This is a genomic window from Microbacterium sp. CGR1, from assembly GCF_051062835.1.
In the GTDB taxonomy this organism is placed as follows: domain Bacteria; phylum Actinomycetota; class Actinomycetes; order Actinomycetales; family Microbacteriaceae; genus Microbacterium.
In genome coordinates this window covers 55,692-510,202 of sequence record NZ_JAOTPG010000001.1, presented here as the reverse complement: position 1 = coordinate 510,202, position 454,511 = coordinate 55,692, and the positions used below count along the sequence as shown (strand labels likewise).

At 67.8% G+C, this 454,511-nt stretch carries 423 protein-coding genes, 5 tRNA genes, 1 other RNA gene, 3 pseudogenes and 2 riboswitches (2 of these 434 cut by a window edge); of the genes and pseudogenes, 167 read left to right on the top strand and 265 right to left on the bottom strand.

Annotated features, from left to right (window positions below):
* The 3 genes from OD997_RS02475 to glpK all read left to right on the top strand — a co-directional run.
* Positions 1-1,501 carry the 3' portion of an FAD-dependent oxidoreductase gene (locus OD997_RS02475; RefSeq protein WP_434330211.1) on the top strand. 212 nt of this gene lie to the left of the window's left edge, so 1,501 of the gene's 1,713 nt are visible here — the last part of the coding sequence; the start codon falls outside the window, past its left edge; it ends in the stop codon at positions 1,499-1,501.
* A 92-nt stretch (positions 1,502-1,593) separates the two neighbouring features.
* Positions 1,594-2,346, top strand: coding sequence for an MIP/aquaporin family protein (locus OD997_RS02470; RefSeq protein ID WP_434330210.1), 753 nt, complete (start codon positions 1,594-1,596; stop codon positions 2,344-2,346).
* Between the two features lie 29 nt (positions 2,347-2,375).
* Entirely contained in the window at positions 2,376-3,890 is a 1,515-nt protein-coding gene (glpK, locus tag OD997_RS02465; RefSeq protein WP_434330209.1) for a glycerol kinase GlpK, read from the top strand.
* 2 nt (positions 3,891-3,892) lie between these two features.
* Here glpK and OD997_RS02460 read toward each other — a convergent pair whose 3' ends face one another.
* Complete coding sequence (locus OD997_RS02460) at positions 3,893-4,828, bottom strand: LysR substrate-binding domain-containing protein (RefSeq protein ID WP_434330208.1); 936 nt, start codon at positions 4,826-4,828, stop codon at positions 3,893-3,895.
* 78 nt (positions 4,829-4,906) lie between these two features.
* Here OD997_RS02460 and OD997_RS02455 point away from each other — a divergent pair, with 78 nt between their 5' ends.
* Positions 4,907-5,818 (top strand): EamA family transporter, encoded by a 912-nt coding sequence (locus OD997_RS02455; RefSeq protein ID WP_434330207.1) that lies wholly within the window; start codon positions 4,907-4,909, stop codon positions 5,816-5,818.
* Between the two features lie 6 nt (positions 5,819-5,824).
* Here OD997_RS02455 and ffh read toward each other — a convergent pair whose 3' ends face one another.
* Entirely contained in the window at positions 5,825-7,378 is a 1,554-nt protein-coding gene (gene ffh, locus OD997_RS02450) for a signal recognition particle protein (protein WP_434330206.1), read from the bottom strand.
* Positions 7,379-7,456: 78 nt separating this feature from the next.
* Entirely contained in the window at positions 7,457-8,053 is a 597-nt protein-coding gene (locus OD997_RS02445; RefSeq protein ID WP_434330205.1) for a TetR/AcrR family transcriptional regulator, read from the bottom strand.
* 96 nt (positions 8,054-8,149) lie between these two features.
* On the opposite strand from OD997_RS02445, the gene lipB reads away from it, so the two are divergent.
* Both lipB and lipA read left to right on the top strand, forming a co-directional pair.
* Positions 8,150-8,803 carry a lipoyl(octanoyl) transferase LipB gene (gene lipB, locus OD997_RS02440; protein ID WP_434330204.1) on the top strand — a complete coding sequence of 218 codons (654 nt, stop codon included), beginning with the start codon at positions 8,150-8,152 and terminating at the stop codon, positions 8,801-8,803.
* On the top strand, positions 8,800-9,789 hold the full coding sequence (gene lipA, locus OD997_RS02435) for a lipoyl synthase (protein WP_056509711.1): 990 nt from the start codon (positions 8,800-8,802) through the stop codon (positions 9,787-9,789). Before lipB ends, lipA begins: the two co-directional genes overlap by 4 nt.
* Before the next feature lie 22 nt (positions 9,790-9,811).
* Here lipA and OD997_RS02430 read toward each other — a convergent pair whose 3' ends face one another.
* The 3 genes from OD997_RS02430 to smc form a co-directional block, all read right to left on the bottom strand.
* Positions 9,812-10,312, bottom strand: a complete 501-nt coding sequence (locus OD997_RS02430; protein WP_056307950.1) for a DUF2004 domain-containing protein — start codon at positions 10,310-10,312, stop codon at positions 9,812-9,814.
* 44 nt (positions 10,313-10,356) lie between these two features.
* Positions 10,357-11,229: a signal recognition particle-docking protein FtsY gene (gene ftsY, locus OD997_RS02425; protein WP_434330203.1), complete on the bottom strand. Its 873-nt coding sequence runs from the start codon at positions 11,227-11,229 to the stop codon at positions 10,357-10,359.
* Positions 11,230-11,326: 97 nt separating this feature from the next.
* Positions 11,327-14,872, bottom strand: a complete 3,546-nt coding sequence (gene smc / locus OD997_RS02420) for a chromosome segregation protein SMC (RefSeq protein WP_434330202.1) — start codon at positions 14,870-14,872, stop codon at positions 11,327-11,329.
* Between the two features lie 541 nt (positions 14,873-15,413).
* On the opposite strand from smc, the gene OD997_RS02415 reads away from it, so the two are divergent.
* The 5 genes from OD997_RS02415 to OD997_RS02395 all read left to right on the top strand — a co-directional run bounded on the left by OD997_RS02415 (position 15,414) and on the right by OD997_RS02395 (position 19,976).
* On the top strand, positions 15,414-15,695 hold the full coding sequence (locus OD997_RS02415) for a hypothetical protein (RefSeq protein ID WP_434330201.1): 282 nt from the start codon (positions 15,414-15,416) through the stop codon (positions 15,693-15,695).
* Between the two features lie 13 nt (positions 15,696-15,708).
* Complete coding sequence (locus OD997_RS02410; protein ID WP_434330200.1) at positions 15,709-16,797, top strand: GNAT family N-acetyltransferase; 1,089 nt, start codon at positions 15,709-15,711, stop codon at positions 16,795-16,797.
* Positions 16,794-17,873: a GNAT family N-acetyltransferase gene (locus OD997_RS02405; protein WP_434330199.1), complete on the top strand. Its 1,080-nt coding sequence runs from the start codon at positions 16,794-16,796 to the stop codon at positions 17,871-17,873. Before OD997_RS02410 ends, OD997_RS02405 begins: the two co-directional genes overlap by 4 nt.
* An 88-nt stretch (positions 17,874-17,961) precedes the next feature.
* On the top strand, positions 17,962-18,657 hold the full coding sequence (locus tag OD997_RS02400) for an ABC transporter ATP-binding protein (protein ID WP_434330198.1): 696 nt from the start codon (positions 17,962-17,964) through the stop codon (positions 18,655-18,657).
* Complete coding sequence (locus OD997_RS02395; RefSeq protein ID WP_434330197.1) at positions 18,654-19,976, top strand: permease; 1,323 nt, start codon at positions 18,654-18,656, stop codon at positions 19,974-19,976. Before OD997_RS02400 ends, OD997_RS02395 begins: the two co-directional genes overlap by 4 nt.
* Before the next feature lie 20 nt (positions 19,977-19,996).
* Here the strand turns inward: OD997_RS02395 and mutM are convergent, their stop codons facing one another.
* The 6 genes from mutM to OD997_RS02365 all read right to left on the bottom strand — a co-directional run bounded on the left by mutM (position 19,997) and on the right by OD997_RS02365 (position 25,109).
* Entirely contained in the window at positions 19,997-20,860 is an 864-nt protein-coding gene (gene mutM, locus OD997_RS02390) for a bifunctional DNA-formamidopyrimidine glycosylase/DNA-(apurinic or apyrimidinic site) lyase (protein ID WP_434330196.1), read from the bottom strand.
* On the bottom strand, positions 20,853-21,545 hold the full coding sequence (rnc, locus tag OD997_RS02385; RefSeq protein ID WP_120493022.1) for a ribonuclease III: 693 nt from the start codon (positions 21,543-21,545) through the stop codon (positions 20,853-20,855). Before rnc ends, mutM begins: the two co-directional genes overlap by 8 nt.
* A 17-nt stretch (positions 21,546-21,562) precedes the next feature.
* Positions 21,563-21,772 (bottom strand): 50S ribosomal protein L32, encoded by a 210-nt coding sequence (gene rpmF / locus OD997_RS02380; protein ID WP_028502695.1) that lies wholly within the window; start codon positions 21,770-21,772, stop codon positions 21,563-21,565.
* Between the two features lie 2 nt (positions 21,773-21,774).
* Positions 21,775-22,323, bottom strand: coding sequence for a YceD family protein (locus tag OD997_RS02375; RefSeq protein ID WP_434332320.1), 549 nt, complete (start codon positions 22,321-22,323; stop codon positions 21,775-21,777).
* 83 nt (positions 22,324-22,406) lie between these two features.
* On the bottom strand, positions 22,407-22,904 hold the full coding sequence (gene coaD / locus OD997_RS02370) for a pantetheine-phosphate adenylyltransferase (RefSeq protein ID WP_259159297.1): 498 nt from the start codon (positions 22,902-22,904) through the stop codon (positions 22,407-22,409).
* 30 nt (positions 22,905-22,934) lie between these two features.
* Entirely contained in the window at positions 22,935-25,109 is a 2,175-nt protein-coding gene (locus OD997_RS02365; RefSeq protein ID WP_434330195.1) for an ATP-dependent DNA helicase RecG, read from the bottom strand.
* A gap of 61 nt (positions 25,110-25,170) precedes the next feature.
* Here OD997_RS02365 and rsmD point away from each other — a divergent pair, with 61 nt between their 5' ends.
* Positions 25,171-25,773, top strand: coding sequence for a 16S rRNA (guanine(966)-N(2))-methyltransferase RsmD (rsmD, locus tag OD997_RS02360; RefSeq protein ID WP_434330194.1), 603 nt, complete (start codon positions 25,171-25,173; stop codon positions 25,771-25,773).
* Here rsmD and thiL read toward each other — a convergent pair.
* Positions 25,743-26,738, bottom strand: a complete 996-nt coding sequence (gene thiL / locus OD997_RS02355) for a thiamine-phosphate kinase (RefSeq protein ID WP_434330193.1) — start codon at positions 26,736-26,738, stop codon at positions 25,743-25,745. The two genes, rsmD and thiL, sit on opposite strands and share 31 nt — an antisense overlap.
* A 23-nt stretch (positions 26,739-26,761) precedes the next feature.
* Between thiL and OD997_RS02350 the strand changes: the two genes are divergently transcribed.
* Both OD997_RS02350 and OD997_RS02345 read left to right on the top strand, forming a co-directional pair.
* Positions 26,762-27,256 carry a DUF3515 family protein gene (locus OD997_RS02350; RefSeq protein WP_434330192.1) on the top strand — a complete coding sequence of 165 codons (495 nt, stop codon included), beginning with the start codon at positions 26,762-26,764 and terminating at the stop codon, positions 27,254-27,256.
* 77 nt (positions 27,257-27,333) lie between these two features.
* A complete protein-coding gene (locus tag OD997_RS02345) occupies positions 27,334-27,972 on the top strand; it encodes a hypothetical protein (RefSeq protein WP_434330191.1) in 639 nt (212 codons plus the stop codon).
* Between the two features lie 50 nt (positions 27,973-28,022).
* On the opposite strand, the gene OD997_RS02340 is transcribed toward OD997_RS02345, so the two are convergent.
* The 6 genes from OD997_RS02340 to leuC form a co-directional block, all read right to left on the bottom strand.
* Entirely contained in the window at positions 28,023-29,105 is a 1,083-nt protein-coding gene (locus OD997_RS02340) for a D-alanine--D-alanine ligase family protein (RefSeq protein ID WP_434330190.1), read from the bottom strand.
* On the bottom strand, positions 29,011-30,144 hold the full coding sequence (locus tag OD997_RS02335; RefSeq protein ID WP_056307985.1) for an NAD(P)H-dependent glycerol-3-phosphate dehydrogenase: 1,134 nt from the start codon (positions 30,142-30,144) through the stop codon (positions 29,011-29,013). Before OD997_RS02335 ends, OD997_RS02340 begins: the two co-directional genes overlap by 95 nt.
* Positions 30,134-30,889: a lysophospholipid acyltransferase family protein gene (locus OD997_RS02330; RefSeq protein ID WP_434330189.1), complete on the bottom strand. Its 756-nt coding sequence runs from the start codon at positions 30,887-30,889 to the stop codon at positions 30,134-30,136. Before OD997_RS02330 ends, OD997_RS02335 begins: the two co-directional genes overlap by 11 nt.
* Before the next feature lie 5 nt (positions 30,890-30,894).
* Entirely contained in the window at positions 30,895-32,262 is a 1,368-nt protein-coding gene (gene murA, locus OD997_RS02325) for a UDP-N-acetylglucosamine 1-carboxyvinyltransferase (protein WP_056307987.1), read from the bottom strand.
* Positions 32,263-32,327: 65 nt separating this feature from the next.
* Positions 32,328-32,927, bottom strand: coding sequence for a 3-isopropylmalate dehydratase small subunit (gene leuD / locus OD997_RS02320; RefSeq protein ID WP_434330188.1), 600 nt, complete (start codon positions 32,925-32,927; stop codon positions 32,328-32,330).
* A gap of 2 nt (positions 32,928-32,929) precedes the next feature.
* A complete protein-coding gene (leuC, locus tag OD997_RS02315) occupies positions 32,930-34,381 on the bottom strand; it encodes a 3-isopropylmalate dehydratase large subunit (protein WP_434330187.1) in 1,452 nt (483 codons plus the stop codon).
* A 187-nt stretch (positions 34,382-34,568) separates the two neighbouring features.
* Here leuC and OD997_RS02310 point away from each other — a divergent pair, with 187 nt between their 5' ends.
* Both OD997_RS02310 and OD997_RS02305 read left to right on the top strand, forming a co-directional pair.
* Positions 34,569-35,864 (top strand): O-acetylhomoserine aminocarboxypropyltransferase/cysteine synthase family protein, encoded by a 1,296-nt coding sequence (locus tag OD997_RS02310; protein WP_434330186.1) that lies wholly within the window; start codon positions 34,569-34,571, stop codon positions 35,862-35,864.
* Positions 35,861-37,174 (top strand): LLM class flavin-dependent oxidoreductase, encoded by a 1,314-nt coding sequence (locus OD997_RS02305; protein WP_434330185.1) that lies wholly within the window; start codon positions 35,861-35,863, stop codon positions 37,172-37,174. The genes OD997_RS02310 and OD997_RS02305 overlap by 4 nt, the downstream gene beginning before the upstream one ends.
* 19 nt (positions 37,175-37,193) lie before the next feature.
* On the opposite strand, the gene OD997_RS02300 is transcribed toward OD997_RS02305, so the two are convergent.
* Positions 37,194-37,691 (bottom strand): DUF427 domain-containing protein, encoded by a 498-nt coding sequence (locus OD997_RS02300; RefSeq protein ID WP_434330184.1) that lies wholly within the window; start codon positions 37,689-37,691, stop codon positions 37,194-37,196.
* A gap of 70 nt (positions 37,692-37,761) precedes the next feature.
* On the opposite strand from OD997_RS02300, the gene OD997_RS02295 reads away from it, so the two are divergent.
* Positions 37,762-38,355 (top strand): LON peptidase substrate-binding domain-containing protein, encoded by a 594-nt coding sequence (locus tag OD997_RS02295; protein WP_434330183.1) that lies wholly within the window; start codon positions 37,762-37,764, stop codon positions 38,353-38,355.
* Between the two features lie 12 nt (positions 38,356-38,367).
* On the opposite strand, the gene OD997_RS02290 is transcribed toward OD997_RS02295, so the two are convergent.
* Complete coding sequence (locus OD997_RS02290; RefSeq protein ID WP_434330182.1) at positions 38,368-39,372, bottom strand: TerC/Alx family metal homeostasis membrane protein; 1,005 nt, start codon at positions 39,370-39,372, stop codon at positions 38,368-38,370.
* 259 nt (positions 39,373-39,631) lie between these two features.
* Between OD997_RS02290 and OD997_RS02285 the strand changes: the two genes are divergently transcribed.
* From OD997_RS02285 to OD997_RS02265, 5 genes are all read left to right on the top strand, one after another.
* On the top strand, positions 39,632-40,189 hold the full coding sequence (locus OD997_RS02285) for an RNA polymerase sigma factor (protein WP_434332319.1): 558 nt from the start codon (positions 39,632-39,634) through the stop codon (positions 40,187-40,189).
* The gene (locus OD997_RS02280) at positions 40,186-41,280 is read left to right on the top strand and encodes a DUF4349 domain-containing protein (RefSeq protein WP_434330181.1); all 1,095 of its coding nucleotides are present in this window, start codon (positions 40,186-40,188) and stop codon (positions 41,278-41,280) included. The genes OD997_RS02285 and OD997_RS02280 overlap by 4 nt, the downstream gene beginning before the upstream one ends.
* 115 nt (positions 41,281-41,395) lie before the next feature.
* Positions 41,396-41,944 (top strand): ArsR/SmtB family transcription factor, encoded by a 549-nt coding sequence (locus OD997_RS02275; protein WP_434330180.1) that lies wholly within the window; start codon positions 41,396-41,398, stop codon positions 41,942-41,944.
* Positions 41,941-43,182, top strand: coding sequence for an MFS transporter (locus OD997_RS02270; protein ID WP_434330179.1), 1,242 nt, complete (start codon positions 41,941-41,943; stop codon positions 43,180-43,182). The genes OD997_RS02275 and OD997_RS02270 overlap by 4 nt, the downstream gene beginning before the upstream one ends.
* Positions 43,183-43,238: 56 nt before the next feature.
* Entirely contained in the window at positions 43,239-44,558 is a 1,320-nt protein-coding gene (locus OD997_RS02265; RefSeq protein ID WP_434330178.1) for an acyltransferase family protein, read from the top strand.
* Positions 44,559-44,631: 73 nt separating this feature from the next.
* Here OD997_RS02265 and OD997_RS02260 read toward each other — a convergent pair.
* Positions 44,632-44,704 (bottom strand) — tRNA-Glu (locus tag OD997_RS02260).
* A gap of 153 nt (positions 44,705-44,857) precedes the next feature.
* On the opposite strand from OD997_RS02260, the gene OD997_RS02255 reads away from it, so the two are divergent.
* Both OD997_RS02255 and OD997_RS02250 read left to right on the top strand, forming a co-directional pair.
* A complete protein-coding gene (locus OD997_RS02255; RefSeq protein WP_434330177.1) occupies positions 44,858-45,496 on the top strand; it encodes an MBL fold metallo-hydrolase in 639 nt (212 codons plus the stop codon).
* 2 nt (positions 45,497-45,498) lie between these two features.
* The gene (locus OD997_RS02250; RefSeq protein WP_434330176.1) at positions 45,499-46,377 is read left to right on the top strand and encodes an aminoglycoside phosphotransferase family protein; all 879 of its coding nucleotides are present in this window, start codon (positions 45,499-45,501) and stop codon (positions 46,375-46,377) included.
* Here OD997_RS02250 and pepN read toward each other — a convergent pair.
* The gene (gene pepN, locus OD997_RS02245) at positions 46,344-48,857 is read right to left on the bottom strand and encodes an aminopeptidase N (RefSeq protein WP_434330175.1); all 2,514 of its coding nucleotides are present in this window, start codon (positions 48,855-48,857) and stop codon (positions 46,344-46,346) included. The two genes, OD997_RS02250 and pepN, sit on opposite strands and share 34 nt — an antisense overlap.
* Before the next feature lie 87 nt (positions 48,858-48,944).
* Here pepN and OD997_RS02240 point away from each other — a divergent pair, with 87 nt between their 5' ends.
* Positions 48,945-49,391 carry a MarR family winged helix-turn-helix transcriptional regulator gene (locus tag OD997_RS02240; RefSeq protein ID WP_434330174.1) on the top strand — a complete coding sequence of 149 codons (447 nt, stop codon included), beginning with the start codon at positions 48,945-48,947 and terminating at the stop codon, positions 49,389-49,391.
* 35 nt (positions 49,392-49,426) lie between these two features.
* The gene (locus OD997_RS02235; RefSeq protein WP_434330173.1) at positions 49,427-50,284 is read left to right on the top strand and encodes a 3-hydroxyacyl-CoA dehydrogenase; all 858 of its coding nucleotides are present in this window, start codon (positions 49,427-49,429) and stop codon (positions 50,282-50,284) included.
* Here the strand turns inward: OD997_RS02235 and OD997_RS02230 are convergent.
* Positions 50,266-52,788: a tetratricopeptide repeat protein gene (locus OD997_RS02230; protein ID WP_434330172.1), complete on the bottom strand. Its 2,523-nt coding sequence runs from the start codon at positions 52,786-52,788 to the stop codon at positions 50,266-50,268. The genes OD997_RS02235 and OD997_RS02230 overlap by 19 nt on opposite strands.
* A 145-nt stretch (positions 52,789-52,933) precedes the next feature.
* Between OD997_RS02230 and OD997_RS02225 the strand changes: the two genes are divergently transcribed.
* Together OD997_RS02225 and OD997_RS02220 are read left to right on the top strand one after the other, a co-directional pair.
* Entirely contained in the window at positions 52,934-53,431 is a 498-nt protein-coding gene (locus OD997_RS02225; protein WP_434330171.1) for a hypothetical protein, read from the top strand.
* Between the two features lie 8 nt (positions 53,432-53,439).
* Entirely contained in the window at positions 53,440-54,414 is a 975-nt protein-coding gene (locus tag OD997_RS02220) for a hypothetical protein (RefSeq protein WP_434332318.1), read from the top strand.
* Positions 54,415-54,423: 9 nt separating this feature from the next.
* Here OD997_RS02220 and OD997_RS02215 read toward each other — a convergent pair whose 3' ends face one another.
* On the bottom strand, positions 54,424-55,383 hold the full coding sequence (locus tag OD997_RS02215) for a DNA topoisomerase IB (protein ID WP_434330170.1): 960 nt from the start codon (positions 55,381-55,383) through the stop codon (positions 54,424-54,426).
* 160 nt (positions 55,384-55,543) lie between these two features.
* On the opposite strand from OD997_RS02215, the gene OD997_RS02210 reads away from it, so the two are divergent.
* Positions 55,544-56,440: a hypothetical protein gene (locus OD997_RS02210; RefSeq protein ID WP_434330169.1), complete on the top strand. Its 897-nt coding sequence runs from the start codon at positions 55,544-55,546 to the stop codon at positions 56,438-56,440.
* A gap of 52 nt (positions 56,441-56,492) precedes the next feature.
* Here OD997_RS02210 and OD997_RS02205 read toward each other — a convergent pair.
* The 8 genes from OD997_RS02205 to OD997_RS02170 form a co-directional block, all read right to left on the bottom strand.
* Positions 56,493-56,564 (bottom strand) — tRNA-Gln (locus tag OD997_RS02205).
* Between the two features lie 183 nt (positions 56,565-56,747).
* The gene (gene gltX, locus OD997_RS02200; protein WP_434330168.1) at positions 56,748-58,253 is read right to left on the bottom strand and encodes a glutamate--tRNA ligase; all 1,506 of its coding nucleotides are present in this window, start codon (positions 58,251-58,253) and stop codon (positions 56,748-56,750) included.
* A gap of 97 nt (positions 58,254-58,350) precedes the next feature.
* Positions 58,351-59,040, bottom strand: a complete 690-nt coding sequence (locus OD997_RS02195) for a class I SAM-dependent methyltransferase (protein WP_434330167.1) — start codon at positions 59,038-59,040, stop codon at positions 58,351-58,353.
* A gap of 71 nt (positions 59,041-59,111) precedes the next feature.
* A complete protein-coding gene (locus tag OD997_RS02190) occupies positions 59,112-60,371 on the bottom strand; it encodes an MFS transporter (protein WP_434330166.1) in 1,260 nt (419 codons plus the stop codon).
* Positions 60,368-61,144 (bottom strand): fumarylacetoacetate hydrolase family protein, encoded by a 777-nt coding sequence (locus OD997_RS02185; RefSeq protein WP_056308035.1) that lies wholly within the window; start codon positions 61,142-61,144, stop codon positions 60,368-60,370. Before OD997_RS02185 ends, OD997_RS02190 begins: the two co-directional genes overlap by 4 nt.
* 82 nt (positions 61,145-61,226) lie before the next feature.
* Positions 61,227-62,327: a branched-chain amino acid aminotransferase gene (locus OD997_RS02180; protein ID WP_434330165.1), complete on the bottom strand. Its 1,101-nt coding sequence runs from the start codon at positions 62,325-62,327 to the stop codon at positions 61,227-61,229.
* Positions 62,328-62,387: 60 nt separating this feature from the next.
* Positions 62,388-63,431, bottom strand: coding sequence for a 3-isopropylmalate dehydrogenase (locus tag OD997_RS02175; RefSeq protein WP_434330164.1), 1,044 nt, complete (start codon positions 63,429-63,431; stop codon positions 62,388-62,390).
* A 75-nt stretch (positions 63,432-63,506) separates the two neighbouring features.
* Positions 63,507-65,042 carry an MFS transporter gene (locus OD997_RS02170; RefSeq protein ID WP_434330163.1) on the bottom strand — a complete coding sequence of 512 codons (1,536 nt, stop codon included), beginning with the start codon at positions 65,040-65,042 and terminating at the stop codon, positions 63,507-63,509.
* Between the two features lie 111 nt (positions 65,043-65,153).
* Between OD997_RS02170 and OD997_RS02165 the strand changes: the two genes are divergently transcribed.
* A complete protein-coding gene (locus OD997_RS02165; RefSeq protein ID WP_434330162.1) occupies positions 65,154-65,699 on the top strand; it encodes a TetR/AcrR family transcriptional regulator in 546 nt (181 codons plus the stop codon).
* Positions 65,700-65,777: 78 nt separating this feature from the next.
* On the opposite strand, the gene serA is transcribed toward OD997_RS02165, so the two are convergent.
* The 3 genes from serA to OD997_RS02150 all read right to left on the bottom strand — a co-directional run bounded on the left by serA (position 65,778) and on the right by OD997_RS02150 (position 68,362).
* Positions 65,778-67,382, bottom strand: a complete 1,605-nt coding sequence (gene serA / locus OD997_RS02160) for a phosphoglycerate dehydrogenase (protein WP_434330161.1) — start codon at positions 67,380-67,382, stop codon at positions 65,778-65,780.
* Positions 67,383-67,508: 126 nt separating this feature from the next.
* Positions 67,509-67,844, bottom strand: coding sequence for a hypothetical protein (locus tag OD997_RS02155; protein ID WP_434330160.1), 336 nt, complete (start codon positions 67,842-67,844; stop codon positions 67,509-67,511).
* Positions 67,841-68,362, bottom strand: coding sequence for a hypothetical protein (locus OD997_RS02150; protein ID WP_434330159.1), 522 nt, complete (start codon positions 68,360-68,362; stop codon positions 67,841-67,843). Before OD997_RS02150 ends, OD997_RS02155 begins: the two co-directional genes overlap by 4 nt.
* Positions 68,363-68,440: 78 nt before the next feature.
* Here OD997_RS02150 and OD997_RS02145 point away from each other — a divergent pair, with 78 nt between their 5' ends.
* On the top strand, positions 68,441-69,376 hold the full coding sequence (locus OD997_RS02145; RefSeq protein ID WP_434330158.1) for a hypothetical protein: 936 nt from the start codon (positions 68,441-68,443) through the stop codon (positions 69,374-69,376).
* A gap of 63 nt (positions 69,377-69,439) precedes the next feature.
* Here OD997_RS02145 and ilvC read toward each other — a convergent pair whose 3' ends face one another.
* The 7 genes from ilvC to OD997_RS02110 are packed head-to-tail and all read right to left on the bottom strand — an operon-like array spanning position 69,440 to position 78,198.
* The gene (ilvC, locus tag OD997_RS02140) at positions 69,440-70,468 is read right to left on the bottom strand and encodes a ketol-acid reductoisomerase (RefSeq protein WP_056509566.1); all 1,029 of its coding nucleotides are present in this window, start codon (positions 70,466-70,468) and stop codon (positions 69,440-69,442) included.
* A gap of 47 nt (positions 70,469-70,515) precedes the next feature.
* Complete coding sequence (gene ilvN, locus OD997_RS02135) at positions 70,516-71,025, bottom strand: acetolactate synthase small subunit (RefSeq protein WP_056278631.1); 510 nt, start codon at positions 71,023-71,025, stop codon at positions 70,516-70,518.
* Between the two features lie 2 nt (positions 71,026-71,027).
* A complete protein-coding gene (locus tag OD997_RS02130; protein ID WP_434330157.1) occupies positions 71,028-72,830 on the bottom strand; it encodes an acetolactate synthase large subunit in 1,803 nt (600 codons plus the stop codon).
* Positions 72,831-72,890: 60 nt separating this feature from the next.
* Positions 72,891-74,609 carry a dihydroxy-acid dehydratase gene (ilvD, locus tag OD997_RS02125; protein WP_042541745.1) on the bottom strand — a complete coding sequence of 573 codons (1,719 nt, stop codon included), beginning with the start codon at positions 74,607-74,609 and terminating at the stop codon, positions 72,891-72,893.
* Positions 74,610-74,618: 9 nt separating this feature from the next.
* Positions 74,619-75,416 (bottom strand): trehalose-phosphatase, encoded by a 798-nt coding sequence (gene otsB / locus OD997_RS02120; RefSeq protein WP_434330156.1) that lies wholly within the window; start codon positions 75,414-75,416, stop codon positions 74,619-74,621.
* 46 nt (positions 75,417-75,462) lie between these two features.
* Entirely contained in the window at positions 75,463-76,872 is a 1,410-nt protein-coding gene (locus OD997_RS02115; protein ID WP_434330155.1) for an alpha,alpha-trehalose-phosphate synthase (UDP-forming), read from the bottom strand.
* Positions 76,873-76,923: 51 nt separating this feature from the next.
* Positions 76,924-78,198 carry an MFS transporter gene (locus OD997_RS02110; RefSeq protein WP_434330154.1) on the bottom strand — a complete coding sequence of 425 codons (1,275 nt, stop codon included), beginning with the start codon at positions 78,196-78,198 and terminating at the stop codon, positions 76,924-76,926.
* 316 nt (positions 78,199-78,514) lie between these two features.
* On the opposite strand from OD997_RS02110, the gene OD997_RS02105 reads away from it, so the two are divergent.
* Positions 78,515-78,793, top strand: coding sequence for a hypothetical protein (locus tag OD997_RS02105; RefSeq protein WP_434330153.1), 279 nt, complete (start codon positions 78,515-78,517; stop codon positions 78,791-78,793).
* Positions 78,794-78,807: 14 nt separating this feature from the next.
* On the opposite strand, the gene OD997_RS02100 is transcribed toward OD997_RS02105, so the two are convergent.
* From OD997_RS02100 to OD997_RS02090, 3 genes are read right to left on the bottom strand one after another with little or no spacing between them, the layout of a single operon-like run.
* Positions 78,808-80,010 (bottom strand): acetyl-CoA C-acetyltransferase, encoded by a 1,203-nt coding sequence (locus OD997_RS02100; protein ID WP_434330152.1) that lies wholly within the window; start codon positions 80,008-80,010, stop codon positions 78,808-78,810.
* A 39-nt stretch (positions 80,011-80,049) separates the two neighbouring features.
* Positions 80,050-80,700 (bottom strand): 3-oxoacid CoA-transferase subunit B, encoded by a 651-nt coding sequence (locus OD997_RS02095; RefSeq protein WP_434330151.1) that lies wholly within the window; start codon positions 80,698-80,700, stop codon positions 80,050-80,052.
* Position 80,701: 1 nt separating this feature from the next.
* On the bottom strand, positions 80,702-81,475 hold the full coding sequence (locus tag OD997_RS02090) for a CoA transferase subunit A (RefSeq protein WP_434330150.1): 774 nt from the start codon (positions 81,473-81,475) through the stop codon (positions 80,702-80,704).
* A gap of 105 nt (positions 81,476-81,580) precedes the next feature.
* Between OD997_RS02090 and OD997_RS02085 the strand changes: the two genes are divergently transcribed.
* From OD997_RS02085 to OD997_RS02070, 4 genes are read left to right on the top strand one after another with little or no spacing between them, the layout of a single operon-like run.
* On the top strand, positions 81,581-82,369 hold the full coding sequence (locus tag OD997_RS02085) for an IclR family transcriptional regulator (RefSeq protein ID WP_434330149.1): 789 nt from the start codon (positions 81,581-81,583) through the stop codon (positions 82,367-82,369).
* Between the two features lie 41 nt (positions 82,370-82,410).
* Entirely contained in the window at positions 82,411-82,848 is a 438-nt protein-coding gene (locus OD997_RS02080; RefSeq protein ID WP_434330148.1) for a MarR family winged helix-turn-helix transcriptional regulator, read from the top strand.
* Positions 82,839-84,071 (top strand): MFS transporter, encoded by a 1,233-nt coding sequence (locus tag OD997_RS02075; protein ID WP_434332317.1) that lies wholly within the window; start codon positions 82,839-82,841, stop codon positions 84,069-84,071. The genes OD997_RS02080 and OD997_RS02075 overlap by 10 nt, the downstream gene beginning before the upstream one ends.
* Before the next feature lie 34 nt (positions 84,072-84,105).
* Complete coding sequence (locus OD997_RS02070) at positions 84,106-84,579, top strand: YbaK/EbsC family protein (RefSeq protein ID WP_434330147.1); 474 nt, start codon at positions 84,106-84,108, stop codon at positions 84,577-84,579.
* A gap of 5 nt (positions 84,580-84,584) precedes the next feature.
* On the opposite strand, the gene OD997_RS02065 is transcribed toward OD997_RS02070, so the two are convergent.
* Both OD997_RS02065 and OD997_RS02060 read right to left on the bottom strand, forming a co-directional pair.
* Positions 84,585-85,001: a hypothetical protein gene (locus OD997_RS02065; RefSeq protein WP_434330146.1), complete on the bottom strand. Its 417-nt coding sequence runs from the start codon at positions 84,999-85,001 to the stop codon at positions 84,585-84,587.
* 106 nt (positions 85,002-85,107) lie between these two features.
* Positions 85,108-85,180 (bottom strand) — tRNA-Lys (locus OD997_RS02060).
* Between the two features lie 148 nt (positions 85,181-85,328).
* Here OD997_RS02060 and hisN point away from each other — a divergent pair.
* Both hisN and OD997_RS02050 read left to right on the top strand, forming a co-directional pair.
* Complete coding sequence (gene hisN / locus OD997_RS02055) at positions 85,329-86,126, top strand: histidinol-phosphatase (RefSeq protein ID WP_434330145.1); 798 nt, start codon at positions 85,329-85,331, stop codon at positions 86,124-86,126.
* A gap of 13 nt (positions 86,127-86,139) precedes the next feature.
* Positions 86,140-86,706: a hypothetical protein gene (locus OD997_RS02050; protein ID WP_434330144.1), complete on the top strand. Its 567-nt coding sequence runs from the start codon at positions 86,140-86,142 to the stop codon at positions 86,704-86,706.
* Positions 86,707-86,757: 51 nt separating this feature from the next.
* Here OD997_RS02050 and OD997_RS02045 read toward each other — a convergent pair whose 3' ends face one another.
* Positions 86,758-87,072, bottom strand: a complete 315-nt coding sequence (locus OD997_RS02045; protein WP_434330143.1) for a hypothetical protein — start codon at positions 87,070-87,072, stop codon at positions 86,758-86,760.
* Between the two features lie 86 nt (positions 87,073-87,158).
* Between OD997_RS02045 and OD997_RS02040 the strand changes: the two genes are divergently transcribed.
* A complete protein-coding gene (locus tag OD997_RS02040) occupies positions 87,159-88,013 on the top strand; it encodes a transposase (protein ID WP_434330142.1) in 855 nt (284 codons plus the stop codon).
* Between the two features lie 91 nt (positions 88,014-88,104).
* Here OD997_RS02040 and ssrA read toward each other — a convergent pair.
* Positions 88,105-88,474: a transfer-messenger RNA gene (gene ssrA, locus OD997_RS02035) on the bottom strand.
* 142 nt (positions 88,475-88,616) lie between these two features.
* Between ssrA and OD997_RS02030 the strand changes: the two genes are divergently transcribed.
* Complete coding sequence (locus tag OD997_RS02030) at positions 88,617-89,285, top strand: SIMPL domain-containing protein (RefSeq protein WP_434330141.1); 669 nt, start codon at positions 88,617-88,619, stop codon at positions 89,283-89,285.
* A gap of 5 nt (positions 89,286-89,290) precedes the next feature.
* Here OD997_RS02030 and hflX read toward each other — a convergent pair whose 3' ends face one another.
* Positions 89,291-90,802 carry a GTPase HflX gene (gene hflX, locus OD997_RS02025; RefSeq protein ID WP_434330140.1) on the bottom strand — a complete coding sequence of 504 codons (1,512 nt, stop codon included), beginning with the start codon at positions 90,800-90,802 and terminating at the stop codon, positions 89,291-89,293.
* Positions 90,803-90,870: 68 nt separating this feature from the next.
* Here hflX and OD997_RS02020 point away from each other — a divergent pair, with 68 nt between their 5' ends.
* Positions 90,871-91,512, top strand: coding sequence for a class I SAM-dependent methyltransferase (locus OD997_RS02020; protein WP_434330139.1), 642 nt, complete (start codon positions 90,871-90,873; stop codon positions 91,510-91,512).
* An 18-nt stretch (positions 91,513-91,530) separates the two neighbouring features.
* Here the strand turns inward: OD997_RS02020 and OD997_RS02015 are convergent, their stop codons facing one another.
* From OD997_RS02015 to OD997_RS01935, 17 genes are all read right to left on the bottom strand, one after another.
* A complete protein-coding gene (locus OD997_RS02015) occupies positions 91,531-92,184 on the bottom strand; it encodes an HAD family hydrolase (RefSeq protein WP_434330138.1) in 654 nt (217 codons plus the stop codon).
* Positions 92,184-93,056, bottom strand: a complete 873-nt coding sequence (gene dapF / locus OD997_RS02010) for a diaminopimelate epimerase (protein ID WP_434330137.1) — start codon at positions 93,054-93,056, stop codon at positions 92,184-92,186. Before dapF ends, OD997_RS02015 begins: the two co-directional genes overlap by 1 nt.
* A gap of 22 nt (positions 93,057-93,078) precedes the next feature.
* Positions 93,079-93,522, bottom strand: coding sequence for a GNAT family acetyltransferase (locus OD997_RS02005; RefSeq protein ID WP_434330136.1), 444 nt, complete (start codon positions 93,520-93,522; stop codon positions 93,079-93,081).
* A gap of 27 nt (positions 93,523-93,549) precedes the next feature.
* Positions 93,550-94,077: a dihydrofolate reductase family protein gene (locus OD997_RS02000; protein WP_434330135.1), complete on the bottom strand. Its 528-nt coding sequence runs from the start codon at positions 94,075-94,077 to the stop codon at positions 93,550-93,552.
* Between the two features lie 94 nt (positions 94,078-94,171).
* Entirely contained in the window at positions 94,172-95,128 is a 957-nt protein-coding gene (gene miaA / locus OD997_RS01995) for a tRNA (adenosine(37)-N6)-dimethylallyltransferase MiaA (RefSeq protein WP_434330134.1), read from the bottom strand.
* Complete coding sequence (gene miaB, locus OD997_RS01990) at positions 95,125-96,672, bottom strand: tRNA (N6-isopentenyl adenosine(37)-C2)-methylthiotransferase MiaB (protein ID WP_434330133.1); 1,548 nt, start codon at positions 96,670-96,672, stop codon at positions 95,125-95,127. Before miaB ends, miaA begins: the two co-directional genes overlap by 4 nt.
* A gap of 119 nt (positions 96,673-96,791) precedes the next feature.
* Positions 96,792-97,307, bottom strand: coding sequence for a regulatory protein RecX (locus OD997_RS01985; protein WP_434330132.1), 516 nt, complete (start codon positions 97,305-97,307; stop codon positions 96,792-96,794).
* A 459-nt stretch (positions 97,308-97,766) separates the two neighbouring features.
* Positions 97,767-98,810 (bottom strand): recombinase RecA, encoded by a 1,044-nt coding sequence (recA, locus tag OD997_RS01980; protein ID WP_056509487.1) that lies wholly within the window; start codon positions 98,808-98,810, stop codon positions 97,767-97,769.
* 265 nt (positions 98,811-99,075) lie between these two features.
* On the bottom strand, positions 99,076-99,300 hold the full coding sequence (locus OD997_RS01975; protein WP_434330131.1) for a DUF3046 domain-containing protein: 225 nt from the start codon (positions 99,298-99,300) through the stop codon (positions 99,076-99,078).
* Between the two features lie 22 nt (positions 99,301-99,322).
* Entirely contained in the window at positions 99,323-99,631 is a 309-nt protein-coding gene (locus OD997_RS01970) for a helix-turn-helix domain-containing protein (RefSeq protein ID WP_056509484.1), read from the bottom strand.
* Positions 99,632-99,772: 141 nt separating this feature from the next.
* A complete protein-coding gene (locus OD997_RS01965; protein WP_434330130.1) occupies positions 99,773-100,255 on the bottom strand; it encodes a CinA family protein in 483 nt (160 codons plus the stop codon).
* A complete protein-coding gene (pgsA, locus tag OD997_RS01960; protein ID WP_434330129.1) occupies positions 100,252-100,827 on the bottom strand; it encodes a CDP-diacylglycerol--glycerol-3-phosphate 3-phosphatidyltransferase in 576 nt (191 codons plus the stop codon). Before pgsA ends, OD997_RS01965 begins: the two co-directional genes overlap by 4 nt.
* Complete coding sequence (locus OD997_RS01955) at positions 100,827-103,568, bottom strand: DNA translocase FtsK (protein ID WP_434330128.1); 2,742 nt, start codon at positions 103,566-103,568, stop codon at positions 100,827-100,829. Before OD997_RS01955 ends, pgsA begins: the two co-directional genes overlap by 1 nt.
* Before the next feature lie 82 nt (positions 103,569-103,650).
* Entirely contained in the window at positions 103,651-104,145 is a 495-nt protein-coding gene (locus tag OD997_RS01950; protein ID WP_434330127.1) for a GNAT family N-acetyltransferase, read from the bottom strand.
* Positions 104,146-104,212: 67 nt separating this feature from the next.
* Complete coding sequence (locus OD997_RS01945; protein WP_434330126.1) at positions 104,213-105,889, bottom strand: ribonuclease J; 1,677 nt, start codon at positions 105,887-105,889, stop codon at positions 104,213-104,215.
* A 68-nt stretch (positions 105,890-105,957) separates the two neighbouring features.
* A complete protein-coding gene (gene dapA, locus OD997_RS01940; protein WP_056308113.1) occupies positions 105,958-106,935 on the bottom strand; it encodes a 4-hydroxy-tetrahydrodipicolinate synthase in 978 nt (325 codons plus the stop codon).
* A gap of 29 nt (positions 106,936-106,964) precedes the next feature.
* Positions 106,965-107,411: an EF-Tu/IF-2/RF-3 family GTPase gene (locus tag OD997_RS01935; RefSeq protein ID WP_434330125.1), complete on the bottom strand. Its 447-nt coding sequence runs from the start codon at positions 107,409-107,411 to the stop codon at positions 106,965-106,967.
* A gap of 36 nt (positions 107,412-107,447) precedes the next feature.
* On the opposite strand from OD997_RS01935, the gene OD997_RS01930 reads away from it, so the two are divergent.
* Entirely contained in the window at positions 107,448-107,987 is a 540-nt protein-coding gene (locus tag OD997_RS01930; RefSeq protein ID WP_434330124.1) for an NUDIX domain-containing protein, read from the top strand.
* A 60-nt stretch (positions 107,988-108,047) separates the two neighbouring features.
* On the opposite strand, the gene OD997_RS01925 is transcribed toward OD997_RS01930, so the two are convergent.
* The 3 genes from OD997_RS01925 to OD997_RS01915 are packed head-to-tail and all read right to left on the bottom strand — an operon-like array spanning position 108,048 to position 110,091.
* Positions 108,048-108,809, bottom strand: coding sequence for an SDR family NAD(P)-dependent oxidoreductase (locus tag OD997_RS01925; protein WP_434330123.1), 762 nt, complete (start codon positions 108,807-108,809; stop codon positions 108,048-108,050).
* Positions 108,809-109,285: a dihydrofolate reductase gene (locus tag OD997_RS01920; protein WP_434330122.1), complete on the bottom strand. Its 477-nt coding sequence runs from the start codon at positions 109,283-109,285 to the stop codon at positions 108,809-108,811. The genes OD997_RS01925 and OD997_RS01920 overlap by 1 nt, the downstream gene beginning before the upstream one ends.
* A complete protein-coding gene (locus tag OD997_RS01915) occupies positions 109,282-110,091 on the bottom strand; it encodes a thymidylate synthase (RefSeq protein ID WP_434330121.1) in 810 nt (269 codons plus the stop codon). The genes OD997_RS01920 and OD997_RS01915 overlap by 4 nt, the downstream gene beginning before the upstream one ends.
* A 96-nt stretch (positions 110,092-110,187) precedes the next feature.
* On the opposite strand from OD997_RS01915, the gene OD997_RS01910 reads away from it, so the two are divergent.
* The 3 genes from OD997_RS01910 to OD997_RS01900 all read left to right on the top strand — a co-directional run bounded on the left by OD997_RS01910 (position 110,188) and on the right by OD997_RS01900 (position 111,699).
* Positions 110,188-110,601, top strand: coding sequence for a thioredoxin family protein (locus OD997_RS01910; RefSeq protein WP_434330120.1), 414 nt, complete (start codon positions 110,188-110,190; stop codon positions 110,599-110,601).
* 22 nt (positions 110,602-110,623) lie between these two features.
* Entirely contained in the window at positions 110,624-111,190 is a 567-nt protein-coding gene (locus tag OD997_RS01905; protein WP_434330119.1) for a DUF4395 domain-containing protein, read from the top strand.
* A gap of 83 nt (positions 111,191-111,273) precedes the next feature.
* Positions 111,274-111,699, top strand: a complete 426-nt coding sequence (locus OD997_RS01900; protein WP_056509444.1) for an OsmC family peroxiredoxin — start codon at positions 111,274-111,276, stop codon at positions 111,697-111,699.
* A 6-nt stretch (positions 111,700-111,705) separates the two neighbouring features.
* Here the strand turns inward: OD997_RS01900 and OD997_RS01895 are convergent, their stop codons facing one another.
* From OD997_RS01895 to OD997_RS01875, 5 genes are all read right to left on the bottom strand, one after another.
* Positions 111,706-112,140 carry a hypothetical protein gene (locus tag OD997_RS01895; RefSeq protein WP_434332316.1) on the bottom strand — a complete coding sequence of 145 codons (435 nt, stop codon included), beginning with the start codon at positions 112,138-112,140 and terminating at the stop codon, positions 111,706-111,708.
* Positions 112,140-112,880 (bottom strand): 4-hydroxy-tetrahydrodipicolinate reductase, encoded by a 741-nt coding sequence (gene dapB / locus OD997_RS01890; RefSeq protein WP_434330118.1) that lies wholly within the window; start codon positions 112,878-112,880, stop codon positions 112,140-112,142. Before dapB ends, OD997_RS01895 begins: the two co-directional genes overlap by 1 nt.
* 59 nt (positions 112,881-112,939) lie before the next feature.
* Entirely contained in the window at positions 112,940-113,542 is a 603-nt protein-coding gene (locus OD997_RS01885) for a histidine phosphatase family protein (RefSeq protein ID WP_434330117.1), read from the bottom strand.
* Positions 113,543-113,622: 80 nt separating this feature from the next.
* Positions 113,623-114,651: an aldo/keto reductase gene (locus tag OD997_RS01880; RefSeq protein WP_434330116.1), complete on the bottom strand. Its 1,029-nt coding sequence runs from the start codon at positions 114,649-114,651 to the stop codon at positions 113,623-113,625.
* A gap of 217 nt (positions 114,652-114,868) precedes the next feature.
* Entirely contained in the window at positions 114,869-117,145 is a 2,277-nt protein-coding gene (locus tag OD997_RS01875) for a polyribonucleotide nucleotidyltransferase (protein WP_434330115.1), read from the bottom strand.
* A gap of 363 nt (positions 117,146-117,508) precedes the next feature.
* Here OD997_RS01875 and OD997_RS01870 point away from each other — a divergent pair, with 363 nt between their 5' ends.
* Positions 117,509-118,819, top strand: a complete 1,311-nt coding sequence (locus OD997_RS01870; RefSeq protein ID WP_434330114.1) for a UDP-glucose dehydrogenase family protein — start codon at positions 117,509-117,511, stop codon at positions 118,817-118,819.
* Positions 118,820-118,873: 54 nt separating this feature from the next.
* Here OD997_RS01870 and OD997_RS01865 read toward each other — a convergent pair whose 3' ends face one another.
* Positions 118,874-120,799, bottom strand: a complete 1,926-nt coding sequence (locus OD997_RS01865) for a GDSL-type esterase/lipase family protein (protein ID WP_434330113.1) — start codon at positions 120,797-120,799, stop codon at positions 118,874-118,876.
* A gap of 154 nt (positions 120,800-120,953) precedes the next feature.
* On the opposite strand from OD997_RS01865, the gene OD997_RS01860 reads away from it, so the two are divergent.
* Positions 120,954-121,523: a DedA family protein gene (locus OD997_RS01860; protein WP_434330112.1), complete on the top strand. Its 570-nt coding sequence runs from the start codon at positions 120,954-120,956 to the stop codon at positions 121,521-121,523.
* 40 nt (positions 121,524-121,563) lie between these two features.
* Positions 121,564-121,740 carry a DUF5302 domain-containing protein gene (locus OD997_RS01855; RefSeq protein ID WP_431073123.1) on the top strand — a complete coding sequence of 59 codons (177 nt, stop codon included), beginning with the start codon at positions 121,564-121,566 and terminating at the stop codon, positions 121,738-121,740.
* 60 nt (positions 121,741-121,800) lie between these two features.
* On the opposite strand, the gene OD997_RS01850 is transcribed toward OD997_RS01855, so the two are convergent.
* The gene (locus OD997_RS01850; RefSeq protein WP_434330111.1) at positions 121,801-123,240 is read right to left on the bottom strand and encodes a cation:dicarboxylate symporter family transporter; all 1,440 of its coding nucleotides are present in this window, start codon (positions 123,238-123,240) and stop codon (positions 121,801-121,803) included.
* A 160-nt stretch (positions 123,241-123,400) separates the two neighbouring features.
* On the opposite strand from OD997_RS01850, the gene OD997_RS01845 reads away from it, so the two are divergent.
* A complete protein-coding gene (locus OD997_RS01845; protein ID WP_434330110.1) occupies positions 123,401-124,681 on the top strand; it encodes an ATP-binding protein in 1,281 nt (426 codons plus the stop codon).
* Entirely contained in the window at positions 124,678-125,376 is a 699-nt protein-coding gene (locus OD997_RS01840; protein ID WP_434330109.1) for a response regulator, read from the top strand. The genes OD997_RS01845 and OD997_RS01840 overlap by 4 nt, the downstream gene beginning before the upstream one ends.
* A 47-nt stretch (positions 125,377-125,423) precedes the next feature.
* Here the strand turns inward: OD997_RS01840 and OD997_RS01835 are convergent, their stop codons facing one another.
* The 4 genes from OD997_RS01835 to OD997_RS01820 form a co-directional block, all read right to left on the bottom strand.
* Positions 125,424-126,107: a hypothetical protein gene (locus tag OD997_RS01835; RefSeq protein WP_434330108.1), complete on the bottom strand. Its 684-nt coding sequence runs from the start codon at positions 126,105-126,107 to the stop codon at positions 125,424-125,426.
* Positions 126,107-126,775, bottom strand: a complete 669-nt coding sequence (locus tag OD997_RS01830) for an FAD-binding oxidoreductase (protein WP_434330107.1) — start codon at positions 126,773-126,775, stop codon at positions 126,107-126,109. Before OD997_RS01830 ends, OD997_RS01835 begins: the two co-directional genes overlap by 1 nt.
* Before the next feature lie 81 nt (positions 126,776-126,856).
* The gene (locus tag OD997_RS01825) at positions 126,857-127,501 is read right to left on the bottom strand and encodes an FMN reductase (protein ID WP_434330106.1); all 645 of its coding nucleotides are present in this window, start codon (positions 127,499-127,501) and stop codon (positions 126,857-126,859) included.
* A 1-nt stretch (position 127,502) separates the two neighbouring features.
* Positions 127,503-128,726 (bottom strand): LLM class flavin-dependent oxidoreductase, encoded by a 1,224-nt coding sequence (locus tag OD997_RS01820; protein WP_434330105.1) that lies wholly within the window; start codon positions 128,724-128,726, stop codon positions 127,503-127,505.
* Positions 128,727-128,834: 108 nt separating this feature from the next.
* On the opposite strand from OD997_RS01820, the gene OD997_RS01815 reads away from it, so the two are divergent.
* Both OD997_RS01815 and OD997_RS01810 read left to right on the top strand, forming a co-directional pair.
* Entirely contained in the window at positions 128,835-129,992 is a 1,158-nt protein-coding gene (locus tag OD997_RS01815) for an acyltransferase family protein (RefSeq protein ID WP_434330104.1), read from the top strand.
* Positions 129,989-130,852 (top strand): serine hydrolase domain-containing protein, encoded by an 864-nt coding sequence (locus OD997_RS01810; RefSeq protein WP_434330103.1) that lies wholly within the window; start codon positions 129,989-129,991, stop codon positions 130,850-130,852. The genes OD997_RS01815 and OD997_RS01810 overlap by 4 nt, the downstream gene beginning before the upstream one ends.
* A gap of 13 nt (positions 130,853-130,865) precedes the next feature.
* Here OD997_RS01810 and efeB read toward each other — a convergent pair whose 3' ends face one another.
* The 3 genes from efeB to efeU are packed head-to-tail and all read right to left on the bottom strand — an operon-like array spanning position 130,866 to position 134,381.
* Complete coding sequence (gene efeB / locus OD997_RS01805) at positions 130,866-132,155, bottom strand: iron uptake transporter deferrochelatase/peroxidase subunit (protein ID WP_434332315.1); 1,290 nt, start codon at positions 132,153-132,155, stop codon at positions 130,866-130,868.
* 46 nt (positions 132,156-132,201) lie between these two features.
* The gene (gene efeO, locus OD997_RS01800) at positions 132,202-133,434 is read right to left on the bottom strand and encodes an iron uptake system protein EfeO (protein ID WP_434330102.1); all 1,233 of its coding nucleotides are present in this window, start codon (positions 133,432-133,434) and stop codon (positions 132,202-132,204) included.
* A complete protein-coding gene (gene efeU / locus OD997_RS01795) occupies positions 133,431-134,381 on the bottom strand; it encodes an iron uptake transporter permease EfeU (RefSeq protein ID WP_434330101.1) in 951 nt (316 codons plus the stop codon). Before efeU ends, efeO begins: the two co-directional genes overlap by 4 nt.
* Positions 134,382-134,537: 156 nt before the next feature.
* Between efeU and OD997_RS01790 the strand changes: the two genes are divergently transcribed.
* The gene (locus tag OD997_RS01790) at positions 134,538-135,542 is read left to right on the top strand and encodes an isopenicillin N synthase family dioxygenase (RefSeq protein ID WP_434330100.1); all 1,005 of its coding nucleotides are present in this window, start codon (positions 134,538-134,540) and stop codon (positions 135,540-135,542) included.
* A 44-nt stretch (positions 135,543-135,586) separates the two neighbouring features.
* Here OD997_RS01790 and OD997_RS01785 read toward each other — a convergent pair whose 3' ends face one another.
* From OD997_RS01785 to rpsO, 3 genes are all read right to left on the bottom strand, one after another.
* Positions 135,587-135,898, bottom strand: coding sequence for a transcriptional regulator (locus tag OD997_RS01785; protein ID WP_434330099.1), 312 nt, complete (start codon positions 135,896-135,898; stop codon positions 135,587-135,589).
* 10 nt (positions 135,899-135,908) lie between these two features.
* A complete protein-coding gene (locus OD997_RS01780) occupies positions 135,909-136,769 on the bottom strand; it encodes a hypothetical protein (protein ID WP_434330098.1) in 861 nt (286 codons plus the stop codon).
* A 155-nt stretch (positions 136,770-136,924) separates the two neighbouring features.
* The gene (gene rpsO / locus OD997_RS01775) at positions 136,925-137,194 is read right to left on the bottom strand and encodes a 30S ribosomal protein S15 (RefSeq protein WP_017203073.1); all 270 of its coding nucleotides are present in this window, start codon (positions 137,192-137,194) and stop codon (positions 136,925-136,927) included.
* Positions 137,195-137,379: 185 nt separating this feature from the next.
* Between rpsO and OD997_RS01770 the strand changes: the two genes are divergently transcribed.
* Complete coding sequence (locus OD997_RS01770) at positions 137,380-138,672, top strand: MFS transporter (RefSeq protein WP_434330097.1); 1,293 nt, start codon at positions 137,380-137,382, stop codon at positions 138,670-138,672.
* Positions 138,673-138,702: 30 nt separating this feature from the next.
* Here the strand turns inward: OD997_RS01770 and OD997_RS01765 are convergent, their stop codons facing one another.
* The 4 genes from OD997_RS01765 to OD997_RS01750 form a co-directional block, all read right to left on the bottom strand.
* Positions 138,703-139,257, bottom strand: a complete 555-nt coding sequence (locus OD997_RS01765; RefSeq protein ID WP_045280511.1) for a YceI family protein — start codon at positions 139,255-139,257, stop codon at positions 138,703-138,705.
* Between the two features lie 182 nt (positions 139,258-139,439).
* Complete coding sequence (locus tag OD997_RS01760) at positions 139,440-139,808, bottom strand: FKBP-type peptidyl-prolyl cis-trans isomerase (protein ID WP_056308170.1); 369 nt, start codon at positions 139,806-139,808, stop codon at positions 139,440-139,442.
* A 232-nt stretch (positions 139,809-140,040) separates the two neighbouring features.
* A complete protein-coding gene (locus tag OD997_RS01755) occupies positions 140,041-140,742 on the bottom strand; it encodes an alpha/beta fold hydrolase (RefSeq protein WP_434330096.1) in 702 nt (233 codons plus the stop codon).
* Positions 140,743-140,757: 15 nt separating this feature from the next.
* Positions 140,758-142,191, bottom strand: a complete 1,434-nt coding sequence (locus OD997_RS01750; RefSeq protein ID WP_434330095.1) for a PrsW family intramembrane metalloprotease — start codon at positions 142,189-142,191, stop codon at positions 140,758-140,760.
* Positions 142,192-142,280: 89 nt separating this feature from the next.
* Between OD997_RS01750 and OD997_RS01745 the strand changes: the two genes are divergently transcribed.
* Positions 142,281-143,150: a fumarylacetoacetate hydrolase family protein gene (locus tag OD997_RS01745; protein ID WP_434330094.1), complete on the top strand. Its 870-nt coding sequence runs from the start codon at positions 142,281-142,283 to the stop codon at positions 143,148-143,150.
* Positions 143,151-143,222: 72 nt separating this feature from the next.
* Here OD997_RS01745 and OD997_RS01740 read toward each other — a convergent pair whose 3' ends face one another.
* Both OD997_RS01740 and OD997_RS01735 read right to left on the bottom strand, forming a co-directional pair.
* On the bottom strand, positions 143,223-144,683 hold the full coding sequence (locus OD997_RS01740) for an aspartate ammonia-lyase (RefSeq protein ID WP_056308175.1): 1,461 nt from the start codon (positions 144,681-144,683) through the stop codon (positions 143,223-143,225).
* Positions 144,684-144,776: 93 nt separating this feature from the next.
* Entirely contained in the window at positions 144,777-145,691 is a 915-nt protein-coding gene (locus OD997_RS01735) for a metallophosphoesterase (protein ID WP_434330093.1), read from the bottom strand.
* A gap of 81 nt (positions 145,692-145,772) precedes the next feature.
* On the opposite strand from OD997_RS01735, the gene OD997_RS01730 reads away from it, so the two are divergent.
* Positions 145,773-146,339 carry a TetR/AcrR family transcriptional regulator gene (locus OD997_RS01730; RefSeq protein WP_434330092.1) on the top strand — a complete coding sequence of 189 codons (567 nt, stop codon included), beginning with the start codon at positions 145,773-145,775 and terminating at the stop codon, positions 146,337-146,339.
* A 24-nt stretch (positions 146,340-146,363) separates the two neighbouring features.
* On the opposite strand, the gene OD997_RS01725 is transcribed toward OD997_RS01730, so the two are convergent.
* Together OD997_RS01725 and OD997_RS01720 are read right to left on the bottom strand one after the other, a co-directional pair.
* Positions 146,364-146,699, bottom strand: coding sequence for a peptidase (locus OD997_RS01725; RefSeq protein ID WP_434330091.1), 336 nt, complete (start codon positions 146,697-146,699; stop codon positions 146,364-146,366).
* Positions 146,696-148,081, bottom strand: a complete 1,386-nt coding sequence (locus tag OD997_RS01720; protein ID WP_434330090.1) for an inorganic phosphate transporter — start codon at positions 148,079-148,081, stop codon at positions 146,696-146,698. The genes OD997_RS01725 and OD997_RS01720 overlap by 4 nt, the downstream gene beginning before the upstream one ends.
* 156 nt (positions 148,082-148,237) lie before the next feature.
* On the opposite strand from OD997_RS01720, the gene OD997_RS01715 reads away from it, so the two are divergent.
* The gene (locus OD997_RS01715; RefSeq protein WP_434330089.1) at positions 148,238-150,337 is read left to right on the top strand and encodes a S9 family peptidase; all 2,100 of its coding nucleotides are present in this window, start codon (positions 148,238-148,240) and stop codon (positions 150,335-150,337) included.
* 66 nt (positions 150,338-150,403) lie between these two features.
* Here OD997_RS01715 and OD997_RS01710 read toward each other — a convergent pair whose 3' ends face one another.
* The 7 genes from OD997_RS01710 to OD997_RS01680 all read right to left on the bottom strand — a co-directional run bounded on the left by OD997_RS01710 (position 150,404) and on the right by OD997_RS01680 (position 157,391).
* Positions 150,404-151,432 carry an ATP-dependent 6-phosphofructokinase gene (locus OD997_RS01710; RefSeq protein WP_056308186.1) on the bottom strand — a complete coding sequence of 343 codons (1,029 nt, stop codon included), beginning with the start codon at positions 151,430-151,432 and terminating at the stop codon, positions 150,404-150,406.
* Positions 151,433-151,653: 221 nt separating this feature from the next.
* Positions 151,654-153,798, bottom strand: a complete 2,145-nt coding sequence (locus OD997_RS01705) for a DEAD/DEAH box helicase (protein WP_434330088.1) — start codon at positions 153,796-153,798, stop codon at positions 151,654-151,656.
* Between the two features lie 208 nt (positions 153,799-154,006).
* The gene (locus OD997_RS01700) at positions 154,007-154,960 is read right to left on the bottom strand and encodes a bifunctional riboflavin kinase/FAD synthetase (protein WP_434330087.1); all 954 of its coding nucleotides are present in this window, start codon (positions 154,958-154,960) and stop codon (positions 154,007-154,009) included.
* On the bottom strand, positions 154,957-155,403 hold the full coding sequence (locus OD997_RS01695) for a hypothetical protein (RefSeq protein WP_434330086.1): 447 nt from the start codon (positions 155,401-155,403) through the stop codon (positions 154,957-154,959). The genes OD997_RS01700 and OD997_RS01695 overlap by 4 nt, the downstream gene beginning before the upstream one ends.
* A 53-nt stretch (positions 155,404-155,456) precedes the next feature.
* Positions 155,457-155,825 (bottom strand): hypothetical protein, encoded by a 369-nt coding sequence (locus OD997_RS01690; RefSeq protein WP_434330085.1) that lies wholly within the window; start codon positions 155,823-155,825, stop codon positions 155,457-155,459.
* Positions 155,822-156,715: a tRNA pseudouridine(55) synthase TruB gene (gene truB, locus OD997_RS01685; protein ID WP_434330084.1), complete on the bottom strand. Its 894-nt coding sequence runs from the start codon at positions 156,713-156,715 to the stop codon at positions 155,822-155,824. Before truB ends, OD997_RS01690 begins: the two co-directional genes overlap by 4 nt.
* Positions 156,716-156,743: 28 nt before the next feature.
* Positions 156,744-157,391: a hypothetical protein gene (locus tag OD997_RS01680; protein WP_434330083.1), complete on the bottom strand. Its 648-nt coding sequence runs from the start codon at positions 157,389-157,391 to the stop codon at positions 156,744-156,746.
* A gap of 78 nt (positions 157,392-157,469) precedes the next feature.
* On the opposite strand from OD997_RS01680, the gene OD997_RS01675 reads away from it, so the two are divergent.
* Positions 157,470-158,336 carry an A/G-specific adenine glycosylase gene (locus tag OD997_RS01675; protein ID WP_434332314.1) on the top strand — a complete coding sequence of 289 codons (867 nt, stop codon included), beginning with the start codon at positions 157,470-157,472 and terminating at the stop codon, positions 158,334-158,336.
* A gap of 26 nt (positions 158,337-158,362) precedes the next feature.
* Here the strand turns inward: OD997_RS01675 and OD997_RS01670 are convergent, their stop codons facing one another.
* The 5 genes from OD997_RS01670 to nusA form a co-directional block, all read right to left on the bottom strand.
* Positions 158,363-160,510 (bottom strand): LuxR C-terminal-related transcriptional regulator, encoded by a 2,148-nt coding sequence (locus OD997_RS01670; protein WP_434330082.1) that lies wholly within the window; start codon positions 160,508-160,510, stop codon positions 158,363-158,365.
* A 110-nt stretch (positions 160,511-160,620) separates the two neighbouring features.
* Positions 160,621-161,055, bottom strand: coding sequence for a 30S ribosome-binding factor RbfA (gene rbfA / locus OD997_RS01665; protein WP_434330081.1), 435 nt, complete (start codon positions 161,053-161,055; stop codon positions 160,621-160,623).
* A 75-nt stretch (positions 161,056-161,130) separates the two neighbouring features.
* Positions 161,131-163,965, bottom strand: a complete 2,835-nt coding sequence (infB, locus tag OD997_RS01660) for a translation initiation factor IF-2 (RefSeq protein WP_434330080.1) — start codon at positions 163,963-163,965, stop codon at positions 161,131-161,133.
* Between the two features lie 95 nt (positions 163,966-164,060).
* Positions 164,061-164,300 carry a YlxR family protein gene (locus OD997_RS01655; protein WP_434332313.1) on the bottom strand — a complete coding sequence of 80 codons (240 nt, stop codon included), beginning with the start codon at positions 164,298-164,300 and terminating at the stop codon, positions 164,061-164,063.
* Positions 164,301-164,374: 74 nt separating this feature from the next.
* Complete coding sequence (gene nusA / locus OD997_RS01650; protein ID WP_056308208.1) at positions 164,375-165,358, bottom strand: transcription termination factor NusA; 984 nt, start codon at positions 165,356-165,358, stop codon at positions 164,375-164,377.
* 131 nt (positions 165,359-165,489) lie between these two features.
* Here nusA and OD997_RS01645 point away from each other — a divergent pair, with 131 nt between their 5' ends.
* Complete coding sequence (locus OD997_RS01645; RefSeq protein WP_434330079.1) at positions 165,490-166,845, top strand: flavin monoamine oxidase family protein; 1,356 nt, start codon at positions 165,490-165,492, stop codon at positions 166,843-166,845.
* Here OD997_RS01645 and OD997_RS01640 read toward each other — a convergent pair.
* The gene (locus OD997_RS01640; RefSeq protein WP_434330078.1) at positions 166,814-167,854 is read right to left on the bottom strand and encodes a TIGR00730 family Rossman fold protein; all 1,041 of its coding nucleotides are present in this window, start codon (positions 167,852-167,854) and stop codon (positions 166,814-166,816) included. The two genes, OD997_RS01645 and OD997_RS01640, sit on opposite strands and share 32 nt — an antisense overlap.
* Before the next feature lie 118 nt (positions 167,855-167,972).
* Here OD997_RS01640 and OD997_RS01635 point away from each other — a divergent pair, with 118 nt between their 5' ends.
* Positions 167,973-168,476 (top strand): pyridoxamine 5'-phosphate oxidase family protein, encoded by a 504-nt coding sequence (locus OD997_RS01635; RefSeq protein WP_434330077.1) that lies wholly within the window; start codon positions 167,973-167,975, stop codon positions 168,474-168,476.
* A gap of 67 nt (positions 168,477-168,543) precedes the next feature.
* Here the strand turns inward: OD997_RS01635 and OD997_RS01630 are convergent, their stop codons facing one another.
* Both OD997_RS01630 and OD997_RS01625 read right to left on the bottom strand, forming a co-directional pair.
* Positions 168,544-170,301, bottom strand: a complete 1,758-nt coding sequence (locus OD997_RS01630; protein WP_434330076.1) for a proline--tRNA ligase — start codon at positions 170,299-170,301, stop codon at positions 168,544-168,546.
* 42 nt (positions 170,302-170,343) lie between these two features.
* Positions 170,344-171,114: an isocitrate lyase/PEP mutase family protein gene (locus OD997_RS01625; RefSeq protein ID WP_434330075.1), complete on the bottom strand. Its 771-nt coding sequence runs from the start codon at positions 171,112-171,114 to the stop codon at positions 170,344-170,346.
* Positions 171,115-171,283: 169 nt separating this feature from the next.
* Between OD997_RS01625 and OD997_RS01620 the strand changes: the two genes are divergently transcribed.
* The 3 genes from OD997_RS01620 to OD997_RS01610 are packed head-to-tail and all read left to right on the top strand — an operon-like array spanning position 171,284 to position 174,355.
* Positions 171,284-172,699 (top strand): RNB domain-containing ribonuclease, encoded by a 1,416-nt coding sequence (locus OD997_RS01620; RefSeq protein ID WP_434330074.1) that lies wholly within the window; start codon positions 171,284-171,286, stop codon positions 172,697-172,699.
* A gap of 18 nt (positions 172,700-172,717) precedes the next feature.
* The gene (locus OD997_RS01615; RefSeq protein WP_434330073.1) at positions 172,718-173,626 is read left to right on the top strand and encodes an NUDIX domain-containing protein; all 909 of its coding nucleotides are present in this window, start codon (positions 172,718-172,720) and stop codon (positions 173,624-173,626) included.
* A gap of 36 nt (positions 173,627-173,662) precedes the next feature.
* Positions 173,663-174,355, top strand: coding sequence for a nucleotidyltransferase domain-containing protein (locus OD997_RS01610; protein WP_434330072.1), 693 nt, complete (start codon positions 173,663-173,665; stop codon positions 174,353-174,355).
* A gap of 23 nt (positions 174,356-174,378) precedes the next feature.
* Here the strand turns inward: OD997_RS01610 and OD997_RS01605 are convergent, their stop codons facing one another.
* Both OD997_RS01605 and ispG read right to left on the bottom strand, forming a co-directional pair.
* Positions 174,379-175,245, bottom strand: a complete 867-nt coding sequence (locus tag OD997_RS01605) for a hypothetical protein (protein ID WP_434330071.1) — start codon at positions 175,243-175,245, stop codon at positions 174,379-174,381.
* A gap of 88 nt (positions 175,246-175,333) precedes the next feature.
* Entirely contained in the window at positions 175,334-176,485 is a 1,152-nt protein-coding gene (gene ispG / locus OD997_RS01600) for a flavodoxin-dependent (E)-4-hydroxy-3-methylbut-2-enyl-diphosphate synthase (protein ID WP_187249498.1), read from the bottom strand.
* A 230-nt stretch (positions 176,486-176,715) separates the two neighbouring features.
* On the opposite strand from ispG, the gene OD997_RS01595 reads away from it, so the two are divergent.
* The gene (locus OD997_RS01595; protein WP_434330070.1) at positions 176,716-178,599 is read left to right on the top strand and encodes a chorismate-binding protein; all 1,884 of its coding nucleotides are present in this window, start codon (positions 176,716-176,718) and stop codon (positions 178,597-178,599) included.
* Positions 178,600-178,635: 36 nt separating this feature from the next.
* Here the strand turns inward: OD997_RS01595 and OD997_RS01590 are convergent, their stop codons facing one another.
* Positions 178,636-179,952, bottom strand: coding sequence for a M50 family metallopeptidase (locus OD997_RS01590; protein ID WP_434330069.1), 1,317 nt, complete (start codon positions 179,950-179,952; stop codon positions 178,636-178,638).
* An 81-nt stretch (positions 179,953-180,033) separates the two neighbouring features.
* On the opposite strand from OD997_RS01590, the gene OD997_RS01585 reads away from it, so the two are divergent.
* From OD997_RS01585 to OD997_RS01575, 3 genes are all read left to right on the top strand, one after another.
* Positions 180,034-180,606: a hypothetical protein gene (locus OD997_RS01585; protein WP_434330068.1), complete on the top strand. Its 573-nt coding sequence runs from the start codon at positions 180,034-180,036 to the stop codon at positions 180,604-180,606.
* A 90-nt stretch (positions 180,607-180,696) separates the two neighbouring features.
* Complete coding sequence (locus OD997_RS01580) at positions 180,697-181,398, top strand: YcnI family copper-binding membrane protein (RefSeq protein ID WP_434330067.1); 702 nt, start codon at positions 180,697-180,699, stop codon at positions 181,396-181,398.
* 89 nt (positions 181,399-181,487) lie between these two features.
* Positions 181,488-183,110: a Mur ligase family protein gene (locus tag OD997_RS01575; RefSeq protein WP_434330066.1), complete on the top strand. Its 1,623-nt coding sequence runs from the start codon at positions 181,488-181,490 to the stop codon at positions 183,108-183,110.
* Between the two features lie 42 nt (positions 183,111-183,152).
* Here OD997_RS01575 and dxr read toward each other — a convergent pair whose 3' ends face one another.
* Positions 183,153-184,235: a 1-deoxy-D-xylulose-5-phosphate reductoisomerase gene (gene dxr, locus OD997_RS01570; RefSeq protein ID WP_434330065.1), complete on the bottom strand. Its 1,083-nt coding sequence runs from the start codon at positions 184,233-184,235 to the stop codon at positions 183,153-183,155.
* A 37-nt stretch (positions 184,236-184,272) separates the two neighbouring features.
* The gene (locus OD997_RS01565; protein WP_434330064.1) at positions 184,273-185,256 is read right to left on the bottom strand and encodes an FKBP-type peptidyl-prolyl cis-trans isomerase; all 984 of its coding nucleotides are present in this window, start codon (positions 185,254-185,256) and stop codon (positions 184,273-184,275) included.
* A 123-nt stretch (positions 185,257-185,379) separates the two neighbouring features.
* Between OD997_RS01565 and OD997_RS01560 the strand changes: the two genes are divergently transcribed.
* On the top strand, positions 185,380-186,159 hold the full coding sequence (locus tag OD997_RS01560; protein ID WP_120493115.1) for a lysophospholipid acyltransferase family protein: 780 nt from the start codon (positions 185,380-185,382) through the stop codon (positions 186,157-186,159).
* 30 nt (positions 186,160-186,189) lie between these two features.
* On the opposite strand, the gene OD997_RS01555 is transcribed toward OD997_RS01560, so the two are convergent.
* A complete protein-coding gene (locus OD997_RS01555) occupies positions 186,190-186,681 on the bottom strand; it encodes an OsmC family protein (protein ID WP_434330063.1) in 492 nt (163 codons plus the stop codon).
* Between the two features lie 58 nt (positions 186,682-186,739).
* On the opposite strand from OD997_RS01555, the gene OD997_RS01550 reads away from it, so the two are divergent.
* Positions 186,740-187,762: an asparaginase gene (locus OD997_RS01550; RefSeq protein WP_434330062.1), complete on the top strand. Its 1,023-nt coding sequence runs from the start codon at positions 186,740-186,742 to the stop codon at positions 187,760-187,762.
* Positions 187,763-187,824: 62 nt separating this feature from the next.
* On the opposite strand, the gene OD997_RS01545 is transcribed toward OD997_RS01550, so the two are convergent.
* From OD997_RS01545 to prmC, 16 genes are all read right to left on the bottom strand, one after another.
* Positions 187,825-190,593, bottom strand: a complete 2,769-nt coding sequence (locus OD997_RS01545; RefSeq protein WP_434330061.1) for an FtsK/SpoIIIE domain-containing protein — start codon at positions 190,591-190,593, stop codon at positions 187,825-187,827.
* A gap of 58 nt (positions 190,594-190,651) precedes the next feature.
* A complete protein-coding gene (locus tag OD997_RS01540) occupies positions 190,652-191,449 on the bottom strand; it encodes a PP2C family protein-serine/threonine phosphatase (RefSeq protein ID WP_434330060.1) in 798 nt (265 codons plus the stop codon).
* A gap of 248 nt (positions 191,450-191,697) precedes the next feature.
* Positions 191,698-192,531 (bottom strand): large exoprotein, encoded by an 834-nt coding sequence (locus tag OD997_RS01535; protein ID WP_434330059.1) that lies wholly within the window; start codon positions 192,529-192,531, stop codon positions 191,698-191,700.
* A 115-nt stretch (positions 192,532-192,646) separates the two neighbouring features.
* Positions 192,647-193,393, bottom strand: a complete 747-nt coding sequence (locus OD997_RS01530; RefSeq protein WP_434330058.1) for a YaaA family protein — start codon at positions 193,391-193,393, stop codon at positions 192,647-192,649.
* Between the two features lie 76 nt (positions 193,394-193,469).
* Positions 193,470-193,730: a F0F1 ATP synthase subunit epsilon gene (locus OD997_RS01525; protein ID WP_045255374.1), complete on the bottom strand. Its 261-nt coding sequence runs from the start codon at positions 193,728-193,730 to the stop codon at positions 193,470-193,472.
* Between the two features lie 2 nt (positions 193,731-193,732).
* Positions 193,733-195,187, bottom strand: coding sequence for a F0F1 ATP synthase subunit beta (gene atpD, locus OD997_RS01520; protein ID WP_045255375.1), 1,455 nt, complete (start codon positions 195,185-195,187; stop codon positions 193,733-193,735).
* Between the two features lie 21 nt (positions 195,188-195,208).
* Positions 195,209-196,108, bottom strand: a complete 900-nt coding sequence (locus OD997_RS01515) for a F0F1 ATP synthase subunit gamma (protein ID WP_045255376.1) — start codon at positions 196,106-196,108, stop codon at positions 195,209-195,211.
* Positions 196,109-196,128: 20 nt separating this feature from the next.
* Positions 196,129-197,769, bottom strand: coding sequence for a F0F1 ATP synthase subunit alpha (gene atpA, locus OD997_RS01510; RefSeq protein ID WP_045255377.1), 1,641 nt, complete (start codon positions 197,767-197,769; stop codon positions 196,129-196,131).
* Positions 197,770-197,816: 47 nt separating this feature from the next.
* The gene (locus tag OD997_RS01505; RefSeq protein WP_434330057.1) at positions 197,817-198,605 is read right to left on the bottom strand and encodes a F0F1 ATP synthase subunit delta; all 789 of its coding nucleotides are present in this window, start codon (positions 198,603-198,605) and stop codon (positions 197,817-197,819) included.
* Positions 198,605-199,159: a F0F1 ATP synthase subunit B gene (locus tag OD997_RS01500; protein WP_434330056.1), complete on the bottom strand. Its 555-nt coding sequence runs from the start codon at positions 199,157-199,159 to the stop codon at positions 198,605-198,607. Before OD997_RS01500 ends, OD997_RS01505 begins: the two co-directional genes overlap by 1 nt.
* A 27-nt stretch (positions 199,160-199,186) precedes the next feature.
* Positions 199,187-199,423, bottom strand: a complete 237-nt coding sequence (atpE, locus tag OD997_RS01495) for an ATP synthase F0 subunit C (RefSeq protein WP_042541851.1) — start codon at positions 199,421-199,423, stop codon at positions 199,187-199,189.
* A gap of 43 nt (positions 199,424-199,466) precedes the next feature.
* Entirely contained in the window at positions 199,467-200,249 is a 783-nt protein-coding gene (gene atpB, locus OD997_RS01490; protein ID WP_434330055.1) for a F0F1 ATP synthase subunit A, read from the bottom strand.
* 146 nt (positions 200,250-200,395) lie between these two features.
* Positions 200,396-200,905, bottom strand: coding sequence for a hypothetical protein (locus OD997_RS01485; RefSeq protein WP_434330054.1), 510 nt, complete (start codon positions 200,903-200,905; stop codon positions 200,396-200,398).
* A 62-nt stretch (positions 200,906-200,967) separates the two neighbouring features.
* A complete protein-coding gene (locus tag OD997_RS01480) occupies positions 200,968-202,140 on the bottom strand; it encodes an MraY family glycosyltransferase (RefSeq protein WP_434330053.1) in 1,173 nt (390 codons plus the stop codon).
* Positions 202,137-202,844: an L-threonylcarbamoyladenylate synthase gene (locus tag OD997_RS01475; RefSeq protein WP_056308266.1), complete on the bottom strand. Its 708-nt coding sequence runs from the start codon at positions 202,842-202,844 to the stop codon at positions 202,137-202,139. The genes OD997_RS01480 and OD997_RS01475 overlap by 4 nt, the downstream gene beginning before the upstream one ends.
* Positions 202,845-202,891: 47 nt before the next feature.
* Positions 202,892-203,752, bottom strand: coding sequence for a peptide chain release factor N(5)-glutamine methyltransferase (gene prmC / locus OD997_RS01470; protein WP_434330052.1), 861 nt, complete (start codon positions 203,750-203,752; stop codon positions 202,892-202,894).
* 101 nt (positions 203,753-203,853) lie between these two features.
* Between prmC and cysK the strand changes: the two genes are divergently transcribed.
* Both cysK and epsC read left to right on the top strand, forming a co-directional pair.
* On the top strand, positions 203,854-204,792 hold the full coding sequence (gene cysK, locus OD997_RS01465; protein ID WP_434330051.1) for a cysteine synthase A: 939 nt from the start codon (positions 203,854-203,856) through the stop codon (positions 204,790-204,792).
* Positions 204,793-204,800: 8 nt separating this feature from the next.
* Entirely contained in the window at positions 204,801-205,370 is a 570-nt protein-coding gene (epsC, locus tag OD997_RS01460; protein ID WP_434330050.1) for a serine O-acetyltransferase EpsC, read from the top strand.
* Positions 205,371-205,398: 28 nt separating this feature from the next.
* On the opposite strand, the gene OD997_RS01455 is transcribed toward epsC, so the two are convergent.
* Both OD997_RS01455 and OD997_RS01450 read right to left on the bottom strand, forming a co-directional pair.
* A complete protein-coding gene (locus tag OD997_RS01455) occupies positions 205,399-205,800 on the bottom strand; it encodes a hypothetical protein (RefSeq protein WP_434330049.1) in 402 nt (133 codons plus the stop codon).
* 124 nt (positions 205,801-205,924) lie between these two features.
* Positions 205,925-207,469 carry a CitMHS family transporter gene (locus OD997_RS01450; RefSeq protein ID WP_434330048.1) on the bottom strand — a complete coding sequence of 515 codons (1,545 nt, stop codon included), beginning with the start codon at positions 207,467-207,469 and terminating at the stop codon, positions 205,925-205,927.
* Positions 207,470-207,614: 145 nt separating this feature from the next.
* Between OD997_RS01450 and OD997_RS01445 the strand changes: the two genes are divergently transcribed.
* Both OD997_RS01445 and OD997_RS01440 read left to right on the top strand, forming a co-directional pair.
* Positions 207,615-209,294 carry an ATP-binding protein gene (locus OD997_RS01445; RefSeq protein WP_434330047.1) on the top strand — a complete coding sequence of 560 codons (1,680 nt, stop codon included), beginning with the start codon at positions 207,615-207,617 and terminating at the stop codon, positions 209,292-209,294.
* Positions 209,291-209,944: a response regulator gene (locus tag OD997_RS01440; protein WP_434330046.1), complete on the top strand. Its 654-nt coding sequence runs from the start codon at positions 209,291-209,293 to the stop codon at positions 209,942-209,944. The genes OD997_RS01445 and OD997_RS01440 overlap by 4 nt, the downstream gene beginning before the upstream one ends.
* A gap of 40 nt (positions 209,945-209,984) precedes the next feature.
* Here the strand turns inward: OD997_RS01440 and prfA are convergent, their stop codons facing one another.
* From prfA to lysA, 5 genes are all read right to left on the bottom strand, one after another.
* Complete coding sequence (gene prfA, locus OD997_RS01435) at positions 209,985-211,064, bottom strand: peptide chain release factor 1 (RefSeq protein ID WP_434330045.1); 1,080 nt, start codon at positions 211,062-211,064, stop codon at positions 209,985-209,987.
* An 11-nt stretch (positions 211,065-211,075) separates the two neighbouring features.
* Entirely contained in the window at positions 211,076-213,085 is a 2,010-nt protein-coding gene (rho, locus tag OD997_RS01430; protein WP_434330044.1) for a transcription termination factor Rho, read from the bottom strand.
* A gap of 196 nt (positions 213,086-213,281) precedes the next feature.
* Positions 213,282-214,217, bottom strand: a complete 936-nt coding sequence (gene thrB, locus OD997_RS01425; protein ID WP_434330043.1) for a homoserine kinase — start codon at positions 214,215-214,217, stop codon at positions 213,282-213,284.
* Positions 214,214-215,521, bottom strand: coding sequence for a homoserine dehydrogenase (locus tag OD997_RS01420; RefSeq protein ID WP_434330042.1), 1,308 nt, complete (start codon positions 215,519-215,521; stop codon positions 214,214-214,216). The genes thrB and OD997_RS01420 overlap by 4 nt, the downstream gene beginning before the upstream one ends.
* A 64-nt stretch (positions 215,522-215,585) precedes the next feature.
* The gene (gene lysA / locus OD997_RS01415; protein ID WP_434330041.1) at positions 215,586-216,995 is read right to left on the bottom strand and encodes a diaminopimelate decarboxylase; all 1,410 of its coding nucleotides are present in this window, start codon (positions 216,993-216,995) and stop codon (positions 215,586-215,588) included.
* Between the two features lie 149 nt (positions 216,996-217,144).
* Between lysA and OD997_RS01410 the strand changes: the two genes are divergently transcribed.
* Positions 217,145-218,200 (top strand): YihY/virulence factor BrkB family protein, encoded by a 1,056-nt coding sequence (locus tag OD997_RS01410; RefSeq protein ID WP_434330040.1) that lies wholly within the window; start codon positions 217,145-217,147, stop codon positions 218,198-218,200.
* 2 nt (positions 218,201-218,202) lie between these two features.
* Here OD997_RS01410 and OD997_RS01405 read toward each other — a convergent pair whose 3' ends face one another.
* Entirely contained in the window at positions 218,203-219,063 is an 861-nt protein-coding gene (locus tag OD997_RS01405; protein ID WP_434330039.1) for an LmeA family phospholipid-binding protein, read from the bottom strand.
* A gap of 37 nt (positions 219,064-219,100) precedes the next feature.
* Positions 219,101-220,765 carry an arginine--tRNA ligase gene (argS, locus tag OD997_RS01400; RefSeq protein WP_434330038.1) on the bottom strand — a complete coding sequence of 555 codons (1,665 nt, stop codon included), beginning with the start codon at positions 220,763-220,765 and terminating at the stop codon, positions 219,101-219,103.
* A gap of 70 nt (positions 220,766-220,835) precedes the next feature.
* Between argS and OD997_RS01395 the strand changes: the two genes are divergently transcribed.
* Entirely contained in the window at positions 220,836-221,645 is an 810-nt protein-coding gene (locus tag OD997_RS01395; RefSeq protein ID WP_434330037.1) for an SGNH/GDSL hydrolase family protein, read from the top strand.
* A 16-nt stretch (positions 221,646-221,661) separates the two neighbouring features.
* Positions 221,662-221,734, top strand: a tRNA-Arg gene (locus OD997_RS01390).
* A 161-nt stretch (positions 221,735-221,895) separates the two neighbouring features.
* Here OD997_RS01390 and OD997_RS01385 read toward each other — a convergent pair.
* On the bottom strand, positions 221,896-222,189 hold the full coding sequence (locus OD997_RS01385) for a hypothetical protein (protein WP_434330036.1): 294 nt from the start codon (positions 222,187-222,189) through the stop codon (positions 221,896-221,898).
* Between the two features lie 275 nt (positions 222,190-222,464).
* Here OD997_RS01385 and OD997_RS01380 point away from each other — a divergent pair, with 275 nt between their 5' ends.
* Positions 222,465-222,728 (top strand): hypothetical protein, encoded by a 264-nt coding sequence (locus OD997_RS01380; protein ID WP_434330035.1) that lies wholly within the window; start codon positions 222,465-222,467, stop codon positions 222,726-222,728.
* Positions 222,729-222,783: 55 nt separating this feature from the next.
* Here the strand turns inward: OD997_RS01380 and OD997_RS01375 are convergent, their stop codons facing one another.
* Complete coding sequence (locus OD997_RS01375) at positions 222,784-222,972, bottom strand: hypothetical protein (protein ID WP_434330034.1); 189 nt, start codon at positions 222,970-222,972, stop codon at positions 222,784-222,786.
* 169 nt (positions 222,973-223,141) lie between these two features.
* Positions 223,142-224,644: a DUF4041 domain-containing protein gene (locus tag OD997_RS01370; protein WP_434332312.1), complete on the bottom strand. Its 1,503-nt coding sequence runs from the start codon at positions 224,642-224,644 to the stop codon at positions 223,142-223,144.
* An 84-nt stretch (positions 224,645-224,728) separates the two neighbouring features.
* On the opposite strand from OD997_RS01370, the gene OD997_RS01365 reads away from it, so the two are divergent.
* Positions 224,729-225,637 carry a hypothetical protein gene (locus OD997_RS01365; protein WP_434330033.1) on the top strand — a complete coding sequence of 303 codons (909 nt, stop codon included), beginning with the start codon at positions 224,729-224,731 and terminating at the stop codon, positions 225,635-225,637.
* A gap of 268 nt (positions 225,638-225,905) precedes the next feature.
* Here the strand turns inward: OD997_RS01365 and OD997_RS01360 are convergent, their stop codons facing one another.
* Positions 225,906-226,775 carry a helix-turn-helix transcriptional regulator gene (locus OD997_RS01360; RefSeq protein ID WP_434330032.1) on the bottom strand — a complete coding sequence of 290 codons (870 nt, stop codon included), beginning with the start codon at positions 226,773-226,775 and terminating at the stop codon, positions 225,906-225,908.
* A 130-nt stretch (positions 226,776-226,905) separates the two neighbouring features.
* Between OD997_RS01360 and OD997_RS01355 the strand changes: the two genes are divergently transcribed.
* Positions 226,906-227,886, top strand: coding sequence for an aldo/keto reductase (locus OD997_RS01355; RefSeq protein ID WP_434330031.1), 981 nt, complete (start codon positions 226,906-226,908; stop codon positions 227,884-227,886).
* 154 nt (positions 227,887-228,040) lie between these two features.
* On the opposite strand, the gene OD997_RS01350 is transcribed toward OD997_RS01355, so the two are convergent.
* From OD997_RS01350 to OD997_RS01340, 3 genes are all read right to left on the bottom strand, one after another.
* Positions 228,041-229,369, bottom strand: a complete 1,329-nt coding sequence (locus OD997_RS01350) for a hypothetical protein (RefSeq protein WP_434330030.1) — start codon at positions 229,367-229,369, stop codon at positions 228,041-228,043.
* Positions 229,370-229,642: 273 nt separating this feature from the next.
* Positions 229,643-229,981 carry an SHOCT domain-containing protein gene (locus OD997_RS01345; protein ID WP_434330029.1) on the bottom strand — a complete coding sequence of 113 codons (339 nt, stop codon included), beginning with the start codon at positions 229,979-229,981 and terminating at the stop codon, positions 229,643-229,645.
* A gap of 1 nt (position 229,982) precedes the next feature.
* Positions 229,983-230,417: a DUF6325 family protein gene (locus OD997_RS01340; protein ID WP_434330028.1), complete on the bottom strand. Its 435-nt coding sequence runs from the start codon at positions 230,415-230,417 to the stop codon at positions 229,983-229,985.
* Between the two features lie 396 nt (positions 230,418-230,813).
* On the opposite strand from OD997_RS01340, the gene OD997_RS01335 reads away from it, so the two are divergent.
* Both OD997_RS01335 and OD997_RS01330 read left to right on the top strand, forming a co-directional pair.
* Positions 230,814-231,200: a hypothetical protein gene (locus OD997_RS01335; protein WP_434330027.1), complete on the top strand. Its 387-nt coding sequence runs from the start codon at positions 230,814-230,816 to the stop codon at positions 231,198-231,200.
* A gap of 4 nt (positions 231,201-231,204) precedes the next feature.
* Positions 231,205-231,645 (top strand): DUF6325 family protein, encoded by a 441-nt coding sequence (locus OD997_RS01330; protein WP_434330026.1) that lies wholly within the window; start codon positions 231,205-231,207, stop codon positions 231,643-231,645.
* Positions 231,646-231,654: 9 nt separating this feature from the next.
* Here OD997_RS01330 and OD997_RS01325 read toward each other — a convergent pair whose 3' ends face one another.
* The 4 genes from OD997_RS01325 to hxlB all read right to left on the bottom strand — a co-directional run bounded on the left by OD997_RS01325 (position 231,655) and on the right by hxlB (position 236,797).
* A complete protein-coding gene (locus OD997_RS01325; protein WP_434330025.1) occupies positions 231,655-234,204 on the bottom strand; it encodes a LuxR C-terminal-related transcriptional regulator in 2,550 nt (849 codons plus the stop codon).
* Between the two features lie 39 nt (positions 234,205-234,243).
* Positions 234,244-235,353, bottom strand: coding sequence for a DUF998 domain-containing protein (locus tag OD997_RS01320; protein WP_434330024.1), 1,110 nt, complete (start codon positions 235,351-235,353; stop codon positions 234,244-234,246).
* Between the two features lie 161 nt (positions 235,354-235,514).
* Positions 235,515-236,138 carry a 3-hexulose-6-phosphate synthase gene (gene hxlA, locus OD997_RS01315; protein ID WP_434332311.1) on the bottom strand — a complete coding sequence of 208 codons (624 nt, stop codon included), beginning with the start codon at positions 236,136-236,138 and terminating at the stop codon, positions 235,515-235,517.
* Between the two features lie 77 nt (positions 236,139-236,215).
* Positions 236,216-236,797: a 6-phospho-3-hexuloisomerase gene (hxlB, locus tag OD997_RS01310; protein WP_434330023.1), complete on the bottom strand. Its 582-nt coding sequence runs from the start codon at positions 236,795-236,797 to the stop codon at positions 236,216-236,218.
* A gap of 91 nt (positions 236,798-236,888) precedes the next feature.
* Between hxlB and OD997_RS01305 the strand changes: the two genes are divergently transcribed.
* Positions 236,889-237,725: a LuxR C-terminal-related transcriptional regulator gene (locus tag OD997_RS01305; RefSeq protein ID WP_434330022.1), complete on the top strand. Its 837-nt coding sequence runs from the start codon at positions 236,889-236,891 to the stop codon at positions 237,723-237,725.
* On the opposite strand, the gene OD997_RS01300 is transcribed toward OD997_RS01305, so the two are convergent.
* Together OD997_RS01300 and OD997_RS01295 are read right to left on the bottom strand one after the other, a co-directional pair.
* The gene (locus tag OD997_RS01300; RefSeq protein WP_434330021.1) at positions 237,711-239,342 is read right to left on the bottom strand and encodes a DHA2 family efflux MFS transporter permease subunit; all 1,632 of its coding nucleotides are present in this window, start codon (positions 239,340-239,342) and stop codon (positions 237,711-237,713) included. The two genes, OD997_RS01305 and OD997_RS01300, sit on opposite strands and share 15 nt — an antisense overlap.
* A gap of 49 nt (positions 239,343-239,391) precedes the next feature.
* Positions 239,392-239,793: a hypothetical protein gene (locus OD997_RS01295; RefSeq protein ID WP_434330020.1), complete on the bottom strand. Its 402-nt coding sequence runs from the start codon at positions 239,791-239,793 to the stop codon at positions 239,392-239,394.
* A gap of 75 nt (positions 239,794-239,868) precedes the next feature.
* Between OD997_RS01295 and OD997_RS01290 the strand changes: the two genes are divergently transcribed.
* From OD997_RS01290 to OD997_RS01265, 6 genes are all read left to right on the top strand, one after another.
* Complete coding sequence (locus OD997_RS01290) at positions 239,869-240,336, top strand: MarR family winged helix-turn-helix transcriptional regulator (RefSeq protein ID WP_434330019.1); 468 nt, start codon at positions 239,869-239,871, stop codon at positions 240,334-240,336.
* 26 nt (positions 240,337-240,362) lie between these two features.
* Complete coding sequence (locus tag OD997_RS01285; protein WP_434330018.1) at positions 240,363-240,785, top strand: organic hydroperoxide resistance protein; 423 nt, start codon at positions 240,363-240,365, stop codon at positions 240,783-240,785.
* 46 nt (positions 240,786-240,831) lie between these two features.
* Positions 240,832-241,809: a zinc-binding dehydrogenase gene (locus tag OD997_RS01280; protein WP_434330017.1), complete on the top strand. Its 978-nt coding sequence runs from the start codon at positions 240,832-240,834 to the stop codon at positions 241,807-241,809.
* Positions 241,810-241,909: 100 nt separating this feature from the next.
* Complete coding sequence (locus OD997_RS01275) at positions 241,910-244,336, top strand: glycosyl hydrolase family 95 catalytic domain-containing protein (RefSeq protein ID WP_434330016.1); 2,427 nt, start codon at positions 241,910-241,912, stop codon at positions 244,334-244,336.
* Positions 244,326-245,309 (top strand): acetylxylan esterase, encoded by a 984-nt coding sequence (locus OD997_RS01270; protein ID WP_434330015.1) that lies wholly within the window; start codon positions 244,326-244,328, stop codon positions 245,307-245,309. The genes OD997_RS01275 and OD997_RS01270 overlap by 11 nt, the downstream gene beginning before the upstream one ends.
* A 22-nt stretch (positions 245,310-245,331) precedes the next feature.
* Positions 245,332-246,498 carry an ROK family protein gene (locus OD997_RS01265; protein WP_434330014.1) on the top strand — a complete coding sequence of 389 codons (1,167 nt, stop codon included), beginning with the start codon at positions 245,332-245,334 and terminating at the stop codon, positions 246,496-246,498.
* A gap of 108 nt (positions 246,499-246,606) precedes the next feature.
* Here the strand turns inward: OD997_RS01265 and OD997_RS01260 are convergent, their stop codons facing one another.
* From OD997_RS01260 to OD997_RS01250, 3 genes are all read right to left on the bottom strand, one after another.
* Positions 246,607-248,235 (bottom strand): extracellular solute-binding protein, encoded by a 1,629-nt coding sequence (locus OD997_RS01260; protein ID WP_056509177.1) that lies wholly within the window; start codon positions 248,233-248,235, stop codon positions 246,607-246,609.
* Positions 248,236-248,309: 74 nt separating this feature from the next.
* The gene (locus OD997_RS01255) at positions 248,310-249,287 is read right to left on the bottom strand and encodes a carbohydrate ABC transporter permease (RefSeq protein ID WP_056510167.1); all 978 of its coding nucleotides are present in this window, start codon (positions 249,285-249,287) and stop codon (positions 248,310-248,312) included.
* Positions 249,284-250,273: an ABC transporter permease gene (locus OD997_RS01250; RefSeq protein ID WP_082477787.1), complete on the bottom strand. Its 990-nt coding sequence runs from the start codon at positions 250,271-250,273 to the stop codon at positions 249,284-249,286. Before OD997_RS01250 ends, OD997_RS01255 begins: the two co-directional genes overlap by 4 nt.
* A 166-nt stretch (positions 250,274-250,439) precedes the next feature.
* Here OD997_RS01250 and OD997_RS01245 point away from each other — a divergent pair, with 166 nt between their 5' ends.
* From OD997_RS01245 to OD997_RS01235, 3 genes are all read left to right on the top strand, one after another.
* On the top strand, positions 250,440-252,647 hold the full coding sequence (locus tag OD997_RS01245; protein ID WP_434330013.1) for an alpha-galactosidase: 2,208 nt from the start codon (positions 250,440-250,442) through the stop codon (positions 252,645-252,647).
* 58 nt (positions 252,648-252,705) lie between these two features.
* On the top strand, positions 252,706-255,306 hold the full coding sequence (locus OD997_RS01240) for a X2-like carbohydrate binding domain-containing protein (protein ID WP_434330012.1): 2,601 nt from the start codon (positions 252,706-252,708) through the stop codon (positions 255,304-255,306).
* Positions 255,307-255,392: 86 nt separating this feature from the next.
* Positions 255,393-255,794: a RidA family protein gene (locus tag OD997_RS01235; protein WP_434330011.1), complete on the top strand. Its 402-nt coding sequence runs from the start codon at positions 255,393-255,395 to the stop codon at positions 255,792-255,794.
* Between the two features lie 18 nt (positions 255,795-255,812).
* Here OD997_RS01235 and OD997_RS01230 read toward each other — a convergent pair whose 3' ends face one another.
* The 5 genes from OD997_RS01230 to OD997_RS01210 all read right to left on the bottom strand — a co-directional run bounded on the left by OD997_RS01230 (position 255,813) and on the right by OD997_RS01210 (position 259,887).
* On the bottom strand, positions 255,813-256,889 hold the full coding sequence (locus OD997_RS01230; RefSeq protein ID WP_434330010.1) for a DNA polymerase IV: 1,077 nt from the start codon (positions 256,887-256,889) through the stop codon (positions 255,813-255,815).
* A 79-nt stretch (positions 256,890-256,968) separates the two neighbouring features.
* Positions 256,969-257,361 carry a DUF1304 domain-containing protein gene (locus OD997_RS01225; RefSeq protein WP_434330009.1) on the bottom strand — a complete coding sequence of 131 codons (393 nt, stop codon included), beginning with the start codon at positions 257,359-257,361 and terminating at the stop codon, positions 256,969-256,971.
* A gap of 27 nt (positions 257,362-257,388) precedes the next feature.
* Positions 257,389-258,282, bottom strand: a complete 894-nt coding sequence (locus tag OD997_RS01220) for a CPBP family intramembrane glutamic endopeptidase (protein ID WP_434330008.1) — start codon at positions 258,280-258,282, stop codon at positions 257,389-257,391.
* The gene (gene trmB, locus OD997_RS01215) at positions 258,279-259,004 is read right to left on the bottom strand and encodes a tRNA (guanosine(46)-N7)-methyltransferase TrmB (protein WP_434330007.1); all 726 of its coding nucleotides are present in this window, start codon (positions 259,002-259,004) and stop codon (positions 258,279-258,281) included. The genes OD997_RS01220 and trmB overlap by 4 nt, the downstream gene beginning before the upstream one ends.
* 43 nt (positions 259,005-259,047) lie before the next feature.
* Positions 259,048-259,887 carry a DUF3097 domain-containing protein gene (locus OD997_RS01210; RefSeq protein ID WP_434330006.1) on the bottom strand — a complete coding sequence of 280 codons (840 nt, stop codon included), beginning with the start codon at positions 259,885-259,887 and terminating at the stop codon, positions 259,048-259,050.
* Positions 259,888-260,009: 122 nt separating this feature from the next.
* Here OD997_RS01210 and OD997_RS01205 point away from each other — a divergent pair, with 122 nt between their 5' ends.
* The 4 genes from OD997_RS01205 to OD997_RS01190 all read left to right on the top strand — a co-directional run bounded on the left by OD997_RS01205 (position 260,010) and on the right by OD997_RS01190 (position 264,206).
* The gene (locus OD997_RS01205; protein WP_434330005.1) at positions 260,010-262,058 is read left to right on the top strand and encodes a TPM domain-containing protein; all 2,049 of its coding nucleotides are present in this window, start codon (positions 260,010-260,012) and stop codon (positions 262,056-262,058) included.
* Between the two features lie 55 nt (positions 262,059-262,113).
* Positions 262,114-262,857, top strand: a complete 744-nt coding sequence (locus OD997_RS01200; RefSeq protein WP_053095704.1) for a PspA/IM30 family protein — start codon at positions 262,114-262,116, stop codon at positions 262,855-262,857.
* Between the two features lie 66 nt (positions 262,858-262,923).
* Complete coding sequence (locus tag OD997_RS01195; RefSeq protein WP_434330004.1) at positions 262,924-263,727, top strand: arginase family protein; 804 nt, start codon at positions 262,924-262,926, stop codon at positions 263,725-263,727.
* A complete protein-coding gene (locus tag OD997_RS01190; RefSeq protein WP_434330003.1) occupies positions 263,724-264,206 on the top strand; it encodes a Fe-S oxidoreductase in 483 nt (160 codons plus the stop codon). Before OD997_RS01195 ends, OD997_RS01190 begins: the two co-directional genes overlap by 4 nt.
* Here OD997_RS01190 and OD997_RS01185 read toward each other — a convergent pair.
* The 3 genes from OD997_RS01185 to OD997_RS01175 are packed head-to-tail and all read right to left on the bottom strand — an operon-like array spanning position 264,164 to position 265,863.
* Complete coding sequence (locus tag OD997_RS01185) at positions 264,164-264,634, bottom strand: SIP domain-containing protein (protein WP_434330002.1); 471 nt, start codon at positions 264,632-264,634, stop codon at positions 264,164-264,166. The two genes, OD997_RS01190 and OD997_RS01185, sit on opposite strands and share 43 nt — an antisense overlap.
* Positions 264,635-264,667: 33 nt before the next feature.
* On the bottom strand, positions 264,668-265,390 hold the full coding sequence (locus OD997_RS01180) for a tyrosine-protein phosphatase (protein WP_434330001.1): 723 nt from the start codon (positions 265,388-265,390) through the stop codon (positions 264,668-264,670).
* On the bottom strand, positions 265,387-265,863 hold the full coding sequence (locus tag OD997_RS01175; RefSeq protein ID WP_434330000.1) for a carboxymuconolactone decarboxylase family protein: 477 nt from the start codon (positions 265,861-265,863) through the stop codon (positions 265,387-265,389). The genes OD997_RS01180 and OD997_RS01175 overlap by 4 nt, the downstream gene beginning before the upstream one ends.
* Positions 265,864-266,034: 171 nt before the next feature.
* Here OD997_RS01175 and OD997_RS01170 point away from each other — a divergent pair, with 171 nt between their 5' ends.
* The 6 genes from OD997_RS01170 (at position 266,035) to OD997_RS01145 (ending at position 271,975) form a co-directional block, all read left to right on the top strand.
* Entirely contained in the window at positions 266,035-266,961 is a 927-nt protein-coding gene (locus tag OD997_RS01170; RefSeq protein WP_434329999.1) for an alpha/beta fold hydrolase, read from the top strand.
* Between the two features lie 93 nt (positions 266,962-267,054).
* Positions 267,055-268,569 (top strand): ABC transporter substrate-binding protein, encoded by a 1,515-nt coding sequence (locus OD997_RS01165; protein WP_434329998.1) that lies wholly within the window; start codon positions 267,055-267,057, stop codon positions 268,567-268,569.
* Between the two features lie 13 nt (positions 268,570-268,582).
* On the top strand, positions 268,583-269,530 hold the full coding sequence (locus OD997_RS01160; RefSeq protein ID WP_434329997.1) for an ABC transporter permease: 948 nt from the start codon (positions 268,583-268,585) through the stop codon (positions 269,528-269,530).
* Positions 269,527-270,396 carry an ABC transporter permease gene (locus OD997_RS01155; protein ID WP_434329996.1) on the top strand — a complete coding sequence of 290 codons (870 nt, stop codon included), beginning with the start codon at positions 269,527-269,529 and terminating at the stop codon, positions 270,394-270,396. Before OD997_RS01160 ends, OD997_RS01155 begins: the two co-directional genes overlap by 4 nt.
* Positions 270,393-271,184, top strand: coding sequence for an ABC transporter ATP-binding protein (locus OD997_RS01150; RefSeq protein ID WP_434329995.1), 792 nt, complete (start codon positions 270,393-270,395; stop codon positions 271,182-271,184). Before OD997_RS01155 ends, OD997_RS01150 begins: the two co-directional genes overlap by 4 nt.
* On the top strand, positions 271,181-271,975 hold the full coding sequence (locus tag OD997_RS01145; RefSeq protein WP_434329994.1) for an ABC transporter ATP-binding protein: 795 nt from the start codon (positions 271,181-271,183) through the stop codon (positions 271,973-271,975). The genes OD997_RS01150 and OD997_RS01145 overlap by 4 nt, the downstream gene beginning before the upstream one ends.
* A gap of 9 nt (positions 271,976-271,984) precedes the next feature.
* Here the strand turns inward: OD997_RS01145 and OD997_RS01140 are convergent, their stop codons facing one another.
* The 4 genes from OD997_RS01140 to OD997_RS01125 are packed head-to-tail and all read right to left on the bottom strand — an operon-like array spanning position 271,985 to position 275,071.
* Complete coding sequence (locus OD997_RS01140; protein WP_434329993.1) at positions 271,985-272,602, bottom strand: GNAT family N-acetyltransferase; 618 nt, start codon at positions 272,600-272,602, stop codon at positions 271,985-271,987.
* Positions 272,603-272,606: 4 nt separating this feature from the next.
* Positions 272,607-273,317, bottom strand: a complete 711-nt coding sequence (locus OD997_RS01135) for a uracil-DNA glycosylase (protein ID WP_434329992.1) — start codon at positions 273,315-273,317, stop codon at positions 272,607-272,609.
* Positions 273,318-273,320: 3 nt separating this feature from the next.
* The gene (locus OD997_RS01130) at positions 273,321-274,103 is read right to left on the bottom strand and encodes an SDR family oxidoreductase (RefSeq protein WP_434329991.1); all 783 of its coding nucleotides are present in this window, start codon (positions 274,101-274,103) and stop codon (positions 273,321-273,323) included.
* Positions 274,097-275,071, bottom strand: a complete 975-nt coding sequence (locus tag OD997_RS01125) for a DMT family transporter (protein ID WP_434329990.1) — start codon at positions 275,069-275,071, stop codon at positions 274,097-274,099. The genes OD997_RS01130 and OD997_RS01125 overlap by 7 nt, the downstream gene beginning before the upstream one ends.
* Before the next feature lie 34 nt (positions 275,072-275,105).
* On the opposite strand from OD997_RS01125, the gene OD997_RS01120 reads away from it, so the two are divergent.
* The 4 genes from OD997_RS01120 (at position 275,106) to metX (ending at position 279,544) form a co-directional block, all read left to right on the top strand.
* The gene (locus OD997_RS01120; protein ID WP_434329989.1) at positions 275,106-275,696 is read left to right on the top strand and encodes a TetR/AcrR family transcriptional regulator; all 591 of its coding nucleotides are present in this window, start codon (positions 275,106-275,108) and stop codon (positions 275,694-275,696) included.
* A gap of 144 nt (positions 275,697-275,840) precedes the next feature.
* Positions 275,841-277,163 carry a bifunctional o-acetylhomoserine/o-acetylserine sulfhydrylase gene (locus OD997_RS01115; RefSeq protein WP_434329988.1) on the top strand — a complete coding sequence of 441 codons (1,323 nt, stop codon included), beginning with the start codon at positions 275,841-275,843 and terminating at the stop codon, positions 277,161-277,163.
* A 147-nt stretch (positions 277,164-277,310) separates the two neighbouring features.
* The gene (locus OD997_RS01110) at positions 277,311-278,249 is read left to right on the top strand and encodes an endonuclease/exonuclease/phosphatase family protein (RefSeq protein WP_434329987.1); all 939 of its coding nucleotides are present in this window, start codon (positions 277,311-277,313) and stop codon (positions 278,247-278,249) included.
* 86 nt (positions 278,250-278,335) lie between these two features.
* A complete protein-coding gene (gene metX / locus OD997_RS01105) occupies positions 278,336-279,544 on the top strand; it encodes a homoserine O-acetyltransferase MetX (protein WP_434329986.1) in 1,209 nt (402 codons plus the stop codon).
* Here metX and OD997_RS01100 read toward each other — a convergent pair.
* The 5 genes from OD997_RS01100 to OD997_RS01080 are packed head-to-tail and all read right to left on the bottom strand — an operon-like array spanning position 279,541 to position 283,816.
* Positions 279,541-280,149: an NUDIX hydrolase gene (locus OD997_RS01100; protein WP_434329985.1), complete on the bottom strand. Its 609-nt coding sequence runs from the start codon at positions 280,147-280,149 to the stop codon at positions 279,541-279,543. The genes metX and OD997_RS01100 overlap by 4 nt on opposite strands.
* A gap of 28 nt (positions 280,150-280,177) precedes the next feature.
* Positions 280,178-281,398, bottom strand: a complete 1,221-nt coding sequence (locus tag OD997_RS01095) for an MFS transporter (protein WP_434329984.1) — start codon at positions 281,396-281,398, stop codon at positions 280,178-280,180.
* A 9-nt stretch (positions 281,399-281,407) separates the two neighbouring features.
* Positions 281,408-281,740, bottom strand: a complete 333-nt coding sequence (locus tag OD997_RS01090) for a thiamine-binding protein (RefSeq protein WP_434329983.1) — start codon at positions 281,738-281,740, stop codon at positions 281,408-281,410.
* A 4-nt stretch (positions 281,741-281,744) separates the two neighbouring features.
* Positions 281,745-282,983, bottom strand: coding sequence for a hypothetical protein (locus OD997_RS01085; RefSeq protein ID WP_434329982.1), 1,239 nt, complete (start codon positions 282,981-282,983; stop codon positions 281,745-281,747).
* On the bottom strand, positions 282,980-283,816 hold the full coding sequence (locus OD997_RS01080; protein ID WP_434329981.1) for an NAD(P)H-hydrate dehydratase: 837 nt from the start codon (positions 283,814-283,816) through the stop codon (positions 282,980-282,982). Before OD997_RS01080 ends, OD997_RS01085 begins: the two co-directional genes overlap by 4 nt.
* A gap of 56 nt (positions 283,817-283,872) precedes the next feature.
* On the opposite strand from OD997_RS01080, the gene OD997_RS01075 reads away from it, so the two are divergent.
* The gene (locus OD997_RS01075; RefSeq protein WP_434329980.1) at positions 283,873-284,940 is read left to right on the top strand and encodes an NADH:flavin oxidoreductase/NADH oxidase; all 1,068 of its coding nucleotides are present in this window, start codon (positions 283,873-283,875) and stop codon (positions 284,938-284,940) included.
* Positions 284,941-285,010: 70 nt separating this feature from the next.
* On the opposite strand, the gene OD997_RS01070 is transcribed toward OD997_RS01075, so the two are convergent.
* The 3 genes from OD997_RS01070 to OD997_RS01060 all read right to left on the bottom strand — a co-directional run bounded on the left by OD997_RS01070 (position 285,011) and on the right by OD997_RS01060 (position 288,950).
* Entirely contained in the window at positions 285,011-286,072 is a 1,062-nt protein-coding gene (locus tag OD997_RS01070) for a hemolysin family protein (RefSeq protein ID WP_434329979.1), read from the bottom strand.
* Positions 286,069-287,385 (bottom strand): hemolysin family protein, encoded by a 1,317-nt coding sequence (locus tag OD997_RS01065; protein WP_434329978.1) that lies wholly within the window; start codon positions 287,383-287,385, stop codon positions 286,069-286,071. Before OD997_RS01065 ends, OD997_RS01070 begins: the two co-directional genes overlap by 4 nt.
* 110 nt (positions 287,386-287,495) lie before the next feature.
* Positions 287,496-288,950, bottom strand: coding sequence for a GuaB1 family IMP dehydrogenase-related protein (locus OD997_RS01060; RefSeq protein ID WP_434329977.1), 1,455 nt, complete (start codon positions 288,948-288,950; stop codon positions 287,496-287,498).
* A 158-nt stretch (positions 288,951-289,108) separates the two neighbouring features.
* On the opposite strand from OD997_RS01060, the gene OD997_RS01055 reads away from it, so the two are divergent.
* Positions 289,109-292,792, top strand: a complete 3,684-nt coding sequence (locus tag OD997_RS01055) for a multifunctional oxoglutarate decarboxylase/oxoglutarate dehydrogenase thiamine pyrophosphate-binding subunit/dihydrolipoyllysine-residue succinyltransferase subunit (RefSeq protein ID WP_434329976.1) — start codon at positions 289,109-289,111, stop codon at positions 292,790-292,792.
* An 89-nt stretch (positions 292,793-292,881) separates the two neighbouring features.
* Here the strand turns inward: OD997_RS01055 and OD997_RS01050 are convergent, their stop codons facing one another.
* The 3 genes from OD997_RS01050 to OD997_RS01040 are packed head-to-tail and all read right to left on the bottom strand — an operon-like array spanning position 292,882 to position 295,132.
* Entirely contained in the window at positions 292,882-294,186 is a 1,305-nt protein-coding gene (locus tag OD997_RS01050; protein WP_434329975.1) for a GNAT family N-acetyltransferase, read from the bottom strand.
* Between the two features lie 41 nt (positions 294,187-294,227).
* The gene (locus OD997_RS01045) at positions 294,228-294,473 is read right to left on the bottom strand and encodes a zf-HC2 domain-containing protein (protein WP_053095677.1); all 246 of its coding nucleotides are present in this window, start codon (positions 294,471-294,473) and stop codon (positions 294,228-294,230) included.
* Entirely contained in the window at positions 294,470-295,132 is a 663-nt protein-coding gene (locus OD997_RS01040; RefSeq protein WP_434329974.1) for a sigma-70 family RNA polymerase sigma factor, read from the bottom strand. The genes OD997_RS01045 and OD997_RS01040 overlap by 4 nt, the downstream gene beginning before the upstream one ends.
* Positions 295,133-295,202: 70 nt before the next feature.
* Here OD997_RS01040 and aroA point away from each other — a divergent pair, with 70 nt between their 5' ends.
* From aroA to bcp, 3 genes are read left to right on the top strand one after another with little or no spacing between them, the layout of a single operon-like run.
* Positions 295,203-296,528 carry a 3-phosphoshikimate 1-carboxyvinyltransferase gene (gene aroA, locus OD997_RS01035; RefSeq protein WP_434329973.1) on the top strand — a complete coding sequence of 442 codons (1,326 nt, stop codon included), beginning with the start codon at positions 295,203-295,205 and terminating at the stop codon, positions 296,526-296,528.
* Complete coding sequence (gene rsgA, locus OD997_RS01030; protein ID WP_434329972.1) at positions 296,525-297,595, top strand: ribosome small subunit-dependent GTPase A; 1,071 nt, start codon at positions 296,525-296,527, stop codon at positions 297,593-297,595. The genes aroA and rsgA overlap by 4 nt, the downstream gene beginning before the upstream one ends.
* A gap of 9 nt (positions 297,596-297,604) precedes the next feature.
* Entirely contained in the window at positions 297,605-298,078 is a 474-nt protein-coding gene (bcp, locus tag OD997_RS01025; protein ID WP_434329971.1) for a thioredoxin-dependent thiol peroxidase, read from the top strand.
* Between the two features lie 27 nt (positions 298,079-298,105).
* On the opposite strand, the gene OD997_RS01020 is transcribed toward bcp, so the two are convergent.
* Positions 298,106-298,489, bottom strand: coding sequence for a hypothetical protein (locus OD997_RS01020; RefSeq protein WP_434329970.1), 384 nt, complete (start codon positions 298,487-298,489; stop codon positions 298,106-298,108).
* A 235-nt stretch (positions 298,490-298,724) separates the two neighbouring features.
* Between OD997_RS01020 and OD997_RS01015 the strand changes: the two genes are divergently transcribed.
* Positions 298,725-298,973 carry a WhiB family transcriptional regulator gene (locus tag OD997_RS01015; RefSeq protein WP_028503730.1) on the top strand — a complete coding sequence of 83 codons (249 nt, stop codon included), beginning with the start codon at positions 298,725-298,727 and terminating at the stop codon, positions 298,971-298,973.
* Positions 298,974-299,045: 72 nt separating this feature from the next.
* Here the strand turns inward: OD997_RS01015 and OD997_RS01010 are convergent, their stop codons facing one another.
* Both OD997_RS01010 and OD997_RS01005 read right to left on the bottom strand, forming a co-directional pair.
* The gene (locus OD997_RS01010; RefSeq protein ID WP_434329969.1) at positions 299,046-300,530 is read right to left on the bottom strand and encodes a sensor histidine kinase; all 1,485 of its coding nucleotides are present in this window, start codon (positions 300,528-300,530) and stop codon (positions 299,046-299,048) included.
* Positions 300,531-300,554: 24 nt separating this feature from the next.
* The gene (locus tag OD997_RS01005) at positions 300,555-300,941 is read right to left on the bottom strand and encodes an Rv3235 family protein (protein WP_434329968.1); all 387 of its coding nucleotides are present in this window, start codon (positions 300,939-300,941) and stop codon (positions 300,555-300,557) included.
* Positions 300,942-301,069: 128 nt separating this feature from the next.
* Between OD997_RS01005 and OD997_RS01000 the strand changes: the two genes are divergently transcribed.
* Entirely contained in the window at positions 301,070-301,681 is a 612-nt protein-coding gene (locus OD997_RS01000; protein WP_434329967.1) for a hypothetical protein, read from the top strand.
* On the opposite strand, the gene OD997_RS00995 is transcribed toward OD997_RS01000, so the two are convergent.
* Positions 301,669-301,950: a helix-turn-helix domain-containing protein gene (locus OD997_RS00995; RefSeq protein ID WP_434329966.1), complete on the bottom strand. Its 282-nt coding sequence runs from the start codon at positions 301,948-301,950 to the stop codon at positions 301,669-301,671. The genes OD997_RS01000 and OD997_RS00995 overlap by 13 nt on opposite strands.
* Before the next feature lie 97 nt (positions 301,951-302,047).
* On the opposite strand from OD997_RS00995, the gene OD997_RS00990 reads away from it, so the two are divergent.
* Together OD997_RS00990 and OD997_RS00985 are read left to right on the top strand one after the other, a co-directional pair.
* Positions 302,048-302,671 (top strand): hypothetical protein, encoded by a 624-nt coding sequence (locus tag OD997_RS00990; protein ID WP_434329965.1) that lies wholly within the window; start codon positions 302,048-302,050, stop codon positions 302,669-302,671.
* Positions 302,668-303,909 (top strand): AAA family ATPase, encoded by a 1,242-nt coding sequence (locus OD997_RS00985; protein WP_434329964.1) that lies wholly within the window; start codon positions 302,668-302,670, stop codon positions 303,907-303,909. Before OD997_RS00990 ends, OD997_RS00985 begins: the two co-directional genes overlap by 4 nt.
* On the opposite strand, the gene OD997_RS00980 is transcribed toward OD997_RS00985, so the two are convergent.
* Together OD997_RS00980 and secA are read right to left on the bottom strand one after the other, a co-directional pair.
* Positions 303,833-305,059 (bottom strand): pyridoxal phosphate-dependent aminotransferase, encoded by a 1,227-nt coding sequence (locus OD997_RS00980; RefSeq protein WP_434329963.1) that lies wholly within the window; start codon positions 305,057-305,059, stop codon positions 303,833-303,835. The two genes, OD997_RS00985 and OD997_RS00980, sit on opposite strands and share 77 nt — an antisense overlap.
* 71 nt (positions 305,060-305,130) lie before the next feature.
* Positions 305,131-307,938, bottom strand: coding sequence for a preprotein translocase subunit SecA (gene secA / locus OD997_RS00975; RefSeq protein WP_434332310.1), 2,808 nt, complete (start codon positions 307,936-307,938; stop codon positions 305,131-305,133).
* 164 nt (positions 307,939-308,102) lie between these two features.
* Here secA and OD997_RS00970 point away from each other — a divergent pair, with 164 nt between their 5' ends.
* Both OD997_RS00970 and OD997_RS00965 read left to right on the top strand, forming a co-directional pair.
* Positions 308,103-308,705, top strand: a complete 603-nt coding sequence (locus OD997_RS00970; protein ID WP_434329962.1) for a PadR family transcriptional regulator — start codon at positions 308,103-308,105, stop codon at positions 308,703-308,705.
* Between the two features lie 63 nt (positions 308,706-308,768).
* Entirely contained in the window at positions 308,769-310,109 is a 1,341-nt protein-coding gene (locus OD997_RS00965) for a hypothetical protein (protein ID WP_434329961.1), read from the top strand.
* A 65-nt stretch (positions 310,110-310,174) separates the two neighbouring features.
* On the opposite strand, the gene hpf is transcribed toward OD997_RS00965, so the two are convergent.
* From hpf to mtrA, 5 genes are all read right to left on the bottom strand, one after another.
* Positions 310,175-310,831 carry a ribosome hibernation-promoting factor, HPF/YfiA family gene (gene hpf, locus OD997_RS00960; RefSeq protein WP_434329960.1) on the bottom strand — a complete coding sequence of 219 codons (657 nt, stop codon included), beginning with the start codon at positions 310,829-310,831 and terminating at the stop codon, positions 310,175-310,177.
* Between the two features lie 94 nt (positions 310,832-310,925).
* Positions 310,926-311,612, bottom strand: coding sequence for a ComF family protein (locus tag OD997_RS00955; protein ID WP_434329959.1), 687 nt, complete (start codon positions 311,610-311,612; stop codon positions 310,926-310,928).
* A 122-nt stretch (positions 311,613-311,734) separates the two neighbouring features.
* Entirely contained in the window at positions 311,735-313,453 is a 1,719-nt protein-coding gene (locus tag OD997_RS00950; protein WP_434329958.1) for a GerMN domain-containing protein, read from the bottom strand.
* Positions 313,450-315,129, bottom strand: a complete 1,680-nt coding sequence (gene mtrB / locus OD997_RS00945) for an MtrAB system histidine kinase MtrB (protein WP_434329957.1) — start codon at positions 315,127-315,129, stop codon at positions 313,450-313,452. The genes OD997_RS00950 and mtrB overlap by 4 nt, the downstream gene beginning before the upstream one ends.
* Before the next feature lie 7 nt (positions 315,130-315,136).
* Positions 315,137-315,817, bottom strand: coding sequence for an MtrAB system response regulator MtrA (gene mtrA / locus OD997_RS00940; protein ID WP_056308458.1), 681 nt, complete (start codon positions 315,815-315,817; stop codon positions 315,137-315,139).
* Positions 315,818-315,913: 96 nt separating this feature from the next.
* Here mtrA and OD997_RS00935 point away from each other — a divergent pair, with 96 nt between their 5' ends.
* The 6 genes from OD997_RS00935 (at position 315,914) to OD997_RS00910 (ending at position 322,338) form a co-directional block, all read left to right on the top strand.
* Positions 315,914-317,353 (top strand): glycerophosphoryl diester phosphodiesterase membrane domain-containing protein, encoded by a 1,440-nt coding sequence (locus tag OD997_RS00935; protein ID WP_434329956.1) that lies wholly within the window; start codon positions 315,914-315,916, stop codon positions 317,351-317,353.
* Positions 317,350-317,991 (top strand): DUF4129 domain-containing protein, encoded by a 642-nt coding sequence (locus OD997_RS00930; RefSeq protein ID WP_434329955.1) that lies wholly within the window; start codon positions 317,350-317,352, stop codon positions 317,989-317,991. The genes OD997_RS00935 and OD997_RS00930 overlap by 4 nt, the downstream gene beginning before the upstream one ends.
* Positions 317,988-319,181: a DUF4350 domain-containing protein gene (locus tag OD997_RS00925; RefSeq protein WP_434329954.1), complete on the top strand. Its 1,194-nt coding sequence runs from the start codon at positions 317,988-317,990 to the stop codon at positions 319,179-319,181. Before OD997_RS00930 ends, OD997_RS00925 begins: the two co-directional genes overlap by 4 nt.
* Positions 319,182-319,286: 105 nt before the next feature.
* Positions 319,287-320,210 carry an AAA family ATPase gene (locus OD997_RS00920; RefSeq protein WP_434332309.1) on the top strand — a complete coding sequence of 308 codons (924 nt, stop codon included), beginning with the start codon at positions 319,287-319,289 and terminating at the stop codon, positions 320,208-320,210.
* Complete coding sequence (locus OD997_RS00915) at positions 320,211-321,518, top strand: DUF58 domain-containing protein (protein ID WP_434329953.1); 1,308 nt, start codon at positions 320,211-320,213, stop codon at positions 321,516-321,518.
* A gap of 34 nt (positions 321,519-321,552) precedes the next feature.
* Positions 321,553-322,338, top strand: a complete 786-nt coding sequence (locus OD997_RS00910; protein ID WP_434329952.1) for an aquaporin — start codon at positions 321,553-321,555, stop codon at positions 322,336-322,338.
* Positions 322,339-322,362: 24 nt separating this feature from the next.
* Here the strand turns inward: OD997_RS00910 and OD997_RS00905 are convergent, their stop codons facing one another.
* A complete protein-coding gene (locus tag OD997_RS00905; RefSeq protein WP_434332308.1) occupies positions 322,363-323,355 on the bottom strand; it encodes a stage II sporulation protein M in 993 nt (330 codons plus the stop codon).
* Positions 323,356-323,371: 16 nt separating this feature from the next.
* On the opposite strand from OD997_RS00905, the gene OD997_RS00900 reads away from it, so the two are divergent.
* Positions 323,372-324,181 carry an RDD family protein gene (locus tag OD997_RS00900; RefSeq protein ID WP_434329951.1) on the top strand — a complete coding sequence of 270 codons (810 nt, stop codon included), beginning with the start codon at positions 323,372-323,374 and terminating at the stop codon, positions 324,179-324,181.
* A 31-nt stretch (positions 324,182-324,212) separates the two neighbouring features.
* Here the strand turns inward: OD997_RS00900 and OD997_RS00895 are convergent, their stop codons facing one another.
* The 4 genes from OD997_RS00895 to OD997_RS00880 all read right to left on the bottom strand — a co-directional run bounded on the left by OD997_RS00895 (position 324,213) and on the right by OD997_RS00880 (position 327,457).
* Entirely contained in the window at positions 324,213-325,427 is a 1,215-nt protein-coding gene (locus tag OD997_RS00895; RefSeq protein ID WP_434329950.1) for an ABC transporter permease, read from the bottom strand.
* A complete protein-coding gene (locus OD997_RS00890) occupies positions 325,424-326,233 on the bottom strand; it encodes an ABC transporter ATP-binding protein (RefSeq protein WP_434329949.1) in 810 nt (269 codons plus the stop codon). The genes OD997_RS00895 and OD997_RS00890 overlap by 4 nt, the downstream gene beginning before the upstream one ends.
* Positions 326,209-327,168: an efflux RND transporter periplasmic adaptor subunit gene (locus tag OD997_RS00885; protein ID WP_434329948.1), complete on the bottom strand. Its 960-nt coding sequence runs from the start codon at positions 327,166-327,168 to the stop codon at positions 326,209-326,211. The genes OD997_RS00890 and OD997_RS00885 overlap by 25 nt, the downstream gene beginning before the upstream one ends.
* A gap of 82 nt (positions 327,169-327,250) precedes the next feature.
* On the bottom strand, positions 327,251-327,457 hold the full coding sequence (locus OD997_RS00880; RefSeq protein ID WP_434329947.1) for a DUF3499 family protein: 207 nt from the start codon (positions 327,455-327,457) through the stop codon (positions 327,251-327,253).
* Between the two features lie 165 nt (positions 327,458-327,622).
* On the opposite strand from OD997_RS00880, the gene OD997_RS00875 reads away from it, so the two are divergent.
* Positions 327,623-327,964, top strand: coding sequence for a metallopeptidase family protein (locus tag OD997_RS00875; RefSeq protein WP_056308476.1), 342 nt, complete (start codon positions 327,623-327,625; stop codon positions 327,962-327,964).
* A gap of 32 nt (positions 327,965-327,996) precedes the next feature.
* On the opposite strand, the gene OD997_RS00870 is transcribed toward OD997_RS00875, so the two are convergent.
* The 4 genes from OD997_RS00870 to manA form a co-directional block, all read right to left on the bottom strand.
* Positions 327,997-329,379, bottom strand: coding sequence for a DUF5719 family protein (locus tag OD997_RS00870; protein WP_434329946.1), 1,383 nt, complete (start codon positions 329,377-329,379; stop codon positions 327,997-327,999).
* Positions 329,376-332,456 (bottom strand): glycosyltransferase, encoded by a 3,081-nt coding sequence (locus tag OD997_RS00865; RefSeq protein WP_434329945.1) that lies wholly within the window; start codon positions 332,454-332,456, stop codon positions 329,376-329,378. Before OD997_RS00865 ends, OD997_RS00870 begins: the two co-directional genes overlap by 4 nt.
* Before the next feature lie 148 nt (positions 332,457-332,604).
* Positions 332,605-332,922 (bottom strand): WhiB family transcriptional regulator, encoded by a 318-nt coding sequence (locus OD997_RS00860; protein ID WP_431073464.1) that lies wholly within the window; start codon positions 332,920-332,922, stop codon positions 332,605-332,607.
* Between the two features lie 157 nt (positions 332,923-333,079).
* Positions 333,080-334,240 carry a mannose-6-phosphate isomerase, class I gene (manA, locus tag OD997_RS00855; RefSeq protein WP_434329944.1) on the bottom strand — a complete coding sequence of 387 codons (1,161 nt, stop codon included), beginning with the start codon at positions 334,238-334,240 and terminating at the stop codon, positions 333,080-333,082.
* An 87-nt stretch (positions 334,241-334,327) separates the two neighbouring features.
* Here manA and OD997_RS00850 point away from each other — a divergent pair, with 87 nt between their 5' ends.
* The 4 genes from OD997_RS00850 to OD997_RS00835 all read left to right on the top strand — a co-directional run bounded on the left by OD997_RS00850 (position 334,328) and on the right by OD997_RS00835 (position 338,673).
* Positions 334,328-335,743, top strand: a complete 1,416-nt coding sequence (locus OD997_RS00850) for an O-antigen ligase family protein (RefSeq protein WP_434329943.1) — start codon at positions 334,328-334,330, stop codon at positions 335,741-335,743.
* Positions 335,740-337,038 carry an O-antigen ligase family protein gene (locus OD997_RS00845; RefSeq protein WP_434329942.1) on the top strand — a complete coding sequence of 433 codons (1,299 nt, stop codon included), beginning with the start codon at positions 335,740-335,742 and terminating at the stop codon, positions 337,036-337,038. Before OD997_RS00850 ends, OD997_RS00845 begins: the two co-directional genes overlap by 4 nt.
* 100 nt (positions 337,039-337,138) lie before the next feature.
* Positions 337,139-338,104, top strand: coding sequence for a glycosyltransferase family 2 protein (locus OD997_RS00840; RefSeq protein WP_434329941.1), 966 nt, complete (start codon positions 337,139-337,141; stop codon positions 338,102-338,104).
* Positions 338,101-338,673: a hypothetical protein gene (locus OD997_RS00835; protein WP_434329940.1), complete on the top strand. Its 573-nt coding sequence runs from the start codon at positions 338,101-338,103 to the stop codon at positions 338,671-338,673. Before OD997_RS00840 ends, OD997_RS00835 begins: the two co-directional genes overlap by 4 nt.
* A 21-nt stretch (positions 338,674-338,694) precedes the next feature.
* Here OD997_RS00835 and OD997_RS00830 read toward each other — a convergent pair whose 3' ends face one another.
* From OD997_RS00830 to glf, 3 genes are read right to left on the bottom strand one after another with little or no spacing between them, the layout of a single operon-like run.
* A complete protein-coding gene (locus OD997_RS00830) occupies positions 338,695-339,432 on the bottom strand; it encodes an ABC transporter ATP-binding protein (RefSeq protein ID WP_056308498.1) in 738 nt (245 codons plus the stop codon).
* A complete protein-coding gene (locus tag OD997_RS00825) occupies positions 339,432-340,250 on the bottom strand; it encodes an ABC transporter permease (RefSeq protein ID WP_056508973.1) in 819 nt (272 codons plus the stop codon). Before OD997_RS00825 ends, OD997_RS00830 begins: the two co-directional genes overlap by 1 nt.
* A gap of 10 nt (positions 340,251-340,260) precedes the next feature.
* A complete protein-coding gene (gene glf, locus OD997_RS00820) occupies positions 340,261-341,397 on the bottom strand; it encodes a UDP-galactopyranose mutase (protein ID WP_434329939.1) in 1,137 nt (378 codons plus the stop codon).
* On the opposite strand from glf, the gene OD997_RS00815 reads away from it, so the two are divergent.
* On the top strand, positions 341,299-342,495 hold the full coding sequence (locus tag OD997_RS00815; protein WP_434332307.1) for a glycosyltransferase family 2 protein: 1,197 nt from the start codon (positions 341,299-341,301) through the stop codon (positions 342,493-342,495). The two genes, glf and OD997_RS00815, sit on opposite strands and share 99 nt — an antisense overlap.
* A gap of 65 nt (positions 342,496-342,560) precedes the next feature.
* On the opposite strand, the gene OD997_RS00810 is transcribed toward OD997_RS00815, so the two are convergent.
* Complete coding sequence (locus OD997_RS00810) at positions 342,561-343,757, bottom strand: ABC transporter ATP-binding protein (RefSeq protein ID WP_434329938.1); 1,197 nt, start codon at positions 343,755-343,757, stop codon at positions 342,561-342,563.
* Positions 343,757-344,692 (bottom strand): ABC transporter permease, encoded by a 936-nt coding sequence (locus tag OD997_RS00805; RefSeq protein WP_434329937.1) that lies wholly within the window; start codon positions 344,690-344,692, stop codon positions 343,757-343,759. Before OD997_RS00805 ends, OD997_RS00810 begins: the two co-directional genes overlap by 1 nt.
* Before the next feature lie 170 nt (positions 344,693-344,862).
* On the opposite strand from OD997_RS00805, the gene OD997_RS00800 reads away from it, so the two are divergent.
* Both OD997_RS00800 and OD997_RS00795 read left to right on the top strand, forming a co-directional pair.
* On the top strand, positions 344,863-345,948 hold the full coding sequence (locus OD997_RS00800) for an NAD-dependent epimerase/dehydratase family protein (RefSeq protein WP_434329936.1): 1,086 nt from the start codon (positions 344,863-344,865) through the stop codon (positions 345,946-345,948).
* Positions 345,945-346,796: an NAD-dependent epimerase/dehydratase family protein gene (locus tag OD997_RS00795; protein ID WP_434329935.1), complete on the top strand. Its 852-nt coding sequence runs from the start codon at positions 345,945-345,947 to the stop codon at positions 346,794-346,796. Before OD997_RS00800 ends, OD997_RS00795 begins: the two co-directional genes overlap by 4 nt.
* Positions 346,797-346,850: 54 nt before the next feature.
* Here OD997_RS00795 and OD997_RS00790 read toward each other — a convergent pair whose 3' ends face one another.
* The 4 genes from OD997_RS00790 to rfbA all read right to left on the bottom strand — a co-directional run bounded on the left by OD997_RS00790 (position 346,851) and on the right by rfbA (position 352,165).
* Positions 346,851-348,044: an alginate O-acetyltransferase AlgX-related protein gene (locus tag OD997_RS00790; protein WP_434329934.1), complete on the bottom strand. Its 1,194-nt coding sequence runs from the start codon at positions 348,042-348,044 to the stop codon at positions 346,851-346,853.
* Positions 348,041-349,255: an acyltransferase family protein gene (locus tag OD997_RS00785; protein WP_434329933.1), complete on the bottom strand. Its 1,215-nt coding sequence runs from the start codon at positions 349,253-349,255 to the stop codon at positions 348,041-348,043. The genes OD997_RS00790 and OD997_RS00785 overlap by 4 nt, the downstream gene beginning before the upstream one ends.
* Positions 349,252-351,207, bottom strand: coding sequence for a rhamnan synthesis F family protein (locus tag OD997_RS00780; protein ID WP_434329932.1), 1,956 nt, complete (start codon positions 351,205-351,207; stop codon positions 349,252-349,254). Before OD997_RS00780 ends, OD997_RS00785 begins: the two co-directional genes overlap by 4 nt.
* 82 nt (positions 351,208-351,289) lie before the next feature.
* The gene (gene rfbA, locus OD997_RS00775; RefSeq protein WP_434329931.1) at positions 351,290-352,165 is read right to left on the bottom strand and encodes a glucose-1-phosphate thymidylyltransferase RfbA; all 876 of its coding nucleotides are present in this window, start codon (positions 352,163-352,165) and stop codon (positions 351,290-351,292) included.
* A gap of 148 nt (positions 352,166-352,313) precedes the next feature.
* Here rfbA and OD997_RS00770 point away from each other — a divergent pair, with 148 nt between their 5' ends.
* The 7 genes and pseudogenes from OD997_RS00770 to OD997_RS00740 all read left to right on the top strand — a co-directional run bounded on the left by OD997_RS00770 (position 352,314) and on the right by OD997_RS00740 (position 357,069).
* Positions 352,314-353,429, top strand: a complete 1,116-nt coding sequence (locus OD997_RS00770; protein WP_434329930.1) for a DegT/DnrJ/EryC1/StrS family aminotransferase — start codon at positions 352,314-352,316, stop codon at positions 353,427-353,429.
* Entirely contained in the window at positions 353,426-354,355 is a 930-nt protein-coding gene (locus OD997_RS00765; protein WP_434329929.1) for a glycosyltransferase family 2 protein, read from the top strand. The genes OD997_RS00770 and OD997_RS00765 overlap by 4 nt, the downstream gene beginning before the upstream one ends.
* Positions 354,349-354,762: a GtrA family protein gene (locus tag OD997_RS00760; protein ID WP_434329928.1), complete on the top strand. Its 414-nt coding sequence runs from the start codon at positions 354,349-354,351 to the stop codon at positions 354,760-354,762. Before OD997_RS00765 ends, OD997_RS00760 begins: the two co-directional genes overlap by 7 nt.
* A pseudogene (locus OD997_RS00755) lies at positions 354,755-355,003 on the top strand (WxcM-like domain-containing protein); the annotation flags it as partial. The gene OD997_RS00760 and the pseudogene OD997_RS00755, both read left to right, overlap by 8 nt.
* Positions 354,992-355,216, top strand: a pseudogene (locus OD997_RS00750) (acyltransferase); the annotation flags it as partial. The pseudogenes OD997_RS00755 and OD997_RS00750, both read left to right, overlap by 12 nt.
* Positions 355,193-355,666 (top strand): sugar 3,4-ketoisomerase, encoded by a 474-nt coding sequence (locus OD997_RS00745; protein ID WP_434332306.1) that lies wholly within the window; start codon positions 355,193-355,195, stop codon positions 355,664-355,666. The pseudogene OD997_RS00750 and the gene OD997_RS00745, both read left to right, overlap by 24 nt.
* Positions 355,663-357,069 (top strand): hypothetical protein, encoded by a 1,407-nt coding sequence (locus OD997_RS00740; protein WP_434329927.1) that lies wholly within the window; start codon positions 355,663-355,665, stop codon positions 357,067-357,069. The genes OD997_RS00745 and OD997_RS00740 overlap by 4 nt, the downstream gene beginning before the upstream one ends.
* 257 nt (positions 357,070-357,326) lie before the next feature.
* Here the strand turns inward: OD997_RS00740 and OD997_RS00735 are convergent, their stop codons facing one another.
* On the bottom strand, positions 357,327-358,787 hold the full coding sequence (locus tag OD997_RS00735; protein ID WP_434329926.1) for a hypothetical protein: 1,461 nt from the start codon (positions 358,785-358,787) through the stop codon (positions 357,327-357,329).
* Positions 358,788-358,968: 181 nt separating this feature from the next.
* Between OD997_RS00735 and rfbB the strand changes: the two genes are divergently transcribed.
* Both rfbB and OD997_RS00725 read left to right on the top strand, forming a co-directional pair.
* Positions 358,969-359,967, top strand: a complete 999-nt coding sequence (gene rfbB, locus OD997_RS00730) for a dTDP-glucose 4,6-dehydratase (RefSeq protein ID WP_434329925.1) — start codon at positions 358,969-358,971, stop codon at positions 359,965-359,967.
* A gap of 11 nt (positions 359,968-359,978) precedes the next feature.
* A pseudogene (locus tag OD997_RS00725) lies at positions 359,979-360,527 on the top strand (dTDP-4-dehydrorhamnose 3,5-epimerase family protein); the annotation flags it as partial.
* Between the two features lie 101 nt (positions 360,528-360,628).
* On the opposite strand, the gene OD997_RS00720 reads toward OD997_RS00725, so the two are convergent.
* Positions 360,629-364,057, bottom strand: coding sequence for a hypothetical protein (locus OD997_RS00720; RefSeq protein ID WP_434329924.1), 3,429 nt, complete (start codon positions 364,055-364,057; stop codon positions 360,629-360,631).
* Positions 364,058-364,197: 140 nt separating this feature from the next.
* The gene (locus tag OD997_RS00715; RefSeq protein WP_434329923.1) at positions 364,198-365,229 is read right to left on the bottom strand and encodes a glycosyltransferase; all 1,032 of its coding nucleotides are present in this window, start codon (positions 365,227-365,229) and stop codon (positions 364,198-364,200) included.
* Positions 365,230-365,377: 148 nt separating this feature from the next.
* Between OD997_RS00715 and OD997_RS00710 the strand changes: the two genes are divergently transcribed.
* Positions 365,378-367,138, top strand: coding sequence for a DUF4012 domain-containing protein (locus tag OD997_RS00710; RefSeq protein ID WP_434329922.1), 1,761 nt, complete (start codon positions 365,378-365,380; stop codon positions 367,136-367,138).
* Positions 367,139-367,279: 141 nt separating this feature from the next.
* Positions 367,280-367,861 carry a hypothetical protein gene (locus tag OD997_RS00705; RefSeq protein ID WP_434329921.1) on the top strand — a complete coding sequence of 194 codons (582 nt, stop codon included), beginning with the start codon at positions 367,280-367,282 and terminating at the stop codon, positions 367,859-367,861.
* A 346-nt stretch (positions 367,862-368,207) separates the two neighbouring features.
* Here the strand turns inward: OD997_RS00705 and OD997_RS00700 are convergent, their stop codons facing one another.
* From OD997_RS00700 to OD997_RS00675, 6 genes are all read right to left on the bottom strand, one after another.
* Positions 368,208-369,662 (bottom strand): LCP family protein, encoded by a 1,455-nt coding sequence (locus OD997_RS00700; RefSeq protein WP_434329920.1) that lies wholly within the window; start codon positions 369,660-369,662, stop codon positions 368,208-368,210.
* Positions 369,659-370,126: a 5-(carboxyamino)imidazole ribonucleotide mutase gene (purE, locus tag OD997_RS00695; protein ID WP_434332305.1), complete on the bottom strand. Its 468-nt coding sequence runs from the start codon at positions 370,124-370,126 to the stop codon at positions 369,659-369,661. Before purE ends, OD997_RS00700 begins: the two co-directional genes overlap by 4 nt.
* Before the next feature lie 108 nt (positions 370,127-370,234).
* Positions 370,235-371,359 (bottom strand): 5-(carboxyamino)imidazole ribonucleotide synthase, encoded by a 1,125-nt coding sequence (locus tag OD997_RS00690; protein ID WP_434329919.1) that lies wholly within the window; start codon positions 371,357-371,359, stop codon positions 370,235-370,237.
* Between the two features lie 91 nt (positions 371,360-371,450).
* Positions 371,451-371,969, bottom strand: coding sequence for a PH domain-containing protein (locus OD997_RS00685; protein WP_434332304.1), 519 nt, complete (start codon positions 371,967-371,969; stop codon positions 371,451-371,453).
* Positions 371,970-372,063: 94 nt separating this feature from the next.
* On the bottom strand, positions 372,064-372,828 hold the full coding sequence (locus OD997_RS00680) for a biotin--[acetyl-CoA-carboxylase] ligase (RefSeq protein ID WP_434329918.1): 765 nt from the start codon (positions 372,826-372,828) through the stop codon (positions 372,064-372,066).
* Positions 372,829-372,830: 2 nt separating this feature from the next.
* Positions 372,831-374,114, bottom strand: a complete 1,284-nt coding sequence (locus OD997_RS00675) for a CDP-glycerol glycerophosphotransferase family protein (RefSeq protein ID WP_434329917.1) — start codon at positions 374,112-374,114, stop codon at positions 372,831-372,833.
* Positions 374,115-374,232: 118 nt separating this feature from the next.
* Here OD997_RS00675 and OD997_RS00670 point away from each other — a divergent pair, with 118 nt between their 5' ends.
* Complete coding sequence (locus OD997_RS00670; RefSeq protein WP_434332303.1) at positions 374,233-375,258, top strand: glycosyltransferase family 2 protein; 1,026 nt, start codon at positions 374,233-374,235, stop codon at positions 375,256-375,258.
* Positions 375,259-375,310: 52 nt separating this feature from the next.
* Here OD997_RS00670 and OD997_RS00665 read toward each other — a convergent pair whose 3' ends face one another.
* From OD997_RS00665 to OD997_RS00655, 3 genes are read right to left on the bottom strand one after another with little or no spacing between them, the layout of a single operon-like run.
* Positions 375,311-376,747: a CDP-glycerol glycerophosphotransferase family protein gene (locus OD997_RS00665; RefSeq protein WP_434329916.1), complete on the bottom strand. Its 1,437-nt coding sequence runs from the start codon at positions 376,745-376,747 to the stop codon at positions 375,311-375,313.
* Entirely contained in the window at positions 376,744-377,997 is a 1,254-nt protein-coding gene (locus tag OD997_RS00660) for a CDP-glycerol glycerophosphotransferase family protein (protein ID WP_434329915.1), read from the bottom strand. Before OD997_RS00660 ends, OD997_RS00665 begins: the two co-directional genes overlap by 4 nt.
* Before the next feature lie 53 nt (positions 377,998-378,050).
* The gene (locus tag OD997_RS00655; protein WP_434329914.1) at positions 378,051-379,730 is read right to left on the bottom strand and encodes a trypsin-like peptidase domain-containing protein; all 1,680 of its coding nucleotides are present in this window, start codon (positions 379,728-379,730) and stop codon (positions 378,051-378,053) included.
* Between the two features lie 100 nt (positions 379,731-379,830).
* Here OD997_RS00655 and OD997_RS00650 point away from each other — a divergent pair, with 100 nt between their 5' ends.
* A complete protein-coding gene (locus tag OD997_RS00650; protein WP_434329913.1) occupies positions 379,831-381,030 on the top strand; it encodes an aminotransferase class I/II-fold pyridoxal phosphate-dependent enzyme in 1,200 nt (399 codons plus the stop codon).
* Positions 381,031-381,067: 37 nt separating this feature from the next.
* On the opposite strand, the gene OD997_RS00645 is transcribed toward OD997_RS00650, so the two are convergent.
* Complete coding sequence (locus tag OD997_RS00645) at positions 381,068-381,880, bottom strand: carbon-nitrogen hydrolase family protein (protein ID WP_434329912.1); 813 nt, start codon at positions 381,878-381,880, stop codon at positions 381,068-381,070.
* 92 nt (positions 381,881-381,972) lie between these two features.
* Here OD997_RS00645 and OD997_RS00640 point away from each other — a divergent pair.
* A tRNA-Met gene (locus tag OD997_RS00640) sits at positions 381,973-382,046 on the top strand.
* Positions 382,047-382,112: 66 nt separating this feature from the next.
* Here OD997_RS00640 and OD997_RS00635 read toward each other — a convergent pair.
* The 3 genes from OD997_RS00635 to OD997_RS00625 all read right to left on the bottom strand — a co-directional run bounded on the left by OD997_RS00635 (position 382,113) and on the right by OD997_RS00625 (position 386,582).
* A complete protein-coding gene (locus OD997_RS00635) occupies positions 382,113-382,370 on the bottom strand; it encodes a hypothetical protein (protein ID WP_434329911.1) in 258 nt (85 codons plus the stop codon).
* Positions 382,371-382,546: 176 nt separating this feature from the next.
* Positions 382,547-385,441, bottom strand: coding sequence for a UPF0182 family membrane protein (locus OD997_RS00630; protein WP_434329910.1), 2,895 nt, complete (start codon positions 385,439-385,441; stop codon positions 382,547-382,549).
* A gap of 46 nt (positions 385,442-385,487) precedes the next feature.
* Complete coding sequence (locus OD997_RS00625) at positions 385,488-386,582, bottom strand: YlbL family protein (protein WP_434329909.1); 1,095 nt, start codon at positions 386,580-386,582, stop codon at positions 385,488-385,490.
* 117 nt (positions 386,583-386,699) lie between these two features.
* On the opposite strand from OD997_RS00625, the gene OD997_RS00620 reads away from it, so the two are divergent.
* Positions 386,700-388,133, top strand: a complete 1,434-nt coding sequence (locus OD997_RS00620; protein WP_434329908.1) for a zinc-dependent metalloprotease — start codon at positions 386,700-386,702, stop codon at positions 388,131-388,133.
* A gap of 816 nt (positions 388,134-388,949) precedes the next feature.
* Here OD997_RS00620 and OD997_RS00615 read toward each other — a convergent pair.
* Positions 388,950-390,671 carry an ATP-dependent helicase gene (locus OD997_RS00615; RefSeq protein ID WP_434329907.1) on the bottom strand — a complete coding sequence of 574 codons (1,722 nt, stop codon included), beginning with the start codon at positions 390,669-390,671 and terminating at the stop codon, positions 388,950-388,952.
* Positions 390,668-391,564 carry an NAD(+) diphosphatase gene (nudC, locus tag OD997_RS00610; protein ID WP_434329906.1) on the bottom strand — a complete coding sequence of 299 codons (897 nt, stop codon included), beginning with the start codon at positions 391,562-391,564 and terminating at the stop codon, positions 390,668-390,670. The genes OD997_RS00615 and nudC overlap by 4 nt, the downstream gene beginning before the upstream one ends.
* Before the next feature lie 64 nt (positions 391,565-391,628).
* On the opposite strand from nudC, the gene OD997_RS00605 reads away from it, so the two are divergent.
* Positions 391,629-392,978 carry a phosphotransferase gene (locus tag OD997_RS00605; protein ID WP_434329905.1) on the top strand — a complete coding sequence of 450 codons (1,350 nt, stop codon included), beginning with the start codon at positions 391,629-391,631 and terminating at the stop codon, positions 392,976-392,978.
* Here OD997_RS00605 and OD997_RS00600 read toward each other — a convergent pair.
* Both OD997_RS00600 and OD997_RS00595 read right to left on the bottom strand, forming a co-directional pair.
* A complete protein-coding gene (locus OD997_RS00600; RefSeq protein ID WP_434329904.1) occupies positions 392,924-396,367 on the bottom strand; it encodes a UvrD-helicase domain-containing protein in 3,444 nt (1,147 codons plus the stop codon). The two genes, OD997_RS00605 and OD997_RS00600, sit on opposite strands and share 55 nt — an antisense overlap.
* Positions 396,364-399,597 carry an ATP-dependent helicase gene (locus tag OD997_RS00595; protein ID WP_434329903.1) on the bottom strand — a complete coding sequence of 1,078 codons (3,234 nt, stop codon included), beginning with the start codon at positions 399,595-399,597 and terminating at the stop codon, positions 396,364-396,366. The genes OD997_RS00600 and OD997_RS00595 overlap by 4 nt, the downstream gene beginning before the upstream one ends.
* Before the next feature lie 185 nt (positions 399,598-399,782).
* On the opposite strand from OD997_RS00595, the gene OD997_RS00590 reads away from it, so the two are divergent.
* Together OD997_RS00590 and OD997_RS00585 are read left to right on the top strand one after the other, a co-directional pair.
* The gene (locus tag OD997_RS00590; protein ID WP_056308584.1) at positions 399,783-400,007 is read left to right on the top strand and encodes a DUF3107 domain-containing protein; all 225 of its coding nucleotides are present in this window, start codon (positions 399,783-399,785) and stop codon (positions 400,005-400,007) included.
* 7 nt (positions 400,008-400,014) lie between these two features.
* Positions 400,015-400,302, top strand: coding sequence for a hypothetical protein (locus OD997_RS00585; protein ID WP_434329902.1), 288 nt, complete (start codon positions 400,015-400,017; stop codon positions 400,300-400,302).
* A 127-nt stretch (positions 400,303-400,429) separates the two neighbouring features.
* Here OD997_RS00585 and OD997_RS00580 read toward each other — a convergent pair whose 3' ends face one another.
* Positions 400,430-401,143: a ferritin-like fold-containing protein gene (locus OD997_RS00580; protein WP_311243131.1), complete on the bottom strand. Its 714-nt coding sequence runs from the start codon at positions 401,141-401,143 to the stop codon at positions 400,430-400,432.
* Between the two features lie 168 nt (positions 401,144-401,311).
* Here OD997_RS00580 and OD997_RS00575 point away from each other — a divergent pair, with 168 nt between their 5' ends.
* The gene (locus OD997_RS00575; protein ID WP_434329901.1) at positions 401,312-402,835 is read left to right on the top strand and encodes a DEAD/DEAH box helicase; all 1,524 of its coding nucleotides are present in this window, start codon (positions 401,312-401,314) and stop codon (positions 402,833-402,835) included.
* Positions 402,836-402,928: 93 nt separating this feature from the next.
* Here OD997_RS00575 and OD997_RS00570 read toward each other — a convergent pair whose 3' ends face one another.
* Complete coding sequence (locus OD997_RS00570) at positions 402,929-403,804, bottom strand: PHP domain-containing protein (protein ID WP_434329900.1); 876 nt, start codon at positions 403,802-403,804, stop codon at positions 402,929-402,931.
* Positions 403,805-403,891: 87 nt separating this feature from the next.
* Here OD997_RS00570 and OD997_RS00565 point away from each other — a divergent pair, with 87 nt between their 5' ends.
* From OD997_RS00565 to OD997_RS00555, 3 genes are read left to right on the top strand one after another with little or no spacing between them, the layout of a single operon-like run.
* The gene (locus OD997_RS00565) at positions 403,892-404,920 is read left to right on the top strand and encodes an endonuclease/exonuclease/phosphatase family protein (protein WP_434329899.1); all 1,029 of its coding nucleotides are present in this window, start codon (positions 403,892-403,894) and stop codon (positions 404,918-404,920) included.
* A gap of 37 nt (positions 404,921-404,957) precedes the next feature.
* Positions 404,958-406,379 (top strand): aminopeptidase P family protein, encoded by a 1,422-nt coding sequence (locus tag OD997_RS00560; protein ID WP_434329898.1) that lies wholly within the window; start codon positions 404,958-404,960, stop codon positions 406,377-406,379.
* A 9-nt stretch (positions 406,380-406,388) separates the two neighbouring features.
* The gene (locus OD997_RS00555) at positions 406,389-407,282 is read left to right on the top strand and encodes an aminoglycoside phosphotransferase family protein (protein ID WP_434329897.1); all 894 of its coding nucleotides are present in this window, start codon (positions 406,389-406,391) and stop codon (positions 407,280-407,282) included.
* On the opposite strand, the gene OD997_RS00550 is transcribed toward OD997_RS00555, so the two are convergent.
* From OD997_RS00550 to OD997_RS00530, 5 genes are read right to left on the bottom strand one after another with little or no spacing between them, the layout of a single operon-like run.
* Complete coding sequence (locus OD997_RS00550; protein ID WP_434329896.1) at positions 407,268-407,681, bottom strand: VOC family protein; 414 nt, start codon at positions 407,679-407,681, stop codon at positions 407,268-407,270. The two genes, OD997_RS00555 and OD997_RS00550, sit on opposite strands and share 15 nt — an antisense overlap.
* Positions 407,678-408,415 carry a metallophosphoesterase family protein gene (locus OD997_RS00545; protein WP_434329895.1) on the bottom strand — a complete coding sequence of 246 codons (738 nt, stop codon included), beginning with the start codon at positions 408,413-408,415 and terminating at the stop codon, positions 407,678-407,680. The genes OD997_RS00550 and OD997_RS00545 overlap by 4 nt, the downstream gene beginning before the upstream one ends.
* 12 nt (positions 408,416-408,427) lie before the next feature.
* The gene (locus OD997_RS00540; protein WP_434329894.1) at positions 408,428-409,078 is read right to left on the bottom strand and encodes an alpha/beta hydrolase family protein; all 651 of its coding nucleotides are present in this window, start codon (positions 409,076-409,078) and stop codon (positions 408,428-408,430) included.
* Positions 409,078-409,824, bottom strand: coding sequence for a DUF4870 domain-containing protein (locus OD997_RS00535; RefSeq protein WP_434329893.1), 747 nt, complete (start codon positions 409,822-409,824; stop codon positions 409,078-409,080). Before OD997_RS00535 ends, OD997_RS00540 begins: the two co-directional genes overlap by 1 nt.
* Entirely contained in the window at positions 409,824-410,576 is a 753-nt protein-coding gene (locus OD997_RS00530; protein WP_434329892.1) for a general stress protein, read from the bottom strand. Before OD997_RS00530 ends, OD997_RS00535 begins: the two co-directional genes overlap by 1 nt.
* A gap of 112 nt (positions 410,577-410,688) precedes the next feature.
* On the opposite strand from OD997_RS00530, the gene OD997_RS00525 reads away from it, so the two are divergent.
* From OD997_RS00525 to OD997_RS00510, 4 genes are read left to right on the top strand one after another with little or no spacing between them, the layout of a single operon-like run.
* Positions 410,689-411,954, top strand: coding sequence for a magnesium transporter MgtE N-terminal domain-containing protein (locus OD997_RS00525; RefSeq protein WP_434329891.1), 1,266 nt, complete (start codon positions 410,689-410,691; stop codon positions 411,952-411,954).
* On the top strand, positions 411,954-412,493 hold the full coding sequence (locus OD997_RS00520; protein WP_434329890.1) for a DUF1003 domain-containing protein: 540 nt from the start codon (positions 411,954-411,956) through the stop codon (positions 412,491-412,493). Before OD997_RS00525 ends, OD997_RS00520 begins: the two co-directional genes overlap by 1 nt.
* Positions 412,490-413,608 (top strand): Mrp/NBP35 family ATP-binding protein, encoded by a 1,119-nt coding sequence (locus OD997_RS00515; protein ID WP_434329889.1) that lies wholly within the window; start codon positions 412,490-412,492, stop codon positions 413,606-413,608. The genes OD997_RS00520 and OD997_RS00515 overlap by 4 nt, the downstream gene beginning before the upstream one ends.
* Before the next feature lie 8 nt (positions 413,609-413,616).
* Complete coding sequence (locus OD997_RS00510; protein ID WP_434329888.1) at positions 413,617-414,090, top strand: YcxB family protein; 474 nt, start codon at positions 413,617-413,619, stop codon at positions 414,088-414,090.
* A gap of 40 nt (positions 414,091-414,130) precedes the next feature.
* Here the strand turns inward: OD997_RS00510 and OD997_RS00505 are convergent, their stop codons facing one another.
* Positions 414,131-414,517 carry a Sec-independent protein translocase TatB gene (locus OD997_RS00505; RefSeq protein ID WP_434329887.1) on the bottom strand — a complete coding sequence of 129 codons (387 nt, stop codon included), beginning with the start codon at positions 414,515-414,517 and terminating at the stop codon, positions 414,131-414,133.
* Positions 414,518-414,606: 89 nt separating this feature from the next.
* On the opposite strand from OD997_RS00505, the gene OD997_RS00500 reads away from it, so the two are divergent.
* On the top strand, positions 414,607-415,242 hold the full coding sequence (locus OD997_RS00500; protein ID WP_434329886.1) for an O-methyltransferase: 636 nt from the start codon (positions 414,607-414,609) through the stop codon (positions 415,240-415,242).
* A gap of 88 nt (positions 415,243-415,330) precedes the next feature.
* Here the strand turns inward: OD997_RS00500 and OD997_RS00495 are convergent, their stop codons facing one another.
* The 3 genes from OD997_RS00495 to dapE form a co-directional block, all read right to left on the bottom strand.
* Positions 415,331-415,504 carry a DUF3117 domain-containing protein gene (locus OD997_RS00495; protein ID WP_017203323.1) on the bottom strand — a complete coding sequence of 58 codons (174 nt, stop codon included), beginning with the start codon at positions 415,502-415,504 and terminating at the stop codon, positions 415,331-415,333.
* A gap of 96 nt (positions 415,505-415,600) precedes the next feature.
* Positions 415,601-416,818: a hypothetical protein gene (locus OD997_RS00490; RefSeq protein WP_434329885.1), complete on the bottom strand. Its 1,218-nt coding sequence runs from the start codon at positions 416,816-416,818 to the stop codon at positions 415,601-415,603.
* A complete protein-coding gene (gene dapE, locus OD997_RS00485) occupies positions 416,800-417,873 on the bottom strand; it encodes a succinyl-diaminopimelate desuccinylase (RefSeq protein WP_434329884.1) in 1,074 nt (357 codons plus the stop codon). The genes OD997_RS00490 and dapE overlap by 19 nt, the downstream gene beginning before the upstream one ends.
* A 65-nt stretch (positions 417,874-417,938) precedes the next feature.
* Between dapE and dapD the strand changes: the two genes are divergently transcribed.
* Both dapD and OD997_RS00475 read left to right on the top strand, forming a co-directional pair.
* On the top strand, positions 417,939-418,892 hold the full coding sequence (gene dapD, locus OD997_RS00480) for a 2,3,4,5-tetrahydropyridine-2,6-dicarboxylate N-succinyltransferase (RefSeq protein ID WP_434329883.1): 954 nt from the start codon (positions 417,939-417,941) through the stop codon (positions 418,890-418,892).
* Between the two features lie 228 nt (positions 418,893-419,120).
* Positions 419,121-420,521, top strand: coding sequence for a DEAD/DEAH box helicase (locus OD997_RS00475; protein ID WP_434329882.1), 1,401 nt, complete (start codon positions 419,121-419,123; stop codon positions 420,519-420,521).
* Between the two features lie 105 nt (positions 420,522-420,626).
* On the opposite strand, the gene OD997_RS00470 is transcribed toward OD997_RS00475, so the two are convergent.
* The 7 genes from OD997_RS00470 to OD997_RS00440 form a co-directional block, all read right to left on the bottom strand.
* A complete protein-coding gene (locus OD997_RS00470; protein WP_434329881.1) occupies positions 420,627-421,097 on the bottom strand; it encodes an SRPBCC family protein in 471 nt (156 codons plus the stop codon).
* An 11-nt stretch (positions 421,098-421,108) separates the two neighbouring features.
* Positions 421,109-422,428, bottom strand: a complete 1,320-nt coding sequence (locus OD997_RS00465) for a citrate synthase (protein WP_157534228.1) — start codon at positions 422,426-422,428, stop codon at positions 421,109-421,111.
* A 144-nt stretch (positions 422,429-422,572) separates the two neighbouring features.
* Positions 422,573-423,685, bottom strand: coding sequence for a succinyldiaminopimelate transaminase (dapC, locus tag OD997_RS00460; protein ID WP_434329880.1), 1,113 nt, complete (start codon positions 423,683-423,685; stop codon positions 422,573-422,575).
* A 3-nt stretch (positions 423,686-423,688) separates the two neighbouring features.
* A complete protein-coding gene (fdxA, locus tag OD997_RS00455) occupies positions 423,689-424,009 on the bottom strand; it encodes a ferredoxin (protein ID WP_042542002.1) in 321 nt (106 codons plus the stop codon).
* A gap of 9 nt (positions 424,010-424,018) precedes the next feature.
* Entirely contained in the window at positions 424,019-424,495 is a 477-nt protein-coding gene (locus tag OD997_RS00450; protein WP_434329879.1) for a histidinol dehydrogenase, read from the bottom strand.
* Positions 424,496-424,545: 50 nt separating this feature from the next.
* Positions 424,546-424,860, bottom strand: a complete 315-nt coding sequence (locus OD997_RS00445) for an AzlD domain-containing protein (protein ID WP_434329878.1) — start codon at positions 424,858-424,860, stop codon at positions 424,546-424,548.
* Positions 424,857-425,567 (bottom strand): AzlC family ABC transporter permease, encoded by a 711-nt coding sequence (locus OD997_RS00440; RefSeq protein ID WP_434332302.1) that lies wholly within the window; start codon positions 425,565-425,567, stop codon positions 424,857-424,859. The genes OD997_RS00445 and OD997_RS00440 overlap by 4 nt, the downstream gene beginning before the upstream one ends.
* 93 nt (positions 425,568-425,660) lie before the next feature.
* On the opposite strand from OD997_RS00440, the gene OD997_RS00435 reads away from it, so the two are divergent.
* On the top strand, positions 425,661-426,209 hold the full coding sequence (locus OD997_RS00435) for a helix-turn-helix domain-containing protein (protein WP_434329877.1): 549 nt from the start codon (positions 425,661-425,663) through the stop codon (positions 426,207-426,209).
* A 2-nt stretch (positions 426,210-426,211) separates the two neighbouring features.
* Here OD997_RS00435 and OD997_RS00430 read toward each other — a convergent pair whose 3' ends face one another.
* From OD997_RS00430 to typA, 4 genes are all read right to left on the bottom strand, one after another.
* Positions 426,212-427,837, bottom strand: a complete 1,626-nt coding sequence (locus OD997_RS00430) for an MFS transporter (protein WP_056308639.1) — start codon at positions 427,835-427,837, stop codon at positions 426,212-426,214.
* A 37-nt stretch (positions 427,838-427,874) separates the two neighbouring features.
* Positions 427,875-428,888, bottom strand: coding sequence for a glutaminase A (glsA, locus tag OD997_RS00425; RefSeq protein ID WP_434329876.1), 1,014 nt, complete (start codon positions 428,886-428,888; stop codon positions 427,875-427,877).
* Between the two features lie 172 nt (positions 428,889-429,060).
* Positions 429,061-429,954: a phospholipase gene (locus OD997_RS00420; RefSeq protein ID WP_434329875.1), complete on the bottom strand. Its 894-nt coding sequence runs from the start codon at positions 429,952-429,954 to the stop codon at positions 429,061-429,063.
* A gap of 163 nt (positions 429,955-430,117) precedes the next feature.
* Positions 430,118-432,031 carry a translational GTPase TypA gene (typA, locus tag OD997_RS00415; RefSeq protein WP_434329874.1) on the bottom strand — a complete coding sequence of 638 codons (1,914 nt, stop codon included), beginning with the start codon at positions 432,029-432,031 and terminating at the stop codon, positions 430,118-430,120.
* 138 nt (positions 432,032-432,169) lie between these two features.
* Here typA and OD997_RS00410 point away from each other — a divergent pair, with 138 nt between their 5' ends.
* Together OD997_RS00410 and OD997_RS00405 are read left to right on the top strand one after the other, a co-directional pair.
* Complete coding sequence (locus OD997_RS00410; RefSeq protein WP_434329873.1) at positions 432,170-433,240, top strand: hypothetical protein; 1,071 nt, start codon at positions 432,170-432,172, stop codon at positions 433,238-433,240.
* A 34-nt stretch (positions 433,241-433,274) separates the two neighbouring features.
* Positions 433,275-434,057: a CPBP family intramembrane glutamic endopeptidase gene (locus tag OD997_RS00405; RefSeq protein WP_434329872.1), complete on the top strand. Its 783-nt coding sequence runs from the start codon at positions 433,275-433,277 to the stop codon at positions 434,055-434,057.
* Positions 434,058-434,081: 24 nt separating this feature from the next.
* On the opposite strand, the gene OD997_RS00400 is transcribed toward OD997_RS00405, so the two are convergent.
* The 13 genes from OD997_RS00400 to OD997_RS00340 all read right to left on the bottom strand — a co-directional run bounded on the left by OD997_RS00400 (position 434,082) and on the right by OD997_RS00340 (position 450,365).
* Positions 434,082-434,645 (bottom strand): PH domain-containing protein, encoded by a 564-nt coding sequence (locus OD997_RS00400; protein WP_434329871.1) that lies wholly within the window; start codon positions 434,643-434,645, stop codon positions 434,082-434,084.
* A gap of 2 nt (positions 434,646-434,647) precedes the next feature.
* Positions 434,648-436,321 carry a dipeptide ABC transporter ATP-binding protein gene (locus OD997_RS00395; protein ID WP_434329870.1) on the bottom strand — a complete coding sequence of 558 codons (1,674 nt, stop codon included), beginning with the start codon at positions 436,319-436,321 and terminating at the stop codon, positions 434,648-434,650.
* Positions 436,318-437,262, bottom strand: coding sequence for an ABC transporter permease (locus OD997_RS00390; protein ID WP_434329869.1), 945 nt, complete (start codon positions 437,260-437,262; stop codon positions 436,318-436,320). Before OD997_RS00390 ends, OD997_RS00395 begins: the two co-directional genes overlap by 4 nt.
* Positions 437,255-438,181, bottom strand: a complete 927-nt coding sequence (locus OD997_RS00385; protein WP_434329868.1) for an ABC transporter permease — start codon at positions 438,179-438,181, stop codon at positions 437,255-437,257. Before OD997_RS00385 ends, OD997_RS00390 begins: the two co-directional genes overlap by 8 nt.
* 101 nt (positions 438,182-438,282) lie before the next feature.
* A complete protein-coding gene (locus tag OD997_RS00380; protein WP_434329867.1) occupies positions 438,283-439,917 on the bottom strand; it encodes a peptide ABC transporter substrate-binding protein in 1,635 nt (544 codons plus the stop codon).
* Positions 439,918-440,141: 224 nt separating this feature from the next.
* Positions 440,142-442,973, bottom strand: a complete 2,832-nt coding sequence (gene gcvP / locus OD997_RS00375) for an aminomethyl-transferring glycine dehydrogenase (RefSeq protein WP_434332301.1) — start codon at positions 442,971-442,973, stop codon at positions 440,142-440,144.
* Between the two features lie 61 nt (positions 442,974-443,034).
* Complete coding sequence (gene gcvH, locus OD997_RS00370) at positions 443,035-443,412, bottom strand: glycine cleavage system protein GcvH (protein WP_434329866.1); 378 nt, start codon at positions 443,410-443,412, stop codon at positions 443,035-443,037.
* Entirely contained in the window at positions 443,409-444,593 is a 1,185-nt protein-coding gene (locus tag OD997_RS00365; protein WP_434329865.1) for a glycine cleavage system aminomethyltransferase GcvT, read from the bottom strand. The genes gcvH and OD997_RS00365 overlap by 4 nt, the downstream gene beginning before the upstream one ends.
* Positions 444,594-444,647: 54 nt before the next feature.
* A riboswitch (glycine riboswitch) is annotated at positions 444,648-444,749 on the bottom strand.
* A 1-nt stretch (position 444,750) separates the two neighbouring features.
* A riboswitch (glycine riboswitch) is annotated at positions 444,751-444,845 on the bottom strand.
* 127 nt (positions 444,846-444,972) lie between these two features.
* Positions 444,973-445,809 (bottom strand): ABC transporter ATP-binding protein, encoded by an 837-nt coding sequence (locus OD997_RS00360; protein WP_434329864.1) that lies wholly within the window; start codon positions 445,807-445,809, stop codon positions 444,973-444,975.
* Positions 445,806-446,669 carry an ABC transporter ATP-binding protein gene (locus OD997_RS00355; protein ID WP_434329863.1) on the bottom strand — a complete coding sequence of 288 codons (864 nt, stop codon included), beginning with the start codon at positions 446,667-446,669 and terminating at the stop codon, positions 445,806-445,808. Before OD997_RS00355 ends, OD997_RS00360 begins: the two co-directional genes overlap by 4 nt.
* Positions 446,666-447,601, bottom strand: a complete 936-nt coding sequence (locus tag OD997_RS00350; RefSeq protein ID WP_434329862.1) for an ABC transporter permease — start codon at positions 447,599-447,601, stop codon at positions 446,666-446,668. The genes OD997_RS00355 and OD997_RS00350 overlap by 4 nt, the downstream gene beginning before the upstream one ends.
* Positions 447,602-447,638: 37 nt before the next feature.
* Positions 447,639-448,634 (bottom strand): ABC transporter permease, encoded by a 996-nt coding sequence (locus OD997_RS00345; RefSeq protein ID WP_434329861.1) that lies wholly within the window; start codon positions 448,632-448,634, stop codon positions 447,639-447,641.
* 39 nt (positions 448,635-448,673) lie between these two features.
* Positions 448,674-450,365 carry an ABC transporter substrate-binding protein gene (locus tag OD997_RS00340; protein WP_434329860.1) on the bottom strand — a complete coding sequence of 564 codons (1,692 nt, stop codon included), beginning with the start codon at positions 450,363-450,365 and terminating at the stop codon, positions 448,674-448,676.
* 246 nt (positions 450,366-450,611) lie between these two features.
* On the opposite strand from OD997_RS00340, the gene OD997_RS00335 reads away from it, so the two are divergent.
* The 4 genes in view from OD997_RS00335 to nadC are tightly spaced (each overlapping or abutting the next) and all read left to right on the top strand, a layout consistent with a single transcriptional unit that may run on beyond the window.
* Positions 450,612-451,328, top strand: coding sequence for an NUDIX hydrolase (locus OD997_RS00335; protein ID WP_434329859.1), 717 nt, complete (start codon positions 450,612-450,614; stop codon positions 451,326-451,328).
* Positions 451,325-452,662: a quinolinate synthase NadA gene (gene nadA / locus OD997_RS00330; RefSeq protein ID WP_434329858.1), complete on the top strand. Its 1,338-nt coding sequence runs from the start codon at positions 451,325-451,327 to the stop codon at positions 452,660-452,662. The genes OD997_RS00335 and nadA overlap by 4 nt, the downstream gene beginning before the upstream one ends.
* Positions 452,659-454,167 carry an L-aspartate oxidase gene (gene nadB / locus OD997_RS00325; protein ID WP_434329857.1) on the top strand — a complete coding sequence of 503 codons (1,509 nt, stop codon included), beginning with the start codon at positions 452,659-452,661 and terminating at the stop codon, positions 454,165-454,167. The genes nadA and nadB overlap by 4 nt, the downstream gene beginning before the upstream one ends.
* Positions 454,167-454,511, top strand: partial view of a carboxylating nicotinate-nucleotide diphosphorylase gene (nadC, locus tag OD997_RS00320; protein ID WP_434329856.1) — the beginning only. It continues 507 nt past the right edge of the window; the window shows 345 of its 852 coding nt (coding positions 1-345); its start codon is at positions 454,167-454,169; the stop codon falls past the right edge of the window. Before nadB ends, nadC begins: the two co-directional genes overlap by 1 nt.

Here is a 454,511-nt window from a genome sequence, read left to right as displayed (position 1 = left end):
CATCCGCTACCTCGAGAACGGCGAGTTCCGACTGGTCCGCGAATCCGTCGAGGAGCGCAACGGTCTGCTCAAGATCGCGCCTCACTACGTGAAGCCGCTCGAGACGACGATCCCGATCTACTCGACCTTCTCGGGCATCCTGTCCGCTCCCCTGCGCTTCCTCACGCACAAGAGCGGCAAGCCCCAGGAGCGCGGCGCCTTCCTCATCAAGGTCGGCCTCACGATCTACGACACGTTCTCGCGCGACGGCGGGATGGTCCCCCGTCACCGGTTCCTCGGTCGCAAGCGCTCCCTGGCCGAACTCCCCTCGCTCGACCCGAACATCAAGTACACGGCGACGTACTACGACGCGTCGATGCACGACCCCGAGCGTCTCGCGCTCGATGTCCTGCAGGACGGACGAGCCGCACATCCGGGCGGCGCCGTTGCCCTGAACTACGTCGAGGCCGTCGCGCGCGACGGCGCGAATGTCGTGCTCCGCGACCGCGAGAGCGGCACCGAGTTCACCGTCACCGCCGACGTCGTCGTCAACGCCTCCGGCCCCTGGACCGACCTCACGAACGACGCCCTCGGCACCGACACCCGCTTCATGGGCGGCACCAAGGGCTCGCACATCGTGCTCGACCACCCCGAGCTCCTCGAGGCGACCCGCGGACGCGAGATCTTCTTCGAGCACTCCGACGGCCGCATCGTGCTGATCTATCCGCTCAAGGGACGCGTTCTGGTCGGCACGACCGACATCGACGCCGACCCTCGCGAGGTTCCGGTCTGCACCGAGGAGGAGATCGATTACTTCTTCGACCTCATCCACCACGTCTTCCCGCAGATCGACGTGACGCGCGAGCAGATCGTCTACAACTTCTCCGGCATCCGCCCGCTTCCCCGCCACGAGGACACCGCTCCTGGCTTCGTGTCGCGCGACTACCGCATCGAGGTCGACGAGAAGGGTGCAGCGCCTCTCGTGAGCCTGGTCGGCGGCAAGTGGACGACGTTCCGCGCCCTCGGCGAGTCCCTCTCCGACGTCGTGCTCGGGCTGCTCGGCCGCACCCGCACGGTCTCGACGGCAGGACGAGCGATCGGTGGAGGCCGCGACTTCCCGCGCACGGAGAAGGCCCGTCGCATCTGGATCCAGGAGAACCTCTCTGGAGCCGGTGAGCGCGCCGAGCGCCTGCTCGCCCGCTACGGAACCCGCGCAGCGCAGGTCTGGGAGTACATCGAGCAGGGCGACGACGCTCCCCTCGCCGGTGGCGACCTCTCGACGCGCGAGCTCGCCTGGATGGTGGAGAACGAGATGGTCGCGCGCCTCCAGGACGTGATCCTGCGCCGAACCAGCATCGCGTTCACCGGACACGCCGACGCGGATGTGCTCGAAGAGCTTGCCGATGCACTGGCTCCTCTGCTCGACTGGGACCGCGCACGCCACGATGCCGAACTGGATCAGACGCGCACGCTGCTGAACGAACGACATGGACTGAAGATCTCGTCCCGCACACGCGGCTGACGAGACATCCGAACACCGCCCTCCACGCGGTGTAAATCCCAACAAGTGCCAGGGCTAAGGGGCCCTGGCACTCAAGAAAGGTCAATGAAGACATGACTGATGTGAATCTCGGTCTCTACTTCCTCTCGGAGTTCGTCGGCACAGCGATGCTGATCCTCCTCGGATGTGGTGTGGTCGCCAACGTCGCCCTCGCGAAGAACAAGGGCTTCGGCGGTGGCTTCCTGATGGTCAACTGGGGATGGGGTCTCGCGGTCTTCGTGGGTGTCCTCGCCTCCGCATACTCCGGCGCGATCCTGAACCCGGCTGTCGGCATCGGCCTGCTGGTCGGAGGGAAGATCGACTTCTCGCAGTTCGCCGTCGCGACCGGCGCCGAACTCCTCGGAGCGATCGTCGGTGCGGTCCTCACCTGGCTCGCTTACAAGCAGCACTTCGATGAGGAGCCGGAGGCCGCCAACAAGCTCGGCGTGTTCTCGACCGGCCCCGCGATCCGTTCCTACGGCTGGAACCTCGTCACCGAGGTCATCGGAACCTTCGTCCTGGTGTTCGCGGTCTTCGCCTTCGCGGACTACGGCGTCGCAGACATCGGCACCCCCGGAGGCCTCGGACCGCTCAGCGCGCTCCCGGTCGCACTCGTCGTGGTCGCCATCGGCGCCTCGCTCGGTGGGCCGACCGGCTACGCGATCAACCCTGCGCGTGACCTCGGACCGCGTATCGCCCACGCCATCCTGCCGATCAAGGGCAAGGGTTCCAGTGACTGGTCCTACTCGTGGGTCCCGGTCGTCGGTCCGCTCATCGGTGGTGTCCTCGCCGCCGTCGCCGCACCCGTCCTTCTGAACCTCGCCTGAACCCGAACCTGACTTCAAAGGAGAACACAATGGCCGACTACATCATCGCCATCGATCAGGGCACCACCTCCAGCCGCGCGATCATCTTCGACAAGAAGGGCAGCATCGTCGCGACCGGACAGAAGGAGCACGAGCAGATCCTGCCGAAGGCCGGCTGGGTCGAGCATGACCCCGCCGAGATCTGGCGCAACGTGCAGGAGGTCATCGGTCTCGCCCTGAGCCGCGCCGACCTGACGCGTCACGACATCGCAGCCGTCGGCATCACCAACCAGCGTGAGACCGCTGTCGTCTGGGACAAGACGACCGGGAAGGCCGTCTACAACGCCATCGTCTGGCAGGACACCCGTACCCAGGAGATCGTCGACCGCCTCGCGGCGGACGGCGGCGTCGAGCGGTTCAAGCCCGTCGTGGGCCTCCCGCTCGCCACCTACTTCTCCGGCACCAAGATCGCGTGGATCCTCGAGAACGTCGAGGGTGCACGCGAGAAGGCCGAGGCGGGCGACCTCGTCTTCGGCACGACCGACAGCTGGGTGCTGTGGAACCTCACCGGTGGCGTCGACGGCGGTGTGCACGTGACCGACGTCACCAACGCCTCGCGCACGATGTTCATGGACCTCGAGACGCTCGAGTGGCGCGACGACATCCTCGAGGCGTTCGGCGTGCCGCGCTCGATGATGCCGGAGATCCGTTCCTCTTCCGAGGTGTACGGCGCCGCGGAGGACTCGTCGCTGCTGCGCGAGACCCCGATCGCCGGCATCCTGGGTGACCAGCAGGCCGCGACGTTCGGCCAGGCCGCCTTCAACAAGGGTGAGAGCAAGAACACCTACGGCACCGGATGCTTCCTCATCTTCAACACGGGCGAGGAGATCGTCCACTCGAAGAACGGGCTGCTCACCACCGTCGGCTACAAGCTCGGCGACGGACCGACGCACTACGCGCTCGAGGGCTCGATCGCCGTCACCGGATCCCTGATCCAGTGGCTCCGCGACCAGCTCGGCATCATCGGATCCGCTCCCGAGGTCGAAGAGCTCGCGAAGCAGGTCGACGACAACGGCGGCGTGTACATCGTGCCGGCCTTCTCGGGCCTGTTCGCTCCGTACTGGCGTCCTGACGCACGTGGTGCGATCGTCGGCCTCACCCGCTACGCGAACAAGAACCACATCGCTCGCGCGGCACTCGAGGCAGTCGCATTCCAGACCCGCGACGTGCTCGACGCGGTCAACGCCGACGCAGGCGTCGACCTGACCGAGCTCAAGGTCGACGGTGGCATGGTCGCGAACGACGCGCTGATGCAGTTCCAGGCCGATGTCCTGGGCGTTCCGGTCGTTCGTCCGGTCGTCGCCGAGACGACCGCACTCGGCGCCGCGTACGCCGCAGGGCTCGCTGTGGGCTTCTGGAACGGTCTGGACGACCTGTCCGCCAACTGGCAGGAGGACCGCCGCTGGGAGCCGTCGATGGAGGACGCCGAGCGCGACCGCCAGCTGCGCCTGTGGCGCAAGGCCGTCAGCAAGTCGATGGACTGGGTCGACGAGGACGTGAAGTGACCTCAGAGTTCTGAGGAGGCGGGCCCGGAGGATTCCTCCGGGCCCGTTTCGTCTCCCCCGGGACGCATCACGGATTCGACGACGCGAAGGAAGGCGGTCGCGACGCTGCGCGGCGCACGGTCGTCCCACGCGACGTACTGGACACGGACAGGGCCGTCGGCCAGCTCGATGGCGATCGCCTCCGCAGAGGATGCGGCGATCACACCCCTCGCCAGCAGCGCGACCGCGAGCCCCTCCGAGACGAGTCCGAGCAGCAGTTCCGACGAATCGGCCTCGAATGCCACGTCGCGCGAGATGCCGGATGCGGCGAACGCGGCGTCTCCCTGCGCACGACCCGACGTGCCGGCAGGGAAGTCCGCGAAGACCTCGTCGGCGAGGTCCGAGAGCCGGACACGTGTCCGACCTACAAGGCGATGCGTCGGCGGCACCGCGAGGACCAGTCGCTCGCGACCGAGTTCCCGGGCCGCGACGCCCCTCGGCACGGCCTCCTCCCGCAGTCCGAGCAGTGCGACATCGAGGTCGCCCCTCCGCACCGCATCGGCGAGGGTGTCGCTGTTGCCGACAGAGAGCTCGATCCGAGCATCAGGATGCTCTTCGCGGAAGCGAGCGATGGCCCGCGGCACTGAGACCGCACTGGCCGTGGGGATGACGCCGAGGCGGAGGGTGCCCACCACTCGCCCGGCAGAGGCTGCAGCGGCTTCACGGGCGTCGTCGGCCGCCATCACCGCCGACTTCGCGTGAATCAGGAAGGCCTCCCCCGCCTCGGTCGTCCGCACGCTGCGGCTGGAGCGGACGAAGAGACGCTGTCCGAGCTCGCGCTCGAGGGCGGCGATCTGATGGCTGAGTGCGGACTGTGTCACGAAGCACCGTTCCGCCGCGCGCGTGAAGCTCGACGCTGATGCCACCTCGACGACGTACCTCAGCTGCTGAAGATCCACACCTCCATGATCTCTCTTCATGAAAGCGGTGACAACCATGCCTTGGACTCATCCCGGTGAAAGGTTCAGGCTGAAGGTATGAAAAGAGTGTCCGTCCTGCTCCTCACTGCGCTGGCTCCCCTCTCCTGGGGAACGACCTACCTCGTGACCACCGAGCTGCTTCCCGCCGGTCACCCCCTGTTGGCGGGGCTCCTGCGCGCACTCCCCGCGGGGCTCATCGCCCTGGCGATCGGCAGGACCCTGCCGTCCGGCGGCTGGTGGCTGAAGTCTCTGGTGCTCGGAGGCCTCAACATCGGGGCGTTCTTCCCCCTGCTCTTCCTGGCCGCCGAACGGCTGCCCGGCGGAGTCGCCGCGGCCGTCGCGGGAGCGCAGCCCCTGATCATCCTCGGCATGAGCGCGCTCGTGCTCCGCGACCGGATCCGCCCACTCACCGCCGCCGCTGCCGTCGTGGGAACGGGCGGCGTCGCTCTCGTCGTACTGGGTCCGGCCGCACAGTTGGACGCCCTCGGCATCCTCGCAGCGGTCGGTGGCGTGACCGCGACCGCTCTCGGCATGATCCTCACCAAACGCTGGGGGCGTCCTGCCGGCGTCGGACCGATCGCCTATGCGGGGTGGCAGCTGACCGCGGGCGGTCTCGTGCTCCTGCCTCTCACTCTTCTCTTCGAAGGCGTTCCCACCGCCATCGACGGTGAAGCCGTGCTCGGATACGTATGGCTGGGCTCGGTCGGCGGGTTGCTCGCCTATACGCTGTGGTTCCGGGGCATCCAGCTGCTTCCGGTCATCGCCCCCGGGCTGCTCGCCCTGCTCTCCCCCGTGGTCGCGACGCTGCTGGGAGCATTCGTGGCCGGCGAGACGTTCACGCCGCTTCAGGCGCTCGGAATCGCACTGGTGCTCGTCGCCCTCATCGTGGGACAGCTGACGGCGCTCAGGATGTCACGCCGGTCACGGCCCCCTGCTCGGGAGCACTTGTTGCAGGCGTCCCGTTCCTGACGATCGTCAGTTCTTGCCGAAGAGCTTCTGTATCTCGGCAAGGTCCGCCTCGGTGGGAGCCTTGGCCCCGCCGAGACCGAATCCTGAACCGGTCGGGGTGGTCGCGGTCGCGATCCCCGCGTTCTCGGCCGCGCGCTTCGCAGGGTTGCCCGAGCGGGAACCGCCCGACGACTTGCCCTTCTTGCCGCGCTTCGACGAAGCCCCCGGCTTGCCCATGCCGGGCATCGATCCCATACCGGGGATGTTCGGGGTGCCACCGCGGGCGACGGTCTTCATCATCTTGGCGGCCTGGTCGAAGCGCTGCACGAGCTGGTTGACATCGGTGACCGTCATGCCGGAACCGCGCGCGATGCGCAGACGACGTGATCCGTTGAGCACCTTGGGGTTGCGGCGCTCACCGGGGGTCATCGAGCGGATGATCGCCTCGGTGCGATCGATCTCCCGCTCGTCGAAGTCCTCGAGCTGCTGCTTCATCTGGCCCATGCCGGGGAGCATCCCCAGCATCTTCTTCATCGACCCCATCTTCTTCATCTGCTGAAGCTGGTCGAGGAAGTCCTCGAGCGTGAACTGCTCGGTCGCGAGCTTCTCGGCCATCTTGATGGCCTCGTCCTCGTCGAAGGCCTGCTGGGCCTGCTCGATGAGGGTGAGGATGTCGCCGAGGTCGAGGATTCGGCTGGCCATGCGGTCGGGGTGGAAGGGCTCGAGATCCTCGAGACGTTCTCCGGTCGACGCGAAGATGATCGGGCGACCGGTGACCGACGCCACCGACAGCGCGGCACCACCGCGCGCGTCACCGTCGAGCTTCGACAGGACGACGCCGGTGAAGTCGACGCCCTCCTGGAATGCCTTTGCCGTGTTGACCGCATCCTGACCGATCATGGCATCGATGACGAACAGGACCTCATCAGGGTCGGTCGCCTTGCGGATGTCGGATGCCTGCTTCATGAGCTCTGCATCGACTCCCAGACGACCGGCGGTGTCGATGATGACCACGTCGTGCTGCTGGCGACGGGCGTACTCCACACCGTCGCGGGAGACCTTGACCGGGTCGCCGACGCCGTTGCCCGGCTCGGGAGCGTAGACGGTGGCACCGGCCTGCTCGGCCACGACCTGGAGCTGATTGACGGCGTTCGGGCGCTGGAGGTCGGCGGCGACGAGGAGAGGTGTGTGCCCCTCACCCTCGAGCTGCTTCGCGAGCTTGCCCGCGAACGTGGTCTTACCCGAACCCTGGAGGCCCGCGAGCATGATGACGGTCGGCGCGGTCTTGGCGAACTGCAGACGACGCTGCTCGCCGCCGAGGATCTGGACCAGCTCCTCGTTGACGATCTGCACGACCTGCTGCGCCGGGTTGAGCGCCTTGTTGACCTCGTCGCCGAGGGCACGCTCGCGCACCTTGGCAGTGAACTCCTTCACGACGGAGAGCGCGACGTCCGCGTCGAGCAGAGCGCGACGGATCTCGCGTACGGTGCCGTCGACATCGGCCGCGGTGAGCTTTCCCTTCGTGCGCAGATTGCGGAAGGTCTCGGTGAGCCGATCGGAGAGCGTGCCAAAGGTAGCCATGGTGAGACCGAGTTTACGCGAATCTCGCCGCTTCTCCGCGCTCACGACGCACTCAGGCGGTTTGATCCGGACCGTCGATCACGCCGGCGCGGAACCCCAGGGCAGACGGCCGATCATGCGCACGGCGTCGGCGAACCTGTCTCCGACCGATCCGCGCCCGGCTCCGCCCTCCGCCCAGGCCCGCACGGCGGCGAGAACCGCGGCAGCCCAGGTTGCTGCCACGATGTCTGCAGGGAGAGGGGCAACGCCCGATCGACGCGCGAGATCCGCCAGAGCGGCCGCCAGTCGCGCCTGGCGCAGCGCGGCATCCTGTTCGAGCTCATCGTCGAGTCCCATCGCCGAGGAGTTCGTCATGGCCAGTGCGAGGCTGTCGGGAGCGAAGCCGTCCACGAGGCCTGCGAGGATGCGTCTGACCTCCACCCCGTCACGATCATCGCCGACGGCGGCCAGGTCCTCGACCGCACTCGAGATGCGGTCGTCCAGTCCGGACCACAGCACGTCGCTCTTGGACGAGAAGTAGTTGAAGAAGCTCGAGCGGCTCACGCCCGCGCGCTGTGTGATGTCGGCGACGGATGTGGCGTCGTACCCGCGCTCGAGGAACAGCTCGCAGGCAGCCTCGGCGAGGGTCTCGCGCGAGGATGCCTTGGGGCGCCCTGCTCGGCTCGTGCTCCTCATGCTCTCACGCTACCGCGCGTCGGTGCAGCGTGCCGCGGATCACGAGGAGGAGTATTCTTAGACGCAATCCATTTATTGAATGAGAGCGACCTGATCATGCTCGACATCCTCACTCCCGGACTCGCTCCGGCCTACATCCCCTACACGGACGGGTGGGATCTGCAGCGCCGCACCCACGCCGATGTCGTCGACGGCACGCGCCCGGACACCCTCATCCTGCTCGAGCACGAAGCCGTGTACACCGCCGGAAAGCGCACGGAACCGCAGGAGAGACCGCAGGACGGCACTCCGGTGATCGACGTCGACCGGGGTGGCAAGATCACCTGGCACGGACCGGGACAGCTGGTCGGGTATCCGATCGTCCGACTGCCGGAGCCCATGGACGTCGTCGCACACGTCCGTCGGCTCGAGCGCATCCTCATCGAGGTGCTTCGTCCTCTCGGCGTCGACGGGTACCAGGTCGAGGGCCGCAGCGGGGTGTGGGTCCGTCGCCCGCTCTCCGAGGACAAGGTCGCGGCCATCGGAGTGCGCGTGCAACAGGGAGTCACGATGCACGGCTTCGCGATCAACTGCGACAACAGCCTCTCGGGATTCCGGGGCATCATCCCCTGCGGCATCACCGATGCCGGAGTGACGACCGTGAGCGAGGTCGTCGCCGCCGACGTCTCCCCCCGTGACATCCTCGGCGCAGTCTCCGCCGCCTTCCTCGCCGAATACTCGCCCGCCGACCACGCAGGAGTCCCCGCATGACCGCCGCACCTGAGGGACGCAAGCTCCTCCGCCTCGAGATCCGCAACGCCGAGACCCCGATCGAGCGCAAGCCCGAATGGATCAAGACGAAGGCGAAGATGGGGCCCGAGTACACGGCTCTGCACTCGCTCGTGAAGAGCGAGGATCTCCACACCGTCTGCCAGGAGGCCGGCTGCCCCAACATCTTCGAGTGCTGGGAGGACCGTGAAGCGACGTTCCTCATCGGCGGCTCGCAGTGCACACGGCGCTGCGACTTCTGCCAGATCGACACCGGGAAGCCCGACGCCTACGACACCGACGAGCCTCGCCGGGTCGCGGAGAGCGTCGTGCGGATGAACCTGCGCTACGCGACGGTGACGAGCGTCGCTCGCGACGACCTGCCGGACACCGGTGCCTGGCTCAACGCCGAGACTGTCCGCAAGATCCACGAGCTCAACCCGAACACCGGCGTCGAACTGCTCGCCAACGAGCACAACGCCGACCCGGCGTTCCTCGGGCAGATCTTCGATGCCCGCCCCGAGGTGTTCGCCCACAACGTCGAGACCGTGCCGCGCATCTTCAAGCGCATCCGCCCGGCTTTCCGCTACGAGCGCTCGCTAGACGTGATCACGCAGGGGCGGAACGCCGGACTCATCACCAAGTCGAACCTGATCCTCGGAATGGGCGAAGAGCCCGAGGAGGTCGTCCAGGCTCTCAACGACCTGCACGACGCAGGCTGCGACATCATCACCATCACGCAGTACCTGAGGCCGTCGCCTCGCCATCTGCCGGTCGCCCGATGGGTCAAGCCGACGGAGTTCGTGGAGTTCAAGGAAGAAGCCGAGCGGATCGGCTTCCTCGGTGTCCTCGCAGGACCCCTGGTGCGCTCCTCGTACCGCGCAGGCCGGCTCTGGGCGCAGTCGATGGTGTCGAAGGGACGCGAGATCCCCGCGCACCTGGCGCACATCGCCGACAGCGCCGACCTCGGTTTCGCTCAGGCGGTCTGAGCCGCCCGATCGGTCATGGGCGTCAGTCGGCGCTCATGACCGATTGCACGCTGCCGTCGGAACCGAGGTTCACCAGCAGCACGTCGTCGGTGGTACCGGCGTCGAGCGCGTACTCGAGGACGGCGAAAGGCTCGGATCCTCCGTGCTCGTCGGCCAGAATCGTCATGCTCATCAGCCGTAGCGAGCGGATGATGTCGACGGCGGCGTCGCCGCTCACATCGACCAGGACGTCTTCGAGCTCGTCGCCGTAGGCCTCCTGCTGCTGCAGGATGTACTCGGTCACCTCGCTCGTGCGGTCGTCGACTTCCGAGAGCATGCCGCGCCGCGAGGTCGCGTCGACGTTCTCCAGCCCCGCGATGAGAGACGCCGCGATGTCGAGGGCATCAGCGGAGACGTCGTCCTGGTCAGGGGCCGTGAGATCGACGGTGACACTCTGGTCGCCGAGCTCCACCGTCTCAGACCAGAAGATCGAGCCGTCCGGTCCCGAGGACAGGAGTCCGAAGTAGTCGTGTTCGATCGCCATAACGCTATGAAACCAGCCTCGTGCTCGCGGCGGTAGTCCTGTGCTCAGCCGACGAGCGACTGGACGAAGACATGGGGGGTGAATCCGGTGAGATCGTCGATGCCCTCGCCCTGCCCGAGAAGCTTGACAGGGATACCGGTACGTTCCTGCACCGCCAGCACGAAGCCGCCCTTGGCTGAGCCGTCGAGCTTGGTGAGGACGAGGCCGGTGACGCCGGCGTGCTCGAGGAACGCCTCGGCCTGCATGACGCCGTTCTGGCCCGTGGTGGCGTCGAGGACGAGCAGGACCTCGCTGATCGGCGCCTGCTTCTCGATGACGCGGCGGATCTTGGTGAGCTCGTCCATCAGACCGCCCTTGGTGTGCAGCCGGCCGGCAGTGTCGATGATCGCGATCTCGATGCCTTCGCGCTGCGCGTACTCGATGGTCTGATACGCGACGGATGCCGGATCCTGACCCTCCTGCTGAGGACGGACGATGGCCGCTCCCCCGCGCTGAGCCCACGTGGCGAGCTGATCGACGGCTGCCGCACGGAAGGTGTCTGCGGCTCCGACGACGACGCTGCGCTGGAAGCCGCGCAGGAACTTGGTGAACTTGCCGATGGTTGTGGTCTTGCCCACCCCGTTGACCCCGACGACCAGCACAACGGCCGGGCGTTCGGTGAGCTTCAGAGTCGTGTCGAACTTGGCGAAGTGCTCCTCGAGGGTCTCACGGAGCATCCGCTGCAGGTCCTGAGGGTCGGTCGTTCGGAACCGCTCCACCTTCTCGCGGAGCTCCTCGACGACGCGTTCGCTGATGTCGGGGCCGAAGTCGGCCGTGATGAGCGCCGTCTCGAGGTCCTCCCATGTCGTCTCGTCGATGGTGGGCTTGACGAACATCCCGCGCAGCGCACGGGTGAGGGACCAGGACTTCTCCGCCATGACTCCAGCCTACGGGTAGCGTCGCAAGCGCTTGCGGCCCACGCCTACGCTCTGAGCACAACTTCGGAGCCCTCAGGCGGTAAGCCCGCTTCTCGGGTCAGCCGGCAGCCGCGGCGCGGTCCCCGACACGCTGACCGACGACAGCGGATACGCCGTCCTGCCGCATCGAGACGCCGTACAGGGCGTCGGCGATCTCCATCGTGCGCTTCTGATGCGTGATCACGAGCAGCTGCGAGCTCTCGCGGAGCTGCTCGAAGACCGTGAGCAGTCGGCCGAGGTTGGCGTCATCGAGCGCAGCCTCCACCTCGTCGAGGATGTAGAACGGGCTCGGACGGGCCTTGAAGATGGCGACCAGCAGGGCGACGGCCGCGAGCGAGCGCTCCCCGCCCGAGAGCAGCGACAGACGCTCGATCTTCTTGCCTACGGGACGAACCGAGACCTCGATGCCCGTCGTGAGCATGTTGTCGGGATCGGTGAGCGAGATGCTTCCCGATCCACCGGGAAACAGCAGCGGGAAGACCTCGCCGAATGCCACCCTCGTGTCCTCGAACGCGCTCGCGAAGATCGTCTGCATGCGCTCGTCGAGGTCGGCGATGATCGTCAGCAGATCCTGCCGCGTCTGCGTCAGGTCGGCGAGTTGCTCGGTCAGGAATGCATGACGCTGTTCGAGGGCGGCGAACTCCTCCAGCGCGAGCGGGTTGACACGTCCGAGCTGTGCCAGCTTGCGCTCAGCATCGGCCAGGCGTCGCTGCTGGATGCGTCGATCGAACGGAATGGCGGTGTCGTCTGCGAGGTCGTCAGCGGTGTGGTCCACGCCGGGATCTCGGGGAACGAGCTGATCGGGTCCATATTCCGCAACGAGAATATCTTCGTCGAGCGCGAGTTCGGAAGCGACGCGTTCGAGCAGGCTGTTCAGGTGGAGCTTCTTCTCGTGGATCTGCAGCTCGAGCCCGTGCACGCTCTCGGTGAGACCGGCGAGCCGCTCGCGCAGAGACGTCTCCTGAGACCGAAGAGCGGTGAGCTCCTGGCTCTGAGCGGACCGCGCGGCCTCGGCCTCGGCCAGAGCGACCCGCGCCTCTGTGACCGATCGGTCGATCGAGTCCAGGATGCGCGGAAGCTCGCCGGCGACACCGGATGCCGCCTCTCGCTGTGCACGGCGGATCACCGCGCGGCGCGCCGCCTCGGCTGCTGCGTCCCGCTCCTGTTCGCGCTGGCGTTCGAGGCTTGCGACACGCGCCTGCGCTGCGCGCACCCGTTCGCGCAGGGTCTCGATCTCGAGCCGTGCCCGGACCTCCCCCTCGCGTGCGACTTCGAGGGCATCGAGCAGCCCGTCGCGCGCCGAGGCGTCCAGCACCGGACGAGGCGCCGACACCGCAGCCTCGAGCTCGGCCTTCGCCGCCTCGGCCTTCGCCTCGGCATCCTCGACCGCGGACTGCGCCTGAGCGAGGCCGGTCTCCAGCCGCTCGCACTCCGCGACAGCGGACTCGTGCGTCACGGTGATGCGGTTGACCTGCTCAGCGTGGCTCGCGAGAGCAGCATCGTGCTCGCGAAGCGATCGAAGGGCGTCCTTCGCGTGGCGACGGGTGCTCTCGACGGTCTCGTTCGCATCTTCGCGCGCTTCCCGCAGCGAATCGACGATGACCTGCACCTCTGCGAGACGATCGTTCGCGGCATCGCGCTCGGCCGCGAGCTCGAGACGTGATCGCTCTCCTCCGGAGCCGGTGCGCAGCGTCTGGGCCGTCACGACATCTCCCCCGGTCGTGACGATCGTCGTCGTGGTGTCGCTGATCGCGTCGAGCGACGCACGGGCTGTGCGCGCAGCGTCCAGCCCTTCGGCGATCAAGACGTGAGACAGGATGCCCATCACTCCGTCAGGAGCGGTCACCGTGTCGATCGCGGACGTCACTCCTTCGAGCGAGGGCAGATCGACGGTCGGTCGCAGGGCATCTGCGACCACGAAGTCGACGACGCCTCTGCGCTGCTGCGCAGCCTCGTGCGCGAGTGCGAACGCGTCGGATGCCCGGTCCACGAGCACCCCCTCGGCGAGAGAGCCGAGCACTGCCGCGATCGCGGCTTCGAAACCGGCTCTGACCTGGACGGAGTCACCGACAAGCCCCCGGATGCCTGCACCGCCGGTCTTCACGATCTCGGCAGCGCCTCCCGAGATCGCGAGCGCGCTGCCGAGTGCCGCCGACTTCGCCGTGAGCGAGTCGACCTCGCGCTCTGCGGCATGCAGTCGCTCCCTGAGCGTCTCGCGCTCGGTCTCTGCGACTGTCGCCGCCCGCTGCGCGGTCTCGTACGCGGCCGAGTGCTCCGCCGCCGTACCCTCGGGCGCTTCGGCCTCGTCGATCGACTCGAGTGCCTCAGCGGCCTCGCGACGACGCGCATTCGCGGCTTCGAGAGCGTTCTCCTGACGCAACACCGCGCCGCGCACCGCGGCGAGGGCGGACGCTGCAGCATCGGCCGTTCCGCGGAGCGCGCTGAGCCGCATGTCGTACTCGGAGACCAGGGCGCTCTGCTCGGCGATGTCCACATCGAGGGTGTCGAGCTCGGCTCGGGCATTCACGACCTCGCGGCTCGCGACGGTCGCTGCGTCCTGGGCATCGCCGAGGCCGGCTGATATCTCGGTGATCTCGTCCTTCGCCTCGTCGATCGTGCTCTGCGTCACCGTCACGGCGGTCACCGCGGCGTCGTCCTCATCGGATCCGAGGAGCGCGAGCCGCTGGTTCGCGAGGGTGTAGAGCCCCCGCATCCGCTCCTGCACCTGCTCGAGGCCGAAGGCCACTCCCCTCGCCTGGTCGACGGCGACCGAGTTCTGGTCCTGCTCGAGGCGCGCGATGCTCCCGCGTACCGCCTCTGCCTGGTCCGACAGCACCAGACGCTCGGTGTGCCGTTCATGCTCGGTGCGCGTGTGATCGGCGAGAGCAGTGCGAAGCGCCACGACGTCGTCGGCGAAGATACGCGCCTTGGCGTCGCGGACCACGGCTGCGATGGTCTGCGCTTCGCGCGCGATCTCGGCCTGCCTGCCGAGCGGCTTCAGTTGACGCCGGATCTCTCCGGCGAGGTCGCTCAAGCGCGTGAGATTCGTCTCCATCGCATCGAGCTTGCGGAGGGTCTTCTCCTTGCGGCGCCGGTGCTTGAGGATTCCGGCCGCTTCCTCGATGAAGCCCCGACGATCCTCGGGCGACGCCTGGAGCACCGTGTCGAGACGTCCCTGACCGACGATCACATGCATCTCACGACCGAGTCCCGAGTCGCTGAGCAGCTCCTGCAGATCGAGCAGTCGGCAGTTCTCGCCGTTGATCGCGTACTCGCTCGCCCCGTTGCGGAACAGCGTCCTGCTGATCGTCACCTCGGCGAACTCGATGGGCAGCGCCCCGTCGCTGTTGTCGATCGTGAGCTGCACCTCTGCGCGGCCGAGCGGGCCCCTGGTCGAGGTACCGGCGAAGATGACGTCCTCCATCTTGCCGCCGCGGAGAGTCTTGGCGCCCTGTTCACCCATGACCCAGGCCAGAGCGTCGACGACGTTGGACTTGCCCGACCCGTTGGGTCCGACGATGCAGGTGACACCCGGTTCGAACACGAAACTCGTGGGCTGCGCGAAGGACTTGAACCCCTTGAGGGTCAGGCTCTTCAGATGCATGCGCGTGCCGCGCTTCGGGGGTGAATCACGCCCATACGCTACCGGAATGACGGCTCAGAACCGGCATCCCGCGCGGGTCCCGATCGAACCGGGACACGGCGCGACACGCCGGTCCACGCCTACGGTGCTTGACGGACACGCCCGGGTTTCGCTACCGTAACCTCCGGATCGCCACACGAAAGGAGGTTACCGATGATGATCACACTCAACGCACAGGCCACTGGCCTCGCCGCGCCTTTCGCGCCGCGTCTTGCGCACTCGGTAACCGCCGGCGTCCGCACCACTGCGCTCTCGTAGAACCGCAGCTCGAGGACTGTGTCCTGCGCCAGCCGCAGGTCGTCGCCCCGTGAGGGGCATCCCTCAGACGCGTGTCACCGCGCCCACCCTCTGATCCGCTCTCGGATCACGGATTCCCGCCGACCCCGGCGATCGCCTTCTCGCGACCCGGGCTCTCGACTCTCCGCACCCGTTCGGGCACCTGTCGGTGATCTGCGCAGGTGCTCGCCTCACCCATCCACACCATTCATCTCGAAGGATCATCGTGAACACCACGCTGTACCGCAGCATCACCCACCCTCCGGATACGGAGGGCCAACAGGTCCTCCACATCCCCGCACCCGACGAACTGCGGCGCCTCGCGCTCGCGGACCGTCTCTCCCTCCGGATCGGCCTGTGGCTGCTCCAGAGGGCTCAGCGTCCTCGCCGGGAACGCCGCACCGCGTCTCCCGTCTATTCGGACGGCTCGCCTCTCGAGAGACGAGAGCGCGCGGCCGGCGAGACGCTGGCACTGCTCACGTACGACCTGCAGCGTCAGCTGCGCTGACCTGGAGATCACAATGAGCATTGCTCTCACCGACGGTGCATCGTTGCATCCGCTCGTGCTGCCGGCACGGGCGGATGCGGCGGACGCGGGCGAGTTCCGCGAACTCGCCCGCGTCCGCAACGCCATCTACCGCGAACTCACCGGCCGCACCGAGCAGGACCTCACACCTGAAGCGCTGCTGCCTCTCCTGCGTTCCCGCAAGGAGCGCACCACCGTGGTGTGGGCCGTCAGGCTCGGCGACGAGATGGTCGGCCGCGCCGTCGTCGACATCCCGCATGAGGAGGGTTCGCGCGTGGCCATCGCGTCGATCGAGATCCATCCGCGGGTATGGGGGCGCGGCATCGGCTCGGCCGCGCTGCCCCACATCGAGGCGGTCGCACGAGAGCACGGTCGCACGATCATCCAGAACTGGACGGAGCAGCCTGCGAGCGACGGGCCCCATATGGAGGCGCGTACCGGATTCGGCAGCGTGCCGGACGACCATGTGGCCCGATTCCTGACGCGTCACGGCTTCACGCTCGAGCAGGTGTACCGCGTGAGCCGCCTCGATGTCACACCGGAGACGCGCGATCGCGCGAGAGCACTGCACAAGGAGGCCCGGGCGTTCTCGACGGACTACCGCGTGGTCCAGTGGATGCTCCCCACCCCGCCCGAGCACGCCGCCGGCTACGCCTGGTTGAAATCCCGCATGTCGACGGACGCTCCGTCCGGCGATCTCGAGACCGATGAGGAGTCGTGGGACGCCGAGCGCCTGATCGAGGGCGAGAAGCGCATCGAGGAGATGGGCCAGACCATGCAGGTCACGGTCGCCCAGCACATCGCCTCCGGTGAGCTGACAGCCTTCACCGAACTCGGAATCGGACCTGATCCGACGGCGACGACCATCCAGCACGACACGCTCGTGCTGGTCGAGCATCGAGGGCACCGTCTCGGGCAGCTCGTGAAGTGCGCCGCACTGCTCTCCTGGGGCGATGTCGCTCCGGAGTCGCACACGGTGATCACTTACAACGCCGAGGAGAACCGTCCCATGCTCTCCATCAACGAAGCCATGGGCTTCACCGCCATCGCCTACGAAGGCGCCTGGAAGAAGGAACTGACATGACGACCATCGCGCTGACGATCTCTGCGCTGACCGTCCCGAAGTCGCTGGGCGATGCCGACGGCGCGGACTTCCGCGCCTACGGGGAGCTCAACCGGCAGATCTGCGATGAGCTGGTCGGCCTGCCCGACATCGCGCCCGACGCCGCGCAGCTGCTTGCCGGGTGGCAGGACAGCACTGACACTCTGCACACCGGGTTCGTCGCCCGTCTCGGAGACGACATCGTGGGGATGATCACGATCGACTACGCACAGGAAGAGGACGCGCATGCGGCGGAGGTCGACCTGATGGTGCCGGAGCGTCATTGGGGGCGCGGTGTCGAGGATGCCCTGCTCTCCCTCGCGGAGACGGAGGCACGCGCGCACGGTCGCTCACTCGTGCAGATCTGGACGCTTCACCGCCCGCTCGAGACCGAGCGGATGATCGTTCCGCGAACCGGATGGGGCCGCATCCCGGCGATCCCGCTGTCGGACGCCCTCGAGGCCCGTGGTTACGATTTCGAACAGGTCGAGCGCAACAGCGAGTTCGATCTGCGCTCGGACCCCGCTCCCCTCCGCAAGGCGATGGAGACCGCGCAGACCGCGGCAGGACCCGACTATCGGGTGCTGCAGTGGCTCGCTCCGACGCCGCCCGAACACCGCGAGGGCTACGCGGCGATCCTCGCCCGTCTCTCGACGGATGCGCCGAGCGGCGAGATGGACTTCGTCGCCGAGGTTTGGGACGCCGAGCGCGTCGTCCGACGGGAGAAGCGTCTCACCGGTGCGGGTCAGGCGCTGTCGGTCGTCGCGGTGCAGCACATCCCCACCGGTGACCTCGTCGCCTACAACGAGCTCCTGATCGCGTCGGACCGCACAGGGGTCACGCACCAGCTCGGCACGCTCGTCTCGAGCGACCACAGAGGGCACCGTCTCGGAGCACTCGTCAAGTGCGCCAATCTCCTGCACTGGCGCGAGCTGATGCCCCTCTCCCCGGTGGTCTCGACATTCAACGCCGAGGAGAACCGTCCGATGCTCGGGATCAACGAGGCGATCGGGTTCACCGCGGTCTCCTACGCGGGTGCGTGGCAGAAGAGGATCTGACGGAGATCATCCGATCGGTGTATGCGACACGGCGGGGATCATCCGCCGGGCCGATGCACCGATCGGAGCCCCTCGCGAGGCTGGAAGCATGAACGCATCCGTCCTCGAAGCCCGATCCCTCACGAAGTCCTACGGCACCACCCGCGCACTCGCCGGGGTGGATCTTGCCATCCATCTTGGTGAGTCCGTGGCGATCATGGGTGCATCCGGATCCGGGAAGACAACACTCCTCCACGTGCTCGCTGGGATCATCACCCCCGACACCGGCACGGTGAGCTTCCAGCCGTCCAGCGGCGGCCCGGTCGAGCTCACCGGCCTCGGCGAATCGGCACGGTCGCGGCTGCGACGCGAGCGGTTCGGGTTCGTCTTCCAGCAGGGCCTGCTGATCCCCGAGCTCACCGCCGTGGAGAACGTGGCGTTGGCATCGATGATCAACGGAGTGAAACGGGCGGATGCCGTGGCGCACGCGGCGTCATGGCTCGCCGCTCTCGGGCTTGCGGGGATGGAGGACCGGCGGATCGGTGAGCTGTCGGGCGGGCAGGCGCAGCGCGTCGCGATCGCTCGTGCCCAGGCCACCGGCGCCGATCTCGTGTTCGCCGACGAGCCGACCGGTGCACTGGACTCGCACACGTCGCAGGAGGTGATGAACGCGCTGCTCTGGTCGACCACCGGACAGGGCCGGACGCTGCTCGTCGTCACTCATGATCCGGAGGTCGCCGCGCGCTGCTCGCGGATCGTCTCGGTACGCGACGGCCAGATCACAGCATCGGCGGTGCAGGCATGAACCCGTCAGTACTCGGTCTCCTCCTCCGTCCCGCCAAGGGGCAGAACGCCGTGATCGCCCTCCCCGCCATCGCCTTCGCGATCGTCACCGCCCTGGTGCTCACCGTCGTCGGTGGAGCCCAGTCCTTCTGGACCTGGACCGACGGCTACGGTCCTCTCTATCAAGCCCTCGCCGCCATCGCGCTGGTGCTGCTGGTCGTCCCGCTCGCGAATCTCGGCGGTGCCGCAGCGCGCCTCTCCGCACGGAGACGGGACGAGCGGCTCTCGACCCTCCGTCTTCTCGGCGTCACTCCGGTGGGTGTGGGCGTGGCCACCGTGATCGAGTCCGTTCTCGTCGCGGCCGCGGGTGCGCTCGTGGGGATCATCGCGTATCTCGCGATCTCCCCCCTCATCGGACTCATCCCGTTCCGTGGAGCGGCGCTCGGCCTCGACTCAGTGCTGCTGCCACCGGTCGGCGTCGCCGCGGTCGTCGGCGGAATCCTGCTCGTCGCCGCCGGCAGCGCCGCACTCGGACTCCGGAGGGTGATCATCTCGCCCCTCGGGGTGCGGCTTCGCGCGACCACCTCGTCTGTGCACTGGTTCCGTGCGGTCATCGGCGTGTCAGTGATCGCGATCGTCTTCGCGCTCGTGAAGGTCTTCCCCTCGATCGCCGGACTGACGACCACGATCGTCGTGCTGGCGGTCCTGTTCGCGGTCGCACTCGCGATCCTCAATGTGATCGGCCCGTGGGTGCTCAAGGTCGCCGCATCCCGTCAGCTGCGGCGCGCCGAGAGGGCCGATCGACTGTTGGCGGCTCGCATGGTGCTCGACTCTCCGAAAGCCGCATGGCGCCAGGTCAGCGGAATCGCGATGGCCAGCTTCATGGCGGTGTTCGCCGGCACAGGCGTCTCGCTGATGAACGTGATGGGCAGCGAGGCACTCGACGGCGCGGATGCCGCCCTCGCGGCCGACATGCGCACCGGCCTCCTCATCACTCTCGTCGGCTCGTTCCTCATGGTCGCGGCATCGGTCGGCGTCAACCAGGCGGCGTCGGTGCTGGATCAGCGTGACCTGCACCGGAGTCTGCACCACCTCGGGATGCCGCTGGAGACAGTCGACAGCGCACGGCGGCGGGCAATCATGTCACCGCTGCTGGTCACCGCACTCGGTTCAGCACTCTGCGCCGCGGTGCTGGTTTTCCCGCTGCTCGGCATCGCTCTCATCACCGCGCCCGAGTCGCTGCTCACCATCGCAGTCGTCGTGAGCGTGGGCATCGCCGTGGTCTGGACGAGCACCCGCATCACCAGGCCGCTGCTCGCGCAGTCCTTCCGCGCCGCCTGAGCGTGCGGTCGGAGCCAGCGTCATCGTCGGCGCTGGCACCGGGGGCAGTAGTGACTCGATCGGTTCATGAATGCCTCACGCCTGATGAGTCCGCCGCACCGAGGGCACGGCTGCCCACCACGCCCGTAGGCGTTGAGCGAGTGCGCGAAATAGCCCGCCTGGCCGTTCACGTTCACGTACTGGGCGTCGAAGCTGGTGCCGCCCTCGGCGAGGGCCTTCGCGAGAACCGTCCGGACCTCGATGAGGAGGCGTTTCGCCGCCTGCGCGGAGAGCGAGCTCGCCGGCGTCTCCGGGTGGATCCGTGCCGCCCACAGCGATTCGTCGGCATAGATGTTGCCGACCCCGCTGATGACCTGCTGGTCCAGGAGCACCCGCTTGATCGCACTGCCTCGCCGCCCCAGCGCGAGGAGGAACCCGGTGTCGTCGAAGTGGGGGTCCATCGGGTCGCGAGCGATGTGCGCGACCTGGGTGGGAACGGGAGTCGGCCCGTCGAGCACGAGACGGTCGACCGCGAGCGACCCGAACGTGCGCTGATCGGCGAGGACGATCGCGAGCTCACCGTGCCGAGGATGCTCGATGTTCATCCGGATCCGCTCGTGCCGCTCTGCAGGGGCATCCGGGGAGCGGAGCAGCATCTGACCGCTCATCCCGAGATGCGCGATGAGTGCGGTGTCGTCGGAGTCGAGCGGGAGCCAGAGGAACTTGCCTCGGCGGGAGGCATCGGTGAACGCGCGCCCCTCAAGACGCGAGACGAAGTCGGCGGGCCCGGCTGCATGCCGCGTCAGAGCCCGCTCATCGAGGACGGTCACCGCGGTGATGACGGAACCGATCGCGGCAGGAGCGAGTCCCACCCGGACGACCTCGACCTCGGGGAGCTCAGGCACGCTCGTTGAGGAAGCGCCAGGCGCTGAGCGCCGCAGCCATCTCGGCCGTCTTCTTGCTGCTGCCCTTGCCGGTCATCGCGACGTCTCCGACCGCGACGGTCGCGACGAAACGGCGGTCGTGGTCGGGGCCGCTCGCCTCGATCGAGTATGCGGGCGGAGTCGCACCGAGCTTCGCGGCCAGCTCCTGAAGACTCGTCTTCGGGTCCATGGCCGCACCGTACCGCTCGGGGTCGGCGAGCAGCGGCTCGGTGAGTCGCAGCACGAGGTCGGTGGCAGCATCGGGCCCTGCCGACAGGTAGGTCGCCCCGATCACCGCTTCCATGGTGTCCGCGAGGATCGAGTCCTTGTTGCGACCGCCGGTCTGCTCTTCTCCGCGGCCGAGCAGCAGATGACTGCCCAGATCGAGGCCGCGAGCGACCTCCGCGAGAGCGACCGTCGACACGACGCTCGCGCGCCGCTTGGCGAGTTCGCCCTCGTCGAGCCCCGGATGGGTCGTGAAGAGCATCACGGTCACGGCCTGACCGAGAACGGAGTCTCCGAGGAACTCGAGACGTTCGTTATGCGGGATCCCGCCGTGCTCGTACGCGTAGGAGCGATGGGTGAGCGCCAACTCCAGAAGCTCCGCGTCGATATCGACGCGGAGCTTCTCTGGGAGCGGTCTCGTCCCCCCAGGGACCTTCGTCACAGTCGTGAAGTCGCGACTCAGACGTCGGCGACCTTGCGGCCCTTGTACTCGAGGAACAGCTCGGTACCCTGCGAGTCGGTGACGACCTTCGCCTGGTGAGGACGGCTGTAGACGACCTGTCCGTTCTCGATCGTCTTGACGAGCGCGATGGGCGCCGCCTTCCACTGCGCACGGCGCGAGCGGGTGTTCGAACGGGATACCTTGCGCTTCGGGGGGTTACCAGCCATGACTAGCTCTCTTCTTTCTCGACGGCACGAGATTCTTCCGTGCCGTCTTGGTCTGTGATGTTCTGGAGCGCACTCCACCGAGGATCGATGGGAGCGGCCTGCTCCGTTCCGGTGCTCGCGGTCAGTCTCTCGCCCGTTTCCGGGTCGAGCCCGGGGCAATCCGGCTGACACACCGGTTGAAATGGAAGCGACAACACGGCCGCATCCCTGACTAGAGTTTCAAGATCCACGTGGTCGTCTTGAACCTCGAAGTCAGTTTCTTCCTCACCAGGATACGCGAAAAGCTCCTGGAACTCGACTTCGACGGGCCGAGCGATGTCGATCAGGCATCTTCCGCACACTCCGGAGTACTCCGCATCGGCCACTCCGGACACGAGAATGCCCTCATGGACCGACTCCAGACGCACATCGAGGTCGAGTTCGGATCCTGCTTCATACGCCACGATCCCCTCGCCCCACGCTTCGCGCAGGGTCACGGAGAACTCATGCTCGCGCATCTCGCCGGGCTTGCGGACGATGTCGCGGACGGGGAGGACGAAAGGGCCACTCATTCGGGAACGCACCCCGCAATGGTACCGGCTCTGCGTCGTGCGGGGCTGGTTCCACGCTGTGCGCGACACCTCGGCCGGCACGCTCAGATTCCGCGCGACCCCGTGTCGAGGAACGCCGCGACCGCTGGCGGGACGAACGGCGAGACATCGCCGCCGAGCCCGGCGACCTGACGCACAAGCGAGCTCGACACCAGTGCATGAGCAGGATCGGGCAGCAGGAAGACCGTCTCGATGTCGGCGAGGTGACGATTGACGATGGCCATCGGCGATTCGTAGGCGACGTCGATCTGCGAACGGATTCCCTTGACCAGGACCCCTGCGCCGACGTCTCGCGCATAGTCGACCAGCAGGCCCATGCTCCAGGAGCCCACGACGACGTTGTCCCCGATGCCCTCCTCGGCGATCGACTGCTCGATCAACGACATCCGCTGCGCGATCGGCAGCATCGCCTCCTTGCCGGGGTTGTGCACGACGAGCACATGAAGCTCGTCATACAGCTTGGCCGCACGACGGATGACGTCGAGGTGACCAAGGGTCGGCGGGTCGAAGGAACCCGGGACGACGGCGATCCGGCTGCTCATGCCACCAGCCTAGGCCACGTCGTCTGCAGGTCAGTTCTTCGCCAGGGCCGCACGATCGTCGTCGCTCACCCGTCGCTCGATCGCCGATCGCAGGCCGGGATTGGCTTGGAGATCCGGATCTGCGGCGAGGATCCCCTCAGCCAGCTCGCGCGCCCTGACGATCAGACCCGAGTCCTTCACCACCCGGAGCAGCTTGAGAGACGAGCGGACGCCCGCCTGCGCGGAGCCGAGAACGTCGCCTTCACCGCGCAGATCGAGGTCGACCTCGGCCAGCGCGAAGCCGTCGAGGGTGGCAGCCACCGCGTCGACCCTCTCGCGTGCGACGGACCCGGCTTCGGCCTCGGTGACCAGCAGACACAGGCCAGGGACTCCGCCTCGGCCGACACGACCGCGCAGCTGGTGCAGCTGCGAGACTCCGAATCGATCGGCGTCGAGCACGATCATCGTCGAGGCGTTGGGAACGTCGACGCCGACCTCGATCACGGTCGTCGCGATCAGCAGGTCGATCTCGCCGCGGGCGAACGCCTGCATGATCGCGTCCTTCTCGTCCGACGGCATACGCCCGTGCAGGACCGCCCTTCGCAGAGCTCCCAGCTTGGGGTGCGTCTCGAGCGCCTCGTCGAGCTGCACCACGCCCCATCGGGGACCGGATGCACCCTCGGGCTGGACGAGCGGCTGCTCCCCCACCTCCGCCGTCTTCTTCGTCGTGTCGATCGCGGCGCACACCGCGAACACCTGGCGTCCCTGAGCGATCTCCTCGGCCGCGCGCTCCCACACCCGGTTGAACCACCCTGGATGTTCAGCCAAAGGCGCGACGAACGACTCGATGCCCGCTCTGCCCTTCGGCATCGTGCGGATGACGGATGTGTCGAGGTCACCGAACACGGTCATGGCCACTGTGCGAGGGATCGGTGTCGCGGTGAGCACCAGCGCATGCGGGCTCGACCCCTTCGCCCGCAACGCCTCACGCTGCTCGACTCCGAACCTGTGCTGCTCGTCGACGACGACGAGGCCGAGATCGGCGAAGGTCGTCTTCTCACCGAGCAGCGCATGGGTTCCGACGACGATCAGCGCCTGGCCGGACGCCACTCGGAGCGCGGCCTTGCGACGCTCCGCCGCCGGCATCTGCCCTGTGAGCAACGTCGGCATGACGAGTGGCCCCAGCTGTGGCCCGAGCATCTTCGCGATCGATCGCAGGTGCTGCCCGGCGAGCACCTCGGTCGGTGCGATGAGGGCCGCCTGTCCCCCGGACTCGGCGACCTGCAGCATGGCCCGGAGCGCCACCAGCGTCTTTCCCGAGCCGACCTCACCCTGCACGAGCCGGTTCATCGGCCACGATCCGATGAGATCCTCGGCGACCTGCGCGCCGACCGTCTGCTGGTCCGGAGTCAGCTCGTACGGCAGCGAGGCGTCGAATCGGTCGAGCAGTCCGTCCGGTGTCGCGGGTCGCGCCGTGGCAGACAGCGACCGGACGGCATCACGTTGCTGCAGGAGGGCGGTCTGCAGCGTCAGCGCCTCGTGCATGCGCAGGGTGCGGACGGCCGGGTCGATGTCGTTGCGCGTCTGAGGCCGGTGGATCTGTTCGAGCGCCTCGCGCGCGGTCAGCAGCTCCTCACGGGTGCGGACCTCCGCGGTCAGCGGTTCCGGGACCTCCCCGAGCCCATCGAGCACGCGCGTGATGAACTTCGCGATCTGCCAGGTCTGCAGGCTCGCGGTGGCGGGGTAGATGGGGATCAACACGGCCGCCCGAGCATCGGCTCGACGCCGCGCGGCATCCTCGTCGTCGAAGAGCTCGTATTCCGGGTGCGCGAACTGCGTCATGCCGTTGAACTCGCCGACCTTGCCCGAGAAGACGCCGCGTCGCCCGACGGCGAGGTCTTCCGAACGCCATTTGGCGGCGCCGAGGTTCTTCGCGAAGAAGGTGAGGGACATCTTGCCGATGCCGTCGCCGATGACGACGTCGACCATCGCGCCGCGGCGGTTGCGCATCGCTCGAGCGCTCGAGGACAGCACCTCGGCGACGATCGTCACCGTCTCACCCAGAGGGAGTTCGCGGATCGGGGTCAACTCGCCGGGATCGGCGTACCGCCGCGGGTAATGCGAGAGCAGATCACCGACCGTCTTCATGCTGAACGCCCGATCGAGGGTCTTCGCAGGGGTGACGCCGAGCGCCTCCTCCAGAGACGAATCGAGCGTGAGCGACATGCTCCGAGTCTAGGAGGCAGCACGGACACGGCGTGCGCCGCAGCTGTCGTATCGTGAACGGGTGACGAGGATCATCGCCGGAAAGGCACGCGGAGCGCGACTGGAAGTACCGCACGCAGGCACACGACCGACCAGCGACCGCGTGAGGGAGTCCCTGTTCGGCGCGCTGGAGTCGGTGGATGCGATCGCCGGCGCCCGCGTGCTCGACCTCTATGCCGGATCGGGCGCGCTCGGCCTGGAGACTCTCAGCCGCGGGGCGGCCAGCGCCGATCTCGTCGAGAAGGGCCGGGAGGCGGCAGCCGTCGTGCGCCGCAATGCCGCAGTCCTCGTCAAAGCCGGGTTGCCCGCCGCCAGGGTGCATCAGAGCGCGGTGCGAGCCTTTCTGCAGCATGCGACAGGGCCGTATGACCTCGTCTTCTCAGACCCGCCCTACGACATCGACGACGACGCGATGAGCGCCGACCTCGTGGCTCTCGCTCCACTGCTCTCCTCCGACGCTCTGGTCGTCATCGAACGGGCGCGCCGCTCCACGCCGCCCGATCTCGTCGCGGCGGGACTCGACCTGATCCGTGAGAAGACGTATGGCGACACGGCGCTGTGGTGGGCTGAGCCCGCACAGTCTGCGGAGGGCGCTCAGCCCGACGTCGAGTCCCAGTCCCGATAGGGATCCCAGCCGGACACATCGGCGGGAGCACCGTCGACCAGCAGATCATGGTCGCCCCTGGGGGTTACCGCACCGATGATCCGGAAACCCGGGGGCAGCACCCCCGGCGGGAACGTCGCGAGCAGGGCATGGTCCTCACCGCCGGCGAGGGCACGCAGCGGGTCTCCTCCGAGCGAAGCGCCGTCGAGGGCGATCGTGACCTCGGATGCGGCAGCCAGGCGCCGGGCATCGAGAGCGAGCCCGTCCGAGATGTCCATCATCGCGGTGGCGCCGGCCGTGGCGGCGAACGGGCCGAGGCCGATCGGGGGCGAAGGCCTCAGCTGCGCCACGAGGGCGGCTCTCTCCCCCGGGGCCAGCGCATCGGCATCCACCGGTACCGGCTGGTCTCCGTCGCGGAACCTGCCGAAGAGCACCGAGAGTCCGTGCGCAGCGTGGCCGAGCTCTCCCGCGACCGCCACGACGTCGCCGACGTGCGCTCCCGAACGGGTCACGGGCTGACGGCCTTCGAGGTCGCCGAGCGCGGTGACGGCGACGGTGAGCACGTCGGACACCGTCAGATCGCCTCCGACGACCGCGCACCCTGGTGCGAGAGCGGCGCATGCGTCGCGGAACCCGTCGGCCAGTCGCTCGACGAACGAGAGCCGGAGGTCGCGAGGGACGGCCAGCGCCACAAGCAGAGCCGTCGGTCGAGCGCCCATCGCTGCGACATCGGCGAGATTCACCGCGGCGGCCTTCCAGCCGAGGTCGTACCCCGACGACCACGCGAGTCGGAAATCGGGTCCGTGCACGAGAGTGTCCGTCGTCGCGACCACGGAACCCGATGGAGCCGCGATCACCGCCGCGTCGTCTCCGGGGCCGATCAGCGTGTGCGTGGCCTGCGCGGTCCGGGCGAGGATCGCCCGGAGGATCTCCCCCTCGGACAGTTCGCCGAGGGTCGGATCGTCATCGCGAGGTCGGGAGGGCATGCAGTCAAAGGTAGCCTGGAAGCATGCCCCGTTCTCGCCGTCTCGCCGTCGTCGCGGGCTCGCTGGCCCTTGTCGCGGCTCTCTCCGGATGCTCCACCACCGTCCATCTGGAACCGGCCGACGATGCGAACAACCCCGCGTGCGCCGAGGTCTCCGTGCTGCTCCCGGACGCCGTCGGTGACCTCGACCGTGTCTGGACCGATGCCCAGGCGACCGGGGCTTGGGGAGACCCGACCGTCGTGCTCCGCTGCGGCGTCGAGCCCCCTGCGCCGTCCACTGAAGTGTGCACCACGATCGGGAGCGTCGACTGGCTCGTCCTCGACCAGGAAGAGGAACGCCAGCGGCTGGTGACCTACGGTCGCGACCCCGCAGTCGAGGTGATCATCCGGCGCGGTGAGGAGATCGACTTCCGCACCGTGGTCGAGAGTCTCTCCACCAGCATCCAGTCCGGTCTCGAGCCCGCCACCGCGCGTTGCACGGACCGGGTTCCCACCGCCGACGAGTCCGCCGAGGGCTGAGCGGACTCCACCGGCCGAACAGACGACGCGCGGAGCGTGCCGCTCTGGCACTGCCGCGAGGCCCCTAGACTCGCCGCATGAACCCCAACCCCGCACGCAGAACCTCCATCGTCGCAGCGATCCTGGTCGGGGTGGGGGCGCTGCTGAGCAGCTTCATCACCTATCTCACCCTGCTGTGGGGGCTCCCGAACGTCCCTCGCGTGTTCGTCCTGCAGGATCCCATCGGCTTCGCGCTGCGACCGAACGCGCAGCCCATGGCGCTCGTCGCGATGTTCGTCGCACTCCTCGTGCTCACCGGACTGACCTGGCTCTTCGTCCGCGCCGTCGCGCGCGCGGCTCTGCCCGGCCGAAGCGCCGCCGTGTTCTTCGGCACCTGGGGTGCAGTGATCGTCGCAGCAGCCATCGCCGGGGCCGTGCGCGCGCCACTCGTGATCATCGCGCTGAGACTGCCGACGGACCAGGCGGAGTACGCGATGACGCAGTACTACCAGATCGCCACGGCAGGCGTGTCGTGGGCACTGACCTGGGGATGGCTGGCCGCGCTCGTCGTGGCCCTGATCCATCGAGCGGCGCCCGCTCCGACAGCGCTCGACCGGACCGCCCAGGTCGCAGCGACCGGCCACGCGGCGACCGGCTCCTACGCGTACCCGCCGCAAGCGGGCTTGGCTGCGCCGACGAACGGCACGTACCCTCCCCAGCCCCCGCACGCCGGCTAGTCGACGCGGCTCCGCACGCAGCGTGGCCGCTGACGACCGCACGCTGAAGGTCAGCGGCGGAGCCCTGCCTCGATCAGCTCGGAGATCAGGTCGCCGTAGCTGAGGCCCGACGCGACCCAGCACTTCGGGAACATCGAGATCGGCGTGAACCCCGGCATGGTGTTCAGCTCGTTGACGACGAGTTCACCCGTAGATGTGAGGAACATGTCCACCCGGGCAAGGCCACGGCCGTCCACGGCCTCGAACGCGCGGATCGCGGCGTCCTGGATCGCGGCGATCTCGGACTCCTCGAGCTCGGCGGGGCAGACCACATCGACACCGTCGCCACCGAGGTACTTGCCCTCGAAGTCATAGAATCCGCGCGAGGTGAGCACGATCTCTCCCGGGAGCGATGCACGCACGCCATCTGCGCCCTCGAGCACAGCGACCTCGATCTCGCGGCCGACCACGCCGGTCTCGATCAGGACCTTGTCGTCCTCTGCGAAAGCGATCGCAAGAGCGGCATCGAGCTCGTCGGACTTTTCGACCTTCGAGACGCCGACACTCGACCCTGCCCTCGCCGGCTTGACGAACAGCGGCAGCCCGAGCTCCGCGGCAGATGCCCGGACGGCAGAGGCGTCCTGCGCCCACTGCCGCGCACGAACCGTCAGCCCCGCAGCCACCGAGAGACCGGCGGCGCGCAGGGCGATCTTCATGAAGTGCTTGTCCATGCACAGGGCGGAGTCGAGCACGCCGCCGCCGGCGTAGGGAACCTCGAGCGTGTCGAAATACCCCTGGATCGTGCCGTCCTCGCCGTGCGGACCGTGCAGGATGGGCAGCACGATGTCGATCTCGCCGAAGCTCTCGGTTCCGCCGTCGGGGCGCACCACACGCAGCGTCCGGTCGCCTCCCGGCTCGGGCCAGAGCACGCGACTCCCGTTGTCCGCCACCTCGGGAAGGTGGGCGGCATCCAGAGGGAACTTCGCGGGATCGTCGTCTTCGAGGACGAACGCGCCCTCGCGGGTGATCCCCACGGGGATCACCGCGTAGCGGTCGCGGTCAATCGCGCCCAGCACTCCGCCCGCCGTTGCGGAACTGATCGAATGCTCGCTGGAGCGCCCTCCGAAGAGCACCACCACCGTCTGCTTGTCCATGGTTGGTCCTCTCACCCTGGGGGGTGTCGTCGTCCGTCGTCAGGTGGGGTGCGATGTCGCGCGGGTTCATCTTCCCGTCGAGCACCATCTTCACCTGTTCGACGATGGGCATGTCCACTTCGGACTCGCGGGCGAGCTGCAGCACCGGCGCGACGGACGCGAGGCCCTCGGCGGTCTGCTGCATCTGCTTCACGACATCCTGGAAGCTGTATCCCTGACCGAGCAGGCGCCCGGCGGTGTTGTTGCGGCTGAGCGGCGACTGGCAGGTCGCGATGAGGTCGCCGAGGCCCGCGAGGCCCTGCAGGGTCTCGGGGTGGGCGCCGTTCGCGACCGCGAAGTCGGTCATCTCGACGAGACCGCGCGTGATGATCGATGCCTTCGTGTTCTCGCCGTACCCGACGCCGTCGACGATCCCGATCGCCACGGCGATGAGGTTCTTCAGCACCCCACCGAACTCCGTGCCGATCACGTCGGTGTTCACGAAGGTGCGGAAGTAGCTGTTGCGCGCGGCTCTCGCCACCTCTTCGGCCGTCTCCTGGCTGCGCGACGAGATCACGGCGGCCGTCGGCTGCTCACGGGCGATCTCGAGGGCGAGGTTCGGTCCCGATGCGACGGCGATGCGGTCGGGGTCGCAGCGCAGCTCCTGTTCGATCACCTGGCTCATGCGGAGACCGGTGGTGCGTTCGACGCCCTTCATCAGGCTGACGATCTTGGTGTCGCTGTCGTCGAGCAGCGGGCGCAGAGCCTTCAGGTTCTCGCGCAGCGACTGACTCGGCACCGAGAGGTAGACCTGATCGACGTCGCGCATGGCGATCGCGAGCTCGTGCGTCGCCGCCATCGTCCGAGGCAGGTTGATCCCGGGCAGATAGCGCGAGTTCCGCTTGGCCTCGTCGATCTCATGGGCGAGTTCGGCACGGCGCGCCCACATCGTGACCTGCGCCCCGCCGTCGGCGAGGATCTTGCCGAATGTGGTGCCCCAGCTGCCTGCGCCGATGACGGCGACCCGCGGGCCCGTGGCGACGTTGCGTTTAGGAGTCAAGGCGACCCGTCTCCTTCTGTCCGTGAGTCGAGGGATTCCAGCGCTCGGCGGGCGCCTTTTCGTCTCGCAGATCTTCGAGAAGCGCCGTGATGGCGTTCATCAGTCGGTTCGTCGCCTCGTTCAGCGCCGATGCCTCGCCCGCCCGTCCCCGCAGGTCGGAGACGTCGACGGGATCGCCGATGATCACATCGACGGGCTTGCGCAGCGGCCAGAGGCTCAGCCCCTTCTGGTAGCGCCCCATGATCTCCTGAGTGCCCCAGTGCGCCATCGGGATCAGCGGGATGCCGTCGGCGAGAGCGAGCCGGACCGCGCCGGACTTGCCCCGCATGGGCCAGAGATCGGGATCGCGGGTGAGCGTGCCCTCCGGGTACACGATCACACCGCGACCGTGTTCGACGAGCTCGGCCGACTGCTTCAGCGTCTGCTTCGCAGCGGATGCCGAAGACGAGCGTGCCACCGGGATCATCCCGGTGCTCCGCAGCACCCACCCGAGCACGGGGACCTTGAACAGGCTCTCCTTCGCCATGAATCGCGGAGCACGACCGATGCGCCACACCGCGAGGGCGACGACCAGAGGATCGAACTCCGAATAATGGTTCGGTGCGAGCACGTAGGCACCGTCACGCGGAAGCTTCTCGGCCCCCGTGATCCGCACCTTCGCCACCAGCGAGATCAAGGGCACGGCAATCGCCGCGACGGGCCAGAAGAAGCTCGGCCGCGTGGTCTCCGTCGAACGGGAACCCATCGGCGTCACCGGATGACGTCGAAGTCGGCACCCACGGCATCGAGCTTGGCGAGGAACTTCTCGTACCCGCGGCTGAGGATGTCGACTCCGGACACCCTCGACTCGCCCTCGGCGGTCAGCGCCGCGATCACGTGGCTGTAACCGCCCCGCAGATCGGGCACGACGATGTCTGCGGCGTGCAGCGGAGTCGGTCCGGTGATGACAGCGGCCTGTTCGAGGTCCCGGCGCGGGACGCGACGAGCGCCGTCCTGCAGCCCGCGTGGGTGCACGACGATGTCGGCGCCCATCTTGACGAGAGCCTCGGTGAATCCGAGACGGTTCTCATAGACCGTCTCGTGCACGACCGAGCGCCCCTTGGCCTGGGTGAGCGCCACGACGAGAGGCTGCTGCCAGTCGGTCATGAATCCGGGGTGCACGTCGGTCTCGACGATGACGGGCTTGAGCTCACCATCCCGGCGGAACAGGATCCCGTCCTCCTGGATGTCGAACCATCCGCCCGCCTTGCGGAACACGTTGAGGAACGTGAGCATCTCCTGCTGCTTCGCTCCGCCGACGAAGATCTCGCCGTCGGTCGCCAGCGCGGCCGATGCCCAGGACGCGGCCTCGTTGCGGTCGAAGATCGACCGGTGGTCGTACCCGCGAAGCGTCTCGACGCCCTCGATGAGGATGACGCGGTTCGGCTCGTACGAGATGATCGCGCCCATCTTCTGCAGGACCGCGATCAGGTCCATGATCTCCGGCTCGATGGCGGCGTTCCGCAGCTCCGTGGTGCCCTCGGCGCGGACGGCGGTGAGCAGCACCTGCTCGGTCGCTCCGACGCTCGGGTACGGGAGGTGGATGTTGGCTCCGTGCAGGCGGGCTCCGCCGGTCGAGAGGCGGATGCCGCTCGGGAGCTTCTCGACGATGGCGCCGAACTTGCGGAGCGCATCGAGATGGAAGTCGATCGGACGGTCGCCGATGCGGCAGCCGCCGAGATCGGGGATGAAAGCCTGGCCGAGACGATGCAGCAGCGGTCCGCAGAAGAGGATCGGGATGCGGGAGGCGCCGGCGTGGGCGTCGATCTCCTCGAAGTGGGCAGATTCGACGTCGCTCGGGTCGAAGACGAGAGCACCGGGCTCATCGCCATCCGAGACGCGCACGCCGTGGACCTCGAGCAGCGAGCGGACGACCGCGACGTCGCTGATGGCCGGGACGTCGCGCAGCACGCTGACGGTCTCACCGAGCAGCGAGGCCACCATCGCCTTGGTCGCGAGGTTCTTCGCGCCCTTGACGTCGACGCGGCCGCGCAGCGGGCGCCCTCCGCGAATGGCGAGGACGTCTCCGGTGAGTGGGGGAACTCCGTCCGGAAGAGCGTCGCGCACAGGTGTCGTCATTCGGAGCCTCACTTCATTCAACGGAATTCGGGGCGGGGTCGCCCTCGGCTCCCCCGCCTCGCCGTTCACTGCTGAACGGGAAGGGTCCGGGGCCGCCACGACTCGCGACGGGCCTCGAACTGCGCGATCTTGTCTTCGTTGCGCAGCGTGAGCCCGATGTCATCGAGCCCTTCGAGGAGCCGCCATCTAGTGTAATCGTCGATCCCGATGTCAGCCTGGATCTCACCGATCGACGCGGTGCGCGCCTCGAGGTCGACGGTGATGGATGCCCCGGGATTCCGGTCGATCTCGGCCCAGATCCGCTCGAGATCCTCTTCGGAGATCGTCGCGGCGAGGAGCCCTTGCTTGCCCGAGTTGCCCCGGAAGATATCCGCGAAACGCGGGCTCAGGACCACCGCGAAGCCGAAGTCGCGCAACGCCCAGACGGCATGCTCGCGGCTCGATCCCGTGCCGAAATCGGGGCCTGCGACCAGGACGGATGCCCCCTGGAAGGCGGCCTGGTTGAGCACGAACTCCGGATCCTGACGCCAGCCGTGGAACAGTGCGTCCTCGAACCCGGTCTTGGTGACCCGCTTGAGGAACACCGCGGGGATGATCTGGTCGGTGTCGACGTTCGACCGCTTCAGCGGAGCGGCGATTCCGGTGTGGGTGGTGAACTTCTCCATGGTCAGACCTCCGCCATCTCGTTCAGGTCGCTGGGGCTCGAAAGGGTGCCGCGGATCGCGGTCGCGGCCGCGACGAGCGGGGAGACCAGGTGCGTGCGTCCGCCCTTGCCCTGTCGACCCTCGAAGTTGCGGTTGGAGGTCGACGCGCAGCGCTCGCCCGGAGCGAGCTGGTCGGGATTCATCCCGAGGCACATCGAGCAGCCGGCGAATCGCCACTCCGCGCCGAAGTCCTTGATGATCTTGTCGAGCCCTTCGGCCTCCGCCTCCAACCGCACCCGGGCGGAGCCGGGAACGACCATCACGCGCACTCCGTCGGCCTTCTTCTTGCCTTCGACGATCGATGCGAAGGCGCGGAGATCCTCGATGCGGCTGTTCGTGCACGAGCCCATGAAGACGGCATCCACCGGCACCTCTTTGAGCGGCGTGCCCGGTGTCAGTGCCATGTACTCGAGTGCCCGCTCGGCTGCCGCGCGCTCGTTCGCGTCTGCGATCTCGGCGGGGTCGGGTACGGATGCCGACAGCGAGCTGCCCTGGCCCGGGTTCGTCCCCCAGGTGACGAACGGCTCGAGCTCGTCGGCGTCGATGAACACCTCGGCGTCGAACGTCGCGCCCTCGTCGGTGGGGAGCGTGCGCCAGTAGGCGACCGCGTCGTCCCAGTCCTGACCCTTGGGGGCGTGCGGGCGACCCTTCAAGTACTCGAACGTCGTCTCGTCGGGGGCGACCATACCCGCGCGGGCACCGGCCTCGATCGACATGTTGCAGATCGTCATCCGGCCCTCCATCGACAGCGCGCGGATCGCACTGCCGCGGAACTCCAAGACGTAGCCCTGGCCGCCGCCGGTGGTGATCTTCGCGATGACCGCGAGGATGATGTCCTTCGCCGTGACGCCGGGGCGCAGAGTGCCCTCGACGTTGATCGCCATCGTCTTGAACGGCTTCAGCGGCAGCGTCTGGGTCGCCATCACGTGCTCGACCTCGCTCGTGCCGATGCCGAACGCCATGGCTCCGAAAGCGCCGTGGGTGGACGTGTGCGAGTCTCCGCAGACCACGGTGATGCCGGGCATCGTGAGTCCGAGCTGCGGGCCGACGACGTGAACGATGCCCTGCTCGGCGTCGCCGAGCGAGTGCAGACGCACGCCGAACTCGGCGGCGTTGCGGCGCAGCGTCTCGATCTGCGTGCGACTGGTGAGATCGGCGATGGGCTTGTCGATGTCCCACGTCGGGGTGTTGTGGTCTTCGGTGGCGATCGTGAGATCGAGTCGGCGCAGCGGGCGCCCCTCGGAGCGCAAGCCGTCGAAGGCCTGCGGGCTCGTCACCTCGTGCACGAGATGCAGGTCGATGTAGATGAGGTCCGGCTCGCCGTTCTCGCCCTTGACGACGAGGTGGTCGTCCCAGACCTTCTCGGCGAGGGTCCTGCGGCGTGCGGGAGCAGAGTCTGCTGCGGGCATGTTCATTGCTTTTCTCCTGAAGCTGGCGGGTCGGCCCACGTTGGACTCCGCGACGAGGAGGGGCTCAGAACGAGGTCTCGTCGCGGCCGCTAAGAAGGAGCACGATCCGCATGACGTCAGATTACCACCGCTTCAGCGGGGGGAGTCGCCGCGTGACACGCTACTGTCACCCGCACCTTCGAGAGGCACCCGCATGACCGACGACACCACCGGCTTCGCCACCAGGGCCGTCCACGCCGCCAGGAATCAGGGTGCCGCCTCTTCTCGGGCGACCCCCATCTACCTGACGGCGGGCTTCGAGTTCGACGACTTCGACCAGGCGGCGAACCACTTCGGCACGGGCGCGGGCTTCGGGTACACCCGCACCGGCAATCCCACGATCCATGCGGTCGAGCGCCAGCTCGCCGCGCTCGAGTCGGGAGCGGACGCAGTTCTCGTCGCCAGCGGCCAGGCGGCGGTCGTCACCGCCCTCCTGACGGTGGCAGGAGCAGGCGACCACATCGTCTCGTCTACGCACATCTACGAGGGGACCCGCGGGCTCCTGCTCGACAACCTCGCCCGCCTCGGCATCGACGCCACCTTCATCGACGACATCGGGAACCCCGAGGCATGGCGGCAGGCCATCCGTCCGAACACCCGGGCGCTGTTCGCCGAGTCGATCGCGAACGCCCGGAACGACATCCTCGACATCGCGGCGGTGAGCGCCGTCGCCGACGACGCGGCGATCCCGCTCATCGTCGACAACACGCTCGCCACGCCGTTCCTCGTCCGCCCGCTGGAGCATGGTGCCGCGATCGTGGTGCACTCCGCGTCGAAGTTCCTCGCCGGCCATGGTTCCGTGCTCGGCGGGGTCGTCATCGACGACGGGCGCTTCGACGCCGAGAAGGCCGGCCACAACGCGCCGCACCTGGTTCTCCCCGGCCGCGGCGGCTTTCCGAGCGTCGCGTCCCGGCACGGCGGGAAGGCGCGGATCGCCTATGCGCGCGAATCCGTCGCACCCCGCTTCGGAGCGTCGCCGTCTCCTCTCAACGCCTTCCTGATCGGGCAGGGCGCCGAGACGCTCGGTCTGCGGGTCGAGCGCCAGTCCCGCAACGCCCTCGAGGTCGCCCGGTGGCTGGCGGCGCAGGATGCGGTCGAGAGCGTCGACTACGTGGGCCTCGAGACCCACCCCGACCACGCACTCGCTCAGAAGTACCTCCACGGCGGGTACGGCTCGATCTTCACGTTCACCCTTCGCGGCGGACTCGACGCGGCACGGGACCTCGTCGAGAGCGTCGATGTCTTCACGCACATGACGCACATCGGCGATGTGCGCTCGCTCGTGTTGCATCCCGGGACGACGAGCCACGCGCACCGCACGCAGGAAGAGCGGGATCTCCTGGGCGTCCGGCCCGGGACCCTGCGCCTCTCGATCGGCATCGAGGACGTCGCCGACCTCATCTCGGACCTCACCCGGGTGCTCGAGCCCGCACGGGAGGCCGTCGCATGAGCAGGCCCCAGCACTTCGGCTGGTTCCTGGCGCGCGGCTTCGGACCGCAGGGATGGGGATACCCGTCGCTGGACTGGGACTACGACTGGACCCGTCCCGAGATCTATCAGGAGGCCGCTCGCACGCTGGAGCAGGCCGGTTTCGACCTCGTCATCATCGAGGATGCGCCCTCTCTCGGTTCCGCGGAGACGATCGATCTGCGCGTGCGGCACGCGTTCGGCGGTCCGAAGCACGATCCGCTCCTGCTCGCCCCCTACCTCTTCCAGGCCACCCGGCATCTCGGGGTCGTGCCGACCGTCAACCCCGCGGCCTATCTGCCCTACACCGCGGCCAGGCAGTTCTCCACGCTGCAGCACCTCAGCGACCACCGGCTCGGACTCAACGTCGTCACCGACACCGGGAGCGCGCGTCACTTCTCCGCCGCGGACCAGCTCGGCCACGACGCCGCCTACGACCGCGCCGAGGAGTGGCTCGACGGCATCCGATCGCTGTGGCGGAGCTGGGGCCAGGACGCCCTGGTGCAGGACCGTGAGACGGGCGTGTTCGCCGACGGGTCGAAGCTGCGCGCAGTCAGACACCGTGGAGAGCACTTCGCGTTCGACGGCCCCCTGAACGCGGTTCCCTTCACGGAAGGCGAACCGGCGATCGTCTCCCCCGGGGGTTCCGGACGCGGTCTCGGCTTCGCGGGCGCCAACTCCGACGTGCAGCTCGCACTCGCGCCGCTGGACGAAGCGTCGGTCCGCGCGTACCGGGCGAAGATCCATGAGGCGGCGATCGCTGCGGGCCGCTCCCCCGCCGACATCACCATCCTGTTCGCGATCCAGCCGGTCATCACGTCGTCGCCGGAGGAGGCGGATCGCCTCGTCGCCGCATCCGCCCATCCCGACGACGCGGCCCTCGTGCAGATCGCTCGCAAGCAGTCGAGCGATCTCGAGACAGATCTGACGGCTCTCGATCTCGATCGCCCGCTCGACCTGTCGATCTTCGGAGAGCACGTCTCCCAGGGCAGCATCCGGCGCCTGGTCGGAGACCGCGGGAATGATGCCCCGCTGCGCGCGCACCTCACGGCTCTCGCACGAACCGGTCGCATCGCCGACCGCTCGGGGTTCGTCGGAACGGCCGAGGAGTTCGCCGACCTCATCGAAGAGCTCGGCGACTGGGGCAACGACGGTGTGCTGCTGTGGGGCGACTTCCACCCCGTGTCCCTGCACCGCACGCTCGACGAGCTCGTGCCGGTGCTCCGGCGCCGCGGACTCCTGCGCCGTGAGTACGTCGACGGCGGGCTGCAGGCGAATCTGCGCGCGTTCTGAGCGGACGGCGCTGCAGCGACTACCAGCCCATGGAGCCGGGCACGCCTTTGAAGGGACCGACGACGGTAGACGTCACCCACCCTCCGTAGAATCCTCCCGGCTGCGGAACGACGGTCTCGCCTCCGACCGTGCACTCGTCCATCGGACCCGCGTACACGGCGACGCTGTCCGCCAGCATCTCGTACCCGGGCGTGGGGTTCGGATAGTTCCAGGCCGCTCCCGCTGCCACCAGGCCTCCGCCCCGCACATCGAGATATCGAGCGGCTCCCTTGAATTCGCAGAAGGACGAGCCGGGAGCATCCACGAGCGCTCCTTCGACGAAGTCGACGATCGGCAGATAGAACACGGGAGGATGACTCGTCTCGAGCACCCTCACGGCGTTCGTGGTGTCAGCGATCAGTTCACCGCCCAAGCGGATCGTGACGCGCTCCGGCACCCGCTCGACCCTCGGCGGCCGGGGGTAGTCCCACACGGACTCCTGTCCGGGAGCGGGGGTGATCGGGTCGGGTCTGCGCATGACTTCACTGTACGGCGCTGTTCCCGATCCCGCGCTGTTCAGACGGGGACCTGCGGTGTTGACTGGGGCCATGGTCGCTCTCCCCATGTTCCCGCTCGGCTCGGTGCTCTTTCCTCACACGCCGCTGCTTCTCCGAGTGTTCGAGCCGCGGTACCTGACCATGATCGGACAGCTCCTCGACCAGGACGATCCGCAGTTCGGCGTGGTGCTCATCGAGCGCGGCCACGAAGTCGGCGGAGGCGATCGCCGAAGCAGCGTCGGCACGACGGCCAGGCTGGCGAGCGTCTCGGCGGATGCCGACGTGCTGCACATCGTCGCCGTCGGCACAGAGCGCTTCACGGTCGATCAGTGGATGGATGACGAGCCCTATCCGCGTGCCGAGGTGTCGCCGCTCCCGGAGCTGATCTGGAACGATGCGCTCACCCTGCTGCGCACCGAAGCCGAGGCGATCGTGCGGCGCGTCCTCGCTCGTGTCGAAGGGCCGTGGGACCCCGAGACAGAGCTGTCGGACGACCCGCTCGCGGCGTCATGGCAGCTCGCCGCCATCGCACCGCTCGGAGAGTACGACCAGCACGTGCTGCTGAGGTCGACGACCGTCGGCGCGTTGCTGCGTCAGGTCATCGACCTCACGCTCGAGGCCGAGCTGCTCTGGTCAGCCGAGTGAGCAGCTCCGCTCCTACTCGACGATCGCCGCCTTCTTCGCGGACGACTTCTCGCGCGACGCCGCGATGAGGCTCGCCACGGTCGCGACCGTCATCGAGACGACGATCACGCCGAGAGAGACGAGGTTGTCGATATCGGGCACCCATTCGACGTGCTGACCGCCGTTGATGAACGGCAGCTCGTTCTCATGAAGCGCGTGCAGGATGAGCTTGATGCCGATGAAGCCGAGGATCACCGCGATGCCGTAGTGCAGGTAGCGCAGGCGGTCGAGCAGGTCCCCCAGCAGGAAGTAGAGCTGACGGAGACCCATCAGAGCGAAGATGTTCGCCGCGAAGACGAGGAATCCGTTGGTCGTGATCTCGAAGATCGCGGGGATCGAGTCGATCGCGAAGATCAGGTCGGTGACGCCGATCGTGATGAACACGATGACCATCGGCGTCCACATGCGCTTGCCGTCGACCGTCGTACGGAGCTTCGATCCGTCGTACTCCTCGCTGATGTCGATCCTGCGACGGAGCAGCCGCACGATGAAGTTCTCGCGTTTGACGTCGTCTTCATGCTCTCCCTCCGGCATCGCCTGCTTGATGGCGGTGTAGATGAGGAAGGCGCCGAAGATGTAGAAGATCGGCGAGAAGTGCTCGATGACCGCCACACCGACGAGGATGAACGCCCCGCGCAGCACGAGAGCGATGATGATGCCCACCATCAGCACCTGCTGCTGCAGACGTCGCGGCACCGCGAACTGGGCCATGATCAGCACGAACACGAACAGGTTGTCGATCGAGAGGCTGTATTCCAGAGCCCACCCGGTGATGAAGTCGCCGGCATTGCGCCAGCCCGCGACATTCCCGAGCAGCACCGCGAAGAGCAGCGCGAGACCGACGTAGAACACGACCCACAGCGTCGACTCCTTGGTCGAGGGGATATGCGGCCGGAGTCGGATCAGGAGCAGGTCGCCGATCAGGATGATCGACAGCACGACCATCGAGGTGATCTCGAACCAGACAGGAATATCCACGGGTGCTCGGCACCTTTCGGGAGGGGTCGGAAAACAGCCGAAAGTCTCTCCCACGCACGAATGCGTCGCACGACCGGAGCAGCGATGACGGTGCTCGTGATGACGGTGGGTGCGCTTGCGGGATACTCCCTCTCGCGTCACCGATTGTAGCGCCAGTCTCGCCCCTGAGGTGACATGTGCGGATGACCGCGGCGATTCATCTGAGACGATGGGGCATCCTTCGACACTTCCCAGGTGAGAGACACCGAACGGAAACAGGATTCCCGTGCAGACGAGTGATCAGAAATGGGTGGCGCAGGCCGCGACAGGTGACGAGAGCGCCTTCCGCGAGCTGTACCGCGCACATGTCAGACCGGTCTACTGGATCGCCCACGGCCTGCTCGGCTCACCCGCCGATGCCGAGGACGTGACCCAGGAGACATTCGTCACCGCGTGGCGCAAGCTGCCGGGGCTCGAGTTGCACGGCGAGTCCCTGCTGCCGTGGCTCGCGACGATCTGCCGTTTCCAGGCCGCGAATCGGCTGCGACAACGCAGACGAGACCGGGCGAACACGACGGATGCCGTCGACGACACCATCCCGTCGACGATCAGCGTCGAGGAGCAGGTGATCACCGCAGCCTTGGCGACGCGGATCGCGGCAGAGGTGGGCACCCTGAGCGATCTGGATCGCGAGATCTTCCGCCTCTGCGCCGCAGAGGGGTACGCATACCAGGCCGCGGCCGACGAGCTGGGCGTGAGCCACGCGATCGTCCGGAACCGTCTCTCCCGAGTCCGCACCCGACTGCGCGGTGCCGTGAAGGAAGCGAGCGACGCATGAACGACAAGAACACTCCCGACGACCTCCCCGAGCTCTCGGACGCTGCAGTGACCCGCATCGAGCGCGCGGTGTTCGCGGAGATCGCGACCGAGCGCCCCGGTGAGACCCCCGCCGCAGCCCGCTCGCGGGCGCGCCGCCGACGCTGGCTGACAGGCACCGGGATAGCTGCTGCGTTCGTGGTGGGCGTGCTGGTCACTCCCCCGATCCTGGGCATCGTGGGCGGCAGCGCCATGAGCACCGCGGAAGGCGGAGGGATGCCCGCCGGCGTCGCCCTGGAGGACTCGCGATCCGGATCCGTCGATCAGAGCGCGCCCGGAGCCGCATCAGACTCGGCGGAGTCGTCGAGCCTGCTGCCGGGCGCCGTCGACGTCACCGACCGCGAGATCATCGCGACGGCGAACGCCACGGTCCAGGTGAAGGACATCGGTGACGCCGCCGCCGCGATCTCCGCACTCGCCGAATCGCGCGGCGGTTATGTCGAGAGCACCGAGATCGGGCAGAGCGTCACCGTCGACGGCACCTCGGAGCCTGCGCCCACCGACCCCGGGTACGGCTGGATCAGCATCCGCGTGCCTTCGGCCGATCTCGCCGCCGTCATCGACGACCTCGCCGACTCGGGCGAAGTGCTCTCCTCGTCGATCTCGAAGCAGGATGTCACCTCCACGGCGATCGATCTGCGTGCGCGCGTGGACGCCACCAGGGCATCGGTGCAGCGACTCACCGAGTTGATGTCGCAGACCGGCACGGTCGCGGAGCTGATCGAGGCCGAGGTCGCGCTCACGGATCGCCAAGCGCAGCTCGAGTCCTACGAGCAGCAGCTCGCCTCTCTCGACGACCAGGTCGCCATGTCGAGCCTGCAGGTGCAGCTGACCCGCACCACGCCACCGACGACGGCCGATCCGGCCGGCTTCGCAGACGGCCTCCTCGCCGGGTGGAACGGCCTCGTGGTGTCGTTGAACGCGCTGGTCGTGGCAGTCGGCTTCATCCTGCCGTGGCTCGCTCTCGCCGGAGCGGTCGTGCTGGTGATCTGGCTCATCCGGCGCGCACGGCGCACTCGTCGGGCAGCCGGCGAACCGTCCGCCGAGGACTGACGAGCATCCTCCGAAAGGGCCGCCACCCCCCCCAGGGAGTGGCGGCCCTTTCGCTGTTTTCCGCGGTATACAAGAAGTCTTGTGGGAACTCGGAACCGGTTCTACCGTTGCGTCCATGGAAGACATCTCGGTGATCACGGCTGTGCACCATCCTCTGCGCCGCCGCATCTACGACTACCTGCTGCTCTACGGCACCTCGCAGGTCACCACGCTCGCACGATCGCTCGGGAGCCAGGTCGGGAGCATCAGCCATCACCTGAGGATGCTCGAACGAGCCGGGCTCGTCGAGCGCGTCGAAGACCCCTCCGGCGACCGTCGTACCAGCTGGTGGAAGCTCGCTCGACGCGGCCTCACCTGGTCGGCGGAGGACTACGTCGACTCCCCCGCCGACGCTCTGCTGGCACGCGAGGCACAGCGCCAGGGCATTCGGATGCAGATCGATCGCCTTCAGCGGTGGCAGCGACGCCATGGTGACCCCGCCTACGCCGCGTACGACGCCTCGAACACCGAGACGACCGCCTGGGCGTCTCCTGACGAGCTCCGGGATCTGAGCGCGCGCCTTCTGCGCACGATGGAGGAATGGCGGGCGTCCGTCGACCTCGAGGACGGGCAGGAGCGCACGCCGATCTTCTTCTTCGCGCACGCGTTCCCGACGACGCCATGACCACCGCGGTCGACGCCGTGCAGCTGACGGAGCCTCCGCTCTTTCGGCGGGACCACCGTGTGCACGCCTGGATCGGCGTCAAGGCGCTCTCCGACGCCGGGGATGCCCTGTGGACCATCGCTCTCGCCTGGACTGCCGTGCAGACGGCTTCGCCCGCGATCGCCGGGCTCATCGTCGCCGCAGGGACGATTCCTCGGGCTCTCGTGCTGCTCTTCGGCGGTGTGATCGCCGACCGCTCCGATGCCCGGCGAGTGATAATGCTCTTCACCGTGCTGCGAGTCGGCGTGCTTGTCGCTGTGGCTGTCTGGGTCGTCGCGACCCCACCGACCGTCGGCGTCCTGCTGTTCGCGGCGATAGCCTTCGGAATCTGCGACGCGTTCTACGAGCCTTCGGCCGGAACCGTCGCCCGCCAGCTCGTGCGCCCGGGCGACCTCCCCTCCTACGGTGCGCTCGCGCAGACCGCATCGCGCCTCGGCACCATGGCCGGTGCGGCGATCGGCGGCGTACTCATCGCATACACGGGGCTCGTGGGCAGCGCGGCCGTCAACGCCCTCACATTCAGTCTCGTTCTCGCCTTCATCGCGATCTGGCTCCGGCCGCGCTTCCTGCTCGCCCGTGCGGCGAAGGAGTCCGCCCTGCACGGCATCGCCCGCGGATTCACCCATCTCGGCAGCCACCCGACGACCCGCACCCTCGTCATCGCGCTCTCAGGACTCAACCTCGCTGTCGGTCCGGCTGTGGGGATCGGCCTCGCTCTGCGCGCGCACGACGAGGGATGGGGCGCCCAGGCGGTAGGACTGTTCGAAGCGCTGCTCGGACTGGGTGCGGCGCTCGGCGCCGTCTCGGTCGTGAAGTGGCGCCCACGGAGGGAGGCATTCGCGGGCTTCTGGGCGCTCGCCGTGCAGGGGGCCGGGATCATCGCCCTCGGCTGGGGCCCTGTCTGGACGGTCGCGACCGCGGCCTTCGTCATCGGCGCGACCGCGGGATACGCCTCTGTCCTTCTGAGCGCCACCTTCGCCGGGACCGTCGACACGGCCTACCTCGGGCGTATGGGCTCGATCACCCGTCTCGGCGACGACTGCCTCATGCCCCTCGCCATGGCCGGGTTCGGCCTGCTCGCTTCGATCACGGCGGTCTGGGTACCTTTCGCTCTCTTCGGCGGCGCGATGATGGCGCTCATGGCCCTGCCACTGAGCAACCGCGTGTTCCGGCAGCTCGCCCTCGCGCCGACGACCTGACCCAGCTGCATCGACGCTCCCGTCCGACAGCGACCGTCGCCGCTAGAGTCATCGGCATGAGCAGTGCCGCCACCGATTCTCCGACCCGCACCGTCCCTGTGGGTCGCGATCTCACCCTCGATCTGGCGCGGGTCGTCTGCGTCGTCCTGGTCGTCTTCGTGCACATCCTGTTCACGGGCGTCGGGCGAGCGCCGGATGGAACGCTGTTGATCGAGCGCACCGTCGAAGCGCAGCCCTGGTTCACTGCGGCGTCCTGGATCGCGAACATCATGCCGCTGTTCTTCGTCGTCGGCGGATACGCGGCCCGTGCGGGATGGCGATCGGCGTCGGCACGCGGAGACTCCGCGGAGGACTTCGTGCGCGTGCGTCTCCTGCGGCTCGCGCGCCCCGCGCTCCCGCTGTTCGTCTTCTTCGCCGTCGTTCTCGGCGCGACGCGGTTGATCGGCGTCGACCCCGCCCTCGTCGACACGGTCGCGATCGGCGTCGGCTCTCCGCTGTGGTTCCTCGCCGCATACATGATCGTCCAGGCGCTCGCTCCGGCGATGATGCGACTGCACGAGAGATACGGCGCCTGGGTGCTTCTCGGCCTCCTGGCGGGCGCCGTGCTCGTGGACACGTTCCGGTTCACCGTCATCGGCGGATTCCTCGGCATCCAGCCTGTCGCCGGAACGGGCTACGGTCTCGGCCAGGAGCTCTTCGGCATCCCGAACATCGTGTTCGTCTGGCTGTTCGCGCAGCAGATCGGGTTCTTCCTGTTCGACGGCTGGTTCGGGGCGCGCCGCTGGTGGCAGCTGATGCTGCTCATCGGCGCCGGCTACGCGGCGCTCTGGGGCCTCGTCTCGATGGGCGGCTACTCGTGGAACATGCTGGGAAACCAGTGGCCTCCGACCACAGCCATGGTCATGCTCGCCGTCATCCAGGCCGCCGCCCTCACGCTGCTGCACGCACCCCTGACGGCGCTCATGAGGCGTCGAGCGGCCCAGGGCGTGGTCTTCCTGATCGGCTCACGACTCATGACCATCTACCTGTGGCATCTGCCGATGATCATGGTGCTCATCGGCATCCAGCTCGCACTTCCCTTCCCGCTCCCGGCCCCGGGAAGCGCGATCTGGTGGTGGACCCGACCGTTGTTCCTCGTCGTCGTCCTCGCCGCCGTCTGGGCGCTGTCGCTCTGGCTGATCAGGTTCGAGAAGGCCCCGGCAGCGGGCCCGACACGGTTCACCTCGAAGGCTGCTGTGATCGCCGCCGTGCTGGTGTTCATCGCGCCGATCATCGCCATCACCGCGTACGGCCTCGACTTCCCGCTCGCCGCGATCGCGCTCGGGTGCACCGCTCTCGCGCTGTGGCTGACGGGGGCCCGCAGGAACGCGGCCTGATCTCCGCGCCGGCGGCGATGCGCCGCCGATACGACGAAAGCCCTCGGCGAACCGAGGGCTTTCGTGTGTTGTGTGACCCCAGCGGGATTCGAACCCGCGTTACCGCCGTGAGAGGGCAGCGTACTAGGCCGCTATACGATGGGGCCGTCTGGCGGAACGTTTCCGTGCCGCGACAACTGTTCAAGTATGCCACGACGATTCTCGCGTCGCCAAATCGAGCCGGGCCGTCGTCGATTCCCGGGCGTGGCGCAGCCCAGCGGACGTTTGCCAGGGAGGCTCGGAAGGAGTTGACTCGTCTCATGCGCGTCACGAAATTCGAACATGCGGCTCTTCGTATCCAGCAGGGGGACGACATCCTCCTGATCGATCCGGGTTCATTCACCGCACCCCTGACCGATCTGGCCGGCCTCGTCGCCGTGGTGATCACCCATGAGCACCCGGACCACTGGACCCCCGAGCACCTCGACCGCATCCTGCGTGCAGCTCCGGGCACGCCGATCTACGCACCGGCCGGCGTCGCGCGCGTGGCCGACGGGTACGAGATCTCGGTCGTCGCGCCGGGCGACACCGTGGAGGTCGGAGCATTCTCCCTCCGCTTCTTCGGCGGCACGCATGAGGTGATCCACTCGTCTCTACCGACCGTCGACAATGTCGGTGTTCTGGTGAACGAGGAGTTCTACTATCCCGGAGACTCGTACGCCGTCCCCGAGGGCATCGAGGTCGGCACCCTTGCCGCTCCCCTGGGTGCTCCGTGGCTCAAGGTCGGCGAGGCGATGGACTACGTCCTGGCCGTGAAGCCGCGTCGCGCGTTCGGCACGCACGACATGACGCTCTCCGTCGCGGGCAAGACGATGCACCGTCAGCGACTGCAGTGGGCGACCGAGCAGGGTGGGGGCGAGTTCTCGGTGCTCGAGCCGGGCGAGTCGCTCGACATCTGAGCATGGCCGACTCCCCCTCGGCCGAGTACTCGCTCGACGAGGACGGCCTGCGCGCGCTGCTTCGCACCGCGGCGCCGCAGCTGGCCGATCTTCCGCTCAGGCTCTTCGCCGAAGGATGGGACAACGCGATGTGGCGCCTGGGTGCCGATCTCGTCGTGCGGCTGCCCAGGCGCGCTCTCGCGGTGCCGCTCATCGCGAACGAGCAACGCGCCCTGCCCGAGATCGGGCCGGCGCTGGCGGTGCTCGGCATCCGTACTCCTGTCCCCGTGCTCGCCGGAGCCCCGAGCGACGTCTTCCCGCGACCGTGGTCGGTGATCCCCTGGATCGACGGGTCGAGCGCCCTCGCATCGTCGCGGGTCGAGAACTCCTCCTGGGCACCACGGCTCGCCGAGGTGCTTCGGGCCCTGCACGCTCCGGCCCCCGACGATGCGCCGGTCAATCCCGTGCGCGGTCAGGAGCTGGCCACCCGAGACGAGGCCATGCGTCCTCGCCTCGATGCCCTCCCACCCCGGTCTGCGTTGCGCGATGCCTGGGCCGCGGGGCTGGCGGCGACGCCGAGTGTCGAACAGGTCTGGATCCACGGCGACCTCCACCCCGGCAACATCCTGGTTCACGAGGGCTCGCTCGCTGCGCTCATCGACTTCGGCGACGTCACCGTCGGCGACCCCGCCTACGACCTCGCGTCGGCATGGATGCTCTTCGATGCCCCGGGGCGCGAGGTGTTCCGGGCTGCGACAGGCTCTCGGTACGACGACGCGACCTGGGTGCGCGCGCGAGCGTGGGCCGCCTACATCGCGCTCGTGCTGCTGACGCAGAGCGACGACCGACCCGACCACTTCGCCGTGGGTCAGAGCACCGCCGCAGAGCTCGACGCAGACTGAGCCTGCGCTGCTCGCACGCGAAGGTCACGCGCGAGATGATCGCGCTGCTCGACGACGAGACGTCGCAGAGCGGCAGGTGCCGAGGGGTTGTCGGCGATCCAGGCATCCACCGACTCGAGGCTCGGCGCGGCCGGGAACAGCCCCACAACCAGGCGCCGGGCCAGCTCGATGCTCCGCTCCGACCAGGCGTCGCCGATCCTCGCGAAGTACTCGTCGTCGAAGCCCGCGATCAGGTCGCGTCGTCCGCCTGCACGGAATCCGCTGATGACCGCGTCGAGATGATCGTTGCTGAGCGACTCGTCGTTCCACGCCTGCTCCCAGGCGTCGGCACGCACGGCGATATCCGGGATCGATGCGAGGGCACGGCGCGCGGCGGTACGGCCGCTCCCGGTGTCGTCGACCTGCTGCTCCGCCGTGATCTCGTCCACGCCGGCATGACCCGTCGTCACGAGAGCGGTCAGCAGCTGCCACCGGAGGTCCGGGTCGACGACGAGCCCGTCGGGCGTCTCTCCGTCGAGGATCGCGCGGATGTCGTTGGCGCGTGCGTCATCGAAGGCGGATGCCGCCGCGAGAGCGCGTGCCCACGAGAGCTGCCCATCGCTGCCGGAATCCGCTGACTGGAGCGCGCTCCATGCCGCCTCCACCCACTGCCTCTGCTCGTGCGCCCGGTTCTCCTCGGCGACGTAGTGCCGGATCGCGAAGAGCGCGTTCGCGAGCACGCCGCTCAGGAGACCGATGTTCGACTCACCAGGCGCATGCGCACGGACGATCGACGTGTACCGGGTCGCCGCGAGCTCTCCGTCCCTGGTGGCGTTCCAGAGAGACGACCAGATGACGGCTCGCGCGAGCGGATCTTCGACGGCGGAGAGCGAGTTCTGCACGGTCGTCAGCGATGCCTCATCGAGGCGCACCTTGGCGTAGGTGAGGTCATCGTCGTTGAGCAGTACGAGGGCAGCGTCGGGCAGCTCCACCGGAGTGCGCTCGTCGTGGATGTCGAGCGCGATCTGGTCACGGCGCACGACGCGGCCGTCGATGTCGTCGTACAGTCCGATGCGCAGGCGATGAGGGCGCGGATCGGACTGCACGAGCACGGATGCTCCATCTGCATCCTTCTCGATCCAGAGCGTCGAGACTCCCGTGGTCTGCAGCCAGGCGCGCGACCACTCGGACATGTCGCGACCCGAGACCGCGCTGAGCTGCACGAGGAAGTCGTCGAGCGTCGTGTTCCCGAACGCGTTCTGCGCGAAGTACCTGCGAGCACCGTCGAAGAACGCGTCATCGCCGACGAAGGCCACCAGCTGCTTGAGCACGGCTGCGCCCTTGGCGTACGTGATCCCGTCGAAGTTCAGTTTGGCCGCTTCGAGGTCGGTGATGTCCGCGACGATCGGATGGGTCGTCGGCAACTGGTCCTGCTGGTACGCCCAGGCCTTGCGGTTGGCGGCGAACTTCACCCACGCGTCGTGGAAGCGCGTCGCGACCGCGGACGCGTGCGAACCCATGTAGTCGGCGAAGGACTCCTTGAGCCACAGGTCATCCCACCACTTCATCGTCACGAGGTCGCCGAACCACATGTGGGCCATCTCGTGCAGGATCGTGTTCGCGCGAGCCGCCCGCTGGGCATCCGTCGCGGCGCCCCGCGAGAGGTACGCCTCGGTGAAGGTGACGAGCCCCGGGTTCTCCATCGCGCCGAGGTTGTACTCGGGGACGAAGATCTGGTCGTACTTTCCCCACGGATACGGGTACGCGAAGGCATCCGTGAAGAAGTCCAGACCCTGACGCGTGACCTCGAGGATCTCATCCGACTCCAGATACTGCGCCAGTGACTGCCGCACGAACACGCCCAGCGCGATGTGCTGATCGTCGCGCCGCCACTCGCCGTCGACGCGGGCATAGGGCCCCGCGGCGACGGCGGTGATGTAGCTCGAGATCGGCAGCGTCGGGGCGAACTCGACGCGCTGCACGCCGACACCGACGTCGACGGCCGCGGCGGACTGGTTCGAGAGAAGCTCCCACCCCGCCGGCGCATCGATCACGAACGTGTAGGGAGCCTTGATGTCCGGCTGCTCGAAGCACGCCATGACACGCCGCGAGTCTGCGGGCTCGTACTGCGTGTAGAGGTAGGTGCGCTCATCGACGGGATCGTGGAAGCGGTGCAGCCCCTCGCCCGACCGACTGTAGACCCCGACCGCCTCGACTCGGACCGTGTTCACATCCGCGAGGCCTCGCAGGGCGATCCGGGCGCCGTCGTAGACGATCTCCTGGTCGACGCCGTTGACGACGAGCCGCTCCACGCTCTCGCCGATGAAGTCGAGCCAGGTCGACGAGGTCGTCGATGCGAATTCGAGCGTCGTGACCGTCGGGAACCCACTGCGATTCCGCTCGGGCGCTCCGGTCAGATCGAGTTCGACGCGGATGCTGCGAACGGAGATGGCGGCGGATCGCGCCGCGGTCTCCTCTCGCGTGAGGTTGGCGGTGTGCATGTCTCCATCCTTTCATCCGACGCCGAAGCTCATGGCCCACCCCGCGCCTGCGTTGCGTTATGCAACAGACAGGTCTAGAGTTGCAGTATGCAACAAATCGACGAGGCGGACGCACGAGGTCAGGACAGCGCGACGGTGCTGCGGTCCCTGCTGGCGATCACCCGCCGGGGTCTGGTCGATGCCCGGTCCGGCGAGACGCGACTCTCGATCACAGACCAGTCGATCGTGATGGCCATCGCCGATGAGCCGGGCATCCGCTCGACGGACATCGCGCAGATGTTCCGGCTCAACCGTTCGACGGTGTCCCGGCAGCTGTCGTCCCTCATCGCCCTCGGGCTCGTGCAGGAGATGCCTGCGACGGCGGGACGCGGGCGCCCACTGGCACTCACGCCCGAGGGCGAGGAAGCCTTCCGCGGAACGCTCGACACGCTCCAGCACGTGATCGACGCACATCTCGCGCAGTGGTCGGATGCGGAGGTGTCGCGCTTCGCGCACGACCTGCAGCGCTTCGACCGCGGCGACGCCGCATCATGACCCCGGCCCACAAGGCCATCAGAGAAGGAAGAGAAATGAAGAACATCACCGTTCTCGGCACCGGCGTCCTCGGATCGCAGATCGCGTTCCAGACCGCCTTCCACGGATTCGACGTCGTCGCGTACGACATCGATCAGGCTGCGCTCGACCGCGCAGCCGAGCGCTTCGAAGCGCTCGCGGCGCGCTACGTCGCAGACGGCGTCGAGAACGCGGCTGACGGGGGCGCGCAGTCGGCCGTCGGTCGCATCCGCCTCACCTCCGACCTCGCGGATGCCGCTGGCAACGCCGATCTCGTGATCGAGGCCGTCCCGGAGAGCCTCGAGCTCAAGCAGGGCATCTACCGCACGCTCGCGGACGCGGCACCCGCCACGACGATCTTCGCGACGAACTCCTCGACTCTGCTGCCGAGCGCCCTGTCGAAGTCCACCGGACGCCCCGATCGCTTCCTCGCGCTGCACTTCGCGAATGAGATCTGGTCGCACAACACCGCCGAGGTGATGGGCACGCCCGACACCGACCCCGCCGTCTATGAGACGGTCGTGGAGTTCGCCACGCAGATCGGCATGGTCCCGATCCAGATCAAGAAGGAGAAGGCAGGGTACCTGCTGAACTCCCTCCTCGTGCCGTTCCTCGAGGCGGGCGCCGAACTCCTCGTCGACGGGATCGCCGAGCCTGAGGCGATCGACGCGACCTGGCGCATCGGCACCGGTGCTCCCGCCGGCCCGTTCGAGATCTACGACATCGTGGGTCTGACCACGGCCTACAACATCTCGCGCATGGGCGGGGAGAAGCAGCAGCGCTTCGCCGATCTGCTCAAGGAGCAGTACATCGACAAGGGCAAGCTCGGCGTCGCCACCGGAGAGGGCTTCTACACCTACCCGCGCGAGAGCTGAGCCCTCTGCTCTCGCGCTCCGACCGGGTCGCCGGGTTCATCCGCGCGACCTGGTCGCTCCATCCGTGGAGCAAGCCGATGGCCGATCATCGCGTAGAGCGCGCGCGATGCCGATTCGAGCCGCGCCGCATCCTCGCCGTTCCCCCTGGCCTCGGCGATCCGCGCGAGGATTCCGTCGCTGCGGGCGATCTCGGCCCGATCTCCCGTAGCCTCCGCGATGCTCCTGGCCTCACTGGCCTGAATCTCAGCTTCAGCCAGGCCATGCTCGTCGGGCACCGGGAGCATCGCAAGCAGAAGGATCTCTGCGAGCGAGTTCGCCGCCTCTGTGGCGATCAGAGGGGACCCGGCGAGCTCGGCATCGTGCAGGACATCGCGCGCCGTTGCCGCCGCCCTCGCGTGCGCACCCGACCGCGCATCGATACGCGCCCCCAGCAGCACGAGGTCGGCTGAGGTCCCGAACTCAGCCGACGCTTCGGTGACCCCGATCGCCTCGCCCAGCCGCTCTCGGGCGAGTCCGTCGTCACCCCGCGCCTCGGCGATGAGCGCTCGCGTGCGCCGCACGAAGGGCAGCGACGCGCCACTCGACAGAGCAAGGAGGTCGCCGAGCTCGTTCTCCGCATCGTCGAGGCGACCGACCGCGAGCAGACACAGTGCCCGGTTCCCCCGGACGATCACCGTGTTGAGTTCGTCCGCCTCACTCTCGGCCATAGCCAGAGCATCGGAGTACTGTGCCTGCGCCTCGTCGTAGCGCGCGAGAATTCGCAGGGTATCGGCGTGGTTTCCTGTCGCTCGACCTTCGATCACGCGGTCGCCAGCAGACTGCGCATGCTCGATCGCGGCACGATACGACGTCAGCGCCTCGTCGAGATGACTCATCCACCGCTGCACGTTCCCGATCTGATTCCACGTGCGGGCGAGCGCTGCTCCCTCGGCGACGCGACGGACTCTGTGCAGTGTGACGAGCGCCTCGTCGAAGCGGCCCAGCTTCTCGGCGCAGTATGCGACGCCGAGCGCCAGTTCGGGGATCAGATGGAGTCCCGCTCCCCTCGTGGCGAGATCGTGGAGGCGGAGCGACTCGTTCCACATCGACCAGCGCGACAGTGCGGGGTGCGCATCGAGGGCGAGGCTTTCGACCAGGTCGTCGACCCCGTGGTCGCGCGCCGCCGTCGCGACCGCGAGCACGGTGGCGACCTCTCTCGCTGCATAGTCCCGGTCGCCCACCACACGATCGAGCACGGCGCGACCTGCTCGCGTGACGAACGAGCGCCTGACCGACTCGGGCCGCAACGACCTCGAGCGCTCCCGGGCGAAAGCGAACACGGTGGCGTGCATCACCACGCGACCGTCACGGCGCTCGATCAGGTGGCGGGAGCGGAGACGGTCGAGACCGGCGGACGCCTGAGATCCGGCGGCAGCGAGGAGCACACTCTCATCGAAATCTCGATCGATCAACGCCGCGTCCGCGAGGAGATCGGCGTCATCGCTCCCGAGCGCGCGGGTGGCTGCTTCGAGCACAGGCCGCATTCTCGCGTCCCTCGGTTCGTTCTCGAAACGCGAGGCGAGGTCCTCGAAAGTCCATCCCGACTGCTCACGGACGATGCCGGCGAGCATCGCTATGTCCACGGGAAGCCCGCCGCTCACCGCGACGACCCGGTCGACGTCCGGCGCGGTGAAGGACTGCGGGGGCGCCGTCCCGCTCTCCTCGCGCGTGAGGAGGTGCACGAGGAGTCGCGCGGCGTCATCTGCCTCGAGCGGCGCGATCGCGATGTGACGGGCTCGGATTCCGTCTGCCTGCAGCTGCTCGGCGAAAGAGGCGAGGTCGACGCGCGAGGTGACCAGGTAACGCACCCCGGGCACGATCAGCGGGAGCAGACGCTGAGCCCCGCCGGCGTCCTCGAGAACGCACGTCACACCGTGGGCGACGGCGGCTAGGCGCGCGCGCAAGAGCCCGATCTCGTAGGGCAGGGACCGTTCCCCGAGCGCCGCGAGCATGCGTCGCAGCACATCCACGGGGTCAGCAGACGGCCAGCCGATGTAAGACTCGCGCAGGTCGACGCTGAGTACCCGATCGCCCTGCGCCAGCGCCGTCGCCAGTGTGCTCTTGCCCACCCCAGGCAGCCCGGTGAGCAGCATGACGTCGGCTGCCGGCAGCGACGCGAGCAGCCTCTCGCGCCCGATCTCGGCGCCGTCGACAGCTCTCGTCTCGAACTCGACCGGGATGTGGACCCCGGATCGGTCGCCGTTCAGTGAACGCGCTGATGCGCTCCACCCGGACGCCTCCTCATCGGACGTGCCGAGCGCCCGCAGGATGTCACCGACCAGCCGATCGTCGACCCTGCGCCGTCCTGGGCGGAAGCAGTCGTACACGGTGACCTTCGCGGGCCCCTCGCCGCCGCGGATCGCCCCGATCCTGCGAGCGATCTCCGCATAAGACGGGGATCCCGCCGCGGCGCGAATCGTCCCCAGCAATGCACACAGCTCGTCGAGGGTGCGCGGATCGGGCATGTCATGAGCCTAGGACAGCGCACGGCGCCAGGTCGTCGTCTCGCCGTTCGGGGTCGTTCGGAGTCGCCACGGACGGCGATCCGTCTTCCTACGATTCAGGGCGCAGGGCCGAACCGCGCCCTCCGGACAAGGAGACGACACCACGATGACCAGCCGCACCGAGATCGCTGCGAAGCTCGACGACTTCGCCTTCCAGAAGATCAACTTCGGCGGGTTCCTGATGAACAAGCGGGCGAAGAACTCGCACTCACTGTGGACGAGGAGCAGCGACAAGGGCGTCACGGAGCTGACCATCCTCGCGACCCGTGATTACGGCGACGGCAATGTCTACGATGTCGCCGCCTTCGCGACGGACGCAACGGTGCCCTCGGACGTCATCGCCGACATCACCCCTCAGGCGGAGGCGCTCGCGGACAGCATCAACCTGCGCGAGCACGGCTACGTGTACTCGAGCCTCGAGCCCTGGGACGGCGGCGGCACCATCTGGATCTCGAAGAAGCCGGAGTTCCGAGCGCTGGGGCGGCCGGACGAGGGCATCCACGTGATACCGATCCAGCGACTGAGCGCACTCAACGAACCGCGGTGGCTCGCCTGGGCTCGCGAGAACGGGCAGCTGCACATCGCGATCGTCTACAAGCCCTGAGCGTGCCCATGGTCCCCGGAGGGAGGGCCGCACGAGTGCGCAGCAGCGCGCTCGTCGCGGCCTGCTCCGTCGGCTACCTGGCTCTCGCCGCTGCGGTCTGCCTCTACGTCCTGCCCGTCGGGTGGGGGGTCGATGGAGTCGAGCTGCTCGCGGCGCAGTGCGCGGTCGTCGCCTTCGGCGCGGGCGCCGTGGCGTGGACCGCGATCTCGATCCGCCGGCATGCTCGCCGCCGAGGCATGCTCGCCGCTGTCACTCACGATGCGGGGTGGACGTATCGGGACGATGTGAGCGACTGGATCTGGGGTGGATCTCTGGATGAGCAGATCGAGCGATCCGGACGCACGGCGCGCGATCACCTGGACGCGAGACGAAGCGCTGTTCCTTTCGACTCCGCCGAGCACACCTACGTCGTCGGGTACGGCGAGGGGTCGACGATCCACTCGATCCGTTCGGTGCGGATCCCTCTCCCCGCCGAGGCACCGAGGATCACCCTGCGATCCCGCTCCGGCCGCGGGGCGCTCAGCACTCTGCCTCGTCGAGGTGCGCAGCTGCGCCTCGAGGGCGACTTCAGCGACGTCTTCGAGCTCTCAGTTCCGTCCGGCTACGAGACGGATGCCCTGTACGTGCTGACGCCCGATCTGATGGCGACCCTGATGGATGCGAGCAGCGACCTCGACCTCGAGGTGGTGGACAGCAGTCTGTACGTGTACTTTCCCGCGGTGGATCTGACGGACGCCGATCAGCTCGCGCGCTTCGTCTCGGTCATCGCTGCGCTGCACGACCGCTTCGGCCGGCGGACGCTGCTGTACCGCGACGACAATGCGCCTTCTCTGGATGCCGCCGCATACCGGCGCTCGGGCGACATGCTGGCCGCGTCTGCACGGGTGATCGACTCTCGCGTTCGCATCTCGCCGGTCGTCGTCGCAGTGCTCGCCCCGCTCGTGCCACTCGTCATCGCCATCGTCCTGACGAGGTTCGTGTGACCAGGATCATCAGCGCCCGAGCAGCCGGCGGATCGCGGTCTCGGGCGACACGGTGAGATCGAGGGTGCGACCCCGCGCGTAGAGACGGAAAACGCGGGGGTCGATGTAGCTCCCTCGCGCCACCGCGAGGGTGTTGCCGAGCGCCGAGGCCGTGGCCTGCACGGCCAGGCGCTCGGCCCGGCGCCGCTCGTTCTTCGTCTCGAGGCGACCGATACGCGCCAGCGCGTCCGCCGCGAGGATGGTGCCGTGCAGCGTACGGAAGTCCTTCGCGGTGAAGGCGGCTCCCGCCACCTCGCGCAGATAGTCGTTGACCTCGCTTGAGGTCAGCCGCACCCGACGCCGGCCCTTCCGGTACGCCAGTAGCGGCGCGCGGGGGGATCCGACAGCGAACTCCGACAGGGCCTCGGCCAGCGGAGCATCGCTGATCTCGATCGACGCCAGTTGCTTGCTCTTCGCGGGGAAGCTCAGGGCGACTGTGCTTCCGTCGATGCGGACGTCGCGGCGTCGAAGCGTGCTGAGGCCACGACTGCCGTGCTTCACGAGGTATCGTTCCGAACCGATCCGCAGAGCGGCATCGTCGAGCAGCCGGAAGGACACCGCCAGTGCGCGTTCACGCGTGAGACCGGATCCCCCGATCGCACGCGTCACCTTCGCTCTGGCCGTAGGCAGCGCCTCGGCCAGTCGCAGCGCGCGGGCGAACTTGCGCTGGTCCCTCCCCGTCCGCCACAGCGGATGGTAGAGGTACTGCCGCCTTCCCGCGTCGTCGGTGCCGACGGCCTGGATGTGCGCCAGCGGGTCGGCGGCGATCCAGACATCCGTCCATGCCGGCGGGATCGCGAGGTCGCGGATCCGCTCACGATCGGCCTCGGCGACCGTCTCGTCGCCGGCGTCGAGGTACCGGAACCCCGAGCCCGAGCGTCGACGACGGATACCGGGTTCCTCCCCGGGCACGACTCTTCTGAGTGCCATTCGTATGACTCCTGTCGGCATCGTGGGTACGCGTGCGACCACGATGCCGCGAGCGAACGGGCGCGTGAAGGGCATGGCGCTGCGGGGATGCGACCTGCTAGGCGAAGGCCGTGCGGATTGTCGACCGGTACAAAGGTCTGCCATCCTCTTGACTATGACGATGTCACTCGAGGAATTCCGTGAGTCCCTGACGAGACCAGATCTGCGCGGCGCCCTCGGGTTACAGCTCACCGACGTCGAGGCGCAGCAGGTCGCAGCCGACCCCGCGTCGACGCAGAGCTGGTACTCCTACTGGCTCACGACGATCCCGACTCCCCCGCCGCCCGCGCCCTCGTCGGGCGAGACGCCGCCTCCGGCATACGACTCGCCGCCCCCGGCATACGACGCACCGCCTCCCGCATACGACGCACCACCACCCGCATACGGAGGTGCTCCGAGTTCCGAGCAGGCTCAAGATCCTGCGTACGCCGCGACCGCTCCGTATCCGGGCTACGAGAGCGCCGCAGGCGCCACAGCGGTCTACCCCGGACACGCTCCGGCCCCCGACACCGAACCGCGCAAGAAGAGCAGGGTCGGACTGTGGGTCACGCTCTCGATCCTCGGCGCTCTGCTGCTCATCGCGGCCGTCGTTGTCATCGTCGCCTTCACCACCGCCCGACACTGGACCAAGACGGACGTCCCCGAGAAGCCGGAGACGTTCCACAGCGAGGAGTACGAGACCGGACGCTACGACGTCTCGATGGACGCCGTGAACCCGTGCACTGTCAACCAGGACTGGACGGACTGCACGAACCTGATGGTCGCGACCTACACGGCCGCCTGCGTCGGTGTCGAGCTCACCGAGACGGCCACGCTGCTCTGCACCGACTACAGCGGGGCGATCGACGAGATGAAAGCGCTGGACGGCGACGGGTACTACGTGGCGACGCTCGGCACCTACGGCAGCCTGACCCGTACGCCGGAGATGAACACGCGCCAGGTCTCGAACGACGACTACGAGCCCGCGGTCACCCACGAAGCCGTGTGCTACCTCGAGTTCATCGGGGAGTGCGAGTAGTAACGCTCCCGGATACGACAAAACCCCCGCTCGCGCGGGGGTTTTTGTCTTGCTGGGGTACCTGGACTCGAACCAAGAACAACGGAACCAGAAACCGCCGTGTTGCCAATTACACCATACCCCAAGGGCGAAACCGGAGCCTCGCACCGAGAGTCAAGCCTACCCGAGCCTCGGCCCGAATGCCAAAACGCCTCGCTCCGTCCGGGCGCGTCGCGCGGGATCGCCGCTCCTGTGCAAGGCACGCGACCGATGACGCGAAGAGGGAGAGCACCCGTCGGATGCTCTCCCTCTTCGCTGTCGCTCGGCCTCAGTTCGCGAGGAACTCCGAGAGCGCACGAAGCCGCCTCAGCGACTCGTCCTTGCCCAGCAGCTCCATCGACTCGAACAGCGGCGGGGAGATCCGGCGGCCGGTGATCGCGACGCGCGGAGGACCGTAGGCGATGCGCGGCTTCAGCTCGAGCTTGTCGACCAGAGCCCCGGCGAGAGCCTCCTGGACCTTCTCCGGAGTGAACTCGGTCACCGGCTCGAGAGCCGCGACACAGGCGTCGAGCACCTCTGCCGCGTTGGCGGGGAGACCTTTGAGCGCGTCGGCGTCATAGGAGACGTCGTCGCTGAACAGGAAGCCCACCATCCCGGGCACCTCGCCCAGCAGCTGGACGCGCTCCTGCACCAACGGCGCGACGCGGAACGCCATCACGAGCTGCTCGTGCGTGGGCTCGTCGAAGAGACCCGCGGCCGCGAGGTAGGGAATCGTCCGCTCGGCGAAGTCCTTCTCCCCCAGCGTGCGGATGTGGTCGCCGTTGATGGACTCGGCCTTCTTCTGGTCGAAGCGGGCCGGGTTCGGGTTGACGTTCACGATGTCGAACGCCTCGGTGAACTCCTCGAGCGAGAACACGTCGCGGTCGGGACCGATCGACCAGCCCAGGAGGGCCAGGTAGTTCAGCAGCCCCTCATGGATGAAGCCGCGGTCGCGGTGCAGGAAGAGGTCCGCCTGCGGGTCGCGCTTGGAAAGCTTCTTGTTGCCGGTCTCCCCCAGCACCAGCGGCATGTGGGCGAAGCGGGGCACGAACGTGGTGACGCCCGCCTCGATGAGAGCCGCATAGAGCGCGAGCTGACGCGCCGTGGACGGCATCAGGTCTTCACCGCGGAGCACGTGCGTGATGCCCATGAGAGCGTCGTCGACCGGATTCACGAAGGTGTACAGCGGGATGCCGTTGGGGCGTACGACCACGAAGTCGGGGAACGACCCGGCCGGGAAGGTCACCTCGTCGCGGATGAGGTCGACGTAGGTGAGGTCTTCTTCGGGTACACGGAGTCGAAGCGCAGGCTGACGTCCCTCGGCCCGGAAGGCAGCCTTCTGCTCGTCGGTCAGAGTGCGATCGAAGTTGTCATAACCGAGCTGCTTCGCACGGCCGGCGGCCTCGTTGCGGGCGTCGATCTCCTCGGCCGTCGAGTAGCTCTCGTAGAGAGCACCGGTCGCGAGCAGCTTGTCGATGACGCCGCGGTAGATGTCGTGACGCTCGGACTGCCGATACGGGGCGTGCGGTCCGCCGACCTCGACGCCCTCGTCCCAGTCGATCTTGAGCCACGTGAGCGCGTCGACGAGCTGGCGGAAGCTCTCCTCGCTGTCGCGGGCGGCGTCGGTGTCCTCGATGCGGAACACCATCTTCCCGCCCGTGTGGCGGGCGTAGGCCCAGTTGAAGAGCGCGGTGCGGACCATGCCGACATGCGGCAGTCCGGTCGGCGAGGGGCAGAAGCGGACGCGGACGTCGGCGCCACTGGCGGTCGTGGTGAGGGGGTGCGGAGTAGCCATATCCCTCCGATTCTAGTTGCCGCTGCGGCACTCCACAGGGGCTCGCAGTGCGGCGCCGGACGAGACCGGGGTCGCACCGCATCGCGACGGGCGGGTCTCAACGGCGCGAGCGGATCGCCATGGCGGCAGAGTGCTCCAGTGGGACGCGACCGTCGACGGTCCGCTCGGAGCACACCGTGTCGAACGCCGCTCGGAACGCGGCGCGGTCCGACTCGTCGAGCGCACGGTAGAACTGCCCGGCTCCCCCGACACCGCCTTCTGCAGACGCCCACAGTGCCTCGACAGCCGCGGACCAGCTCCAGGTGATCTCCGACACTCGAGTGCCCCTCCAGCCCGCATCGTCCAGCATCCGAGCGAAGCCGTCGACCGTCCGCTCGAAGTCCTGCTCCGGGGGCAGTCGCTCCCCCGCCGACGGTGCGAGCCCAGCCCGGTCGCAGACCTCACGCCACAGCCAGGTCGGCGAGTTCGTCCAGACGGTCGCCACCACGACGTCGGCCGACACTCGCGAGAGCTCTCGAGCGGCCATCCGAGGGTCGGCGACGTGATTCAGCACGAAGTTGGCGACGACCGCGTCGAAGACCCCGTCCTGGAACGGCAGCTGCGGCAGCGCACCGTCGACCACGGGGATCCCCGGGTGCTCTTGAACCGCGATCTCCCGCATCGTCGGCTCCGGCTCGCATCCGGTGACGTTCCAGCCGGCGCCCGCGAACGCCGCGGAGAGCGATCCTGTGCCGGAGCCCACATCGAGCAGGGAGCGTCCACGCGCTTCCCCGAGCTCGTCGAGCATGAAGCCTGCGGTCCCGACACACAACGCGGCGTACGAGTCTGCGTATGCGCGCCCCGTGCCCGCCCAGTCCTTCATCGCGCTCGGGAGCGGGCGAGAGGCGAGAGCGCGACGATCGCGATCACCAGCACGGATGCCGCGATGCCCAGCCCCGCGTACTGGTAGTTCGACAGGATCACTCCGGCGAGCACCGCGCCCGCCGCAGCCGACAGGCTCATCAGCGAGTCGCTCCGACCCTGTCGTCGTGTGCGCAGCTCGGGCGCGCTCGATTCGGTGAGCAGCGCCGCCCCGGCGACGGTGGCCGCACTCCATCCCAGGCCCAGCAGGATCAGCGCGACCATCACGCCCCACTCCTGATCGTTCACGAAGACGGCGAAGGCGAGCGCTCCGCCGAGGAGCACCTGTCCCAGCAGCACCACGCGCAACCGTCCCCAGCGGTCCGCGAGGATGCCGAAGAGTGGAGAGAGAGCGTACATGCCGCCGACGTGCAGAGCGATCGTGATGCCGACGAGTGCCGACACATCGGCCGGCGTGGGCGCCATGCCCTCGCTGCCGTGCGCCATGTGCGCGAGGTGCACGGGAGTCATCGCCATGACCGATGCCATCACGACGTGTGACCCTGCGATCGCGAAGATCGCGTATCGAGCCACCACCGGACGATCGACCGACACCTGCCCGGTCACCGCTGCTGCTGCCCTGGCGAGGCCTTGAGCTGCGAGAAGCGGATCGGGCCGCAGCGCGATCAGGTAGAGGATGAGCGCCGCGCACTGGGCGACGAACGAGAACACGTAGGAGCCGGTCTGCGGCGGCATGCCGACGGCCTCGCCGACGATCTCCCCCGGCCCCAGCAGCAGTGGTCCTGCCACGCCTCCGATCGTCGTCGCCCACACGACGATCGAGAGATCGCGTCCGCGGTGCTGCGGGGCGGCGAGATCCGTGGCGGCGAACCGGGACTGCAGGTTGCCGGCATTCCCCGCACCGATCATCAGGATGCCGACCAGCAGCAGAGGGAACACCCGCAGCGACGCGGCCAGGATCACGACGGCGATGCCGACGAGCGCGAAGAGGTTCCCGAGTGTCAGCGCGCGCCGCCTGCCGACCCTGGCGGCGAGACGTGCGAGCGGGATCGCGCACAGCGCCGCACCGAGGGTGACCGACGCCGTGGCAAGGCCCGAGAGCGCGTCACTTCCCGAGAGGTCGGCGGCGAGCAGCGCTCCGAGCGACACCGTCGCTCCGAAGGCGATCCCGCCGAGCACCTGTCCGAGTGACAGCACCAGGACGGTGCGTCGCTGGACGGCTGCCTGCTGGGTCGCCGTCAGAGCGACGACGGTCATGAAGCGCGCACGGCGTCACGCACGGTGTTGCGCAGGATCCCCAGTCCGGTGATCTCGACCTCGACCGTGTCACCGGCGTCGAAGGTGCCGACACCCGCAGGCGTGCCCGTCAGGATGACGTCGCCGGGCAGCAGGGTGAACACGGCCGACGCATGCTCGATGATCGCCGCGACGGAGTGGATCATGTCGGTCAGCGGCGCCTTCTGCCGTACCTCTCCGTTGACCCGGGTCTCGATCGTGGCGACCGACGGGTCGAAGTCCGTGCTGATGGTGGGGCCGAGCGGGCAGAATGTGTCGAAGCCCTTCGCGCGCGACCACTGGCCGTCCTTGCGCTGCAGGTCACGAGCGGTGACGTCGTTGGCGATCGTGTACCCGAGCACATGGTCGAGGGCATCCGCCTGTGTCACGTTCTTGGCGACCTTGCCGATCACGACGGCGAGCTCGCCCTCGTACTCGGTCTGATCCGAGATCGACGGACGTACGATCGCATCGCCGGGGCCGATCACCGCGGTGTTGGGCTTGAGGAACAGCAGCGGCTCCTCGGGGGCCACTCCCCCCATCTCGGCGGCATGATCGTGGTAGTTCTTGCCGACGCAGACGATCTTCGAGCGCGGGATCACCGGCGCCAGGATGACCGCGTCCGCGATCGGCACACGATCGCCCGTCGGCTCGTACCCGGCGAAGAGCGGATCGCCCGAGAGGACGACGAGGTCGGTGTCATCGACGATCCCGAAGAGGATGGCGTCGTCATGGCTGAATCGGGCGATCTTCATGCCCTCAGCCTATCCAGGGCCGCACACGAGCAGACCCCGCCGTGCGGATTTCGCGCGGCGGGGTCTGGGAAGTCCGTCGACCTCAGGCGTCGAGGCGCAGGAGCCAGCCGTGCCTGTCTTCGCGACGGCCGTACTGGATGTCGGTGAGCTCTTCACGCAGCGACAGAGCGAGCTCGCCCAGCGGCTGCGGCTCGTCGAATCCGTCGCCCACCAGCGCGCCGATCGGCGTCACGACGGCGGCGGTGCCGCAGGCGAAGACCTCGACGATGTCACCGGATGCCACACCGTCGCGCCACTCGTCGATCGAGATCGGTCGCTTCTCGACCGTGTAGCCGCGGTCCTCCGCGAGCTGCAGCAGGGAGTCGCGCGTGATGCCCTCGAGGATGCTGTCCGACTCTGGCGTGACGACGCGGCCGTCCTTGAACACGAACACGACATTCATGCCGCCGAGCTCCTCGACGTTGCGCTCCTCGTTGAGGAACACGACCTGATCGCATCCCTTCGAGGAGGCCTCGCTCTGGGCGAGCAGGCTCGATGCGTAGTTGCCACCGGTCTTGGCCTTGCCGGTGCCACCCTTGCCTGCGCGCGCGTAGTCCTCGGAGAGCCAGATGCGCACGGGCTTCACGCCGCCGCTGAAGTAGGCGCCTGCGGGGCTCGCGATCACGTAGTAGGCGACCTTCTGCGCCGCGCGGACACCGAGGAAGGCCTCCTTGGCGAACATGAAGGGGCGGAGGTACAGGCTCTGGTCCTCACCGGACGGCACCCAACGCCCATCGACCTTGACGATCTCGCGCAGCGACTGGATGAAGTACTCGGTCGGCAGCTCCGGCAGCGCGAGACGGCGGGCGCTGGCCTGCAGACGGGCTGCGTTGCGGTCCGGGCGGAAGGTGTGGATCGACCCGTCGGCGTGACGATAGGCCTTGATGCCCTCGAAGATCTCCTGCGCGTAGTGCAGAACGGATGCTGCGGGGTCGAGCGGAATCGGTCCGTACGGCTGCACGCGGGGACGGTGCCATCCGCCCTTGACCGACCAGCAGATGTCGACCATGTGGTCGGTGAAGACCACACCGAATCCGGGGTTCTCGTGGACCTCGGCGACCCGACCGGGGGTCGCGGCGGCCAGGTTCTTGGTCACCGCGAACTCCAGCGGAGCCACGGTGGTCTCGGCGTCGATGGTCGTCATCTCGTCATCCATTCCTCGTGCGGCGCGCAACCTCGCGCCATCCCAGCCTACGCCTGTCGCTCAGAGCAGAGCGGTGATCGCGGAGCCGACCTCCGCGGTGGTGCGCGCCCTCGTGCGGGACGCGATGTCGGACTCGACGGCGGCGCTCACGCGAGCAGCCTCTTCTGTGAGCCCGAGGTGGTCGAGCAGCAGCGCGACCGAGAGGATCGCGGCGGTGGGGTCGGCCTTCTGCTGCCCCGCGATGTCGGGCGCGGATCCGTGCACCGGCTCGAACATCGACGGGAACGCTCCGGCGGGGTTGATGTTTCCCGAGGCGGCGAGCCCGATTCCTCCGGTGACCGCACCGGCGAGGTCGGTGAGGATGTCACCGAACAGGTTGTCCGTCACGATCACGTCGAAGCGGGAGGGGTCGGTGACCAGGAAGATCGTCGCGGCATCCACGTGCAGGTAGTCGACGGTGACATCGGGGTGTTCTGCCGCGATCTCGTTCACGATGCGCTGCCAGATCGCGCCGGCGTGCACGAGCACGTTGGTCTTGTGCACGAGGGTGAGCTTCTTGCTCCGCCGCTCGGCGAGGTCGAAGGCGTAGCGCACGACCCGCTCGACGCCGAAGGCGGTGTTGACCGAAGTCTCGTTCGCGACCTCGTGCGGCGTGCCCTTGCGGATCGCTCCACCGTTTCCGACGTACGGCCCCTCCGTGCCCTCGCGGACGACGACGAAATCGATGTCTCCCGGGTTCGCGAGCGGACCGGCGGCCCCGGTGAAGAGCTTCGACGGACGCAGGTTCACGTAGTGGTCGAGCGTGAAGCGGAGCTTGAGCAGCAGCCCGCGCTCGATGTTCGCGTCCTTGAGCCGGGGGTCGCCGGGCGTGCCCCCGACGGCTCCGAGCAGGATGGCGTCGTGCTCCGAGATCGCCGCAAGGTCATCGTCGGTGAGGGTGTCGCCCGTCTCGAGATAACGAGCGGCGCCGAGCGAGAAGCGGGTCTTGTCGAACGACACGTCGCTCGATGCGGTGACCGCATCGAGGACCTTCTCGGCCTCTGCGACGACCTCGGGGCCGATTCCGTCACCGGGGATGACGGCCAGCTTCACGACACGCGACATGACACTCCTTGCATCGGGATGAACCGGCCCGCACTCGGACGGATGCCGAGCGGGCCGGTTCTCCCAGCGTACTGGTCAGTGCGAGGGGGTCTTGCGCAGTGTGACGGCCGCGATCAGGCCTGCCAGCACGACGAGCCCCGCACCGATGAGCGAGGTCACCAGGACACCGGATCCGAAGGCGGCGGATGCGGCATCCCAGAGCGTCTCGCCGAGCTGTGTCGGCAGCTCCTGGGCGGCTGTGTAGGCGCCGGCGAGGGTCTCCTTCGCCGCGTGTGCGGCATCTGCGGGAATGCCTGACGGAATGACCAGCGCCCCGCGGTAGAACGCGGTGATCAGGCCGCCGAGCACGGCTGTGCCGAGAACCGCGCCGAGCTCGTAGGCCGTCTCGGACACCGCGCTCGCGGCTCCCGCCTTCTCGGCGGGAGCCGAGGAGAGGATCAGCTCGTTCGAGATGGTCTCGGCCGCTCCGATGCCGATGCCGAGCACCACGAAGGCGATGATCAGCGGTGCGACACCGTGATCGGAGGTCGTGAACGCGACGAGCAGGTATCCGGCGAGGGAGAACACGAGTCCTGCCGGCACCAGGATGTGCGGGCGCACCCGACGCGAGATCGGGACGACCGAGAGTCCGGCCACGATCATCGCGATCATGCCGGGCACCAGCGCCGCCCCTGCGGTCATCGGCGACAGGCCGAGGACCAGCTGGAGGTGCTGCGACACGAAGTAGAGGAAGCCCACGAGCGCGACGACGCTGAGCAGGTTGACGAGAATCGCTCCCGAGAAGGATCCCCGGCGGAACAGCGCCATGTCGAGCATCGGCACCTCGGCATGCAGCTGTCGCCGCACGAACAGGTAGCCCATCACGATGCCGAGCAGCGCCCAGCCGCCGGCAGTGAGGCTCGGCCCTTCGACGGCGAGCGACTTGATCGCGTACACCACGGGGATCATCGCGGCCATCGACAGCACGATGCTGACGATGTCGATGCGACCGGGGTTCGGGTCACGGCTCTCGGGAACGAGCAGCGGCGCGCCGACCAGCAGTGGGATGAGCACGGGGACGGCGATCAGGAACACCGACCCCCAGACGAAGTGCTCGAGCAGGAACCCGCCCACGATCGGCCCGAGAGCGGAACCGGCGGAGAATGCGGACGCCCAGACGGCGATCGCGAGGCGACGCTGATCACGGTTCTGGAAGATCGAGCGCAGGAGCGACAGGGTCGACGGCATCAGCATCGCACCGAAGAAGCCGAGCAGGGCGCGGGCCGCGATCAGCAGACCGGCGGTGGGAGCGAAGGCCGCGAGGGCCGACACCGCCGCGAACCCGGTCGCACCGATCAGCAGCATCCGCCGGCGTCCGAAGCGGTCGCCGAGGGTGCCCATGGTCACGAGGAGTCCCGCAAGCACGAGCGGGTAGACGTCGATGATCCACAGCTGCTCGGCACCGGTGGGCGCGAGCGCGATGGATATCTCGGGGAGCGCGAAGCTCAGCACCGTGTTGTCCACCGATACCAGGAGCACGGGCAGCATGAGGACGACGAGCGCCGCCCAGCCTCGGGCTCCGACGCGGGGAGCATCCGTCTCTGTCGTCGGGATCGACGCAGTACGGGTCATGGAACACCTCTCAAGATCATGACGGCATCGTTACTAAACCGTCCAGATGGTATAGTAACAGAATCGTCACACTGCCGCGCTACTGTGATGCAAGACGAACAGAGGACCCCGATGCCCCGACCTCCCCTGGCCCGAGAACGCGTTCTCGACGCCTTCGAAGCGATCGTCATCGAAGACGGTGAGCGCGCGGCCACCCTCGACGCGACGGCCAGGGCCGCCGGCGTCTCGAAGGGCGGGCTGCTCTACCACTTCGGTTCGAAGGAGGACCTCGCCGCAGGTCTGATCGAGCGTCTCGACGCGCTCACGACGGCGGATCTCGAACGCATGACGACAGCCGAAGAGGGACCGGTGGCGTACTACGTGCGCACCTCCGTCATGGAGGACGACGCGCTGGATCGCGTGCTGATCGCTGCGACACGACTCGCGCAGGGCGGTTCGGCGCCGGCAGCCGATGCGCTCCGCCGGAATCGGGACCGATGGGAGGACACGATCCGCCCCCATGTGCGGGATGCAGCAAGCCTCGATCTCGTGATGCTGCTGAGCGACGGGCTCTATTTCAACAACTCGCTCGATGTGCACGGACCTGAGCGACTGGTCCCCCGCAGCGACGAGCTCTCGGACCTGATCGCTCTCGTACTGCGCGCGACCGCACCCTGACCGCCGGCCTCGCATGCAGAAAGCGGGAGGGCGACCCTTCGGCCTGCCCTCCCGCTCTGCTGATCCGGGTGCCCCCGCTCAGACCTCGGTGATCTCGATCTGACGGAAGAGATCCGCATCGATGGATCCGCGCAGGTCGTCGAGCAGGTCGTCCGGCACCGGCGAGTCCAGCGTGAGGACGCTGAGCGCCTGGTCCCCGGCACCGAGGCGCGAGATCTGCATGCCGGCGATGTTGATGCCCGCTTCACCGAACTTCTGACCGTAGACCGCGACGATGCCGGGGCGGTCGGTGTAGAGCATCACGACGTGGTGCTTCTCGATCGGCAGCTCGAGCGCGTGGTTGTTGATGGCGACCAGCTTCTCGGCCTGCTTCGGGCCGGTGAGCGTGCCGGACACCGAGAGCTGCGAGCCGTCGGAGAGGGCGCCGCTGAGGGTGATGACGTTGCGGTACTCGTCGCTGACGTCATCCTTGAGCAGGCGCACGGCGATGCCGCGCTGGTCGGCGAGCAGCGGCGCGTTGACGTACGAGACCGTCTCGCTGACGATGTTCGTGAAGACGCCCTTGAGGGCCGCGAGCTTGAGAACGCTGACGTCGTATTCATTCAACTCGCCGTGCACCTCGACGTCGAGGCTCGTGAGCGGCGACGTCGAGAGAGCGGCGAAGATCTGGCCGAGCTTCTCGACGAGCGAGATACCGGGGCGGACGTAGGGGTCGATCACGCCACCCGCCACGTTGACGGCATCCGGCACGAGATCTCCGCCGAGGGCCAGGCGCACCGAACGCGCCACGGACACGCCGGCCTTCTCCTGCGCCTCCTCGGTGCTCGCTCCGAGGTGCGGGGTGACGACGACGTTCGGAAGGTCGAGGAGCGGACGAGCAGTGCCGCCCTCTGCCGGGGGCTCCGAGGTGAAGACGTCGAGACCAGCTCCGGCGATCTCGCCGGCGACAAGGGCTGCGTGCAGCGCCTCCTCATCGATCAGCCCGCCACGAGCGACGTTGACGACGAACGCCGTCGGCTTCATGGCCTTGAACTGTTCGGCACCGATCATTCCGGTGGTCTCGGGCGTCTTCGGCATGTGGATCGTGAGGAAGTCGGACTCGGCGACGAGCTCGTCGAGCGTCAGCAGCTGCACGCCCAGCTGCTGAGCGCGCGCCGAGGTGACGTAGGGGTCATAGGCGACGACGCGCATGTCGAAAGCGGCGAGGCGCGCGGCGACGAGAGCACCGATCCGGCCGAGGCCGACGATGCCGACGGTCTTCTCGAAGAGCTCGGCCCCGGTGAAGGAGCTGCGCTTCCACTGACCTGCCGACAGCGACGCGTGCGCGGCGGGGATGCGACGAGCGAGGCTCAGGATGTGACCGACCGTGAGCTCTGCCGCGGAGACGATGTTCGACGTCGGCGCGTTGACGACCATGACGCCGGCCGTCGTGGCCGCCTTGATGTCGACGTTGTCGAGGCCCACACCCGCACGGGCGACGACCTTCAGCTTCGGCGCGTGGGTCAGCGCCTCCTCGTCGATCTGCGTCGCCGACCGGATCAACACGGCGTCGGCATCCGCGAGCGACGCGAAAAGCGCCTCGCGATCAGTGCCGTCGACGTTGCGAACGTCGAAGTCGGGGCCGAGGGCCTCGATCGTGGCAGGTGAGAGAACTTCGGCGAGGAGCACGACGGGCTTCGGCACAGGGATCCTTCGGGGCAGCGCGACAGGGGGCCGATGCGCCGCACACCGTGGGGGCGCGATCACTCCAACTGTACCCGAGCGACTCCGCTGCTCCGTGCCGTGTGACGTCGAGCGACTGCGGAATCGCTAGGACCCCGCGAGGGTCAGGCTGTATGCGAGCAGACTCAACCAGAACACCGCGACGACGCCGAGGCCCGCCAGGAGCACGAGTCCGAGCTCCCCTGCGGACCGCCGCCTTCCGATCAGGTAGGCGAAGACGAAGACGATCGCGGGAAAGACGACGCCGAACAGAAGGGTGGCCCAGCCGACGCCGCTCAGCCCGACCTGAGCCATGGTGATCAGGTGCGCCACGGCGTTCCAGATCGCGTAGGCGTAGAAGAGCCCCGCCAGCCCGAGGACGAGCCCGGTGAGCCATCGAGACGATGCTGCCGGGGTCGACTGTGACATCTGCATCTCGCTCATAGTCCGATCGCTCCCACCGTCACGAAGGGCCAGGGCACGAGGAGCACGACGCCGAGGAGGAGTGCGGACACCCGGATCCACCCGGCCTTACCACGCGTGAGCACCCAGCTCGCGAGGAACCACAGCAGCGGTGCCGCCACCGCGAGGACGAACCAGGGCAGGAACATCGCGTCGGCGACGAAGAAGTTCGCGAGCGGCTTGAGGCGCAGTCCGCCGACGACCCAGCCGACGCTGTACAGGAGATAGACCCCGCCGACGATGCCGAGGATCAGTAGCATCGCGGTGCTCAACGGCTGCTGATCCTCGTCGTCCTCGTTCTCGATACGCCCGACCGCAGCGCTCCCCTTGCCTACGGCGTTCCAGCCCTCGGGCAACGCGGGGTCGTTCGCCTCGCCCTGGGTCTGTGCAGACTCAGCCCGCTCCCTGCTCGCCTTCGCGGGCTTCTTGGGAGCAGGCCTCGTCGGAGAACCGCCCTCGTCGCCGTCCCAGCTCAGGGCGTCGTCGGAATCGGAAGTCATGTCCCCAGCGTAGGACACGGCGTCCACTATGCTCGGGGGCATCTGGGCCAGAAGCGGCCCCGGCCTGGAGGGACCACCGTGGCAGAGCAGAACGAGAACGTCGACAAGAGCACACCGAGCGGCTCTGTCGACGAGCCCGCCGCAGGGTGGAAGCCGACCGCCGCCGCGAAGTCGAAGGCGACCACCTTCCGCTGGATCGCCGTCGCGCTGTGGGTCATCGCGATCGCCGCCGAGGCCGTCGGCATCTTCTGGCTGCTCCGCCAGCGCGAGTACGTGGGCGAGGACGGCACCCTCGTGCGCGACCCCGACACCGGACTCCTCGAGGAGCAGGGTGTCACTGCCCAGTTCCCGCAGTGGGCGTTCATCACGCTTCTCGTGCTGCTCGTCGTCATCGCCGCGCTCGCCATCACCGGATCGATCCTCTGGAAGAAGGCCAACCGCCTGGATCCGGCCCGGAAGTCCGAGACTCTGCGGTTCTTCGTGCAGAACCAGTTGGGCGCGATCATCGCGATCATCGCCTTCCTCCCGCTGATCATCCTGATCTTCCTCAACAAGGACATGGACAAGGGGCAGAAGGCGACCGCCGGCATCGTCGGCATCGCCCTCGCCGTCCTCGCCACGGTCATCGGCGTGGACTTCACCCCGCCGTCCGTCGAGCAGTACACCGCCGACCAGTCCGCGGTGATCCAGTTGCTCGGCAAGGACGAGGTCGTATGGGTCGATGGGGGCGCGGTCTACCACGTGTGCGACGAGGTCTCCGATATCCAGACCGGCAGCGAGAAGCGCACCGGCACCACAGCGGAGGCCGTGGAAGCAGGCAAGAGCCGCCTCACCCTGAAGTTCGCTTCGGAGCTGAAGGCCTGCGGTCTAGCAGTTCCCGAGAACGCGGATGAGATCGAAGACGCGCTGCGCGAGATCCAGGGTGGCGCCGTCGACACCCTGCTTCCTGCGCCGGTGTGGGCGGACCCCACGGACGCGCCCATCGAGGTCGAGGACGCCGCTCCGTCGGAGTGATTCCTCGCGGATCCGGAAGGGGGCCCGGTGCGATTCGCACCGGGCCCCTTCTTCGTCTGTGAGTCAGCGCGCGGCGCTGCCGTCGACGTAGTCCTCGTCCTGCTGCTTCCATGCGAAGAGCGAACGCAGCTCCTTGCCGGTGGCCTCGATGGGGTGCGTCTCCTCCTTGGCACGCAGCGCGAGGAACTCCTCGGCGCCGTTGTCCTGGTCATCGATGAAACGCTTCGCGAAGGCGCCGTTCTGGATGTCGGCGAGGATCGCCTTCATCGACTCCTTGACCTCGGGGGTGACGACGCGGGGGCCCGAGACGTAGTCGCCGTACTCGGCCGTGTCGGACACCGACCAGCGCTGCTTGGCGATGCCGCCCTCCCACATGAGGTCGACGATGAGCTTGAGCTCGTGCAGAACCTCGAAGTAGGCGATCTGCGGCTGGTAGCCCGCCTCGGTCAGCGTCTCGAAGCCGGCCTGCACGAGGTGGCTGACGCCACCGCAGAGCACTGCCTGCTCGCCGAACAGGTCGGTCTCGGTCTCTTCGGTGAACGTCGTCTTGATGACGCCGGCGCGCGTGCCACCGATGGCCTTGGCGTACGAGAGGGCGGTCGCCCAGGCGTTGCCCGATGCGTCGCGCTCGACCGCGATGATGTCCGGGATGCCGCGACCGGCCACGAACTCACGACGCACGGTGTGACCGGGGGCCTTCGGAGCGACGAGGATGACGTCGACGCCCTCGGGTGCGTCGATGTAGCCGAAGCGGATGTTGAAGCCGTGCGCGAAGGCGAGCGTCTTGCCCTCGGTGAGGTTCGGAGCGATCGACTCGCTGTAGATGGTGCGCTGGTGCTGGTCCGGCGCCAGGATCATGATGAGGTCTGCCCACTGCGTCGCCTCGGCGACGGTCTTGACCGCGAATCCGGCCTCCTCCGCCTTCGGCGCCGACTTCGAGCCCTCCTTGAGGGCGATCGCGACCTCGACACCCGAGTCGCGAAGGTTCTGCGCGTGCGCGTGACCCTGCGAGCCGTAGCCGACGATGGCGACCTTCTTGCCCTGGATGATCGACAGATCGGCGTCTGCGTCGTAGAAGATCTCGGTGCTCACTGGTTTTCTCCTTGATTGGTGTTCGTGTACGTGTGTGATGTCTGGGTTCAGCCGCGCAGGACGCGCTCGGTGATGCTCTTGCCGCCGCGACCGATGGCGAGGAGGCCCGACTGCGCGATCTCCTTGATGCCGAAGGGCTCGAGGGCGCGCAGCATGGCGTCCACCTTGCCTCGGTCTCCCGTGACCTCGATCACGAGCGCGTCTGACGCGTAGTCGACGACCGAGGCGCGGAACAGGTTCGCGACCTCGATGACGTTCGAGCGGGTGGCGTTGTCGGTGCGCACCTTGACGAGCATGTGCTCGCGCTGCACCGACGTCGGGAAATCGAGCTCGACGATCTTGATGACGTTGATCAGCTTGTTGAGCTGCTTGGTCACCTGCTCGAGAGGAAGGTCCTCGAGGTCGACGACCACAGTGATGCGCGAGATGCCCGGCACCTCGGTCACGCCCACCGCGAGCGAGTCGATGTTGAAGCCGCGGCGGGCGAAGAGCCCGGCGACTCGGGTCAGCAGACCCGGGGTGTTCTCCACGAGGAGGCTCAGTACGTGAGTCGACATGGTCAGTCCTCCTCGTCGAATGCGGGCGCGTGGTCGCGGGCGTACTGGACGTAGCTGTTGCTCACGCCCTGGGGGACCATCGGCCAGACCATCGAGTCCGCGCTGACGACGAAGTCGATGACCACGGGGCGGTCGTTCGTCTCGAGAGCGAGCTTGATCGCGGCATCCACCTCCTCTTCCTTCTCCACACGGATGGCGAGGCAGCCGTAGGCCTCCGCCAGCTTCACGAAGTCGGGGATGCGCACGGTTCCGTGCCCCGTGTTGAGGTCGGTGTTCGAGTGGCGTCCGTCGTAGAACAGCGTCTGCCACTGGCGCACCATGCCCAGCGAGGAGTTGTTGATGATCGCGACCTTGATCGGGATGTTGTTGATCGTGCAGGTGGCGAGCTCCTGATTGGTCATCTGGAAGCATCCGTCACCGTCGATGGCCCACACGACGCGGTCGGGCTCAGCCACCTTCGCACCCATGGCAGCCGGGACGGAGTAGCCCATCGTGCCCGCTCCCCCGGAGTTCAGCCAGGCGTTGGGACGCTCGTACTTGATGAACTGCGCGGCCCACATCTGGTGCTGGCCGACGCCGGATGCGTAGATGCCCTCCGGGCCGGTGAGCTCGCCGATCCGCTGGATCACATGCTGCGGAGCGAGCAGACCGTCGGTCGTCGGGGCGTAGCCGAGGGGGAACTCGTTGCGGAGCCCGTCGAGGTACGACCACCATTCCTCGGTGTCCGGCGACGTCGTCGCGACGGCATTGCGGAACGCCGACTCGAGATCGATCAGCACGTCCTTGAGGTCGCCGACGATCGGCACATCGGCGGTGCGGATCTTCGAGATCTCGGCGGGATCGATGTCGACGTGCACGACCTTCGCGTTCGGAGCGAACAGCGCGGCCTTGCCGGTGACGCGATCATCGAAACGAGCGCCGAGCGACACGATGAGGTCGGCCTCCTGCAGCGCGAGCACCGCGGGGACGGTGCCGTGCATTCCCGGCATGCCGAGGTGCTGCTGGTGCGAGTCGGGGAAGGCGCCCCGAGCCATGAGTGTGGTCACGACGGGCGCGTTCGTCGTCTCGGCGAGAGCGAGCAGCTCGGCCGCGGCACGGCCACGGATGACACCGCCACCCACGTAGAGGACCGGCTTCTTGGCGTCGGCGAGGAGTGCGGCGGCCGCTTGGATCTGCTTGCCGTGAGCCTTCGTCACCGGGCGATAGCCAGGAAGGTCGTACTTCGCGGGCCAGACGAACGGCGCCATGGCCTGCTGGGCGTCCTTCGTGATGTCGACGAGCACGGGGCCCGGACGACCCGTCGAGGCGATCTCGTACGCGGCGGCGATGGCGCCGGGGATCTCGGCGGCATCCTTCACGAGGAAGGAGTGCTTCGTGACCGGCATCGTGATGCCGACGATATCCGCCTCCTGGAACGCATCCGTGCCCATCAGCGTCGAGAACACCTGGCCGGTGATCGCGAGCAGCGGCACCGAGTCCATGTAGGCATCGGCGATCGCGGTGACGAGGTTGGTGGCGCCGGGACCGGACGTCGCGATGCAGACGCCGACCTTGCCGGACGCAGAGGCGTACCCCTCGGCGGCGTGACCGGCGCCCTGCTCGTGCCGCACGAGGATGTGCCGAAGCTCGGCCGCATCCATGAGCGGGTCGTAGACGGGCAGGATCGCGCCGCCGGGCAGACCGAAGACGTCCTTGACGCCGAGGAGCTCGAGCGTGCGGACAACGGCTTCGGCTCCGGAGATCTCCGGTGCGGCGGACTTGGGTGCGGGCGGCCTCGGCACAGCCGAGACGGTGTCAGCAGTCATGACACTCCTTCTGATGGTCTGCAGGCGACGTCGGAGGCGGGATGCCGGAGCCGACGCGGATCAGCCGGTCGTCGCGCCCTCGGCGGCGGACCGCACGAGACGCGAGTACTTGGCAAGAACGCCACGGGTATAGCGCGGGGGTAGCGGCTCCCAGCCAGAACGGCGGGAGGCGAGCTCCGCCTCGTCGACGAGTAGGTCGAGAGAGCGAGCTGCGATATCGACCCGTATCAGATCACCATCGCGCACGAAGGCGATAGGACCTGCGTCCACCGCTTCGGGTGCTATGTGGCCGATGCACAGGCCGGTTGTGCCGCCTGAGAATCGTCCGTCAGTCAAGAGTAGTACATCTTTTCCGAGACCCGCGCCCTTGATGGCCGCGGTGATCGCGAGCATCTCGCGCATACCCGGGCCACCCTTGGGGCCCTCGTAGCGGATCACGATGACGGTGCCCGCCTCGATCTCGCCGTTGGCGACGGCATCCATGGCCGCGCGCTCGCGCTCGAACACGCGGGCCGGGCCCTCGAAGACCGCAGCGTCGAAGCCGGCGGTCTTGACGACGGCACCCTCGGGAGCCAGCGATCCGTGCAGGATCGTCAGGCCGCCGGTCGCGTGGATGGGGTTGTCGAACGTGTGGATGACCTCGCCGTCGATCGGCTGAGGATCGAGGTCCGCGAGGTTCTCGGCGAGCGTCTTGCCTGTGACGGTGAGCGCGTCGCCGTGCAGGAGACCCTCGTCGAGCATCGCCTTCATGATGACCGGGATGCCGCCGTGGCGGTCGACGTCGTTCATGACGTACTTGCCGAACGGCTTCATGTCCGCGACGTGCGGGACCTTGTCGCCGATGCGGTTGAAGTCGTGCAGGCTCAGCTCGACATCGGCCTCGCGAGCGATGGCGAGGAGGTGCAGCACGACGTTCGTCGAACCGCCGAGAGCCATCGCGAGCGCGATCGCGTTCTCGAACGCCTCCTTGGTGAGGATGTCGCGAGTCGTGATGCCCTGACGGAGCAGGTTGACCACGGCCTCACCCGAGCGGTGGGCGAAGTAGTCACGACGACGGTCCGCCGCGGGCGGAGCAGCCGAGCCCGGAAGGCTCAGCCCCAGGGCCTCGGCGACCGATGCCATCGTGTTGGCGGTGTACATGCCACCGCATGCGCCCTCGCCCGGGGCGATCGCGCACTCGATGCGCTTGAGGTCCTCTTCGCTCATGAGGCCCGCGCGGCAGGCACCCACGGCCTCGAAGGAGTCGATGATCGTGACGTCCTTCTCGGTGCCGTCGGAGAGCTTGACCCAACCCGGCGCGATGGAGCCGGCGTAGAGGAACACGCTCGACAGGTCGAGTCGCGCGCTGGCCATCAGCATTCCGGGGATCGACTTGTCGCATCCGGCGAGCAGCACGGAGCCATCGAGGCGCTCGGCCATCATGACCGTCTCGACCGAGTCGGCGATGACCTCTCGCGAGACGAGCGAGAAGTGCATGCCCTCGTGGCCCATCGAGATGCCGTCCGAGACCGAGATCGTGCCGAACTGCAGCGGGTATCCGCCACCGGAGTGCACGCCCTCCTTCGCGCCCTGCGCGAGCCTGTCGAGGCTCAGGTTGCAGGGCGTGATCTCGTTCCAGCTGGAGGCGATGCCGATCTGGGGCTTGTCCCAGTCGGCGTCGCCCATGCCGACGGCACGGAGCATGCCTCGGGAGGTCGTCGCCTCGATGCCGTCGGTGACGACGCGGCTGCGGGGCTTGATGTCGATGGGCGCGCTGGTGGAGGGATCATGCGAGGACATGACGGAAGTCTATTCCCGCTGAGAGGTGCGCTCGTCCGCGAGGGCCTCCAGAAGCTGCGCCATCTCTTGTGGATTCTCCACACGGAGCACGGCGGCGCTCTCCCCCGGCCCCACCCGCACGCCGAGATCGCCATCGGTGAGCACCCGCATCGCGTCCTCATCCGTGACGTCGTCGCCCGCGAACAGGATGCCGGTCGCGTCGAAATGCTTCCGGAGCGCCGCCATCGCGGCATCCTTGCCCTCGTTCCTCGATGAGAACTCGAGCACACGGTGCCCTGCCCGTCGACGCCAGTGCGGGAAGCGGTCGGCGACGAGAGCGTCGATCTCGGCGAAGACCTCCTTCTCGACCTCGCGGGTGGCTGTGCGCGTGTGCACGCCCATTCCGAAGGTCTTGGGCTCGAACTCCGCACCCTCGTGACGGTCGATGATCGGTCGCGCCGCTGCCCAAAGCTCCTCGCGATCGCCCTCGGCCGTGTCGGGTCCGGTGGAGTCCGCTTCGCCGATTCCGGGGTACCAGTACTGGGCGCCGTGCGAACCCGCCAGGGCGATCGGTGAATCGTCGGTGTGCTCTGTGATCACGCGGAGGTCGTGCATGCTGCGCCCGGAGACGTATGCGACGACCGTGTCCGGCAGAGCCGCCAGGCGGGCGACCTGAGCCGCCACCTCGGGCAGAGCGCGTGCGGCCATGGGATCCGGAACGAGCGGAGACGCCGTGCCGTCGAAGTCGAGGGCGACGACCAGTCTCGGGGTCGCAGCGATGGCGCTCAGCGCCGCGTCAGCTGATCCGGGGGTCCAGGTGCGGGTCACAGGGTCTCCAATCGAGGCGGGTTCCCTCCCAGTATGACCGCCCCGATCAGCGCTTGCGGACCTCGTCGAGAGCGCGGAGGAACGACGACGACCACGCATTCACGTCGTTCTCGAGCACCCGACGACGCAACGACCGCATCCGCTTGCCCTGCTCCGCCGGCGGCATCGCGACTGCCGTCATGATCGCGTCCTTGAGCCCGGCGATGTCGTGCGGATTCACCCGCACCGCCTGGCGCAGTTCGTCCGCGGCACCTGTGAACTCGCTCAGCACGAGCACCCCGCGGTTGTCCGCGCGGGTGGCGACGTACTCCTTCGCGACGAGGTTCATGCCGTCGCGGAGAGCCGTGACGAGCATCACGTCCGCGGCGAGGTACAGCGCGACCATCTCCTCGCGCGGGTAGCCCTGGTGCAGGTACCGGATCGCGGTGTGCCCCATGGTGTCGTGGTCGCCGTTGATGCGGCCGACCGCCAGCTCGATCTCATCGCGGAGGTGCACATAGGCGTCCACGCGCTCGCGGCTCGGACTCGCGACCTGCACGAACGTGACGTCCTCGACGCTCAGCTGGCCGTCTTCGAGAAGCTCTCCGTACGCCTTGATGCGATGACGGATGCCCTTGGTGTAGTCGAGACGGTCGACGCCCAGGAGGATCTTCTTCGGGTTGCCGAGGCTCTCCCTGATCTCGGCTGCACGCGCACGCACATCCGGCCTGGCTGCGAGCTCGAGGTAGGGGGCGGTGTCGATCGAGATCGGGAACGCCCGCGCCACCGCGATCCGCGTGCCGCCGTCGTCGGTCGGGATCGTGACCGCGGAGCCCTTGATGTCGTGGCGCAGGCGACGGCGCACGGCGGTCAGGAAGTACGTGGCGTCCTGAGCACGCTGGAATCCGATGACGTCGGCGCCGAGAAGCCCTCGGAGCACCTGATCGCGCCAGGGCAGCTGCGCGTACAGGCCGTGCGCCGGGAACGGGATGTGATGGAAGTAGCCGATCGTCACGTCGGGGCGCAGCTCGCGGATCATCTGCGGGACGAGCTGGAGCTGGTAGTCGTGCACCCAGACCGTGCCGTTCGGAGCGGCGACCGCCGCGGCCGCTTCGGCGAACCGCCGATTCACCTTGACGTACGCCTCCCACCACTCGCGGTGATACTGCGGAGGCGCGATGACGTCGTGGTACAGCGGCCAGATGGTGTCGTTGGCGAAGCCCTCGTAGTAGTCCTCGACCTCGTCGGCGCTCAGCGGCACCGGCACCAGGTCGATGCCGTTGATCTCGAACGGTTCGAGCTCGACGCCGGGCTGCCCCGGCCATCCCACCCATGCACCGCGTGCGCTGCGCATCATGGGTTCGAGAGCCGCGACCAGTCCGCCGGGCGAGGTCCGCCACTCCTCTTCGCCGTCGGGGCCCACGACGCGGTCGACCGGGAGTCGATTGGCGACGACGACGAAATCTGCGTCCGACATGGGTGGGTGCTCCTGACGCTGCGGTGGTGGTGCTCCTCAGGCTACAGAAGCTCAGTTCGAGGCTACGCGACGTGCGGGAGTACTCAGACGCCAGTTGACAAGCCCGGCGGCGAACGCTACTGCCGCGGCGATGATCGGCAGGATCAGTGCGCTTGCGGTGCCGACGTTCTCGGCGAGCTCCCCGGCGACAGCGGCTCCGAGCGACTGGCCGACCACGATGCCCGAACCGAGCATGGTCATCACCGTGGCCGAGCGTCCGAGTGGGCTGCGCGCCGCACCGAAGCTGTACTGGGTGACCAGCGTCGGCCCGATGCCGATGCCCATGATCGCCAGCGCCACCATCATCATCGCCGGTGAGTCGACGAACAGGAGCAGCACGCTTCCGGAGAGCAGGATGCCGGAGAACACGAGCCACCGCGCGCGCAGCGAGAAGCGCGCGGGAAGCCAGGCGACGCCGAGAGCGAGTATCGCCGACCCCACGCCCATGACCCCGTAGAGGAGTCCTGCCTGCTCAGGTGCACCCCGGTCGGCCATGAAGGACGTCAGCGAGGTGAGCATCGTGCCGAAGAACATCCCCACGCCGAGGATGCCGACGACGACGATCATGATCTTCGGCGTGAAGAGCTCGGAGACCGATGACGGTGCGCGACCGTCGCTGCCTCGGTGCACGGACACGGCCCGCGCGCTCGGGTGCAGGGCGAACGCTCCGACGAACACCACGGTGAGAACCGCGGCGCCCACGAGCGGGGCCCAGGGCGAGAGAGCCGATGCCAGGATGCCGACGATGAAGGGTCCGAAGACGAACACGGTCTCATCCGCGGCCGACTCGTAGGCCATCGTGCCCGAGAGCGTGCGGCCCCGGACTGCTTCGGGCATCCGGTCGGTGATCATCGTCACGAGTCGGGAACGCGACATCGGCGCGACCTGCGGCGCCGTGGCTCCGATGCCGAATGCGGCGACCAGGACGAGCGCATCCGCGGCATCCGCATAGACGACGACGGTGAAGAGCACGAGCATCGCGCCGTTGGCGATCGCGAGGATCAGCAGGACCATGCGCTGTCCGAAGCGGTCCGCTGCCGCGCCCAGCAGCGGGCCGAAGCAGGCCGTGCCGAGACCGACGGCGGCGGAGGTGAGTCCTCCGAGAGAAAGCGAGCCTCGCGCCGAGACGACGACCGTGAGGACGCCCACGACCATCATCGCGAACGGCAGCCGCGCGATGAAGGCGATGAGGAAGTATGGCAGCCCCGCGATGCGGAGGAGACCGGGCCCGTCCGGTGCGGGAATCGCGGACTGATGCTCTGGTGTGGGAGTGGTTGCGTGCGTCATGGCTCTCGCGCGTCCCGAGGACGCGGGGTCGGGTGCCGCCGCTGTCCGCCGGAAAGCCGGCGGCCGGTAGATACACGGAGTGCGGCCGCGGACCAGCCGCGACGACTCCATCGTACCGCGCCTGCCGCATCGGCGCCTGGGCATCGGCAGTACTGTGGTGGCACCCCGACCTACGAGGAGGATCCCTTGCCCGTCCCCGAGACCCTCATCGCTCTCCCCGAGCGCGGCTGTCCTTCACCACGTATGCCCCTGACAGAATCCGCACCGGGTTGTCAAGGCTGGGCGCGGCATGGCCGACGCCGGGTAGCGTGAGGGCATGAACTACCTCTCGGGTACCGGACTCATCGGCGCGATCATGACCGGGGTCACCCTGCTCCGTGGGTCCCGCGAGACGAAGATCACGTGGCGATCCGCCCTCGCATGGGTCAGCTGGGGCATCAGCCTCGCGCTCGCAATCGGCGCCGTCATCGACACGCGGCGAGCCAGGCACGGACGTCCTGTGTCGCCCGACTCGCCCGTCTATGCGAAGCAGCAGCGGGCCTTCGAGAAGGAAGCGAAGAAGAACCCGCGGGACTTCACGCCCTCGAAGCGCTGACACCGCGGCGGCGCTCAACGCGTGAGGATCAGCGCCTCTCCCTGACCGCCGCCGCCGCACAGTCCGACGGCCGCAGTCCCTGCACCCCGGCGGGCGAGCTCGTGCGCCACGTGCACGACGAGGCGGGTGCCGGATGCGCCGATCGGATGTCCGATCGCGATACCGCCGCCGTGAATGTTGACGACGTCGCTCGACAGCCCCAATTCGACCTGTGACCGCGCCACGACAGCGCCAAATGCTTCATTGATCTCGACCAGGTCGAGATCTGACGGTGAGATCCCCTGCTTGCGGCAGGCCTTCTGGATGGCCCGCGCCGGCTGCGCCTGCAACGAGTTGTCCGGCCCCGCCGTCTGCCCGCTGGCACCGACCGCCACGAGTACCGGCCAGCCCTTTTCCTCTGCCACTGCTCGGGTCGTCACGATGACTGCCGAGGCGCCGTCCGAGATCTGTGACGAGTTGCCGGCGGTGATGGACCCACCCTCCGCGAAAGCCGCCCGAAGGCCGCCCAGCGACTCGACTGTCGTGTCAGGTCGGATGCCCTCGTCGGCGGACACCGTGAGGTCCTCGCCGCGACGCTGAGGCACCGAGACCGCGACGATCTCGTCGTCGAACACCCCGGCCTCCTGTGCTGCGGCCGCTCGCTGATGAGACAGCGCGGCGACCGCATCCTGCGCCTCGCGCGTCAGCTCGTAGCGGGAGTTGTGTCGCTCGGTCGAGGCTCCCATGCTCTCGCGGTCGTACGCGTCGGTGAGGCCGTCGTACGCCATGTGGTCGAGCACTTCGACGCTGCCGTACGTCCAGCCGTCGCGAGAGCCCATCAGCAGATGAGGAGCGCGGGTCATGGACTCCATCCCGGCGGCGACGACGACCTCGGCGTCGCCCGTGCGGATCATCCGGGCCGCATCGATGATCGCGGTGAGCCCCGAGAGGCAGACCTTGTTCACCGAGTGCGCGGGGACGTCCCAGCCGATCCCCGCACCGATCGACGCTTGACGTGCGGCGTTCTGTCCCGAGCCCGCGGCGAGGACCTGACCGACGATCACCGCGTCGACATCGGCGGGGTCGACGGACGCCTGCTCGAGCGCGCCGCGGATCGCGAACGCTCCGAGCTGCGGCGCGGTGAAGCTCGCCAGCTGGCCCTTCAGCCTTCCCTGCGGAGTGCGGGCTGCGGCGACGATGACGACATCGTCCCTGTCGGTGTGATCGTGTGCGGTCATCTCTGTCCCTCTGTCCTGTCGTTCACGCTGGCCTGTCGTTCACGCCGTGCGCAGCACGTCGGCGATGATGAGCGGCGGTTCGGTCGCTGCCACGACCTGCTCCACGGCGACTCCCGGCGCCAGCTCGACGAGCACGAGTCCCTCGTGCGTGACGTCGATCACGGCGATGTCGGTGATGATCCGGTCCACGACTCCTCGCCCGGTGAGCGGCAGAGAGCAGTCGTGGACGATCTTCGCCGAGCCGTCCTTGGCGACGTGCTCCATGAGCACGATCACGCGGGCCGCGCCGTGCACGAGATCCATCGCTCCGCCCGGACCCTTCACCATCTTGCCCGGGATCATCCAGTTCGCGAGATCGCCTGTCGCCGACACCTGCATCGCTCCGAGGATCGCAGCATCGATCTTGCCGCCGCGGATCATCCCGAAGCTCAGAGCCGAGTCGAAGAAGGCTGCGCCGGGAAGGACCGTGACCGTCTCCTTGCCCGCATTGATGAGGTCGGGGTCCACCGAATCCTCATGAGGGTACGGGCCGACGCCCAGTATTCCGTTCTCCGACTGCAGCACCACGGTGACGCCCTGCGGCACATGATTGGGCACGAGTGTCGGCAGGCCGATCCCCAGGTTGACGTACGAGCCGTCCTGCAGCTCGGCAGCCGCGCGGGCGGCCATCTCGTCACGCGTGAGCGCCATGTCAGGCTCCTTCCGCGGCGACCGTGCGCCGTTCGATGCGCTTCGCGATGTCGCCACCCACCTCGACGATCCGGTGCACGAAGACGCCGGGCAGGTGGACTCGATCGGGATCGAGCTCGCCGGGGTCGACCAGCTGCTCGACCTGGGCGATGCAGATCCGCCCGGCCATCGCGGCGAGCGGGTTGAAGTTGCGCGCGGCCTTGTTGAAGATCAGATTGCCGTGCCGATCGCCGGCGCGAGCATGCACGAGAGCGAAGTCGGTCGTGATCGCCTCTTCGAGCACGAATTCACGCGCCTCTCCGGCAGCCTCGAAACTGCGCACGTCTTTGGGAGTGGATGCCACGGCGACCGTGCCATCCGGGTTGTACCGTCGAGGCAGCCCGCCCTCGGCGACCTGCGTCCCCACTCCGGTCTGCGTGTAGAAGGCGGCGATCCCGGATCCTCCCGCGCGGAGCTTCTCGGCGAGCGTCCCCTGGGGCGTCAGCTCGAGCTCCAGCTCGCCCGAGAGGAACTGGCGTTCGAACTCCTTGTTCTCACCGACGTAGGACGACGTCATCTTGCGGATGCGCTGAGCGGCGAGGAGAACCCCCAACCCCCAGTCATCGACACCGCAGTTGTTGCTCACGATGCTGAGATCGCGAGTTCCCTGCGCGAGCAGGGCCTCGATCAGCGCGATCGGGTTGCCGGAGAGCCCGAACCCGCCCACCGCAAGCGAAGAGCCGTCCTCGATGTCCGCGACGGCCTCTGAGGCCGATGCCCACTGCTTGTCGATCACGCGTGCTCCTTCGAAGACGTGCCTGAGTCCAGCATCCGCCCGCAAGCCCTCGCATCGATAGACATCTCTTGCGATGTGGACGCTTCAGCACGTAGCGTCCACATTATGGAATCGGCATCTCGCAGCGTCCCTGGCGCCCAGGCCATCGCTCGCGCCGCTGCGCTCCTGCGACTCGTCACCGCGAGCGGCCACGAGGGCGCCTCGCTGCAGGAACTCGCCCGCTCCGCGGATCTGACCCGATCGACGGCCCATCGACTCCTGTCGGCGCTGCGGGCCGAGGGCCTCGTCGACCGCGATGCCGACAGCACGAGGTGGATGCCGGGGCCGGAGCTCTTCCTCATGGGCTCGGTCGCCGCAGCACGCTACGACGTGACGGCACTGGCTCGCGACATCGTCCGCTCGCTCGCGGTCAAAACCGAGGAGAGCGCGTTCCTCTCGGTGCGGCGCGCGGACGAGACGGTCTGCCTGCTGCGCGAGGAAGGGTCCTTCCCGATCCGCTCCTTCGTGCTGAGCGAGGGCGTGCGCTTCCCCCTCGGCGTCGCCAGCGCAGGCCTCGCGATCCTGTCGTTCCTGCCTGACCACGATGTGGACGCGTACCTGGAGCGACATCCTGACCTCGAGACCATCTGGGGGCTTCCGCACGGGGAGCGCCCGCTCCGCGGCAGGCTCGCCGAGACGAAGGAACGCGGGTACGCCGTCAACCCCGGGCTGATCGTCGAGGGCAGCTGGGGTCTGGGGGCCGCAGTGTTCGACAGGTCGGGCCGCCCCGAGTGGGCACTGAGCCTGACGGGCGTCGGCTTCCGATTCGGCCCGGATCGGATCGCAGGCCTGGGACGAACCCTGCTTGCTCATGCTCACCAGCTCTCGGCGCGGATCGCAAACGCCAGACGCTGAGCTCGTCCAGTTTGCATACCATCGGGTATATACTTAATGGTATGCAACGTCAGGATGTCATCCCCTCCCTCGTACTCTCCGGGTACGCGCTGGGCCGAATAGCCGCCAAGGACGCCGGGAACGACGCTCCAGCAGCCCAGTGGCGCGTGCTGAACCTCCTCGAGCAGTCAGGCCCGAAACGCGTGGGCGAGCTCGCGGCCGCGGCACGGACGACACAGCCGGGTATGACACGGCTGATCGGCAATCTGGAGCGCGAGGGCCTCGTGCTCCGCTCCCCCGTCGCCGAGGATTCCCGCGCGATCGCCGTGGCGATCACCTCGAGTGGATCGGAAGCGCTGACAGCCTGGCGGGCGGAGTTCCGCGACATCCTGGCCCCCCGCTTCGCCGGCCTCGACGACGACGAGTGGAGCACCCTCACCCGCGCTGCGGAGATCCTCGCAGCGCACACCGAAACCGAATCGACAGGAGTATCAGAGTGAGCACCACCACCACCTCAGTGTGGAAGCAGCCAGCGCAGGTGTGGGCGGTCGCCTTCGCGTGCGTCGTCGCCTTCATGGGCATCGGCCTGGTGGATCCGATCCTGCCGGCCATCGCCGAATCCCTCCAGGCGAGCCCGTTCGAGACCGAGTTGCTGTTCACGAGCTATCTCGCGGTGACCGGCCTCGCGATGCTCGTCACCAGCTGGATCTCGTCTCGCATCGGAGCGAAGAAGACGCTGCTGATCGGTCTCGCACTCATCGTGGTGTTCGCCCTCTTCTGCGCTCTCAGCGGCAGCGTCGATGCCGTGATCGGCTTCCGCGCCGGCTGGGGGCTCGGCAACGCGCTGTTCATCTCCACGGCGCTCGCGACCATCGTGGGCGCCGCCTCGGGCGGCAGCTCTGCGGCGATCATCCTCTACGAGGCAGCCCTGGGCCTCGGCATCGCGATCGGACCGCTGCTCGGCGGCCTCCTGGGAGAGCAGAGCTGGCGTGCACCGTTCTTCGGCGTCGTGGTGCTGATGGCGATCGCCTTCCTGGCGGTCCTCGTCCTCCTCCGCGGTCCCGGTGAGAAGCGCACCCCCGTCCCGTTCTCGGCTCCATTCAAGGCTCTCGGTCGTCCTGCGCTCGCGATTCTCGCCGTGGCAGCGTTCTTCTACAACATCGGGTTCTTCATCCTGCTCGCCTTCTCGCCGTTCCCTCTCGGCTTCGGCGCGATGGGCATCGGCTTCACCTTCTTCGGCTGGGGACTCGCTCTCGCCGTCACCAGCGTGTGGGTCGCTCCCCTGCTCATGCGCCGGATGTCGCGCACGAGTGTCATCCTCACCGTCCTTCCGCTCCTGGCGGTCGATCTGATCATCGCTGGGTTCCTGGTCGAGTCCGCGACCGCGCTGGTCGTGTGCATCGTCATCGGCGGACTGCTTCTCGGTGTCATGAACACCGTCCTCACTGAAGCGGTGATGGAGGCGACGGATCTGCCGCGTTCGGTCGCGTCGTCCGCGTACTCTTCGGTGCGGTTCCTCGGCGGCGCGATCGCCCCGCCGCTCGCGGCAGCCCTCTGGCACGCGTTCAACGCCACGATCCCCTACGTCGTCGCCGCGGTCGCCGTCCTCATCGCAGCCCTCACCGTCTTCTTGGGACGGAAGGTCCTCTCGCACATCGACGACGAGCCCCAGGATGCCGCGCTCGAGGACGCCGAGGCGATCCTGTTGGGCGACGCCGCCTGATCCGCGGCTCTGCTGCGTTCGGTACCGTGGGCCCATGAGCGCCCTCCCCGAACGCAGCAGACTCGTCCAGCAGCACCTCGTAGAAGCGGGCGTCGAGTCCGAGATCCGCATTCTCCCCGACTCCGCTCGCACGGCCGCCGAAGCCGCGTCGGCCATCGGATGCGACGTCGCCGCGATCGCGAACAGCCTCGTCTTCGTCGTGGACGGAGCCCCCGTGCTCGTCATGACGAGCGGCGGGCACCGGGTGGATCTCGAGGTCCTCGCCCGGAGCATCGGCGCGGACGCCATCGGGATGGCACCCGCATCCATCGTCCGCGAATCGACCGGGCAGGCGATCGGTGGCGTCGCACCGGTCGGACACCCCGCGCGGCTGCGGACCTACATCGACGAGGCGCTCCGCGATCACCCGGAGATCTGGGCGGCCGCCGGCCACCCCCACACGGTCATGCCGCTCACCTTCGAGAGCCTGAAGACGCTCACCGACGGCGAGGTCATCGCCGTCGCTTGAGCACGTCACTTGACGGTGACGGTGATCTCCGCGGTCTCCTGATCACTCACCTCGTCGGGAACCGAGCCACGGAACTGGTACTCGAACTGGATCACCGTCGTGCCATCGCCGACCGGCGCGAAGCGATAGGACAGCTCGCTCGGAGCGCCGGCCTCGCCCTCCTCACCGAGGTAACGGGAGCGTTCGTCTCCGGGCCCGAGCACCTCCGGGTCGGGCTCCTGGGTGATGATCCATTCGTCGCCGACGGTGTGATTCACCTCGCCGAAATCGACGACGAGCGTCTCACCCGGAGCCAGCGTCACGGAGGACGTCGTGTAGTCGACGGTCTTCTCGATCACCGCAGAACAGCCGCTGAGCCCCAGCCCGAAGACCGCCGTGACAGCCACGACGGCGCACCTCGCCACCAGTATCCGCATCGCCATCCCCTTAGCGTTTGCATCAAACTAGCGCACGGGACGCGATCAGGGCAGTAGCACCGCAGACGCGAAAAAGCCCCGATGACTGGCGAGAGTCATCGAGGCTGATCCGTGCACCCCCTCGGACTTGAACCGAGAACCCACTGATTAAGAGTCAGTTGCTCTGCCGATTGAGCTAGAGGTGCGTGGCCCGGTGAATCCCCCGGCCGAGGAATTACATTACCAGCCGATGGCCGCCGTGCGAAATCGAGGCGGGTACATCGCGTCCGCCGCGCGTGTCGCCCCGAGTCCGCCCCTCTCTGAGGCCGCTATCGGGCCGGTTATCCTAAGAGAGTGACCGCCTCCCCCAGCGCCGACGACCTCTCCCGCGACCTCGAGCTCGCCCTCCGGCTGGCCGACGCCGCCGATGCGCAGTCGCTGCCTCGATTCGACAGCCCCGACCTCGAGGTATCGACCAAGGCCGACCACTCGCACGTGACCGATGCCGACCTCGCGACGGAACGGGCGATCCGCGAGGTACTCTCGGCGGAGCGGCCGGAAGACGGGATCTTCGGCGAGGAGTTCGGCGCACAGGGCAGCACGCATCGCCAGTGGATCATCGATCCGATCGATGGCACGGCGAACTTCCTCCGCGGCGTCCCCCTCTGGGGCACGATGATCGCGCTCGCGGTCGACGGAGTCCCGCAGGTCGGAGTCGTCAGCATGCCGGCGCTCGGCCGGCGCTGGTGGGCAGCCGCAGGATCCGGCGCGTGGACGGCGACGGATGCCGAGCCCCGCCGGATCCGCGCATCCTCGGTGTCTTCTCTCGACGACGCGAGCGTGAGCTTCCAGAGCATCGCGCAGTGGGCGGAGTCCGGCCACCTCGATCAACTTCTGAAGCTCGCCGACCGCGTCTGGCGGGACCGCGCATACGGAGACATCTATGCCTACATGCTGCTGGCAGAGGGACGCATCGACATGGTCGCCGAGTTCGGCGTCAAGGAGTACGACGTCGCAGCGGCCGTGCCGATCGTGCGGGAGGCCGGAGGCCGCATGACCGGGTTCGACGGCACCGAGACGATCTCGGACCTGTCGACACTCGCCAGCAACGGCGTCCTCCATGACGCCTTCCTCGAACTTCTCCACGATTGACGAAGGCACCGCGATGATCACACGCACGACCTCCGCCGCATTCGGCGCACTGCTGCTCGCAGTGGCGCTCACCTCCTGCGCCGGCACACCTGACGCCGAGGCGACCCCGACTCCGAAGGCTCCGAAGCCGTCCCCCACTGCGACCACTGAGCCGGTCGCGACGCAGACCCCGGAGACCGCGACGGAGCCGACCTGCGACACGATCGTGTCCGCCGGTACCGTGCAGGCACTCACGGACGCCGGGTGGACCTTCGAGGAGAAGGAGTTCGTGATCGGCGATGTCACGCTCTCCGACGGACTGCTCTGCTTCTGGGCGGACTACACGGTCGCCTCGGACCACGGTCAGCTCTACGGGTGGTCGGAGATCTCTGCCGACGACGCGACGCAAGCGCAGTCGTCGCTGCTCTCACAGGGGTGGACGCGAGAAGACGGCTCCGACGGCATCTACATCACCGAGAACCCGCAGTTCTCCATGGGCACGGACGAAGACGGCTACGGCATGACGTACCTCTTCGGGGACGGCTGGGTGAAGTTCGCCGACACCCGTCAGGGGCTCATCCTCATCGAGTGGGCCGGCTGACCCCGCATACCCCTCCTGGGGCGCACGGTCCTCGGTCGACTCAGCGAGCGATCACGGCGTCGGCGCGTCGATGACCTCGTCGACCAGAAGGATGCCACCCGTCGAGTTCACGGACTGCATGAGATCCTCGATCCACCGCGCGTTCAGCTGGGGCTGCTCCGGCTCGTCGAACGTGAAGCGGAGCGGGATGGACGGGTGGATCCAGATCGTGGATCGACCGCCGGGCTCACCCTCGGGATGACGCCAGGACAGGGTGAAGCTCTCCTGCCTGCGGAGCTTTGTCGCGATGACGATCTTCAGGTGCGCGAGGGCGCGATCCTCGATATGGATCGGAACATCGGATGCTCCATAGAACAGCGTGGCCATCCGCCCAGAATACTGGCTGCCGACCGGCGTCCCGAGCAGATATCGCACGCCTGAGACCCTGATTCCCGCGGTGTATCGTCTCTCGCATGGAGCCCTCCCTCGCCGACATCGCTGCCGAGCTCTACGTCGGGCCTCCGGCGGACTTCGTGGCCGCACGCAATGCCCGCGCAGCCGAGACCGCAGATTCCGCCCTGGCGGCCCGGATCCGCGCCCTGAAGAAGCCCTCCGTCGCCGCCTGGGTGGTCAATGTGTTCGCGCACGAGCGCGCCGCCCAGCTGGGCGAGGCATTGCAGCTCGCCCAGGAACTGCGAGAGGCGCAGGAGGATCTGGATGCTCGGGCGCTCTCCCAGCTCGGCCGCGATCGTCGTGCGCTGACGAACAGGCTCGCGACTGCAGCCACCGAGCTCGCCGAAGAACGCGGAGAGCGGATCACGACTTCGACACGGGAAGCAGTCCAGCAGACCATCACGGCCGCGTTCTTCGATCCGACGGCCGCCGCCGCGGTCGCCTCTCGGCGACTCGTCCGCGAACTGGCCCCCTCGGGCGAATTCGCCGAGATCGCGGACAGCCTCGTCGGCGGAGGTGCGCCCGTCCTGCCCGAGGCCACGGCCAGACCTGTCGACGAGGTCAAGGCGCGCCGTGATCGTCGAGATGCGGAACGAGCTGTGCGCGACGCGGACAGGGCGCATGAGCGCGCTGTGCGTGACGCCGCTGCGGCGGACCGCGCTCTGCGCGTCGCCTCGCTGCGGGTCGAAGAGCTCGAGCGACGCGAGCGGGACCTGGAGGCGGAGTTGACGACCGTCCGGAACGACGCGAAGCGCGCTCGCGCCGAGGTCCAGCACGCCGACGAGGAGCAGCGGGAGCTCGCTCAGCGGATCGGTGACTCCGAGGCTACCCTGCAGGCCGCGCAGGCGGCTCTGGATGACCTCGGCCGTTCCTGAGCCGAGGCGCCATCGCAGTGTCCCGACATAGAAGAACCCCGAGGTCGGCACCTGCGTGCCGGCCTCGGGGTTCTCTCTCGTGACAGCGACCTGGTGGAGCTGGGGGGAATCGAACCCCCGTCCAACGCTGAGTCTCCACGCCTTCTCCGGGCGCAGTCTGTGCAGACGTTCTACTCGGCTCCGACCTTTGTCACAGACACCTAAGTCGACAAGCCCAGCCTGGGAAGAGTCCCACGTGACGTCCAGACGCCATCACGCAGCAAGATTCCTAGATGACGCCAGGATCCGTATCGGAATCACATACGGCCTGACGGACTATCGGGCTCGCTTATGCAGCGAGGGCGAAGTCGTTGCGCTTGGTTTCGGCAACTATTGTTTTGCAGAGAGCGTTTACGAGATAACTCTGCATCCTCGGCCCGCTTCTCGTGGATTCACAGGCGCTGTCGAAACCGATCAGCCCCGTGGTCCTTCTCTCGAAGGAGCCGCTGTCACTCTGTGGAATTTCCAACTCGGGAACCGTAGTGCCCGAGCATCACAGACTACAACGTTCGTCGCGGCTTCGCCATTCCGCGCACGCGCCGGACGCTGGCGTAGAGTCGCCCCATGAGCGAAGTCACCGTCACCGTCCGCGGCGAGCACGAGGCGCGGGTCGCGCCTGAGCGCGCCACCATCCGTGTGAGTGTGCGCGCCGAGGGGCCGGAGCGCGCCTCTGTGGTAGATCGAGTGATGAGACTGGCGGAACCTGTCCGCGAGAGCATCACCGCGCGCACAGACGCCGGATCGGTGGTTGAGTGGACGAGCAAGCGCCTGTCGGTGCGCGCCGAACGCCCATGGAACAACGAGGGCAAGCGGCTGGCTCCGGTCTACTATGCGAGCATCGATCTGACCGCGACCTTCGCCGAGGCATCAGAGCTGTCGATCTGGGTGTCCGACGTGTCCCCCTGGGACGGCGTGGAGCTCGGCTGGGTGAACTGGCACCTCACCCCTGAGACCCACTCCCGGATCGAGCGCGAGGTCGCCGCCGAGGCGGTCGGGGTGGCCGTCGCGCGAGCTCAGGCGTACGCGACCGCCCTCGGACTCGGCGAGGTCGTGCCGATCGAGATCGCGGATGTCGGACTGATCGCCCCGACGCCCGCGCCGCCGTTCGCGGGCATGGCGAAGGCTCGAGGATCCGCGCTCGCCTCCGCCGATGCCGGCAGCGCATCGATGGAGTACGAGCCGGATGAGATCGTCATCTCCGCCACCGTCGAGGCACGCTTCCTCGCCCGGTGAGCGGCTCAGGCGTCCGCTGTGTACGGGGCGAGGTCAGCCGCCAGACGCTCGGACACCCGAGCATGCACGGCGGTGCCGTTCTCTTGGTGCTCCACCGACAGCAGCATCCCGGTCTCGTGGATGGCGGCGACGAGATCCCCTCGATCGTAGGGGACCACCGCGTGCACCTCGACCGCAGGCTTCGGAAGAGCCTCCTCGATGGCTGCTCGGAGCTCCTCGACGCCTTCGCCTGATCGCGATGAGACGAAGTGCGCCTTCGGCTCGAGTCCGCGCAGCACGAGTCGTTCGCTGTCGTCGATGAGGTCGGCCTTGTTGAACACGACCAGTTCGGGCATGTCCCGCACACCCACGTCGCCCATCACGTCACGGACGGTCTGCAGCTGACCGGCGGGATCCGGGTGCGCGCCGTCGACCACGTGCAGCACGACATCGGCGTCACCGACCTCTTCGAGCGTCGACCGGAAGGCCTCGACGAGCTGATGCGGGAGGTTGCGCACGAACCCGACAGTGTCCGTGAGGGTGTAGACGCGGCCGTCCGAGGTCTCGGAACGGCGTACGGTCGCGTCGAGCGTCGCGAACAGAGCGTTCTCGACCAGCACGCCTGCGCTCGTGAGCGCGTTGAGCAGACTCGACTTGCCCGCGTTCGTGTAACCGGCGATCGCGACGGACGGGATCGTGTTGCGCTTGCGTTCGGCGCGCTTCGCCTCGCGCGCGGGACCGAAGTCGCGGATCTGGCGGCGCAGCAGCGCCATCTTGGTGCGGATGCGGCGGCGGTCGAGCTCGATCTTGGTCTCACCGGGACCACGGGAGCCCATACCGGCTCCGCCGGCACCGACCTGGCCACCGGCCTGACGGCTCATCGAGTCGCCCCAGCCGCGCAGACGCGGCAGCAGGTACTCGAGCTGAGCGAGCTCGACCTGCGCCTTGCCCTCACGGCTCTTGGCGTGCTGGCTGAAGATGTCGAGGATCACGGTGGTCCGGTCGATGACCTTGACCTTGACGACGTCCTCGAGGGCGCGCCTCTGGCTGGGCGCGAGTTCGGTGTCGGCGATCACCGTGTCGGCACCCGTGGCGGCGACTATGTCCTTGAGCTCCTGGGCCTTGCCACGTCCGATGTAGGTCGCGGCATCCGGGTGCGGGCGGCGCTGCAGAACGCCGTCGAGCACGACAGCTCCCGCGGTCTCAGCAAGAGCGGCGAGCTCCCGGAGCGAGTTCTCGGCATCCTCCTGAGCGCCCTGCGGGTACACGCCGACGAGCACCACGTTCTCGAGCCGCAGCTGGCGGTACTCGACCTCGGTGACGTCTTCGAGCTCGGTCGAGAGACCGCCCACGCGCCGCAGCGCATGACGATCCTCGAGATCCCACTGATCGCCGTCCGACGACGCGTGAGACGCCGTCGATCGATCCTGCAGCGCCTGCGCGTCACCGAAGACACGCGCTTCGGTGCGCTTCTCCGCATTCGCGAGCACGCGATCGACTGCTTCGTCACCGGTGGAGTGTGTGGTGGTCTCCGTCATCCGTCCCTTATCTCTGGGTTTTGTTGCGAGCCTTAACCTTAGCCCGCGCTGTCCGCTACGCTCACGGTATGGGGTCCGACCATTACTTCACCGCGGCCCCGGCAAGCCCCGAGAACCTGCGATCGATCCGTGTGACGCTCGCAGGCCGTGAGCTGGATGTCACCACCGCTGGTGGCGTCTTCAGCCCGGATCGGCTGGATGCCGGTACTGCCGTCCTTCTCGCAAACATGCCTCCCGTCCCGCCAGGAGGTCATCTTCTCGACCTCGGAAGCGGGTGGGGGCCGATCACGCTGTCGATGGCACTCGCTGCACCCCATGCGACGGTGTGGGCCGTGGACGTGAACGAACGAGCGCTCGACCTGGTTCGCCGCAATGCCTCGGCTCTCGGTCTCACTAACGTCAACGCATCCCTGCCTCAGGATGTTCCCGCCGACGTGACGTTCCGGTCGATCCGCTCGAACCCGCCGATTCGCGTGGGCAAGAACGAGCTGCACGGACTGCTCGAGAAGTGGATCCCCCGACTCGATGAGCGCAGCGACGCTTGGCTCGTCGTGCAGCGCAATCTCGGCGCGGATTCGCTGCAGCGCTGGATCGGCGCGACGTTCCACCCCGGCTTCAGCGTTCACCGGACGGCGACGGGCAAGGGGTATCGGGTGTTGAAGGTGCGCAAGCACGGCACCCCTCCGACGGAGCCCATCACGCTCGTCTGACCGGATGCGTCGTCCGACTCACCGTGACATCAGTGCTGGCAGGTCGACCATGTCCGTGAAAACGAACGCGCCCTCTCTCTCCAGCCACTCGGCCGGGGTGAGTCCGCCGGCATAGCCGAAGACCCTCATCCCCGCCGCACGCGCCGCCTGGACTCCGTACCGACTGTCCTCGACAACCGCGCAACGCTCCGGTACGACGCCGAGCTGATCTGCCGCATGCAGGAAGAGGTCCGGAGCGGGCTTGCCGTTCTCGACGTCGTCTGCGCTGAAGATCCGTGCCTCGAAGCGCGGGAGAAGCCCGGTCAGTCCCAGCGTGCGGCGGATCTTCGAATGGGTCCCGCTCGATGCGACGCACGTCGCGATCAGGATCTCATCGAGCGCGGCCTCGACTCCCGGCACTGGCGTCAGATCGCGCTCGAACGCGTCGACGTACCAGGGCTGATAGGGCGTCTCCCAATCGTCCGGAAGCGGTCGGCCGAGGTATGCCTCGACCTCGGCGCGGAAATACGCGGACGAGCGTCCCACGAAGCGGTGCAGGATCTGCTCGCGCGTCAGCGGCCAGCCGAGATCGGCGAGGACCCGGCGGTCGACGTCGATCGAGAGCCTCTCGCTGTCGACGAGGACTCCGTCGCAGTCGAAGATGACCAGGTCGATCGGTTCGATCGGCCGCATCAGATCAGGTCGACCTCGCCGCTGAACACGAGCTGCGCGGGCCCTGACAGCGCGACGTGCTCACCGTCCTCCGCGGGGAACATCCGGACTCCGAGCGTGCCTCCCGGCACCTCGACACGCCAGTTGTGGGGGGCCTTCTCCCCCGCCCAGTGACGGACGGCGAGAGCCGTGGCCGCGACACCGGTCCCGCAGCTGAGGGTCTCACCGACGCCGCGTTCGGACACGCGCATGCTGACGTGACCGATCCCGTCGCGCACGAGCGGCTCTCCCGGGACGACGAACTCGACGTTGGCCCCTGCAGGAAGCACCGGCTCGAGTTCCGGGGCGCGGTGCAGCTCCAGCGAGGCCAATTCCGCTTCGGATGCGAGAGCGACCACCACATGCGGGTTGCCGACGTCGATGCCCAGTCCGGGGCGTGTCACCGCGAGCCCGTCAGCAGTGACCAGCGGGTCGTCACCGGAGAGCTTCCACAGCCCGAGATCGACCTGATAGCCGGTCTCGCTGCGTGTCACGTCGCGGACTCCCGCGCGCGTGCCGATCGGAAGCGTAGATCCGGGCTCGATGGTGGCGAGGCCGGATCGCACGAGGTAGTGCGCGAAGACGCGAATCCCGTTGCCGCACATCTCGGCGATGGACCCGTCGGCATTCCGGTAGTCCATGAACCACTCGGCGTCGGGTTCCTCAGCGAGCGCCGCCTGGCCGTCGGCGATCGAGGCGGAGCGCACGACGCGGAGGATGCCATCCGCGCCGATGCCGAAGTGTCGGTCGCACAGCACGGCGACCTGCTCAGCGCTCAGTTCGAGAGCGCCGTCGGGGTCGGCGATGATGACGAAATCGTTGCCCGTGCCGTGTCCTTTGGTGAATGCGACCATTCGACCAGTCTAGGGATCCCTGCTATGCGTCGACGATCAGACGTTTTCCGGTGTTCGAGACGGAGAACCGCTCATACCCGAGGGCGTCGTAGAGCCCGAGGACGGTGTCGTTGCCCTCGCGGACCATGAGCTGCACCTTCGGGCACCCCATCGCGTGAAGAAGGCGCTCTGCCTCTCCGACGAGCGTGCGGGCGATCCCGCGGTTGCGGTGCGACGTCGCGGTCGCCAGATAGTAGAGCCACCCACGGTGGCCGTCGTATCCGGCCATGACGGAGCCCACGATCGCCGGCTTCCCCTCCTCTGACTCGGAGTCTTCGACGACGAGGAAGAGCTCGGGCTGCACCGTGAGCTTGCGCTCGATGTCGAGTCGCGGGTCGTTCCACGGCCGCGTGAGACCCGCCTCGTCCCACAGCGCGACCACCGATTCCGTGTCGGCGCGTTCGAACGCCCGTACAGCCCAGTTCATGCCTGCAAGTCTAGGATCGATGCCGCATCAGCCACGCACGACGCGATATCGCCCGCACATGAAGCTGCGGTTCCGCGCGACGTCGACGAGCTCGAGATCCAGGCTTCTGGAGAGCAGCGGCGCCCCGGATCCGAGCGTGACGGGTGCGTACTGCACCCACACCTCGTCGAGCAGCCCCGCGTCCGCGAACTGCCCCGCCAGGTCTCCCCCACCGACGACCCAGAGGTCCTTGCCGTCCGCCGCGTCGACCATCTCGCCGTGGACCTCGGCGACGTCTCCCTGTGCGATGCGGATCGCGGCCCCCTCCGGGACATCGAGATCACGGTGCGTGAACACCCAGGTGGGCTGCGTGTACCCCCAGCGCCCCTCTTCGTGTCGCATGACCCACTCGTAGGTCGACGCCCCCATCGCGAGAGCGCCGATGTTCTTCTCGAAGGCGGCGTAGGCCATCGGGCCGTCGTGGTCGATGTCCTGTTTCAGGAGCCAGTCGAGCGAATGCTGGTCGGTCGCGATGAAGCCGTCGAGGCTGCTCGCCGTGTAGAAGTGGGTGGCCATGCCCTCACCCTCCCAGAGACCACCGACATCAGGCTGTCGCTGAGTCCGAGTCCGAGTCCGAGTCCGAGTCCGTGGCTGCGGCCACCCGAGCGCATCAGGGCTCGAGAAGCTCGGCCGCCTCGACCGGCGGTTCGTGCCAGGTCAATCCGGGGTATCTCTTGAACCACGAGACCTGGCGGCGCGCATATCGGCGCGTGAGCGCCTGCGTCTCCTCGATCGCCTCGGCCCGGGTCAGGCGCCCATCGAGCTGCCCGAGAGCCTGGGCGTACCCGATGGCCCGAGGCGCCGTCGCGCCACGTTCGAGGCCGTGCTCCCGCAGCGTGCGCACCTCGTCGAGGAGACCGGCCTCCCACATGATGTCGACTCTGGCATCGAGTCGGCCGACGAGGGTGCCGCGGTCGACGTGCAGACCGATCAGTCGTGTGTCGTTCTGCCAGAGAGGCGGCTGTTCGGGAAGCGCCGCGCCGTGCGTCGCACTCCCCTGTTCCAGGACTTCGAGCGCGCGGATGACGCGCCGGCCGTTCCGAGGGTCCACCTTCGAGGCTGCCGCAGGATCGAGGGTTCTCAGCCGCTCGAGCAGCACGGTGACTCCCTCGATCTCGAGCTCACGCTCGAGACGTTCGCGGATCACGGGGTCGCGCGGGGGGAAGTTGAAGTCGAAGACGACGCTGGACACGTACAGCCCCGAGCCGCCGACGAGGATCGCATCTCCACCGCGTTCCTGGATGTCCATGACCGCAGCACGGGCCAGAGGCTGGTACCAGGCCACCGCGGCCTCTTCATCGACCTCGCGGACGTCGAAGAGATGGTGCGGGATCCCTCGGCGGTCGCCAGGCGCGAGCTTCGCCGTTCCGATGTCCATGCCGCGGTAGAGCTGCATCGCGTCCGCATTCACTATCTCTGCGGGGTTGCCTCTCTCGCGGAGTGTCTCGGCGAGGTCGAGAGCGAGATCGCTCTTGCCTGTGCCCGTCGCGCCGACGATCGCCCATAACCGTGGCGAACGGGGAGCTCCAGGCGCCTCCGGATCGCTCAGTCGAAGAGCTGTGGTCACACGCCGACCCGCAGCGTCGGCAGGCCGAGGGAGACCGCGCGGGGACCGTCTGCGCTGCTGGGTGCCGGAACGGCGCAGGAGTCCGCCTGCGCCCGATCCCAGGCGTCTCCGCCTCGGGTACGTCGGATCCGCAGGGGCGCCCCGCTCGGATCGTCTGCGAGAAGATGGAAGGGTGCGGCATGGGTGATCGTCACCGACACCACATCGCCCGGTCGCGGCACTGCCGAGCCCGGAGTGATCTCGAAGTGGACGAGCCTGTTGTCCTCGCCTCGACCGGTCAGGCGGTGGGTCTCGGCATCCTTCTTGCCCTCACCCGTGGAGACGAGCACCTCGACCTCACGGCCCACCTGCTGCTGGTTCTCCTCGAGCGAGATCCGCTCCTGAAGCGCGATGAGTCGGTTGTAACGCTCCTGTACGACGGCCTTCGGGACCTGATCCTCCATCGTCGCCGCCGGGGTGCCCTCGCGAATCGAGTACTGGAAGGTGAATGCACTCGAGAAGCGAGCCTTCTCGACGACGCGCATCGTGTCCTCGAAGTCTTCGTCAGTCTCGCCGGGGAATCCGACAATGATGTCCGTGGTGATCGCGGCGTTCGGGATGCGGTCACGCACCCGATCGAGGATCCCGAGGAACTTCTCACTCCGGTAGGAGCGGCGCATGGCCTTGAGGATCCTGTCGCTGCCCGACTGCAGCGGCATGTGCAGCTGGGGCATGACGTTGGAAGTCTCCGCCATGGCGTCGATCACATCATCGGTGAAGGCCGCGGGATGCGGGCTCGTGAAGCGGATGCGCTCCAGCCCCTCGATCTCGCCCGCGGCGCGGAGCAGCTTGCCGAACGCCTGCCTGTCGCCGAACTCGACTCCGTAGGAGTTGACGTTCTGTCCGAGCAGCGTGACCTCGATGGCGCCGTCCTCGACGAGCAGACGAATCTCGTTCAGGATGTCACCCGGGCGGCGATCCTTCTCCTTGCCTCGGAGGCTGGGGACGATGCAGAAGGTGCACGTGTTGTTGCATCCGACCGAGATGGAGACCCAGCCGCTGTGTGCGGAGTCACGCTTGGTCGGGAGAGTCGAGGGGAACACCTCGAGTGATTCCAGGATCTCGAGCTCGGCATCGCCGTTGTGACGCGCACGCTCGAGGAGCCCCGGAAGAGAGCCCATGTTGTGGGTGCCGAAGACGACGTCGACCCACGGCGCCTTGTCGAGCACAGCCTGCTTGTCCATCTGAGCGAGGCATCCGCCGACGGCGATCTGCATGCCGTCTTTGCGGCGCTTGACCCCTGCGAGCTGGCCGAGGGTTCCGTAGAGCTTCCCCGCAGCGTTGTCGCGCACCGCGCACGTGTTGATGATCACGACATCGGCCTCGGCTCCCTCGGAAGCACGGACGTATCCTGCGCTCTCGAGGGACCCTGAAAGCCGCTCGGAATCGTGGACGTTCATCTGGCACCCGAAGGTGCGCACTTCGTACGAGCGGCTGCGCCCGTCGGCGTCGATTGCTGCCGACGACGAACTGATGATCGTCGGCTCACTGCGCGGGATAGTCATGGTCCCACCATTCTACGAGCGCATCCGCGCACCGTCCGCGGTCCGTCGATGTGTCGCCCCGGCGCGCGTACTCTCCTCGTGAGGCGACTCCTGGTCATCCCCGGTGGGAGGGGAACCTCTCAGTCGGAGTCCACGAAACGGACGCCGGATGATGGCCGCCCGAACGATGCCTCCGCAAGAGCCGTCTTCGCCGCGGTCATCGCGACCGAGCCGTTGTAGCCGCGTCGGGAGAGCTGACCGACGAGACGCCGTAGCGCTGTGTCACCGTCGAGACGAGACAGCCCCCGCGCCTTGGTGCGCGCGTACTCGAGAGCACGCTCGGCGTCGTCGTCCGGCAACTCGTCGAGCGCCGCGTCGACCACGTCACGCGGAATACCTCGCTGCGCCAGCGCACGCGACAGGGCGACGCGACCTTGACCTTTGCGTTCGACACCCGACGTGACGAGCTGACCGGCGAGCAGAGCATCGTCGAGATAGCCCCTTCGGCAGAAGTCGTCGAGGATGTCATCCACAGCCCCGGAATCGAGCCTGGTGCCGTCGTGCTCGTACCCCTTGAGAACCGTCCGTGACTCCGAGATCGAGAGCGATCGAGAGCGCAGCTTTCGCACCAGGAGTTCTTCTGCGGCTTCTCGCACACGTGTCGGATCGACTCCTCCGATGTCACCGTCGAGGCCGCCCTGCGGCTGCAACGCCCGCAACCGCGGTGCAGATCGTGCCACCCCACCGCGCGCCGGATGTCGGTCGCTCGGATCGCGAGAATCGATCGACGCGGCTGGGGTCACAGGCGTCTTCGGGCCGGCGTCACCCCAGGTCGAGTTCCACGCCGGGGCGTCAACAACTGGGGCGGGCCCGTCTCCACCGAGTCGCTCAGAGCCTGTGAGCCCGGCGTCCGCGGAAGCGTGCCGCTCGGAGCGACCGCCCTCCGGCGACTCGGGCACCGTTGGCTCCGTCGCTCCCGCCGAGCCGCGGCCTGCCGACGTCTCGCCTGAGGCCTTCCGTCCGAACAGCGGAATGACGGGGGCGAGCTGATCCTGCCCGCCCCCGTCATCACTCATGGCCTACTCCGGTCACGGAACGACCTCGAACCGTCATGATCACGCCGGGCGACGCTCGGCGAGCTCGTCCGCGGGAGCCTCGACGGCGCCACCGATTCCGAGCTTCTGCTTGATCTGAGTCTCGATGGCGAGAGCGATGTCCGGGTTCTTGAGCAGGAACGTGCGAGCGTTCTCCTTGCCCTGGCCGAGCTGATCACCGTCGTAGGTGTACCAGGAACCCGACTTCTTCACGATGCCGTGCTCGACGCCGAAGTCGATCAGGCTGCCTTCTCGCGAGATGCCGACGCCGTACAGGATGTCGAACTCCGCCTGCTTGAACGGCGGGGCCATCTTGTTCTTGACCACCTTGACCCTGGTGCGGTTTCCGACTGCATCGGTGCCGTCCTTCAGGGTCTCGATGCGACGGATGTCCATGCGGACGGACGCGTAGAACTTCAGCGCCTTTCCACCGGCCGTGGTCTCCGGCGACCCGAAGAAGACGCCGATCTTCTCGCGCAGCTGGTTGATGAAGATCATCGTGGTGTTCGTCTGGTTGAGCCCACCGGTCAGCTTTCGCAGAGCCTGCGACATGAGTCGAGCCTGCAGACCCACGTGCGAATCACCCATCTCGCCCTCGATCTCAGCGCGCGGAACGAGAGCCGCCACGGAGTCGATGACGATCAGGTCGATTGCGCCGGAGCGCACGAGCATGTCGGCGATCTCGAGGGCCTGCTCACCGGTGTCCGGCTGCGAGACGAGGAGGGCATCGATGTCGACACCGAGCTTGGCTGCGTAATCCGGGTCGAGCGCGTGCTCGGCGTCGATGAAGGCGGCGATTCCACCGGCACGCTGGGCGTTGGCGATCGCGTGCAGCGTGAGGGTCGTCTTACCCGAGGACTCCGGCCCGTAGATCTCGACGATACGGCCACGCGGGAGGCCGCCGACGCCGAGTGCGACGTCGAGGGCGATGGAGCCGGTCGGGATGACCGCGACGGGGGCGCGCTCATCGCTGCCCAGCCGCATGACGGAACCCTTTCCGAACTGGCGATCGATCTGAGCGAGTGCGGTCTCGAGGGACTTCTCGCGGTCAGCGGGTGATGGCATGACGGGCTCCTTATGCTCGCGTGGTGCCGCCTGTAGGCTGTCGCGGTCCTCCCGGCTGGGCGGAACTCTCCGACAAGGCGTATGGCTCTTCGGCTTGTCTTCACCGTACGAGGCACCTCGGACATTGAGTCATCAGCACCAGGAATCAGGGAGAACAAGATCTCTGAACCACTTGTGCAGAAGACTACGCCCGTTTCGAACACATCTTCGACAACACGCCGGATCGGCGTGTCGGGAGACCGAACGCGTCGAACGCGTCAGACGGTCACTTCTTGCGAGGTTCCAGGCGACCAGCGCCATGCCGGCGCTCGATCGGAACGTCCGTCTCGGCACACAGCGCGAGCCAGATGTCGCGCGGCGGCACTCCCGCATCCAGAGCCTCGTGGGCGGTGCGACCGGAGATCTGCGTCAGGACCAGATCACTGACGAGAGACGAACCCCGGCCACCGAATTCCGCATCGACGGCGCGGAGGAATTCACTGCGACGCATGAAGAGCGGGAACCCTCGACGTTCAGTGGAGCGAGAGCTCGGGCTCGATCGAGGCGACCAGATCGTCGGGAACGACGTCCGGGAACACCTGGATGCCTTCGAGGACGGAGATACGGTCTCCGACCTCTCGCATGATGATCGAGATCGGAACGTCGAGCGCATCGGCCACAGAGGCGAGGATCTCGCTCGATGCCTCTTTCTGACCTCGCTCCACCTCACTGAGGTAGCCGAGTGCCACAGAGGCCTTGCTTGCGACCTGCCGGAGCGTGCGCCCCTTCTGCAGGCGGAAGTCCCTCAGCACATCGCCGATTTCCTGTCGTACAAGAATCATCGGAACCTCCTCCCAGATCGTCTTCCCGAGGTCTCCCTCGAGGAGATCGCCAGTCTAGTCCTACCGACCTTCACAAAATCTACCTTCGCACGCTGTGCTTTCGGTGTGAGCACATCCATGACAACGGAAGTCATCGCCCACCTATTCCCGGACGAGTCGAACAAGAAGAGAGAGCGCCGCGTCGACGGCCTGCGCGCGGATCTCCGCGCGATCGCCGGGGAACACGTGCGGCTCCATCACGGTCGCCGTCGGCGTCACGACGGCGATGTGCACCGTTCCGACCGGTTGACCGTCGGGCGACTCCGGCCCGGCGATCCCCGTGGTCGCGACTCCGACGTCTGCAGGACGACCGTCGACGGTCACCGCGCGCCGCACCCCGTCAGCCATCTGTCGGGCGACCTCGGGGTGCACCGCTCCGTGCGTGGCGAGAAGATCCGCGTCGACGCCGAGCAGGCTGTGCTTCAGAGGAGTCGCATACGCCACGACCGCACCCAGCAACACCGCGGACGCTCCGGCGACGGAGACGAGCTCGGATGCGACGGCACCGCCGGTGAGGGACTCTGCCACCCCGAGCGTCCACCCGCGGCTCACCAGTCCTTCGAGAGCCTCCGACGCCGAGGTCACGACGACTGCCGAGAGCCTCGCACCTGCGCGACGATGTAATCGATCCCGCTCGCCACCGTGAGGATCAGCACGACGATCATCAGCAACGCCGTCACGATGACCCAGGGGCCGAGTCCGATGAGCACGTGCAGCGGCAGAAGTGCCCAGGAGAGAGCGACTCCCTGAACCGCCGTCTTCACCTTGCCCATCCACGCCGCCGCGACCACGTGCTCTTTCGCGACGATGAGGCGATGAACGGTGATACCGACCTCACGGACCAGGATCACGATGACGAGCCACCAGTTCAGCTCGCCCAACACCGCGAGACCGACGAAGCCCGCGCCGGTGAGCAGCTTGTCGGCGATCGGATCCCAGAGCTTGCCGAAGTCGCTGACGATGTCGTATCGACGAGCGAGGTAGCCGTCGACCCAGTCGGTCGAGATCGCGACGATGAAGAGCACCGCCGAGATCCACCGCATCACGAGGTCGTCGAGGCCGTATGTTCCGCCGATGAGGAGCAGGACGAAGAAGATGCCCGCGAGCGGGATGCGCGCGACGGTGATCGCATTGGGAAGCTGCCGGGGAATCGCCATCAGTCGCGCCCCGTCAATCCCCAGGCGTCTTCGTCGCCGTCTCCGTCAGCCTCGACGACCGGCAGCCCCTGGAACTGGGCTTCGACCGGATCGTGCGGCGCTCCCGCGGCAGTGGCCGACTGAGGGGCAGGCGCCGCCGGCTTCGCCGGGACGTCGTCACCTCGGAGTTTCGCCATGACCTGCGGGAGCTGCTCGGCCGTCGCCAGCACATCGCGTGCCTTCGATCCCTCGGAGGGGCCGACGATCTCGCGCGACTCCAGCAGGTCCATCAGTCGACCGGCCTTTGCGAAGCCGACCCGCAGCTTGCGCTGCAGCATCGAGGTCGACCCGAACTGCGACGACACGATCAGCTCGGCGGCCGCGAGAAGGAGCTCGAGGTCGTCTCCGATGTCCTCGTCGACCTCCTTCTTCTTGGCGGGCTCCATCGCCTCCTGCACGTCCGCACGGTAGTCGGGGCGCGCCTGGCGGGTCACGTGCTTGACGACCGCGTCGATCTCCTTCTCGTCGACCCACGCTCCCTGCAGACGGAACGGCTTCGATGAGCCCATCGGCGAGAACAGGGCGTCACCCTGACCGATCAGCTTGTCGGCGCCGGGGCTGTCGAGGATCACGCGACTGTCGGTGACGCTGGTCACCGCGAAGGCGAGACGCGAGGGCACGTTGGCCTTGATGAGACCGGTGACGACGTCGACGCTCGGTCGCTGAGTGGCGAGCACCAGATGGATGCCGGACGCACGTGCCAGCTGCGTGATGCGCACGATCGAATCCTCGACGTCGCGCGGGGCGACCATCATCAGGTCGGCGAGCTCGTCGACGACCACCAAGAGGTATGGGTAGGGCTTGAGCACGCGCTCGCTCCCGACCGGGAGCTCGACCTCGCCGGCGCGGACTGCGCGGTTGAAGTCGTCGATGTGGCGGAAGCCGAACGACGCGAGGTCGTCGTACCGCATGTCCATCTCCTTCACGACCCACTGCAGCGCCTCGGCCGCCTTCTTCGGGTTCGTGATGATGGGCGTGATCAGGTGTGGAACGCCCGCATAGCTCGTGAGCTCGACGCGCTTCGGGTCGATGAGGACCATCCGGACGTCCGTCGGGCGTGCCCGCATGAGCAGGCTCGTGATCATCGAGTTCACGAAGCTCGACTTGCCGGAGCCGGTCGAACCCGCGACGAGCAGGTGGGGCATCTTCGCGAGGTTCGCGATGACGATGTTGCCACCGACGTCTTTGCCGACGCCGATCGTCATCGGATGGGTGCTCTTGTGCGCAGCCGGCGACCTCAGCACGTCGCCGAGCGCGACCATCTCTTTGTCGGCGTTGGGGATCTCGATGCCGATGGCACTCTTGCCGGGGATCGGCGAGAGGATGCGCACGTCGTTGGAGGCGACGGCATAGGCGAAGTTGTTGCTCAGCTGGAGGATCTTCTCGACCTTGACGCCGTGTCCGACCTCGACCTCGTACTGCGTGACCGTCGGCCCCCGCGAGAAGCCGGTCACCTTCGCGTCGACCTTGAACTGCGTCAGCACGCTCGTGATCTGCTCGATCACCTTGTCCGTGGCCTCGGACCTGGCGACCGGAGGCGGCCCCTCGACCAGCAGCCCTGGCGACGGCAGGATGTACGGAGCCACGGGCGCCTGAGGGCCCCGCTCCCCCGGTCCGGCGGTTCCGAAGCCGTCGAGTCCCGGCAGCTCGGGAACCTCGCCGGTATCGGACTCGTCGTCGAGGAGGGCGGTCGTCTGCTGCCCCGCCAGCGACTCCGTCACCGACCGGACGTCGGAGAGCACCTCGGTCGCGGCGTCCGAAGGGTTCTCCACGACGACGGCCTGGTCGTAGGCCGGCGTCGGCTCGGACGTCGTGAGCAGAGCGGTGATGTCGTCGGAGCCGAGAGTGCCCTCGTCGGGGTCTTCTTCACGGCCCGTCTTGTTGCGCCGCCACCAGGGCAGGACATCCGGATCGTCGACCTTGTCGGCCTCGTCGATCGCGGCGGCATCCTTCGCAGGCTTCTCGGTGCGCTCGGCATCGAACATCCACGCGTACAGGTCACCCAGTCGCTGGCCGATCCGGTTCGGCGGCGTCTTGGTGAGGATCAGCACGCTGAGCCCCGCGAGGAGGGCGAGCACGATGTATGCACCCACCGGGGTGAGATATGAGAGGGGCTCGCCGACCATCCACCCGAACAGACCGCCGGCCTCGCTCAGAGCCGGCATGCCATCCTTGGGCTGCGCGCGCACGAGCAGTCCTGCCGAATCGGCACGGCCGGCGGCGATGTGGCAGAAGCCCGCAAGCGTCAGCACGAAGAGGCCGAATCCGATTCCGATGCGGCCGTTGTCGTGCACCGAGGACGGATGCCGGAACAGCCACCCCGCGAGCAGCAGGAGCAGCACCGGCATCACGAAGGCGACGCGACCGACCAGCAGACCGACCGAGTAAGCGCTGATGTTGGCAGCGACCTCGTTGCCGATGAAAAACCATTCGTTGACCGCGCCGGCGATCGCGAGCAGAACCAGCAGGAACGGGAAGCCGTCGCGCCGATCATCCTTCTCGAGGGTCTCGGGACCGAACGCGCGGAAGAGCCCGCCGACGCCGTGGGCGAGACCGACCCACGCGCGCACAGCGACGGGAGGCTTATCGAGTTCGTCGATGTACTTCTTCGGCGCAGCCTGAGCCTTCGGAGCGGTCTGCCTCTTGGGGCGAGGCGTGGCGTTCTGGGACGCGCGCGCTGACTTCGTGGTACTCCTGGCCATACTCTCACGTTACGACCAGAGGCCGACATTCCCCGTAATGACGCGGCTTTCCGGAGTCTTCGCCCGAGCCCGACGGTGGCGCTCAGGACATCCGATGAACCATCGTGTCGCGGACCTCTCCGATGTCCGTGACCACGAATCCCTCTGACCGATAAAGGGTCCGCGCGAAGTTGTCGCGTTCCACACTCAGACTCAGCCGCGGATGCCCCTGCTCACGGGCGTGGACGACGAGCCTGCGGAGCAACGCGCGACCGACTCCGTGCGCGCGCCAGATGGGCTGCACGCCGATGATGAGTTCCGGCACGGCCGTTCCGACGAAACCGAACCCCGGATCGTCCTGCGACAGCATCCGATACCAGGTTGCCCCGATCGGCCTGTCATCCGAGTCGACCGCGACGAAGCCCGCATCCGCGGGGCGCATCCACCCGGCGACGTAGCGTCGGTGCTCGGGGGCGGTGAGTATCTCGTGACGGGCCCGCGCCCCACCCGAACGCCAGTTCGCAGCCTCCACGACCATGTCGCCGAGGAAGCTCCCGTCCGCCTGGGCGGCGGGCCTGATCGAGAAGGCGTCCGACATGTCCAGAGCATACGGTGCGCGCGTTACAGCCGGGTGTCGTCCGACTGTGAACGCGCGACCACTGTGGTCAGGCCTCGATGACGAGGGGGACGATCATCGGCCGACGGCGGAGCTTCTGGTTGACCCAGCGTCCGATTGTCCGGCGGATGACCTGCGACAGCGCATGGGTGTCACGAACTCCGTTGCCGGAGGCCTCCTTGAGCGCCGCGATGATCTTGGGGGTCACGTCGTCGAACACCGAGTCGTCTTCCGCGATGCCCCGTGCGTGGATCTCGGGGCCGGAGATGATCCGCCCGGTCTGCGCATCGACCACGACGATGATGGAGACGAAGCCCTCCTCGGCGAGGATGCGACGGTCCTTGAGGTCGGCGTCCGTGATCGCTCCGACGGTGGAGCCGTCGACGTAGACGAAGCCGAGGTCGAGCTGGCCGACCACGCGGGCGTCGCCGTCCTTCAGGTCGATCACCGTGCCGTTCGACGCGATGATCGTGCGCTCGGGCTCGACTCCCGTGTCCTGGGCCAGCTTCGCGTTGGCGATCAGGTGCCGGTACTCGCCGTGGACAGGGAGGACGTTCTTCGGCTTGAGGATGTTGTAGCAGTAGATCAGCTCGCCGGCGGCGGCGTGCCCCGAGACGTGGACCTTGGCGTTCGCCTTGTGCACGACGTTCGCGCCGAGCTTGGTCAGTCCGTCGATCACGCGGTAGACGGCGTTCTCGTTTCCGGGGATCAGGCTCGACGCCAGGATGACGGTGTCGCCCGGGCCAGGCTCGATCGCGTGATCGAGGTTGGCCATGCGGCTGAGCACGGCCATCGGCTCGCCCTGCGACCCCGTGGACATGTAGACGATCTTGTCGTCGGGGAGATCCTTCGCCTTCTTGTAGTCGATCAGCAGGCCGCTCGGCACCTTGAGGTAGCCGAGGTCTTCGGCGATGGTCATGTTGCGCAGCATGCTCCGCCCGAGCAGCGCGACACGGCGTCCGTGTGCGTGAGCCGCATCGAGGACCTGCTGCACGCGATGGACGTGGCTCGAGAAGCTCGCGACGATCACGCGGCGCGGAGCCTTGCCGATCACCTGATCGAGCACCGGTCCGATCGAGCGCTCGGTCGGCGTGAAGCCGGGTACGTCCGCGTTCGTGGAGTCGACGAGGAACAGGTCGACTCCCTCTTCGCCGAGGCGCGCGAACGCCCGGAGGTCGGTGATACGACCGTCGAGCGGCAGCTGGTCCATCTTGAAGTCACCGGTCGCCAGAACGAGCCCGGCGGGCGTGCGGATCGCGACGGCCAGCGCATCAGGGATCGAGTGGTTGACCGCCACGAACTCGAGATCGAAGGGTCCGACCTGTTCGCGCTGTCCCTCCTTCACGGTGAGGGTGAAGGCCTTGATGCGGTGCTCCTTGAGCTTCGCCTCGACCAGCGCGAGCGTGAGACCCGATCCGATCACGGGAATATCGCTCTTCAGACGCAGCAGGTAGGGAACCGCGCCGATGTGATCCTCATGACCGTGCGTGAGCACGACGCCGACGATGTCGTCGAGACGCCCCTTGATCGGCTCGAAGTCGGGAAGGATCAGGTCGACACCCGGCTGGTGCTCCTCGGGGAACAGCACACCGCAGTCGACGATCAGGATCTTGCCGTCGAACTCGAAGATCGTCATGTTGCGGCCGATCTCGCCGAGGCCGCCGAGCGGAGTGACCCGCAGCGTCCCCTCGTCGAGTGCTGCGGGTTCTGCGAGCGGGATGGACATGGTGTCTCCTCAGTCGGACACTCGACGCGTCCGTTCGTTCATGGTGACGCGGCTCACCGCGCCGGGTGTCAGCGAGTCGTGCCGTGCACCTTGGGCAGGGCACCGCCCGCGGCCGCGTTGCGGTCGGGGCGGAAGTTGGAGAAGTCGGCGCCGGGGACGTCTTTCACGAGATCGAGCTCGTCCTCGATGAGGGCGGCCTCCCACTCTTCGGGACCGACCAGCGGCAGACGGACGCGCGGGCTCGAGATACGTCCGAGTCCGTGCAGGATGTACTTGGCCGCGACGGTGCCGGGCACGTGCGTCATGACGGCGCGCACGAGCGGCTCCAGCCGCTTGTGCTCCGCGGTCGCGGTCGTGAGGTCGCCGCGGTTCACGGCGTCGATGATCGTGCGGTACGGAGTCGCCGCGATGTTCGCGGTCACACCGATCAGACCGGTCGCGCCGATCGCGAGGTGCGGCAGCACGTTCGCGTCGTCGCCCGAGAAGTACATGAGGTCGGTCTGGTTGAGCACGCGGCTCACCTCGGAGAAGTCGCCCTTGGCGTCCTTCACGGCGAGGATGTTCGGGTGCTTGGCGAGTCTCAGGATCGTCTCGTACTTGATGGGCACGCCCGTTCGCCCCGGGATGTCGTAGAGGATCACCGGGAGGTCGGTGGCATCGGCCACCAGACGGAAGTGGGTCAGGATGCCGGCCTGCGTGGGCTTGTTGTAATAGGGCGTGACGATCATGATGCCGTCGGCGCCGGCCTTCTCGCTGGCCTTGTACAGTTCGATCGCATGCGCGGTCTCGTTGGACCCGCCACCCGTGATGATCTTGGCGCGACCGGCCGAGACCGACTTGCCGATCTCGACGAGCTTGAGCTTCTCGGGGTCCGTCAGAGTCGAGGTCTCGCCGGTCGTTCCCGTCACGACGATTCCGTCAGCACCGGCGGTGATGACGTCATCGATGTGCTTCTCGACGGCGGGCCAATCGACTTCACCGTCGGCCGTCATCGGAGTGACGAGCGCGACGAGAACCTGTCCGAAAGGGTTGCCCGAGTGCGTCATGCCCCCAAGCGTATCGGTTCGCGTGCCGCTCACCCAGACGAGGTGCGACGGATGACATCTCCGCGGGCGATCGCGATCTTCTCTCGGAGGACCAGGCCCGCCAGCTCACCGACGGCGACCTCGTCCACGTGCTTCCGGAACATCTCGATCCCGGTGATCCGAGTGCGCGCCTGCGGAGCACTGTCACGCAGCACCACGATGTCGTCGTCCACCCTCAGCACCCCCGACCTGACCGTGCCTGTCGCGACTGTTCCCCGCCCGGTGATGGTGAAGACGTCCTCCACCAGGAACTCGGTCGACCCCGAAGACACCGACAGCGGAGTCGACGCCGGAACGGGAGTTCCGTCGCCGCTCTCCGTCTCCCCCGCGGCTCCGGAGGTCATCGCAGCCAAGCGCGCGGCTTCCGCATCGTTGTATCGCCGGAGCACCTCGTTGGCGTCGTCTGAGTCACGCTTCCTGCCGAACAACCATCCCATGCCGTCGATCCTAGGGATCCGCATAGGCTCGACTCCATGGCATGGGTCACACGCGAGTCGTCGACGGTGTACGAGAACCGGTGGATCGAGGTTCGGGAGGACCAGGTCACCGGGCCCGGGGGCGACGGGATCTACGGCGTGGTGACCATGCGGCATCCAGCGGTCTTCGTGGTCGCGCTCGATGACGAGGACCGTGTCTGCCTCATCACGCTCGAGCGCTACACGACCGGCGTCTCGATCGAGGTGCCTGCCGGAGGAAGCGACGGCGAGGACCCGCTCGCGGCCGCGCAGCGCGAGCTGCTCGAGGAGACGGGCTTCGTCGCCGAGGACTGGACGTCGCTCGGAACCATGAACGCGCTGAACGGGATCGCCCACGCCCCCGAGCACGTGTTCCTCGCCCGCGGCCTGACTCCGGTTGACGACTCGACGCACACCCAGGAGGAAGAGGGCATCGACGCCGTCGCCTGGGTGCCGTTCTCCGAGGTGCTCGCAATGATCGCCGACGGCCTGATCACCGATGGGGAGACCGTGGCGGCGATCGCCTACGCCGGCATCCGTCTGGGCAGATTCCGCTGATCTCGTAGCGCCCTGGTACGCGCACCACGCGTCCGCACCGGGGCGCGAGCGGCGTTCGGCTCAGACGCGCCCTCGTCTTGCGACGCCGGAGGTCACGGCGCTCGGCAGCAGACTCGCGATCGCGACGATCGCCTTGTAGCGCAGCGACGGGATCGATACGGCCCTGCCTCGCGCCGCATCGCGGAGTCCTTCGCGGACGACATCACGTGCATCCAGCCACATGAACGCCGGGACGCCCTCGTGCCCCGGCGCGAGCCCCATCCGCTCGTGGAAGGTCGTGTGCGTGAAACCGGCACAGACCGCGGTCACGCTGACCCTGTCGGCGGCGTACTCGACGTTCGCCCAACGACTGAACCCGATGAGCCAGCTCTTGCAGGCCGAGTACGTCGAGCGGGAGATGAATCCGGCGACCGAGGCCACATTGATGATCCGGCCACCGCGGCCGCGCATCGACCCGAGCGCCGCATGCATGAGACGCATCGATGCCTCGACATGGACGCGAAGATGCCGCACCTCGTCGTCGACGTCGTTGTCGGCGAACTGCAGCGGCAGCCCGAAGCCGGCGTTGTTGATCAGGAGATCCACCGGGTCGGAGGCGTCGCGGAGGCGGTCGGCGACGCGGCGCACATCGGCATCCTCGGAGAGATCCGCGACGAGGATCTCGACCGCGACGCCGTATTCGCTGCGCAGCTCCGCCGCGACGCTCTCTAGAGCATCCGTCGACCGGGCGACGAGCACGAGGTCGGCGCGGCGACGGGCGAGCTGGCGGGCGAACTCGACGCCGAGCCCTGCGCTCGCGCCGGTGATCAGTGCGGTGGGCATCAGCGCTCGTATCCCAGGAAACGGAAGCGGACTCCGGATCGGGAGGTCTGCCACTCCCCCTCGTCGACCAGTCGCCACCCGGTCTTCGATGGGGCGTAGGCATCGCCCGCGACGTCGAGGTCGAGCTCAGTGACTTCGAGACGGTCGGCATCGGCGATCACGAGCCGGAAGATCTCGGCTCCTCCGATGATCCAGACCCTCTCGTGTCCGCGCACCGCATCGGTGACTGTGGCTGCGCGCCTGACGCCCTCTTCGGTCCAGTCCTGCTGGCGCGTGATGACGATGTTCTCGCGTCCGGGGAGCGGGCGGAACCGTTCAGGCAGCGAGTCCCACGTCTTGCGCCCCATGATCACGGGCGCCCCGAAGGTCTTCTCCTTGAAGTGCGCGAGATCTTCGGGGACGTTCCACGGCATTCCGCCTTCGGCTCCGATGACACCGCCCTGCGCTTCGGCCCAGATCAGGCCGACCCACGTCACACCGCCACCGCCGCCCTGATCGGGGCGTGGTGCTGGTAGTCCTCGACGATGAAGTCGTCGTAGGTGTAGTCGAAGACCGACTCCGGCTTCCGGGCGAAGCGCAGCGACGGGTAGGGATACGCCTCGCGACTCAGCTGCTCGCGCACCTGCTCGAGGTGGTTGTCGTAGATGTGGCAGTCGCCACCCGTCCAGACGAAGTCGCCCGGCTCGAGCCCGACCTGCTGCGCGACCATCAGAGTCAGCAGGGCGTAGGAGGCGATGTTGAACGGGACGCCGAGGAACAGATCGGCGCTGCGCTGGTAGAGCTGGCAGGAGAGCTTGCCGTCTGCGACGTAGAACTGGAAGAGCGCGTGGCACGGGGCGAGTGCCATGTCGGGGATGTCCGCGGGGTTCCACGCCGAGACGATCAGGCGTCGGGAGTCCGGCGCCTTGCGGATCTGATCGATCACCTCGCTCAACTGGTCGATGCTCTCGCCGTCGGGCGTCGGCCAGGACCGCCACTGCACGCCGTAGACGGGTCCGAGATCACCCGACGCGTCGGCCCACTCGTCCCAGATCGTGACGCCGTTGTCCTGGAGCCACTTGACGTTGGAGTCACCCCTGAGGAACCAGAGGAGCTCGTAGGCGATCGACTTGAAGTGCACGCGCTTCGTCGTGATCAGCGGGAAGCCCTGCGAGAGGTCGAAGCGGATCTGCCGACCGAAGACGCTGGTGGTCCCCGTGCCCGTGCGATCCGACTTGTGGGTGCCGGACTCCAGCACGTCGCGGAGCAGGTCTTCATACGGCGTCGGGACGGCTGCGCTCATGTCTGCCAGACTACCCGCCCACGAGGACCGAGAGTCCGTTCGTCACGATGCGACACATCGGCCCCGGCGTCTCCGAACGGCCCTTATCCTCTATCCATGTCGCCCGGAATCGCCCTCGCCGTGATCGGTGCGCTCCTCGTGATCGCCGCCGTCGTCGGGATCGTGCTGCGGCTCCTCGACGGACGACGGCGAGGTGGTGGCCATCTCCTGTTCGATCCCACCGATGCGAATGCCGATCGACTCGGCTCGCGCGCCACGCTTGTGCAGTTCAGCACGGAGATGTGCGCGCGGTGCCCTCAAGTGCGCAGGATGCTGTCGAGCTACGTCGCAGACGCCGACGGCCTGCATCACCTCGAGGTCGACCTCACGCATCGGCCAGACCTCTCGGCGAGGTACAAGGTCCTGCAGACCCCGACGACGTTCGTCGTCGACGGCTCAGGCGCCGTCCGCGCACGATTCCACGGCGTACCACACCGCCACGCGATCACCGAAGCACTCGCCGCCGTCTGAGGCGGAAATGACTGGAGCAGAGATGACCACTCCCGCAGGTATCGACCCCCGTGGACCGCGCTTCGCCGCGACGATCACGACCGTGCTGCTGCTCGTCGCGACGTTCCTCGGGCTCATCGGCATCTCGACGGCGAGGTCCTTCGGCTGGTTCGCCTACCAGCCGCTCGCGGCGACGGACTTCACCTCGGACACCTGGGCGATCGTCGCGGCATCCCCCGCCCAGCGCGCACTCGATCCCGGCTTCCTCCTCACGGTGGTCATCGCCCTGCTCTTCCTCTGGAGCGTGCTGTCCCCCGCGACGGCACCGTGGGGCGCCGTGTTCCGCCGGTTCGTGCGGCCGCGGCTCGCACCGCCCACCGAGCTCGAGGACCCTCGCCCTCCACGCTTCGCTCAGGGCGTCGGGCTCTTCGTGGTCACGATCGGGCTCGTCCTGCATGTCGTCGGCGTGCCGTGGGCGCTGCCGATCGCGACGGCCGCCGCGTTCATCGCCGCCTTCCTCAACGCCGCGTTCTCGTTCTGCCTCGGCTGCCAGATCTACCTGCTGCTGCAGCGTGCCGGCATCCTCGGACGGACGCCATCCGCTGCCTGAGCATGGTTCCGCCGAGCGCACCCGGTCGATAGGCTGGCCACACACGCGAGCGCATCTCCCGCGGCGCGAGAACCGGAGGAATCATGCCCGTCACCAGTGAAGCCACCACCACCTGGACCGGATCCCTCGCGGAGGGCTCGGGCACCGTCGCCTTCTCCTCGTCGAAGCTCGGCACCTTCCCGATCAACTGGAAGGCCCGCAGCGAAGGCAGCGACACCACCACCACGCCGGAAGAGCTGATCGCCGCGGCTCACGCCTCCTGCTTCAGCATGGCCCTCTCGCACGCTCTCTCCGAGAACGGCACCCCGCCTGAGCGCGTCAACACCAGCGCGTCGGTCACCTTCAAGCCGGGTGTCGGAATCACCGGAAGCCACCTCAACGTCAACGCGGTCGTTCCCGGACTCACTCCCGAGGCGTTCCAGACGATCGCGGCCGAGGCCAAGGTCGGCTGCCCGGTGTCTCAGGCTCTCGCCGGGATCGAGATCACCCTCGAGGCCACGCTCGCCTGAACCGGGTCAGTCCCGAGCGAGGCGGATCGCCTCGCGGATGCTGGCGCGAGCGTCCTTGCGACGGCCCGCCGCATCCTGCACGACGCCCAGGCGATAGCGTGCCCGCCAATCCCCCGGTGCCGCATCCGCGTCCGCGGCATACCGCTGAATCATCGGATCGGCGTCCGCGCGGGCGATCCGCCCGCTGGGGGTGAGCTCGGTCTCCGCCTCGGGCATGCCACCCTCGGCATCGAGCTGACGCCCCAGCCGATCAGCCCCGAAGCCGAACTGCATCTCACGCACGAGAGCCCATGCGCCGATGGGGGCGAGCACGATGAGCGCGACCCCCATTCCGATCGACACGGCGGTCCCGACGGCGAAGAACATCACGGCCAGCCAGACCGCGACGGCCAGATAGACGAGCAGCGCCGCGCCCATCAGGGCCACGCCGATCCGCGACATCACGAGCGGAGGCCGATGTCGATCATGCTCTCCAGACCGACGAACACGCCGGATGCACTGGCTGCGAAGGGGACGGCGAGACGGATGCCTGGCGCGTATGCGAGGGCGGGATCCACGGTGTCGTGAGTGAAGGTCAGCGACTCCCCGGGGCCGGAGAGGATCACCTCCTGCTTGGCGATCACGCCGGGGCGACGCAGCGAATGGATCGGTACGCTGCCGACCTGCTGGCCTCGCGCGCGCTGATCGGCATGCGGGGCGCTCACCGGTCCCTGCTCCGCACGTGCGGCCGCGATCAGCTCTGCGGTGCGAACCGCCGTGCCGCTCGGCGAATCGACCTTGGCCTCGTGGTGCGCCTCGATGATCTCGGCAGAGCCGAAGAAGGGTGCCGCGGCCGCTGCGAGGGCGGACCCGAGCACGGACCCGAGCGAGAAGTTCGGGATGAAGACGACGCCTGTGCCGGCATTGTCGACGAGCGGGCGCACGAGAGCGATACGCTCCGACGACCAGCCGGACGTGGCGACCAGCACATTGATCTGCCGTTCGACCGCAGCCCGCACCACGTCGACGCTCACCTGAGGCGTGGTCGCATCGATCACCAGACCCGCGCCCTCCAATTCGGAGAGGTCGCTTCGAGAGGTGAGCACACGACTCACCTCGAAGCCCTCGAGCTCATCGATCACCGCGTGGATGATCGAGCCGAGCTTTCCGGTGCCGCCGACGAGTGCTACCTGCGTGGTCATACGTTCAGTCTATTTCGCAGGTGCGCCTCGGCCCTTGCGGCGGGCCGGGCACCGCCCGATCAGACCGGCATGGCGTCGGGGATGCCCGTTCTGAGCTCGACCGGGAGATGCCCGGTGTCGTTGTGCGTGAGCAGAGTCCAGGGACGTCCCTGCTTCTGCGCGATGACGGTCAGCCCGCAATGCGCCTGGTTGAGAGTCATCCATCGCCATTCGGGTGCTCCGAGCACCTCACGTACGAACCACGAGATCACGAAGTTGTGCGTGATGAGCACCTCGTGCACGTCACCCGGCTTGCGCACGAGGAACTCGTTGACGGCGTCGAACATCTGGGCTCGGCCTGCATCGAGCTCTGCCTCGGTGATCGAGCCGAAGAACGGCTCGTAGGCTGCAGGCGTCTCCTCGGTCATGCCGGTGGGAACGCAGTCGAACAGCAGAGCGGTCGGCGCGGGGTCGACCGACGGGAGTCGGGCGGCGATCGCGCGCGCCGTCTCGTTCGCACGCAGCAGGGGCGAATGCCACACGGCATCGAGGGGCAGGCCGGAGAGGCGGTCTGCGATCAGCTCGGCCTGGCGCTGGCCCCGTGGCGACAGGGGCCCGTCGGCGAGACCGTGCTCGGCGTCCTGATGTTCACCATGTCGGACCAGATATATGTAATGCGTCACAAACTCGCTCGCTTCATCGACAGCGCTTGCCGGGATTCACTCCACCCTATGCCAGGTCTGTGACAGGGGCGTTATGACGCTCAGTTGCCGGCGCGAGTGAGTTCGGCGACCTGTGTGCGCGAGAGCGTGACGCCCGCGCCCTGCATGAGCTCGTCGACATGATCGGTCGCGAACGCGTTGACGATCGGTGCGGCGATCGTGCGCTGCGCGAGCAACCAGGCGATCGAGACGGCAGCCACCGGCACCTCGAGCTCGGTGGCCACCTGGTCGAGCGCGCGGAGGATCTTGGTCCCTCGACGATTGAGATGACCGCGGAGCTGCTCGCCACGCACCCCTCGCGACGTCAGAGCCTTGCTGCGGTGCCTGCCGGAGAGGAATCCGTGCTCGAGGGCGTGGGACGGCGTGACGGCGAGGCTCTGCGCACCTGCCACGAGTCGCAGATCACCTTCGAACGGCTGGCGGCGGATGAGGTTGTACGGGGAATCGATGACCTCGATGCGCGGGTACCCGGCGGAGGCGAGGATGCGCGCCTCGACGAGTCGCTCCGGAGCGAATCCGAACGCTCCGAGAGCGCCGATCTTGCCCGCATCGACCATCCACTCGACGGTCGCGAGCGTGTCTTCGAGGTTCGTGGTCTTGTCGAGGGTCGCGTCGAGGTACAGCACGTCGATGCGTTCGACTCCCAGCCGTGTGAGCGAGCCTTCGACCGCGCGCACCAGGTTGACGGATCCGAGACCGGGGTTGTCGGCGTGCGCGCCGATCCTCACGCTGAGTACCGAGCGCTCGCGCTGTCCGCGCGACTGCAGCCACTGGCCGATGATGTGCTCGCTGCGTCCACCGGAGAAACCGTCGGCCGTGTGGATCGCGTTGCCGCCGAATTCCACGTAGCGGTCGAGGATCCCGTGGCTCGTCTCGAGATCGACGTTCCAGCCGAACTCCGCCGCGCCGAGCATGAGGGGGAACGTGTCGAGGCCGGTCTCGCCGAGTGGGACGCGGATGCTCTCCCCTATTCCGGGTCCGACGATCGGGATGGGTGCGGACGGGTGCTCTGCCGCGCCCTGCTGCGCGCGTTCGGGCGACGTGCCTGCGCCTACGCTGAACAACCGCATATCCTCACCCCCGCGTCAGTCGGTGCGTACCGACCTGCGTCACTGCCTGTAATTGCACCCCCCGGTGCGTACTTCGAGAGTAAGCGACATCCGCGAACTCGCCGACCAATCCGGGGAACGGCGCAAGAACTTCCCATAACGGTTTGGTCACATCGGATACGACGACGCCCGGGCCGTCCGTGAGGACGAACCCGGGCGTCGTGTCGAAGCGCTCCGATTACTCGGCTGCGGCCTCTTCAGCAGGAGCGGCGTCCGCTGCGGGAGCGTCGTCGAGCACGGGCTCGAGCGACAGCTTGCCGCGGTCGTCGATCTTCGTGATCTTCACGAGGATCTTCTGACCGACGGAGAGCACGTCGTCGACGTTCTCGACGCGCTTGCCACCGGCGAGCTTGCGCACCTCGGTGACGTGCAGCAGGCCGTCCTTGCCCGGGAGCAGGGAGACGAACGCGCCGAACGTCGCGATCTTGACGACGGTTCCGAGGAACTGCTCGCCCACCTCGGGGTTGGTCGGGTTCGCGATCGCGTTGACCTGGGCGCGGGCGGCCTCGGCCGAGGGGCCGTCGGTCGCGCCGATGTAGACCGTGCCGTCCTCCTCGATGGAGATCTGCGCACCGGTCTCGTCCTGGATCGCGTTGATCGTCTTGCCCTTCGGGCCGATCAGCTCACCGATCTTGTCAACCGGGATCTGCACGCTGATGACGCGAGGCGCGGTCGGCGCCATCTCGTCAGGAGCGTCGATCGCGGCGTTCAGGACGTTGAGGATCGTCAGACGCGCGTCGCGTGCCTGGGTCAGCGCGCCTGCGAGCACTGACGACGGGATGCCGTCGAGCTTCGTGTCGAGCTGGATCGCCGTGACGAACTCGCTGGTACCGGCGACCTTGAAGTCCATGTCGCCGAGGGCGTCCTCGGCACCGAGGATGTCGGTGAGTGCGGCGTAGCGCGTCTCACCGTTGACCTCGTCGGAGACGAGACCCATCGCGATACCGGCGACGGCTGCGCGCAGCGGCACACCCGCGTTCAGGAGCGACAGGGTCGACGCGCAGACGGAGCCCATCGACGTCGAGCCGTTGGAGCTCAGCGCCTCGGAGACCTGACGGATCGCGTAGGGGAACTCCTCGCGGCTCGGCAGCACCGGCACGAGTGCGCGCTCGGCGAGGAAGCCGTGCCCGATCTCGCGACGCTTCGGCGAACCGACCCGGCCGGTCTCACCGGTCGAGTAGGGCGGGAAGTTGTAGTGGTGCATGTAGCGCTTGCTCGTCGTGGGCGACAGCGAGTCGATCTGCTGCTCCATCTTGAGCATGTTCAGCGTGGTGATACCCATGATCTGGGTCTCGCCGCGCTGGAAGATCGCCGAGCCGTGGACGCGCGGGATGACCTGCACCTCGGCGTCGAGCGGACGGATGTCCGCCAGACCACGGCCGTCCATGCGCACGCTCTCCGTGAGGATGCGGCCGCGGACGATCTTCTTCGTGACCGACTTGTACGCCGCGGAGAACTCGAGCGGGGCTCCGGCGGGCAGGTTGCCGGCCTCGACCACTTCGATGAGCTGCGCCTTGACGCGGTCCTTGACCTCGTCGTCCTTGCCCTGGCGCTCCAGCTTGTCGGCGATCTGGTAGACGTTCACCAGGTCGTCGTAGGAGCGCTCGGCCACGAAGTCGTAGACCTCGCTGGAGTACGGCGGGAACACCGGGTACACGCCCGGCTCCTTCGCAGCGGTGGCTGCGAGCTCGGCCTGAGCCTTGACGAGCTGCGCGATGAAGGGCTTCGATGCTTCGAGACCCTGCGCGACGACGGCCTCGTCGGGCTTCGTGGCGCCGGCCTTGATCAGGTTCCAGCTGCCCTCGGTGGCCTCAGCCTCGACCATCATGATCGCGACGTCTTCGGTTCCGTCGGACTTGGTGACGACACGACCGGCGACGATCAGATCGAACACGGCCTCGCTGACCTGCTCGGCGGTCGGGAACGCGACCCACTGGTCGGCGTGCTCGCCCTGACCGGGGATGAACGCGAGGCGCACACCGGCGACCGGGCCCGAGAACGGAAGACCCGAGATCTGCGTCGACGCGGAGGCCGCGTTGATCGCGAGAGCGTCGTAGAACTCGCCAGGAGCGATCGAGAGCACGGTGATGACGATCTGGACCTCGTTGCGCAGGCCGTCGACGAACGACGGACGCAGCGGACGGTCGATCAGACGGCAGACGAGGATCGCCTCGGTCGAGGGACGGCCCTCACGACGGAAGAACGAGCCGGGGATCTTGCCTGCCGCGTACGAACGCTCTTCGACGTCGACCGTCAGCGGGAAGAAGTCGAAGCCCTCGCGCGGGTGCTTGCCTGCGCTCGTGGCCGAGAGGAGCATGGTCTCGCCGTCGAGGTAGGCGGCGACTGCGCCCTGAGCCTGCTGCGCGAGGCGGCCGGTCTCGAAGCGGATGGTGCGGGTGCCGAAGCGGCCGTTGTCGAGAACGGCCTCGGTGGCGGTGATTTCAGGACCTTCCAAGAGGTCTCTCCTTCTTTGTTTAGACTCGCGAATCCGTATGACGCGCGAGCGTGTTCATGAAGGAGCGGATGCAGCCGGATACGGGCGCGCGGGCAATCCCGCGAATGTCACCTGCGCTGGCCACCAGTAGAAAGCCACCCGACGACGCGCCGAGGAACCCACCACAGGGGACCAGCTCTCCGCCGATCGCTCCATGAGTCGATATGAAGTTGTGCGGCCGACAGACGTCGACCTCGTCCAGCGTACCAGCGGCACCCCGGAAACCCCCGCGACCGTGCGATCCGAATGTTCGGACACGCGTCGTCCACGCGTCGTTCACCGACCGGATGCCGGCTCGTGAGGAGCATCCGCTGTCCTGGCACCATGCGCATGTCAGTGATCGGATGCGGGTACCTCGGTGCCGTGCACGCCGCAGCGATGGCCTCGATCGGACACGACGTCGTCGGGATCGACGTCGACGCACAGAAAGTCGCGGCGCTGTCGAGCGGCACCGCGCCGTTCTTCGAGCCGCAGCTCGCTGAGCTCCTGCAGGAAGGCCTCACCTCAGGTCGATTGCGATTCAGCACCGAGATATCGGATGCGAGCGGTGCGGCGATCCACTTCGTCGCCGTCGGCACCCCGCAGATCGCGGGCGGACATGCCGCGGATCTGCGGTTCGTCGACGCTGCTGTGGCCGCGCTGCTCCCCCACCTGCGCCCAGGAGACGTGGTCGCCGGCAAGTCGACGGTGCCCGTGGGGACGGCCGAGCGGCTGAGCGCGGCTGTCGCCGACGCCGGTGCGACCTTGGTGTGGAACCCCGAGTTCCTCCGCGAGGGATGGGCGGTGCACGACACGATCTCGCCCGACCGCCTCGTGGTGGGTGTGCCGTCCGGGAGCGACGGCGAACGTGCCGCGGATGCGCTGCGGGACGCCTATCGCCCCGCGGTGGCGGCCGGCACACCGTTCCTCGTGACGGATCTGGCGACGGCCGAGCTGGTGAAGGGCGCCGCAAACGCCTACCTCGCCACCAAGATCTCGTTCATCAACGCCATGGCCGAGATTGCCGAAGCCTCAGGGGCTGACGTCACCCTCCTCGCGGACGCCCTCGGACACGACACCCGCATCGGGCGCCGGTATCTGGGCTCGGGCATCGGGTTCGGCGGAGGCTGCCTCCCCAAGGACATCCGCGCCTTCGCCGCCCGCGCCGAGGAGCTCGGACGCGGAGAGGCCGTGGGGTTCCTCCGCGAGGTCGACTCGATCAACCTCCGGCGACGCGAGAGAGCCGTGGAGCTCGTCGTCGACGCCCTCGGCGGTCTGGTGTTCGGACGCCGGATCGCGGTGCTCGGCGCCGCGTTCAAGCCGTTCAGCGACGACATCCGCGACTCCCCCGCTCTCGACGTCGCAGTGCGGTTGCGCGGTCTCGGCGCGGACGTGGTCGTCACCGACCCCGCCGCTCTCGACAACGCCAGAGCGGCCCACCCCCAGCTCGGCTACGCGACCGAACGCGACGACGCGCTCCGCGACGCGGACGCCGTGGTGATCGTCACCGAGTGGGACCTCTACCGCCGCGAGATGACTCCCGAGCACGCCGGGTCGCTCGTCGCCGGCCGGGTCATCGTCGACGGCCGGAACTGCCTCGACGCCGCCGCCTGGCGTGGGGCCGGCTGGACCTACCGCGGCATGGGACGCCGCTGATCGAGCCCCATCGCTCAGTCGCCTGAGCCGCCGGGCGCGTCGAGCCCGGGCGCGTCAGCTCACCCGCACCCCGCGTCGCGAGGTCGACCGCCCCAGGTACACGTAGTCGTCGTGCTTCGCGCTGCGCCCATCGCCCGCGGCACGACCGTGCATCCGACGCCAGACCCACGGCAGTGCGTGTCGCCGCCACCACAGACCGGCACCGATCGGCTCGTTCTCGTGCAGTGCGGCATCGAGAGCGCCGAGAGTGTCCGCGTGCGGGACGGCCAACATCTCGCCCGCCCGGTAGGCGAGGAAGCGGTGACCGCGACTGCTGAGATGCACGAGGTCCTCCCCCCAGTTCGGTCGGTCGGGAAGGGAGGGATGCAGGTCGGTGTCGATGAGGATCGCGCCCGTACGGGTGGCGACGCCCGCGAGCGCCGTCGCGAAGGCCGCGAACCGGCGGGAGTAGATCCCCGCCGCCCGTCGGCGAGGGAGGAACGGCGTGACCAGCACGACATCCGCTCCGATGCTGCGGAGTCGCCGCACCGCGCCCTCGACCTCTGCGGCGAGCGCGGGCACGTCGACGGTCGGCTTCACCAGGTCGTTCGCGCCGATGAGGATCGACACGAGGTCCGGTTCGAGCTCGAGGGCTCGCGGGAGCTGGATCTCGCAGACGTCCCGGACCCGCTTCGATCTGATCGCGAGGTTCGCGTAGTGCAGTCCACCGCGAGCGGCGAGCAGCAGTGCGAGGCGGTCCGCCCATCCGCGCAGGGCCCCGTCCGGCGCCGGGTCGCACAGCCCTTCGGTGAGGGAATCGCCCATCGCGACGTAGCGGTGCCAGCGACGCGTGTCGACGGGAGCAGCGATCTCGGGGCGGGTCAGGCGACGCGCGCGGAGACCCGAATCCACGGCGCGGAGCGTCCGTGCCTCGTCGAAGTGGCCGAGCAGCTGGTCGCACACGCTCGACCAGCTTCGCCCCTGGACTGCCTGGTGTCCCGCCTCACCGAACGCCCGGCGCTTGCGCCCGTCTCCGGCCAGGTCGGCGACCCTCATCCGCAGGTCCATCAGGTCACCAGGGCGGTACAGCCATCCGTCGATTCCCATCCGCACGAGATCCAGGGGGCCGCCACGTCCGGTGGCGACGACGGGGACGCCGCTCGCGTGGGCCTCCTGCAGGGTCTGACCGAATGTCTCGCTCTCCCCCGGGTGCACGAACACGTCGAACGATGCGGTCGCTGCGGCGAGCGCTTCTCCTTCGAGATGGCCGAGGAAGAGGGCTTCGGGCATCACGGCCTCGAGCTTCGACCGGCTGGGCCCGTCCCCGACGATCACGAGTCTGGCCCCGGGGATGCTCTGCAGCACGGCGAGGTCCTCGACCTGCTTCTCGGGTGCGAGCCGGCCGACGTATCCGATGACGACATCGCCACCCCACTGCGCTCGCAGCTCGTCACTGCGGCGAGAGGGCTGGAACCGTTCGGAGTCCACACCTCTGCCCCACCGACGCACCCGATCGACTCCGAGGGAGGCGAGGCGCTGCGCGGAGTCGGCCGACGGCGCGAGCGACAGGGTCGAGCGACGGTGGAGCCTGGCGATGTGCGCATGCGCGACACCCGTCGTCACCGGCACCCGGTATCTCTCGGTGTACGCGGCGACGTCGGTCTGGTACGCGGCGACCGCGGCGATGTCGAGACGCTCTGCGGCGAGCGCTCCCCGCCAGCCCAGCGCGAAGGGCGAGGCGAGGTGCACGACGTCGGGCTGGAAGCGACGGAGTGATGCGGCGATGCGGTGGGCCGACGAGGTACCCACCCGCACGTTGCGGTACCCGGGGAGGGCGACACTCGGGATGGGCTCGATGACCGCACTGTCGATCTCGGTGGGCATGCCGACGGCATCCGGCGCGATCACATGCGCCTCATGGCCCGTGCGCTCGAGGTGCTTCAGGATCTGCAGGACGGATCCGGTGACACCGTTCATGTGCGGAAGGAAGGACTCTGTCACGATCGCGACTCTCACAAGTCCAGGATGTCGTCGACGACGGGCGCCGACCGCCCGAAACCCCTCGGAGCACCAGAAGTTCACCGGATGCTGGATCGCGCGTCACCGGCTATCCGGACGTTGGTTCCCGTTCACCTGCGCCGAGCACTCTGGAGCCGTGCCCGATCTGCTCGCCGGCCCCTGGGCCCTCGCCGTCATGAGCCTGCTGGTCCTCGGAGATTCGTTCTTCGTCGTCGTACCAGGGGAGATCGCGGTCACCGCTCTCGGGGCGGTGTCCTCATCTTCGGGGGTGCCACCACTGTGGATGGTGATCGTCTGTGCCGGGGTCGCGGCCGCGGCAGGAGACGCCGCCTGCTATCTGATCGGTCGCACGGTCGGGACGGAACGCTGGCAGTGGATGCGGGCGCCTCGCGTACGTCAGGCTCTCACCTGGGCGCGACACCGACTCGACGGCGGAACGGCCACCGTGCTCTTCACGGCCCGCTTCGTTCCATTCGCGCGTCTGGCCATCAACCTCGTCGCCGGCGCCTCGCGCATACATCCCGGTCGGTATCTGTGTCTGGTGACCGTGGCGGCATTCGGATGGGCGGCCTATCAGGCCTTCGTGGGGGCCGTCGTCGCCGCTCTCGTCCCCGGAGGCCCGGTGGTGGCGGTCGGGGTGTCCGTGGCGGTCGCACTCGGTCTGGGTGCGGTGATCGACCTCGTCTCCCGCAGAGCACGGCGGTAATCCTCCCCACCCATCAGAGGCGTGCCCTAGGCTGGCGATCATGAGCACCGAAGAAGGCGCCTCCTCCAACGAGGACATGAAGCGCAAGTTCAAGGAAGCGCTCGAGAAGAAGAACGCGCACCACCGGCAGGGCGAGGCCCACCTGGATGGCGACTCCGCCGTCCACGGCGCGCCCGCCCCGCAGACGCGGCGCGAGTTCCGACGCAAGAGCGGTTGACCATACGGATGCGGGAGCCGGCAGCAGCCGACTCCCGCATCCTTCTTCTCCGCCCGGTGCTCAGACCTGCGACGCGCGGTTCCGGGCCCGCTCTTCTTTCGCTGCCATCTCATCGAGGGCGGAATCCTTCAGGCCCTGGACGTCGACGGCCTTCCGCTCATCTGCCATCCCGTGCTCGTCGACCCCGTCGAGCTGCGACTCCTCGAAGGGGATCGCGCCGCTCAGCACCTGCTGCACCCGATCGCGATCGATCTGCCGGGTCCACGTGCCGATCAGAAGCGTGGCGACCGCGTTGCCGGTGAAGTTGGTGAGCGCTCGCCCCTCGGACATGAACCGGTCGATGCCCACGATCACGCCGACACCGTCGACCAGATCGGGACGGTAGGCCTGCAGTCCACCTGCGAGTGTCGCGAGTCCCGCACCTGTGACGCCGGCGGCTCCCTTGCTCGCGATGATCATGAACACCAGCAGTCCGATCTGCTCGCCGATCGACATCGGCTGCCCCATTCCGGTGGCGATGAAGAGCGACGCCATGGTCAGGTAGATCGCGGTGCCGTCGAGGTTGAACGAGTAGCCGGTCGGCACGGTGATGCCGACGACCGGCTTCGAGACGCCGATGTGCTCCATCTTCGCGATGAGGCGCGGCAGAGCGGACTCCGACGACGAGGTGCCGACGATGAGCAGGTACTCGCGGGCCAGGTACTTCACCAGGCTGAAGATGTTCACCCGGGTGACGGCGAACAGCAGCGTCCCGAGCACCACGACGATGAACAGGAAGCAGGTGATGTAGAACGCGATCATGAGCACCCCGAGGCTCCAGATCGCCGCGATGCCCGTCTTGCCCACGACTGCCGCGATGGCGCCGAATGCACCGAGGGGGGCGAGCCACAGGATCATGCCGAGGATGCGGAACACCAGCTTCTGGAGGTTCTTGACCGCCTCCATGATCGGGGCGCCCTTCTCACCGAGTCCCTGGAGGGCGAAGCCCACGAGCAGGGCGATGAACAGCACCTGCAGGACGCTCTCACCCGTGAAGGCCGAGAAGAAGGTCGTCGGGATGATCCCGAGGATGAACTCGGTCGTGGTCTTCGCCTCGGCATCGGTCGCGTCGTAGCTCGAGTTCGCCATGTCGAGACCTGCACCCGGGTGGATGATGTTGCCGACGACCAGTCCGATCGCGAGAGCGAACGTGGACATGACCATGAAGTAGAGCAGCGCCAGGCCGCCGATCTTGCCGACGGTCGCCGCCTTCGCGATCGAGCCGACGCCCACCACGATCGTGCAGAAGATGATCGGCGCGATCATCATCTTGATCAGCGACACGAAGCCCTTGCCGATCGGCTCGAGACTCTGCCCGACCTCCGGCCAGATCAGGCCGACCGCCGCCCCGAGCACGACGGCGATGATCACCGACACGTACAGCCAGGTGTGCCGATCCCAGGCCTGCTTGCCGCGCCGCCAATGGAATCCGGGAAGCGAGAACCCTGTGGTGATGGCCATGTTTTCCTCCTTGATCATGAACGTCTTCGTCTCATGCCCGCCGGCGTCCTCGCCTTCGGTAAGCTCACCGTCGCGGACTTCCCCCGGCAGCACCATTTGTGGTCGTATTGGTCACCACCGATATCCGGACTCCGCGATCACCGACGATCGGAAGGACGCGATGAGACACGCGCGCGATACGAGGAGCACCGCTTCCCGGGTCTTCCTGGTGCTCCTGGCGGCCGCGGTCGTGGTCGGAGCCCTCGTGGCGGTCTTCCTCGTCGTGGATGCGCAGCGCGCCACGCATGCGGAAGCGGAGCGGGTCACGGCGGCGACAGCGGTGACGCTCGCATCGTCTCCCCTCGTCGTCGAGGCTCTCGCCGCGGACGATCAGGCGGACGCGACCCGCACTCTCGAGCCCTATGCGCTCGATGTCATCGCGGACGCCGGCCTCGACTTCGTGACGATCATGACGCCCGACGGCACGCGCCTCACGCACCCCGACCTCGATCAGATCGGTGGGGAGTACCTCGGCACCATCCCCGACTCGCCGCGCACACTCACAGAAGTCTTCACCGGCACCCTGGGCCCGTCGGTGAGGACCATCGTGCCGGTGATCGCATCAGGCGGCGAGCTGCTCGGCTGGGTGTCATCCGGGGTGACGATCGAATCGATCTCCGAGACCCTCGTGCGTCGGCTGCCGCTCTCGATCGGCATCACGGTAGGGCTCGTGGCTCTCGGCGCACTCGGCGCATGGGTGGCTCGTCGGTTCACACGCGGCATCGCAGGGGATCTGCCACCCGGACAGATCAGGGACGCCGTGTCGTCGTACGAGTCGCTGCGCACCCTGGGCGATGCGCTGCGCGCTCAGACGCACGAGCACGGGAACCGCATGCACACGGCGGTCGCGCTTCTCGAGCTGGGGCGCAGCGACGAGGCGATCGAGATCCTCACCGAAACCTCGCGCCAAAGCCAATCGCTCGTCGATCAGGTCACCGCACGACAGGCCGGCGACCCGGCCGTCGGTGCTCTGCTTCTCGGCAAGGCATCGCAGGCCAAGGAGCGCGGGATCGACTGGCGGGTCCGCATCGACCCGGACACACCCGCCTCTCCCCTCTCCCCCGTCGACAGCGTCGCTGTGCTCGGCAACCTCATCGACAACGCCATGGATGCCGCCGCCACCGGCGCCGAGCGCTGGGTGGAGGTCTCGCTGCAACCCTCGAAAGAGAGCGGAATCGTCCTCGAGGTGTCCGACGGCGGAGACGGCATACCCTCGGAGCTGCGCGAGCGCGTCTTCGCCCACGGCTTCTCGACGAAGCCCGCAGGCGCCCAGGGACGCGGAGTGGGACTCGCCCTCGTCCGAGCGGTGGTGGTCGGCGCAGGCGGCACAGTCGAGCTCTCCGCTCACCCGACCACGTTCACCGTCGTCCTTCCGCCGGCGAGAGGACGCAGGAGCGCATGATCCGCACCCTGATCGTCGATGACGACGCTCTGACGCTCGAACTCCATCGCTCGTACCTCGAGAGGATCGACGGGTTCTTCGTCGGTGGGGAGTGCACCGGCGCCCGGGCCGCGCTCACCGCCGTGCTCGAGCAGCCGCACGACGAGCCCTTCGACCTCGTCCTTCTCGACATCACGATGCCGGACGGCTCGGGCATCGATGTGCTCCGCGGTCTCCGCTCGCGAGCCGCGGCCGTGGATGTGATCGCGATCACCGGGGTGCGCGACGCGGACACCGTCAGGCAGATGGCGGCTCTCGGGGTCTACCAGTACCTCGTCAAGCCGTTCCCCTTCGCCGTGTTCCACGAGCGCCTCACGGCATACCGCACGTATCGGGAGCAGGCCCGGTCGACGGCCGGCGAGGCGACCCAGGCGGAGATCGATGCGCTTCTCGGACGCACGACCGGGACGATCCCGATTCCCAAGGGACTGTCGGCCACGACACTGCAGAAGGTGACCGCCGAGCTGCGTTCCTCCGGAGCCGCTGTGTCGGCGAGCGAGGCGGCTGTGCGGCTCGGGATGTCACGAGTGTCCGTGCGGAGGTACCTGGAGCATCTCGCCGACTCCGGGATCATCGGCCGCAGCGCCCGCTACGGCTCGAGAGGGCGCCCCGAGACGGAGTATCGCTGGATCCGACGGGCGAGCGGAGACGACTGACCCCGGCGCGCAAGACGCGGGCTCTGGCTTCCGCATTCGTCCCGCTGTCAGCGCGGGAGCCGGCCCTCGTGGATCAGCGAGTCAGGATCGACCGCAGCCCTGACGGTTCGCAGGCGATCGATCGCCGCCGGATCACCGCAGCGCTCGAGAATCTCGCCAGGCCCGAGGAACGTCGGGACCGTGTGCGAGGCGAGCGCGGACGCCACGACCCCGCGGAAACCCGCCATGCTCGCATCTCCCGGTTCGCTCGGCACCCCGGGGAAGACGGGCACCAGCGCATGGAGCAGCCAGCCGACGCCCTGAAGTGTCGCGAACCCCGCTCGTCGTGGTTCATCCAGCGCGCCACCCAGCATCCGGATGTCGATGCCCATGATCGGCCACTGCTCCGGCAGTGCGCGGAAGCGGAAGAGATCGTCGATCGTCGCGTCGTCGAGCGACGAGAGCGCAGCAGACACGCCCTTGCCCGGCGTCGGTTCTGTCGGCTCACCACTGGACGCGGCGACGGTCTTCGGCGACGTGGTCCCCGACACCTCACGACGAACCGTGCCGGCTCGCCGAACCCGTTCGATCATCTCGTCAGCGGCTCCGACCGTGGACAGCGCCTGCACGGTGAGGAAGCTGCGCCCACGGATCTCCTCGGGAAGCTGCGGCGCGTCGGGCATGCGCATCGAGTTCACGAACACGTTGAGCGATGCCGGGGCCACTGCGGACAGGTCTCGTACGGCCCGCATCACCTCACCGGCGTCTGCGGCTCGAAGGTGAGCTCGGTGCCCCATAGCGTCGGCGCGGGAACCAGGTCGATCTCGAGGGCCGTCACGATTCCGACGACGCCGCCCGCTCCGCGAAGCGCCCACATCAGCTCGGGGTCGCTCTCGTCGTCGACCCGCTCGTGGGCCCCGTCGCTTCGCAGCACCCACGCGGCCCTGAGGTTGTCGGACCCGAGGCCCGCCGTGCGGCTGAACCAGGAATGGCCGCCGCCCAGGGTGTACCCCGCGACGGCGACGACCGGGCTCGTGCCGGCAGGAGCCACCCAGCCGGTTCCTTCGAGAGCCTCGACGACGGCACCCCAGCGAACTCCGCTGCCGACCCGGACGACGCCGGAACCGAGATCGAGCGACAGCTCGTCGAAGGCGGACATCCGGAGGATGACGGCCCCTGCCAGGTCTCCGCCGGCACCGTGCCCGGTGGGCTGCACCGCGAGCGTCACGCCTCCGTCGCGCGCTGCGTCGAGAAGCGTGCGCAGGTCGCGCAGATCGGCCGGTGCGGCAACGCCGGCCGGATGCTGGTCGATCGCCAGGTTCCACGGACGGCGAGCCATGTCGAAGGAATCGTCGCCGGGGAGGATGAGGGAGCCGCTCAGGGCATCCCGCGCGGATTCGAGCACAGAACGAAGGGCCATGAGGTCACCGTACGACGCCCCTCGGACATCGTCTACTGCCTCATGGCCCTGCACTCGTTCCCCGTCGAGCCGGGGGGCCGGTCACTCTCCGGCGAGACCGCCGAGCATGTGACCGAACGAACGCCCTTCACCGAGGTAGGTGGCCGGATCGTAGGGATCGGCGATCGCGGTCGTCTCGCGCCGCGCGACAGCGTCGGCCAGCTCCCTGGCGCCCTTCTCGACCCGCTTCGCGAGCGGTGCGACGTCGTCTCCGGCTCCACCCCAGTCGCTGGACGCCGCGAACACGCCCGTCGAGACGGCGTCCGCGTGCAGGTAGGCGAACAGCGGGCGGATCGCGTAGTCGATCGCGAGCGAGTGCCTCGCCGTACCGGCGTTGGCGCCGATCAGCACCGGCGTGCCGGTGAGCGCGTCGGGATCGAGCACATCGATGAACGACTTGAACAGTCCGTTGTAGCTCGTCGAGAAGATCGGCGTGACGGCGATCAGGGCGTCCGCCGACACGACCGTGTTGATCGCAGTCTCGAGTGCCGGCGGAGCGAACCCGGTGAGCAGGTTGTTCGTGATGTCGTGCGCGTAGTCGCGCAGCTCGATCACGTCGACGCTGGCGTCGATGTCGTGCGTGGCGAGCGCCTTCACGGTCTCGGCCGCGAGACGATCCGCGAGCATCCGCGTCGACGAGGGGTTGGAGAGCCCCGCAGAGACGACGGCGATCCGGCGAGTGGCCATCTCAGGCCTCCTTCCGGCTGAGTCCGAACGCGGCACCGGCGGGAGCCGGGGTGTCCTGGTACGGCGAGTCTCCGGTCAGGTTGTCGCCGCGGTTCGCGCCGGGGCGGGCCTGGCGGGTGGGGCCGTCACCGAACTCGGCCTTCACCCGCGAGGCGTGGGTCGGCGCGTCGGGAACAGCGGCAGGGCGATCCTTGGCGAGCTCCTTTCGGAGCACCGGCACGACCTCGGAGCCGAGGATGTCGAGCTGCTCGAGCACCGTCTTCAGCGGCAGACCCGCGTGGTCGATCAGGAACAGCTGGCGCTGGTAGTCGCCGTAGTGCTCGCGCATAGCGGCGTACCGGTCGATGACCTGCTGAGGCGATCCCACCGTGAGCGGGGTCATCTCGGTGAAGTCCTCCATGCTCGGCCCGTGGCCGTAGACCGGGGCGTTGTCGAAGTACGGACGGAACTGGTTCACGGCATCCTGCGACTTCGCAGCCATGAACACCTGACCGCCGAGACCGACGATCGCCTGCTCGGGCGTGCCGTGGCCGTAGTGCGCGTAGCGCTGGCGGTAGAGCTCGATCAGGCGCTGGTAGTGCTCCTTGGGCCAGAAGATGTTGTTCGCGAAGAAGCCGTCGCCGTAGTACGCGGCCTGCTCGGCGATCTCGGGCGTGCGGATGGATCCGTGCCAGACGAAGGGAGCGACGCCGTCGAGCGGGCGGGGAGTCGAGGTGAAGCCCTGCAGCGGAGTGCGGAACTTGCCCTCCCAGTCGACGACGTCCTCACGCCACAGCTTGTGCAGCAGCGCGTAGTTCTCGATCGCGAGTGGGAGACCCTGACGGATGTCCTGTCCGAACCAGGGGTAGACCGGCCCGGTGTTGCCGCGGCCGAGCATGAGGTCCATGCGTCCGTCCGAGACGTGCTGCAGCATCGCGTACTCCTCGGCGATGCGCACCGGGTCGTTCGTCGTGATGAGCGTCGTCGAGGTCGACACGATGAGTCGCTCGGTCTGGGCGGCGAGCGCCGCCAGGAAGGTCGTGGGGCTCGAGGACCAGAACGGAGGGTTGTGGTGCTCGCCGATCGCGAAGACGTCGAGACCGACCTCTTCACTGTGCTTGGCGATCGCCAGGGTCGCCTTGATCCGCTCCTGCTCACTCGGCGTCACGCCGGTGGTGGGGTCGCGGGTGATGTCGCTGACCGACATGATGCCGAACTGCACCGGGACGCCTGCCTGCTCACTCATGATTGCTCCGTCTTCTCCGAACCGATGTCGTGCATCCGGTTCTATTCATTTGAATGTATCTGAGTCAACGCGATGCGAGCAACTTTATTCCCCGAGTAGCCTCAGAGGATGAACACCGCCGGAGCCGACACGACGAACCCCGCCACCGGATCCGTCCCGAAGCCCCGCAAGCGTGTTCCCTTCTGGGACAACGCGCGCTACGCGTGCATCGTGCTGGTCGTCCTCGGCCACGCCATCCAGCGACTCACGTACGACTCCGACATCGCGCTCGCGGCATACCTGGCGCTGTACGCCTTCCATATGCCCGCGTTCGCGATCATCTCCGGGTATTTCTCGAAGTCGGGCTCCCCCACCCGCGTGCAGATGGCCCGTGTCATCACGGATATCCTCCTCCCCTACGTCATCTTCGAGTTCCTCTGGACCCTCACGAAGTGGCTGGTCGAAGGGCAGGCCGACCCGAACTTCACCAAGCCGTCGTGGACGCTCTGGTTCCTGCTGGCCCTCGGGATCTTCCGCCTCGTCCTCCCCTACCTGGCGCTGCTGCGCTGGCCTCTGCTGTGGACCGTCATCATCTCGATCGGAGTGGGATACCTCCCGAACGTCGACAGCACGTTCTCGCTGTCGCGGACGCTCGGCCTGCTGCCGTTCTTCGCGCTCGGCTGGTGGCTGCGCGAGCGCGACATCGTCGCCCGCCTGCGTCTCCTCGACGTCCGCCCCTGGTGGATCCGCATCGCCAGCATCCTGGTACTCGCGGCGGCGGGCTTCGCCGCGTGGAACTGGATCGACGTCTGGAAGGAATTCGACCTCCGTCATTGGCTCTTCTACGAGGACGCGTATGCGGATCTCGGCGGGGAGCAGTGGTGGGCCGGCGGCGTGCGCATCGCGCTGATGCTCCTCGCGGTGCTCCTGAGCGCGGCGTTCTTCACGCTCATCCCCCGCGGAACCTATTGGTGGACTCGTTTCGGCCAGTACACGATGTACGTCTTCCTGCTGCACTCGTTCGTGCTGTATCCCTTCCGCGAGTCCGGTGCACTGCGCGATCTCGATCCGACCTGGCTCTGGCTGCCCCTCGTCACGCTCCTCTCGGTGGCTCTCGCCCTGGCACTGGCCACCAAGCCCGTGCGATGGGTGTTCCGCCCTCTCGTCGAACCGCGCCCTCGGTGGCTCTTCCGGGACCCCGAGCTCGCGGGCCGCGAGGGGCACCGCAGCGATCCCACCGGATCCCGCCGGCCGCGTCAGACGGCACCCGCTAGCCTGAAGGAGTGACCCGAGCCGAGCAGATCCGCGACCGGATCGTGGACCACGCGGAGGCATCGGCGTTCGGCGCCCACGGACTCCACGTCCGCGTCGGCAGCGATGTCGCAGAGCACCGATGGACCCCCGACGTCCGCGAGGAGATCCACTCCGTCGCGAAGGGCGTGTGCGTGCTCGCCACAGGTCTCGCCGCCGACGAGGGCCTGATCTCGTTGGATGCGCCGGTGGCCGAGTACCTGCCGGACTTCGCCCTCGGTGGCGGCGTCGATCAGGTCACTCTCCGACACCTGCTGTCCATGTCGAGCGGCATCGACCTCCCCTGGTCCGAGACGCTGATGACGGACTGGCCGGATCTCGCGCGCGAGTTCCTGTCCCGCCCGTCGCGCGGGCGCGTCTTCCAGTACTCCAACGCCAGCACCTACACCGCCATGACCGCAATCGCCACGAGGGTCGGCGACGTCGTCGACTTCCTGCGCCCGAGGCTGTTCGAACCTCTCGGCATCGACGACGTGGAGTGGGAGCGGTGCCCTCGGGGACGGATCGTCGCCGGGAGTGGCATCGCCCTGCGCACCGAGGAGCTCTCACGCCTGGGACGACTCGTCCGCGACCGCGGCGAGTGGGAGGGGCGACGCCTCGTGCCCGCGTCGGTGATCGACGCGATGCACTCCGATTGGGTCGTGGCGGGCGCGAATCCCGCCTACGAGCGCTACGCGCTGTCGGGGTGGGACGGCCCAGGCACTGCGTGGCGTCTGCACGGCGCCTACGGGCAGCTGCTGATCTTCTGCGATGACGCGGTCGTCACCATCACGGCGGACGATCACTTCGGCGCGGACGCGATGTCCGCGTTCGTGGTGGACACCCTCCGCACCTGACTGCGATCTCTCGTCAGGAGAAGAGCTCGGAACCGACGTACGACCCCGGCGTCGCACCAGCGGGGATCGCCCAGATCCCCGACCCCACATGCCGGATGTACTCGTTCATGAGATCCGTCGACAGCCGTCGCTGCAGGGTGATGAACTGCGCCGGATCGCGCTGATACGACAGGAAGAACAGCCCGGCGTCGAGGCGCCCGAGGTCGTTGTTGCCGTTGACGTAGTTGAACCCACGGCGGAGGATGCGGATGCCGTCGTTCTGGTCGGGATGCGCCAGGCGCACGTGCGCGTTGCGGTCGATGGCCGAGCCGCCGAAGTCGGGGGCGGCGAACTCGTCACCGCCCGACAGCGGCGCCCCTACGCCCTTGTCCCGCCCGATGATCGCATCCTGCTCGGAGAGCCGTACGCGGTCCCACGTCTCGATCAGCATCGCGATCTTGCGGGCCACCAGGTACGAGCCGCCCGTCATCCATGCGGGCTCGTCGGACGCCCCCACCCAGACGTTCTCGTCGAGAGCGGCGGAGTCATCGGCGAGGATGTTCGCGGTGCCGTCCTTGAACCCGAAGAGGTTTCGCGGGGTCGCCTGATCCGATGTCGTGCGGGAGGTCTTGCCGAAGCCGAGCTGCGACCAGCGCAGCTTCGCGCGCCCGAAGGCGATGCGGCTGAGGTTCCGGATCGCGTGAACGGCAACCTGAGGATCATCCGCGCAGGCCTGGATGCAGAGATCGCCGTGCGACGCCTGCGGATCCAGGTCGTCGCCGAGGAAGGCGGGGAGACGCTCGAGGGAGGCAGGGCGTCTCGTCGCGATGCCGTACCGGTCGCCGTCTTCGTTCTCGAACAGTCCGGGACCGAAGCCGATCGTGATGGTGAGACCTGCCGCAGGGAGCCCGAGCGCCTCTCCGGTGTCATCAGGCGGGACCTCGGCATCGCCGCCGACCGCACCGGTCGCGCTCACCTCGAGCCCCTGGGTCATCCGGGAGGCGGCGTACGTCCAGTCCTGCAGCAGTGTGATCAGGTCATCGCGATCGGTGCGGGGCATCATGTCGAACGATGCGAAGTGCAGGTGCTCCTGCACGGGGGTGGTGATGCCGGCCTGATGCGCGCCGAAGAAGTCGTATGCGTGTTCGGCATCGGCATGGGCCCTGGCACGGCCGAGAGCGACTCCGCCGGTCAGCCCGGCTCCCACCCCGACCGCCAGAGAGGCCACTCCGCCGCCGAGCGCCAGGCCGAGCAGCCCTCGCCTGCTGAGACCTGTCGGCGGGGTCGCCGCGGCCGCCTCCCCCGTCACGGAGTCGGCGGCCACGGCATCCTTCGAGCTTTCTTCCACCTGCGAGATCGTACCCGTCGGATCAGTCGAGCACTGTGCCGGTGAGCTGCGACAGCGGCTCGGCCAGGGCGTTGATGAGGTCGGTGAACTCGCGCTTGTCGGCGTCTGTCAGCTCGGCGTATCCGACGAAGCCGTCAGCGAGGGAACCGTGAGCCGCCAGGGACGCCTCGAGCGCCGCGTAGCCGTCCTCGATCTCGGTGACCAGCGCCTCTCCGTCATCGCCCTGCGCGGTGGCGAAGTCCTGCACGAGCGAGAATGCCATCTTGGAGCCTTCGACGTTCGCAGCGAAGTCGTAGAGGTCGGTGCCGGACCACCAGTCCTCTTCGCCGGAGATCTTTCCGGTCGCGACCTCATCGAGCAGTGCGATCGCACCGTTCGAGATGCCGCCGATGCCCTGGTCGTCGAGCGCCGTGGTGAAGTCGTCCGAGTGCACGTAGTCGTACAGCTCCTGCACGTCGGCGAGCAGCTGGTCGCCGTACTCTGCCCGCTCCTCGGTCGTCGACGGCGCCCAGTCCTGCCAGGCGGGCGTCTCGCCGTCGGCGTTGAGCGCGTCCTGCGCGGGCACCCAGAGGTCCTTCTCGATGCGATGGAAGCCCGTCCAGTCCAGCCCCTCGGCCACGGCGTCCACCTCGCGGTAGTCGATTCGCGGGTCGAGTGTGCCGAGAGCCTCGGCGACGGGCTCGATGCGCTCGTAGAAGGCGCGGGTCTGCGGGAAGAGGGCGCGTGCCGTCTCGTCGTCACCCGATTCATAGGCGGCGACGAGCTCGTCGACCGACGGCACGAGCTGCCCGACCTGGTCCTTCACGAACGCGGCGTACAGATCGACGGCCTGCTGCTTCTGCTCGGCATCCTCGCCTGCGACAGCGACGCGGTCGCCCGTCACGGTGAACTCGGACTTGCCGACGCCTTCACCGATCATGCCCGGCTTGCAGAGCGTGAAGTACGTGCCGGGCTGGGCCACGACCGTCAGGGTCCGCGATGCGGACGGTGCGATGTTCTCGACCTCTCCGACGATCCGCAGACCGTCGTCCGCGAGCAGATAGAACTCGGACGTCTGACCGCTGTCGTTCGTGACGTCGAACGTGAGCGTTCCGCTCTTCGCGGTCGCGCCCGACACGGCGCACTCCGAGTCGGTCGACGAGACGTCGAAAGCCGCGCCGGCCGAGACGTCGCTCTTGGCGACGCAGCCGCTCAGGAGGAGTGCGGCAGCTCCGGCGGCTGCGACGGCACCGAGGATTCGGCGAGAGGTGGTCATGCTGCTCCTTGCTGGGTGAGTGTGGATGCCGACGCGTCCTGTTCCGCGGAGGTCGACGTAGGAGGTGTGACGGCTCTGCGGGTGCGAAGCCCGCGGACGAAGCAGAATCCGACGACGGCCATGTAGAGCGCCCACGCGGAGACCTGGAGCCAGGTCATGCGCGGCATGAAGCCGATGGTCGCCTGGAGGATCGTCGCCCAGGCGCTGTCGGGCGCGATGACGTTCGTGACATCGAACGCCCACCCGAACGGGAACGCCGCCCATCCGAGTGCCACAGCCCCTGTCGCGGCATCGATCGGGGCCGCTGCGGTGAAGGGTCCCGGGAGCGCACCGGCCTCCTGCAGGTCCATGATCGCGTAGGCGAGCACGCCTGCAGCGACGATGACGAGGAAGCCGCTCGTCCAGGTGAAGAAGCGACGGAGATCCAGACGCACGGCGCCGCGAGCGAGCAGCCAGCCGATCACGACGGCGGCGAGAAGACCCAGGACGGCTCCGAGCAGTGCCGATGGCGCGTCCCCGAAGGACTGGACCATCGACCACAGCAGGAGCGTCGTCTCGATCCCCTCTCGTGCGACGGAGACGAAGCCGATCGCGATGAGGGCCCAGATGCCGCCCTGCGTGAGCGCTCGATCGAGTCCCCCCTCGAGGGTCGCCTTCATCGTGCGGCCGGCCTTCTGCATCCAGAAGATCATCCAGGTGACCATCCCGACGGCGAGCAGCGACAGCAATCCTCCGATGAGCTCCTGCGCCTCGAACGTCAGCGAGTACGCGCCGAACGTGAGGACCGCTCCGATACCCAGAGCGAGCGCGATCGCGAGCGCGACACCTGCCCAGAGCCTCGGCAGCGCGTCGCCTCGACCGAGGCGCCGGAGATAGGCGACGAGGATGCCGACGACGAGCGCGGCTTCAAGGCCTTCGCGGAGACCGATGAGAAAAGTGGCGAGCACGGAGGGAGACTCTCTGAGAAAGAATGAGGTAAGGCATCCCTTACCTCAAAGAGGTTAGCACCCCGTCCACACTGCCCTTTCACACGCACGTGCGACCGGTGGTAATTCGGCGCAATACTCGACCGCACTCCCCCGCGCCCGATCTACGCTCGGTGGATGGCTGATCTCTCGCTTCCCATCCTCGACCTGTCCCAGCTCGATGCCGGCCCCGAGGCCGCCGCGAGGTTCCGCGATGACCTGCGGGCAGCCACCCACGACGTGGGCTTCTTCTATCTCACCGGCACGGGCATCTCCCCGGAGCTCGAAGCGCGCCTGCATCGGGCCGCGCTCGACTTCTTCGCTCTGCCGGACGAAGACAAGCTCGCGATCGAGAACGTCAACAGCCCGCACTTCCGCGGGTACACCCGCATCGGCGGCGAAAGGACCCAGGGCAAGGTCGACTGGCGCGAGCAGATCGACATCGGTCCCGAGCGCGAGCCCATCGAAGGCGGACCCGCGTTCAACCGCCTGGTGGGCCCGAACCTGTGGCCCGCCGCGCAGCCCGAACTCAAAGCCGTCGTCACCGAGTGGCACGACACGCTGACCGAGATCGCGCAGAAGCTGCTGCGTGCCTGGGCCACGACCCTCGGAGCCGAGGAGACGTATTTCGACGAGCCGTTCCGCGACCCGTCGACCCTCATCAAGATCGTCCGCTACCCGGGCACCCATCAGCCGGAGCCCCAGCAGGGCGTCGGTGCGCACAAGGACTCCGGCGTGCTCACCCTGCTCTGGGTCGAGCCGGGTAAGGGCGGACTGCAGGTGGAGCGCAACGGCGAATGGGTGTCGGCTCCCCCTGTGCCCGGCGCGTTCGTGGTCAACATCGGGGAGCTGCTGGAGTACGCGACCGGCGGCTACCTCAAGGCGACGAATCATCGCGTGATCTCCCCCCGGGCGCCGGAAGAGCGCATCTCGATCCCGTTCTTCTTCAACCCGGCGCTCGATCAGCAGCTGCCGCTTCTCGAGCTGCCGGCCGACCTGGCCGCCGAGGCGACCGGCATCACCGAGGATCCGAGCAACCCGATCCACGCCACCTACGGCGAGAACGCCATGAAGTCGCGGCTGCGTGCGCATCCCGACGTGGCTGCGATCCACCACCCCGATCTGGTCGGCACGAACGCCTGACCCCGGTCACAACGCCGGACCCCGGCCACAGCGCCGGACCGCGGTCACAGCGCCGGACCGCCCCCGAGCGCGACGATCTCGCGCAGAGCCTGGAGATGTCCGGCGAAGGCCGCGCGTCCGGCCGCCGTCGAATGCACCCACGTGCGAGGGCGACTGCCGAGGCTGCCCTTGCGCGCCACGACGTACCCCGCGGCCTGAAGATGCGAGATGGCCTTGCTCAGCGGCGAATCACCGCACTGGAGGACTTCGCGGAGCGTCGCGAAGTCGAGCTCGACGCCGTCGCCGAGCGACGCGAGGAGCGAGAAACGGATCGGCGACGCGAAGTTGTCGTCGAGCCGGGTCCGCGGGTGCGGCACCGATGGAGTGTCAGTCACGGAGATCACGACCGGGGACGAACGACACGGCGACGAACAGCGCGATGATGCCCAGGCCGCCCACGAATCCGAGGCCGATCGGAACGCCGTCGAGCAGCACGAGCACAGTCATCGCACCGGCAGCCGCGGCGAAAGCGAGCAGGTGCGGCCAGCGCCACGAGGCACCGACGGCGGGAAGGCCCATCTCACTGCGAGCGGCCACGAGCCATACGAAGGCCATGAGCACGACGAGCAGAAGGAGCGTGCTCGCGAGCACCCCGTCCGGCGCGGAGCCGAGCATGGCCATCGCTCCGAGCACGACTCCCACGCAGATTGTTCCCCACCGCATCGCCCGCGGAAGCGGCTTCGGCATGGATCGCGGGGGGCGCGGGTCACCCGATGCCCGAGCGAGCTGCACTGCGCCGTAGCCACCGAATCCGACCAGCACGAGGACGGACGGGATCCACACGCCGATGGCTGGGAACCCCGGATCGAAGATCGCGAAGCCGAACACGACGAGCGCCGCGACCGCCGGCACACCAACGGCCAGGAGTGCGGGCCAGCGCGACCAGGTCAGACGCAGCTGCATCCCGCTCCGCTGAGCCATGCCTGTCGAGAGCTGCCCCCACAGGAGAAAGCTGAAGACGAAGATCTGCGGCGTCAGACCGCCGTGACCACGTATCGCCGTGGCCAGGGCAACGAGGTACACCGCGGTGACGGCCGCACCGGCGATCTGCAGCCACGCCAGTGCGCGCCGGTCGACGACGTGCCCACGTCGATGCTTCACGGCATCCGCCTCGTCGAGGTAGTGCTGCGCGATGTCCGCGCTGGGCGGCGCGAGCGCCTCGTGCCCGTGGACCGGCTTCTGCTCCATCGCGTGACCCCCTTCGCTTTCCATCTGGAAAGCTCACTACTTTCCTAATGGAAAGCTTTCGCGAGATCAACCCCCGGACATGACGAAGGCCGCCCCACACCTGGGACGGCCTTCTCAAGAATGTTCTGCGCGATTGTACGCTGGCTCGCTTCGCCTTATCGGCGGAGACCCAGGCGAGCGATCAGCGAGCGGTAACGCTCGATGTCGACGCTCTGGAGGTAGCCGAGCAGACGACGGCGCTGACCCACGAGCAGGAACAGGCCACGACGCGAGTGGTGGTCGTGCTTGTGCTCCTTCAGGTGCTCGGTGAGGTCCTTGATGCGCTGCGTCAGCATCGCGGCCTGCACCTCGGGGGATCCGGTGTCACCGGGGTGCGTCGCGTACTCTTCGATGATCGCCTTCTTGACGTCTGCTTCCAGTGCCATAGATTCGATCCCCTCTCTGCTTGTTGCGCGGCGCCCGACGCCTGATGCGAGGGCTCTCTTTATCCGCGGCCGATCGAACGGCAACCTGAAGAGTCTACCAGGACTCGATGGCGCTGCGTGACCGCCGGCGGCCTCCGCTTCGCGCACCTCGGATACGCTCGGACCATGCACGACAGGCACGCGGCGTGAGCACGGCTCGCAGTCATCTGATCGATCTCAGCCCACTGAAGGCCAGCCCGGCGTTCGCCCGCATGTGGACCGGGTCCGTGCTCGCCGGCATCGGCGGTCAGCTCACGATCGTGACCGTGATGCTGCACGTGTTCGCACTCACCGGAAGCACCTTCGCGGTCTCGATGATCGCCGTGGCGGGTCTCGTGCCGATGATCCTCGCCGGCCTCTACGGCGGGATGCTCGCCGATTCGTTCGACCGGCGCCGCGTCGCGCTGGTCGCCGCGACCGTGACCTTCGCCTCGACCGCCCTGCTCGCCGCTCTCACCTGGACGGGCGCCGAGACGATCTGGTGGCTGTACATCCTGAGCATCGTCAACTCGGCCGCGAACTCCGTCGGGATGGCGACCCGCACTGCCATCGTGCCGCGCCTCATCCCCCGGGACCTGCTGGCCGCGGCATCTGCGCTCAACGGCGTCGCCTTCGGACTCACCGTGATGGCGGGCCCCGCCCTGGCGGGCGTCCTCGTCGCCCTCACGGGATACGGATGGACCTACACGATCGACGTCGTCCTGATGCTCTCGATGTTCCTCGGCCTCTGGACCCTTCCGGCGCTGCGCCCTGAGGGCGAGATCGTGCGCCCAGGACTCGCGTCCCTGGTCGACGGATGGAGATTCCTGAAGCGAGCGAGCAACATCCGCACGCAGTACGTCATGGACATCATCGCGATGACCTTCGGACAGCCGCTCGTGCTGTTCCCGGCCCTCGGCACCGTGCTGCTCGGCGGCGGGGCGGTGACCACAGGCATCCTCACGGCGGCGGTCGCCGTCGGGACGTTCGCCTCGAGCCTGTTCTCGGGCCGCGTGGTGCAGTACCGCTGGCACGGTCGAGGGATCGAGCGGGCGGTCGAGGCGTACGGCGCATCGATCCTCGCCTTCGGCGTGGTGCTGCTGATCGGCGCGTTCTCGAACCCCGCGACGGAGAAGATCCCGAACGTGATGCTGAGCGTCGCCGCCTGCATCGCTCTCGCGCTGTCCGGCGCCTCAGACAACGTCAGCTCGATCTATCGGAACACGATGATGCAGGCAGCGGTACCGGACACGATGCGCGGACGGCTGCAGGGCGTCTTCATCATCGTCGTCGCCGGCGGACCACGGATCGGTGCGCTGTACGCCGGAACGCTCGCCTCGATCACGACGCTGTGGTTCCCGCCTCTGCTCGGAGGATTCCTGGTGATCACCCTCGTCGCGATGCTCGCTCGACGCAGCTCACGGTTCCGCACCTACGATGCAGAGAACCCCGAGCCCTGAGGGCCCGGGGTTCTCGAGATCACCTGGTGATCAGTCCTGCTGCAGAGCGCCCTGCAGGTCGAGGCTGATCGTGACATCCTTGCCGACGAGCACGCCGCCGGTCTCGAGCGCCGCGTTCCAGGTCAGACCGAAGTCCTCGCGGTTGATGACGGTCTTCGCCGAGGCGCCGGCCTTGTAGTTGCCCCACGGGTCGGAGCCGAAGCCACCGAAGTCGAGTTCGAAGCTGACCGGCTTGGTGATGCCGCGGATCGTCAGGTCCCCGTCGACGAAGAGCTCGCCACCCTCGGCGCGCGCGCCGGTGGAGACGAACTCCATGGTCGGGAAGTTCTCGGTGTCGAAGAAGTCGCCGGAGCGGAGGTGTGTGTCGCGGCCTTCGTCCTTCGTGTCGATCGAGGTGACGTCGACGCTCGCCTCGACGCGGGCCTCGAGGGGGTTCTCGGGAGCGATGAGCGTCGCGCTCTTCACGCCGAAGGTGCCGCGCACCTTGGAGATCATCATGTGACGGACGCTGAAGGTGACCTCGCTGTGCGACGGGTCGAGCACCCAGGTGCCTGCGCGGTAGCCGGGAATGTCGATGGTGGTCATGGTTTCTCCTCTGGAGACATCAGCCGCACTGTGCGGCAACGGATGAGGGGCCGTGTTCACGGCGTCACGGGTTACAACTTACATGCAGATGCATGTATTCCCCTGAATGCGGAAGTTCTTCGTCGTCGTACGACGAAGGCGCCGGACCCTCAAGGGCACGGCGCCTTCCTGTGTCGAGCGGCTCAGCCGACGGCGACGAGGTCGATGATGAAGATGAGGGTCTTGCCGGACAGGAAGTGTCCACCTCCGACGGGGCCGTAGGCCAGGTGCGGCGGGATGACGAGCTCGCGACGACCGCCGACCTTCATGCCGGGGATGCCGTCCTGCCAGCCCTGGATCAGGCCACGGAGCGGGAACTGGATGGTCTCGCCGCGACCCCACGAGGAGTCGAACTCCTCGCCGGATTCGAACTCGACACCGGCGTAGTGCACGGTGACGGTGTCGCCGGGCTTCGCCTCGGTGCCGTCTCCTTCGATGATGTCGCGGATCACGAGCTCCGCGGGAGCGGGACCGGTGGGGGCGTCGAACTCAGGCTTTGTGCGATCAGTCATGTTTCCATCCAACCCGAGTCCTCGGGCACGGGTCAACGCGGTGACGACTGCTCAGAGCGAACACCAGGCTTCGAGGGAAGCGGAAGTCGGCCGCCGGCTTACGCGAAGGTCTTGACACTCGCGCACACCGGGTGCACCCTGTTTACAGATCAACTCAGCGCCCGGTAGACATGCAGGCATCGCCGCAGCACCGGGCGCTGAGTCTGTCACCGGACGATGTGCCGGGCCGACGTCAGATTCCGGCGGGATCGACCTGGTCCGCGTATCCGATGAGGATGGATGCGAGCTCCTCAGGCCGACTCAGAGCGACGCAGTGACTCCCCCGGATCTCATCCGCGACGACGCCGAGGCGTGTCCGCGCGAGCTCACGCAGGAAGGCCGGTGGGAAGAATCTGTCCTCCGTGCACACGACGACATGTGTCGGCACGCTAGGCCACGACGTCAGCGGCCAGACAGCGGCCATCGCGGCTGCGGAGGGATGCGCACGTTCTCGCCGCATCGCCTCCTCCGCCAGCGGGTGGGGAACGTCGTGATAGAACCCCACGAACGGATCGCTGTTTCCGGTGAGTCCGCCGTCGACAGCGGCCTGCGCGTCAGCGGCCTCGCCGAAACCGGTGTTCTGCCACCACTCATCGGGTGACTCCCCAGGGTCGGGGATCATCGCCGCGAGCATCACGAGGGCGTCAGCCGACAGCCTCTCGGCGACGATCGGGGCCGTGAATCCGCCGAACGAGTGGCCGACCACGATCCCGCCGCGGAGCCCGTCCACCGCCGACACCACGGCATCCGCGTAGTCGTCGAGCGTGAGCGACTCATCATCGCCGGGCAGGTCAGGGGCGAAGACCTCGTGCCCGCGCTCCCGCAGCACCGCCGCGACCAGATGCCATGACCACGCCGTGTCTCCTGCACCGTGCACGAGGACGAAGGCGGCCATGGCGGTTCTCCTGTCTCAGTAGGCCAGCAGCGCAGCTCTGGTGGCTCGTGTCCGTGCGAGCAGGGCCTGCTCATCCGCCGGAGCCATCGGATCGCGCCCAGTGATGGCGCGCTGGCGGACGGATGCGAGCGTCGTCGCGTCCTTGATGAACTCCCGCATGAGCGGGCGGCGGTCTCCCCGCAGCTGCGAGGCCCAGCCGAGCCCCGTCTTGCGCCCGGCAGGCGTCGCCAGCATGGTGACCTCTTCGGGCGTGAACCACCCGGCTGCGGCGTAGTCGCCGAGGCGCGCCCTGGTGAGACGAGACTCCTCACGTCGGAGAGCGATGATCCCGAAGATGAAGCCGACGAAAAGCGGCACCTGGAGCACGAAGTACAGCAGGAAGAAGTTCGCGAACGACGAGCCGTTCCACAGACCGTGCAGGAACATCGCGCCGAGCATCCCGAGCAGACCGAATCCGAGTACGGCCCCCGTGGACGCATGACGCCGGGCCGCCAGGCCGATCGCGAGGCCGGTCAACGAGGTGAACATGGCATGCGCGAACGGCGACATGATCGCGCGCAGGATGAAGGTCACCGTCAGCTGCTCGCCGCCGCCCTCGATCAGACTGATCGCGAAGTACTGGATGTTCTCGGTGAATGCGAACCCCGCGCCCACGAGAGCGCCGTACACGACGCCGTCGACCGGACCGTCGAAGGCGCGACGGGCGATGAGGAAGATCAGGAAGACGCCGAAGCCCTTCCAGAACTCCTCGACGACGGGCGCCTGGATGACGGCACCTGCGACCTCTCCCCTGAACCCGAAGACCGCGGTCAGCCCGAGATCGACGAGGAGGGTGAGTCCCACGGCCGCGATCGCTCCCCACGCGATCGCGAAGAACACGAGGGACTTCGGCTCGGGTTCCCACCGGTCGATCATCCGGACGACGAAGAAGACGATCGCGAGCGGGACGAGGGCGAGAACCAGACCGATGATCGATGCGAGCGGGCCGAGGAACAGTCCGAAGTACGCGATCAGGGCGAGCAGCAACAGTCCGAGGAAGCCGAACAGCGAGTACAGGGCGATGCGACCACCGCGGCGGGCGGCGGGGAGCGCGGGCAGCCCCTGCGCGGGAGAAGGTGCGGCGGGCGCGGGCGGGGAGTAAGGAGTGGGCTGAGCGAGCACGGACGCATACGCGGGACGCTGCGAGAACTGCGCGGGCATGTAGTTCGACTGCGCGTACTGCTGGGCGGAGTACTGCTGCGGTGCCGACGGCTGATATCCCGGCTGCTGCTGTGCGTATCCGGGCTGCTGCTGTGCGTATCCCGGCTGCTGCTGTGCGTATCCCGGCTGCTGCGGCGGGTGTGCCTGCTGCTGCGGCGGGTGCGCCTGCTGCTGCGGCGCGACCGGAGGCTGTTGCGGCGCGGGCGGCGGCGTGTACGGCGATGGCTGGGACGGTCCTCCGGAACTCATAGGCAAAAGCATAGGGTGAACAACCAACTTCCCCGCGGTATGGCGACTTCCTCCAGCAATTCCCGCGCCTCACCGGATAGCGTAGAAGCATGCGGTTCGCTCATCTGCGTCGTGCCGACTCTCCCGCTGCGCATCTCGCAGTGGTGGAGGGTGCCGACGCCATCCTCGTCTCCGATCTCCTTCCCGACCCCCCTGCCTCTCTGCAGCAGCTGATCGAAGGCGGAGAGCAGATGCTCGCCGCACTGCGATCGGCTCTCACGGGCAGCGGCGCACCTCGGCATCCGCTCGACGCCTGGGAGTTCGCCTCCGCCGTGATCGCTCCCCCCGCAGTCCTCGCGGTCGGGCTCAACTACGCGGCCCACTCGAGCGAGCTCGGCCTGAAGACCGACGCGGCGCCGACTGTCTTCACCCTCTGGCCGAACTCCCTCACCGGGCACGAACAGACCACATCGTGGCCGCGCGCGCTGAGCGAGGCCGTCGACTACGAGGCCGAGCTCGGGGTCCTGATCGGCACGCCGGCCAAGGACGTCACCGAAGCAGAGGCTCTCTCGCACGTGTGGGGCTACACGGTCGTCAATGACATCACCGCACGTAACGTCCAGTTCTCCGAGGCGCAGTGGTCTCGCTGCAAGTCGTTCGACGGATTCACACCGACCGGTCCTTTCGCCGTCACGGCCGACGAGATCGCCGACCCGCAGGACCTGCACATCTGGGCCGTCGTCGACGGTCAGACCGTGCAGGACGCGAGCACGGATCAGATGGTGCGCTCGGTCGCGAAGCTCATCGCGCACCTCTCGCAGTCTCTGACGCTGCTGCCTGGCACGCTGATCTCGACCGGAAGCCCCGGCGGTGCCGGCTACTCCCGTGATCCGCAGATCTTCCTCCGCGATCGTTCGACGGTGACCGTCGGCATCGATGGCATCGGCGAGCTGACCACCCACTGCCGCGTCGAGGGCTGAACACCTCGCACGCATACGGAACGTGGAAGGGGCCCCGGCGGATATCCGCCGGGGCCCCTTCTGCGTGTGTCGTCAGATCTCGATGAGGTCCTCGGGGGCGATCACCGGGATCGCCGCAGTGATCGCCTCGAGCCCGGAGAGGCGCGCGGGTGACAGCTGCTTGATGACCTCTTCACGCGACATCAGACCGGCCTCGACGACCAGGTCGGCGACGTTGCGGTTCGTGAGAAGCGCGGTCTTGGCCAGCGCCGCCGCCGCCGCGTAGCCGATGAACGGAGTGAGTGCGGTGATGACGCCGACCGACGCTCCGACCATCGCTCCGAGGCGGTCGCGGTTCGCGGTGATGCCGTCGACGCAGTTCACGCGCAGCGTCCACATCGCCTGGCGCATCCAGGTGATCGACTGGAAGATCGAGTGCGCGATGACCGGCTCGAAGGCGTTGAGCTGCAGCTGGCCTGCCTCTGCCGCCATCGTCACGGTCATGTCCGCACCGGCGACGGCGAAGGCGACCTGGTTGACGACCTCGGGGATCACGGGGTTGACCTTGCCGGGCATGATGCTCGAACCCGCCTGCATCGCGGGCAGGTTGATCTCACCGAAACCGGCCTGCGGCCCCGACGACAGCAGACGCAGATCGTTGCAGATCTTCGACAGCTTCATCGCGTTGCGCTTCAGCGTCGACGAGAACGACATGAACGAGCCGGTGTCGCTGGTGGCCTCGACGAGGTCCGCGGAGGTCACCAGATCGAGCGAGGTGATCTCGCGCAGGTGCTTCAGCACCGCGGGCGCGTAGTCGACGTGGGTCGTGATGCCGGTGCCGATCGCCGTGGCGCCCATGTTGATCTCGAACATGAGCGACGCGTTCTCGGTGAGGCGCGTGTGGTCGAAGCCGAGCGTCGAGGCGAAACCGTGGAACTCCTGGCCGAGCGTCATCGGCACGGCGTCCTGCAGCTGCGTGCGCCCGACCTTGAGCACATCGTGGAACTCGTGCGACTTGTTGAGGAAGGACACGCGCAGCAGGTCGAGTTCCTCGAGCAGCGAGCGCAGGGTCAGCGACAGGCCGATCTTCACGGCGGTCGGGTACACGTCGTTGGTGGACTGGCTGCGGTTCGTGTGGTCGATCGGCGACAGGAACGCGTAGTCGCCCTTCTCATGGCCGGCGAGCTCGAGGGCGATGTTGGTGATGACCTCATTGGCGTTCATGTTGGTCGACGTACCGGCGCCGCCCTGGATGACGCCGACGGTGAACTGGTCGTGGAACTCCCCGTCGATCACGCGCTGCGCCGCACGGTCGATCAGGTCCGCCCGCTCGGCATCGAGGACGCCGATCTCGCGGTTCGCCCGCGCACTCGCCTGCTTGACCATCGCGAGAGCGACGATCAGGTCGGGGTAGACCGAGATCGGACGCTTGGTGATCGGGAAGTTCGCGTCGGCGCGAGCGGTGTGGATCCCCCAGTACGCGTCGGCGGGAATCTCCATGCTCCCGAGCGAATCGGTCTCGGTACGGGTGAGGGCAGGCGCGGCAGAAGCCATGTCACATCCTTGTGGGTAGTGGCGAGTGTGTGATGCGGGGGATGCACCCAGTCTACGCCCGAGTGCATGCGCCGACAGGGATACGACGGCGCGTCAGCGTTTGCGCGAGAAGGCTTGGAGCCGCTCTTCCGGGCTGAGCCTCGCCATCCGCTCGAGCCACGCGGGCGAGAAATGGTCACCGGTCGGGGCATCGGTCACCGGAACGACGGTGTGCGTGATCGTGTCGGGTCGCACATGCACGATCTGGAACGCCTGCGCCGCGTCCATCCCGTTCACGTCGGCCGCTGGCCCGGCGACGTTCATCGTGTAGCACGTCGCCGACGAGACGCTCACCGGCACCCCGGCGAAGGTTCCATGCGCGGAGTAGTGCAGATGGCCGGCGAGGATGCCGCGCACGTCACTCCCCCGGATGACCTCGGCGAGTTCGTCCTGATGCCGCAGCTCCAGGATGTCGAACAGCGGGACATGGCTCGGGAGGGGCGGATGATGCATCGCGAGCAGCGTGCCGTGCGGTGCGGGTTCACTGAGCACGTCGGCGAGCCACGCGAGCTGGCCGTCGTCGAGGTCGCCGTGATGCCAGCCGGGGACGCTCGTGTCCAGGGCGATCAGGCGCAGCCCGTTCAGGTCCCAGACACCGGTGATCGGCTCCTGGGTCGGTTCCTGGTCGAGCAGTCCTTCGCGCAGCGCCGGACGTTCGTCGTGGTTGCCCGCGACCCAGACGACCGGCGCGCCGAGCTCGCGCGCCACCGGTTCGACGGCGGCGCGCAGGCGCCGATAGGCATCGGGCTCCCCGAGGTCCGTGAGATCGCCCGTGATGACGATCGCTGAGGGATGCGGGTGCACGATCCGGATCGCATCGAGCGTGCGGGCGAAGTTCGACTCGACGTCGTAGCGGCCGCCGAGACTCGCGCCACCGGCGAGGAAATGCGGATCGCTCACGTGGATGATCACGTGGGACGCCGGCTCGTGACGGCCGAAGACGAACTCGGAGTCGGAGTGCGCTGACATGACATCAGCCTAGGTGCGACGCCGACATCGGAACGAGCAGCGGCACCACATCAGCTGTAGTAGTCGAGATAGGGTTCCTGCATGGCGAAGAACCAGACCAGACGACGACTGATCGCGGATGCCGGGCTCACGGTGCTCGCGACGGAGGGTTCCCGCGGCCTCACGCATCGAGCCGTCGACCTCGTCGCCGGCGTCCCCGTCGGCACGACGTCGAACTACTTCCGGAGTCGCGATTCGCTGGTGGAAGGGCTCGTCGAGCGCATCGGAGAGCGTCTCTCCCCCAGTGAGGACGATCTCGCTCGACGGTCATCCGAAGCGCCGAGCAGGGAGCTGTTCGCGGACTACATCCGCGACATCGTCCGACGTCTCACCGAGGATCGGGATGTGACGCTCGCCCTCTTCGAGCTACGACTCGAGAGCAGCCGCCGACCAGAGGTCGCGGCGCTGCTCGGCGCATGGCAGCGGGCCGGCTTCGCGGGAGACGTCGAGTTCAACTCATCTGCGGGACTCCCGGGCGGACGCCGTGAGATCGCGCTGTTCCACTACGCGATCGACGGACTCATGCTCGATCGGCTCACCACTCCGATCGACCCTGACACCTCGACGGATGACATCGTCGACGACCTCGTCGCAGGGCTGCTGCGCTGAGGAGACCGGCTCTCGGCGGCCGGGTCAGTGCCCGACGACGATGATGAGGATGCCGGCCACGACCGCCACCGCGCACAGTGCGAAGCATCCGTAGGCGCCGAAGAGCGCCACGCGCCGCTGCCCGTCGGTCAGAGGGCTCTTCTTCGCAGCCTTGGCTGCCTGCTTCGCGGCGCGCTTGAGCTCTTTCTCGGTGATCACGGTGATCGCATCGGTGAACTCGGCAGGGCTCACGACAGGCGCACGACCGCTGCGGACCAGCAGACGGAGCCCGAAGGCGTAGAACGTCACGACGGCGCAGGCGCCGACGAGCGCCGCGATGAACACCTGGATGAACGCGCTCCAGTCGATGTCGACGCTCACTTCGACTCCTCGCTGCTCGCCGTCTCGGCGTCTTCGATCTTCGTCGCGGGCTCCCCGCTCTTCGCCGCCTTCTTGGCGGCCTTCGCCCTCGCATCGGCCTTCGCGTCGGCCTTCGCCTTGGCATCGGCCTTCGCCTGGACCTTGAGCTGCTCTCGCGCCTCAGCGCGAGCCTTCGCCTCGGCCTTGGCATCGGCGATGCGCTGCTGACGGCGGGTGAGAGGGGTGGTGTCGGGGTGCTCGATCGCGAGCCCCGATTCCGCCACATCGCTCATCGCGTTCGCGGGGGTCACCGCGTCCTTGCGCGAACGCAGGAAGAGTCCGATGATGACCGCGAGAGCCAGCACGGTGTCGATCGCGATGCCCCAGTTGCCGAGCCACGTGATCAGGAGCGCAGCGAGGGCGCCGACGGCACCGGCGGCCGGAAGCGTGAGCAGCCAGCCGATCGCGATGCGACCGGCAGTGCGCCACCGCACAGTCGAACCACGACGGCCGAGACCGGATCCGATCACGGATCCCGATGCGACCTGCGTCGTCGAGAGAGCGAAGCCGAAGGCGCTGGACGCGAGGATCGTCGCGGCGGTCGAGCTCTCGGCCGAGAAGCCCTGTGCGGGCTTGACCTCGGTGAGGCCCTTGCCGAGCGTGCGGATGATGCGCCAGCCGCCGAGGTAGGTGCCGAGCGCGATCGTGACCGCGCAGGCGATGATGACCCAGAGATGCGGGTCGGCCTGCGAGCTGCTCTGCCAGCCGACGGTGATGAGCGCGAGGGTGATGACGCCCATGGTCTTCTGCGCGTCGTTCGTGCCGTGCGCGAGCGCCACCAGCGAGGACGTGAAGATCTGGCCCCAGCGGAAGCCGTCACGCCCGTCGGGCTTGCCGTCGTAGCGTCGCGTGATCGAGTACGCGAGCTTCGTGGCGGCGAACGCGATGATGCCTGCGGTCAGCGGGGCGATGAGAGCGGGGAGGATGATCTTCGACAGCACCATGCCGAAGTCGATTCCGCCGACACCGACTCCGATCAGGGTGGCCCCGATGAGGCCGCCGAAGAGCGCGTGGGAGGAGCTCGACGGCAGCCCGAGCAGCCAGGTGAGCATGTTCCAGGTGATCGCGCCGATGAGACCGGCGAAGATCATCGGCAGGAACACATCGCCTTGGATGGTGTCCTCGCGGATGATCCCGTGCGACACGGTCTTGGAGACCTCAGTCGAGAGGAACGCACCGACCAGGTTCAGGACCGCAGCGAGAAGCACCGCGGTCTTGGGCTTGAGAGCACCCGTCGCGATGGGCGTCGCCATCGCGTTCGCGGTGTCGTGGAACCCGTTGGTGAAATCGAAGAAGAGTGCCAGCAGGATAACCAGCACGACGATGAGGGCTGCGGTTTCCACCGTTCGCTTTCGGTCGTTGAGGAAGAAGGAGGTGTCGACGTGATCGACGTGACGAACGAAGAGTTCACCGTGGGTTTGACTTCCGTTAACCGGCCCCGGGCAATCCTCCCACCCTGTCGGGTGCCGGTCAACTCGACCTGGGCTAGCGTGGAAGCCGTGACTGATGCCCCGATCGCAGACCGCCGCTCGACACTCCGCACTCACCACGGAGACACCTTCGACGATCCGTACGAATGGCTGCGGGAGAAGGACTCACCCGAGGTGATCGCGCATCTCGAAGCCGAGAACGCGCACACCGAGTCCGAGCTCTCGCACCTCGCCGAACTGCGCGAAACGCTGTTCCAGGAGATCAAGGGCCGAGTACAGGAGACGGACCTCTCCGTGCCGACTCGGCGCGGAGACTGGTGGTACTACAGCCGCACCGAAGAAGGCGCCCAGTACGGCATCCACTGCCGCACCGCGGCTGCTGAGGGCGACTGGACTCCCCCGATGCTCGAACCGGGGGTGCCGGTGCCCGGTGAGACCGTGCTGCTCGACGGCAACGTCGAGGCGGAGGGCCACGAGTTCTTCTCGCTCGGCGCGTTCGACACCTCCGACGACGCCACGAAGCTGCTCTGGGCGACGGATTTCGAGGGCGACGAGCTCTACACGGTCCACGTCCGCGATCTCGTCACCGGAGAGACCCTCGCCGACGAGATCCCCGACACGGGCGGCGCGTTCTTCACCCCGGACGGCACCGGGATCCTCTACACGACCAGGGACGACGCCTGGCGCCCCGACACCCTGTGGCTGCACCGCCTCGGCACGCCCGTGGCCGAGGATGTGAAGCTCTTCCACGAGCCCGATGAGAAGTATTGGCTGGGCGCCGGCATCACCCGCAGCCGCAGGTACCTGGTGATCGCCGTCGGCTCCAGCATCACGAGCGAGGAGTACCTCGTCGATCTCTCGGGCGATCTGACCGCGCCGCCGGAGATCATCTGGCCCCGGCGTGAGGGCGTCGAGTACTCGCTCGAGCACGCGGTCGTCGACGGAGAGGATCGCCTGTACATCCTCCACAACGACGGCGCTCTGGACTTCGAGCTCGTCTCGGTCGCCGCATCCGCCCCTCAGGGCGAGCGCCGTGTCGTCCTGGCGCACGAACCGGGGCGCCGACTACTCGGCATGGATGCGTTCCGCGACTTCGCCACGGTCGAGTACCGCCGTGAAGGACTCGAGCGCGTCGGGCTGCTCGACTACTCGACGGATGCCGTGGAGGACATCGTCTTCGACGAGCCGCTGTACTCGGCCGGTGTCAGCGGCAACCCGGAATGGCACTCGCCGTACCTGCGCCTCGGCTACACCTCGTTCGTCACACCCGGCACCGTATACGAGTTGAACCTCGCGACGCGCGAGCTCGAACTCCGCAAGCAGGTAGCCGTCCTCGGCGGGTACGACCCGATCGACTACGGTCAGCAGCGCGCCTGGGCCACCGCATCCGACGGCACCCGGGTGCCGATCTCTCTCGTCTGGAAGCGCTCCTTCGGCGATCCGGGCTCCGAAGCCCGCCCCGTGCACCTCTACGGCTACGGGTCGTACGAGCACTCGATCGACCCCGGCTTCTCGGTCGCCCGGCTGTCGGAACTCGATCGGGGCATTGTCTTCGCCGTCGCCCACGTGCGCGGTGGCGGCGAGATGGGACGACAGTGGTACGAGGATGGCAAGCTGCTGAGCAAGCGCAACACGTTCACCGACTTCGTCGCGTGCGCGGAGCACCTCATCGCACAGGGCATCACGACGCCTGAGACGCTGGTCGCGGAGGGCGGCAGCGCCGGCGGTCTGCTCATGGGAGCCGTCACGAACCTCGCGCCCGAGCTCTTCGCCGGAGTCCTGGCCGCCGTTCCGTTCGTCGACGCGCTCACGACGATCCTCGACCCCTCGCTCCCGCTGACGGTGATCGAGTGGGACGAATGGGGCGACCCGCTGCACGGCGCCGACGTCTACGAGTACATGAAGTCGTACTCGCCGTACGAGAACGTGCGCGACGGCGTCGAGTATCCCCGCATCCTTGCCGTCACGTCGCTCAACGACACCCGCGTGCTCTACGTCGAGCCGGCCAAGTGGATCGCGGCGCTGCGCGTCGCAGGAGCCTCGGACGCACTGCTCAAATGCGAGATGGTCGCCGGTCACGGTGGAGTGAGCGGGCGGTACAACTCGTGGAAGGAACGCGCCTTCGAGCTGGCCTGGATCCTCGACACGGTCGGGCTCGCCTCGCACTGACCGGCCTCAGCGACGAGAACGGGCCGATCCGGTGAGGATCGGCCCGTTCTCGCGAGTGAAGTCGGCTCAGCCGAACAGGGCCGCGGCTTCGTCGTAACGGCTGCGGGGAACCGTGTTCAGCTCGCCGAGGGCCTCAGCGAACGGGACCCGCACGATGTCGGTCCCCTGCATGGCGACCATCTGGCCCCACGCGCCGTCGACCAGTGCATCGGCGGCGTGCAGTCCGAGTCGCGTGGCGAGCACGCGGTCGAACGCCGAGGGCGATCCGCCGCGCTGGATGTGACCGAGGATCGTGGCGCGAGTCTCGATTCCGGTGATCCGCTCGATCGCCGGTGCGAGCTGGTCGCCGATGCCACCGAGACGAGGGCGGTTGAACGCGTCCAGCCCCTTGTCGCTGTATGCCTCGTCCATGCCGAGCAGCTTGAAGCCCTCGGAGACGACGACGAGCGGCGCGCGACCGCGATCGTGGGCGCTCGAGACGAGTTCGGTGATGTCGTCGATCGACATCGGGACCTCGGGGATGCAGATGGCGTGCGCGCCTGCCGCCATACCGGCGTGCAGCGCGATCCAGCCGACATGACGCCCCATGACCTCGGCGACCATGCACCGCTGGTGCGAGTCTCCGGTGGTGCGCAGCCGGTCCATCGCGTCGGTGGCGATGTTGACGGCCGTGTCGAAGCCGAACGAGTAGTCGGTGGCACGAAGGTCGTTGTCGATGGTCTTCGGCACACCGATGACGTTGATGCCGTCCTTCGCGAGACGATCGGCTGCAGCGAGCGTCCCCTCGCCGCCGATCGCGATGATGCCGTCGATCTTGTGACCGTAGAGCGTCTTGGCGATGTTCTCCGCGCCACCGCGCTCACCCTCGTACGGGTTGGTGCGGCTGGTGCCGAGGATCGTTCCGCCGACCTTGGACAGACCCTTCACCTCGTGCCGGGTGAGGGGGAAGAAATCTCCGTCGACGACTCCTCGCCATCCGTCGCGGATGCCGACGAACTCGAGGTCATACGTCGTGGTGCCCTTGAGCACGATGCCGCGGATCACCGCGTTGAGTCCGGGGCAGTCGCCACCGCTCGTCAGAATGCCGATCTTCATGCTTGCCTCAGACGGGTTCAGGGGAAGGGGGAAAGGCGACGCTGCCTGCGATCGACACTAGTGCCCCGATGCGCGCACGCGCCATTCGAGACGACGAAAACCGAGGATCTTGCGGCCGCCTCCGGACGATTCGCAAGAAATGCCTCGAGCGGACGAAGAGAACGAGAAATCGGCGCCAAGAATCAAGATTCTTAACGCCGATCTTTCGAGAGCCTCTACGGTCAGGCCGCTCCGAGAGCTTCCCGCAGCAGATGCATGAGCGCCCCGAGCTGCACGGGCTCCGCAGCCGCGTCGTCCATGGCCTCGCCGTCGAGCGCGCGCGCCGCGAGCCCCTGCTTCTGGTCGATGAGTTCGGCGATCTTCGCGTCGACGGTGTGAGCCGCGATGATCCGCCACGCCGTGACCGGCTCGTCCTGACCGATGCGGTGAACACGGTCGATCGCCTGAGTCTGCTCCGCAGCGGTCCACGAGAGCTCTGCGAGGACCACGTTGGATGCCGCCTGCAGGTTGAGGCCCACGCCGGCTGCCGTCAGCGAGCACACTGCGATGCCGACGTCGGGATCGCTGTTGAAGTCGTCGATCGCCTGCTGACGCGCGGTCGACGTCTGGTCGCCACGGATGGACACCGAGCGGATGCCGGCCGATGCGAAGTGCGCCTCGGCCTGATCCATCACGTCGATGTGCTTCGCGAAGAACACGACCTTGCCCACCGAGCGCTGCAGCTGCGCCGCGTAGTCGGCCGCGAGCTGTGCCTTCGCCTGTCCGATGCGGCGCACCATGGTGAAGACGTTGTCGCCTCCGGTGCCCGCGGCCTTCGACTCCTCGAGCTCGTTCTGAGCGACCAGGCGAACGATGTCCTCGTCGATCTCGCCCGGCGCGAGTCCGCGGTCACCGCGAGCCTCGATGATCCTGCGGTAGCGCGCTGCAAGCCGCTCTCCGAGCTCGCGCTCGGCCTGACGGATGCTGCGCCCGAACTCGTCGTCCAGCTGGACCGGCAGATCGGCGATGAGCTTGTCGGGGAGATCGGCCGCGACGTCCTTCTTCTTGCGGCGGACGATGCCCATCGAGATGACCGCTTCACGGGCTTCGGGATAGAAAGCCTTGTCCGCAGGTGTGAATCCGGTCGCGTCGAGCTTCTCCATCAGCTCGGGGCCGGGCTTCTCACCCGTCGTCCAGCCGAGGAAGCGCCAGATCGCGTCGAAGTCCTCGACGTCGTTGATCAGGGGGGTTCCGGTGAGGGCGAGCATCAGCGGGTTGCCGCCCGGCGTGCGCTCGCGCACGCGATTGGCCAGTGACAGCACATTCTGGGAACGCTGCGAGCTGAGGTTCTTGATGAAGTGCGCCTCGTCTACGACCATGCCCCGGAGGCCGATCGATGCGAGCCACGACATGTGACGATCGAGGATCTCGTAGTTCACGATGAAGATGTCGGCGAACGCGTCGATGTCGGCGCCATCACCCTGGATGACCGTCGCTCGGCGCTGCGGCGTCCATCGCTCGACCTCGCGCGCCCAGTTCATCTTCACGACATTGGGCACCACCACGAGAAGGGGGTACGCGCCTGCGACGGACGCGGCGAGCAGGGACTGAGCCGTCTTGCCGAGGCCGGGTTCGTCGGCGAGGAGGAAGCTCCTGTGTCCCTCGCGCACAGCCTCGAGGAACCGGGACTGGTGCACCATCACCTCAAGACCCTTCGGCGAGAGGTGGTCGTACTCGGGTGCGGGCGGGAGATCCATGCTCGCCGCGCCACCCCCTGCGCCCGTCTCGAACGCCTTGTAGAGGGGCCCCATGAGCTCCCAGCCGTCGAGGCGGCGGCGAGGGGTCGTGCTGGCCCGCGGGGTGAGGTCAGGAGCGAGGAACGGGTTCGCGAGCTGGCGCGATTCGACCGACGGCGGCGTCACCTGACGCTCGGCGATCGCAGCGGACACGACCGACGTCTGCACGGGCGCGATGTCGGCGATGATGAGTTCTTCGGGGGCGAGTTCCGCACCCGACTCGAGCAGCCAGTCGCGACGCATCCGCTTCGCAACCGGCGACGTCGCCTGATCGGCTTCGAGCAGCTGGATCAGCGACGTGTCACGAGCAGCGGTCTTGGCGAGGATCGTCGCGACGCCGTCGAGCCGCTTGAGGAGCTCCGCACGAGCAGCATCGGCGATCTCGGTGTCGGCCTTGACCCTGGCGCGCTCCTCGCGCACGAGGAACGCGATCACCTGGAACTTCACACGGTTCGTCGGGCCCAGCTTTCCCCGCTGCGACTTCGCCTCGATCTCGCGCACCTTGCGCGCGAGGATCGGGATGAGGGGCGCCTCATCGTCGCGACGAGACGTCTTCTTGCGCCGCGTTGCGGCAGTCGCCGTGGTCGGCATGCTCCTCCTGAGCGTGAAGGCCGAGCATCCACAGGATGCGGCAGCCGTTCTCGATGTCCGCGTGTGGCGTGAGCCAGGACCGTACGAACAGTAGTTCCGGTGGTCATCGACGCACGACTCGGTCGCGAGATTCGCCGACCACCGTGCCCCATTCTACGCTATGGCGACCAGCGGACCGAGCTCACGTCACGGAGAGTTGGGGCGTAGTTCAGCTTCTCGGAGCTGCGAGGACCCGTTCGGCATCGGTGACGTCGGCGGCCATCTGCGCCTTGAGCTTCTCGATGCCCTCGAAGGCGACCATGCCGCGCAGACGCTCGACGAACTCGACCGTGACATCGTGGCCGTAGAGATCGAGGTCGGTCTCACCGAGCACATGCGCTTCGACCTGGCGCTCGAGGACGTCGTCGAAGGTCGGGTTTGTGCCCACCGAGATCGCAGCCCGATGACGGATCCCGGTATCGTGGTCGACGAGCCATCCGGCGTACACCCCGTCGCCAGGCACGAACGAGTCGACCGAGGCCGAGAGGTTCGCTGTCGGGAATCCGAGTTCCCTGCCGCGCTTGAGGCCGTGCACGACCTCGCCCCGTACATCGACGTGGCGGTCGAGCACGCGCGCAGCCGTCGTGACGTCGCCGTCCATCAGCAGTTCGCGGATCCAGGTCGATGAGACCCGTCGATCGGAGCCGTCCAGGAAGACGTCGTCGACGACTTCGACGGTGAAGCCGTGCTTCGGCCCCAGCTCCCGCAGCAGCGCAGGCGTTCCCGCTCCCCCGCGCCCGAACCGGAAGTCCTCGCCCACGAGCACCGTCGACACGTCGAGCGCTCCGACCAGGATGCTCGTGACGAACTCCTCGGCGCTGCGCGCGGCGAACTCGGCGTCGAAGGTGAGAAGCAGAGTCGCGTCGAGCTCGAGCTCGCTCAACAGCTCGAGCTTCCGCTCGACGGTGACGACGTTCTCGGGGCAGCGATCTGGCCGCAGCACGGCGAGCGGATTCCGGTCGAACGTCACCGCGACGGTACGGAGGCCGGACTCTTCGGCGACCTGCTTCAACCGGCGGATGACCGCCCGATGCCCGGCATGGACGCCGTCGAACTTTCCGATCGCGACGACGGAGGGACCGAAGTCCTCCGGCACCTCCTGAGGGTCGCGGAAGACGATCATGCGGACACCTCGGCGGCGGGCGCCTCCTGCACAGTGCGGGTCGGTCTGTGGGTGCGCAGCCACCAGATCCCGAAGACCGGCAGCACGAGCGGGATGAACACGTAGCCCCGCCCGAACATCGACCACACGGTGTCATGCGGGAAGAGGTCCGGGAAGAAGATGCTGAGCGCGCCGATCACCAGGACGCCGGTGAGTTCGAACACGATCGCGATCCACGCCACGACGTACCAGCCACGCCTGTCAGCGAGCACGAGCGCCAGGGTCGCGAGGATGTAGACGACGGCTGCCAGCGCCGAGAGCGAGTACGCCAGCGGCGCCTCCTCGAACTGCCGGAGGATCTGCACGAAGCTTCGGCCGGTCGCCGCCAGCGCCATGACGGCGTAGACGATCACGAGGACACGGCCGATGCCGGTCATCCGGGAGGTGGGGACGGTGGTGCTCATAGCTCCACCCATTCTAGGTCCGGGCCGGGGATCCCGGATGCGCACGAGGGCGCTCAGGCGACCTGGATCGTCCAGATGACGTGCATCCGCCAGACCATGATCGCGACGGCGAGACCTGCGACGCCGAGGATGACCGTGCTCCACCTGCTTCTCTCCATGAGCGCCCACAGCACGGCGCCGATCGGCAGCAGCACCGCGGAGACGAGATAGACCCAGTACTCGAGAAGGTCACCGGTCGGGGGGTTGCCGACGAGCGGCGCCACGATCGCGACGACGACCTGGATGACCAGGAGCAGCTCGACGAGCGCGAGAGCACCGACCGAGAAGTCGCTCGGACGCCGCCCGGCGAGACCGAGGATGATGCAGAAGAGCCCTGCGGCGGTCGCGACAGCGATCTGCGCGATCGTCAGCCACAGGATCATCGGGGCACCTCGGGCATGTTCATCGCGCTCTTCAAGTCAGCTCCCCGTCGCTCGACGACGCCGACGAGCACGCCGTCCTCGTCGATCGCGGCGGCCAGGACACCGCTCAGTCGAGATGCCTGATCGGTGAGCCGTTTACCGTGCCGGAGATCCCTGGCATCCGCCGTCGAGACGGGGAGCGGATCGAGCACCCGTGCTGCCGCAGCGGCCGGAGCCAGAAGCGCCGTCTCGACGATGTCCTCGATCGTCACGGCATCCGCGACGTCGAAGTCGCCGACACGGGTGCGGCGCAGAGCCGTGAGGTGGCCTCCGACGCCGAGGTCTGCGCCGAGATCGCGGGCCAGTGATCGGATGTAGGTTCCGGACGAGCAGTCGACCACGACGTCGAGGTCCAGGAAGCCGTCGCCCGAGCGCTCGGCGACGATCTCGAACCGGGAGACCGTGACATCGCGCGCGGCGAGCACGACCTCCTCCCCCGCCCGCACCCGGTCGTAGGCTCGTCGGCCGTCGACCTTGATCGCTGACACCGAGCTCGGCACCTGCGAGATCTCTCCCGTCAGCGCCGTGACACCCGCCGCAACCCGCTCCGGTGTCACCGCATCCCACGCCTGCTCGGGCGCGCGTGTGAGGATCTCGCCGTCGGCGTCGTCCGTGCCGGTCGTCTGCCCGAGGCGGATCGTCGCCTCGTACGTCTTGTCCGCGCCGACGATGTAGGTCAGCAGGCGTGTCGCGCCCTCGACGCCGATCACGAGCAGGCCGGTGGCCATCGGATCGAGAGTCCCCGCGTGCCCGACCTTGCGGGTTCCGAGCGCACGACGCGTGCGGGCGACCACGTCGTGGCTGGTCAGCCCAGCGGGCTTGTCGACGAGGAGGATGCCGGGCGAGACCATCCCTCAAGCCTACGGTGCGACCGAATGCTCAGCCGCACACCTCGTACGAGGGCTCGTCGCGGGTCGTGACGACGACATCGGATGCCACGTCCGCGCCATCCCTGAACTCGAAGAAGACATGAGCCGCGCCGTCGCCCGCGAGCCTGAGCCAGGTGCCGCTGCCGATCTGCGCAGTCCCCTCCTGCGCATCCGGGTACGCCGCGAGGACCTGAGCCTTCGTCGCTCCGAGCCCGATCCCCTCTGCCGTGACGGGACTCGGGACCGCTGTCGGTGTCTCGGCGGCGGTGTAGACCGAGATCTCTCCTATCGGAGCGGTGGCGCTCTCCGTCCCCCGCACGAAGTAGAGCCCGTAGCTCGAGTCCGGCGCATTCCACCATGCGGTCCACGCGCAGCTCTCGGTGTCGTTCGTCCACGTCTCGGGCAGGCCGGAGAGAGTGGTGGCGAGGTCGCCGCCGATGGCGATGGGACCGACGCCTTCGTCGCTGATGATCCACGTCGTCGGATCGGCGGGGTCGGCGGTCGGCACCGCGCTGGGCGAGGGCGAGGGGGTCAGAGTCGCTGTGGCGGACGGCGAAGGTGCCGATGTCGGTGCCTTATCGGGCTCGGGTGCGCACCCGGCCATGGCCCCCACGAGGACCATCCCCGACATGATCGTGATCGCCGTCTTCATGTTCATGTGTCCCGCCTACGGTATGAGCTTCGGTTCGCCTAGGCTGTCGAGGTGCCCTCGCCGTCTCATCCCGCCGCTGCGACGATGGCGCCTCTGGCTGCATGGTATCGAGATGCCGCCCGCGATCTTCCGTGGCGACGCCGTGAATTCCACGAAAAGTTCGGCGCCTGGGGCACGCTCGTCAGCGAGTTCATGCTGCAGCAGACGCCGGTAACGCGGGTGATCCCGCATCTTGAGGCCTGGCTCGCGCGATGGCCGACACCGCGTGCTCTGGCAGGCGCCACACCCGCCGAGGTCGTTCAGCAGTGGGCGAACCTCGGTTATCCCCGGCGTGCTCTCTGGCTGCACAGGGCCGCGATCGAGATCACCGATCGTCACGAGGGCGTCGTCCCCAGGGACATCGAGCCACTCCTGCTCCTCTCGGGCATCGGCGACTACACCGCCAGGGCGGTTGCCGTCTTCGCGTACGGCGACCGGCATCCCGTCGTCGACACGAACACGCGTCGAGTGCTCGCCCGGGCGATCCTCGGGCAGGCACAGCCCGGTTCGCCGTCTCGTCGGGATCTCGACCTCATGGACTCGCTGCTCCCCGTGGGCGGCGCCGAGTCCGCCGTGTTCAACGCGGCCGCGATGGAGCTCGGCGCGACCGTCTGCACGTCGCGTTCACCTCGATGCGAGATCTGTCCGCTGATCGACGACTGCGCCTGGGTCGCCGCCGGGCGCCCCGACACCGGTGACACTCGCCGGCGCCAGGCGACTTTCGAGGGCTCCGACCGTCAAGCCAGAGGCGCCGTCCTGCGGGTCCTTCGCACCGCCGCCCCGGAGCCGGTGCTGTTGCAGGGCGTGCTGCCTGACTGGCCTGATCCGCTTCAGCGCGACCGAGCGATCGATTCGCTCATCGCCGACGGTCTCGCCGAAGCCGACGGCGAGACGCTCTCCCTCCCCCGGTGAGACCTTCTCCCTCGGGGCGACACCGGTCAGACGTACTGCCCGATCCGGTGTGCGAGCACGGTGAGCTCGACCCTCGTTCGCACCTCAAGCTTCGCGAAGACGCGTCCCAGGTGCACCTCGACGGTGCGAACCGAGACATGGAGCGAATCGGCGATGTCTCGATTGGATGCACCTCCGACGACGAGCATCGCGACCTCGAGTTCCCGGGCTGTCACTATCGACTCCCAGACGCGTCGGCACGAGGAGAGCGGGTCGCCTGCCGATGTGGACAGACGGTCCTCCGAGGCGAGCCGCGCGGCGATCGCGCGTGACCACGCAGCGGCGCCTGACACGTCCAGAAGACTGACAGCGGTCGCGAGATGCTCCCGCCCGATCTCCAGGTCGCCCCTGATGAGCGAGCGTGTTCCGATCATGGCCTCGACCCGCCCTCTGGAGAACGGCGAGGTGAGCGTCCGCGCTGCATCGACCACTCGTGGCCTTTCGACACGCCAGTCCTCGTCCGAACAACTCGTGATGCGAACCCTCAGCTGCTGAGCGAGGGTGATCTCCGGCGGTTCGATCCGCTGCGTGCTCCACGAAGCGATGTTCGCGACCACGATCGCCTCCTCCAGGCCCGGCACCGACATCGTCGTCTGGGGCGCTCCGCGATCCCGCCAGACGCGCATGCACGCTGCCGCCTCAGCGGAAGCACCTGCGAGGAAGGCCTCGATTCCCCGATCGACGAGCCGGTCGATACGGACGGGCGAAGGGAGCGCGGAAGTCAGCGCCCTGGCGAAGGGGCCGAGACTGCCGAGCACAGCGAGGTCCAGCCGTCGAGCGATGACCACGCCGAGGCCCGCGAAGGGGACCGCGATCGGCAACTCGAGTGAAGCGCGGAGCATCGTCTCGCGCGCGGCGCCGATGTCTCCGCGCCACATGAGCAAGAGCACCTCCACGACCGCCCGGTAGGCGCCGACGAGCGGACTGGACTCGAACCCGGCGACGAACGGATCGACCTCGACGTCTATGCCGGAGTCGCCCACGGCCAGCAGCCTGAGTCCTCTGTCGACATCTCCTTCGATAGCCGCATGGAGCGCCCGCAGCATCCCACCTGTGAGGGGTCCTGCTCCGTGCACATCCTCCGCGCCGCGGTCACCCCCGACGAGCCAGGCGAGCGCGACGACGGGATCACGCAGCGATCGCTCCGCTCCCGATCTCGTGCACCCCTCTCGGAGCTCGTCGAGCCACAGGCGCATTCCGGTGCGGTCTCCGCGTTCGGCACACAGCACTGCGGCGAAGGCGGCGGCACGCGCCCAGGAGTACCAGAGCCCGGCGTCATCGCTGCGGGGTCGAAAAGCCTCGGCATCGAACTGCGGTACCGCGCCTCGAAGGTGGGCTTGGGCGACGAGCAGACCACCCAGTCCCTGCAGGCGCTGATGTTCATCGCCGTCGGGGAACAGCTTCGCGAGTCTGTTCGCCGCTTCGACCGCGTGACCGGCGGCGATCGCTGCGACACCCGCGACCAGGTTCGCCTCGTCCCTGGTCGTGCCGTTCGCGTGAGCCGCGGCCTCCGCGGCGAGGTGGAAGGCCCTCTCACTGCGCCCAGCCTCGGAGAGCTCCCTCGCTATTCGAGTCAGCTCTCCTGCCGCGACAGGCTCCCCATGCATCGATGCACGAGCCTTGTGCCAGTCCGCGTCGACCTCTTCCCCGCGTTCGCGGAAGACACGGTGCAGTCGCGCGTGGACGGCGACCGCCACCGATTGCGAGGTCGTCGCTCTCAGCCAGATGGCCAGACGCGGCTCGACGAGGCGGACGCGCCCCGCATGCATGTCCAGATGTGCACCGACGGCGCCTCTGTGCAACTCGGCGGCGCTCTCGCCTGCGAAATCGAGGAGCGGAGCGAGCCGGTCGTCGAGACGCAGGGACACCGCCACGAGGAGCTCGCGATCGGCAGGGGCGAGTTCCAGGTGCGCGAACAGCGCCTCGATCGAGGGGACAATGGGCAGCGGGGACGGCAACGCCCTCAACCCCTGGCGTTGAGCGTCATCGAGCCTGGCAGCAACCGCCCTGATGGTCGGGCCGTCTGACGCGAGCTCGGAAGCGAGGCGGGCGGCCACATGCGGCGCACAGCTCAGCTCATGCGCCAGGAGGTCGTCGAGGATCTCCTCCATCACCGCCGATGCGACCGAAGTCACCCCGTGCGCACGCAAAGCGTCGATGCCGAACCCCCCAGTCCCCACGGGCGACCGCCCATGCGGACTGAGGTTATCAAGACGCGCGGACCCTCAGACGAGGGCGCCGATATTCAGGACTGCGTGTCGTCGTCGTCCTGGTGGATGTAGGGGTCTGCGTCGCCCGCGTGTGACGCCGACGACGCGAGCTTCGCCACATCGGCGTCGCGCTGCTGAGCCTCACGGAGGAGAGCCGAGATGTGGTCGGCGTTCTCCGGCAGCGCGTCGGGGATGAACTCGAGAGTCGGGACGAGTCGAGTGCTCAGCTGCTTGCCGACCTCGCTGCGCAGCATCCCGGTCGCCGACGTCAGAGCCGCCCCGCTGGAGAGACGCTCCTCTTCCGTGCCGAGCACCGTGTAGAACACCGAGGCGTGCTGCAGGTCCCCGCTCACGCGGACGTCGGTGATCGTCACGAAGCCGAGGCGCGGGTCGCGCAGCCCCTTCTCGAGTCGCTCAGCGAGGATCACACGAATGCGATCGGCCAGACGTGCCTGTCGTTCACCAGCCATTGTTCTCTCCCTCTACGTACCCTTCGGGCGAGGATGCATGACGCATCCTCGCCCGAAGACATATATCTGACGTGATCAGCCGCGAGGCTTCTCGACCAGCTCAGTGGTCTCGATCTCGTCACCGATCTGGATGTCGTTGAACTTGCCGAGGCCGATACCGGCCTCGTAGTCCGTGCGCACCTCGGTGACGTCGTCCTTGAAGCGACGCAGCGACTCGATGGCGAGGCCATCGGCGATCACCACACCGTCGCGGATGACACGAGCCTTGGCGTTTCGCGTGATCGTTCCCGACCGCACGATGACACCGGCGATGTTGCCGAACTTCGAGGAGCGGAACACCTCGCGGATCTCGGCCACACCCGACTGGATCTCTTCGTACTCCGGCTTGAGCATGCCCTTGAGCGAGCTCTCGATCTCGTCGATCGCGTTGTAGATCACCGAGTAGAACCGGATGTCCACGCCTTCACGCTGAGCGCGCTCGCGCGCCTTCGTGTCGGGGCGGACGTTGAAGCCCACGATGATCGCGTTGTCGATCGTCGCCAGGTTGACGTCGGACTCCGTGATCGCACCGACACCGCGGTGGATGATGCGGAGCTGAACCGAGTCGTCGACCTCGATCTTGAGGAGCGACTCCTCGAGTGCCTCGACAGCACCGGAGACGTCACCCTTGATGATGAGGTTGAGCGACTCGACCTTGCCGTCTTCGAGAGCACGAGTGAAGTCCTCGAGCGAGATGCGCTTGCGGGCCTTGGCCAGCTGAGCGTTGCGCTCGACCGCTTCACGCTTCTCAGCGATCTGGCGAGCCATGCGGTCCTCTTCGGTGACGATGAAGACGTCGCCGGCGCGGGGCACGGAGTTGAGGCCCTGCACCTGCACGGGGCGCGACGGGTAGGCCTCGAGGACCTGCTCGCCGTTCTCGTCCGCCATGGCACGCACGCGGCCATAGGCCGTACCGGCGACGATCGCGTCTCCGACGCGAAGCGTTCCGGACTGGATCAGCACCGTGGCGACCGAACCGCGACCCTTGTCGAGCTTCGCCTCGATCGCGACACCACGGGCGCCCTTGTTCGGGTTGGCCGTGAGGTCGAGACCGGCATCAGCCGTGAGCAGCACTGCATCCAGAAGCTCCTGGATGCCGGTGTTGGCACGAGCCGACACGTCGACGAACAGGACGTCTCCGCCGTACTCCTCGGCGACCAGACCGTATTCGGTGAGCTGCTGACGAACCTTGGCCGGGTTGGCGTCGGGCTTGTCGACCTTGTTCACCGCGACCACGATCGGCACGTTCGCCGCCTGGGCGTGGTTCAGCGCCTCGACCGTCTGCGGCATGATGCCGTCGTCGGCTGCGACCACGAGGATCGCGAGGTCGGTGACCTGCGCTCCACGTGCACGCATGGCGGTGAAGGCCTCGTGACCCGGGGTGTCGATGAAGGTGATGGCACGCTCGATGCCCTCGTGCTCCGTCCACACCTGGTACGCACCGATGTGCTGGGTGATGCCGCCGGCTTCGCCCTCGATGACATTGGTCTGTCGGATCGCGTCGAGGAGTCGCGTCTTACCGTGGTCGACGTGACCCATGACGGTGACCACCGGAGGACGGATCTCGAGGTCGTCCTCGCTCTCCTCCTCGAGCTCCTGCTCGAGGTTGAGACCGAAGCCCTCGAGGAGCTCCTTGTCCTCGTCCTCGGGCGAGACCATCTGGATCTTGTAGCCGAGCTCGGCACCCAGGACCTCGAACGTCGCCTCGTCCAGCGACTCGGTGGCCGTGGCCATCTCGCCGAGGTTGAAGAGGATCGTCACGAGGGTTCCGGGCTGGACCGTGTAACCGGTCAGCGTCTCGATCTTGTCGGCGAAGTCCGCGATGGACGCGCCACGACGCATGCGGATGGTCTCCCCGTTACCGCGGGTGACGTTGACGCCACCGACGACCGGGGCGCTCCGCATCTCGAATTCCTGCCGCTTCGCCCGCCGCGACTTGCGCTGCTTGCTCTTGCCGCCGCCCTTGCCGAAGGCACCTGCAGTACCTCCGCCGGGGCCGCGACCGCGACCGCCACCGCCACCGGGACGGCCTGCGAAGCCACCACCGGGACGAGCACCGGGACCAGCACCGGGTCCACCGGCACCGCCGGGACGACCGGGTCCACCCGGACGCTGCTGGAACGGTGCGCCACCGGGACGGCCACCCTGACCGCCGCGCGGAGCGCCGGGACGAGGGGAACCGGGGCGAGGTGCACCCGGACGCGGGGCGCCGGGACGCGGAGCCTGCGGACGCGGGATGTTACCCGGCGTCGGGCGCTGGCCCATGCCCTGCGCCGAGGCGAAGGGGTTGTTTCCCGGACGCGGGCCGGTGGGACGCTGTCCCATGCCCTGCGCGGTGGAGAACGGATTGTTGCCGGGGCGCGGGGCGCCGGGCTTCGGAGCTCCGCCGTCGTTCGACTTCGGGGCCGCGGGGCCGGGAGTCGCCGCTGCCGGAGCAGCAGTCTCGGCCGGAGCCTCGGCTGCCGGAGCAGCGACAGGCGCTTCCGGAGCAGGTGCCGGCTTGGGTCCGGGCTTCGGACCGGGAGTCGGTGCACCGGAACCGGGCTTCGCAGCACCGGGCGTCGCAGCGTCGGGCGTTGCCCCTGCCGACTTCGCAGCGGGCTTGGCGGCACCGGGCTTGGCAGCAGCACCGGGCTTGGCAGCACCGGGCTTGGCAGCAGCAGGCTTCGCTGCGGCGGGTGCGGCGTCGCCGGACGACTTCAGCGAGGCGTCCGACTCGATGGCAGCGCGCAGCTTGCGCGCCACCGGAGGTTCTATGGTCGAAGAGGGGCTCTTGACGAACTCTCCGAGTTCCTTGAGCTTTGCAAGTGCGATCTTGCTGTCGACGCCGAGTTCAGCGGCGATCTCGTGTACGCGTGGTTTACCAGCCACAATTCTCCTGTCTGGGGTCGGTCCACCCAGACAGGGCAGACCACTAGTCGCGGACGGGTCTCATTTCGAGCCGTTCACTTTGTTTCCATAGCCGTTCAGCCTTTGTTTCTTGGTGGGTGCTGTTCGATGTTCCGTGTGTCCAGATCGCTGGACACACGCAGTGCTCTTCCGAAAGCCCGACGCCGCAGAGCGACATCGATGCATTCCGGTGTCGGATGAACCCACGCGCCTCGCCCCGGCAGGACAGCACGCTCATCGATGACGAGCGTTTCATTCTGGGACACCACTCTGAGAAGAGCGGCGCGGGGAGCACGCGTGCGACAACCGACGCACATTCGTACGGGTTCCATCTTACACCTGTGTTCCCGTCCGACTCACGCGAAGGGCGCGAGTCGGACGTGACGAGCGGTCAGTCCAGGACGCTGTCGGGCTGAATGTCGATCTTCGCGCCGGTGAGCTTGGCGGCGAGGCGGGCGTTCTGCCCCTCCTTGCCGATCGCGAGCGAGAGCTGGTAGTCGGGGACCAGGGCGCGCACCGCCTTGGTGTTCGCGTCCAGGATGAAGGCGCTGGTCACCTTGGCCGGCGAGAGGGCGTTCGCGACGAAGGGCGCGAGTTCCGGATCGAAGTCGACGATGTCGATCTTCTCCCCCGCGAGCTCTTCGGTGACGGCACGTACGCGACGGCCCATCTCACCGATGCAGGCACCCTTGGCGTTGATGGCCGGGTCGTTCGCACGGACCGCGATCTTCGTGCGGTGGCCGGCCTCGCGGGCCAGTGAGACGATCTCGACGAGTCCGGCGGCGATCTCGGGGACCTCCAGTGCGAACAGCTTGCGCACGAGCCCGGGGTGCGTGCGCGAGACGGTGATCTGCGGCCCCTTGAGCCCCTTCGCGACGCTGGTCACGTACACCCGGAGGCGCGACCCGTGGGTGTACTCCTCGCCCGGCACCTGCTCCTCGGGAGGAAGGATCGCCTCGACGGCTCCGAGGTCGACGTGGATCATGCGGGGATTCGGCCCCTGCTGGATCACACCGGCGACGATGTCGCCTTCCTTGTCCTTGAAGTCGCCGAGCACGACGTCGTCCGCGATGTCCCGCAGTCGCTGGCTGATGACCTGCTTGGCGGCGAAGGCCGCGATGCGTCCGAAGTCGTCGGGCGTGGCATCCTCTTCGCCGATGATCGCGCCCTCTTCGTCCTTGACGACCTGCAGCACGGCGACGTGCCCGGTCCGACGGTCGAGTTCGACGCGAACACCCTCGGGGGTGGCTCCGTCTGCGGAGACGTGCTTCGAGTACGCGGTCAGGATGGCCTGTTCGATGATCGAGACGAGTTCATCGAAGGGAATCGCCTTCTCCTTCTCGATCCCACGCAGCAGACTCAGTTCGATATCCATGACGACTCCCTATTCAGCTCTCGTCGCGCGGGTGTGCTCGCACGACATCCGTACCACGATACCCTGTGCCCACCGCCCCATGCCACGGCGGCCGCCGCACCGTCGCGGTGCCAGGATCGCAGGAGGACCCAGTGAGCACGTACGACACCATCGTCATCGGAGCCGGGATGTCGGGAGTGACGGCCGCACGCATGCTCGCCGATGCCGGCCAGCGGGTCCTGGTGCTCGAGGCTCGCGATCGCGTCGGCGGTCGGATGAACACCGACCGGACCGCCGGTTTCCCCGTCGATCTCGGAGCATCCTGGGTGCACGGCATCGAGGGGTCTCGTCTGTGGGACCTCGTCCAGGTCCTGGACATCCCCACGCTCGAGTACACGGTGGGCAGCTTCCAGGCCGGTGGCCGCCCGATCGAGAACTTCGACGGGAACGGCACGCCGATGGATGCTGCGAGTGCGGCGCAGTGGATCGAAGACGTCGCGGCAGCCGACCGTCTGCTGGTCGAGGAGATCGCCGCGTCATCCACCGGAGACACGTACCTGGATGTGACCGAGCGCGCTCTCGACCGCTCCGGGTTCGACCCGGAGCGCATCGACGAGGTCCGTGAATTCTTCCGACACCGCGTCGAGGAGCAGTGCGGAGCATGGATCGGCGACCTCGACGCACACGGACTCGATGAGGATGCGATCGACGGCGACGAGGTGATCTTCCCGCGGGGGTACGACGAACTCCCCCGTCGTATCGCCGACGGGCTCGACATCCGGCTCGAGCACATCGTGACGCGGGTCGCTCGGACGCCGGACGGGGTCGTCGTCACGACCGACGCCGGCGACTTCTCCGCCCGCAGCGGGCTGGTCACGGTGCCGCTGGGCGTACTCAAGGCCGGTGCGATCGACTTCAGCCCACCCCTGCCGGACGCCGTCGCGGGCCCGGTCGAGCGTCTGGGAATGGGCGTCTTCAACAAGATCTTCATCCAGTTCCCAGAGCGCTTCTGGGACGAGGAGACCTATGTCATTCGTGCGCTCGGCGAGGCCGGTGAGCACTGGCACTCCTGGTACGACGTGTCGGCGGTCAGCGGACTGCCGACCCTTCTGACCTTCGCCGCAGGCCCGTTCGGACGTCGGATGCAGGAACTCGCCGACGAGGAGATCGTCGCGGACGTGCTCGCCGCGCTGCACGCACTGTACGGCGACGCCATCGGTGCGCCCACAGCGCACTGGATCACCCGATGGGGACACGACCCGTTCTCGAACGGCTCGTACTCGCACCTGGCCACGGGGTCATCGCATCACGATCACGATGACGCGGCCGGTCCCGTCGACGGCGTGCTGCATTTCGCGGGTGAGGCGACGTGGGGAGACGAACCCGCCACGGTGGGTGCCGCCTACTATTCAGGCCACCGCGCCGCCGAGCGCATCCTGGGGCACGAGGTCGACCTCGTCTCGTTCGCGGCGGGGATCAGAGCGCGGGAGCAGAATCCAGCGAGTTGATCGCACCGATCAGCCGGAACAGGTTGCCGACCTGGCGCTGGTCGAGGTGAAGCGCGAGCCGTGGCAGATGCAGCACATCATCATCGGCGACCTCGGGTGACCGGGGCACAGACCGCTCGATACGGCCGCTCACCAGCATTCCGGCGAACTGCTCGTTGAGCCGATCGAGCTCGGCATCCGTCGGTTCGGCGCGGAGGCGGAGCACGAGGGTGTCCCCCACCCAGCGCAGTGAATCGTAGTTGCGCCAGAATCCGGCGATCACCGCGGCCGCCGACTCGACCGAGTCCGTGATGACGACGCGGTCGAAGTCGCCTTCGGAGATCACACCCGTCGGCGCGAGATCCTCATCGATGAAACGCTTGAGCCCGTTCCAGAACGTGCCGCCTGGTTCGTCGAGCAGCACGATGGGAGTCGGTTCGGCCTTGCCCGTCTGCTGCAGGGTCAGGAGCTCGAACATCTCGTCCAGAGTGCCGAATCCGCCAGGAAGGCAGATGAAGCCGATGGACTCCTTGATGAGCATGAGCTTGCGGGTGAAGAAGTACTTCATCGCGACCACGTGGTCGCTTCCCGCGACGAGGCTGTTCGCCTTCTCCTCGAACGGCAGGCGGATCGACACGCCCAGCGAGAGCGCGGGACCCGCCCCTTCGGCAGCCGCCTGCATGATCCCGGGGCCTGCGCCCGTCACGACCATCCAGCCGTCCGCCGCCAGGGCCTCGGCGACAGCCCGCGCCTGGACATAGAGCGGGTCATCCTGCCGCGTCCTGGCCGACCCGAAGACGGTGACCTTGGGCACGCCCTCGAAGGGCGCGAAGAGCCGGAAGGCGTCGCGCATCTCGGCCAGCGCCGCAGACGCGATCTTGAGGTCGAGCCGGTCGGTGCCGTCCTCACCGAGCAGGATCGCCGTGCGCATCATGCGCATCACCAGCCGCCGATCCGTCTTGACGCCGGCTCCATCCAGCACGGCATTGATCTCGGCGCTCAACGATTCCGGCAACGGTTCCTCGGTCATGTCTCCAGACTGTCACGCGCGGCCGGACGCGTATGCGGCGCAACGCCGCTCGCGATCATGTGGTGGTCTTCCTGTCAATCCCCGTGCCTCCCCGTCGCACCCGTACGAAGCTGACGACATGACAGAGATCACCGGACCTGAAGCCCTCGCACGCGTCGCCGAGCTCGTGGAGGACATCGACTTCACGATGCTGACGACGACCGACGATGACGGCAACCTCGTGAGCAGACCCATGTCGACGCGGCAGATGGACGACGCCGGCGACATCTGGTTCTTCACCGCGGAAGACACCGAGAAGGTCGACGAAGCGCGCAAGCACCACGACGTCGGGCTGTCGTACTGCGACGCCAAGGGAATGCGCTACGTCTCTGTCGCCGGCAAGGCGACGCTCGTGCACGACCGCGCCAAGATGGAGCAGCTCTACTCCCCTTCTCTGGAGATCTGGTTCGCCGACGGCCTCGACACCCCCGGCATCGCCCTTCTTAGGGTGACGCCCACCGTGACCGAGTTCTGGGAGCCCGCGAAGGGGAAGATCGCCATGGCAGCGGGGGCGCTGAAGTCGCTGGTCACCCGCGACACACCGGATGACGACATCATGAACCACGGTCGCATCGTCCGCTGAGCTCGACCCACGAAGGAGAATGCCGCGCACCCCTGGATGGGGATGCGCGGCATTCTCATGAGCACGGTCAGCGGTTGCTGAGCCTTTCGATCGCCTCGGCCACCGAGACAGCGTCGCGCTCACCCGTGCCGCGATCCCACAGCTCGACCTGGCCCTCGGCGGCGCCGCGGCCCACGATGACGATCTTCGGGACACCCACGAGTTCAGCGTCGCCGAACTTGACTCCCGGCGAGACCTTGGGGCGGTCGTCGTAGAGCACGTCGAGTCCGGCCGACTCGAGCTGTGCCGACAGGTCGGCGGCCACATCGAACGCGACCTGATCGCGACCCGCGGCGACGACCTGCACGTCGAACGGCGCGACGGACGCGGGCCAGATGAGGCCCTTCTCGTCGTTGTTCAGTTCGGCGATGATCGCGAGGATGCGGGTCACGCCGATGCCGTACGACCCCATCGTGACCGTGACGAGCTTGCCGTTCTCGTTCAGAACCTTGAGCCCGAGGGCCTCGGCGTACTTGCGTCCGAGCTGGAACACGTGGCCGATCTCCATGCCGCGTGCGAGCTCGACCGGACCGGAGCCGTCAGGAGCCGGATCGCCCGCACGGACGTTCGCGATCTCGACGATGCCGTCCGCGAAGAAGTCGCGACCGGCGACGACCGAGTGCGCGTGCTTCTCGTCGAGGTTCGCACCGGTGATCCAGCTCGTGCCCTCGCTGACGCGGGGATCGACCAGATACCGGATGCCGGTCGCCGATTCCTCACCGAGAACAGCACCCGTGGGCGACCAGGGGCCGATGTAGCCCTTGACGAGCAGCGGGTTCTTCTCGAAGTCGTCTGCCGTGGCCGTCTCGACCTCTGCGGGTGCGAACGCCACCTCGGCGCGCTTCTCGTCGACCTCGCGGTCGCCCGGGATGCCGACGACGACGAGCTCACGGGTGCCGTCGAGGTGCGTGAGCGCGAGCACGACGTTCTTCAGCGTGTCCGCAGCGGTGTAGTCGCCATCCAGATGCGCGTTCGAGTGAGCGACGAGCGTCTCGATCGTCGGGGTGTTCGGGGAGTCGAAGACCACCGGTGCCGCATCCGCGTCGAACGCGATCGCGTCGGGGACCGCCGTCGTGAACGCCTCCACGTTGGCGGCGTAGCCCCCGGCGCTGCGGACGAACGTGTCTTCGCCGACAGGAGTCGGGTGCAGGAACTCCTCGCTGCGCGAGCCGCCCATCGCTCCGGCATCCGCCTGGACGATGACGTACTCGAGCCCCAGGCGCTGGAAGATGCGCTCGTAGGCATCGCGCTGAGCCTGGTAGCTCACGTCGAGGCCCTCGTCCGACGAGTCGAACGAGTAGGCGTCCTTCATCGTGAACTCGCGCCCACGGAGCAGTCCGGCACGGGGACGAGCCTCGTCGCGGTACTTGTCCTGGATCTGGTAGATCGTGAGGGGAAGATCCTTGTACGACGAGTACAGGTCCTTCACGAGCAAGGTGAAGGCCTCTTCGTGCGTCGGGGCGAGCAGGTAGTCGCCGCCCTTGCGGTCCTGGAGACGGAACAGCAGGTCACCGTACTCGTCCCAGCGCCCGGTCGCCTCATACGACTCGCGGGGCATCAGGGCCGGGAAGTGCACCTCCTGCGCGCCTGCCTCGGCCATCTCCTCGCGGACGACGGTCTCGATCTTGGCCTTCACGCGAAGTCCGAGCGGGAGCCACGCGAAGATGCCGGCAGCCTGCGGTCGGATGTACCCGGCGCGGATCAGCAGCTTGTGGCTCGCGACCTCTGCGCCTGCAGGGTCTTCACGGAGCGTGCGGAGGAAGAAGTTCGAAAGACGAGTGACCACGGGCCAAGTCTACTGACCGGTGGTCACTCGTTTCGCGATGCGTCAGTTGAGGGCGGGCAGGCCGTTGGGGATCACGCCACCGGCGTACAGGCTCGCCGCGAGATCCTGGACGGCGGTGAGCGCCACGCGCTGGGGAAGAGGCCCGTAGGAGATGCGAGCGACGCCGAGCTTCTCGTACTCCGACGCCGCGAGCGTGCCGGGAAGCCCGATCACGCTGAGCTTGCCCTCTCCGAGACCCTCGACGAGCTGACGTGTGATGTTGGCGTCGAGCATGCCGGGTACGAAGACAGCGGTGGCACCGGCATCGAGGAACGCACGCCCGCGCTGGATCGCGTCTGCGATGCTCTCGGCGACCGGTCGGTGGCCGGCACGCACGAACGCGTCGGTGCGGGCGTTGAGGGCGAACGGCACGCCTTCGGCCTCGGCCGCCTTGACGATGGCCTCCACCACGGCGACGGACTCGTCGAGGGGCTTGAGGCGGTCCTCGACGTTGGCGCCGACGACACCTGCGCCGATCGCGAGGCGGGTGGTCTCCCCCGCGTCGTCGTATCCGTCGTCCAGGTCGGCGGTCACCGGCACGGAGACGGATGCCGCGATGCGCCCGACCATGTCGATCATGATGTCGCGGGTGATCGTGCCGTCCTCGAATCCGAACGACGCGGCGATGCCGTGGCCGGCGGTGGCGATCGCCTTGGTCTCCGGGAGCTTCGCGACCGCTCGCGCGGATACGACGTCCCACACATTGACGACGCGGAGGATCTCCGGTGCTTCGTAGAGTCCGATCAGGGTCTGGGCTTTCGCAGCAGTGGTCATGCCCCCACGCTAACGCCCGGTATTCAGGTCGGGGCCGGACGGACACGGAAATCACAGGTTCCGAGTCGTGCACCGAACGGGTTCGACGCTCATCCCCGATCCCCTCCGCGCCGTCATATCCGGGATCCGCCGTCATGATCCGGCACGCCCCGACGCCTAGTGTGGGGTCATGCCTCAGCGCCGATCCCACGTTGCACCGTCCGCCGCGCAGACGGAACTCGCCGCGGCGCTGGCCGCCCTCAAGGAATCTCTGGAAGCTCCCACTGATTTCCCCGCCTCAGTGCTGGCCGAGGCTGCGGCATCGGATGCTGCGGCTCCCGAACTCGACATGCGGGACATCCCGTTCGCCACACTCGATCCACGCGGGTCTCGTGACCTCGACCAGGCCTTCCACCTCGAACGGCGGGAGTCCGGATACACCGTTCGCTATGCGATCGCCGACGTGCCGGGATTCGTGACCCCCGGCGGGGCGGTCGACGCGGAGGCCCGCCGCCGCGGCCAGACGTTGTACGCGGCGGACGGCACGGTTCCCCTGCATCCGAAGGTTCTGAGCGAGGATCGAGCGTCGCTGCTGGCAGATGTCGACCGACCCGCGCTCGTGTGGACCTTCGCTCTCGATGCTGCGGGAGTCGTCGAGGACTTCCGGCTCGAGCGGGCGCTGATCCGTTCGCGCGCCCAGCTCGATTACGTCAGCACCCAGGCGGCGCTCGACCGGGGTGAGGAAGGCCCGGCCATGCTGCTTCCGGAGATCGGCGCTCTGCGGATCGCCCAGGAGAAGCTCCGAGGCGGTGCGAGCCTGAACCTCCCCGACGAAGAGGTCGTGCGAGCGATGGACGGGACCTACTCGATCGAACGTCGGCACCCGCTTCCCGTCGAGGAATGGAACGCTCAGCTGTCCCTCATGACGGGTATGGCGGCAGCTTCTCTGATGATCGAGGCAGGCATCGGCATCCTGCGGACGATGCCTCAGCCCGACGAGAAGTCCTTCGATGCGTTCCGTCATCAGACAGAGGCGCTCGGCCGCCCCTGGACGACGGGCCGCTACGGCGACTACCTGCGCGAACTGGATCGCGCCGACCCCATGACCCTCCCGATCCTCGAGGCAGCGGCATCGCTCTTCCGCGGAGCTGGCTACGTGACCTTCGACGGCTCGGTGCCGCCCGACATCGATCAGGCGGCGATCGCCGCACCGTACGCACACGCGACAGCACCGCTTCGTCGCCTGGTCGATCGCTGGTCGCTCGCGATCTGCCTCGCCGTATCCGAGGGCCGTGAGGTTCCGGCCTGGGTCCGCGAGTCCCTCGCCGACCTTCCCGCACTGATGCAGGACTCCGGTCAGCGCGCGTCCAGGCTCGATTCCGCGACGATCAACTGCGTCGAGGCCGCTCTGATGACTCCCCTGGTCGGCTCGACGATCGATGCGACCGTGATCGAGATCCGCGGCGAGCGGGCGACTGTGCAGATCGCCGATCCTGCCGTCACCGCCTCGGCCCCGATTCCGGACGGCGCCGTCCCCGGATCAGTCGTGCAGCTCCACGTCCTGCGCGCCGACATCACCCGTGGCGAGGTCGAGTTCGCGGTGTGACCGCCTAGGCTCTGGGCCATGCCGATCTCGCCATACCTGAGAGACCTCCGTGGACGCGTGGGTCATGCTCTCCTTCTGCTCCCCGCCGTCACGGCGGTCATCCGGCGGGACGATCGATTTCTGCTTTGCCGGCAAGCGCACTCGCGCGAGTGGGGACTCCTCGGCGGCGGAATCGAGCCACTCGAAAAGCCGGAGGACGCCGTCCTCAGGGAAGTGCTGGAGGAGATCGGCGTCGCTCCCACCGTTCACGGAATCGTGGGGGCCTACGGAGGCGAGGGTCTGCTCGTGAGCTATCCGAACGGCGATCGTGTCGGATACACGACGATCGCCTACTCGTGTTCGATCTCGGTCGACGCCGAGTTGCTGTTCACAGACGGCGAGCTCATCGAGACGGGATGGTTCACGACGGCGGAGATCGCACGGCTTCCGCGCGATCGATGGGTGGACAGGATCATCGGCGATGCCGAGCATCTCTCGGGGGTGCTGGTTGCGGATCAGATGAGCGTTGTCGAGAAAGCCGTGTGCTACGTCATCGCCGAGGATCGTCTGCTCGTCTTCACCCACGATGACACCGACATACTCGCCACCGGCGTTCAGGTTCCTGCGGGAACCGTTCGCGACGACGAGAGCGCCGTACAGGCCGCTGAGAGAGAGTTGTTCGAGGAGACCGGATTGCGCGGCACTGTGACGCGCAGCCTCGGCACCGAGTTCTACGACCTCGCCCCGCTCCGCGATCAAGTGGCACTCCGACACTTCTTCCGGATGGAGGTCGTCGATCCCGAGGCCTCTGCCGTCTGGCAGGCCGGCGAAGCCGATCCGGCGACCGGCGTCTCGCCGGTCTCGTGGACATGCCGGTGGATCCCGCTCGCTCAGGCGCATGTGCTCGCCGGTGGCCTCGGCGCTCGACTCGGCGCAGCGCTCCGCTGACACGGAACGCGCACAGACGGTCGTTACTCTTGCGGCATGGACCACCTCGCCGTCGCTGAACGATTCGTCGCTGCTCGCTATCCGCGAGCAGACGTCGCCATCATGGCAGGGAGCACCGCACGCGGCGCGCGCACCCCGACGAGCGACATCGACCTGCTGCTCCTCGGAGAAGAGCTCTTCGACGCCGACACGCAGACGAGCGAGGCCTCGACTCAGGAGTTCGAGGGTGAGATCTTCGAGGTCTTCGCGTACACGCCGGCGGGTTTTGACGAGTGGGCCAGCCGAGGCATCGCGCAGCACCGACCGGTGACCGTGCACATGCTCGTCGAAGGCACCGCGATCCGAGACGACGGCCGCCTCGCCGCTCTCCGCCGTCGCTGGCAGACGGTCCTCGATGCGGGCCCCTCACTCAGCGCGCAGGAATCCGCCTTCCGTCGCTACGTCGTCACCGATGTGCTCGACGACCTCAGGGATGCCACAGACCCCCTCGAGCAGCATGTCGAGGCGTCGATCCTGTTCGAGAGGATCGCAGAACTCATGCTCCTCAGCGAGGGACGCTGGATCGCGACGGGCAAATGGCTTCCGAGGCGGCTCCGGGACTTCAGCAGCGAGCGCGCCGAGCTGCTGAGCACCCCACTGCTCGACTGCGATTACGCGACGTTCGCCGCCCGTGTCGACCACGAGCTCGACCGTGCAGGCGGCCGGATGCAGGGCGGCTTCGTGCGCTGAGCAGTCTCGTGTGCTGACCTGCCTCAGGACGCGGGTACGGCCCGCGTCGTCATGACCAGAAGCTGCGGATCCGTCAGGTCGAGCGTCACCGAGATCGAGACGAACTCGGTGAGGGATGCCACGTGCGTGCCGCCGCACAGGATCTCCGCGGTGCCTTCGGGCAGCTCGCAGTGCCAGCTGCGACGATCCACGATCGTCGGGCCCTCGGCCACCACTCGGCTCGACGCGCCCGACGCGACCCAGTCGGCCAGCCGGGCGTTGATCGACGCCTCTCGGTCCGCGAGTGTCGCTGCGAACGTCTCGGTGTCGAAGCCGGCCCTGCGCAGGCTCTTGCCCAGCCGGTACTCATCGACCGCACCGTCTGCATGGATCCGGCTGGACTGATTCGCCTTGCCCTCGAAGTTCGGCGCGCCCAGAGCATCCTCACCCGGATCCTTGCGCCACAGGTCCGCAAGTGCCAGATCGAGCGCCAGCGACGCGAGGTGGCAGACGGTGTGCCCTCGGCTGAGACCGGCGCGACGGGACGAGTCGACCGACAGTTCCACGCGGGCGCCCTCGACAAGCCAGGACGGGGTATCGCCCTCGAGCGGATGGCCGACGAGCCAGGTCCACCCCTCGGCACCGCGCTTCGCAGGGATGTCGGAGCCGACCGCGAACTCACCCTCGTCTGACACCGCGGCCATCACAGCCTCGGAGACGCGGACGGCAGACCCGTCGAGAACGATCTCACCGCTGTCGCCCGGCTGATCCGGCCACGTGTGATCGACCGGGTGGAACGGTGTCGCGTCCACGATGACGACGGCGCCTGCGGATGTCGGCTCGACCCGGGCGACGGTACTCGAACCCGCGACATCGCCGCCGGCGAAGGACACGACAGTGGACGAGGGCATGGGACTCCTATGGATGATGCTCAGGACGAGCGCCGCCCCTCGCAGGACGGACAGCGCGAACGAATCGGTGGGAGCACGGACCCCGAGATCAGACCGTGACGACCTGCGCGGTGCCGAGTGGCGCCTCGGGTCCCATGTCTGCGGCGATCCGATTGGCCTCTTCGATCAGCGTCGCGACGATGTCTGCCTCGGGCACGGTCTTGATGACCTCGCCCTTGACGAAGATCTGGCCCTTGCCGTTGCCGGAGGCGACGCCGAGGTCTGCCTCGCGAGCCTCGCCCGGTCCGTTCACGACGCAGCCCATCACCGCGACGCGCAGCGGCACCGTCATGTCCTTGAGGCCCTCGGTCACGTTCTCGGCGAGCGTGTACACGTCGACCTGCGCGCGTCCGCACGACGGGCACGAGACGATCTCGAGCTTGCGCTCGCGAAGGTTCAGCGACTGCAGGATCTGGTGCCCGACCTTGACCTCTTCGGCGGGAGGAGCCGAGAGGGACACGCGGATCGTGTCGCCGATGCCCTCGCCGAGCAGGATGCCGAACGCCGTGGCGCTCTTGATCGTGCCCTGGAACGCGGGCCCGGCCTCGGTCACGCCGAGGTGCAGGGGCCAGTCGCCTCGCTCGGCGAGCAGGCGGTAGGCCTTCACCATCACGATGGGGTCGTTGTGCTTGACCGAGATCTTGAAGTCGTGGAAGTCGTGCTCCTCGAACAGCGAAGCCTCCCAGACAGCGCTCTCGACGAGCGCCTCTGCCGTGGCCTTGCCGTACTTGGTGAGGATGCGACGGTCGAGCGATCCGGCGTTCACGCCGATGCGCAGCGAGACGCCGGCGGCCTTCGCGGCCTCGGCGATCTTGCCGACGTTGCCGTCGAACTCGCGGATGTTGCCCGGGTTCACGCGCACGGCGCCGCATCCGGCGTCGATCGCGGTGTAGATGTAGCGCGGCTGGAAGTGGATGTCCGCGATCACCGGGATCTGACTCTTCATCGCGATGATCTTCAACGCGTCGGCGTCGTCCTGATGGGGAACCGCCACACGGACGATCTCGCATCCGGATGCGGTCAGCTCGGCGATCTGCTGGAGAGTCGCGTTGATGTCCGTCGTCTTCGTGGTCGTCATGGACTGCACGGTGACGGGGGCGTCACCGCCCACGAGCACCTTGCCCACCTTGATCTGGCGAGACTTGCGGCGAGGGGCGAGGACTTCGGGGATCTTCGGCATCCCAAGATTCACGGCTGGCACAACCCCCAGCCTACGCCGCCTGGATGCACGCAGGCTGGATGTCGCGCGGCTCGGACGCGCGTCATCCGGCCGGGGCGACAGTGCGCGGTGTGATAGTTTTCAGCCCATGCTCGCGAACTTCACCTGGTGGCCCGCCTCTTAGGCGGTGTGTTCGCGTTCCCACGAATCCAGACCGCCTCCGGGGCGGTCTTTTCGTTGAGCCGAGCCGGAGCCACGCACAGGAGACACCGATGACCCTCTCACGTCTTGCCGAGCTCACCGCAGATCCCACGGCCTCGTTCGTGCTGATCGCGCGCGACGGCGCCGACACCGTCGAGCTGCTCACGGGCGAGGTCGTCGACGTCGACCTGCTCGCCGACATCCCGCTCACGATCGACGGGACTCCGCGCGAGATCTTCGCCATGGTGCCTTACCGCCAGGTGCGCGAGCGCGGATTCGTCGCCCAGGACGACGGAGCGCCGCTGCGCTGCATCGTGGTCGACGAGCACCTGCATCTCCCGGCGCCTGCGCTGGTCGCCTATCTGCCGTCCGCCGCCATCCCCCTCCGCGACGGCGGATTCGACATCGCCGACGAGGAGTACGCCGCGATCGTCGAGACGGTGATCGCCGACGAGATCGGCCGGGGCGAGGGCGCCAACTTCGTGATCCGGCGCGACTTCACCGCCGAGATCGACGTCGACGACCGCACGGCTGCCCTCACGTGGTTCCGTGCCCTTCTGACGCACGAGCGCGGTGCCTACTGGACTTTCGCCGTCGTCACGCCCGGGCACATCGCCGTCGGCGCGAGCCCGGAAGCGCACGTCGTCGCCCGCGGCGGCGTCGTCACGATGAATCCGATCTCGGGCACCTTCCGGCACCCCGCCGGCGGTGCCACGAAGGAGACGCTGGTCGACTTCCTCTCCTCCACGAAGGAGACAGAAGAGCTGTTCATGGTCGTCGACGAGGAGCTCAAGATGATGAGCGCCGTCTGCTCCGACGGCGGACGCATCACGGGGCCGCACCTCAAGGAGATGTCGCGCCTCACGCACACCGAGTACATGCTCCGCGGACGCAGCGCGCTCGACCCCCGCGACATCCTCCGCGAGACCATGTTCGCGCCGACTGTCACCGGCTCGCCGATGCAGAATGCGTGCGCGGTGATCCGTCGCCACGAGAAGAAGCCGCGCGGGTACTACTCCGGCGTCGCAGCGCTCTTCACCCCGAATGCCGAAGGCGGGCACGATCTCGACGCCCCCATCCTCATCCGCACCGTCTATCTGAAGGACGGCTCGCTCAGCGTGCCCGTGGGGGCGACGCTCGTGCGGCACTCCGACCCTCACGGAGAGGTGTCCGAGACCCACGGCAAGGCGGCGGGAGTGCTCGGCGCGATCGGCGCGATCGACCGAGACAGTGCCGCTGAGGCCCGCGAGGACGCGGATGCTCCGGGCGCACCGCAGTCCCTCGCCGCCGACCCCACGGTCACCGCGCTCCTCTCGTCGCGCAACGCACGACTCGCAGACTTCTGGTTGAACCCGCAGAGCGACGACCTCACGGGCCCGTTCGCGGGGAAGACGTCGATCGTGGTCGACGCCGAAGACCGTTTCACGACGATGCTCGCCCACCAGCTCCGCCACCTGGGACTGGACGTCACCATCCGGGCATGGAGCGAGGTGACCGACGCGGAGCTCGACTCCGCCGACCTCGTCGTCGCCGGCCCCGGCCCCGGCGACCCTCGCGACACCGACAGCGAGCGCATCGCCCGGATGCGACAGGTCGTCTCGGGGCGCGTCGACGCGGGCGCACCGCTGCTCGCGGTCTGCCTGAGCCACCAGATCCTCAGCGACAGCCTCGGCATCGACCTCGCCCCGCTCGGCGCACCGCATCAAGGGTTGCAGAAGGCTGTGCCAGTCTTCGGCGAGGATGCGTCGATCGGCTTCTACAACACGTTCACCGCCAGGGTCGCAGCGGGAACCACATCTTTGGGTGCCACCGAGGTGTCCGCGGACCCCGAGTCAGGAGACGTCTACGCACTGCGCGGCGAGCACTTCGCATCGGTGCAGGGCCACCTGGAGTCGATCCTCTCCCGCGACGGCATCCGCACTCTGGAGCGTCTGGTCTCGCACGCGCTCGCCTGAGCGGCGTGCCGGCTGATCCGCGATCGGCTGGCCCGCTCAGCCTCCGAAGAGCTTCACGGGGTTGAACACGTCGGCGAGCAGCAGCACGGCGCCCATGGCGATGAGCAGAGTGGCGACGACGACGGTCAGTGGCACGAGCCTGGTGGCGTCGACGGGCGCGGGCGGCGGACGACGGAACAGCTTCGCCCAGGCGCGACGGATGCCGTCCCACAGCGCGACGACGACGTGGCCTCCGTCGAGCGGCAGCAGCGGGATCAGGTTGAACACGAACAGAGCCACGTTCAGCGAGCCGAGGAGGCTCAGCAGAATGGAGAAGCGATTGAGGATCGGCGCGTCCGTGGCTGCGACCTCGCCGGCGATACGACCGACGCCCACGACGCTCAGCGGTCCGTTCGGATCCCGCTCGCTTCCCGTCACCAGAGACACGCCGGTCTCCCAGATGCGGACGGGGAGGGTCAGGATCATCGAGCCGACCCGCGCGACGGTGTCGCCGGCCATCTGCGGGCCGGCTGACAACGGCTGCTGCACGAAGCCCATCTGCGCGCCCATCCCGACATAGCCGACCTCCTTGACGACGGGTTGGCCGTCGTCCCCGATGACCGGCTGTCCGCTCGCATCGGTGATCGTACGCTCGGCCTCGATCGGCGTGATGCTCAGCGTCTTCTCCACGCCGTCACGGAGGACGACGAGGTCGAGAGTCTCGCCGGGAGCGGCCTGCACGATCGCGGTCGCCTCCGCGAAGGTCGACACCGGCTGACCGGCCACCGACACCAACACGTCGCGAGGCTTGATCCCCGCCTCCGCGGCCGGCGTCGCCGGGTCGTCGGCCGAGCACTCTGTCGCCGTGGAGCCGGCCGGTAGCACGCACTCGCTGACGGATGCGATCGTGGTCGTCCCCTGCTGGACTCCGATGCCCGACAACAGGACGGTGAAGATGACGATCGCGAGGAGGAGGTTCATCAGCGGGCCGCCGAGCATCACGATGACGCGCTTCCACACGGGCAGGCGGTAGAAGACCCGGTCCTCTGCGCCCTCCGCGATCGTCTCGTCGTTCGCGGATCGCGCGTCCTGCACGAGTGCCCGGAAGACTCCCTTCGCAGGTCCCGATGCGGTGGATGCCGGGTACATCCCCGACATCGAGATGAAGCCGCCCAGAGGCAGGAGTTTGAAGCCGTACTCCGTCTCCCCGATGCGCTTGGACCAGAGTCGCGGTCCGAAGCCGATCATGTACTGGCCGACGCGAACGCCGAACAGCTTCGCGGGCAGGAGGTGGCCGACCTCGTGCAGGCCGATCGAGAGGCCGAGGCCGATCAGCATGAACACGAGGCCACCCAGATAGAGCAGTGCTTCCACTCCCCCAAGCTAGTGCTCGCAGCCTAGGAATAAGCCCCACGCCGCGACGGGGCTCGTCGCGCGCCCCACTAGGCTTGTCCGGTGACCTCCCGCCAGCTGCGACTCCTGCGCGCGGCTTCGGCATCGGCGGTCGCCACGCTCCTCGCGGCGACGTCCCACACGGTCGCCGGCGGCGCCGCGCCGCATCCGCTTCTCGTCGTCGCCGTCATGACGCTCGTCACACCGATCGCCGCTCTGATCATCGGCGGGCGCGCTTCACGGCTCCGAGTCGCGGCGACCGTGTTGGTCAGCCAGGCTGCCTTCCACACCGTGTTCCAATTGCTGGGCGCTCCGACGGGAACCGCCGTGCTCTCCGGGCACCAGCATCACCTCGATCTCTCAGCCCTCGGCCCGATGGCTGAGGCGACCGCCCCCGACCTGCTCATGGTCATCGGCCACCTGGGCGCAGCGGTGATGACGACTGCACTGGTCTGTCACGGCGAATCGATGGTGCGTGCCGTCGCCGGGTGGATGCAGGCGCAGCTGCGCCGCGCGGTCACCGCCTTCCGCGCGAGCCACCGGCGCCCGACCCCTCCGGTCTTCGCCCTGCCGCTGCTGGTCGATCGCGCTCTTTCCCTGTCCTTGGCGCGGCGAGGACCCCCGACGATCATCTGATCGTCACGTCGCCTCATCGAGGCGTTCCTCACCCCGCGGATGCCGCGCTCACCTCTGCGCGCCCGCTCGACAGCATTCAGGAGTTCCACCATGCGTTCCACCACCCGTCGTAACATCACCACTCGCCGCAACCTCGCCACCGGACTCATCGGAGGCGCCGTACTGGCCCTCGCGATCCCCGCGATGGCCAGTGCGCATGTCAGCGTCAGCCCCGATGAGCTCACTGCGGGAGACCACGGCGTGCTCACCTTCTCGTTCGCCCACGGCTGTGACAACTCACCCACCACCTCGCTGAAGGTGACGATGCCCGAGGGGCTCGCCTCTGTCGCACCCACCATGGACAGTGACTGGACGATCGACGTCGAGAAGGGCGACGACGGCCTCGTCAGCGCCGTGACCTACACCGCCGTGACACCGGTGCCGAACGAGCTGCGCGGCGCCGTCAGCATGTCGGTGGGGCTCGACGAGAAGACCCCCGAATCGCTCGCGTTCCCCGTCATCCAGACCTGCGTCGAGGGCAGCAGCGAATGGACGCAGCTCGCAGAGGACGGCGAGGACCCGCACAGCCTCGACGCGCCCGCTCCCGTGGTCGAGGTCGCCGACGCGTCCGCAGACGGGCACGGCGAGCACGACTCTGCTGCCGAAGCCGGAGATGCGGACGACGCCGATTCCGTTGCCGCCGATGAGTCAGGGGCTTCGAACGCGCTCGGCACTGCGCTGGGCGCGGGCGGCCTCGCCGCCGGCATCGCCGCACTCATCGTCTCCGTGCTGGCCTACCGCCGCAAGGCGTGACGTCCTGGCGCGTCTCCTCGGCTCGATGGGGCCGAGGAGACGTGCCGCACCCCGTGATCTCTCCGGAGCCGTGAGATCATGGATGCGACATGTCGATTGAACAACAACCGAGCCTGCCTCCCGTGCTCCGCCCCGCGAACCCGCCCCGGCGCGAGCTGTCCGAACTCGCCTCTCGATTCGCACGCGACGTCCGCGGGGAGGTGAGCGGTGTCACCCTGTCGGGGATCACGCTCGCCACCGCCGACCTCCGCCCCGGCGAGGCCTTCGTCGCGATCCGAGGCGTGAACCGACACGGCGCCGAATTCTCGATCACCGCCGCCGAGAAGGGCGCCGTCGCGATCATCACCGACGAGGCCGGCGCCGAGATCGCCGAGTCCGCGGGCCTGCCCGTGCTCGTCGTCGATGACCCGCGCGCAGTCCTCGGCGCGTTGAGCGCCTGGGTCTACGGCACCGGAGCAGGCGAGCCTCTCCCGCTGCTGTTCGCGACCACCGGGACGAACGGCAAGACGAGCGTCTCGCACCTGCTCGAGGGCATCCTCGACCAGCTCGGCGTCGTCACCGGGCTCTCTTCGACGGCCGAGCGGCACATCGCCGGAGAGGTCATCGTCTCGAGACTCACCACCCCCGAGGCATCCGAGATGCACGCCCTGCTCGCGCTGATGCGCGAGCGCGACGTCGAAGCAGTAGCCGTCGAGGTCAGCGCTCAGGCGCTCTCGCGTCACCGCGTCGACGGCATCCGCTTCGATGTCGCCGGTTTCACGAACCTCAGCCACGACCACCTCGACGACTACGCCGACATGGAGGAGTACTTCGAGGCGAAGCTTCCGCTCTTCCGCCCCGACCGCGCGACGCGTGGTGTGGTCTGCCTCGACTCCGCCAACGGGGCGATCGTGGTGGAGCGCGCGGAGATCCCGGTCGTCACCGTCGGGACGCCTTCCATCGCGGCCGACCCCGATGCCGCCGCGCACGCCGACTGGGTCGTCGAGATCGACGACGAACGCGCGTCAGGAACGACCTTCACGCTGACGGGTCCTGCCGGATCCCTCACGACCACCGTTCCGGTGATCGGCCCTCACATGGCCGCGAACGCCGCTCTGGCGATCGTGATGCTGCTCGAGGGCGGCTACGCGTGGGACCGCATCGTCGCAGCCCTCGAGCGCGACGGCGGCATCGACGCCCACCTGCCCGGTCGCACGCAGCTCGTGTCCGGCGACACGGGCCCCGTCGTCTTCGTCGACTTCGGGCACTCCCCCGACGCCTTCGAGAAGACTCTCGCAGCCGTGCGCCGCGTGACCCCCGGCAAGGTGCTCATGCTCTTCGGCGCAGACGGCGATCGCGACGCCAGCAAGCGCTACGACATGGCTCGCACGGCCGTCGAAGGCAGCGATATCCTCGTCGTCACAGACCACCACCCTCGCTTCGAGGATGCGGAGTCGATCAGGGCCACTCTGGTGGCTGGAGCCCGCGCAGCACGCCCAGACGCCGAGATCCACGAGTACTCGCCGCCCGAGGCGGCCATCGTCGCGGCCGTCGGCCTCGTCGGCGAGGGCGACTCGATCCTGTGGGCCGGCCCCGGACATCAGGACTACCGCGACATCCGCGGGGTGCGCACCCCCTATTCGGCTCGCGAGCTCGCTCGCCGCGCTCTGCGCGCAGCAGGATGGCCGGTTCCGGACTCGCACTGGCCCGTGCCCTATCCCGACGAAGACTGATTCGATCGACGGCCGCAGCGATCCGCTGCGGCCGTCGTCGCGTCAGACCTTCGCGATCAGCTGATCGGCCTTGCGTCGAGCCCAGGCCTCGGCCTCCGCCAGCGACTCGACGGTCAGCGTCTGCGGCGGCTCATGGGCGTCGACCACCCGCGAGATCGTGTCGACGATCCCGAGGAACGGCAGCCGTCCTTCGTGGAACGCGTCGACCGCCTGCTCGTTCGCGGCGTTGTAGACGGCGGGGAACGTGGCCCCCGCACGGCCCACGGCTTTGGCGAGGGCGACGGAGGGGAAGGCCTTGTCATCGAGGGGCTCGAAGGTCCAGGACGTCGCCTGGGTCCAGTCGAGTGGGCGCCCCACGCCGCCGACGCGATTCGGCCAGTCGAGTCCGAGCGAGATGGGCAGACGCATGTCGGGCGGAGACGCCTGGGCGATCGTCGATCCGTCGATGAACTCGACCATCGAGTGCACGATCGACTGCGGATGCACGACGACCTCGATGTCGTCGTAGGCGACGTCGAACAACAGGTGGGCCTCGATGACCTCGAGCCCCTTGTTCACGAGCGTCGAGGAGTTCGTGGTGACCACCCGGCCCATGTCCCAGGTGGGGTGGGCGAGGGCCTCCTGCGGAGTCACCTCGGCCATCTCGTCACGCGAGCGTCCGCGGAATGGTCCGCCGGAAGCCGTCACGACGAGACGCCGCACCTCGGCATGGGTTCCGCTGCGCAGCGCCTGCGCGATCGCGGAGTGCTCCGAGTCGACGGGGACGATCTGATCGGGGGCCGCAGCCGCGAGAACGAGCTCGCCGCCCACGATGAGCGACTCCTTGTTCGCGAGAGCGAGAGTCCGCCCCGCCTTCAGCGCCGCGAGAGTGGATCCGAGCCCGATGGATCCGGTGATCGCGTTGAGCACGACGTCGGCATCGACGTCCCGCACCAACTGTTCGGCCTCCGCGGCGCCGAGCGCTGTGCTCTCGACCTGGAACGTCTGCGCCTGCTCAGCCAGCATCTCCGCGTTCGAACCGGCGGCGAGGCCGACGAGTTCGAATCGACGCGGATTGGCGCGGATGACGTCGAGCGCCTGCGTGCCGATGGAACCTGTGGAGCCGAGGACGATGATGCGACGCATGCCGCCAGCCTATGGCAAGCCCTCGGCCCCTCAACCCTTACGGGGCCTGCTCGATGGGCGTGGTCGCGAGGATGTCGACGACGAAGACCAGCGTCTCGTTCTGCAGTTCGTTGCCTTCGGATGCGCCGTAGCCGTCCTTCGGGGGCATCACGACGACGACCTGGGATCCGACCTGCTGGCCTTCGAGCGCCATCTTGAAGCCGGTCACGACGCCGCTCGTCTGGAACTGCGAGGGCTCCGCGTCGCGGCTCCAGCTCGAGTCGAACTCGGTGCCGTCCGACCATTTGACTCCGCGATACTGCACGGTGACCAGGTCACCGGCGCCGACGACGGCTCCGTCACCCTGCTTGAGGACAGCGACCTCGGTCTCGGTGGGGGCCTCGGAATCAGGGATGGTGATGGTGGGAGAACCGGCGTCGTCGAGCTCGACGGTGGGCATGCCCTCGGTCGCATCGACATCCGAGCCGGAGGCGGTCTTCGGGAGCTGCTCGATGGTCTCGACGTAGAGGACGCTGGGGTTCATGCCCTCCTGTGCGGCCGGTAGCGTCAGCACGATGCTCGAGCCGATCGGGAGGCACTCCGCGGCGACGGTGAAGACGGTCGACTGGGTGGGGTCCACGATCTGCTGCGGCTGCTGCACCGCGAGAAGAGCGGACAGCACGCCGTCGGGGCCGCGCTCCGAGGTGCTGAGCACCTCGTTGGTGGTGGCATCCACGAGCTGGTACCTCAGTGAGACGAGATCGCCGGGCATGACGTCGTCGCCGTCGCCCTCGACCACGACGGAGCGCTGGGCTTCGGCGAGATCGGCATCTGCGGGAACCGTGACCTTCGCATCGGCTCCGGTCCCCTCGACGGACACGGCATCGGAGCCTGCGCCCGAGGCGAGGTCGGCGAGGCAGGAGCTCTGCGCCGACGGATCGGACGTTCCTGTCGATTCCGGTGCCGCATCACCGGAGCACCCGGCGAGGAACAGGGTCGCCGCAGCGACGGTGGACAGGACGATGAGCGGACGCTTGCGCACAGTGAGACCTCAGGATCGCGGGCGGGATACCCCATCATCCCCCATACCCCTTTGTCGATGCTGGGAGGCGCGCTCTGGCGCTTCATTCCCACCGCGGCATGGATCCGGGGGTAATCTGCTCTGATGACGTCAGAGCAGTCCGTGGAGCCCGAATCCTCGCCCGCAGAGACTGAGAAGCCTCGTCACGCCGGTTTTGCTTACGCGCTAGGCCGCAGTCTCATCACGCCTCTCGCCCGCACGATCTACCGTCCTCGCATCGAGGGCAGGGAGAACGTCCCGAAAGACGGCCCCGTCATCTTCGCGAGCAATCACCTCTCTTTCATCGACTCGATCGCGATTCCAGTCGCGGCTCCGCGCCCCGTGCACTTCCTCGCGAAGTCGAGCTACTTCGAGGGGCCTGGGCTCAAAGGCTGGTTCAGCAAGACCTTCTTCGAGTCCATCGGGGCGATCTCGGTGCGCCGTGGCGCAGGCAAGGCCGCTCTCGATGCGCTCGAGGTGCAGCGTCAGCTGCTCGACGAAGGGCTCGCGGTCGCGCTCTACCCCGAGGGAACGCGCTCGACCGACGGACGTCTGTACAAGGGACGCACAGGGGTCGCCTTCCTCGCGCTGCAGACCGGTGCACCGGTCGTCCCCGTGGGGCTGATCGGCACCGACAAGGTGATGCCGGTCGGCGCCAAGGTGCCGACGCTCAAGGAGCGCATCACCGTACGGTTCGGTGAGCCGCTGGATCTCTCCCCTCACGGACCCGCCACGAGCGGTCGCGCGCGTCGGCTCGCCACCGACGAGATCATGGCGGCGATCCATGCGCTGTCCGGGCAGGAGCTTGCAGACGCATACAACGAGGCTCCGGCTCAAGGCACGATCGAGAAGATCAAGCAGGCGCTCCCGCACGAGCGCCGCTGATCCGAGCGGGTCCCCCTCCGCAGCGAGACGTCACTCCTGGGCGCGCACCGTGGCTTCGTGCCGTACTGGGAAGTTCATCGAGTTCGCGATGAAGCACCATGCATTCGCCTGTGCGTGTGCACGCTCGGCGGCGTCGATCATGGACGCATCGGCGACCACGACCTCAGGGCGGAGCATCACCTCGACGAAGGCGCCGCCACCCGTGCCGTCCTCGCGCATCATGCCCGACGCGGTGTCGCGGTACGAGACGACCACGACGCCGGCGGTGACACAGGCGTGCAGGTACGAGAGCAGATGGCATTCCGAGAGTGAGGCGAGCAGGAGGTCCTCGGGATTCCAGCGCGACGGGTCGCCGCGGAACGGCTTGTCGGCGGATGCCAGGACGTCGGGCTTGCCCTCGACCTCGAGCGTCACGTCGCGGCGATAGTCGCGGTAACCGCTGGTCCCCGTGCCGGAGTTCCCGGTCCAGGTCGACGTGAGTGAGTAGCGGTGCTCGCCGAGAGGCGCGGGACGATCTGCCATGCCGACAGTCTGCCAGCCGCAGCGAACCTCGGGGACCGCTCCGCCCTGGCACAGCCCCATGCCGAACCGACGATATCCTGGGGAGGTGCTGGAGACTCTCACCGTTCAGGATGCCGTAGAACTCGCCGTGGTCGAACGGAGCGGGTTCGTCGAATCCCGCCATGCCGGCGCGGCCGTGGTCCTCTCCCCCGACGGCGACGTCATCGCCCGCTACGGCAATGCGGATGCGCTGATTCTTCCGCGATCGAGCCTCAAGCCGCTCCAAGCGGTGGCGTGCATCACGGCCGGCGCCTCTCTCGAAGGCGAGCAGCTCGCCATGTCGACCGCGAGCCACAGCGGCACGGATCGGCATGCGTCCGTCGTGCGCGACGTGCTCACCGAAGGCGGACTCACCGAAGACCACCTCGCCTGCCCACCCGCCTGGCCCGGAGACACGTCCGCCCGCGACGAGCTGGTGCGCGAGCACGGGGCACAGACCCGGATCCGTATGAACTGCTCCGGAAAGCACGCGGCGATGCTGCGGGCCTGTGTCGCCACGGGCTGGCCCACCGACGGGTACCTCGATCCCGCGCATCCACTCCAGGTGCACATCCGCGATGTCATCGAACGCCTCACGGGCGAGAAGGTGGCCCACACGGCGATCGACGGATGCGGCGCGCCGGTGTACGCGCTCACCTTGACCGGCCTCGCCCGGTCGATCCACCGCATCGGGACCGCCTCCGACCGCTCCCCCTTCGCTCTGCACCGTGTCGCGGGCTCGCTGGTGCGCGCGGTCCGCGAACACCCCTGGACGATCGACGGCCCCGGTCGCCCTGACACGATCGCCATCGAGAAGCTCGGAGTCTTCGCGAAGGGTGGCGCCGAGGGCGTCATGGTCATGGTCGCCCCGAACGGCACCACCGTCGCCCTGAAGATGCTCGACGGCGGCGCCCGCGCCTCCACGATCGTCGCTGCGACGCTCCTCGCACGCGCCGGCGGACTGACCGACGCCGAGGTCGCGACGCTCGGTGCCGCGCTGTCGCTCGAGGTGCTCGGCGGAGGCGCGGACGTCGGAGTCATCCGACCCGGCAGCGGCATCTGAAGCCACGCACCCCCGGCGGATCCCTGTCAGGGAACGCGTGACCGTCCTCATGTGAGCCGATATCACCGCGGGCCGACGAGCGCAGGAATGACCACGCGTCGCGGAGCGGAGTCTCCCGACAGCGACCAGGCGCGCCCGGCATGAGGGTGGGCATACGGAGGGAGTTCCCGCACGCCCGCCAGCTGCCGCAGGTCCGTCGGGTTCTCGACTCTCACGAGCACCTCGCCTTCGCCGCGAATCCGCTGCCACAGAACCCAGTGACGCTGCCAGGCGTCCGACTCGCCGACCAGGATCACCGGACGACCTGAGTTCGCCGCCTCGGACGGCTCGCCCGAGACCGACAGGACATCGCACTCGGAATACGCCCGAGCCAATGTCTCGGCGACCACGGAGGCGCCGGGTGTGACGAGCGCATTCACTGCTGACCGTGGAATCCACGGGGCATCCTCGTCGGCGTGCGCCGTCGCCCGCCGCAGGCCCGTCGAGCGGAGTCCTTCCTCCTGAACCCATACGATCTGCAACTCACGGTCCCCCATTCGCAGGCGACCAGGTGGCCGATCGCGATCGTAGCCGTCGGATTCGCCGCCGGCGGCCAGATGGTCGACACGGCTCGGCATGCGCAGCAGCCCCCGTCTCGGCAGCGAGTCGAGCAACCTCCCGACCTGTCCTGCCGCCCGCGTCGCCGTCACCACGAAGGTGGTCCCCGCACCACTCCGCAGAATCTGCTCCCACAGCTGCGTCAGGTGCTGACCGTACTCGATCGGCAGGTCGTTGATCTGCGCGTCGATGTCGTCGCAGAGCACGAGTCCGCACCTCGGCGCACGACCCGACACGAGCGCGATGACCGCATCCCAGGCGCGCTCCGAATCTCGAGGAATCCACAGCGCCTCCGGATGCTGGCTCGCCAGAGCACGCAAGGCTGCGGTGCGCCCGGAGCCGGGACCGCCGATCAGGGCGATGCCACGATCCGAGCCGACCATCAGGACCTCGAGCGGCTGAGTCTGTTGCTTCGGGTCGTCGACCCGCCCGAGGATCAGCTCTCCTCGCGCGAGCATCTCACGGCTCAGATCGGCCAGAGGAAGGACCGCCGGCAGCGCGGGAAGCCAGGGGCTCTGCGGCGTCTCGACCCCTGCCCAGGTCGCTGCGACAGCACGGAGATCTGCAGCACCGGTGAGTGCGACCCTCAGAGGAACCGGGTCCGAGTCCTGAGGGCGACGGGCGAGGGCGAGCCCCCGCGACTCCACGCCACCCGGGAGATCGGCGGCCGCGTCCGTGCCGATCACCGCACGACTGTCTGCGGCCTCACCCACGCGCAGACTCACCCGCAGCGGGCAGTTCGCCGCGAGCGCATCCCGGATCACACCGGATGCGCGCTGGGTTCCGAGGATGAGATGCATGCCGAGCGCTCTGCCGCGAGCTGCGATGTCCGTGAACACGACACCGAGATCGGCGTGCTCCTGCAACAGCGCGGCGAACTCATCGACGACGATCACCAGCCTCGGCATCACGATCTCTCCGATGTCTCGCGCGCCGGCCGCCGCAAGCACCGTCTCCCGTCGACGCAGCTCCGCCGTCAGGCTCGAGACGCCGCGCCGTGCTCCCAGTTCATCGAGATCGGTGATCACTGCCGCGACCTGCGGAAGTGCCCGCAGCGGCTCGAACGCGGTTCCGCCCTTGAAGTCCGCAAGCACGAAGATCACGCGCTCCGGGCCGTGCACGCTCGCTATGGCCGTCACCCAGGACACCAGAAGCTCGCTCTTGCCGCTGCCGGTCGTTCCCGTGACGATGGCGTGGGGCCCGTCGTCGACGATGTCGAGAATCACGTCGTCACGCTCACCCCTGCCGATCGCGGCCGGCAGCCCACTCCGAGACACCGGTTGGGTGAGGTCCTCGAGCCGCACTCCAGCGGGGAGAACGTCGAGATCCTCGGCGTCGTCGGAACGGGACTCGCCGACGGCGACCGTCTGCGCGCGGGACAGACATTCCGCGGTGACCTCGACGACGCCCTCGGGCGTTCTGACCGTCGCGCGATGCGGTTCGACGATGTCGATCACCGTTGTGATGCCCTCCGGCACGTCGTCGTCGCGGGCAAGCAGCCAGAACATCGCATCCGCCGTCGGTTGCGTCTGGCCGGTCCGCGCGATGCCCAGCCGGAACGCCCTGCGGCGCACGGCCCCGGCATGAGGGAAAGCAGACACACCCCATTCATCGAGGCGATCTCCCACGACGGCGAGCTGCGCGGCGCCGAAACGGAGACACAGTTGGACGACCAGTGCTCGTGCCGCGGCATCGACGATCGGCGCAGCACCGCGCAGCGCGACGCCACTGCCGAGAGCCACGGCGATCGGCACCTTCTCGAGCCGTCCACACCTCGAGCGGAACTCCCGCTCGCGCTCTCCATCCCCTCCCGCCGCCCTGACCGTGCTCCGGGTGATTCCGCTACCGACGACGATGTCGGTGCCCGCCTCGGGCGCATCCAGTCCGCGCAGCGGTGGCTGTTCCAGGCACGACGCGGCGTCCGGTTGCCGGTGCCAGCGGATCTGACGCTCTTCATCGTGAAGCCGGGCGAGCTGGGCCTCTGCCGCTGACCAGGCCACGGCGCTCTCCGCTTCGGCCAGCCGATGCGCCTTGCGTCGGGAGCGCGCACCGTCGATCAGCGAAGCGAAGATCATCAGTGGTCCAAGCGCCGCGAAGCACAACGAGAAGAGCGAACCGGTCACGAGCCAGAGGACCACGCCGGCGACCACCGGCACGAGCGCCGCGATGAACGGGGTCGGCGGTCGGCGCGGCGGGGCGGGGGCAGCAGGGATCGTGATCGGCAGGGAGTCCATGCCGATCAGTCGACACCATCGAGGGGCCGCGTCGGGCGCCCTCCACAGCAGTCGAGACTTATTCGGTGGGAGCGTCCGATGTGGAGGAAGAATCGTCCGCGACCTGCACGATGACGAGCGTCACGTTGTCGCGCCCGCCGTTCTCGAGAGCTGCAGCCAGCATGGCGTCGACGGCTGCCGCAGGATCGGCGTGCTCACGGAGGAAGTGCTGGATCCCGTAGTCCGTCAGCTCTTTCGTGAGGCCGTCCGAGCAGATCACGAAGCGATCTCCGGCGCGTACCTCGAGAGTGACGTAGTCGGGAGCGGTCAGCTCACTCGCACCGACAGCGCGAGTGATGACGTTGCTGTACGGGTGCCCCTCGGCCTCTTCCGGGCTGATCTTGCCCGCGGCGATCAGCTCCTGGACGACCGAGTGGTCGGTGGTCACCTGCACGAGACGGTCGTCGCGAAGAAGATAGACCCGTGAATCGCCGATGTTGAGTGCAGCCCAGTGCGGCTCGCCGTTCTCGAACTCGAGGAAAACTCCGGTGAGTGTCGTTCCCGTGCCCTCGTCGGTCGTCTCCGGATGGTCGGCGATGTCGCCGACAGCGAGCTGGAGAGCACCCTCGATGGAGTCCCGCTCGACGGATCCGGAAGCGACGACGGCCTCAAGTCGGTCGACCGTGCTTCTGCTCGCGATCTCGCCACCGGCATGGCCGCCCATGCCGTCGGCGACGATGAACAGGGGGTAGTCCGCGAAGAACGCGTCCTGGTTCGTCTCGCGTCTCTTGCCGACGTCGGTGACTCCTGCCCAGGAGAGCAGCAGCGTGCGCTGCGCAACCGTGACGCTTCGCGTCTTCGTCGTCGTGTCAGACACTCGTCGCCTCCGAAATTCCTGCGGGTCGGGCCGCGCCGGGATACTCACACATCGTAGTGGACACAACGACGCTCGCACCCGCGCGCCCGGGTCTCGGCAACGCGAGAAGAACGGTGGCGCCGACCCGGCGCTGCGACGTGAGCATTACCCCACGCTATCGTCTCCACCCGACACGCCTGGAATCGGCGAACACGATCCCTACATGCAACAGAGCCCCCGACCGGAGTCGGGGGCTCTGCATCACGTGATCAGGCCGGAGGCTGCGTGGGGTTCGTCGGCGGCACGGGCGGTGCTGCCGGCGGTGCCGGCGGAACCTGCGGTGCGGCAGGAGGTGCCGACGGTGCTGCCGGGGGCACGCCGGGAGCCGACGGCGCCGACGGAGCAGCGGGAGGCGCATAGCCGGGCTGAGCGGGCGGCGCGTAGCCGGGCTGAGCGGGCGGCGCGTAGTCGGGCTGAGCCGGGGGCGCGTAACCCTGAGGAGCAGGAGGTGCGTAGCCCTGGGGAGCGCCGTAGCCCTGCGGGGCGCCGTAGCCGGGGCCGGCCGCCGGACGCGGCTGCACGGGAATGCCCTGCCAGACGGTGCGGTCGGCGAGGAAGCCGTTGTTCGCCCACGATGCCGGAGCGATGTTCGGGTTCCAGCGCGACTTGTCGAAGGCGTTGATTCCGAGCCACACGAGAGAGAGGAAGACGTACAGGATGACCCACACGGAGTCCTTCTGCAGCTTGAGACCGACGCGCCACGCGGCGAGGACCGCGACGATCGCGAATCCGATGCCGACCAACCAGCCGAGAACCGGGATCCAGGTCAGCAGGCTGGCGAAGACGAGCCACGGGCTCACATCGCCGAGCTTGAAGAAGATCATGAGGTTGTAATACGGAACCCAGGCACGCCACTTGCCCTCGACGCCGGCCTTCTCGAAGATCTTCATGAGGAAGAGAGCGCTGAGCACGTAGCCGCCGACGGCGAACACGAAGATGAAGATGGCGTAGATCGCCCAGAAGGCGGCCGCTGCGGCTCCGCCTCCGTCGTAGTTATACGATGACGCGATCGCCGCGCTTACGTCGCCGATAAATGAGAACATGAACCCCTCCGGATCCGATGGAGCAGACGCCTTGCGCGCCGCGACACCCACCATAGCGGGGTCGCGATATACGGGGCAACGACACACGCAGGAGAGCCCGCTGTGTGACGCTGTGTCACTCAGCGACGACGAACTCCAGGATTCCGGGCTCCGGCGTGTCTCGGAGAACGAGACCCCGCGACTCGGCCCACGTACGCAGGGTGCGCACCGACCGCACACGCGGGCGGTCTTCGGCAAGCGCCCGGGTCAGCAGTCCCTTGGACTTCTTGTTGAAGTGGTTGAGTGCCCGTCCATGCTCGGTCACCACCCGCACGTACGCGGAGGGGACGGAATCAGGCACAGGCCCGAGCGCGACGTAGGCCTCGCTTCGCAGGTCGAGGACGAACGCCGGCTCCTCCCCCGCGATCGCCTCGGTGGTCGCTTCTGCCCAGTGACGGCGCAGCGCCGACAGCCCGGGCAGCGACGTGCCGGCCGCGAGTCGGTAGGACGGGATTGCGTCGAGCGCGCCGATGGGGCCGAGCGGCGCCGAATGGATCCACGCATGCGATCCGAGCCAGCGGCGGGATGCCGACGACAGCGTCTGCGCGTCGAGCGCGTCGTAGAGCACTCCCGTGTAGCGATCCACAGCAGGCATCGTCGCGGCGGAGCGCAGCATCCGGTTGTGGACCACGTCAGCCGCCTGCTTCGGGCTCAACTTGAGTACCTTGAGCGCAGCCGCCTCGTCGGCTGCGAGGTCGACGAGCGCGTCGATCACGGCATGACGTTCGCCGCGCAGACCGGGAAGCGCCAGTGCGCTGACATCGAGCGGGGCGCCGTTCCCGCCGGGGCGCTTCGTCTCTGACGGCGGAAGCAGGATCTTCATGGGACCTCGGGAATACAGACGCGTCCGCCCCGGCACCCACTGGGGGCGCCGAGGCGGACGCGATGAACTGAACTGATCAGGCGATGAGAGCCGCGTTGCCCGCCACGATCGTCAGGACGTCGCTCTCCATGGAGAGGAAGCCGTCCTGTGCGTTGGCGAGCACCTTGGTGCCATCCGTCTGCGTGATGCGGACCTCGCCCTGGGCGAGGATCGCCAGAACCGGCTCGTGGCCGCTCATGAAGCCGATCTCACCCTCGACGGTCTTGGCGACCACGAGGCTCGCCTCTCCCGTCCAGACCTCCGCGTCCGCGGAGACGAGGCTGACATGCAGCGCCATGGTCAGCCGTTCTCCTTCTGGATCTTCGCCCACTGCTCTTCGACGTCGGAGATGCCACCGACGTTGAAGAAGGCCTGCTCGGCGACGTGGTCGAAGTCACCGCGCGTGATCGCATCGAAGGACTCGATGGTCTCCTTGAGCGGGACGGTCGAACCCTCGACACCCGTGAACTTCTTGGCCATGTAGGTGTTCTGCGAGAGGAACTGCTGGATGCGACGTGCACGCGACACGACGATCTTGTCCTCTTCGGAGAGCTCGTCGACACCGAGGATGGCGATGATCTCCTGCAGTTCCTTGTTCTTCTGGAGGATCTGCTTGACCGTCGTCGCGACGCGGTAGTGGTCCTCGCCCAAGTAGCGGGGATCCATGATGCGCGACGTCGAGGTCAGCGGGTCGATGGCCGGGTACAGACCCTTCGACGCGATCTCACGCGAGAGCTCCGTGGTGGCGTCGAGGTGGGCGAACGTCGTCGCCGGTGCCGGGTCGGTGTAGTCATCGGCAGGCACGTAGATCGCCTGCAGCGAGGTGATCGAGTGGCCACGGGTCGAGGTGATGCGCTCCTGGAGGAGACCCATCTCGTCGGCGAGGTTCGGCTGGTAACCCACGGCGGAGGGCATGCGGCCCAGCAGCGTGGAGACCTCGGAACCGGCCTGCGTGAAGCGGAAGATGTTGTCGATGAAGAGCAGCACGTCCTGCTTCTGCACGTCACGGAAGTACTCCGCCATCGTCAGAGCCGAGAGGGCGACGCGCAGACGCGTTCCCGGCGGCTCGTCCATCTGGCCGAACACGAGGGCCGTCTTGTCGAAGACACCCGCCTCTTCCATCTCGTGGATGAGGTCGTTGCCCTCACGGGTGCGCTCACCGACACCGGCGAACACCGACACACCACCGTGGTCCTGCGCGACGCGCTGGATCATCTCCTGGATGAGGACGGTCTTTCCGACACCGGCGCCACCGAACAGACCGATCTTTCCACCGAGCACGTACGGCGTCAGAAGGTCGATCGACTTGATGCCGGTCTCGAACATGGTGGTCTTCGACTCGAGCTGGTCGAAGTTCGGAGCCTTGCGGTGGATCGGCCAGCGCTCGGTGACTTCGATCGTCTCGCCGGGCTCGAGGTTCAGGACCTCGCCGATCACGTTGAAGACCTTGCCCTTGGTGACGTCGCCGACGGGGACCGAGATGGCCTCACCGGAGTCGCGCACCTCCTGGCCGCGGACGATGCCATCGGTCGGCTTCAGTGCGATGGCGCGAACAAGGTCGTCGCCGAGGTGCTGCGCGACCTCGAGCGTGATCTCGACGGACTCGTCGCCGATCGTGATCGTGGTCTTCAGTGCGTTGTAGATGTCGGGGATCGAGTCGTGCGGGAACTCGATGTCGACAACCGGACCGTTGACGCGTGCGACGCGCCCGACGACCGCGGTCGCCGGCTGGTCAGCCGTGGCGGTGGTGGTCATTTTCGTCTCTTTCCTGATGGTCTATTTGCTCGACGAGAGTGCGTCGGCGCCGCCGACGATCTCCGCGATCTGCTGCGTGATCTCCGCCTGACGCGCGTTGTTGCGCAGACGGGTGTAGTCGGTGATGAGCTTGTCGGCGTTGTCGCTGGCCGACTTCATCGCCTTCTGCGTCGCAGCCTGCTTGGCAGCAGACGACTGCAGGAGAGCGTTGAAGACGCGGCTCTGGATGTACACCGGCAGGATCGCGTCGAGGACTGTCTCGGCATCCGGCTCGAACTCGTACAGCGGGTAGACAGCGCTTCCCGCTTCCGAGTCATCGGCTTCCGCGATCTCCAGCGGAAGCAGACGCACGGATTCCGGCGACTGCGTCATCATGCTGACGAAGCGGTTGTACACGAGGTGGATCTCGTCGACGCCGCCCTCGTCCGCACCGCGTGAGAAGTCCTCGAGCAGCGTGGCCGAGATCTCCTCCGCCGTGTGGAACGACGGGGTGTCGGTGTCGCCGGTCCACTCCGCGGCCGCCGCGATGCGGCGGAACTGGAAGTAGCCGACGGCCTTGCGACCGACGAGGTAGAACACCGGCTCCTTGCCCTGACTGCGCAGGAGCTCCGCAACCTCGAGACCCTCTCGGAGGATCTGCGAGTTGAAGGCTCCGGCAAGGCCACGGTCCGACGAGAAGATCACGACCGCGGAGCGGCGGATCGTCTCGGGCTCGCGGGTGAGCGGGTGGTCGACGTTCGAGTGCGTCGCGACGGCGGACACGGCCCTCGTCACGGCACGCGCGAAGGGACTGGACGCTTTGACACGTCCCATCGCCTTCTGGATGCGCGAAGCCGCGATGAGTTCCATCGCCTTCGTGATCTTCTTGGTCGTCTGAGCAGAAGAGATCTTCTGCTTGTAGACCCTGAGTTGAGCGCCCATGAAATCAGTTCCTCACGCGATTACGCGCGACGACCCTTGACGATCTTCTCCTGGTTGACGTCGTCAGCCTCGGCCGCACCGTGCTCCTCGTGGCCGGGGGCGCCGATGGCCTGCCCCTTGCCGCCCTGGAATTCCAGGAGGAACGCATCCGTGTGCTTCTCGAGCTCGGCGACGGTGTCGTCGTCGAGGACGTTGGTCTCACGCAGGGTGTCGAGCACCTTGGTGTTGCGACGAAGGTAGTCGAGGAGCTCGCGCTCGAAGCGGAGGACATCCGCGACCTCGATCGTGTCGAGCTTGCCCTTGGTTCCGGCCCAGATCGAGACGACCTGCTCCTCGACGGGGTACGGCGAGTACTGCGGCTGCTTGAGCAGCTCGGTCAGACGCGCGCCACGGGAGAGCTGACGACGCGACGCCTGGTCGAGGTCGGATGCGAACATCGCGAAGGCCTCGAGCGAGCGGTACTGAGCGAGCTCCAGCTTCAACGTTCCGGAGACCTTCTTGATCGACTTGACCTGAGCGTCACCACCGACTCGCGACACCGAGATACCCACGTCGACCGCAGGACGCTGGTTGGCGTTGAAGAGGTCGGACTGCAGGAAGATCTGGCCGTCGGTGATCGAGATCACGTTGGTCGGGATGTATGCCGAGACGTCATTGGCCTTGGTCTCGATGATCGGGAGACCGGTCATCGACCCTGCGCCGAGCTCGTCGGACAGCTTCGCGCAACGCTCCAGCAGACGGGAGTGCAGGTAGAAGACGTCACCCGGGTATGCCTCGCGGCCCGGCGGACGACGCAGCAGCAGCGACACGGCACGGTAGGCCTCGGCCTGCTTCGACAGGTCGTCGAAGATGATCAGGACGTGCTTGCCGCCGTACATCCAGTGCTGGCCGATGGCCGAACCGGTGTAGGGAGCCAGGTACTTGAAGCCGGCGGGGTCGGATGCCGGAGCTGCCACGATCGTGGTGTACTCCAGGGCGCCGGCCTCTTCGAGCGCGCCCTTCACCGAGGCGATGGTCGAGCCCTTCTGGCCGATCGCGACGTAGATGCAGCGCACCTGCTTGTTGACGTCGCCCGACTCCCAGTTGTCCTTCTGGTTGATGATCGTGTCGATCGCGATCGCGGTCTTGCCGGTCTGGCGGTCGCCGATGATCAGCTGACGCTGGCCGCGGCCGACGGGGATCATGGCGTCGATCGCCTTGATACCGGTCTGCATCGGCTCGTGCACCGACTTGCGCTGCATGACGCCGGGCGCCTGCAGCTCGAGCTCACGCGAGCCCTCGGTGGCGATCGAGCCGAGGCCGTCGATCGGGTTTCCGAGCGGGTCGACGACGCGACCCAGGTAGCCGTCACCCACGGGCACGGAGAGGACCTCACCCGTGCGGGTGACTTCCTGTCCTGCTTCGACGCCGGTGAAGTCGCCGAGGACGACCACACCGATCTGGTCCTGGTCGAGGCTCAGCGCGAGGCCCTTGGTGCCGTTCGCGAAGGCCACGAGCTCGTTGGCCATGACGCCGGGCAGGCCCTCGACGTGCGCGATTCCATCCGCTGCGTCGATGACGGTGCCGACCTCGGTCGCCGCGGCCCCGGTGGGCTCGTAGGCGGCGGCGAAGTCCTTCAGCGCGTCACGGATGACGTCGGGGCTGATCGATAGTTCTGCCATTGTCTTCCCTTTGTATCTGGGTGCGCGGTTCCCCGCGCGAAGTCGTGTTAGCCCGCGAGCTTCTGGCGAAGGTCGGCGAGTCGAGCGGAGATGCTGCCGTCGATGACGTCATCGGCGATCTGCACGCGCAGGCCTCCGACGACGGCGGGGTCGAAGACCTCGTTGAGGGATACGTTGCCGTCGTAGCGACGCGAGAGAGCGGCGCTCAGGCGGGTGCGCTGCGCGTCGGTCAGCGGCTTCGCGGTGTGCACCGTCGCCACCACCCGATCGCCCTGATCAGCGACGATGCGGGTCGCCCGCGACAGCATCTGCCGGATGCGACGCTCACGCGGCTGGCGGACCAGCGACGAGACGATCAGCGCGGCGGCGTCGCTGACGCCCCCGGCGAGAAGCCTTTCGACGAGAGCACCCTTGGCGTCTTCTCCTCCGAGGCGGGTTCCGAGCGCGAGCTCGAGATCCGCGTTCGCGGCGATGACCCGGGAGAAGCCGAACAGCTCTCCCCCGATGTCGGCCTGGGGAGTGGAGATCGCTGCGGCACGGATGGCCAGCTCCTCGACGCCGTCGACGAGCTGCGACGAGGAGGACCAGCGCTGGGCCACGACGGTCTTCAGGATGTTCTGCACGTCCTGAGAGAATCCGCCGAAGATCGCCGACACGACGTTCTGTCGCGCCTCGGCCGGAGCCGAGGGATCGGTGAGCGCGCCGCTCAGCTGAGACGACTCCGCCACGGTCCTGGCAGCTGCGAACAGCTCCCTGGCCGAGTCGAGAGTGACGTCCTTCGCTGCGGCAAGCGCCTGAGTGGATGCCGCGAGTGCCTGAGTGGTCGCGCTGCCCATTACTGAGCCGCCTTCTCGGATGCCTCGAGGTCGGCGAGGAAGCGGTCGACGACCGCCGTCGCGCGAGCATCGTCCGAGAGCGTCTCGCCGACCACGCCACCGGCGAGGTCGATGGCGAGCGAGCCCACCTCGCTGCGCAGCGAGACGAGAGCGGTCTGACGCTCTGCCTCGATCTGCGTGTGCGCGGTCGCCGTGATGCGAGCAGCCTCACTCGACGCGGCATCCTTGGCCTCGGAGACGATCTTCTTGCCGTCCTCACGGGCGGCCTCACGGATCTCTCCGGCCTCGGTGCGTGCCTCGGCGAGCTGCCGGGTGTACTCCTCGAGCGCGGCCTCAGCCTGCTTCTGGGCCTCGTCGGCCTTGGCGATGTTGCCCTCGATGGCGGCGGACCGCTTGTCGAGCATCGCCGTGAACTTCGGAAGGGCGACCTTCCACACGACGACGAGGATGACGAGGAACCACAGGCCCGACCAGATGATGTCGTACCACGCAGGGATCAGAGGGTTGTGTGTTTCACCCTCTGCTGCGAGGTTCGTGACAAGAGCGTTCAGCATCCTGTCTCCTTCAGAAGTCGGTAGAGATTACGGGAAGGGGATGAATCCGACGGCGATGCCGACGAACGCAAGCGCCTCGGTGAAGGCGATACCGATCCACATGAGGACCTGGAGGCGGCCGGCCAGCTCGGGCTGACGAGCGACACCCTCGATGGTCTTGCCGACGACGATGCCCACACCGATGGCCGGGCCGATTGCGGCGAGGCCGTAGCCGACCGAAGCGAGGTGACCGTTGATGTCTGCGAGAACCGTAGTAGCGTCCACGGGTTTTTCCTTTCGTTGGGTGGGACGGCAGTTGCCGACCCGCTCAGTGCTCTTCTGCGACCGCGAGCTGGATGTAGACCGCGGTGAGGACGGTGAAGACGTATGCCTGGAGGACGGCGACCAGAATCTCGAAGAGAGTGAAGGCGCCGCCGAAGGCGAGGGTTCCGACACCGAGGGCGGCCCAGCCGCCACCTGCGGTGAAGAAGAAGAACTGGGTGGCCGCGAAGCACAGCACCAGGAGCATGTGACCGACAACCATGTTCATCAGCAGTCGGAGCATCAGCGTGACGGGCCGGATGATGAAGGTCGAGAGGAACTCGATCGGCGTCACGATGATGTAGACCGGCCAGGGCACGCCCGCCGGGAACAGCGCGTTCTTGAAGAAGCCCAGCGGACTCTTCTTGATACCCGCGTAGATGAAGGTGATGTAGCTCACCAGGGCCAGCGTCAGCGGCACAGCCGCGATGCTCGTTCCCGCGATGTTCAGGAACGGGATGATTCCCGTGATGTTCATGAACAGCACCATGAAGAAGATCGTGGTGAGGATCGGCAGGAATCGGTTTCCGTCCTTGCGCCCGAGGAGGTCGTGCGCGATGTTGGAGCGGACGAAGTCCAGCCCCATCTCGACGACGCTCTGGAAGCGGCCGGGAACGATCTTCATCCGTCGGGTTCCGAGAACCAGGATCAGCACGACGGCGACCACTGCGATGAACTGGACGAGGTGGATTCGATGGACGGGGATACCCGCCACAGTGAAGAGGATCTCCGGGAAGAACTCGTCGATCGAAGGTCCGTGGAACTCGCCGTCAGAGGCGAGTTTGGGCATCAGGGTCGCAGCAAGATTGAACAGCGCGGGCTCCAGCTTCGGGGCACCGGTCAGAACCGGGGCGACGATGGTCGGTGTGCTTCAAGCGCAAGCGCTCGCGGGCGAGCGGCGGGCACATGTCAACACTATCAGAATAAGAGGGTGCCCTAAGACCGCGGGGCGTCTTCGCCCGACCCCTCGTGCTCCCGCTCCTCGGGCACGATGTGGTGCCGTCCTGGCGCGCGATCCTCGGGCACCACGGTCGGCAGCTGCACGCCGGGGGCCTGGTCGGCCGGCGCCTGCGTGGGCAGTGACGCGTCGCTCACGTTCGGCAGTCGCATCTTCGTGATGACGATCACGTCGATGACCAGAGTGGCCACGACACCGGTGACGATCGAGAGGAAGAACACCATCGGACTGACCCACGGCTGACCGCTCAGGACGATCATGATCACCACGAACAGTCCGAGCTTGAGCAGCCAGCCGCCCAGGACGATCGCGAAGAACAGCTGCACGTAGAGCGGGTCACCGAACCAGCGGTTGGCGATCAGGATGCTGAGCGCGGTGATCCCGAGGAACAGCATGGCGAGCACGACCCCGAGCAGGCCGCTCACGAGGCCCTCCACGCCGTCGACGAGAAGGCCGATGCCGCCGGCCACCAGTGCGAGGACCACCATCGAGACAGCGGACCAGAGCAGAGTCCTCCGCAGGATCGGATTGCTGGAAACAGGGCTCGGGCTCACGGGGACTCCACGGGTGTCGGGTCGGGTTCAGCAGACGCCGCGGACTTCCGTCGGCGCAGAGGATTCAGGGTGATGACGAGGCAGGCGGCGATTCCGATGACCCCGAAGGCGACGCCGGGGATGTACTGGCCGGGCCAGTCCTCACGGGCGCCGACGTACATGAGGAGGACGGCGAGGGAGATCACTGCCGTCCAGGCGTAGAAGATCAGGACGGCATCGCGGTCGCGGTGCCCGAGGTCGAGCATGCGGTGGTGCAGGTGCTTGCGGTCGGGAGAGAACGGCGACTTGCCGGCGTTCATGCGGCGGAGCACCGCGAGGCCGAAGTCGAGCAGCGGCAGCAGCACGACCAGCAGCGGCAGCAGGATCGGGATGAAGGCCCCGAGGAGCTGGGAGCGTCCGAGGCGCTCAGGGTCGAGCGCCGAGGGCTCGAGCTGACCGGTCACCGCGATCGCGGAGGTGGCCATCAGCAATCCGAGGACCAGAGCGCCCGAGTCCCCCATGAACAGCTTCGCCGGGCTCCAGTTGAACGGCAGGAATCCGAGGCACGCGCCGATCAGGACCGCCGCGAGGAAGGAGGCGAGGTTGAAGTAGCTGGAGGCACCGGTGTCGCGGGTCAGGATGTAGGAGTAGGCGAAGAAGACACCGTTCGCGATCAGGCACACCCCCGCGACGAGGCCGTCCAGACCGTCGATGAAGTTGACCGCGTTCATCACGATGACGATCGCGAACATCGTGATCGTGATGCTCAACCAGCTGGAGAACACGATCAGATCGCCGAACGGCAGAGACAGGATCTGCAGCCCGCCGCCCACCGTGATGATCCCTGCGGCGAGGAACTGCGCGCCGAGCTTGATCATCCAGTCGAGATCCCAGAGGTCGTCGACCACGCCGATGATCGCGATCAGCAGCGACGCGGCGAGGATCGACCACATGGTCTGCGGAGGCATCCACATGTTCACGAAGAACGGGTTCGCCGCAGACACCCCGATCGCCGCCGCGATGCCGAGGAAGATGGCGACTCCACCGAGACGCGGGGTCGGCGTGGTGTGCACATCCCGCTCACGGATGCTCGGGTAGAGCTTGAACCGCAGGCTCAGCCGCCAGACCGCCCAGGTCAGTGCGAACGTGATCGCGGCGGTCAGGATGATCGTGAAGAGATACTGCTTCACGAATCCCCGTCCGATTCCGCAGGCTCCTCAGCGGGCTCGAGCAGATCGCCGAGCACCTCCTCGAGCCGCTCGCGGCTGACAGCGCCGGCGCGGAGGATGCGTACGCCGCCCGTGGTCGGCTCGGCTCCACGAGGGACGAGAGATGTCGCATCGACGATGGTCGAGGCGACGCCGTCGCGGCTCATGCCGTCGGCGAGGTAGACGGAGACGCTGTCACCGAGCATCCGCTCGGCATCGAACGCCGAGATCGCCGCATCGCGACCGGTGAGGTTCGCGCTCGACACCGCGAGCGGACCGGTCTCGGCGAGCAGTTCGAGAGCGACACGCCCTTCGGGCATGCGCACGGCGACGGTGCCCTGGGTCTCCCCAAGGTCCCAGACGAGCGACGGCTGGGCCGGCAGCACGATCGTCAGGCCGCCGGGCCAGAAGGCGTCGACGAGTCGCTGCACGGGCTCCGGCACCGACTCCGCGAGCGCGTGCAGGGTCTCTTTCGTGCCGACGAGGACGGGCGGCGGCTGGTCGCGACCTCGGCCCTTCGCATCGAGGAGTCGCTGCACCGCGGCGGGCGAGAAGGCATCGGCGGCGACGCCGTAGACAGTGTCGGTGGGCATCACGATGAGTTCGCCGCGGGCGATGGCCTGGCGGGCGTGGCGCATGCCAGCGAGGAGCTGGGACTCGTCGCCGCAATCGAAGATGGAGGACATGACGATCCGATTCTAGTTGGGGATGCCTGGGCGCATCGTGTCCGCTTTCAGGGGCGCAGAGCGGTCGTGGCCCGCTCACGCAGGGTGAGGTCGCGATGCGTCGCCGCCGCACGCCATCCGTCACGGGTGAGGATGCTGCGGATCTCCTCCCCCTGCAGCTCTCCGTGCTCGATCACGAGGAGTCCGCCCGGATGCAGGAGCTCGAGGGCGCGGACGCTGAGGACACGCACGATGTCGAGGCCGTCCTCTCCCCCGTACAGTGCCATCGACGGGTCGTACAGTCGCACCTCGGGGTCGCGCGGCACCGCCGCGTCCGGCACGTACGGAGGGTTGGAGATCACCACAGACGCCGTGCCGTCGAGATCGCCGAACGCGTGGGCGAGGTCCTCGTTGACGAGCGTCAGGTTTTCGACGCCTGCGGTGTTGCGCACCGCCCACGGATAGGCATCGGAAGACAGCTCCGTCGCGAAGATCCGGGAGTGGGGCACCTCGGTCGCCATGGCGAGTGCGATGGCCCCGCTCCCGGTGCCGAGGTCGACGCCGATGGGCTCAGGCGACGGCGATCCCAGAAGGGCGTCGATCGCGTACTGCACCACGGTCTCCGTCTCGGGCCGGGGGACGAAGACGCCGGGTCCGACCGCGAGCTCGAGGTGCCGGAACGGCGCCGTCCCGGTGATGTGCTGCAGCGGCTCCCTCGCCGAGCGGCGGGTGACGAGCGCGTCGAAGGCGAGCGCCGCGTCGTCGGCGATCGCATCTCCCCTGATCACGGCGGCCTGCACCTCGCCTCTCCGCGCACCGAGGATGTGCCCCGCCAGGAGCTCCGCATCGACGAGAGGATCCGGGACGCCGGCCTCCGCGAGTCGACGGGCGGCGGCGTCCACCACGGATGCGAGGGAGATGTCAGGCATGAGCACAAGCGTAGAGCGCGGGAAGGTGTCATATTGCCCGACCCCCGAGGGTGCTCGCCTAGGCTGGAGCCGCAGTCACCCCGCACAGGAAGGCTCTCCCCATGCCCGGTATCCACTCCGACATCACCAGCGCATTCGGCAACACTCCTCTGGTTCGCCTCAACCGGGTCACCGAGGGTCTCGACGCGACCGTGCTCGCCAAGCTCGAGTTCTACAATCCGGCGTCGAGCGTCAAGGACCGGCTCGGCATCGCGATCGTCGACGCTGCTGAGGCGTCCGGCGAGCTGAAGCCCGGGGGCACGATCGTCGAGGCGACGAGCGGCAACACCGGTATCGCGCTGGCGATGGTCGGCGCAGCGCGCGGCTACAAGGTGATCCTGACGATGCCCGCGTCGATGTCGAAGGAGCGGCGCATGCTCCTCAAGGCTTTCGGGGCCGAGCTCGTCCTCACCGACCCCACGAAGGGCATGACGCACGCGATCGCCGAGGCGGAGGCCATCGCCGCCCGGACGCCGGGTGCCGTGCTGGCGAAGCAGTTCGCCAATGAGGCGAACCCCGCCATCCACCGCCGGACGACGGCCGAGGAGATCCTCCGTGACACGGAGGGCGTCGTCGACTACCTCGTCGCGGGCATCGGCACCGGTGGCACCATCACCGGCGTCGGACAGGTGCTGAAGGAACGCGTCCCCGGTGTGCAGATCGTGGCCGTCGAGCCCAAGGACTCCCCCATCCTCACCGAGGGACACCCCGGACCCCACAAGATCCAGGGCATCGGACCGAACTTCGTGCCACCCATCCTCGACCGCGACGTCCTCGACGAGGTGATCGACGTCACCTTCGACGACGCCATCCGCGTCGCACGCGAGACGGCGAGCAGAGAGGGCATCCTCGTGGGCATGTCCAGCGGTGCCGCGATCTGGGCCGCTCTGCAGGTCGCCCAGCGTCCTGAGGCCGCAGGGAAGACCATCGTCGTCATCATCCCCTCGTTCGGTGAGCGCTACCTCTCGACCGCTCTCTACGAGCACCTTCGCGAATCCTGACCCCTCCGATGGGCATGATCGGCCGAATGCGCGAGGATATCGCGGCAGCTCGACTCCGCGACCCCGCCGCCCGCAGCGCTGCGGAGGTGGCTCTCCTCTACCCCGGGCTGCACGCCATCTGGGCGCATCGCGTGTCGCATGCGCTCTGGCGCCGGAACCTCCGGCTGCTGGCACGTGCGACATCGCAGGTCTCGCGCTGGCTGACCGGAGTCGAGATCCACCCCGGAGCACGGATCGGGCGGCGATTCTTCATCGATCACGGTATGGGCGTGGTCATCGGCGAGACCGCCGAGGTCGGCGACGATGTGATGCTGTATCACGGTGTCACGCTCGGCGGCCGCACCAGGGACTCCGGTAAACGGCACCCGACCCTCCGCGACGGCGTCGCCGTGGGCGCGGGGGCCAAGATCCTCGGCCCGATCACGATCGGCGAGGGATCGGTGGTCGGCGCGAATGCCGTGGTCACGCGCGACGCTCCCGCCGACAGCATCCTGGTCGGGATTCCGGCGAAGGCTCGGGCACGCATCCTCGGCGAGGACACCAAGGCGATGCTCACGGCCCCCGACTACTCCATCTGAGAGTCCGTCGGGCGCCGGTCAGGATGCCTCAGCGACCGCGCGACTTCTCGACCTTCTTGCGCAGGAAGATCAGCGGCAGCAGTACGCTGCCGAGTGCCGTGATCAGCCACACGATCACGGCTCCGAGCAGCCACCCGGCGAGATCGACGATGCGCAGGCCGCCGATCGGCAGCAGCACGACGACCACCAGGGCGATCAGGGTCGACACGATTCCGATCCCGCCCATCAGTACCGGCGCGTAGCGGTCGGCGATCTTGCTGACCCAGGGGGCGAGCACGCTCTGCACGATCGCGAAGATCAGGATGCAGATGACGAAGCCCCACCACTTGTCCCACTGGATCTGGAATCCGTCGAGCGCGAGATCGGCGACGATGAGGCCGAGACCTGCGGACACGACATACAGGAGCGCGCGGAAGAGGAACGTGATCACGGCCCGAGCCTAGCGCCACGGCACGGAGCCACGGGGAACCGCAGTGTGATCGTGACGCGTCCACGGAACACCTCGGAGCACGACCGCGGGGTGCCGGAGCGTCCGGCACCCCGCGGCCTGCGTGTCACTGCGCCACGAAGAACGGGATGGCACCGGACAGGATGCCGACTCCGAGCATGACGAGCGACACGACCGTCGCACGCCACAGGACCTTGCGATGGTGATCGCCGAGGTTGACGCTCGCCAGCGAGACGAGCAGCAGGATCGCCGGCACGAGCGGGCTCTGCAGGTGCACGGGCTGCCCGATGATCGACGCGCGCGCCATCTCGACAGGGTCGATGCCGAACGCCGCGGCGCTCTGTGAGAGCACGGGGAGGATGCCGAAGTAGAACGCGTCGTTCGACATGAAGAACGTGAACGGGATCGACAGGAGTCCGGTGATGGGCGCGAGGAACGGGCCGAGTGCCGGCGGGAGGACGTCGGTGATCCATGTCGCCATGGCGTCGACCATCCCGGTGCCCGAGAGGACCCCGACCAGCACGCCGGCGGCGATCACCATCGAGACGACCCCCACGATGCTCGGCGCGTGAGCGACGATCTCGGACGCTTGATCCTTGATCCCGCGGAAGTTGACCAGGAGGGCCACGGCGGCACCGACCATGAAGACGTACGGCAGCGGCATGATGTCGAGCACGAGCAGCACCATCACGGCGACTGTGAGCGCCAGGTTGAACCAGATCAGCTTCGGTCGGAGCGTCGGCCGCGCCGGGTCGAGCATGGTGTCGGCCATCGCGGTGTCCGCGAGGTCGACGCTCGCGGCGGCGACGGGACCGCGTCCACCGGAGACCACGACGATGTTGCCGGTGCGCAGCGCAGCGCGGGCGCCCGGGGTCGCGTCAGAGCCGCGGAAGAGCTTCGGAAGCGTCGAGAGCGCCCCGCCGTCGGCTCCGGTGAGCCGCCCGTCGGAGTCGAGTCGTCCGAGCCGTCGGCGCTCCTGCAGCCCGAGCATCCAGGCGAAGCCCAGCGTCACGAGGATGCCGACGCCGAGTGCGGGGAGCATCGGGACGAAGATCTCCGTGGGCTGCAGGCCGAGGGCTGTCGCTGCGCGCACGGTCGGACCGCCCCAGGGCACGATGTTCAACGTGCCGTTCATGAGTCCGGCCACGCAGGTGAGCACCACGGGGCTCATGCCCAGCCGCAGGTAGATGGGGAGCATGGCGGACGTCGTGATGATGAACGTCGTGGACCCGTCTCCGTCGAGCGAGACCGCACCCGCGAGGATCGCCGTGCCGAGCACGACCTTCGCCGGGTCGTCGCCGAGAAGACGTGTGATCATCCGGATGAGCGGATCGAACAGGCCGACGTCGATCATGATGCCGAAGAACATGATCGCGAACATCAGCAGCGCGGCGGTCGGCGCCATGGTCGCGATCGAATCGAGGATCATGTCGCCGAGGCCGAGGCCTGCGCCGGCGAAGAGGCCGAAGACGGTGGGGACCAGGATCAGCGCCACCATGGGCGTCAGGCGCTTCGTCATGATGAGCGTCATGAACGCCAGCACCATGGTGAAGCCGAGGAGGACGAGAACCCACTCCGGCGGCACGAACGCCACGTCGTACGTGGGTGCCTCTTCTGCGGCCGCGGGCAGGCCGGTGAGAATGTCGGGCATACGGTGACTCCTTCGTCGTCGCTCCGTCATCTGCGACGGATTCTGACGAGACTAGGCAATGCGCCGTCTGCGGGTGCGGTATCCCGCATTCCCGGACGTTGTGCGCGTAGCGTGGGTTCTGCGCATATTGCGCGAAGGGAGAACTGTGTCGAGGACGACGACGAGCAGGCCGCGGTTCGCGACGCGCGCACTGCTGCTGCATCTCGCCACCGTCGCGCTCGTGGTCGCACTGTGCACGGGCGTGTACCTCGCTGTCGCCGTCCAACAGCTGCGTGCAGAGGCCGAGTCCACTGCGCTCGGCATCGCCAGGACGTTGGCGGAGGATCCGCAGGTGCGGGCAGAGGTCGCCCTGATCTCCGCCGCGAACGACGCACCGGACGTCGAATCGCTCAGAGACGGGGATCTGCAGCGCATCGCGATGGACGTGTCGGCCCGCACGGGTGCGCTGTTCGTCGTTATCACCGATGAGGACGGCATCCGCCTCGCCCACCCGATCAGCTCCCGCATCGGCGAAGTCGTCAGCACGCCCTTTGAAGAGGTCCTCGAGGGGAACGAGATCGTGGACTGGCAGACCGGCACGCTCGGCGAATCGGCGCGCGCGAAGGTCCCCGTCCGCGACGACGCAGGCACGCCCGTCGGCGAGATCAGCGTCGGCTTCGAGCGGACAGGGGTCTTCGACGACCTGCCCCCGCTGCTCGCCGTAATCGGCCTCACCGCGCTCGGAGCACTCGCCCTGGCCGGCCTCGCATTCCTCCTTCTCCGCCGGCGCTGGGAGCGCCTCACTCTCGGCGTCCAGCCGGAGGAGCTCGTAGCGTTCGTGCAGAACCAGACAGCGGTCCTGAACGGTGTGGACGACGGAGTGCTCGCCGTCGACGCCGCCGGGATCGTCAGGGTGAGCAACGACGCCGCAGATCGGATGCTGGGGCTCGACGCCCCTGTGGGCCGCCCCTTCACCGACCTCGGACTCCCCGCTTCCGTGCTCGAGACAGTGACGGGTGACCGATCACGCTCAAGCGCCGTGGTCGACGACCGCGTGCTGTACCTCGACTCGAGGCCAGTCGTGCGTGACGGACGGGCGCTCGGCGATGTGCTGATCGTCCGCGATCGCACCGACCTCATCGCCCTGACCGAGCGGCTGGAGACGGTGCGCACCATGACGGCCGCGCTGCGCGTGCAGCGGCACGAGTTCGCCAACCGCATGCACGTCGCCGCAGGGCTCATCGACGCAGAGCGGGTCGATGATGCCCGGGCCTTCCTCGGCGAGCTGGTCGAGCGCGGCTCCGTGGCCTTTCCCGTCGCGGGCCTCGACCTGCTCGGCGATCCCTTCCTGCACTCGTTCCTCGGTGCCAAGGGCGTCGAGGCGGGTGAGCGCGGCGTCGCGCTGCGCATCGCAGACGAGACGCAGTTGATCGGCAGTGTGGCAGCACCGGAGGACGTCGCGGCTGTGCTGGGCAACCTGGTGGACAACGCCGTGACGGCTGCGGTCTCGGGCCAGAGGTCGCCCCGCTGGGTCGAGGTCGCCGTGCTCGGCGACGGCGATGCGCTCGTGGTCACGGTGTCGGACTCGGGAGCGGGCCTCGGAGACATCGATCCCCTGTCGCCGCGAGCTGCCGCCGATGACACCGGCACAGGCACAGCCACCGACGCTGCCGTGCACGGTCACGGCATCGGGCTTCCGCTCGCGCGGGAGATCGCACGGCGGAACGGCGGGGAGCTCTGGATCATCGACCCCGGAGGAGCGCAGCACGGCGCCGTGTTCGCCGCGCGCCTCAACGGCGCCGTCTCCCCCGTCGCGACACCGCCAGCTCAGAAGGAGAATCCATGATCGATCCCGTGCGCGTCCTCATCCTCGACGACGACTTCCGCGTCGGACAGCTGCATCGGGGGATCATCGACGAGCAACCCGGCTTCATCGCTCTCGAGCCCGCACGATCGATCGCCGAAGCGCGGGAAAGCATCCGTTCCTCACGTCCCGACCTGCTGTTGGCCGATGTCTTCCTGCCGGACGGCGACGGCATCGCACTGGTGCAGGATGCCGGGGTCGACGCGATCCTCATCTCGGCGGCCGACGACGCCCCGACGGTACGCCGCGCGCTGAAGTCGGGCGCCGTGGGGTATCTGCTCAAACCGTTCGATCGACGCGCGCTCACCGGGCTGCTCGACCGCTACACGCGCTATCGCAACCTCCTCGCCGGGGACCGCCCCCTGCGACAGGACGACGTCGATCGGGCGCTGGCGATCCTGCACGGCTCGGGAGAACCCGTCTCGGTCTCCCGCTCGGCCACAGAGCAGCTTGTGCTCGCCGCGCTCGGCGACGGAGAGGCCTCGGCGGCAGAGGTCGGAGAGCGCGTCGGGATCTCCCGCGCCACAGCGCAGCGTCATCTCGCTGCGCTCGCTGCTCGTACGGTGGTCGAGGTGAGCCTGCGGTACGGCGCCACCGGACGACCCGAGCACCGTTACGCAGCTCGGATCTGAGGACGCGCGAGACGCGAACGTCGACGGCGCTGGGCTCCGGTCAGGACTCCGAGCCCACGGCGGCGAGACGCGCCTCTTCGTCCGCCTGGATCGCGCTCTCGATGATCGGCTCGAGCGCGCCGTCCATCACCTGATCGAGGTTGTACGCCTTGAATCCGGTGCGGTGGTCGGCGATGCGGTTCTCGGGGAAGTTGTAGGTGCGGATGCGCTCGGAGCGATCCATGCCGCGGATCTGCGACTTGCGGGCGTCGGATGCCGCGGCATCCAGCTCTTCCTGCTGCTTCGCCAGCAGTCGTGCACGCAGCACGCGCATCGCGGCCTCGCGGTTCTGCAGCTGCGACTTCTCGTTCTGCATCGACACGACGATGCCGCTCGGAAGGTGCGTGATGCGCACGGCCGAGTCGGTCGTGTTCACCGACTGACCGCCGGGGCCCGAGGAGCGGAAGACGTCGATCTTGAGATCGTTCTGGTTGATCGCGATCTCGTCGGGCTCATCCACCTCGGGGAACACCAGCACGCCCGTGGTCGAGGTGTGGATGCGACCCTGCGACTCGGTCGCGGGCACACGCTGCACCCGATGCACGCCGCCCTCGTACTTGAGGTGCGCCCAGACGCCCTGAGCGGGGTCCGTGGATGAGCCCTTGATCGCGACCTGGACGTCCTTGTAGCCGCCGAGGTCGGACTCATTGCGCTCGAGGAGCTCGGTCTTCCACCCCTTGGATGCCGCGTACTGGATGTACATGCGCAGCAGATCGGCGGCGAAGAGAGCCGACTCGGCACCGCCCTCCCCCGCCTTGATCTCCATGATCACGTCGCGCGCATCATCGGGATCCCTCGGGATCAGCAGGCGTCGGAGCTTCTCCTGCGTCGCCTGAACGCTCTCTTCGAGGCTCGGCACCTCGTCGGCGAACGCGTCGTCCTCGCGGGCGAGTTCGCGCGCCGCGTCCAGATCATCGGATGCCGCCACCCACGCCTCGTGGGCGGCGACGATCCTGGACAGCTCCGCGTAGCGGCGGTTGACGCGCTTCGCACGAGCAGCGTCGGCGTGCACCGCCGGGTCGGAGAGTTCCTCCTGCACCCGGCGATGCTCGTCGATCAGAGTCTGGACGGACTCGAACACAGTGGCTCCGCTCAGCGGATGTTGTTGTCGTGACCGTGCGCGCCCGAGGGGAGCGTCGGAATCGACTTCTGCATCTGCACCAGGAACTCGACGTTCGAGTGCGTCTCCTTGAGCTTGCCGAGCACGACCTCGAGGGCCTGCTGCTGGTCGAGGCCCGCGAGGGCCCGGCGCAGCTTCCAGGTGATCTTGACCTCATCGTTCGACAGCAGCATCTCTTCGCGGCGAGTGCTCGACGCATTCACGTCGACGGCCGGGAAGATGCGCTTGTCGGCGAGCTGACGCGACAGGCGCAGTTCGCTGTTGCCGGTGCCCTTGAACTCCTCGAAGATGACCTCGTCCATCTTGGAACCGGTCTCGACGAGAGCCGTGGCGAGGATCGTGAGGGATCCGCCGTTCTCGATGTTGCGCGCCGCGCCGAAGAAGCGCTTGGGCGGGTACAGCGCCGACGCGTCGACGCCGCCCGAGAGCACGCGTCCGGAAGCCGGAGCCGCGAGGTTGTACGCACGGCCGAGGCGGGTGATCGAGTCGAGCAGCACGACGACGTCGCGGCCCAGCTCGACGAGACGCTTGGCGCGCTCGATGGCGAGCTCGGCGACCGTGGTGTGGTCTTCCGCGGGGCGGTCGAAGGTCGAGGCGATGACCTCGCCCTTGACGGTGCGCTCCATGTCGGTGACCTCTTCGGGGCGCTCGTCGACGAGCACGACCATGAGGTGGACCTCGGGGTTGTTCTGCGCGATCGCGTTGGCGATCTGCTGCAGGACGATCGTCTTGCCGGCCTTGGGCGGCGCGACGATGAGGCCACGCTGGCCCTTGCCGATCGGGGCGACGAGGTCGATGATGCGCTGGGTCAGCTTCTCGGGAGCCGTCTCGAGACGCAGACGCTCCTGCGGGTAGAGCGGGGTGAGCTTGCCGAACTCGACGCGGGTGGCCGCGTCGTCGATCGACAGACCGTTGATCGAGTCGACCTTGACCAGCGCGTTGTACTTCTGACGACCCTGCTGCTCGCCTTCGCGGGGCTGCTTGATGGAGCCGACGATCGCGTCGCCCTTGCGCAGGTTGTACTTCTTGACCTGGCCGAGCGAGACGTAGACGTCGCTCGGGCCGGCGAGGTAGCCGGTCGTCCGAACGAAGGCGTAGTTGTCGAGCACGTCGAGGATTCCGGCGATCGGGATGAGGACGTCGTCCTCGCCGATCTCGGTGTCGAACTCGTCGGTGGGCGCGGCGCCGCGGCGCTTGTTGCGCTGACGGTTGCGGCCGTTGCCGCCCTCGTCATCAGCGGAGTTCTGCTGCTGCTGAGGCTGCTGCGACTGCTGCTGCTCGCCGGCCTGACCGTTGCCGTTCTGGCCACGTCCACGGTTGCGGCTGCGGTTGCGGTTGCGACCGCGTCCACCCTGCTCGTCCCCGCCGTCAGCGGAGTCGGAGGAGGAATCGCTCGCAGGTGCGGAGTCTGCCGGGGCGGACTCGGCGGGCTTCTCGGCGGTCGGAGCCGGCGCGTCGACTGCGGGCTTCTTGGCGGTGCGACGACCGCGACCGGTCTTCTTCGGCTCGTCGGACGAGTCGGCGGCAGGAGCCGCATCGGCAGCCGGGGCGACGTCAGCTGCAGGAGCGGCAGGAGCGGCAGGAGCGGCAGACGACTCGGCTGCGGGCGCCTCGGCGGCGGGCTCGGCGTCGGCCTTCTTCGCGCGGCTGCGACGAGGAGCCTTCGCCTTGGGTGCGGCCTCGGCGGCAGAGGCGTCAGCGGCGGGCGCCTCGGACTTCGCAGGTGCCTCGGACTTCGCGGGCGCCTCGGACTTCGCGGGCGCCTCGGTCTTCGCAGGTGCGCTGTCGGTTGCGGCGTCGGCGGCAGCGGCCTTGTCAGCCTTGGCGGACGCCGTCGCGGTGGTCGCACGGCGCGGCGCGCGCTTGCGTGCCGGGGCGACTTCGGTCGCAGCGGTGGTCGCGGCGTCGGAGCTCGCGGCCTTGGCCGGAGCAGCGGCGGCGGGTGCCGCCTGGTCGTTCTGGGTCTCGGAGAAATTCTCCACGAGTACTCCCTCTTTGGTCTCGGAGACATGAGCGGTACGCGCACAACGGGTGCTGCGCGCGGTCGCACGGGCTGACGCTCGGCGTCAGCCAGCCTCGGCACTGGGTTCTCGAAAAGAACGAGTTCTCGGTGAGAGCAGTACCACAGGGGTTTGCGTGCGGGTCTTGCAGAGTTGCAATGGGGCCAGATTCACGCAGTTACGTGGAGCCCTCCGCTCGATTCCCCACTGTACCACCACGCACGTCGACCGCGAGCAGCAGCGCTTCCCACGGGGTGTCGGTGGTGGATTCGGCGAGTTCCACGGCATCCTGACGGCTGCCGGGCCCGTCTGCGAGCACGAGTACACTCGGCCCGGCGCCCGAGACCACAGCGGCGAATCCTGCGGCACGCAGAGCCTGCACGAGGCGCTGCGTCTCGGGCATCGCCTCGGCGCGGTAGTCCTGATGAAGACGGTCGGCCGTCGCGTCCAACAGCAGCTCGGGGCTCTGGGTGAGAGCCGCGATGAGGAGCGCGGAGCGCGAGACGTTGAACACGGCATCGGCCGTCGAGACCTGAGGCGGCTGCAGCGACCGGGCCTTGGAGGTCGACATCGTGTACGACGGCACGAGCACGAGAGGAGAGACACCGCGGTGCACGAGCAGCTTCTTGTGCTGCGCGCCCCGCTCGCCCATCCACGCGATCGTGAGCCCACCGAACAGGGCGGGTGCCACGTTGTCGGGGTGCCCTTCGATCTCGGTCGCGAGGCGCAGCATGTCAGCGTCGCTGATTTCGACGTCACCCTCGAGCAGGCCCTTCGCCGTGAGGATGCCCGCGGCCACCGCCGCGCCGGAGGAGCCGAGACCGCGACCGTGCGGAACACCGTTCTCGGCCACGATACGCAGACCGGGAAGTGGACGATCGACGTCGGCATAGACATGCGCGATCGTGCGCACGATCAGGTTGGATGCGTCACGCGGAATCTCGGCCGCACCGGAACCGGCGACCTCGATCTCGAGCTCCCCCGCCGGCAGCTCCGTGACCACGAGGGTGTCGTAGACGCTCAGCGCAAGACCGAGCGTGTCGAAACCCGGGCCCAGGTTCGCGCTCGTGGCGGGGACGGTCACCTCGACCGTGCGTCCTGCTGACACCGTCATTCGCCTTCCACGCGCAGCACCGACACGACGCGCTCGACGACGGAGCTGTCGGCGAGTGCGTCGACGGTCGCGCTGAGGGCCGCATCCGTGGCGCGGTGCGTGCCGATGACGAGACGGGCGGTGGGCTCGTCTTCGCCCTCGACGGTCTGGACGACTGTGGCGACGGAGACGGCACCGTCGCTCAGGATGCCGGCGACGGTCGCGAGGACGCCGGGGGCGTCCGCGACCTCGAGAGTGATCTGGTAGCGCGTGGTGACGTGACCGATCGGCACGACGGGGAGGTTCGCCCTGGTGGACTCCCCCACGCCGACACCGCCGGCGATGTGGCGGCGGGCCGCCGAGACGACGTCGCCGAGAACGGCGGATGCGGTCTGCACGCCGCCGGCGCCTGCGCCGTAGAACATGAGGGAGCCTGCCGCCTCCGCTTCGACGAACACCGCGTTGTTCGCGCCGTGGACCGATGCGAGGGGGTGCGTCTTGGGGACGAGGGCCGGGTAGACGCGGACCGAGATCGACTCGGTGCCGTTCGCTTCGATGCGCTCGCAGACGGCGAGCAGCTTGATCACGAATCCGGCCGCGCGAGCCTCGTCGATCATCGACGCGGTGATCGACGTGATGCCCTCGCGGTACACGGCGTCGAGCGGGACCGCCGTGTGGAAGGCGAGGCTGGCGAGGATCGCGGCCTTCTGCGCGGCGTCGTAGCCCTCGACGTCGGCCGTCGGGTCGGCCTCGGCGTAGCCGAGTCGCTGAGCGTCGGCGAGCACGTCGGCGAAGTCGGCGCCCTCGGTGTCCATGCGGTCGAGGATGTAGTTGGTCGTGCCGTTCACGATGCCCATGATGCGGACGACCCGGTCACCGGCGAGCGAGTCGCGCAGCGGACGGATGATCGGGATCGCACCGGCGGCGGCGGCCTCGTAGTACACGGAGGCGCCGACACGGTCGGCGGCCTCGAACAGCTCGGGGCCGTGCGTGGCGAGCAGCGCCTTGTTGGCGGTGACGACGTCAGCGCCCGAACCGATCGCCTGCAGGATGCTCGTGCGCGCCGGCTCGATTCCGCCGATCAGCTCGATCACGATGTCGGAGCCGAGGATCAGCGACTCCGCATCGGTCGTGAACAGCTCCTTCGGCAGGTCGGTCTCGCGGGGTGCGTCGAGGTTCCGCACGGCGATGCCCGCCAGTTCGAGCGAGGCCCCTGCACGATCGGCGAGCTCGTCGCCGTGGCGCAGCAGGAGGTCGGCCACCTGGGAGCCGACCGCGCCGGCACCCAGAAGCGCCACCCGAAGTCGTCGGTACTCAGTCGTCATTGCTTCTCCTTAGGAGGGTGGATCAGTCGTGTGTCATCGGCTGCCGCAGCGCGTGGCGCGCGGGTCACCGGTGGTTCTGGGGCGCCTCGATGCCGGCATCCCTGGCGAGGACGTCGGCGATGGTCTCGCCGCGGACGATGATCGTCGACCGACCGTCGCGGACGGCGACGATCGGAGGACGGGGAACGTGGTTGTAGTTGCTCGCCAGCGGTGCGCAGTAGGCGCCGGTGGCGGGGACCGCCAGGAGATCGCCGGGGGTGACATCGGCCGGCAGGAACTCATGATCGACGACGATGTCGCCGGATTCGCAGTGCTTGCCCACGACGCGGCTGAGCTGCGGAGCACCCACGCCGACGCGCGAAGCGAGGCGGGCGGAGAACTGCGCACCGTAGAGAGCCGGGCGGGCGTTGTCGCTCATGCCCCCGTCGACGCTGATGTAACGACGTGTGGCACCGGATTCGAGCTCCACGTCCTTGGTCGTGCCGACCTCGTAGAGCGTGACACCAGCGGTGCCGACGATGGCGCGCCCCGGCTCGAAGGAGAGTGCGGGGATCGAGATGCCGCGCGCCGCACAGCCTTCGGCGACCGCGGTGACGATCTCGCCGGCGAGCGTCTCGATCGGCGTCGGGTCGTCGACGCTCGTGTAGGCGATGCCGAAGCCGCCGCCCAGGTTGAGCTGCGGCACGGGGCCGCCCTCGAGGAGAGCGGCGTGGAGCTCGAGCACGCGGGACGCGGATTCGCGGAAGCCGGCGACGCCGAAGATCTGCGAGCCGATGTGGCAGTGGAGACCGGCGAAGTCGATGCCGGGGATCTCACGGATGCGGGCGACGGCGCGCTCCGCCTCGGGCAGCGGGAAGCCGAACTTCTGGTCCTCGTGGGCGGTCGCGAGGAAGTCGTGTGTCTCGGCGTGCACTCCGCTGATGACCCGCACCAGAACGCGCTGGGTCGCGCCGGTCCGAGCGGTGATCGCCGCCAGCCGCTCGATCTCGATCTCGCTGTCGACGATGATCGTCCCGACACCCACCTCGACGGCGCGTTCGAGCTCGGTGACCGACTTGTTGTTGCCGTGGAAGCCCAGCGAAGCCGGAGCGACGCCCGCGGCGAGAGCCACCTCGAGCTCTCCCCCGGTGCACACGTCGACGCGGAGTCCCTCGTCGACCACCCATCGGGCGATCGTCGTGGTCAGCAGAGCCTTGCCCGCGTAGTAGACCTGCGCAGTCGTGCCGTGCTCGGCGGCGGCCGTGTCGAAGGCGAGCCTGAACGCCCGTGCCCGGGTGCGCACCTCGTCCTCGTCGATCACGAGGAGCGGTGTGCCGTAGGTCTGGGCGAGCGCCGTCGCGGCGATGCCGGCCAGCTGGACGACCCCGTCGGAGTCGCGGATCGTGGACGCGGGCCACACGGCGGTCGGAAGATCGTTCGCGTCGACGGGCTCGACGAGCCATTCCGGGGCGAGCGAATCGGCAGGGGAAAGCAAGGAACACCAATCGTGGGACGAGTCTCGGGCAGGAACGCGCACTGCGAGGTTGACCCCGATTCTAGGGCACCCTCCATGCCGCATCCGTCATGGTGACGCCCGACGTCAACCCCCTGAAAGCACTTCTCGGCCACTCGTAAGGTGGTGGCATGAGCACCGACTCCGCAGCCCCCGACGCCGACCGTCCCGGACCGATCGCGCGCGCGAGCGCAGCGGCCATCCGCTGGGCGCTGACACGTCGGCCGGTCCGGGCCTTTCTGCTGTACTCGGAGCGTCGTGGACCGATGCTCGCCGACAGCGTGACGTACCGGGCACTGTTCAGCGTGTTCGCGGGCGTTCTGCTCGGGTTCTCGATCGCGGCGCTGTGGCTCGCCGGCAACCCCGACGCGTGGAAGGCGATCATCGCGGCAGTGCAATCGGTGGTTCCCGGCCTCATCGGCGAAGACGGGATCATCGACCCGTCAGACCTGCAGACCCCGGTCTCGTTCTCGATCGCGGGTGTCATCTCGGTCGTCGCGCTCACCGGATCCGCGTTGGCGGCGGTGGGTTCACTGCGCACCGCCGTGCGGCTCCTCGCAGGAACAGCACAGGACGACACGCTCTTCATCTGGGTCATCCTCCGCAACCTGCTGCTCGGCGCCGGGGTCGCCGCGCTGTTCATCGCCTCGGCGGCGATCACCTTCATCGGTCGGATCGGCATCACGTGGCTCCTCGGGCTGCTCGGCATGCCCGAGGATTCGGTCGCGGCTGTCTGGGGCGTCCGGGCGGTCTCGCTCGCGGTCGTTCTCGCCCTGGACACCGTGCTCATCGCCGGGGTGTTCCGGCTTCTCTCGGGTGTCCGGCCGGCGGCGAGGTCGCTGTGGATCGGCTCGCTGATCGGCGGAGCCGGGCTCCTGGTCCTGCAGGAGCTGTCCGGGCTGTTCATCGGAGGCGCGACGAGCAATCCGCTGCTCGCGTCGTTCGCCTCGCTGCTGGCTCTGCTGATCTGGCTCAACCTGTCGACCCAGGTGATCCTGATCGCCTGCGCGTACATCGTCACATCGGAGGAGGAGCGTCACGACCGGGTGCGCGCCCGATTCGGGGCGACGACCTTCCCTCAGCGGCGCGTGCAGCGCGCGGAAGTCAGTGTGGCCCTCGCGACCGCCGAACTGCGTGCCGCGCAGAAGGCCGAGAAGGAGTTCCGTACCGGGTCGACCGCGGACTGACCTCAGCTCTGGGGGCACACGCCCTTGTCGAGCAGAGTCGCATCGGTCGCGATCGCGCCGTCGACATCCACGTCGATCACCGCCTCAGTACCGACGATCTCGAGTCCGGTGAGGGTGATGCCGGCGGGGAGCTGATCGGCGATGCAGACACGCTGCGTCTCGGTGAGTCGACTGCCCAGGGACCCGAGAGAGGATCCGACCTGATCCGCGTCGACCTCGAGGCCGCCGATCGTGAGCCCCACGGGGGTCAGCTCGAGATCGCCCTCGGCGATGCCCGGCGTCACCGTCAGCGAGACCGGGATCGCGATTCCGAGAACGGTCACCGTACCGGCGGCTGTCGCGTTCGGAGCCTCGAACGTCACGGTGTCCACAGGAAGGTCGGTACCGGCGAGCAGCGTGGTGAACTGCGATTCGTCGATCCGGATCGTCCCCGTCGCACCGCTCAGATCGCCTCCCCGCAGCGGCACCCCGGTCGCCGTGACGTCGACCGCACCCGTGATCCCCTGCAGGGTCACCGAATCCGTTGATAGATGAAGAGTGTCGAGCGTCCCGCCGATCAACTGCGGGATCAGGATGCCGTCGGCCGCCACATCGAGCTCCTGATCGGCGGGCAGGTCGAGCTGATCGATCACGATCCCACGGACGACTCCGGGAAGGATCGAGCGCACGACCAGCTCCGCGGCGACAGCGAGCGCCGCCAGCACGACCACGACGATCAGGAGGACCCACGGCCACCTCTTGCGCCTGCGCTTCGCGGGCGCGGCGCTGACAGCATCCGCAGCATCCTTCTCACCGGGGATCACGAGCGTCGGATGCTCGGAATCCGCGGCGGGATAAGAGAGGGTGTGGTTGTCGTCGCTCATGCTGCCATCCTGCCCTACTGGGCGGACGGCAGCCGAGTCACATCCGCTCGGGGGCGGACACGCCGAGGAGGTCGAGGCCGTTGCGGAACACCTGGCCTGCGGCGTCGTTGAGCCACAGTCGCGTGCGGTGAACGGTCTCGATGGGGTCGTCACCCTGCGGGATCACGCGGCAGTTGTCGTACCAGCGGTGGTACAGGCCGGCGAGCTCCTCGAGGTAGCGCGCGACACGGTGCGGTTCGCGCACCTCGGCGGCGAAGGCGACGATGCGGGGGAACTCCTGCAGAGCGCCCAGCAGCGCGCCCTCGGTCTCGTGCGTGAGGGTCTCGGGAGCGAACTCCGAGCGGTCCACGCCCGAATCCGCGGCGTTGCGCGCCACATTGTGAGTGCGGGCGTGCGCGTACTGCACGTAGAAGACGGGATTGTCGTTCGTGCGCTTCTGCAACAGCTCCGGGTCGAGCGCCAGCGGTGAATCCGCGGGCGAGCGCTCCAGCGAGTAGCGCAGCGCATCGGTGCCGAGCCATTCGCGCAGGTCGTCCATCTCGATGATGTTGCCGGCACGCTTGCTGAGGCGCGCGCCGCCGACGGAGACGAGCTGGCCGATCAGCACCTCGACGTTCTTCTCGGGGTCCTCGCCCGCTGCTCCCGCGATCGCCTTGAGGCGGTGGACATACCCGTGGTGGTCCGCACCCAGCAGGTAGAGCTTGTACTCGAAGCCGCGGTCGCCCTTGTTGAGGTAGTACGCGGCGTCGGCGGCGAAGTAGGTGTACTCGCCGTTCGAGCGGCGGATCACACGGTCCTTGTCGTCACCGAAGTCGGTGGTGCGCACCCAGACGGCACCCTCGTCGTCGAAGACATGTCCCTGCTCGCGGAGTCGGTCGACGGCCTGGTCGACCAGGCTCGTTCCGTCGGCGCCCTTGGCGTGCAGCGTGCGCTCCGAGAACCAGACATCGAAGTCGACGTTGAACTTCGACAGCGACTGCTTCTGCTCATCGAGCTGGTATTCGTAGGCGAGTTCACGCGTGACGGTCACCTGCTCGTCGTCGGGGAGATCGAGCAGGTCGGGGCGCGCAGCGAGGACCCGGGCAGCGAGATCGCCGATGTAGCTCCCGGCGTAGCCGCCCTCGGGCGTGGGCTCGCCCTTGGCCGCCGCGAGCACGGAGTTAGCGAAGCGCTCCATCTGCACGCCGGCGTCGTTGATGTAGTACTCGCGGGCGACGGTCGCACCGGATGCCGCGAGAACGCGCGCGATCGCGTCACCGAGGGCCGCCCAGCGCGTGTGACCGATGTGCAGCGGGCCGGTCGGGTTCGCGCTCACGAACTCGATGTTGATGCTCTGCCCGGCCTGGGTGTCGTTGTGGCCGTACTCGACGCCCGCATCGACGATGACCTTGGCCAGCGCGCCGGCGGCCGCCGCGTCGAGGCGGATGTTGATGAACCCGGGGCCGGCGACCTCGGTGCTCGCGATGCCGTCGACCTTGGCGAGCCCGTCGGCGATCTGCTGGGCGAGTTCGCGGGGGTTGGTGCCGAACGGCTTCGCCAGACGCATCGCGATGTTCGAGGCCCAGTCGCCGTGGTCGCGGTTGCGCGGACGGTCGAGCACGATGTCGGATGCGGCGAGTGCGAGCGGCTCGCCCGGACGTCGTTCCTCGGCGATCGGTGCGAGGACGGCGAGGAGGGCTGAGGCGAGCGTTTCAGGGTTCATAGGCCTCCCAGTTTACGGCGCGTCACGCCCTCGAATTTGCGAGGGCCGGATCGTGATCTACAGTCATGCCATGAAGGCCGCATCCGCCCGCCACCGCCTGCCCGTCGCAGGGCTCGCCGTCGCCGTGATCCTGGCACTCGCCGCGGTCATCGTCGGCGTGTGGCGTCCGTGGGTTCCGGTGCCGTCCTCGGCGCCCGTCGGAGCCGCTGCCGCCGACGACGAAGCAGTCGCGATCGCCCCCGTGCCACTGCTCCTCCCCGAGCATCCGACCGTCCTCGTCTTCGGCGACTCATGGACCTACGGATCGGCCGCGACCGAGCCGACGCTCGGCTACGCCTACGTGCTCGCCGGATTGATCGACGGCGAGACGATCGTCGACGGAGTCCGAGGCAGCGGGTATCTGCGGCCCGGACTCGACGGTCCCGCCTTCGGCGAGCGCATCGCCGCTCTGGACCCCACGCTCGCGCCGGACCTGATCATCATGCAGGGTTCCATAAACGACCGGCGTGACGGCGAGGCCGGTTACCGTGAAGCCGTAACCGCAGCGTGGGACGCGATGTCCGCGAAGTACCCCGACGCGACGATCGTCATCCTGGGCCCCGCCCCTCACGAGCTGCCCGTCGGCGCCGGGACCGCCCGCATCGACACCGATCTCGGCGAGCTCGCCGCTGCCCGTGGCTGGTGGTACATCTCCCCCGTCGCCCAGGACTGGATCACCGAGCAGAACTATCTCTCGGTGATCGACGTGGAGGTCGGGCGTCAGCATCCCTCCACCGACGGCCACCGGTATCTGGCGGAGAAGCTCGCCGCGGCACTCGCCGAACTCGGCGACGCGCCGGTCACCGAGGCCGGTGGGTCGGAGACGACTCCCGAGCAGTGATATTGTCGATCGGTACGCCTCCGTAGCTCAGTGGATAGAGCGCCGGTTTCCGGTACCGTAGGTCGCTGGTTCGATTCCAGTCGGGGGCACATAAGGATCGACGCGCAACGAGTCTGATTCGCGAGCAGAACCGAAAACACGAGAAAGCCGCCTGGTTCAGGCGGCTTTTCTCATTCATAATCGTGGTCTTGACTGCGGCGATGCGCTCCCGAATCACGCTCTCACAGCACCGCGCACGTGGCCCGTCGGTCTACTGAGGCAGGAGTATAACGAGCGCGATGATCCCAGCGACTGCGCCGCCGAGCATCAGCCACCCGATGATCGCGTTAAACCGGGAAAGCGCCGGCGAGTTCTGAGCGGGCTCACCTAGTCGAACGCGGAGCTTGTCGGCCTCTTGTTCCAGCTCTTTCGCTCTGCCCACGAGGTCCGGGTTGCCGATGGAGCTCAGCCCCATGGTGTTGGCGAGCAGGTCGGCGTGTTCAACCTCGATGGCGCGGAGGCGTTGGCGCAGTTCGGCGTCCTCTTCGTTCGCGGTCGAGTGCATCGTCAGCTGGCGTACGACTGGATCAATTGAACGACGCACAGGACTATCAGAGCCGCGCCCACCAGAATCCCACCCAGCCGCCAAGCCCTTCTCTCGCCCGCTTCTCGGGTTCCAGCCTCCGGCAGAGGACGCCGTACGGCGACGAAAGCGATGATGGCAAAGACAAGAGCGAGAACAACAATCACATAGATCACCGTGCGCCTCCTCGCTTCCCAATCGTGCTGGAGTCTGAGCCCACGGTAGCGCCCAGAGCACTACGACGCGACACTGGGGTCGTGACATCCCTCATTCAGCAACGGATAGCCATTGAACGCTTGCGGACCCTCGCACTGCTCGGACTGAGCATTGGCGTGGCCGCGATGCTCGTCGCAATTTTCGTGACGCTAACGGACATTGGATCCTGGAGCGGCTGGGCGTTGCTCGCGGGCTCCGTCGCCGTCGTCTCCGTAAACATCGCCGCTTACCTGAGGGCTCAAAGGCAGTTGCACGGGTTCGAAGCCGAGCATGGACACGGGGCTGGATCGCAACGAGACCTGTAGGCCCGCCTTCTACGAACCTTATCCGCGGAAAGGACCACGACGCACGGGTCGCCGTTCACTTATCTGGTTGCTTCCCTCGCATGGTCAGCACCTTCCGGATCTGCCACACGAGCAACGCCGCCGACCCGGCCACCATGACTCCGATGAGCGCCCATTGCGGGACGGAGTATCCGATGCCCCAGGACAGAGCCAACAGCACGAGCCCAGACATGTACGCGAACAGCAGCGCGGAGATGGCCGTCATCACCCACTCCCGGCGATACCGCCGCCGCGTGCCTCGGTTCGCCATGGTCTAAAAGTACGCGAGCATCCTGGTCACGGGGCGAACGCACTCCTGCAGCCTACGAAGCGCCGACGGTGTCTCGAGCTCAGGGACGAGTTCGATAAGTCCTACCTCACCGCGACCAGACTTTCTACGCGCCCTGGAGTGCGCGAGTCGCCAGGTACTCCTCCGCGGCGGGCTCCAGCTTGAAGTCCAACAGCTCGACGGAGTGCGCCTTCAACACCTCGCGCACCTCGGTGGGTGTCGTGCGGAAGTACTCGCGACGCAGGTTGATCTGATTGATGCGCCGGTCCGCGAAGTGCTGGTGCAGCATCGCTTCGATGCTCACGGCGTCGTCTGCGAAGAACAGCGCGTGGACGTCGAACCGGAACGGCACGGACGCATCTCCGAGTTCGTTGACGCGGTCCATCGGTTCGAGGCGCCTGGTGAGTCCGATCTTCACGACGTCCGGGCCGAAGGAGCCGACGTTGCTGATGACGTACACATACCCGGCGCGGATGTTCGCTGCCCGGTAGTCGACGTTCTCGATGGCGTGTTCGACATCAGCAAGGCGCGCCCGCATGCGCTCTGCGCCTTCGAGATCACCATTGGCTTCGAGTGCGGCGATGGTGTTGGCGTAATGCCCGCGTTCCTTCTCGAGGCGCGCCTTCTCTGCGGCGAGTTCCTTCTCCGCCTTGCGCTGCTCCCGAAGTTCCTCACGGTGCGCGCGGTCTGCTTCCTTCTCTTCTTGGACGGCACGGAGGTGCCGGTTGGCGAGTTCAAGCTCGCGGAGACGAAGCTGGTGGAAATACGACGTGATGCTCAGGTCGATCATCGTGCCGAGGCGAGCGATCTGCTCCATCGCCGTGGTGAGGCGCTTCTGAGCGGTGGCCAGGTTCCCGGCACGGACAGCCTTGACGCAGTTCTCGGCCTCGGCGTTGTAAGAGCGGAGCATGAGCTTCGACATGTCGCGAACGAACTTCGCGCCCTTGGCCGTGCTGTTGTTGAAGGTGAAGTTGCTCGTCGCCTGCGTCGCCCGGCCGGCGCGGACGGCCGTCTTGATGTCCGCGCGGAGTGCTTCGAGCTGAGTGGCGAGGGCGACGGAGTCCTCAGCGGGATGCTCGTAGTCGTAGAGGCCCAGTTCCTGGACCTCGACGGCTCCGCGCAGGTCCAGGAGCGAGGCCTCGGTGGATGCGATGGCTGCTTGGCGCGATGCGAGCTCCGCCGAGGCGGCTGCGACCTGCCCGCGAACGCCATCGACTTCCTGGTTCAGGTGGCGCTTCAAGTCATCCAGGGCGGCCACGTCCTGAAGTCCGTACTGGTCGATGAGCCCCTGAAGCCGGGCGACCTCCGAGCGCAGCTTCTCAGCGTGCTTCCGTGCGCCGACGAGTGGGATGTTCTCCAGAACCAGCGCGTTCTGTCCTCCAGCCACCAGGGCAACCGCAACAGGGGCCTGTTCAACGACGGGAGGGTTCCGCGCCGGTGCCGAAGTGCCCGTAGGCGACGATGCAAGCGCTCGAGCCTCTGCGCGGCTGCGGGCCAGCGGGGCAACGGTCTGCACACCGGCAGCGAAGACGTGTTCCGTCCACCCCGCGCCGTCCCAGTACCGTTGCTCGAACTGCCCAGACGGATCTGGATGCCAACCAGCCCGCACAGTCTGTTCAGTCACTCGCTCAACGTAGCGCACCGCGAAAGGCACCTACCGTCCGACTGTTCTCGGCGCCGATAAGGTCAGGCCATGGATCACCCGCCACGGCCCGCGAGAGGCCTCATCCGAGTTCCAGTCACCGATGCCGCTGAACTCGACGCCTCGCGCGTTCTCACAGAGCGACTACAGCAAGTTGACGCCTTACTCGCGCGTTACGCGACCATCGCCCAGCTTCGGGCCAAGCCGACTTCGGAGCTCGGCGACGACGACCGACGCACGAGCTGGCTCCACCTCAGCCACTTCATCGCCTCCTGCATGTCCATGGCCACTGACAATCTCGCAGCGACGAAGCAGTTGCTTCTTCCAGACGGAGAACAGCTCGAGCACCGCGTCACGGCGCACTTCCCGCTTTTACGCAGCGCGCTGGAGTCCGCCTCCACAGCCTTGTGGCTGCTCCGGCCCGAAGACCAGCGCGAGCGCATCGTCCGACTGCTCCAACTCCGCACAACCGACATCGAGTACGACCTGACCCTCGTCAAGGCTGCAGCCAAGCTTGCTGACGTCAACACTGCTCAAGGGAGGTCGACCTCGCAGGCAGCCATTCGCGGTGGAGTCGCCCGTCGGAGGCGCCACTCGCAGCAGATGGCCAAGATCGCCGAAGCTGAAGGCATCAGCGCTGACGAGTACATCGCAGGTGCCCCCGGACACGGGATGATCGTCGAGCAAGCGACCGACTACCCCGACCTCAACGGCGGTTACGCATCAACTGTATGGCGACTCATCTCAGGCCTCACCCACCCCTCCCCGCTCCGCATGTTGACTACGAGCGAGCATGGAGAGACCGTCGATAACGAAGACGGGACGCTCTATGTCGTCGCATCCATGAACCTCGCGCACACGACCAATGCCCTTCTTGCCGCGATGATGACGTATCGCCAAGCCACGGAGACGCTCGCCGCGCGAATCATCCGAGTCCGCGCGCGCTCAGAGCCAACGTGACTCTTGCGCGGACGGCCGCAGATCAGCCGCGGCGCACTTGCGCGACGATTGAGACGAACTGGAGGATTACCGTCCGGCCCGTAGAGGATTGCTCTCGCGGCCTTGCTTCAACTCCCCCGGAATCACCCGGCAAAACACCTTCTGCGTACAACCCACACACACCACCGAAGAAGCCGCCTGAGTTCAGGCGGCTTTTTCGTTGCCCGCTGTTCGCGGACCTGTCCGCATCGTTCCGAAAGGCGTCGGAGACGAGAATCGCCCGTGGTCGTCAGCGACTCGCCCGTTCGGCTGTCGACTCGGTCAGGTTGGCGAGCAGCTGGAGGCGCTCGTGGGTGGCGGATCCCGGTTGCGCTGAGAAGACGATCATCTGCAGACCGCGGTCGGACACGAGATCCATCGCCTGGAAGGTGAGGTCGAGGTCGCCGACCACCGGGTGGTGGACGCTCTTCAGACCGGTGCGGTGTTCGCGCACGTCATGCGCTCCCCACAGCTTTCGGAAGAGGTCGCTGCGAGTGGAGAGTTCGCCGACGAGGTCGCTGAGCTGACGGTCGTAGGGCGAGCGACCGGCTTCCGCACGGAGGAGGGCGACGATCTGACCGGTCTGCGCCTCCCAGTCGCGGTAGAAGGTCTGAGCGCGCGCGTCGAGGAAGACGAAGCGCGCGGCGTTCGCGGGCGGGCTGGCGTCGTCGAGCATCTCGCTGAAGAGCGCGCGACCCAGCGTGTTGGTGGCGACAGCGTCGAGCCGGCCGTTCTGCACGAACACGGGGACGGTGGACATCGCGTCGATGGTCTGCCGCATACCGGAGGTCAGCTGCGTCTTCCGCACGGGGCGTCGCTGTTGCGGGCGCGCTCCGGCGTTCGCCGCCCGAATCAGGTCGTGCAGGTGCGCGTGCTCTGCCTCATCCAGCTGAAGGGCCCGGCTGACGCCGTCGATGACGGCGTCGGACACCCCCGTGGCGTTGCCGCGCTCGAGACGCTTGTAGTACTCGGAGCTCATCCCGGCGACGAGGGCGACCTCTTCACGGCGCAGCCCGGGCACTCGGCGCCGACCGCCGAAGTCCGGCAGCCCCACCTGCTCCGGGGTGAGTTTCGCGCGCCTCGTGGTGAGGAAGTCGCTGATGGCGTCACGAGTGTCCATGACATCGAAACTACGCCGGTGCCAACGATCCAGGGGGTCCCTGCTGGGGCACCCATAAATGGGGCCACGCTAACTCCGACGTGAGGGCGTTGACTCGACTCATCCGTCGACACAGACAGAAGGACACGACATGAAGAACGCACATCTGGGAACCCTCGAGGTCTCCCGCATCGGTCTCGGCGCCATGACCATGGCCGGCACCTACACGACCGGTGGCGGACTCGACAACGACGAGTCCATCCGCACCATCCACCGCGCCCTCGACCTCGGTGTCACTCACATCGACACCGCCGAGATCTACGGTCCCTACCTCAGCGAGGAGATCGTCGGACAGGCGATCCGCGGTCGGCGCGATCAGGTGAAGATCGCCACGAAGTTCGGCCTCGTCTCCCACTCCGGTGGCGGGCCCGGAGTGATCGACAGCGCGCCCCAGAACGTGAAGGCCGCCGTCGAGGGTTCCCTCCGCCGCCTGGGCACAGACCACATCGACCTCTACTACCAGCACAGGGTCGACCCGAGCACGCCCATCGAAGACACGGCCGGAGCCGTCGCCGACCTGATCGCGGAGGGCAAGGTCCTGCATTTCGGACTCTCCGAAGCCTCGGCACAGACCATTCGACGCGCGCACGCCGTGCAGCCGGTGTCGGCGTTGCAGACCGAGTACTCGTTGTGGACCCGCGATGTGGAGTCGGAGATCCTGCCGCTGCTGCGCGAACTGGGAATCGGGTTCGTGCCGTACTCCCCGCTCGGTCACGGACTGCTGACGGGACAGATCCGTTCCGCCGCGGACATCCCCGACGACGACTGGCGCAAGACGAACCCGCGGTTCGTCGGAGAGAACTTCACGCGCAACCTCCGTCTCGTCGACGAAGTCCGTGCCATCGGCGCCGAGATCGGTGCGTCTCCTGCGCAGACCGCTCTGGCGTGGATCCTCACTCGCGGAGATGACATCGCGCCCATCCCCGGCACTCGCCGCGTCGCGCGTGTGGAGGAGAACACCGCCGCTGACGCCGTCGTGCTCACCGCGGACCAGGCTGACCGCCTGACGGCGCTCGAGCCCGCAGCGGGCGAGCGTCACGACGAAGCCAACATGGTCTCCATCGACAAGTGACCGGTCATCCCGCTGTCGTACGAGCCCGTCCGGGGGCCGGTTGGGCTCGTGCGACAGCGGGGGGGCCGCGCGGCGACCTCCCGCTCGTGCACAGGCCCCTCTTCGGGATAGAACTCTGTCGACCCCATGAGCAGCCTCCCGGCGGGAATCCGGATCATCGAGCAGCTTCTCCCACCAGAGGATCCGACTCCGGCGTCTCGTCGTCGACATCCTCCGCCGGTCGCCGCACCAGTTCGACCACGACGACGAGTCCGACGAGCGCAAGGCCGACTCCGATGATGATGCCGAACGAGACGGGCCTGTTCACGATCAGGATCAGCACGGCCAGGAGCATCCCCGTGACGAGGATGGGCCCCCGGAACCTGTCCACGCCGGCACCGAATCGTCCGGTCGAGAGGCCACGTCGCTCCCCCGCCCGCCGGATCGACGCGAAGCCGCTCTCGGCCGCCCCACGGAGCGTGCGCGCAGTCGGGCTCGATCCGGCGATCCATGCCCAGGCCGCCACCACGACGCCCACCAGCGCGAGCGCAGCGATCGTCGAGCTCAGCAGCGCGGTGAGCATGTCGAACATCGACTGCGCCGCGGCAGCCGTCATGATCGACGGACTCACCGCGCCGATGAAGAATCCACGACCGATTCCGAGGCCGGCGGAGAAGAGGAGGAACACGAGAGCGAACCCGAGGCTGGTCCAGAGCACCGCGCGCGGACGGTCGCGTGCCAGCAGCACACCGACGATGAGGAACCCGAGCACGATCCACGGAAGCCAGAATCCCGAGCTCACCGCCACCTGGTAGACGGTGCGCACCAACACCAGCGCGTCGGCCTGCGCGATCGGGATGGATCTGTCGATCTCGGGGATGAGATCCGCGAACCCGACTCCCCGCTCTGCGAGTTCGGCCTTCACCCGGGCGACCACGACTCCGAGGTCGACCGACAGCACACCGTCGTCGGCGAGCTGCAGCGCGGTGTCCGGGCTGTTCTGCATGATCGCGACAGCCCTCTCGTGCGTGAACCGGAGCGACTCCGCCCAGATCGTCGCGAACTGGTCGGAGGCCACGAGATCGCGAACGACACTGTCGACGAGCCCGACCAGCCCGCTGGCCGCCGGCACCTCGAGCAGAGTCAAGGCGGACTCCGCGCGTGGTGGCAGGTCAAGTTCCCGCAGTCCGTCGAAGACGTCGCCGACGACCGCGGTGAGGTCGACCTGCTCGTGGATCGCCGCACTGACCTGCTCGGCGACGAAGTCCTGCACGTCCGGGTCCTGGGCCAGCGGAGCGAAGGTCGAGACGAACTGATCGGCATCCACCAGCTGAAGCCGCGCCCACGTGCCCATCGCCGCGATCGGCGAGATCAGCACCGCGAGCACCAGCACGATGCCCGCGACGACGGATCTGCCTCGCGGCCTCCTCCTCGGCGCACGAAGGCTGGTGTTCTCCTGCTCGAGGGCGCGGACCCGGGCCCTCAGATCGTCCAGTTCGGTCATGTGCCGTCCTCCTCGTTCATCGACGCCGCCGACGGCGCATCAGGGTCGCCGTCACGATGCCGACGACCACCATCAGGATCGCCAGGGCGAGCAAAGCGAAGCCGCCGATCATCACCCAGTCCATGTCCGCACCCTCTTCCGCTTCACATCGCCGGCGCTCATGAGAACGCGGTGATCCCGTTGCCGATGGACAGAGCGCTCATCCGGATGCCGAGCGCGAGTGGCAGCAGCCCGATGCCCCGACCCATGTGCGTCTCCTCCGCCGTCCGCGCGCTAACTCAGCAGCTTCTGCTTGGCGGCGACGAACTCCTCCTCCGACAACACCCCGGAGTCCTTCAGCGTCGCCAGCTGCTGGAGCTTCGAGATCATGTCGTCGGCACCGGCTGCGGTCGCTGCTCCCGGCACGTACTGGGTCGCGGCATTCTGCGCTGCCGCGTCGATCTGCGCCTGCTGCTGCGCGGCCGCATACTGCTCCTGCTCGTACTGCCCCTTCTCCCGCTGCTCCCTGTGTCGCATCGCGACCCCTTGCACGGCGGTGGCGGTGCCGGCGATGACGGCGGTCCTGGCGGCGAGACCGATCAACCCGGGGCGGCCGAACCTTCTGAATGGCATGTCATTCACCTTCCTGATCGAGGATGTCCATCATGGCGTTCACGACGGGTGCCGGGACGCGCTCGCTGTGCAGCACCTGGCCGCCCGCAGCAGCGAGCCGCTGCGCGAGTTCGCGTGCGAACGAGAGTTCGAGCACGACGATGGCCGCCGAATGCCCTGGAAGTACGAGCTCGGCCAAGTCCTCGACATCCTCTTCACCCGCGATCCCCGCGGCGATGGGCGCGAGGTCCCCAAGGCTGAGAATGTCACCGTCCTCGTCGAGTTCGCGGATTTCCACCTCGCCGTCCTCCGTCTTCGTGAGGACGACGAAGTCGAGCAGGCGGACGACGCCGCTGCTGACGAGATCGGTCAGCGCTCGGAAGGTCTCAGAGTCCGGGCTGTCTCCTTCGAACCCGACCAGATAGAACTCCGCCGGCCCGAATCGGAAGTCATTCATGTAGATGGCCGTTCTGTCGAGGGGATTCCGATGCGTGGCTCACACCGAGCGCTTCGACCGTCGCACGGGTGGTGTCGAACACCGCTGAGCGTCATGCCGTCGAGCAGCTCGCGCACGAGGTTCGCACGCGTCAGTCCTGACAGCGGTCGCTGCACTCTGTCACCTCCGTACCGTCGCCCCGTGCCGTCGCCACGGGTGCGGGCGACGTGAGACTCATGCTCGCACCGGCGCACAGGACGCCGATCGGTGCGCTCACCCCAACGGGGTGACCGCAGCGCCGAGCGACATCGAGATCCCGGACGAGAGGCTCGCCCGCTCTGGGTGAGGCTGCGGCTCAGGGGACGGTGGGCGCTGTCAGGATCGCGGTACGCAGTACCTCAACGAAAGGAGTCGATGATGTCGATCTGGGACAGCTTCTGGGCCATCATCTGGTGGTTCTTCTGGGCATTCGTGTTCATCTCGTACCTCATGGTGCTCTTCAACATCGTCGCCGACCTCTTCCGCGACCACACGGTCAACGGGTGGGTCAAGGCGATCTGGATCATCTTCCTGATCTTCGTGCCGTTCCTGACGGCGCTGGTCTATCTCATCGCCCGAGGCCCTGGGATGGCCGAGCGGGGCGCCTCCGCCTATCAGGAGCAACGGCACGCAGCCGACTCGTACATCCGCAGCGTGGCGTCTCACAGCCCGAGCGACGAGATCGACAAGGCATCGAAGCTGCTCGCCGCGGGAACGATCACGAACGAGGAGTTCGCCTCCCTCAAGGCCCGAGCCCTCAGCTGATGACATGGGCGAGATGGTCGGTGTGACGCAGACTCTCGGCGATGTCGAGTTCTTCGTCGTGAGACTCGACTCCGACCATCTCCGTCCGAGCGTGCTCGAAGCGCTGCTGCGACAGGTGGAAGCCGGCACTGTGCGCGTCCTCGACGTGCTGCTCATCCGGCGCCCGGCATCCCACGAGTTCAGCTTCAGGGAAGTGGATTCCGACGAGTTCACGCTCGCGGGACTCGAGCTCCACGCCCGGGGCATCGTCTGCGAGGACGACGTTCGGCATTTCGCCGCTGCGCTGCCGGTGGCGTCGTCCGCACTGCTCATCCTGGTCGAGCCGACGTGGGCCGCGCAGTTCTGCGCGGAGCTGACATTCAACGGAGACACGATCCTCGCGACGCAGTTCATCCCCGCAGCGGTCGCGAACGCGGTTCTCGGATCCACGCTCGACCGGCGCTGAGCCGGCCCCTCACAGGGCCGTCTGCACCGCTTCCCGTCTCGACGAGACGCCCAGCTTGCGATAGATGGAGCGCTGGTGCGTCTTCACCGTGTTGATCGACAGGTGCAGCACACCGGCGATCTCGGGCAGCGTACGCGCGGTCTGCAGCTGCTGGTAGACATCTCTCTCCCGCTCGGAGAGCGAGCCGACCCGCGATCCCTGCACCTCCGCGACCAGGCACCGAGCGACGAAGTCCTCGTACTGCGTGCCGAAACTGACGTGCTCGTGCAGGAGCTTGCGGACAGCGGACTCCCGTGGGCCGAACGGCAGACGGATGTCCTCCGCGGAGGCGACGGCGAGCGCGGCTTCGCAGATCTCGTGCGCCGCGTCGTGGTAGCCGGCGTGGCGGCGGAGGACCGCTGCGGTGACGAGGGTCGCCACCTTGACATACGAGACCTCGGAGAAGGTGCGCAGGCTCCGGAGCATCTCGAGCGCTGTCGCGTACTCCCCTGCCCGGCGGAAGATCCCGGCGAGAGCCACGCAGACGACGGGGAGGTCGGGACACTGCAGGTACTTGCCGGCGATCCGGAGCGCACGGTCCTGTCGGCCAACCGCCTCCTCGAGGAGACCGATGGACGACTCCCGGAACGTGGGCCAGGAGAGCCCGTGCACGACTTCGAGAGGGATGTCCTGGATGCCGATGGCCGCCCGACGGCACGCCGCCGCATCTCCCGTCTCCGCCGCCGAATAGGCGATCATCATGCGGGCGATGCTGGTGAACGAGCGGTCCGATGCACCGTTGGCGAGGACGGAGCCGAACTCTCGGATCGCGCCGTCCACATCGCCGGACCAGTAGGCGACATACCCGGCCGCGGCGGCCGCGCTCCCACCTGCGTACGTGCTCCACGACAGCCGCACATCCTGCGCCCGCTCGACCTCGTCGAGCGACGCGCGAGCCGCTCTGAACTGCCCGGCCCACGTCTGACCGAATGCCAGGTGTCCCGACGACCGCTTGGCCAGCTCCCTGTCACCCGAGCTCCTCGCCTCTCGGGCCGCGGCGGCGAAGTACTCGACGGGCAGCGACGGGTCGGTACGGTGGCGGATCTCGGTCCAGCCCATGAGGTAGTTGATCGCCGCCCGATCGCTGAGCGCCGTCGCATCCGCGCGGAGAAGCATCTCCCGCACGTCGGCGCTCGCCTGAGCGAGCTCCTCCCGCTCATCCGCGATGAACAACCGTGCCACCTGCAGGACGGTACGGCGGCTCTCGTCACCCGATCGCTCGATCGCGGCGGCCGCCCGGTGGAAGAGCTCGCGGGCGACGGCGTGGTCGCCGAGGACATCGCCGGCGCACGCCCGCACCAAAAGCACCTCGGCGTCATCGGGAGTGTGGCGCAGCATCTCGGTCGCCGTGCGCTCGACCTCGGCTGCCTCCGAGCCGACGACGAGCCCCACCCAGTGATCCATGAGTGTGCGCCGCGCGCAGTCGGTGTCTCCAGCCCTGATCGAGTGCGCGATCGCGGAGATGGGGTCGGATGCCGCGAGGTACGCTGCCGCTCGGCGATGGCAGCCCGCCGCTCGCGCAGGATCGGCGCGCAGTATCTCCGCGCATTGCCGCGCGAAAGCCGCGTGCCACCGATAGACCGGACAGTGCGGTCCCTCGAACTTGTCGAGGAACAGTCCCTGCCGCACGCAGTTCTCCAGCAGCTCAGGTGCCCGCGGGTCCTGCGTCACCGCCGTCGCGAGGTCCGCCGTGAGCTCGGAGCAGACGCTCGCGTCGAGCACGAATCGGGCGATGTCGGCAGGGAGCATCGCAAGCACGTGCTCTCGCACGTAGTCGCCGAGGAAGGCCGAGGCGATCGACGCATCGGAGTCGGGGCGGGTGCCGCCGATCATCATGAGCCTGACCGCGATCGGCCACCCCTGCGTCTCCTCCAGGATCGACTCGGCGGCGAGGCCACCCGGCTCTCGGGCTCGCAGGGCCTTCACCTCCGGCTCCGAGAATCGGAGCACTTCGGCGCTCACGAAGGACTCCGGATTCATGAGTCGCTGGCGGGACGAGGTCACCTCGAGCAGGGTGGTGCCGACCAGGACGATCCGCAGTCGGTCAGGCGCCTGCTCCGCGAGCATCCCCAGCAAGCCCCGCCGCCACTCCTCCCCTGCGCGATGCGCGTCGTCGACGACCAGTCCCACGGTCGCGTCGACGTCGCCGAACACGCGGCAGATCTCCTGGTAGGCGTGCAACGGGTCATCGAGATCGCGCGGGAAGAGCGGCGCGTGCCCCGACCTCTCCGCCGAGACGTTCAGAGCGTCGATGACGCCCTGCGCCAGGCGGGACGGGTCGGAGTCGTAGGAGTTCAGCGCGAGCCAGGCGACCTCGCCCTCATGGTCGGCCGCCCACTCCACCGTGGCCATCGTCTTGCCGAATCCACTCGGTGCGCTGATCACCGTCAGCGGGTTGACCTCGACCGAAGCACTGATCGCGGAGGACACCCTGTGCCGCGTGATGATGCCGGGTTGCCGCGATGGAGCGCGGAACCGCACCTCCGGTCCGGATTTCGTCAGGCGGGGGAGACTGACCATGCGTTCAACGTACTGATATATCGGGAGGCGGACAAGGACTCATGCGCGCACATCCATTTCGGCACCGGAAGGAGCGGAAAGCGGCGCTTCGTCCGTCACCGCGGCGTCGCAGGTGAGAGCATCCGCGGTCCGGATGAAAAGGATGATCCAGGTGAACACCAGCACTCCTGCCACGAGCTCCACCGCCGTGAGCGTGTAGTACCCGACGGCGAACAGCACCGCCAGCGCGACGATCACGAGGATGAAGACGAAGCCGAGCAGGAGGAACGTGCTCGACACCCCGGGAATCCACCGACGCAGCATGAACACGAGGATGCCGAAGGCGACGACCATGCCCGAGGCGACACCGGTGTGGAGGGCGAAGAACTCGTCGACCGGGAACACCCCGACGAGGCCGAGGAATATCCCCACCACGACCAGGCTCGTGCGCACCCCTGTCACGCCGCGGGGGTTCGGGGTCGGAATCCCCCGCGTGGCCGTGCGCGCGAGAGTGGTCACGAGCACTCCCGCCACGATCAGCGTGAGATTGAAGGTCCTCGCCGAGAGGTCGTTCGTCATCCCGAGAGCGCTCAGATTGTCCTTCCACCACAGCGGATCGCTGGCGGTCAGCATGCTCGTGACCACACCGAACACGAGGAACACCGCCAGGACCGTGGCGAGCAGCTGGAGGTCCATGTGCGTCGCCGAGAAGTACACGACGTAGGCGGTGACGCCGGCGGTCGCGGCGGAGAGCAGCAGCACCGGGATCGGGAACACCACCGCGCCGGTGAAGCCCTGCTCCATGATCGTCGCCACGAGCGTCCATCCGAGGAGGGCGATGACTGCGTGGGCGAAGGCGACGGCCGCCGTGTCGATGATGGCGAGCACCCGCGCCTGCCTCGGTGCGGTGCGATCGGCGGCGATGATGTGCCCGAGGACAAACACCACGATCGCCGTCGCCGCGGATGCGATCGCCGCGAACTGTCCGACCGAGCCGCTCCCGGCGATCGGCGCGGACCGGAGTCCGAAGACAGGCAGTGCGACGAGGCCCGTGACGATGAAGGCCACGATCGAGATCTGCAGTCCGATCGCCTCCCGCGCCCGTTCCCGCGGCTCGGTGCTCGACCGCGCGACATCGAGGAGATCCTGAGGTGCGGGAGTCGTCATCATCCACACAGTGTCGACCTGATCCTGTCGCCCCGCGACGGACTCTTCATCCGAACAGGGCGAGGCCAGGCCGCAGAGAGATGACCTCGAAGCAGCAACCGGACGCAGAGAGGGACCCCACCACGCGGGCGGGGTCCCTCTCTGTCAGATGAGTTCGAGCGGGGTCAGCCGATGGCTGCGCGGAGCTCGGCTGCGGCGGCGCCGACATCCGGCGCGCTGTAGATCGCGCTTCCGGCGACGGCGATCTGCGCGCCCGACTTCTGCACCGAGCCGATGCTGGCGGCGTTCACGCCGCCCGCGACCGAGAACGGCACTCCCGAGGCCTCTCCGTCACGCAGCAGCGTGTCGAAGGTGAAGCCCTCCTCGGCCTGCTCGTCGAGGCCCGCGTGCATCTCGACGAACTCGGCGCCCAGTTTGACGACCTCCTTCGCCCGTGCGGGCTTGTCCTTCACGCCGATGAGGTCGACGACGATGCCTTTGCCATGCTTCTTCGCAGCTTTGACGGCTCCCGCGATGGTGCTGTCGCCCGCGGTGCCGAGAACGGTCACGAGGTCGGCACCGGCGGCGAAGGCGATGTCGGCTTCGAGCTCGCCGGCATCCATCGTCTTGAGGTCGGCGAAGACGATCTTGTCGGGGTGCGCCTGCTTGATCGCGGTGACCGCGCTGAGCCCTGCGCTCTTGATCAGCGGGGTGCCGAGTTCCAGGATGTCGACGTGCGGGGCAGCCGCCTCGGCCAGCGCGAGCGCGGCCTCCGTCGTGAGCGTGTCCATTGCGAATTGCAGCTTCATCATGTTCCTTTCGTTACTGCGGTCATACACGTGATGACTGCGGTGGACCGGTCACTGCGGTGAACCGGTCGTCGCGGTCATTCGAGGTTCGAGTGTCGAGGCCAGAGGTCGTCGGCGTCCTGACCGCTCCGAGCCCAGAGAGCATGGAACAGCGCATCGCCGATCAGCACGACGGCCTGTTCGAAGAGGCTGCCTGCGTACTGGGCCGAGGCGGCGCCCGAGCGATCGAGCTTGCCCGCCGCCGGCACGACGATGGTCGCCGACCGCGAGAGCGCGGCGAGCGGTGAGGATCCGTCGGTGGTGATCGTGGCGACCTTGGCTCCGACACCCACAGCGGTCTCCGCTGCACGCACGATGCCCGAGGTCGTTCCCGAACCGCTCGCGACGAGAAGGAGGTCGTCCCTCGAGATCGCCGGCGTCGTCGTCTCCCCCACCACTTGCACGTCGAGCCCCAGGTGCATCAGCCGCATCGCGGTCATCCGCAGCGCGAGACCGGAGCGTCCTGCCCCGAGGACGAAGACCCGAGGCGCCTCGGCCACCAGATCGGCCACGCGTCCGAGAGAGACAGGGTCGGTGCGGATCACCGATCCGAGCACGGTGCTGACCTCATTCGACACGAGCCCCAGGGAATGCCCGAGGCCGACCTCCATCACGTCCATTCCTCCATCGTGCGCCCGTGCTGCCGCGGCCGCCCCCGCCCGATCGCATGGTTCCGCCTACCCGAAAGGATGGGTGGGGCATGATGGGTAGGTGACCACCATCGACGCGACTCCGACGATCGACTCCCCCGCCCTCCGACGCGCACAACAGGAGGGCGCTCGGGCGCTCTCGGAGCTCGGCGATCGACATGCCGTGACCCTGGAATCGCTGCTCGCGATCCTGCGCTCCGATCGACTCGATGACCGGGCGGCACGGAACCTCGCGATCGAGGCCGCCGCGAGTGCGCTGGTGCAGCTGCGCGTCGCGAGCGATCAGCACCTGGATGCCGTGCTGGAACCGGTGGTCGGCGCCTTCGCGCGCCTTCAGTCGGACCTCCGCCCCCTGGAGCGGTTCGGCGACCTCGACCTCCAGTTCGTCGAGCCGCCCACGACCGGGCGGGCGCTGCCGAGCGAGGTCGCACACGCGGCTCGGGCGATCGTCCGCAACTCGGTCCTCGCGATCGTCGACGACGGCTCAGCCCGTCGAGTCCGCATCCAATGGGACTGCGACGGCCTGAACCTGCTGATCGGCATCAGGGACGACGGGCGGGGCGAGCTCTCGGTACGCGACGACGCGCTTCGCCCGGCCGCCGAGAGCGTGGTCGCGTTGAACGGAGATCTCGCCGTGTCGTCCACCGAAGGATGGGGCTCCTCGATCGACATACGCCTCCCCCTCGACCCGCCCTCGGCACCCGAGCCCCTCGGCGACGTCTCGGAGCTGTCCGCCCGAGAACGCGAGGTCCTGCGTCTCGTCGTCGGCGGCTCACGGAACCGGGAGATCGCATCGACGCTCGGTATCAGCGACAACACGGTCAAGTTCCATGTGTCTAACCTGCTGCGCAAGACCGAATGCCGGACTCGCGGGGAGTTGGCGTCACTCGCCCGCTGATGCCTCGGGGACGGCGCCAGACGCCGACTCCTCATCCTCATCGCCGCGACTCCGACCTCCTGCGCCGAGGGAGATCGTCGAGAGCAGACCGAGTGCGAGGAAGCCGGCAGCCGTCCATGCGGCGAAGCGCGTGCCATCGGAGAAGGCGGCCTTCGCATCGTCGGCGATGGCCGCGGTCTCGGGGTTCGCCTCGAGCCCGCTGATCGCCGCGCCGGCGCTGTCGACGACCGACGACACGACCTGGTCTCGCTGATCGGCCGAGACGCCCCTGTCATCGAGCGAGGAGGCGAGTATCCCCGCGGTGCTCGTGAAGAGCACCGTGCCGAGCACGGCGACTCCGAGCGCCGCGCCGAGCTGGCGAGACGTCGACTGGGTTCCGGATGCCGCACCGCTGTCGGCGACCGGCACATCGGCCAGCACGACGCCGGTCAGCTGGGCCGTGGCGAGACCCACTCCGAGTCCGTAGACGAACAGGAACGGGATCAGAGGCACCCATGACGCGTCGGGCGCGATGACGAAGCCGACACCCGCGACGCCGATGATCTCGAAGATCAGCCCGGCACGCACGACCCAGACCGGAGCGATCTTGCCGCTGGCCGCACCGGCAGCACCACTCGCGACGAACGACCCTCCCGCGAGCGCGAGCAGCAGCAGGCCCGTCTGCAGCGCATCGAAGCCCAGCACGAACTGCAGCCAGAGCGGCAGAGCGAGGATGATGCCGAACTCACCGAGCGAGACGACGGTCGCCGCGATGTTGCCGTTGCGGAACGAGGGGATCGAGAACAGCTTGAGCGCCAGCAGAGTGGACTCTCCCCTGCGCTCACGGCGCACCCCCCAGACGATGAAGGCGATCAGTGAGAGGAGTGCGAGCGCAAAGGCGAACGGGATCGGAGACAGATCCAGCGGCCACGTCCATTCGCCGATCTGCGGGCGCTGATCCACGAGCCACCACCCGTAGGTGCGCCCCTCGATCAGCCCGAACACGAGACTTCCCATCGTGAGGACCGACAGCATCGCTCCGACGACGTCGATGCGGGACGCACGATCGCTTCGCGTCTCGGCCACGGTCAGGAGCACGCCGACGACGATGATGATCCCGAGCGGGATGTTGATGCCGAAGGCCCAGCGCCACGAGAAGGCGGTCGTCAGCCACCCACCGAGCAGCGGGCCGACGGCGGCCATGCCACCGATCGTCGAGCCCCACACCGCGAAGGCGATGCCGCGTTCGCGACCACGGAACGTGGCGTTGATGATCGACAGTGTCGTGGGCAGGATCATCGCTCCGCCGACGCCCTGGGCGAGGCGGGCGAGGATCAGCATCCCTCCGTCGGGTGCGAGGGCCGCGAGCACGGACGACGCGGCGAAGACCGTCACGCCGATGAGCATCACCCGGCGTCGGCCGAATCGATCGGCGAGGCTGCCGAACACGAGAAGCAAGGCTGCGAAGACCAGCGTGTAGGCCTCCTGCACCCACTGGACCTCGGTCGACGTGATGCCCAGGTCGTCGACGATCGCTGGGATCGCGACGTTGACGATCGTCGAGTCGACGATGATCAGCGAGACCGCGATGCTGATGAAGACCAGGCCCACCCACCGCAGCCGAAAGTATCGTTCCATGACTACTAGCTTAGCTAGCAAAGAGACAGGCTGGGGGAAATCGCCCAGATCAGACGCCGATCGGCGCCGGCTCGAAGATCCTGCGCACGCCGCCCCGTGCCAGCATCAGCACGATGATGAGCGCGGTCACCTGGAAGAAGCCGCCGAGGTGCACCGCATCGCCGAACACCCAGTCGACGAGTTCGAGCACCAGGAACTTGCTCCCCGGGAGCACCAGAAGGAGCGCGGCGATGTTGACGACGCGGATCCAGACATTGCGGGCTCCGCGGATCCGCGTGATGATCCGCTTCTTGACCAGCAGAACCACTTCGAGCACCAGCTTGAGCAGGATCGCCGTGAGCAGCGCGAGCAGGAACGATTCGGAGATGACTTCGGGGAGCAGCTGCGTGAAGGCACCCAGCACCACGAGGTAGACGAACACGTCGACGAGATCGACCGGGCGCACCTTCATGCTCGGAGCCTAGCGGTGAGCCGACGCTCGTTCGATTAGATTGTGCACAATCTAATCGCGTGCAATACTTGAGATATGGCCGTGACCGATGAGATGGTGTGCTTCTCGCTGTACTCCGCCGCCCGCGCGACGACGCAGGCGTACCGCTCGCTCCTGGCACCGTGGGGATTGACCTATCCCCAATACCTGGTGCTCGCGATCCTCTGGATGGAGGGCGAGCAGACCATCGGATCGCTCGGCGACGCAATGCAGCTCGACTCGGGCACGCTCTCTCCGCTCGTCCGGCGGCTCGAGCAGGCGGGCTACGTCGCGCGGGCGCGAAGCTCGGCCGATGAGCGGGTCGTCACCGTCGGCCTGACCGACGCGGGAACCGCCCTCCGCTCCGAGGTCGCACCGGTCCACACCGCGATCGCCGCCCTCGCCGGCATGCAGGACGACGATCAGCGTCACCGGCTGATCGCCGAGCTCCACGAACTCACCGCTCGGCTGCAGAGCTCCGCAGCCGAGCCGGCACCCTCTGCGCGCGCACCGCGCGCCGACTGACCCCAACCCCGGAAGGAGTCCACACGATGGACGCTCTCTACACCGCCGAAGCACTCGCCACCGGAGCAGGACGAAACGGCCGCGTCGCCACGAGCGAGGGTCGACTCGACATCGACCTCGCCATCCCGAAGGAGATGGGCGGCAGCGGCGACGGCGCGAATCCCGAGCAGCTCTTCGCAGCCGGCTACGCCGCGTGCTTCCACTCCGCCCTGCAGACGGTCGCCCGCGCGCAGAAGGTGAAGATCACCGATTCGTCGGTCGGCGCCCGCGTGCAGATCGGCTCGAACGGCGAGGGCGGATTCGGCCTCGCCGTGCAGCTCGAGGTCGTCATCCCCGACCTCCCCCACGACCAGGCCCAGGCTCTCGCCGATGCCGCGCACCAGGTCTGCCCCTACTCGAACGCCACGCGGGGCAACATCGACGTCGCGATCACCGTCACCGACGACTGATCCGCTCGACACCATCCACCACGACAGATCCCACAAGGAGAACATCATGCGCGCCCTCACCCACGACACCTTCGGCGAACCGGAGCAGGTCCTGACCGTCACCGACCGCCCCACGCCCGAGCCCGGCCCCGGCCAGGTGCGGCTGCGGATCGTGCTCTCGCCGATCCACAACCACGACCTGTGGACGATTCGCGGCACCTACGGCTTCAAGCCCGAGCTCCCCGCAGCATCCGGCACGGAGGCACTCGGCATCGTGGACGCACTGGGCGAGGGCGTCGAGAACCTGACCGTGGGCCAGCGGGTCGCGACGGGCGGCACGTTCGGCGCCTGGGCCGAGTACGTCGTCGCGAATGCCGCAGGACTCATCCCCGTGCCCGAGTCGCTCAGCGACGAGAGCGCCGCGCAGCTGGTGTCGATGCCCTTCAGCACCATCAGCCTGCTGCAGTTCCTGGGCGCCGAGAAGGGCGATTGGATCGTCCAGAACGCGGCGAACGGCGCGGTGGGCCGCATGCTCGCTCAGCTCGGCGCGGCGCGCGGCGTGAACGTGATCGGCCTCGTGCGCCGTGCGGCGGGCGTCGACGAGCTCCGCGAGCAGGGCATCGAGAACGTCGTCTCGACCGATCAGGACGACTGGCGCGAGCAGGTCGCGACGCTGACCGACGGAGCCCACATCGCGTTCGGTGTCGACTCGGTCGGCGGATCGTCCGCTGGCGACGTGCTGTCGCTCCTCGGCGAGGGCGGCACGCTCGTCGCCTTCGGTGCGATGAACTCCCCCACCATGGAGATCGCCTCCGGCGACGTCATCTTCAAGCAGGCCACGGTCAAGGGCTTCTGGGGCAGCAAGGTCACTCAGACCATGGATGCGGCCACGCGCGGCGCCCTGTTCGGCGAGCTGATCCAGCGCGTCACGGAGGGCACTCTCACCCTTCCTGTGGCCGGCGTCTTCGACGCGGCAGACGCGGCGGACGCCGTGCGTGCGAGCAACACCGCCGGCCGCGTCGGCAAGGTCCTGCTGAAGTTCTGATTCCAGCGGGGCGCAGCGCGTCGGGGATTACTTGACAGCGGTAATTAATCCCGCCTACGCTGACGGTGACATCGAGATCGATCGAACACACCGGAGTGCGATGACCGACACACTGCGCCTCACCTGGGACGCCCCCGCCACCCTGTGGGAGGAGGCGACCCCGCTCGGCAACGGCCGCATCGGCGCCATGGCTTTCGGCGGTCCGGGCGGCCGCTACCAGCTCAACGACTCGACTGTCTGGTCCGGCAGCCCCGACGGGCCTGCGCGCGCGCTGCAGAACGTGCGTGCCCGCGGAGCAGGGCCCGAGCGCCTCGCTGAGGTGCGGGCAGCGCTCGCCTCGGGCGACGTACGGCTCGCCGAGGATCTCTTGATGGCATTCGAGGGTCCGTACTCGCAGGAGTTCCTCCCGCTCGCGGATCTGCACGTGCGGATCGACGGCATCGAGGCCGACCCCGAAACTCCCGCCAGGACCCTTGATCTCGACGCTGCCACGCTCATCGAGACCCTCCGCATCCCCGGCGGGCGCCTCACGCGCCGCTCCTGGGTGTCTGCACCGGCACAGGCACTGATCATCGAGCTCACCTCGGATGTCGAGTTCGACACGGTCGTCGAGCTGTCCACGCCCCTGCGCGGACGAGTCGTCGACTCATCCGACGCGCTGCTGCTCGACGTTCAGGCCCCGGTCGACGGCGCTCCCCTGCACGAGGAGTCTGTCGATCCGCCGCTGCGCTATGCGCGGGACGACGCGGACTTCGACGCGTACGCGGCCGTCGCTGTCGCGCTGAACTCGGACGGCGAGGTGCGTCGATCCGACGGCCGCGTCGTCGTCCACAGAGCCCGTCGCCTGCTGATCGCCCTGTCCACATCGTCGCGCGCCGGGTCGTGGTGGGCCGACGCCGACGGGGACTGGCGGACCGCCTCGCGAGAGACGATCCGGGATCGCGCGCGAGAGAGGGCGGATGCCGCGGCTCAGCGCGACGTCCGGGCCCTCCTCGCCGAGCACGTCGCCGATCGGCGACGCGTCACTCGCGCGCGATTCGCGATCGGCAGTCGACGCGAGGGCGCCTGGAGCGTCGACAGGGATGTCCTTCACGGATCCGATCAGCTGCTTCGTGCGACCGTCGCCGCCGAGTACGGCATGTACCTGCTGGCATCGAGTTCGCGCGCCGGCAGCCCTGCGGCGAACCTGCAGGGCATCTGGAACGACCAGCTGCAACCGGCATGGTCGTCGAACTACACGATCAACATCAACACCGAGATGAACTACTGGTCGGCGCCGGTGCTGCTCAGCCCCGATGCGCTCGAACCGCTCCTCGCTCTCGTCGAGCATCTCGCCGGCACGGGCACGGACGTCGCGCGCGAGCTCTACGGCGCTCGCGGATGGGTCGCGCACCACAACAGCGACGTGTGGGGGTGGAGCCTCCCCGTCGGCGATGGCCACGGCGCCGCGAGCTGGGCGATCTGGATGATGGGCGGGGTCTGGCTCACGCACAACCTCTGGGATGCCTACGAGTTCAGCGGCGATCGCGACCTCCTGCGCGAGCGGGTCTGGCCCGTCATGCGCGGCGCCGTCGAATTCTGCCTCGACTGGTTGGTCGCCGACGCCGACGGCGCGCTCCACACCTCGCCGTCGACTGCCCCGGAGAACTCGTATGTCGCCGCTGACGGCCTCCCCACCGCCCTCGGGCTGACGGCGACGTCGGATCTCGCGCTCATCGGCGCGCTGTTCGAGCGCGCCCTCGTGGCGATCGACGACCTCGAGATCGACGACGCTCTGGAGGCCGAGGTGCGCGGGGCCCTGGCCGCGCTCACCCCGCTGCAGGTCGGCTCCGACGGCAGACTGCTGGAATGGTCGGCCGAAGTCGAAGAGCACGAACCCCTGCACCGGCACCTCTCCCCCGTCGTCGGCCTGTATCCCCTCGACACCGTGACCCCCGAGGGCACGCCCGAGCTCTTCGACGCCTCGGTCCGCCTGATCGACGCGAGGGGCCCCGGCGCCATGGGTTGGTCCTGGGCGTGGAAGATCGCGCTGCGCGCCCGCGCACGTCAGGGAGACGTCGCCGCGTCGCTCCTCGAGGAGGCGCTGACGCCGTTCGACGGCGATGCCACCCGCCACGGACCGGTCGACGGCTCGGAATGGGGAGGACTCCTGCCCAACCTGTTCAGCACGCATCCGCCGTTCCAGATCGACGGCAACCTGGGCTTCCCTGCCGCGATCGCCGAGATGCTCGTGCAGAGCCACGGCGGACGGGTGCACCTCCTCCCTGCCCTCCCCCAGTCCTGGCGCCTGGGCGACGTGCAAGGCATCGCGGTCCGCCCTGGGCTCGTCCTCGACCTCTCGTGGAGCGATGGGCAGATGACGTCCGCCGCGCTCCACAACCACGGTTCGGAGGACAGGACGGTGCTCGTCAGGCTCGCCGACAGCGAGGCCATCGTCGATGTCGCGGCGGGCTCGACGACCGACATCGCGCTCCCTCTCGCCTCGGATGCGACGCCCATCGCGCAGGATGACCGACGTGCACGGTGACCTCCACGTCGTCGATGCGGCGACCACGCAGACCGAGCCCGACGACTTCGACGCCTTCTGGGCGGAGACGATAGCCGGGGTCAGAAGCCTGCCGCTCGACCTCACGGTCACTCCACACGCCACGCGACTCACCCAGATCGACGTGTTCGACGTCTCGTTCCGCGGCTTCGGCGGCACGCCGATCCGCGCCTGGCTCCGCGTGCCTCGCGGCGCCTCCGGGCCGCTGCCCGGTCTCGTGCAGTTCTTCGGATACGGCAACGGCCGAGGTCACGCTCTGCGAGATCTTCGGTGGGCATCGGCCGGGTACGCGCACCTCGTCGTCGACGCCCGAGGTCAGGGCCACGGTGACACGGATGACGATCACGCCGACGGCGGTCCCTCGGCGGGAGGGTTCCTCACCCGCGGCCTCCGCTCGCCGCAGGAGTACTACTACCGTCGCGTCTACGCCGACGCGGTGCGCGCGGTCGACGCGATCCGTTCGATAGAGCTGGTCGACCCGACTCGTGTCGGCACGGTCGGAGCGAGCCAGGGCGGCGGTATCGCCCTGGCGATCGCCGGGCTGGTCCCGGACATCGCCGTCGCGATCATCCAGGCACCGTTCCTCTGCGAGCTCGACCGCGCGGCGACGCTCAGCTCGGAGCATCCGTACTCGCTCCTGACGCAGTACTTCGCGGACCGCCGCAGCGACGCCGCCATCGCGCTCGACACGCTGCGCTACTTCGACGGCATCAACCACGCCAGACGGGCCACGGCTCCGGCGCTGCTGAGCACCGGGCTCCTCGACGGCATCGCCCCGCCGGAGACCGTGCTGCCCGCGTTCACCGCCTACGGCGGCGAGAAGCGCGTCGTGCTGTGGCCTCACAACGGGCACGAAGCCGGCGGCGACCTCGACGAGGAGAATGCGCTGGAGTTCGCGGCCGAGCATCTCATGACAGGCATCCCGACCCGCACAGCAGCGGATTCGCTACGATAGCCGACACGACCCGAAGGACCTGATGGACCACGACACCGCCGCGCGCACCACCCTCATCCGCTCGGCGTCCGATGCGGGATCCAGGGTCTTCGAGACGATCCTGACGCGCAGCCCCATCAGCCGCATCGACATCGCCCGTCAGACCGGGCTGTCGCAGGCCGCGGTCACCAAGGCGGTCGCACCTCTCGTGGCCGCCGGCCTGGTCGACGCCCCTCCGGCCTCGCAGCGCGACGGGACTCCCGGCCGGCCGGTGAGCCCGGTGTCGATCGTGCTGGAGTCGATGGTCATGATCGGCGTCAAAGTGAACGTCGACGAGATCATCGCCGTCGCGACGGATCTCGCGACCACCGTGCTCACGAGCACGAGGCATGCCCTGGCCGCCGACGATCCGCACTCCGTGATCGATGCCATCAGCCATGTCGTCGCCGAGCTCGAGCAGAATCTGGGCCTCGGAGCATCGGCGATCGCCGGCATCGGCGTCTCTGTGTCCGGCGACGTCGACAGTTCCACCGGAGTCGTGCGGGAGTCGAACATCATGGGCTGGACGGATGTCCCGCTCGGGGATCTGCTCCAGTCACGATTCCCCTGGCCGGTGACCATCGAGAATGACGTGCACGCTCTCACGATCGGCGAGCACTGGTTCGGCGTAGGCCTGGGCACAGCCTCCTTCGCGATCGTGACGATCGGTCGGGGCATCGGCAGCGGACTGCACCTCAACGGCGAGGTCGTGAGCGGCGCCTTCGGCGTCTCGGGCGAGATCGGCCATCTGCCCCTCGCCGACCCGGCTCTCGTCTGCCCCTGCGGCCGGCGCGGATGCGTCGAGGCGGCCGCCTCGACCGGAGCGATCGAAGCGGCCGTCTCGACGGCGCTCGGACGGCCCGTCGCGATCGACGAAGCCGTCGCACTCGCACACGCGGGTGACGCGGATGCGGAGACGGCGTTCCGTGAAGCCGCGCGCCTCATCGGCACGGCGATCGCGACTCTCGTGAATCTGACCGGGCCGGAGCTCGTGATCATCGGCGGAGAGGGCGTGTCCGACTTCGATCTCTTCGAGAAGACGCTGCGTGACGCGTTCGAGAACCACGCGTTCGGGGCTGCCGTGCGCTGCCGCATCGTCACCCGCCCGCACACCTTCGAGGACTGGGCACGCGGCGCCGCCGCCACCGCCATCCAGGCGCTCGTGCGCTGAGGCCCCACGACAGAGACGCCGACGAGGCGGATGCCGCGAAGCATCCGCCTCGAGACGCAGAGATGCGCGGGGCGGATCAATCCGCCCCGCGCATCTCTGACACGGCGCTCAGAGCGCGTCGTATAGGTCCTGCTGCAGCTCGAGGTAGCGAGAGAGCCCGAGACCCTCGAGGTCGGCGGCGTAGGCATCCCACGCGGCGTCGTCATCGATGTCGCGCTGACCCGTCACGAACTCCGCCTGCGCCTGCGTGATGTAGGTCGCGATGTTCGTCTGCAGCTCGGCGAGCTCCGCCGAGGTGTCAGGGTCCGGCCACAGCTTCTCGACGGGGAAGAGCATGCTCTCGTCGGGAGCGTAGGGCTCGTACTCCTGTGACGCGTTGAGCAGGCGACGCTCATATCCGTCGGGCGAGTACACGTCCTCCGGCACGACCTGCGAGTTGCGGTACTCGAGCGAGTCCCAGTACTGACCCATCGAGCGCCACGAGGCGTTCGAGGTCTCGTCGTACGTGAGCGGCTTGAACGTCGGGTCGAGCTCGGGGTCGAGCGCGACGTCGCCCTCGACGGCGGGCACCCACGCCTCGCCCTCGGGACCCATGGCGCCGAGACGGTCGCCTTCCTCTGTCACGAGGTAGTCGATCACCTTGATGGCCTGGATACGCTCCTCCTCGGTCGACTTGTTCGTCAGGGCGAACATGCCGAGCGGGCTGACCGGCGAACGGTAGGTGGCGAACTGCGTGCCGTCGGGCCCCTTGACCGGGGGCACGGCGTCGTAGTGCGTGTCTCGGCCGTCTGGCGAATCGGCTGTCACGATCTCGTACGGGTGCAGAACGGCTGCGGCCCCGAGGATCTCGCCGTCTGCGTTGTCGCCGAGAGCCCGCAGAGCCTCTCCATTCTGAGTGAATGACGCGGTGTCGATGAGCCCCTCGTCGGCGAGCGACGAGATGTACTGGAGGCCGGCACGCCATCCGTCGGTCGTCGCCGAGAGCGTGACCTTGTCACCGTCGAGCACCATCGGCGGCGGACTCGACGGCGAGCCGTACGGCGCGTAGGTGAACGCGTTCATGAAGTAGTTGATGACAGGCTCCGAGGCCGAGGCGCTGAGCGCCACCTCGTCGGGACGACCGTTGCCGTTGGGGTCGTCGTTCTTGAAGGCGCGCAGAACCTCGCGCAGCTCTTCCGTGGTCGTCGGCTGCTCGAGCCCGAGCTTGTCGAGCCAGGTGGTGTTCATCCAGAGCTTCGACGGATAGCTGCAGTGATAGCACTCCGTCCACTGCGTGATCGCGTAGATGTGCCCGTCGGGCGCGGTGACCGACTGCTCCCAATCCGGCTTCTCCTCGAACCGCTCCTTCAGGTTCGGCGCGTATTCGTCGATGAGGTCTTCGAGCGGCAGGAGCACTCCCTGCTGCCCGTACTTCAGGATCTCGCTCCGCGAGAAGGCGTCGACCCACGGCACGAGGAAGTAGGCGTCGGGGTAGTCGCCGCTCGCGAGCGACACCTGTCGCTTCTCTCCCGCGACGCTGCCGTCGTAGGTGGTCGTCTGCCAGTCGAAGTCGATGTCGAACTTCTTCTCGAGCAGCTGGGTGAACTCGTTCTCGGCGAGCGATCCGTTGTCGCCCTGCGGCCCGAAGGCGACGAGCTGACCGTTGTCGTCGCTGGGCGGCGTGCAGGCGGCGAGCGCCAGCCCCGTCGCGACGACCGTGACCGCTGCGATCGCGCCTCGTGTGATGCGTTTCTTCATTCCGGAATCTCCTTTGACCGGTTGAGGGGGTAGTGATGTGGATGGGTGTGGGCGTGTGGCGTCTCGCCGGCGGGTCAGCCCTTGACGGCGCCGACCATGATCCCCTTGTTGAAGTACTTCGCGACGAAGGGATAGGCGACGAGCATCGGCACGGTGGCGATGACGACGGTCGAGTACCGCAGCAGATCGGCGAGTTCGCGGCGCCGCAGCTGCTCTGCGACGTCGCCGCCACCGCCCGAGTCGTTCAGGATGAGCAGACCTCTCAGCACGAGCTGGAGCGGCTGCAGGTCGGCGTTGCGCAGGTAGAGCAGTGCGTCGAAGTACGAGTTCCACTGCATGATCGCGTACATCAGGGCGATCACCGCGAGCAGCGGCTTCGCGAGAGGCACGACGATCGTCCAGAGGATGCGCAGCTCAGACGCGCCGTCGAGCTGGGCCGCCTCGTACACCTCATCGGGCACGGACGACCGGAAGTAGACGATCGCGATGATCACCTGCCAGACGCCGATCGCGTTGGGCAGCAGCATCGACCACCGAGTGTCGAGCAGCCCGAGTGACTGCACCACGAGATACATCGGGATGACGCCGCCGCTGAACAGCATCGTGAAGACGACTCCGCCGGTGATTACCTTGCGTCCGAAGAGCTGAGCCCGTGAGAGGGGGTAGGCGATCGCGACAGTGCCGAGCACGCTGATCAGCGTGCCGACGACCGTGTAGAAGAGCGAGTTGCCGAATCCGCGGAGGATGGCCGGGTTGGCCAGCGCCTCTGCATAGCCGCGGAACGTGAATTCCACAGGCCAGAACAGCACCCGCCCCGAGGACACGGCCTGCGGGCTCGAGAACGAGCTCGCGACGATGTTGAGCAGCGGCAGCAGAACCACGAGCAGGAACACGGAGAGCAGGATGTAGGCCGCGACGATGAAGACCCGGTCGGCCTTCGTCTCCTTCACCTTGACGCCGCGTGCGAGCGGGTCCCGCTTGGGTCGACGCGACCTGCCCCTCGCGACGTCGCTCTCCTGAGTGAGGAGCGCCTCGGTATCGATCGTGGTCACCACAGTCCGTTTCCCGTCACTCGCTTGGACACCGCGTTCACCACGAGCAGCAGCACGAGACTGATCGCGGCGTTGAAGAGTCCGATCGTCGCTCCGAGGCTGAAGTTCGCATTGAGGATGCCCGTCTTGTACACGTACGTCGGGATGATCTCGGACGTCGAGAGGTTGAGCGCGTTCTGCAGGAGGAAGGCCTTCTCGAACCCGATCGCCATGATGTTGCCGACGCCGAGGATCAGGATGATCGAGGCCGTCGGCAGCAATGCCGGGATGTCGACGTTCCAGATCTTCTGCAGTCGCGAGGCGCCGTCTATCTTCGCGGCCTCGTAGAGCGAGGTGTCGACCGAGGCGAGGGCCGCGAGATAGATCACGGCGGAGTATCCGGTGGTCGTCCAGATGTCCGTCGCGACGTAGATGTGGCGGAAGAAGTCCGCGTCGGCGAGCAGGTCGACCTGGCCTGCGCCGAAGAAGCTGAGCGTCCGTCCGAGCAGGCCGACGCGCGGCGACAGCAGCAGGATCGTCATGGAGACGACCACGACGGTGGAGATGAAGTACGGCGCGTACGTCACCAGCTGGACGGTGCGAGTGAAGAAGCGCAGCCGCACCTCGTTCAGCGCGAGCGCGAGGATGATCGGCAGCGGGAAGCTCGCGATCAGGGTGTACGCCGCGAGAATGAACGTGTTGCCGACGAGCCGGGGGAAGACGGGGTTGCGGAACAGATTCGCGAAGTTGTCGAACCCCACCCAGGGGCTCCCCCACACTCCGTCGATCGGGTTGTAGTTCTTGAACGCGATGATGGCGTTCGCCATCGGCACGTACCGGAACACGATGAACCAGATCACCGGGATCAGCAGAAGCAGGTAGAGCTGCCAGTAGCGGCGCAGGCTGCGTGTGAATCGGGTTCGGACGGTGGAACGACGCGCGGTGGCGCCGGGAGGCCTCGGCTTCGAGACCTCCTCGGAGAGTGCTTGCTCAGCACTGAGCTTCATGATCGCCCTCCCAGGGCAGGGTTACTTTACGTCGTAATAAAACCACGACCCCGGCCAAAAGTAAACGACGGATTTCGTGGAGCCGATTTCGGATCCGCGCTTGCACACCCCGCGCAAACGTGGTTTATTGACGTTGTCAAGTAACTATCCGGAGGGTCTTCATCCCATGACTTCCCGTGTCGACACCGTTGTCGCACTCCGCGCCGCTGGCGTCGCCTTCGTCCTCGAGATCGCACAGCCGATCCCCCGCATCCTGCACTGGGGCGCTGACCTCGGCGCACCCACGCCGACCACGGCATCCGCGCTTCTACTGACCGCGGGTCCGGCACAGCTGAACAACTCCCCCGATGTGCCCCGCACCTTCTCCGCGCTGCCCACCGAGTACGAGGGCTGGTCTGGTATGCCCGGGCTCGCCGGTCATGCACAGGGGCGCGCGAGCACCCCACGGCCGCGCCTCAGTGCGCACGACGTCGAGATCGATGACGTGCGCGGCGGCGGCAGCATCGAGCTGCAGTTCGAGGACACTGTCACCGGCCTCCGCACGACTCTCCGCTATCGACTCGACGAGCACGGAGTCCTGGCCGTCGACACGTCCGTCGCCCGAGACGCGCGCCTCAGCCCCCGGCTCGGATCGACCGCCTACACGGTGGACGCCGTGCTCGCACTGATCCCGCTGCCGGAGCGCGCGACGGAGATCCTCGACTTCACCGGGAAATGGTGCCGCGAGCGCTCCCCGCAGCGGTCGCCGTTCGGCTTCGGCACGCATCTGCGCGCGGCGCATCGCGGCAAGCCGGGGCACGACTCCCCCTTCCTCCTGGCCGCCGGCACCGCCGGGTTCGGCTTCGGACACGGAGAGGTCTGGGCGGTCCACCTCGCCTGGAGCGGCGAGCAGCGCTACCTCGCCGAGCGACTCACCGAGGGCGCCGGGGCGTTCAGCTCGATCATCGGCGCCGGAGAGGAGCTGCACCCGGGTGAGATCATCCTCGAGGACGGCGACCACTACGACTCACCGACCGCGCTCTTCATCTGGTCGGATCGCGGTCTCGACGCCATCAGCGATCGGCTGCACCGGCGCCTGCGCGCGCGGGCATCGCACCCCCGCTCCCCGCGACCGCTCGTGCTCAACACCTGGGAGGCCGTGTACTTCGATCACGATCTCCCCCGCCTGACCGCGCTGGTCGAGCGCGCCGCCCAGGTGGGCGTCGAGCGCATCGTGCTCGACGACGGATGGTTCCGCGGGCGCCGCGAAGCGGACGCCGGACTCGGCGACTGGTACGTCGATGACGCGGTCTGGCCGCACGGACTCGGCCCGCTCGTCGACGTGGTGCGCAGCCATGGCATGCAGTTCGGGCTGTGGTTCGAACCCGAGATGATCAACCTCGATTCCGACCTCGCGCGCGCGAATCCCGAATGGGTCCTGGGGCCGGCCGAAGGTCTCGGCCCCGAATCCCGCTCGCAGCACGTCCTCGACATCGCGCGACCCGACGCGTACGAATATCTGCTCGGACGCATCGACGCGCTCGTCCGCGAGCACTCGATCGACTACCTCAAGTGGGACCACAACAGAGATCTTCTCGAGGCGGTGAGCCGAGGGGACGACGGCGATCGTCCGAGCGTGCACCGTCAGACGCTGGCGCTGTACCGGCTGCTCGACGAACTGCGCAGGCGTCACCCAGGACTCGAGATCGAGACCTGCTCGGGCGGGGGCGGCCGTGTCGATCTCGGGATCCTCGAGCGCACCGACCGTGTCTGGGCGTCCGACTGCAACGACCCGGTCGAGCGCATCCAGATCGAGCGGTGGACGCGCAGCATCGTTCCCCCCGAGCTGATCGGATCTCACCTCGGCGCCGCGCGTTCGCACACGACCTCGCGAGCGACGGATCTCTCGTTCCGCCTGATCGCCGCGCTGACGGCGCACGCGGGGATCGAGCAGGATCTGACAGCCGTCGACGAGACCGAGCTGGCGGTGATCACACGGTGGGCCGGCCTCTACCGCGAGTTCCGCGGACTGCTGCACAGCGGCAGAGTCGTGAACGCCGACCTCGCCGATCCGTCGACGTCGTTCGCCGGCGTGGTCGCCCACGATTCCTCCGTGGCGCTCTTCACCTGGAGCCGCTTCGCTACCTCCGCCGCAGGACAATCCGGGCGCGTGCGCTTCCCCGGACTCGATGCGACTGCGACGTACACCGTCCGGATCCGCGAGGATCTCGGAGCCGCGAGCCGGCACCAGGGCAACGACCCGGACTGGGTCGCGGATGCCGTCGCCGACGGCGTCGAGATCCCCGGCTCGGTGCTGGTCGTCGCGGGTGTTCCGCTGCCGACCCTCAATCCGCAGCAGGCGATGCTCGTCGAGGTCCGACGCTCCGACAGCTGACACTCCCCACTCTTCCTTCCCATCCCCACGACAGAGCAGTCGAACGAGAGGAAAAGCAATGAAGACCCATCGACAGAGAAGGCGAGCGGCCTCGATCACCGCGGCGCTCGCCGCGACCGCGCTCGCACTCACCCTCGCCCCCGGCGCGGGCTGGGCCACCGAGGCGACCCCCGACCCCTCGGCCTCGACCACGCCCGAGCCCGAGGCGACCCCGACCGAGGCCGTGACACAGCCACCGGAGGTCGAGGAGACCGAGAGCCCCGCTCCGAACGAGTCCCCGACGCCGACGGAATCGACGACCTCGCCCGAGCAGCCCCCGGCGAAGGATGCTCGACGCACCCCGCCGTCCGATGAGGGAATCTCGCCCCTGTCCGCCAAGCCCTACATGGGCTGGAGCAGCTACAGCATGCAGGTGTACGAGGGCGGCCAATGGATCACGGCCGACCAGATCATGGCGCAATCCGACGCCATGCACGACAAGCTGCAGGAGTTCGGATACGAGTACATCAACATCGACGCGGGCTGGAACGGCGGGCAGGACGAATACGGCCGCCCGACCCCCAGCACGACCCTGTTCCCCGACGGGCTCGATGCTGTCATCGATCATGTGCATGACAACGGCCAGAAGGTCGGGCTCTACCTGATCCCCGGGATGAGTCTCGAAACCGCGCAGAAGGCCCTCCCCATCTACAACGCTCCCGGCTGCACGACCGAGAATCTCCTCAAGCAGCCCCTCCAGCAGGGCGACTACTGGGGATTCGGCTATCGACTGGACTTCGACAACCCGTGCACGCAGAAGTACATCGACTCGATCGCCGACCTCCTCGGCGAATGGGGCGTCGACTTCATCAAGTTCGACAGCGTGACCCCTGGATCGGGCATCGGCGACCTGTCGATGGATGCCCGCGAAGAGGTCGCCGCCTGGTCGCAGGCGCTGAAGCGCAACGACATCTGGTTCGAGCTGTCCTGGGCCGTCGACATCAACTACGCCGACTACTGGAAGCAGTACGCCGACGGATGGCGCGTCGACTGGGACGTCGAGTGCTATTGCGGCGATGAGGCGCTGACCACGTGGGAGAACGTCGCGCGTCTCTTCCCGCGTCTCTCCGATTGGTGGCGCCACGCCGGCCCCGCCGGATGGAACGACCTCGACTCCCTCAACGTCGGCAACGGCAAGATGGACGGGCTCACCCGCGACGAGCGTCGCACCGCGACCACTCTGTGGGCGACGTCGGCTGCGCCGATGTACCTGGGCAACGACATGACCGACCTCGACCAGTACGGTCTGGAGCTGATCACGAACCGCGAGGTCATCGCCGTGAACCAGGCGGGCGTGCCCGCGCGTCCGGTCTCGACGGCGACGAAGCAGCAGGTCTGGTACTCGCTGAACCCTGACGGCACGTACACCGTCGCGCTGTACAACCTCGGTCGCGCCGACGCCGACATCACCGTCGACTGGTCCGACATCGGACTCGACGGATCCGCGAAGGTGCGCGACCTCTGGGCAGGCAAGAACCTGGGCTCCGAAGCAGACGCCTTCACCGCCGAGAGCGTGCCGATCCACGGAGTGCGTCTGCTGAAGGTGACCCCCGAGAAGCAGTCCGTGCTCACTGTCAACGACGACTCGCTTCGCGTCGGCTACGCCGGCGACTGGGTGCGCAACAACGGCAACGAGGTCCCCGCGACCTCCCAGCCGTTCACGGTCGCGGTGTCCGACACCCCCGGCGGCGGAACGCCCACACCTCCCGCAACCGGGCTCACGGTGACGCTGAACGACAGCGATTCCCGCATCGGCTACAGCGGATCATGGGGGTACAGCAACAACCGAGGGCTCGGCGATCACGCAGACGACGTGCACTATGTCGAGACGAACGGCGCGGCCTTCGAGTACACCTTCCAGGGCACCGGCATCCAGTACGTCACGGAGAAGCACGAATCCCAGGGCGAGGTCGAGGTGTATCTCGACGGTCAGATCGTCGAGACGGTCGACACGTCGCTGCCCGCCGCGGACGGCCGGCTGTCGCAGCAGGTCGTATACAGCGTGGCCGATCTGCCGAGCGGAAGCCACACGCTGCGTGTGGTGAAGAAGTCCGGGTCGTTCATGCTCCTCGACAAACTGGTCGTCACCCTCGACAGCCAGCTGAGCACCGCGTCGGGGGCGTTCAACAAGGCCGCGCCCGCCGACGTCACGGTCGATGTGCTGCGCGACCCGAGCGAGCTCGTATCGATCAGCATCGGCGGCGAGCCGCTCGAGCGCGACGTCGACTACACGCTGTCGGTAGCCACGGTGACCCTGACGTCGTCGTACCTCGCCACGCTCCCCGTCGGGGATGCGACGCTGGACTTCGGATTCTCCGGAGACCACCTCGATGATGTGCACGCCACGACCGCGGACGGCGATTCGGTGTCGTTCACGTTCCGTGGAACGGGCGTCTCATGGCTCGGCCCGAAGGGGCCGGACCAGGGCACGGTCGATGTCTACATCGACGGCGAGAAGGTCGAGAGCGTCGACACCCACGCCGACTCACGGGTCTCGAATCAGGAACTGTTCGCGGTCTCCGGGCTGAAGGACAAGGCTCACACGATCGAGATAGTGAAGACGTCGGGAGACGTGCTCCGCACGGATGTCTTCCGGTACACGGTCAAGAAGGTCGGCTGAGCGCTGACGGGGCGGGCTCCGAGCCCGCCCCGTCAGTTCTCCCGCACCCGGGTGCGGATGTCTGCACCCGGGTGCAGAATCGGCGCATGGAGATCACACTCGCACAGCCGGCAGGACTCGTCGTGAGTCCCGCCTTCAGCCATGTCGCCGTCATCCCCGCAGGGGCGACGACGATCCTCGTCGGCGGTCAGAACGGCGTCGACGAGACCGGAGCACTCGTCTCGACGGATGCCGCCGAGCAGTCGCTCCGGGCCGTCCAGAACGCTCGCGTCGCCCTGGAGTCCGCGGGCGCGGGCCTCGACGACGTCGTGAGCTGGACCATCCACATCCACCAGGACGCCGACCTCCGCGCCGCCTACGGTGCCGTCGCCTCGACGCTCGCGCGAGACGGCGCTCCTCCCCTGGTCACCGCCGCACTCGTCGCAGGGCTCGGCGTGCCGGGGGCCCTCATCGAGGTGAGCGCGGTGGCCGCCGTCATCCGCGAGTGATAGGCGTGGGCGGACGACTCAGATCCTGCCGCGCACCGGCGTGCGCTCAGCCGAGTCGCCGCGGTCAGGCATCGTCATCTCCGCGCGCACGCCGAGAAGTCTCACCTCGCGCTGCGGATCGAGCGTGGCTCCGAGGGCGAGAGCGGCGGCGATCACCTCGTCACGCTCTGCGGTCGGAGACGGAAGCTTGCGTCCGAAGGTCTTCGTCTCGAACGGCGCGTATCGCACCTTGAGGTGCACACGCACGACTGCCCGCCCCTCGTCGGCACAGTCGTCGAAGGCATGACCGGCGAGTTCCGCGAGCGCGGCCTGAATCTCGGCGGGCGTGGTGAGGTTCTGCTGATAGGTCGTCTCGCGGCTGTGGCTCCGCGCCACCCACGGCGTCGGATCGACCGCAGTCGGCCCGAGACCTGATCCGAGTCCGTGATACCAGACGCTCATCCGCGGTCCGAACTCGGAGACGAGCAGGTCCTCGTCGGCATCCGCGAGCTCTCGCACAGTCTCGATTCCGTGCGCCGCGAGCCTCTTCTGCACCTTCGGCCCGACCCCCCAGAGATCACGGGTCGGCCTGTCGCCCATCACCTCGAACCAGTTCTCACGGGTGAGGTGGAACACCCCTCGTGGCTTGCCGAACTCCGTCGCGATCTTCGCGCGCACCTTGTTGTCGCCGATTCCCACCGAGCAGTGGAGTCCTGTCGCCTCGAGCACAGCGGCCTGAGCCGAGCGTGCCACACTCTCCGGGTCATCGGTCTCAACCCCGAGGAAGCACTCGTCCCAGCCGATGACCTCGAGCACCACACCGGGCAGCGCGCGCAGCGCTGACATCACCTCGGTCGATGCGGCTTCATAAGCCTCATGGTCGACGGGGAGGAACACGGCATCCTCCGGCGCCTTCCGCGCCGCGATCTTGAGCGGCATGCCCGACCCGATGCCGAACGCTCGGGCCTCATACGACGCCGTCGACACGACCGCGCGCTCGGTCGGATCACCGCGGCCCCCGACGATCACCGGGAGGCCGGCGAGTTCGGGCCTGCGCAGCACCTCGACCGCAGCGATGAACTGATCCATGTCCACGTGCAGCACCCAGTCGGTCATGCCTCGAGTGTGGCCCCAGTCCGCCGGGTTGTCACCCCGTGCGTGCGCAGCAGCGCCCATCAGGGTTCAGCAGGATTGTTCAGCCGACAGCGACACCGATCGCCGTCGCGATCACGGCGAGCAGCGGCAGAGTGCCCTGCGTGGCTGCCGCGCGAAGCTTCGACGGGTCGGAGAGCACGAGCACGAGGGCCGCGGCCAGCATCATGCCGGTACCGGCGAACACCAACGTCAGGCCGACCGTCGTGAATCCGATGATCACGAAGCCCACACCGAGCAGGGCGGTCAGCGCCAGGAAGAGGTTGTAGAACCCCTGGTTGAAGGCGAGCGCTTTCATCGTGATGGCATCGGCCTCGCTGGCGACTCCGAAGATCTTCCTCGTCTCGGGCTCGGTCCACTTCAGCGACTCGAGCGCGAAGATGAAGACGTGGAACGCGGCAGCGGCCGCGGCGAGGACGAGTCCGACGATGAGCATGAGTCGATCGTATCGACCCGTGGAACCCTAGAGCAGGAAGATCGGCAGGAGTCCGGGGTTGTGGGCGTGCACGAGCACGGCGAACACGACCGCATCGAAGAGCAGATGCACCGTCACGACGTAGGCGAGCGAGTGCGTGCGCACGAAGATGAACCCCTGCAGCAGCGCGAACGGGATCGTGAGCAGCGGTCCCCACTCGCGGTAGCCGAGCTCCCACAGGAACGAGACGAACACGATCATCTGCAGGACGTTCGCGAGCGCATCAGGAAAGTGGCGACGCAGCAGGGCGAACACCGTGCAGATGAAGAAGAGCTCGTCCCAGATGCCGACCGCGCCGACGCCGACGAAGAGCCGGGCGATGAGGTCGGGCGAGTCGACGACCGGCCAGTTCTGATACACGCCGCTGGTGATGAAGTAGAACGGCAGGATCAGCCAGCCCAGCACCAGCACCGCGACCAGCCATCCCCACTGCAAGCGACCCCATCTCTGGTGCGTGCGCCAGGGGAAGCTGATCGCGCGGTCGCGGAAGATGAAGCGTGACACCACGTACGGCACCGCGACCGCGCCGCCGAGGGCGAGCGTGAAGCGCAGCATGGCGAGGTTGTCGAGCTCGGCTGCGAGCGGGATCACACTCACGATGAGCATGCCCAGGGCGATCAGGGAGAGGTCACGGGAGGGCGAGGGCTGACGGCTCACTCCGATCACACGAGCAGTCTCGTGTCGGGATCCCACACTCACGGCCTGATCGGCGACCACCGGACGTCCGCGTTCGACCAGCCACGCTCCCCCGACGCCGAGTGCCAGCAGCGCCCAGCCGAGCCAGGCGGTCTCGAGGACGAAGAAGGCCGGCGCCGCTGCACAGACCACAAGTGCGGGGATCACAGCCGGCCAGGTCGCTGACCTGCTCTGCACGTCGGTCACGCGCGCGGCTTTCGCCGGTACACGAGGTCGCGGATGTCGCGCCCCTTGGCGATCCCCTTGCGCTCGAAGGCGGTCATCACCCGTCCGTCGAAACGCTCGGCCCATTCGCCGTCGAAGGCGCGCTCGAACAGCGGATCGGCATCGAGCACCTCGCGCATCTGCAGCGCGTAGTCCTCCCAGTCGGTGGCGAGTCGCAGGAGGCCGCCGTCGCGCAGCGCCCGCGCGGCGGTCTCGCCGAATCCGGATCGCACGAGACGACGCTTGGTGTGCTTCTTCTTGTGCCATGGGTCGGGGAAGAAGATCCAGACCTCGGCGGCCGCAGCCTCCGGCAGGTACGACGAGAGCACCTCGGGCGCGTTCGCCTCGACGACGCGCACATTGCGGGCACCCTCGCGATCCGCGTCCAGCATCGTGCGGGCGAGGCCGGCGCGGAAGACCTCGACGGCGAGGAAGTCGTCGTCCGGACGAGACGATGCGGCAGCCACGATCGCGTGTCCCTGACCGGATCCGATCTCGACGTACAGGTCCGCATCGCGGCCGTACTCGACGCTCGGGTCGAGTCGAGCCTCAGGGTGCACCGAGGTCCAGGCGACATCGCGCGGCACATCGAGGAGGTAGTGCGGGCCGAGCTCGGCGAAGGCTCGCTCCTGCGCGTCGGACATCCGCCCGCTGCGGCGCACGAAGGACACCGGTTCGTCACGGAAAGTTCGGGGTTCGGGCATGCTTCCAGGGTAGTCGGCGGCGCCTGGCGTCACGGACCGGAGATCACCCGGCCGGAGCCGTCACGAAGTCGATGAGCTCTTCGACCCGACCCAGCAGCGCCGGTTCCAGATCCCGATAGGTGTGCACCTTCGACAGGATGTGCTGCCAGGCGCGCCCGGTGTCGCCCTGCGTCTCGTGCGGCCAGCCGAACGCGCGGCAGATGCCGGTCTTCCAGTCGGTGCCCCGCGGGATCTCCGGCCACTTCGCGATCCCCAGCGCACGCGGTGTCACGCACTGCCAGACGTCGACGAAGGGGTGACCCACGATGCGCACGTGCCGCCCGTGCGGGCCGCGGGCGACCGCCTCCGCGATGCGCGACTCCTTCGAGCCGGGAACCAGGTGGTCGACGAGCACTCCGTAGCGACGGGTCGCGGTGGGCGGCTCCGCGGCGAGCAGCTCGTCGAGCAGATCGACTCCCTGCAGGAACTCGACGACGACGCCCTCGACACGCAGGTCCGCTCCCCAGACCTTCTCCACGAGCTCCGCGTCGTGCTTTCCCTCGACGAGGATGCGACTGGGCAGGGCGATCCGGGCGCGCTGGTCGGAGACCACGAAGGATCCGGATGCCGTACGCCTCGCGCCCTGCTCTTTCGGGGCGGGGGCGGTGAGCCGAACGGGCGCTCCGTCGATCAGGAATCCGCCGCCGAGAGGGAAGAGTCGCTTGCGTCCGAGCCGATCCTCGAGCTCGACGTTCCCGCCCTGCACGCGTGTGACCGCACCGCAGTAGCCGTCGTCCGCGACCTCGACGACGAGATCGATGTCGGCGGGCACCTGAGGCACCGGCTTCGCCGCGCGCTCCCGCCAACCAGCCGCGAGCACATCCGATCCGTACCTGTCGTCCATGCCCTCCAGCGTATGTGTCTCCGCTGAGGGCGAACGGCTATCGCCGCTCGGATGCTGTCGCGTGTCGGCCTGTGTGCATAGACTCGTGCCATGGGGCTCGGCTGCCGGTCGGAGGGAACACGATGAAGACACGGTGGCTGGCGCTGGCCGCACTCACCGCGGCTGCCGCAGCGGGGGCCTTCTCCGCATCCGCCGCCTCCGCGACCGATCCGCTCACACTCGATTCCGGGTACGTGACCGATGACGCCGGGGTCCTGTCTCCCAGCGAAGAGGATGCGCTCGAGGCGCGACTGCAGACTCTCAGTGACAACTCCTCCGCGGACCTCTTCGTGGTGCTCGTCGACGACTTCACCTCCCCCGCCGACAACGTCGAGTGGGCCGACACCGTCGCCGAGAACAACAACCTCGGATCCGAGCAGTACCTGCTCGCCATCGCGGTCGAGGGCCGGAGCTACTACATCTCCGCGGCCCCCGACGGACCGCTCAGTGACAGCAAGCTCGACGATGTCGAGGACAAGATCCAGAGCCTGGCCGCGCAGAACGACTGGGACGGCGCGATCACGCTCGCGGCCGATGAGATCCAGGGCGACGGCGGAGCCGGGGCGATCCGCGCCACTCTCATCGTCGTCGGGATCATCGCTCTCGGTCTGATCGTCTGGGTGATCGTCGCGCTCATCCGCCGGTCGAAGCGCAACGCCGAGATCCGACGCCGCGGCGCGATGCCCGAGAGACCGGATCCGAACGATCCGTTCTCCACGCTGACCGACGAGCAGGTGCAGACCCAGGCAGGCGCCGCGCTCGTGCAGGCGGATGACGCCATCACGTCGAGCAAAGAAGAGCTCGGCTTCGCCGTCGCTCAGTTCGGCGAGGGGGCGACCTCGACGTTCAGCGGAGCAGTCGAGACCGCGAAGGCGAAGATGTCCGAGGCCTTCGACCTCAAGCAGAAGCTCGACGACGAGATCGAGGACACCGTTCACGACCGCCGCGCGTGGCACATCCGCATCATCCAGCTGTGCGACGAGATCGACGACGTTCTCGACGACAACACCGAGGCATTCGACGAACTCCGCAAGCTCGAGCAGAACGCGCCGCAGGAGCTCGAACGCGTGCGCGGAGAGCGAGCGGCGCTCGACCCCGTGCTCCTGAGCGCAACCCCTGCACTCTCGGCGCTCTCCGCCGCATACGATCAGGCCGCACTCGCGACTGTCGCCGACAATCCGGCGCAGGCTCAGGAGCGCGCCGCGCTCGCCGACCGCGCCATCGAGGCCGCCGCCCAGGCGATCGGTGCAGGGCGCTCAGGAGAGGCGGCGTTCGCGATCCGCACAGCCGAGCAGTCGGTAGCCCAGGCGACGCAGCTGGTGCAGGCGATCACGGCGCTGGGCGCCGAACTCGCGAACATCGAGGCGCAGGCCCAGGCTCTGGTAGCCGAGCTGCAGGCCGACATCGCCACCGCGCAACAGCTTCCGGACACGGGTGGCGTTCTGTCTTCGGCAGCCGCGGCGACCTCGCAGCAGCTGCAGCAGGCACAGGCCGCTCTGGCCGGCAGCTCACGCAGCCCTCAGCGGGTGCTCGAGGCGCTCACCGCGGCGAACACCCAGATCGACGCGGCGATCGCGCAGGGAACCCAGGCCGTCGAGCGAGCCCGACGAGCCCAGCAGATGCTCGAGCAGACGCTGACGCAGGCGGGGTCCGAGATCCGCGCCGCGCGCGAGTACATCGAGACGCGGCGCGGCACCGTGGGATCCACCGCGCGCACTCGCCTCTCGCAGGCGGAAGCCACCCTGACACAGGCACTGAACCTGCGTGCCACCGACCCCGAGGCGGCGCTGACCGAGGCGGGTCGTGCCCTCGATCTCGCCCGCCAGGCGACGTCTTCGGCGCAGGCCGATGTCGCGGCGATGAGCCCGAGCAGCTATCAGAACGGCTGGGGCGGCGGTGGCGGCAGCATCTTCGGCGGTGGTGGCAGTTCGGGAGGCTCCGGCCTCGGCGGCGACATCCTCGGCGGCATCATCGGCGGCCTCCTCTCCGGAGGCGGCGGAGGCGGCGGATCCTCCCGGAGCAGCAGCTGGCGATCCAGCGGCGGCGGCGGATTCCGCAGCTCCGGTTTCGGCGGAGGCGGCGGCAGCCGCTCCAGCGGCCGCAGCGGCCGTTCGGGAGGGCGACGCTTCTGAACCGCACACATCACGACCCCAGACATCGAGTCCGACCCTCTGAAAGGAACCACGCATGACCAAGCAGTCCATCTTCGGACGTATCTCGACCCTCGTCCGCGCGAACATCAACTCGCTCCTGGACTCTGCGGAAGACCCGCAGAAGATGATCGACCAGCTCGTCCGTGACTACACGAACAGCATCGCCGACGCCGAATCGGCCATCGCCGAGACCATCGGCAACCTGCGTCTCCTCGAGCGCGACCACGAAGAGGACGTCCAGGCGGCCACGGAGTGGGGCAACAAGGCACTCGCCGCGAGCCGCAAGGCCGACGAGATGCGCTCAACCGGCGATGCCGCAGATGCGGACAAGTTCGACAACCTCGCCAAGATCGCACTCCAGCGCCAGATCAGCGCCGAGCGCGAGGCCACCGGTGCCGAGCCGCAGATCGCCGCTCAGACCGAGATCGTCGACAAGCTGAAGTCCGGCCTCAACGGCATGAAGGACAAGCTGGGCGAGCTGAAGAACAAGCGCAGCGAGCTCCTCGCCCGCGCCAAGGTCGCCGAGGCGCAGACCAAGGTGCAGGACGCGGTCTCGTCGATCAACGTCCTCGACCCGACCAGCGAGCTGGGCCGTTTCGAAGACAAGGTCCGTCGCCAGGAGGCTCTCGCTCAGGGCAAGATCGAGCTCGCAGCCTCCAGCCTCGACGCACAGTTCGAGAGCCTCGAGGACCTCGGCGAGCTCACCGAGGTCGAGGCGCGTCTCGCCGAGCTGAAGGCGGGCGGCTCCGCCCCCCGTCAGGCCATCGAAGGTTCCTGACACACCTCGCGGATGCCTCGGACCAGCGTGTCCGGGGCATCCGCTCTTTCATAGCTGGAGGCACCCATGGTGCGATTCCTCGTCGTCCCGCAGTGGCAGGGCTCCCCTGCACCGCGCGCGATGCTCCTCGTCGACGGCGCGTCGGCGATCGCCGGAGATCTTCCTCGCGCGTCGACCACCGTGCTCGATGTGCCCGTCGAGGCCGGAGAGTCACTCGGCACCGGCGTCCGCCGACTCAGCGCCCTGCTGCGCACTCGCGAGCTCGTCGACGCGGCGATGACGGTCGACACGGTCGTCGTGGGCGGAGACTGCAGCGTCACCGTCGCGGCCCTCGCTGCGCTTCCCGGCGGCACCGACGATCTCGCGGTCGTCTGGTGCGACGCGCACGCCGACATGAACACACCCGAGACGTCGCCGTCCGGTGCGTTCTCCGGCATGGCTCTGCGAGCGGTGCTCGGTGAAGGAGAGCCGCAGCTCGCGCTCTCCCCCGGCATCCCGCGCGACCGGGTGATCACCGTCGGGATGCGCGACCTCGACGACGCCGAGGTCGCCGCGATCGACGACCTCACCCAGCTGTCGGTGACAGACCTCGACGACGCCGATGCGCTTGCCGCCGCCGTCGTGGCGACCGGCGCGAGTCGGGTCTGGGTGCACATCGACGTCGACGTGCTGGATCCGGCCGAGATTGCAGGTGTCTCCTCTGCCTCCCCGTTCGGGCTCGCTCCTGCCACCCTGAGCGCGGCGGTCCGCGCTCTCCGCACACGCGTTCCGCTGGCCGGCGCGACGATCGCGGGATTCGCCCCGCGCTCACCGGCCGACGCGGTCGAGGATCTCGGGGCACTGCTGCGACTCGTCGGAGCGGTCGCATGACCGAGGACTGGCGCCCTGCGGCAGAACGCGCCCTCGAACGGGGTCGCCGGTTCGACCGCCGCATCCCGTCGTTCCTCCTGCGGTCCCCCATCAGTCGCATCGGCTACTGGTGGGGAACGGCGGTCGGCTGGGTGTGGGGATCGCTGTGGAGCACCGGTCCCGTCGAGCGCCGGGCGGGCCTGTGGGTCTTCCGCGGCATGCCGAACTGGACGTTCAACCGCGGCGGGGTGTGCGTGGGCGGGTGCTTCCTCACCGGCGATGTCCGACCGACCGATGCCGTGCTTCGCCATGAGGCGGTGCACAAGGCCCAGTGGCTGCGTTACGGCATCCTGCTGCCGGTGCTGTATCTGTTCGCCGGCCGGGATCCGCTCCACAACCGCTTCGAGATCGAGGCGGGGCTGGAAGACGGCAACTATGTGCGCAGGACGACCGCTCCTCAGCGCTCGGAGGGAAGAAGCCCGAAGCGCTCGGGTGCGTAGATCTGCGCGGGCTGGATCTCGAGTGATCCGGTGAGGTGCTCGACGATGTCGGCGGTACCGAGGTATCCACCCAGCAGCGTGACGTGGGTCTCGAGCTCGTCGTCGCACAGCATCTCGTCGGCCCAGGCGCAGGTCGCTCGGGCGAGCGCCTGTCCCGGTGCGCACGCACGACCCGTTCCGGGAGCGCCCGAGCGCTCTCCCCGAGCCAGCCACGTCACCGTCATACGGCCGGGTGCATCGATCATGCCGATATCCGATGCCTCTGCGACCTCGATGAAGATCCGACCGGATGCGCACAGCGGCAGAGTCGCGAGGAACACCTCGAGTTCGGCGAGCGAGTGCTCGTCAGCCGTCACCAGGTGGTGTGCGCGACGACGCGCGGCGCGGCGCTCGGCGCGCGTGCTGCGGGTCTCGAGGAAGGTCTCCATGATGCTTCCATGGTACACCACGTGAAGGGTTGCCTAACCTTTGTCGGCGACCGGTTCCACGAGAGCAGCGCGCAGGGCGTCGAGCTCGGCATCCGACATCCCGTTCTCCCGGAGGTAGCCCGCCGCAGATCCCCACCGTGCGTCGACCCCGTCGAGCAGGGCGCGCATGACCGGCGCCGGTGACTGCGTGGCCAGCGCCACCGCGTGCACCGCTTCGGGATGCTGAGACCGGAGGTAGGCGGCGATCCGCTGCGATCTCTCGACAGGGAGCTGCGACTCGGTGAGCGCGTAGTCCTCGATGATCGCGTCTCGGTCTGCGCCCACGGCTGCGAGCGCGAGGGCTACAGTCACCCCGGTGCGGTCCTTGCCCACCGTGCAGTGCACGAGCGTCGGCTCCCCCGCCGCGATGATGCGGATGGCCGCGACGAGCCTCTCACCGCTCTCCTCGAGAAGGTGCAGGTAGAGATCCTCCAGGCTGGTGTCCGTCTCGAAGAACGAACGGACCGACCCGAGGAACAGCGGAAGGTGCGTCGTATCGGGACCGTCGATCTCGGTCGGCTCGGCTGCGACCTCCTCGCCGTCCCGCAGATCGACGATGTGGGCGACCCGCTCGCGGACCGCATCGACGCCCGCGTTCGTCGCCCCGGACAGCTGACCTGAGCGCAGCAGGATGCCTGAGCGGATGCGCCCGCCCTCGGCAGGCATGCCTCCGACGTCCCTGACGTTGTTGACGCCGTCGAAGTCGAGGACGGTCATGCCTGCGCCTGCGGGGACCGGGGCGGAACCGGGTAACGGCCGGCGATGACGACGCGGTTGAAAGCGTTGATCGACACGCAGGCCCAGCTCAGGGCGGCGTACTCCTTCTCGGTGAAGACGGCACCGACGCGGTTGTACAGGTCATCCGAGATCCCGTCCTCCGAGATGAAGGTGAAGGCCTCGGCCAGCTCGAGCGCCGCCTCCTCCCGTTCGCTGAAGACGCCGCTCTCGCGCCAGGTGGCGATCTGCATGAGTGTGTCCGTGTCGATCCCTGCCTTGACCGCGCGATCGACATGGATTCGCGTGCAGTAGCCGCATCCGTTCAGCTGCGAGCAGTGGATCATCACGATCTCTTTGAGGCGATCGTCGATGCCGTTCGTCGCGCAGATCTCGCCCACCGTCCGAGAGAATGCATCGAGCGCCTGATAGGCGGCGGGCTCGGTCTTGGAGAGGTGCACTCGCGTCTCGCTCATACCTCAATGATATTCCGTTGTGCGGGCGTCTCGGCGGACTCACCGATGCGAACGAGAATGCAGATCGCCATGTCTAACACACAAATAATCCGCTTAATGCGCGTTCACACGGCGCCATCTCTTGTCATTATGATCCCGCATTTCCCGCAGATGCGTTTCTCAGAGCAGAATATGGAGGTGGCGATCGACATCACCGAGTTCAGCTATCTTCCCGCACAGGCCGAGGCGCTGGGCGTTCCCGTTCCTCCGAGCGAGCGGCTGACATTGCCGCTCGCGGACGGTCGCCATGTGAGCGGTGTCCGCTACGGCAGCGGATCGCCGCAGATCACGTTCCTGCACGGGGCCGGCCTCAACGCGCACACCTGGGATACGACAGCTCTCTCGTTGCAGCAGTGCGTGCTGGCGATCGATCTCGCGGGGCACGGCGACTCCTCGTGGCGCGACGATGCCGACTACACCCCTCGAACGCTCGCCGTGGATGTCGCCGCAGCACTCGACGCCTGGACCGACCGGCCGCAGATCCTCGTCGGGCAGTCCCTCGGCGGCCTCACCGGGGCGGCCGTGGCCGCAGCGCGCCCTGACCTCGTCGCCGAGCTGATCGTCGTGGACATCACCCCTGGCATCGACACCTCGGCCGGCCCTGCCGCTCTGCGTGAGTTCTATGCGGGCCCCACCGATTTCGCGACCCGCGACGAGCTGGTCGATCGCGCGATCGCCTTCGGCTTCGGCGGGGCGCGCCCCGACACGGAACGCGGCGTATTCCTCAACACGCGAGTGCGCCCGGACGGACGCGTGGAATGGAAGCACCATTTCGCTCACCTCGCCGCGCAGGCGCTCGCCGCGCACGACCCCGGCGATGTCTCCACTCCCTCGGCACTCAACGCCACAGGGTGGCAGGACCTCGATGAGGTGGCAGCCCCGGTGACGCTCGTGCGCGCCATCGACGGCTTCGTCAGCGCTGCCGACGCGGATGACTTCGCCCGCCGTCTTCCCGAAGCGACCGTGATCGCGATCCCGGCGACGCACAACGTGCAGGAGACCGCGCCCGCGCAACTCGCGGCGCTCATCGCGGACCGCGTCGCGACCACCGGATTGTGACGTTCCGTTCCACATCCCGCCCCACCTGCCCGACACATCCCTAGGCTCGTTCCACCGGCACACAGCAACTGCCGCACCGAGAGGAAACAACCCATGTTCCGACGTACCCGACGGCTCGCGCTCTTCTCCGCGATCGCGGCGAGCGCCGTCATCCTGAGCGCCTGCACGGGCACCGCGGCCCCTGAGACCACGGCGCCCACCGGCGAACCGGATCCCGATGCCACGCTGCAGGTGGGGCTCGTCCTCGAGCCCACGAACCTCGACATCCGTCATACGAGCGGTGCTGCTCTCGAGCAGATCCTCATCGACAACATCTACGAGGGCCTGATCAGCCGCACGCAGGAGAACGAGATCATCCCGCGCCTCGCCTCCGACTACGAGGTGTCCGAAGACGGACTCACCTACACGTTCACGCTGAACGACGGCATCACCTTCCACAGCGGCACCGCTCTCACATCCGCCGACGTCGTGGCCTCGTACGAGGCAGTCCGCACGGACGCCACGCTGCAGGGCAACGCCGAGTTCGCCTCGGTGGCCTCGATCACCGCGCCCGACCCGACGACCGTGCAGATCGTGCTGACCGAGCCGAACCAGAACTTCCTCTTCTCCCTCACCGGGCCCGCAGGGCTCGTGTTCCAGGCAGGAGACACCACGGATCTCAAGACCGCGGAGAACGGCACAGGGCCCTTCACCCTCACCCGCTGGAACAAGGGCAGCACGATCACGTTCGCCCGCAACGAGGCCTACTGGGGCGAGCCCGCCGGAGTGGCCGAGGTCGAGTTCCAGTACATCCCCGACTTCACCGCGGGTGTGAACACGGCACTCGACGGCGGTATCCAGGTCCTGACCGCCGTGGATCCCAACCTCGCCTCGCAGCTCGAAAGCGACTTCACCCTCACGACGGGCCGCACGACCGACAAGGCGACCCTCGCGTTCAACAACGCCAAGGCTCCCCTCGACGACGTCCGGGTGCGTGAGGCGCTGCGTCTCGCGATCGACCACGAGGGTCTCGTCGAGGCCGTCGGCGCAGGGTCGACCCTGTACGGCCCCATCCCCGAGCTCGACCCGGGCTATGAGGACCTCTCCGACGTCATCTCCTACGACCCGGAGAAGGCCAAGGAGCTGCTCGCCGAGGCCGGCCAGGAGGATCTCGAGCTGACGCTCACGATCCCGAGCTTCTACGGCACGACCGTTCCGAAGGTCCTGATCTCCGATTTCCAGAAGGTCGGCGTGACACTCGACGTCGACTCGGTCGAGTTCCCCACCTGGCTGGAGGACGTCTACACGAACCACGACTACGACCTCAGCTTCGTGCTGCACGTCGAGCCACGTGACTTCGGCAACTTCGCGAACCCCGACTACTACTTCGGCTACGACAACGCCGAGGTGCAGGGCCTCTACGCCGACGCACTCGCCGAGGTCGACCCTGACAAGTCGGCGGAGCTCTTGGCGAAGGCGGCCCGTATCGTCTCCGAGGATCATGCGGCCGACTGGCTCTACAACGGTGCGACGATCACGGCTGTGAGCCCGCTCGTCTCCGGATTCCCCCAGGACTCGATCAACTCGCGCATCGACCTGGCAGGCGTCACCGTCGCCACCGAGAAGTGACGACGCTCACTTCGTGATCCGCTACGCGCTCGTCAGAGGAGCCCTGCTCATCGCAGGGCTCCTCGTGTCGAGCGCACTGATCTTCCTGACCCTCCGGGTGTTCCCCGGCGACGTCGCCCAGCTCATCGCCGGAACGCAGGCCTCCCCCGCCGAGGTCGAGGCGCTTCGCGAATCCCTGGGTCTCAACCGTCCTCTTCCAGCGCAGTACGCGGAGTGGATCGGGGGGATCTTCCGCGGCGATCTCGGCACGTCTCTGCTGTCCGGCGCATCCGTCGGGGAAGAGCTGCTGCTCAAGGCGCAGGTGACCGTGCCACTCGGCATCATGTCGCTGCTGATCGCCGTGCTCATCGCGGTGCCCTTCGGCATCCTCGCCGCCGTGCAGCGCGGCCGCCGCGGCGGCACCGCCCTCAGCGTCGGTGCACAGGCCCTCGCCGCCGTGCCCGTGGTCTGGGCGGGGATGATGCTGATCGTCGTGTTCTCGGTGTGGCTCGGGTGGCTCCCCCCGCAGGGATTCCCCCGCACGGGGTGGAGCACGCCGCTCCAGGCGATCGAGTCGCTGTTGCTCCCCGCACTCACGATCGGCATCGTCGAGGGCGCCATGCTCATGCGCTTCGTGCGCAGCGCCACGCTCCAGGCCGCGGGACAGGACTTCGTCCGCACCGCTGCAGCCAAGGGGCTCACCCGCACCCGCGCCCTGATCTCCCACGGCATCCCCGCCGTGGGCCTGTCGATCATCACGGTCCTGGGACTCCAGATCGCCGGGATCATCGTGGGCTCGGTCGTCATCGAACAGCTCTTCACCCTGCCGGGCATCGGACGGATGCTGGTCGCCGACGTCGGGACGCGTGACCTGATCAAGGTGCAGAGCGAGCTGCTGGTGCTCACCGGCTTCGTCCTCGTCGTCGGGTTCCTCGTCGACCTGATCCATCGGGCGATCGATCCCCGCCAGAGGGAGGCATGATGCCCGGTTGGCTTCCGAGGCTGTGGCGCACCTCCACAGGACGGTTCGGTCTGATCGTCGTGGCGATCATCGCGGTGACCGCCCTCGTCGCACTGTTGTGGACACCGTTCGACCCGCAGGAGTCCGACGTCCGCAACCGCTGGGCGGTTCCCGGTTGGCCGCACCTGCTGGGCACCGACGACACCGGACGCGACATCCTCAGCCTCCTCATGGCGGGTGCGCGGACCACGGTGTTCGTCAGCGTCGGAGCCGGGATCATCGCCACGCTCGTCGGCATCGCCCTGGCGGCCCTCGGCGCGTTGACTGCCCGGTGGCTGCGCGAGACCGTCGCCGTGCTCGTCGACATCCTGATCGCGTTCCCCGTGCTGATCATCGCCATGATGATCTCCTCGGTCTGGGGAGGTTCGCTCTGGGTCGTCATCTGGTCCGTCGGGATCGGCTTCGGTGTGAACATCGCGCGTGTCACCCGCCCCGAGCTCCGCCGGGTGCAGCAGAGCGACTTCGTGCTCGCCGCCCGGGCGTCAGGGCTCACGACCTCGCAGAGCCTCGTACGCCATCTGCTGCCGAACGTCGCGCCCGTGTTCATCGTGCAGCTGTCGTGGTCGATGGCGGTCGCCGTGCTCGCCGAGGCCGGGCTCTCGTACCTCGGCTTCGGTGCCTCGGTCACCGAACCCAGCTGGGGGCTGCTCCTCGCCGACCTGCAGCGTTACATCGGCGTGCATCCGCTCTCGGTCATCTGGCCGGGGCTCGCGATCACGCTCACGGTGCTCGCACTCAACCTCCTCGGCGACGGTCTGCGCGAGGCCACCGACCCGACCCTGCGACACCGCGCGGCGGAGATCCACACACCGGCGGTGGTCGCATGAGTCTCGTCGTCGAAGACCTCGTCGTCAGGATCGACGGACGACCCGTCGTCGACGGCATCTCCTTCGAGGTGCCGGACGGCGCCAGAGTGGGCCTGATCGGCGAATCCGGCTCCGGCAAGTCGCTCACAGCGCTCGCCGTGCTCGGGCTGCTCCCCGACGGTGCGACGGCGAGCGGCAGCATCCGCTGGAACGGCACGGAGCTGATCGGCATGCGCGACCGAGAGCTCGCAGAACTCCGTGGCGACGAGATCGGGATCGTGTTCCAGGAGCCGCGCACTGCCCTCAATCCCATCCGCACCGTCGGCCGGCAGATCGCCGAATCGATCCGCATCCACGAGGGCATCGGCCGACGCGAGGCGCGTGAACGCGCGATCCAGGAAGCCGCTCGCGTACGCCTTCCCGACCCGGAATCGATCGTCGACCGGTATCCGCATCAGCTCTCCGGCGGACAGCGACAGCGCGTGGCGGTCGCGATGGCTCTGGCCTGCCGCCCTCGGCTGCTCATCGCGGACGAGCCGACAACCGCGCTCGACGTCACCATCCAGGCCGAGATCCTGTCGCTCTTGCTGGCGCTCGTCGAGGAGCAGGGCATGTCGCTCGTGTTCATCACCCACGACCTCGCCGTGCTCGCACAGGTAGCGACTCACGGCATCGTGCTCGAGGACGGGCACGTGGTCGAAGCCGCGCCGGTGAGCACGCTGCTGAGCGCTCCCATGTCATCCGTGACTCAAGGGCTCCTCCGCGACGCGACCGCGACGCTCTGGCGCCCGGACGGGGGCAGGCGATGAGCCTGATCGAAGCGCGATCCCTTCGACGGGACTTCGTTGTGCCCAAGCATTCGGCGTTCGAGCGCACCAGAACTCAGACAGCGCTGGCATCTATAGACCTCGACATCGCCGAAGGCTCGTCCGTCGGCATCATCGGCGAATCCGGTTCGGGCAAGTCCACGCTCGTCCGGCTGCTGCTCGGACTCGACCGTCCGACGTCAGGCACCGTCGAGGTCGACGGCAGAGCGGTGGATGCCACGGCATCCGCCCGGTCCCTGCACTGGCTGCGTCGGCAGACCGGTCTCGTGTTCCAGGACCCCTACGCGTCTCTCGACCCCCGGATGACGGCCGCCCAGATCATCCGCGAGCCGCTGTGGGCGCTCGGCATCGAGGGCGACCACCGAGCCCGGGTCGGCGAGGTGCTGCAGCAGGTGGGCCTCGAGTCGGACATGGGCGACCGCTATCCGCACGAGTTCTCCGGCGGGCAGCGTCAGCGGATCGCGTTGGCGAGGGCGATCGTGCACGGGCCCCGCATCCTCGTCGGGGACGAGCCCCTGTCCGCGCTGGACGTCACGGTGCGTGCGCAGATCCTCGAACTGCTGATCGAGCTGCGCCGATCCTCCGACCTCACCCTCATCCTCGTCTCGCACGACATCGGGGTGGTGCAGAACCTGTGCGACACGGTCGTCGTGATGAAGGACGGCAGCATCGTCGAGCGGGGCTCCACGGAAGAGGTGCTGCTGCACCCGACGCAGGACTACACGAAGACGCTGCTGGCAGCGATCCCGGTCATCCCCGCTCCCCCGGAATGACCGCGACCATCATCGACCGGAGCTCGTGCTGAAGAATCTGCGGCGCCTCGAAGGGCGCAGCGCACGCCTCATGTAGACCGTGCCGAGCTCGCGACCGAACTTGTGCCCGACACGGCCCATGCGCCCGGCCTCGACGAACCCGAGCTTCGCGTGCAGTCGGATCGACGCGTCGGCCTTCGTGTCGCTGATCACGGCGACCATCTCACGGATGCCGAGCTGCTCGCAGGCGTCGATGAGGGCCTGCAGCAGCGCAGCCCCGAGCCCCTTGCCGCCGGCGCCCGGCCCCAGATAGATCGAGTCCTCGACGGTGTAGCGATAGGCGTTCTTCCCCGCCCATGGTTGGGCGAGCGCATAGCCGATCACTACACCCGCCGGCGAGACGGCGACGAGGAACGGGAGTCCGAGCTTGCTCAGCAGGGCGAACTTCTCCCGCCAGTACGGGATGCTGCTGCGTCGTTCGTCGAGGGTGACGACGGAGTTGCTCACGAAGTGGTTGTAGATCTCGCGCACGTACGGGAGGTCTCCCGCACGCGCGGCGCGGATCGAGTACGAGAACACCTCGGGCTCGGGCTGCGGGCGCAGATGGCGCGGCAGCACACGGCGTCGATCACCGGGCTCGAACTGCATGCGATCAGCTTAGACGCGGCTCCCCCTCGACGCGCCAGTCCACGGGGGTCGCCCCCTGCGCCTCGAGCAGCTCGTTCGCCCGCGAGAACGGCCGGGAACCGAAGAAACCTCGGCGGGCCGACAGCGGCGAGGGGTGCGCCGAGGAGATCACGGGCGTATCTCCGAGCAGAGGCTGCAGGTTCGCTGCGTCCTTACCCCAGAGAATCGCGACGAGCGGCCTGCCCCGGGCGACGAGGCTGCGGATCGCCAGCTCGGTGACCGCCTCCCACCCCCACCGACGATGCGACCCCGCCTCACCGGGGCGCACGGTCAGCACCCTGTTCAGCAGCAGCACACCCTGATCGCTCCAGGCGGCGAGGTCGCCGTGAGGCGCAGGCGGGATGCCGAGATCACTCTCCCGCTCTTTGTAGATGTTGACCAGGCTGCGAGGCAGCGGACGAACATCGCCGTCGACCGCGAACGACAGCCCGATCGGATGCCCGGGGGTCGGATACGGGTCCTGACCGGTGATCAGCACCTTGACCTCCGACATCGGGCGCCGGAACGCGCGTAGCACGTCGTCGCCTGCCGGAAGGTAACCACGTCCCGCAGCCTGCTCCTCGCGGAGGCGCTCACCGAGCGCCGTGATCTCCCCCTGCGCCGGCGCCAGAGCGGCCGCCCACTCGGGGTCGATCAGACCGTCGGAGGCGAGTTCGACGAGAGTGCGTGCGACCACGGGTCAGTCGATCGGGCGCACCCGCAGCGGGCCGCGCGCGAGCAGGTGGTTCGCGGACTGCGCGACCGGGCGCATCGTGATGAGGTCGAGATTCACGTGGCCGGGCGCATCCAGCGCGTACGCGATGACATCCGCGACGTCCTCGGCGCGCAGCGGTGCCTCGACGCCCGAGTAGACGGCCTCCGCGGCCACCGCATCGCCTCCGAGACGGTTGAGCGTGAACTCCTCCGTATGCACCATGCCGGGAGCGATCTCCGACACGCGGATGGGCTCGCCGTTCAATTCGAGGCGCAGGGCATGCACCAGCATCGACTGCGCGGCCTTCGCCGCGTTGTACCCGCCGCCTCCCGCGTAGGCGACCTGCGCGGCAGTCGAGGTCACGAACACCGTGTCCGCGTGGCCGTCCGCAGAAGCCGCGCGGCGCAGCAGGGGCAGCATCCCCGCGACCAGCCGCTGGCTGGAGAGCACGTTGGCGTCGTACATCCACTGCCAGTCGTCGGTCGAGGCGTTCTCCACACGGTCGGTGCCGCGTGCGCCTCCGGCGACCTGTACGAGCGCGTGCACGGGACCTGAGGCCTCGAGCTCCCTGATCAGCGCCGCCACGGCATCCGGGTCCGTCAGGTCGCAGGCGATCGTCGACGCCCCGGTCTCCTCCGAGAGCGCAGCCAGACGGGATGCGCGTCTGGCGACGCCGACGACCCCCCAGCCGCGGGCGCGCAGAGCACGCACCGTCGCCTCTCCGATTCCGGAACTCGCACCGGTCACCACTGCACGCCTGTTCACCATGCCTCCACCGTACGATGTTCCGGCCGGGAACGCGGGTGCGCGCCCTCGGGTCGTGATTTCGGGTCATCATCATCGGTGCGGGAGTCGCCGATGAGCACGACGGCGACTCCGATGCCGCACAGCACGAACCCCACGACGGTGACGAGGGTGAGCGGCTCCCCGAGCAGCATGCCGCCGGCGAGCGAGGTGGTCGGCGCGATCAGGAACAGCAGCGCCTGAAGTGCGGTGATGCCCACCCGCCGCAGAAGCCACCAGTAGAGGCCGTACGCCGCCAGGGTCGGGAACACGGCGGTCAGGACGACCGCGAGCCAGAACGACGCCGATGACGGCGGCACCAGGGCGCCTGCCATCGCCGCGATCACCAGCAGCAGCACCGCTGTCACCGTGACGTGGACCGTGAGAGTCAGGAGCACACCGGTGTCGACCGAAGACTTCCGCTGCAGGAGCGTACCCACGATCAGGCACACCATCGCGACCGCAGGCAGCAGATAGGCGACGGGCGGTGCATCCGAAGACCCGAACTGCGAGCGCACGACCAGAAGCACTCCGGCCGCCCCGACCCCGAGTCCCACCCACTGCGAACCTCGCACGCGCAGACCGAGCACCGGACCGACGAGCACGGCGACCACGAGGGGCTGCACGGCGTCGATCAGAGCGACAGTCCCCGTCGCGATGCCCGCAGCGACGGACCCGTAGACCGCGACACAGTATCCGAACTGCGCGAAGAGTCCGATCGATGCCTGAGCGCGCAGGTCCCGGCCGCTCACTCCCCTGCCCGCGCCGGTGAGCAGGACGACAGCGAGGAGGATCACGGCGAGAGGCACGAAGCGCCAGACGAGGAGCGTCAGCGGAGACACGTCGACGGTGGCGAACGCCGGGATGATGAAGCCCGAGCTCCAGGTCACGACGAAGGCGGCCGAGGCGGCGACCGTCACCACCATACGAAGTACACCGATCTGTTTACTCATGAAGTCGACTATACAGACTGGTATAGTCGCTCTCATGACGCAGCCGGTTCCGGAACTCGTCCCCCTGACCCCGGGAGGGCGACGCGTCCTCGACGCCGCCTCGCGGCTCTTCTACGAGCGAGGAATCCATGCCGTCGGCGTCGACACGATCGCCGAGGCCGCCGGGGTGACGAAGAAGACGCTCTACGACCGCTTCGGCTCGAAGGAGGCCCTCGTCGTCTCCTATCTGCAGCACCGTGACGCCCGGTGGCGCGACCACGTGGCATCAGAGCTCGCCAGGACGCCCGAGCCCGGACCCGAGCGTGTGCTCGCGATCTTCGATGCCGCGATCTCCTGGTCGGATGAGAACAGCCCCAAAGGATGCAGCGCCATCAACGCCCGCGCCGAGATCGGCGAGGGCAACGACGATCACCCGGTGTTCCCGGAGGTCTCCCGGCAGAAGGCCTGGCTGCTCGACGTGTTCGAAGAGCTCTGCGCCGAGGCCGGCGTGCGCGATCCCCGCGCGATGGCCCAGGCGATGATGCTGCTCTACGAAGGCGCGATCGTCACGGTGGGCATGGCGACGTTCACCGAGCCGTTCGCGATCGCCCGGACCTGGGCGGCGGCACTGCTGGCGCAGGGCTGAGCGGTCGGCCGCCCCCGCGCACGCGTCGAGGCGGTGTTCATTACGTCACATTTCCCACTCACTGTTGACACCTGCCGATATTCCGTACTGTCGCTTGCAACGACATCAGTCGAACCGACCTTCCAACAGTTCCAGGGGGAACACATGTCCGCACCCGAGACCTGGCGTTTCGAGACCAAGCAGATCCACTCCGGCGCTGCTCCCGACCCGGTGACCAAGGCCCGCGCCACCCCGATCTACCAGACCACGTCCTACGTGTTCGACAGCGCCGACCACGCGGCGAACCTGTTCGCTCTGGCTGAGTTCGGCAACATCTACACCCGCATCCAGAACCCGACCCAGGACGTCCTGGAGCAGCGCCTCGCAGCGCTCGAGGGGGGCACCGGAGCCCTCGTCCTCTCCAGCGGCCAGGCAGCGTCCACGTTCGCGGTCCTGAACATCGCGCAGGCCGGCGACCACATCGTGTCGTCGAGCTCGATCTACGGCGGCACCTACAACCTGTTCAAGTACACGCTCGCGAAGCTCGGCATCGAGGTCACCTTCGTCGAGAACCAGGACGACCCCGAAGAGTGGCGCCGCGCGATCCGCCCGAACACGAAGCTCTTCTTCGCCGAGACGATCGGCAACCCGCAGATCAACATCCTCGACATCCGCACCGTCGCCGACGTGGCGCACGAGGGCGGCGTGCCGCTGATCGTCGACAACACGATCGCGACCCCATACCTGATCCGTCCGTTCGAGCACGGCGCCGACATCGTCGTGCACTCGGTCACCAAGTTCCTCGGCGGCCACGGCACCACCATCGGCGGTGCGATCATCGACGGCGGCACGTTCGAGTGGTCGAAGAACGTCGAGCGGTTCCCCGGGCTCACCGAGCCCGACCCCTCGTACCACGGCGCCAGCTACACCGCGGCCGTCGGTGACCCGCTCGCCTACATCATCAAGGCGCGTGTGCAGCTGCTCCGCGACCTCGGATCGGCCATCGCTCCACAGAGCGCCTGGAACCTCATCCAGGGCATCGAGACGCTGTCGCTGCGCATCGAGCGCCACGTCCAGAACGCCCAGGAGATCGCCGAGTGGCTCGACGGCCGCGATGACGTCGCCTCGGTCAACTACTCGGGCCTGCCCTCCTCCCCCTGGTACGCGAAGGCGAATCAGTACGCTCCCAAGGGCGTCGGAGCCGTGCTGTCGTTCGAGCTCAAGGGCGGCGTGGAGGCCGGTCGCGAGTTCGTCAACAGCCTGTCGCTGTTCAGCCACCTCGCCAACATCGGCGACGTGCGCTCGCTCGTGATCCACCCCGCGTCGACCACGCACGCCCAGCTCACGCCCGAGCAGCAGCTCACCGCCGGCGTCACGCCGGGCCTCGTGCGCCTGTCGGTGGGCATCGAGAACATCGACGACCTCAAGGCAGACCTCGACGAGGCTCTCGCTGCGGCTCGCCGCGTGTCGGAGGCCGCTCGCGCCTGATCCGGCGTCGAGATGTCAGGAAGTGCCCCGGGCTGCGGCTCGGGGCACTTCCGCGTTCGGGCCAGACTTCCCCGCGCTCTGCGGCTCGTCGCTCGGCTGGCGCACAGACGCCTGCGTCGAAAATGGGAAGCCTGCCCGGAGGAGCTCATGATCGACGCCACCACGACACCGACCGCACGTCGGCGCGCGTCCGCACGTGCCGGACGCGTCATCGTCGTGGTCGGCCTGGCGCTCCTCGTCGGGATCGTGTGCACCTGGGTCCCCGGCATCGTCGGCACCGCGGCGGCCGCTGCCCTGCCGTGGTGCGGACTCGCCCTCGCCGTGCTCGTCCTGCTCGCGCTGCTCCTGGCGCGTCGCGTCACACTCGTCCTGCTCGCCCCCGTCCTGGTGTGGACCCTCGCGATGCTGCCGTCTGCTCCCGGGTTCGCCGCAGCGGCTCCCTCGCAGAGCACACCGATCGAGATCGTCAGCCAGAACGTGCGCGCCCACTCGGGTGGAGCGGCGGCCTCGGCCGCGGAGCTCGCCGACATGTCCGCCGACGTGATCGCCCTGACGGAGCTCGACAGCGACAGCCTCCAGGCCGCACAGGAGACCCTCGCCTCCGCCTATCCGCACTCGTATGCGATCGGCACGGTGGCCGTCTGGAGCCGCTATCCGATCGCGGATGCGCAGCCGCTGACCCTCGGACTCGACTGGAAGCGCGCACTCCGCGTCGTGGTGAACACTCCGGATGCCGACGTCGCCGTGTATGTCATGCACGCGGCATCCGTGCGCCCCGGCGTGCAGCAGGAGCGCGACACGATGCTCTCGGGAATCGCCGATGCCGTCGCCGCCGACCCTGCGGAGTCGATCGTGGTCGTGGGCGACTTCAACGCGGCAGCGGCCGACCCCGCTCTCGGCGCCGTGCGCTCGCAGCTCGACTGGGTCAGACCGACCGACGGCACTCTCGGCCTCACCTGGCCCGCCGCCCTGCCTCTCGCCCGCATCGATCATGTCTTCGTGCGAGGGCTGACGGTGCTCGAGTCGACGACGGCGCGCGTCGGCAACAGCGACCACCTCGCCACGGTCACGACTCTCGCCGGCTGAGGATCCGCGTACACGCCGCTCCGTGCGACGCACCCGGGAACCGTAACGTTCGTCCGACGGATCGCGAGCCGGGCGAGAATGGGAGCATGGACTGGCAGACGACCTCTGAAGACACGGTGCCCTCGGCGCCCGTGACGGAGGCCGACGTCCGTCTGCTCCGCGCACGACCCCCCGCGACCGGCGCCTGGCGCGACGGCGACCCCGCCGGAGGGCGGCGATTCGCCTCGTTCGGTGCCTTCCCCACCGAGAGCGGGTCGGAGCTCCCCGGCATCCGCCTCGCCTATGAGACCTGGGGAGAGCTGAACGCCGCGCATGACAACGCGATCCTGGTCCTGCACGCGCTCACCGGCGACAGCCACGTGCGCGGCGGCGCAGGGGCCGGGCACCCCACGACAGGGTGGTGGGATGACATCGTCGGACCCGGTGCACCGATCGACACCGACCGCTGGTTCGTCATCGCGCCGAACATGCTGGGCGGATGCCAGGGTTCCACGGGCCCGGCGAGCATCGCGCCGTCCGGGTACGAGTGGGCATCGCGCTTCCCGTACCTGACGATCCGCGACCAGGTCGCGGCCCAGGTCCGGCTCGCCGACGCATTGGGCATCGACGCCTGGGCAGCCGTCGTCGGCGGCTCGATGGGCGGTATGCACGCGCTGGAATGGGCGGTCTCGCATCCCGAGCGTGTGGAACGCCTTGCCGTGCTCTCGTCTCCCCCGGTGACGACCGCCGACCAGATCGCACTCAACACGGTGCAGCTCGAGACGATCCGCATGGATCCGCGGTTCCAGGGTGGCGAATACTACGATCTCGCCGACGGAGACGGTCCGCATCGTGGCCTCGCCCTCGCTCGTCGCATGGCACTGCTGAGCTATCGCAGCCCGATCGAGCTCAACCAGCGGTTCCAGCGCTCGTGGCAGTCAGGCGTATCGCCGCTCGGGCACGGCGGGCGGTTCGCGGTCGAGTCCTACCTCGACTTCCACGGCAACAAGTTCACCCGACGCTTCGACGCGAACAGCTACATCACCGTCGTCGAGGCGATGAACTCGCACGATGTCGGACGCGACCGCGGAGGCGTCGAGGAGGCGCTCCGCACCGTGACCGCCACCACCCTCGTGCTCGGGATCGACAGTGACAGGCTGTTCCCCGTCGACGGTCAGCACCGCATCGCGCGGAGCATCCCGAACACCCTCGACGGCGACGAGGCGATCGTCCTCAACAGCGACTTCGGGCACGACGGCTTCCTCATCGAGACCGAAGTCGTCGGCAGGCACCTGCGCCGACTGCTCGACAGCTAGCTTCCAACGACCCGCCACGGCAGCGAGCCGGTCTCCAGGCGCAGCCCGTCCCATTCGAACGCTGGTCCTCGGTCCGATTCGACGACCCTCGTCGAGAAGTGGCGCGCGACGCCACCTGCGAAGAGCGCCTCTTCGGCGCTCTCGAACCTGCCCAGCTGATGAAGCGTCATCCAGGTCGGAGGAAAGAGCACCCACTCCCCGGCGGAGTGCTTCTGCAGCGCGTCGGCGGGGGTGATCCACACTGCATCGACGACCTCGTCGGCCGACACGCGCAGCACGCCGTCCGGCGCATCCGCCAGGAAGAACCAGGTCCTGATGCGCACCGGCGCCTCGGCGGGCGGCTGCCATCGGGACAGGACGACCGGGTCGGTGACGACGAGGCCGACCTCTTCGAGCGTCTCCCGGACGGCAGCCCGACGGGCGTCATCCTGCTCATCGGCGCCGTCGCGGCGATCGCGCTGCTCGACCTTGCCTCCGGGGAAGACCCAGGCGCCGGGGAACGATCCGCGATCGGGCCTGCGCATCAGCAGCACCTCGAAGCCCTGGGCGGCGGTTCGCAACAGCACGGCCGTTCCCGCGACGGGGAGGTCGTCTGTCGCTGTCACACCCTCACTCTACGACCGCGCGCCCGGCTCATGCCGATGCGAGAGCAGGCCTGCGGGCCTCCGCCCGGTACGAGAGGAGAGCGATCAGCAGTCCGGCCACCGCGAGTGCCGCGCCGGTCCACGAGGGTGCAGTGAAACCCCAGCCTCCGGCGATCACGACGCCGCCGAGGAACGCACCGAGGCTGTTGCCGATGTTGAGCGCAGAGTGGTTCATGGCCGCCGCGATCGACTGGTTGTCTCCGGCTACGTCCATCAGCCGGGTCTGGATCGTCGGGCTCAGCACTGACGACACGAATCCGACCACGAACACGAGCAGCGCGAGCGTGATGATCCAGAAGGAGAACACGGCGAGAAGCGCGAACACGACCGCCATGGCAGCGAGCCCGAACAGCAGCGTACGGCGGAGGTCGATGTCGGCGAGATGTCCTCCGACGAGGTTTCCGGCCGTCATCCCTAACCCCATCAGCACCAGGACGATCGGCACAGCCCACTCCGGTGACCCTGCGACATCCGTCACGAGCGGCGCGATGTAGCTGTAGACCGCGAAGAATCCGCCGAAGCCGATAGCCCCCACCCCGAGGGTGAACCAGACCTGCGGTATGCGGAAGACGCCGAGCTCTTCACGCATCGTCCGCCCCGGTGAGCCGGGGTGCTCCGGTACGAAGAAGATGATGAAGACGGTGGCGAGCGCGAACACGAGCGCGACGACGGCGAAGGCCGCCCGCCATCCCCACATCTGGCCGAGGAAGGTTCCCAGCGGCACCCCGACGACGTTCGCGACGGTGAGGCCCGTGAGGATGAATGCGACGCCCTTGGCGCGGTTGCCCGGGCCCATCACATCGGCGGCCACGAGCGCTCCGATGCCGAAGTAGGCGCCATGCGGCAGCCCCGCGAGGAAGCGGGAGGCCCCGACGAGCTCGAACGTCGGCAGGAACACCGTGAGCGCGTTGAAGACGGTGAGCGCCACCGCCAGTCCGATCATCACGCGATGCCGCGGGTAGCGCGCGACGAAGCCTGCGATGGTCGGCGCGCCGACCACGACGCCGAGGGCGTAGAGCGAGATCAGCCAGCCGGCCTGGCTCAGTGCGTCTTCGGGGCTGCTGGCCCACAGGGTGGGCAGCAGCTCGCTGGCGATGTTGGGCAGCAGGCCCATGACGACGAACTCGGTCATGCCGATGCCGAAACTGCCGATGGCGAGGGAGAGGAGCGCCCACTTCGCCGCACCCCTCGATTCAGTCGAGGGATTCACCCGTCGATTCTACGGGGTGTCGGACTCGTCGATCGCCGCTTCCAGCCGCTCGATCTTCGCATCGAGCTCGCCCACGTAGCCGGGCCGGATGTCGGCCTTGAGCACGAGGGACACCCGAGACCCGAACGGCATCACGGCTTCCGTCGCGCGCTTGACCACGCCCATGACGCTGTCCCAGTCCGGTCCCTCTATCTCGGTGAACATACTGGTCGTGCGATGCGGCAGACCGGATTCCCTGACGACGCGGACGGCGGCGGCGACTGCGTCGTGCACGGAGGCGTCCGAGCGCTCCGATCCGTCGGAGGGGGTGCCGCTCGGGGCGACGGAGAAGGCGATCAGCATGGTTTCACTCCCGGTTCGTTGAGGGTCGGTGTGCGGGCACTCGGACGACGGCGCGGATGCCGACGACCAGGGCCACGACGAGCAGGATGTTCCTCAGGCTGAGGATCGCGATGGGGAGCATCTCTGCTCGCAGCAGCGCGTCGTAGTTCAGCGGGTACACGAGGCACGTGAGCGCACAGAGAGCGAGCACGATCACGGCGGGGGCGGCGGCGCGCGCTCGGTCGAGCACGAGCCAAAGGATCACGGGCGCGATCAGCCAGGTCTGGAACTGCGGTGAGCCGACCTTGTTGAGCACGATGAGCGCGGTGACGAGCGACAGCGCGAGCGGCGGGAAGAGCCGGGGGAAGGATGCTCCCCGCATCGACTTGACCGCGCCGATGACGGTGATCACGACGACGAGCACCGCCATCAATGGGGTCAGCACCGCACCGACGGCATCCGCCCCCTGTGCCGCGATCTGGAACGTGAGGATCTCGAAGCTGTACTCGATACGGGCGGAACCGACCACCGCGAGCCACAGGAAAGGCGTGGCGGCGACCGCCTCGATCTGCAGGCCGCGTCCGGTCTGCTGGGTCAGGAAACCCAGGATCTCGGTGTCGGCTCCGAGCAGGAACAGCAGCGCGATGACGCCGGCCGTCACGGCCACTCCGGTGAGCAGGATCCGCATCCTGCTCCTGGCCGCCACGACCGCCGCGAGCAGCAGCGCTCCGGGCCAGATCTTGATCCAGGCGCCGATCGTGAGCAGAGCGGCCGCCATCGCCGGCCGACGCGTGAGCCAGAGTCCCGCGATCACCGCAATGGGCACCGTGATCGCATCGATCCGGTAGAGCGCGATCGGACCGAGGAGGAGCAGCGCGGCGGCCCAGAACCACGCGGCCGCCCGTCGCGGCTGCGAGGGCGAGCGGCCGATCAGCACGGCGAAACCGGCCGCATCGAGAACGGTGACGAGCACCGCCCATGCGATCAGGTACGCCTCGGAGACGCCCAGCACCGCGATCAGCGGCACGGACAGGATCTTCGCCAGCAGCATCGGCACGAGCGCGAGCTGCGGGTAGACCCAGGTCTCGGTGATCCCCACGATCGGGCCGCCCGAGAGAGCAGCCGACGACCAGGGCTCGTAGACCAGCACGACATCGCCCATCGGCTGGCTCGGGTACAGCCAGCCCGTGACCGCGACGAGGATGTGCACGAGCAGGAACGCGCACCAGAGCATGAGGGTGCGCATGGTCCGGGAGCGACTCACGCGAGGACGTCCGCGATCGCGCGCGGAAGCGCCTGCGCCACATCGAGCGCGACGATCGGATGCCCGTGCCCGCCGTCCGGCGCTCCGATGCCGGCAGCGATGCGTCCCGCGTGTCCGTGCAGCCAGGCGCCTGACGCCGCGACGGCTGCGATCGACGCATCGGGATTCGCGGCCAGCAGCGTGCCGAGGACACCGCCGAGGACGTCGCCGGTTCCCGCGGTCGCCAACCATCCGGTGCCCGCGTCCACCCGGATGACCGAGCCGTCGGGGTCGGCGATGAGCGTCTGCGCGCCCTTGAGAAGCACCACCGCACCCAGCCGGATCGCGGCATCCGCCGCCGCGCGCGCACGGTCCTCGTCCGGAGCCGTTCCGATCCGCGCCTGGAGCCGGGCGAACTCGCGCCCGTGCGGGGTCAGCAGCAGCGGTGCTCGCGCCCCGGAGGCCAGATCCAGCGCGCCGGCATCGACGACCACCGGAACCGCACCGTCGAGGATCTCCCGCAGCTCACGCTCGTCGTCCGCGGTACGGCTCGTCGCAGCCGTGCCCGATCCGATGACCCAAGATCCGACGCGCGCACCGGACGCCTGCGGGCTGACGACGGTCTCGGGGCGGCGCGCCATCACGGCATCCGCCGCGCGGCCGACTCCGATGTACCGCACGAAACCCGCGCCCGTGCGCCACGCGGCCTCGACTCCCAGCACCGCGGCGCCGGGATAGTCCGACGAGCCGGTGCACAGCCCGACGACCCCGCGCGAGTACTTGTCGTCCTCGGGCCCCGGCACTCGCACGAAGCGCGCGACGTCGTGACGGGACCATTCGCGCACATCGGACATGACTCCACGTTAGTGCGACGACCCACCCCGCCTCACCCGCGCAGTAGCGTCGGAGGGTGAGCATTCTCTTCTCCCCCGTGAGCATCCGATCCGTCACGTTCCGCAACCGCCTGTGGGTCTCGCCCATGTGCATGTACAGCGCCGTCGACGGCGTCGTGCAGGAGTGGCATCACACGCATCTCGCCCAGTTCGCCTCGGGCGGCGCCGGCCTGATCGTGGCAGAGGCGACCGCCGTGGTACCGGAGGGCCGCATCTCCCCTCGCGACGTCGGGCTCTGGAACGACGAGCAGCGCGACGCGTGGAGGCCGATCGTCGACGCGATCCACGCACGCGGCGCGGCCGCGGGGATCCAGCTCGCGCATGCCGGACGCAAGGCGTCGACCTGGTGGCCGTGGGCCGATGAGCGGGGATCCGTGCCCGAGGGCGAGGGCGGCTGGACCACGACCGCACCCTCGGCCATCGCCTTCGAGGGCTTCGCCTCCCCCGTCGCGCTCGACGCGAACGGCATCGAGGCCGTGGTCGAGGGCTTCGCCGCTGCGGCACGCAGGTCGCTGGATGCCGGCTTCGACGTCCTCGAGATCCACGGAGCGCACGGCTACCTCCTGCACCAGTTCCTCTCCCCTCTCTCGAACCTGCGCGAGGACGAGTACGGCGGGTCGCTCGAGAACAGGGCTCGGCTGCTCCTGCGCGTGGTGGAGGCCGTGCGAGGCGTCGCGGGCGACGATGTGCCGCTGTTCGTGCGCATCTCGGCGACCGATCACGCCGAGGGCGGCTTCACCCCCGACGAGGCCGCGACTGTCGGTGAGTGGGCGTCCGAGCGAGGGGCCGACCTGATCGACGTCTCCAGCGGAGGCCTGGTCGCGCATCAGCAGATCGACGTGTTCCCCGGTTACCAGGTGCCGCTCGCCGAGACCGTCCGCCAGGGCGGGCGCATCCCCGTGTCCGCGGTCGGCCTGATCACCGCGGCGGAACAGGCCGAGAAGGTGCTCGCCGACGGCGCGGCCGACGCGATCTTCGCCGGCCGCGAGTGGCTGCGCGACCCCCACTTCGCGCTGCGCGCAGCTCATGAGCTCGGCGCCGACGTCTCGTGGCCGCCGCAGTACGAGCGCGCCCACTGGCGCTGAGCCGTTCCGAGAACACGACGAAGCCCTCCGGTCCACCTGGGATCGGAGGGCTTCGTCATGGCGACGCGGCTCAGTGGCCGCGGATGCGACGGGTCGCGTCCTGCACCTCTCCGACGAGCTCTTCGAGGATGTCCTCGAGGAACAGCACCGCGGTGGTGCGCCCCTGGGAATCCCGCACCTTCGCCAGGTGCCTGCCCGCACGACGCATGACTGCCAGAGCATCCTCCAAGTCCGTGTCCTCCTGCACAGGCACCATGTGGTGGATGCGCTTGGACGGCAGCGGCTCGACGAGCCTCTCGGCGGCATCCGGGCCGTCCGAGGCCCGCAGGATGTCCTTGAGGTGCACGTACCCGACGGGCACGTCCTCGCCGTCGACGATCACATAGCGCGAGAACCCGTAGCGGGCGACGGCCTTCTCGATGTCATCCGGTGTGGTCGACTGCGGCAGCGTCACGAGATCACTGAGCGGCACGGCCACGTCACTGGCCTTCTTGTCGGTGAACTCCACTGCCGCCGCGACCGTGCCCGCCGTGTCGGTGAGCACGCCCTCGCGGCGCGACTGATCCACGATCGTCGCCACCTCGTCGAGGGTGAACGTCGATGCCGCCTCGTTCTTGGGCTCGACCCTGAACAGCCGCAGCACGCCGTTGGCGGCCGCGTTGAGCACCCAGATCACCGGCATGAAGATCTTCGACACCAGCACGAGCGGCGGTGCGAGGAGCAGCACGGCGCGATCCGGGATCGAGAACGCGAGGTTCTTCGGAACCATCTCGCCGAACACCACGTGCAGGAACGAGACGATCAGCAGCGCGATCGCGAACGACACGGCGTCGACGACGCCGTCGGACCATCCGATCGCGTGCAGCGGCACGGCGAGCAGGTGGTGGATCGCAGGCTCCGACACGTTCAGGATCAGCAGCGAGCAGATCGTGATGCCGAGCTGCGAGGTCGCGAGCATCAGGGTCGCGTGCTCCATCGCGTAGAGCGCGGTCTTCGCGGCGCGCGATCCTCGATCGGCCTTCGGCTCGATCTGCGAACGGCGTGCCGAGATCACTGCGAACTCCGCGCCGACGAAGAAGGCGTTCGCGACGAGCAGCACGACCAGCCAAGCCAGTCCTCCCCAGTCGTTCATCGGGAGACCACCTCTGCTGGATCGCCGGGACTCGGAACGTATCGGATGCGGTCGACGCGGCGTCCGTCCATGCGGACGACCTGCAGCGTGCCGGTGTCGAGGGCGACCTCGTCGCCGACCGACGGCACACGCTCGAGCACGCTCATGACGTACCCGGCCACGGTGTCGTACACGTCGCCTTCCGGCACCTCGACGCCCGCACGGTGGCGCAGCTCGTCCGGCCGCAGCTCGCCGGGAAAGGTGATGCCGTCGCGGCCGCGGATCACGCCGGCCCTGGTGCGGTCGTGCTCATCGGACACCTCTCCCACCAGCTCCTCGACCAGGTCTTCGAGCGTCACGAGTCCTGCGGTTCCGCCGTACTCGTCGACGACGACCGCGAGCTGGTACCCGCGGGCTCGGAGCTCCGAGATCAGAGCATCCACGTGCACGGTCTCGGGAACCCGCAGCGGATCGGTCGAGATCGCACCGACCGGCACCTCTGCCCGTCGATCGCGGGGAACCGAGATCGCCGCCTTGAGGTGCACGACACCCGTGATGTCGTCGAGATCGTCGTCGTAGACGGGGAACCGGCTGTGGCCCGTGCGGCGAGCGAGCTGGATGACGTCGTCCGCCGAGTCGCTCGCGGCGAGCGCGTGCATGCTGGGGCGGGCGGTCATCACGTCGGCGGCTGTCAGCCGCGAGAACGTCAGCGTCCGGTCGAGGAGGCTCGCGGTGTCGGCCTCGAGCAGCCCGGCGCTCGCAGAACGCCGCACGAGGGACGACAGCTCCTCAGCGCTTCGGGCGCCGGAGAGCTCTTCCTTCGGCTCGATGCCCATGCTCCGGAGCACTCCGTTGGCGCTGCCGTTGAGCACGACGACGGCCGGCTTGAAGATCGTCGTGAAGGCGACCTGGAACGGGATCACGAGCTTGGCCGTCGCGAGCGGAAGGGCGAGGGCGAAGTTCTTGGGCACCAGCTCGCCGAGGATCATCGAGAGCACGGTGGCGACCAGCATCGCGACGATCGTCGCGATCGGGCCGACGGCCGCCTCGGGGATGCTCCACGCGACGAACGTGGGACGGAGCAGGTTCGAGAGTGCCGGCTCCATCGTGTAACCGGTCAGCAGCGTCGTCAGAGTGATGCCCAGCTGCGCCGACGACAGGTGGGTCGACGTGTGCTTGAGAGCGCTGATCGTCAGAGAGAGCCGGGATTCACCCCGTGCCTGACGAGCCTCGAGATCGGCACGGTCGAGATTGACCAGAGCGAACTCGCTCGCGACGAACAATCCGGTGCCGACAGTGAGCAGGAGCCCCACGCCCAGCAGGATGTAATCCATCAACGATTCCCCTCGCGGGCGAGGGGCGGGCAGTGGGGCGATGTACTACAACTGGGAGGGTCGTCCATAGTGAGCACGATTCTACGGGATCGCCCTGCAGGCGCGGGCTGCTACCAGCTGACGGGCAGGGCCTTGCCCTCTTCGTACCCGGCGGCGGACTGCAGACCGACCAGTGCCCGGTCGTGGAACTCCGCAACCGACGACGCTCCGGCGTAGGTGAACGACGAGCGCACGCCCGACGTGATCATGTCGAGCAGGTCCTCGAGGCCGGGGCGGAGCGGGTCGAGATAGATCTTCGACGAGGAGATCCCTTCGGCGAAGAGTTCCTTGCGCGCCCGCTCGTACGCATCGAGGCGCCCGAACCGCGCCTGTACGGCCTTCGTGGATGCCATTCCCCACGATTCCTTGAAGACACGGCCCTCGGTATCGGTCTGCAGCTCGCCCGGTGCCTCGATCGTGCCGGCGAACCACGACCCGACCATGACGGATGCGGCGCCGGCGGCGAGCGCGAGGGCGACGTCGCGCGGATAGCGCACTCCCCCGTCGGCCCAGACATGAGCACCGAGTGCTCGTGCGGCCTCAGCGGTCTCGAGCACCGCGGAGAACTGTGGACGCCCGACAGCCGTCATCATGCGTGTGGTGCACATCGCACCGGGGCCGACGCCGACCTTCAGGATCGACGCTCCGGCCTCGACCAGATCCGCGACCCCGTCGGCGGTGACGATGTTCCCCGCGACGATCGGGATGCCGAGACCGAGTTCGGACACGGCGCTCAGCGCGCGGAGCATTCCCTCCTGGTGCCCGTGCGCGGTGTCGACCACGAGCACGTCGACGCCCGCCGCGGCGAGCGCCTTGGCTTTCGATGCCACGTCACCGTTGATCCCCACCGCTGCGGCGACGGCGAGACGCCCGTCTCGGTCGACCGCGGGGCGGTACAGCGTCGAGCGCAGCGCGCTTCGCGCACTGAGCGTGCCGACGAGATGCCCGTGGTGCGCGATCGTCACCATCTCGACGCCCGCGTCGGTGATGACGTCGAACGCGTGGCGCTCGGAACCGATGTCATCCGCGTCGAGCGAGGGAGTTCCGGTGTGCACGAGGTCGCCCAGCTGGGCATCCGGCAGCGCCGTCGCCAACCGGGTCGCGGGGAGCACTCCGAGGATGCGATCCACATGGTGTGGGGCCGGGCCCGACGCGACCACGATCCCGTGTCCGGCTGTCGGCGGCATCAGTCGGAGCGCGTCGGACACCGACGCCTCAGGGGGAAGCACCAGAGGCGTGTCCCAGAGCACCGGCTGCGCCTTGACGTCTCGGATGGCGGCGTCGAGATCCTGCAGAGGCATGTCCTGCGGAAGCACCCCGAGTCCGCCGCGCCGCGCGAGGACGGCCGCGAGGCGCGGACCCGTGACGGAGTTCATGTTGGAGGCCACCAGCGGAAGTGTCGCGGGGGTGCCGTCCTGCGGAGCGAGGTCGACCTGCAGACGGCTGGTGACGGCCGACCGGCGCGGCACCAGGAACACGTCGGAATAGGTCAGATCGACTGTGGGCGACTCACCGGAGAACTCCATACCCCCACGCTACTCAGATCGAGCGTCGAAGGCGCACGCCTTCGACGATTGGACAAGGAAACACGTTAGGCTTGGAGATCGAGAGTGTGCGGGCCCGGACGCATCCTGCGTCGTGGCGTGCACATATGGGATTCAGCGATGAAAGAGGGCGATCCAGCGTGTCGAACCAGGTGACCGGCGTCGGGGGCGACGGGGGGTTCGGAGCCAATTCCTGGCTCGTCGAAGAGCTCTACGAGCAGTTCAAGGTGAACCGCGATTCCGTCGACAAGGAGTGGTGGCCGATCCTCGAGAAGTACCAGTCCGATGCCGCGACCGGTACCGCAGCCCCTGCACCCGCTGCCGAGCAGCCCGCGCATCCCGTGACCGCCCCGATCCCCGTCATCGGCACACAGCCGGTCGCACGCACGACGACGAAGCCCGCCGCGGCGGCGCCGATCCCCGCGCAGGCACCGAAGCCCGCCCCCAAGGCCGAGGCACCGGAGTCCGCCGAGCCCGTCGAGGAAGACAAGGTCACGCCGCTCCGCGGCCTCCCCAAGACCCTCGCTGCGAACATGGACGAGTCGCTGACCGTCCCGACCGCGACCAGCGTGCGCACCGTGCCCGCGAAGCTGATGATCGACAACCGCATCGTCATCAACAACCACATGGCTCGCACGCGCGGAGGGAAGATCAGCTTCACCCATCTGATCGGATGGGCGCTGATCCGCACGCTCGACGAGTTCCGCAGCCAGAACGTGTTCTACGCCGAGATCGACGGCAAGCCGTCGGTGGTCGCCCCCGCGCACGTCAACCTCGGCATCGCGATCGACCTGCCCAAGCCCGACGGCACCCGCGCTCTGATGGTCCCGAGCATCAAGCGCGCAGACACCCTCTCGTTCAGCGAGTACCTCGTCGCCTACGAAGACCTGGTCACCCGCGCCCGCAACAACAAGCTGACCGCCACGGACTTCCAGGGCACCACGGTCTCGCTGACCAACCCCGGCGGCATCGGCACCGTGCACTCCGTGCCGCGCCTCATGAAGGGCCAGGGCTGCATCATCGGCGCCGGCGCCCTCGAGTACCCGGCCGAGTTCCAGGGCGCGAGCGAACGCACGCTCAACGAGCTCGCGATCGGCAAGACGATCACGCTGACCAGCACCTACGACCACCGCGTCATCCAGGGCGCGGGCTCGGGCGAGTTCCTCAAGAAGGTGCACGAGCTGCTCATCGGCCAGCGCGGCTTCTACGACGACATCTTCGCCGCGCTGCGCATCCCGTACGCTCCCATCCGCTGGAACCCGGACATCGCGGTCGATCTCGCCGAGCGCGTCGACAAGCAGTCCCGCGTGCAGGAGCTCATCAACTCGTTCCGCGTGCGCGGTCACCTGATGGCCGACATCGACCCGCTCGAGTATGTGCAGCGCTCGCACCCCGACCTCGAGATCGAGAGCCACGGCCTCACCTTCTGGGACCTCGACCGCGAGTTCGTGACCGGTGGGTTCGGTGGACGACGCATCGCGAAGCTCCGCGACATCCTCGGCGTCCTGCGCGACTCGTACTGCCGCACGCTCGGCATCGAGTACATGCACATCCAGGACCCCGAGCAGCGCCGGTGGTTCCAGGAGAAGGTCGAGGTCAAGTACCAGAAGCCCGGCCACGACGAGCAGCTGCGGGTCCTCCGCAAGCTCAACGAGGCCGAGGCGTTCGAGACCTTCCTGCAGACGAAGTTCGTCGGCCAGAAGCGCTTCTCGCTCGAGGGCGGCGAATCGCTCGTCCCCCTGCTGGACGAGATCCTCCAGGGCGCGGCCACCGCCGGCCTCGAGGGCGCGGCGATCGGCATGGCCCACCGCGGCCGTCTGAACGTCCTGACGAACATCGCCGGCAAGACCTACGGCCACGTCTTCCAGGAGTTCGAAGGCACGCAGACCCCGGGCAACCAGCGCGGGTCCGGCGACGTGAAGTACCACCTCGGCACCGAGGGCACCTTCATCGCGGATGACGGCTCCGAGCTCCCGGTCTATCTCGCTGCGAACCCGTCGCACCTCGAGACGGTCGACGGAGTCCTCGAGGGCATCGTCCGCGCCAAGCAGGACCGCAAGCCGATCGGCACGTTCGCCTGGCTTCCGATCCTCGTGCACGGAGATGCGGCCTTCGCGGGACAGGGCGTGGTCGTCGAGACGCTGCAGATGTCGCAGCTTCGCGGATACCGCACGGGTGGCACGATCCACGTCGTCGTGAACAACCAGGTCGGCTTCACGACCCTCCCTAACGACTCGCGCACCTCGGTGTACTCCACCGACGTCGCGAAGACGATCCAGGCTCCGGTGTTCCACGTGAACGGCGACGACCCCGAAGCCGTCATCCACGTCGCGCAGCTCGCCTTCGAGTACCGCGAGCGCTTCCACCGCGACGTCGTCATCGACCTCGTCTGCTACCGCCGACGCGGTCACAACGAGGGTGACGACCCCTCGATGACGCAGCCGCTGATGACCGACCTCATCCAGGCGAAGCGCTCGGTGCGCAAGCTGTACACCGAGTCGCTCGTCGGTCGTGGTGACATCACCGAAGAGGAGTACGACGAGGCCAAGGCCGACTTCCAGAACCGCCTCGAGATCGCCTTCGCCGAGACGCACGCCGCCGAGACCGGCGCGAACCCGGTCGCCAAGGAACTCCCGCCCGTCGACGAGCAGGTCGGTGCCCCCGAGGTCACCGGGGTCTCGAGCGAGGTCATTCAGCTCATCGGCGATGCGTTCGTGAACAAGCCCGAGGGCTTCACCGTGCACCCCAAGCTGCAGCAGCAGCTCGAGAAGCGTCTCGACATGAGCCGCAACGGCAACATCGACTGGGGCTTCGGCGAGCTTCTCGCGTTCGGCTCGCTCCTCGTCGAGGGCACCCCCGTGCGTCTTGCCGGCCAGGACTCGCGCCGCGGCACATTCGTGCAGCGTCACGCGACTCTGCATGACCGCGCGAACGGCCAGGAATGGCTGCCACTGTCGAACCTCTCCGATTCACAGGGCCGTTTCTTCGTCTACGACTCGCTGCTCAGCGAGTATGCTGCGCTCGGATTCGAGTACGGCTACTCGGTTGAGGCTCCTGAAGCTCTCGTGCTGTGGGAGGCGCAGTTCGGCGACTTCGTCAACGGCGCACAGTCGGTGATCGACGAGTACATCTCGGCGGCCGAGCAGAAGTGGGGACAGCAGTCCAGCGTCACGCTGCTCCTCCCGCACGGCTACGAGGGCCAGGGACCGGACCACTCGTCGTCGCGCATCGAACGCTTCCTGCAGATGTGCGCGCAGGACAACATGATCGTCTCGCGCCCGTCGACGCCCGCGTCGTACTTCCACCTGCTGCGTCGACAGGCCTATGCCCGTCCGCGCAAGCCGCTGATCGTCTTCACCCCGAAGGCGATGCTGCGTCTGCGCGGCGCGACGAGCCCGGTCGAGGCCTTCACGCAGGGCCGGTTCGAGTCCGTCCTCGATGACTCCCGCGATCTCGACCGTAACGCCGTCAGGCGCGTGCTCGTGCACTCCGGCAAGGTGCACTGGGATCTCCGCGCCGAGCTCGAGAAGAACCCGAACCCCGAGGTCGCCCTCGTCCGGCTCGAGCAGCTGTACCCGACCCCGATCGAGGGACTGAAGGCGATCACCGACTCCTACCCGAACGCAGAGCTGGTCTGGGTTCAGGAGGAGCCGGAGAACCAGGGCGCATGGCCGTTCCTCGCTCTCGCGTTCGCCGATGTTCCCGGTGACCGGACCTTCCGTCCAGTGTGCCGTCCGGCATCGGCATCCCCCGCGACCGGATCGTCGAAGGTGCACGCGGCAGAGCAGGCGAAGCTGCTCCGCGACGCCCTCACGCTGGGCTGAGCGAGACCCCACCACACGAAGAAGGAGCCTCGACGATCTCGTCGAGGCTCCTTCTTCGTGTGCGCGGAAGACGCCGGTCCGCAGACCCGTCAGTACCAGATGTCGAGAGCCGGCGCGGGGAACGAGACGAACGAGCGGTCCAGAGCCTCCACGACATCGCGGTCTGCGGCGATGCGTCCCGCGCCGTGCAGCGATGCGGCGCGGACTCCCCCGGCATACAGGATCGAGAGCGCGGAGATGTCGAGCTCAGCATCCACCCGGTCCGCGTCGTCGACCGCCTCGACGGCCGGAGCGCCCTGAGCATCCACACGCAGGCGCCAGTCGCCCGCTGTGAAGCCGAGCGGGTCGCTGATGCGGATGATCACATCGAGCGGCGCGGAGTACGTCCTCGCGGTGAGCGCGGTCGAGATGTCGAGTATCCGCAGCCAGCCGTGGTCGTGGACGGTCTGCGTCACACCGCGCGGGTCGCGCACGAGCCAGGGAAGAGCGTCGTCCAGCGGACGGAGATCCGCGGTGACCTCGTCGACCAGGTCGTGCTGCAGCGCGAACTGCCAGAGCGCAGCCGTGGCCTCAGGGGTCTCCGCCACGAGCAGCCGGACATCGAGGGTGAAGCGGAAGGATCCGCTGCCGTCCCGCAGGGTGATCGCCATCGCACCGCGCACCTCGCCCTCCCGATCGACGAAGCGGATGCCGCGCACCTTGGCGCCGTCGGTGTTGCCCGGCGCGAGCCCCGCGATACCCGTCCACCGAGACGGCCAGCCGGGGATCTGTCCGGAGCGCCCACTCCGTGCGCGCTCGTGCACTATGCCCAGCGCCTCGGCGAGGGCTTCCCGGTCGACGTACTCGACATGCCCTTCGACGGCCGGCCCTGCCCACCCGGCGCGGCGCGTGTCGACCGTGAACCTCGCCATCGGGAGCGCCGAGCCGAAGCCGTACCTGCCGTAGATCGTGGCTTCCGAGACGGTGAGACCGGCGATCGGAACTCCCGCGGCCGCCGCGGACCGCAATTCGCCCTCGAGAAGTGCCCTGGCGATCCCCCGGCGTCGATGCGTGGCAGAGACGGTGACACCGCTGATCGCCCACATCGGCAGCTCTCCGCCGCCGGGGAGCGTGACCGGAGTCACCCACGAGTCGATGGTCGCGACCGGCATCGTGTCGGCCGCGGCGGTCTCGTAGACGCCCGTGTTGCGACGGGCGTCGAAGGTCTGCTGCCCGAAGGCCAGCTCCTCCGCCGACGGCACTGCGCCGAGGAAGCCTCGCGTGGTCGCTCGCTGGAAGAGCTCAGCACGAGTCTCATCGGACGAGTCGACGACACGATACGTCAGAGATCCAGCGGCGAGACGCTCGGTGGATTCGGTGTCAGCGGGGATGTCGCGTGAGTCGATGACCGTCATACGACCACCCTACGGGCAGCCGCGGCTCGGGCGGACTGCCCTCAGTGCTGAGCGGACTGGACCTCGCGAAGTCGCGCGAAGACCTGATCGCGCAGCTCCTCCGGGGCCGTTTCCTTGCATGCACGCGCCACCACCTCGGTGAGGGTCGTCGCGACGAGCGCCTCGTCCCTGCAGGACGGGCAGTTCTCGAGATGCTCACGGATCTCGGTGTGCTCGGTGTTGCACACCTCGTTGCGGAGGTATTCCTCGAGATCCTTGCGGGCTTTGTCGCAGCCGCAATCGGTCATTTCTTGCTCCTCGGGTCGGCCGCGGAGATTCCCCGCTCCGCGGCGTACTCAGCCAGCAGCTCCCGCAGCATCCGCCTGCCTCGATGCAGGCGGCTCATCACGGTGCCGATGGGTGTCTTCATGATGTCCGCGATCTCCTGGTAGGCGAAGCCCTCGACATCAGCGAGGTACACCGCCAATCGGAAGTCCTCGGGGACGGCCTGCAACGCGTCCTTCACGACGGATGCCGGCATGTGGTCGATCGCCTCAGCCTCGGCCGATCGGCCGTGCGAGGCCGTGGTCGATTCCGCACCGCCCAGCTGCCAGTCCTCGAGCTCGTCGATCGTGCCCTGGAAGGGCTCGCGCTGCTTCTTGCGATAGATGTTGATGTAGGTGTTGGTGAGGATCCGGTAGAGCCACGCCTTCAGGTTCGTGCCCTGCGAGAAGGTCGCCCACGAGCCGTACGCCTTCACGAACGTCTCCTGCACGAGATCCGCTGCATCGGCGGGGTTCCTGGTCATGCGCATGGCCGCGGCGTAGAGCTGATCCATGAAAGGGATCGCCTGCTCCTCGAATTCGCGCCGAGGGTCGCTGACCGTTTCTGCGGTTGCCGTGTCATCCATCACCGGCCAGTCTAGGCCGCTGAGGTCCACGGACTCGCGTTCCAGCGTTGCGAGCATGCTCTCTCCTTCTCGGCGAGCGGACGCCATTCTCTCTGGCGGACACTCGCGTTTACTAAGGTGGGAACCGATGAGCGCCAACAGGTATTCCCCCTCCCCTGTCCAGGGCGTCTATGTCGCGCCGTCCACCACCGATGCGGTCCACGCCACCGTGACGATTCCGGGGTCGAAGTCCCTCACGAATCGCGAGCTCATCATCGCCTCGATCGCCGACGGCCCCGGCCGCCTGATCGCGCCTCTGCACTCCGACGACTCCCGCCGCATGGTCGACGCTCTGCGTGCTCTCGGCGTGGGGATCGAAGAGGTCGAGGGCGGCGGGGAGTTCGGACCCGACCTCGTCATCACGCCCGCCAAGCTCGTCGGCGGAACGACGGTCGACTGCGGCCAGGCAGGCACGGTGATGCGCTTCATCACCCCTCTGGCCGGGCTCGCGCAGCATGACGTGCACATCACCGCCCACGAGACGGCTCTGCACCGCCCGATGGGCGGGCTCATCAGCGCTCTGCGCGACCTCGGCGTCGACATCGACGACGAAGGCACGTGGGCGCTGCCCTTCACCATCCGCGGCCACGGGCGCATCCGCGGCGGGCGCGTCGAGATCGACGCCTCGGCCTCGAGCCAGTTCGTCTCGGGCCTGCTGCTCGCCGCCCCTCGTTTCGATGTCGGTCTGCATCTGGTGCACACGGGGTCGCATCTGCCGAGCCTCCCCCACATCGACATGACGATCGAGGCGCTCAGCCGCCGCGGCATCCGCATCGAACGGCCCGCGACCGGAGAGTGGCTCGTCGAAGCCGGCGTCCCCCGGGCGAAGGAGATCGCGATCGAACCCGATCTCTCGAACGCGGCACCGTTCCTCGCCGCGGCGCTCATCACCGGGGGCTCGGTATCGGTACCGGGATGGCCTGTGCACTCCACGCAACCGGGAGCGCTTCTTCCCGAGATCCTGCAGGCCATGGGGGCTCACGTCGGTCGTCACAGCGGCACGCTGACGGTCAAGGCGGGGTCCGAGATCCACGGACTCGACATGGATCTCTCCGCGGCGAGCGAGCTGACCCCGACACTGGTCGGACTGGCTGCGTTCGCCTCGAGCCCCACGACGATTCGCGGCATCGGCCACATCCGACTGCACGAGACCGATCGGATCGCCGCCCTCATCGGCAACATCCGCGCCCTCGGCGGCGACGCGGAAGAACTCTCGGACGGCCTCCGCATCATTCCGCGCTCGCTGCACGGCGGCGGATGGGCCGCACACCACGATCACCGGATGGCGACGACGGGGGCGCTCATCGGTCTTCGCGTGCCCGGCGTCGAGATCGACGACATCGGCACGACGTCGAAGACGCTTCCCGAGTTCACCCTTCTCTGGGAGCGGATGCTGCGGGGCGCATCCGCGTGAGCTGGCTCGACGACTCCGACGACCTCGAGGACGGCTTCGAGGAGTATGACGAGAGCAACATCCGCACCCGCCCCAATCCCAAGGCGAACCGCCCTCGCACCAAGCGACGTCCCGCACACGACGACGCCCAGATCGGACGCGTGCTGGGTGTCGATCGCGGCCGGTACTCCGTGCTGCTGGATGAGGACACCCCCGACGAGCGCATGGTCACGGCGGCACGGGCGCGAGAGCTGCGGCGCAACCCGATCGTCACCGGCGATCACGCGAAGGTGGTCGGAGACACGTCCGGCGAAGACGGGACGCTCGGGCGGATCATCGGCATCGCGGATCGCACCTCTCTGCTCAGGCGCAGCGCCGACGACACCGACCAGGTCGAGCGGGTGATCGTCGCGAACGCGGATCAGATGCTCGTCGTGGTCGCCGCCGCCGATCCGGAGCCGAGAGCACGACTCGTCGACCGCTATCTCGTGGCTGCGCTCGATGCCGGCATCCGGCCCCTCCTGGTCGTCACCAAGACAGACCTCTCCGATCCCACTGCCTTCCTGTCGCATTTCGACGGACTCGACCTGCGCGTCTTCACCAGCGCGCAGGAGGAGATGCCGGTCGATGAGATCGGCGCGGCCCTGGTCGGACACTCGACCGTGTTCGTCGGGCACTCCGGAGTGGGCAAGTCCACGCTCGTGAATGCCCTCGTTCCGAGCGCGCTGCGTGCCACCGGGCACGTCAACCAGGTCACCGGTCGAGGTCGACACACCTCGTCCTCGACGGTCTCCCTGCGTTACGAGGGACCGGAAGGCACGGGGTGGGTCATCGACACCCCCGGCGTCCGCTCCTTCGGCCTCGGGCACGTCGATCCGGCGAACATCCTCGCTGCCTTCACCGAACTCGCGGTCATCGCCCAGGACTGCCCCCGCGGCTGCACTCATCTTGCGGATGCTCCCGACTGCGCGCTCATCGAGGCGGCCGAGAGTGGAGAGCTGAGCGAGACGGGGCGTGCGCGACTCGACTCGCTGCAGCGGCTGCTGCAGACCTTCGCGGACAAGGCCGAGCAGGCCCCCGGCCGCTAGGCTGGAGGCGTGACTGTGCGCCTCGAACCCGGAACCGCTGCCCCCGACTTCGCCCTCCTCGACCAGGACGGCGAGACCGTCCGACTCGGGGACCTGCGCGGACAGAAGACTGTGCTCTACTTCTACCCGGCCGCGATGACTCCCGGCTGCACCACTCAGGCCTGCGACTTCCGAGACAGCATCTCCTCACTGCAGGGCGCGGGGTACCGGGTCATCGGTGTGTCGCGCGACGAGCCGGCGAAACTCGCCGAGTTCCGAGAGCGCGACGGACTCACGTTCACGCTGCTGAGCGACCCGGACCACGCCGTGCACGTGGCATACGGCGCGTGGGGCGAGAAGATGAACTACGGCAAGGTCGTCGAGGGCGTGCTGCGCTCGACCTTCGTCCTCGATGAAGAGGGCACGATCACTCTGGCCCAGTACAACGTCAAGGCCACCGGTCACGTCGCGCGTCTGCGCAAGCTGCTCGGCATCGACGTCTGAACCCTGGGCGACGGGACGCCCCGGTCCTCAGTCGACCGGGGGCTGGTTCTCGGCGCGCGTGCTCGCGATCAGAAGGATGAAGCAGAGCAGGGCGGGGGCGCCTACCGCAAAGGTGAAGACCCAGGCGATCGGCTCGATCGTCAGCGATGCGAGTGCCAGCGCCACCCCGAGCACCTGGAAGACGATGCCGCCTGAACGCGCCCACGAGTGACCGGCGCGAGTGCCGATCGCGAACGCCACGAGAGCGCCGGCTCCGATCAGCGTCAGCACGATCAACGCGAGCGCCGTGGGAAGGGATGCCGCGTCCCCGGCACCGAGGCCGACGAGCTCGATCAATGCGAAGACGATCAGCGCGACGCCTTCTACCGCGAGGACTGCCGCCGCTGCCAGAGCGAGGCCGGGTGAGCGCACGATGTGTCTCCTGAGAATCGAATGAGAACCGGCGAAACCCTTGATTTCGCCGGTTTCATGTAACAGAATAGACAGCGTCATGTGCTCCCACAGCGGCGTGGGGCGGGCTTCGTGCTCGCATCACAGAATGCGGGCATCCGTCCGTATCTCATACAGGGTAGCCGAACCCGATCTGCACCCGAAATCCGAGTCGTCGCGTCGCGATGATCTACGCAATCCACACCGAGGAGCCCCCATGGACTGGCGCGACAAGGCCGCCTGCTTGACTGTCGATCCCGAACTGTTCTTCCCCGTGGGGAACACCGGTCCGGCCGTCGACCAGATCGAGAAGGCGAAGACCGTCTGCGCCACCTGCACGGTGACCGAGATCTGCCTGCAGTACGCCCTCGAGTCCAGCCAGGACTCGGGCGTGTGGGGCGGCCTCTCCGAAGACGAGCGTCGCGCTCTCAAGCGCCGCGCCGCACGCGCCCGCCGCGCTTCCTGAGCATCGAGAAGCGGCCCGAGACGAATCGTCTCGGGCCGCTTCTTCGTGTCCGGCAGGCGTGGACCGGTTCGCCTACTTGGTCAGCCAGCGGAGCGGGATGTCGATGACGACCTCGGTGCCCCCGCCGTCACTCCCCCGCCATTCGATCGAGCCGCTGAGCTCACCCTGGATGAGAGTCCGGATGATCTGCGTTCCCAGTCCCTGACCGATCCGCCCCTCGGGCAGACCCTTTCCGGTGTCTCGGACCGTGACCCGGAGGTTCTCCTCGGTGCGATGCGCATCGATCGTGACCATGCCCTCCTGCCCTGCGAGGCCATGCTCGACCGCGTTCGTGACGACCTCCGTCAGCGCGAGCGCCAGCGGTGTCGCGTACTCACTCGGCAGCACCCCGAAACGACCGGTCGACTGTGTGCGTGCGCGGGTGTTCGGCGCCGAGGCGACCTCGGCCACAAGCTTCAGCACGCGGTGGAATACCTCGTCGAAGTCGACCTTCTGGGTCAATCCCTGTGCCAGGGTGTCGTGCACGACGGCGATCGAGTCGACGCGGCGCATCGCCTGGGTCAGAGCGTCGCGGGCCTCATCGGAGTGCGTGCGCCGAGCTTGGATGCGCAGCAGCGATGCCACCGTCTGCAGATTGTTCTTGACGCGATGGTGGATCTCACGGATCGTCGCGTCCTTGGTGATGAGCTCCTGCTCCTGGTGGCGGAGCTCGGAGACGTCTCGGCACAGGACGATGGCGCCGATGCGCGTGCCGTGGTCCTTGAGCGGGATCGCCCGCAGCGACACCGTGACGCCTCGCGCCTCGATGTCGGTGCGCCACGGAGCGCGCCCCGTCACGACCACCGGCAGCGACTCGTCGACCTGACGAGACGGCGGCACGAGTCGTGTGGTGACTTCGGCGAGGGATTCTCCCTCGAGTTCGTCGTCGAAGCCCATGCGATTGAAGGCCGAGAGGGCATTCGGGCTCGCGAAGGTCGTGATGCCGTCGACGTCGATGCGGATCAGACCGTCCGACGCGCGTGGGGCGCCGCGTCGCGGCGAGGTCGGCGCCGCCGGGTCGGGGAAGCTGCCGTCGGCGACCATGCGGAAGATGTCGTTCGCGCACTCGTCGAAGGTGATCTGCTGTCGCGACGGCGTACGCGCCTCACCGAGGTTCGTGTGTCGGGTGACCACTCCGATGACGGCGGCCGGATGGTCACGACCGTGACGCTCGTTGACGATCGGTACGGCCCGCACTCGCGTCGGTGTCTCCTCGAACCAGTCGGGAGACGAGGAGTCCACGATCTCCGCGGACTCGAAAGCGCCCTGGACCTGCGTGCGCCACTGCGGACGCACCCGCTCACCCACGATGTCGCGGTAGAACAGCGTCGCCGCGCCACTCGGACGAGCGTGCGCGACCGCGATGAAAGAGCTGTCGTCCGTCTGGACCCAGACGACGATGTCCGCCGAGGAGAGGTCTGCGAGGAGCTGACCGTCGCCGGCGAGCCGATGCAGCCACTCGACATCGTTGTCGGTCAGGCGACCCTGGGCATGGGCGAGATCACTGAGCGTTGACACCCCACCAGCCTAGAGTGCGTGTGCTCAGAGAACGGCCAAAGACGTCGCTCGCCACCGGCGGTCCAGACCCTCGAGCCGTATCGCCACCGCCCGCGTGCGTCCGGGCCCGGCGACGACCACGACGGCCTCGACCTTGCCGTCCACCGGTTGGGTCACTCGGATGGAGAGTATCTCGAAGGACGGGCGCGCAGGCGAGACCCCCCTCGCGCTGCGCGCCCTTGCCGACAGATTCGCACGCGTCACCAGACTCCGGTATGCGTCCTCGTTGAACCAGCGTGCGAGCTGATCGACTTCTCTGACCCCGGCGAGAACCTCGAGCACGCCCTGCGTGAGGCTCCGCAGCAGCGGTTGCGGGTCCGGAAGCTCTGCGCTGGACGTGGGCTGGGGCGCGAAGTACTCGTGAAGCGTCATCTGTGGCACTCTCGATCGGGGAAGACTGCGGCAAGTAGAGCACGCGCTCCCAGGCCGCTCTGGCCGAATCCGACATCTATGTGGATAACTCGTACATGCTCGCGCCGACATGACCTACGGTGGGGCGCGTGCACTGGGACCGACTGTTCGAAGACCTCGAAGGCCAGCTCGCTGCCGAATGGGAAAGCGAGCGCGCGGCGCTCGACGCCGAGTCCGAGCGACTGAGGGTGTCCCGGCTCGAGCTTCGAAGTCGGCTCAGAGTGCTGTGCGCCGCGTCCGCGCCGGCGACCATCGATCTGCCCGGGGGCGCGCGCATCCGGGCGCGCCTGCATTCTCTGGGCTCCGACTGGGTCGCGGCCACGATCATCGAGGCGGATGAGACGGGCGCGGCCCGCTCGACACGCATCCTCCCGCTGCATGCTGTGCGGGGTCTCAGCGTCGATCACGGCCTGCTCCTGTCCAGCCTGGACGACTCCGACGCCGCAACCCCGGTGCTCCGCGAGCGCATGTCGCTGGGTTTCGTCCTTCGAGATCTCGGTCGTCGTCGAGTGCCGGTCCGAATCATCAGCGTCGACGGCTCCGACTTCCACGGCACCGTCGACAGGGCCGGCGCGGATCACCTGGACATCGCGCTGCACGACCCGGGCGAACCGCGCACGACGCAGGCGGTGCGCGGGTTCCGCATCATCCCGTTCGCGGCGGTGACGTCAGTGCAGACGGTAGGAGATCACATGCCCTGACTGTTGTGGGGCGTGCCCCACACCTCAGGAAAGCTGGCCTCGTTCGCCTGGCGCCACAGCGCCATCCGTCGCGCCTCCTCGGACTGCTCCGCGAGATACTCCGAAAGGCTCGACTCCTCGATTCGCCACCGCGCCGGAGAGCCGAGCTGTGACCCGCGCAGACGCCCCTGGTAGACGAGCTCGATGACCTCGTCGACGTCGATGCTCAGGAGCTCAGCCACCTGCGCAGGCGCGAGGTGCCGCTGCGCGGTCGGGGACGAGTCAGGCATCCTCCCATTGTCCCCCCACTGTCAGGATCCGCCACCACCGGGACGGCGCTGTGGATAAGTCTCGAGCCGACGGAACGAATTCTGTGACCATGTCGACATGCACAAGTTCGCCCGTCCTCGTCGAGCCGTCTGGGGCGATGCCCGTTTCCTGGTCGGCATCGCACTCGTCCTCCTGTCGACCGGCGGAGTGTGGGCCGTCGTCTCTTCAGCGGGCGTGACGACACCGGTGCTCCAGGCGAACCGAACGATAGTCCGGGGCGAGGCGCTCGTCTCCGGAGACTTCCGGATCGTCGAGGTCGGTCTCGGCGCGATCACTGATCGGTATCTCGCCCCGCAGGACCTCCATCCGGGGCAGGTCGCCTCCCGCACCGTCGCCGAGGGCGAGCTCATGCCCGGCGATGCCGCGGAGGACGCGGACGCGGACAGGACCACCACGATCGTCGTCGAGAGCAGCACCGGCGTCCCCGCAGAAGTCGCCGCCGGAAGCGTCGTGGAACTGTGGCACGCACCTCCTCTCGACGGCGGGGGCGCGGCCCAGGACTTTCCTCGCATCCTCGTGCCCGAGGCCATAGTCGCAACTGTCACCCGGACCGACGGGATGCTCGCCACCGACGACACCACGGTGGAGATCGTCATCGATCGCACGGAGGTCGCGGAGGCGCTCGCAGCGATCACCGGGGGCTCGGTGCTGTCCGTGGTCCCGATCGGAGCCGGCTCGTGACCTCGGTCGTCGTGGCGATACCCGCGGCGCGGGCGGCAGACTTGGCGTCCGAGCTCGAGATCGAGGGCATCGACGTGGTCGCCATCGTGCCGCCCAGCGGCATCCTGCCGCTTCCGAAGGGGGTGGATGCCGCGATCGTCGCCGCCGCTCGTGCCGTTCTGACGCCGGACCTGGTCGCGGCGTGCGACCGGGCCGGTGTGAGGATCATCCCGGTGGGCGACGGGGACAGCAGAGTGCTCGCCCGGTACGGCCTCGCTGTCGCGTTGCCGGCCGATGCGAGTGGCTGGGAGGTGGCCGGCGCCCTGGCTGCGGAGGTTCCGGCTGCCGCCGCCGGCGCGCACTCCGCATCGCATCGAGTATCCGTGGTCTGGGGTCCCTCCGGAGCCCCCGGGCGCTCGACCATAGCGATCCAGTTGGCAGTCGAGCTCAGGCGGAGCGGCCGCCGGACTGCTCTGGTCGATGCCGACACGGTGGCGCCGTCACTCGCGCTGCTCCTGGGGCTCGCCGATGACGCTCCCGGTATCGCAGCCGCGTGTAGACGGGCAGATCTCGGCGCGCTGGACTCCGCAGAACTCACCCGACTGGCGACCGTGCTCGCCACGAGCGCGGGTGAGATCGACGTGCTCGGCGGGATCAATCGGCCGGGGCGATGGCCGGAGCTCGCAGCTCACCGTCTGCAGGCGGCACTCCGCGCCTGCCGCATGTGGGCGGAGGAGACCGTCGTCGACGTCTCGAGCGCGTTCGATGCCGATGACGAGGCCACGTTCGACCTCGCCGGTCCACGCCGTCATGCCGCGACCGTCGCAGCGCTGCAGGAGGCCGACGAGATCATCGCCGTCGCGGCGGCGGACCCTCTCGGTATCAGCCGCTTCATCCGAGAGCATGCCGAGCTGCGACGGCTCACCGCGCCCGCGTCGGTACGGGTCCTGGTCAACCGGGTGCGCCCCGGCCCTCTCGGCATCGATGCCCGCGGACAGGTCCGACGCACCCTCGAACGGTTCGCCGGGATCACCGACGTCACCTTTCTGCCGTTCGATCAGCGCGCTGCCGATGCCGCCCTGCTCCATGCGCGACCGATGGCGGACCTCACCCCGCGTTCCTCGCTGGTCGCCGGAGTGCGCCGCTTCGCGTCGGCGCACTCCCCGGCCACGACGGAGTTCGCTACTGCCGGTAGCTCGAGAGGAAGTTCCCGAGGCGCTCGACGGCTTCTGCGAGCACGCGCGGTTCGGGAAGGGTGACGAGTCTGAGGTGATCAGGGGTCGGCCAGTTGAAGCCCGTCCCCTGAACCAGGAGGATGTGCTCCGACACGAGCAGGTCGTAGACGAGCTTGGCATCGTCTCTGATCTCGTGGACGTTCGGGTCCAGGCGCGGGAACGCGTAGAGGGCGCCCTCCGGCTTGACGCAGGACACACCGGGAATCGACTCGAGCCCCTCCCAGGCGATGTCGCGCTGCTCGTGCAGCCGACCGGTAGGGGCGATGAGCGAGTCGATCGACTGCACACCGCCGAGTGCCGCCTGCACCGCGTACTGTGCCGGGACGTTGGGGCAGAGCCGCGTCGAGGCGAGAAGAGTGATCCCCTCGAGGAATCCCTTGGCGTGCGACTGCGGGCCGGTGATCACGAGCCAGCCGGAACGGTAGCCGGCGACGCGATATGTCTTGGAGAGGCCGTTGAACGTCAGGCACAGGAGGTCGGGCGCCAGCGTAGCGGTCGGGATGTGAACGGCGCCGTCGAACAGGATACGGTCGTAGATCTCGTCGGAGAGCAGCAGCAGCTGATTCTCGCGAGCGATCTGCACCATCCCCTCGAGCACCTCGCGGGAGTAGACCACCCCCGTCGGGTTGTTGGGGTTGATGATCACGAGCGCCTTGGTGCGCGGGGTGATCTTGGAGCGGATGTCCTCGAGATCGGGCTGCCAGCCGTTGTCCTCATCGCACAGGTAGTGCACCGGGGTCCCGTCGGCCAGGCTCGTCATCGCCGTCCACAGCGGGTAGTCGGGTGCCGGGATGAGAACTTCGTCGCCCTCGTCGAGAAGCGCCTGCATCGTCATCGTGATGAGCTCGGACACGCCGTTTCCGAGGAAGACGTCCTCGGGGTCGAATCGAGGGAACCCCTCGATCTCCTCGTACCGGCTGACGACGGCACGACGAGCGGAGATGATGCCCTTGCTGTCGCTGTACCCGTGAGCCGTGGGAAGGGCTGCGAGCATGTCGTGGACGATCTGGTGGGGCGCCTCGAACCCGAAGATCGCGGGGTTCCCCGTGTTGAGCTTGAGGATCCGGTGGCCTTCTGCCTCGAGCCGCGCCGCCTCGACGAGCGTGTTTCCACGGATCTCGTACAGGACGTTCTTGAGCTTCGACGACTGGTCGAAGTGGCGCGTTGGTGTCATCGGCCAAGCCTACAGCGACAGAAAGAGGGGCCGGATCCACTCGGATCCGACCCCTGGTCGACGCGTCGCGCCTACTTCTTCTTCTTGCCCTGAGCTCGGCGCTGCTCACGGTTTCCCGCTGCCGGTGCCGCCCCCTCGGTGCGCTGGCCGAAGGCTCCGCGCGCAGCCTGCTCGGGTTCGGCCGCCTCAGCCGGCGTCTGCCGGGCCGCAGCGGCCTGGCGCAGCTTGTCGGTCGCCGCCTGCTGCACCTGACCGCGATCGTTGCGGACCTCGACCTCGCCGGCGTCGTTCGCCGCAGAGTACTCGAGGCGCTGCTCGCCGCCGCCGTCCGCCAGACCCTTGGCCTCGACCTCGGCTGTCTGCGAGTCGCCCGCACGGCGGACCTCGACCTCGAGGTTGTAGAGGTATCCGACGGACTCCTCCTTGATCTGGCCCATCATCGACTGGAACATCGCGTAGCCCTCGCGCTGGTACTCGATGAGCGGGTCGCGCTGCGCCATGGCCCGCAGGCCGATGCCGTCTTTGAGGTAGTCCATCTCGTAGAGGTGGTCGCGCCAGCGACGATCGAGCACCTGCAGCACGACTCGACGCTCGAGCTCACGGGTGGCCGCGTCTCCGAGCGACTCCTCGCGGGTCTCGTAGGCGATCTTCGCGTCCGACAGCAGCTCGCGAGTCAGACCGTCCGCAGTGATCCCGCCCTTGCGGCCGGCTGCCTCGGACACGACCTCGTCGATCGTCACACTGACCGGATAGAGCGTCTTGAGCTCGGTCCAGAGCGCGTCGAAGTCCCAGCTCTCGTTGTGACCCTCGCCCGTGTGGTCGCGGACGACGCCGCTGATCGCGTCTTCGATGAAGTGCTGCACCCGATCGGCGATGTCGTCGCCCTGGAGGATGTGACGGCGGTCGGCGTAGATCGCCTCACGCTGTCGGTTCAGGACGTCGTCGTACTTGAGGACGTTCTTGCGCATCTCCGCGTTGCGGGACTCTACCTGCGACTGTGCGCTGCGGATGGCGCGCGAGACGAGACCGGATTCGATCGGGACGTCATCGGGGAAGTTGGTGCGCGCAAGGATCGCCTCCGCAGCTCCGGACTGGAACAGCCGCATCAGGTCGTCGGTCAGGCTCAGGTAGAAGCGACTCTCACCGGGGTCCCCCTGACGGCCCGAGCGACCGCGCAGCTGGTTGTCGATACGACGGGACTCGTGGCGCTCGGTGCCGAGGACGTACAGACCGCCGGCCTCGATGACCTTCTCGGCTTCCTCGGAGACGACGGCCTTCATGGCCTCATACGTCTCATCCCACGCGATCTCGTACTCCTCAGGCGTCTCGACGGGGTCGAGTCCCTTGCCCTTGAGCTCCTGCACGGCAAGGAACTCGGCGTTTCCGCCGAGCATGATGTCGGTTCCACGACCGGCCATGTTCGTCGCCACGGTCACGGCGCCGAGGCGGCCCGCTCGAGCGACGATCTCGGCCTCGCGCGCGTGATTCTTCGCGTTGAGGACCTCGTGCTTGACGCCCTTCTTGGCGAGGAGCCGCGAGAGGTACTCGCTCTTCTCGACGCTCACCGTGCCCACGAGCACCGGCTGGCCGTTCGAGTGGCGCTCGGCGATGTCCTCGACGACCTGCGCGAACTTGGCGGTCTCGTTCTTGTAGACGAGGTCGGACTGGTCCTTGCGGACCATCGGCCGGTTCGTCGGGATCGGGATGACCCCGAGCTTGTACGTCGACATGAACTCGGCCGCCTCGGTCTCGGCGGTACCCGTCATGCCGGCGAGCTTGTCGTACAGGCGGAAGTAGTTCTGCAGCGTGACGGTCGCGAGCGTCTGATTCTCGGCCTTGACCGGCACGGCCTCCTTGGCCTCGATCGCCTGGTGGATGCCCTCGTTGTAGCGGCGCCCGACCAGGATGCGGCCCGTGTGCTCGTCGACGATCATGACCTCGTCGTTCATGACGACGTAGTCGGTGTCCTTCTTGAACAGCGCGAGGGCCTTGATCGAGTTGTTCAGGAACGAGATCAGCGGCGTGTTCGCGGACTCGTAGAGGTTGTCGATGCCGAGGTAGTCCTCGACCTTCTCGATGCCGGGCTCGAGAACACCGACGGTGCGCTTCTTCTCGTCGACCTCGTAGTCCTCGCCGGCCTCGAGCGTGCGGGCGATCTTCGCGAACTCGGCGAACCAGCGGTTCGCCTCGCCCGACGAGGGACCCGAGATGATCAGAGGCGTACGAGCCTCGTCGATGAGGATCGAGTCGACCTCGTCGACGATGGCGAAGTAGTGCTCGCGCTGGACGAGGTCGTCCTTGCGCCACGCCATGTTGTCGCGGAGGTAGTCGAAGCCGAACTCGTTGTTCGTGCCGTACGTGATGTCGGCCGCGTACTGCTCACGGCGCACGGCCGGAGTCTGGCCCGACACGATGATGCCGGTCGACATGCCCAGCGCACGGTACACGCGGCCCATGAGCTCGGCCTGGTAGCTCGCGAGGAAGTCGTTGACGGTGATGACATGGACGCCCTCGCCCGCGATCGCGTTGAGGTAGGCGGGGAAGGTCGCGACGAGCGTCTTTCCCTCACCGGTCTTCATCTCGGCGATGTTGCCGAGGTGGAGCGCTGCCCCACCCATGATCTGCACGTCGTAGGCGCGCATGCCGAGTGTGCGCTTCGCCGCCTCACGGACAGCGGCGAACGCCTCGGGCATCAGCTGATCGAGGGACTCGCCCTTGGCGAAGCGCTCGCGCAGCTCGACGGTCTCGTTGCGCAACTCGTCGTCGGTGAGCTTGGAGATGTCCTCTTCCAGCGCGTTGACCGCCTTCACCACCTGGTTCAGGCGACGGATGACCCGCCCTTCACCCGCGCGCAGCAGCTTCTCAAGAGGATTGGCCACAGATGTCATCTCCCTGTCGATGGTTCCGGCGGCGCCGCTGGTCGGGCGCGCGCCAGGCATACCTTGCCATGTTACCTGTCCGTGACCTGCACGTCGTCTGCATGGCGAACCCGCTTCGCGTTTCCGAGTATGTATATATTGATCCACGACACCGGGAGGTACACATGTCGGTACGCCAGAGCCTGCTCGCGATCCTCGCGCAGGGTCCGTGTTACGGCTACCAGCTGCGTCATGAGTTCGACCGGCGCACGGGCTCGGTCTGGCCGCTCAACGTCGGGCAGATCTACAACACACTCGAGCGCCTCGAACGGGACGGGCTCGTGGATCGTGGCGACGCTGACGCGCAGGGTCACGTCTACTGGGAGATCACCGAGGCCGGGATGACGGAGGTCGACCGCTGGCTCGCAGCACCCGTGGAGCGGGGTCTGGCAACCAGGGACGAGCTCGCGATCAAGCTGGCGGTCGCTGCGACGCTTCCCGGGGCGGATGCCGCGGACGTGATCGCAACGCAGCGCGTGGCCTCTCGACGTCATCTCGGGACACTTCGCGACGTCAGAGATTCGCGGGAGGACGACACACCTGAAGGCCTCGCCTGGTCGCTCGTCGTCGATTCGATGATCTTCGCCGCCGATGCCGAGCTGCGCTGGCTCGACCATGTGCACGGCCGCCTCGCCGAGCATCCGGAGCACGCGCTCGCGCTCGAGCTGACGGCCGACCGCCCCAAGCGCGGGCGGCCGGCGCGTCCGTCCGTCGTTGTCCTCGCCTGATCGACGTTCGCCTGGAGCGGATGCACAGCCAGCACTCTCGTTCGGGAAACTAGGATCAGTCCTATGGCTGGAATATGGGGCAGACGCAAGCGCGAACAGGAAGAACTGGCCGCACAGGATGCCGATCTGGCACGCCGTGCCGAGCAGGCGCTCGTCGCTGCGGACGAGCGGATCCGGAGCACATCCGACGAGCTGGCGTTCGCTGAGGCCGAGCTCGGGGGCCAGCTCACGGGAGATCTGAAGAAGGCGCTGAGCGCGGTGCGCACGCATCTTCGCGAGGCCTTCCAGATGCATCAGCTGAATCACGACGAGATCCCCGACACGGCAGAAGAGCTGCGAACCCGCAACGCGCGCATCGTCCAGCTCTGCGACTGGGCGCAAGATCTGCTCGATGAGAAGACATCCGACCTCGCCGCCTCCGTAGCGAAGGTCCGCCGTGCGCCGGAGGTCATCGCCCAGGTGCGCAAGGACGCCGCCGAGCTGAGTTCCCGCATCCCTCACACGAACGAGACGGTCGCCCGTCTTTCCGCGCGCTACGCGGACTCGGCGATGCATCAGATCACCGCCAGCGCCGCCGAAGCAGAGCAGCTCATCGCCTTCGCCACACACGGAGCCGCGGTCTCCGAGCGACGCCGTGCGGCCAAGCAGAACGAGGAAGCCAACCTCGCCCTCGAGACGGCGACCGAAGCGACGCGGCGCGCGTCCGCGCTGCTCGACGCGGTCGAGGATTTCCAGATCGAGGCTCTGCGTGCGGAATCGACGCTCGCCGAGGTCGTCGCCGACTCGCGGGGCGACCTGATCGCCGCGCGCACAGCGCCGCAGGTTCCTGCCGTCGCCACGGCCGTGACCGCTCTGCAGGACGCCCTGAGCGCGCTCTCCCCCGCAGGCTCCCCCGGCGACCCGTTCGCCGAGCTGTCGCAGCTCCGCGAGGCGAACACCGCTCTCGACGATGCGATCGCCACGGCGCGCCACCGCGCAGAGCACCCGCTCCCCAGCATCCAGCAGGTGCAGCACGCGATCGACGACGCCGACCGCCAGCTCGGCGTCGCCCGCGGGCTCATCGCCGGTCACAGAGGCTGGATCGGGGCGGACGCCCGCACCCGGCTCGCCGAGGCCGAGCGCCTCCGCGTGGATCTGTCCGATCTTCTTCCTGCCGAGGAGACCCGCGACGAAGCGCTCGCGAGCGCACGACGGGTCGCACACCTCGCCGCTGAGGCACTGCAACTCGCCCAGCGCGACATCGACTCGTCCCGCCCGCAGGATCAGGGCTGGGGCGGTGGCGGCGACGGCTGGGGTGGCGGCGGCTGGAGCGGCGGCGGGCGACGAGGCGGCGGTGGAGACATCGCGTCCGGAATCCTCGGCGGCCTTGTGATCGGCAGCATCCTGGACGGTATCTTCGACTGACGCGCACGGCGCAGACGCGAGAACGGCCCGGCTCCTTCAGGAGCCGGGCCGTTCTCGCGTCAGTCTCAGGAGGCGAGGGCCTCGGACGGCGGCGCCGCCGTCTCGAGAGCGATCACGCCGTAGTCCCAGCCCTTGCGTCGGTACACGACGCTCGGGTGATCGGTGCGCACGTCGACGAACAGGAAGAAGTCGTGTCCGACGAGTTCCATCCGGTCGACCGCCTCTTCGACGGTCATCCACTCGGCACCGAAGTTCTTGGTGCGGATGACGACGGGCGAGTAGACCTCTTCCTCGTCGTTCTGAATGGGCACTGCACCCGTCGCGACTGCGCGAAGCACGTCGACAGAGGCCGGCTGGACATCGATGCCCTCCAGCGCTCCGCTCTCTTTCTCGAAGTGCGCTCCGCGGGGATGCTGTCGGCCGTCGACTCGCTTCTCCTTGGCCCTGCGCAGCTGCTCGGCCATCTTGTCGACCGCGAGGTCGAGGGCGACGAACTTGTCGCCGTCTGTGGCCTCCGCACGGACGACCGGCCCCTTGCTGACGAGTGTCAGCTCGACCGTTTCGTCGGGCACATGCCCATTTCGGTACACCCGATGGGTGACCTTGACATCCAGTCGTTGCGCCCGCGACGCGAACGTCTGGATCTTGGCGATCTTCTCCTCGACAACGGTGCGGAATCGGTCGGTGATACCCACCCCGACGCCAACGATGCTCGTTTCCATTGCTGCCTCCTTGTCCCGGTCCTCCCGGCCAAGGGCGGACCGTGGTCGCCTTGTGACCCCCAACGGTAGTCCGCCTGACCGCGGATGTCACGGGTCATTTCCTGCGTGTCCCCGATGCGTTCGCATTCCGTTCGCTGTGACGTGGTGTGGCGGCCAGCGCGAGCGCCGCGAGCACGTGGAAGCCGGCGATGCGGAGCGCCCGCTCGGCCTCATCGAAGGTCGCACCCGTGGTGACCACGTCGTCGACGAGCACGACGGCGCACCCCTCACCAGGCCGCCGTACGCGCATGGTGCCTCGCACGTTCCGCGCCCTGCTCTCGGCATCGAGCCCCCGCTGGTCCGTGCTCCGACCACGCGCGCTCAGCAGCCTGGAGGGTGCAGCCCCCGCCCGGCGGATCAGGAGATCGGGAACTCGGTAGCCTCGTCGCCGGTATGCGGCGCTCGTCGTCGGAACGGGCACCACGAGGACGGATTCTCCCGGCGACTCCGCCAGCACCTCGCGGAGCAACACGCCGAGCGCCTCCCCCAGCGGACGGGCGAGCGCGGTCTCGCCCTCGTCCTTGACCCGGCGGATGCACCGGGCTGCGACCGACTCGAAGGACATCGCGGCGCGCACATGCAGACCGCCCGGCGAGGTCCACTCGCGAGGCGCGGCTCGAAGGGCCTCCCGACACGACGCGCACAGCATCGTCTCGGGCTCACCGCAGCCTGCACACGACGCCGCGAGCAGCAGGGTGAGCATCTCCGTTCCGACAGAGCGGACGGGGGCGAGCGAGAGCATCCGTCTATCCTCGCCGCACGGCGTCGCCGGGGAGCACTCGGCCGGTCCGGTCACCGGTCGTTGTCAACAGCTCAGCTCTTTCGGAGGGCTGTGCAGAAGAGACGGTCGTGCGGAAGAGAAGGTCAGTGCCCCGCCCTGGTGGCCAGCAGTGTGACTCCGTCGATCGACTCGCTCCACGCGGAACCGCTCCGCGCGAACACTCCGCCTTCGGCACCGAGCACCCGCACGCCCGCCGGCGCACGGGACCCCGCGATCGAGACGGCCCCCGTCGGAGCGACCTCGGACGTGCCCGGCCCTCCCACGATCTGCGTGAGGACCATCCGGTCATCGGGGTCGGTCAGCAGCCCGAGACGGTCGGCACCCAGCCAGACGAGCCCGCTGACCCCGCCGTCGAGCTGCGCCAACGGCTCAGCGGGACCGAGCTCGGTCGGCACGCCGGCCTCGTCGCGGACGATCGCGGAGACGACGACCCAGCGCTCACCGCCGATCACGACGACCGCTGCAATGCGAGCGCCGTCTGCGGAGACGCGCACGGCGGAGATCGACGAGGCATCCGGCCATGCGCCGGTGATCGCATGCGGAGACACGTCACTGCCGATCGCCTGAAGTGCCGACGGCGCGTTGGACGGCACGGACCAGGTGTAGTCGAAGGGGTCCATGGACGGGCGGATCAACGACGCCCTGGCGTCGAGCTCGTTGAAGCCGTCATCGCCCGTCACGTACACGTGCCCGTCGGCGAGAAGAACGGCCGCGTGCGAACCGTCGATCGCGACATCGATCGCGCTGATGGGCTGGGTGGCGCCGAGGATCTCCTCCGACACCCCCGGGATCGGTGTGATCTCGCTGCCGACGAGTGCGCCGAACTCGCCGTCCTTCAAGACGAGGCTGCCCGCATCCGCCGGATCTTCGATGACCCTGACGACGCCGGCGTCCAGGGTGCGGCCGTCGACGCTGAACCTGACCTGATCGACCTGCACCCCAGCGGCGTCCAGGGTCGCCTGCAGCTGCGTGCGCATACGGGCGAGCGTCGTCGCATCGAGGCCGAGGGCCGCGCGATTCAGCGCGACGTCGGCGACCTGATCGGTGTCGATCGGCACGGCGTCTCGGGCGAGCTGCACACCCTGCGGGAAAGCGCTCTGGACCGCCGGGTCGAGCCACGGGCTCGGCGCTCCGCCGATCAGGGATTGTGCGATCGTGGTGGCGATCGTGGCGCGGCGGGGGAACCACCGCACGTCGGGGACGAGTCGCTCCCACGTCTGGTCGTAGTACTGCAGCGCGTAGTCGTCGTACACCCGCGAGAACCGGGACTCGTCGATCACGACACCGTCGGGGGCCTCCGCGATGCGCCACTGCCCGTCCTCGAACACGACGACGAAGGCGGAGTTCGAAGCCCCGAATGCCTCGGAGTACGCTCCGGTCGCGTCGACGCTCGCGACCTGATCGAACCTGACCCTCACCTCGGCCGAGTCCCCGTCACGGGCATCCACACCGTCATCGACACTCGAGGTGAAGGAGCGCGTGGCCCCGCTGATGTCTATCGATACGCCGGTGTTCGGGCGCCAGGTCGATGCGAGATCGGGCGTGAGGAACTTGCGTGCGGTGTCCCAGTTGTCTGCCGGAGTGATCGCGGCCTCCATGAAACCCTCGACGATCGCCGCCGGTCCCGCACCCTCAGCGGGGCCCGAGGCGAGTGGGAGGAAATCCTGGTCTTCGGGCGATGCACCCAGCGCGAGCCCCGGCTGCACATCCCCCGTCGTGGGAAGACCAGAGCAGGCGGAAAGGAGCAGAGCGGCTGCGACGACGGCCACCCCGCGCAGCACGCGTCGATTCCGCGAGATCATTCGAGGCTCCCTCGGTCGAAGAGCTCGGCCGGAAGATCGGCGAGCTGGATCGGCTGCGTGGCGTCACCGATCTCGCCCAGCGAATCCTGGGGCTCGAGGAGGATCGGCGACGGCCCGTCCGGCGCATCGCCTCGGCGCGGGAGGGTGAGCACGAAGTTGGTGCCGACGCCGAGCTCGGACCACACGCCGAGCGACCCTCCGTGCAGGGTCGCGTCGCCGAGGGCGATGGAGAGCCCGAGGCCCGTGCCTCCGATCGTGCGCTGACGAGACGGGTCGGCCCGCCAGAACCGGTCGAACACGCGCTCGGCATCCGCCGGGTCCATGCCCAGTCCGAAGTCCCGGACTCCCGCTGCCACCGCATGCTGATTGCTGTCGACGGTCACGACGATGGGACGACCCTCGCCATGCTCGATCGCGTTGCCGATCAGGTTGCGGAGCACTCGCCGCACGCGGCGTGGGTCCATGTCGACCGGAGAGTATCCGCCTGGCGCGACGAGGCGCAGTTCGCTGCCCCGCCCGTCGGCGAGCGGCTGCATCTGCTCGATGATGTCCTCGGCGAGGTGCGCGAGACTCGTCGCCTCGAGTTCGAGCTGCACGGACCCGGCGTCATAGCGGCTGATCTCGAGCAGGTCCGACAGCAGCGTCTCGAAACGCTGCACCTGGGTATGCAGGAGCTCCGTGGTCCGTGCGGTCGTCGGGTCGAACTCCCCGCGCTGATCGTTCAGCATGTCGGCCGCGAGCCGGATGGTCGTGAGCGGCGTCCTGAGTTCGTGCGACACGTCGGAGACGAACCGCTGCTGCACGAGGGAGAGCTCGCCGAGCTCCTTGATCTGCGACTCGATGCTGTCGGCCATCGCATTGAACGAACGCCCCAGCGTCGCGATCTCATCTTCGCCGTGCACGTCGATGCGCACGGCGAGATCACCCGAAGCCAGGCGCGCACTGGTCTCGGCGGCCTCGACGATCGGGGTAGAGACCGTGCGCAGCACGACGAACGAGATCGCGGCGACGATCGCGATGAGCCCGATGCCGGCGATCCACAGAGTGCGCTGCACGAAGGTGAGTGTGTTGTCGGCGTCCGCGAGGTCGTAGGCGAAGTACACCTCGAAAGGTCCGGCCTCGGGCACCTGGAGCTGCTGCCCCACGATGACCCCGGGCACCGCGCGACCGTCGACGTCGAGCGACGCGGACTGCCAGGACTGCCAGTCGTCGAACTTCACCACCCGGTTCCGGAGGGCGGGGCTGATGCTGTTGGCGCTGAGGCCGGCGGTGAAGCCGTTCAAGGACACGGCCGCCGCGTCGCCGTCGACCCGGAATCCGGCGAGCCCCTCCGCGGTCGAATTGCGGCCGAGGTCTTCCTGCACGCTGTCCCACAGCTCCCGCAGCGCTGCGGGGTCATCCCCCAGCGCTGTGGCGTCGAGCGTCGTCTGCGCCTGGTTCACCGAACGCGCCGCATCTTCGAGCGCCTCGTTCTTGCGCGATTCGAACAGGTCGTTCTGGATCACGAGCGCCATGGTCACACAGGTGATCAGGATCGCGGTCGAGGTGAGGAGCAGCGTGATGGTCAGCGTCCGGAAACGCAGGGAACGTCGCCAGAGAGCCCTGGTCACGGTGGGCCAACCGCGCCAGTCGCGGATGACAGCGACCGCCGTGGTGGTCGCTGCGGTGGCGGCCATGGTGCGCTTAGCCCGCGCTCCCGGCGCGGTAGCCGACGCCACGCACCGTCATCACGATCTTGGGGTTGTCCGGGTCGAGCTCGACCTTCGCGCGGAGCCGCTGGACGTGCACGTTCACGAGGCGAGTGTCTGCCTTGTAGTGGTAGCCCCAGACCTGCTCGAGCAGCATCTCGCGCGAGAACACCTGCTGCGGCTTCGAAGCGAGGGCTACGAGCAGCTGGAACTCGAGCGGCGTCAGAGCGATGGGGGCCGTGCCCCTTCGCACCTCATGCGCGTCGACGTCGACGGTGAGGTCGCCGACACGCAGCTGCTCTCCCACCGTCTGAGGCGAGGGGCGCAGACGAGTGCGGATGCGGGCGACGAGCTCCTTCGGGTTGAAGGGCTTCACGATGTAGTCGTCCGCGCCGACTTCGAGGCCGCGGACCACATCGGCCGTGTCGCTGCGAGCGGTGAGCATGATGACGGGGACTCCGGACTCGGCGCGGATCCGTGCGCAGATCTCGATTCCGTCCATGCCGGGGAGCATCAGGTCGAGCAGCACGAGATCGGGACGCTGAGTGCGCCACTCCTCGACGGCCCGTGCACCGTCGGCGCAGAACACCGGCTCGAAGCCCTCCGTGCGCAGCACGATGCCGATCATCTCGGCGAGCGCGGTGTCGTCGTCGACCACAAGAATGCGTGAGGTCATAACTGTTACCTTATGGCACTCAGTACCACGACCCCCATGTCTACGCGCCCGAGCGGTGTTGTGACACGATGGGAGCGCACGACGGAGGGAGTGCCGGTGAGCGGCCAGACGTGGACCCCTGCCCCCAAGAAGGGCATCATCCCCCTGCATCCCATGACGTTCGGGATGCTGTTGACCAGGTCGTTCGCGGCGCTGCGTCACAACCCGAAGGTGCTGTTCGGTTTCGGCGTGGTGATCCAGTTGGCCGTGGTGGTGCTCAGCGCCACGGTGATGGGCTTCGTCTTCGTCACGACGTTCACTCGACTCGAATCGCTGTCTGCCGCCTCGCCCGACTTCGAGGCCGTGTTCGCCGGCACCATCGCGATGAACATCGTGGCCGGCATCGCCGTGGGTCTGGCATCCATCGCCTTCACCGCGCTGATGCAGGGCGTCGTCGCCGCCGAGATCGGTTTCGCAGCGATCGGGGTGAAGGCCACCCTCGGGACTCTCTGGCGCAAGATGATCCCGTCGTTCTGGCGACTGGCGGGCTTCGCCTCACTCTCGATCATCTTCGTCTTCGGCATCATCGTGATCGTCTTCCTCGTGATCGCCGGCTTCATCGCCGGCGGGCTCGGAGGCTCCGCCGAGGCCATCGGCGGGATCGTGATCCTCGTGGTCCTGCTCGTGTTGGCGACCATCCCCCTCGTCGTCTGGCTGACGACGAAGCTGCTTCTGGTCCCCTCGATCCTCGTTCTCGAGAGGGCGAAGTTCCGCGACGCGTTCGTGCGGTCGTGGCGCCTGACGCGTGGCCGGTTCTGGGTCGCCTGGGGTGTCACTTTCCTGATCGGCGCCATCATGGGCGTCGCGATGCAGGTCGTGAACCTGCCCGTCTCGCTGGTCGGCTCGATGCTCGGTTCGGTGATCGCGCCGACGGGGTCAGCGGACACCGCGTCGGTCATGGCGTTCGTCTTCGCCCTCCTCGCGCCGCAGATCCTGCTTCTCGTTCTGCAGGCGATCACCCTCGTGGTGCAGAGCAGCGCGGGCACCCTCGTGTACCTCGACAGCCGGATGCGCTACGAAGGCCTCGACCAGGCGCTCATCAGCCACGTCGAGCGCCGCGATCTCGGATGGACGGACGACCAGCTCGGCGACCCGTTCCTCGTCGACCCCGAGCGGGCCGTGTCGAGCGCTCCGCCGCCGAAGCAGGTTCCCGAGTGGGCGATGATGACGCCGACGGGCTACGAGATGCAGCCGTACCCGGGGCAGCAGTACGGCGGACAGGCGTATCCGGGACAATACCCCGCACCCGCAGCGCCGCCGCACCAGGGACAGCCGTACCAGGGACAGCCGTATGCCGCCCCACAGTACCCCGCTCAGCAGACTCCTCCACTGCCGCCCTATGCTCAGCAACCGGCCGCACCCCGGCCGCCTGTCACACCCCAGCCACCTGCCGCGTTCGCACCTCCACCCGCGTACTCCCCTCCTGCCGTGCGTCCGTCCGAGTCCCCTGACTCGACCTGGGCCGCACCCGGCACGGGCGGCGAAGGGTCGGCATGATCCGCCCTCTCGACGACGTGCTCATCCCCGACGGGGAAGAGGCACGGAAGTGGGCGGAGCAGGAGCTCTCCGACCCGCGCTACGCCGATGCGAAGCCCACCTGGTTCGACAACCTCGCGCGCGACATCGGACGATTCCTCGCCGATCTGTTCACCTCCGACAACAGCGCGAATGTCGGCCCCTCGGCGTTGATCATCGTGAGCATCATCGTGTTCGGCGCGCTCGTCGCTGCACTGATCATCTGGGGGCGTCCGCGTCGCGCGCAGGCCGTGCGCCGCGGACGAGGGGATCTCCTCGGTGCAGACGACGACCGATCCGCGACGCAGCTCCGCGCCGACGCCGAGCGGTGCGCGCGGGCAGGCGATTGGGACGAGGCCACGATCCTGCGGTTCCGCGCGCTCGCCAGAGGGCTTCTGGAGCGGGATCTCATCGACCCCTCCCCTGGAGCGACCGCGCAGGCGATCGCCCGAGAGGTCTCCGTCGTGTTCCCTGTCGAGACGATTCCCGTCCGTGACGCGGCGGTCTCCTTCGACGATGTGCGCTATCTACGGCATCCCGCCACCGAGTCGAGCTATGCCGAGCTCGCCGCGACCGACGATCGTCTGAGTGCGCTGCGACCGGAGACGGTGAACGCGTGACCGTCATCGAACAGCCGAGTGCGTCGGCATCGACCGCAGAGCGTACTCCGCGCGGTCGACGTCTGAAATCCCTTCTCGGTTGGGCGATCGTCGTCGCGCTCGTGCTCGGAGGCGTGTTCGTGGCGACCCAGGTCGCCGTCCGCATGCCCGATCAGCGTGGGTCGCTCGATCCTGAGAGCGTCAGCGACTCCGGTGCGATGGCGCTCGCCCAGATCCTCGAGGACCAGGGTGTCGAGGTCTCGGTCTTCCGCTCCCGCACCGAGGCGCGCGCAGCACTCGACGAGAACACCACTCTCGTGATGGCCAACCCGTACACGCTGTCCGACGACGGCATCACCGAGCTGATCGCCCCCGCCGACAGGGTCGTCTTCCTCTCGAGCAGCACGCACCTTCTCACCCTCCTGCGCATGGGCGACAATGCCGCAGCGGACTCGAGCCCCGTCGAGGCTGACTGCAGCGTCCCCGAATTCGCCGACGTCGGCACGATCCGTCCCGACCGTATGTTCGCCCCGGCTGACGGCGTCGAAGGATGCTTCGGCACCGACGATGCCTCGGCCGTGCTCGTCGACGAGGACGACGGTGCGACGCGCATCGTCGTCGAAGGCGCACGTCTGTTCAGCAACGCCTACCTCGCGGACGACGGAAATGCCGCACTCGGACTCGCTCTGCTCGGCCAGACGAACCGCGTCGTCTGGTACGTCCCGAGCTTCAGCGACACGGACATCGAGGGCAAGACGCCCGAGAGCCTCGGCTCGCTCACACCGGGCTGGGTGACGCCGGCGATCCTGTTGCTGATGATCGCCGGGCTCGCGGCCGCACTGTGGCGGGGCCAGCGCTTCGGGCCGCTCGTCGCCGAGACGCTTCCCGTGACCGTCCGCGCTTCGGAGACGATGCACGGGCGCGCCCGGCTGACGGCGAAGGCGGGTGACGCCGCACACGCGTCTGAAGCCATCCGCGACGGGAGCAGACGCAGGCTGGCGCGCAGACTCGGACTCGCCGTGAATGCGACAGCGGAGGAGATCGCGGATGCCGCATCGGACCGCCTCCGGATCCCGCGCGGCACTCTGCATGAGCTTCTCGCGGGTCCCTCTCCCACTGACGATCCGTCGCTGGTCGACCTGGCGCGTCGGCTGCAGGAGCTCGAGAGCGCCGTCGACGACTCCACCACCGTCGATCGGAGACCGGAATGATCCCCCGACCGTTCCCCCGAACAACCGCCGTCCACCCATCCGAACGGAAGCCGAGGACACCACGTGACCGCTGAGAACTTCAACGACGCCGAGCTGCGTCAGGCCATGCACCGCGTGCGCACCGAGGTCGACAAGGCCGTCGTCGGCCAGGCGGGCACGGTGACCGGTCTGCTGGTCTCGCTGCTCGCACGAGGGCATGTGCTGCTCGAGGGGGTGCCCGGTGTCGCCAAGACCCTCGTGGTCCGCTCTTTCGCTCGCGCGCTGGGCCTCGACACGAAGCGGGTGCAGTTCACGCCCGACCTGATGCCGGGAGACGTGACCGGGTCGCTCGTCTACGACGCGCGCACGGGCGAGTTCGACTTCCGTGCGGGCCCCGTGTTCACGAACATCCTGCTCGCCGACGAGATCAACCGCACTCCTCCGAAGACTCAGGCCGCTCTGCTGGAAGCCATGGAAGAGCGCCAGGTGTCGGCGGACGGAGTCAGCCGTGCACTTCCCGATCCGTTCCTCGTGGCCGCCACCCAGAACCCGATCGAGCATGAAGGCACCTACTCGCTACCCGAAGCGCAGCTCGATCGCTTCCTGATGAAGCTGGTCGTCGGCATGCCCGAGCGCGACGCGGAGGTGTCGGTGCTCCGCAAGCATGCGTCGGGCTTCTCGCCCCGCGAGCTCACGGGTGTCGAAGCCACCGTGACCGCGGACGAGATCCGTGCGGCTCAGGCCGCAGCCGGACGCGTGGAAGTGACGGACGACGTGCTCGGCTACGTCGTCGACCTCGCCAGGGCGACGAGGCAGTCGCCCTCCGTCGAACTCGGCGCGAGCCCTCGTGCCTCGACCGGTCTGCTCGCCGCTGCGAAAGCCTGGGCCTGGCTGAACGCGTCGTCAGCCGTCACTCCCGACCACGTGCAGACGATGCTCGTACCGGTCTGGCGCCACCGTCTGCAGCTGCGCCCCGATGCGCAGATGGAGGGCGTCTCGGCCGATGCCGTCCTGACCTCGGTCGTGCAGCAGACCAGGGTGCCGATCTAGGTGTTCGTCACCGGCCGTCTCACCCTCGCCGTCGCCGTCGGCATCGTCCCGCTCGTCCTCGCCGGCCTCGCGGGCTATCCGCCGTACGCCGCGCTCGGCGTCTGGGTGGGACTCTGCGTTCTCCTGATCGCGCTCGACGTGCTGCTGGCTCCCAGCCCGCGCTCGGTCGTCGTGACCAGGCGCGTGCCGACGCGCACCCGGCTGGGTGAGCTCGTGCCGGTGAGCGTCGCGCTCCAGAACCAGGGCCCTCGTACACTGCATGCGCTGATCCGCGACGCGTGGCAGCCGACGGCCGGGGCGGTCGAAGGTCGTCAGCGTGTCAGTGTTCCCTCGGGCGAGCGTCGCCGTGTCTCCTTCCCGCTTCTTCCTCGACGCCGAGGCGAGCTGTCGAGCGAGTTCGTGATGATCCGCTCCCGCGGACCGCTGGGGATCGCCGGCCGACAGGCGCGTCACCGGGTTCGCGGGACCATCCGCGTCCTCCCGGCCTTCTCGTCGCGCAAACATCTGCCTTCTCGGCTCGCACGCCTGCGCGAGCTCGACGGCAACACCAGCATCCAGGTGCGCGGTCAGGGTACGGAGTTCGACTCGCTCCGCGAGTACGTGCGGGGCGACGACGTCCGGTCGATCGACTGGCGTGCCACCGCTCGCGCCGGCACCACGATGCTTCGCACCTGGCGTCCTGAGCGCGACCGCCACGTCGTGATCATCATCGACACCGGCCGCACGGCCGCCGCGCGCGTCGGAGACGGGACCAGAGTCGATGCCGCGCTGGAAGCGTCGCTGCTGCTCGCCGCGCTCGCCGCGCGTGCCGGCGACCACGTGCACCTGCTGATGTACGACCGTGTCGTGCGCGCACGCGTCACCGGCGTGGAGGGCACCGCTCTCCTGCCCGCGCTGACCGACGCGATGGCGCCTGTGCATGCCCGTCTCGTCGACACCGACTGGCACGGCGCATTCGCTGCGGTGCGCACGCTCACGACGCGCCCCGCACTGATCGTCGTGTTGACGGCCCAGGATGCCGCCGAGTCCGCCAGAGGGTTCCTCGGCGCCTTCCCGGATGCGTCTCGGGCGACATCGATCCTGGTGGGGTCGGTGACCGACGACGGCATCGCCGACCTCGCGCGGCAGCGCGGTTCGCGCGAGGAGATCTATCTCGCGGCTGCGGCGGAGCGGACGATGCGAGACGCCGAGAACGTCGCGGATGCCGTCCGGCGCGCCGGCGGCGAGGCGATCGCCGCAGACCCCGATGCCCTGCCCCCGCGGATCGCCGACAGGTACCTCGAGCTGAAAGCCGCCGGCAGGCTGTGAGCACCTTTTTCGGAGGCAGGAAGTGACGAAGACCATGAGTGACGCGCGCAACGGATCCTCGACGATGACGGTCCGTCTGACCGCCGAGGCGTTCGGCTCGTCCGCGGTCGTCCTCGCCATCGTCGGCGCCGCGATGTTCTCCGCACGGTTCGGTGCGGGCACCGACACGAGCGACCAGGGCATCGGATTCGTCGGCATCGCCCTCGCGGCCGGATTCGCCCTCACCGCCGCGTTCTATGCGTTCGGACCGATCTCCGGTGGTCATTTCAACCCGGCGGTGACCGTCGGCGTCGCCGCCGCCGGTCGGATGCCGTGGCGCGAGGTGCCCGCGTACATCATCGCCCAGTGCATCGGAGGTCTGATCGCATCGACCCTGGTCTTCCTGATCGGCCTCTTCGGTCCGGACGGCTGGCTCGAGGCGCAACGCGTCGAGGGCTTCGCCAGCAACGGGTTCGCCGCCGCCTCACCCGCAGGATTCGGCCTCGGCGCCGCGATCATCGTCGAGGCGCTCTTCGCCGCGGTCCTCGTCCTCGTCTTTCTCGGGGTGACGCACCCCGCGCGCGGCACCGCTTTCGGCGGTGTCGTGGCGGGCCTCGCTCTCGCCGCGATCCATCTGGTGATCCTGCCGATCGACTACGCCTCGGTGAACCCCGCCCGATCCATCGCCACCGCCGTCTACGGGAACACGGAATCCCTCACGCAGCTGTGGGTGTTCCTCGTCTTCCCGGTCGTCGGTGCTCTGCTGGCAGGGTTCGCGTATCGAGGACTGTTCGACAGTCCGGACCGGAGCAGCGCGAGTTCGGTGGAACGCCCCAGCTGACCTGCGCAAGCCCACGAGCTCCGATCAGCCCGCCAGGAGCCTCGGCGTCCCCGCTTCGTACTCGACGAGATCCCCGGTCTGGCCGCGGCGGTAGGCTCGTCCGCCGATCACGAGCATGTAGATCAGGAAGGCGGCGAGGGCTGCCACGCCGATGCCGATCTTGACAGGCCAGGGCAGCGCCCAGCCGGTGACGAAGCCCTCGATCAGCCCGGACACGAACAGCGCGAAGACGAGCCCGATCGCCACGGTCGCGAGCGACCGCCCCTCCGCGGCGAGGGATTCCCCGCGTGACCTGTTGCCCGGCGCGACCCATGACCAGAACAGGTGCAGCCCGCCTGCGGCGGCGACGAAGATCGAGGTCATCTCGAGCAGACCGTGCGGAAGGATGTAGAGGATCATGACGTCGACCTGGTCGTGGGCGGCCATCACCGCAGCGGACACGCCGAGACCCATCGCGTTCTGCACCAGCACGTTGATCGGCCACAGCCCCGTGATGCCGAAGAGCACGCACTGCAGGGCGATCCAGGCGTTGTTCCACCAGACCATTCCCATGAACACCGCGGCGGGGTTCTCGGTGTAGTACCCAGTGAAGCTCTCATCGGCATACTGCTCGAGCGCATCAGGCGGCCCGAGGGTCGCCAGCAACGCCGGATCAGATGAGATCCAGGCGGCCGTTCCCACGACGATCGCGATGAAGGAGACGGCGATCACCAGAGTCGTCCAGCGCAGCCGGTAGAGAGCGGCGGGCAGCTGCAGGGAGAAGAAGCGGGCCGTCTGGGTGAGGATGCTGTCGGAGGCGCCTGTCAGCCGCAGGCGCGCGCGCACGAGGATCGTCGACAGATAGGCTCCCTGCGGCGATTCACCGACGGAGGTCTTGAGTTCGGCGAGATCGGCGGATGCCGCCCGATACCGGACGATCATCTCGTCCACGCCCGCCCCGTCGAGCCGGGCGCGACTCAGCTGCTCCAACCGCTCCCACTCGGCGCGGCGTGCATCTGTCAGCGCATCGGCATCCACCTGATTTACTGTACTCATGTCTGCCCCGCTCGATACATCCGACGAGGTGCTCTCCGGCGAAGCCGTGGCGATCGATGTCCAGCCGATCGGTTTCGTCCTGCGCGCGGCCGGCGCGATCATCGACCTCCTGGTCGGCTTCGCCGTCTTCCTCCTGACGCTGTTCCTGCGGCTCTGGCTGCTGGATCTCGGCGTCCTCGATCAGGCGACGGACACGATCGCGACGATAGCGTCGATCGTGGTCAGCTTCGTCGTGCTCCCGATCACGATGGAGGTCGCGCTCAAAGGGCGCAGCCTCGGCAAGCTCGCAGTCGGCGGACGCATCGTGCGCATCGACGGAGGCGCGACCGGCTTCCGTCATGCGTTCATCCGTGCCCTCCTCGGGGTTCTCGAGATCTACATGACGCTCGGCAGCGTCGCCGTGCTCGCCGGCGCGTTCAGCGCCCGTTCTCAGCGCCTCGGAGACATGGTGGCAGGCACCTACAGTCAGCGCGTGCGGGCTCCGAAACTCATCCCCTCCGTCCCGGTCCTCCCGCCGATGCTCGCCGGCTGGGCTCAGATCGCGGACGTCGCCCGCCTGCCCGATCGTCTTGCGCGCCGCATCTCGCAGTTCCTGCAGAGCGCGCCGCGGATGGTGCCGGCCGCTCGTGCGCGGGTCGCGCAGGACCTGCTCACCGAGGCCTCCCCCTTCGTGTCACCGCTGCCCGCGGCAGCACCCGAGATCGTGCTCGTCGGGATCACTGTCCTTCGTCGCGAACGCGAGCGCCGCGCTCTGCAGAACGCAGATCGCCGTGCGGAGAAGCTCACGGGGCGGCGCGTCGGGGTCTGACCCCCTCCGCCGCTTCGCCATCCGGTGGCGGTCAGAATCGGATCGCGTCGATGACCTTCACTCGCAGCGCGACGAGCGCCGGGATGAATCCGGCGACCGCACCCACGATGATCGAGGCCGCGAGACCGACGAACGCGGCCCGCATCGGGAAGGGCGGGATGTCCTGGATGCCGTAGAACAGCGAGGTCACCACCCACTCCGAGCGCAGCACGGCGACGACGATCGCGATGCCGACGAGCCCCGCAACGGTGGTCGCGACGAGGCTCTCGAGGAAGACCGAGAAGAAGACCCGACCGGACGTCGCCCCGAAGGCACGCCGGACACCGATCTCACGCACTCGCTGACGCATCGCGACCAGTTGGATGTTGATCAGGCTCAGGGCGCCCAGCGCGAGGATCACCGCGGCGATGCCACCCGTGACCATCTCGAAGGTCGCCTGCGCGTCCAGCGCTCCCGGCTGCGCCGCCCAATCGGAACGGCTGACCGACACGGTCTGCCCTTCGGGCAATCCTGCCCGAAGATCCATCGCGAGCACCGGGGCGATCTCGTCGACTTCGGTCTGCCCGAGCCACACCTCGTACTGCGGCCAGGCTCCTTCGGGAAGGGCGTCGACCCGCGCGCGATACGCGTCGTACAGGATGTCGACACGGAGCTCCTCATCCCCGAACCCCTGCCGGGGCACGATGCCGACCACCTGATAGGTGCCGCCCGCCGCTCCTGAGAGAGTGAGGGTCGGGTGCTGTGCCACCGGTACCCGACCGATCCTGTCCCACAGTGCTTCAGTGATCACGACCGGGGGCGCGAGGGCTTCGACGTCCGCGTCTCGCAGCCACCGACCTTCCAGCAGCTGCTCGCGGTGGATCTGGGAGTACAGCGGGTCGATCAGGCGCGCGTTGACGTCGACGATGCCGTCCGGCAGCTGCACGGGGACGGTCATGCCCTGCGCGATCCGCGCGGTGTGACTGAATCCGAATCGTTCCGAGACCCGTGCGAACCGCTCGTCGAAGCCGTCTACGTCGACCGGCATGCCGTCGGCCGTGCTGACACCGACGACGAGCGTCGCCGCCCGACCGCCCCACCGGTCGGACTGCTCCGCCTGGAACTGCCTCTGGTACTCCGAGAGCGCGACGACACCCGTGAGCGCCGCCACTGACACAGCGATGCCGATCAGACTGAGCAGCACCCTCAGTTTGTGGACTCGGATCTCCGCCCACGCGTCGGAGAAGGCGCCGAGCATCCCGGTCATGAGGCCGCCTCCCGGCGCGTCGCCGGCACCGATGGCGACGACACTGCCGCGAGATCCGACGGCACCGACGCCGCCAGTGTCGACGCCTCGAAGGCGCGGCTGAGGTCGGCCTTCTCGAGCACGCCGGCATCGAGACGATAGTGTCTGCGCGCGCGAGCGGCGACATGCAGGTCGTGGGTGATCGTCACGAGCGCCGCATCCGTCTCGGTCGCGACCTCGTCGAGAAGGGACATGACGGTGGCTCCCGTGTCGATGTCCAGAGCGCCGGTGGGCTCGTCGGCGAGGATCAGCACCGGGCGACGCACGAGCGCTCTGGCGATCGCCACTCGCTGCTGCTCGCCACCGGAGAGTCGGTCGGCGATCTGCTCGATGCGGTGGCCGAGGCCGACCCGCTCCAGCATGTCGGCTGCGATCTGTCGTCGGTTCCAGAACAGTCGTCCCTTGGCATGCCCGAGCGGCATCATGACGTTGTCGAGCGCGGTGCGCCCCGGGAGCAGGTTGAACTGCTGGAAGACGAAGCCGACGTTGTCGCCGCGCAGGCGGTCCAGCCGCCCCGACCGCATGCGCCGCACCTCACGACCTTCGAACGAGACGGTGCCGCTGGTGGGGGCGTCCAGCATCCCGAGGATGTTCAGAAGGGTCGACTTGCCGGAGCCGGAGCGTCCGACGATCGAGACGTGATCGCCTGCGCTCACGTCGAGCGAGATCCCACGGAGGATCTCCAGCTCCGAGTCATCGGGCAGTCGCACGCTCTTGGTCACGTCGGCCAGCGCGACGAGCGTCACCAGCTGGTCCCGCTGTCGCACTGCTCGACGCCCGGTGCGACCTCGTAGCAGAACTCCTCGACCGGAGCGACGAAGCCGGGGACGAACTGCCTGATCGACTCGCCCTCTTGGAGACCCGAGACGACCTCGACCATGGTGCCGTCGTTCACTCCGAGAGTCACCGGTCGCTCCTCTGGTTCGCTCCCGTCACCCGCATCCACCCAGACGTTGCCTGTGCCCGCGCCACCCTGCACCGCGGTGACCGGGACGACCAGTGCATCGTCGACCTGCCCGAGTGCGAGATCCATCGTGGCGGGGAGCCCTGCGAACACGACCTGATCGGCCGGGACCGCGCAGCGCACACTCGCGGTGCCCTCCGTGCTCACCTGCACGCGCACTCCGGTGCACGTGAACGGCGCCGGTCCCCCGGTGATGCTCACGGAGGCCTCGGCGGGTGCGTTCACCAATCGGTACAGCTGCGCGGGTTCCACGGTCGCGAGCAGGTGGTACCGGGCAGGGGTGAGGGTGTAGCTCTCCGTTCCCGCCGAGGTGACCTGCCCCTTCACGAGGGCGATCTCGGACACGTCTCCGGCTTCTGGGGCGACGACGTCGATGTCCTTCTTGGGCTCGTCCTGCCTGATGGTGAAGAGCTTCTGCCCGGCGGCGACGGACGCTCCCTCTGGGACGTGGACGGCGAGGACGGTGCCGTTGATCTCGTTGCGCACGGGGAACGAATCGTCGCGCGCGACATTGCCGCTCAACGTCAGCGCGTTGACGACCGAGCCGCGTTCGACGGGGATGACCGGATCGCTGATAGACGACTCCGGGCTGACCATCGCCTCGGTGCGGTCGGGGAAGAACGCGATCTTCACGAGTGCCGCCGCGCATGCTCCGAACACGAGCACGAGAAGAAGGGGGAAGATCCAGCGTCGCCAGACGATCACGGCTGCCTTTCCGGCCGCGCCGCCTTGGCGCATCCGCGGTCAGCGTAGCCGGGATAGGAGGGCGACCCGGGCGCGGCAGGCGGCGTGTCCCACGCGTCATCCCGGTCGGATCAGGTCAGGCGCGAAGCGCCTCGTGCCTCACCACAAGCCAGCCGGCGGGGACGGACAGCCGATCCGCGTGCTGCGCGCAGAGGTCGTGCGCGTGCGGATGGTTCGCTATGCCGAGCGGTCCCAGCGCCGCCATCTGATCGCCATAGTCGTAGGTGAGCGTCGCCACGGCTTCGCGCGCGCAGCCGACCTTCGAGCAGAGTCTTGCGTCCATTCCCGCCAGGTTACGGGCCGCTGCCGACCACGGATGGATGCCGCGCCGCTCGCGGCCGCAGACTCGGCCTAGACTTTCGCTATGCCTCGTCGTCCCCGCGCCTCCGCCGCTCCGCGCCGTGGCGCTCGGCACGGGCGACACGGTCGTCTTGGGCGCAGCGAGGTCGTGCGTCCTCCGCTGGCACCGCTCGACGGTCGCATCGACCGGTTCGACCTCACCGTGGGCACGGCAGTGGAGTTCCTCCGCGGCACCTGGCCTGAACTGCAGGAGGTCCGGTTCGAGATCGGCGCGATGCCGGCGTTCGAGGCGACGGATGAGGTGCCACGGTGGCACCTCGACCACGAGAAGCAGCGCATCGTGCTCTTCCGACTCCCGATCGAGCGGCTGCTCCCCCCTGGCCACGATGACGGCGCCCACCGGCGCATGGCCATCGAGAGCGCGGTCTTCCGCGCCGCGGCGGAATACGTCGGACGCGAGCCCTGGGACCTCGGCGGCCACGACCACTGATTTCGAGCCGCTGCCTCGGCTCTGACCGCGCCTCAGGGATAGACGGTGATGCTCTGCTGGGCTCCCGCCGACGGCCACACCGGCCAGACGGCGAGCGCCCCGGTGGCCGTCATCGAGACGGACGCATGCACGGGACCCGACGTCGACAGGGCGTACACCGTGCGCTCCGTCACCGGCACCGACGCGGACGACTCCGCGGGGACCGTCACCTCGATGGGCTCCCCGCCGTCGACGGGGGTGAGCTGCACGGTGGAATCGGAGTCCTCGCTGTTCACGAGAACGACCTCGGGCGATGGACCGGCCGGGATCGACACATAGACGTCGTCCTCGACCTCCGGCGCAGGAAGGACCCAGGCGAAGTCGGTCTCCGGACCAGCCCCGTCCTGCTGCCGCACCGCGGCCAGCACGGGGGCATCGGACTCGATCCGCGCCGTGTACTCTCCAGGCGCGAGCGTCGAGAGCGAGAGCTCGGTCGGCATGTCGGCCGTGAGCGGCACCTCGAGTTCCGCAACGGTCGCGGAGGAACCGAGCTTGCTCAGGGTCACCACCGCCTCGGCATCGACGTCCGGCGAGAGCAGCCGCACGACCGCCATGTCGGAGTTGTCGCCCTCGTTCTCGAACACCTGGATGCCCGGGAGCACGGGATTGCGCTGCGGTGCAGCGACAGCATCCTGCAGGTCGGCACCCGCGGGGTCGAGCGTCCGCGTGAGCGACGACTGCAGCACTGCGCGCACCGGCGAACCGGTGGCGGTCACCCTGACGACGGGATAGTCGGACCCGACCGCGATCGAAGTCAGCGGAAGGGCGATCTGCGATTCAGCCGGAACGATCACGGTGCTCGACGCACGGACCGATCCGTGCAGGCCGAGAGTCACGGTCGAGGGCACGACGCCGGGGTTGGTGAGGACGATGAGGTCCTCCGTGCCGGTGGCGACGGTACCGCCGACGAGCCAGGACTCGAGGCCGGCGGGTCGACAGGGAGCGGCTGCGAGACCGAAGAGGTCGTCCTCGGCGAGCGAGAACGACTCGGTCGCGCCGAGCAGCGGCGCTTCTCGGCCCTCGACCGCCCCGACCAGACGCTGGGCCGTGCCGCCGTCGGCGAGGTCCTTCGCCGGCAGCGGGCTCGACTCCGGCCGCCCAGACGACCCCTGAGCCGTCAGACGCGGTTCCGCCGCGGAAACCATCTCGAGCGACTTCGAGGGATTGCGCCCGATCGCACGGAAGTCGCCGTTGCAGACGAGCACCGTGTCTCCGGGAAGGGGCGTGACGTCGGCTTGGGCGGGTTCATGCGTGATGGTGGGCCACGGCGCAGTGACCGCGAGCACGGCACCGACGACGCACGCCGCGGCGACGACGGCGCCGGTCAGCACTCGAGCGCCGGTGGCAGCCACCCGGAATGCACGGTTGGTGCTCATCGTCGTGCCTCCTCATCGTGGTGGGGTCCTTCGTCTGGTGTGCCCTCTGAGACCTCCGCCGTGGGCTCCGCAGCCGATGCGTCCTCGGTGGACTCTCCCTCGACAGCGTCCGGCGACTCCGCGCCGGCCGGTTCGCCCGCGGCCGAGTCGACGGCATCCGCCTGTTCATCCGGTTCGGTTGGCGTCTCCGGCACTGTGTCCGGGACCTCCGACGACATGTGGTCATCGCGGTCTTCCGGGTGCCTGGGCAGCACGAGGGGCTCTTCCGCGGCTCGCCCGACGATGCGCGACTTGGCGCGGGCCGCGCGTCGTGACGCACGGGTCGGCACCGACAGCAGGAGCGCGGCGAACACGAGCACCAGCTGGAGCGTGATCACGAGACGCGCAGTAGCCTCCTGGCCAGCGGAGAGCGAAGCACGGGGCGCTGCCTCCGCTTCGAGCCGGTAGAGGACGCCGCGATCCGTCGTACCCGCCTGAACGAAGCCTGCGCGCTGATCGAGCGACGTCACGGCCAGCGTGCGCAGCGTACGCGCGCGGTCCGACTCGTCGTCGGACACCTTCGCCAGGAGCACGTAGGAGATACCCTGCTCTCCGAGTACCGCCGCGGCGTCGAAGTCGCGCGCCGAGAGCAGGTCGACCGCGAGCGTCGTGAGGTCGGTGCCTCGCAGCTCCGTCGCCGTCGACAGGATCGTCGTCTGCGCGCTCAGCGTCTCGCTCCCGCCCCACGCCACCTCGGTCGCGAGCCCGCCGTCGTTCTGCGGCGTGAGCACCAGCGTGCCGACGGGCCGATCCGCGCCCGCCTGTGCGGCGACGTACGCCGGCAGCGTCGAGGCGGGACCGTCGCGGAGCGCCGAGGGCGAGGGATCCGAGTGGAATGCGGAGAGCGACGGGACGGCGCAGACCGCGATCGCGAGACCCGCGACGGCGGCACTCAGAACGCGAACGCGCGGGATCGTGAGCGCGGTGTCGAGCGTCACGAGCGCAGCCCCGGTCACGCCGATCCACGCGAGGCTCAGCCCGGTTCCCGGCCAGATCGCGACCGGCACTCCCTGCGCGAAGGAGACGGTGACGCCCACGGCGAGGAACGCCGTGGCGAGCCCTGCGAGGGCGACCACGAGAAGCGTGATTCCGGCGCGCCAGCGAGGCGCGACGGCCGAGACGAGAGCCAGCAGAGCGAGTGGTGCGAGCAGCAGCGCAGCCCAGGGCGCCAGCTCCAGTCCGAGCCACGATGCCCAGCCCCATCCGGCCATGTCTCCGGTGGGGAAGCCCGTTGCCAGCGCGAGCCGGCCCGCGGCATCAGCTGTCGCCTGGGGACCGGCCCAGATGGACCCGGGGTCGGCGAGGACGGCGATGAGGCTGCCGTGACGCAACTGCCAGAGCACGAGAGGTGCGAAGAGGGCGATGGCGGGCACCGGTACCCAGAGCATGCGGATCGCTCCGCGGATGCGCGCACCGGCGAGCGTGATGCCGAGTGCGACTACCCAGAGCAGCAGAAGCGCAGGGGCGAGCGAGGGGGCGCACGCGGTCACGGCGGCGAACAGGAGCGATGCCGCCCCGGCCGCGCCCCACGAGCGATGCGCGACGACCGCAGCGTGGAAGAGCCATGGCAGGAGCAGGTGCACGAGCACGCCCGTGGGACGACCGTCTACCAGGGCGGTGAGGAAGGTGGGGGCCAGCGCCCACACGATTCCGGCGAAGATGCGGAGGCCTGATCGGTCGGTCACCCGAGTGGCGGCGAACCATCCGCCGAGCACGGCGAGCGGCAGCGCGAGAACCCAGAGCAGCACGAGAGAGAAGGAGGGGGCTCCCGGCCATAGGGATCCGAGAACGGCGATCACCGCGGCAAAGGGATCGGCAGGACCGACCACCCCGGCTCCGAGGCCGCGCAGCCCCCAGGCGGCGTCGCTCCACAGCGCTTCGACGGTCGCTCGCAGCGGCAGGAGCCCCCCGCCACCCAATACGGGCCACGCGAGGACGGTGGTGAACGTGGCGATGCTCACGACGAGCGCTGCGAGCACGGCCCAGGCACCGCCATCCGAGAAGAACCTGAGCTCGCTGACAGCTCCGCCTTCGCTGCCGTGCCCATCGTCGAGGCGCCGGCGCAGATCAGAGCTGCTCACGCGGAGCGGTGCGATGCTCGACCAACTCGACGTACGGAACGCGCGGATGCGGCCTCGTGAGCGCGCGATCGCCGCGAAGCGGAACATCGCGGACACGGCGGCACCCCACTCCGGAGCCACCGCCTCAGGGCGCTTGCCGACGAGGTGCGTCACCGATCGCCAGAGTGCGAGCGGGAGGAGTGTGAGCCAGTGCAGCGGCACGGCGACCGCGGGTGCGTAGGCGAGGCGACGATGCAGCTGGGCGAGCCTGGTCGCGAACGCGCGCTTGCTGCGACCATGCGGCAGAGCGCCGGGGCCCTCCGGTGAAACCGAGATCCGAGCCGACGGCGCGAGTACCACGCGTCCGCCACCGAGCCGAGCGCGAACGCCGAGGTCCAGCCCGAGGTCTGCTCCAGGAAGTGCGGGGTCGGGCCTGAGGGCATCGCGCACCTCGCCGCGGATCAGCATCCCTCGGATGTCCGCTCCGAGCGCATCGTCGGTACCGTCGTGCTGTCCCTGGTCGAGCTCGCCGGCGGCCAGTTCGACCGTGCGGCCGAAGGTCGTCATGCTCACGCCCAACGAGACGATCTCACGGTCGTTGTCGGTCTGCACGAGCTTGGGAGCGACGATCGCAGCCGACGGCGAGCGCTCGAGCGTTCCCACGAGCCTTTCGAGTGCGCGCTCATGAGGCGCAGTGTCCTGTGCGAGCAGCCAGACCGCGCTCCCCTCGAGGACGCGGGGGCGAGCGAGTTCGACAGCGTCGGCGAAGGATGTGCCGCTGCGCGCCTGGATGATCCCCTCTACCGCTGCCGCCACCGTCTCGCTCTCGCGTGCCGATGCAGCATCACCGCACATCACCAGCGTGATCGCCGCCGGCGGAGTGGTCTGGGATCGCAGGGCGTCCAGCGTGCGGAGCAGTTGCGCACGGGCGGAGGAACCGGGGCGCGCGACGATGATTGCATGAACTCGGGCTGGCATGACCTGGTCAGCCTATGCGCGCCTCGGTATTCCGCGGACCAGCGGCCCCGGCGTGGCCGCGAAGCTATGGGCGAAGCATGCATCGCGTCGGAGACGCCAACGGCGCCGCACCTCGACCGTGGTCATGATGCGGCGCCGATGAAGATCGTCAGCTTGCGCGGCGCTTGAGCTTGCGACGCTCGCGCTCCGACAGCCCACCCCAGATTCCGAACCGCTCATCGTTGTTGAGCGCATACTCGAGGCATTCGCCGCGGACGTCGCACGACGTGCAGATGCGCTTGGCGTCGCGAGTCGAGCCGCCCTTCTCAGGGAAGAAGGCCTCGGGATCGGTCTGTGAGCAGAGCGCGTCGCTCTGCCACGCGAGAGCATTGTCGTCGTCGGCTTCAGCCTTCCGGACCCCGGGAACACCGAGGTTGATCGGATCGACGAACCAGTTCTCCGGTACGTCTGAACGGTAACCCGTCATCTCGCTCTCCAACCCCTAAATTCCGCCCCCTCGGCGGGCCGTGCTCAACTAATTACACCCGTGTCATTCCCATCGGTCAAGTCGCGGATCGTAAACCCTCAATAAGGTCTTGAAGGTTCTTGAGCTTCGTACGGCGTGTCGCGCTGGCGTCCGAGGCTCAGTCAGCAGCGCTGGAATCGCCCGGAGATGCGATGAATGCTTCCCCCTGCCCTGAGAGGGTCAACCGGCCCTCATCAGGCGTCGCGAAAGCTGCCGCGCCGACCGGGATGGCCACGGCGTCGCCGCTCGCGCCGCGGACCTCGACGCGGCCGGCCGTGACCAGCACCATGGTCGGCCCGCTGACGTCGACCGACACCGCCTCGCCGTTCAGAGCGATGCGGCTCAGTGCGAAGTCCGCCACGGGCACCGGATACTCGGTGATCGCGCCCACCTCCGCCGGGCGGAGCACCGGCACCTCACCGGTCGTCGTGTCGAGGATCGAGAGCAGTTCGGCCACATCGATGCGCTTCGGAGTGAGTCCGCCGCGCAGCACGTTGTCGCTCGCGGCCATGATCTCGACCCCGAGCCCCGAGATGTAGGCGTGCAGCAGGCCCGCGCGGAGGAAGATCCCCTCGCCACGGTGGAGCACCACGTGGTTCATGAGCAGAGCGACGACGACGCCGGGGTCGCCGGGGTACTTATCTGCGATCTCAGCCACAGCTCGCAGGGTGGTGGCCCACTCCCCCGATACCGTGGCGGCCGCGGCGCGTACCGAGGCGATGACGTCGTCGACCACGGCCTGCGCGTCACCGGACAGCAGCCAGCCGATCACGTCGCGGAGCGCGTCTCCGTCGTCGTCGGCGTCGGCGTCGGCTTTGAGCCGAGAGGACAGCTCGGCGACCCCTCTGCCCCCGCCCAGCACGGACAGCAGGCGCTGGGTGTCGGAGAGAGGACGGAGTCCGCTCAAGGACTCGAACCGCTCGCTCAGCGCGACGATCAGCTCGGGCTTGTGGTTGTCGTCGCGATAGTTGCGGTTCGGGTCGTCAGCTCCGAGCTCGGTCTCTCGCGCCCATCCGGCCCTGGCCTGCTCGATGGTCGGGTGCACCTGGATCGACAGCGGAGAGGCCGCAGCCAGCAGCTTGAGCAGGTAGGGCAGCGATCCGCCCGTGACGGCGTCGAGCGTCCCGCCGCCCCGCACGTCCGCCGGATCCCCCGGGTGGTCTCCGAACCAGACTTCCGCCTCCGGGCCGCCTGCGGGCACGCGACCTTCGAGGTCGGCGAGGAGCGTCGGCGATCCCCAGGCGTAGTCGCGGGGCACGTTGGAGAGACTGAGCAGCATGCCACCAGAGTATTGGCACCGGAACCCACCGTGCCACGAGCACCACGATCAGGTGCTCCGCGAGCTGCGCGCTGTAGCCTGAACGCGATGGCGCACTACACGAAGCATCCGGTGGCTGCCCCGCCCACAGCGCCCGAGCGCGAGTCGACGGGGCATCTTCTGCTGCGCGGATACATCATCCTCGTCCTGTTCGTGGCGTTCGCTCACTCGGCGGTGTACAACCTGCTGGGCGAGATCGGCGCGGCGATCACGCTCGTCGTGTTCCTGCTCGCCACCCTCGGCATCGGCATCCCGATGATCGCCCGCGGACGCCCGCACGCCTTCGCCTGGCGGCGACTGCCCTGGGCAGCGACCGCGTACACCGTCGTCGCACTGCTCTCGGTCGCCTGGTCCCAGTGGCCGGGGGCGACGATCATCACGTGGGTGCTGCTGGCGACCGTGACCGTGAATGCGCTGTTCATCGTGCACGTCCTCACCTGGCACGAGATCGTTCGAGCGCTCGCTTCTGCGTTCAAGTGGATCCTCGGCCTGTCGCTCGCGATCGAGCTGTGGGTGGCGCTCGTCGTGCACGGGCCGATCCTGCCGAACTTCTTCGTGCGCCCCGAGGGCGAGACGAACGCCCACTGGTACTGGGTGCGCGGCAACCTCCTCGACGGCGGCCGCATCCAGGGGATCGTGGGCAACTCCAACCTGCTCGCGATCATCTGCCTGTTCGCGATCCTCACCTTCGGCGTGCTGTTCGCCGCGCGCACGCGCTGGCGCACGACTCTCGCGCTGTGGGGCCTGCTAGCCGCGTACTTCCTGCTCAGGGCCGGATCCGCGACGGCATACGCCTGCGCAGCGGCAGCGGCGGTGGTTCTCGTGGTGGCGCTGCTGATGCGCCGCACGAAGACCCCCGGAGCACGCACCAGGCTCTATGTCGTCTTCATCGGCGGGGCTGCGGTCATCGGCACCGCCGTCTGGCTGCTGCGCGAGCCGCTGTTCGCGCTGCTCGGCCGCAGCGCGGATCTGACGGGCCGATCAGACAAGATCTGGGACAAGGTCCTCGAGCGCGCGGCCCAGCATCCACTCTTCGGCAACGGCTTCTCCAGCCCGTGGGTGCCCTTCGACCCCGCCTTCGCCGGATGGATCGAGGACCACGGAATCACGGTGTTCCACGCCCACAACATGTGGCTCGACGTGCTGATGCAGCTCGGTGCGTTCGGGGTGGTGCTGGTCGCACTCGCGTACCTCAGCCTGCTCTGGCGCTCCTGGTTCTTCGCCATCGACCGGCCTCGGTGGGATCTCCAGTCCGACCGCTCCTACTCGGCGATCACCCTGCTGCCGAGCCTGTTCACCATCGTCCTTCTCGTGCAGGGACTCACCGAGTCGACGCCCATCATGCTGTGGGGGTGGATGCTGCTCGTGCTGCTGTCGTTCAAGATCAAGGCCGTTCCGCTCGTCGGTGTCGGCGAGCGCGAGCGCGTGATCGAGCGTGGCGAGAGAAGTCGGCGGGTTCCGTGACCTTCGGACGCCGTGTGACGGATCTGCTCGGCTCGGCAGAGTTCGCTCGCGCCTACACGGTCGCCGTGCTGACGGCGGTCTTCGCGGCTTTCACGATCGAGCGCGCGGCGTCGCCGGTGACGCTCGCCACCGTCATCGGCGTGCTCTGCGCGCTCGGCGCCTGCATCCTGTGGGTGCGACGCGAAGAGCTCTCGCTGCTGCGGATCGCCCCGTCGTCGCTGCTGGCGTTCCTGGTCTGGGCTGCCGTCAGCGTCCTGTGGTCGACCGACAGGTCGGACACCGCGCTCGGATGGATGGAGCTCTTCGGCTTCGCGTTCCTCGCCATCACCGTGGGACACATCCGCGACACCCTGCAGACGGTGCGCGCGCTCGGCGACACGCTTCGGCTCCTCCTGATCGCCTCGCTCACCCTCGAGATCCTCTCGGGTGTGCTGCTGGACACTCCGTTCACCTTCCTCGGGATCGAGGGGCAGCTGGCCGTCGGCGGACCCGTGCAGGGCATATTCGGCAGCCGCAATATGCTGGGCTTCGTCACGGTGATCGCGCTGATCACGTTCGTCGTCGAGTGGCGTTCGCAGTCCCTGACCGCACGCGTCGCGATCCCGTCGATCGCTCTGGCGAGCCTCCTCGCGTTCTTCTCCTCGTCCCCCATGGTCCTCGTCCTCGCCGCGGCCGTCGGCGTCGTGGCTGTGGCCCTCACGATCGTGCGGCACGCGCCCGCCGAGCGACGGACGATCGTGCAATGGGTGCTCGGCGTGCTCGTCGCGCTGGCGCTGGCGGCGGCGTTCGCCCTGCGGCACGTGATCATCGCGATGCTCGACGCGGGATCCGACTTCTCGGTCAGGGCGACCCTGTGGAACACGATCCTCGACTTCGTCGCGCTCAAGCCGGTCGAAGGGTGGGGCTGGTTCGGCTCGTGGGCTCGGGGAGAGTACCCGTTCACCTACATCAACTTCCTGCTCGACGACCACCATCAGAGCGCACTCAACGCGTACTTCGATGTGCTGCTCCAGCTGGGCACCGCCGGGCTTGTGCTCTTCCTGCTGTTCGGCGGCATCGCCACTGTGCGTTCCTGGCTCGTCGCGAGCGTGCGACGCTCCGTCGTGTACGCATGGACCCCGCTGATGCTCGTCACGCTCGCCGTGGAGTCGATGTTCGAGAGCTTCACCCTGGTCGGAGCCGGCTGGTTCATGCTGGTGCTGTGCGCTCTGCGCGCGGGCCAGACACGGTCGTGGCGGGAGAGCATCGACGCCGCGCACACGGGCGCGATCCCGACGCTGAGGCCCCAGGGCTGAGCCTCCCGACGAGCCCTCGGCGGATTCCGAAGCTCTTCCGGGTAGGGTGGGATCTGCTCGCGGCGCCCTGCGGGCACCCAGCCACCGGAGAAATCACCTCGTGACACACGCCCCCTTCGACCCGGCGTCCGCGACGATCGTCATCGTCACCTTCAACCGATCGCATCTGCTGACCGGTCTGCTCGAGAGCATCACCGCGATGGACCCGAAGCCGGGCCACGTCGTGATCATCGACAACGCCTCGTCGGACGACACGACCGAAGTCGTGGACTCCTTCCGCCCGCGCCTCGGCACCGAGCTCGTCTACCGTCGCCTCGAGACGAACACCGGTGGATCCGGTGGCTTCAGCGAGGGGATGCGCACGGCCTACGAGATCGGATCCGAGTGGATCTGGATGATGGACGACGACGTCGAGGTCGTTCCCGACGGTCTCGCGAAGATGGGCAAGTGGGCTCCTCGCTTCAAGAGCATCCAGGGACGCCGCTACGACTACGACGGCAGTGAGTTCTACTGGCAGTACCGGATCGCCGAGCGTATGGGCATCCCGATCCCCTTCGCTCCTTCGGGGTTCGACGCCTCGGGCTACAAGGAGATGAACAGCGGATGCTTCGAGGGGATGTTCATCCACCGCTCGATCGTCACGCAGATCGGCCTCCCCGACCACCGCTTCTTCATCTACTGGGACGACCAGATGTACGGGTGGCTCGCCTCCCGCAAGACCACCGCGGTGATCGTCGATGAGTTCGTGCTTCGGCGCACCCGCGAGATCAAGCAGTGGGACATGGGCATCCGGCACATGAACGCGTCGAGCAACGCCTACCGCTTCTACATCATGCGCAACCGCGCGTACATCAAGCAGTACTACCGGATCCACGACAACTACAACCCGGTGCTCTTCGGCCTCGGAACATCGATGACGTTCGCGAAGGAGCTCATCCGCCTGCTGTTCGTCGAGCGGACCGTGCGGGGAACGAGCAATCTGTTCCGTGGGCTCAAGGAGGGCGGCAAGCTCGGCCGCGACCGCTCCTGGAAGCCGATGCCCGCCCTGGAGGACCGACAGGCATGACCGACGAACAGCAGCCCGACGTCCGCTGGGCACCGATGGAGCCGCAGCCGAGCAACCGCGGTCGCATCGCGCTCATCGTGGGGCTCATCGTCGCCGGCCTGGTCGTCGTCGGCGCGCTGCTGTTCTTCCTCCTGCCCCGAGGTGAATCTCCGATCCCCGGTGCGAGCGAGACGCCGTCGGCATCGCCGTCACCATACGAGAGCATGCCCGGTGATCCGACCGATCCGCCGGTGACCACCGCACCCGAGCCGGTGGATCCCTCCATCGAGACATTCCGCGACCAGGTCGGCTTCTGGCTGGAAGATGCCGCACGCGGCCTCGACATCGCCGCAGCCAACAGCGGCCCGGACGCCGTGCAGGTCGTCGAGACGCTGCAGGAAGATGCTCAGCGCCTCTCCGACACTCTGCCGCCGTCGTCGATCGCGACGGAATGGAGCGACGGAGTCGCCGACTACGCCCAGAAGCTCGCAGATCTGAAGACCGCAGCGAGCGAGGGATCCGACACGGCGAGCGCGGCCGATGCGGCACGCACCTCGCTGCAGGTGCTGACAGAGCTCGTCGGAGCCTGAGGCCTCCGCCGCTCGCTGGGCTCAGCCGGCGTTGTAGTCCTTGTTGTAGCGGTCGAGGACTTCGGCGATCGGCGCGTCCAGCACGAGGGCGCCCTTGTCGAGGTAGAGGCCTCGCGTGCAGAAACGGCGGAGATCGCGCTCGTTGTGGCTGACGAAGAACAGCGTGCGCCCCTCGGCCAGCAGCTCGTCGATGCGCTTGTAGCACTTCTCGCGGAAGGCCTTGTCTCCGACCGCGAGAACCTCGTCGACGAGCAGGATCGGCTCGTCGAGCTGTGAGACGACGGAGAACGCGAGCCGCACCTTCATGCCGTTCGAGAGGTGCTTGTAGGGCGTGTCCTCGAAACCGGCGAGCTCGGCGAACTCGATGATGTCGTCGTATCGGCGCGAGACCTCGTCGCGCGACATGCCGTGAAGACCGGCGGTCAGTCGCACGTTCTCGCGCACAGTCAGATCGCCGACGAAACCGCCGGTGATCTCGATCAGGGGTGCGACTCCCCCGTTCACCGTCACCGTTCCCTCGTCGGACAGCAGCACCTTCGCCACGAGACGCAGCAGCGTGGACTTGCCCTGACCGTTGCGACCGACGACGCCGATCGACTCCCCCTGCTGCACGGTGAACGAGACGTCGCGCAGCGCCCAGAACTCACCCGGGCGGGAGCGCCGCGAGGCTCCGGCGAACAGATCCTTGAAGCTGCGTCGCCCCCGGCGGTTGCGTCGGAAGTGGACCCCGAGCCCCTTCACCTCGATCGCGGTCGACATCACAGCTCCTTCAGCACAGGCCGCTCCAGCGAGCGGAACGTCCAGATCCCGAGGGCCAGGATCACGAGAGTCATGCCGACGCTGATCAGCAGGGTGAACAGGTTCCACTGATCGGGGAAGAAAGGCATGCGGTAGAGCATGAAGATCCCGGCGAGCGGGTTGAAGGCTCCGAGGGTCTGGAACATCCCGGGGAGATCCGTCACGTTGTAGATGATCGGAGTGGCGTAGAACATCGCGCGCAGGATCAGGGCGGTCGTCCGCTCCAGGTCGACGTAGAGGACGCACAGCGGCGCGACGAGCAGGCCGAGTCCCACGAGCAGGACCGTCTGGAGGATCATCGCGACCGGCATCCAGAGGATGCCCCACCCGACCTGGACGGTGTTCGCCGGGTTCTGCTCGACGAGCAGGTTGATGATGACGAATGCGGCCAGCACCGGCAGGGAGAACAGGTACTCCATGCCCTTGCTGAGAACGATGCGGTTCACCCAGATCGAACGAGGGATGGCCGTGGAGCGGACCAGCCGAGAGTCCTTCTTGAAGGCTCGAGTGAAGTCCGACACCGAGGAGTTGAACCACACCCACGGCAGGAGCGCACTGATGAGGAACACGATGTACGGCTCCTCGCCGACATCACGATGGAAGATCTGCGTGAAGACGAACCAGTAGATCGCGCTCATCACGAGCGGATCCAGCACCGACCACAGGTATCCGAGGAAGCTCGTCGAGTACCGCACCTTGAGGTCGCGGGCCGACAGCAGCCACAGGGAATGCAGATAGCGCCGGGGCGTCCCGGGCGCCCCGACAGCAGCGTGACTCATAGGGTCGAGTCTACGAGAGCGTGTTGTTCCACAGCGACAGCGCCGAGCCGATCGCCATGTGCATGTCGAGGTACTGATACGTGCCGAGGCGTCCGCCGAAATGCACGCCCTTCTCGCCCTTCGCGAGTTCGCGGTACGCCAGCAGCCCGTCACGGTCAGTCGGGGTGTTCACCGGGTAGTACGGCTCGTCGTCGCGGCCCGCGAACCGCGAGAACTCGCGCATGATGACGGTCTTGTCGGACTCGTAGACATCCTTGCGCTCCGGGTGGAAGTGCTTGAACTCGTGGATGCGCGTGTAGGGCACGTCCATGTCGGGGTAGTTCATCACGGGGGTGCCCTGGAAGTCCCCGATGTTCAGGACCTCCTGCTCGAAGTCGAGCGTCCGCCAGCTGAGCGCGCCCTCCGCGTAGTCGAAGTACCGGTCGACGGGGCCCGTGTAGACGACGGGCACCTGACCGACGGTCGCCTTCTTGTTGAGGGGCTGCGCGTCGTCGAAGTAGTCGACGTTCAGCTTCACCTCGATGTTGGGATGGTCCGCCATTCGCTCGAGCCACGCGGTGTAGCCGTCAGTCGGCAGGCCTTCCCAGGTGTCGTTGAAGTAGCGGTTGTCGTAGGTGTACCGCACGGGCAGGCGGCTGATGATGTCACCGGACAGCTTCTGCGGGTCGGTCTGCCACTGCTTGGCCGTGTAGTCGCGGAAGAAAGCCTCGAACAACGGGCGTCCGACGAGCGCGATGCCCTTCTCCTCGAAGTTCGCCGCCGTCTTCACGTCGAACTCCCCCGCCTGCTCGCGCACGAGGGCTCGCGCCTGATCGGGGGTGTATGCCGACTGAAAGAACTGATTGATGGTGCCGAGGTTGACCGGCATCGGGAACACGGTGCCCCTGTGCGTCGTGTAGACCCGGTGCACGTAGTTCGTGAACGAAGTGAAGCGGTTGACGTACTCCCACACCGTGGCGTTCGAGGTGTGGAACAGGTGTGCGCCGTAGCGGTGCACCTCGATGCCCGTCTCGGGCTCCGCCTCGCTGTAGGCGTTTCCGCCGATGTGATGACGACGGTCGATGACCGTCACCTTGCGGCCGGCGTTCGCGGCACGTTCTGCGATGGTCAGGCCGAAGAAGCCCGAACCCACGACGAGGAGATCCATGGTGCTGTTTCCTTCCACGCCCGGGCGCGACGACGAATCGACATCGGCGAGGCCACAGGCAGGCGACGGGTACTATCGATCGTGATGTCCACTGATCTACCCGCCTACGAGCGTACGGTATCCGTCATCGTCCCCGTCTACAACGCGGTCGCGCACCTCGGTCCATGCATCGCATCGATCCTGGCGCAGACGCATCGCGAGCTGGACGTGATCCTGGTCGACGATGGTTCGACAGACGGATCCGGCGCGCTGTGCGATGAGATCGCCGAGTCCGATCCACGGGTACGGGTGATCCACCAGAACAACGGCGGGATCGGATCGGCTCAGAACGCCGGCTTGGATGCTGCCGCTGGCGAGTTCATCACCTTCTGCGACAACGACGATCTGATGAGTCCGCATCTCGTGGAACGGCTGCTGACCATCCTGCTCGATGCGGATGCCGACATGAGCTGTTGCCGGTGGTGGAACGTCGGGGCCAGCGCGGCGACGGCCGCCCTCGAGCAGCATCGTGATGACCCACCCGGAACCGCCATCACTTTCGACGATCCCGGGCACAGCTACCAGAACGTGTTCAGCGTCGCACTGCGGCGTCTGACGAAGCAGGAGCTCCGCTACTTCAGCGAGGCGAACTGGGGCAAGCTTTACCGGGCCTCCCTGTTCGACGGAGTCCGGTTCCCGGCCGGGCGTTTCGCGCAAGACGTGGCGATCGCCATGGATCTGTATCTGCGCATGCGGAGAGTGGCCTCGTGCAGCGATCGACTGTACTTCTGGCTGCAGCGCGGCGACAGCGTCTCGCACTCGCTGCGTTCGGCGTCCTACTACCACGACATCGTGCAGGCCCATGCACGATCGTTCGAGACCGCGCTGGCGAAGGGCATTCTGCCCGCCAGGGCCTTCTACGGCCTCACAGCCCTGCAATTCGAGCATCGAGCAGTGCAGACTCCGGCGGACGCTGAGCGTTATCGTGCCGACCGCGCACTCGTCCAGTCACTCAAGTCGCGGCTCACGCTGATACAGAGGGCTGGCTGCATGGGGATGTTGCTTCTGCGGCGCGCAGAAGTCTTCGTCTACGACCGCACCATCCATCGGCGATCCTGACCGCGCAGACGACGAGGCCTCCAGAACGCACTGAACTACGCCGAGAGGCGTGAAGCCGTGAGCCGTTAGGACGCGGCTGTGATGCGCGCAGCGAGCGGGCCGAGATTCGTCGTGTCTTCGAGAACGCTGAACTTTGCGCCCTGCCACAGGATGTGAGAGTCGATGTCGATGATCTCGGAGACATTGGCATTGATGAAGTACTGCCCGGCGCCGAGGTTGACCTCGTCGATCCGGAACTCCATGTGCCCCTCTCCCGCATCGATCGCCGGGAGAGTGATCCCCAGACGCTCCGTATTCGCGGCCAGGAGCATCTGACCCAGAGGGGTGTCGATGCTGAATCCGGTCTCCCAGCGATCCATCGCCTCGCGAGCACGGACATGCAGCCGAATGATGAGGGGATCGCCGCTGCGCACGGACTCCACGTCACGCCCGTCCTCATCATGCAGCGAGATTCTCGTGACCTCGATCGGGCGATCTTCGTCGGGCTTCGGAAGTTCACCGACCCGACGTCCTTCGAGCACGTCGCGGAGCGCCGAAACGCCCTCGTTCACGTCACCGTCGAACACCAGCTCACCCTCGTTCAGCACGAGGGCCCTGTCGCACAACTCTTGCACCTGTGCCGCCGAGTGCGAAACGAGGATGATGGTGCAGCCGGCCGCACGGAACTGAGCGATCCGGTCCATGCACTTCCGCTGGAACGCTTCGTCACCGACCGCGAGAACCTCATCCACCAGAAGGATGTCGGGTTCGGTGTGGATTGCCACCGCGAACGCGAGACGCACGAACATCCCGGAGGAATAGAACTTCACCTGCGTGTCGATGAACTCGCCGATGCCGCTGAACTCGTGAATGGCGTCGAAACGGCTCGCCGTCTCTTCACGGGTCAAGCCCAGGATCGAGGCGTTCAGGTACACGTTCTCACGCCCGCTGAGGTCGGGGTGGAAGCCCGCACCGAGCTCCAGCAACGCCGCCATGCGTCCACGGGTGAGGATCTGCCCGGTCGAGGGGGCGATGATCCCGCCGATGATCTTCAGGAGGGTGCTCTTGCCCGAGCCGTTCGGCCCCAGAAGCCCCACCGTCGTCCCAGCCTGGATGGTCACATCGACATCATCCACGGCGGTGTAGTGGCTGCGGTGCTGGCGACCCAGCTTTCCCAGGTGGAAGAGACGGTCTTTGAGCGTGTTGTCCTTGCGGATCTGGAACGTCTTCGTGACGTTCTCGATACGGACGACGTCCGGTCCGGGCGTGGATGAGACGACCATCAGAGCTCCTGGGCGAAGTTGCCCTGCAGACGCGTGAAGACACGGTGTGCAAGGTATACGAGGACGGTGCCGATAAGACCGGCGATCAGCATACGCATCCCCAGGTCGGGCGGGTAGTCGGCATTCGTTCCGCCGCTCCAGAAGGCTCGGTGGAATCCGAGCACGCCCAAGGTGACGGGATTGTTGACGTAGATCTCGAAAAGCCACGTCGGCAGCTGCATGGTCTGGAACGCCGACGAGACCATCGTCCATGTGTAGACGATCGGTGACCCCCACATGGCGAGCATCATGAGCAGGTCCGTCAGGTACTGGACATCACGAAGGTAGACGTTCACGGCGGAGAGGAACAAGCCCGCTGCGAGGCCGTAGACGAGTATGAGGGCGACCGAGGGGAAGAACCAGAGCATCTCGACCGGCGCCGGGAGCGCCTTCATGATGATCGCGGCGACGAGCAGCACAAGGCACTGCACGAGGAACATGAATCCTGCGCCACCGATGCTCGCGAGGGGGAAAATCTCGCGCGGCAGGTAGATCTTCTTGACCAGCCCGGAGTTCGCGAGGATCGACCCTGTCGCCCCGACGACCATCTCGGCGAAGAGACCGAAAAGCGTGAGCCCGGAGAACAGGTAGATCGCGAAGTCGGGGACACCTTCCGCAGCACGCAGGAACTTCCCGAGAACTATGTAGTACATCAGGAAGACGATGATCGGGCGGATGATCGTCCAGAGGAATCCCAGAACGCTGTCGCGATAGCGCGACTGCAGGTCCCTGCGCACGAGGAGCCTGAGGAGCTCCCTGCGCTCGAAGATCTCTCGGATCTTTCCGCCGCGCGCGGCCACACGGAATCCTGCTGCGTCCGTGCGCATGAAAGATGCCGCCTCGAGACGGGTGTACCGGTCGTTCTTCTCCACCAACTCCACCATCGTCCGGGTCAACGTGAACACCTCATCTTACGCGACTCGGCTGCGACCGCCGTCTTGCCCACGCAGAGTGGGCCACATCCGCCCCAGCTCACTGCACACGCCACGCATGCTCAGGCTCATGAAGTCCGAATCCGCTAATCTCAGAACCATATGTCTCTACTAAACGTCAAGAGAGGGTCGTCATGAGTGAGGCCACACCTGGGGGTGTGCTGGTCACCGGCGGAGCAGGGTTCATCGGTTCTGCGCTGTCCCGTCTGTCAGTCAGCCCGAACGCCCGCTGGGTGGCGGTCGACACGCTGAATCCGAGGATCCACGAGAGCCAGGAGAGGCCCCCGGCGCTGCACCCCAGCGCGGAGCTCATCACCGGCGACATCGTCGACCCTGCGACCTGGGACCACGTTCTCGCTGATTGGTCCCCTGACGTCGTCGTCCATCTCGCGGCCGAGACCGACACGGGCCTGTCGCTCGACCACCCCGTCCGGTTCTCGACTGTCAACGTCGACGGCACCGCTCAGCTGATGCAGGCGCTTCGCCGCCACAACGTGACGCCCCGACGCATCGTCGTCGCGTCGTCACGCGCCGTCTACGGCGAGGGCGTGTGGCGAGATGCAGCGACAGGCGACGAGCGGACCCGCTCACAGCGGACTCATTCTGAGCTCCTCGCTGGCCAGTGGGACTTCCCGGGAGCGAGTCCGGTCGCTGCACGTGCTGGCCTCACCCCGACGAACACCAGCAACGTCTACGCGACGACGAAGCTCGCTCAGGAGGGGCTGCTATCCGCTTGGTGCTCCTCCCACGGTGTTGACCTCAGCATCCTCCGCCTGCAGAACGTCTATGGGCCCGGGCAGTCGCTCATCAATCCGTACACCGGCATCCTGGCGCTCTTCGTACGTCTCGCTGCAGAGGGCAAGGCGATCCCGGTCTACGAGGACGGGGCGATGCTGCGCGACTTCGTTCACATCGATGACGTCGCGCGGGCCTTCGCCACAGTCATCTCAGAGGACTACGCAGAGCACGGAACCACCATGTACGACATCGGTACCGGTGCCCCTGCCTCCGTGTTCGAGGTGGCTGAGGCGATCGCCTCGGAGCTCGGCGCCCCGACCCCAGTCGTGACCGGCAACTTCCGCGAAGGCGATGTCCGCCATGCCTGGTGCGAGGTGGCGGACGCCTTCAGTCGACTCGAGTGGTCTCCGCAGATCGACTGGCGCACCGGAATCTCGGCATACGTCAACTGGTACCTCGAGCGGAACGGCGCACAGCGATGAGCAATACATCAGACGGACGCGTGATCGTCACCGGCGCCGGCGGTTATCTCGGCCCACACGTGGTCACGGCGCTGGCCGATCTCGGCCACGACGTGGTCGCGGTAATGCGCCCTGGGTCGGCAGCACCCCTCGATGATCGAGCCACCGTCGAGGAATCCGACATCCTGAGTGCCGACTTCAGCCCCACGCATTGGGCCGACGCATCCGCCGTCGTGCACCTCGCGTGGAAGGACGGCTTTCAGCACAACTCCCCCGCCCACATGGAGCAGCTCTCGGCGCACTACCGACTTCTCACCGGCATCGCGGCCGCAGGCGTGCCGCGAATCGTCGCACTGGGAACCATGCATGAAGTCGGCTACTGGGAGGGTGCCATCACGGCAGCGACGCCGACGAACCCGCGCTCGCAGTACGGCATCGCGAAGGACGCGTTGCGACGAGCGCTTCCGTTCGCACTTCCGGAATCCACCAGCCTCGCCTGGGCTCGCGCGTACTACATCTACGGAGACGACAGGCGAAGCAATTCGATCTTCCGCAAGCTCCTGGAAGCGGCCGACGAGCGCCGCACCGAGTTCCCTTTCACGACAGGGAAGAATCTCTACGATTTCATCCGCGTCGAGGACCTCGGCCGACAGCTCGCTGCGCTCACCGACGCGATCGACATCGAGGGGACGGTGAACTGCTCGACCGGCGAACCGAAGTCGCTCGCGGCCCAGGTTGAGGACTTCATCGCGGAGCACGGCCTCGACATCACACTGGAGTACGGCGCGTTCCCGGATCGCCCGTATGACTCCCCCGGCGTGTGGGGCGATGCGGCCACCATTCACGAAGTCATGCAGCGTCACGGCTGAGCCAGGTATACGAAGAAGGCCCTCGGAGATCATCCCCGAGGGCCTTCTTCGTCTTCAGTATCCGCTCGTCCCGGGAGGGGCATTCACGAGGTGCCGCTCGGCGAGCTGGATGATGACGACATCCGGCTTGTACTGTGCCACGAGAGCAGCGTAGTTCGGCGGGTTCGACCAGTCGTCGTAACGGTGCTGCAGCTGCCACGTCTGCGCATACTGCTGGTTCCATAGCGAAGACAATGCGCCACCCATGGAGTCCCGGAGGATCAGGGCCGACTGAGGGCTTGCCGAGGCGTCATTGATCGTCGTTGCGGGAAGAGCGAGCAGGTCGACCGGCGTCGTACCGGAGGTGACCTTCGTCTCCTGCTTGTTGTCGATCACCGTGATCTCAGGCAGGACCTCCGCGTACTCCGGTGCGTTCCACGCCGGGCTCGTGTCCGGGACGCCGTACTGGGAGTATTCGTTGAAGGTGCCTGTGTCTTTCACGCCGACGACCGGCGGGACGACGATCTTCGGGTTGTCCGGGTAGAGCGAGTCGTGGCACTCCGCATAGGTCTGCCATCCGATGTATCCGCCCCAGTCCGTCCAGTGACTGTTGACCGGCGTGTAGACGGCGTTCTTCTCCGCCGCCTCCCTCAGATCGGCACGGAAGTCGACGATCGGGAGATCGGGCGCACCCAGGAGAAGCTGATCCAGGGGCGTCGGCCCCCGCAACTCCTGGGCCCAGTCCGGAAGCTGCTGCGGGTAGACGCTGGTCGCAGAGGGCGTGACCTGAATACTCAGCTCGATCCCCTCGGCTTCGAGAGCCTCATCGATGGAGCTGAAGTACTCTCGCCACTTCGTGATCTCGGAGACCGTGAGCAGTCGCCGCCCGATGGCCTGAGAGAAGTTCTGCTCGATCTGGTCGTTATAGAAGTACCAGCCGTCCTTCCCCTCGATGACAGGGCCTGCGAGCTCAGCGCTCCTCGCCGCCCAGGCCTCCTCCGACGCAGAACGGTCATCGGTCCACGTCGTCTGCGCAGGAAGGTCGACAGGCCGACGACAGACCGAGCCGCCGTCGGATCCCGCCGCGGCCTCAGGCACCGCCGCGGCGGCGTTGTTCGATCGGTCGAGCTGGTACTGCACAGTCCAGCCGACGATGGCCGCTACGAGGGACAGCACGGTCAGGATGGTCAGCGGGATGTTCCGGAAGCGGCGCCACCACACCGGCGACGGGATCTGAGCTCCGTGGACAGGGACTCCGGGGGCGGTCACGCGACGGCTCCTTCCACGCGGCGCGGCGCTCGTCGTGCGGCGACACGCGCGGGGTATCCCGGGTCTATCCGCCCGATCCACTTCATTCGGAAGTCATGAGTGCGGTCGAGCAACGCGGTCCCCCACCGAGGAGTCCAGTCCTTCAACTGCAGCGCTGGTCGCTCGATCAGATGCCAGCTCAGGTACGCATAAACGTGGCACGCGGCGACGATCACGAGGTGGTAGACAAGCCATCCGGCCTTCTCCAAGCCGAAGTACGCCGAGAACTGCATCAACGGCCACGCCACGATGTAGATGCCGTACGAGAAGTCGCCGTGCTTGTCCCAGTTGCGCAGGAACTGCACCTTGATGGCGAACCACATGATCACGTAGCAGAAGGCGTACTGGCCGAAGACCAGCCAGCCCCCCTTGCCGTAGGTCCAGACGGCGACGAACGCCAGGACGATCGCGAGGCGGTTGTCGATCACGATCTTGTCGTCCCACAGGGCGAACAGCATGCCAAATGCGAACGGAGCCATCAGCAGGAGGAAGCGGTAGTCGCTGAAGACGGGTGCGAGGTTTGTCAGCGCGCCGAAGCCGAACCACTGCATCATGGCGAGACCGATGATGCCGGTCGCGATGATCGTTCCGACGAGGCGATGCGAGAGCGCTCCGACCATGCCCAGGATCCCCACCAGGATGTACGCCGTGAACTCGAATGCCAGCGTCCAGGCGGACCCGTTCCACTCGTAGCCGCCGTGGATGGTGAAGAACGGGATGATCTTTCCCATGCCGGCGATGTTGTGCTGGATGAGCGGCAGCCACATGTTGTTCGAGAAGTACGTGAACGGCGAATCCTCGGTCGCGTTCCAGAAGCCGTCCAGCGTACCGTGCTCGTGGTTGTACGCGATGGGAGCGAGCACATACGCGGTGAGGAGCAAGACCATGAACCAGGCGGGGAAGATGCGCATGATGCGCCGCCAGAAGAAGCGGGCCGTCGACGAGCGCCCCATCCTGCTCTTGGTGATCAGATAACCCGAGAGGAAGAAGAAGCCGGCGACCGCGACGCCTCCCAGAGACTGCTCGGTGCTGAACTGCGTTCCCAGATCATGTCCACCGTAGAAGCCTGCGAGCGGCCCCGCGTGCGAGAAGATCACGACGAAGGCGAGCAACCACCTCAGGAATCCGATGCTGTTGCTTCGAGGATTGAACGCGTCTTTGAGCGAGGTCATACTTCTTCTTCCCCGCGGATCCGTCGATCACGGAGCCACTGACGCGGACGAAGTATAGGGCGAAGGCGCCCCATGACGATGCGAGCGGGCCGATCCAGAGGACGAAGGAACTCAGCCACTCTCGGGTAGTGCAGCTTGAGGTACACCCTGGTGAGAGCGCCGATGCCTCCGTGTCCGAGCCATCCCGCACGGTGCAGGAACTGGATCTGGTCGATGGAATAGCCCGGCATCGTGGCGCTCACCTGGTCGAGCTTGTAATCCAACGCCGTGTGGCTGATGGAGGCGTGCTCGAGACTCAGCGCCGTGCGGACGTGATACCCGCGCTCAGCAGCCGCATATGCGACGAGACGCTCCTGGACATGGGCGAGGCTGCCGTCGCGGTGCTCGTCGGGCGCGGCGTAGTCCTCGTACTCCCACTCGTGCTGCGTGAGGATCGACAGCGCCTCAGGGCGGGCTACCCACATGCAGCCGTAGGGCGCCAGCGGCGAGACGTCATCGAAAGGCACACGGATGCCGAGTTCCTTCGCGAGCTTCTCCGCGGGCTTGCGGTTGTCGTACCACCCACGTCCCATGGTCGGATAGCCGATGTGGATCATCGGGGGGAAAACGATCCCCAGGCCCGGCTCCTTCTGGAAAAGAGCGAGGACGTTCGCTGCGAATCCGGGAGAGTGCAGAACGTTGTCCAGCTGCTGAGCCTTGAAGTATCGGCCTGCATTGAAGGAGTCCTGGGCGGTCTTCTTGGAGTGGATCTTGACGACCAGGTCGTACTTCCCCGGTTCGAGCACGTCCTTGCAGGCGATTAGGAAGGCGCTGACGTCACGGCCGCGGTTGGAAGGCAAGACCCGGATGTCGACGTTCGCCACTTTGTCGTCCGCGCGGCGCTCCAGCACGCTACGGATCGCTTCGGCCTTCGCGTCGCTCGTCGTGGTCACGACAAGGTCGAAGGCGACTGGCAGCATGACCAGACGGTCGAGGAGTTCGTCGGTCATGTCTTCGTAGAAGATGTGGACCGTAGCGACGACCTTCGGGGGGCGTTCGGGATCGAATGACACATCGACGTCAGGAAGAACTTCGAGCATGGATGCGTCGGCATGCAGGTCTCGCGGCTTCGAGTGACGCACCAGGTTCTGGAAGACATGCTCCACCGGATACCCGTAATCCGCTGCCTTTTCGAGGGTCCACCGGCCGATCACGGCATGCTGGTCGAGGTACGGCGGGTAATGGAAGAACGCTCGCCGCTTCAGCACGGGACATCCGTCGTCCATGAGGAGATCCGCGTTGAACAGTGCTGGGTGCGTGGAGGGGTAGTTCTTGCGGGCGAATGCCACGGCACTTCGGTAGCCGAGCTTTTCGAAGTGGTGTGTGAAACGCGATTCGTGGCCGAGGATGGAGTCGACGTAGGACGTCACCGGCGGCATCGTGTCCCAGTACTCGTTCCACTCGTCGCTGAGGAACATCTCCTTGCGCACGGTGATCCAGTGCGACTGGAGATGGCGGTGCAGGACACCCTTGTTGGTGTAGGGGTTCGGCGTGAACTTCGGGTAATCTGTCATGCCCCAGAAATGAGCAGGTTCCTGATCCATGCGCTCGAAGAGCGCATCGAACGGGCGCACCGGTCCGAACCAGGTGTAGTTCATCAGGATCAGCTCGTCGTACTCCGCCAGACGCTCGCGTCCGAACTGCTCCATCGCGGTCTTGTAACCCCAGACGTCGAAGCCCACGTTCTCGCGCTCCCAGACGGTGTCGGCGATGCCGTCGAGCTTTGCCTTCTCCTCGGGCTTGAGATGACCGTTGGAGACCACGAAGAGATGATCCGCGAACGGCTTGAGACGTTCCAGCTTGTAGGGGACGTAGTTGTCGACCTCGCCCCGCTCGTCGTACAACAGGTAGAAGATGACCCGTTTGCCGCCTTCAGGGAACGGCTTCGCCTGCGGAACGTCCTGACGCTTCACTATCTGCACTCTCAATCGTTGTTCCGGCGCACATGAAAATCCGAGGGGCGTCACGTGGCTCGCCCCTCGGATTCTAGTAGACCTATCTGATGAGGCCTCGCTCGACGATGTCGAGCAGATAGCGCCCGTAACCGCTCTTCACCAGCGGCTCAGCGCGCGTGCGAAGCTCGTCATCGGTGAGGAACCCCATCCGCCATGCGACCTCTTCAGGAGCACCGATCGACAGTCCTTGGCGCTTCTGCACCGTGCGGACGAACTCGGTCGCCTCGCTCAGTGAGTCGAACGTCCCGGTATCGAGCCAAGCGGTCCCACGCGGAAGAATGTCGACCCGCAGGTCTCCTCGTTCCAGATAGACACGGTTCAGATCGGTTATCTCGAGCTCACCTCGCGCAGAGGGTTTCAGATCCTTCGCGATTTCGACCACATCGTTGTCGTAGAAATACAGGCCAGGAATCGCGTAGTTGCTCTTCGGCGCAGCCGGCTTCTCCTCGATGGAGAGCACCCGTCCGGCGTCGTCGAACTCCACGACGCCGTAGGCAGTCGGGTCAGCGACCCAGTATCCGAAGACCGCTGCTCCCCGGATGTCCGCGAACTGGCGAAGTCGGCTTCCCATACCGGGGCCGTAGAAGATGTTGTCGCCGAGCACGAGCGCTGCCGTATCGCCGCCGATGTGATCGGCGCCGAGCGTGAAGGCCTGGGCGAGGCCGTCGGGTGACGTCTGCTGAACGTAGGAGATCGAGACTCCGAACTGGGAGCCGTCTCCCAGCAGACGCTCGAACGCTTCCGCGTCGTGTGGCGTGGTGATGACGAGAATGTCTTGGATCCCGGCGAGCATCAGCGTGGTCAACGGGTAGTAGATCATCGGCTTGTCGTACACAGGTACCAGCTGCTTGGATGTGCCGAGTGTGATCGGATGAAGTCGAGAGCCGGTCCCGCCGGCCAGAATGATGCCACGCATGCGTCATAGTCTTACCTATCGAGTGAGGCCGGGCAAACCTTGCCCCGGAGGAATAGGACTCGTGTGCCCAGGCGCGCACCTTCGCGAGTGGTCGATTCTCCCGACACCGTGACAATAGACTTTCCTAGATCGACGGACAGGATTCCAATTGACTGACACACCTGGTGTTCCCTTCAACGACCTCCTCCGAGGTATGACACGAGACCGCACGGCAGCTCTCGAAGCGACCGCCGCCGTGATCGACTCCGGCTACGCCGTCCTCGGCTCGCAGCACGCGGCCTTTGAGAAGGAACTCGCTACGTACCTCGGTGCGGCGGACGCCGTCGGCGTCGCCTCGGGAACGGACGCTCTCGAGCTGGCGATCAAGGCGGTCATGCCCGAAGGCAAGGCGGTCGTACTCACGGCGGCGAATGCGGGTGCCTACACCTCGACCGCGACGACTCGCGCCGGATTCACGCCTCGCTATGCCGACGTCGACCCGCGCTCGCTCTGCCTGACGGCGGAGACCATCCGTGCGGCGCTCACTGACGACATCGGCGTCGTGGTCGTCACTCATCTCTACGGTTTCCTGGGCGAGCTCGCAGAGATCCGCGCACTTTGCGACGAACGCGGGATCGCGCTCGTCGAAGACTGCGCCCAAGCGATCGGCGCATCCCGCCCCGAGGGATTCGCGTCGACTTTCGGTCACGCGGGCACCTTCAGCTTCTACCCGACGAAGAATCTCGGCGCGATCGGCGACGGCGGTGCTGTTGTGCCCGGGTCCCCCGAGATCGCCGAGCGCCTGCGTCAGCTCCGCCAGTACGGCTGGCAGGGCAAGTACAACGCCGCGCTCGTGGGCGGCACCAACTCTCGCCTCGACGAGCTTCAAGCCGCCTTCCTCCGGATCCGTCTCCCCATGGTCGATGGATTCAACCAGCGTCGCCGTGACATCATCGCGCGCTACAGCGAGGCCGCCGCAGACCTCGATCCGACTCTGCTCGCAGTGCTTCCCGCAGACGGCTCATCCCACGCGGCGCATCTGGCGATCGCGCGGAGCACGCGGCGTGACGATGTACGCGCCCAGCTCGCTGCCGCAGGCGTGTCCACGGACGTCCACTTCCCCATTCCCGACTACGCGCAGCCCGCGTTCGCACGCTTCGCTCCTGACGAGGTCCTGCCGGATACGACCGAAGCATGTGCGCAGATTCTGAGCCTGCCGCTGTTCCCGGAGCTCCGTGACGACGAGGTGGACAGGGTGGTCGAGGCGATCCGGGGTCTCCGGTGACCGATTTCTCCATCGTCATCCCGGTATACGGCAACGAGGAGAACATCCCCTTCCTCATCGCCCGCCTGACGGAGCTGATGACGGAGCTGCCCCGCGAGACCGAGGTCGTCTTCGTCGTGGACGGCTCGCCCGACGGTTCGTATGACGCCCTCGCTGCGGCTCTGCCCGATGCTGCCTTCCGCTCGCAGCTCCTGCGTCATTCGCGCAACTTCGGTTCGTTCGCAGCGATCCGCACCGGCCTCGCGGCGGCGAAGGGCGACTCCATCGGCGTCATGGCCGCCGACCTGCAGGAGCCGGCGGAGCTCATGGTCGAGTTCCAGCGCGTCCTTGCGTCAGGAAGTGTGGACGTCGCGGTCGGACGCCGCGTGGCCCGCAACGACCCCGCTCTCAGCAGTCTGGGATCGCGGACGTTCTGGGGCTTGTACCGCCGCACGATCTCCCGGGACATGCCGCCGGGTGGCGTCGACGTGTTCGGATGCACCAAAGCAGTCGCTCGAGAGCTCGTCGACATGAACGAAGCGAACTCCAGCCTCGTCGCACAGCTCTACTGGGTCGGTTTCCGTCGGGCGGAGATCCCCTATGGTCGTCAGGTGCGCGAGCACGGCAAGAGCACGTGGACGCTGCGGAAGCGCGTCAAATACCTGCTCGACAGTGTGTTCTCCTTCACGAACCTCCCGCTGGACCTGCTGCTAATCACGGGGCTGTTCGGATCCCTCGTGGTCCTCGTGGTCGCCGCGGTCGTCCTCGGGTTCTACCTGTCGGGCGGAATCGCCGAACCCGGTTATGCGCCGCTGATGCTGACCATCCTGTTCTCGACCTTCCTTACGATCACCTCCATCGGAATCGTGGGGGCATATGTATGGCGGATCTTCGACAACACCAAGCAGCGTCCGACATCGATCGTGATGAGCCGCGAGGAATGGTGAGCGATGCCGGGGACCAGCCCCGGTCGGCGCGATCGGCGGCCTGGCGGTTCCTGATCGTCGGAGGAATCAACACCCTCGTCACGACGGCTCTCCTGGTGGCGTTGAGCTACGTGCTCGAAGGGTGGCTCGCGTACACGCTGGTCTTCCTCGCCGGAGTGGTGATCTCGACCGTCTTCGCGGCCCGCTGGGTCTTCACGAGCAACGGATCGCGACGTGCCGCCCTGGTCTACGCGCTCAGCTATCTCGCCATCTATTTCGTGGGACTGCTGGCCATCGCGGGCATCAAGGCCCTAGACGGACCCGAGTATCTCAACGGTTTGAGCGTGCTCGTCACGGCGCCACTGGGTTTCCTCGCCGGCCGGATAGTATTTCGAGAGCGCCAACGTGAGGAGTCTTCCGATGACTGAAACTGCCGAGTTCTTCGTGCACCCCGAGGGGATCTGCGAGAGCCAGAACGTCGGGGCTCGTACTCGCGTGTGGGCCTTCTCGCACGTGCTCCCGGGGGCGGTGATCGGGGAGGACGTCAACATCAACGACCACGTCTTCGTCGAGAACGACGTCGTGATCGGCGACCGCGTGACACTGAAGTCGGGAGTCCAGATCTGGGACGGCATCCGCCTGGGCGATGACGTCTTCATAGGGCCGAACGCGACGTTCACGAACGACCCCTTCCCGCGTAGCAAGCAGTATCCCGAAGCCTTCGCGCAGACCGTCATCGAAGACGGCGCATCAGTCGGCGGTGGCGCGGTCATCCTCCCCGGCATCCGCGTCGGTCGTCGCGCCATGATCGGCGCCGGCGCCGTTGTGACGAAGGATGTGCCGCCGTACGCGATCGTCGTGGGTAATCCCGCCAGAATCGTCGGGTATGCGGAGACGGAAACCCCCACGTCTCACAACACGGCTGCGGCGTTGACACCCGAAGGGATCACACCGCTTCGCACTGTGAGCGACATCCGTGGTGACCTGCTGCCGATCGACCTTCCCGGTGATCTGCCGTTCACGCCTCAGCGCGTCTTCTTCGTGCACGGTGTCCCGTCGAAGGAGGTGCGGGGGGAGCATGCGCACCGGCAGTGCGAGCAGTTCCTGGTCTGCATCAGCGGAAGCGTCTCCTGCATCGTCGACGACGGCAGCACCCGCCACGAGTACGTACTGAACGACCCCTCGATGGGCTTGCACATGCCCCCGATGACGTGGGGCACGCAGTACGACTACAGCGCTGATGCGGTGCTGGTCGTCTTCGCCTCCCGCCCGTACGAGGACGCCGACTACATTCGCGACTACGAGGAATTCCGCACCCTCGCACACGCGTGAGCATGGCAGCCCGGCCCTCCGCACCGACGTCGGCGTGGAGTCGTCTTCGCGAATCGGGCTTCCCCCACGCTCCTCTCGCGGCCATCGTCGTCATCGCCCTCCAATGCGTCCACGGCCTCGCTGACGAGTTCGTCTACGACGCCGCGCAGTATTGGGCCGGCTCGGTGGCTCTCGTCAGCGGCGGAGATGCCGCCGTCGCGGGAGTTCTGCAGATGCGCGGAGCTCTCACTTCTGTGATCTACGTACCACCGGCTCTGCTCTCGGCCCTTTTCGGCCCGGCGTCGGCGTCATGGACGGTGCTTGCCTGGAATTCGCTTCTCGCGGTGTTTCTCTGCGTCTTCCTGCTTCCGCGAATCGCCGCGATCATCGCGCGTGGTCCGTCGTCCCCCCTCCGCGTGTGGGTCTCTGCGCTCGCCGGCGGTGTGATCGTCTCCGGCTTCAGCCGATTCCCGCTTCTGGATGTGTGGGCCGTCGCTCTCGCGCTCCTGGGCCTCTACGGTCTCGCGACGGGGACGCGCTGGTGGATCGCCGGGCTTTCGGGCTTCGCGCTGATGTTCGCAGCCAACGTGCGCCCGGCGTACCTAGCCCCCGTCCTCATCGCGGCGGCCGTACTGATATTCGTCCGCCCGAAGGTCGTTCCGTGGGCCATACCCGGGGCCGCGCTCGGTCTCATCCCTCAACTGCTACTCAACGTCACAGTCATGGGTGCGTGGAGTGTCGTCCCCATCGGAACCTCCGCATTGATGAACGTCCAGGCGACATACGCCACGTTCGCGACTCGATACGACACGGTTCTCACTCCCGGACATTTTCCGGGCCAGTTCTACTGCGACCCGGGGTACGCGGCCCTGCAGCTCGGCGATGAGAAGCCGACGAGCGCTCCCGGTGTGCTCCTGTCAGCGGTCCGGAACCTGCCGGATTCGCTCTCATTCTTCAGCGGGAAGGCCGCAGCAAGCCTGCACTGGTCGTTTGCAACGCCGTACGAGCACCCGCCGGGCCCCGGAACCAGCCTGATGGCGTTTCTCGTCATCGGTATCGCTGCTTCCGGTCTTGTGGCCCTCTTCTGGCTCACGACGAGGTCTTGGCGCGAACGCACGCCGCGCCTCGTCTCACTGTCGCTCGTCGGATTCTGGGCCGGTGCGGTCGGCACACTTGTGTTGTCGACCCCCGAGACGCGATTCGCTATTCCCGTCGTACTGATCGGCCTGATCGGTGTGATCGCTGCCATCCCCTCGCCGCTTCGGTTCACCCGACCGCGGCCGGGAACGGTGATCGCGATCGCCATAGCTCTGGTGCTTGCGGTCGCTCTCTTCGCGCTCGGTAAATCGGTGGTCGGGTACCCGATGCCCCCCGGCAACATGATCATCACCTCTTTGGAGACCTGCGCGGCGATGCTCCGCTGACTCTCCGAGGATCAAGGTTCATCTCCCAGCAGGGTGGCTGACGCGACGTGCGGACGCGTCTTCCTGGCGCGGCTTCCTGGCGCGGCCGGTCGCCAGCCGGTGGATGAACGTCCAGAGGTCAGGATGCTCGACATCTCGTGAGATGTCCGAGAAGGCAAGTCAGGGCATCCTCCGGACAGGAACGGTGGGTCCGGTGCGTCGCCGCACCAGACCCACCGTTCGAGATTCCGCCCGTCAGTCGGGTGCCGGCGAGAAACTCACTGGTTCTCGGCCGGCACGCCGACGTAGATGTCGACCGTCCCGCTCGGGAGATCGAACGAATTGACGTGCCGCATATCGTCGCCGATCTGCTCGTCGTCGCACACCTGCGCTCCCGCGAGGGGCGGATCCTCTTCCAGGTAGCAGAGCCAGACCACGGTGGGGTCGTTATTCATCACCTGCGAGCCGGCGCTCAAGTACGGCTGGGGAAGCGTGTACTCGGATCCGTAGACACCGGAGTGGTCGATGACGAGGACGACTTCATCGCCCTCCGCCTCGTGCACGGCAGGAGCCAGCTCAGCGAAGATCTGGTGCTGGAGGGCGATGTACGGCTGCCACCGGTTGATGCCGCGCGCAGCGCCGAGAAGGCTCACAAGCACGAGCCCTACAGCGATGACGACCTCAAGTCTGACACGCTTCCCGGTCCGCGCCATCGCCCAGACGAATAGCGCCGCTGCGAGCCCGAGGGAGGTGGCGTACGCGACCCGCTCGATGTCTTGAAGCCAACCCGCGTTCGCGTAGAACACGAGCGCACAGAGAGGGCTCACGAGGGCTGAACCCGAGATGAGCCACCCCGCCCAGTGCGGCACGGCACCGCTCAGCGCGAGGATGGCACCGAGCAGGACGATCGCGAATATCCCGGCGAGCACGAACAGGCCACGGTCGAGCAGAACGGACCCCACGGTGGTGAGGAACTCTCGCGGCCCTCCGACCGTCGCCGGAGAGAAGTTGCTCGCCTCGTAGCTCGCGCCGCTCGGCACGAAGAGCTTGGCGATGACGAGCGAGTACAGGATCACAAGCCCCGAGGCGATCGTGATGCCCACGACGGTGATGACACGTCGGCGCCATGAGGCCCTCAGCGTCACAGCGATGACGAGCGCCATCATCGGAGCCGCGACGGCGATGCCGGGATACACGCAGAGACCGATGACGACGGACGCTCCGGCCCAGATGATCCACCGGATGCGTCCTTGCATCACGTATCGGATCACAAGCCCCGCGGCGACGAAGAGTGCGAGCGCGGCGGTCTGTGCGGGGAGGAATCTCTGCAGGAACCCGCCGGGCCAGAGGGGATGCAGGGCGATGAACAAGGCGATCGCTCCATTGATCCAGGACGAACGGCTCACCGGACGCAGCGCCCACATTACGACGAGGAACTGTCCTGCGGCGACAGCGCCCAGCACGATCCAGATGCCGAGGGGCGCTCCGCCGGTCAGGGCGAGGCCGAGCGCAGTCGGCACCAAGTGCAGAGGGCGACTGATCGACCATTCGAAGAAGTTGGCCGCAAACGCGAACCCGCCCTGGTCCATCCAAAGGTCGGCGAGCGGCCATTCTTCGAGGAATGCCACCTCCCAGGGACGGAAGTGCGCCGCGAAGACGATCAGCGCTCCCACGATGAGAATTGCGGGGTGGACCCATCTGCGGGCAGTAGGGGCCTCGTCCAGAGACAAAGTGGTCACGCGGATCTCCTGTCGGGGCGCAGCATGCGACCTCCGGATTCTGAGCAAAGACATTCCATCCTGCCAGAAGCGGCTGAGCGGGCAAAACGTCGAGGCATCGCCCCCTATTGAACGTCACGCCGTCCCGCGCCGGGCCCTGCCCTGTCGGGAACCCTTCGATCTCCTCCGGTATCATTGCCGGATGCGCAGACTCTTGGTCACCGGAGGCGCCGGCTTCATCGGCTCCAACTTCGTTCACTACGTACTCGAGAACACCGACGACACCGTCACGGTGCTCGACAAGATGACTTATGCAGGTAATCGTGCTTCTCTGGACGGCCTTCCGGCGGATCGGTTCCGCTTCGTCGAGGGAGACATCTGCGATGCCGAGCTCGTGGGTCGGCTCTTCTCCGAGCACGACGCGGTCGTGCACTACGCCGCTGAATCCCACAACGACAATTCCCTGACGGGTCCGGCTCCGTTCGTCGAGACGAACATCATCGGCACGTTCACGCTGCTCGAAGCCGCCCGCAAGTCGGGCATCCGCTACCACCACGTCTCGACGGACGAGGTATACGGCGATCTCGAGCTCGACGATCCCGCACGGTTCACCGAGAACACTCCGTACAACCCGTCCAGCCCTTACTCCTCCACCAAAGCTGGCTCCGACCTTCTCGTGCGCGCATGGGTGCGATCGTTCGGCGTTCAGGCCACGATCAGTAACTGCTCGAACAACTACGGTCCTCGTCAGCATGTCGAGAAGTTCATCCCGCGCCAGATCACGAACCTCATCGACGGTATCCATCCGCGACTCTATGGCGACGGACTCAACGTTCGAGACTGGATCCATGCCGACGATCACTCCTCCGCTGTACTTCGCATCCTGGATGCGGGCCGGATCGGTGAGACCTATCTCATCGGCGCCGATGGAGAGAAGACGAACCGCGACGTCATCGAGCTGATTCTCGAGGCGATGGGTGAGAGCCCGGACGCATACGACCTCGTCAACGACCGCCCCGGCCACGATCGTCGGTACGCGATCGACTGGTCGAAGCTGCGCGACGAGCTGGGCTGGTCCCCGCGTTACTCCGACTTCTCCACGGGAATCGTCGATACGGTGCGCTGGTACCGGGAGAACGAGGAGTGGTGGCGCCCCCAGAAGGCGGCCACGGAGAAGAAGTACGCAGAGACCGGCCAGTGAGCACCGACGCGCTGAGCTTCGAGCTTCCGCTCGCGCTCCACTCCACGAGCATTGAGGGTCTCCTGCGTATCGACATCCCGGTGCACGGGGACAACCGCGGCTGGTTCAAGGAGAACTGGCAGCGCGAGAAGATGGTAGCCGCAGGGCTGCCCGATCTCGGGCCGGTTCAGAACAACATCTCCTTCAACAAAAGCCGTGGCACGACTCGCGGGATTCACGCAGAGCCGTGGGACAAGTTCATCTCGGTGGCGACAGGCAGTGTGTTCGGAGCCTGGGTCGACCTCCGCGAAGGCGCCGCATTCGGAACCGTCTACACGACCGTCATCACGCCATCGGTCGCCGTCTACGTGCCCCGAGGCGTTGGGAACGCGTTCCAGACGCTTGAGGACTCGACGGCCTACACCTACCTGGTGAACGAGCACTGGTCGCCCGAGGCCCAGTACACGTTCCTCAATCTGGCCGACGAGACGGTTAACATCTCCTGGCCCGTCCCGCTGTCTGAAGCCGAGCTGTCCGCCAAAGACACCGAGCACCCGCGCCTCGCCGATGTCGTGCCGATCCGAGCCTCCTGAGACTCATCGGCCTCCCTTTTGGGAGACAGCGAAAGGCCCTCTCCTCCCGGAGAGGGCCTTTCGCTGTCTGCGCCTGAGGGCTCCGTGGCTCAGCGCAGCGAACCGTTTGCCACGACGATGACCGCTGCGGGGACGCCATAGAGTTGCGTGATGGCGGCCTGCTGCTCGGCATTGACGGGCGTCAGCCCGCCCGAGGCGAGGTAGACCTGGGCACCCGACATTTCGCGGACGAACCGAGGTCCTATCGCCGTCTCCCCCGCCGGGATGGCCGCGATCACCTCCGCAGCCACGGTCGGGAAAGCGAGCGATCCGTAGTTGGCCGGGTCAACTCGCAGCCACCCCTGGGAGGACAGCACGTAGTGGGCACCCGACGCTTCGGCACGCACCGAGAGGGTCCCCGTGCCCGGGATCTGTGCGAAGGACGCGTCGGTCAACCGCTTCGCCTGCGCAACGAGGACGTCCGTTCGCGCCGCCACCGGGACGTCCAGGACCTTTCCGCTGGCGAGAACCAGTCGGATGGCGCCGGCGCCGTCGCGATACGGCCCTGCGGCCACGACGGGCGTGCCCACCTTCACGCCGGTGATCAGCGCGCTCGAAACAGGGGTCGAGGTCGCGGGGATCCCGTAGGCGGCGAGCACTGCGGGATCGGGGACCTCGCGCCTCATCCCCTGCTGGAGGAGCCACAGGACGCCGTCCGGCGACCGCAGGATCCGAGCAAGCGTACCCGCTGATGTCATCCCGAGCTGCGCCGTCGACACAGTCGGAATGTCGGCGCAGGTGGCACCGAAGGCCACCACGGCATCACAGCTCGTGAACTGGAAGAAGCTGCCTCCGTCTGAGAGCAGCACACGGGTGTCCGCATCGCGGAAGATCGTTCCCACGGGGAGAGCCATGCCCTTCAACGCTCCGTCCGCGAGGACCCACACGGTGGCTGGCACCCCGAACTGCGCCACGATCCATGCCTTCGACGCATCGTCCTTGATCGGCTGGATCGCCCCGCCCGAGACGAGGAACTGCTGGTTCGTCGATCGTTCCCTCACGAAATGCGGACGACCTTCGAACGGGATCAGCGGAACCCCACCCCAGGCCGCCGAACCGACCTGCGCGAAGAGCGTCGTTCCTCCGTAGTGGGCGGGATCGACCTGCAGCCAGCCACGCTCCGTGAGCACGAGCGCGCGACCGTCGCTGAGCATGCGCGACGGTAGTGCGGCCTGCGGCACCATCAGCGCGAAGCTCGCCGCTGACAGCTTCCGCGCCGCTCCGGTCACCGCGGGGACGCGGTTCTCCGCCGCGACGGTGAATGTGCCGGCCGTGTTCACGATGATCATCCCCGATGCACCGTCTGAGTAAACCCCGGAGCCGAGCACCGGGGCCGCGAGCGGCAGAGTGTCGAGAATCGAGTTCGTCAGCGTCGTCGTAGAGGAGCCGATCCCGTAGGGCGCGAGCAGAGAGGGATCGAGCACCTCTCGCCGAGCGCCGGATTGGATCAGCCAGATGGTGCCGTCCGAGCGCCGGATCAGGTGATCGAGCCAGCCGCGATCGGTGGCCTGCGACAGCTGCGATCCGGTCACGGTCGTAAGCTGCGCGCAGTCCGCGCCCCAGTTGGCCACCTGCGAACAGTCCCTCAGACGATAGCGATTCGCGCCGTCGATGAGATACGCAGCGCCGTCGGCGCTCTTCACAAGGCCTTTTGACGGGAGCGGGTTAGCGGGTGTGGAGCTTTGGCCGAGAGCCCCGTCGGCGACGATGCGCACGGTAGAGGGAACCCCGTAGGCCGCGGCGATCCAGCGCTGCTCTTCGGGGCTGACCGTCCGCAGTCCTCCTGAAACGAAGTAGATCTGGAGGCTCGAGCGTTCTCGGACGAAGTGCGGCCCCCTCGACGCGGCCGCGATCGGCATGGCATTGATCGACGTGGACGGGAGAGGGACGAAGTTGACCGCGCTTCCGTATGAATCGACCGCGATCCACCCGTCGTTACCCAGGATGAAGTTGCTGCCGTCGACGTACGTCGCCAGCGGAAGGTCTCCGGTGGGCTTGAGCTTCGCGAAGGTCTCAGGCGTGAGCTTGCGAGTCCAGGCGATCATCATGTCGGTCCGAGCAGCTGCAGGAACGTTATAGACCGCGCCCGTCGGGAGGATCGTCGTTGCCTTGTCGCCGCCGTCGCTGTAGAGCGCGGGTCCGAGCACGGGCTCACCCGTCCAATAGTCGCTCGCGACCGCATCGGCGACGAGGCTCACTGCAGGTGAGATACCATACTGGAGCAGCAGTGAGGTGTCCACGATCTCGCGTCGATACCCGCCCTGCATGAACCACGTCGTCCCCGCGGAATAGATCGACGGGGCAAGGAAGCCCTCATCGGGGTAGTTGTTGACCTGCGCCTGCGAGACCACCGGAAGCGTCGCGCAGTTCCACGCGAAGTTGAGTGCCTGCGCGCATGACGGAACCTGGTATCGCCTGCCGCTGTTCAGCAGATAGATCCGGCCGGTGTCGGTCTGGACTGCACGCGGCGCCCATCCGCCGTCGACGAAAGCGCCGAGCTGCGCGGTGGTCACGTCCTGCACGGTGGAGATCCAGCTGAACTGCACCGCGCGCTCTGCGGTCGGGAAGGGGTACTTCATGGATCCGCTCACCAAGTACGTCACTCCGGTGGAGACATCGCGAAGAAGTCGCGCACCCGACGACTTCGTCGATCCGAACCAATCCGTGAAGTAGTTGTAGAAGTTGCGGTTGCCGTAGGCCGAGCACCCGTCCCCCTCGCCGTACCCGGCACGCAATGCCGCAGGGTTCGGCTGGTAGGGCGTGTAGTAGTAGAGCGCCGAGGTCGCCATGTTCGACACGTACACGGGCGCGCTACCGCAGTTGCGGTTCGGGTTGTAGAGGATGTTCCACGTCTTGCCGGGCGCGTAATAGGTGAAGTAACGGCCCTCCATGTAGATCTGCATCTGACGAGCAGCGCCGTAGATCTGGTGGAAGAAGCCGACGTAGTTCGGGTCGCAGGCCACGCCTCCGTCCGGGCATCCCTGTCCGAGCGCGGCGTTGTAGCGGTTCATGCTCGGCCAGGTGTGAGTGACGAGGCCCTGCTCCTTCTGGAGCATCACGATCAGCACCTGAGGATTGATACCGCACGACTGAGCCACGCGGTAGATGATGCGTGCCGCCGACTCGTTGGGCGCACCCGAGTACCCCTGGCAGTACCTGTCTGCCGGCCGATTCACCGAGGTGATCGTGAAGTCCTTGAGACAAATGATCGGGCCGTACTTGTCCGATCCGCCCTGGCATCGGGCGACCTTGCTGTTGAAGAACGCCTGAATCTGCGCTTCCGTCATGGTTCCGCGGTCGGTGAAGACCGCGTCGCTGATGATGTTGCCCGGATCGAATCCGTCCAGCGACATCTTGATGTCCCTGCCCTGGGCCGCACCGATGGTTGCAGAAGGCGCAGCCGAGACCGAGGCGACAGGGACAAATACACCGACCACGAGCGCAATGACTGCGACGAACGTGGCGAGGACCCGGGGCATCCTCAGGGTGTTTCGAGAGCGTGGGGCACGTCGAGACATGTGACCAGTGTGACGGAAGTTGCAAGATGATGCCACTGTTACAGCATTTTGGCTATGGGCGTGTCGGCGTGTCTGGGAAGACACAGCTGGCATTCAGCCCATTACAGGTCCGCGTGCAGGCCCCACACGCGCTCTGCGGCGCCGAGCCATGAGAACGATCTCGACCGATCCGCACCCAACACACCGAGATGCCTGCTGTCCGCCCCGACGGCATTCTCGACCGCAGCGGGGACGTCCGCGGGGCCGACGATCACCCCGCCGTCCGCAATCACGTCGCGGTGCACTCCGCTATCGACGGCGACCACCGGCACACCGAGAGTCATCGCCTCGATGACACGCCACGGCCACGCCGTGAGCGCGCTCGTCGCTACCAGCGCCGAGGCACCCGCGAAAACCGCGGCCCGGTCGTCCGCAGACAGCGACCCGCGCACGTGCGCACGTGATTCGGGCAGCCCGGCGGCCGCTGCGATCTCTGCGAACCGCGGCTCGGCTCCCTCCGGCGCATCGAGGACGACCGCGTCCTTGCCGGATGCGACAGCGGCGCGGAATCCGGTCTCCAGCGACTCCGCGGTGCCGGTCAGCACGACGTATCCGGCCGGCAGGGAGAGAGAGGCGCGTCGCGCGACCGCGTCGAGCGGGACGACGAATCCTGTGGGAGCAGCGCCCGAGATGACCCGGATGCGCCCCTTGAGCTTGACGATCTCGGCGAGCCGCTCCCCCACGGCGTGCGATGGCACGACGACCGCATCCGCGTGCTTGACCGCGCGCTTCAGCATCGCGCGCTGCCAGGCGACAGCGGCCTTGGGCAGAACTTCGGGCGACTCCCACGCACGCAGATCCCACAGGGTGACCGTCGTCTGGTCATGATCGTGCACTCGATCGTGTCGAACGAGGGGCGCCATCAAGGTGGCGGAGTGGATGAGACCGCCCCCGACGCCCGGGACGATCCCCAGCTGCCAGGACGCCGCGAGCTCGCGCCGCGCGAGAGAGAGCTTGCGCACGTCTGCGAGGCCGGGGATGCGCACCTCGGAGCCTGCCGGGATGATCGCCTCCACAGCGCAGCCGGACGGGGCTGTCGACACGAGCGCCGCCGCGAGATCCGAAGCCGCCGATGCGTGATCCGGATCGACCACATGCGTCAGTTGATCCAGAACAACACGCAACCGAGCACCCATGCGACAACAGTAGTCGTCAGAGGCTGAAGAACCCGGGAGCGTGACCGTACAAGACCCGGTTCGGCGTCGCCACCGCTGATATGCCGCTTCGTGCTTGAATGCAGGGGTGAGTGACGGACGCCTGCCTGCACGACGTCGGTGGTTGCGATGGGCCATCGGCGTGATCGTGACGTTCCTCGTGCTCGCGATCGGGTGGGTGACGATCCGCGGCATCGGAGCGGTGAACGACCTGCAGCAGGTCGCGACGTCGTCGTCCACGCTCAAGGAGGCGATCGGCCAGGGCGATCTCGACAAGGCCGCTTCGCTGTCGGCCCGCATCGCCCATCACGCGGAGTCCGCCCACGACCTCACATCGGATCCGATCTGGCAGGGGTTCGGGTTCGTGCCGTGGCTGGGGCCGAACTTCACGGCGGTGGCCGATGTCGCCGAGATCGCCGACGATGTCGCCGCCGATGCACTCGTGCCCGTACTCGACGCTGCGGGAGAACTCGATCTCGGGACGCTCGGCCTGTCGGGCGGAGTCGTCGATCTCACGCCTTTCGCGCAGATCGAGCCCTCCCTCGCGGATGCCAGCGCCACACTCAGCTCCGCGGAGGATCGGGCGCTCGGCATCGACGCCGATGCCACTCTCCCCCCGCTCGCCGACGCCGTACGCGAGATGAGATCGACCGTCACCCAGGCCGCGACGGTCGTCGGCTCTCTGCACGGCGCCGCCGCACTGCTGCCGAGCATGCTCGGCGCCGAGGGTCCCCGGAACTACGTCCTGGCGATGCAGAACAACGCGGAGCTGCGCTCGTCCGGCGGCATCATCGGAGCGATCGCGCTGCTGCACGCGGAGAACGGTCGAATCACGCTCACCCAGCAGGCCGCGGTGCCTGACTTCCCGCCACTGGACACCCCGATACCGCTCAGCGAATCGACCGTGGCCCTGTTCGAAGACCGTCCGGGACGGTACATCCAGAACCTCACGAGCATCCCCGACTTCACCGAGGCTGGACCTGCCATCGCCACGAGGTGGCAGGACCGCTTCGGACAGCCGGTCGACGGCGTCATCGCGGTCGACGCGGTGATGACGGAGAACCTGCTCACCGCGACCGGTCCGCTGACACTCGGCCCCTTCACCGTCACCTCCGAGACGGTGGTGAGCGTGCTCCTCTCCGAGATCTACGCGGCGATCCCGGACCCGACCGCTCAGGACGCGGTGTTCTCCCAGGCGGCAGCGGGGCTGTTGTCCGCGGCGCTGTCGACGGCCGATCCGAAGGATCTGGTCGCGGCGCTGGCGGTGTCGGCAGACCAGGGCCGGATCCGCATCTGGAGCGCGCACCCGGAGGAGGAGGAGCTCCTGTCGGGCTCGTCTCTCGGCGGAGCGTTGCCCGTCGACGACACCGAGACCCATGTCGGCGTGCTGTTCAACACCACCACCGGCGGGAAGATGGACTACTACACCGATGCGTCGATCTCCACCGCGATCGGCACGTGCGACGGTGAGCCGACGACACAGGTGACGGTGACCTGGACGAACAACGCTCCGGCCGACGCGGCGACGTCCCTGCCCCCGTATGTCACGGCCGACGGCTTCTACGGTGTGCCCCCCGGCTCGACGCGCACGCTGATCACCGTGTACGGACCGGAGGGCGCGACGCCGTCGCACATCGACCGCGACGGCGAGGAGGAGGTCGTGCAGACCGCCCTCCTCGGCTCGCGCTCCGCCGTGCAGCACGACGTGCTCCTGGCACCGGGAGAGTCGTCGACGATCACCGTCGAGTATCAGGGGACCGGCGCGGGAGAGCGCCTGACCGTCGTGGACCACACGCCGATGATCCGCACCCCCGACACATCTCGCGAAGAACTGCGTTGCGCATCGTGACTTTCCCGACCCGATGATGTAGGGTCATTCTCACTGGGGAATACTGAGTTCTGCAATTCTGTCGTGGGGACAGATGAACTCATGCAGTCGGATGCAGGGGTGTATCCGAAGGCAATTCCGCGTGAATTTCTGGGGAGAATCATGCTGAAGAAACTGGCTGCGATCAGCCTTACTGCTGGTGCACTGGTGCTCATGGCACCTGCTGTCGCCTCTGCCGCGCCGGTTGTTCCGGCCTCGTCCGACTCATACTCGGATACACCGCGCGTGGGCGTCGACGATCCTGTCATCGACATCTGCGACGTCTCGACCGTCGCCTTCGGCGCAGGGTACTTCCTGCCGTCCGAGAACGTCGGAGTGTCGGTCTCCGGTCTCAACGCCGGCGAGTCCTCGATCTCGGGTAACACGGCGGCTGCCGACGGCAGCCTCCTCGTCACCTTCCGCCCGCCGTCCGATGGGGAGGGCTCATACGCGCTCACCTTCAGCGGCTCGCGCTCGTACACCGCGACCATCACGGTCTCGAGAGGACACGACGACGCATCGAGCTGCGATCACGACCCCGGGGTCGCGAGCGCAGGCACGGAGCTGCCGCTCACCGGCGGCGGGTTCGAGCTCGCCCTCACCGGCGGCAGCGTGTCGCCGTGGATCCTCGGCGGCGGAGCCGCGGCCCTCGTGGCCGGCGGAGCCCTCGTCGCGACAGGAGTCGTGCGCCGCAAGCGCGCCTAGGTCAGATCCTCGCTTCGTGCGGGGATCGACTGGACGACGGTGATCCCTCCCCCTCCGATCACCGTCGTCTGGTGAATCCGGTCTCGTACCGGAGGCCCACGACCGCCACTCTCACTCTCAGGTGGCGGTCGTGGGCTTATTCGCGCCCTCGGGGCGGTGGGAATCGCACCATCCACGGCGTATGGCGCGGTGATCCGCGCCCTCATTCTCGGGCGGTCGCACAGGCCACCCCACCGCACACGCTGCCCCTCGGGCACGAGCCACGGCTCACGGGCCACGTGCCCCGGCTCACCTGGACCGTTGCTCTCTCAGCGCTGAGCGCTGACCGCCACCACCCGCTCCCCTGTCAGGGCGTCGGCGTCGGGGTCTCCGTCGGCGGATGCAGCGTCTGCTGCATCAGGTCGTGGATGTACGCGTAGTCCGGTGCGTGCTCATCCACGCCGTTCTCGGGGGTGAGCTCGATCGTCGTGATGGTCTGCTCCTTGGCCTTCGTCATCAGATCGAAGAACTCCGGCAGCTTGTCCTGAGGCAGATCGGTGCTGATCAGCGCCGTCCCGGCGGCAGCCACTTCATTGAAGCGCGTGAGCACCGTCTGCGGCGTGAACTGCGCGAGGATCGCCTCCTGCAGTTCGCGCTGGCGCTTCATGCGGTCCCAGTCGCTCGTCGTGTATCGCGATCGTGCGTACCACTGGGCGGTATCACCGTTCATGTGCTGCTGGCCGACCTCGATCCACCCGATCGCCCACGCGTCCACGTCGTGCGGGTCTGTGCCCTCCGGCGGCCCGCCCTTGGGCAGCCGCTCCGTGACATTGATGTCCACACCGCCGAGCGCGTCGACGAGGGCCGCGAAACCGTGCATGTCCACGAAGACGTAGTACGGGATCTCGATGCCGAGAACCCCCTCTGCGGCATCCTTCGTCGCCTCGATGCCCGGATCCGAGCCATGAGCTGCAGCGTCGGGGTACAGGCCTTGACCGTTGTCCTCCCGGCAGATCTCGGCGGCGTTGCGCACGTGATTCATCCAGCCGTTCCATCCGCAGGAACTCGAGCTGTGGCCCTCGAAGCCGTTCGGGTACAGCGCCTGCATCGGGCTGCCCTCGCTGAACGGCGCGTTCGGGAGCTCGCGAGGGATACCCGTGATGGTGACGGCGCCGGTCGTCGCGTTCACCGAGACGACCGAGATGCTGTCGAATCTCATCGAGTCGCGGCCGTCTCCACTGTCAGCACCGAGCAGGAGGATGTTGTAATACCCCTCGCTCGGCGGCAGGCTGGGCCCGCTCTGACCGAAGATCGTGCTGATGGTGCCGCGCGCGGTTCCGACGTACGACGCCGCGTAGCCCATGCCCGTGCCGACCAGCCCGAGCAGCAGAAGTGCGACGAGAGGAATGGCGAACTTCGACGGGCCGGGGATCCTGACGATCCGCACGAGCCGGAGCACGTCGAAGGTGAGAACGAGCCACAGCACGATATAGGCGATGATCAGCACCTGCACCAGAGTGAGGATCACGGCCGAGAACCAGCCGCCGCCGACGGTGAGCCACAGCAGCACCGGGCGCGCGAAGAGTGCGAGGCCCGCGCCGACGATCACCAGGAACCACGCGAGAAGCGTGGCACCCAGGCCGAAGCGCCCGAGTCTGCGGTTGCCCGCGAGCACCTGAGCCGAACCCGGCACCAGCACGTTCAGCAGCACCAGCCACCAGCCGCGCTTGGTCATCGTCCCGGCGTCAGACGGATCCGGATTCCTCAGCGGGCGCGTCTCGATCAGCGGTCGCGCCGACCCGCGCGGCGGGGCAAGGGTCACAGCGACCCCTTCAGCCGTTCGTTCTTCTCCTCGACCTGAGCTTCGAGGTCGAGCGCATAGGCTTCGACGCGGTCGGCGAGGTCGTCGTCGGACGTTCCCAGGATCCGCGCGGCGAGGATTCCTGCGTTGCGCGCTCCCCCGATCGACACGGTGGCCACCGGGATCCCGGCGGGCATCTGGACGATCGACAGGAGCGAGTCCATACCGTCGAGATAGGCCAGCGGCACCGGGACGCCGATGACCGGCAGCGCCGTCATCGACGCGAGCATGCCCGGAAGATGCGCGGCGCCACCGGCACCGGCGATGATCACGCGGACGCCGCGCGCCCGGGCTTCCCGCGCATACTTCGTGAGCTTGTCGGGCGTGCGGTGCGCCGAGACGACCTCCACCTCATGCGGGATCCCGAAGTCGGTCAGCGACTGAGAGGCATCGCTCATCACTCGCCAGTCGGAGTCGGAACCCATGACGACACCGACGAGGGGCGCTGCGGAGGAGTGCAATGGCTCAGTCACCCACTCAGGCTACGGTCTACTGCTGGGAGAACCCCCGAACGGCACACCTCTGGAACACCCTCAGTCGAAGTGAGCCGCTGCCGCCCTGGCGACGTACACGGCGTCGTCGAGGTCATCACCGGAGACGTTCACGTGGCCCACCTTGCGGCCAGGACGCGGAGACTTGCCGTAGGTGTGGATCTTGGCGGTCGGATGCTCTCTCATCGCACCGGCGAAGCGGTCGCCGAGTGCCCCCTCCTTCGGACCTCCGAGGATGTTCACCATGACCGACCACGCAGCCCGCGGGGTCGTGTCTCCCAGGGGAAGATCCGCGACGGCTCGCAGATGCTGCTCGAACTGTCCGGTCACGGCGCCGTCCTGGCTCCAGTGGCCGCTGTTGTGAGGGCGCATCGCGAGTTCGTTCACGAGGATCCGCTCATCGTCGGTCTCGAACAGCTCGACAGCGAGCATGCCGGTGACGCCGAGCCCCTCGGCGATAGACCGGCCGATCTCGCCGGCCACCTGGACCAGACGCTCGCCGGCCCGCGGCGCGGGAGCGATGACCTCGGCACACACGCCGTCACGCTGCACGGTCTCGACGACAGGGTAGGCGACGATCTGACCACTGGGGCGGCGTGCCACCTGCTGCGCGAGCTCACGCACGAACCCGACGAGCTCCTCGACCAGCAGCGCTTCACCGTCGGCGAGACCGTCGAACCAGTCCTGAGCCTCTGCTGCGGCACGGACGACGCGGACGCCTTTGCCGTCGTACCCGCCGCGCGGAGTCTTGACGACGCCCTGCCCCTCATGATCGTCGAGGAAGGCCTGCAGCTCTGCGACGTCACGCACCGGTGCCCAGTCGGGCTGCGGCACGCCGAGATCGGCGAGACGAGCACGCATGGCCAGCTTGTCCTGGGCGAACTGCAGCGCATCCGGGCCCGGGTGCACGGCGACACCATCGGCGACCAGCGCCCGCAGGATCTCCTGCGGGACATGCTCGTGGTCGAAGGTGACGACGTCGACGTCCTTCACGAAGGCGCGCACCACCTCGAGGTCGTGATAGTCGCCGACCGCGGTCGCCGCGAGCTGCGCCGACATGCCCTCGTCTTCAGCGAGCACCCGCAGGTCGAGTCCGAGCTCGACCGCCGGGGCGATCATCATCCTGGCCAGCTGGCCTCCACCGATCACGCCAACGCGCAGCGCCATGTGCCGCCTCCATTCGTCCTGACCATTCTCGCGCATCGGCGCGAGCACGGATCACACGTCTCTTGCTGATCGCTGAGGCGATCGTCCGCGCTCAGGACCCGGGGTATCCGTCCGACCCCGACTGCGCGTCACGGTGAGCGAGGATCTGACTCACTTCGATCTGGTCGGCCAGCGTCTCGTGCACGAGTGTGACGTTGGGCACGTTGGCGAGCCGCAGAGGTGCGTCGACCCCGTTCGAGAGCGTGATCGTCCCGACACCCCATATGCGCTGCAGCACGCCGCGTCGCACACCGATCGTGTAGCCGCGGGCGTGCGACATCTCCCGCCGGTTGCGTGCGCCGATGCCGTGGTTGACGATGACCCGGCGCGTGGTGACCGTCACCGATCGCGAGTACCAGATGACGTATGGCACGACCACGAGCAGCAGCACCAGCGCGCCCGCCGCAGCGAGCAGCATCCAGTTCTCGAACGGCGCCGGCAGGTTGTCGTAGAAGTAGGCAGTGGCCCCGAAAGCCGCGATCAGAATCAGCGCCGACCAGAACAGCCGTCGTGCATGGGCCCGGAACCGCGCGATGAGCAGTTCCTCTGTGGGCACGCCTGGCGGTGGCATCGTCGGCCTACCGCCGAGAGTCACGGGCTGGGTCACCCCTCCATTGTGCCCGTAACCGCGGACATCGGCGTCTGCGCGCCCGGGCGTGTCAGAGTCACGCCGGTCGGACGTGCACCACGTCACCGGCCGAGACAGCGGTCTCGATGCCGTCGTGTCGCACGATAAGTCGCCCGTCCGGATCCAGCGCCGTGGCCGTCCCGATGAGGACTCGTTCCCCGGGGAGCGACACCCGCACGTCTAGACCGATGGTCGCGCAGCGATCGGACGCCGCCGCATGCAGTCCGCTCGACACCGCGTCCCCTGCCGCGGCGAGCGCCGCGATCAGGGTGTCGAGTTCGCGCAGGTACGCCGAGAGAAGACGGTCGGCATCGATCTCTGCACCCAGGACGGCGAAGGACGTCGCGGTGAGAACCGGCAGGTCCGATGCCGTCATCGCCGTGTTCACACCGGTGCCGACGATCACCGCGTCGTGCGTGGCCTCGGCGAGGATGCCGCAGATCTTGCGCCCGTCGACCAGCACGTCATTCGGCCATTTGACCGCCACCTCGTGCTCGGGCAGCTGTTCGGCGATGGCATCAGCCATCGCGACACCGGCGGCGAGGGGTATCCATCCTCGGGCATCGATGTCGGACGGGAGCCGCCGCAGCAGCACCGAGACAGCAAGAGAGGCCCCGGCCGGAGCCGTCCACGTGCGATCGAGTCGTCCGCGGCCCGCCGTCTGGTTGTCGGTGAGCAGCACGGAGAGGTGCGGCCAGACCTGCGGGTCGACGGACCGCTCCCGAAGGACCGCGTTCGTCGAGCCCGCTTCGGGCAGCACGTGGAGCCGCGAGGCGACGGTACGAGAGAGTGGAAGGTCCACCGTCAGACCTCTTCCTCGTCGGCCTCTTCGTCGTCATCGTCCTCGTCGGTGCGCACAGAGCCGATCTCGTGCGCCTGCCAGTGATCCCACTTCTGCATGAGCTGATCGATCGCGGCATGGAACTTCTCGGTGGCGACGCCGGGCGTCGTGTCGCCGAAGTAATGCTGCACCCACATGCGGAGACGGGCGATGGCCGCCTCATCGGCGCGGACACGCTCGACCTCCGCGACGATGTCCGACGCGGCATCGACGCTCAACCACTCGCAGTCCGAGAGGTAGCCGTTGGTGTCGATCGACGCGCGCTCATCGGCGGGACGTGTGATCATCAACGGCTTCCCGACAGCCAGACGGTCGTAGACCATGGCCGAGATGTCGACGATCGCGACATCGGCCGCGGCGAGCTGCCATCCGAGGTCCGCGCCGTCGTCGTGCACGTGCTGCGCCGCCGGATCAGCGGCGTTCGCCGCGGCGATTTCGGCGATGATCCGCCGATGCGCCGCGCCGTACGCATCGTCGACCACGCCACTGCGCGGATGCGGGCGGTAGATCACGCGGTGGCTGTCCGAGGCGAGCAGCGCCGTCACCAGCGCCTCGCCGTGCGTCGCGATCGAGCCGTAGTGGGCGCTCGGGCGGTCGCCCTCCCAGGTCGGCGCGTACAGCACGACGGTGCGAGCGTCGGGCGTGTAGGGCAGCGTGCCGGAGTAGTGATCCGCCTGCGGCCGGCCGATCTCGATCGTGCGGTGGTCGATGTCCCAGTCCCAGAGCGTGCGGGACAGACGATCGCGTGCGGCCTGACCTGCGACGAAGGCGTAGTCGTATGCCTTGTACTGGTTCGTGGTCATGTACATCTTGTCGGACTCGCCGTGGTTGATGAACACGTGCCAGCGCCGCCCGTAGCGGAACATCTGGAAGTTGCGCGTGTTCTGGTTCACGTAGAGCACGATCCGGATGTCCTGCGCGGTGATGAACCGTTCGAGGTCGCGCACGGTCGGGACGAACGCGACAGGCGGACCGTCCTCGTCGAGGAGCTTGTCGGCTCCGGTGGCGGAGCGGGACAGCACCACCACGGGCCAGCGCTTCGCGAGCTCTTTCAGCGGGCTGTACCACTGTCGCATCTGGTACATGTTGACCGCGCCGTCCGCGAAGTAGACGGCGACCTTGTAGTGCTCGGTCGGGTGCGGCTCCTGGTCGGCCAGGCGCCGCCTGACCCGCTGCACGGCCTTGCGCGAGGCGAGCGCCCGCTTCAGCAGACGGTAGGCCTTCTTCGCATCGGACACTGCACCCATCCCTCCAGGATACCGAGTGCGGGCGTCGCGAATCAGCGAACGTCCGAGAAGCACATGCCATGATCGTCATGTGCCTGACAATGACATCGACGTTCCCGAGACCGGGGTGTCGTTCGTCATGCCCGTGCTCAACGAGCGTGCCTATCTGGAGCACGCGATCAGCTCGGTGCTCACGCAGGAGCTGTCGGTGCCGGCCGAGCTCGTGCTCGCGCTCGGCCCCTCCACGGATGGCACGACCGAACTCGCGCAGCGTCTCGCCGCGCAGGACGACAGGATCCGCCTCGTCGACAACCCTGCGGCGCACATCCCGGTCGGGTTGAACGCCGCGATCCGCGCCAGTCGCTACGACACGATCGTCCGCGTGGACGCACACTCGGAGCTCTCCCCCGGATACGCGGCGCGCGCGTTGGAGACGCTCGAGCGCACGGGAGCGGCCAACGTCGGAGGCGTCATGCACGCAGACGGACGGAGTCCCTTCCAGAGGGCGGTCGCGCGCCTGTACAACTCCCCCGTCGGACTCGGGGGCGGCGCCTACCACGGCGGCACGCAGGAGGGCGAGGCGGAGTCCGCCTATCTGGGAGTGATGCGCCGCGCGGTGATCGAGGAGGTCGGGCTCTTCGACGAGTCGATCCGGCGCGGTGAGGATTGGGAGCTCAATCTGCGCATCCGCCAGGCCGGTCACCTGGTCTGGTTCGACCCGAGCCTCTCCGTCACCTACTGGCCCCGCGAGAGCTGGCTGCGACTGGCACGGCAGTTCCGAGCCACCGGCGCCTGGCGCGGAGAGCTCGTGCGCCGGTACGGCCGCCGCAACGGCATCCGTTTCTTCGCTCCCCCGGCTCTGGTGGTGCTCGTCGCGATGGTCATGGTCGTGGGGATCCTGCAGGTGACCGGAGCGATCACCGGCCTGATCTCCTCGATCATCTCGGCCGTCGTCTATCTGCCCCTGCTGGCTTATGTGCTGCTGGTGATCGCCGTCGCGTCACTGCCGGGCGGTGGACGGTTCCGTCAGCGGCTGTGGACACTGGCTGTGCTGCCGACCATGCATCTCTCCTGGGGTCTCGGCTTCCTCGGCGGAGTTCTGCGAGGCGCCGGCGACACCGTGGACGCGTCGAGGCTCGGCACGCGCAACACGCCCCTCCCGTAGTCCGGCTCCGCCCCGTCCTGTCCTGACCTTACCGACGAGCGTTCCGGCCCGGTCAGCGGGTGACGTACCCCTGGTCGAGGATGCGCGCGACCACCCGCTCGGCCGCATGACCGTCGTCCCTGGCGTTGAACTGAGCCTTCCACGCCGCATAGCGCTCGGCGAAGGCGCTCACGTGCCCTCGGTCCGCCAGCGCGGTGACGAGTTCGTCCTGCGTGTGCAGAAGCGGCCCAGGGGCCCGTGTCTCGAGATCGAAGTAGAACCCGCGGAGCTTCCCGCGGTAGTGATCCAGGTCCGGCACGAGGAAGTACATCGGCTTGCCCGTGACGCTGAAGTCGAACATCACCGAGGAGTAGTCGGTGATCAGGGCATCGGCAGCGAGCAGCAGCTGGGAGGTCTCGGGATACCCGGTGACGTCGATCACCCGCGCGCCGGCACGGTCGCGGTCGGTCTCGATCGTGCGTGAATGCCCCCGCACGAGCACCACCGAGTCGGTCGTCCTGGCGAGCTCCTCGGGGTCGATGAAGTCGACCATCTCCGTGCGGTCGTCACGCCACGTCGGCGCGTACAGCAAGACGCGCTCGCCCTCGCCGATGCCGAGGGCAGCGCGGATCGCAGCGGGATCCCCTGTCACGAGGGCGTCGTTGCGCGGGTACCCCTCGACCCAGACGGGCCGCCCGAGGAACGCGTATGCCTTGCGGAGAATACGCTCGGAATAGGTGTTCTGCGCGAGCAGCACGTCCCAGCGGCGGGACTCCTTGACGACGGCGGCCGCACGGCGGGGATCGAACCCCGGTCGATGCAGCGCCAGGCGCTTGAGCGGCGTTCCGTGCCAGGTCTGCAGCACACGCTGCCCGGGCTTGCGCGCGAATCGACGTCGCAGCCAGTCGTTCACGATCAGCAGTCGCGCCGCCGCGCGGGCGCGCCACCATTCGGGGCTCCCTTCGACGACGGCGATCGCGCCCTCCGGGACCGCCACCGAGAGGTCTACGACGCTCCAGTAGCGCACGACGTCGGGTGCTTGCGCTGAGAGCGCTCGGTCGATCGCCTGGGGGTTGCAGCCGACGCTGCGCCCGTAGAAGCTCTCGAAGAAGACCGCATTCTCTGTCGCGCCCTGATGTGCGAGGTAGCGTCCTTCCAGCGTGGCCTGACCTTCCGGCGACTCGTACGCGGGGTCGACCGGCGCGGCGATACGGACGGTCGCACCGTCGACGGCCACTCGGACGCCGGTCAGCACGTCGGGGCCGATGTGCAGACCATCGAGGTCGACGTCGGGGATGCGGATCTCGTAGTCGCCCGCCGGCAGAGGAAGCTCAGGGCCGCCCCATCGCGATGCACGGAGCGCGAACGTGGCCTTCCACGTCTTGCCGCCACCGGTGATGCGAGCATCGACTCGGGCACGCGGCCCGATCAGCTGCGCGGTGGCGGGACGGTGACCTGCCCCTGCGATGATCAGCGACTCTGCCGTCTCATCGATGCGGGCCGTCGTCATGCTGCTCCCTTCGGCGCGGGGATGCCTCGCGCACGGATCGTCTCGTACACGCGCCGGGTGTTGCGTCCATCACGGAACGCGTGCATCTCCGCGCTGAGCGTAGCGGAATGCTGCGACCTCGCGGCGAACACGCCGTCATCGTCCAGCAACGCCGACAGCTGCACGAGGAGGGAATCCCAGTCCGTCGCGGCGTCGTCTCCTGCCACGTCCTGGAAGCGACCGTAGAAGCCCCGCGTGCGGGCGTACTGCTCGGCGTCCGGCGCCAGGTAGAGCACCGGCATGCCGAGCAGTCCCACGTCGTAGGCGAGCGAGGAGTAGTCCGTGATCAGGACGTCGATCGCCGGGAGCGCGGGCGTGATGTCGGGCAGGAGGCCGGCCCCGAGCATCCGTACCCGTCTGCTCGGCAACGACGGCGCGTATCCGCCCTCGCCGAGGGGGTGGGAGCGCACCAGCAGAACAGCGTCATGCTCTTCCAATACGCGGATGATCTGCACCCACTGAGCGGCATCCGGGACCGCGGGGTCGGCCGCACCGTCGCGCCAGGTCGGGGCGTACAGGATCGTCCGAGAAACGCGTGGCAGATCGCCGAGCACGCAGCCGAGCAGCGCGGATGCGGAGGCTCGCCGCTCGTGCGGTTCACCGGCGGACAGGACGTCGACACGGGGCTCTCCGGTGACCACGACGCGAGCGTCACCGAGCGCGAATGCGGACTCCAGTCGCCCCCGGGAGCGATGAGAGGCCGCCGGCAGCACGCGGATCCGCTGGGCGGCCCGCCGGTACAGGATGCCGATCAGACGTCGGAGCACCGGAGCTCCGGGGACGTCGGGAACCTGAGTGGTCGCGGGCGAATCCAGGCCGATGCGCTTGAGCGGGATGCCGTGCCACAGCTGCACGACGAAGGCGCCGGAGATCGCATAGCGATTAACGTCACCGAGACCGTGGGTCACCACGACGACGCCGGCGCGGGCCGTGACCCACCACCCGCGCAGACTGGCCTTGCGAACGGTCGGGAGGCCCAGCGCTGCCGCGTCGAGGTCCTCGCGGTCCGATGACGTGAGCCACAGCGTCTTGTGACCCTCCGCCGCAGCATGACGCTGCAGCGCGAGAGCACCGTCACCTACGCCCGCTCCGCAGCCGAAGACCCAGCGGGTGCCTCGGGGCACGAGAAGCGTGCCGACGCGTCCGGCGAGGTAGAGAGGGATCCGAAGCAGCTTGGCCGCATTGCCGGAGCCGAAAGAGAAGGACGCCACCCCGCGAGCCTATCGCGGGGTGGCGTCCTTCTCTGAGAGCGGGGTTCCGACGGTCAGCCTGCGAGCTCTCCCAGCGTCACGTCGATCTCGTACTCCTTGCCACCGCGGATGTAGGTGACCTTCGCGTCGCTGCCGGCAGCGGCAGCACGGACCTGAGCGGTCAGGTCGCTCGCGCTCGTGATCGGCACACCGTTGAAGGCGGTGACGATGTCATCGGCCTTGAGACCGCCGGCTGCGGCGGCGCCACCGTCGGTGACATCGGCGATGTACGCACCCGCGACCTCGGCGTTCTCGACCGAGGCCGCGTCGCGGACCGATGCACCCAGCAGACCGTGGCTCGCCACACCGCCGGCGATGATCTCTTCCGAGACGCGCTGGGCGATGTTCGCCGGAATGGCGAATCCGATGCCGATGGAGCCGGACTCCTCCGAGCTGCCCGAGCTGGCGATCGCCACGTTGATGCCGATCAGCTCGCCCTTGCTGTTCACGAGGGCACCGCCGGAGTTGCCGTGGTTGATCGCCGCATCGGTCTGGATCACGGCGATCGAGATGGACTCCGAACTCTGCTGCGAGGTGTTGCCCGGCAGATCGAACTGGAACGGGCCCTGTCCCTCGCCCTCGTCCGGTGTCTGCTCCTCCTGCGGAGCGTCCTCGGACGACGAGTCGGGAAGAGCGGACGACGCGATCTGGATGCTGCGGTTGAGCGCGCTGACGATGCCCGTCGTGACGGAGTTCGACAGTCCGAGCGGGGCACCGAGCGCGACCGCGGTGTCTCCGACATTGAGCTTCGACGAATCGGCGAAGTCGATGGGCGTCAGATCCGACGCCCCTTCGAGCTTGATGACCGCGAGGTCGTAGATCGGGTCCGTGCCCACGACGGTCGCCGTGAAGATGCGTCCGTCCGAGGTCGTGACACGGATCGTCGGGTCGGCGACAGCCCCGCCGAGGGTCACGACGTGAGTGTTCGTCAGCACGTAGCCGTCGTCGCTGATGATCACGCCGGAGCCGCTGCCGGCCTGGTCCGAGCCCGCCACCTCGATCGTGACGACCGACGGCAGCGCCGCGGTCGCGACCGCCGTCGTCTCGTTGACGGAACCGGGGTTGTTCACCGTGACGGTGTCAGGGCCCTGGGCGACCCCTGTCGAGTTCTGGTTCGAGATGCCGTTGAGGAGGGCGCCTCCGCCGAAGCCGGCGACACCGCCGACGAGGGCTGCGGCGACCACGATCGCGGCGAACTTGACGCCGGCCCGGGGCTTCTGGCTCTTGACCTTGGTCGTACCGTCGGCGGGCTGCCCCGACTGCGCGGTGTGGATGCCGAACGCCGCTCCGGACGCCGTGGCCGTGGCAGCGCCGGGGTGAGCGGGTGCCTGATGACCGGGCGCCTGCTGTCCGGGAGCGCCGAAGTACGGCTGCGGAACCGTCTGCGCGGCCGGCGGCACGTGGGCCGCGGGGGCCTCGAACACCGGAGCGGGAACCTGCGGCGCCGTGGGGGCGGACGCCTGCGATGCAGAGGTCGTCTCCGGCACGCTCGGCGCAGCGTGGTGCGGGGCGGGTGTCGACGCGAACGTCGGTGGAACCTCGTGCCCCTGGTGCGATCCTGACGCGGCAGCGTTGCCGGGGTTCTCAGCGGCGGCATCCGTCGTCGAACGGTCGACGACCTCTGCTGCCTCGGTGGACGGCACCGCATCGTTCGACGCGGGTACCGAGTGGTCCTGGGTGTTGTCTTCGTTCATGGTGTGTGCTCCTTCAACGACGCTCCTTCAGAATGGCGCGTGTATCTGTGCGTTTCGTATGGCGAAGATGAGTTTCACCTATGCCCTTAGCCTGTTCTTCATGAGTGTCATCCCAGGCGCATGGCGGCGCACGGCAGCGGGAGCCGGTCTGCTCGCACCCGACGGAAGCGTCGCGCCCACCATCTTCGCAGAGATGTCCGCTGCCGCGGCCCGAACCGGAGCGATCAATCTCGGACAGGGATTCCCCGATGAGGACGGCCCCTCCGAGGTGCTGGACGCCGCTCGCGAGGCCATCGCCCGCGGGGCCAACCAGTATCCGCCGGGGCGGGGCATCCCCGACCTCCTCTCGGCGATCAGCGAGCACCAGTGGCGCTTCTACGGACTCGAGGTGGACCCGGCTCGCGAGGTGATCGTGACCGCCGGCGCCACCGAGGCGTTGACGGCGACGCTGCTCGCCCTGATCGACGGCCCCGACGACGAGGTCGTCGTGTTCGAGCCCTACTACGACTCCTATGCCGCGGCAGTCGCTCTGGCCGGCGCCCGGCTGCGCACCGTGCCTCTGCGGGCTCCCGACTTCCAGCCGGACCTCGATCGACTCGCCGCCACCGTCACGGATCGCACGCGGATCATCCTGATCAACGATCCGCACAACCCGACCGGAGCCGTCTTCGACCGTACGGTGCTCACCGAGGTGATCCGACTCGCCGAGCTGCACGACGCGATCATCGTCACGGACGAGGTCTACGAGCACCTCGCCTTCCACGCTCCGCACACGCCCGTGGCCACACTCCCCGGAGGCGCCGAGCGCACGCTGACGATCTCGTCCGGGGGAAAGACGTTCTCGGCGACCGGCTGGAAGATCGGCTGGGTGCACGGCCCCGGAGATCTCATCACGGCCGTGCTCACGGTGAAGCAGTACCTGACGTATGTGAACGGCTCGCCGTTCCAACCGGCGATCGCTGTGGGGCTGCGCCTCCCCGACGACTACTTCACCGGGGCGGCTGAGGCTCTGGCGACGAAGCACGAGATCCTCGGATCCGGCCTCCGAGCCGCCGGTTTCACGGTTCACCCGCCACAGGGCGGCTACTTCACGGTGGCCGACGCCACCGCTCTCGGAGGGGCGGATGCGGCACGGTTCTGCCGCGAGCTCCCGGAGCGCGCCGGAGTCGTGGCGATCCCGCTCACCGCATTCGTCTCCGAGGATCGGCGCGGCGACTACGCGGGACTGGTGCGCTTCGCCGCGTGCAAGCAGGTGGCCGTGCTCGAAGAAGCGGCCTCACGCCTCGCCTCGAGCTTCTGAACAGCCGCTGAGCCGCGCACCGGCCGTCCACGGCCGTTCAGCGCGGAGCCACCGAATAACGGCGCACACGCAGAGACGGGTTGACGGCGCGGACCCTGTCGATCCCGGCGCGCTCGACCGCGGCGACCGCTATGCCCTCCGCGGTCCCGACCCCCGCCAGCACGACGCCCTGAGGGTCCACGATCTGTGAATGTCCGACCCCGATCGGCGTCGGATGGTCGGCGGCGATCACGTAGGCGGTGTTCTCGATCGCCCGTGCGGCGAGAAGCGTCGTCCAGTGGTGCTCCTTGAGCGGGCCGCGCACCCATTCGGCGGGCACGACCAAGGCATCCGCACCCGCGTCCATCAGCGTGCGCGAGACCTCGGGGAACCGCAGGTCGTAGCAGGTCATCAGACCGAAACGGATGCCGGCGAGCTCGAACGTCGCAGCGATCCCGGTCTCCCCCGCTTCGACCCAGTCGGACTCGGTCTGACCGAACGCGTCGTACAGGTGCTGCTTGCGATAGGTGGCGAGGACACCGTCGCCGCGCACCGCCACGACCGTGTTGCGCACGTGTGTGGAATCCGAGGCGCGCTCGGCGAGCCCCGCCACGATCACGACGCCGTAGTCGGCGGCCAGCGCCGTCAGCGTCGACACGAACTCGCCGTCCAGAGTCTCGGCGTTCTCGGCGAGGGTCGCATCCATCGGATCCACGAAGTAGCTGGAGTACTCGGGGAACACGATCAGCGTGGCGCCCCGCGCCGCCGCATCCGCCGTCAGCTGCGCGATGCGCTCGCGGTTGTCCGCCCGGGACGCGGTCGGAGCGAACTGGCAGACGGCGACGGGGACTGCGGCAGAGTTCTCTGGCATGCTCCCCATCCTCCCGCATCGCGTCGATCCCGGCATGGGTTCCCGCCTCGATTCGCGCACCCTCAGAATCCGTGATAAGTTTCTTCTTGTGCCGCGGGGTGGAGCAGTTCGGTAGCTCGCCGGGCTCATAACCCGGAGGTCGCAGGTTCAAATCCTGTCCCCGCAACAAATGAAAGGCCCTCTGACTCGGAGAAATCCAGGTCAGAGGGCCTTTCGCTTTCCCTCGTGAGCGTCAGTAGTCCCACTCGAGTGACGGATCTGCAGGCACGAGCGGCCGATCATCCCGCTCCTGTCGCGGCTCCACTGTGACCTTCACCCGCGTCGCGGCGCAGACCAGGACGCTCATCATGCCGGTGCGGGCGGAGAAGCCGACGAAGGTGGGGCGCGTGCGGGCAGCCGTCTCGATCTTTCCCATGAGGTCGACCAGATCCTGCGCGGCGGTGAGCACGAACTCTTCGTCGTCGAACACTATGCGAGTGATGGTGCCCATCTGCTCCCCTTCGATCGGGAGACGCGATACCGCCTCTGCAATCGACGCTAGACAGACTCGGCGCTCACGGCTCGGGGGTTGCGCGGAACGCCCGAGCGTGCACCCCTGCGGTGAGAAGTCCCGGAAACGCGAATGGACGCCCTCTCGGGCGCCCATTCGACGATGTCACTGCGGGATCACTCCCCCGACGAGCTCTCCAGCCCGAGGAGCGTGTTCACCGCGTCGGTGAGGCGCTTGTCCGCCTCGGCGAACTTGGTCAGGTCACCCTCCTTGAGAGCTGCCTCACGGTCGGTGAGCGCCTGCTGGGCCGCCGCGAGAGCCTCGGCCTCGGCATCCGTCGGCGTGGTCGGCTCGGTGGGAACCTCACCGGTGTCGGGATCCGGCGCTGTGGGCTCGACCTGATCGTCTCCACCCGTCGCGCCGGCGTCACCGCCGAACAGCGTGTCGAGAGCCGCAGTCAGGGTGTCCTCGAAGGCGACCTTGTCGCCGAAGGCCACGAGGACCTTCTGCAGGCGAGGCAGCTTGGTCCCCTCGGACGACTGCACGTAGACGGGCTGCACGTAGAGCAGACCGCCACCGACGGGCAGGGTGAGCAGGTTTCCGTACAGGACCTCGGACTCCCCCTGCTGCAGCAGGTTGAGCTGCGGCACCACGGACGTATCCGAGTTGTACGTGTTCTGCACCTGACCGGGGCCGGGCACGGTCGTATCGGTATCGATCTCGAGCATCCGAAGCTGCCCGTAGCCCTCGGCCTTCACTCCGGCCTCCGAGCCGGCGTCCGAGTCGACCGCCAGATAGCCCATCAGGACGTCACGGTTGCTGCCGCCCTGCGCGGACGGGATGAACGTGGAGAACATCGAGAACCGCGGCGAATCCTGTCCTGGCATCTGCATCGTCAGGTAGTACGGCGGCTGCAGGACCGAATCGCTGCGCGGGTCGTTCGGCGTCTGCCAGCGGTTGTCCTGCTGAGCGAACGAGCCGGCGGTGTCGATGTGGTACGTGCCGAGGATGTCGCGCTGCACCTTGAACAGGTCGGTCGGGTAGCGGACGTGGCTCATCAGGTCCGCCGACATGTCGCTGACGGACTTCAGCGTCGACGGGTAGATGTTCTGCCACGTCTGCAGCACCGGATCCTGGTCGTCCCATGCGTAGAGCGTGACCGAACCGTCGTAGGCGTCGACCGTGGCCTTGACCGAGTTGCGGATGTAGTTGATCTCGTCGATCGCGAGCGTCGGCGACGGGAGGTTCGAGTCGGCGATCGCATCCGACAGGCTCACATTCGTCGAATAGGGATAGGTCGCGCTCGTCGTGTAGCCGTCGATGATCCAGACGATCTTGCCGTCCACGACACTCGGGTATGGGTCGCTGTCGAGCTCGAGGTACGGAGCGACCTTCTGCACGCGGGTCTTGGGATCGCGGTCGTACAGGATCTGCGAGTCGTCGTTCACGAGGTTCGAGAAGAGGATCTGCTCCGACTGGAACTTCAGCGCGTACAGCAGCTTCGTGAAGGTGTTGCCGATCTTCGGCCCGCCATCGCCCTCGAACGTGGTCTTGGTCTCGCTCGCGCCGTCCTTGCCTCGCGGGTAGTCGATCTCGACGGGATCGGTGCCGTCGGGGGCACCGACGATCGAGTACTCGGGAGAATTCTCGCCGAAGTAGACGCGCGGCTCGAAGTTCTCCTGGTCGGTGAGGAAGCCCGAGGAGGGGATGCCTCGTTCGAGGAACACCGGCTCGCCGTCGCTGGTGCGCTGGTTGCCGGCGGCTGCCACGAGTCCGTAGCCGTGGGTGTAGACCGCTGCGCGGTTGTTCCAGTTCGTGACGTCGACGCCGTTCATGTCGAGGTCGCGGACCGACACCACGGTGTCCTGCATCTCGCCGTCGATCTCATAGCGGTCGACGTCGAGCTTCTCCTGGAACTGGTAGTACCCGCGGTACTGCTCGAGCTGGCGCACAGCCGGGCTGATCACGTTCGGGTCGACGATGCGGATGGATGCCGTGGTCTCGGCGTCCTCGCGCAGCTGGCCGGCCTCGGCGTCGGTCTCGGCCTCGAAGGGAGTCGTCTCGAGGTCGGCGACCCCGTACGCCTCTTTAGTCCCGTCGATGTTCCGCTGGTAGAACTCCGCCTGGTACGCGTTCTGGTTCGGGCGCACCTGGAAGGTCGTCACGGCCCACGGGAAGCCGACGCCGACGACGAGCGAGGCGACGATCAGCAGCGCGGTCGCCGCGAGCGGGAAACGCCAGCGGCCGATGACGGCTGTGACGAAGAAGAGGATGGCCACGATCGCGGCGATGATCGTGAGGATCGCGAGCCCGGGGATGGTCGCATTGACGCCGGTGTACGCGGGGCCGACGATGCGGTCGTCCTGGGCGACGAGCGTCTTGTAGCGGTCGAGCCACAGGCTGGCGGCCTGCACCAGCAGGTAGAGACCGGCGATGATCGCGAGCTGGATGCGGGCGGGCTTCGAGATGCGCAGCTCGCCCTGGCCGATGCGGACCGAGCCGTAGAGGTACGACACGAGCGCCGTCACGATGAGCGTGAGCAGGAGCACCGCCGACACGAAGGCCAGAAGGATCGAGTAGAACGGCATCGCGAACATGTAGAAGCCGGTGTCCACGCCGAACTGCGGGTCGGTCGTGTCGGTCGCCACGCCGTTGGCCCAGAGCCACACGGTCTTCCACTGACTCGCGGCCGAGAACCCGGCGAACAGTCCGAAGAAGATCGGCATGCCCCACATCGCGAGGCGACGCAGCGGCTCGATGACCTCCTGGTACCGGTCGAGCTGCGAGCTGAGCCGCACGTAGACGGGACGCAGTCGATACGCGAGCTGGATGGCGACGAACAGCGGCACCGCCATACCGAGGAATCCGACGACGAACATCACCGCCGTGGCGAACCATTGGGTGGTGAGGACTCCCGCGAAGCCCACCTGGTCGAACCAGAGGAATTCGGTGTAGAGCGACGCGAAGACGAAGAAGACGGCGATCAGCGCGGCGATGATCGCCAACGAGATACCGAAGATTCTTCGCGAGGTTCGGGGAGTGGCCGGGTTCGGTGCAGAAGTCGAGGTCACCCTCCCATCCTAGGCACGCCTTACTGTGCTGCGGCTGTCATACCTATCACGGGGAGGTCACGACGTCGCAGGTCGGGAGCGATCCCACGTCGCCGCCGTTCGCGATCACCTCGAGTGCGTCGAGTGATTCCTCCAGCGTCGAGGTGCTGATCACGGTGAGGCCGTCCGGCACGTGACCGGTGACCTCGTCGCAGTTCGTGCTGGGTGCGAGGAAGTAGTCGGCTCCCGCGTCGCGGGCACCGTAGAGCTTCTGGCGGATGCCCCCGATCGGCCCGACGGTGCCGTCGGCCTCGATCGTGCCGGTGCCCGCGACGTTCTCGCCGCCGTTGAGCTCGCCCTCGGTGAGGGTGTCGATGATCCCGAGCGCGAACATCATCCCCGCACTCGGGCCGCCGACGTTGTCGAGCTGCAGGGTGACGTCGATCTCGAAGTCGTAGTCGGTGCGCAGGGTGACACCGATCAGCCAGGTGGTCACATCTCCGTCGACCTGCTTCTCGGGCGCCACCTCGACGACCTGCTCCTCACCTCCGCGCTGCACGGTCAGCTCGACGGGGTCTCCCCCGGCATCCTGGATGGCCTGTCGCAACTGCTTCGCCGAGGTCACCGCCGTGCCGTCGATCGCGGTGATGACGTCGTCGGCCTGGAGGACGCCCGTCGCGGGCGCATCCTCGACCACGTCGACCACCGCGACCTCGGCGCCCGTGTCGTAGCCGAGCTCGTTCAGGGCCGCTGCGGTCGCCTCGTGCTGCGAATCGACCATCAGGGTCGCGTTGCGCTCGTCGCGCTGTTCGGTGGTGACGCCTTCGGGGAAGACGGAGTCGAGCGGCACGACGGCGCGAGACGGATCCATCCAGGCGAGCGCCAGTTCGAACCAGCTCGGCGTGCGCTCTCGGTTGCCGACCACCTGGACGGTGGTGAGGTCGAGCGTGCCGGCGGTCTCAAAGGTCTCGGCGCCCTCGACGTGGATGAGGGGCACCTGCTCGCCGTCCGCGCCCGCGGCGGTGCCGAGCGTGTCGTAGACGGGTCCCGGCCGCTGGATGACGTAGGGCGTGGGGAGGAAGGTGAGAACGACGAGCGCGATCAACGCGACGATCAGCGCCCAGACTCCGAGTCCGAGCTTCACAGACCGTGTTCGATCCACAGTGTTCCTCCGTCGTTCGCGGGCGGCGTACAGCGATCTGCCCGCTTCGGGGTCTCGCGGCCGATCCTGTGACTAGCGTAGATGCCACGGCTTTAGGCGTGCTGAGAGGCGAGCGACATGTCAGACAACGACCCGACCCCCGAGGACTTCCAGGAGTTCCTCCGACGAATGATGTCCGGCCAGGGTGCCGGCGACATCGACCCCGAGGCGCTGCAGAACGCGTTCGCGGGCATGGAAGGCATCCAGTTCGACCCGGCGATGATGCAGACGATCATGTCGCAGCTGCAGGGCGCCTTCGGCGGCGACGCGTGGGAGAACGCGCTCCGCCAGGCGCTGCACATCGCGAACCGCGACGGGCTCGGGATCACCGACGGCTCGCGCACATCGCTGGTCGACTCGTTCGCCCTCGCCGATCTCTGGCTGAGCGAAGCGACGACCATCTCCGAACTCGCCGAGGCTCCGCGTGCAATGACCAGGGGCGAATGGGTCGAAGCGACCTTGCCCGTGTGGAAGGAGATCGCCGACCCCGTGTCGACGAGCATCGCCGATGCGCTCACCAGCGCACTCGACACCCAGGTGCCCGAAGACATGCGCGAGGTCGTGCAGGGAGCAGGAAAGCTCATGCGCGGGCTCGGCGGCTCGGTGTTCGCCGCGCAGTTCGGCCAGGTGCTCGGCAACCTCTCGCTCGAGGTCGTGTCGGGCGGAGACGTCGGCATCCCCGTTCTCCCCGCAGGCACCGCGGCCGTGATCCCGCAGAATCTCACCGCTTTCGGCGAGGGGCTCGAGATCCCCGAAGACCAGATCACCCTGTATCTCGCGACCCGAGAGCTGGCGTACGCGCGCCTGTACCGCCACGCCAAGTGGCTGCACCTGCACGTCATGGCTCAGATCACCGACTTCGCACGCGGAGTCACCGTCGACGTCGACGCCCTCGAGGACGTCGCCAGCCGACTCGACCCCTCGAACCCCGAAGAGCTCCGCGCGGCGATCGAGGGGGGAGCGCTGCTCCCCACTCAGACCGAGGCTCAGCGCGAGGCGCTGGCACGTCTGGAGAACCTCGTCGCCACGATCGACGGCTGGGTCGACGTGGTCACCGCGCAGGCGACCTCCCGCCTTCCCGACGGCGCCCGGATCGCCGAGGCGGCGCGTCGCCGTCGCGCGGTGGGCGGCCCTGCGGAGGATGCGCTCGGTGCGCTCGTCGGCCTGAAGCTGCGACCGCGCCGCCTCCGCGAGGCCTCGGCCATGTGGCAGGCGGTCACAGACGCCGTGGGCACCGCCGGACGCGACGCTCTCTGGGACTACCCCGACCTGATGCCGACCTCCGACGACATCGACGACCCCTCGAAGCTCGTCGCGAGGCTCCAGGCGACGGCGCGTGGCGAACAGCCCGTCGCCGACGAGTTCGACGAGGCGCTCGCACGTCTTCTCGACGGCGAGGACTTCTCGGGTGAGAAGCCCGAGACAGATGGCTCCGCAGAACCGGATGCTCCGGAATCCGACGCTCCGAAGTCCGACGGCGACGACGGTCCGGGCGGCGACCGCCCGGTGTGATCGACCGCGTTCTGCTCGCCGGGGATCCCTTCGACGAGCAGAGCGGCCGACGAGTTCTCCACGGATGCCGGTGACGGCGACATCTCGAGCTGCGGAGTCCGCAGAATCGAGGGATGTCTCCGCTGACTTCGCCGATCACCACTCGTCTGGATCCCGCCGTGCCTTTGCTCTGGCGCGACGGAGAGACCCTGCAGATCGGCATCGAGGGCACCCTCCGCATCTCGGCGGCGGAGCCCTGGGTCGAACGGCTGGTCTCGCGGATGGCCGCGGGGTTCCGTCGCTCGGCCTTCGACGTGGTCGCCCATGCGTCGGGCGCGCCTCGCGCAGACGCGCGGATGCTCCTCGCCCGCCTCGAGCCGCTGCTCGTCGACGACCCCGCGGCCCCACGCGCGGCCTGGGTCGAGAGCATCGACGTCCTCGACGGACGTTGCGAGTATCGGATGCGCGACGCGCTGCTCGACGAGGGCGTGGCCGCAGGCGTGCGTGAGGAACCGGGAGACATCGGCGTCGTCCTCGTCGAGGGCGCCGCCGCAGCCTTGCACTTCGCCCGCTACCTCCGTGAGGACATCGCCCACCTGCCCGTGTCGCTGGAGCGCGGTCGGACGACGGTCGGCCCGTTGGTCCTTCCCGGCGACTCGCCCTGTCTCACATGCCGGGATGAGCACGAGCGCGACCGTGACTCGGCATGGCCACGGATGCATGCACAGCTCATCGGGAGGGAATCCGGTCCGATCAGCGTCGCTCGGATCGCCGAGGCAGCGACCATCGTCGCGCGCCTGCTCGCGACCACGACCTCACCCGGGTCTTTCGTCGAGGTCAGCGGCGACGGTCGGCGCGCGTGGCGTTCGCTGACGTTTCACGAAGAATGCCGGTGCCGCGAGCAGTCGTTCCTATCTCTGCCAGGAACCGCGACGGTGCCCGCTCCCCTCGTCCCGCTGAGCGCGACCACGACAGCGACAGCGTACGCGCGGCGCGCGTGACCCCGACGTAGGCGAGACGCCGCTCCTCGTCGATCGCCTCGAAACCGGTGGCGTACGAGATCGGCAGAGCTCCCTCCGCCCAGCCCGCGAGGTACACATGCGGCCACTCGAGCCCCTTCGCCGCATGCAGAGTCGACAGGGTCACGGTGCGCATCGTGGGCTCGTGCTGATCTTTGGCACGCGCCATGAGTGCATCGCTGAAGGTGCGGAGATTCTCGTCGGGGCCTGCCTCCTCCGCAAGCCGGAGGATGGCCCGCCTCGCTTCCCACCCGTCGCGCTGGGCTCCGCCCGCCTCCGGCGGCTCCTCGGTGAGCCCGAGTTCCCGAAGCACCCGCTGTACACCCGGGAGGAACCCGTGCTCGGTCGGCGCGACGGCGGCGGCGCGCAGCGCGAGGATGGCCTGACGCACCTCCGGCATGGCGAAGAACCGCGTGCCGCCCAGCACCGATGTCGCGATGCCCTCGGCGGCGAGCGCCTGCTGCAGCACGGCGGACTGCGCGTGGGCGCGGTACAGCAGTGCGATGTCGGCGGGCGACGCTCCCGCTTCGATCCGCGCCGACACGGCGGCAGCGATGCCCTCGGCCTCCTCCCGCTCGGAGTCGTATGCGGTCACGGTCGGAGAATCCGCGTTGAAGGTCTCCCGCGCCGGAACGAGTTCGAGCGCGCCCGGCCTGCCCTTCATGAGAGCGTTGGCCGCTTCCAGGATCGGGGCCTGCGAGCGGTAGTTGGTCTCGAGTCGCACCACCGTCGCCTCGGGATGGCGTCGTTCGAACTCGAGCAGGAAGCGCTGCTCGGCGCCGGCGAACGAGTAGATCGTCTGGCTCGCGTCGCCGACGACGCAGATGTCCTTGCGATCCCCGAGCCAGAGCTCGAGCAGCCGGTTCTGCAGGGGCGAGACGTCCTGGTACTCGTCCACCGTGAAGTGCCGGTACTGCTCGTGCACGGACGCGGCGACCCGCGGCTCCGCCTCGAGCATGCCCGCGCACGCCAGCAGCACGTCCTCGAAGTCGAGCTGACGGCGCTCATCCTTCAGGGCCTCGTATCGCTGCTGCAGTTCCATCAGCTGCTCCGTGTCGATGCCGCTCATGGAACGGCCGAGTGACGCATGCTGCTCGACCGAGAGCATCGAGACCTTGCGCCACTCGATCTCCGAGGCGATGTCGCGCAGAGTGGCGGTGCTCGGCCGCAGTCGCATCGCGTCGGCGGCCTGACCGAGCATCCGCACCTTGTTGTCGATGATCGACGGTGCGGGAGAGCCGGCGAGAGTCGGCCAGAAGAAGTTGAGCTGCGCGAGGGCGGCGGCATGGAAGGTACGTGCGGCGACGCCCTCGACTCCGAGCGCGCGCAGGCGGCCTCGGAGTTCACCCGCGGCCTTGGCCGTGAAGGTCACCGCCATGACGCGCGACGGCGAGTACGCACCGGTGTCCACGCCGTGCGCGATGCGGTGGGTGATCACCCTCGTCTTGCCCGTGCCTGCGCCGGCAAGAACGGCGACGGGTCCTCGGAGGACGGATGCCGCTTCGCGCTGTCGATCGTCGAGGGCTTCGAGCGCGCTCACGCGCGCTCCTCGAACCACGACACGATGAGGGCGCGGGCGATGGATGCCGGGCCCGGCAGCCCGACGGGACCCTCTCCGGCGAGGGCGGACCCGATCTCGTCACGGGTGAACCAGCGCACGTCGATGATCTCCTCGCCGTCCGGGCGCAGCTCGTGGTCGTCGACGGCCACCGCGCGGAAGCCCAGCATCAACGAGCGCGGGAACGGCCAGGGCTGCGACGACACGTATCGGAGGGATGCCAGCCGGACTCCGGACTCCTCTTCGAGCTCGCGGTGGACCGTGGACTCGAGGGACTCCCCCGCCTCGGTGAAGCCGGCGAAGCAGGAGTACATCCGCCCACCCCAGTTCGCGTTGGCACCGAGCAGCAGTCGCTCGCCGTCCGAGCTCTCGACCGCCACGATGACGGCGGGGTCGGTACGAGGGAAGTGCTCCCGCCCGCACACGAGACAGTGCCTGGACCATCCGGCCTGGCGAAGCTCCGTCGCTCCACCGCAGGTGGGACAGAACGGCGCGTCGCGCAGCCAGCCGCCGAGAGCCAGCGCTTCGATCAGGAGCTCGGTGTCTTTGGCGCTCAGACGCGCACCGAGGTCGCGGAGCCCGAGCCAGGTCTCATCGGGAGTCGTGTCGACGGTATCGCCTTCGGGAGGCAGCACGGCGAGCAGGACGGCGACTCCGCTGGCGTCGCGTCCGAGAAGCGCCCAGGTGGCGTCCGTGATCTGCGACGGCGACACCCTGAGCAGCGTGGCCGCATCGAGGTCGCCCCCGGCGATGCGCACCCGCCCGTCACGCACGGCGATGACCTGCGAGGCGTCATCGGAGCGGAGTCGCTCGATCACTCCCGGCTCGGTCCTGAGCTCGGCGGCTCGGTCGAGGGACGTGTTCTTCGCGGTCATCGGCTCCCTCTCTCACGGGCGTGGCGGAAGCGGGACCGCCCCCGCGTCCACCTACCCTGGGGGTATGGGACGCTCTCCATTCACTCTAGCCGCGGCGGTGACTGCCGCACTGCCCGGCGCGGAGGTCACCGGAGCCCGCATCCTCAGCGCCGACGGCGACGGACGCTTCGACTCCGCGGTGGCCTCGCTCGCCGACGGACGCGAGCTCGCGATCCGAGTGGCCGATGACGACGAGACCGCACGCGAGCTCGCCGGCGAGGCGCTCGCCCTGCGCGCCCTCACGGCCGGAGCGCGGGCGATGCTCCCCTTCCGAGCCCCTGAGTACATCGGCGAGACACGGCTGGGCGACGCACGCGCACTGGTGACCGAATTGCTGCCCGGATTCCAGATCGAGGCGGCGATGGTGCCGGGCGGCCGCGGCGCCGCAGAGTCGATGGGTGCGGCGATCGCCGCCGTGCATTCCCTCCCGACCTCGGTCGTCCGCGGTGCAGGTCTGATCACGCGATCGGCTCAGGAGAGCCGCGACGAACTCGCCCGGCTCGTGGACTCCGCCGCATCGACCGGACGCGTTCCCGCGAGACTCACGGTCAGATGGCGTGAGGCCGTCGCCGACGACGACCTCTGGCGCTTCGAGTCCACCGTCGTGCTGGGCGGCGTGCAGGCCACATCCTTCATCTTCCGCGACGACCCCGAGCTCGGGCCGGAGGTCACCGGTCTCATCGGATGGCACTCCCTGGCCGTCGGCGACCCTGCGGTCGATCTTTCCTGGCTCTCCGCCGCCCCGGACGCATCTGCCGATGTGCATGCGTCCTACGCACGAGCCGCGGACCGCGTTCCCGACCCTGCGCTCGAGGTGCGTGCACGGTTGCTCGCGGAGCTCGAGTTCGCGCGCTGGCTGGTGCACGGCGATTCGCTGCGCCGACCCGACATCGTCGATGACGCCGCAGCTCTGCTCGAGGCACTCGCCGACGGACTGCATGACGATGACCTGGGAGTCATCGCCTCGCGCAGCGAAGGAGTCGATTCGGCCCTGGATGCTCTCGACCGCGTGCCGGCGAGCACTCTCTCGGGCGTCGACACGTCGATGCAGACAGACGCATACAACCCCAACGAGCTGTGGCGCGATGAGGATGCCGACGGCGACAGCACGAGCGATCTCAGTGATGCCGCCGCGGATGCCGCTCATCGCCTGCAGGTGGGCGGGCTCGAGACGGAGGATCTCACGTCGGTGCGCTCGGCCGTCTCTGACGACCGCTCGCCGGCCGACCGTGCGGCGGATGGACGTGACGACGACCGCGACCGTGATCGCGACGCGCAGCGCTCAGGAACGTCCGACGGCGGCTCGCCGGAGGACGAGGCTCAGCGTGCGGCCCGGGCAGCGCTCCAGCGTTGGAAGAGCTCCGACTCGGAGTAGACACGGTCGCCTCGGATGACGAGGTCGTCGGCGACGTAGTACAGCGCGACGTCGATGTCATCGAGCGGCACTCCGAAACGGCGGTGATACGCGAGGCGGTAGAGCGCGAGCTGCAGCATCCGCTCTTCTCGCTCCTTCGCCGTGCGGGGAGCCTTGCCCGTCTTCCAGTCGACGATCTCGATGCGGCCGCCTCGGTCTTCTCGCCGGTAGACCGCATCGAGCTTGCAGATCACGATGTGGCCCTCGCCCGAACTCGCGCCGCCCAGAGCGAAGTCGATCTCGATCTCGACCGCGATCGGCTTCAGGCCGCCCCATTCGCTGCGCTCGAAGATCTGCTGGAGACCACCGAGATCTTCGGCGTCAGCCGGGGAGACCTCCGCACCGCCGCCTTCCGATCCGAACGCGGGGTCGTCCTCGTCGATCTCCCAGAGCGCCTCGTCGACGCGGTGTCCGACACCCACGAGTTCGCTGCGCCGCTCCACCCAGGCATGGAACAGTGTGCCCAGTCGGGTCTGGCGATACGGTCGCTCGGGCATCGGCCGCACGATGGATGACACCGTGCCCCCGAAGTCCGTGACGTAGTCCTTGAAGCGCGAGGCGGGCACGCGCGTGGGGGGCGGTGCGTCCGTCCCCCTCAACCTCGCCGCCCGTTCTGCGAGCAACCGCGTCAGTTCGGGAGAGGCCACCGGGTCGCTCTCGGCCGACCCGCGCACCGATTCTGCGGCCTTCTCGACCACCGCTCGACGCGCGCCGAGCGGATCGATGGGCCAGGAGAGGGTCGCGCCCGGGCCGTCGTAGGGATTGAGCTCAGGGTCGACGTCGTCGATCGATCGCGCACCGGTCGCCTCGATCGCCTCGATCAGGTACGGACTCGGCGCCTTCGGCTGCTTCTGCCCAGCCCAGTGCGACCCGGTCAGGAGCAGGTCGCTGCGCGCCCTGGTGACGGCGACGTAGGCGAGTCGCCGCTCTTCTTCCTGCTGGTACTCCCGGTACGAGTCCTTGAACACCGTGAGTGCGCCGGGTGCCGTCTTGCTGCGACTGGTGAGCGATGCGATCCCGGCTTTGAGCCGCTTGGCCGGGTCGAGCTCCTCGTCGGAGGGCGGGATCCAGCTGAACGTCGGCAGGGCCGCGCTGTCGCCGCGCAGAGCGAACGGCAGCACCCCGAAGCCGAACCACCCCGCCGTGTCCGTCGGGCGCGAGGGGAGCTCGCCCTCGACCATGCGGACGACGGCGACCGCATCCCATTCGAGGCCCTTGGATCCGTGAATGGTCAGCAGCTGAACCACCCCGGGCTCGGGCGGCTCGGGTCGCGGGACCAGCTCGTCGGTGCTCTCGGCCTTGTCGAGCCAGGCCAGGAGACTGGAGATGGTCCCCCGCTCGTCGGCTGCGAGGAAGGTGCGCACCTCGTCGGTGAACGCCCGCAGCTGAGTCGCCGCGATACGCGCGGGGCCTCTCGTCTCGTTCGCCGCGAGCTCGATGTCGAGACGCAGCTCGAGCTCGATGAGCCTCAACACGTCGGGAAGCGGAAGGGACGAGGCTCGACGGAGGCGTTCGAGCATCTCCCCCGCCGCGCGTATGCGGGCCCGCCCCTCGGGAGTGATCCGTGCCAGAAGACGATAGTCGTCGCTGAGACCGCGGAGCACGTCGACGGCGTCGACGATCGAGAGAGCTTCATCGGCACCGCGTGATGCACGGATGCGCTGCCGGAGCTCGTCGTCCAGAGGCAGCAGCCCGCTGTCCCGCCTCGACAGCTCGGCAGCGAGTTCTTGGAGGGCGGCCATGTCGGCGATCCCGACCGCGAATCGGGGCCCGACGAGGAGTCTGATCAGCGCGGAGCCTGCGGTGGGGTCGTGCAGCACGCGCAGCGTCGAGACGACGTCGACGACCTCGGGCGTCGCCAGGAGTCCGCCCAGTCCCAGAATCCGGTGCGGGATTCCCTGCGCGGCGAGCGCCGCGGCGAACGTCTGCATGTGTCGCTTCGACCGGAACAGGACGGCTCCGGTGTGCGGCTTCGCGCCGTCGTCATGCGCCGCGCGACGCGCTGCGAACCACTCGGCGACCTCACGCGCCTCGTCGTCGACCGTGAGCGGGAACCGGATCTCCACCGCACCCTCCCCCGCGCCTGGGCGAGCCTCGAGCGGTGGCACGTCCAACCCCGGTCGGCGAAGTGGACCGAGGACCCTGTTCGCGATGCCGAGGATGCTCCGGTCGTTGCGCCAGCTCGTCATCAGGCTGTAGTTGCCGACCGATTCCTTCTCGGAGAAGGTCCGCGCGAAGGCGTGCAGGTTGTCTGCGCTGGCACCGCGCCATCCGTAGATCGACTGGTGCGGGTCTCCTACGGCCATCACGGCGGAGTCTCGGAAGAGTCGGGCGAGGAACTGCGTCTGGATCACCGAGGTGTCCTGGTACTCGTCCAGAAGCACGACGCGATGCTGCTGTCGCAGTTCGTCGCGCACATCGGGCGATGATTCGACGATGTCGTAGGCGCCGCTGACCTGATCGGCGAAGTCCAGCACACCGCGGCGCTCCTTCTCCGCGATGTATTCGCGGACCAGGATCGAGAGCGCGGGGAGGGCGCGCAGGTTCGCCGTGACGGTCGAGATGTCGGCGTTGCTCCGATACGGCTCGAACGCGTCGGCCTGACGCGATGCGATCCGATCCGCGCGTTCGAGGTCCGCTCGGTGATCGAGAGAGTCACCGGCCAGCCGCTGGACCGCGTCGACCACACCGGCCACCGATCGGTCGATCTCCTCCAGCTCCGGCAGGTCGGCGCGGAGAACGATGTCCCGCGCCAGCATCCATGACGCGGCCTGGCTGAGCATGGCGACGTCGGAGTCACGGCCGATCCGTGCCGCGTGCTCCCGCACGATGCCGTCCGCGAACGCGTTGTACGTCGAGACCTTCGGGCGGATCAGCAGATCCTCGACCGCAGGCGGAGTCACATCGCCCGCGGTTCCGAAGCTCTCTGCGAGCGCGTCGAGCACCTGCGACCTGACGACCTCCCGCTGACGGGCGTTCGCCGCGCGCGACACTCGTTCGAGCGCGCCGCTCGCCACGATCTCCGGCAGGTGCGGCAGAAGACCTCGCCTGCCGTACTCGTCGATGAGCGCGAGCCGGATACCGATCCGTTCCGCGAGCTCGCCGGCGGCTTTGCGGGTGAAGGTCAGCCCGAGGATCTCATCGCGGCGCACATGCCCGTTCGCCACGAGCCAGACGACGCGTCCGGACATCGTCTCGGTCTTGCCACTGCCCGCCCCTGCGACGACGAGTGCGGGTGCCGGCGGCGATTCGATCACTCGCTGCTGCGCCTCGGTGGGCGCCGGGAGCCCGAGCGCCGCGGCGACGTCGAGGGCGGAGATGCCGTTCCCCGACCCTGTCCATGCGGTCATGCGCTCACCGCCGCGACGGTGTGGATCCGGCACGGCTGGACTCGCCACTGCGTGTCCGCGCAGTGCGATTCGACGTGCGCGGTGAAGCTCGACGCCGACATGCCTCGAGCCGCCTCCGCGATCCGGCCGAGGAAATGCACCCGCTCGTCTCCCGCGAGAGTGTGCTGATGCGCGACACGGAAATCGCTGCCTGCCAGTGTCTTCGCCACCAGGACGAGGCGCGCTCCGGCGAGCGCGGCCGGATCAGCGCCGGCGATGAGCCCTTCCTGCACGGCCACCTGATACGCCGCGAGCTGGGCGTGGTCTGCGACCTTCTGCTCGCTCTCGGGCTCGTACTTGCCGGTCTTCAGGTCGACGACCACGATGCGCTCTCCGTTCTGCGCGTCCGCCATGCGCGTCCACTTCTGCCCTCGGGCCTTCGCGTGCTCGCCGCCGCCTGGTGCGTATGCCTCGACCCTGTCGATGAAGCCGTGCACGATCGCTTCGTGAGGGTGCGACTCCGCCTCGATGCTCGCCGCGCGCGCGGTGGGCACCGCGCCAGATTCCTCGGGGATGTCGACGGCGAAGCGGAACTCGACCTCACCGGCGATCACACGGCCACCGTCCGCTGCGACGTCCGAGAGGTAGCTGTGCAGTCGATCGATGTAGAGATCCGCCCGGCGGCGCTCTTTTCGTCCGATCCACGCCGTCTCGAAGTCGAGCTCTGGCCAGTGCTCGGCGAGGACGCCGCGCAGGCGCTCCAGCTCACCGTCGGGCACCTGCTCCATCGCCTCGTGGATGATCGTTCCGATCCCCGCAGAGGGCGGCATCACCGTGTCGCCCCCGAGTGCGGATACGGCCCAGTTCAGCTCGCACTCCTCGAAGGACTCCATCCGCGACGGCGACACCCGCGCGGCCTCGACCGTCAGGTCATGCAGGGGCGCCTCCGTCGACGGCGGCGTCACGCCGTACCACTCGGCAGGATTCGCGCCGGGCACGCGCTCTCTCGCGAGCACCGCCAGTTGGGAGGCCGCATGCTCGCGCGCGAGCGCGGAGGTCGATGAGGTCAGCACGCGACGGTGGCGGGCGACGAGCCCGCGCAGGGTGAGGGGATGCTCGGCCGACGCGTGCATCTCGGGCGGATCGGGCGCCGGGAGGAAGGCGAAGAACGGGCTCGGCGTCATGTCGTCATCGTCGACGGCGGTGATCAGGAGTCGCCGACGTGACCGCGAGATCGCGCGGACGAAGAGGCGCAGCTCGTCGTGCAGCGCACCCCGGCGCCGATCGAGCACATCGGGAGGCTGCTCGGCGGTTCCGGTGCGGGCCGCGAGCAGCGCGTCGGCGAGCCGCCAGGTCTGCAGCATTCCTCCGCGGAGCCGGACGTTGGGCCAGACGCCGTCCTGAACCCCCGCGACCACCACTGCGTCGAACTCGGTGCCGAGAGCCGTCGCGGGAGTGAGCAGCGTCACCCGTCCCGGTCGATCCGGGCTTGCGAGTGAGTCCTCCGGCACCTCGCTGTCGAGGATGTCGCGGACGAACACTTCCGGCTTCTCATTCGGGGTTCGCTCGACGAACCGCTTTGCGGCACCGAACAGGGATACCAGCGCGTCGAGCGCCCTCGCAGTCTCAGACCCGCTCGCCTGCAGTGACATCTCCCGCCAGGCGATCTGCAGCTTTCGGCCGTCGACGGCCCTCGACTCATCCCACACTCGCCAGAGGAGGTCGTGGATCGTCTCGCCCGCCGCGGCCCCGTCGGCCACCTCGGCGACCGTCTGCGCGAAGCGCGCGGCCCTGCGGGACTCCTGAGCGTCGATCAGGTCGAGGTGCGCGGGCGAGGTCAGCGCCTGGCGCAGCAGCTCTCGAGCTGGGGTGGAGCCGCCGTGCTCGAGCTCGATGTGGCGAAGACGCGCGCGTAGGCGGCGCAGTCCGATGGCGTCCATCCCGCCGAACGGAGTGCGCAGTGACTCCTCCCAGTCCTGGGAGGAACGCTCGTCGGGTGCGGTGAGGGCCAGCCGCACGATGCCGACGATGTCGCGGACGACCGACTCGCTGCCGAGCGGACGCTGCACTCCGGCGGCGCGCGTCGGGATCTCGCGGGCCGCCAGTTCCGTCTCGAGCTGGGTCACCTGGCGGGTGTCATGCGCGATCACCGCCATGCGATCCCACGGGACATCGTGCGCCAGGTGCCATTCGCGCATCACGCCCGCTATACGATCGAGCTCCTCATGCGGCGACGGCGCCACGAAAGTGCTGACGGCGGCTGTCGCTCCGCCCTCCTCCGGTTCGGCGGGGACAGGAGCGCGCCGATGGTCGACACGACCGGACACGCCGATCGCCTGCGTGACCGTCCGCGTCAATGCGGTGAGCGCCGCGGCCTGCCGATGCGGACCGTCGAGGACATGAACCTCGCCGAGCTCGGTCGCGAGCCGGGAGAACAGTTCAGGACTCGCTCCTCGGAAGGCACCGGACGAGATGTCGGGATCGCCGAAGGCGAGAACGGCGATACCGCGGGCCCGGAGGGACTCGACCACCGCGATGCCGCCCCTGGTGAGCTCTTGAGCATCGTCGATCAGGACGGCTCTGAGGGGGGCGAGAGGGCCGAGGGCCGCAGCATCCGCCGTGCGCAGGATCGCACTGGCCTCTGCGAGCAGGTCAGCGGCGTCCCGATGCGATGCGCGCGCCAGATCGAGAACCGCCCGGTACTCGACGAGGAAGTCGGCGACCGCAGCCCACGCGGGGTCGCCCGCCGCCCGGAGCTCGGCCGGCTGCGCGCCGAGCTCGACGCACTCCGCGAGGAAGGCCCGGAGCTCGGAGCGGAATCCCTTGGACGCTCGGACCGACGGGCTCAGCGCTTCGGGCCAGGCGATGCGGTCGTCTTCGGCGTCGCCCGCGAGCAGCTCGGCGATGATGCGGTCCTGATCGGCCCCTGTCAGCAGCGCCGGAGGCTCGGCTCCTGCGCGGACCATCGCTCCACGCACGACCTGGAAGGCGAACGACCCGAGCGATCGCGCGAGCGGACCAGGGGTCGCCTGACCGATCCGCACACCGATCCGGTCGCGCAGAGCCGTCGCAGCCTGTCTGCTGGGCGTGAGCACGAGGAGTTCTTCGGGACGGACTCCGCGGGAGTCGAGCAGATGCACGACACGCTCGGTGAGGGTACGGGTCTTGCCCGTTCCCGGCGCGCCGATGATGACTCCGGATGCCGTGACGTCAGCGCCGATCACGGCGTTCTGCGCGGCATCCTCTGTCATGTCCTCCACGCTACTGGGGCGTACGGACATCATCGGCCGGGCGGTGCCGCACGTGCTGTGCGCTCACGGCGAAACCAGCCTCTCCGCCGATCCGGGGGCGTCGCCGCCCGGTAGAGTTGGGCGCAGTCGTCGACCTCCGTGGTCGACTCGACCACAGCATCGTCGACTGGAAAACAGGAGTACGCGTGGAAATCCGCATCGGCATCATCAACACCGGCCGCGAGCTCAGCTTCGAGACCGCATCGAGCGCGGACGAGGTCCGCACGCAGGTCGCCTCGGCCCTCGAGCAGAACACTTCGCACCTGAACTTCTCCGATGTCAAGGGGAACTCGTACCTGGTTCCCACCGCGAACCTCGCGTACATCGAACTGGGCACCGAGGAGTCCCGTCGCGTCGGCTTCTTCGCCTGACACCGCGATGTACATCCTTCTCGCACTCATCGGGGCGTGCGCACTCGGCATCGCCGCCCACTTCATGATCGGTGGGCGAGAACTGCGCGGAGTCGCGCTGACGCCCGCGATCGCCACGGCTCTCGCAGCCCTCGTCTACACCGGTCTGCAATGGCTGGGTGTGGGCGAGGACAGCGTCTGGCTCTGGCTTGCCAGCGTTCTGGGCTCGGTCGCCGTGGCTGCGGCACTGACCGTCGCGATCGTCGCGTTCCGTCGCCGGTCGGACGCCACGGCCAAGGCCGCACTCGGCATCTGACAGCGCACTCACGAGATGTCGATCAGCTGATCGACATCTCGTTCGGCGTGATCGGAGCGATCCCGGCCGTGATCGCCTGGCGCCTGACGCGGCGCCTCGAGCGGATGCGGGCGCAGGAGGTCGTGCCCTAAGAAGCCAGGCCCATCGCATCCATGCGCCGTGCGTGGGCTCCCATGAGTTCGGTGTAGACGAGCTCGACGCGGTCCTCGCTCATGGCGGCGAGCTCGGGCTGACGCAGAGCCGACCGGCAGACGAGGATCGTGTCGCCGACCAGACGACGAGCCCACATCGACAGCAGCGAGCGCCACTCGCCGTCACCGTCGATCGTCTCCTGGATGATCGCGACGATCTCGTGTCGAGCATCGTCCTCGCTGAGGATCTCCGCCACCCGTTCGCCCGTGTCGCCGTAGCTCGACGCGAGCGCGAAGTAGAAGTCGTCGAGCATCCCCGCCGTGATGTAGACGGCCAGGAGGGTCTCGCGCGGGCGGGCGCCGATCGTCTTGCGACGGAATGCATCGAGGTTCTCCCTGAACGGGAGCATCAGCTGCGTGGGGTCGTCCCCGCGCTCGGCGATCAGATCGACGATCGCCCTGTGCTTCGTCAGCGCAGCGCCCGCGGCGCGGGACAGCGACTCCTTCTCGGACAGCTCCGGGGTCGCTCTGATCAGACGGGTCAGCGTCTCGAAGTAGCCGAGCTGCAGGTACGCCGCCTGTCCGAGGAACCGGGTGAGCTCGGGCGCGAGCTCGGCGAAGTCGACGCGCGTCGAGGCGCTCTGCTCCCCGCGACTGCGCAACGTCATCGTTCGCCGGGGCGTCCTACGCTTCCAGAACCAGTTCACCACGGGGTTCACAATACTCGGGCGACGCGGTACTTCCGGGCGCCACCACCCCCTCGGGTAGGCTGGTGCTGTCCCCGCCGTCGGAGCGGGGCCCGCGCCTGTGGCACATGAGACGGCGTGGATCCGTGAAACATGGCGATCCTCGTAGGTCGCCGGACAGGCATCTGAACATTGACAACCTTCGCTGATCTCGGAATCGATCAGGACATCGTCGACGCACTCGCCTCCAAGGGCATCGTCGACGCATTCCCGATCCAGGAGCAGACCATCCCCCTCGGCCTTCCCGGCCAGGACATCATCGGCCAGGCCAAGACCGGAACCGGAAAGACCTTCGGCTTCGGCATCCCCGTCGTGCAGCGACTGGGCCTGAACCCGGAGCACGGCGTCAAGGCGCTGATCGTGGTTCCCACTCGTGAGCTCGCCGTGCAGGTGTACGAGGATATCGACCTGCTCACCAGCAACCGCTCGACCAGCGTCGTCGCGATCTACGGCGGCAAGGCCTACGAGGGTCAGATCGACCAGCTCAAGGCCGGCGCACAGATCGTCGTCGGCACGCCCGGTCGTCTCATCGACCTCGCTGGCCAGCGTCTGCTCGACCTCTCGAACGCGACCGAGGTCGTGCTCGACGAGGCCGACAAGATGCTCGACCTCGGCTTCCTCGCAGACATCGAGAAGATCTTCCAGCGCGTGCCCGCGGTGCGGCACACGCAGCTCTTCTCGGCGACCATGCCCGGCCCGATCGTCGCGCTCGCCCGCCGCTTCATGTCGAACCCGATCCACATCCGGGCCAACGACCCCGATGAGGGCCTGACACAGGCCAACATCAAGCACCTCGTCTACCGCGCCCACTCGCTCGACAAGGACGAGATCATCGCCCGCATCCTGCAGGCCGAAGGCCGCGGCAAGACCGTGATCTTCACCCGCACCAAGCGTGCGGCGCAGCGTCTCGTCGATGAGCTCGGCGACCGCGGCTTCAACGTCGGGGGCGTCCATGGCGACATGGGCCAGGATCAGCGCGAGCGCTCGATGGCCGCGTTCAAGGCGGGTAAGCGCGATGTGCTCGTCGCGACCGATGTCGCCGCGCGAGGCATCGACGTCGACGACGTCACGCACGTGATCAACCACACCATCCCGGATGAGGACAAGACGTACCTGCACCGCGCCGGTCGCACGGGCCGCGCGGGCAAGACCGGCATCGCCGTGACGTTCGTCGACTGGGAGGACCTGCACAAGTGGGCGCTGATCAACCGCGCCCTCGAGTTCGGCCAGCCCGAGCCCGTCGAGACCTACTCGTCGAGCCCGCACCTGTTCGAGGACCTCGACATCCCGGCCGGCACCAAGGGCCGCCTCGTCTCGGCACCGAAGACGCAGTCGGTGAAGACCGAGCGCGCGCCTCGTCCGGAGCGCGCAGCGGATGCCGCCGCCGAGGGAACAGAAGAGGGCGGCACCCGCCGTCGGCGTCGTCGTCGCGGCGGCTCGAACCCGGTGGGCTCGACGTTCGCAGAGGGCACGACCGACTCGACATCAGGCGACTCGCAGTCCGCGCCGTCGGGTGACCGCAGCGCCGAGGGCGCCGGCACGCACGACGGGGCCGGCAAGGAGCACCACGACGGCAAGCCCGCACCGGCACGCCGTCGCCGTCGCCGCCGCGGCGGCTCGGGCGGTACGGGTGCAGCTCCGGTCGTCGGAGCCTGACAGACCTCGATCTGATCGACGACAGAGGGGTGGATGCCGCATGGCATCCACCCCTCTGTCGTCTCCTCGCGACCGCGCTGCGCGGCCGAGTGGTCAGGCGTAGCGCGGCGCGGTACCCGTCGCCCGTTCGATGAGCCGGGCCACCATCTCGTCCGACGTCGTGTTCTCCCCCGGCAGGTTGGGTTTGCCCGTGCCGTGGTAGTCACTCGAGCCGGTCACGATCAGATCGTGCTTCTCGACGATCGCGCGCAACGTCTTCTTGCCGGATTCGGTGTTCTCACGGTGGTCGATCTCGAAACCGCCGAGGCCCGCGGCGATCAGCGTCTCGATGAACGGCACCGGCATCATCCGGTCACGACCGACCGTGACGGGGTGCGCGATGATCGCCACTCCCCCGGCATCCGTGATGAGACGCACGGCTGTGAGCGGGTCAGGAGCGTAGTGAGGCTCGTAGTAGCCCTCGCGCGGGTGCAGGATGCCGTCGAAGGCCTCGGTGCGGTCTCTGACGATCCCCCGCGCGACCAGGGCATCGGCGATGTGCGGGCGTCCCACTGTCGCATGCAGGGTGGTCTGGGCGAGGACGTCCTCCCAGCTGAGGTCGTAGTCGCGTCCGATGCTGCGCACGATCCGCTCCGCGCGCCCGATCCGGTCACCGCGGATCCGGTCGGTCTCAGCGATGAGCGCACCGTCGAGCGGATCGAAGAGGTATCCGAGCACATGGACGCTGCGCCACTCGTGCTTCGCCGACAGTTCCATGCCGGGGATGAACGTCATCCCGAGCTCCGCAGTGGTCGCCGCCGCTTCGTCCCAGCCCGTCGTCCGGTCGTGGTCGGTCAGAGCCATGGTGCGCACCCCGAACCTCTGCGCCTGTCGCACCACGTCGGCCGGCGACTCGGTGCCGTCGGACTGGTTGGAGTGCATGTGCAGGTCGGCAGGACCGACGAAGCGAGGGGAACGAGCGGTGGCCATCCTCTGAGCGTACCGACGACGACCGACGACGGACGCGCGGCCCGTCGAGGCAGGGACTTCACAGAGACGCCTTCTAGGCTGGACGGGATGTTTCGTCTACTGGGGATCCTCGTCACCGTGCTGTTCGCGATCGCGACGGCTGTGGTGGTGTGGCCGCAGTTCTTCCACCTCGAGCAGACGTATCCGTTCGCGCAGGTCGTCGCCGCGCGGGGAGTCGTGCTCGCCGCGTTCCTCGTCGTCGCGGCTCTCTCCCTGCTTCTGCTCCTCGCCAGGCCGCTGCGCGGCTTCGCCGCCTCCGTCCTGATCGTCGCTCTGCTCGGCGCCGGCGCTACGGGTGTCATCGGGCTCCAGCGCGGGTTCGGCGGAGACACGCTTCCTGCGGCGACGGATTCCAGCATCCGCGTCCTCACGTGGAACACGGCCGGCGACGAGGTATCCGCCGAGGAGATCGCGACACAGATCCTCGACCGCGGCGCCGACATCGTCGCGCTCCCCGAGACGACCGAAGAGGTCGGCGAGCAGATCGCGGTGCTGCTGCGTGAGCAGGACCACCCGATGTGGGTGCACCACGTGCAGTTCAAGCCGGATGTCGTCGACGGTCCGAAGTCCTGGCACACGACGGTCCTCGTCTCTCCCGATCTCGGGGAGTACTCGGTGATCCAGTCCTCGGAGGACGGCACGAGCAACACGGGTTCCGTCCCGAGCGTCGTGCTGATGCCGGTCGGCGGGAACGCCGGCGGCCCGGCGATCGTGGCCGTGCACGCCGTCGCACCCCGCATGGAGGAGATGGCGCAGTGGCAGAGCGATCTGCGCTGGATCGCCGACCAGTGCCCCGAGGGGAACTTCATCCTCGCCGGCGACTTCAACGCGACGATCGACCATATGGCCGGCCTCGGTGTCGACGGCGGTGACATGGGGTACTGCCGAGATGCCGCGACACGCACCGGGAACGGCTTCAGCGGGACGTGGCCGAGTTCCCTTCCGGCCCTGCTCAGCACTCCGATCGACCACGTCATGGCGTCCCCGAGCTGGACCGCCACCGGGTCCGTCGTCATCGACGACGCCACCGGAAGCGACCACCGCGGCCTCGTGGTGCAGCTCGAGCCCGCAGGCTGACATCCCGCGTCCGTCGCGCAAGTGACAGACTGGAGGGATGAGCACCGCAGAACGCGACACGATCGCAGAGCCCACCACCGAGACCCCCGTCGAGGCGACGACGACGAACCGCAAGCAGCCATTCCCGCGCGGCTTCCTCGACACGATCTCGACCGGCTGGGCGGAGCGTCCTGAGTCGATCCCCGCGCCACGCGCACAGGCCTCGTACGCGGCCACCCGTCGGGCGGCCGTCTCGGCCGCATTCCCCGGCAAGCGCCTCGTCATCCCCGCCGGCTCGCTGAAGCAGCGCAGCAACGACACCGACTACCCGTACCGCGCGCACTCGGCATTCGCGCACCTCACCGGGTGGGCTTCGGATTCCGAGCCCGATTCGATCCTCGTCTTCGACCCCACCGACGCCGGTCACGACGTCACCCTCTATTTCCGTGAGCGCGCAGACCGCACCACTACCGAGTTCTACGCGGACGCCACGGTCGGGGAGTTCTGGATCGGTCCCCGTCCCTCGCTCGCGGGGGTCGCCGCCGACCTCGCCGTCGAGACGCAGCACCTCGACCGGTTCGCAGCCGTCGAGGGCGAGCTGGTCCTCGAAGAGGACGACGACCTCACCCGTTTCGTCTCTGAGCTGCGCCTGGTCAAGGACGAGTTCGAGATCGCCGAGATGCGCCGCGCGGTCGACATCACCGCTCAGGGCTTCGAGGACGTGATCCGCTCGCTTCCCGAGGCGATCGCGCACGCACGCGGCGAGCGCGTCGTCGAGGGTGTCTTCCACCGCCGAGCCCGGGAGGACGGCAACGGCGAGGGCTACGACACGATCGCCGCCTCCGGGCCGCACGCGTGCTACCTGCACTGGACGCGCAACGACGGCACCGTCGTCCCTGGGGATCTGATCCTCGTCGACGCGGGCGTCGAGGCCGACAGCCTGTACACCGCCGACATCACGCGCACTCTGCCGGTCTCCGGGACGTTCACCGAGGTCCAGCGCCGCGTCTACGAGACGGTGCGAGAGGCCGCGGACGCCGCCTTCGCCTCAGCACGGGTCGGGGTGCGCTTCCGCGAGGTGCACGAAGCCGCCATGCGGGTGATCGCTGCACGGGTCGCCGAATGGGGTCTGCTTCCCGTGACCGCCCAGGAGGCTCTCGACGGCGACGCAGGAGGGCAGCACCGCCGCTACATGGTGCACGGCACGTCGCACCACCTCGGCATCGACGTCCACGACTGCGCCCAGGCCCGCCGTGAGATGTACTACGACGGCATTCTGGCTCCTGGCATGGTGTTCACGATCGAGCCCGGCCTCTACTTCCAGATCGACGACCTCACCGTGCCCGCCGAATACCGCGGCATCGGAGTGCGCATCGAGGACGACATCCTGATGACGGAGGACGGCCCGCTCAACCTGTCGGCGGGCATCCCGCGTACGGCCGACGAGGTCGAGGCGTGGATCGCTCGGGTCCAGGGCTGACGCCGCCGAATGCATGAGGGCGAGCTCGAGCTCTCCGACGATGCCGCCGGGCGTCTGATCGCCCGGCGGTTTCCCGAGTTCGCGCTGATGCCGCTGCGGCGCGTCCCCACAGCGGGGACGGTGAACACGATCTTCCGCATCGGCGACGATCTGGCGGCGCGGTTCCCGCTCACCGGGGAGACCGAGGCGGCGCTGACCGCCGAGGCCGACGCGATGTCGGAGTTCGCTGCGGTGTGCCCGGTGTCGGCGCCCCGACCTGTCGGCATCGGCACGGCCTCCTCTGCCTATCCGTCGGCATGGTCGGTGCAGACGTGGGTGCCGGGAGAGACGGCTCACCACCGAGGCCACGAGGCATCCGAGTCACTGGCTTCCGACCTCGCCGGGCTGATCTCATCTCTCCGGGCGACGGATGTGCGGGGACGCGTCTTCGACAGACACGGCCGGGGTGGCGTCCTCACCGACCACGACGAGTGGGTCGCACTGTGCGTCGAGAAGAGCGGACACCTGCTCGATGCCGCTCGCGTGCGGACCCTGTGGGATGCTCTGCGCTCCCTCCCCTCCTCAGGCTCCGATGTCATGAGCCATCGGGACCTCACACCCTTCAATCTCCTGGTCTCGAAGGATCGCCTGGTCGGCGTGCTCGACGGAGGCGGCTTCGGAGCGGCGGACCCTGCGCTCGACCTCGTCGCCGCCTGGCACCTGTTCGATGCCCCGCGGCGCGAGGTCATCCGCGACCGACTGGGCTCGGGGGACGTCGAGTGGATGCGGGGTGCGGCGTGGGCGCTGCAACAGGCGATGGGGCTCGGCTGGTACTACGAGGACTCCAACCCCGCGATGAGCGACCTCGGGCTGTCGACCATGCACCGACTGCTCGACGACGCCGAGCTCTCATCCCTCGGGTGACGCCTCGGCGCGTGGCTCCGCGACGATCTCGACCTTGAACCCCTGCGCGTTCTCCACCCACCCCGCGTAGTGGTCCGGTCCCCCGGCGTGCGGATACCTCTCGTGGTACAGCGGATGCCACCCGTGCGCCTCCGCGTCTGCCAGCACGGCATCGACCTCCTCGCGGGTCCCGCCCCAGAAGGCCAGGTGGTTCACACCCGCGCGGCGTCGGTCATGTGCGGCAGACGTGAGGTTCGGTGAGGTCGTGAGCGTCACATAGGCGCTCCCGGAATCCCACGTGCGGCCGTCCGACCACTCACCCGTGAGGTGGAGGCCCAGTCGTGCGAGAAGCCATCCCCAGCTGCTCACTGCCTCATCGAGGTCGGGCACCCAGATCTCGACGTGGTGCAGCCCCTTCATGACTGCCGTCCCCGGTAGACGGCGGTGCGGAGCTCGACCGACCAGACATCGGCGGTGGGCATGTCGAGCGTCTCGGCCACCCCGATCTCGGCCTCGACGTCATACGGCACCCGCACGAACTGGACGCCGAAAGGATCGTCTGCTGATGCCCCGCCCTCGAGGATCACGTACGAGGGCACGGGCGTGTCTAGCGGGTTCCCGACGCTGCCGACGTTGAACAGGGTGCGTCCGTCATTCGATTCGATGTAGGCGTCGTGGATGTCGGCGTAGCCCACCACATCGGGAAGCGGCCCGTCGCCGGTCATCTCGGTCGCCTCGAACATGGCGGAGAACTGCTCGGGCGTGTGATGGAAGTGCACCCTGACATGCGGACTCTGCGCCGATGCGTGGAACAGTCGGATACGACGTCCGCTGAGCAGGAGATCGGCGCTCAACGGAAGCGCCGCGAGCCAGGCCCTGCTCGACGGCGACAGCTCATCGCGCCACCAGAGCATCTCGGGCGGTCCGTCGTCGGGGATCGTCGGGAGGAAGTCGTCCCAGTTGCCACGGACGTTCACCTCGCACACCGCGCGGCAACGCTGCACGGCATCCTCTCCTCGCGGCCCCTTTCCCGCCGTGTCGCCGAGATTGACGATACGGGTGATCCCCCGTCGCCTGATGTCGGCCAGCACCGCCTCGAGGGCGGTCAGGTTGCCGTGCACATCCGAGATCAGGGCGATTCGTTCGAGGCTCACCCTGCCATGCTGTCAGGGCCGGGCGAACTCCGCGACGAACGATGCGAGCGACGCGCCGATGTCGGATGCCGGGCGCTTGCGCCCCTTCACCTCGAAGGTATGGCCGCCGCCCTCGATCCAGATGACCCGCGCGTCCTGGCAGGTGGCGACGACGTCGTCGAATTGCGAGATCGGCTGGATGAACGGATCGTTCGTGCCCTCGATGAAGAGCTGAGGAACGGCGATCGCGGCCAGGTGCTCCGCGCGCGGCTTCTCGGGTTTGCCCGGGGCGTGCAGCGGATAGCCGAGGTAGGCGAGACCGGCGACGGGCAACCCCTCGGACACCGCCATGGACGCCATACGCCCGCCGTACGACTTGCCGGTGGCCCAGATCGTCGCCGCCGGATCCTGTTCGCGGGCGAAGGCCACGACCGCCTTCCACGTCGCGATCGCATGCGTCGCCGGCCCCGGCATCCTGCGCCCCTGCTCGACGTAGGGGAAGTTGAACCTCAGCGTCGAGAACCCGAGCGCCCCGAGCGCGTCGGAGTAGCCGGTGAGAAAGGGATGGTCCTTGACCGTGCCCGCGCCGTGCGCGATGACGACGGTCGCGCCGTTCGTTCCGGGAGCCCAGTCCGCCGACACCGTCATCGCTCCCGTGGGCAGCTCGACGGGGATGTCCGTCATCAGCCGCGAAGGTAAGGGATGGCGAAGGGCACCCGCATGATCTTGCCACCCGCCGCGCGGACCATGCCGACGATCACGAGGACGAGGTGAAGCACCGAGAGCGCGAAGTAGATCGTGATCGGGATGCCGATCGGGAAGAAGCCCGAAGTCGGAGAGTCGGCCGTCAACGAGAACAGCAGAACGAAGTGCGAGACCAGGAGGACCGTCGAGACGAGCAGGTAGGTCAGGCCCCAGTTCAGGGCCGCGCGCGCATTCTCTCGCGCCACTCCGCCGAAGCGACGGGAGGCTCCGCCGCTGACCGCCATCGCGATCCCGGACGCGAGTCCGCCGAGGAAGGGGAAGGGGATGAGGATCAGGAGGCCCAGCGCCCACGGCAGCAGACCACGGGGCGGGACGGCGGCAGGATAGGCGCCGACCGGGTAGCCCCCTGCGGGATAGCCGGGAGCGGAGTGACCGGTCTGCTGCGGCGCGTATCCGTATGCGGGCGGCTGCGGTTGGGCGTAGCCGGGCGCCTGCGGCGGGGCGTATCCGGGCGCCTGCGGCTGCTGTGGATGTCCGGGCGTCGGCGGCGAGGCGTCGCCGTAGACCGGCGTCTGCGGCGGAACGGGTGGCAGCGGAACTGCTGTCGGCGACGCCGGAGGAACAGGCGGAGCAGGCGGAACGGACTCGTACGGCGACGATGCCGGTGCCTGCTCCGATGCCGCGCGATCGGAGGAAGTGTGAGTCTCGCGGTTCGTGTCCGACATCAGGCGGGCTCCGCCGACTTCGGCGGGATGCCGGCCGCGCCGGGGTCCGGAGCCTCTGCGGGTGGTGCGGCCGGGTCGGCCGGGCGCGGCGGGATCGCCGGTTCGGCCGGCGGGTTCTGGCCGCCGCCGAGGGGCGGCGTCGGCTCCGAGCCCGGGACCTGATCGGGGCCGGGAGCCGGCTCGACGGGGGTGGCGGGAGGAGTCGGTGCCGTGCGGCCTCCGGGGGTGATGCGCTCTCCGTACCGCGGCGGCTCATCCAGGTTCACCGGTGCCCGCACGGGGGCGGGCTTCGCCGCTCCCAACGCCAGACGCGCCTTCGCGAGCGAGGTGGCCTGCACCCTGACCTCGTAGTGGTCGGCGGCGAACTGCGTCACGCTCGCGAAGTCGCGACGGCGACGCACGATGGCGTAGGTGACGAGGCTCAGCAGCATGCCGAGCGCGACGCCGATGAAGACGAAGCCGACGAAGAGCTGGATCGGCACCTCGGGGTTGCCGATCACGAGGATCGCCGAGAGGAAGAGGCCGATGAGCACGCCGTTGACGGCACCGGATCTGGCGGCGGCGGCGTACCCGAGGCGACCGGTGATGCGCTCGACCGTACGGACGCTCTGTCCGATGATCGCGATGTCACGGGCAGGCACGTCTTCGGCGATCAGTTTCGACACCGTCTTCTGCGCACCCTCGTAATCTCGGGTGGAGGCGACGATCTCGCCTTCATCGCGGCTGTCAGCTGGACGGTTGAGCATGCTCATCCCGCCATTGTTCCATGCTCACCGGTGGCGGGGCCTGGAGTGTGTCGCGCCGGGGCGTCGATGCAGCGCTCTCGGCAGGACCTGCACGGGCCTCGCGCACTACGCTGGATGAGTGAGCACACAACGGGTATTCGCCGCGCGCCTTGCAGGTTGCGCCGTCTTCGACCCCGTGGGCGACCGGCTCGGCAAAGTCCGTGATGTCGTCATCGTGTACCGAAGTACGGCGGCCCCGCGCGTCATCGGCCTCGTGGTCGAGATCCCCGGGCGCCGACACGTCTTCCTCTCGATCGGACGGGTGACGTCGATCCGCGCAGGCCAGGTCATCAGCACCGGGCTCATCAACGTGAGACGGTTCTCACCGCGCGCCGGCGAGGTGCGGGTTCTGGCCGAGCTGCTCGGTCGACGGGTGAGCCTCGTCGACGGCGGCGGCACCGCCGTGATCGAGGACGTGGCGATCGAGCCCAACCGCCTCGGCGAGTGGGCCGTCAGCCAGCTCTTCCTCCGCCGCCCGAAGACCAGCGCCTCACCGTTCGCGAAGGGACCGACGACGTTCGCCGCCTGGAGCGAGGTCGCGGAGCAGCAGTCGCCCGGCGAGTCGCAGTCGGCCGAGCAGCTCGTCGCGTCGTATTCGGAGCTGCACGCCGCGGACCTCGCGAACACGCTGCTCGATCTGCCGCAGCAGCGCATGATCGAGGTCGCCGAAGAGCTCTCCGACGACCGCCTCGCCGATGCCCTCGAGGAGATGCCCGAAGACGAGCAGGTGCACATCCTCGACCGTCTGGGCGACGAGCGTGCCGCCGACATCCTCGACCAGATGGAGCCGGACGACGCTGCCGACCTCCTGGCCCAGCTTCCTCCCAACCGACTCGAGCAGCTGCTCGAGCTGATGGAGCCGGAAGAGGCCGAGGATGTCAGGATGCTGCTCCGCTACGGCCCCGACACGGCCGGTGGTCTCATGACGCCCGAGCCGATCATCCTCTCCGCCGATGCCACGGTGGCGGAGGCTCTCGCCCTGATCCGTCGACACGAGCTGCACCCTGCCCTCGCCGCGGCGGTCTTCGTGACCCTGCCGCCCTTCGAGACGCCCACCGGGCGTCTGCTCGGCATGGTGCACTTCCAGCGGATGCTGCGCTACCCGCCTCATGAGCGACTCGGCGCCATCATGGACGACAGCCTCGAGCCCGTGCACGTCACGGCCTCCGCCGCCGAGGTCGCCAGGATGCTGGCCAGCTACGACCTGGTCTCACTGCCGGTCATCGACACCGCGCACCGCCTGGTCGGTGCGATCAGCATCGACGACGTCCTCGACTATCTGCTCCCGGACGACTGGCGCACGCACGACAGCGACGAGCCGACAGTTCCGAAGGAGGTGCGCTGATGGCCCGCTCGCGCTCGCCCCAGCTCGACGCCCCTCTCGGCCGTGGCACCTCTCGCCAGCGGTCGACATCGCGCGACCGCTTCGGGCGCTTCACCGAATGGGTCGCCCGTGCGATGGGCACCCCCGCGTTCCTGCTGATCCTCACGCTGTTCTGCGTGCTCTGGATCTGCTGGAACACGCTGCTGCCCGATCACCTGCGCTTCGATGACGCGGCACTCGGATTCACGGCGCTCACCCTGATGCTCTCGCTGCAGGCGTCGTACGCCGCTCCCCTGATCCTGCTCGCGCAGAACCGCCAGGACGACCGCGATCGCGTGCAGATCGAGCAGGATCGTCAGCGGGCCGAGCGCAACCTCGCCGACACCGAGTACCTCGCCCGCGAGATCGTCGCCCTGCGCATGTCGCTCGAGGAACGCAACAACCAGGTCGTGACCCGCGATGTCCTCCGCCAGGAGCTCAAGGCCCTGCTGGCCGAGCTCGGCGAGAACGACGAACCGCCGGCCGCCGAGCGACGGTCCGGCGGGCGATCCGCATCATGAGCTCCGCCGAGTCCGTCCGCGCGGCGGTCGCAGCCGTCAGCGACCCTGAGCTGCGGAGGCCGATCGGCGATCTCGACATGGTGAGGGACATCGCGGTCGACGACGGTCACGCGCATGTCTCCATCGTTCTCACGATCGTCGGATGCCCCGCGGCCGCCCGCATCGAGTCCGACGTGCGCGCCGCCGCGGCATCCGTGCCCGGCATCACCGAGGTCGACGTCGAGGTGGGCGTGATGACCCCGTCCGAGCGCAAGGCGCTCACCGAGAAGCTCCGCGACGGACGCCCCGCCCGCCAGATGCCCTTCGGGCCGGACTCGCTCACACGCGTGATCCTGGTCTCCAGCGGCAAAGGCGGGGTGGGCAAGTCCACCGTGACCGCGAACCTCGCGGCGGCTCTCGCCGATCAGGGGCTGGCGGTCGGCCTCGTCGACGCCGACGTGCACGGTTTCTCGATCCCGGGCCTTCTCGGCATCCCGGCCGGCACTCAGCCGACCCGCATCGACGACCTCATGCTGCCCCCTGTGGCGCACGGGGTGAAGACCATCTCGATCGGCATGTTCCTCCGAGACGGCGAAGCAGTCGTGGCGTGGCGCGGGCCGATGCTGCACCGCACGGTGCAGCAGTTCCTGACGGACGTCTTCTTCGGCGACCTCGACATCCTGCTGATCGACATGCCCCCCGGCACCGGTGACATCGCCATCTCGATCGGCCAGCTGCTTCCGCACGCCGAGGTCCTCGTCGTCACCACGCCGCAGGCGGCCGCATCCGATGTGGCGATCCGCAGCGGGCTCGTCGCACGCCAGACCGGTCAGCGGGTCATCGGCGTCGTCGAGAACATGGGCGCCTTCATGCTGCCGGACGGCACGGTGATCGATCTGTTCGGCTCGGGTGGAGGCGCGGCCGTGGCCGAGGCTCTGTCGGAGACGGAGCCCGTTCCGCTGCTCGCCTCGATCCCACTCAGTCCCGCCCTGCGCACGGGAGGAGACATCGGCGTCCCGATCGTCCTCAGCGACAGCACGGACGTCGCAGCGACGGCGATCCGCGACCTCGCCCGCACCCTCGCCAGCCAGGGACGCGGACTCGCGGGCCGTTCGCTCCCGATGACCCTCAGGTAGGAGCGCAGATGGCACTCACCGTCGACGAGCGGCTGCTTCGAGGGATGGCCCGCGACGCCGCGGTCTACGCCCTCACACGTCCTGCCGCGATCGTTATGTGGATCGCCCTCGCCGCGGCGCTCGCGCTGAGCATCCTGAATCTGAGCGCTGCCAGAGGGAGCGCCGGGCTCTCGGGGCTGCTTCCCGTCGCGAGCATCGCCCTCATGGTCTACGCCGTCGTGATGACGATCGTCGGAGCGCGACGCGCTGTGCGGGCGGCTACTCCGCCGGGCACCGTGGTCTGGGTGCGTCTCGGCGAGAGCGCCCTGCACATCGGTTCAGGCACTCGGACGTCGGACATCGAATACCGCACCTTCCAGAGCGTGCGCGCAGGTACGGATGCGGTGCTGCTCAAGCTGCGGGGCGCGTCGGCGATCACCGCGATCCCGCGGGCGCTGCTGAGTGACGCCGACATCGCGCAGCTGCGCGCGCGGATCGGCTGACCGCAGCTCGCAGGCAGCCCCCTGGATCCAGGGGCCCGGGTCAGGTGGATTCCGGGTCGTAGGGCGGAGGACTCGCGTGCGAGAAGTCGGGTCGCACGCGGGGCACGTGCACCGGCTTCACCGCGGGCTCCGCGACGACCGTCTCGGCGCGAGCCTGCCCCGGTGCGGGGTCGTCCTCGAAGAGTGCATCCCGGATGATCCGCCGCGGGTCGTATTGCCGCGGGTCGAGCTTGCGCCAGTCGACGTCGTCGATCTCGGGGCCCATCTCGTCACGGACGCGCGATTTGGTGTCCCGCAGGAACTCGCCGGCACGCCGAGCGAGCTTGGCGACGCTCTCGGCGTAGCGCGGCAGCCGCTCCGGTCCGATGAGCAGCACAGCGATCAGACCAATAAGCAGCAGCTTTTCGAAGGTGATCCCGAACTGCATCTGTCCAGGCTACCGCCGCGCCTGCCCGTGCGCCGCGCACCGAGCGCATACCCTGGGAGAACACACATCTCAGTCGGGAGAATCAGGCAATGAGCGAGAACGATGCGAACGCACGTTTCATCCGCGAATCCATCGTGGAGCCGTCGCCGATCGCCCGCGCCCGCGCGCACGCCGTCGAGCTCGGCGCGTCGCCGATCAGCGCGGCCATCGGCTCGCAGATCTCCGTACTGGCCGCCGCGACGGGCGCTCGGTCGATCGTCGAGATCGGTACCGGAGCGGGCGTCTCGGGGCTCTGGCTGCTGCGCGGCGCACCGCAGGCTGTCCTGACCTCGATCGACAACGAGCCGGAGCATCTGGCCGCCGCTCGTCAGGCGTTCGCGGATGCGCGCATCCCGGCGACGAAGGCGCGATTCATCACCGGACGCGCCGCCGACGTGCTGCCGCGCATGAACGAGGCATCGTACGACATCGTGCTCGTCGACGCAGACCCCGAGAACGTCATCGACTACGTCGAGCACGGGCTGCGACTCGTGCGCACCGGTGGCATGGTCCTGGTCCCCCGCGTGCTCGGCGGAGGCCGTGTCGCCGACCCGGTGCAGCGCGACGAGGTCACCTCGGCCTATCGCTCGCTCATCCAGGAGACGCAGGAATCGTCGGCCGTGCTCGCGACCGTGTCTACGAGCGGTGAGGGCCTCCTGCAGCTGATCAGCGTCGGAGAGTCCTGAGCGATCGGGCCAACACGACAGAAAGAGGGCGACGGATCGGTGATCCGTCGCCCTCTTCGTGAATCCGCGTGCGCGAATTCGAGTTCGATCAGGCGGGCGCCACGACGGCTGCCAGCACGTCGTGAAGTTCCTTCGCCTCTGCGTCGTTCACGGAGACGACCAGACGGCCGCCTCCTTCGAGCGGGACGCGCACGATGATGAGTCGCCCTTCTTTTACGGCCTCCATGGGTCCGTCTCCGGTCCTCGGCTTCATCGCTGCCATCGTGGGCTCCTTTTCCTCCGGTGGTATGAGATCAGTTTATCGGGTGTTACCCGAACCTGGATGTCCCCTATGAAGAAATGCATCAAGCCTTAACATTCACGGCACCTGCCAGAAGGTGTTCCCGAGGGCGTAGACGTGGTAGATCCAGAGCCACTGGCCCACCAGGCAGGCGATCAGGACGCCCACTCGCCACGGGCGCGAACGCGGCACGGCGAACGCTCCCCACGCCGGGCTCAGAGGCAGCAGCAGCCGGAACGTGCTGGACTGCGGGAAGAAGACCGCGAGCAGGTAGAGCAGGTAGCTCGCGCTCCACAGACGCAGATCCGGCCCGAGTGCGCGCACCTGCGGCAGGTAGATCAGTGCGGCGCCGGCCGCCACCACGAGGAGTGCGAGCACGACCGGTCCCCACGATGTCGGAAGCCCCCACTGACCGAACCAGAACTGGGATGCCTGGATCCATCCCTCGAAGGGAATGAAGCCGTCGACTCCGCCGACGAGCCAGTTCCTGCGCCAGGAGAGCTCGGTCGCGAGGTAGGCCCCAGGGTCTCCGGTGACGATGCCGGCGATCACCTGCCACGAGAATCCGGCGACCGTGGCCAGAGCGCCGAGGCCGACGATGTGCACGACCTCTCGGGTCGCAAGCGGGTCCTCGCGCCGGTGCCACCAGCGGAGGATGCCGTGCAGGCCCAGGTACAGCGCGAAGGCAAGGATCCCCGGACGTGTGAACGCCATGATCGGGATCAGCAGGTACAGCCACGTGTATCGGCGACGCGCGGTGGCATCGAGTGCGAGGAAGAGCAGGAGGAGGAAGAGCGTCTCGGCGTAGCCGACCTGGAACATCGCGGCGATCGGCCCCGACGCGAAGAACACGACCGACCACATCGCGGCCTGCTGCCCGATGCGGTCGCGCAGCAGGCGGTGCAGTGCGACGCACGCGAAGTACCCGGCGACGAAGGACAGCAGGAAGGCGCCCATCCCCCAGGACCCGAAAAGGAAGCCGATTCCCTTGGCCGCGAACGCGAATACGGGCATGAACGCCCAGGCGTTCTCGGCGACGTCGCCGGACTCGGTGAGCGGCAGGTCGGACGGGTATCCCTCTTCCGCCACGAGCCAATACCACTGCGCGTCCCAGGCGACGATGAAGTCGGCGAGGCCGGGATCCGCGCCGAATCGCGACAGCGACGTCGACTGCAGCGCCGCCGCGATCATCAGCGCGGTGGTCACCGCACGGGCGGCCAGATAGACGAGCGCGATCCGCAGCGGGAGCGGAGCACTCGCCCAACGACGGGTGAGCGTCAGCGCGAGCTGAGCCACGTGCGCAGTCCTCGCTCGACCGCGTCGATCTGCGCGAGGGGCACCCGCTCCTCGTCGTGGTGCGCGAGGTGGGGGTCGCCGGGGCCGTAGTTGACGGCGGGGATACCGAGGGCCGAGAAGCGCGCCACATCGGTCCAGCCGTACTTCGGGCGGGGCTCTGCGCCGACGGCGGTCACGAACTCCTGCGCGATGGGGGCGTCGAGCCCCGGGCGGGCGCCCTCTGCGGCATCCGTGATCTCGACGTCGAAACCGGCGAGCAGGTTGCGGATATGAGCCTCGGCGTCGGCGGCGGACTTGCTCGGCGCGAACCGGTAGTTGACCTCGACCTCGCAGGCGTCGGGGATGACATTGCCCGCGACTCCACCGGCGATGCGCACCGCGCTCATGCTCTCGCGGTAGAGCAGTCCGTCGACCGGGATCTCCCTGGCGCGGTACTCGGCGAGACGAGCGAGGATCGGGGCGGCGCGATGGATCGCGTTCTCGCCGATCCAGGCGCGTGCCGCGTGCGCGCGGACCCCGGTGGTTCGCACGATAGCGCGCATCGTGCCGTTGCAGCCGCCCTCGACCTCGCCGTTCGACGGCTCGCCGAGGATCGCGAAGTCGGCCTGGAAGAGATCGGGGCGCACCGCGGCGAGAAGCGCCAGGCCATTCTTCGACGCCTCGACCTCCTCGTTGTCGTACCACATCCAGGTGATGTCGACCGAGGGCTCGGAGAGCTCGGCGGCGAGCTTGAGCTGCACTGCGGTGCCGCTCTTCATGTCGACGGTTCCGCGGCCCCAGAGGTGGGCGACGCCGTCGATCTCGATGTCCTTCGTCGGCACGTTGTCGTTGATCGGCACCGTGTCGATGTGACCGGCGATCGCGACCCGCTGCTTGCGACCCAGGTTCGTGCGAGCGACGATCGTGTTGCCGTGGCGGATCACCTCGAGGTGATCGAAAGCCGAGATCGCCTCCTCGATGGCATCCGCGAGGGTCTTCTCGTCTCCCGAGACACTCGGGATGTCGCAGATCGCGCGGGTCAGGTCGACGGAGGACGCTGTCAGATCGAGCACCATGCCCCCAGCCTACTTACCCCGACATCTGTGCGATCGCGCACATCTCCTCGCGATAGCGTGGAGGCATGACTGAGGCGCGCACCGTGTGGGGTACTGGACTTTCGACGATCTCCGGCAACGGCACCGTTCTCGATGCCTGGTTCCCCGAGGTGCACACCGACGCCCCGTCGGCAGAGGACGCCGCGGCCGCGCTCGTCACCCTCGAGGCCCTGGCCGGACCCGACGAGCGCCGCAACGTCACGGTAGAGACGGTCCAGCTGCAGATCGACCTGGATGCCGCACCGGCATCGACCGTCGACGCCTATCTGCGACTGCACGCGCTGTCTCATCTGGTGGTGCGACCGAACGAGCTCAACCTCGACGGCATCTTCGCCCACCTGCCGAACGTCGCGTGGACGAACGCGGGCCCCGTGCACCCCGAAGACGCGGCCCGGCTCCGTCCGCTGCTGCAGCGTGCGGGCATCCAGGTGCAGGGGCTCGACAAGTTCCCCCGGCTCAGCGACTACGTGCAGCCCGTCGGCGTCCGGATCGCCGACGCCTCGCGCGTCCGTCTCGGAGCACACCTCTCCCCCGGCACGACCGTGATGCACGAGGGCTTCGTGAACTTCAACGCCGGCACCCTCGGATCGTCGATGGTCGAGGGGCGCATCTCCCAGGGCGTCGTCGTGGGCGACGGCAGTGACATCGGCGGAGGCTCGTCGATCATGGGCACTCTGTCCGGGGGCGGCGCGCACCGCGTGTCGATCGGCTCTCGCACCCTGCTCGGGGCGAACGCCGGCATCGGCATCTCACTCGGCGACGACTGCGTCGTGGAGGCCGGACTCTATGTCACGGCGGGCACCAAGGTCGTCCTCGTCGACGGCCCCGCCACGGCCGACGGAGGCAGGAAGACGGTCAAGGCCGCCGAGCTCTCGGGGCAGGACGGGCTGCTGTTCCGTCGCAACTCGCTCAGCGGAGCGGTCGAGGCGGTTCGCCGCGACGGTGTCGGCGTGACCCTCAACGACGCATTGCACGCCTGACCGCGCGACTCGCTGGGGAGGGCGACGTCCCAGGCTTCTCCTGCTGACGCGTGATAGTGTCGAGGCGACGCTCCTCGCGATGCGAGACGTCTGCGTCGTCGACACGCTCCCGCGCCACTTGCCTGGTTCTGGCCATTTCGAACGGCGAAACGATGCGCGATCCCGCGCCGTCGCCCACCTTCCCGCACCCGGCCCGATGGTTCGTGCGTGCATTCTCGGAGATACTTCATGACTTCCTTCCTCGATCTCGGCGTGCCCGCCGACCTCGCCGCCGTCCTCGCGAAGGACGGCAAGACCGAGGCGTTCGCGATTCAGCGCGACACGCTTCCCGATTCCCTCGCAGGCCGCGACCTCCTCGGTCGCGGACGCACCGGCAGCGGCAAGACGATCGCGTTCGCGCTTCCCCTCGTCTCCCGTCTCGCGGCCTCTTCGCGTAAGAGCCGCCCGAACCATCCTCGCGGCCTGGTGCTCGCACCGACACGTGAGCTCGCCACCCAGATCGCCGCGACCATCGCGCCGCTCGCCGAGGCCAAGGGCCTGCGCGTCACCACCGTCTTCGGCGGTGTGAGCCAGCGCCCGCAGGAGCAGGCCATGCGCAACGGCGTCGACATCGTCGTGGCGTGCCCCGGCCGTCTGGAAGACCTCATGAAGCAGCGGGTCGTACAGCTCGACGCCGTCGAGGTCACCGTCCTCGACGAGGCCGATCACATGGCGGACCTCGGCTTCCTGCCTGGCGTCACCCGCATCCTCACCGCAACCCCTGCCGGTGGCCAGCGCCTGCTGTTCAGCGCGACCCTCGACCGCGGCATCGACACCCTCGCACGTCGCTTCCTCTCGAACGCCGTCAGCCACGAGGTCGACGAAGAGAGCGTTCCCGTCGGCGAGATGACGCACCGCGTGCTCGTGGTCGACTCGACCGACAACAAGACCACCCTCGTGCGGGACCTCGCCTCGGGCACCGGTCGCCGCATCCTCTTCACGCGCACCAAGCACCAGGCCAAGAAGCTCGCGAAGCAGCTCACCGCCGCCGGGATCCCCGCCGTCGACCTGCACGGCAACCTGTCGCAGAACGCTCGTGAGCGCAACCTCGGCGCGTTCTCGTCCGACCCCGAAGACGGAGGAGTGCGCGTTCTCGTCGCGACCGACGTCGCCGCCCGTGGCGTGCACGTCGACAACGTCGATCTCGTCGTCCACGTCGACCCGCCCATGGAGCACAAGGCGTACCTGCACCGCTCCGGCCGCACGGCTCGCGCCGGCGCAGCAGGAACGGTCGTCACGGTGGTCCTGCCCGAGCAGCGTCGCGATGTGAAGGACCTCCTCCGCAAGGCGGCCATCTCGGCCGCTCTCGAGCCGGTCACGTCGGATGCCGTCACCGAGCTCGTGCCCGAGCGCGCACCGCACGTGCGCCCGGCTCCCGTGCAGCCGCAGCAGCAGCAGCGTCAGTCGTCGAAGCAGCGTCCGGCCGGTGGCGAGCGCAACTCGTCCACCAACCCGCCGTCGCGCCGCAGCCGTCGTCCCCGCTCGGGCGGTCAGGGCGGACAGGGCGCAACGGCTGGATCCCGTCAGGGCGGCGGCCAGTCCCGCTCGGGCGGCCAGGGCGGCCGCGGTCGCGGCTCACAGGGCCGCTGACCCTCAGACATGACGAGGCGGGTGCGCCGATGCTCAGACATCGGGGCACCCGCCTTTTCGTGCCCCTGTTCCTGAGCCCGGGGCGAGGCGTGGCCTCGTCTCTCGTCAGCGACGAACAGCGTCCAGCACCTGCGGGTCGGAGCATCCGCGGACGAAGCCTGCCAGGCGTCGCCGGATCTCGAACCCGAGAACTCGCACGCCGATCCACTCCGCGATCGGAGCGATCCACGGCGGGCGGCACGAGAAGTTGTACTTCCACACCGCGAGCGTTCCCTCGGGAACCTCGGTGAATCGCCAGCCGCCGCCGAGCTTGGTGAAGAACCATGGCCCGGTCTCCATGACCATGCCGACGTTCCGCGGCGGGGCGTAGGAGACGTACCGGCTCACCATCGAGAAGCCGAAGCGCTGGCGGGTGTAGGTGCGCACGTCCTTCGCCGCGACATCTGCACCGTCGAGGAAGTGCTGCTCGCTGATGAACGGATCCCAGCGCTTGCGCACGGCTCCGTTCGTCTGCGAGACCGCGAAGGCCGTCGCCGGGTCGACCGGAACAACGGCCTCAGCGGTGACGACGGGCATCGCGCGTCGGATCAGCGGGTCTGGAAGGTGCGCTCGGGGGATCCCGTGTAGAGCTGCTGCGGGCGGCCGATCTTGGTCTGCGGGTCGAGCTGCAGCTCACGCCACTGCGCGAGCCACCCGGGCAGGCGTCCGATCGCGAACAGCACGGTGAACATGCGCGTCGGGAAGCCCATCGCCTTGTAGATCACGCCGGTGTAGAAGTCGACGTTCGGGTACAGACGACGCTCCTTGAAGTAGTCGTCGGCGAGGGCGAGCTCCTCGAGCTCCTGAGCGAGGTCGAGAAGCGGGTCGGTGACACCGAGCTCTGCGAGAACCTCGCCCGCGGCTTCCTTGACGAGCTTGGCGCGGGGGTCGTAGTTCTTGTAGACCCGGTGCCCGAAGCCCATCAGCTTCACGCCCTCTTCCTTGTTCTTCACCCGCTCGACGAAACGCGACACGCTCTGACCGGAGTCGCGGATCTGACCGAGCATGGTGAGGACGGCTTCGTTCGCGCCACCGTGCAGCGGGCCGGAGAGTGCCTGGATACCCGCGGAGATCGAGGCGAACTGGTTGGCACCGGTCGAGCCGACGAGTCGCACGGTCGACGTCGAGGCGTTCTGCTCGTGGTCCTCGTGCAGGATCAGCAGGAGCTCGAGAGCCTTCGACATGACCGGGTTGACCTGGTACTCCTCGGAGTGCACACCGAAGTTGAGCTTGAGGAAGTTCTCCACGAACCCGAGGGAGTTGTCGGGGTAGAGGAACGCCTGGCCGACGCTCTTCTTGTGCGCGTACGCCGCGATGACCGGCAGCTTGGCGAGCATGCGGATCATGTTGAGCTCGACATGCTCGGGGTTGTGCGGGTCGGTCTGGCCCTCGTAATAGGTCGACAGGGCAGCGACAGCCGACGACAGTACCGACATCGGGTGCGCCGTGTGCGGCAGAGCCGAGAAGAAGCGCTTGAGGTCTTCGTGCAGCAGCGTGTGCCGACGGATCTTCTCGTCGAACTCTGCGAGCTCGGCAGCCGAGGGCAGCTCACCGTAGATCAGGAGCCAGGCGACCTCGAGGTAGCTGGTCGAGCCCGCGAGCTGCTCGATCGGATAACCGCGGTAGCGCAGGATCCCCTTGTCACCGTCGATGAACGTGATCGCGGACTTCGTCGACGCCGTGTTGACGAACCCGTAGTCGAGCCCCGTGTAACCGGTCTGGCGGGTCAGCGTCGAGAAGTCGATGCTGTCGGTTCCTGCCGTGCCGCGCACGAGCGGGAACTCCGCAGTGGTCTCGCCGATCGTCAGCTTCGCCGTCGCCTGCTGCTCTGCCGCTGCGCTCACGCGGGCCTCCTCATGGATCTTCATCAAGTCGGATGTGGCGATGTCACGGCGCTGTGCACCAGGTCGGATCGAGATCATCGATACATGACCGAATCGCCTTTACAGCCTAGTAGGCACACCGGCCTACTGTGACATCGGACAAAAGGAAAGGGGTGCTGAGGAGGAAACCTACAGCACCTGCTCCTGCAGGCGACGAGCGCCTTCAGCAATCCGCTCGGACGGAGCCGTGAGAGCGAGACGCACGTGCTGGGAGGAGTCCGGCCCGTAGAACGGTCCGGGGCCCGCAAGGATGCCGAGGTCGGCGAGCCGCGCGATGCTGGCCCAGGCGTCCTGACCTTCGGTGGCCCACAGGTACAGGCCCGCCTCGGACCCGTCGATGCGGAACCCCGCGGCCTCGAGTGCCGGCCGCAGGGTGTCACGCCGGTGCCGGTACAGCTCCTTCTGCGCCGCGACATGCTCGTCGTCGCCGAGGGCGACCGCCATCGCGTGCTGCACAGGCTCAGGCGGCATGAGACCGAGGTGCTTGCGCGCCGTGAGCAGCTCGCCGATGATGCGCGCGCACCCGGCGACGAACGCTGCTCGGTAGCCGGCGAGGTTGGACTGCTTGCTCAACGAGTAGACGCTGAGCAGGTTCGCCCTGCTGCCGTCGGTGACACGAGGATCGAGGATCGACGGGATGGGCTCACTCGCCCAGCGACCGTCCCAGCCGAGTTCCGCATAGCACTCGTCACTGGCGAGTACGGCGCCGATCTCACGAGCGCGCCGCACGGCCGCGGAGAGTTCTTCGACCGTCCACGTCCGTCCGTCGGGGTTTCCCGGGGTGTTGATCCAGATCAGTTTCGCGCCCTCGGGCCATTCGGCGGGGTCATCGGCGGCCAGAGGCGTGGCACCGACGACGCGGGCGCCCACCTCGTAGGTCGGGTAGGCGATGCGCGGGTGCACCACGATGTCGCCCTCGCCGAGACCCAGGAGGGTCGGCAGCAGCGCGACGAGTTCCTTCGAGCCGATCGTCGGAAGGACGTTGTCCACGGTGAGGTCGGGCACTCCCCTGCGCCGCGCGTACCAGTCGACGATCGCCTCGCGGAGCGCCGGAGTGCCGACGGTCTGCGGGTAGGCGTGCGCATCGGTCGCGTCGGACAGCGCCCGACGGATCAGCTCGGGCGTCGGATCGACGGGCGATCCGACGGAGAGATCGACGATTCCCTGGGGGTGCTCGGCCGCGCGCTCACGGTACGGGACGACGGCATCCCAGGGATAGTCAGCGAGGTCGCGGACGCTCACGGACTACTCGCCCTGGGGCGGGAGAGCGGCGATGATGGGGTGGTCGTGCGCAATGACGCCGACCTTCGCCGCACCACCGGGCGAGCCGACCTCGTCGAAGAACTCGACGTTGGCCTTGTAGTAGTCCTGCCACTCGTCGGGCAGGTCGTCTTCGTAGTAGATCGCCTCGACGGGGCAGACCGGCTCGCAGGCGCCGCAGTCGACGCACTCGTCGGGGTGGATGTACAGCGAGCGTTCGCCCTCGTAGATACAGTCAACGGGGCACTCGTCGATGCAGGCGCGATCCTTGACATCGACGCACGGGAGGGCGATCACATACGTCACCCCCTCAGTCTACGACTCGCGACCTGTCCGATCGCCCAGCGCGGGTCCCCGAGTGGGCGCAGACACGTCGTCGCCCGGCCCCCCGGCGTGCGGTGCGGGAGGTTGCACCGCAGCATCCGTGCGCACGGGCAGCCGCGAGAAGGACGGCCATGCGACGGCGAGCAGCACGAGACCTGCGACCAGATAGATCCAGATGCGACCGCTGAGCGTGTCTTCGACCACGACGGATCCGCCGGGGCCGACGCCGGAGATGAGGACGAGCATCCCCACCATGCCGAGACCGGCGGCGAGAGTCGCACCCCGATCGTGGGTGAGTGCGCGGATCGCCACGAGGATCGCACCGCATGCGACGGCGCCCACGATGAGCCCCACGGGGATCAGCCCCCACATCAGGCTGTGGCCGATGGTGCCGGCGATGCCGAACACACCGCCGACGAGAGCCGCGGCGATCCAGGAGAGCACCCGAGAGATCCATCCGATACGCACGAGTCGATCCTACGCGCGGTCGCCGCGTACCCAGGTCGCGCGGGGCGAGATCAGGCCGCGAGACCGAGCAGTCGCAGGAGTGCCGCCACCGCCGCCGCGGCGAAGACCACGACCAGGAACGACTGCCGCAGCCACAGCAGACCCGCCGCGACGAGCAGCGCCGGCACGCGCGCATCCACGACGACGGCCTGCCCCTCCCCCAGGGTCTGCACCGCCACGAGTGCGGCGAGCAGTGCGACGGTCAGCAGATCCGAGATGCGAGCGGGGCGAGGAGCCTCGAGCACCTTCGGCGGCACCAGGTATCCGACGGCCTTCAGCGCGAGGCAGATCACTGCCGCCAGCAGGATCGCGCTCCAGACGCTCATCGCTGCACCTCCGGAGCCTCAGGGCCGACAGGGACGTCGCGCCCGAGCCAGTTGAACCATCCGACGATGATCGCCACGACCGCGGCGACCAGCACCGGGAGCCCCGGCATGATGAACGGCGTGAGCGCCGCCGCCACGACCGCTGCCGCGATGCCGACGGCGATCGCCTGACGCTGCTTCAGCCGGGGCCACAGCAGAGCGAGGAAGGCCGCGGCAGCCGCGGCATCCAGTCCCCAGGTCTTCGGATCACCGAGCACATCGCCGACCAGCGCGCCGATCAAGGTCGTCGCGTTCCATCCGACGAAGATGCCGATGCCGGTGACCCAGAAACCCACCTGACGGAGCCGTGGATCGCTCTGCGAGATGGCGACAGCCGTCGACTCGTCGATCGTGAAGTGCGCCGCGGCGACCCGCCGCGCAGGGGTCGTGCCGACGATAGGCGACATCCTCATGCCGTAGGCGACGTTGCGCACCCCGAGAAGTGCGGCCGACGCGATGGCAGACGGGAGCGCGGCGACTCCCCCGGCGGCGAAGACGCCGACGAAGGCGAACTGCGAGCCGCCGGTGAACATCAGCAGACTCAGGACGCAGGACTGCCAGACATCGAGACCGGATGCCACGGCCAGCGCGCCGAACGAGATGCCGTAGGCGCTGGTGGCAAGGACGACGCCGAGCGCCTCGCGCCAGACCTCGCGCTCGGCGCTCACGACGAGGCCGTTCGATTCAGTGAACACACGATCATCATTCTGAACATCGTGCGACGGATAGTCAAGCGAACGATCGTTTGACATGATGAACACATGGAGGATCTCCGCACCCGTATCGCCCGTACCCTGCGCCGGGAACGAGAGGCCGCAGGATTGTCGGTCTCCGAGCTCGCCCGTCGCGCGGGGATCTCGAAGGCCACGGTCTCGCAGCTCGAATCAGGAGCCGGCAACCCCAGCGTCGAGACCCTCTGGGCGCTGGGCGTCGCGCTCGGCGTGCCGTTCGCCGTCCTCGTCGATCAGCAGGCCAACGCGCCGACCCTGATCCGCGCCGACGATCTCTCCGGCGTCCCCTCGTCTGCAGCGGCCTACAGCGCGACCCTGCTCTCCGCCAGCCCACCAGGGGCGCGCCGGGATGTCTATCTGATCCAGGCGGAGCCCGGGGATCCACGACTCTCCGATCCGCACCACGCCGGCACGACGGAGCACGTGATCCTCATCTCCGGACAGGCGCAGATCGGACCGGCGGGCGAGCCCGTGCTGCTGAACCCTGGCGACTACCTCTCCTATGCCGGTGACGCCCCCCACGTGTTCGAGGCCACGGCGCCCGGAACCAGTGCCGTGCTCATCTCGGAGCTGCGTTGAGGTCAGTCGGTGGCCGTCGCCGGTGACGGATCGGGGATCTCGTCGGGCTTGTACTTCGGCAGGCGAGACGCCGGAAGGATCGCCACGGCGCTGAGCCCCGCGAGCAGCAGCAGCCCGAGGCGCAGGGTACCCAGGCGCGACTCCTCGTTGACCGCCACCGCGGCGTCGATCTGCTCGGGGGTCGCATCCGTCTGTTCGAGAGCCGCGCGGAGATCGTCGTTGCTGACGAAGTTCAGGTTGTCCATGTCGACCTGCGCCACGAGCGTGGGCGGCAGCTCCGGATGCTCCACCACCGCGCGGCCGATGCTCAGGCCGAGCAGAGAGACGAGCAGCGCCCCCGCCAGGGCGGTTCCGACGGCCGACGCGAGGTTCTGGGTCGTTCCGCGGAGGGAGCCGACGTCGCCCGCGAGCTCAGCGGGGGCTGCCGTGACCAGGACGTTGAAGACCAGGGTCACGAGCGCACCCTGCCCGATGCCGAACACGATCAGACCGAGGATCGTGGGCAGGGTCTCCCAGTTGTTGTTCACCACGAACGAGAGCCAGACGAGCGCGACCGTCGTCAGGATGAACCCGAAGACGCCGATCACCCGGGGCGGGTACTTCTTGTAGAAGCGCACCACGAGCGTCGCGGTGATGAAGACCGTGAGGTTGAACGGCATCATCGCGAGCGAGGTGTCGAACGGCGTGCGTCCCTGCACGATCTGGATGTACAGCGGGATCGTGAAGTTCACGCATGCTTCGAGGGCCACGACGATGAACATCGCGTACACCGCCGCCCGCTCCTTCGAGGATCCCAGCACGCTGAGATCGATCAACGGCACCTTGCCCTCAGCCATCCGCTTGCGAGTCCACACGAAGAACGCTTGGCCGAGCACGATTCCCACCACGATGAATGCCGGCGCCGGCGACAGACCGAGGATGCTGAACGGCGCAGCCTCCGTGGCCGCCACCGCGCCCCACCCGTTCAGGTTGTTGAAGCCGAGGGTGAGCAGCACGATCGCGGCACCGATCAACAGCGAGGCGACGAGGTCGATGCGGATGGAGGCGTCGCCGCGGTCGCCTCGAAGGGTGAAGCTGAAGGCGAAGACGACGACCGCGATGCCGAAGACGATGAAGAACATCGGACGCCACCCGACGAGCGTGCCCAGTGTGCCGCCGATCAGGAACGCCGTCACACCCGAGATCGCGCGAGCAGAGCCGATGGCACCGATCGCCGTGGCCTGCTGGGCACCTCGATAGTTCTCGGCGATCAGCGCCACGATCGAGGGCACGATGATCGCCGCTGCAGCTCCCGCGACCGCCTGCCCCGCGATGGCCCATCCCACCGTCGGAGACATGATCATCAGCACGGACGACGCGGCGAACAGTGCGATCACGACGCGGAAGATGAGCACCCACCCGACGCGCTGCCCCAGCTTCGCGCCGGTCATGACCAGCGCGGCGACGGCGAGTCCGTACATCACGATGGTCGTGCTGGCGACGGTGGGCGGCACGCCGAACTCGCTCACCATGCCACCCAGCGAGATCGGCAGAGCCGCCACGTTGAACGACATGAGCACCTGCGCGAGGAAGAGGCTGACCAGCGGCATCCACGACTTCTTGGTGGAAGTCGGCGCGATGTGTGTCATGGGAGGGTCCTCTGATCGTGATGGGGGTGCGTCGAGCTCAGTGCGCGGTTCGCCCTGCCGCCGCAGGGGCGGAGGCGAACAGGTTCAGGCCCAGAGCGCGGGACAGGTGACCGATCGCCAACTGCGAGCGGATCGAGTTCCCTGCCCGGTCGAGCCTCGGAGAGAAGCCCGCGACAGCGCCCTTGCCCGGGGCGACCGCGACGATGCCACCCGCCACTCCGGACTTGGCCGGGAGCCCGATCTCGAACAGCCACTCCCCCGACGTCTCGTAGAGTCCTGTCGATGCGGTGACGGCGAGGGTGTCGCGGCAGACCTCTGCGGAGACGACCCGCTCGCCCGTGACGGGGTTCACGCCGCCGTCGGCGAGCGTTGCCCCCATGACCGCCAGATCATGCGCCGTCACGCTCAACGCGCACTGCCGGGTGTAGACGTCGACGACCTCGTCGGGGTCGCCGTCGAGCCGCCCGTAGCCTCGCAGCAGCCAGCCCATCGCGCGGTTGCGCTCGTTCGTCTCCACCTCGGAGGCGTACACCACGCCATCGAGACTGAGCGGACGACCGGCGAATGCCGACAGTCCCTCCCTGACGCGCTCCCACTGCTCCACCGCGGTGGCGCCGGGCATGAGCCCCGTCGTCGCGATCGCGCCGGCGTTGACCATCGGATTCATGGGGTGTCCGCCGTTGAGCTCGAGAGCCATCAGCGAGTTGAAGGCGAGACCCGTGTTGTTGACTCCGACGATCTCGCGCACGCGTTCGTGACCGTGCTCCTGGATGGCGAGGGCGTAGACGAACATCTTCGAGATCGACTGGATCGAGAACGGATGCAGGGCGTCACCCGCATCGTGCAGGCCGCCGTCCACCTCGATGACGGCGAGACCGAACAGCTCGGGGTCGGCCTCGGCGAGCACCGGGATGTAGTCCGCCACCGCTCCGCTGCGTTCCCCGGCGTAGAGCCGGTGGGCCTCGCGGACGTGATCCTCGACGCTGTCCCACCCGGGGAGGGTTCCGGTCGAGACCCGCTGCGGTATGCCTGACAACGCCGCGACGTCCATTCGTCCTCCTCGGATCCACGACCCCCCAGCCGTCACCGCTCACCGTAGTGGCATCGCGACGCGCTGCCTAGAGGCAGTTCCGATCGCGTCGAGACCGCATCAGAAACGCCGAGACCCACCGCCGCATCGGATGCGGGGTGGGTCTCGGCGGATGCTGTCTGTCAGACCGGATTCAGTACCAGTTGGATGCCTGAGAGTGGCCCCAGGCGCTGCAGGGGGCGCCATACACGGAGTCGATGTAGCCCAGACCCCACGCGATCTGGGTCGCCGCGTTGGTCTGCCAGTCGCTTCCGGCAGACGCCATCTTGCTTCCGGGAAGGGCCTGCGGGATGCCGGTGGCACCGCCCGACGCGTTGTACGCCTGGTAGTTCCAGCCGGACTCCTTGGTCCACAGCGAGTTCAGGCAGGAGAACTGATCCTCTCCCCATCCGTACCTGTCGGCCATCATCTGACGAGCGGTGGCCTTCGCCCCCTCGGGGGTGTTCGCCTGCGCCAGTGCGGCAGCCTCGGCCGCCGCCTGCTCGGCCGCAGCCCGGGCCGCGTCGTCGGCCGCCTTCTTCTCCTGGGCGGCGGTGAACGCGGCCTGAAGCGCGGCGGTGCCGGCGATGACGTCGTCCGTGCCGGTGGAGGTCTCGACGGCGACAGAGGAGAGCAGCAGCGCCGGCATCGAGTCGCGATCGCCGCTCAGGCGATCGATGTCGGCGGCGAGATCATCGGTCGCGACGGAGGATGGCTCGGCTCCGAGGTCGAGACCGGAGGCTGCGACCTCGGTGTTCAGTGCCTCCGCCGCAGCCACGGCGTCCTCTGCCAGAGCGATCGTGATCGCCGAGTCGTCGGCGATCTTGGCCAGGGGCTCGCCGCCGGTCACGAACGAGGTCACCTCGGCGACAGCATCCGGCATCTCTGCCCCGGCAGCAGGACCCGCCGCCATACCGACGGTGACCGCGAGTCCGAGGACAGCACCCGCGACCGTGCCGAAGATCATCTTGGGGCGGCGTGCGGTGACCGCGTTACGGGCGGACGCCGCCGCGTGGGCGCGCCGAAGCGCACGGGAGGTGTGAAGCATGGGTTCGACTTTCGGGTCGTCGTACGCCCGTCACAGGACACTCATCGGGAGATCGCCCCAGGCGCAAGGTAACGATTCTGCAACGGCCCGCCTGTGCGTTTCATGAAAAAAGAGCCCTGTACAGCCATTTACGGCTGTACAGGGCCCTTCTCTTAGACGATTCTCAGGAGCCGGCGTCCTGACGCTTCAGGCGCGCGGTGTCGCGAGCACGCGTGTTGGCGTCGAGGTTGACCTTGCGGATGCGAACGACCTCGGGCGTGACCTCGACGCATTCGTCGTCACGCGCGAACTCGAGGCTCTCCTCGAGTGTGAGCTGGCGCGGAGGGGTCATCGACTCGAAGGTGTCGGAGCTCGCCGCACGCATGTTGGTGAGCTTCTTCTCCTTCGTGATGTTCACGTCCATGTCGTCGGCGCGCGAGTTCTCGCCGATGACCATGCCCTCGTAGACCTCCTGCGTCGGCTGCACGAAGAACGACATGCGCTCCTGCAGGGCGATCATCGCGAACGGGGTGACGACACCCTGACGGTCGGCGACGATCGATCCGTTCTGGCGGGTCGTGATCGATCCTGCCCACGGCTCGTAGCCGTGGGAGATCGCGTTGGCGATGCCGGTACCGCGCGTCGTAGTGAGGAACTCGCTGCGGAAGCCGATGAGGCCGCGCGACGGGACGACGAACTCCATGCGCACCCAGCCGGTGCCGTGGTTCGTCATGTTCTCCATACGACCCTTGCGGCCCGCGAGCAGCTGGGTGATCGCACCGAGGTGCTCCTCCGGCGTGTCGATCGTCAGGTGCTCGAACGGCTCGTACGTCTTGCCGTCGACCTTCTTCGTGACGACCTGCGGCTTGCCGACGGTGAGCTCGAAGCCCTCGCGACGCATGTTCTCGACGAGGATCGCCAGTGCGAGCTCGCCACGGCCCTGAACCTCCCAGGCGTCGGGACGCCCGATGTCGACGACCTTGAGCGAGACGTTACCGATCAGCTCCTTGTCGAGACGGTCCTTGACCATACGAGCGGTGAGCTTGTGGCCCTTGACCTTGCCCATGAGCGGCGAGGTGTTGGTGCCGATCGTCATCGAGATGGCGGGGTCGTCGACCGTGATCGCGGGAAGCGGGCGGACGTCCTCGGGGTCGGCGATGGTCTCGCCGATGGTGATGTTCTCGAAGCCGGCGATGGCGACGATGTCGCCGGGGCCTGCGGACTCAGCGGGGTAGCGCTCGAGCGCACGCGTCTTGAGCAGCTCCGTGATGCGCGCGTTCTGGTGCGTGCCGTCTGCACGGACCCAGGCGACGGTCTGGCCCTTCTTCAGCGTGCCGTTGAAGACACGCAGCAGCGCGAGGCGACCGAGGAAGGGGCTGGAGTCGAGGTTGGTGACCCAGGCCTGCAGCGGGTGCTCGTCGTCGTACGCCGGAGCCGGGACGTGCTCGAGGATCGCCTCGAAGAGCGGCTCGAGGTCGTCGTTGTCGGGCAGCGAACCGTCGGCCGGGCGGTTGCGCGACGCAGCGCCGGCACGGCCGGAGGCGTAGACGACCGGCACGTCGAGCAGTGCGTCGACGTCGAGGTCGGGCACGTCGTCGACGAGGTCGGATGCGAGGCCCAGGAGCAGGTCGTGGGCTTCTTCCTCGACCTCGGCGATGCGAGCGTCGGGACGGTCGGTCTTGTTGACCAGGAGGATGACGGGGAGCTTGGACTCGAGAGCCTTGCGCAGCACGAAGCGGGTCTGCGGAAGCGGGCCCTCGCTGGCGTCGACGAGCAGGACGACACCGTCGACCATCGACAGGCCGCGCTCGACCTCTCCACCGAAGTCGGCGTGACCGGGGGTGTCGATCACGTTGATCGTGATCTCCTTGCCCTGGGCGTGCTTGCCCTTGTAGGTGATCGCCGTGTTCTTGGCGAGGATCGTGATGCCCTTCTCGCGCTCCAGGTCGTTGGAGTCCATCGCGCGCTCATCGACGTGGGCGTGTTCGCCGAACGAGCCCGTCTGACGCAGCATGGCGTCGACGAGAGTGGTCTTGCCGTGGTCGACGTGCGCGACGATTGCGACGTTGCGGAGGTCAGAGCGAAGGGCGTGCGCCATGCATATGTCCTAAAGAGTGTGGGGTTTTGTCGAGAAGCCGACGTCCCAGACTATCGTATTCGGGCGAGTCGTTCCTGAACACCGAAGTACGACCTCGACCGTCGCGCCGATGCGAGGGCTGTGCGATACCGTGGCCGCATGAGCGGCCACATGCACGACACCGACCTGGCCGCCGTGCAGAATCCTGCGACGCCACCCGCTCTGCTCGCAGAGATAGCCGCACGCCGGGGAGATCTGCATTCGCTCCTACTGCATCACCCCGCCTGCTACCCGCAGCTGCGCGAGTGGATACTCGCAGTCAATCCCGCGATCCGAGCGGCGATGGCTGCTCCAGCCCCAGCCCCGGTTCCGCGGCGAGGAAGGGGCGGGCTGTGCGCGCTCCTCGGTTGCGGTGGAATCGCTCTGCTGGGCTTCGCCCTCGTCGTGGTGCTCGTCGTCGCAGGGCTGTTCGCGTCCTCTTCGTCGCCGGAGCAGCCGGAAGCGCAGGGAACCGGCTCCCGCTCCGAGTCGCTGGCGGCGTTCGATGCGGAGCGGAGCAGGTTCTATGAGCTCTATGCACAGATCGAGGCGAACCCGGTGGCTCCCCTGGTCGCGGACCTCATGACGTTCCGACGTCTGGAGGCGTCGATCTCGCAGCCCCCTGTCACCGACGCGTCGGTCGCTGACCGCGCGAGCGAAGCCAAGGCCATCCGGCAGAGCCTCGAGCAGCGGATCGCCGACGCCGCCGCGCGACGAGCGAACGTCTCCGGTTCGGTCAGCGAGGCGATCGTCGACGAAGCCGGCCAGGGATTCATCGACATCGCATGGAACGCGGACACCGAGTGCGGGACCCCCGGAGAGCCGGATGACGGACGTGTGACGATCGGCTGCATCTCCGAGGAAACGCTGACGGTTCACCTTCTGCCTGAAGACCAGCTCGGCGGCGACACCGCCATCCGTCTGGTCGTTCTGCACGAGCTCTCGCACCTCTACATGCGAGCCGACAGCGATGCGAACGGGGCCGAGCTGGGGTCATCTGGCGTCCTCGTCGAGCAGGGGCACTTTCAGGGGAACAGCGAGGTGTTCGCCGACTGCTACGCATTGACCTATCTGGATCTGTGGACCCTGACCTTCGACGGTCGCGACTACGGCTACGACTACATCTGCACAGCCGAAGAGCGACAGCTCATGCGCACGTGGACTGTCGAAGTGCACGCGCCCATGCCATAGCAGTGCCAGCCGCGCGAGTACGATCGGTGATGCCATGAGCCTCCCCTCGAACGCCCCATCCCCGAGAGCACGCCTGTGGTGGGAGATCGCGATCGTGCTGGCTCTCGGGCTCGGGCAGTCCGCGGTGTATGCGATCGTGCAGCTGGCCTACCGGCTCACCGACGAGACTCCTCTCGCCGATCAGACGGCCGCGCTCAATCCGTCGCGGAGCGATCGGGAGATCTTCGACCTGATCTATCAGGTCCTCTCGATCGGATTCTCGATCGTCCCGGTGCTGCTGGTCTGCTTCCTGCTCTGGCAGTCGTCGAGGCCGCACCTCGGCAGGCTCGGCCTCGACGGGACCCGCGTGGGTGCCGACATAGGGCGGGGCGTGCTGCTCGTCGCGGCGATCGGCATCCCGGGGATCGGGCTTTACCTGGCCGGAAGAGCCATGGGAATCTTCGTCGCGGTCGACCCCTCGGGCCAAGGCGCCCACTGGTGGACCGTGCCGATCCTCCTTCTCGCGGCAGCCCGTGCATCGCTGCAGGAGGAGTTCGTGGTGCTGGGGTACCTGTTCGCCCGCCTGAAGCAGCTCGGGTGCGGTCCGTGGACCATCATCCTGACGACGTCGCTGCTGCGCGCGAGCTACCACCTCTACCAGGGCCCCGGCGCCTTCATCGGCAACTTCGCGATGGGCCTGCTGTTCGGCTGGCTGTTCCAGCGCAGTGGCCGGCTCATGCCGTTCCTGGTGGCGCACTTCCTGATCGACGCGACGGTTTTCGTCGGCTACCCCTGGGCCGCTGACGCGTTCCCCGCACTGTTCGGCCTTCCGGGCTGAGAGTGCCGAGCCTCACGCAGGCGTTCAGGCGTTGGCGATGAGGACCGACACGACGGCCCAGAGCACGATCACAGCGAGCGCGATGAGCGCGCGCGAATCCCAGGTGCGTCGGAGAGGAGCATCCGCGGTCACCGGTGCGTCCTGCCAGCGGTCACGGATCTCGGTCAGGTCGCGTAGGCCGGCCGGAGCCTTCGCCTCGTCATCGCCGCTCGTGGGGCGACGGACCGGGCGCGCTCGTGCGGGCCCCCCGTAGCAGGCGAGATCCTTGCCGTCGTCGAGCGTGAAGAGCAACTGCCAGCGGAGGTCGATGTCGCGCACCCGGCTCCAGCCGAACGACGTGCGCCGGAGCATGTTCTGCACGACAGCGCCCTGGGCGTCGACACGCACGACCGACACGAAGGCGATCTCGTAGACCACCCAGAGCCCGAGCAGCACCCACGGGGCGAGCAGGAGCATCTGCCCCCACCCCGCGCGCACGACGGCGTCGCCGAGCAGGAAGAGCGCGAGCAGCGAGCACAGGACGAGGGAGACAGGCCCGGAGGCCGCACGGAATGTCCGTGCGGCCTCCGGTCGAGGTTCGACGCTCACTCTCAGTGACCGCCGAGGGTGATCGTCGCGCCAGGGATCGCCTTCAGCAGACGATCCGTGTACTCCTGCTGCGGGTTGGCGAAGATCTCGTCGACAGTGCCCTGCTCGACGATCCTGCCCTTCTCCATGACACACACGAGATCGCTCGATACGCGGACCACCGCGAGGTCATGCGTGATGAACAGATACGTGAGCCCGAGCTCCGACTGGAGTTCCGCCAGCAGCTGCAGCACCTGATCCTGCACCAGCACGTCGAGCGCCGACACGGCCTCGTCGAGCACGATGATGTCGGGCTTGAGCGCGAGCGCACGGGCGATCGCCACGCGCTGACGCTGTCCTCCCGACAGCTCGTTCGGATACCGGGATGCGAGCACGCGAGGCAGCGAGACCTGGTCGAGTAGCTCCTCCACCCGCTCGCGCTGCGATGCGCGATCGCCGACACCGTGGATCTGCAGCGGCTCGGCGATGGTGTTGCCGATGTTGCGCAGCGGGTCGAGCGAACCGTACGGGTCCTGGAAGACCGGCTGCATGCGCCGACGCAGACCGAACGCCTGTGCGTTCGACAGCCGGGACACGTCCTGGCCGTCGATCTCGATGGTTCCGCTGGTCGGCTCTTCGAGCTTCAGCACCATCTTCGCGACGGTGGACTTGCCCGAGCCCGACTCGCCCACGAGCGCGAGCGTCTTACCCCGAGGGATCTCGAACGACACGTCGTCGACCGCGCGGAAGGCTTCACTGCGGAAGCCCCCCTGACGGATCCGGTAGTCCTTCGTGAGGCCCGCGACACGCACCGTGGGCGGAATGGCGGCGAGGTCCTCGAGCGTCTCGATACCTCTGTCCTCCACCACCGCCTGGATGCGCTGCGATGCGACGCTGGGCGCGGCAGAGACCAGACGCTTCGTGTACGGGTGCTGCGGGTTCTCGAGGATCTCGCGGCTGGGACCCGCCTCGACGATGTTTCCGCCGTTCATCACGATGATCTTGTCCGCTCGCTCGGCCGCAAGGCCGAGGTCGTGCGTGATCAGGAGCACCGAGGTGCCCTTGTCGCGAGTGAGCGAGGCCATATGATCGAGGATCACGCGCTGCACCGTCACGTCGAGAGCCGAGGTCGGCTCGTCGGCGATGAGCAGCTTCGGGTCGGCCGCGAGGCCCATCCCGATCAGCGCACGCTGGCGCATTCCACCTGAGAACTGATGCGGGAACTGGTGCAGACGCTTCTCGGCGTCTGCGAGCCCTGCCTGCTTCAGCACCTCGACCGTGCGTGCCTTCGCGGCCTCGCGCCCCTGGGCGATGCCGTTCGCACGGATCGCCTCCTTGACCTGGAAGCCGATGCTCCAGACGGGGTTGAGGTTGGACATCGGGTCCTGCGGCACGAAGCCGATGTCCCGACCGCGGACGGCTTCGATCTCACGACGGTTCAGTGTCGTGAGCTCGCGCCCCTCGAGGGTGATCGAACCGGCTGTGACCTCGCCGGTTCCCGGGAGCAGGTTCACGATGGCCGTGGCCGTCGTCGACTTGCCCGAGCCGGACTCGCCGACGATCGCGACCGTCTCACCGGGCATGACATCGAAGCTGACTCCGTGGAGCACTTCGCGCAGGCCCTCCTGCGTGCGGAACGCGACGCTGAGATCACGGATGCTCAGCAGCGGGACCTGTTCGGTGATTCGCTCGCTCATCGGCGTGCCCTCGCCTTCGGGTCGAGGGCGTCTCGGATGAGCTCGCCCAGGGTGACGAACGCCAGCACCGCGAGGGTGAGCGCGATCGACGGATAGATGAGCGCCATGGGCGCGACACGCAGCGATGCCTGCGCCTTGGCGATGTCGTTGCCCCACGACATCACATCGCTGCCGAGGCCGACCCCGAGGAACGAGAGCGTCGCCTCGGCGACGATCGCTGCCGCGAGTCCGAGCGTCGACACCACGAGAAGCGGCGCGATCGCATTGGGCACGACGTGGTTCAGGAGGATCTTGAACTTCGACTGGCCGAGTGCCTGCGACGCCATGACGAAGTCGGCTTGACGGACTCTGAGCACCTCAGCTCGAACGACACGGGCGGTCGACGCCCAGGCGAACGCACCGATGGCGAACGCGAGCGTCCACACCGATCGGGAGTCGCGGAACACGGTCATCACGACGACGGCCGCGAGGATGTACGGGATCGCGAAGAAGATGTCACCGATGCGCGACAGCAGGCCATCGAGCCACCCGCCGTAGAAGCCCGCGAGGGCTCCCATGATCAGGCCGAGGACCGACGAGATCACCGTGGCGATCAGGCCGACCGCCAGCGAGGTCTGCGAACCCCAGACGATCCGTGCGTAGATGTCGCAGCCCTGGAACGTGAATCCGAGGGGGTGCCCGTCTGTCGGCCCGCCGTTGCTGTTCGACAGCTGGCAGTCGTCGTTCGGCGGCGTGGCCGTGAACAGCGTCGGCCACAGCGCCATCACCAGGAAGAAGAGCGCGAGGACGATCGAGAACCAGAACAGCGGACGACGCCGCAGGTCGAACCAGGCATCCCGCCAGAGGTTGCTGGGCTTGTCCGAGATGCGGACGGCATCGACTGCGATCGACTCCGTCTCGATCGGGGCGACGTAGTGCTTCTGAGATGTGGGATCAGGCATAGCGAATCCTCGGGTCGAGCAGACCGTAGAGCAGGTCGATGAGAAGGTTCACCAACACGTACAGGATGACGAACACCGTCACGAACGAGACGACCGTAGGTCCCTCGCCGCGCTGGATCGCCTGGAACAGCGTGTTTCCCACACCGGGGACGTTGAAGATGCCCTCGGTGACGGTGGCACCCACGAGCAGCACACCGAAGTTGGTGGCCGAGTTGGTGATCACGGGGATGAGCGAGTTGCGCAGCACGTGCACGGGAAGCACGCGGTTGCGCGAGAGCCCCTTGCTGTAGGCCGTGCGCACCCAGTCCTGGTTCAACGTCTCGATGACCGAGCTGCGCATCAGACGCATGCTCACGGCGTAGAGACTGAAACCGAGCACGATCGCAGGCAGCCAGAGGCCGCCCCAGTCGTTGTCCGCACCGACCGTCGGCTTGAACCACCCGAGCTGGATCGCGAGGAAGTACTGCGCGAGGAACGCGACCACGAAGATCGGGATCGCGATCGCGACGAGCGCCACGACCAGCGAGACGTTGTCGAACAGCTTGCCCTTGCGCAGCGCCGAGATCGTGCCGATGATGATCGCCAGCACGAACTCGATGGCGATCGCCATGACGGCCAGACGTCCGGTCACGGGAAGCGTGGCGGCGAGAACGGCCGAGACCGGCCGACCGGAGTACGTGGTGCCCAGGTCGCCCTGGAACACGCCGGTGATGTAGTACCAGTACTGCACGATGAACGGCTGATCGAGGTGGTACTGCGCGCGCAGCTGCTCGACGACCGCCGGGTTGGGGGTCTTGTCGCCGAACAGGGCGAGGATCGGGTCGCCGGGCATGGCGAACACGAGGAAGTAAATGAGCAGGGTGGCTCCGAAGAAGACCGGGATCACCTGCAGAAGACGTCTCAGAATGTAACCGAGCATCCGCCTGTCCCTTCTTGAGGGGAAAGAAAGCTACGTGAACACAAGCCTGTGAGGCGATGACGAAAAATCGTCACCGCCTCACAGGTGAAGTGCCGTCAGACTTACTCGCCGGCCTTCGTGATCTCGTAGTAGAGCGGAACGGAGTTCCAGCCGAACGTCACGTTGTCGACGTTCTCGCTGAAGCCGCCGGTCACGTTCGAGTACCACAGCGGGATCGCGGGCAGGTCCTTGAACAAGACCTCCTGCGCCTTGGTGAAGTCCTCGATCTGTGCGTCGGCGTCGGGGTTGCTGATGCCGGCGGCGATGAGGTCGTCGAACTCGGGGTTCGAGTAGTCACCGTCGTTCGAGCCTGCGCCCGTCGCGTAGAGCGGTCCGAGGAAGTTGTACAGACCCGGGTAGTCGGCCTGCCAGCCCGAGCGCGCAGCCGTGGTGATGCTGCGGTCGTTGATCTTCGTGCGAAGGTCCTGGAAGGTCGGGTACGGGTCGCCCGATGCCTCGATGCCGAGCGTGTTCTTGATGCTGTTGCTCACTGCGTCGACCCAGGCGTCGTGCCCGCCGTCGGAGTTGTAAGCGATCTTGAACTCGCCGTCCCACGGTGCGATGGCGTCGGCCTCGGCCCACAGCTTCTTCGCCTCGTCGGGGTTGTACTCGAGGACCTCGCTGCCGGGAACCGAGTCAGACCAGCCGTCGATGACGGGAGACGTGAAGTCGGATGCCGGGGTGCGGGTACCCGAGAAGATGGTCTCGGTGATCTCGTCGCGGTTGATCGCCATCGACAGCGCCTGACGACGCAGCTGGCCCTCTTCGCCGCTGAAGTGCGGGAGGAACTGGCCGATGGTGAACGACTGGAACACAGCCGAGGGCTGGTTCACGGCGCGGTCGCCGAGCTCGTCGGTGAAGACCGGGAGCGAGTTCGTCGGGATCGCGTCGATCACGTCGACCTCGTTCGAGAGCAGGTCGGCGTAGGCCGCTTCCTGCGTCGCGTAGAACTTGATCGTCAGACCGCCGTTGGCTGCCTTGCGGCCGCCGTCGTAGTCGTCGTTGCGGACGAGGTCGATCTGCACGTCGTGCTGCCATGCGTCGGCGCCGTCGATCATGTACGGACCGTTACCGATCGGGTTCTGACCGAAGGCGTCCATGTCCTCGAACGCGACGTCGGGGAGCGGGTAGAACGCCGAGTATCCGAGACGCAGAGCGAAGTCGGAGGCCGGCTTGTTCAGCGCGATCGTGAAGGTGTAGTCGTCGACCTGCTCGAGGCCGGTGAGCTCCGAGTCCACGTCGTAGCTGAAGCCCTCGATGTCCTCGAAGAAGTAGCTGGACAGGTGGCCGTTGGAGAGCTTGGCGCCCTCGTTCCACGCCTTGATGAAGTTGTCGGCGGTGACCTCTTCACCATCGGTGAAGGTCAGGCCTTCCTTGATCTTGACCGTGAGGTGCTGCGGGTCCTCGGTGGTGATCTCCTCAGCCACGTCGTTCACCGGCTTGCCGTCGGCGTCGTAGTAGATCAGACCGGCGAAGATCTCGTCGAGGATCTTTCCGCCCCCCACCTCGTTGGTGTTGGTCGGGATCAGCGGGTTCTCCGGCTCGGAGCCGTTCGTGGTGATGATGGCATCTGCGTCGACGTTCGCGCCGGAGCCGCCGTCGCCTTCGTTGCCTCCACCGCTCGCGCAGCCCGCGAGCGCCAGGGCGCCGATCGCGAACAGCGCGGTGCCCGCAAGGGCGATCTTGTTGCGCTTCACTTGTGTCCTCCTGTGGACGGGAATTCATCAGACTGCGCGCTCACAATCGAGCGCGTAGGGATAGTTGACTGTAACCCGCGATTCAGAGGTCATCGCACTCGGCTAATGAACCGTTACTGAGTGGTGACCATCTGTAATCTCGCGGAAACATGCGGAAATGCACGGAAACGAGAAGCGGCGCCGCATCCCGAAGAACACGACGCCGCCTCAGCGCGATCGTCCGATCAGGCGAAGGCCTCGATCGGAGGGCAGGCGCAGACGAGGTTGCGGTCACCGTACGCCTGGTCGATGCGGCGCACCGGCGGCCAGTACTTTCCTGCGACCAGGGCGTGCACAGGATAGGCGGCGTCCTCGCGGGTGTACGCGTGATCCCACTCCCCCGCGATCAGCGAGAGCGCGGTGTGCGGCGCGTGGACCAGCGGGTTGTCATCGGCGGGCCAGCGCCCGGCCGCGACGGCATCCGCCTCGGCCTTGATCATGATCATCGCCTCGATGAAGCGCTCGATCTCGCCGAGGTCCTCCGACTCCGTCGGCTCGACCATCAGCGTGCCCGCGACGGGGAACGACATGGTCGGGGCGTGGAAGCCGTAGTCGATGAGGCGCTTGGCGACGTCGTCGACCGTGATCCCGGTCGCCTCCTTCAGCGGACGCAGGTCGAGGATGCACTCGTGGGCGACGCGCCCGTTCTCGCCGGCGTACAGCACCGGGTAGTGCTCGCCGAGGCGCGCGGCGATGTAGTTCGCCGAGAGCACCGCAGCGGCCGTCGCGTGGCGGAGGCCGTCGGCCCCCATCATCCGCACGTACGACCAGGAGATCGGCAGGATGCCCGCCGAGCCGTAGGGTGCTGCCGATACGGCGCCGCCCTCGAAGACGAATCCGCCCGCGTGCTCCGCCCGCTGGGCGAGCGGATGCGACGGCAGATACGGCGCGAGGTGCGCCTTGGCCGCGACGGGGCCCACACCGGGGCCGCCGCCGCCGTGCGGGATAGCGAACGTCTTGTGCAGGTTGAGGTGCGAGACGTCGCCTCCCAGGTCGCCGAAACGGGCGTAGCCGAGCAGTGCGTTAAGGTTCGCGCCGTCGACGTAGACCTGCCCACCGGCGTCGTGCACGGCGGTCGTGATCTCCACCACGTCCTGCTCGTACACCCCGTGCGTGGACGGATAGGTGATCATCAGCGCGGACAGCTCGTCGGCGTGCGCGGCGATCTTCGCCCGCAGGTCGTCGAGGTCGACGTTGCCGAGCTCGTCGCAGGCGACGACGACGACCTTCATGCCGGCGAGCACCGCGGAGGCGGCGTTCGTCCCGTGTGCGGACGACGGGATCAGGCACACCGTGCGCTGCGTGTCGCCGTTCGCCAGATGGTAGCCGCGGATCGCGAGGAGCCCTGCGAGCTCGCCCTGCGAACCCGCATTCGGCTGCAGCGACACCGCGTCGTACCCGGTGACCTCGGCGAGCCATGCCTCGAGCTGGGTGATCATGTCGAGGTACCCCTCGACGTCGGAGGCCGGAGCGAACGGGTGGATGCCCGCGAACTCGGGCCACGTGATCGACGCCATCTCGGTCGCCGCGTTGAGCTTCATCGTGCACGACCCGAGGGGGATCATGCCGCGGTCGAGCGCGTAGTCGCGATCGGCGAGGCTCTTCAGGTAGCGCATCATCGCGGTCTCGCTGCGGTGCGCGTGGAACACGGGATGCGTGAGGTACTCGTCCTGACGGAGCAGCTCGTCGGGAAGCGCCCCGTGCGAGCCCGATCCGTAGAAGCCGAATGCGCGCTCCTGCGCACCGCCGAAGACGCGAGCGACCTGGTGGAGCTCGCCGACAGTCGTGGTCTCGTCGACCGAGATCCCGACCGTGTCGGCATCGGCCGCGTGCAGCAGGATGCCGAAGCCGTGATGGGCCTGCTCCACGTACTCGGCCGCGCGGCCGGGAACCCGCACCTGAAGGGTGTCGAAGAACCCGTCGTGCACGACGTCCGCACCCGCATCGGCGAGCCAGTCGCGCAGCATCGTGGTCTTGGCGGCGACCTCTGCGGCGATCGCACGCAGTCCGTCAGGACCGTGGTAGACCGCGTACATCGACGCCATCACCGCGAGCAGCACCTGCGCGGTGCAGATGTTGCTGGTCGCCTTCTCGCGACGGATGTGCTGCTCGCGCGTCTGCAGGGACAGCCGATACGCCGGCTTGCCATCCGCATCGACCGAGACACCGACGAGGCGTCCGGGCAGCTGCCGCTCGAGGCCTGCGCGCACGGCCATGTAGCCGGCGTGCGGTCCTCCGAAGCCGATCGGCACACCGAAGCGCTGCGTGGTGCCGACCGCGACGTCCGCGCCGAGCGAACCGGGTGAGGCGATCAGGGTGAGTGCGAGCAGATCGGCCGCGACGACCGCGAGTCCGCCGGCGAGGTGGGCGGCGTCGATCACGGCGCTGGGGTTCCAGACGCGACCGGACGCACCCGGATACTGCACGAAGACACCGAACAGCTCCGCGGGGAGCTCTTCCTCTGCGGCGAAGTCGACCGTCACGAGCTCGATGCCCACCGCCTCGGCGCGGGTCTCGAGCAGCGCCTTCGTCTGCGGGAAGGCGTCGGCGTCGACGGCGAACACGTTCGACGCCTTCTTCGATGCGCGTCGCGCGAGCAGCATCCCCTCGACGACCGCGGTCGACTCGTCGAGCATCGACGCGTTGGCCGTGGTGAGACCGGTGAGCTCGGCCACCATGGTCTGGAAGTTGATCAGCGCCTCGAGGCGTCCCTGCGAGATCTCTGGCTGGTAGGGCGTGTAGGCCGTGTACCAGGACGGGTTCTCGAGCACGTTGCGCTGGATCACCTGCGGGGTGATCGTGCCGTAGTACCCGAGGCCGATCATCGGCCGGTTCACCGTGTTGCGAGCGGCGATCGCCCGCAGCTCGGAGAGAGCCTCGGTCTCACTCGCCGCGCGAGGGATGACCGAGTCCGTGGAGGCAGAGGTGAAGATCGAAGAGGGCACGGCCTGGCGCATCAGCGCCTCGACCGGGCTCCAGTCCTCGAGCGCGGACTCGACACCCAGCGCGTCGAGCATCTGACGCTGCGTGGATTCGGTGGTTCCGATGTGACGATCGGCGAAGGAGACCACTGGTCGATCAGCCCTCCGTCAGAGCGACGTAGGCGTCGCGGTCCATCAGACCCTCGAGCGCACCGTCGGCCACTGCGACCTTGATGAGCCAGCCTCCGGCGAACGGCTCGGCGTTCACGAGCGAGGGGTCGTCGACCACAGTGTCGTTGATCTCGACGACCGTGCCGGTGACGGGTGCGTAGAGCTCGCCGACCGACTTCGTCGATTCGATCTCACCCACGACGGAGCCCGCGGTGAGCTCGGTGCCGACGGCCGGGAGCTCGACGAACACGACGTCGCCCAGCTTGTCGGCGGCGTAGTCGGTGATGCCGATCGTCACGGTGTCGCCGTCAGCGGCGATCCACTCGTGCTCGTCGGTGTAGCTGAGGGCGTTGAGGTCGGTCATTTGGTCCTCCGGTAGAAAGGCAGGGCGGTCACGGTCGCGGGGATCCTGGTCCCCCGCACATCAAGGAATACTGCGGTTCCCTCCGCAGCGGAAGACGGGGCGACGTAGGCCATCGCGATCGGGTGGCCGAGCGTCGGGCTGAGCGCACCGCTCGTGATCTCGCCGAGCGCACCGCCGTCCTCGTCGACGACGGGGTATCCGGCACGGCCTGCGCGCTTGCCCTCGGCGACGAGGCCCACGAGCACCGGAGCATCGGATGCGGCATCCACGACTCCCTTGCCGATGAAGCTCTCTTTCTCGGACACGACGACTCGGCCGAGTCCTGCCTGCGACGGCTTGGTCTCGCGGGAGAGCTCGTGGCCGTAGAGGGGCATGCCCGCCTCGAGCCGGAGCGTGTCGCGCGCGGCAAGGCCGGCGGGGACGAGACCGTGCGCATGACCGGCCTCGACGAGCGCATCCCAGAGCGCCGGGGCGTCGGCGACGCGGACGAGAAGCTCGAAGCCGTCTTCGCCCGTGTACCCGGTGCGCGCGAGGAGCAGCGGGCCACCGAGGAACGAGGCGTCGGCCCACGCGTAGTACTTCTGCTCGGCCCAGGGCGTACCGACGTCGGTGATGCCCGCCGTCGTCGAAAGAATGGCCTCGGATGCCGGGCCCTGGACGGCGAGCAGCGCGTACTCGTCGGAGACGTCCTCGACGTCGACGCCACGGTCGCCGAGGAAGCCCTCGAAGGTGCGCTCCTCTGCTGCGACGAGCGCCGGCCGTTCGCGCTCGATCCGCGACGGGAACGAACGGACGCGCGAGGCGAACGCCGCGTCGACGAATCCGCGGTTGCCGGCGTTCGCGATCACCAGGAATCGATCCTCTGCGAGACGGTAGACGATGACATCGTCGATGATCCCGCCGTCGTCGGCCAGCATGAGCGAGTACTTGGCCTTGCCGACGGACATCGCCGACAGACGCCCGGCGAGAGAGTAGTCGAGGAAGGCTCCGGCGAAGTCTCCGGTGATCATGAACTCCGCCATGTGCGAGATGTCGAAGATCCCGGCAGCCTGGCGCACCGCGTGGTGCTCGGCGAGGTCGGAGGTGTAGCGCACAGGCATCTGCCAGCCGCCGAAGTCGGTGAACGAGGCGCCGAGCGCCTCATGGCGCTCGCGGAGCGGGGTGTAGCGAGGGTCGGACATGGAGTTCTCCCGGGCTGGGGCGGGCGGAACAGCGATGTCGCCGTTCCTCGGAACTCCCCCTCTGTCATGGGCCTGAGAGCTTCACCCAGAGACTGGGCTTTCACCGTCGGCGGAGCCGAGCGCTACAGCATCGCTCGATCTCGCTTTTCAGAGTGGCCGGAACCGCGCGGTACGCGTACCTGAGAGATTGGCGGGGAGGCTTGCTCCTTCGGTGCCCGGCTGCGTTCGCCGGGGCTCTCCCGCGTGGGTCATTCGGCCTGTCTTCACTTGTGCATCCAGTCTAGCGGGTCGCCCCCGCCGAGACAGGCGACGTTCCGGTTGCAGTTCATGCCGCACAAAGCGGGTCGCCCGCGACAGGAAGCGCAACCGGAACGGATGTTCAGCGATCGGCGAGCTCTGCCCGCACCTCGTCACGGAGGCGGCCGAGGTTCTCGGGCTCGGGCGCTGCGCCCAGCAGGGTCTTCGTGTACTCGTGCTGCGGATTGAGGATCACCTCGTCGGCGGGCCCCCGCTCCACGACGTCGCCCTTGTAGAGGACCATGATCTCGTCGCTGAAGTGCCGAGCCGTCGCGAGATCGTGCGTGATGTACAGAACGCCGAGATTCTCCTCCCGCTGCAGATCGGCGAGCAGGTTGAGCACCCCCAGTCGGATCGAGACATCGAGCATCGAGACCGGCTCATCCGCGACGATGAACCGCGCCCCCGGGGCGAGCGCCCGTGCGATGGCCACGCGCTGACGCTGACCACCGGACAGCTCATGCGGGCGGCGTTCGGCGAAGCTCTCGCCCGGTGACAGTCGCACACGCTCGAGCAGCTCGATCGCGCGCGCACGCACCTCGGCGCCCGAGAGCTTCGGGTGGTGGAGTCTGATCGGGCGCTCCAGGTGGTGGATGATCGTGTGGAACGGGTTCAGCGAGGCGAACGGATCCTGAAACACCATCTGCACCTGCGAGCGGTACTCCTCGACCGCGCGCCCCCGCATCCCCGAGTCCTTGCCGTCGAGCAGGATCTGCCCGCTCGTCGGCGTCTCGAGCTTCATCAGCATCCGGGCGATCGTCGATTTGCCCGACCCCGATTCACCGACGAGAGCGACCGTCTTCCCCGCTTCGATCGTGAACGAGACGTCCTTGACCGCGTGCAGGATCGACGTCTTCAGCCCGGATCGCAGGGTGAAGTCCTTCACCAGGTTGCGGGCTTCGAGGGTGGGAGCGCTCATCGGATCTCCTCCTGACTGGGCTGGTTGCCGGTGCGGACGAAGTCTCCGCGCTCACCGGTCAGACTCGGGAAGCTCGACAGCAGCTTCTTCGTGTACTCGTGCTGAGGTGTGCGGTAGATCTCCTCCGCTGTGCCCTCCTCCACGATCTGCCCCTGCAGCATCACGGCGATCCGGTCGCTGATCTCGATCAGCATCGGCAGGTCGTGCGTGATGAAGATCACTGCGAACCCGAGCCGCTCGCGCAGCCGCATGATCTCGCGGATGATCCCCCGTTGCACGACCACGTCGAGCGCGGTGGTGGGCTCGTCCATGATCATGACCTGCGGATCCAGCGCGAGCGCCATCGCGATCATCATCCGCTGCCGCATACCGCCGGACAGCTCGTGCGGGAAGCTCGTCAACCGCGAAGGGTCGACACCGACCAGCGTCAGCAGCTCCTCTGCCCTGGCCTGCTTGTCCTTCTTGGACATGCCGGGGCGATGGGTCTCGAAGATGTCGAAGATCTGCGCCCTGACGCTGATCACCGGGTTGAGCGAGTTCATCGCCCCCTGGAACACCATCGAGATCTTGTCCCAGCGGAACGCACGCAGGCCGTCGCCGTCGAGTGCGACGATGTCGATGTCATGACCGTCGCGGTCATGGAAGACGATCTCGCCGCTCGTCATCAGTGCCGGCGCCTTGAGCAACCGGTTCATGCCGTAGGCGAGCGTGGTCTTTCCGCATCCCGACTCTCCCGCGAGGCCGAGTATCTCGCCGCGGTTGAGGGTGAGGGACACATTGCGGACCGCCTTCACGGGCGGATCCACCTCGTACTCGATCGACACGTCGCGTGCGGTGAGCACGGCATCCGGAGCGCTCATGCGGCGACCCCCTTCGTCTTGGCCGCCTTGCGCACACGCCGAGCGGCGTCGGGCGCATTGCGCAGCTTGGGGTTGATGACCTCGTCGATCGCGAAGTTGATGAGTGAGAGCCCCGCGCCGAGCATGGCGATCATGATTCCCGGCGGCACGAACCACCACCAGGCCCCTCGTCCGAGCGCCTGGCCGGACTGCGCGTCGTTGAGGATCGTTCCCCAGGTGATCGACGAGTTCGGCCCGAGGCCGAGGTACGAGAGACCGGCCTCACCGAGGATCGCGAAGATGATTGCGAAGAGGAACTGCGCCGTGAGCAACGGCAGCAGGTTCGGCATGATCTCGACCAGGATGACGCGGAAGGAGCGCTCCCCCGCGACCTTGGACGCGTAGACGTAGTCGCGGGTGCGCAGCGATCGGGTCTGCAGTCGGAGCACGTAGGCGGCTCCGGCCCAGGAGGTGATGCCGAGCACGAAGGCGACGAGCTGCCAGCTGCGCTGCGGGACGAATGACGAGATCACCATCACCAGCGGCAGGCCGGGGATCACGATCATCACGTTCGTCAACAGCGCGAGGGTGTCTTCACGCCAGCCGCCGAGGTAGCCGGCGAGAACACCGAACAGCAGCGACAGGATGATGGCGATGCCACCGGCGACCACGCCGACCAGGAGCGAGCCCTGGGCGCCGATCGCGAGCTGGGCGAACATGTCGTTGCCGAGCTTGGTGGTGCCGAGCCAGTGTTCCGGCGAGGGCGGGAGCAGAGCGGGGTTGTCGGTGCTCCGCGGGTTCTGCGAGAAGATCGGCGCGATGATCGCGAACAGGACGATCGCGATCACGATCGTCGCTCCGGTGATGAACTTCGGCGAGCTCGTCGGGAGCACCCGGCGGCGCTTGCGTCCCCGTTGTGTGGCCAGCGAGATCGTGCTTGCGGGCTGGGTCATGGGCTGATCCTTGGTGATCAGCACTGCGTTCTCGGTGTCAGACATTCTGGCGCGCCCTCGGGTCGATGAAGCCATAGACGAGGTCCATGATGAAGTTGGCGGCGAGCACCGTGATGGTGATGACGAGGAAGAGCCCCTGCATCAGCGCGTAGTCGTTGTTCGTGACCGCCTGGAACATGAGCTTTCCGATGCCCGGGTAGGTGAACACCTGCTCCATGACGATGGAGCCGGCGACCACGAAGCCCAGGGTGATCGAGAAGCCGGCAATCGAGGGGATCGCCGCGTTGCGCGCGGCGTACGTGGTCATGATGCGGCGAGGACGGAGCCCCTTGGCCTCGGCCGTGAGCACGTAGTCCTCGGCCATGGTCTGCACCATCATGTTGCGCATCCCGAACATCCACCCGCCGACCGACGAGATGACGATGGTCAATGCCGGCAGGATCGCGTGCGAGAGCGCATCCACGAAGAAGGCCCAGGTCGGTTCGGGGCCGTCTGGGAAGTCGAACACGTCGTAGCCCCCGAAGATCGGGAACCAGCCGAGCCCGACCGCGAACACCGAGACGAGGAGCAGCGCCATCCAGAAGTACGGGATGGACTGCAGCACGGTGGTCGCCGGGATCAGGTGATCGACCCAGGTGCCGCGCTTCCATCCGGCCCAGGCGCCGAGCACGACGCCGAGGATGAAGGAGATCACGGTCACCGTGCCGACGAGGATGAGCGTCCAGGGCAGCGCCTGCCCGATGAGCTCGCTCACCGGGGCCGGGAACTTGGTGACGGAGATGCCCAGGTCGCCCTGGAACATCCGCCCCCAATACGCGATGTACTGGTCCCAGAGGGAGGAGTCATCACCGCCGAGCAGCAGCTTGATGTTGCGGATGGTGGTCTCGGAGACCTCCCCACCCGCACGCTGCATCTTGGCGATCATGATGTCCGCCGGGTTCCCCGGCATGAGCCGGGGAAGCAGGAAGTTGAGTGAGATCGCGGCCCACAGCGTGAACGCGTAGAACCCGATTCTTCGTGCATAGAACTTCATGTCACTGACCTTGCTTCCTGCTCCCCCGACCCCATGTGCTTAGTTCGCCGGCTCGAGCTGCGTCAGGATGTAGCCTGCCGCGATCGCGCCCCAGGACGGCGGGAAGGCGTAGAGGTCCTCCTCCGTCGGCCAACCGGTGAAGTCCTTCGTGTTGTAGAAGGTCTGCGTCGCGTTGATCACGAGCGGGATGTAGGGCAGGTCGCGGACGATCTCGGTCTGGATCGTGCCGTACAGCTCCTTCTTCTCTGCCTCGTCGTTCGTGCTGATCGCGGCCTGGACCGCCTCGTCGACGACGGGGTTGCTGTAGCGGCTGAAGTTCCAGCGCCCGGCGGGAACCTCAGAGCCCACGGCCGCGGTGGAGCCGACGGTCGTGCCGCCGAACCAGTCGCGGTAGATCTGGAACGGGTCGGCCACCGACGTGCCGATGACACCACCGACGATCAGCTGGAAGTCCCCGCCCTGACGGGCGTCGGAGAACTCCTGCCACTGCACTGTCGATGCGGTGACCTTGATGCCGGCAGCCTCGGCCTGCTCGGCGATCAGCTTCGCGGCGTCGTTGTAGTCGGTCCAGCCGTCGACCGAGATCAGGCTGAGCTCGAGCGGCTTTCCGTCCTTGGAGTAGAAGTCGCCGTCCTTGGTGTAACCGGCAGCCTCGAGGATCTCGCCCGCCTCTGCGGCGTTCGCCTCCTGCGGGCTGACCTCGTTGGCGGGGTCAGCCACCCACTTCTCGTCACGCGGGAGCAGCGCGAACGTCGGCGAGATGTCGCCGGTCAGCCCGACGAATGCCTTGTCCTTGATCGCGGCGCGGTCGATCGCGATGTTGAGCGCCTGACGCACGGCGACATCGGTCTGCGGACCGGTGCAGCCGAGCTCGGCGTTCGAGCAGGTGTAGAGCACGGTCGGATCCTGCGGGGTGTTGATCCAGTCGATCGCGCCGTTGCCCGTGACGTCATCCGGGTTCGGGATGAACATGCCCGTCCAGTCGAGCTTGCCCGCGGCGAGCAGGTCCTGAGCGGTCTGGTTGTTGTCGACGGCGATGTACTGGACCTTCTTGACTCCGAGGTCGTCGGCATCGCGGAAGTTCTCGTTGGCGACGAGCGTGTACGACTCGCTCGTCGTCTTGTCGACGACGTAGGCGCCCGAACCCACCGGGTCTTCGTTGGCGAAGTTCGCGAAGTCCGTGACCTCAGACCACACGTGCTCCGGGAGGATGTAGGTCGAGCCGAGTCGCTGGAACTCGGTCGTGTACTGCGCGGTCGTGTAGGTGAGGACGACGGTGGTGTCATCGGTCGCCTCGGCCGAGACGAGGCCGTTTCCTTCGGGGTTGTTGGCCTCGTAGGTGAAGGAGAACGCCACGTCGGCGGCCGTGAGGGGCTCGCCGTCGCTCCACTTGAGGTCGGGCTTGATGGTGACCGTGATCACCGTGCCATCCTCGTTGTACTCGTAGGAGTCGCCGATCAGACCGACGGGCTCGGAGTCCGCCGTCTTGTTGAAGAAGAACAGCGGCTCGTAGATGGGGCCCAGCGCGCCGTGGAGCACGGTCGGTGCGAACGGGTTGTAGTTCGCGGTGATGGGGGTCTGGCTGCCGGCCCACACGCGAAGAGCCCGGTCGCCGTCGCCACCGCTCCCCTCGTTGCCGCCGCCTGCGCCACAGGCCGTCAAACCCAGGGCGAGGACGGATGCCCCCGCCACAGCGGTGAGCGCGATCTTGCGCCTTCCGTTACGGATCATTCTGTATTTCCTCTCGGTGCTGCACTGCAGGAGGGATCTCCGGGATGGAGCCGAGTCCCGGATCGGAACTCGCGACAGATCCCCGTGAAAGGGATTTGTTAGGACAGTAACCTAACAAATAGCCATCCGGGCGACAAGAGGCCAGAACGCTGGTATATAACGTTTCGGCCTCAGGGACTCGTCCGTCATATGAGTGCACTAAGAGTCGCCATGACACTAAGATCGATCTCGGAGGTTAAGGTATACATGACTCAAACCAGGGGCATCGACGTCGCCGTGTCGACCGTGATCCTGACGCTGCGTCGCACCGAGGACGGCGCTGCTGTGCTCGCGCTCCCGCTGGTCCTGCGCACCCGCGAGCCGTTCGCCGATCAGTGGGCGCTTCCCGGCGGCTGGCTGACTCCGGCCGAATCACCGGTCGACGCCGCCGCCCGCACGCTCGCCGAGACCACGGGCCTCACTCCCAGCTACCTCGAGCAGCTCTACGCCTTCGGAGCCGTCGACCGCTCCCCCACCCGCGTCGTGTCGATCGTCTACTGGGCGCTGCTCCGGCAGGACGAGGTCGACGCGCAGAGCGCCGCGCATCGGGCATCCGGTCTCGCTCCCGAGAACGTGCGCTGGTTCGATCTCGGCGACCTGCCACCGCTTGCCTTCGATCACCGCAAGATCGTCGACTACGCGCTCTGGCGCCTGCGCAGCAAGGTCGGCTACAGCCGCGTCGCACACGGCTTCCTGCCGGCCGAGTTCACTCTGGCCGACCTTCGAGAGGCCTACGAGGCGATCCTCGGCAAGCACCTCGACCCGGCCAACTTCCGCCGACAGGTCGAGTCCGCCGGCAACCTCCTCCCCACCGATCAGTTCCGCACCGGCAGTCACCGCCCCGCCCGCCTGTACCGCTACAACACCGATGTCGAGCTGGCCGATCACGGCCCGCTCGGCCCCGAGGAAACGAGCACCCGATGAGCATCACCTTCGTTCCGACCCCGGCAGTCCAGCCCCTCGACGCCTCCGTCGACCACGCGATCCAGTCGATCGTGGCGGGCGTATCGACCGATGAGACCTGTACGACCGACCTCGCGGTCGGCCCCTGGGACTTCGACACGCGTCCCGGATACGGACCGGGATCCTCGATGGGTGACGTCATCCCGACCGGAGCACCGCGTCAGGGCGAGCTCCCAGCGGAGTATCGCGAGGCGAGCGAAGACGAACTCGACGGGCGCATCCGTGCAGCGAAAGCCACACTCGGCAACCGGGCCGTGGTGCTCGGACACTTCTACCAGCGCGAGGAGGTCGTACGTCACGCCGACTACGTGGGCGACTCGTTCCAGCTCGCCACCGCGGCGAAGGAGCGACCGGATGCCGAGGCCATCGTCTTCTGCGGTGTGCACTTCATGGCGGAGACCGCCGACCTGCTCTCCGGCCCCGACCAGGCGGTGATCCTGCCGAACCTCGCAGCCGGATGCTCGATGGCCGACATGGCCGACATCGATCAGGTCGAGGACTGCTGGGAGCAGCTCGCCGATGTCCTCGGCGATCTCGACGCTCAGGACGAACACGGCCGAGTGCCGGTGATCCCCGTCACGTACATGAATTCCTCTGCCGCGATCAAGGGCTTCGTCGGCAGGCACGGCGGGATCGTGTGCACCTCGTCCAACGCGCAGACCGTGCTCGAGTGGGCGTTCGAACGCGGCAGGCGGGTGCTGTTCTTCCCCGATCAGCACCTGGGCCGCAACACCGCGAAGGCGATGGGCGTGCCGCTGGAGCAGATGCCGATGTGGAACCCGCGCAAGGCGCTCGGCGGCTCCACGGCATCCGATCTGCTCGAGTCGCGCGTCATCCTGTGGCACGGGTTCTGCTCGGTGCACCGTCGCTTCACGGTGGCCCAGATCGACCAGGCGAGGGCGGAGCACCCCGACGTGCGCGTCATCGTGCACCCGGAATGCCCGATGGACGTCGTGGACGCTGCCGACGAGGCCGGCTCCACCGATTACATCCGCCGGGCGATCGCCGCCGCGACAGAGCCCACGACCTTCGCGATCGGCACCGAGATCAACCTCGTGCGCCGGCTGGCCGCGCAGTTCCCGCAGCACGAGATCTTCTGCCTCGACCCCGTGGTGTGCCCGTGCTCGACGATGTACCGCATCCACCCCGGATACCTGGCGTGGGTGCTGGAGGAGCTCGTGGCAGGCCGTACCCCCAACCGCATCACGGTGACGGCGGACGTGGCCGATCCCGCGCGGGTCGCCCTCGAGCGGATGCTGGCGGCGAAGCCGCCGGTGGTGGCGAGCGCCCGATGAACGTCGTCGTCGTCGGCTCGGGCATCGCCGGTCTCACAGCCGCGCTGCACGCCCACGAGGCGGGGCACGCGGTCACTGTCGTGACGAAAGAGGCGCTCGGTGACGGGTGCACCGGATTCGCCCAGGGCGGCGTCGCAGGAATGTACGGCCCCACGGACTCGGCGGCTCAGCACGCCGCAGACACGATCGATGCGGGTGCCGGGTTGTCCGACGCCGCTGCAGTAGACGTGCTCGTACACGATGCCGCCGAGCGGATCGCCGAGCTGATCGCGCGAGGAGTCGCCTTCGACCGCAGCCCGGACGGCGAACTGCTGCTCGGGCGCGAGGCCGCGCACGCCCGCGCCCGCATCGTGCATGCCGGAGGGGATGCGACCGGCGCCGCGATCGCACACGCGCTCGTCGCCGCCACACGGCGCGCAGCCATCACCGTGGTCGAGGCCGCGTTCCTCGCCGACCTCGTGCTCGAGGACGGCGTCGCGCGCGGCATCCGCGTGCTCGTCGACGGCGCCCTTTCAGACCTCGAGGCCGACGCGGTGATCCTCGCCACCGGAGGCGCGGGCCACCTCTACGCGCACACGACGAATCCGGCGGGAACCACGGGCGACGGGATCGCGGCGGCCCTGCGCGCCGGCGCGGCGGTCGCGGATCTCGAGTTCATGCAGTTCCATCCGACGATCCTCGCCGAGGGGCCCGCGTTCCTGGTCTCCGAGGCGGTGCGCGGCGAGGGTGCGACACTCATCGATGTCGACGGTCGGCGCTTCGTGTTCGACACCCACCCCGACGGCGAGCTGGCTCCCCGCGACGTCGTGTCCCGCGCGATCGCGCGCCAGGCCGCGGCCCAGGGCTCCCCGGTCCGTCTCGACGCCACGATGCTGGGCGCACGCGTGCTGCCGCACCGCTTCCCGACCATCGATCGGGTGACACGCGAGCGCGGGTTCGACTGGGCGACGCACCCCATCCCGGTGACCCCGGCCGCGCACTACCTGATGGGCGGAGTCGTCACCGACCTCGACGGACGCACGTCGATCCCCGGGCTCTTCGCCGTCGGCGAGGTCGCCCGCACCGGCGTGCACGGGGCGAACCGCCTTGCCTCGAACTCGCTGCTGGAGGGCGCCGTCTTCGGCGCACGCGCGGCCACCGCCGTGGGTATGCCCTGGAAGTCGTCACGCGCTCCCCTGCCCGCACGCTCTCTCCGCACTGCTGCCGCCGGCGCCGCCGGCACTCGCTCGCACCCGGACGGCACCCCGTTCAGTCGACCCGAACTGCAGCGACTGATGTGGGATGACGTCGGACTGCTCCGCACGGATGAGGGACTCGAGCGCGCACTCGACACCGTCATCCGCTGGCGCTCCGCCGCACCGGCACCCACCACCGTCGCCGAGTACGAGGACGCGAATCTGCTCCTGCTCGCCGAGGCCACGGCATCCGCTGCCCTCGCCCGCACCGAATCGGTCGGCGCCCACTACCGCGAACCCGTCGCCTCGCCTCTCCTGGAGACCGTCTGATGCTCACTCACGCACTCATCACCCGCGTCGTCGGCGCAGCCCTCGAGGAAGACGCACCGTGGGGCGACCTCACCAGCACGACGCTGCTTCCCGCGGACGCCACCGCCACCGCCGACCTGGTCGCCAGGGAAGCCGGGATCTTCAGCGGCGGCGACGTCTTCGCCGCCGCCTTCGCTCTCACGGATCCGTCGATCACGATCGATGTGCACGTCGGCGACGGCGATCGTTTCGCCCCCGGCGACGCACTGGCCTCGGTGTCGGGTTCGGCCCGCGGCATCCTCACCGCGGAGCGCATCGCCCTGAACTTCGCGCAGCGGATGAGCGGCATCGCGACCCTGACCGAT

What these genes read in the sequence shown, in the direction of transcription:
- OD997_RS02470 (WP_434330210.1), top strand. Translation starts at nt 1,594, where the DNA reads ATGACTGATGTGAATCTCGGTCTCTACTTCCTCTCGGAGTTCGTCGGC.
- glpK (WP_434330209.1), top strand. Translation starts at nt 2,376, where the DNA reads ATGGCCGACTACATCATCGCCATCGATCAGGGCACCACCTCCAGCCGC.
- OD997_RS02455 (WP_434330207.1), top strand. Translation starts at nt 4,907, where the DNA reads ATGAAAAGAGTGTCCGTCCTGCTCCTCACTGCGCTGGCTCCCCTCTCC.
- ffh (WP_434330206.1), bottom strand. Translation starts at nt 7,378, where the DNA reads ATGGCTACCTTTGGCACGCTCTCCGATCGGCTCACCGAGACCTTCCGC.
- OD997_RS02445 (WP_434330205.1), bottom strand. Translation starts at nt 8,053, where the DNA reads ATGAGGAGCACGAGCCGAGCAGGGCGCCCCAAGGCATCCTCGCGCGAG.
- lipB (WP_434330204.1), top strand. Translation starts at nt 8,150, where the DNA reads ATGCTCGACATCCTCACTCCCGGACTCGCTCCGGCCTACATCCCCTAC.
- lipA (WP_056509711.1), top strand. Translation starts at nt 8,800, where the DNA reads ATGACCGCCGCACCTGAGGGACGCAAGCTCCTCCGCCTCGAGATCCGC.
- OD997_RS02430 (WP_056307950.1), bottom strand. Translation starts at nt 10,312, where the DNA reads ATGGCGATCGAACACGACTACTTCGGACTCCTGTCCTCGGGACCGGAC.
- ftsY (WP_434330203.1), bottom strand. Translation starts at nt 11,229, where the DNA reads ATGGCGGAGAAGTCCTGGTCCCTCACCCGTGCGCTGCGCGGGATGTTC.
- smc (WP_434330202.1), bottom strand. Translation starts at nt 14,872, where the DNA reads ATGCATCTGAAGAGCCTGACCCTCAAGGGGTTCAAGTCCTTCGCGCAG.
- OD997_RS02410 (WP_434330200.1), top strand. Translation starts at nt 15,709, where the DNA reads ATGAGCATTGCTCTCACCGACGGTGCATCGTTGCATCCGCTCGTGCTG.
- OD997_RS02405 (WP_434330199.1), top strand. Translation starts at nt 16,794, where the DNA reads ATGACGACCATCGCGCTGACGATCTCTGCGCTGACCGTCCCGAAGTCG.
- OD997_RS02400 (WP_434330198.1), top strand. Translation starts at nt 17,962, where the DNA reads ATGAACGCATCCGTCCTCGAAGCCCGATCCCTCACGAAGTCCTACGGC.
- OD997_RS02395 (WP_434330197.1), top strand. Translation starts at nt 18,654, where the DNA reads ATGAACCCGTCAGTACTCGGTCTCCTCCTCCGTCCCGCCAAGGGGCAG.
- rpmF (WP_028502695.1), bottom strand. Translation starts at nt 21,772, where the DNA reads ATGGCTGGTAACCCCCCGAAGCGCAAGGTATCCCGTTCGAACACCCGC.
- OD997_RS02375 (WP_434332320.1), bottom strand. Translation starts at nt 22,323, where the DNA reads ATGAGTGGCCCTTTCGTCCTCCCCGTCCGCGACATCGTCCGCAAGCCC.
- coaD (WP_259159297.1), bottom strand. Translation starts at nt 22,904, where the DNA reads ATGAGCAGCCGGATCGCCGTCGTCCCGGGTTCCTTCGACCCGCCGACC.
- OD997_RS02365 (WP_434330195.1), bottom strand. Translation starts at nt 25,109, where the DNA reads ATGTCGCTCACGCTCGATTCGTCTCTGGAGGAGGCGCTCGGCGTCACC.
- thiL (WP_434330193.1), bottom strand. Translation starts at nt 26,738, where the DNA reads ATGCCCTCCCGACCTCGCGATGACGATCCGACCCTCGGCGAACTGTCC.
- OD997_RS02350 (WP_434330192.1), top strand. Translation starts at nt 26,762, where the DNA reads ATGCCCCGTTCTCGCCGTCTCGCCGTCGTCGCGGGCTCGCTGGCCCTT.
- OD997_RS02345 (WP_434330191.1), top strand. Translation starts at nt 27,334, where the DNA reads ATGAACCCCAACCCCGCACGCAGAACCTCCATCGTCGCAGCGATCCTG.
- OD997_RS02340 (WP_434330190.1), bottom strand. Translation starts at nt 29,105, where the DNA reads ATGGACAAGCAGACGGTGGTGGTGCTCTTCGGAGGGCGCTCCAGCGAG.
- OD997_RS02330 (WP_434330189.1), bottom strand. Translation starts at nt 30,889, where the DNA reads ATGGGTTCCCGTTCGACGGAGACCACGCGGCCGAGCTTCTTCTGGCCC.
- murA (WP_056307987.1), bottom strand. Translation starts at nt 32,262, where the DNA reads ATGACGACACCTGTGCGCGACGCTCTTCCGGACGGAGTTCCCCCACTC.
- leuD (WP_434330188.1), bottom strand. Translation starts at nt 32,927, where the DNA reads ATGGAGAAGTTCACCACCCACACCGGAATCGCCGCTCCGCTGAAGCGG.
- leuC (WP_434330187.1), bottom strand. Translation starts at nt 34,381, where the DNA reads ATGAACATGCCCGCAGCAGACTCTGCTCCCGCACGCCGCAGGACCCTC.
- OD997_RS02310 (WP_434330186.1), top strand. Translation starts at nt 34,569, where the DNA reads ATGACCGACGACACCACCGGCTTCGCCACCAGGGCCGTCCACGCCGCC.
- OD997_RS02305 (WP_434330185.1), top strand. Translation starts at nt 35,861, where the DNA reads ATGAGCAGGCCCCAGCACTTCGGCTGGTTCCTGGCGCGCGGCTTCGGA.
- OD997_RS02300 (WP_434330184.1), bottom strand. Translation starts at nt 37,691, where the DNA reads ATGCGCAGACCCGACCCGATCACCCCCGCTCCCGGACAGGAGTCCGTG.
- OD997_RS02295 (WP_434330183.1), top strand. Translation starts at nt 37,762, where the DNA reads ATGGTCGCTCTCCCCATGTTCCCGCTCGGCTCGGTGCTCTTTCCTCAC.
- OD997_RS02280 (WP_434330181.1), top strand. Translation starts at nt 40,186, where the DNA reads ATGAACGACAAGAACACTCCCGACGACCTCCCCGAGCTCTCGGACGCT.
- OD997_RS02275 (WP_434330180.1), top strand. Translation starts at nt 41,396, where the DNA reads ATGGAAGACATCTCGGTGATCACGGCTGTGCACCATCCTCTGCGCCGC.
- OD997_RS02270 (WP_434330179.1), top strand. Translation starts at nt 41,941, where the DNA reads ATGACCACCGCGGTCGACGCCGTGCAGCTGACGGAGCCTCCGCTCTTT.
- OD997_RS02265 (WP_434330178.1), top strand. Translation starts at nt 43,239, where the DNA reads ATGAGCAGTGCCGCCACCGATTCTCCGACCCGCACCGTCCCTGTGGGT.
- OD997_RS02255 (WP_434330177.1), top strand. Translation starts at nt 44,858, where the DNA reads ATGCGCGTCACGAAATTCGAACATGCGGCTCTTCGTATCCAGCAGGGG.
- OD997_RS02250 (WP_434330176.1), top strand. Translation starts at nt 45,499, where the DNA reads ATGGCCGACTCCCCCTCGGCCGAGTACTCGCTCGACGAGGACGGCCTG.
- pepN (WP_434330175.1), bottom strand. Translation starts at nt 48,857, where the DNA reads ATGCACACCGCCAACCTCACGCGAGAGGAGACCGCGGCGCGATCCGCC.
- OD997_RS02240 (WP_434330174.1), top strand. Translation starts at nt 48,945, where the DNA reads ATGCAACAAATCGACGAGGCGGACGCACGAGGTCAGGACAGCGCGACG.
- OD997_RS02235 (WP_434330173.1), top strand. Translation starts at nt 49,427, where the DNA reads ATGAAGAACATCACCGTTCTCGGCACCGGCGTCCTCGGATCGCAGATC.
- OD997_RS02230 (WP_434330172.1), bottom strand. Translation starts at nt 52,788, where the DNA reads ATGCCCGATCCGCGCACCCTCGACGAGCTGTGTGCATTGCTGGGGACG.
- OD997_RS02225 (WP_434330171.1), top strand. Translation starts at nt 52,934, where the DNA reads ATGACCAGCCGCACCGAGATCGCTGCGAAGCTCGACGACTTCGCCTTC.
- OD997_RS02220 (WP_434332318.1), top strand. Translation starts at nt 53,440, where the DNA reads ATGGTCCCCGGAGGGAGGGCCGCACGAGTGCGCAGCAGCGCGCTCGTC.
- OD997_RS02215 (WP_434330170.1), bottom strand. Translation starts at nt 55,383, where the DNA reads ATGGCACTCAGAAGAGTCGTGCCCGGGGAGGAACCCGGTATCCGTCGT.
- OD997_RS02210 (WP_434330169.1), top strand. Translation starts at nt 55,544, where the DNA reads ATGTCACTCGAGGAATTCCGTGAGTCCCTGACGAGACCAGATCTGCGC.
- gltX (WP_434330168.1), bottom strand. Translation starts at nt 58,253, where the DNA reads ATGGCTACTCCGCACCCCCTCACCACGACCGCCAGTGGCGCCGACGTC.
- OD997_RS02195 (WP_434330167.1), bottom strand. Translation starts at nt 59,040, where the DNA reads ATGCTCGACGAGCTCGGGGAAGCGCGTGGACGCTCCCTGCTCGATGTG.
- OD997_RS02190 (WP_434330166.1), bottom strand. Translation starts at nt 60,371, where the DNA reads ATGACCGTCGTCGCTCTGACGGCGACCCAGCAGGCAGCCGTCCAGCGA.
- OD997_RS02185 (WP_056308035.1), bottom strand. Translation starts at nt 61,144, where the DNA reads ATGAAGATCGCCCGATTCAGCCATGACGACGCCATCCTCTTCGGGATC.
- OD997_RS02180 (WP_434330165.1), bottom strand. Translation starts at nt 62,327, where the DNA reads ATGACGACCATCGACGCCGAGACCACCGTGGCTCCGCTGGAGTTCGCG.
- OD997_RS02175 (WP_434330164.1), bottom strand. Translation starts at nt 63,431, where the DNA reads ATGTCGCGTGTCGTGAAGCTGGCCGTCATCCCCGGTGACGGAATCGGC.
- OD997_RS02170 (WP_434330163.1), bottom strand. Translation starts at nt 65,042, where the DNA reads ATGACCCGTACTGCGTCGATCCCGACGACAGAGACGGATGCTCCCCGC.
- OD997_RS02165 (WP_434330162.1), top strand. Translation starts at nt 65,154, where the DNA reads ATGCCCCGACCTCCCCTGGCCCGAGAACGCGTTCTCGACGCCTTCGAA.
- OD997_RS02155 (WP_434330160.1), bottom strand. Translation starts at nt 67,844, where the DNA reads ATGAGCGAGATGCAGATGTCACAGTCGACCCCGGCAGCATCGTCTCGA.
- OD997_RS02150 (WP_434330159.1), bottom strand. Translation starts at nt 68,362, where the DNA reads ATGACTTCCGATTCCGACGACGCCCTGAGCTGGGACGGCGACGAGGGC.
- ilvN (WP_056278631.1), bottom strand. Translation starts at nt 71,025, where the DNA reads ATGTCGACTCACGTACTGAGCCTCCTCGTGGAGAACACCCCGGGTCTG.
- OD997_RS02130 (WP_434330157.1), bottom strand. Translation starts at nt 72,830, where the DNA reads ATGACTGCTGACACCGTCTCGGCTGTGCCGAGGCCGCCCGCACCCAAG.
- ilvD (WP_042541745.1), bottom strand. Translation starts at nt 74,609, where the DNA reads ATGTCCTCGCATGATCCCTCCACCAGCGCGCCCATCGACATCAAGCCC.
- OD997_RS02115 (WP_434330155.1), bottom strand. Translation starts at nt 76,872, where the DNA reads ATGTCGGACGCAGATTTCGTCGTCGTCGCCAATCGACTCCCGGTCGAC.
- OD997_RS02110 (WP_434330154.1), bottom strand. Translation starts at nt 78,198, where the DNA reads ATGACGCACGCAACCACTCCCACACCAGAGCATCAGTCCGCGATTCCC.
- OD997_RS02105 (WP_434330153.1), top strand. Translation starts at nt 78,515, where the DNA reads ATGAACTACCTCTCGGGTACCGGACTCATCGGCGCGATCATGACCGGG.
- OD997_RS02100 (WP_434330152.1), bottom strand. Translation starts at nt 80,010, where the DNA reads ATGACCGCACACGATCACACCGACAGGGACGATGTCGTCATCGTCGCC.
- OD997_RS02095 (WP_434330151.1), bottom strand. Translation starts at nt 80,700, where the DNA reads ATGGCGCTCACGCGTGACGAGATGGCCGCCCGCGCGGCTGCCGAGCTG.
- OD997_RS02085 (WP_434330149.1), top strand. Translation starts at nt 81,581, where the DNA reads ATGGAATCGGCATCTCGCAGCGTCCCTGGCGCCCAGGCCATCGCTCGC.
- OD997_RS02080 (WP_434330148.1), top strand. Translation starts at nt 82,411, where the DNA reads ATGCAACGTCAGGATGTCATCCCCTCCCTCGTACTCTCCGGGTACGCG.
- OD997_RS02070 (WP_434330147.1), top strand. Translation starts at nt 84,106, where the DNA reads ATGAGCGCCCTCCCCGAACGCAGCAGACTCGTCCAGCAGCACCTCGTA.
- OD997_RS02065 (WP_434330146.1), bottom strand. Translation starts at nt 85,001, where the DNA reads ATGGCGATGCGGATACTGGTGGCGAGGTGCGCCGTCGTGGCTGTCACG.
- OD997_RS02050 (WP_434330144.1), top strand. Translation starts at nt 86,140, where the DNA reads ATGATCACACGCACGACCTCCGCCGCATTCGGCGCACTGCTGCTCGCA.
- OD997_RS02045 (WP_434330143.1), bottom strand. Translation starts at nt 87,072, where the DNA reads ATGGCCACGCTGTTCTATGGAGCATCCGATGTTCCGATCCATATCGAG.
- OD997_RS02040 (WP_434330142.1), top strand. Translation starts at nt 87,159, where the DNA reads ATGGAGCCCTCCCTCGCCGACATCGCTGCCGAGCTCTACGTCGGGCCT.
- OD997_RS02030 (WP_434330141.1), top strand. Translation starts at nt 88,617, where the DNA reads ATGAGCGAAGTCACCGTCACCGTCCGCGGCGAGCACGAGGCGCGGGTC.
- hflX (WP_434330140.1), bottom strand. Translation starts at nt 90,802, where the DNA reads ATGACGGAGACCACCACACACTCCACCGGTGACGAAGCAGTCGATCGC.
- OD997_RS02020 (WP_434330139.1), top strand. Translation starts at nt 90,871, where the DNA reads ATGGGGTCCGACCATTACTTCACCGCGGCCCCGGCAAGCCCCGAGAAC.
- OD997_RS02015 (WP_434330138.1), bottom strand. Translation starts at nt 92,184, where the DNA reads ATGCGGCCGATCGAACCGATCGACCTGGTCATCTTCGACTGCGACGGA.
- dapF (WP_434330137.1), bottom strand. Translation starts at nt 93,056, where the DNA reads ATGGTCGCATTCACCAAAGGACACGGCACGGGCAACGATTTCGTCATC.
- OD997_RS02005 (WP_434330136.1), bottom strand. Translation starts at nt 93,522, where the DNA reads ATGAACTGGGCTGTACGGGCGTTCGAACGCGCCGACACGGAATCGGTG.
- OD997_RS02000 (WP_434330135.1), bottom strand. Translation starts at nt 94,077, where the DNA reads ATGGCCACCCACTTCTACACGGCGAGCAGCCTCGACGGCTTCATCGCG.
- miaB (WP_434330133.1), bottom strand. Translation starts at nt 96,672, where the DNA reads ATGACTATCCCGCGCAGTGAGCCGACGATCATCAGTTCGTCGTCGGCA.
- recA (WP_056509487.1), bottom strand. Translation starts at nt 98,810, where the DNA reads ATGCCATCACCCGCTGACCGCGAGAAGTCCCTCGAGACCGCACTCGCT.
- OD997_RS01975 (WP_434330131.1), bottom strand. Translation starts at nt 99,300, where the DNA reads ATGCGTCGCAGTGAATTCCTCCGCGCCGTCGATGCGGAATTCGGTGGC.
- OD997_RS01970 (WP_056509484.1), bottom strand. Translation starts at nt 99,631, where the DNA reads ATGATTCTTGTACGACAGGAAATCGGCGATGTGCTGAGGGACTTCCGC.
- pgsA (WP_434330129.1), bottom strand. Translation starts at nt 100,827, where the DNA reads ATGGCGATTCCCCGGCAGCTTCCCAATGCGATCACCGTCGCGCGCATC.
- OD997_RS01955 (WP_434330128.1), bottom strand. Translation starts at nt 103,568, where the DNA reads ATGGCCAGGAGTACCACGAAGTCAGCGCGCGCGTCCCAGAACGCCACG.
- OD997_RS01950 (WP_434330127.1), bottom strand. Translation starts at nt 104,145, where the DNA reads ATGTCGGACGCCTTCTCGATCAGGCCCGCCGCCCAGGCGGACGGGAGC.
- OD997_RS01945 (WP_434330126.1), bottom strand. Translation starts at nt 105,889, where the DNA reads ATGTCCATCCCGCTCGCAGAACCCGCAGCACTCGACGAGGGGACGCTG.
- dapA (WP_056308113.1), bottom strand. Translation starts at nt 106,935, where the DNA reads ATGACGCACTCGGGCAACCCTTTCGGACAGGTTCTCGTCGCGCTCGTC.
- OD997_RS01935 (WP_434330125.1), bottom strand. Translation starts at nt 107,411, where the DNA reads ATGGGATGGTTGTTCGGCAGGAAGCGTGACTCAGACGACGCCAACGAG.
- OD997_RS01930 (WP_434330124.1), top strand. Translation starts at nt 107,448, where the DNA reads ATGGCATGGGTCACACGCGAGTCGTCGACGGTGTACGAGAACCGGTGG.
- OD997_RS01925 (WP_434330123.1), bottom strand. Translation starts at nt 108,809, where the DNA reads ATGCCCACCGCACTGATCACCGGCGCGAGCGCAGGGCTCGGCGTCGAG.
- OD997_RS01915 (WP_434330121.1), bottom strand. Translation starts at nt 110,091, where the DNA reads ATGAGCGCAGCCGTCCCGACGCCGTATGAAGACCTGCTCCGCGACGTG.
- OD997_RS01910 (WP_434330120.1), top strand. Translation starts at nt 110,188, where the DNA reads ATGTCGCCCGGAATCGCCCTCGCCGTGATCGGTGCGCTCCTCGTGATC.
- OD997_RS01905 (WP_434330119.1), top strand. Translation starts at nt 110,624, where the DNA reads ATGACCACTCCCGCAGGTATCGACCCCCGTGGACCGCGCTTCGCCGCG.
- OD997_RS01900 (WP_056509444.1), top strand. Translation starts at nt 111,274, where the DNA reads ATGCCCGTCACCAGTGAAGCCACCACCACCTGGACCGGATCCCTCGCG.
- OD997_RS01895 (WP_434332316.1), bottom strand. Translation starts at nt 112,140, where the DNA reads ATGTCGCGGATCGGCGTGGCCCTGATGGGCGCGGCGCTGCTCGTCTAT.
- dapB (WP_434330118.1), bottom strand. Translation starts at nt 112,880, where the DNA reads ATGACCACGCAGGTAGCACTCGTCGGCGGCACCGGAAAGCTCGGCTCG.
- OD997_RS01880 (WP_434330116.1), bottom strand. Translation starts at nt 114,651, where the DNA reads ATGCGGTTGTTCAGCGTAGGCGCAGGCACGTCGCCCGAACGCGCGCAG.
- OD997_RS01870 (WP_434330114.1), top strand. Translation starts at nt 117,509, where the DNA reads ATGCGCATGTCAGTGATCGGATGCGGGTACCTCGGTGCCGTGCACGCC.
- OD997_RS01855 (WP_431073123.1), top strand. Translation starts at nt 121,564, where the DNA reads ATGAGCACCGAAGAAGGCGCCTCCTCCAACGAGGACATGAAGCGCAAG.
- OD997_RS01850 (WP_434330111.1), bottom strand. Translation starts at nt 123,240, where the DNA reads ATGGCCATCACCACAGGGTTCTCGCTTCCCGGATTCCATTGGCGGCGC.
- OD997_RS01845 (WP_434330110.1), top strand. Translation starts at nt 123,401, where the DNA reads ATGAGACACGCGCGCGATACGAGGAGCACCGCTTCCCGGGTCTTCCTG.
- OD997_RS01840 (WP_434330109.1), top strand. Translation starts at nt 124,678, where the DNA reads ATGATCCGCACCCTGATCGTCGATGACGACGCTCTGACGCTCGAACTC.
- OD997_RS01835 (WP_434330108.1), bottom strand. Translation starts at nt 126,107, where the DNA reads ATGCGGGCCGTACGAGACCTGTCCGCAGTGGCCCCGGCATCGCTCAAC.
- OD997_RS01830 (WP_434330107.1), bottom strand. Translation starts at nt 126,775, where the DNA reads ATGGCCCTTCGTTCTGTGCTCGAATCCGCGCGGGATGCCCTGAGCGGC.
- OD997_RS01825 (WP_434330106.1), bottom strand. Translation starts at nt 127,501, where the DNA reads ATGGCCACTCGCCGGATCGCCGTCGTCTCTGCGGGGCTCTCCAACCCC.
- OD997_RS01820 (WP_434330105.1), bottom strand. Translation starts at nt 128,726, where the DNA reads ATGAGTGAGCAGGCAGGCGTCCCGGTGCAGTTCGGCATCATGTCGGTC.
- OD997_RS01815 (WP_434330104.1), top strand. Translation starts at nt 128,835, where the DNA reads ATGAACACCGCCGGAGCCGACACGACGAACCCCGCCACCGGATCCGTC.
- efeO (WP_434330102.1), bottom strand. Translation starts at nt 133,434, where the DNA reads ATGACCACCTCTCGCCGAATCCTCGGTGCCGTCGCAGCCGCCGGAGCT.
- OD997_RS01790 (WP_434330100.1), top strand. Translation starts at nt 134,538, where the DNA reads ATGGCTGATCTCTCGCTTCCCATCCTCGACCTGTCCCAGCTCGATGCC.
- OD997_RS01780 (WP_434330098.1), bottom strand. Translation starts at nt 136,769, where the DNA reads ATGGAGCAGAAGCCGGTCCACGGGCACGAGGCGCTCGCGCCGCCCAGC.
- rpsO (WP_017203073.1), bottom strand. Translation starts at nt 137,194, where the DNA reads ATGGCACTGGAAGCAGACGTCAAGAAGGCGATCATCGAAGAGTACGCG.
- OD997_RS01765 (WP_045280511.1), bottom strand. Translation starts at nt 139,257, where the DNA reads ATGACCACCATCGACATTCCCGGCTACCGCGCAGGCACCTGGGTGCTC.
- OD997_RS01760 (WP_056308170.1), bottom strand. Translation starts at nt 139,808, where the DNA reads ATGACTGATCGCACAAAGCCTGAGTTCGACGCCCCCACCGGTCCCGCT.
- OD997_RS01755 (WP_434330096.1), bottom strand. Translation starts at nt 140,742, where the DNA reads ATGGCCGCCTTCGTCCTCGTGCACGGTGCAGGAGACACGGCGTGGTCA.
- OD997_RS01750 (WP_434330095.1), bottom strand. Translation starts at nt 142,191, where the DNA reads ATGAGTTCCGGAGGACCGTCCCAGCCATCGCCGTACACGCCGCCGCCC.
- OD997_RS01745 (WP_434330094.1), top strand. Translation starts at nt 142,281, where the DNA reads ATGCGGTTCGCTCATCTGCGTCGTGCCGACTCTCCCGCTGCGCATCTC.
- OD997_RS01740 (WP_056308175.1), bottom strand. Translation starts at nt 144,683, where the DNA reads ATGGCTTCTGCCGCGCCTGCCCTCACCCGTACCGAGACCGATTCGCTC.
- OD997_RS01735 (WP_434330093.1), bottom strand. Translation starts at nt 145,691, where the DNA reads ATGTCAGCGCACTCCGACTCCGAGTTCGTCTTCGGCCGTCACGAGCCG.
- OD997_RS01730 (WP_434330092.1), top strand. Translation starts at nt 145,773, where the DNA reads ATGGCGAAGAACCAGACCAGACGACGACTGATCGCGGATGCCGGGCTC.
- OD997_RS01710 (WP_056308186.1), bottom strand. Translation starts at nt 151,432, where the DNA reads ATGAAGATCGGCATTCTGACGAGCGGTGGCGACTGCCCCGGACTCAAC.
- OD997_RS01705 (WP_434330088.1), bottom strand. Translation starts at nt 153,798, where the DNA reads ATGCCGACCACGGCGACTGCCGCAACGCGGCGCAAGAAGACGTCTCGT.
- OD997_RS01700 (WP_434330087.1), bottom strand. Translation starts at nt 154,960, where the DNA reads ATGATCGTCTTCCGCGACCCTCAGGAGGTGCCGGAGGACTTCGGTCCC.
- OD997_RS01695 (WP_434330086.1), bottom strand. Translation starts at nt 155,403, where the DNA reads ATGAGCACCACCGTCCCCACCTCCCGGATGACCGGCATCGGCCGTGTC.
- OD997_RS01690 (WP_434330085.1), bottom strand. Translation starts at nt 155,825, where the DNA reads ATGATCCTGTGGCTGACGATCGCGCAGATCGCTGTCGCGACCGCCGCA.
- truB (WP_434330084.1), bottom strand. Translation starts at nt 156,715, where the DNA reads ATGGTCTCGCCCGGCATCCTCCTCGTCGACAAGCCCGCTGGGCTGACC.
- OD997_RS01680 (WP_434330083.1), bottom strand. Translation starts at nt 157,391, where the DNA reads ATGAACATGAAGACGGCGATCACGATCATGTCGGGGATGGTCCTCGTG.
- OD997_RS01675 (WP_434332314.1), top strand. Translation starts at nt 157,470, where the DNA reads ATGGCGCCTCTGGCTGCATGGTATCGAGATGCCGCCCGCGATCTTCCG.
- rbfA (WP_434330081.1), bottom strand. Translation starts at nt 161,055, where the DNA reads ATGGCTGGTGAACGACAGGCACGTCTGGCCGATCGCATTCGTGTGATC.
- OD997_RS01655 (WP_434332313.1), bottom strand. Translation starts at nt 164,300, where the DNA reads ATGTGCGTCGGTTGTCGCACGCGTGCTCCCCGCGCCGCTCTTCTCAGA.
- nusA (WP_056308208.1), bottom strand. Translation starts at nt 165,358, where the DNA reads ATGGATATCGAACTGAGTCTGCTGCGTGGGATCGAGAAGGAGAAGGCG.
- OD997_RS01640 (WP_434330078.1), bottom strand. Translation starts at nt 167,854, where the DNA reads ATGACCGAGGAACCGTTGCCGGAATCGTTGAGCGCCGAGATCAATGCC.
- OD997_RS01635 (WP_434330077.1), top strand. Translation starts at nt 167,973, where the DNA reads ATGACAGAGATCACCGGACCTGAAGCCCTCGCACGCGTCGCCGAGCTC.
- OD997_RS01625 (WP_434330075.1), bottom strand. Translation starts at nt 171,114, where the DNA reads ATGACCACTGCTGCGAAAGCCCAGACCCTGATCGGACTCTACGAAGCA.
- OD997_RS01620 (WP_434330074.1), top strand. Translation starts at nt 171,284, where the DNA reads ATGCCTCAGCGCCGATCCCACGTTGCACCGTCCGCCGCGCAGACGGAA.
- OD997_RS01615 (WP_434330073.1), top strand. Translation starts at nt 172,718, where the DNA reads ATGCCGATCTCGCCATACCTGAGAGACCTCCGTGGACGCGTGGGTCAT.
- OD997_RS01610 (WP_434330072.1), top strand. Translation starts at nt 173,663, where the DNA reads ATGGACCACCTCGCCGTCGCTGAACGATTCGTCGCTGCTCGCTATCCG.
- OD997_RS01605 (WP_434330071.1), bottom strand. Translation starts at nt 175,245, where the DNA reads ATGCCCTCGTCCACTGTCGTGTCCTTCGCCGGCGGCGATGTCGCGGGT.
- OD997_RS01595 (WP_434330070.1), top strand. Translation starts at nt 176,716, where the DNA reads ATGACCCTCTCACGTCTTGCCGAGCTCACCGCAGATCCCACGGCCTCG.
- OD997_RS01580 (WP_434330067.1), top strand. Translation starts at nt 180,697, where the DNA reads ATGCGTTCCACCACCCGTCGTAACATCACCACTCGCCGCAACCTCGCC.
- OD997_RS01575 (WP_434330066.1), top strand. Translation starts at nt 181,488, where the DNA reads ATGTCGATTGAACAACAACCGAGCCTGCCTCCCGTGCTCCGCCCCGCG.
- dxr (WP_434330065.1), bottom strand. Translation starts at nt 184,235, where the DNA reads ATGCGTCGCATCATCGTCCTCGGCTCCACAGGTTCCATCGGCACGCAG.
- OD997_RS01560 (WP_120493115.1), top strand. Translation starts at nt 185,380, where the DNA reads ATGACGTCAGAGCAGTCCGTGGAGCCCGAATCCTCGCCCGCAGAGACT.
- OD997_RS01555 (WP_434330063.1), bottom strand. Translation starts at nt 186,681, where the DNA reads ATGGCAGATCGTCCCGCGCCTCTCGGCGAGCACCGCTACTCACTCACG.
- OD997_RS01550 (WP_434330062.1), top strand. Translation starts at nt 186,740, where the DNA reads ATGCCGAACCGACGATATCCTGGGGAGGTGCTGGAGACTCTCACCGTT.
- OD997_RS01545 (WP_434330061.1), bottom strand. Translation starts at nt 190,593, where the DNA reads ATGGACTCCCTGCCGATCACGATCCCTGCTGCCCCCGCCCCGCCGCGC.
- OD997_RS01535 (WP_434330059.1), bottom strand. Translation starts at nt 192,531, where the DNA reads ATGTTCTCATTTATCGGCGACGTAAGCGCGGCGATCGCGTCATCGTAT.
- OD997_RS01530 (WP_434330058.1), bottom strand. Translation starts at nt 193,393, where the DNA reads ATGAAGATCCTGCTTCCGCCGTCAGAGACGAAGCGCCCCGGCGGGAAC.
- OD997_RS01525 (WP_045255374.1), bottom strand. Translation starts at nt 193,730, where the DNA reads ATGGCGCTGCATGTCAGCCTCGTCTCCGCGGACGCGGAGGTCTGGACG.
- atpD (WP_045255375.1), bottom strand. Translation starts at nt 195,187, where the DNA reads ATGACCACCACCGCCACGGCTGACCAGCCGGCGACCGCGGTCGTCGGG.
- OD997_RS01515 (WP_045255376.1), bottom strand. Translation starts at nt 196,108, where the DNA reads ATGGGCGCTCAACTCAGGGTCTACAAGCAGAAGATCTCTTCTGCTCAG.
- atpA (WP_045255377.1), bottom strand. Translation starts at nt 197,769, where the DNA reads ATGGCAGAACTATCGATCAGCCCCGACGTCATCCGTGACGCGCTGAAG.
- OD997_RS01505 (WP_434330057.1), bottom strand. Translation starts at nt 198,605, where the DNA reads ATGGGCAGCGCGACCACTCAGGCACTCGCGGCATCCACTCAGGCGCTT.
- OD997_RS01500 (WP_434330056.1), bottom strand. Translation starts at nt 199,159, where the DNA reads ATGCTGAACGCTCTTGTCACGAACCTCGCAGCAGAGGGTGAAACACAC.
- atpB (WP_434330055.1), bottom strand. Translation starts at nt 200,249, where the DNA reads ATGCCCAAACTCGCCTCTGACGGCGAGTTCCACGGACCTTCGATCGAC.
- OD997_RS01485 (WP_434330054.1), bottom strand. Translation starts at nt 200,905, where the DNA reads ATGGTGGTCCTCGCACTGGTGGCCGGCGGCATCGGCCTTCTCGTCGAC.
- OD997_RS01475 (WP_056308266.1), bottom strand. Translation starts at nt 202,844, where the DNA reads ATGTCCTCCATCTTCGATTGCGGCGACGAGTCCCAGCTCCTCGCTGGC.
- prmC (WP_434330052.1), bottom strand. Translation starts at nt 203,752, where the DNA reads ATGCCTGACATCTCCCTCGCATCCGTGGTGGACGCCGCCGCCCGTCGA.
- cysK (WP_434330051.1), top strand. Translation starts at nt 203,854, where the DNA reads ATGCCCGGTATCCACTCCGACATCACCAGCGCATTCGGCAACACTCCT.
- epsC (WP_434330050.1), top strand. Translation starts at nt 204,801, where the DNA reads ATGGGCATGATCGGCCGAATGCGCGAGGATATCGCGGCAGCTCGACTC.
- OD997_RS01450 (WP_434330048.1), bottom strand. Translation starts at nt 207,469, where the DNA reads ATGCCCGACATTCTCACCGGCCTGCCCGCGGCCGCAGAAGAGGCACCC.
- OD997_RS01440 (WP_434330046.1), top strand. Translation starts at nt 209,291, where the DNA reads ATGATCGATCCCGTGCGCGTCCTCATCCTCGACGACGACTTCCGCGTC.
- thrB (WP_434330043.1), bottom strand. Translation starts at nt 214,217, where the DNA reads ATGACGGTGTCAGCAGGACGCACGGTCGAGGTGACCGTCCCCGCCACG.
- OD997_RS01420 (WP_434330042.1), bottom strand. Translation starts at nt 215,521, where the DNA reads ATGACGACTGAGTACCGACGACTTCGGGTGGCGCTTCTGGGTGCCGGC.
- OD997_RS01410 (WP_434330040.1), top strand. Translation starts at nt 217,145, where the DNA reads ATGAGCACCGACTCCGCAGCCCCCGACGCCGACCGTCCCGGACCGATC.
- OD997_RS01405 (WP_434330039.1), bottom strand. Translation starts at nt 219,063, where the DNA reads ATGAGCGACGACAACCACACCCTCTCTTATCCCGCCGCGGATTCCGAG.
- argS (WP_434330038.1), bottom strand. Translation starts at nt 220,765, where the DNA reads ATGAACCCTGAAACGCTCGCCTCAGCCCTCCTCGCCGTCCTCGCACCG.
- OD997_RS01395 (WP_434330037.1), top strand. Translation starts at nt 220,836, where the DNA reads ATGAAGGCCGCATCCGCCCGCCACCGCCTGCCCGTCGCAGGGCTCGCC.
- OD997_RS01385 (WP_434330036.1), bottom strand. Translation starts at nt 222,189, where the DNA reads ATGCACTCGACCGCGAACGAAGAGGACGCCGAACTGCGCCAACGCCTC.
- OD997_RS01375 (WP_434330034.1), bottom strand. Translation starts at nt 222,972, where the DNA reads ATGACGGCCATCTCCGCGCTGCTGTTCGCGTACATGTCTGGGCTCGTG.
- OD997_RS01365 (WP_434330033.1), top strand. Translation starts at nt 224,729, where the DNA reads ATGGATCACCCGCCACGGCCCGCGAGAGGCCTCATCCGAGTTCCAGTC.
- OD997_RS01360 (WP_434330032.1), bottom strand. Translation starts at nt 226,775, where the DNA reads ATGGACACTCGTGACGCCATCAGCGACTTCCTCACCACGAGGCGCGCG.
- OD997_RS01355 (WP_434330031.1), top strand. Translation starts at nt 226,906, where the DNA reads ATGAAGAACGCACATCTGGGAACCCTCGAGGTCTCCCGCATCGGTCTC.
- OD997_RS01350 (WP_434330030.1), bottom strand. Translation starts at nt 229,369, where the DNA reads ATGACCGAACTGGACGATCTGAGGGCCCGGGTCCGCGCCCTCGAGCAG.
- OD997_RS01345 (WP_434330029.1), bottom strand. Translation starts at nt 229,981, where the DNA reads ATGCCATTCAGAAGGTTCGGCCGCCCCGGGTTGATCGGTCTCGCCGCC.
- OD997_RS01340 (WP_434330028.1), bottom strand. Translation starts at nt 230,417, where the DNA reads ATGAATGACTTCCGATTCGGGCCGGCGGAGTTCTATCTGGTCGGGTTC.
- OD997_RS01335 (WP_434330027.1), top strand. Translation starts at nt 230,814, where the DNA reads ATGTCGATCTGGGACAGCTTCTGGGCCATCATCTGGTGGTTCTTCTGG.
- OD997_RS01330 (WP_434330026.1), top strand. Translation starts at nt 231,205, where the DNA reads ATGGGCGAGATGGTCGGTGTGACGCAGACTCTCGGCGATGTCGAGTTC.
- OD997_RS01325 (WP_434330025.1), bottom strand. Translation starts at nt 234,204, where the DNA reads ATGGTCAGTCTCCCCCGCCTGACGAAATCCGGACCGGAGGTGCGGTTC.
- OD997_RS01320 (WP_434330024.1), bottom strand. Translation starts at nt 235,353, where the DNA reads ATGATGACGACTCCCGCACCTCAGGATCTCCTCGATGTCGCGCGGTCG.
- hxlA (WP_434332311.1), bottom strand. Translation starts at nt 236,138, where the DNA reads ATGAAGCTGCAATTCGCAATGGACACGCTCACGACGGAGGCCGCGCTC.
- hxlB (WP_434330023.1), bottom strand. Translation starts at nt 236,797, where the DNA reads ATGGACGTGATGGAGGTCGGCCTCGGGCATTCCCTGGGGCTCGTGTCG.
- OD997_RS01300 (WP_434330021.1), bottom strand. Translation starts at nt 239,342, where the DNA reads ATGGAACGATACTTTCGGCTGCGGTGGGTGGGCCTGGTCTTCATCAGC.
- OD997_RS01295 (WP_434330020.1), bottom strand. Translation starts at nt 239,793, where the DNA reads ATGAAGGTGCGCCCGGTCGATCTCGTCGACGTGTTCGTCTACCTCGTG.
- OD997_RS01290 (WP_434330019.1), top strand. Translation starts at nt 239,869, where the DNA reads ATGGCCGTGACCGATGAGATGGTGTGCTTCTCGCTGTACTCCGCCGCC.
- OD997_RS01285 (WP_434330018.1), top strand. Translation starts at nt 240,363, where the DNA reads ATGGACGCTCTCTACACCGCCGAAGCACTCGCCACCGGAGCAGGACGA.
- OD997_RS01280 (WP_434330017.1), top strand. Translation starts at nt 240,832, where the DNA reads ATGCGCGCCCTCACCCACGACACCTTCGGCGAACCGGAGCAGGTCCTG.
- OD997_RS01275 (WP_434330016.1), top strand. Translation starts at nt 241,910, where the DNA reads ATGACCGACACACTGCGCCTCACCTGGGACGCCCCCGCCACCCTGTGG.
- OD997_RS01265 (WP_434330014.1), top strand. Translation starts at nt 245,332, where the DNA reads ATGGACCACGACACCGCCGCGCGCACCACCCTCATCCGCTCGGCGTCC.
- OD997_RS01260 (WP_056509177.1), bottom strand. Translation starts at nt 248,235, where the DNA reads ATGAAGAAACGCATCACACGAGGCGCGATCGCAGCGGTCACGGTCGTC.
- OD997_RS01250 (WP_082477787.1), bottom strand. Translation starts at nt 250,273, where the DNA reads ATGAAGCTCAGTGCTGAGCAAGCACTCTCCGAGGAGGTCTCGAAGCCG.
- OD997_RS01245 (WP_434330013.1), top strand. Translation starts at nt 250,440, where the DNA reads ATGACTTCCCGTGTCGACACCGTTGTCGCACTCCGCGCCGCTGGCGTC.
- OD997_RS01240 (WP_434330012.1), top strand. Translation starts at nt 252,706, where the DNA reads ATGAAGACCCATCGACAGAGAAGGCGAGCGGCCTCGATCACCGCGGCG.
- OD997_RS01235 (WP_434330011.1), top strand. Translation starts at nt 255,393, where the DNA reads ATGGAGATCACACTCGCACAGCCGGCAGGACTCGTCGTGAGTCCCGCC.
- OD997_RS01230 (WP_434330010.1), bottom strand. Translation starts at nt 256,889, where the DNA reads ATGACCGACTGGGTGCTGCACGTGGACATGGATCAGTTCATCGCTGCG.
- OD997_RS01225 (WP_434330009.1), bottom strand. Translation starts at nt 257,361, where the DNA reads ATGCTCATCGTCGGACTCGTCCTCGCCGCGGCCGCTGCCGCGTTCCAC.
- trmB (WP_434330007.1), bottom strand. Translation starts at nt 259,004, where the DNA reads ATGCCCGAACCCCGAACTTTCCGTGACGAACCGGTGTCCTTCGTGCGC.
- OD997_RS01210 (WP_434330006.1), bottom strand. Translation starts at nt 259,887, where the DNA reads ATGGACGACAGGTACGGATCGGATGTGCTCGCGGCTGGTTGGCGGGAG.
- OD997_RS01205 (WP_434330005.1), top strand. Translation starts at nt 260,010, where the DNA reads ATGAAGACACGGTGGCTGGCGCTGGCCGCACTCACCGCGGCTGCCGCA.
- OD997_RS01200 (WP_053095704.1), top strand. Translation starts at nt 262,114, where the DNA reads ATGACCAAGCAGTCCATCTTCGGACGTATCTCGACCCTCGTCCGCGCG.
- OD997_RS01195 (WP_434330004.1), top strand. Translation starts at nt 262,924, where the DNA reads ATGGTGCGATTCCTCGTCGTCCCGCAGTGGCAGGGCTCCCCTGCACCG.
- OD997_RS01190 (WP_434330003.1), top strand. Translation starts at nt 263,724, where the DNA reads ATGACCGAGGACTGGCGCCCTGCGGCAGAACGCGCCCTCGAACGGGGT.
- OD997_RS01185 (WP_434330002.1), bottom strand. Translation starts at nt 264,634, where the DNA reads ATGGAGACCTTCCTCGAGACCCGCAGCACGCGCGCCGAGCGCCGCGCC.
- OD997_RS01180 (WP_434330001.1), bottom strand. Translation starts at nt 265,390, where the DNA reads ATGACCGTCCTCGACTTCGACGGCGTCAACAACGTCAGGGACGTCGGA.
- OD997_RS01175 (WP_434330000.1), bottom strand. Translation starts at nt 265,863, where the DNA reads ATGAGCGAGACGCGAGTGCACCTCTCCAAGACCGAGCCCGCCGCCTAT.
- OD997_RS01170 (WP_434329999.1), top strand. Translation starts at nt 266,035, where the DNA reads ATGGAGGTGGCGATCGACATCACCGAGTTCAGCTATCTTCCCGCACAG.
- OD997_RS01165 (WP_434329998.1), top strand. Translation starts at nt 267,055, where the DNA reads ATGTTCCGACGTACCCGACGGCTCGCGCTCTTCTCCGCGATCGCGGCG.
- OD997_RS01155 (WP_434329996.1), top strand. Translation starts at nt 269,527, where the DNA reads ATGATGCCCGGTTGGCTTCCGAGGCTGTGGCGCACCTCCACAGGACGG.
- OD997_RS01150 (WP_434329995.1), top strand. Translation starts at nt 270,393, where the DNA reads ATGAGTCTCGTCGTCGAAGACCTCGTCGTCAGGATCGACGGACGACCC.
- OD997_RS01145 (WP_434329994.1), top strand. Translation starts at nt 271,181, where the DNA reads ATGAGCCTGATCGAAGCGCGATCCCTTCGACGGGACTTCGTTGTGCCC.
- OD997_RS01140 (WP_434329993.1), bottom strand. Translation starts at nt 272,602, where the DNA reads ATGCAGTTCGAGCCCGGTGATCGACGCCGTGTGCTGCCGCGCCATCTG.
- OD997_RS01130 (WP_434329991.1), bottom strand. Translation starts at nt 274,103, where the DNA reads ATGGTGAACAGGCGTGCAGTGGTGACCGGTGCGAGTTCCGGAATCGGA.
- OD997_RS01125 (WP_434329990.1), bottom strand. Translation starts at nt 275,071, where the DNA reads ATGAGTAAACAGATCGGTGTACTTCGTATGGTGGTGACGGTCGCCGCC.
- OD997_RS01120 (WP_434329989.1), top strand. Translation starts at nt 275,106, where the DNA reads ATGACGCAGCCGGTTCCGGAACTCGTCCCCCTGACCCCGGGAGGGCGA.
- OD997_RS01115 (WP_434329988.1), top strand. Translation starts at nt 275,841, where the DNA reads ATGTCCGCACCCGAGACCTGGCGTTTCGAGACCAAGCAGATCCACTCC.
- OD997_RS01110 (WP_434329987.1), top strand. Translation starts at nt 277,311, where the DNA reads ATGATCGACGCCACCACGACACCGACCGCACGTCGGCGCGCGTCCGCA.
- metX (WP_434329986.1), top strand. Translation starts at nt 278,336, where the DNA reads ATGGACTGGCAGACGACCTCTGAAGACACGGTGCCCTCGGCGCCCGTG.
- OD997_RS01090 (WP_434329983.1), bottom strand. Translation starts at nt 281,740, where the DNA reads ATGCTGATCGCCTTCTCCGTCGCCCCGAGCGGCACCCCCTCCGACGGA.
- OD997_RS01080 (WP_434329981.1), bottom strand. Translation starts at nt 283,816, where the DNA reads ATGTCCGATGTGCGCGAATGGTCCCGTCACGACGTCGCGCGCTTCGTG.
- OD997_RS01070 (WP_434329979.1), bottom strand. Translation starts at nt 286,072, where the DNA reads ATGAACGACTGGGGAGGACTGGCTTGGCTGGTCGTGCTGCTCGTCGCG.
- OD997_RS01065 (WP_434329978.1), bottom strand. Translation starts at nt 287,385, where the DNA reads ATGGATTACATCCTGCTGGGCGTGGGGCTCCTGCTCACTGTCGGCACC.
- OD997_RS01060 (WP_434329977.1), bottom strand. Translation starts at nt 288,950, where the DNA reads ATGGAGTTCTCCGGTGAGTCGCCCACAGTCGATCTGACCTATTCCGAC.
- OD997_RS01050 (WP_434329975.1), bottom strand. Translation starts at nt 294,186, where the DNA reads ATGACGGTCATCGACTCACGCGACATCCCCGCTGACACCGAATCCACC.
- OD997_RS01045 (WP_053095677.1), bottom strand. Translation starts at nt 294,473, where the DNA reads ATGACCGATTGCGGCTGCGACAAAGCCCGCAAGGATCTCGAGGAATAC.
- OD997_RS01040 (WP_434329974.1), bottom strand. Translation starts at nt 295,132, where the DNA reads ATGCTCGCAACGCTGGAACGCGAGTCCGTGGACCTCAGCGGCCTAGAC.
- aroA (WP_434329973.1), top strand. Translation starts at nt 295,203, where the DNA reads ATGAGCGCCAACAGGTATTCCCCCTCCCCTGTCCAGGGCGTCTATGTC.
- OD997_RS01015 (WP_028503730.1), top strand. Translation starts at nt 298,725, where the DNA reads ATGGACTGGCGCGACAAGGCCGCCTGCTTGACTGTCGATCCCGAACTG.
- OD997_RS01005 (WP_434329968.1), bottom strand. Translation starts at nt 300,941, where the DNA reads ATGACGCTTCACGAGTACTTCGCGCCCCAGCCCACGTCCAGCGCAGAG.
- OD997_RS00995 (WP_434329966.1), bottom strand. Translation starts at nt 301,950, where the DNA reads ATGCCTGACTCGTCCCCGACCGCGCAGCGGCACCTCGCGCCTGCGCAG.
- OD997_RS00990 (WP_434329965.1), top strand. Translation starts at nt 302,048, where the DNA reads ATGCACAAGTTCGCCCGTCCTCGTCGAGCCGTCTGGGGCGATGCCCGT.
- OD997_RS00980 (WP_434329963.1), bottom strand. Translation starts at nt 305,059, where the DNA reads ATGACACCAACGCGCCACTTCGACCAGTCGTCGAAGCTCAAGAACGTC.
- OD997_RS00970 (WP_434329962.1), top strand. Translation starts at nt 308,103, where the DNA reads ATGTCGGTACGCCAGAGCCTGCTCGCGATCCTCGCGCAGGGTCCGTGT.
- OD997_RS00965 (WP_434329961.1), top strand. Translation starts at nt 308,769, where the DNA reads ATGGCTGGAATATGGGGCAGACGCAAGCGCGAACAGGAAGAACTGGCC.
- hpf (WP_434329960.1), bottom strand. Translation starts at nt 310,831, where the DNA reads ATGGAAACGAGCATCGTTGGCGTCGGGGTGGGTATCACCGACCGATTC.
- OD997_RS00955 (WP_434329959.1), bottom strand. Translation starts at nt 311,612, where the DNA reads ATGCTCTCGCTCGCCCCCGTCCGCTCTGTCGGAACGGAGATGCTCACC.
- OD997_RS00950 (WP_434329958.1), bottom strand. Translation starts at nt 313,453, where the DNA reads ATGATCTCGCGGAATCGACGCGTGCTGCGCGGGGTGGCCGTCGTCGCA.
- mtrB (WP_434329957.1), bottom strand. Translation starts at nt 315,129, where the DNA reads ATGGCCGCCACCGCAGCGACCACCACGGCGGTCGCTGTCATCCGCGAC.
- mtrA (WP_056308458.1), bottom strand. Translation starts at nt 315,817, where the DNA reads ATGACCTCACGCATTCTTGTGGTCGACGACGACACCGCGCTCGCCGAG.
- OD997_RS00930 (WP_434329955.1), top strand. Translation starts at nt 317,350, where the DNA reads ATGATCCGCCCTCTCGACGACGTGCTCATCCCCGACGGGGAAGAGGCA.
- OD997_RS00920 (WP_434332309.1), top strand. Translation starts at nt 319,287, where the DNA reads ATGCACCGCGTGCGCACCGAGGTCGACAAGGCCGTCGTCGGCCAGGCG.
- OD997_RS00910 (WP_434329952.1), top strand. Translation starts at nt 321,553, where the DNA reads ATGAGTGACGCGCGCAACGGATCCTCGACGATGACGGTCCGTCTGACC.
- OD997_RS00900 (WP_434329951.1), top strand. Translation starts at nt 323,372, where the DNA reads ATGTCTGCCCCGCTCGATACATCCGACGAGGTGCTCTCCGGCGAAGCC.
- OD997_RS00895 (WP_434329950.1), bottom strand. Translation starts at nt 325,427, where the DNA reads ATGACCGGGATGCTCGGCGCCTTCTCCGACGCGTGGGCGGAGATCCGA.
- OD997_RS00885 (WP_434329948.1), bottom strand. Translation starts at nt 327,168, where the DNA reads ATGCGCCAAGGCGGCGCGGCCGGAAAGGCAGCCGTGATCGTCTGGCGA.
- OD997_RS00880 (WP_434329947.1), bottom strand. Translation starts at nt 327,457, where the DNA reads ATGGACGCAAGACTCTGCTCGAAGGTCGGCTGCGCGCGCGAAGCCGTG.
- OD997_RS00870 (WP_434329946.1), bottom strand. Translation starts at nt 329,379, where the DNA reads ATGAGCACCAACCGTGCATTCCGGGTGGCTGCCACCGGCGCTCGAGTG.
- OD997_RS00865 (WP_434329945.1), bottom strand. Translation starts at nt 332,456, where the DNA reads ATGCCAGCCCGAGTTCATGCAATCATCGTCGCGCGCCCCGGTTCCTCC.
- OD997_RS00860 (WP_431073464.1), bottom strand. Translation starts at nt 332,922, where the DNA reads ATGACGGGTTACCGTTCAGACGTACCGGAGAACTGGTTCGTCGATCCG.
- manA (WP_434329944.1), bottom strand. Translation starts at nt 334,240, where the DNA reads ATGCTGCTCAGTCTCTCCAACGTGCCCCGCGACTACGCCTGGGGATCG.
- OD997_RS00850 (WP_434329943.1), top strand. Translation starts at nt 334,328, where the DNA reads ATGGCGCACTACACGAAGCATCCGGTGGCTGCCCCGCCCACAGCGCCC.
- OD997_RS00835 (WP_434329940.1), top strand. Translation starts at nt 338,101, where the DNA reads ATGACCGACGAACAGCAGCCCGACGTCCGCTGGGCACCGATGGAGCCG.
- OD997_RS00830 (WP_056308498.1), bottom strand. Translation starts at nt 339,432, where the DNA reads ATGTCGACCGCGATCGAGGTGAAGGGGCTCGGGGTCCACTTCCGACGC.
- OD997_RS00825 (WP_056508973.1), bottom strand. Translation starts at nt 340,250, where the DNA reads ATGAGTCACGCTGCTGTCGGGGCGCCCGGGACGCCCCGGCGCTATCTG.
- OD997_RS00815 (WP_434332307.1), top strand. Translation starts at nt 341,299, where the DNA reads ATGACGACGGTCGATGACCGTCACCTTGCGGCCGGCGTTCGCGGCACG.
- glf (WP_434329939.1), bottom strand. Translation starts at nt 341,397, where the DNA reads ATGGATCTCCTCGTCGTGGGTTCGGGCTTCTTCGGCCTGACCATCGCA.
- OD997_RS00810 (WP_434329938.1), bottom strand. Translation starts at nt 343,757, where the DNA reads ATGGTCGTCTCATCCACGCCCGGACCGGACGTCGTCCGTATCGAGAAC.
- OD997_RS00800 (WP_434329936.1), top strand. Translation starts at nt 344,863, where the DNA reads ATGAGTGAGGCCACACCTGGGGGTGTGCTGGTCACCGGCGGAGCAGGG.
- OD997_RS00795 (WP_434329935.1), top strand. Translation starts at nt 345,945, where the DNA reads ATGAGCAATACATCAGACGGACGCGTGATCGTCACCGGCGCCGGCGGT.
- OD997_RS00785 (WP_434329933.1), bottom strand. Translation starts at nt 349,255, where the DNA reads ATGACCTCGCTCAAAGACGCGTTCAATCCTCGAAGCAACAGCATCGGA.
- rfbA (WP_434329931.1), bottom strand. Translation starts at nt 352,165, where the DNA reads ATGCGTGGCATCATTCTGGCCGGCGGGACCGGCTCTCGACTTCATCCG.
- OD997_RS00760 (WP_434329928.1), top strand. Translation starts at nt 354,349, where the DNA reads ATGGTGAGCGATGCCGGGGACCAGCCCCGGTCGGCGCGATCGGCGGCC.
- rfbB (WP_434329925.1), top strand. Translation starts at nt 358,969, where the DNA reads ATGCGCAGACTCTTGGTCACCGGAGGCGCCGGCTTCATCGGCTCCAAC.
- OD997_RS00720 (WP_434329924.1), bottom strand. Translation starts at nt 364,057, where the DNA reads ATGCCCCGGGTCCTCGCCACGTTCGTCGCAGTCATTGCGCTCGTGGTC.
- OD997_RS00705 (WP_434329921.1), top strand. Translation starts at nt 367,280, where the DNA reads ATGCTGAAGAAACTGGCTGCGATCAGCCTTACTGCTGGTGCACTGGTG.
- purE (WP_434332305.1), bottom strand. Translation starts at nt 370,126, where the DNA reads ATGGGTTCCGACTCCGACTGGCGAGTGATGAGCGATGCCTCTCAGTCG.
- OD997_RS00690 (WP_434329919.1), bottom strand. Translation starts at nt 371,359, where the DNA reads ATGGCGCTGCGCGTTGGCGTGATCGGTGGAGGCCAGCTGGCCAGGATG.
- OD997_RS00685 (WP_434332304.1), bottom strand. Translation starts at nt 371,969, where the DNA reads ATGCCACCGCCAGGCGTGCCCACAGAGGAACTGCTCATCGCGCGGTTC.
- OD997_RS00675 (WP_434329917.1), bottom strand. Translation starts at nt 374,114, where the DNA reads ATGGGTGCAGTGTCCGATGCGAAGAAGGCCTACCGTCTGCTGAAGCGG.
- OD997_RS00670 (WP_434332303.1), top strand. Translation starts at nt 374,233, where the DNA reads ATGCCCGTGCTCAACGAGCGTGCCTATCTGGAGCACGCGATCAGCTCG.
- OD997_RS00665 (WP_434329916.1), bottom strand. Translation starts at nt 376,747, where the DNA reads ATGACGACGGCCCGCATCGATGAGACGGCAGAGTCGCTGATCATCGCA.
- OD997_RS00655 (WP_434329914.1), bottom strand. Translation starts at nt 379,730, where the DNA reads ATGAACGAAGACAACACCCAGGACCACTCGGTACCCGCGTCGAACGAT.
- OD997_RS00650 (WP_434329913.1), top strand. Translation starts at nt 379,831, where the DNA reads ATGAGTGTCATCCCAGGCGCATGGCGGCGCACGGCAGCGGGAGCCGGT.
- OD997_RS00645 (WP_434329912.1), bottom strand. Translation starts at nt 381,880, where the DNA reads ATGCCAGAGAACTCTGCCGCAGTCCCCGTCGCCGTCTGCCAGTTCGCT.
- OD997_RS00635 (WP_434329911.1), bottom strand. Translation starts at nt 382,370, where the DNA reads ATGGGCACCATCACTCGCATAGTGTTCGACGACGAAGAGTTCGTGCTC.
- OD997_RS00620 (WP_434329908.1), top strand. Translation starts at nt 386,700, where the DNA reads ATGTCAGACAACGACCCGACCCCCGAGGACTTCCAGGAGTTCCTCCGA.
- nudC (WP_434329906.1), bottom strand. Translation starts at nt 391,564, where the DNA reads ATGACCGCGAAGAACACGTCCCTCGACCGAGCCGCCGAGCTCAGGACC.
- OD997_RS00605 (WP_434329905.1), top strand. Translation starts at nt 391,629, where the DNA reads ATGGGACGCTCTCCATTCACTCTAGCCGCGGCGGTGACTGCCGCACTG.
- OD997_RS00600 (WP_434329904.1), bottom strand. Translation starts at nt 396,367, where the DNA reads ATGACCGCATGGACAGGGTCGGGGAACGGCATCTCCGCCCTCGACGTC.
- OD997_RS00595 (WP_434329903.1), bottom strand. Translation starts at nt 399,597, where the DNA reads ATGACAGAGGATGCCGCGCAGAACGCCGTGATCGGCGCTGACGTCACG.
- OD997_RS00585 (WP_434329902.1), top strand. Translation starts at nt 400,015, where the DNA reads ATGTACATCCTTCTCGCACTCATCGGGGCGTGCGCACTCGGCATCGCC.
- OD997_RS00570 (WP_434329900.1), bottom strand. Translation starts at nt 403,804, where the DNA reads ATGGCCACCGCTCGTTCCCCTCGCTTCGTCGGTCCTGCCGACCTGCAC.
- OD997_RS00565 (WP_434329899.1), top strand. Translation starts at nt 403,892, where the DNA reads ATGTTTCGTCTACTGGGGATCCTCGTCACCGTGCTGTTCGCGATCGCG.
- OD997_RS00560 (WP_434329898.1), top strand. Translation starts at nt 404,958, where the DNA reads ATGAGCACCGCAGAACGCGACACGATCGCAGAGCCCACCACCGAGACC.
- OD997_RS00555 (WP_434329897.1), top strand. Translation starts at nt 406,389, where the DNA reads ATGCATGAGGGCGAGCTCGAGCTCTCCGACGATGCCGCCGGGCGTCTG.
- OD997_RS00550 (WP_434329896.1), bottom strand. Translation starts at nt 407,681, where the DNA reads ATGAAGGGGCTGCACCACGTCGAGATCTGGGTGCCCGACCTCGATGAG.
- OD997_RS00540 (WP_434329894.1), bottom strand. Translation starts at nt 409,078, where the DNA reads ATGACGGACATCCCCGTCGAGCTGCCCACGGGAGCGATGACGGTGTCG.
- OD997_RS00535 (WP_434329893.1), bottom strand. Translation starts at nt 409,824, where the DNA reads ATGTCGGACACGAACCGCGAGACTCACACTTCCTCCGATCGCGCGGCA.
- OD997_RS00530 (WP_434329892.1), bottom strand. Translation starts at nt 410,576, where the DNA reads ATGAGCATGCTCAACCGTCCAGCTGACAGCCGCGATGAAGGCGAGATC.
- OD997_RS00520 (WP_434329890.1), top strand. Translation starts at nt 411,954, where the DNA reads ATGGCCCGCTCGCGCTCGCCCCAGCTCGACGCCCCTCTCGGCCGTGGC.
- OD997_RS00515 (WP_434329889.1), top strand. Translation starts at nt 412,490, where the DNA reads ATGAGCTCCGCCGAGTCCGTCCGCGCGGCGGTCGCAGCCGTCAGCGAC.
- OD997_RS00510 (WP_434329888.1), top strand. Translation starts at nt 413,617, where the DNA reads ATGGCACTCACCGTCGACGAGCGGCTGCTTCGAGGGATGGCCCGCGAC.
- OD997_RS00505 (WP_434329887.1), bottom strand. Translation starts at nt 414,517, where the DNA reads ATGCAGTTCGGGATCACCTTCGAAAAGCTGCTGCTTATTGGTCTGATC.
- OD997_RS00500 (WP_434329886.1), top strand. Translation starts at nt 414,607, where the DNA reads ATGAGCGAGAACGATGCGAACGCACGTTTCATCCGCGAATCCATCGTG.
- OD997_RS00495 (WP_017203323.1), bottom strand. Translation starts at nt 415,504, where the DNA reads ATGGCAGCGATGAAGCCGAGGACCGGAGACGGACCCATGGAGGCCGTA.
- dapE (WP_434329884.1), bottom strand. Translation starts at nt 417,873, where the DNA reads ATGGTGCTCGATCTGACAGCGTCCTCCGTCGACCTGACCCGCGCGATC.
- dapD (WP_434329883.1), top strand. Translation starts at nt 417,939, where the DNA reads ATGACTGAGGCGCGCACCGTGTGGGGTACTGGACTTTCGACGATCTCC.
- OD997_RS00475 (WP_434329882.1), top strand. Translation starts at nt 419,121, where the DNA reads ATGACTTCCTTCCTCGATCTCGGCGTGCCCGCCGACCTCGCCGCCGTC.
- OD997_RS00470 (WP_434329881.1), bottom strand. Translation starts at nt 421,097, where the DNA reads ATGCCCGTCGTCACCGCTGAGGCCGTTGTTCCGGTCGACCCGGCGACG.
- OD997_RS00465 (WP_157534228.1), bottom strand. Translation starts at nt 422,428, where the DNA reads ATGAAGATCCATGAGGAGGCCCGCGTGAGCGCAGCGGCAGAGCAGCAG.
- OD997_RS00445 (WP_434329878.1), bottom strand. Translation starts at nt 424,860, where the DNA reads ATGAGCGTCTGGAGCGCGATCCTGCTGGCGGCAGTGATCTGCCTCGCG.
- OD997_RS00435 (WP_434329877.1), top strand. Translation starts at nt 425,661, where the DNA reads ATGGAGGATCTCCGCACCCGTATCGCCCGTACCCTGCGCCGGGAACGA.
- OD997_RS00430 (WP_056308639.1), bottom strand. Translation starts at nt 427,837, where the DNA reads ATGACACACATCGCGCCGACTTCCACCAAGAAGTCGTGGATGCCGCTG.
- glsA (WP_434329876.1), bottom strand. Translation starts at nt 428,888, where the DNA reads ATGGACGTCGCGGCGTTGTCAGGCATACCGCAGCGGGTCTCGACCGGA.
- OD997_RS00420 (WP_434329875.1), bottom strand. Translation starts at nt 429,954, where the DNA reads ATGCTTCACACCTCCCGTGCGCTTCGGCGCGCCCACGCGGCGGCGTCC.
- typA (WP_434329874.1), bottom strand. Translation starts at nt 432,031, where the DNA reads ATGGCGCACGCCCTTCGCTCTGACCTCCGCAACGTCGCAATCGTCGCG.
- OD997_RS00410 (WP_434329873.1), top strand. Translation starts at nt 432,170, where the DNA reads ATGAGCGGCCACATGCACGACACCGACCTGGCCGCCGTGCAGAATCCT.
- OD997_RS00405 (WP_434329872.1), top strand. Translation starts at nt 433,275, where the DNA reads ATGAGCCTCCCCTCGAACGCCCCATCCCCGAGAGCACGCCTGTGGTGG.
- OD997_RS00395 (WP_434329870.1), bottom strand. Translation starts at nt 436,321, where the DNA reads ATGAGCGAGCGAATCACCGAACAGGTCCCGCTGCTGAGCATCCGTGAT.
- OD997_RS00390 (WP_434329869.1), bottom strand. Translation starts at nt 437,262, where the DNA reads ATGCCTGATCCCACATCTCAGAAGCACTACGTCGCCCCGATCGAGACG.
- OD997_RS00385 (WP_434329868.1), bottom strand. Translation starts at nt 438,181, where the DNA reads ATGCTCGGTTACATTCTGAGACGTCTTCTGCAGGTGATCCCGGTCTTC.
- gcvP (WP_434332301.1), bottom strand. Translation starts at nt 442,973, where the DNA reads ATGCTCGACGCGCTGGGTGTCGAGTCCGCGCTCGAGGACTGGAGCCCG.
- gcvH (WP_434329866.1), bottom strand. Translation starts at nt 443,412, where the DNA reads ATGACCGACCTCAACGCCCTCAGCTACACCGACGAGCACGAGTGGATC.
- OD997_RS00365 (WP_434329865.1), bottom strand. Translation starts at nt 444,593, where the DNA reads ATGTCCGACCCTCGCTACACCCCGCTCCGCGAGCGCCATGAGGCGCTC.
- OD997_RS00360 (WP_434329864.1), bottom strand. Translation starts at nt 445,809, where the DNA reads ATGAGCGCTCCCACCCTCGAAGCCCGCAACCTGGTGAAGGACTTCACC.
- OD997_RS00355 (WP_434329863.1), bottom strand. Translation starts at nt 446,669, where the DNA reads ATGAGCGCTCCGGATGCCGTGCTCACCGCACGCGACGTGTCGATCGAG.
- OD997_RS00350 (WP_434329862.1), bottom strand. Translation starts at nt 447,601, where the DNA reads ATGACCCAGCCCGCAAGCACGATCTCGCTGGCCACACAACGGGGACGC.
- OD997_RS00345 (WP_434329861.1), bottom strand. Translation starts at nt 448,634, where the DNA reads ATGAAGTTCTATGCACGAAGAATCGGGTTCTACGCGTTCACGCTGTGG.
- OD997_RS00340 (WP_434329860.1), bottom strand. Translation starts at nt 450,365, where the DNA reads ATGATCCGTAACGGAAGGCGCAAGATCGCGCTCACCGCTGTGGCGGGG.
- OD997_RS00335 (WP_434329859.1), top strand. Translation starts at nt 450,612, where the DNA reads ATGACTCAAACCAGGGGCATCGACGTCGCCGTGTCGACCGTGATCCTG.
- nadA (WP_434329858.1), top strand. Translation starts at nt 451,325, where the DNA reads ATGAGCATCACCTTCGTTCCGACCCCGGCAGTCCAGCCCCTCGACGCC.
- nadB (WP_434329857.1), top strand. Translation starts at nt 452,659, where the DNA reads ATGAACGTCGTCGTCGTCGGCTCGGGCATCGCCGGTCTCACAGCCGCG.